At 66.6% G+C, this 447,557-nt stretch carries 443 protein-coding genes, 6 tRNA genes, 1 other RNA gene, 2 pseudogenes, 2 riboswitches and 1 other annotated feature (2 of these 455 running past the window's edge); of the genes and pseudogenes, 229 read left to right on the top strand and 223 right to left on the bottom strand.

Features of this window, described 5'->3' with window-relative positions:
- Nucleotides 1-428, bottom strand: partial view of a cupin domain-containing protein gene (locus P73_RS07820; protein ID WP_052453108.1) — the 5' portion only. 145 nt of this gene lie to the left of the window's left edge; 428 of the gene's 573 nt are visible here — the first part of the coding sequence; it begins with the start codon at nt 426-428; its stop codon lies off the left edge, out of view.
- A 151-nt stretch (nt 429-579) separates the two neighbouring features.
- On the opposite strand from P73_RS07820, the gene P73_RS07815 reads away from it, so the two are divergent.
- The 5 genes from P73_RS07815 (at nt 580) to P73_RS07795 (ending at nt 6,632) form a co-directional block, all read left to right on the top strand.
- Entirely contained in the window at nt 580-1,869 is a 1,290-nt protein-coding gene (locus tag P73_RS07815) for a 4-aminobutyrate--2-oxoglutarate transaminase (protein ID WP_043869171.1), read from the top strand.
- A 1-nt stretch (nt 1,870) separates the two neighbouring features.
- On the top strand, nt 1,871-3,325 hold the full coding sequence (locus tag P73_RS07810) for an NAD-dependent succinate-semialdehyde dehydrogenase (protein ID WP_043869170.1): 1,455 nt from the start codon (nt 1,871-1,873) through the stop codon (nt 3,323-3,325).
- Nucleotides 3,326-3,463: 138 nt separating this feature from the next.
- Nucleotides 3,464-5,293 carry an SLC13 family permease gene (locus P73_RS07805; protein WP_043869169.1) on the top strand — a complete coding sequence of 610 codons (1,830 nt, stop codon included), beginning with the start codon at nt 3,464-3,466 and terminating at the stop codon, nt 5,291-5,293.
- 58 nt (nt 5,294-5,351) lie between these two features.
- Nucleotides 5,352-5,427 (top strand) — tRNA-Thr (locus tag P73_RS07800).
- A gap of 449 nt (nt 5,428-5,876) precedes the next feature.
- Nucleotides 5,877-6,632 (top strand): glycosyltransferase family 25 protein, encoded by a 756-nt coding sequence (locus P73_RS07795; protein ID WP_043869168.1) that lies wholly within the window; start codon nt 5,877-5,879, stop codon nt 6,630-6,632.
- Between the two features lie 116 nt (nt 6,633-6,748).
- Here the strand turns inward: P73_RS07795 and P73_RS07790 are convergent, their stop codons facing one another.
- From P73_RS07790 to P73_RS07780, 3 genes are all read right to left on the bottom strand, one after another.
- Entirely contained in the window at nt 6,749-6,991 is a 243-nt protein-coding gene (locus P73_RS07790) for an HP1242/YdcH family protein (protein WP_043869167.1), read from the bottom strand.
- 82 nt (nt 6,992-7,073) lie between these two features.
- Nucleotides 7,074-7,958, bottom strand: a complete 885-nt coding sequence (locus tag P73_RS07785) for a DMT family transporter (protein ID WP_043869166.1) — start codon at nt 7,956-7,958, stop codon at nt 7,074-7,076.
- Between the two features lie 36 nt (nt 7,959-7,994).
- Nucleotides 7,995-8,603 carry a LysE/ArgO family amino acid transporter gene (locus P73_RS07780; protein WP_043869165.1) on the bottom strand — a complete coding sequence of 203 codons (609 nt, stop codon included), beginning with the start codon at nt 8,601-8,603 and terminating at the stop codon, nt 7,995-7,997.
- Nucleotides 8,604-8,681: 78 nt separating this feature from the next.
- On the opposite strand from P73_RS07780, the gene P73_RS07775 reads away from it, so the two are divergent.
- A complete protein-coding gene (locus P73_RS07775; RefSeq protein ID WP_043869164.1) occupies nt 8,682-9,560 on the top strand; it encodes a LysR family transcriptional regulator ArgP in 879 nt (292 codons plus the stop codon).
- A gap of 47 nt (nt 9,561-9,607) precedes the next feature.
- On the opposite strand, the gene P73_RS07770 is transcribed toward P73_RS07775, so the two are convergent.
- The 5 genes from P73_RS07770 to mgtE all read right to left on the bottom strand — a co-directional run bounded on the left by P73_RS07770 (nt 9,608) and on the right by mgtE (nt 15,227).
- Nucleotides 9,608-10,348, bottom strand: a complete 741-nt coding sequence (locus P73_RS07770; protein ID WP_043869163.1) for a YebC/PmpR family DNA-binding transcriptional regulator — start codon at nt 10,346-10,348, stop codon at nt 9,608-9,610.
- Nucleotides 10,349-10,468: 120 nt separating this feature from the next.
- Nucleotides 10,469-12,250, bottom strand: coding sequence for an SLC13 family permease (locus tag P73_RS07765; RefSeq protein ID WP_043869162.1), 1,782 nt, complete (start codon nt 12,248-12,250; stop codon nt 10,469-10,471).
- A gap of 130 nt (nt 12,251-12,380) precedes the next feature.
- The gene (locus P73_RS07760; protein WP_043869161.1) at nt 12,381-13,193 is read right to left on the bottom strand and encodes a TIGR00282 family metallophosphoesterase; all 813 of its coding nucleotides are present in this window, start codon (nt 13,191-13,193) and stop codon (nt 12,381-12,383) included.
- Between the two features lie 73 nt (nt 13,194-13,266).
- Nucleotides 13,267-13,839 carry a 5-formyltetrahydrofolate cyclo-ligase gene (locus P73_RS07755; RefSeq protein WP_043869160.1) on the bottom strand — a complete coding sequence of 191 codons (573 nt, stop codon included), beginning with the start codon at nt 13,837-13,839 and terminating at the stop codon, nt 13,267-13,269.
- Nucleotides 13,836-15,227, bottom strand: a complete 1,392-nt coding sequence (mgtE, locus tag P73_RS07750) for a magnesium transporter (RefSeq protein WP_043869159.1) — start codon at nt 15,225-15,227, stop codon at nt 13,836-13,838. Before mgtE ends, P73_RS07755 begins: the two co-directional genes overlap by 4 nt.
- A gap of 152 nt (nt 15,228-15,379) precedes the next feature.
- Between mgtE and guaD the strand changes: the two genes are divergently transcribed.
- Nucleotides 15,380-16,675: a guanine deaminase gene (gene guaD, locus P73_RS07745; RefSeq protein WP_043869158.1), complete on the top strand. Its 1,296-nt coding sequence runs from the start codon at nt 15,380-15,382 to the stop codon at nt 16,673-16,675.
- Nucleotides 16,676-16,678: 3 nt separating this feature from the next.
- On the opposite strand, the gene P73_RS07740 is transcribed toward guaD, so the two are convergent.
- From P73_RS07740 to P73_RS07725, 4 genes are all read right to left on the bottom strand, one after another.
- The gene (locus P73_RS07740) at nt 16,679-17,185 is read right to left on the bottom strand and encodes a CAP domain-containing protein (RefSeq protein WP_052453107.1); all 507 of its coding nucleotides are present in this window, start codon (nt 17,183-17,185) and stop codon (nt 16,679-16,681) included.
- Between the two features lie 19 nt (nt 17,186-17,204).
- Nucleotides 17,205-18,548 (bottom strand): 8-oxoguanine deaminase, encoded by a 1,344-nt coding sequence (locus P73_RS07735; RefSeq protein ID WP_043869157.1) that lies wholly within the window; start codon nt 18,546-18,548, stop codon nt 17,205-17,207.
- A 20-nt stretch (nt 18,549-18,568) separates the two neighbouring features.
- Nucleotides 18,569-19,390 carry a histidinol-phosphatase gene (gene hisN, locus P73_RS07730; protein ID WP_043869156.1) on the bottom strand — a complete coding sequence of 274 codons (822 nt, stop codon included), beginning with the start codon at nt 19,388-19,390 and terminating at the stop codon, nt 18,569-18,571.
- A gap of 250 nt (nt 19,391-19,640) precedes the next feature.
- Nucleotides 19,641-20,024: a helix-turn-helix domain-containing protein gene (locus P73_RS07725; RefSeq protein WP_043869155.1), complete on the bottom strand. Its 384-nt coding sequence runs from the start codon at nt 20,022-20,024 to the stop codon at nt 19,641-19,643.
- A gap of 396 nt (nt 20,025-20,420) precedes the next feature.
- On the opposite strand from P73_RS07725, the gene P73_RS07720 reads away from it, so the two are divergent.
- Nucleotides 20,421-21,392 carry an NADPH:quinone oxidoreductase family protein gene (locus tag P73_RS07720; RefSeq protein ID WP_043869154.1) on the top strand — a complete coding sequence of 324 codons (972 nt, stop codon included), beginning with the start codon at nt 20,421-20,423 and terminating at the stop codon, nt 21,390-21,392.
- Nucleotides 21,393-21,418: 26 nt separating this feature from the next.
- Here P73_RS07720 and P73_RS07715 read toward each other — a convergent pair whose 3' ends face one another.
- Nucleotides 21,419-22,297, bottom strand: coding sequence for a LysR family transcriptional regulator (locus tag P73_RS07715; RefSeq protein ID WP_043869153.1), 879 nt, complete (start codon nt 22,295-22,297; stop codon nt 21,419-21,421).
- A 122-nt stretch (nt 22,298-22,419) separates the two neighbouring features.
- Between P73_RS07715 and P73_RS07710 the strand changes: the two genes are divergently transcribed.
- The 3 genes from P73_RS07710 to P73_RS07700 all read left to right on the top strand — a co-directional run bounded on the left by P73_RS07710 (nt 22,420) and on the right by P73_RS07700 (nt 24,169).
- Nucleotides 22,420-22,638 (top strand): YjiS-like domain-containing protein, encoded by a 219-nt coding sequence (locus P73_RS07710; RefSeq protein WP_139267100.1) that lies wholly within the window; start codon nt 22,420-22,422, stop codon nt 22,636-22,638.
- A gap of 248 nt (nt 22,639-22,886) precedes the next feature.
- On the top strand, nt 22,887-23,657 hold the full coding sequence (locus tag P73_RS07705; protein WP_043869151.1) for a Bax inhibitor-1/YccA family protein: 771 nt from the start codon (nt 22,887-22,889) through the stop codon (nt 23,655-23,657).
- 86 nt (nt 23,658-23,743) lie between these two features.
- A complete protein-coding gene (locus tag P73_RS07700) occupies nt 23,744-24,169 on the top strand; it encodes an EamA family transporter (protein WP_043869150.1) in 426 nt (141 codons plus the stop codon).
- On the opposite strand, the gene P73_RS07695 is transcribed toward P73_RS07700, so the two are convergent.
- The 9 genes from P73_RS07695 to P73_RS07660 all read right to left on the bottom strand — a co-directional run bounded on the left by P73_RS07695 (nt 24,166) and on the right by P73_RS07660 (nt 30,748).
- On the bottom strand, nt 24,166-24,750 hold the full coding sequence (locus P73_RS07695) for a GNAT family N-acetyltransferase (RefSeq protein ID WP_052453106.1): 585 nt from the start codon (nt 24,748-24,750) through the stop codon (nt 24,166-24,168). The two genes, P73_RS07700 and P73_RS07695, sit on opposite strands and share 4 nt — an antisense overlap.
- Before the next feature lie 156 nt (nt 24,751-24,906).
- Nucleotides 24,907-25,074 (bottom strand): 50S ribosomal protein L33, encoded by a 168-nt coding sequence (gene rpmG / locus P73_RS07690; protein ID WP_009572866.1) that lies wholly within the window; start codon nt 25,072-25,074, stop codon nt 24,907-24,909.
- A gap of 436 nt (nt 25,075-25,510) precedes the next feature.
- Nucleotides 25,511-26,221: a DUF533 domain-containing protein gene (locus tag P73_RS07685; RefSeq protein WP_043869149.1), complete on the bottom strand. Its 711-nt coding sequence runs from the start codon at nt 26,219-26,221 to the stop codon at nt 25,511-25,513.
- A gap of 157 nt (nt 26,222-26,378) precedes the next feature.
- Nucleotides 26,379-26,780, bottom strand: an RNA gene (gene rnpB / locus P73_RS24650) — RNase P RNA component class A.
- An 11-nt stretch (nt 26,781-26,791) separates the two neighbouring features.
- Nucleotides 26,792-27,487, bottom strand: coding sequence for an N-acetylmuramoyl-L-alanine amidase (locus tag P73_RS07680; RefSeq protein WP_245629249.1), 696 nt, complete (start codon nt 27,485-27,487; stop codon nt 26,792-26,794).
- A 4-nt stretch (nt 27,488-27,491) separates the two neighbouring features.
- Nucleotides 27,492-28,223 carry a hypothetical protein gene (locus P73_RS07675; RefSeq protein ID WP_043869148.1) on the bottom strand — a complete coding sequence of 244 codons (732 nt, stop codon included), beginning with the start codon at nt 28,221-28,223 and terminating at the stop codon, nt 27,492-27,494.
- 41 nt (nt 28,224-28,264) lie between these two features.
- Entirely contained in the window at nt 28,265-29,752 is a 1,488-nt protein-coding gene (gatA, locus tag P73_RS07670; RefSeq protein ID WP_043869147.1) for an Asp-tRNA(Asn)/Glu-tRNA(Gln) amidotransferase subunit GatA, read from the bottom strand.
- Between the two features lie 5 nt (nt 29,753-29,757).
- A complete protein-coding gene (gene gatC, locus P73_RS07665) occupies nt 29,758-30,045 on the bottom strand; it encodes an Asp-tRNA(Asn)/Glu-tRNA(Gln) amidotransferase subunit GatC (protein ID WP_043869146.1) in 288 nt (95 codons plus the stop codon).
- Nucleotides 30,046-30,097: 52 nt separating this feature from the next.
- Entirely contained in the window at nt 30,098-30,748 is a 651-nt protein-coding gene (locus tag P73_RS07660; RefSeq protein ID WP_043869145.1) for a ceramidase domain-containing protein, read from the bottom strand.
- A 57-nt stretch (nt 30,749-30,805) separates the two neighbouring features.
- Between P73_RS07660 and P73_RS07655 the strand changes: the two genes are divergently transcribed.
- A complete protein-coding gene (locus tag P73_RS07655; RefSeq protein ID WP_043869144.1) occupies nt 30,806-31,510 on the top strand; it encodes a metal-dependent hydrolase in 705 nt (234 codons plus the stop codon).
- A 364-nt stretch (nt 31,511-31,874) separates the two neighbouring features.
- On the top strand, nt 31,875-32,123 hold the full coding sequence (locus P73_RS07650; protein ID WP_052453105.1) for a hypothetical protein: 249 nt from the start codon (nt 31,875-31,877) through the stop codon (nt 32,121-32,123).
- 4 nt (nt 32,124-32,127) lie between these two features.
- Here the strand turns inward: P73_RS07650 and P73_RS07645 are convergent, their stop codons facing one another.
- Nucleotides 32,128-32,577, bottom strand: coding sequence for a nucleoside deaminase (locus P73_RS07645; protein WP_043869143.1), 450 nt, complete (start codon nt 32,575-32,577; stop codon nt 32,128-32,130).
- Nucleotides 32,578-32,753: 176 nt separating this feature from the next.
- Here P73_RS07645 and P73_RS07640 point away from each other — a divergent pair, with 176 nt between their 5' ends.
- From P73_RS07640 to dtd, 10 genes are all read left to right on the top strand, one after another.
- Nucleotides 32,754-33,374 carry an OmpW/AlkL family protein gene (locus P73_RS07640; protein ID WP_043869142.1) on the top strand — a complete coding sequence of 207 codons (621 nt, stop codon included), beginning with the start codon at nt 32,754-32,756 and terminating at the stop codon, nt 33,372-33,374.
- 121 nt (nt 33,375-33,495) lie between these two features.
- Nucleotides 33,496-34,746, top strand: coding sequence for a pseudouridine synthase (locus P73_RS07635; RefSeq protein WP_052453104.1), 1,251 nt, complete (start codon nt 33,496-33,498; stop codon nt 34,744-34,746).
- Nucleotides 34,747-34,939: 193 nt separating this feature from the next.
- Nucleotides 34,940-35,836, top strand: coding sequence for a 5-bromo-4-chloroindolyl phosphate hydrolysis family protein (locus P73_RS07630; protein ID WP_043869140.1), 897 nt, complete (start codon nt 34,940-34,942; stop codon nt 35,834-35,836).
- Between the two features lie 24 nt (nt 35,837-35,860).
- Nucleotides 35,861-37,039, top strand: a complete 1,179-nt coding sequence (locus P73_RS07625) for a toxic anion resistance protein (RefSeq protein ID WP_043869139.1) — start codon at nt 35,861-35,863, stop codon at nt 37,037-37,039.
- Nucleotides 37,039-37,998 carry a DUF2927 domain-containing protein gene (locus tag P73_RS07620; protein ID WP_052453103.1) on the top strand — a complete coding sequence of 320 codons (960 nt, stop codon included), beginning with the start codon at nt 37,039-37,041 and terminating at the stop codon, nt 37,996-37,998. Before P73_RS07625 ends, P73_RS07620 begins: the two co-directional genes overlap by 1 nt.
- Before the next feature lie 21 nt (nt 37,999-38,019).
- Nucleotides 38,020-39,132, top strand: a complete 1,113-nt coding sequence (locus tag P73_RS07615) for an SPFH domain-containing protein (protein ID WP_043869138.1) — start codon at nt 38,020-38,022, stop codon at nt 39,130-39,132.
- Between the two features lie 3 nt (nt 39,133-39,135).
- On the top strand, nt 39,136-39,519 hold the full coding sequence (locus tag P73_RS07610; protein ID WP_043869137.1) for a hypothetical protein: 384 nt from the start codon (nt 39,136-39,138) through the stop codon (nt 39,517-39,519).
- Between the two features lie 98 nt (nt 39,520-39,617).
- The gene (locus tag P73_RS07605; RefSeq protein ID WP_052453545.1) at nt 39,618-40,652 is read left to right on the top strand and encodes a TFIIB-type zinc ribbon-containing protein; all 1,035 of its coding nucleotides are present in this window, start codon (nt 39,618-39,620) and stop codon (nt 40,650-40,652) included.
- A gap of 77 nt (nt 40,653-40,729) precedes the next feature.
- On the top strand, nt 40,730-41,650 hold the full coding sequence (locus P73_RS07600; protein WP_043869136.1) for a carbohydrate kinase family protein: 921 nt from the start codon (nt 40,730-40,732) through the stop codon (nt 41,648-41,650).
- Nucleotides 41,647-42,087, top strand: a complete 441-nt coding sequence (gene dtd / locus P73_RS07595) for a D-aminoacyl-tRNA deacylase (RefSeq protein ID WP_043869135.1) — start codon at nt 41,647-41,649, stop codon at nt 42,085-42,087. Before P73_RS07600 ends, dtd begins: the two co-directional genes overlap by 4 nt.
- Nucleotides 42,088-42,097: 10 nt before the next feature.
- On the opposite strand, the gene P73_RS07590 is transcribed toward dtd, so the two are convergent.
- From P73_RS07590 to P73_RS25500, 3 genes are read right to left on the bottom strand one after another with little or no spacing between them, the layout of a single operon-like run.
- On the bottom strand, nt 42,098-43,843 hold the full coding sequence (locus P73_RS07590) for a sensor histidine kinase (protein WP_043869134.1): 1,746 nt from the start codon (nt 43,841-43,843) through the stop codon (nt 42,098-42,100).
- On the bottom strand, nt 43,840-44,424 hold the full coding sequence (locus tag P73_RS07585; protein ID WP_043869133.1) for an RNA polymerase sigma factor: 585 nt from the start codon (nt 44,422-44,424) through the stop codon (nt 43,840-43,842). Before P73_RS07585 ends, P73_RS07590 begins: the two co-directional genes overlap by 4 nt.
- Complete coding sequence (locus P73_RS25500) at nt 44,425-44,592, bottom strand: NepR family anti-sigma factor (protein ID WP_158401922.1); 168 nt, start codon at nt 44,590-44,592, stop codon at nt 44,425-44,427. It abuts the gene before it with no gap.
- Nucleotides 44,593-44,690: 98 nt separating this feature from the next.
- Here P73_RS25500 and P73_RS07580 point away from each other — a divergent pair, with 98 nt between their 5' ends.
- On the top strand, nt 44,691-45,503 hold the full coding sequence (locus P73_RS07580) for a response regulator (protein WP_052453102.1): 813 nt from the start codon (nt 44,691-44,693) through the stop codon (nt 45,501-45,503).
- A 127-nt stretch (nt 45,504-45,630) separates the two neighbouring features.
- Here P73_RS07580 and P73_RS24830 read toward each other — a convergent pair whose 3' ends face one another.
- A complete protein-coding gene (locus tag P73_RS24830; RefSeq protein WP_043869131.1) occupies nt 45,631-45,804 on the bottom strand; it encodes a DUF1328 domain-containing protein in 174 nt (57 codons plus the stop codon).
- Between the two features lie 174 nt (nt 45,805-45,978).
- Here P73_RS24830 and P73_RS07570 point away from each other — a divergent pair, with 174 nt between their 5' ends.
- From P73_RS07570 to tsaD, 6 genes are all read left to right on the top strand, one after another.
- On the top strand, nt 45,979-46,302 hold the full coding sequence (locus tag P73_RS07570) for an ElaB/YgaM/YqjD family protein (protein ID WP_043869130.1): 324 nt from the start codon (nt 45,979-45,981) through the stop codon (nt 46,300-46,302).
- A 7-nt stretch (nt 46,303-46,309) separates the two neighbouring features.
- Nucleotides 46,310-46,651: a phage holin family protein gene (locus P73_RS07565; RefSeq protein WP_043869129.1), complete on the top strand. Its 342-nt coding sequence runs from the start codon at nt 46,310-46,312 to the stop codon at nt 46,649-46,651.
- A 110-nt stretch (nt 46,652-46,761) separates the two neighbouring features.
- Nucleotides 46,762-47,232, top strand: a complete 471-nt coding sequence (gene tsaE, locus P73_RS07560; protein WP_052453101.1) for a tRNA (adenosine(37)-N6)-threonylcarbamoyltransferase complex ATPase subunit type 1 TsaE — start codon at nt 46,762-46,764, stop codon at nt 47,230-47,232.
- The gene (locus P73_RS07555) at nt 47,229-47,834 is read left to right on the top strand and encodes a hypothetical protein (RefSeq protein ID WP_043869128.1); all 606 of its coding nucleotides are present in this window, start codon (nt 47,229-47,231) and stop codon (nt 47,832-47,834) included. The genes tsaE and P73_RS07555 overlap by 4 nt, the downstream gene beginning before the upstream one ends.
- Nucleotides 47,831-48,433 (top strand): L-threonylcarbamoyladenylate synthase, encoded by a 603-nt coding sequence (locus tag P73_RS07550; protein WP_043869127.1) that lies wholly within the window; start codon nt 47,831-47,833, stop codon nt 48,431-48,433. Before P73_RS07555 ends, P73_RS07550 begins: the two co-directional genes overlap by 4 nt.
- Nucleotides 48,430-49,422 (top strand): tRNA (adenosine(37)-N6)-threonylcarbamoyltransferase complex transferase subunit TsaD, encoded by a 993-nt coding sequence (gene tsaD, locus P73_RS07545; protein WP_043869126.1) that lies wholly within the window; start codon nt 48,430-48,432, stop codon nt 49,420-49,422. Before P73_RS07550 ends, tsaD begins: the two co-directional genes overlap by 4 nt.
- Nucleotides 49,423-49,552: 130 nt before the next feature.
- On the opposite strand, the gene P73_RS07540 is transcribed toward tsaD, so the two are convergent.
- The 4 genes from P73_RS07540 to P73_RS07525 are packed head-to-tail and all read right to left on the bottom strand — an operon-like array spanning nt 49,553 to nt 53,493.
- On the bottom strand, nt 49,553-50,284 hold the full coding sequence (locus P73_RS07540; RefSeq protein WP_043869125.1) for a proteasome-type protease: 732 nt from the start codon (nt 50,282-50,284) through the stop codon (nt 49,553-49,555).
- Nucleotides 50,285-50,304: 20 nt separating this feature from the next.
- The gene (locus P73_RS07535; RefSeq protein WP_043869124.1) at nt 50,305-51,105 is read right to left on the bottom strand and encodes a transglutaminase family protein; all 801 of its coding nucleotides are present in this window, start codon (nt 51,103-51,105) and stop codon (nt 50,305-50,307) included.
- A 5-nt stretch (nt 51,106-51,110) separates the two neighbouring features.
- Nucleotides 51,111-52,052, bottom strand: a complete 942-nt coding sequence (locus P73_RS07530) for an alpha-E domain-containing protein (protein WP_043869123.1) — start codon at nt 52,050-52,052, stop codon at nt 51,111-51,113.
- Nucleotides 52,053-52,071: 19 nt separating this feature from the next.
- Nucleotides 52,072-53,493, bottom strand: a complete 1,422-nt coding sequence (locus P73_RS07525; protein WP_043869122.1) for a circularly permuted type 2 ATP-grasp protein — start codon at nt 53,491-53,493, stop codon at nt 52,072-52,074.
- Nucleotides 53,494-53,784: 291 nt separating this feature from the next.
- Here P73_RS07525 and P73_RS07520 point away from each other — a divergent pair, with 291 nt between their 5' ends.
- The 4 genes from P73_RS07520 (at nt 53,785) to P73_RS25495 (ending at nt 61,418) form a co-directional block, all read left to right on the top strand.
- Complete coding sequence (locus tag P73_RS07520; RefSeq protein ID WP_043869121.1) at nt 53,785-55,974, top strand: NADP-dependent isocitrate dehydrogenase; 2,190 nt, start codon at nt 53,785-53,787, stop codon at nt 55,972-55,974.
- Between the two features lie 149 nt (nt 55,975-56,123).
- Nucleotides 56,124-58,220: a methyl-accepting chemotaxis protein gene (locus P73_RS07515; RefSeq protein WP_043869120.1), complete on the top strand. Its 2,097-nt coding sequence runs from the start codon at nt 56,124-56,126 to the stop codon at nt 58,218-58,220.
- A gap of 1,218 nt (nt 58,221-59,438) precedes the next feature.
- Entirely contained in the window at nt 59,439-60,056 is a 618-nt protein-coding gene (locus P73_RS07505; RefSeq protein WP_043871487.1) for a sugar transferase, read from the top strand.
- Nucleotides 60,057-61,118: 1,062 nt separating this feature from the next.
- Nucleotides 61,119-61,418, top strand: a complete 300-nt coding sequence (locus P73_RS25495; protein WP_139267096.1) for a hypothetical protein — start codon at nt 61,119-61,121, stop codon at nt 61,416-61,418.
- 156 nt (nt 61,419-61,574) lie between these two features.
- On the opposite strand, the gene P73_RS07500 is transcribed toward P73_RS25495, so the two are convergent.
- The 5 genes from P73_RS07500 to P73_RS07480 form a co-directional block, all read right to left on the bottom strand.
- A complete protein-coding gene (locus tag P73_RS07500; RefSeq protein WP_082033147.1) occupies nt 61,575-63,002 on the bottom strand; it encodes an ArnT family glycosyltransferase in 1,428 nt (475 codons plus the stop codon).
- On the bottom strand, nt 62,965-63,282 hold the full coding sequence (locus P73_RS07495) for a lipid-A-disaccharide synthase N-terminal domain-containing protein (protein ID WP_043869118.1): 318 nt from the start codon (nt 63,280-63,282) through the stop codon (nt 62,965-62,967). Before P73_RS07495 ends, P73_RS07500 begins: the two co-directional genes overlap by 38 nt.
- 3 nt (nt 63,283-63,285) lie before the next feature.
- On the bottom strand, nt 63,286-64,038 hold the full coding sequence (locus P73_RS07490; protein WP_052453099.1) for a glycosyltransferase family 2 protein: 753 nt from the start codon (nt 64,036-64,038) through the stop codon (nt 63,286-63,288).
- Between the two features lie 189 nt (nt 64,039-64,227).
- Entirely contained in the window at nt 64,228-64,590 is a 363-nt protein-coding gene (locus tag P73_RS07485) for a DUF5368 domain-containing protein (protein WP_043869117.1), read from the bottom strand.
- Between the two features lie 12 nt (nt 64,591-64,602).
- Nucleotides 64,603-65,952: an NAD(P)/FAD-dependent oxidoreductase gene (locus tag P73_RS07480; RefSeq protein WP_043869116.1), complete on the bottom strand. Its 1,350-nt coding sequence runs from the start codon at nt 65,950-65,952 to the stop codon at nt 64,603-64,605.
- A 224-nt stretch (nt 65,953-66,176) separates the two neighbouring features.
- Here P73_RS07480 and P73_RS07475 point away from each other — a divergent pair, with 224 nt between their 5' ends.
- The 3 genes from P73_RS07475 to P73_RS07465 are packed head-to-tail and all read left to right on the top strand — an operon-like array spanning nt 66,177 to nt 67,990.
- Complete coding sequence (locus P73_RS07475; RefSeq protein ID WP_043869115.1) at nt 66,177-66,725, top strand: biotin transporter BioY; 549 nt, start codon at nt 66,177-66,179, stop codon at nt 66,723-66,725.
- 9 nt (nt 66,726-66,734) lie between these two features.
- The gene (locus tag P73_RS07470) at nt 66,735-67,397 is read left to right on the top strand and encodes an energy-coupling factor ABC transporter ATP-binding protein (RefSeq protein ID WP_043869114.1); all 663 of its coding nucleotides are present in this window, start codon (nt 66,735-66,737) and stop codon (nt 67,395-67,397) included.
- Nucleotides 67,391-67,990, top strand: coding sequence for an energy-coupling factor transporter transmembrane component T family protein (locus tag P73_RS07465; RefSeq protein WP_043869113.1), 600 nt, complete (start codon nt 67,391-67,393; stop codon nt 67,988-67,990). Before P73_RS07470 ends, P73_RS07465 begins: the two co-directional genes overlap by 7 nt.
- 43 nt (nt 67,991-68,033) lie before the next feature.
- On the opposite strand, the gene P73_RS07460 is transcribed toward P73_RS07465, so the two are convergent.
- The 10 genes from P73_RS07460 to P73_RS07415 form a co-directional block, all read right to left on the bottom strand.
- Nucleotides 68,034-69,590, bottom strand: coding sequence for an acyl-CoA dehydrogenase family protein (locus P73_RS07460; RefSeq protein WP_043869112.1), 1,557 nt, complete (start codon nt 69,588-69,590; stop codon nt 68,034-68,036).
- Nucleotides 69,587-70,462, bottom strand: a complete 876-nt coding sequence (locus tag P73_RS07455) for an amidohydrolase family protein (RefSeq protein WP_043869111.1) — start codon at nt 70,460-70,462, stop codon at nt 69,587-69,589. Before P73_RS07455 ends, P73_RS07460 begins: the two co-directional genes overlap by 4 nt.
- Before the next feature lie 9 nt (nt 70,463-70,471).
- Nucleotides 70,472-72,289 carry a feruloyl-CoA synthase gene (locus tag P73_RS07450; RefSeq protein ID WP_043869110.1) on the bottom strand — a complete coding sequence of 606 codons (1,818 nt, stop codon included), beginning with the start codon at nt 72,287-72,289 and terminating at the stop codon, nt 70,472-70,474.
- A gap of 25 nt (nt 72,290-72,314) precedes the next feature.
- The gene (locus P73_RS07445) at nt 72,315-72,758 is read right to left on the bottom strand and encodes a MarR family winged helix-turn-helix transcriptional regulator (protein WP_043869109.1); all 444 of its coding nucleotides are present in this window, start codon (nt 72,756-72,758) and stop codon (nt 72,315-72,317) included.
- Nucleotides 72,759-72,770: 12 nt separating this feature from the next.
- Nucleotides 72,771-74,090 (bottom strand): TRAP transporter large permease, encoded by a 1,320-nt coding sequence (locus P73_RS07440; protein WP_043869108.1) that lies wholly within the window; start codon nt 74,088-74,090, stop codon nt 72,771-72,773.
- On the bottom strand, nt 74,090-74,632 hold the full coding sequence (locus P73_RS07435) for a TRAP transporter small permease (RefSeq protein ID WP_043869107.1): 543 nt from the start codon (nt 74,630-74,632) through the stop codon (nt 74,090-74,092). Before P73_RS07435 ends, P73_RS07440 begins: the two co-directional genes overlap by 1 nt.
- Nucleotides 74,633-74,635: 3 nt before the next feature.
- The gene (locus P73_RS07430) at nt 74,636-75,679 is read right to left on the bottom strand and encodes a TRAP transporter substrate-binding protein (RefSeq protein WP_245629248.1); all 1,044 of its coding nucleotides are present in this window, start codon (nt 75,677-75,679) and stop codon (nt 74,636-74,638) included.
- A gap of 97 nt (nt 75,680-75,776) precedes the next feature.
- The gene (locus tag P73_RS07425) at nt 75,777-76,544 is read right to left on the bottom strand and encodes a crotonase/enoyl-CoA hydratase family protein (protein ID WP_043869106.1); all 768 of its coding nucleotides are present in this window, start codon (nt 76,542-76,544) and stop codon (nt 75,777-75,779) included.
- 12 nt (nt 76,545-76,556) lie between these two features.
- Nucleotides 76,557-77,327 (bottom strand): SDR family NAD(P)-dependent oxidoreductase, encoded by a 771-nt coding sequence (locus P73_RS07420; protein ID WP_043869105.1) that lies wholly within the window; start codon nt 77,325-77,327, stop codon nt 76,557-76,559.
- Between the two features lie 176 nt (nt 77,328-77,503).
- Entirely contained in the window at nt 77,504-77,974 is a 471-nt protein-coding gene (locus tag P73_RS07415; RefSeq protein WP_043869104.1) for a MarR family winged helix-turn-helix transcriptional regulator, read from the bottom strand.
- A 167-nt stretch (nt 77,975-78,141) separates the two neighbouring features.
- Here P73_RS07415 and P73_RS07410 point away from each other — a divergent pair, with 167 nt between their 5' ends.
- The 8 genes from P73_RS07410 to P73_RS07375 all read left to right on the top strand — a co-directional run bounded on the left by P73_RS07410 (nt 78,142) and on the right by P73_RS07375 (nt 85,509).
- Nucleotides 78,142-79,182 (top strand): TRAP transporter substrate-binding protein, encoded by a 1,041-nt coding sequence (locus P73_RS07410; protein ID WP_043869103.1) that lies wholly within the window; start codon nt 78,142-78,144, stop codon nt 79,180-79,182.
- Nucleotides 79,183-79,267: 85 nt separating this feature from the next.
- A complete protein-coding gene (locus tag P73_RS07405) occupies nt 79,268-79,765 on the top strand; it encodes a TRAP transporter small permease (protein ID WP_043869102.1) in 498 nt (165 codons plus the stop codon).
- The gene (locus P73_RS07400) at nt 79,758-81,149 is read left to right on the top strand and encodes a TRAP transporter large permease (RefSeq protein WP_043869101.1); all 1,392 of its coding nucleotides are present in this window, start codon (nt 79,758-79,760) and stop codon (nt 81,147-81,149) included. Before P73_RS07405 ends, P73_RS07400 begins: the two co-directional genes overlap by 8 nt.
- A gap of 22 nt (nt 81,150-81,171) precedes the next feature.
- Nucleotides 81,172-82,380 (top strand): 3-hydroxybenzoate 6-monooxygenase, encoded by a 1,209-nt coding sequence (locus tag P73_RS07395; RefSeq protein ID WP_043869100.1) that lies wholly within the window; start codon nt 81,172-81,174, stop codon nt 82,378-82,380.
- Between the two features lie 32 nt (nt 82,381-82,412).
- The gene (locus tag P73_RS07390; protein WP_043869099.1) at nt 82,413-83,111 is read left to right on the top strand and encodes a fumarylacetoacetate hydrolase family protein; all 699 of its coding nucleotides are present in this window, start codon (nt 82,413-82,415) and stop codon (nt 83,109-83,111) included.
- A gap of 13 nt (nt 83,112-83,124) precedes the next feature.
- On the top strand, nt 83,125-83,772 hold the full coding sequence (gene maiA / locus P73_RS07385; protein ID WP_043869098.1) for a maleylacetoacetate isomerase: 648 nt from the start codon (nt 83,125-83,127) through the stop codon (nt 83,770-83,772).
- A 28-nt stretch (nt 83,773-83,800) separates the two neighbouring features.
- Entirely contained in the window at nt 83,801-84,907 is a 1,107-nt protein-coding gene (locus P73_RS07380; protein WP_043868059.1) for a cupin domain-containing protein, read from the top strand.
- A complete protein-coding gene (locus P73_RS07375; protein WP_202966942.1) occupies nt 84,907-85,509 on the top strand; it encodes a maleylpyruvate isomerase N-terminal domain-containing protein in 603 nt (200 codons plus the stop codon). Before P73_RS07380 ends, P73_RS07375 begins: the two co-directional genes overlap by 1 nt.
- Nucleotides 85,510-85,511: 2 nt before the next feature.
- Here the strand turns inward: P73_RS07375 and ggpS are convergent, their stop codons facing one another.
- From ggpS to P73_RS07340, 6 genes are all read right to left on the bottom strand, one after another.
- A complete protein-coding gene (gene ggpS / locus P73_RS07370) occupies nt 85,512-87,017 on the bottom strand; it encodes a glucosylglycerol-phosphate synthase (protein ID WP_043869097.1) in 1,506 nt (501 codons plus the stop codon).
- Nucleotides 87,018-87,021: 4 nt separating this feature from the next.
- Nucleotides 87,022-87,816 (bottom strand): HAD-IIB family hydrolase, encoded by a 795-nt coding sequence (locus P73_RS07365; RefSeq protein WP_043869096.1) that lies wholly within the window; start codon nt 87,814-87,816, stop codon nt 87,022-87,024.
- Nucleotides 87,813-88,937 carry an NAD(P)H-dependent glycerol-3-phosphate dehydrogenase gene (locus P73_RS07360; RefSeq protein ID WP_052453544.1) on the bottom strand — a complete coding sequence of 375 codons (1,125 nt, stop codon included), beginning with the start codon at nt 88,935-88,937 and terminating at the stop codon, nt 87,813-87,815. Before P73_RS07360 ends, P73_RS07365 begins: the two co-directional genes overlap by 4 nt.
- Nucleotides 88,938-89,954: 1,017 nt before the next feature.
- A complete protein-coding gene (gph, locus tag P73_RS07350) occupies nt 89,955-90,611 on the bottom strand; it encodes a phosphoglycolate phosphatase (RefSeq protein WP_043869094.1) in 657 nt (218 codons plus the stop codon).
- A gap of 3 nt (nt 90,612-90,614) precedes the next feature.
- On the bottom strand, nt 90,615-91,454 hold the full coding sequence (locus P73_RS07345) for a fumarylacetoacetate hydrolase family protein (protein WP_043869093.1): 840 nt from the start codon (nt 91,452-91,454) through the stop codon (nt 90,615-90,617).
- A gap of 29 nt (nt 91,455-91,483) precedes the next feature.
- Nucleotides 91,484-92,893: a phosphohexomutase domain-containing protein gene (locus tag P73_RS07340; RefSeq protein WP_043869092.1), complete on the bottom strand. Its 1,410-nt coding sequence runs from the start codon at nt 92,891-92,893 to the stop codon at nt 91,484-91,486.
- Nucleotides 92,894-93,118: 225 nt separating this feature from the next.
- On the opposite strand from P73_RS07340, the gene P73_RS07335 reads away from it, so the two are divergent.
- The 22 genes from P73_RS07335 to P73_RS07230 all read left to right on the top strand — a co-directional run bounded on the left by P73_RS07335 (nt 93,119) and on the right by P73_RS07230 (nt 118,991).
- Nucleotides 93,119-94,114, top strand: coding sequence for an MDR family oxidoreductase (locus tag P73_RS07335; RefSeq protein ID WP_043871481.1), 996 nt, complete (start codon nt 93,119-93,121; stop codon nt 94,112-94,114).
- 494 nt (nt 94,115-94,608) lie between these two features.
- A complete protein-coding gene (locus P73_RS07330; protein WP_043869091.1) occupies nt 94,609-95,166 on the top strand; it encodes an ImuA family protein in 558 nt (185 codons plus the stop codon).
- Nucleotides 95,108-96,571, top strand: a complete 1,464-nt coding sequence (locus P73_RS07325; protein ID WP_043869090.1) for a Y-family DNA polymerase — start codon at nt 95,108-95,110, stop codon at nt 96,569-96,571. The genes P73_RS07330 and P73_RS07325 overlap by 59 nt, the downstream gene beginning before the upstream one ends.
- Nucleotides 96,568-99,885, top strand: a complete 3,318-nt coding sequence (locus P73_RS07320) for an error-prone DNA polymerase (protein WP_043869089.1) — start codon at nt 96,568-96,570, stop codon at nt 99,883-99,885. The genes P73_RS07325 and P73_RS07320 overlap by 4 nt, the downstream gene beginning before the upstream one ends.
- 521 nt (nt 99,886-100,406) lie before the next feature.
- On the top strand, nt 100,407-101,384 hold the full coding sequence (locus P73_RS07315) for an aliphatic sulfonate ABC transporter substrate-binding protein (RefSeq protein WP_052453098.1): 978 nt from the start codon (nt 100,407-100,409) through the stop codon (nt 101,382-101,384).
- A complete protein-coding gene (locus tag P73_RS07310) occupies nt 101,381-102,217 on the top strand; it encodes an ABC transporter permease (RefSeq protein ID WP_052453097.1) in 837 nt (278 codons plus the stop codon). The genes P73_RS07315 and P73_RS07310 overlap by 4 nt, the downstream gene beginning before the upstream one ends.
- The gene (locus P73_RS07305) at nt 102,217-102,990 is read left to right on the top strand and encodes an ABC transporter ATP-binding protein (RefSeq protein ID WP_052453096.1); all 774 of its coding nucleotides are present in this window, start codon (nt 102,217-102,219) and stop codon (nt 102,988-102,990) included. Before P73_RS07310 ends, P73_RS07305 begins: the two co-directional genes overlap by 1 nt.
- A complete protein-coding gene (locus P73_RS07300; protein ID WP_052453095.1) occupies nt 102,980-104,035 on the top strand; it encodes an ABC transporter substrate-binding protein in 1,056 nt (351 codons plus the stop codon). Before P73_RS07305 ends, P73_RS07300 begins: the two co-directional genes overlap by 11 nt.
- A gap of 404 nt (nt 104,036-104,439) precedes the next feature.
- Nucleotides 104,440-106,197 carry an ABC transporter permease gene (locus P73_RS07295; RefSeq protein ID WP_043869087.1) on the top strand — a complete coding sequence of 586 codons (1,758 nt, stop codon included), beginning with the start codon at nt 104,440-104,442 and terminating at the stop codon, nt 106,195-106,197.
- Complete coding sequence (locus P73_RS07290; RefSeq protein WP_052453094.1) at nt 106,194-107,366, top strand: ABC transporter ATP-binding protein; 1,173 nt, start codon at nt 106,194-106,196, stop codon at nt 107,364-107,366. The genes P73_RS07295 and P73_RS07290 overlap by 4 nt, the downstream gene beginning before the upstream one ends.
- A 79-nt stretch (nt 107,367-107,445) precedes the next feature.
- Nucleotides 107,446-108,414 carry an ABC transporter substrate-binding protein gene (locus P73_RS07285; protein ID WP_158401921.1) on the top strand — a complete coding sequence of 323 codons (969 nt, stop codon included), beginning with the start codon at nt 107,446-107,448 and terminating at the stop codon, nt 108,412-108,414.
- Between the two features lie 16 nt (nt 108,415-108,430).
- On the top strand, nt 108,431-109,558 hold the full coding sequence (locus tag P73_RS07280; protein WP_052453093.1) for an LLM class flavin-dependent oxidoreductase: 1,128 nt from the start codon (nt 108,431-108,433) through the stop codon (nt 109,556-109,558).
- A complete protein-coding gene (locus P73_RS07275) occupies nt 109,558-110,688 on the top strand; it encodes an LLM class flavin-dependent oxidoreductase (RefSeq protein ID WP_052453092.1) in 1,131 nt (376 codons plus the stop codon). Before P73_RS07280 ends, P73_RS07275 begins: the two co-directional genes overlap by 1 nt.
- 622 nt (nt 110,689-111,310) lie before the next feature.
- Complete coding sequence (locus tag P73_RS07270) at nt 111,311-112,486, top strand: tyrosine-type recombinase/integrase (RefSeq protein WP_052453091.1); 1,176 nt, start codon at nt 111,311-111,313, stop codon at nt 112,484-112,486.
- Complete coding sequence (locus P73_RS07265) at nt 112,465-113,025, top strand: hypothetical protein (RefSeq protein WP_043869085.1); 561 nt, start codon at nt 112,465-112,467, stop codon at nt 113,023-113,025. The genes P73_RS07270 and P73_RS07265 overlap by 22 nt, the downstream gene beginning before the upstream one ends.
- 100 nt (nt 113,026-113,125) lie before the next feature.
- A complete protein-coding gene (locus P73_RS07260) occupies nt 113,126-113,317 on the top strand; it encodes a helix-turn-helix transcriptional regulator (RefSeq protein WP_043869084.1) in 192 nt (63 codons plus the stop codon).
- A 125-nt stretch (nt 113,318-113,442) separates the two neighbouring features.
- Nucleotides 113,443-115,812 carry a bifunctional DNA primase/polymerase gene (locus P73_RS07255; protein ID WP_043869083.1) on the top strand — a complete coding sequence of 790 codons (2,370 nt, stop codon included), beginning with the start codon at nt 113,443-113,445 and terminating at the stop codon, nt 115,810-115,812.
- A 511-nt stretch (nt 115,813-116,323) separates the two neighbouring features.
- Complete coding sequence (locus P73_RS07250; protein ID WP_043869082.1) at nt 116,324-116,941, top strand: recombinase family protein; 618 nt, start codon at nt 116,324-116,326, stop codon at nt 116,939-116,941.
- Nucleotides 116,934-117,467, top strand: a complete 534-nt coding sequence (locus P73_RS07245) for a hypothetical protein (RefSeq protein WP_043869081.1) — start codon at nt 116,934-116,936, stop codon at nt 117,465-117,467. The genes P73_RS07250 and P73_RS07245 overlap by 8 nt, the downstream gene beginning before the upstream one ends.
- On the top strand, nt 117,468-117,737 hold the full coding sequence (locus tag P73_RS07240; protein ID WP_043869080.1) for a hypothetical protein: 270 nt from the start codon (nt 117,468-117,470) through the stop codon (nt 117,735-117,737).
- 124 nt (nt 117,738-117,861) lie between these two features.
- Nucleotides 117,862-118,614 carry a hypothetical protein gene (locus P73_RS24305; protein ID WP_052453090.1) on the top strand — a complete coding sequence of 251 codons (753 nt, stop codon included), beginning with the start codon at nt 117,862-117,864 and terminating at the stop codon, nt 118,612-118,614.
- Nucleotides 118,614-118,991 (top strand): hypothetical protein, encoded by a 378-nt coding sequence (locus tag P73_RS07230; protein WP_043869079.1) that lies wholly within the window; start codon nt 118,614-118,616, stop codon nt 118,989-118,991. Before P73_RS24305 ends, P73_RS07230 begins: the two co-directional genes overlap by 1 nt.
- 5 nt (nt 118,992-118,996) lie before the next feature.
- Here the strand turns inward: P73_RS07230 and P73_RS24300 are convergent, their stop codons facing one another.
- Nucleotides 118,997-119,560: a hypothetical protein gene (locus P73_RS24300; RefSeq protein WP_052453089.1), complete on the bottom strand. Its 564-nt coding sequence runs from the start codon at nt 119,558-119,560 to the stop codon at nt 118,997-118,999.
- Between the two features lie 536 nt (nt 119,561-120,096).
- Here P73_RS24300 and P73_RS07220 point away from each other — a divergent pair.
- On the top strand, nt 120,097-121,725 hold the full coding sequence (locus P73_RS07220) for an RNA-directed DNA polymerase (protein ID WP_043869078.1): 1,629 nt from the start codon (nt 120,097-120,099) through the stop codon (nt 121,723-121,725).
- 88 nt (nt 121,726-121,813) lie between these two features.
- Entirely contained in the window at nt 121,814-122,467 is a 654-nt protein-coding gene (locus P73_RS07215) for a hypothetical protein (protein WP_245629246.1), read from the top strand.
- A 117-nt stretch (nt 122,468-122,584) separates the two neighbouring features.
- Here P73_RS07215 and P73_RS07210 read toward each other — a convergent pair.
- A tRNA-Thr gene (locus P73_RS07210) sits at nt 122,585-122,659 on the bottom strand.
- A 357-nt stretch (nt 122,660-123,016) separates the two neighbouring features.
- Between P73_RS07210 and P73_RS26170 the strand changes: the two genes are divergently transcribed.
- From P73_RS26170 to P73_RS07140, 15 genes are all read left to right on the top strand, one after another.
- The gene (locus P73_RS26170; RefSeq protein ID WP_169747679.1) at nt 123,017-123,175 is read left to right on the top strand and encodes a hypothetical protein; all 159 of its coding nucleotides are present in this window, start codon (nt 123,017-123,019) and stop codon (nt 123,173-123,175) included.
- 9 nt (nt 123,176-123,184) lie between these two features.
- Nucleotides 123,185-124,450, top strand: coding sequence for a UDP-N-acetylglucosamine 1-carboxyvinyltransferase (gene murA, locus P73_RS07205; protein WP_043869076.1), 1,266 nt, complete (start codon nt 123,185-123,187; stop codon nt 124,448-124,450).
- Nucleotides 124,450-124,932: a DUF2948 family protein gene (locus P73_RS07200; RefSeq protein ID WP_174446906.1), complete on the top strand. Its 483-nt coding sequence runs from the start codon at nt 124,450-124,452 to the stop codon at nt 124,930-124,932. Before murA ends, P73_RS07200 begins: the two co-directional genes overlap by 1 nt.
- Before the next feature lie 128 nt (nt 124,933-125,060).
- A complete protein-coding gene (gene hisD, locus P73_RS07195; protein ID WP_043871470.1) occupies nt 125,061-126,365 on the top strand; it encodes a histidinol dehydrogenase in 1,305 nt (434 codons plus the stop codon).
- 23 nt (nt 126,366-126,388) lie between these two features.
- Nucleotides 126,389-127,069, top strand: a complete 681-nt coding sequence (locus P73_RS07190; protein ID WP_043871469.1) for a DUF4272 domain-containing protein — start codon at nt 126,389-126,391, stop codon at nt 127,067-127,069.
- Between the two features lie 24 nt (nt 127,070-127,093).
- Nucleotides 127,094-127,573 (top strand): UPF0262 family protein, encoded by a 480-nt coding sequence (locus tag P73_RS07185; protein ID WP_043869075.1) that lies wholly within the window; start codon nt 127,094-127,096, stop codon nt 127,571-127,573.
- A 67-nt stretch (nt 127,574-127,640) separates the two neighbouring features.
- On the top strand, nt 127,641-128,048 hold the full coding sequence (locus tag P73_RS07180; protein WP_052453542.1) for an arsenate-mycothiol transferase ArsC: 408 nt from the start codon (nt 127,641-127,643) through the stop codon (nt 128,046-128,048).
- Nucleotides 128,045-128,458 carry a ketosteroid isomerase-related protein gene (locus P73_RS07175; RefSeq protein ID WP_043869073.1) on the top strand — a complete coding sequence of 138 codons (414 nt, stop codon included), beginning with the start codon at nt 128,045-128,047 and terminating at the stop codon, nt 128,456-128,458. The genes P73_RS07180 and P73_RS07175 overlap by 4 nt, the downstream gene beginning before the upstream one ends.
- Nucleotides 128,455-129,042 carry a GNAT family N-acetyltransferase gene (locus tag P73_RS07170; protein WP_043869072.1) on the top strand — a complete coding sequence of 196 codons (588 nt, stop codon included), beginning with the start codon at nt 128,455-128,457 and terminating at the stop codon, nt 129,040-129,042. Before P73_RS07175 ends, P73_RS07170 begins: the two co-directional genes overlap by 4 nt.
- Nucleotides 129,039-129,908, top strand: coding sequence for a nitrilase-related carbon-nitrogen hydrolase (locus P73_RS07165; protein ID WP_052453087.1), 870 nt, complete (start codon nt 129,039-129,041; stop codon nt 129,906-129,908). Before P73_RS07170 ends, P73_RS07165 begins: the two co-directional genes overlap by 4 nt.
- 80 nt (nt 129,909-129,988) lie before the next feature.
- Entirely contained in the window at nt 129,989-130,207 is a 219-nt protein-coding gene (gene infA, locus P73_RS07160) for a translation initiation factor IF-1 (RefSeq protein WP_043869071.1), read from the top strand.
- Between the two features lie 16 nt (nt 130,208-130,223).
- On the top strand, nt 130,224-130,802 hold the full coding sequence (locus P73_RS07155) for a Maf family protein (RefSeq protein ID WP_043869070.1): 579 nt from the start codon (nt 130,224-130,226) through the stop codon (nt 130,800-130,802).
- The gene (locus P73_RS07150; RefSeq protein WP_043869069.1) at nt 130,799-131,839 is read left to right on the top strand and encodes a ribonuclease E/G; all 1,041 of its coding nucleotides are present in this window, start codon (nt 130,799-130,801) and stop codon (nt 131,837-131,839) included. The genes P73_RS07155 and P73_RS07150 overlap by 4 nt, the downstream gene beginning before the upstream one ends.
- Nucleotides 131,836-132,042, top strand: a complete 207-nt coding sequence (locus P73_RS07145; RefSeq protein WP_043869068.1) for a DNA gyrase inhibitor YacG — start codon at nt 131,836-131,838, stop codon at nt 132,040-132,042. Before P73_RS07150 ends, P73_RS07145 begins: the two co-directional genes overlap by 4 nt.
- Before the next feature lie 79 nt (nt 132,043-132,121).
- Nucleotides 132,122-132,196, top strand: a tRNA-Phe gene (locus P73_RS07140).
- A 380-nt stretch (nt 132,197-132,576) separates the two neighbouring features.
- On the opposite strand, the gene P73_RS07135 is transcribed toward P73_RS07140, so the two are convergent.
- Genes P73_RS07135 through P73_RS07125 form a run of 3 tightly spaced genes read right to left on the bottom strand, consistent with a single transcriptional unit; the run spans nt 132,577 to nt 135,798 of the window.
- On the bottom strand, nt 132,577-133,617 hold the full coding sequence (locus P73_RS07135; RefSeq protein WP_074743376.1) for an HlyD family secretion protein: 1,041 nt from the start codon (nt 133,615-133,617) through the stop codon (nt 132,577-132,579).
- A gap of 13 nt (nt 133,618-133,630) precedes the next feature.
- A complete protein-coding gene (locus P73_RS07130) occupies nt 133,631-135,358 on the bottom strand; it encodes an MFS transporter (protein ID WP_074743378.1) in 1,728 nt (575 codons plus the stop codon).
- A complete protein-coding gene (locus tag P73_RS07125) occupies nt 135,355-135,798 on the bottom strand; it encodes a MarR family winged helix-turn-helix transcriptional regulator (RefSeq protein WP_052453086.1) in 444 nt (147 codons plus the stop codon). Before P73_RS07125 ends, P73_RS07130 begins: the two co-directional genes overlap by 4 nt.
- 523 nt (nt 135,799-136,321) lie before the next feature.
- Here P73_RS07125 and P73_RS07120 point away from each other — a divergent pair.
- From P73_RS07120 to P73_RS07090, 7 genes are all read left to right on the top strand, one after another.
- The gene (locus P73_RS07120) at nt 136,322-136,765 is read left to right on the top strand and encodes an SRPBCC family protein (protein WP_043869067.1); all 444 of its coding nucleotides are present in this window, start codon (nt 136,322-136,324) and stop codon (nt 136,763-136,765) included.
- A 48-nt stretch (nt 136,766-136,813) separates the two neighbouring features.
- Entirely contained in the window at nt 136,814-137,224 is a 411-nt protein-coding gene (locus tag P73_RS07115) for an SRPBCC domain-containing protein (RefSeq protein WP_043869066.1), read from the top strand.
- 56 nt (nt 137,225-137,280) lie between these two features.
- Nucleotides 137,281-137,658, top strand: a complete 378-nt coding sequence (locus P73_RS07110; RefSeq protein ID WP_043869065.1) for a YciI family protein — start codon at nt 137,281-137,283, stop codon at nt 137,656-137,658.
- Nucleotides 137,642-138,886, top strand: a complete 1,245-nt coding sequence (locus P73_RS07105) for an RNA polymerase sigma factor (protein WP_043869064.1) — start codon at nt 137,642-137,644, stop codon at nt 138,884-138,886. The genes P73_RS07110 and P73_RS07105 overlap by 17 nt, the downstream gene beginning before the upstream one ends.
- A 249-nt stretch (nt 138,887-139,135) precedes the next feature.
- Nucleotides 139,136-139,621, top strand: coding sequence for a VOC family protein (locus P73_RS07100; protein WP_043869063.1), 486 nt, complete (start codon nt 139,136-139,138; stop codon nt 139,619-139,621).
- Between the two features lie 77 nt (nt 139,622-139,698).
- Nucleotides 139,699-140,355 (top strand): glutathione S-transferase family protein, encoded by a 657-nt coding sequence (locus P73_RS07095; RefSeq protein ID WP_043869062.1) that lies wholly within the window; start codon nt 139,699-139,701, stop codon nt 140,353-140,355.
- A gap of 611 nt (nt 140,356-140,966) precedes the next feature.
- Nucleotides 140,967-141,167 (top strand): phospholipase D-like domain-containing protein, encoded by a 201-nt coding sequence (locus P73_RS07090; protein ID WP_043869061.1) that lies wholly within the window; start codon nt 140,967-140,969, stop codon nt 141,165-141,167.
- A 36-nt stretch (nt 141,168-141,203) separates the two neighbouring features.
- Here the strand turns inward: P73_RS07090 and P73_RS07085 are convergent.
- From P73_RS07085 to P73_RS07030, 11 genes are all read right to left on the bottom strand, one after another.
- Nucleotides 141,204-142,426 (bottom strand): IS3 family transposase gene (locus P73_RS07085; protein ID WP_420836116.1). Its coding sequence is split into 2 segments (ribosomal slippage): nt 141,204-142,138 and nt 142,138-142,426, totalling 1,224 coding nucleotides; the frame shifts between segments, so codons are not numbered across the junction.
- Nucleotides 142,029-142,145, bottom strand: a sequence feature (AL1L pseudoknot). Its footprint overlaps the gene before it by 117 nt.
- A gap of 307 nt (nt 142,427-142,733) precedes the next feature.
- Nucleotides 142,734-143,666, bottom strand: coding sequence for an acyl-CoA dehydrogenase family protein (locus P73_RS07075; RefSeq protein WP_043869060.1), 933 nt, complete (start codon nt 143,664-143,666; stop codon nt 142,734-142,736).
- 12 nt (nt 143,667-143,678) lie between these two features.
- Nucleotides 143,679-144,794: an acyl-CoA dehydrogenase family protein gene (locus P73_RS07070; RefSeq protein WP_043869059.1), complete on the bottom strand. Its 1,116-nt coding sequence runs from the start codon at nt 144,792-144,794 to the stop codon at nt 143,679-143,681.
- A gap of 21 nt (nt 144,795-144,815) precedes the next feature.
- A complete protein-coding gene (locus tag P73_RS07065) occupies nt 144,816-145,880 on the bottom strand; it encodes a CaiB/BaiF CoA transferase family protein (RefSeq protein ID WP_245629245.1) in 1,065 nt (354 codons plus the stop codon).
- A gap of 95 nt (nt 145,881-145,975) precedes the next feature.
- On the bottom strand, nt 145,976-147,268 hold the full coding sequence (locus tag P73_RS07060) for a TRAP transporter large permease (protein ID WP_043869057.1): 1,293 nt from the start codon (nt 147,266-147,268) through the stop codon (nt 145,976-145,978).
- Between the two features lie 3 nt (nt 147,269-147,271).
- Nucleotides 147,272-147,829, bottom strand: coding sequence for a TRAP transporter small permease (locus tag P73_RS07055; RefSeq protein WP_043869056.1), 558 nt, complete (start codon nt 147,827-147,829; stop codon nt 147,272-147,274).
- A gap of 18 nt (nt 147,830-147,847) precedes the next feature.
- Nucleotides 147,848-148,843 (bottom strand): TRAP transporter substrate-binding protein DctP, encoded by a 996-nt coding sequence (gene dctP, locus P73_RS07050; RefSeq protein ID WP_074743412.1) that lies wholly within the window; start codon nt 148,841-148,843, stop codon nt 147,848-147,850.
- Between the two features lie 82 nt (nt 148,844-148,925).
- Nucleotides 148,926-150,602 (bottom strand): urocanate hydratase, encoded by a 1,677-nt coding sequence (locus tag P73_RS07045; protein ID WP_245629244.1) that lies wholly within the window; start codon nt 150,600-150,602, stop codon nt 148,926-148,928.
- Nucleotides 150,577-151,677, bottom strand: coding sequence for a DUF917 domain-containing protein (locus tag P73_RS07040; protein ID WP_043869053.1), 1,101 nt, complete (start codon nt 151,675-151,677; stop codon nt 150,577-150,579). The genes P73_RS07045 and P73_RS07040 overlap by 26 nt, the downstream gene beginning before the upstream one ends.
- Before the next feature lie 14 nt (nt 151,678-151,691).
- Nucleotides 151,692-152,915: a Zn-dependent hydrolase gene (locus tag P73_RS07035; RefSeq protein WP_043869052.1), complete on the bottom strand. Its 1,224-nt coding sequence runs from the start codon at nt 152,913-152,915 to the stop codon at nt 151,692-151,694.
- Nucleotides 152,912-154,144: a dihydroorotase gene (locus P73_RS07030; protein WP_245629243.1), complete on the bottom strand. Its 1,233-nt coding sequence runs from the start codon at nt 154,142-154,144 to the stop codon at nt 152,912-152,914. Before P73_RS07030 ends, P73_RS07035 begins: the two co-directional genes overlap by 4 nt.
- On the opposite strand from P73_RS07030, the gene P73_RS07025 reads away from it, so the two are divergent.
- From P73_RS07025 to P73_RS07015, 3 genes are all read left to right on the top strand, one after another.
- Entirely contained in the window at nt 154,109-155,608 is a 1,500-nt protein-coding gene (locus P73_RS07025) for a LysR family transcriptional regulator (protein WP_245629242.1), read from the top strand. The two genes, P73_RS07030 and P73_RS07025, sit on opposite strands and share 36 nt — an antisense overlap.
- 325 nt (nt 155,609-155,933) lie before the next feature.
- Complete coding sequence (locus P73_RS07020; protein WP_043869049.1) at nt 155,934-156,674, top strand: hypothetical protein; 741 nt, start codon at nt 155,934-155,936, stop codon at nt 156,672-156,674.
- Nucleotides 156,671-158,614 (top strand): hypothetical protein, encoded by a 1,944-nt coding sequence (locus P73_RS07015; RefSeq protein WP_043869048.1) that lies wholly within the window; start codon nt 156,671-156,673, stop codon nt 158,612-158,614. The genes P73_RS07020 and P73_RS07015 overlap by 4 nt, the downstream gene beginning before the upstream one ends.
- Before the next feature lie 280 nt (nt 158,615-158,894).
- On the opposite strand, the gene P73_RS07010 is transcribed toward P73_RS07015, so the two are convergent.
- Both P73_RS07010 and P73_RS25920 read right to left on the bottom strand, forming a co-directional pair.
- Nucleotides 158,895-160,133 (bottom strand): ATP-binding protein, encoded by a 1,239-nt coding sequence (locus P73_RS07010; RefSeq protein WP_043869047.1) that lies wholly within the window; start codon nt 160,131-160,133, stop codon nt 158,895-158,897.
- Between the two features lie 4 nt (nt 160,134-160,137).
- Nucleotides 160,138-160,281, bottom strand: a complete 144-nt coding sequence (locus tag P73_RS25920) for a hypothetical protein (protein WP_158401919.1) — start codon at nt 160,279-160,281, stop codon at nt 160,138-160,140.
- 364 nt (nt 160,282-160,645) lie between these two features.
- On the opposite strand from P73_RS25920, the gene P73_RS07005 reads away from it, so the two are divergent.
- Complete coding sequence (locus P73_RS07005) at nt 160,646-160,999, top strand: hypothetical protein (protein ID WP_043869046.1); 354 nt, start codon at nt 160,646-160,648, stop codon at nt 160,997-160,999.
- A 130-nt stretch (nt 161,000-161,129) separates the two neighbouring features.
- On the top strand, nt 161,130-161,417 hold the full coding sequence (locus tag P73_RS07000) for a hypothetical protein (RefSeq protein ID WP_043869045.1): 288 nt from the start codon (nt 161,130-161,132) through the stop codon (nt 161,415-161,417).
- Nucleotides 161,418-161,491: 74 nt separating this feature from the next.
- Here the strand turns inward: P73_RS07000 and P73_RS26630 are convergent, their stop codons facing one another.
- Nucleotides 161,492-161,620 carry a hypothetical protein gene (locus tag P73_RS26630; protein WP_275451664.1) on the bottom strand — a complete coding sequence of 43 codons (129 nt, stop codon included), beginning with the start codon at nt 161,618-161,620 and terminating at the stop codon, nt 161,492-161,494.
- A 589-nt stretch (nt 161,621-162,209) separates the two neighbouring features.
- Here P73_RS26630 and P73_RS25490 point away from each other — a divergent pair.
- Complete coding sequence (locus tag P73_RS25490) at nt 162,210-162,452, top strand: hypothetical protein (RefSeq protein ID WP_139267208.1); 243 nt, start codon at nt 162,210-162,212, stop codon at nt 162,450-162,452.
- 152 nt (nt 162,453-162,604) lie between these two features.
- On the opposite strand, the gene dmpG is transcribed toward P73_RS25490, so the two are convergent.
- The 5 genes from dmpG to P73_RS06975 all read right to left on the bottom strand — a co-directional run bounded on the left by dmpG (nt 162,605) and on the right by P73_RS06975 (nt 167,426).
- Nucleotides 162,605-163,630, bottom strand: coding sequence for a 4-hydroxy-2-oxovalerate aldolase (gene dmpG / locus P73_RS06995; RefSeq protein WP_043869044.1), 1,026 nt, complete (start codon nt 163,628-163,630; stop codon nt 162,605-162,607).
- A gap of 11 nt (nt 163,631-163,641) precedes the next feature.
- On the bottom strand, nt 163,642-164,553 hold the full coding sequence (locus P73_RS06990) for an acetaldehyde dehydrogenase (acetylating) (protein ID WP_043869043.1): 912 nt from the start codon (nt 164,551-164,553) through the stop codon (nt 163,642-163,644).
- 18 nt (nt 164,554-164,571) lie between these two features.
- Nucleotides 164,572-165,855: a TRAP transporter large permease gene (locus P73_RS06985; RefSeq protein ID WP_043869042.1), complete on the bottom strand. Its 1,284-nt coding sequence runs from the start codon at nt 165,853-165,855 to the stop codon at nt 164,572-164,574.
- Nucleotides 165,852-166,340, bottom strand: coding sequence for a TRAP transporter small permease (locus P73_RS06980; protein ID WP_043869041.1), 489 nt, complete (start codon nt 166,338-166,340; stop codon nt 165,852-165,854). Before P73_RS06980 ends, P73_RS06985 begins: the two co-directional genes overlap by 4 nt.
- Before the next feature lie 72 nt (nt 166,341-166,412).
- Nucleotides 166,413-167,426 carry a TRAP transporter substrate-binding protein gene (locus P73_RS06975; RefSeq protein ID WP_043869040.1) on the bottom strand — a complete coding sequence of 338 codons (1,014 nt, stop codon included), beginning with the start codon at nt 167,424-167,426 and terminating at the stop codon, nt 166,413-166,415.
- A gap of 172 nt (nt 167,427-167,598) precedes the next feature.
- Here P73_RS06975 and P73_RS06970 point away from each other — a divergent pair, with 172 nt between their 5' ends.
- Nucleotides 167,599-169,008 (top strand): FAD-binding oxidoreductase, encoded by a 1,410-nt coding sequence (locus P73_RS06970; RefSeq protein ID WP_082033350.1) that lies wholly within the window; start codon nt 167,599-167,601, stop codon nt 169,006-169,008.
- On the opposite strand, the gene P73_RS06965 is transcribed toward P73_RS06970, so the two are convergent.
- Nucleotides 169,005-169,775, bottom strand: coding sequence for an IclR family transcriptional regulator (locus P73_RS06965; protein ID WP_245629241.1), 771 nt, complete (start codon nt 169,773-169,775; stop codon nt 169,005-169,007). The genes P73_RS06970 and P73_RS06965 overlap by 4 nt on opposite strands.
- A 325-nt stretch (nt 169,776-170,100) precedes the next feature.
- Here P73_RS06965 and P73_RS06960 point away from each other — a divergent pair, with 325 nt between their 5' ends.
- Complete coding sequence (locus P73_RS06960) at nt 170,101-171,057, top strand: sugar-binding transcriptional regulator (protein ID WP_043869038.1); 957 nt, start codon at nt 170,101-170,103, stop codon at nt 171,055-171,057.
- 9 nt (nt 171,058-171,066) lie between these two features.
- Here P73_RS06960 and P73_RS06955 read toward each other — a convergent pair whose 3' ends face one another.
- The 3 genes from P73_RS06955 to P73_RS06945 form a co-directional block, all read right to left on the bottom strand.
- The gene (locus P73_RS06955) at nt 171,067-172,257 is read right to left on the bottom strand and encodes a class II aldolase/adducin family protein (RefSeq protein WP_245629240.1); all 1,191 of its coding nucleotides are present in this window, start codon (nt 172,255-172,257) and stop codon (nt 171,067-171,069) included.
- Nucleotides 172,258-172,360: 103 nt separating this feature from the next.
- Nucleotides 172,361-173,929 (bottom strand): FGGY family carbohydrate kinase, encoded by a 1,569-nt coding sequence (locus tag P73_RS06950; protein WP_043871463.1) that lies wholly within the window; start codon nt 173,927-173,929, stop codon nt 172,361-172,363.
- 56 nt (nt 173,930-173,985) lie between these two features.
- Nucleotides 173,986-175,029: a 2-hydroxyacid dehydrogenase gene (locus P73_RS06945; protein WP_043871462.1), complete on the bottom strand. Its 1,044-nt coding sequence runs from the start codon at nt 175,027-175,029 to the stop codon at nt 173,986-173,988.
- Between the two features lie 126 nt (nt 175,030-175,155).
- Here P73_RS06945 and P73_RS06940 point away from each other — a divergent pair, with 126 nt between their 5' ends.
- From P73_RS06940 to P73_RS06925, 4 genes are all read left to right on the top strand, one after another.
- Entirely contained in the window at nt 175,156-176,505 is a 1,350-nt protein-coding gene (locus P73_RS06940; RefSeq protein ID WP_082033141.1) for an ABC transporter substrate-binding protein, read from the top strand.
- A gap of 169 nt (nt 176,506-176,674) precedes the next feature.
- Nucleotides 176,675-177,520 (top strand): carbohydrate ABC transporter permease, encoded by an 846-nt coding sequence (locus P73_RS06935; RefSeq protein WP_202966941.1) that lies wholly within the window; start codon nt 176,675-176,677, stop codon nt 177,518-177,520.
- Nucleotides 177,517-178,347: a carbohydrate ABC transporter permease gene (locus P73_RS06930; RefSeq protein ID WP_043869034.1), complete on the top strand. Its 831-nt coding sequence runs from the start codon at nt 177,517-177,519 to the stop codon at nt 178,345-178,347. Before P73_RS06935 ends, P73_RS06930 begins: the two co-directional genes overlap by 4 nt.
- Nucleotides 178,348-178,387: 40 nt before the next feature.
- Nucleotides 178,388-179,437 carry an ABC transporter ATP-binding protein gene (locus P73_RS06925; RefSeq protein WP_043869033.1) on the top strand — a complete coding sequence of 350 codons (1,050 nt, stop codon included), beginning with the start codon at nt 178,388-178,390 and terminating at the stop codon, nt 179,435-179,437.
- 67 nt (nt 179,438-179,504) lie between these two features.
- On the opposite strand, the gene P73_RS06920 is transcribed toward P73_RS06925, so the two are convergent.
- From P73_RS06920 to P73_RS06880, 9 genes are all read right to left on the bottom strand, one after another.
- Nucleotides 179,505-179,993, bottom strand: a complete 489-nt coding sequence (locus P73_RS06920) for a VOC family protein (protein WP_043869032.1) — start codon at nt 179,991-179,993, stop codon at nt 179,505-179,507.
- 39 nt (nt 179,994-180,032) lie between these two features.
- Nucleotides 180,033-181,013, bottom strand: a complete 981-nt coding sequence (locus tag P73_RS06915; RefSeq protein ID WP_158401918.1) for an ABC transporter permease — start codon at nt 181,011-181,013, stop codon at nt 180,033-180,035.
- Complete coding sequence (locus tag P73_RS06910) at nt 181,006-182,502, bottom strand: sugar ABC transporter ATP-binding protein (RefSeq protein ID WP_043869031.1); 1,497 nt, start codon at nt 182,500-182,502, stop codon at nt 181,006-181,008. Before P73_RS06910 ends, P73_RS06915 begins: the two co-directional genes overlap by 8 nt.
- A 79-nt stretch (nt 182,503-182,581) precedes the next feature.
- A complete protein-coding gene (locus P73_RS06905; protein WP_158401917.1) occupies nt 182,582-183,562 on the bottom strand; it encodes a substrate-binding domain-containing protein in 981 nt (326 codons plus the stop codon).
- Nucleotides 183,563-184,448: 886 nt separating this feature from the next.
- Nucleotides 184,449-185,783: a DUF6538 domain-containing protein gene (locus P73_RS25485; RefSeq protein ID WP_139267210.1), complete on the bottom strand. Its 1,335-nt coding sequence runs from the start codon at nt 185,781-185,783 to the stop codon at nt 184,449-184,451.
- A gap of 146 nt (nt 185,784-185,929) precedes the next feature.
- Nucleotides 185,930-186,019 (bottom strand) — tRNA-Ser (locus tag P73_RS06895).
- A gap of 67 nt (nt 186,020-186,086) precedes the next feature.
- Nucleotides 186,087-187,097, bottom strand: coding sequence for an NAD-dependent epimerase/dehydratase family protein (locus P73_RS06890; RefSeq protein ID WP_043869028.1), 1,011 nt, complete (start codon nt 187,095-187,097; stop codon nt 186,087-186,089).
- A gap of 11 nt (nt 187,098-187,108) precedes the next feature.
- Nucleotides 187,109-188,275: a nucleotide sugar dehydrogenase gene (locus P73_RS06885; protein WP_043869027.1), complete on the bottom strand. Its 1,167-nt coding sequence runs from the start codon at nt 188,273-188,275 to the stop codon at nt 187,109-187,111.
- 209 nt (nt 188,276-188,484) lie between these two features.
- A complete protein-coding gene (locus P73_RS06880) occupies nt 188,485-189,000 on the bottom strand; it encodes a hypothetical protein (RefSeq protein WP_052453083.1) in 516 nt (171 codons plus the stop codon).
- 386 nt (nt 189,001-189,386) lie between these two features.
- Between P73_RS06880 and P73_RS06875 the strand changes: the two genes are divergently transcribed.
- Nucleotides 189,387-190,781, top strand: a complete 1,395-nt coding sequence (locus P73_RS06875; protein WP_139267211.1) for an aldehyde dehydrogenase family protein — start codon at nt 189,387-189,389, stop codon at nt 190,779-190,781.
- 25 nt (nt 190,782-190,806) lie between these two features.
- Here P73_RS06875 and P73_RS06870 read toward each other — a convergent pair whose 3' ends face one another.
- From P73_RS06870 to P73_RS06860, 3 genes are all read right to left on the bottom strand, one after another.
- The gene (locus P73_RS06870) at nt 190,807-191,355 is read right to left on the bottom strand and encodes a contact-dependent growth inhibition system immunity protein (protein WP_043869025.1); all 549 of its coding nucleotides are present in this window, start codon (nt 191,353-191,355) and stop codon (nt 190,807-190,809) included.
- Between the two features lie 66 nt (nt 191,356-191,421).
- On the bottom strand, nt 191,422-191,970 hold the full coding sequence (locus tag P73_RS06865) for a contact-dependent growth inhibition system immunity protein (protein ID WP_043869024.1): 549 nt from the start codon (nt 191,968-191,970) through the stop codon (nt 191,422-191,424).
- 67 nt (nt 191,971-192,037) lie between these two features.
- On the bottom strand, nt 192,038-192,586 hold the full coding sequence (locus P73_RS06860; protein ID WP_043869023.1) for a contact-dependent growth inhibition system immunity protein: 549 nt from the start codon (nt 192,584-192,586) through the stop codon (nt 192,038-192,040).
- 181 nt (nt 192,587-192,767) lie between these two features.
- On the opposite strand from P73_RS06860, the gene P73_RS24820 reads away from it, so the two are divergent.
- A protein-coding gene (locus P73_RS24820) for an IS5 family transposase (RefSeq protein WP_139267087.1) occupies nt 192,768-193,528 on the top strand; the annotation gives its coding sequence in 2 pieces (ribosomal slippage) (nt 192,768-193,092 and nt 193,092-193,528; 762 coding nt in all).
- Between the two features lie 102 nt (nt 193,529-193,630).
- Nucleotides 193,631-194,659: an IS110 family RNA-guided transposase gene (locus P73_RS06845; protein WP_043867978.1), complete on the top strand. Its 1,029-nt coding sequence runs from the start codon at nt 193,631-193,633 to the stop codon at nt 194,657-194,659.
- 270 nt (nt 194,660-194,929) lie between these two features.
- On the opposite strand, the gene P73_RS06840 is transcribed toward P73_RS06845, so the two are convergent.
- Nucleotides 194,930-196,435 carry a minor capsid protein gene (locus P73_RS06840; RefSeq protein WP_043869022.1) on the bottom strand — a complete coding sequence of 502 codons (1,506 nt, stop codon included), beginning with the start codon at nt 196,433-196,435 and terminating at the stop codon, nt 194,930-194,932.
- 242 nt (nt 196,436-196,677) lie between these two features.
- Nucleotides 196,678-197,775, bottom strand: coding sequence for a redox-regulated ATPase YchF (gene ychF / locus P73_RS06835; RefSeq protein ID WP_043869021.1), 1,098 nt, complete (start codon nt 197,773-197,775; stop codon nt 196,678-196,680).
- 128 nt (nt 197,776-197,903) lie between these two features.
- Here ychF and P73_RS06830 point away from each other — a divergent pair, with 128 nt between their 5' ends.
- The 5 genes from P73_RS06830 to P73_RS06810 all read left to right on the top strand — a co-directional run bounded on the left by P73_RS06830 (nt 197,904) and on the right by P73_RS06810 (nt 202,713).
- A complete protein-coding gene (locus tag P73_RS06830) occupies nt 197,904-198,329 on the top strand; it encodes a VOC family protein (protein ID WP_043869020.1) in 426 nt (141 codons plus the stop codon).
- A gap of 70 nt (nt 198,330-198,399) precedes the next feature.
- Complete coding sequence (gene trpA / locus P73_RS06825; RefSeq protein ID WP_043869019.1) at nt 198,400-199,191, top strand: tryptophan synthase subunit alpha; 792 nt, start codon at nt 198,400-198,402, stop codon at nt 199,189-199,191.
- A gap of 127 nt (nt 199,192-199,318) precedes the next feature.
- Entirely contained in the window at nt 199,319-200,413 is a 1,095-nt protein-coding gene (locus P73_RS06820; protein WP_043869018.1) for a carboxynorspermidine decarboxylase, read from the top strand.
- 46 nt (nt 200,414-200,459) lie between these two features.
- The gene (locus P73_RS06815; RefSeq protein ID WP_043869017.1) at nt 200,460-201,704 is read left to right on the top strand and encodes a saccharopine dehydrogenase family protein; all 1,245 of its coding nucleotides are present in this window, start codon (nt 200,460-200,462) and stop codon (nt 201,702-201,704) included.
- Between the two features lie 130 nt (nt 201,705-201,834).
- Nucleotides 201,835-202,713 (top strand): hypothetical protein, encoded by an 879-nt coding sequence (locus P73_RS06810; RefSeq protein ID WP_139267194.1) that lies wholly within the window; start codon nt 201,835-201,837, stop codon nt 202,711-202,713.
- A gap of 12 nt (nt 202,714-202,725) precedes the next feature.
- On the opposite strand, the gene P73_RS06805 is transcribed toward P73_RS06810, so the two are convergent.
- Nucleotides 202,726-203,499, bottom strand: coding sequence for a ZIP family metal transporter (locus P73_RS06805; protein ID WP_043869015.1), 774 nt, complete (start codon nt 203,497-203,499; stop codon nt 202,726-202,728).
- A 184-nt stretch (nt 203,500-203,683) separates the two neighbouring features.
- Here P73_RS06805 and P73_RS06800 point away from each other — a divergent pair, with 184 nt between their 5' ends.
- Nucleotides 203,684-204,847, top strand: coding sequence for an alpha-hydroxy acid oxidase (locus P73_RS06800; protein ID WP_043869014.1), 1,164 nt, complete (start codon nt 203,684-203,686; stop codon nt 204,845-204,847).
- On the opposite strand, the gene P73_RS06795 is transcribed toward P73_RS06800, so the two are convergent.
- On the bottom strand, nt 204,828-205,994 hold the full coding sequence (locus tag P73_RS06795) for an MFS transporter (protein WP_052453082.1): 1,167 nt from the start codon (nt 205,992-205,994) through the stop codon (nt 204,828-204,830). The two genes, P73_RS06800 and P73_RS06795, sit on opposite strands and share 20 nt — an antisense overlap.
- A 235-nt stretch (nt 205,995-206,229) precedes the next feature.
- On the opposite strand from P73_RS06795, the gene P73_RS06790 reads away from it, so the two are divergent.
- The gene (locus P73_RS06790) at nt 206,230-206,850 is read left to right on the top strand and encodes a 50S ribosomal protein L25/general stress protein Ctc (RefSeq protein ID WP_043869013.1); all 621 of its coding nucleotides are present in this window, start codon (nt 206,230-206,232) and stop codon (nt 206,848-206,850) included.
- A 78-nt stretch (nt 206,851-206,928) separates the two neighbouring features.
- Here the strand turns inward: P73_RS06790 and hmuQ are convergent, their stop codons facing one another.
- The gene (gene hmuQ, locus P73_RS06785) at nt 206,929-207,246 is read right to left on the bottom strand and encodes a heme-degrading protein HmuQ (protein WP_043869012.1); all 318 of its coding nucleotides are present in this window, start codon (nt 207,244-207,246) and stop codon (nt 206,929-206,931) included.
- Nucleotides 207,247-207,390: 144 nt separating this feature from the next.
- Here hmuQ and pth point away from each other — a divergent pair, with 144 nt between their 5' ends.
- Genes pth through P73_RS06770 form a run of 3 tightly spaced genes read left to right on the top strand, consistent with a single transcriptional unit; the run spans nt 207,391 to nt 209,517 of the window.
- A complete protein-coding gene (pth, locus tag P73_RS06780) occupies nt 207,391-208,071 on the top strand; it encodes an aminoacyl-tRNA hydrolase (RefSeq protein ID WP_043869011.1) in 681 nt (226 codons plus the stop codon).
- Nucleotides 208,068-209,105, top strand: a complete 1,038-nt coding sequence (locus P73_RS06775) for a DUF2332 domain-containing protein (protein WP_043869010.1) — start codon at nt 208,068-208,070, stop codon at nt 209,103-209,105. The genes pth and P73_RS06775 overlap by 4 nt, the downstream gene beginning before the upstream one ends.
- Before the next feature lie 31 nt (nt 209,106-209,136).
- Nucleotides 209,137-209,517 carry a DUF2237 family protein gene (locus P73_RS06770; protein WP_043869009.1) on the top strand — a complete coding sequence of 127 codons (381 nt, stop codon included), beginning with the start codon at nt 209,137-209,139 and terminating at the stop codon, nt 209,515-209,517.
- Between the two features lie 32 nt (nt 209,518-209,549).
- On the opposite strand, the gene trpB is transcribed toward P73_RS06770, so the two are convergent.
- From trpB to miaB, 21 genes are all read right to left on the bottom strand, one after another.
- Complete coding sequence (gene trpB, locus P73_RS06765; RefSeq protein WP_043869008.1) at nt 209,550-210,800, bottom strand: tryptophan synthase subunit beta; 1,251 nt, start codon at nt 210,798-210,800, stop codon at nt 209,550-209,552.
- A 158-nt stretch (nt 210,801-210,958) separates the two neighbouring features.
- The gene (locus P73_RS06760) at nt 210,959-211,600 is read right to left on the bottom strand and encodes a phosphoribosylanthranilate isomerase (protein ID WP_043869007.1); all 642 of its coding nucleotides are present in this window, start codon (nt 211,598-211,600) and stop codon (nt 210,959-210,961) included.
- 4 nt (nt 211,601-211,604) lie between these two features.
- Nucleotides 211,605-211,952 (bottom strand): LapA family protein, encoded by a 348-nt coding sequence (locus P73_RS06755; protein ID WP_043869006.1) that lies wholly within the window; start codon nt 211,950-211,952, stop codon nt 211,605-211,607.
- A gap of 18 nt (nt 211,953-211,970) precedes the next feature.
- Nucleotides 211,971-212,252 carry an integration host factor subunit beta gene (gene ihfB, locus P73_RS06750; RefSeq protein WP_043869005.1) on the bottom strand — a complete coding sequence of 94 codons (282 nt, stop codon included), beginning with the start codon at nt 212,250-212,252 and terminating at the stop codon, nt 211,971-211,973.
- A gap of 312 nt (nt 212,253-212,564) precedes the next feature.
- A complete protein-coding gene (gene rpsA, locus P73_RS06745; protein ID WP_245629239.1) occupies nt 212,565-214,241 on the bottom strand; it encodes a 30S ribosomal protein S1 in 1,677 nt (558 codons plus the stop codon).
- A 231-nt stretch (nt 214,242-214,472) separates the two neighbouring features.
- Complete coding sequence (locus P73_RS24295; protein ID WP_052453081.1) at nt 214,473-214,967, bottom strand: BLUF domain-containing protein; 495 nt, start codon at nt 214,965-214,967, stop codon at nt 214,473-214,475.
- Nucleotides 214,968-215,141: 174 nt separating this feature from the next.
- Nucleotides 215,142-216,089, bottom strand: a complete 948-nt coding sequence (locus P73_RS06735) for a hypothetical protein (RefSeq protein WP_043869003.1) — start codon at nt 216,087-216,089, stop codon at nt 215,142-215,144.
- Nucleotides 216,086-216,697, bottom strand: a complete 612-nt coding sequence (locus tag P73_RS06730) for a (d)CMP kinase (protein WP_043869002.1) — start codon at nt 216,695-216,697, stop codon at nt 216,086-216,088. The genes P73_RS06735 and P73_RS06730 overlap by 4 nt, the downstream gene beginning before the upstream one ends.
- Nucleotides 216,698-216,754: 57 nt before the next feature.
- Nucleotides 216,755-218,104, bottom strand: a complete 1,350-nt coding sequence (gene aroA, locus P73_RS06725) for a 3-phosphoshikimate 1-carboxyvinyltransferase (protein WP_043869001.1) — start codon at nt 218,102-218,104, stop codon at nt 216,755-216,757.
- Between the two features lie 98 nt (nt 218,105-218,202).
- Entirely contained in the window at nt 218,203-218,922 is a 720-nt protein-coding gene (gene trmB / locus P73_RS06720; protein ID WP_052453080.1) for a tRNA (guanine(46)-N(7))-methyltransferase TrmB, read from the bottom strand.
- Nucleotides 218,923-218,981: 59 nt separating this feature from the next.
- Nucleotides 218,982-219,428: a DMT family transporter gene (locus tag P73_RS06715; RefSeq protein WP_043868999.1), complete on the bottom strand. Its 447-nt coding sequence runs from the start codon at nt 219,426-219,428 to the stop codon at nt 218,982-218,984.
- Between the two features lie 111 nt (nt 219,429-219,539).
- Nucleotides 219,540-220,004, bottom strand: a complete 465-nt coding sequence (gene queF, locus P73_RS06710; RefSeq protein ID WP_043868998.1) for a preQ(1) synthase — start codon at nt 220,002-220,004, stop codon at nt 219,540-219,542.
- Between the two features lies 1 nt (nt 220,005).
- The gene (locus tag P73_RS06705; protein WP_043868997.1) at nt 220,006-220,512 is read right to left on the bottom strand and encodes an O-acetyl-ADP-ribose deacetylase; all 507 of its coding nucleotides are present in this window, start codon (nt 220,510-220,512) and stop codon (nt 220,006-220,008) included.
- Complete coding sequence (gene metK / locus P73_RS06700) at nt 220,512-221,693, bottom strand: methionine adenosyltransferase (RefSeq protein ID WP_043868996.1); 1,182 nt, start codon at nt 221,691-221,693, stop codon at nt 220,512-220,514. Before metK ends, P73_RS06705 begins: the two co-directional genes overlap by 1 nt.
- Before the next feature lie 6 nt (nt 221,694-221,699).
- Nucleotides 221,700-221,750, bottom strand: a riboswitch (SAM-SAH riboswitch).
- Nucleotides 221,751-221,786: 36 nt separating this feature from the next.
- Nucleotides 221,787-223,289: an apolipoprotein N-acyltransferase gene (lnt, locus tag P73_RS06695; RefSeq protein WP_052453079.1), complete on the bottom strand. Its 1,503-nt coding sequence runs from the start codon at nt 223,287-223,289 to the stop codon at nt 221,787-221,789.
- Between the two features lie 3 nt (nt 223,290-223,292).
- Complete coding sequence (locus P73_RS06690) at nt 223,293-224,225, bottom strand: transporter associated domain-containing protein (protein WP_043868995.1); 933 nt, start codon at nt 224,223-224,225, stop codon at nt 223,293-223,295.
- A 42-nt stretch (nt 224,226-224,267) separates the two neighbouring features.
- Nucleotides 224,268-224,756, bottom strand: a complete 489-nt coding sequence (ybeY, locus tag P73_RS06685) for an rRNA maturation RNase YbeY (RefSeq protein ID WP_043868994.1) — start codon at nt 224,754-224,756, stop codon at nt 224,268-224,270.
- An 18-nt stretch (nt 224,757-224,774) separates the two neighbouring features.
- Nucleotides 224,775-225,818 carry a PhoH family protein gene (locus tag P73_RS06680; protein WP_139267192.1) on the bottom strand — a complete coding sequence of 348 codons (1,044 nt, stop codon included), beginning with the start codon at nt 225,816-225,818 and terminating at the stop codon, nt 224,775-224,777.
- A gap of 167 nt (nt 225,819-225,985) precedes the next feature.
- Nucleotides 225,986-226,303 (bottom strand): hypothetical protein, encoded by a 318-nt coding sequence (locus tag P73_RS06675; RefSeq protein WP_043868992.1) that lies wholly within the window; start codon nt 226,301-226,303, stop codon nt 225,986-225,988.
- 10 nt (nt 226,304-226,313) lie between these two features.
- Nucleotides 226,314-226,886 (bottom strand): OmpA family protein, encoded by a 573-nt coding sequence (locus P73_RS06670; protein ID WP_043871456.1) that lies wholly within the window; start codon nt 226,884-226,886, stop codon nt 226,314-226,316.
- Between the two features lie 230 nt (nt 226,887-227,116).
- On the bottom strand, nt 227,117-228,457 hold the full coding sequence (gene miaB, locus P73_RS06665; protein WP_043868991.1) for a tRNA (N6-isopentenyl adenosine(37)-C2)-methylthiotransferase MiaB: 1,341 nt from the start codon (nt 228,455-228,457) through the stop codon (nt 227,117-227,119).
- Between the two features lie 211 nt (nt 228,458-228,668).
- Between miaB and P73_RS06660 the strand changes: the two genes are divergently transcribed.
- The 3 genes from P73_RS06660 (at nt 228,669) to P73_RS06650 (ending at nt 230,731) form a co-directional block, all read left to right on the top strand.
- The gene (locus P73_RS06660; protein WP_043868990.1) at nt 228,669-229,532 is read left to right on the top strand and encodes a hypothetical protein; all 864 of its coding nucleotides are present in this window, start codon (nt 228,669-228,671) and stop codon (nt 229,530-229,532) included.
- A gap of 157 nt (nt 229,533-229,689) precedes the next feature.
- The gene (locus P73_RS06655) at nt 229,690-230,127 is read left to right on the top strand and encodes an FKBP-type peptidyl-prolyl cis-trans isomerase (RefSeq protein ID WP_043868989.1); all 438 of its coding nucleotides are present in this window, start codon (nt 229,690-229,692) and stop codon (nt 230,125-230,127) included.
- 94 nt (nt 230,128-230,221) lie between these two features.
- A complete protein-coding gene (locus P73_RS06650) occupies nt 230,222-230,731 on the top strand; it encodes a hypothetical protein (RefSeq protein WP_043868988.1) in 510 nt (169 codons plus the stop codon).
- Nucleotides 230,732-230,772: 41 nt separating this feature from the next.
- Here the strand turns inward: P73_RS06650 and P73_RS06645 are convergent, their stop codons facing one another.
- From P73_RS06645 to irrA, 3 genes are all read right to left on the bottom strand, one after another.
- Complete coding sequence (locus P73_RS06645) at nt 230,773-231,450, bottom strand: FAD-binding oxidoreductase (RefSeq protein WP_043868987.1); 678 nt, start codon at nt 231,448-231,450, stop codon at nt 230,773-230,775.
- A 55-nt stretch (nt 231,451-231,505) separates the two neighbouring features.
- Nucleotides 231,506-232,114: a DNA-3-methyladenine glycosylase I gene (locus P73_RS06640; RefSeq protein ID WP_043868986.1), complete on the bottom strand. Its 609-nt coding sequence runs from the start codon at nt 232,112-232,114 to the stop codon at nt 231,506-231,508.
- A 73-nt stretch (nt 232,115-232,187) separates the two neighbouring features.
- Entirely contained in the window at nt 232,188-232,619 is a 432-nt protein-coding gene (irrA, locus tag P73_RS06635) for an iron response transcriptional regulator IrrA (protein WP_082033137.1), read from the bottom strand.
- A gap of 195 nt (nt 232,620-232,814) precedes the next feature.
- Here irrA and fabA point away from each other — a divergent pair, with 195 nt between their 5' ends.
- From fabA to P73_RS06620, 3 genes are all read left to right on the top strand, one after another.
- Nucleotides 232,815-233,324, top strand: a complete 510-nt coding sequence (fabA, locus tag P73_RS06630) for a bifunctional 3-hydroxydecanoyl-ACP dehydratase/trans-2-decenoyl-ACP isomerase (RefSeq protein WP_043868985.1) — start codon at nt 232,815-232,817, stop codon at nt 233,322-233,324.
- Nucleotides 233,325-233,385: 61 nt separating this feature from the next.
- A complete protein-coding gene (fabB, locus tag P73_RS06625; protein ID WP_043868984.1) occupies nt 233,386-234,615 on the top strand; it encodes a beta-ketoacyl-ACP synthase I in 1,230 nt (409 codons plus the stop codon).
- Between the two features lie 9 nt (nt 234,616-234,624).
- A complete protein-coding gene (locus P73_RS06620; RefSeq protein WP_043868983.1) occupies nt 234,625-235,413 on the top strand; it encodes an enoyl-ACP reductase FabI in 789 nt (262 codons plus the stop codon).
- Nucleotides 235,414-235,491: 78 nt separating this feature from the next.
- Here P73_RS06620 and P73_RS06615 read toward each other — a convergent pair whose 3' ends face one another.
- Nucleotides 235,492-236,124 carry a hypothetical protein gene (locus tag P73_RS06615; protein ID WP_245629238.1) on the bottom strand — a complete coding sequence of 211 codons (633 nt, stop codon included), beginning with the start codon at nt 236,122-236,124 and terminating at the stop codon, nt 235,492-235,494.
- 186 nt (nt 236,125-236,310) lie between these two features.
- On the opposite strand from P73_RS06615, the gene P73_RS06610 reads away from it, so the two are divergent.
- From P73_RS06610 to P73_RS06585, 6 genes are all read left to right on the top strand, one after another.
- Nucleotides 236,311-237,090, top strand: coding sequence for a zinc metalloprotease (locus P73_RS06610; RefSeq protein WP_043868982.1), 780 nt, complete (start codon nt 236,311-236,313; stop codon nt 237,088-237,090).
- 54 nt (nt 237,091-237,144) lie between these two features.
- Nucleotides 237,145-237,987 carry an alpha/beta fold hydrolase gene (locus P73_RS06605; RefSeq protein WP_043868981.1) on the top strand — a complete coding sequence of 281 codons (843 nt, stop codon included), beginning with the start codon at nt 237,145-237,147 and terminating at the stop codon, nt 237,985-237,987.
- 58 nt (nt 237,988-238,045) lie between these two features.
- Nucleotides 238,046-238,831, top strand: coding sequence for a 3-oxoadipate enol-lactonase (gene pcaD / locus P73_RS06600; protein WP_043868980.1), 786 nt, complete (start codon nt 238,046-238,048; stop codon nt 238,829-238,831).
- A gap of 69 nt (nt 238,832-238,900) precedes the next feature.
- Nucleotides 238,901-240,124, top strand: a complete 1,224-nt coding sequence (locus P73_RS06595; RefSeq protein ID WP_043868979.1) for a TCR/Tet family MFS transporter — start codon at nt 238,901-238,903, stop codon at nt 240,122-240,124.
- Nucleotides 240,125-240,209: 85 nt separating this feature from the next.
- On the top strand, nt 240,210-240,398 hold the full coding sequence (locus P73_RS06590; protein WP_043868978.1) for a hypothetical protein: 189 nt from the start codon (nt 240,210-240,212) through the stop codon (nt 240,396-240,398).
- A 307-nt stretch (nt 240,399-240,705) separates the two neighbouring features.
- Nucleotides 240,706-242,220, top strand: a complete 1,515-nt coding sequence (locus P73_RS06585; RefSeq protein ID WP_043868977.1) for an acetyl-CoA hydrolase/transferase family protein — start codon at nt 240,706-240,708, stop codon at nt 242,218-242,220.
- Between the two features lie 281 nt (nt 242,221-242,501).
- On the opposite strand, the gene P73_RS06580 is transcribed toward P73_RS06585, so the two are convergent.
- A complete protein-coding gene (locus tag P73_RS06580; RefSeq protein ID WP_043868976.1) occupies nt 242,502-243,944 on the bottom strand; it encodes a mannose-1-phosphate guanylyltransferase/mannose-6-phosphate isomerase in 1,443 nt (480 codons plus the stop codon).
- A gap of 26 nt (nt 243,945-243,970) precedes the next feature.
- On the opposite strand from P73_RS06580, the gene P73_RS06575 reads away from it, so the two are divergent.
- Both P73_RS06575 and P73_RS24290 read left to right on the top strand, forming a co-directional pair.
- On the top strand, nt 243,971-244,402 hold the full coding sequence (locus P73_RS06575) for a cysteine hydrolase family protein (RefSeq protein ID WP_338032920.1): 432 nt from the start codon (nt 243,971-243,973) through the stop codon (nt 244,400-244,402).
- 1,048 nt (nt 244,403-245,450) lie between these two features.
- Entirely contained in the window at nt 245,451-246,887 is a 1,437-nt protein-coding gene (locus tag P73_RS24290) for a glycosyltransferase family 39 protein (protein ID WP_052453077.1), read from the top strand.
- Nucleotides 246,888-247,163: 276 nt separating this feature from the next.
- Here P73_RS24290 and P73_RS06565 read toward each other — a convergent pair whose 3' ends face one another.
- Complete coding sequence (locus P73_RS06565; protein WP_043868975.1) at nt 247,164-247,922, bottom strand: AraC family transcriptional regulator; 759 nt, start codon at nt 247,920-247,922, stop codon at nt 247,164-247,166.
- Nucleotides 247,923-248,020: 98 nt separating this feature from the next.
- Here P73_RS06565 and P73_RS06560 point away from each other — a divergent pair, with 98 nt between their 5' ends.
- A complete protein-coding gene (locus P73_RS06560) occupies nt 248,021-249,229 on the top strand; it encodes an MFS transporter (protein ID WP_043868974.1) in 1,209 nt (402 codons plus the stop codon).
- A gap of 188 nt (nt 249,230-249,417) precedes the next feature.
- Here the strand turns inward: P73_RS06560 and P73_RS25480 are convergent.
- From P73_RS25480 to P73_RS06510, 11 genes and pseudogenes are all read right to left on the bottom strand, one after another.
- Nucleotides 249,418-249,555: pseudogene (locus P73_RS25480) on the bottom strand (IS5/IS1182 family transposase); the annotation flags it as partial.
- Nucleotides 249,556-249,768: 213 nt separating this feature from the next.
- Nucleotides 249,769-250,248 (bottom strand): DUF805 domain-containing protein, encoded by a 480-nt coding sequence (locus tag P73_RS06550; RefSeq protein ID WP_043868973.1) that lies wholly within the window; start codon nt 250,246-250,248, stop codon nt 249,769-249,771.
- Nucleotides 250,245-250,514: a hypothetical protein gene (locus P73_RS06545; RefSeq protein ID WP_043868972.1), complete on the bottom strand. Its 270-nt coding sequence runs from the start codon at nt 250,512-250,514 to the stop codon at nt 250,245-250,247. The genes P73_RS06550 and P73_RS06545 overlap by 4 nt, the downstream gene beginning before the upstream one ends.
- An 81-nt stretch (nt 250,515-250,595) precedes the next feature.
- On the bottom strand, nt 250,596-250,808 hold the full coding sequence (locus P73_RS25475; protein WP_139267191.1) for a hypothetical protein: 213 nt from the start codon (nt 250,806-250,808) through the stop codon (nt 250,596-250,598).
- Nucleotides 250,809-251,005: 197 nt separating this feature from the next.
- Nucleotides 251,006-251,308, bottom strand: a complete 303-nt coding sequence (locus P73_RS06540) for a hypothetical protein (RefSeq protein WP_043868971.1) — start codon at nt 251,306-251,308, stop codon at nt 251,006-251,008.
- Nucleotides 251,305-252,006, bottom strand: coding sequence for a glycoside hydrolase family protein (locus P73_RS06535; RefSeq protein ID WP_043868970.1), 702 nt, complete (start codon nt 252,004-252,006; stop codon nt 251,305-251,307). Before P73_RS06535 ends, P73_RS06540 begins: the two co-directional genes overlap by 4 nt.
- A 76-nt stretch (nt 252,007-252,082) precedes the next feature.
- On the bottom strand, nt 252,083-252,499 hold the full coding sequence (locus P73_RS06530) for a hypothetical protein (protein ID WP_052453076.1): 417 nt from the start codon (nt 252,497-252,499) through the stop codon (nt 252,083-252,085).
- The gene (locus tag P73_RS06525) at nt 252,496-254,520 is read right to left on the bottom strand and encodes a phage head spike fiber domain-containing protein (RefSeq protein ID WP_043868969.1); all 2,025 of its coding nucleotides are present in this window, start codon (nt 254,518-254,520) and stop codon (nt 252,496-252,498) included. The genes P73_RS06530 and P73_RS06525 overlap by 4 nt, the downstream gene beginning before the upstream one ends.
- Before the next feature lie 75 nt (nt 254,521-254,595).
- Entirely contained in the window at nt 254,596-255,261 is a 666-nt protein-coding gene (locus P73_RS06520) for a phage tail protein (protein ID WP_052453075.1), read from the bottom strand.
- Nucleotides 255,261-256,151, bottom strand: a complete 891-nt coding sequence (locus P73_RS06515) for a hypothetical protein (protein ID WP_043868968.1) — start codon at nt 256,149-256,151, stop codon at nt 255,261-255,263. The genes P73_RS06520 and P73_RS06515 overlap by 1 nt, the downstream gene beginning before the upstream one ends.
- The gene (locus P73_RS06510; protein WP_043868967.1) at nt 256,151-257,185 is read right to left on the bottom strand and encodes a hypothetical protein; all 1,035 of its coding nucleotides are present in this window, start codon (nt 257,183-257,185) and stop codon (nt 256,151-256,153) included. The genes P73_RS06515 and P73_RS06510 overlap by 1 nt, the downstream gene beginning before the upstream one ends.
- Before the next feature lie 136 nt (nt 257,186-257,321).
- On the opposite strand from P73_RS06510, the gene P73_RS06505 reads away from it, so the two are divergent.
- Nucleotides 257,322-258,593 (top strand): IS256 family transposase, encoded by a 1,272-nt coding sequence (locus P73_RS06505; RefSeq protein ID WP_043868181.1) that lies wholly within the window; start codon nt 257,322-257,324, stop codon nt 258,591-258,593.
- On the opposite strand, the gene P73_RS06500 is transcribed toward P73_RS06505, so the two are convergent.
- Nucleotides 258,512-260,002, bottom strand: a complete 1,491-nt coding sequence (locus P73_RS06500; RefSeq protein WP_043868966.1) for a phage tail tape measure protein — start codon at nt 260,000-260,002, stop codon at nt 258,512-258,514. The two genes, P73_RS06505 and P73_RS06500, sit on opposite strands and share 82 nt — an antisense overlap.
- A 55-nt stretch (nt 260,003-260,057) precedes the next feature.
- Here P73_RS06500 and P73_RS06495 point away from each other — a divergent pair, with 55 nt between their 5' ends.
- Nucleotides 260,058-261,092 (top strand): tyrosine-type recombinase/integrase, encoded by a 1,035-nt coding sequence (locus P73_RS06495; RefSeq protein WP_139267113.1) that lies wholly within the window; start codon nt 260,058-260,060, stop codon nt 261,090-261,092.
- A gap of 83 nt (nt 261,093-261,175) precedes the next feature.
- On the opposite strand, the gene P73_RS06490 is transcribed toward P73_RS06495, so the two are convergent.
- Nucleotides 261,176-261,259, bottom strand: a tRNA-Leu gene (locus tag P73_RS06490).
- A gap of 102 nt (nt 261,260-261,361) precedes the next feature.
- Between P73_RS06490 and P73_RS06485 the strand changes: the two genes are divergently transcribed.
- Nucleotides 261,362-262,108 carry a rhomboid family intramembrane serine protease gene (locus tag P73_RS06485; RefSeq protein ID WP_043868964.1) on the top strand — a complete coding sequence of 249 codons (747 nt, stop codon included), beginning with the start codon at nt 261,362-261,364 and terminating at the stop codon, nt 262,106-262,108.
- Nucleotides 262,109-262,138: 30 nt separating this feature from the next.
- On the opposite strand, the gene P73_RS06480 is transcribed toward P73_RS06485, so the two are convergent.
- Nucleotides 262,139-262,336 (bottom strand): hypothetical protein, encoded by a 198-nt coding sequence (locus P73_RS06480; protein ID WP_052453539.1) that lies wholly within the window; start codon nt 262,334-262,336, stop codon nt 262,139-262,141.
- 92 nt (nt 262,337-262,428) lie between these two features.
- Nucleotides 262,429-263,217, bottom strand: a complete 789-nt coding sequence (locus tag P73_RS06475) for an inositol monophosphatase family protein (protein WP_043868962.1) — start codon at nt 263,215-263,217, stop codon at nt 262,429-262,431.
- 187 nt (nt 263,218-263,404) lie between these two features.
- Here P73_RS06475 and P73_RS06470 point away from each other — a divergent pair, with 187 nt between their 5' ends.
- Nucleotides 263,405-263,758: a DUF1428 domain-containing protein gene (locus P73_RS06470; protein WP_043868961.1), complete on the top strand. Its 354-nt coding sequence runs from the start codon at nt 263,405-263,407 to the stop codon at nt 263,756-263,758.
- 11 nt (nt 263,759-263,769) lie between these two features.
- On the opposite strand, the gene P73_RS06465 is transcribed toward P73_RS06470, so the two are convergent.
- Complete coding sequence (locus P73_RS06465) at nt 263,770-264,675, bottom strand: LysR family transcriptional regulator (RefSeq protein ID WP_043868960.1); 906 nt, start codon at nt 264,673-264,675, stop codon at nt 263,770-263,772.
- 92 nt (nt 264,676-264,767) lie between these two features.
- Here P73_RS06465 and metF point away from each other — a divergent pair, with 92 nt between their 5' ends.
- Nucleotides 264,768-265,613 carry a methylenetetrahydrofolate reductase [NAD(P)H] gene (metF, locus tag P73_RS06460; RefSeq protein WP_043868959.1) on the top strand — a complete coding sequence of 282 codons (846 nt, stop codon included), beginning with the start codon at nt 264,768-264,770 and terminating at the stop codon, nt 265,611-265,613.
- A gap of 13 nt (nt 265,614-265,626) precedes the next feature.
- Here the strand turns inward: metF and P73_RS06455 are convergent, their stop codons facing one another.
- Complete coding sequence (locus P73_RS06455; RefSeq protein WP_043868958.1) at nt 265,627-266,661, bottom strand: DUF2235 domain-containing protein; 1,035 nt, start codon at nt 266,659-266,661, stop codon at nt 265,627-265,629.
- A 103-nt stretch (nt 266,662-266,764) separates the two neighbouring features.
- Nucleotides 266,765-267,907 carry a type III PLP-dependent enzyme gene (locus tag P73_RS06450; RefSeq protein ID WP_043868957.1) on the bottom strand — a complete coding sequence of 381 codons (1,143 nt, stop codon included), beginning with the start codon at nt 267,905-267,907 and terminating at the stop codon, nt 266,765-266,767.
- A gap of 308 nt (nt 267,908-268,215) precedes the next feature.
- Between P73_RS06450 and P73_RS06445 the strand changes: the two genes are divergently transcribed.
- The 3 genes from P73_RS06445 to P73_RS06435 all read left to right on the top strand — a co-directional run bounded on the left by P73_RS06445 (nt 268,216) and on the right by P73_RS06435 (nt 273,090).
- Nucleotides 268,216-268,647, top strand: a complete 432-nt coding sequence (locus P73_RS06445) for an Lrp/AsnC family transcriptional regulator (protein ID WP_043871448.1) — start codon at nt 268,216-268,218, stop codon at nt 268,645-268,647.
- A 143-nt stretch (nt 268,648-268,790) separates the two neighbouring features.
- Nucleotides 268,791-271,907 carry a valine--tRNA ligase gene (locus P73_RS06440; protein ID WP_043868956.1) on the top strand — a complete coding sequence of 1,039 codons (3,117 nt, stop codon included), beginning with the start codon at nt 268,791-268,793 and terminating at the stop codon, nt 271,905-271,907.
- 73 nt (nt 271,908-271,980) lie between these two features.
- Nucleotides 271,981-273,090: a pyridoxal phosphate-dependent aminotransferase gene (locus tag P73_RS06435; protein ID WP_043868955.1), complete on the top strand. Its 1,110-nt coding sequence runs from the start codon at nt 271,981-271,983 to the stop codon at nt 273,088-273,090.
- Here the strand turns inward: P73_RS06435 and P73_RS06430 are convergent.
- Nucleotides 273,087-274,331 (bottom strand): pyridoxal-phosphate-dependent aminotransferase family protein, encoded by a 1,245-nt coding sequence (locus tag P73_RS06430; RefSeq protein ID WP_052453074.1) that lies wholly within the window; start codon nt 274,329-274,331, stop codon nt 273,087-273,089. The two genes, P73_RS06435 and P73_RS06430, sit on opposite strands and share 4 nt — an antisense overlap.
- Nucleotides 274,332-274,548: 217 nt before the next feature.
- Between P73_RS06430 and P73_RS06425 the strand changes: the two genes are divergently transcribed.
- Nucleotides 274,549-275,205, top strand: a complete 657-nt coding sequence (locus P73_RS06425) for a tyrosine-protein phosphatase (RefSeq protein WP_052453073.1) — start codon at nt 274,549-274,551, stop codon at nt 275,203-275,205.
- Nucleotides 275,202-277,130, top strand: coding sequence for an ABC transporter ATP-binding protein (locus P73_RS06420; protein WP_043868953.1), 1,929 nt, complete (start codon nt 275,202-275,204; stop codon nt 277,128-277,130). The genes P73_RS06425 and P73_RS06420 overlap by 4 nt, the downstream gene beginning before the upstream one ends.
- Here P73_RS06420 and P73_RS24815 read toward each other — a convergent pair.
- Nucleotides 277,072-277,674, bottom strand: a pseudogene (locus P73_RS24815) (glycosyltransferase); the annotation flags it as partial. The gene P73_RS06420 and the pseudogene P73_RS24815 overlap by 59 nt on opposite strands.
- Before the next feature lie 104 nt (nt 277,675-277,778).
- On the opposite strand from P73_RS24815, the gene ygfZ reads away from it, so the two are divergent.
- The 3 genes from ygfZ to P73_RS06405 are packed head-to-tail and all read left to right on the top strand — an operon-like array spanning nt 277,779 to nt 280,147.
- Nucleotides 277,779-278,513 (top strand): CAF17-like 4Fe-4S cluster assembly/insertion protein YgfZ, encoded by a 735-nt coding sequence (gene ygfZ, locus P73_RS06415; RefSeq protein ID WP_245629237.1) that lies wholly within the window; start codon nt 277,779-277,781, stop codon nt 278,511-278,513.
- 6 nt (nt 278,514-278,519) lie between these two features.
- Entirely contained in the window at nt 278,520-279,353 is an 834-nt protein-coding gene (locus tag P73_RS06410) for a 3-oxoadipate:acetyl-CoA acetyltransferase (protein ID WP_043868951.1), read from the top strand.
- Nucleotides 279,350-280,147: a fructosamine kinase family protein gene (locus P73_RS06405; protein WP_052453072.1), complete on the top strand. Its 798-nt coding sequence runs from the start codon at nt 279,350-279,352 to the stop codon at nt 280,145-280,147. Before P73_RS06410 ends, P73_RS06405 begins: the two co-directional genes overlap by 4 nt.
- Before the next feature lie 111 nt (nt 280,148-280,258).
- Here P73_RS06405 and efp read toward each other — a convergent pair whose 3' ends face one another.
- The gene (efp, locus tag P73_RS06400) at nt 280,259-280,822 is read right to left on the bottom strand and encodes an elongation factor P (RefSeq protein ID WP_043868950.1); all 564 of its coding nucleotides are present in this window, start codon (nt 280,820-280,822) and stop codon (nt 280,259-280,261) included.
- A 226-nt stretch (nt 280,823-281,048) separates the two neighbouring features.
- Between efp and P73_RS06395 the strand changes: the two genes are divergently transcribed.
- The 3 genes from P73_RS06395 to P73_RS06385 all read left to right on the top strand — a co-directional run bounded on the left by P73_RS06395 (nt 281,049) and on the right by P73_RS06385 (nt 283,503).
- Nucleotides 281,049-281,369 carry a DUF6280 family protein gene (locus P73_RS06395; protein ID WP_043868949.1) on the top strand — a complete coding sequence of 107 codons (321 nt, stop codon included), beginning with the start codon at nt 281,049-281,051 and terminating at the stop codon, nt 281,367-281,369.
- A 108-nt stretch (nt 281,370-281,477) separates the two neighbouring features.
- The gene (locus tag P73_RS06390; RefSeq protein ID WP_043868948.1) at nt 281,478-281,969 is read left to right on the top strand and encodes a cupin domain-containing protein; all 492 of its coding nucleotides are present in this window, start codon (nt 281,478-281,480) and stop codon (nt 281,967-281,969) included.
- An 82-nt stretch (nt 281,970-282,051) separates the two neighbouring features.
- Entirely contained in the window at nt 282,052-283,503 is a 1,452-nt protein-coding gene (locus P73_RS06385; protein ID WP_043868947.1) for a cobyric acid synthase, read from the top strand.
- Here P73_RS06385 and P73_RS24285 read toward each other — a convergent pair whose 3' ends face one another.
- The 3 genes from P73_RS24285 to P73_RS06370 form a co-directional block, all read right to left on the bottom strand.
- On the bottom strand, nt 283,504-284,499 hold the full coding sequence (locus tag P73_RS24285) for a hypothetical protein (protein WP_052453071.1): 996 nt from the start codon (nt 284,497-284,499) through the stop codon (nt 283,504-283,506).
- A gap of 121 nt (nt 284,500-284,620) precedes the next feature.
- Nucleotides 284,621-286,018: a TolC family outer membrane protein gene (locus P73_RS06375; RefSeq protein ID WP_043868946.1), complete on the bottom strand. Its 1,398-nt coding sequence runs from the start codon at nt 286,016-286,018 to the stop codon at nt 284,621-284,623.
- Between the two features lie 64 nt (nt 286,019-286,082).
- On the bottom strand, nt 286,083-286,736 hold the full coding sequence (locus P73_RS06370) for a protein-L-isoaspartate O-methyltransferase family protein (protein ID WP_043868945.1): 654 nt from the start codon (nt 286,734-286,736) through the stop codon (nt 286,083-286,085).
- A 145-nt stretch (nt 286,737-286,881) separates the two neighbouring features.
- Here P73_RS06370 and P73_RS06365 point away from each other — a divergent pair.
- Nucleotides 286,882-286,955: transfer RNA gene (locus P73_RS06365), tRNA-Cys, on the top strand.
- Between the two features lie 203 nt (nt 286,956-287,158).
- Here P73_RS06365 and P73_RS06360 read toward each other — a convergent pair.
- Nucleotides 287,159-287,593: an arsenate reductase family protein gene (locus tag P73_RS06360; protein ID WP_043868944.1), complete on the bottom strand. Its 435-nt coding sequence runs from the start codon at nt 287,591-287,593 to the stop codon at nt 287,159-287,161.
- Nucleotides 287,590-288,609, bottom strand: coding sequence for an ACR3 family arsenite efflux transporter (gene arsB / locus P73_RS06355; RefSeq protein ID WP_420836134.1), 1,020 nt, complete (start codon nt 288,607-288,609; stop codon nt 287,590-287,592). Before arsB ends, P73_RS06360 begins: the two co-directional genes overlap by 4 nt.
- Nucleotides 288,610-288,774: 165 nt before the next feature.
- Here arsB and P73_RS06350 point away from each other — a divergent pair, with 165 nt between their 5' ends.
- Both P73_RS06350 and P73_RS06345 read left to right on the top strand, forming a co-directional pair.
- Nucleotides 288,775-289,095, top strand: a complete 321-nt coding sequence (locus tag P73_RS06350) for an ArsR/SmtB family transcription factor (RefSeq protein ID WP_043868943.1) — start codon at nt 288,775-288,777, stop codon at nt 289,093-289,095.
- A 569-nt stretch (nt 289,096-289,664) separates the two neighbouring features.
- Nucleotides 289,665-290,009 carry a hypothetical protein gene (locus P73_RS06345; RefSeq protein ID WP_043868942.1) on the top strand — a complete coding sequence of 115 codons (345 nt, stop codon included), beginning with the start codon at nt 289,665-289,667 and terminating at the stop codon, nt 290,007-290,009.
- A 77-nt stretch (nt 290,010-290,086) separates the two neighbouring features.
- On the opposite strand, the gene P73_RS06340 is transcribed toward P73_RS06345, so the two are convergent.
- Nucleotides 290,087-291,139: a cytochrome-c peroxidase gene (locus P73_RS06340; RefSeq protein ID WP_043868941.1), complete on the bottom strand. Its 1,053-nt coding sequence runs from the start codon at nt 291,137-291,139 to the stop codon at nt 290,087-290,089.
- Nucleotides 291,140-291,335: 196 nt separating this feature from the next.
- Here P73_RS06340 and P73_RS06335 point away from each other — a divergent pair, with 196 nt between their 5' ends.
- The 5 genes from P73_RS06335 (at nt 291,336) to ptsP (ending at nt 297,850) form a co-directional block, all read left to right on the top strand.
- The gene (locus P73_RS06335; protein WP_052453070.1) at nt 291,336-292,643 is read left to right on the top strand and encodes a 3-deoxy-D-manno-octulosonic acid transferase; all 1,308 of its coding nucleotides are present in this window, start codon (nt 291,336-291,338) and stop codon (nt 292,641-292,643) included.
- A gap of 110 nt (nt 292,644-292,753) precedes the next feature.
- Nucleotides 292,754-293,200, top strand: a complete 447-nt coding sequence (locus P73_RS06330; RefSeq protein ID WP_043868940.1) for a DUF1178 family protein — start codon at nt 292,754-292,756, stop codon at nt 293,198-293,200.
- 1 nt (nt 293,201) lies between these two features.
- Complete coding sequence (locus P73_RS06325) at nt 293,202-293,849, top strand: SDR family NAD(P)-dependent oxidoreductase (protein ID WP_043868939.1); 648 nt, start codon at nt 293,202-293,204, stop codon at nt 293,847-293,849.
- A gap of 112 nt (nt 293,850-293,961) precedes the next feature.
- On the top strand, nt 293,962-295,197 hold the full coding sequence (locus P73_RS06320) for an aspartate kinase (protein WP_043868938.1): 1,236 nt from the start codon (nt 293,962-293,964) through the stop codon (nt 295,195-295,197).
- A gap of 400 nt (nt 295,198-295,597) precedes the next feature.
- Nucleotides 295,598-297,850 carry a phosphoenolpyruvate--protein phosphotransferase gene (ptsP, locus tag P73_RS06315; RefSeq protein WP_043868937.1) on the top strand — a complete coding sequence of 751 codons (2,253 nt, stop codon included), beginning with the start codon at nt 295,598-295,600 and terminating at the stop codon, nt 297,848-297,850.
- 28 nt (nt 297,851-297,878) lie between these two features.
- Here ptsP and P73_RS06310 read toward each other — a convergent pair whose 3' ends face one another.
- A complete protein-coding gene (locus P73_RS06310) occupies nt 297,879-298,652 on the bottom strand; it encodes an EcsC family protein (RefSeq protein ID WP_082033133.1) in 774 nt (257 codons plus the stop codon).
- A 16-nt stretch (nt 298,653-298,668) separates the two neighbouring features.
- Nucleotides 298,669-299,160: a GNAT family N-acetyltransferase gene (locus P73_RS06305; RefSeq protein WP_043868936.1), complete on the bottom strand. Its 492-nt coding sequence runs from the start codon at nt 299,158-299,160 to the stop codon at nt 298,669-298,671.
- A gap of 173 nt (nt 299,161-299,333) precedes the next feature.
- On the opposite strand from P73_RS06305, the gene P73_RS06300 reads away from it, so the two are divergent.
- Nucleotides 299,334-299,918, top strand: coding sequence for a flavin reductase family protein (locus tag P73_RS06300; protein WP_043868935.1), 585 nt, complete (start codon nt 299,334-299,336; stop codon nt 299,916-299,918).
- Nucleotides 299,919-300,018: 100 nt separating this feature from the next.
- On the opposite strand, the gene P73_RS06295 is transcribed toward P73_RS06300, so the two are convergent.
- The 3 genes from P73_RS06295 to P73_RS06285 all read right to left on the bottom strand — a co-directional run bounded on the left by P73_RS06295 (nt 300,019) and on the right by P73_RS06285 (nt 303,506).
- Complete coding sequence (locus P73_RS06295; RefSeq protein ID WP_420836133.1) at nt 300,019-301,587, bottom strand: SulP family inorganic anion transporter; 1,569 nt, start codon at nt 301,585-301,587, stop codon at nt 300,019-300,021.
- A 184-nt stretch (nt 301,588-301,771) separates the two neighbouring features.
- Entirely contained in the window at nt 301,772-302,389 is a 618-nt protein-coding gene (locus tag P73_RS06290) for an aminotransferase class IV family protein (protein ID WP_043868933.1), read from the bottom strand.
- Complete coding sequence (locus P73_RS06285) at nt 302,382-303,506, bottom strand: aminodeoxychorismate synthase component I (RefSeq protein WP_043868932.1); 1,125 nt, start codon at nt 303,504-303,506, stop codon at nt 302,382-302,384. The genes P73_RS06290 and P73_RS06285 overlap by 8 nt, the downstream gene beginning before the upstream one ends.
- A 156-nt stretch (nt 303,507-303,662) precedes the next feature.
- On the opposite strand from P73_RS06285, the gene P73_RS06280 reads away from it, so the two are divergent.
- Nucleotides 303,663-304,535 carry an S-methyl-5'-thioadenosine phosphorylase gene (locus P73_RS06280; protein WP_043868931.1) on the top strand — a complete coding sequence of 291 codons (873 nt, stop codon included), beginning with the start codon at nt 303,663-303,665 and terminating at the stop codon, nt 304,533-304,535.
- 4 nt (nt 304,536-304,539) lie between these two features.
- Nucleotides 304,540-305,076, top strand: coding sequence for an adenine phosphoribosyltransferase (locus P73_RS06275; RefSeq protein ID WP_043868930.1), 537 nt, complete (start codon nt 304,540-304,542; stop codon nt 305,074-305,076).
- Between the two features lie 183 nt (nt 305,077-305,259).
- Here P73_RS06275 and P73_RS06270 read toward each other — a convergent pair whose 3' ends face one another.
- From P73_RS06270 to coxB, 11 genes are all read right to left on the bottom strand, one after another.
- Nucleotides 305,260-306,672 carry an FAD-binding oxidoreductase gene (locus P73_RS06270; protein WP_043868929.1) on the bottom strand — a complete coding sequence of 471 codons (1,413 nt, stop codon included), beginning with the start codon at nt 306,670-306,672 and terminating at the stop codon, nt 305,260-305,262.
- A gap of 45 nt (nt 306,673-306,717) precedes the next feature.
- Entirely contained in the window at nt 306,718-307,539 is an 822-nt protein-coding gene (locus P73_RS06265) for an MBL fold metallo-hydrolase (RefSeq protein WP_043868928.1), read from the bottom strand.
- Nucleotides 307,540-307,615: 76 nt separating this feature from the next.
- A complete protein-coding gene (locus P73_RS06260) occupies nt 307,616-308,206 on the bottom strand; it encodes a GNAT family N-acetyltransferase (RefSeq protein WP_043868927.1) in 591 nt (196 codons plus the stop codon).
- Nucleotides 308,206-309,465 carry a M16 family metallopeptidase gene (locus P73_RS06255; protein ID WP_043868926.1) on the bottom strand — a complete coding sequence of 420 codons (1,260 nt, stop codon included), beginning with the start codon at nt 309,463-309,465 and terminating at the stop codon, nt 308,206-308,208. The genes P73_RS06260 and P73_RS06255 overlap by 1 nt, the downstream gene beginning before the upstream one ends.
- The gene (gene thrC / locus P73_RS06250) at nt 309,462-310,844 is read right to left on the bottom strand and encodes a threonine synthase (RefSeq protein ID WP_043868925.1); all 1,383 of its coding nucleotides are present in this window, start codon (nt 310,842-310,844) and stop codon (nt 309,462-309,464) included. Before thrC ends, P73_RS06255 begins: the two co-directional genes overlap by 4 nt.
- Nucleotides 310,845-310,856: 12 nt before the next feature.
- A complete protein-coding gene (locus P73_RS06245; RefSeq protein ID WP_043868924.1) occupies nt 310,857-311,525 on the bottom strand; it encodes an SURF1 family protein in 669 nt (222 codons plus the stop codon).
- Nucleotides 311,526-311,625: 100 nt separating this feature from the next.
- Nucleotides 311,626-312,429 carry a cytochrome c oxidase subunit 3 gene (locus tag P73_RS06240; RefSeq protein WP_043868923.1) on the bottom strand — a complete coding sequence of 268 codons (804 nt, stop codon included), beginning with the start codon at nt 312,427-312,429 and terminating at the stop codon, nt 311,626-311,628.
- A 42-nt stretch (nt 312,430-312,471) separates the two neighbouring features.
- Nucleotides 312,472-313,053 carry a cytochrome c oxidase assembly protein gene (locus P73_RS06235; RefSeq protein ID WP_043868922.1) on the bottom strand — a complete coding sequence of 194 codons (582 nt, stop codon included), beginning with the start codon at nt 313,051-313,053 and terminating at the stop codon, nt 312,472-312,474.
- Nucleotides 313,053-313,217: a cytochrome C oxidase assembly protein gene (locus P73_RS25470; protein WP_139267112.1), complete on the bottom strand. Its 165-nt coding sequence runs from the start codon at nt 313,215-313,217 to the stop codon at nt 313,053-313,055. The genes P73_RS06235 and P73_RS25470 overlap by 1 nt, the downstream gene beginning before the upstream one ends.
- Complete coding sequence (gene cyoE / locus P73_RS06230; protein ID WP_043868921.1) at nt 313,217-314,155, bottom strand: heme o synthase; 939 nt, start codon at nt 314,153-314,155, stop codon at nt 313,217-313,219. Before cyoE ends, P73_RS25470 begins: the two co-directional genes overlap by 1 nt.
- Nucleotides 314,156-314,291: 136 nt before the next feature.
- A complete protein-coding gene (gene coxB / locus P73_RS06225) occupies nt 314,292-315,197 on the bottom strand; it encodes a cytochrome c oxidase subunit II (RefSeq protein ID WP_043868920.1) in 906 nt (301 codons plus the stop codon).
- A 181-nt stretch (nt 315,198-315,378) separates the two neighbouring features.
- Between coxB and tldD the strand changes: the two genes are divergently transcribed.
- The 3 genes from tldD (at nt 315,379) to topA (ending at nt 320,887) form a co-directional block, all read left to right on the top strand.
- On the top strand, nt 315,379-316,800 hold the full coding sequence (tldD, locus tag P73_RS06220) for a metalloprotease TldD (protein WP_043868919.1): 1,422 nt from the start codon (nt 315,379-315,381) through the stop codon (nt 316,798-316,800).
- A gap of 184 nt (nt 316,801-316,984) precedes the next feature.
- Nucleotides 316,985-318,124 carry a DNA-processing protein DprA gene (gene dprA / locus P73_RS06215; protein ID WP_338032919.1) on the top strand — a complete coding sequence of 380 codons (1,140 nt, stop codon included), beginning with the start codon at nt 316,985-316,987 and terminating at the stop codon, nt 318,122-318,124.
- A 153-nt stretch (nt 318,125-318,277) separates the two neighbouring features.
- Nucleotides 318,278-320,887, top strand: coding sequence for a type I DNA topoisomerase (gene topA, locus P73_RS06210; RefSeq protein ID WP_043868917.1), 2,610 nt, complete (start codon nt 318,278-318,280; stop codon nt 320,885-320,887).
- Between the two features lie 50 nt (nt 320,888-320,937).
- Here topA and P73_RS06205 read toward each other — a convergent pair whose 3' ends face one another.
- Entirely contained in the window at nt 320,938-321,837 is a 900-nt protein-coding gene (locus P73_RS06205; protein ID WP_043868916.1) for an MBL fold metallo-hydrolase, read from the bottom strand.
- A gap of 155 nt (nt 321,838-321,992) precedes the next feature.
- Here P73_RS06205 and P73_RS06200 point away from each other — a divergent pair, with 155 nt between their 5' ends.
- The 6 genes from P73_RS06200 to P73_RS06175 all read left to right on the top strand — a co-directional run bounded on the left by P73_RS06200 (nt 321,993) and on the right by P73_RS06175 (nt 327,513).
- Complete coding sequence (locus tag P73_RS06200) at nt 321,993-322,697, top strand: CoA transferase subunit A (RefSeq protein ID WP_043868915.1); 705 nt, start codon at nt 321,993-321,995, stop codon at nt 322,695-322,697.
- Nucleotides 322,698-322,713: 16 nt separating this feature from the next.
- Nucleotides 322,714-323,634 carry a GSCFA domain-containing protein gene (locus P73_RS06195; protein WP_043868914.1) on the top strand — a complete coding sequence of 307 codons (921 nt, stop codon included), beginning with the start codon at nt 322,714-322,716 and terminating at the stop codon, nt 323,632-323,634.
- Nucleotides 323,635-323,677: 43 nt separating this feature from the next.
- Entirely contained in the window at nt 323,678-324,307 is a 630-nt protein-coding gene (locus P73_RS06190; protein WP_043868913.1) for a CoA transferase subunit B, read from the top strand.
- Nucleotides 324,308-324,465: 158 nt separating this feature from the next.
- The gene (locus P73_RS06185) at nt 324,466-325,464 is read left to right on the top strand and encodes a lysylphosphatidylglycerol synthase transmembrane domain-containing protein (RefSeq protein ID WP_052453069.1); all 999 of its coding nucleotides are present in this window, start codon (nt 324,466-324,468) and stop codon (nt 325,462-325,464) included.
- Nucleotides 325,451-326,776 carry an FAD-binding oxidoreductase gene (locus tag P73_RS06180; RefSeq protein WP_043868911.1) on the top strand — a complete coding sequence of 442 codons (1,326 nt, stop codon included), beginning with the start codon at nt 325,451-325,453 and terminating at the stop codon, nt 326,774-326,776. The genes P73_RS06185 and P73_RS06180 overlap by 14 nt, the downstream gene beginning before the upstream one ends.
- A complete protein-coding gene (locus P73_RS06175) occupies nt 326,773-327,513 on the top strand; it encodes an SDR family oxidoreductase (protein WP_043868910.1) in 741 nt (246 codons plus the stop codon). The genes P73_RS06180 and P73_RS06175 overlap by 4 nt, the downstream gene beginning before the upstream one ends.
- Here the strand turns inward: P73_RS06175 and P73_RS06170 are convergent.
- Nucleotides 327,510-328,430, bottom strand: coding sequence for a lytic transglycosylase domain-containing protein (locus P73_RS06170; RefSeq protein ID WP_082033132.1), 921 nt, complete (start codon nt 328,428-328,430; stop codon nt 327,510-327,512). The genes P73_RS06175 and P73_RS06170 overlap by 4 nt on opposite strands.
- A 401-nt stretch (nt 328,431-328,831) precedes the next feature.
- Here P73_RS06170 and P73_RS06165 point away from each other — a divergent pair, with 401 nt between their 5' ends.
- The 11 genes from P73_RS06165 (at nt 328,832) to P73_RS06115 (ending at nt 339,353) form a co-directional block, all read left to right on the top strand.
- A complete protein-coding gene (locus P73_RS06165; RefSeq protein ID WP_043871440.1) occupies nt 328,832-329,023 on the top strand; it encodes a Flp family type IVb pilin in 192 nt (63 codons plus the stop codon).
- Nucleotides 329,024-329,282: 259 nt separating this feature from the next.
- Nucleotides 329,283-330,131 (top strand): Flp pilus assembly protein CpaB, encoded by an 849-nt coding sequence (gene cpaB / locus P73_RS06160; protein ID WP_043868909.1) that lies wholly within the window; start codon nt 329,283-329,285, stop codon nt 330,129-330,131.
- Nucleotides 330,132-330,271: 140 nt separating this feature from the next.
- Nucleotides 330,272-331,675, top strand: a complete 1,404-nt coding sequence (locus P73_RS06155; RefSeq protein ID WP_043868908.1) for a type II and III secretion system protein family protein — start codon at nt 330,272-330,274, stop codon at nt 331,673-331,675.
- A gap of 5 nt (nt 331,676-331,680) precedes the next feature.
- The gene (locus P73_RS06150) at nt 331,681-332,319 is read left to right on the top strand and encodes an OmpA family protein (RefSeq protein WP_043868907.1); all 639 of its coding nucleotides are present in this window, start codon (nt 331,681-331,683) and stop codon (nt 332,317-332,319) included.
- Nucleotides 332,320-332,535: 216 nt separating this feature from the next.
- Nucleotides 332,536-333,807: a CpaE/TadZ family protein gene (locus P73_RS06145; protein WP_043868906.1), complete on the top strand. Its 1,272-nt coding sequence runs from the start codon at nt 332,536-332,538 to the stop codon at nt 333,805-333,807.
- A gap of 11 nt (nt 333,808-333,818) precedes the next feature.
- Nucleotides 333,819-335,276, top strand: coding sequence for a TadA family conjugal transfer-associated ATPase (locus P73_RS06140; RefSeq protein WP_043868905.1), 1,458 nt, complete (start codon nt 333,819-333,821; stop codon nt 335,274-335,276).
- 12 nt (nt 335,277-335,288) lie between these two features.
- Nucleotides 335,289-336,260, top strand: coding sequence for a type II secretion system F family protein (locus tag P73_RS06135; RefSeq protein WP_174446905.1), 972 nt, complete (start codon nt 335,289-335,291; stop codon nt 336,258-336,260).
- A gap of 18 nt (nt 336,261-336,278) precedes the next feature.
- Complete coding sequence (locus P73_RS06130; RefSeq protein ID WP_043868904.1) at nt 336,279-337,265, top strand: type II secretion system F family protein; 987 nt, start codon at nt 336,279-336,281, stop codon at nt 337,263-337,265.
- A 62-nt stretch (nt 337,266-337,327) separates the two neighbouring features.
- Nucleotides 337,328-337,900 (top strand): tetratricopeptide repeat protein, encoded by a 573-nt coding sequence (locus P73_RS06125; protein WP_043868903.1) that lies wholly within the window; start codon nt 337,328-337,330, stop codon nt 337,898-337,900.
- A gap of 92 nt (nt 337,901-337,992) precedes the next feature.
- A complete protein-coding gene (locus P73_RS06120; protein WP_043868902.1) occupies nt 337,993-338,853 on the top strand; it encodes a tetratricopeptide repeat protein in 861 nt (286 codons plus the stop codon).
- An 8-nt stretch (nt 338,854-338,861) separates the two neighbouring features.
- The gene (locus P73_RS06115) at nt 338,862-339,353 is read left to right on the top strand and encodes a prepilin peptidase (protein ID WP_043868901.1); all 492 of its coding nucleotides are present in this window, start codon (nt 338,862-338,864) and stop codon (nt 339,351-339,353) included.
- 10 nt (nt 339,354-339,363) lie between these two features.
- Here the strand turns inward: P73_RS06115 and P73_RS06110 are convergent, their stop codons facing one another.
- Entirely contained in the window at nt 339,364-340,995 is a 1,632-nt protein-coding gene (locus tag P73_RS06110) for a hypothetical protein (protein WP_043868900.1), read from the bottom strand.
- 145 nt (nt 340,996-341,140) lie between these two features.
- On the opposite strand from P73_RS06110, the gene P73_RS06105 reads away from it, so the two are divergent.
- The 3 genes from P73_RS06105 (at nt 341,141) to pdeM (ending at nt 345,629) form a co-directional block, all read left to right on the top strand.
- A complete protein-coding gene (locus P73_RS06105) occupies nt 341,141-342,454 on the top strand; it encodes a P-loop NTPase family protein (protein WP_043871438.1) in 1,314 nt (437 codons plus the stop codon).
- A gap of 107 nt (nt 342,455-342,561) precedes the next feature.
- A complete protein-coding gene (locus P73_RS06100) occupies nt 342,562-344,970 on the top strand; it encodes a ligase-associated DNA damage response DEXH box helicase (RefSeq protein WP_043868899.1) in 2,409 nt (802 codons plus the stop codon).
- Entirely contained in the window at nt 344,967-345,629 is a 663-nt protein-coding gene (pdeM, locus tag P73_RS06095) for a ligase-associated DNA damage response endonuclease PdeM (RefSeq protein WP_043868898.1), read from the top strand. Before P73_RS06100 ends, pdeM begins: the two co-directional genes overlap by 4 nt.
- A gap of 7 nt (nt 345,630-345,636) precedes the next feature.
- Here pdeM and folD read toward each other — a convergent pair whose 3' ends face one another.
- The 14 genes from folD to P73_RS06025 all read right to left on the bottom strand — a co-directional run bounded on the left by folD (nt 345,637) and on the right by P73_RS06025 (nt 357,985).
- Nucleotides 345,637-346,539: a bifunctional methylenetetrahydrofolate dehydrogenase/methenyltetrahydrofolate cyclohydrolase FolD gene (folD, locus tag P73_RS06090; RefSeq protein WP_043868897.1), complete on the bottom strand. Its 903-nt coding sequence runs from the start codon at nt 346,537-346,539 to the stop codon at nt 345,637-345,639.
- On the bottom strand, nt 346,536-346,859 hold the full coding sequence (locus P73_RS06085) for a chorismate mutase (RefSeq protein WP_338032897.1): 324 nt from the start codon (nt 346,857-346,859) through the stop codon (nt 346,536-346,538). Before P73_RS06085 ends, folD begins: the two co-directional genes overlap by 4 nt.
- 53 nt (nt 346,860-346,912) lie before the next feature.
- A complete protein-coding gene (locus P73_RS06080) occupies nt 346,913-347,686 on the bottom strand; it encodes a methyltransferase domain-containing protein (protein ID WP_043868896.1) in 774 nt (257 codons plus the stop codon).
- Between the two features lie 76 nt (nt 347,687-347,762).
- The gene (gene ftsH, locus P73_RS06075; RefSeq protein WP_043868895.1) at nt 347,763-349,679 is read right to left on the bottom strand and encodes an ATP-dependent zinc metalloprotease FtsH; all 1,917 of its coding nucleotides are present in this window, start codon (nt 349,677-349,679) and stop codon (nt 347,763-347,765) included.
- 78 nt (nt 349,680-349,757) lie between these two features.
- A complete protein-coding gene (gene tilS / locus P73_RS06070; protein WP_052453068.1) occupies nt 349,758-351,017 on the bottom strand; it encodes a tRNA lysidine(34) synthetase TilS in 1,260 nt (419 codons plus the stop codon).
- 15 nt (nt 351,018-351,032) lie between these two features.
- Entirely contained in the window at nt 351,033-351,875 is an 843-nt protein-coding gene (gene ybgF, locus P73_RS06065; protein WP_043868894.1) for a tol-pal system protein YbgF, read from the bottom strand.
- Nucleotides 351,876-351,906: 31 nt separating this feature from the next.
- On the bottom strand, nt 351,907-352,449 hold the full coding sequence (pal, locus tag P73_RS06060) for a peptidoglycan-associated lipoprotein Pal (RefSeq protein ID WP_043868893.1): 543 nt from the start codon (nt 352,447-352,449) through the stop codon (nt 351,907-351,909).
- Between the two features lie 88 nt (nt 352,450-352,537).
- Nucleotides 352,538-353,875: a Tol-Pal system beta propeller repeat protein TolB gene (gene tolB / locus P73_RS06055; protein WP_043868892.1), complete on the bottom strand. Its 1,338-nt coding sequence runs from the start codon at nt 353,873-353,875 to the stop codon at nt 352,538-352,540.
- Nucleotides 353,872-355,056, bottom strand: coding sequence for a hypothetical protein (locus tag P73_RS06050; RefSeq protein ID WP_043868891.1), 1,185 nt, complete (start codon nt 355,054-355,056; stop codon nt 353,872-353,874). Before P73_RS06050 ends, tolB begins: the two co-directional genes overlap by 4 nt.
- Before the next feature lie 14 nt (nt 355,057-355,070).
- A complete protein-coding gene (gene tolR, locus P73_RS06045) occupies nt 355,071-355,544 on the bottom strand; it encodes a protein TolR (protein ID WP_043868890.1) in 474 nt (157 codons plus the stop codon).
- Between the two features lies 1 nt (nt 355,545).
- A complete protein-coding gene (tolQ, locus tag P73_RS06040; protein WP_043868889.1) occupies nt 355,546-356,241 on the bottom strand; it encodes a protein TolQ in 696 nt (231 codons plus the stop codon).
- A 153-nt stretch (nt 356,242-356,394) separates the two neighbouring features.
- Nucleotides 356,395-356,784 (bottom strand): tol-pal system-associated acyl-CoA thioesterase, encoded by a 390-nt coding sequence (gene ybgC, locus P73_RS06035; RefSeq protein WP_043868888.1) that lies wholly within the window; start codon nt 356,782-356,784, stop codon nt 356,395-356,397.
- Between the two features lie 29 nt (nt 356,785-356,813).
- Nucleotides 356,814-357,356: an RNA 2',3'-cyclic phosphodiesterase gene (gene thpR / locus P73_RS06030; protein ID WP_052453067.1), complete on the bottom strand. Its 543-nt coding sequence runs from the start codon at nt 357,354-357,356 to the stop codon at nt 356,814-356,816.
- Entirely contained in the window at nt 357,356-357,985 is a 630-nt protein-coding gene (locus tag P73_RS06025) for a hypothetical protein (protein WP_043871435.1), read from the bottom strand. Before P73_RS06025 ends, thpR begins: the two co-directional genes overlap by 1 nt.
- Nucleotides 357,986-358,083: 98 nt before the next feature.
- Here P73_RS06025 and aroQ point away from each other — a divergent pair, with 98 nt between their 5' ends.
- Nucleotides 358,084-358,521 (top strand): type II 3-dehydroquinate dehydratase, encoded by a 438-nt coding sequence (gene aroQ, locus P73_RS06020; protein ID WP_043868886.1) that lies wholly within the window; start codon nt 358,084-358,086, stop codon nt 358,519-358,521.
- Between the two features lie 32 nt (nt 358,522-358,553).
- Here the strand turns inward: aroQ and ruvB are convergent, their stop codons facing one another.
- The 8 genes from ruvB to P73_RS05980 all read right to left on the bottom strand — a co-directional run bounded on the left by ruvB (nt 358,554) and on the right by P73_RS05980 (nt 366,710).
- Entirely contained in the window at nt 358,554-359,582 is a 1,029-nt protein-coding gene (ruvB, locus tag P73_RS06015) for a Holliday junction branch migration DNA helicase RuvB (RefSeq protein WP_043868885.1), read from the bottom strand.
- Between the two features lie 3 nt (nt 359,583-359,585).
- Entirely contained in the window at nt 359,586-360,266 is a 681-nt protein-coding gene (ruvA, locus tag P73_RS06010; RefSeq protein ID WP_043868884.1) for a Holliday junction branch migration protein RuvA, read from the bottom strand.
- The gene (gene ruvC / locus P73_RS06005; protein ID WP_043868883.1) at nt 360,263-360,772 is read right to left on the bottom strand and encodes a crossover junction endodeoxyribonuclease RuvC; all 510 of its coding nucleotides are present in this window, start codon (nt 360,770-360,772) and stop codon (nt 360,263-360,265) included. Before ruvC ends, ruvA begins: the two co-directional genes overlap by 4 nt.
- A gap of 104 nt (nt 360,773-360,876) precedes the next feature.
- Nucleotides 360,877-361,224 (bottom strand): hypothetical protein, encoded by a 348-nt coding sequence (locus P73_RS06000; RefSeq protein ID WP_043868882.1) that lies wholly within the window; start codon nt 361,222-361,224, stop codon nt 360,877-360,879.
- A 93-nt stretch (nt 361,225-361,317) separates the two neighbouring features.
- The gene (locus P73_RS05995) at nt 361,318-362,202 is read right to left on the bottom strand and encodes a 50S ribosomal protein L11 methyltransferase (RefSeq protein WP_043868881.1); all 885 of its coding nucleotides are present in this window, start codon (nt 362,200-362,202) and stop codon (nt 361,318-361,320) included.
- Nucleotides 362,203-362,296: 94 nt separating this feature from the next.
- Nucleotides 362,297-362,998: a peptide-methionine (S)-S-oxide reductase MsrA gene (gene msrA / locus P73_RS05990; protein WP_052453066.1), complete on the bottom strand. Its 702-nt coding sequence runs from the start codon at nt 362,996-362,998 to the stop codon at nt 362,297-362,299.
- Nucleotides 362,999-363,073: 75 nt separating this feature from the next.
- Entirely contained in the window at nt 363,074-364,318 is a 1,245-nt protein-coding gene (locus P73_RS05985) for an MFS transporter (protein WP_043871433.1), read from the bottom strand.
- A gap of 196 nt (nt 364,319-364,514) precedes the next feature.
- Nucleotides 364,515-366,710 (bottom strand): primosomal protein N', encoded by a 2,196-nt coding sequence (locus P73_RS05980; protein WP_043868880.1) that lies wholly within the window; start codon nt 366,708-366,710, stop codon nt 364,515-364,517.
- A gap of 102 nt (nt 366,711-366,812) precedes the next feature.
- On the opposite strand from P73_RS05980, the gene fsa reads away from it, so the two are divergent.
- The 4 genes from fsa (at nt 366,813) to P73_RS05960 (ending at nt 371,184) form a co-directional block, all read left to right on the top strand.
- Nucleotides 366,813-367,466 (top strand): fructose-6-phosphate aldolase, encoded by a 654-nt coding sequence (gene fsa, locus P73_RS05975; protein ID WP_043868879.1) that lies wholly within the window; start codon nt 366,813-366,815, stop codon nt 367,464-367,466.
- 169 nt (nt 367,467-367,635) lie between these two features.
- A complete protein-coding gene (locus tag P73_RS05970; RefSeq protein ID WP_043868878.1) occupies nt 367,636-369,417 on the top strand; it encodes an FkbM family methyltransferase in 1,782 nt (593 codons plus the stop codon).
- 115 nt (nt 369,418-369,532) lie between these two features.
- Complete coding sequence (locus tag P73_RS05965) at nt 369,533-370,255, top strand: DUF484 family protein (RefSeq protein ID WP_043868877.1); 723 nt, start codon at nt 369,533-369,535, stop codon at nt 370,253-370,255.
- Entirely contained in the window at nt 370,252-371,184 is a 933-nt protein-coding gene (locus P73_RS05960) for a tyrosine recombinase XerC (RefSeq protein ID WP_043868876.1), read from the top strand. The genes P73_RS05965 and P73_RS05960 overlap by 4 nt, the downstream gene beginning before the upstream one ends.
- 131 nt (nt 371,185-371,315) lie before the next feature.
- On the opposite strand, the gene ileS is transcribed toward P73_RS05960, so the two are convergent.
- Together ileS and P73_RS26095 are read right to left on the bottom strand one after the other, a co-directional pair.
- Nucleotides 371,316-374,240, bottom strand: a complete 2,925-nt coding sequence (ileS, locus tag P73_RS05955; RefSeq protein ID WP_043868875.1) for an isoleucine--tRNA ligase — start codon at nt 374,238-374,240, stop codon at nt 371,316-371,318.
- A 227-nt stretch (nt 374,241-374,467) separates the two neighbouring features.
- Complete coding sequence (locus P73_RS26095) at nt 374,468-374,683, bottom strand: hypothetical protein (RefSeq protein ID WP_162484065.1); 216 nt, start codon at nt 374,681-374,683, stop codon at nt 374,468-374,470.
- Nucleotides 374,684-374,955: 272 nt separating this feature from the next.
- Between P73_RS26095 and P73_RS05950 the strand changes: the two genes are divergently transcribed.
- The gene (locus P73_RS05950; RefSeq protein WP_043868874.1) at nt 374,956-375,375 is read left to right on the top strand and encodes a group III truncated hemoglobin; all 420 of its coding nucleotides are present in this window, start codon (nt 374,956-374,958) and stop codon (nt 375,373-375,375) included.
- Here P73_RS05950 and P73_RS05945 read toward each other — a convergent pair.
- A complete protein-coding gene (locus P73_RS05945) occupies nt 375,367-376,386 on the bottom strand; it encodes a YcjF family protein (protein WP_043868873.1) in 1,020 nt (339 codons plus the stop codon). The two genes, P73_RS05950 and P73_RS05945, sit on opposite strands and share 9 nt — an antisense overlap.
- Nucleotides 376,383-377,786: a YcjX family GTP-binding protein gene (locus P73_RS05940; RefSeq protein ID WP_169747678.1), complete on the bottom strand. Its 1,404-nt coding sequence runs from the start codon at nt 377,784-377,786 to the stop codon at nt 376,383-376,385. Before P73_RS05940 ends, P73_RS05945 begins: the two co-directional genes overlap by 4 nt.
- A 108-nt stretch (nt 377,787-377,894) precedes the next feature.
- On the opposite strand from P73_RS05940, the gene truA reads away from it, so the two are divergent.
- From truA to P73_RS05930, 3 genes are all read left to right on the top strand, one after another.
- The gene (truA, locus tag P73_RS05935; RefSeq protein ID WP_043868872.1) at nt 377,895-378,677 is read left to right on the top strand and encodes a tRNA pseudouridine(38-40) synthase TruA; all 783 of its coding nucleotides are present in this window, start codon (nt 377,895-377,897) and stop codon (nt 378,675-378,677) included.
- 93 nt (nt 378,678-378,770) lie between these two features.
- The gene (locus tag P73_RS25915) at nt 378,771-378,920 is read left to right on the top strand and encodes a hypothetical protein (protein ID WP_158401916.1); all 150 of its coding nucleotides are present in this window, start codon (nt 378,771-378,773) and stop codon (nt 378,918-378,920) included.
- 170 nt (nt 378,921-379,090) lie between these two features.
- Complete coding sequence (locus P73_RS05930; RefSeq protein WP_043868871.1) at nt 379,091-380,845, top strand: sugar phosphorylase; 1,755 nt, start codon at nt 379,091-379,093, stop codon at nt 380,843-380,845.
- 5 nt (nt 380,846-380,850) lie between these two features.
- Here the strand turns inward: P73_RS05930 and P73_RS05925 are convergent, their stop codons facing one another.
- Nucleotides 380,851-381,558 (bottom strand): sugar transferase, encoded by a 708-nt coding sequence (locus P73_RS05925; RefSeq protein ID WP_043868870.1) that lies wholly within the window; start codon nt 381,556-381,558, stop codon nt 380,851-380,853.
- Nucleotides 381,559-381,810: 252 nt separating this feature from the next.
- The gene (locus P73_RS05920; RefSeq protein WP_074743163.1) at nt 381,811-383,178 is read right to left on the bottom strand and encodes a polysaccharide biosynthesis/export family protein; all 1,368 of its coding nucleotides are present in this window, start codon (nt 383,176-383,178) and stop codon (nt 381,811-381,813) included.
- 313 nt (nt 383,179-383,491) lie between these two features.
- On the opposite strand from P73_RS05920, the gene P73_RS05915 reads away from it, so the two are divergent.
- Nucleotides 383,492-384,259, top strand: a complete 768-nt coding sequence (locus P73_RS05915; protein ID WP_245629235.1) for a metallophosphoesterase — start codon at nt 383,492-383,494, stop codon at nt 384,257-384,259.
- 17 nt (nt 384,260-384,276) lie between these two features.
- On the opposite strand, the gene P73_RS05910 is transcribed toward P73_RS05915, so the two are convergent.
- The gene (locus P73_RS05910; protein WP_043868869.1) at nt 384,277-384,747 is read right to left on the bottom strand and encodes an Lrp/AsnC family transcriptional regulator; all 471 of its coding nucleotides are present in this window, start codon (nt 384,745-384,747) and stop codon (nt 384,277-384,279) included.
- Nucleotides 384,748-384,863: 116 nt separating this feature from the next.
- Here P73_RS05910 and putA point away from each other — a divergent pair, with 116 nt between their 5' ends.
- Nucleotides 384,864-388,271 (top strand): bifunctional proline dehydrogenase/L-glutamate gamma-semialdehyde dehydrogenase PutA, encoded by a 3,408-nt coding sequence (gene putA, locus P73_RS05905; RefSeq protein WP_139267111.1) that lies wholly within the window; start codon nt 384,864-384,866, stop codon nt 388,269-388,271.
- A gap of 66 nt (nt 388,272-388,337) precedes the next feature.
- Here putA and P73_RS05900 read toward each other — a convergent pair whose 3' ends face one another.
- From P73_RS05900 to P73_RS05835, 14 genes are all read right to left on the bottom strand, one after another.
- Nucleotides 388,338-389,906: an L-aspartate oxidase gene (locus P73_RS05900; RefSeq protein ID WP_043868867.1), complete on the bottom strand. Its 1,569-nt coding sequence runs from the start codon at nt 389,904-389,906 to the stop codon at nt 388,338-388,340.
- A gap of 7 nt (nt 389,907-389,913) precedes the next feature.
- On the bottom strand, nt 389,914-390,966 hold the full coding sequence (gene nadA, locus P73_RS05895) for a quinolinate synthase NadA (protein ID WP_043868866.1): 1,053 nt from the start codon (nt 390,964-390,966) through the stop codon (nt 389,914-389,916).
- 140 nt (nt 390,967-391,106) lie between these two features.
- Complete coding sequence (gene nrdF, locus P73_RS05890) at nt 391,107-392,078, bottom strand: class 1b ribonucleoside-diphosphate reductase subunit beta (RefSeq protein ID WP_043868865.1); 972 nt, start codon at nt 392,076-392,078, stop codon at nt 391,107-391,109.
- 7 nt (nt 392,079-392,085) lie between these two features.
- Nucleotides 392,086-394,209 (bottom strand): class 1b ribonucleoside-diphosphate reductase subunit alpha, encoded by a 2,124-nt coding sequence (nrdE, locus tag P73_RS05885; RefSeq protein ID WP_043868864.1) that lies wholly within the window; start codon nt 394,207-394,209, stop codon nt 392,086-392,088.
- Nucleotides 394,191-394,646 (bottom strand): class Ib ribonucleoside-diphosphate reductase assembly flavoprotein NrdI, encoded by a 456-nt coding sequence (nrdI, locus tag P73_RS05880; RefSeq protein ID WP_052453065.1) that lies wholly within the window; start codon nt 394,644-394,646, stop codon nt 394,191-394,193. The genes nrdE and nrdI overlap by 19 nt, the downstream gene beginning before the upstream one ends.
- 4 nt (nt 394,647-394,650) lie before the next feature.
- Nucleotides 394,651-394,872 carry a glutaredoxin-like protein NrdH gene (nrdH, locus tag P73_RS05875; protein WP_043868863.1) on the bottom strand — a complete coding sequence of 74 codons (222 nt, stop codon included), beginning with the start codon at nt 394,870-394,872 and terminating at the stop codon, nt 394,651-394,653.
- A gap of 92 nt (nt 394,873-394,964) precedes the next feature.
- Nucleotides 394,965-395,153: riboswitch (cobalamin riboswitch) on the bottom strand.
- A gap of 371 nt (nt 395,154-395,524) precedes the next feature.
- Nucleotides 395,525-396,898: an aspartate aminotransferase family protein gene (locus P73_RS05870; protein WP_043868862.1), complete on the bottom strand. Its 1,374-nt coding sequence runs from the start codon at nt 396,896-396,898 to the stop codon at nt 395,525-395,527.
- A gap of 144 nt (nt 396,899-397,042) precedes the next feature.
- Nucleotides 397,043-397,525, bottom strand: a complete 483-nt coding sequence (locus tag P73_RS05865) for an Lrp/AsnC family transcriptional regulator (RefSeq protein WP_043868861.1) — start codon at nt 397,523-397,525, stop codon at nt 397,043-397,045.
- Nucleotides 397,526-397,534: 9 nt separating this feature from the next.
- On the bottom strand, nt 397,535-398,527 hold the full coding sequence (locus P73_RS05860; protein WP_043868860.1) for a cyclodeaminase: 993 nt from the start codon (nt 398,525-398,527) through the stop codon (nt 397,535-397,537).
- Nucleotides 398,520-399,509, bottom strand: coding sequence for a hydroxyectoine utilization dehydratase EutB (gene eutB / locus P73_RS05855; protein WP_043868859.1), 990 nt, complete (start codon nt 399,507-399,509; stop codon nt 398,520-398,522). The genes P73_RS05860 and eutB overlap by 8 nt, the downstream gene beginning before the upstream one ends.
- Complete coding sequence (ehuA, locus tag P73_RS05850) at nt 399,509-400,324, bottom strand: ectoine/hydroxyectoine ABC transporter ATP-binding protein EhuA (protein WP_043868858.1); 816 nt, start codon at nt 400,322-400,324, stop codon at nt 399,509-399,511. Before ehuA ends, eutB begins: the two co-directional genes overlap by 1 nt.
- Nucleotides 400,324-400,995: an ectoine/hydroxyectoine ABC transporter permease subunit EhuD gene (gene ehuD, locus P73_RS05845; RefSeq protein ID WP_043868857.1), complete on the bottom strand. Its 672-nt coding sequence runs from the start codon at nt 400,993-400,995 to the stop codon at nt 400,324-400,326. Before ehuD ends, ehuA begins: the two co-directional genes overlap by 1 nt.
- A gap of 3 nt (nt 400,996-400,998) precedes the next feature.
- Nucleotides 400,999-401,664 (bottom strand): ectoine/hydroxyectoine ABC transporter permease subunit EhuC, encoded by a 666-nt coding sequence (ehuC, locus tag P73_RS05840; protein WP_043868856.1) that lies wholly within the window; start codon nt 401,662-401,664, stop codon nt 400,999-401,001.
- 106 nt (nt 401,665-401,770) lie between these two features.
- Nucleotides 401,771-402,613, bottom strand: coding sequence for a transporter substrate-binding domain-containing protein (locus P73_RS05835; RefSeq protein WP_043868855.1), 843 nt, complete (start codon nt 402,611-402,613; stop codon nt 401,771-401,773).
- 190 nt (nt 402,614-402,803) lie between these two features.
- Here P73_RS05835 and P73_RS05830 point away from each other — a divergent pair, with 190 nt between their 5' ends.
- From P73_RS05830 to P73_RS05820, 3 genes are read left to right on the top strand one after another with little or no spacing between them, the layout of a single operon-like run.
- Nucleotides 402,804-403,988, top strand: a complete 1,185-nt coding sequence (locus P73_RS05830) for a M24 family metallopeptidase (RefSeq protein WP_043868854.1) — start codon at nt 402,804-402,806, stop codon at nt 403,986-403,988.
- 2 nt (nt 403,989-403,990) lie between these two features.
- Nucleotides 403,991-405,148: an acetylornithine deacetylase gene (gene argE / locus P73_RS05825; protein WP_043868853.1), complete on the top strand. Its 1,158-nt coding sequence runs from the start codon at nt 403,991-403,993 to the stop codon at nt 405,146-405,148.
- Complete coding sequence (locus P73_RS05820; protein ID WP_082033131.1) at nt 405,141-405,911, top strand: GntR family transcriptional regulator; 771 nt, start codon at nt 405,141-405,143, stop codon at nt 405,909-405,911. Before argE ends, P73_RS05820 begins: the two co-directional genes overlap by 8 nt.
- Nucleotides 405,912-405,940: 29 nt before the next feature.
- On the opposite strand, the gene P73_RS05815 is transcribed toward P73_RS05820, so the two are convergent.
- Complete coding sequence (locus tag P73_RS05815) at nt 405,941-406,561, bottom strand: glutathione S-transferase family protein (RefSeq protein ID WP_043868852.1); 621 nt, start codon at nt 406,559-406,561, stop codon at nt 405,941-405,943.
- A gap of 415 nt (nt 406,562-406,976) precedes the next feature.
- Between P73_RS05815 and P73_RS05810 the strand changes: the two genes are divergently transcribed.
- The 29 genes from P73_RS05810 (at nt 406,977) to P73_RS05675 (ending at nt 433,271) form a co-directional block, all read left to right on the top strand.
- Nucleotides 406,977-407,444 (top strand): RrF2 family transcriptional regulator, encoded by a 468-nt coding sequence (locus P73_RS05810; protein WP_043868851.1) that lies wholly within the window; start codon nt 406,977-406,979, stop codon nt 407,442-407,444.
- Nucleotides 407,445-407,628: 184 nt separating this feature from the next.
- On the top strand, nt 407,629-408,816 hold the full coding sequence (locus P73_RS05805) for a sulfate ABC transporter substrate-binding protein (protein ID WP_082033130.1): 1,188 nt from the start codon (nt 407,629-407,631) through the stop codon (nt 408,814-408,816).
- A 3-nt stretch (nt 408,817-408,819) separates the two neighbouring features.
- Complete coding sequence (gene cysT, locus P73_RS05800; RefSeq protein ID WP_043868850.1) at nt 408,820-409,659, top strand: sulfate ABC transporter permease subunit CysT; 840 nt, start codon at nt 408,820-408,822, stop codon at nt 409,657-409,659.
- The gene (locus tag P73_RS05795) at nt 409,652-409,951 is read left to right on the top strand and encodes a hypothetical protein (RefSeq protein ID WP_043868849.1); all 300 of its coding nucleotides are present in this window, start codon (nt 409,652-409,654) and stop codon (nt 409,949-409,951) included. The genes cysT (P73_RS05800) and P73_RS05795 overlap by 8 nt, the downstream gene beginning before the upstream one ends.
- Nucleotides 409,944-410,810, top strand: coding sequence for a sulfate ABC transporter permease subunit CysW (cysW, locus tag P73_RS05790; RefSeq protein ID WP_043868848.1), 867 nt, complete (start codon nt 409,944-409,946; stop codon nt 410,808-410,810). Before P73_RS05795 ends, cysW (P73_RS05790) begins: the two co-directional genes overlap by 8 nt.
- A 14-nt stretch (nt 410,811-410,824) precedes the next feature.
- Nucleotides 410,825-411,544, top strand: coding sequence for a sulfate/molybdate ABC transporter ATP-binding protein (locus P73_RS05785; protein ID WP_074743159.1), 720 nt, complete (start codon nt 410,825-410,827; stop codon nt 411,542-411,544).
- Nucleotides 411,545-411,560: 16 nt separating this feature from the next.
- A complete protein-coding gene (locus tag P73_RS05780) occupies nt 411,561-411,941 on the top strand; it encodes a hypothetical protein (protein WP_043868847.1) in 381 nt (126 codons plus the stop codon).
- The gene (locus P73_RS05775; protein WP_043868846.1) at nt 411,938-412,417 is read left to right on the top strand and encodes an Lrp/AsnC family transcriptional regulator; all 480 of its coding nucleotides are present in this window, start codon (nt 411,938-411,940) and stop codon (nt 412,415-412,417) included. Before P73_RS05780 ends, P73_RS05775 begins: the two co-directional genes overlap by 4 nt.
- Before the next feature lie 249 nt (nt 412,418-412,666).
- Nucleotides 412,667-413,740, top strand: coding sequence for a sulfate/molybdate ABC transporter ATP-binding protein (locus P73_RS05770; protein WP_043868845.1), 1,074 nt, complete (start codon nt 412,667-412,669; stop codon nt 413,738-413,740).
- A 14-nt stretch (nt 413,741-413,754) separates the two neighbouring features.
- A complete protein-coding gene (locus P73_RS05765) occupies nt 413,755-414,753 on the top strand; it encodes a sulfate ABC transporter substrate-binding protein (RefSeq protein WP_043868844.1) in 999 nt (332 codons plus the stop codon).
- Entirely contained in the window at nt 414,750-415,592 is an 843-nt protein-coding gene (cysT, locus tag P73_RS05760) for a sulfate ABC transporter permease subunit CysT (RefSeq protein ID WP_043868843.1), read from the top strand. The genes P73_RS05765 and cysT (P73_RS05760) overlap by 4 nt, the downstream gene beginning before the upstream one ends.
- Complete coding sequence (gene cysW / locus P73_RS05755; protein WP_052453064.1) at nt 415,592-416,446, top strand: sulfate ABC transporter permease subunit CysW; 855 nt, start codon at nt 415,592-415,594, stop codon at nt 416,444-416,446. Before cysT (P73_RS05760) ends, cysW (P73_RS05755) begins: the two co-directional genes overlap by 1 nt.
- On the top strand, nt 416,427-417,083 hold the full coding sequence (locus P73_RS05750; protein ID WP_043868842.1) for a peroxiredoxin: 657 nt from the start codon (nt 416,427-416,429) through the stop codon (nt 417,081-417,083). Before cysW (P73_RS05755) ends, P73_RS05750 begins: the two co-directional genes overlap by 20 nt.
- 135 nt (nt 417,084-417,218) lie before the next feature.
- Nucleotides 417,219-418,841 (top strand): Na/Pi cotransporter family protein, encoded by a 1,623-nt coding sequence (locus P73_RS05745; RefSeq protein WP_043868841.1) that lies wholly within the window; start codon nt 417,219-417,221, stop codon nt 418,839-418,841.
- A 221-nt stretch (nt 418,842-419,062) separates the two neighbouring features.
- A complete protein-coding gene (locus P73_RS05740) occupies nt 419,063-419,653 on the top strand; it encodes an RBBP9/YdeN family alpha/beta hydrolase (protein ID WP_043868840.1) in 591 nt (196 codons plus the stop codon).
- A 120-nt stretch (nt 419,654-419,773) separates the two neighbouring features.
- Nucleotides 419,774-419,926: a hypothetical protein gene (locus P73_RS25910; RefSeq protein WP_158401915.1), complete on the top strand. Its 153-nt coding sequence runs from the start codon at nt 419,774-419,776 to the stop codon at nt 419,924-419,926.
- On the top strand, nt 419,926-421,308 hold the full coding sequence (locus tag P73_RS05735) for an FAD/NAD(P)-binding protein (RefSeq protein ID WP_043868839.1): 1,383 nt from the start codon (nt 419,926-419,928) through the stop codon (nt 421,306-421,308). The genes P73_RS25910 and P73_RS05735 overlap by 1 nt, the downstream gene beginning before the upstream one ends.
- 125 nt (nt 421,309-421,433) lie before the next feature.
- Nucleotides 421,434-422,003: an FMN reductase gene (gene msuE / locus P73_RS05730; RefSeq protein ID WP_043868838.1), complete on the top strand. Its 570-nt coding sequence runs from the start codon at nt 421,434-421,436 to the stop codon at nt 422,001-422,003.
- 93 nt (nt 422,004-422,096) lie between these two features.
- Nucleotides 422,097-422,993, top strand: coding sequence for a TauD/TfdA dioxygenase family protein (locus P73_RS05725; protein ID WP_052453063.1), 897 nt, complete (start codon nt 422,097-422,099; stop codon nt 422,991-422,993).
- A 36-nt stretch (nt 422,994-423,029) separates the two neighbouring features.
- The gene (locus P73_RS05720) at nt 423,030-424,382 is read left to right on the top strand and encodes an LLM class flavin-dependent oxidoreductase (RefSeq protein ID WP_043868837.1); all 1,353 of its coding nucleotides are present in this window, start codon (nt 423,030-423,032) and stop codon (nt 424,380-424,382) included.
- Nucleotides 424,383-424,398: 16 nt separating this feature from the next.
- A complete protein-coding gene (locus P73_RS05715; RefSeq protein ID WP_043868836.1) occupies nt 424,399-425,235 on the top strand; it encodes an ABC transporter permease in 837 nt (278 codons plus the stop codon).
- A 28-nt stretch (nt 425,236-425,263) separates the two neighbouring features.
- A complete protein-coding gene (locus P73_RS05710) occupies nt 425,264-426,238 on the top strand; it encodes an ABC transporter substrate-binding protein (protein ID WP_043868835.1) in 975 nt (324 codons plus the stop codon).
- Nucleotides 426,239-426,249: 11 nt separating this feature from the next.
- A complete protein-coding gene (locus P73_RS05705) occupies nt 426,250-427,020 on the top strand; it encodes an ABC transporter ATP-binding protein (RefSeq protein ID WP_043868834.1) in 771 nt (256 codons plus the stop codon).
- Between the two features lie 342 nt (nt 427,021-427,362).
- Entirely contained in the window at nt 427,363-428,877 is a 1,515-nt protein-coding gene (locus P73_RS05700; RefSeq protein WP_174446903.1) for an SLC13 family permease, read from the top strand.
- Nucleotides 428,878-429,015: 138 nt separating this feature from the next.
- The gene (locus P73_RS05695) at nt 429,016-429,885 is read left to right on the top strand and encodes a dioxygenase family protein (RefSeq protein WP_043868833.1); all 870 of its coding nucleotides are present in this window, start codon (nt 429,016-429,018) and stop codon (nt 429,883-429,885) included.
- Between the two features lie 51 nt (nt 429,886-429,936).
- Complete coding sequence (locus P73_RS05690) at nt 429,937-431,121, top strand: muconate/chloromuconate family cycloisomerase (RefSeq protein ID WP_082033129.1); 1,185 nt, start codon at nt 429,937-429,939, stop codon at nt 431,119-431,121.
- 3 nt (nt 431,122-431,124) lie between these two features.
- Nucleotides 431,125-431,511 (top strand): hypothetical protein, encoded by a 387-nt coding sequence (locus tag P73_RS05685; RefSeq protein WP_043868832.1) that lies wholly within the window; start codon nt 431,125-431,127, stop codon nt 431,509-431,511.
- On the top strand, nt 431,508-432,347 hold the full coding sequence (locus P73_RS05680; protein ID WP_043868831.1) for an alpha/beta fold hydrolase: 840 nt from the start codon (nt 431,508-431,510) through the stop codon (nt 432,345-432,347). The genes P73_RS05685 and P73_RS05680 overlap by 4 nt, the downstream gene beginning before the upstream one ends.
- A 27-nt stretch (nt 432,348-432,374) precedes the next feature.
- Nucleotides 432,375-433,271 carry a LysR family transcriptional regulator gene (locus P73_RS05675; RefSeq protein WP_043868830.1) on the top strand — a complete coding sequence of 299 codons (897 nt, stop codon included), beginning with the start codon at nt 432,375-432,377 and terminating at the stop codon, nt 433,269-433,271.
- A 65-nt stretch (nt 433,272-433,336) separates the two neighbouring features.
- Here P73_RS05675 and P73_RS05670 read toward each other — a convergent pair whose 3' ends face one another.
- Complete coding sequence (locus P73_RS05670) at nt 433,337-434,167, bottom strand: SDR family NAD(P)-dependent oxidoreductase (protein ID WP_043868829.1); 831 nt, start codon at nt 434,165-434,167, stop codon at nt 433,337-433,339.
- A gap of 92 nt (nt 434,168-434,259) precedes the next feature.
- On the opposite strand from P73_RS05670, the gene P73_RS05665 reads away from it, so the two are divergent.
- Entirely contained in the window at nt 434,260-434,880 is a 621-nt protein-coding gene (locus P73_RS05665) for a TetR/AcrR family transcriptional regulator (RefSeq protein WP_043868828.1), read from the top strand.
- A gap of 67 nt (nt 434,881-434,947) precedes the next feature.
- Here P73_RS05665 and P73_RS05660 read toward each other — a convergent pair whose 3' ends face one another.
- Nucleotides 434,948-438,103 (bottom strand): efflux RND transporter permease subunit, encoded by a 3,156-nt coding sequence (locus P73_RS05660; protein WP_043868827.1) that lies wholly within the window; start codon nt 438,101-438,103, stop codon nt 434,948-434,950.
- A 9-nt stretch (nt 438,104-438,112) separates the two neighbouring features.
- A complete protein-coding gene (locus P73_RS05655; RefSeq protein WP_052453062.1) occupies nt 438,113-439,375 on the bottom strand; it encodes an efflux RND transporter periplasmic adaptor subunit in 1,263 nt (420 codons plus the stop codon).
- A gap of 587 nt (nt 439,376-439,962) precedes the next feature.
- Here P73_RS05655 and P73_RS05650 point away from each other — a divergent pair.
- The gene (locus P73_RS05650; RefSeq protein WP_052453061.1) at nt 439,963-440,727 is read left to right on the top strand and encodes an SDR family NAD(P)-dependent oxidoreductase; all 765 of its coding nucleotides are present in this window, start codon (nt 439,963-439,965) and stop codon (nt 440,725-440,727) included.
- 141 nt (nt 440,728-440,868) lie between these two features.
- Here the strand turns inward: P73_RS05650 and P73_RS05645 are convergent, their stop codons facing one another.
- The gene (locus P73_RS05645; RefSeq protein ID WP_043871420.1) at nt 440,869-441,777 is read right to left on the bottom strand and encodes an NADP-dependent oxidoreductase; all 909 of its coding nucleotides are present in this window, start codon (nt 441,775-441,777) and stop codon (nt 440,869-440,871) included.
- A gap of 111 nt (nt 441,778-441,888) precedes the next feature.
- Nucleotides 441,889-442,656: an SDR family NAD(P)-dependent oxidoreductase gene (locus P73_RS24280; RefSeq protein ID WP_052453060.1), complete on the bottom strand. Its 768-nt coding sequence runs from the start codon at nt 442,654-442,656 to the stop codon at nt 441,889-441,891.
- A gap of 161 nt (nt 442,657-442,817) precedes the next feature.
- Here P73_RS24280 and P73_RS05635 point away from each other — a divergent pair, with 161 nt between their 5' ends.
- Entirely contained in the window at nt 442,818-443,219 is a 402-nt protein-coding gene (locus P73_RS05635) for a winged helix-turn-helix transcriptional regulator (protein WP_043868824.1), read from the top strand.
- A gap of 21 nt (nt 443,220-443,240) precedes the next feature.
- Here P73_RS05635 and P73_RS05630 read toward each other — a convergent pair whose 3' ends face one another.
- Complete coding sequence (locus P73_RS05630; protein ID WP_052453059.1) at nt 443,241-444,161, bottom strand: LysR family transcriptional regulator; 921 nt, start codon at nt 444,159-444,161, stop codon at nt 443,241-443,243.
- A 128-nt stretch (nt 444,162-444,289) separates the two neighbouring features.
- Between P73_RS05630 and P73_RS05625 the strand changes: the two genes are divergently transcribed.
- Complete coding sequence (locus tag P73_RS05625; protein ID WP_043868823.1) at nt 444,290-445,036, top strand: SDR family oxidoreductase; 747 nt, start codon at nt 444,290-444,292, stop codon at nt 445,034-445,036.
- A 58-nt stretch (nt 445,037-445,094) separates the two neighbouring features.
- Here the strand turns inward: P73_RS05625 and P73_RS05620 are convergent, their stop codons facing one another.
- Both P73_RS05620 and P73_RS05615 read right to left on the bottom strand, forming a co-directional pair.
- A complete protein-coding gene (locus tag P73_RS05620) occupies nt 445,095-445,496 on the bottom strand; it encodes a DUF2000 domain-containing protein (RefSeq protein ID WP_043868822.1) in 402 nt (133 codons plus the stop codon).
- Between the two features lie 70 nt (nt 445,497-445,566).
- Nucleotides 445,567-446,364, bottom strand: coding sequence for an AraC family transcriptional regulator (locus tag P73_RS05615; protein ID WP_043871418.1), 798 nt, complete (start codon nt 446,362-446,364; stop codon nt 445,567-445,569).
- Nucleotides 446,365-446,670: 306 nt separating this feature from the next.
- Here P73_RS05615 and P73_RS05610 point away from each other — a divergent pair, with 306 nt between their 5' ends.
- Nucleotides 446,671-447,557, top strand: the 5' portion of a protein-coding gene (locus tag P73_RS05610) for an ABC transporter substrate-binding protein (RefSeq protein WP_043868821.1). It continues 607 nt past the right edge of the window; the window shows 887 of its 1,494 coding nt (coding positions 1-887); it begins with the start codon at nt 446,671-446,673; its stop codon lies off the right edge, out of view.

The raw sequence follows: 447,557 nt of genomic DNA, 5'->3' as shown, positions 1-447,557 counted from the left end.
CGGCCGGAGATCACGATCCCCCCTTCCTCACCCTCGTGGCGATACATCACCCGGCCGGTGTCGGCACCCGGCGCATAGGTTTCCCGCAGGAGCATCATCGCCCGGCCGAAGGGCGTCGTGCCGATCTGCCGCAGCGACAGCTTGCCCTGGCCGATTTCCACCAGCTCCTCGGCGGCGTAGAAGATCTGCCGCTCCGGCGCCGGCTCGAAGGCGAAGAATTCCGAAAGGCTCACCGGAATCCCGTCGAGGATCTTGCGCAGCGCGCCGACCGAGGGGTTCGTCTTGCCGGATTCGATCAGCGAGATCGTGGAATTCGGCACCCCGACCTTGCGCGCGAGCGTCCGCTGCGACAGCCCCGCCCTCTCGCGCAGCACCCGAAGGCGGTGGCCGAGCGCCGGATCGCCGGCCGTGGTGTTGCGACTGTTCATTATATCCAAAACCTTTTCTTCGCCCCTCGACTTTACAAGGACTTGCGGCACAGAAGAAACAGACTTTTTCACCACCGCCAAACCGGTACCCTGACGCCGGATTCGCAACCACAGCCGCAGCCACCACCTGCGCGGAGCCGGGAGACCGAACATGTTGGAAAAGACCGAGAATGCCGGGCTCGAGACCCGTCGCAAGGCGGCGCTGGCGCGCGGCGTGGGCGTGCTCACCGATCATTACGCGGTGAGCGCCCGGAACGCGGAGATCCGGGATGCCGACGGCAACCGCCTCATCGACTTCGCCGCGGGCATCGCCGTGCTGAACACCGGCCACCGGCACCCGAAGGTGATGGCCGCCGTGCGCGCGCAGCTCGACGCCTTCACCCACACCTGCCACCAAGTCGTGCCCTATGAAAGCTACGTGCGCCTTGCCGAGCGGCTGAACGCCCTCGCGCCGGGGGACTTCGCGAAAAAGGCGCTCTTCGTCACGACCGGCGCGGAGGCGCTCGAGAACGCGGTGAAGATCGCGCGCGCCGCGACCGGCCGCTCCGCCGTGATCACCTTTGACGGCGGGTTCCACGGGCGCACCTTCATGACCATGTCGATGACCGGCAAGGTCGCGCCCTACAAGCTCGGCTTCGGCCCCATGGCGGCGGACGTGTTCCATGCGCCCTTCCCCAACGCGCTGCACGGCATTTCCGTGGAGGACAGCCTTCGCGCGCTCGAGGCGCTGTTCAAGGCGGATGTGGACCCCGCCCGCGTCGCCGCCATCGTCTTCGAACCCGTGCAGGGCGAAGGCGGCTTCAACCCGGCGCCGAAGGACTTCGTCACCCGCCTGCGCGCGCTCTGCGACGCCCATGGGATCGTGATGGTGGCCGACGAGGTGCAGACGGGCTTTGCGCGCACCGGCACCCTCTTTGCGATGGAGGCCCACGGTGTCGCGCCCGACCTGACGACCATGGCCAAAAGCCTCGGCGGCGGGCTCCCGATCTCCGCCGTGGTGGGCCGTGCCGAGCTGATGGATGCCGCCGCGCCCGGCGGGCTGGGCGGCACCTATGGCGGCAATCCTCTCGGCATCGCGGCGGCCAACGCCGTGCTCGACGTGATCGAGGAGGAAGACCTCTGCGCCCGCGCCACCGCGCTCGGCAGCGTGCTCAAGGCCCGGCTCCGGGCGATGCAGGCGGCCTTTCTCCCCGAGCTTGCCGAGGTGCGCGGTCCCGGCTTCATGATCGCCGCCGAGTTCATGGACGAGGCCGGCACGCCGCTGCCCGAGCTTGCCGAGGCGATCCGCCGCGCCGCGCTCGACCGCGGGCTCCTGCTGCTGACCTGCGGGGTGCATGGCAACGTGATCCGCTTCCTCGCGCCGCTCACCATCGAGGACGATGTCTTCGCCGAGGCGCTGGACATTCTCGAAGCGGCCGCCAAAGCGGTGAAGGGAGCCTGAGATGCGGACACTGAAGGACGAAAGCCTGCTCGAGACCCGCGGCTTCGTGAACGGCGAATGGATCGGGGGCGCGGCGACGTTCCCGGTGGAGAATCCCGCGACCGGCGAGGTGATCGCCCGTGTCGCCGACCTCTCCGCCGCCGATGTGGCAACGGCGATCGGGGCCGCCCATGCGGCGAAACGCGGCTGGGCCGCGCGCGCGGGCAAGGAGCGCAGCGCGATCCTGCGCCGCCTGTTCGATCTTCTGGTGGAGAATGCGGACGATCTCGCCACGATCCTCACCGCCGAGATGGGCAAGCCCTGGGCCGAGGCGCGCGGCGAGATCCTCTATGGCGCGGCCTATATCGAATGGTTCGCGGAGGAGGCGAAGCGGGTTTACGGAGACATGATCCCCGGCGCGCAGTCCGACAAGCGCATGGTCATCGTGAAACAGCCGGTGGGCGTCGTCGGCGCGATCACCCCGTGGAACTTTCCCAACGCGATGCTCGCGCGCAAGATGGCGCCCGCGCTCGCCGTCGGCTGCACGGTGGTCGCGCGGCCCTCGGAATTCACGCCGCTCTCCGCGCTGGCGCTGGCGAAGCTCGCGGAGCGCGCGGGCGTGCCGGCGGGGGTGTTCAACGTGCTTCCCGGCCTCGATGCCGCGGGCATGGGCGCGGAAATGTGCGCGAACCCGAAGCTGGCGAAGCTCACCTTCACCGGCTCGACCCGCGTCGGCAAGCTGCTGATGCGCCAGGGGGCGGACACGATCAAGAAGATCTCGCTCGAACTCGGCGGCAATGCGCCCTTCATCGTCTTCGACGACGCGGATGTGGACGCCGCGGTGGAAGGCGCGATGGTCGCGAAATTCCGCAACAACGGCCAGACCTGCGTCTGCGCCAACCGGATCTACGTCCAGGCCGGGATCTACGACGCCTTCGCCGGCAAACTCGCGGAGGCGATGGAGCGCCTCACCCTCGGCGACGGCTTTGCCGACGGCGTGACCACCGGACCGCTGATCAACGCCGCCGCCGTGGCGAAGGTCGAGGATCACCTCGCGGACGCGACCGCAAGGGGCGCGACGGTCCTGCGCGGCGGCAGGCGCTCCGGTCTCGGGCAGGGCTTCTTCGAGCCGACGCTGCTGACCGGCGTCACCCAGGAGATGAAACTCGCGCGGGAGGAAACCTTCGGCCCGCTCGCCCCGCTCGTGAAATTCGACACGGAAGACGAGGTAATCGGCTGGGCGAATGACAGCGAATTCGGCCTCGCGGGCTATTTCTACACCTCCGACCTGAACCGCGCCTGGCGCGTGGGCGAGGCGCTCGAGGTCGGCATGGTCGGCATCAACACCGGTGCGATCTCGACCGAGATGGCGCCCTTCGGCGGGGTGAAGCAATCGGGCATCGGGCGCGAAGGCTCGAAATACGGCTGCGACGATTATCTGGAGATCAAGAACCTCTGCTTCGGCGGCCTGTCCTGATCCGGCCTCTCCTGATCCGGCCCCGGCGGCACGCGGGACATTGATCGTGCCGCCGGGGCTGCTATCGTCGGCCGCAACTTCCCCACCGGAGACGATCCGGGCCGCCGGCCCCGGACCCTCCGGCAGAAAGGCGCGGGCATGACATCAGAACTGGCCTCGGTCCTCGGGCTCCTGCTCGTCGCCCTCCTGCTCTTTGCCTGGGGGCGGCCGCGCATGGACGTGGTCGCGCTCCTGCTCATCGTCACCCTGCCCTTCACCGGCGCGATCTCCGTCTCCGAAACCCTCCAGGGCTTCGCCGATCCGAGCGTCGTGCTGATCGCCGCGCTCTTCGTCGTGGGCGAGGCGCTGGTGCGCACCGGCGTCGCGCAATGGATCGGGGACCAGCTCAGCCGCCGCTCGGGCGGGCGCGAAGGCCCGCTCATCGTCATGCTGATGCTCTCCGCCGCGGGGCTCTCGGCCTTCATGAGCTCCACGGGCGTCGTCGCGATCTTCGTGCCGATCGTCCTGCGCATCGCACGCACTGCGCATCTCTCGCCCGGACGGCTGATGATGCCGCTCTCCATGGCGGCGCTCATCTCGGGCATGCTCACCCTCGTGGCCACGCCGCCCAACATGGTGCTCAACGCCGAACTGATCCGCCAGGGCCACGACGGCTTCGGCTTCTTCGCCTTCTCCGTCTTCGGCCTGCCGGTGCTCGCCCTCGCGATCCTCTACATGCTCGCGATGCGCCGCCGGCTGGCCCCCGCCGCCGGTCCCGCCGAGGCGCGCGCGCACCGGCCGCATATCGCCGACCTGCTCGAAACCTATGCCCTGACGGAGCGCGTCGCCCGGCTCGCCATCCCCGCGGCGAGCGATTTCGTCGGCCAGCGGCTCGACACGCTCGGCCTGCACGCCCGCCTCGGCATCACCCTCTTCGCCATCGAACGCCGCGGCCGGCTCGGGACCGAGCTCCTCCTGCCGGAGGGCGACCGCGAATTCGCCGCCGGGGATTGCCTGATCCTCCTCGTGCCGGAGGAGGATTTCGACCTCGACGCCTTCGCCACCCGCCATCGCCTCATCCGGCGCAGCGCGGCGGAGGTCGCCGCCCGGATGCCGAGCCGCGAGATCGGCCTCGTCGAGGCGATGGTGCCGCCCGGTTCCGCCCATGCCGACCTCTCCCCGGTCGAGGCGCAGTTCCGCAGCACGATCGGCCTGTCGGTGCTCGGCCTGCGGCGCGCGCAGAACGCCGCCACCTCCTCCGTCGCGGAGACGCGGCTGAAACCCGGCGACACGCTCCTGCTCTCCGGCCCCTGGCGCACGATCCGGCGCCTCCAGGGCCAGCGCCGCGACCTCGTCTTCCTCGACCTCCCCGAGGAGGCGGAGGATTTCGTCCCCGAACGGCGCCGCGCCCCGGTCGCCATCGCCGTGCTCGGCGCCATCGTTCTCGCCATGACCTTCGGCCTGCTGCCCAACGCCCAGATCGCCCTCATCGGCTGCCTCGCGCTCGGCGCGTTCGGCTGCATCGACCTGCGCTCCGCCTATCGCGCGGTCAACTGGCAGATGCTCGTGCTCATCGCCGGCATGATCCCCTTCGCCCTCGCCCTCGAACGCACCGGCGGCGTCGACCTCGCCGCGCAGGCCGTCGTCTCGCTCTTCGGAGACGGGCCGCCGCGCCTCCTGCTCGCCGCGCTCTTCGCGGCCACGACGCTGCTGAGCCTGTTCATCTCCAACACCGCCACGGCGGTGCTGATGGGCCCCGTCGCCCTCGCCATCGCCGACAGCCTCGGCGCCTCGCCCTATCCCTTCGTCATGTGCGTGGCGCTCGCCGCCTCCACCGCCTTCATGACGCCGGTCTCCTCCCCGGTGAACCTCCTCGTGCTCACCCCCGGCGGCTATCGCTTCGGCGATTTCGTGCGGATCGGCACGCCCTTCACCCTCGTCACCCTCGCCTTCTGCGTGACGCTCCTGCCCGTGGTCCTGCCGCTCTGACGCCTGCCGGCGTTTCACTTGCACCTCCGCCCGCCTGCTGGTAATGGAGCGTCGGAGTGCCCCTATAGCTCAGCTGGTAGAGCAACTGATTTGTAATCAGTGGGTCCGCGGTTCGAGTCCGTGTGGGGGCACCATTTCCGAGCGATATTTCCCGTTCACGGGACTCTCCGACATGGCCGGCACCGGCGCCGGGCGGTGTCCGGCCCGCACGCCTCTCCGCGGGATGCGGAGAACGGTCCGCGCCCGAGGCCGTCGCGACATATCCCCACAGAAAACGCTTTGCAAAAACATTAACATATCATAATAGGTTTTCATTCATATTTGAGCAGAGTTGCCGCGTTTACCGATTTGAACCCGCGTCCCCCACCACCCGCAAGACCGACCGATCATGACAAACCCCGCAGGAAAGATTCGCGCCCTCTCGCCCGAGGGCGACGCGGCGCGCAGGCCGCCTCCGGCCGACGCGGAGATCGCTCTGTGTGTCGTCGGCACAAGGTCTCGGGGAGGCGCATGACAGGCCCAAACGGCAGCGCGTGATTTCTTTCAGTCATTTCAGACCGCATCTTCAATTTCAGGACGAACCATGATCCAGACCCCGTGGAAAATTCGCGTCATCTCCCTGGAGAGCGACGAACAGAGACGCAGGCCGCTCATCGAGGCGCTCGACCAACTGGGGCTTGAATATGAGATCGTGCCCGGCGTGGACGGCCGCAACGGTCTTCCCGCCGTCTGGGAAAGCCAGATCGACCGCGCCACGGCGGAGAGGCGCAAGCACCGGCCCCTGTCGGACGGGGAATTCGCCTGCGCGCTGTCGCATCGGAACGTCTGCCAGATGATCCTCGACAACGGGGAGGACGGCGGCATCATCCTCGAGGACGACGCGATCGTCGGTCCGGGATTTGCGGAATTCGTCCGCAGCGGCGCCTATCGGGACCATTCCATGCTCATGCTGGATTACGGTCCGGTGTTCCTCGGCCGCGCGACGGTTCCGCTTTACGGCGACATCGTCGCACGGCCGGTCATGTTTTCCCCCAATCTCGCCACCGGCTACACCGTGAGGAAAGACTGCGCCTCCGCCCTTGTCGAAGCGGCGACACCGGTGAGATTCGTGGCGGACTGGCCCTGCGAGCTGCGGGATCTGTCCACGCATGTCGTGGTGCCGCGGCTTGTCGATCATCCCGAGAAGGGAAAGGTCTCCACCCTCGAAGGCGAGCGCCGGAGACTGAAGGCCGTTCAGAAAGCCAGACCGAAGGCGCGTTACCTGACGCGGTCCTACTGGCGGAATTGGCTCCTCAAGCGGCGCTCCAGCAGGTTCAGGACCGTCCCCTTCAGGCCGTGACGGGCGCCGCCGCGCGCCTCGGTCTTTCCCGGCACCACCGCCCGATCCGGCCGGTGTGCCGGCGCTCGGGATCCGGGGAAAGAACGCTGCGCAGGCGGCGCGCCGGCGCGCCGGGTCTAGGCGGTCATGGTCAGCATCCTGTAGAGTTCGTCCTTCAGCATCGCCCGTTTCTTGCGCAGTTCCACGAGGGCCAGATCCTCCATCGGGCGGAGGTCGGTTTCCGCCAGATGCACCTCCTCGTTCACCGCGTTGTATTGCTTCACGAGACGGGCGAAATGGGGCTCCGTCGCGAGCAGGGCGGAAATCCGTCCGATATGGTCGGGGAAATCTGCGGCCAGTTGATGCGGGGTGTTGGACATGCGCGTCTCCTCTGTCTCTTGCCGTGTCACAGTCCCAGTCTGACGGCAGCACCCGCACCGCGCCTTGACGCGGATCAAGCGATCAGGGCACCGGCGCCTCTTCCGCCCGCCGGCCGCGCGCCTCGCGCCAGGTGATGAAGGAGATCGCGCCGATGATCATCGCCCCGCCCAGCATCACGAAGGGATCGAACGGTTCGCCGAACAGCAGGAAGCCGAGCGTCATCGACCAGATGAGCTGGACGAAGACGACGGGCTGCACGAGCGTCTGCGGCGCGCAGGCAAAGGCGCGGATCATGGAATAATGCCCCAGCGTGGCGAAGGCGGCGACGCAGAAGAGCAGCACGAGCTGGTGCAGCGTCGGCGTCTGCCAGTGCATCAGCGCAAAGGGCGACAGGACGATCGGCACCGTCACCGACATCAGGAAGACGACGACCGCCGGCGGCAGTTCGCGCGTGAGCGCCCCGGCGATGAGGTAGGAGCCCGCGAAGGCCACGGCCGAGAGGATCATGGCGAGATGGCCGGGGTCGATCTCGCGAAAGCCGGGGCGCAGGATCACGAGCCCGCCCGCGAAGGCGATCACGAGCGCGAGGATCCGCGGCAGCGCGATGCGCTCCCCGAACAGGACCACCGCGCCGATGGTGATATAGATCGGGTTCATGAAGTTGATCGCCGTCACCTCTCCCATCGGGATGCGGGTCATCGCGAAGAACCATGTGCTCATGGCGATGGCGTGAAAGATCGCGCGGCCGAAGGTGAGCTTCCAGATGCGCGGCGTGAAGGTGGCCGTCCGCACCGCGCCGAGCGCGGGGATGAGGAAGACCAGGCCGAGCAGGAACCGCAGGAAGGCGGATTCGAGCACCGGCAGCGTGTCGCCGATATATTTCACCACGGCATTGACGAGCACGAAGTTGATCGTGGTGAACAGCATCCAGAGGATGCCCTGAACGGGTTTCGAGGGCGCGGTCATGGCCGGGAAGGTACGCCTTTGCCGGCGGGGCGCAATTCAGGAGCCGCGCACAAGCCCGAGCGCAATTGTCCACATGACGAGCGCCACCCCGGCGTCGAGCAGCCGCCAGGCGGTGTCGCGGGCGAAGACCGGCGCGAGCAGCCGCGCGCCGTAGCCGAGCGCGAGGAAGAAGGCGAGGGAGGCGGTCATGGCCCCCGCGGCAAAGGCCGGGCGGGCCTGCGGAAACTTCGTGGAGACCGCGCCGAGGAGCACCACCGTGTCGAGATAGACATGCGGGTTGAGCCAGGTGAGCGCGAGACAGGTGAGGAGCGCGGCGTGCAGGCTCTGCCCCTCGCTCCGCGCCGCCTCCAGATGCCCGCCGCCGCGCCAGGCCGACCGCGCCGCCCGCGCGCCGTAGAGCAGCAGGAAGGCCGCCCCGCCCCAGCGCATGAGCGGCAGCGCGGGCGGCACCGCCTGCGCGATCCGGGCCGAGGCGAAGACGCCGACGCAGATCAGCAGCGCGTCCGACAGCGCGCAGGTCAGCACCACCGCCGGGACATGCGCCCGCCGCAGCCCCTGCCGCAGCACGAAGGCATTCTGCGCCCCGATCGCGACGATCAGGCCGAGGCCGGTGAAGAACCCGGTGAGAAGGGCGTGTGTCTGCATGGCGGCTCCCTCAGGTCGGTTTTGACTAGGCCGCGGATCGAGGTTAGACAAATTAAACAATCTTTCCCTGGATCAGAAATGCTGAACCCCGGCGACTACCCTGCCCTCTCCGCGCTCGCCGCCGTGCTGCGCACCGGCTCCTTCGAGGCGGCCGCGGCCGCGCTCGGGGTGACGCCGTCCGCCGTGTCGCAGCGGGTGAAGGGGCTGGAGGACCGGCTGGGCACGCCGCTCGTGCTCCGCGCCTCGCCCTGCCGACCGACGGAGACGGGGCTGCGGCTCGCGCGCCATGCCGAGGATGTCGGCCTGCTCGAGGCGCAGCTCGCCCGCGACCTCGGCGCCCCACCCGCGCCCGCGCCGCTCCGGCTTGCGGTGAATGCCGACAGCCTCGCCACCTGGTTCGTCGCGGCGATGGCCGGGCATGAGGGGCCGCTCTACCGGCTCGAGATCGACGATCAGGACCATTCCGCCGACTGGCTGCGGCGCGGCGAGGTGGTCGGCGCGGTCTCTGCGCGCGAGACGGCGGTCGCGGGCTGCGACATCTACCCGCTCGGCGCGCTGCGCTACCTCGCGGTAGCGACCCCCGCCTTCGTCGCGCGCCATTTCCCCGACGGGCTCACGGCGGAGGCCTTCGCCCGCGCGCCCTCCCTCGTCTATGACGAGAAGGACCGGCTTCAGGACAACTGGTCGCGGCGGATCGCCGGGCGCAGCGTCCCCCTGCCCGCGCATCGCATTCCCTCCACCCAGGGCTTCGTCGATGCCGCGCGGGCGGGCCTCGGCTGGGGGCTCAATCCCGCCGCCCTGCTGGCGGACGACCTGGCGCGGGGAAGGCTCGTCGCACTCTCCCCCAACCCGGTGGACATCCCGCTCTACTGGCATGTCTCCCGGCTCAACCGCGCGGTGCTCGCGCCGCTGACGACGGCGGTGCGCGTCGCGGCGGTCGCGGCGCTGGTACAGTGAAAATCCCCGCCGGTCCGGCGGGGTTCAGACCGAGGAAGGCCCGGCGCTCAGAGCTGCTCGGCCACGTCCTCGGGAACGTCGAAATTGGCGGTGACCGATTGCACGTCGTCGTCGTCCTCGAGCATTTCGACGAGGCGCATGAGCTTCTGCGCGGTGTCGAGATCGACCTCGGTGCGGTTCTGCGGCTTCCAGATCAGCTTGGCATCCTTCGACTCGCCCAGCGCCGCCTCGAGCGCGTCGGACACGGCGGCCAGATCGCCGTCGGCGGTGTAGATCCAGTGCCCCTCTTCGTCGCTTTCCACATCCTCCGCGCCCGCCTCGATGGCGGCGAGCATCACCGTATCGGCATCGCCGGCCTCGGGACCGTAGGTGATTTCCCCCACGCGGTCGAACATGAAGGCGACCGAGCCCGAGGTGCCGAGATTGCCGCCGGCCTTCGTGAAATAGCTGCGCACGTTCGAGGCGGTGCGGTTCACGTTGTCGGTCATCGTCTCGACGATGAAGGCGATCCCGTCCGGGCCGTAGCCCTCATAGCGGATCTCGTCGTAATTCTCCGCATCGCCGCCGAGCGCCTTCTTGATCGCGCGGTCGATCACGTCCTTCGGGCAGGACGCCGCTTTCGCCGTCTTCACCGCAAGACGCAGGCGCGGGTTCTTCTCCGGGTCCGGGTCGCCCATCTTCGCCGCGACGGTGACCTCCTTCGCGAGCTTGGAGAAGAGCTTCGAACGCGCGGCGTCCTGACGGCCCTTACGGTGCTGGATGTTTGCCCATTTTGAATGGCCTGCCATGTGGTGCCTCCACAAGTCCAATGTCTGCTGTCGCGCCTCTATAGGCGAAGCGCCATGGGGGCCGCAAGATCGCGCGCTCGCCTGCCGCGCAAAACCGGCCGAAATCGGGGCGGATCGCGCTCAGAGCGGCCAGATCATCGGGATGAAGAAGCTCACGACCACCGCCATCAGGATGTTGAGCGGGATGCCGACGCGCATGTAGTCGGTGAAGCGATAGCCGCCGGGGCCGTAGACCATCGTGTTCGTCTGGTAGCCGATCGGCGTGGCGAAGGCCGCCGAGGCGCCGAACATCACCGCCACGACGAGGCCGCGCGGATCGAAGCCCATCTGCTGCCCGAGCCCGACGGCGATCGGCGTGACGACGACGGCGACCGCGTTGTTCGTCACCAGTTCGGTCAGGACCGAGGTCAGCAGGAAGACCGCGAAGATGATGCCATAGGCCGGCAGGCCCTCGAGCAGGGGGGCGATCGCCCCCACCACGAGTTCCACGGCGCCCGAGGCATCGAGCCCCGCGCCCACCGCGAGCATGGCGAAGATGAGCGCGAGGAGCCGCCCCTCGACGAAGGAAAACGCCTCCTCGCTGTCGATGCAGCGGGTGACGAGCACCACCGCGACGGAAATCACCGACAGCACGAGGATCGGCGCCACCCCGAGGCCGGCAAGGATGGCGACCCCCGCCATCGCGGCCAGGGCGATCGGCGCATGGGAGCGGTGGTAGGCCCGTTCGGCGGGGCGCGAGATCACGCCCATGTCCATATCCGCGGAGAGCCGCTGGATGTCGGCGGGCGCGCCTTCGAGCAGGAGCGTGTCGCCCACCCGCACCACGAGATCCTGGAGGTTCTGTCCGAGGTTCTGGTTGCGGCGATGCGCGGCGACGACATAGACGCCGTAGCGCCGGCGCAGGCGCATCGAGGAGAGCGCGCGCCCCACCATCTTGCAGCCCGGCGTGATCAGCACCTCCATCGTCGTCGTCTCCACGGCGGAGACCTGGTCGACGCGCCGGAGCGACTTGTCGCGCTGGAGGCTCAGAAGCTCGGTGATCTGCGAGCGCAGGACGATCCGGTCCCCGACCTCGAGCACGAGTCCCTCGAGCTCGTGGCGAAAGGACTTGTCGCCGCGCACCACGTCGATGAGCCGCACCCCGTCACGCTTGAAGAGTTGCACGCCGGTGACCTCGCGTCCGACGAGGTTGCTGTCGGGGGGGATCACCGCCTCGGTGAAGAACTTCATCCGGGAGCGGCCGGAGGAGAGCATCGCGGCGAGGCTGTCGCGTTCGGGCAGGAGGTGGCGCCCGATGAAATAGAGGTAGACCGTGCCGGAGGCGGCGACGATCATGCCGAGGAGCGAGATCTCGAACACGCCGAAGGGCTCGAGCCCCTGGGCCCGCGCCACGCCGTCCACCAGCAGGTTGGTCGAGGTGCCCAGCAGCGTGATCGTGCCGCCCATGATCGCCGCATAGGACAGCGGGATCAGCAGTTTGGAGGGCGCGACGCCGAGCCGGCCGGAGAGCTGGATGAAGACGGGGATCATCACGACGACGACCGGCGTGTTCGCGACGAAGGCGGAGAGCACGACGACCACGAAGAGCAGCAGCGCGATCGCCACCGGCGGATGGGTTTCCGCATAGTTTCCCGCCTGCCGCGTGAACCATTCGAGCCCGCCGGTGCGCACCAGCGCGCCCATGACGATGAACAGCGCGCCGATCGTCCAGGGCGCGGAGTTGGAGAGCACCTCGCGCGCGGCGTCATAGGGCAGGATCCCGAGGACGAGCATCAGCGCCGCCCCCGCGATGGCGACGACCTCGGTCGGAAAGCTCTCGCGCACGAACAGCACGAACATGACCCCGACCACCAGGAGCGCGATGATCGCCTCGGTCATCGGGGGGAAATTGAAAAGGTCCATAAGCCCTCGCGCTTTACGTGCCGTTCCGCGCAATATGGCCCCGTTCCCCGGCGCTTCACAAGCGGCAAAACGTCCCCGGCGACGGCCCGGCCCCTTGGCCAAAGCGCGGGGAATCGTGGCAAAATCCGCCTCAGGGCGTGCTTTGCGACAGCCGCCCGCCGACCCGGACCGGACGGATCTCCCGCGCGCGCCCGGAGCGGTCGTCGGTCTCGACATAGAGGCCTGAAAGCGTGGCCTCGCCCTTCGCGGGCTCGTATCGTCCCTTCGCCATGCCCGTCACGAAGCGGCGCAGGGGCTCGGCCTTGTCCATGCCGATCACCGAATCGTAGTCGCCGCACATGCCGGCATCGGTCAGATAGGCCGTGCCGCCGGGCAGGATCTGCGCATCCGCGGTGCAGACATGGGTATGCGTGCCGACGACGACGGAGGCGCGCCCGTCGCAGAAATGGCCCATCGCCATCTTCTCCGAGGTCGCCTCGCAATGCATGTCGACGAGAACCGCCTGCACCGCACCGCCGAGCTTGTGGGTCATGAAGACCTGGTCCATCGCGGAGAAGGGATCGTCGAAGGGCCGCTTCATGAAGACCTGGCCCAGCACCTGCGCGACGAGGATGCGCCGCCCGCGCCGGTCCTCGAAGACGCGCAGGCCCCGTCCGGGCGCCGCCTTGGCGAAATTGATCGGACGGACGATGCGCGTCTCGCGCTCGCAGAACTGCATCATGTCCTTCTGGTCGAAGGCATGGTCCCCGAGCGTGAGGCAGTCGATCTCCGCCTCCAGAAGCGCCTTGGCATGGTCGCCCGACAGGCCCATCCCGTTGGTGGCGTTTTCCCCGTTGACCACGACGAAGTCGAGGCCCCATTCCGCGCGCAGCGCCGGCACGCGCTCCATGACGGCCTTGCGCCCCGCGCTGCCGACGATGTCACCGAGAAAGAGAATTTTCATAACTGAGAGGCTTAGGCGCGCCGCGCCCTCTTGGCAAGCGTGCGGGCGTCCGTCCCGGTCGAAAAGACGCGGCTCAGAAGGTGAGCACCTCGCGTTCGGTCACCACCGCGTCGAGCGGCGCGTCGGTGGGTTCGAGCCCGAGCCCCGACAGTTCCTGCCCGGCAAAGGCAAGGCCCACGGCGAAGACGTCGCGCCCCTCGCGCAGCCGCGCGAGCGTGCGGTCGTAGAACCCGCCGCCATAGCCGAGGCGATGCCCGGCGCGGTCGAAGGCCAGCAGCGGCACGATGAGCACATCGGGCTCGACCGGCTCGGAGCGCGCGGGCACGGCAGCGCCGAAGGCCCCGGCCACCATCTCCGTCTCCGGCGTCCAGAGGTCGAAGCGCAGGGGCGCGGCAGGCGCCTCCACCACCGGCACGGCGACCGGACCGAGGCGCGCGAGTTCGGCCATCGCGGGGCGCGGGTCGAGCTCGGTGCCGATCGGCATGTAGCCCGCGATCGCCTGGCCCGCGCGCCCGCTCAGGAAGCCGGTGAGGAGGCGGCAGGCCTGTCCGGCCGCGTCGCTCTCCCGCGCGGCGTCGTGGGCCGCCTGGCGAAGCTGCCGCGCCTCGGCGCGCAGCGCGGCCTTGCGTGCCGTGAGATCGCTCATAGCAGCACCATCCCCGCCAGCCCGAGGAAGGCGAAGAAGCCCACGACATCGGTCACGGTCGTCACGAAGGTGCCGGAGGCGAGCGCGGGGTCGACGCCGAGCCGTTCGAGCGCGACCGGCACGCCGATCCCCGCGAGGCCCGCGACGACGAGGTTGATCACCATCGCCGTCGCGATCACCAGCCCCAGTTCCGCCGACCCGAACCAGAAGAAGCTCACGAGCCCCATCACCACCGCAAAGAACAGCCCGTTCGCGAGGCCCACGAGGATCTCCCGCCGGATCACCCGCCAGACGTTCGCGCCGGTGAGGTCGCGCGTCGCGATCGCGCGCACGGCGACGGTGAGCGACTGTGTCCCGGCATTGCCGCCCATCGAGGCGACGATGGGCATCAGCACGGCGAGGGCGACGATGGTCGCGATCTCGTCCTCGAAGAGCGCGATCACGAGCGAGGCGATGATCGCGGTCACGAGATTGGCGGCGAGCCACGGCAGGCGCTGTTTCACCGTATCCCGGACCCGGTCCGACAGCGAGCCCTCGCCGACGCCCGCGAGGCGCATGATGTCCTCCTCGTGTTCCTCGTCGAGCACGTTCATCGCGTCGTCGATGGTGATCACGCCGACGACACGGTCGTCCTCGTCCACCACCGGGGCGGAGATCATGTGATACTGGTTGAACGCATAGGCGACGTCGGTCTCGCTCTCGTCCACGCGGAAGGTGCGGAAACCCGGCTCGAGCAACTCGCTCAGCGGCTGGCTGCGCGGCGCGCCGAGGATCTTGCCGAGGGTGACATGGCCGACCGGGTGCATCTTCGGGTCGATCAGAACCATGTGGTAAAAATCCTGCGGCAGCTCCTCGGCGCTGCGCATGAAGTCGATCGCCTGCCCGACGGTCCAGTGCTCCGGCCCCATGACGACCTCGCGCTGCATCAGGCGCCCGGCGGAATATTCGGGATAGGAGAGCGACTTCTCGACCGCGACGCGCTCGGAGGCCTCGAGCGTCGCGAGGATCGCCGCCTGCGCGTCCTCGTCGAGATCCTCGACCAGGTCGACGACGTCGTCGGAATCGAGTTCGCGCACCGCCTCGGCCAGCACCTCCGGCCGCAGGACGTGGATCACCTCGTCGCGGATGCCCTCGTCGAGTTCCGACAGGATCTCCCCGTCGAATTCCGCGCCGTAGAGCAAGATGAGGCGGCGCCGGTCATAGGCGTTCACCTGTTCGAGGAGGTCGGCGATGTCGGCCGCGTGCAGCGGCTCCATCAGCTCTATGAGCTTCTCGCGATCCCCGGTGTCGACGGCATAGAGGATCGAGCTCAGCGCCCTGGAGCTGATCGAATAGGTGTCCTCGTCTCGCTCTTCGTCCTCGGGAAGTTCGTGCTGCTCTTCGACCATGATCCGCCTGTCTTGCTCGTCCCCGCGACTTTAAGGCAGCTTTGGGGGGAGAAACAGGGGCAAGATTGATTTACCTTGGCCGCGGGGGCACATAGTGTCCCCCGGCAGGGCCGCGACGGGCGGCAGGACATTTCACGGCAGGACAGGCTCTCATGGACACACTCGTAGCAGGTCAGGTGATGACGTTTCACGGCGATCCGTTCGAGATCCCGCCGACCGAGGCCGTGCGGGTCGACAGCGACGCGGCGATGCTCCTGCGCGACGGGCGGATCGCGGCAATCGGCGGGCGGGCGCAGATGCAGGCGGACCATCCCGAGGCCGCGCTGACCGATTTCGGCCCCGGCCTCATCGTGCCGGGATTCGTCGATGCCCACGCCCATTACCCGCAGACCGCGATGATCGCGAGCTGGGGCAAGCGGCTCATCGACTGGCTCGACAGCTACACCTTTCCCGAGGAGGCGCGCTTTGCCGACCGCAGCTATGCGACGACGATCGCGGAGCGTTACCTCGACCTGCTGCTCGCCAACGGGACGACGACGGTCGCGAGCTTCTGCACCATCCATCCCGGTTCGGTCGATGCGCTGTTCGAGGCGGCCGAGGCGCGCGGCATGCGGATCGTGGCGGGCAAGACCTGCATGGACCGCGACACCGCGCCCGAAGCCCTGCGCGACACGGCGCAATCGGCCTATGACGACAGCAAGGCGCTGATCGGACGCTGGCACGGCAGGGGCCGCGCGACCTATGCGATCACGCCGCGTTTCTCGCCCACCTCGACGCCCGACCAGCTCGACGCGCTCGGGCGGCTCTGGGCCGAACATCCCTCCTGCCTCATGCAGACGCATCTCTCCGAACAGACCGACGAGATCGACTGGGTGCGCGGCCTCTATCCCGAGGCGCGCGACTATCTCGACACCTACGAGGCGCACGGGCTCGTGCGCGAGGGTGCGCTCTTCGGCCATGCGATCCACCTCACCCCGCGGGAGATCGACCACCTGCGCGCCAGCGACTGCGCGCTGATCCATTGCCCGACCTCGAACACCTTCATCGGCTCCGGCCTGTTCGACATGGGCGCGCGCCAGGCGGAGCGGCAGCGCGTCGGGCTGGCCACGGACACGGGGGGCGGTTCGTCCTTTTCCATGCTGCGCACCATGGCCGCGGCCTATGAGATCGGCCAGCTCACCCATACCGCGCTGCATCCGGCGCAGCTCATCTGGCTCGCGACGCGCGGCTCGGCCCGCGCCCTGCGGCTCGAGGACAGGATCGGATCGCTCGCGCCGGGGATGGAGGCGGATTTCACCGTGCTCGACCTCGCCTCCACCCCCGCCATCGCCCAGCGCGCGATCCGGGCTGAAACGATCTGGGAAGAGCTTTTCCCCACGATCATGATGGGCGACGACCGCGCGATCCTCGCCACCTGCGTCGCGGGCGTGCAGGCGCGGCCGGCCTGAGGCTCAGCGGCAGGGCGCGGCGAAGACCGCGACGAACAGGGCGTTCGGCCCGACACCGACCCCGGCTTCGCGCATCCCGTCGTTGAGCAGGTTGGCGCGGTGGCCGGGGGAGCGCATCCATTCCGCGACCGCCCGCTCCGCGCTGCCCCATCCGTAGGACAGGTTTTCGGCCACGAGGCAGCCGGTGTAACCCGCCTGCGTCACGCGCCGGAGCGGTGTCGCCCCCTCCGGGGAGCTGTGGCTGAAATAGCCCCGGCGGGCCAGATCGTCGGCATGGGCCTGCGCGGCGCGGGTCAGGCGCCGGTCCTCCGCGAGGGGCGCAAGCCCGCGTGTCCGGCGCTCCGCGTTCATCGCCGCGAGCAGCCGCGCCCGCACCTCCGCCGGTGCCGCCTGCCGCGGGGCCGCCCCGTTCATCCCCGCGGGGACCGGGCCGTTTCCCGGCGCCGCCCCGCACCCGCCGAGGACAGAGGCGAGGAGCAGAAGACCGCCCGCCTTGCGTGCCCATCCCATGCGTCGCCTCCGCTGCTGCCTATCCCGCGGCCAGTGCTGCGGCCAGGCGGGTCTGCCGGCTCAACGTCCCGGCGAGGTCGATGGTTGCCACACGGCCATCGGCCACGACCTGCCGGCCCTCGACGAAGAGATGGGTCACCGCCATGGGCCCGGCGAGCAGGAGCGCCGCCTTGTCCCAGCTTCCCGCGGCCTCCGCCCCCGACATGTCCCAGATCGCGATATCCGCGCGCGTGCCCGGCGCGAGCCGGCCGATGTCGTCCCGGCCGAGCACCTCGGCCCCGCCGCGCGTCGCGATCTCCAGCGCCTCGCGCGCGCTCATCCTGTCCGCGCCGAAGGCGACGCGCTGCAACAGCAGCGCCTGCCGCGCCTCCGCGATGAGGTTGCCGCTGTCGTTGGAGGCCGAGCCATCGACGCCGAGGCCGACCTTCACCCCGGCATCCCGCATCGCCCGCACCGGCGCGATCCCGGAACCCAGCCGGCAGTTCGAACAGGGGCAATGGGCGACGCCCGTCCGCGTGCGGGCGAAAAGGTCGATCTCCCGCCCGTCGAGCTTCACACAATGGGCGTGCCACACGTCCGGCCCGGTCCAGCCCAGTTCCTCGGCATATTGGCCGGGACGGCAGCCGAATTTTTCGAGCGAATAGGCGACGTCCTCGTCATTCTCCGCGAGATGGGTGTGCATCATCACGCCCTTGTCCCGCGCCAGGAGCGCCGCATCCCGCATCAGCTCGCGCGACACGGAGAAGGGCGAACACGGCGCCACCCCCACCCGCACCATCGCGCCGGGCTTCGGATCGTGGAAGGCGTCGATCACGCGGATGCAGTCGTCGAGGATATCCGCCTCCCGCTCCACGAGGCTGTCGGGGGGAAGACCGCCCAGGCTCTCCCCGATCGACATCGCCCCGCGCGTCGCGTGAAACCGCATCCCGACGGCCTGCGCCGCGGCGATCGTGTCGTCGAGCCGCGCGCCGTTCGGAAAGAGATAGAGATGATCGGAGGTGGTCGAGCAGCCCGAGAGCGCCAGCTCCGCAAGGCCGGTGAGCGCGGAGACATACATGTGCTCGGGGCCGAAGCGCGCCCAGATCGGATAGAGCGTCTTCAGCCAGCCGAAAAGCAGCGCGTCCTGCCCGGCGGGCACCGCGCGGGTGAGCGTCTGGTAGAGGTGGTGATGGGTGTTCACGAGCCCCGGCGTCACGAGACAGCCGCGCGCATCGACGATCTGCGCATCGTCGTCGTAAAGCCCCTGCCCCACGGCCTCGATCACCCCGTCGCGCACGAGGATGTCGCCGCCCGCGATCTCCCGGCGGTCGTCGTCCATGGTCAGCACGATCTCGGCGTTGCGGATGAGGAAACAGCGGTGCATGGGGGCCTCCGGGTCCGGGTTCAGGCGAGGGAGAGGATCTCGAGCGCCGCGGCATGCAGCTCCGGGCTGGCCGCGGCGATCACCCGGCCGCCGTCATGCGCCGGTCCGCCCCTCCAGTCGGTGACGATGCCGCCGGCCGCCTCGATCACCGCCAGCGGCGCGAGAATGTCGTAGGATTGCAGCCCCGCCTCGACCACGAGGTCGATCTGGCCCGCGGCGAGCAGGGCATAGGCGTAGCAGTCCATGCCGTAGCGCGTGAGCCGGCACCGCCGCGCGAGATCGTGGAAGGCCCGACCCTCCGCCGGGCTGCCCACCTCGGGAAAGGTCGTGAAGATCACCGCCTCGTCGAGACCGACGCCGGTGCGCACGCGCAGCGGCCGGGAGCCGTGCGGGCCGTCGAGTCGGGCAAGGCCGAAACCGCCAAGGAAGCGTTCGCCGATATAGGGCTGGTCGATCACGCCCAGCAGCGCCCCCTCGGGCCCCCGCAGCGCGACGAGCACCCCCCAGGTCGGCGTGCCGGAAATGAAGCCGCGGGTGCCGTCGATCGGGTCGAGCACCCAGGTCAGGCCCGTGCGGCCCTCCTTCGGGCCGAATTCCTCGCCGAGGATCCCGTCCTCCGGCCGCCGCGCCGCGATCACGGCGCGCATCGCCTGCTCCGCGCCGCGATCGGCCAGCGTGACGGGGTCGAAGCCCGCGGCCATCTTGGATTCGGTCCCAAGCTGCGCGCCGCGGAAATAGCCGAGCGTCACCTGCCGGGCGGCATCGGCCGCGGCCTGCGCCGTGGCGATCAGTTCCGCCCGCAGAGCGGGCGCGAAATCGGGAAAACTCGTCTGGGCTGTCATGACCTGATCCTTTGGTCCGGGCGCCCCATCGCGGTAGCCTGTCGCCCGCCGGCGGTCAAGTCGCCGCCCCTGCTCCTGCTGCCGGGACACCGGTCCGGGCGTCAGATATCCTTAAAATCCATCGGGGAAAAATCCCCCCGGAAAAGAGAGACGGCTCCGGTGCATGCAGCACAGGAGCCGGTCGCTCTCGGGTTTCCGATCGGAGCCCTGTCCCCCGCGCGTCACCCCCAGCGCGCGGAACAGATCCGCCTCAGGCGACGTCGGACAATACGCGCGCCAGTTCGAACAGGCGACGACGTTGGTTTTCGGGAATGGCATAATAGGAACGAACGAGTTCCAGCGCCTCCTTGTCTGCGAGAATGTCGGAGGGCACGGCCCTCTCTGCGGACGTGGCCTGCGGCATGTCCGCGGCGGGCACATCCATGCCTTCGAAGAAGAAGGCGACCGGCACGCTGAGCGCCTCGGCGATGTCCCAGAGACGGGAGGCCGAAACCCGGTTCATGCCCGTCTCGTACTTCTGGATCTGCTGGAACTTGATCCCAACCTTCTCCGCTAGTTGCTGTTGCGTCATGCCCACCATCCAGCGACGGTGGCGAATGCGCTTGCCCACGTGGACGTCCACGGGATGTTTCATACTGACCGCTCCTTGTATCAAGCACACATCTTAACCTATGCGTGTATTAGCACATTTCGTAAAGCTGAGCTTCCGGCTCAACCTGTCTTTTTGGATAGGATTTTACCGCTGAGATTTACCGCTTTGATTTTTCGCCTGTTTTTGTTTCTACCCCTGTAGTTTTAGCTTATTTTTAGAGAATTTGAAAGCAGGCGTGACACTAAACCTGCGCGTGTTTTCCGCACATCTTTGCATTATGCAAAGAACCCGGCGGATCCGGCACCGGGCGAGTCGCCTTTTCCGGCCCTTGGAACACGGCGCCCGCGGCCCCGGATTCTCCCTCCCGAGGCGCCGCGGATCGCGTCCGGCCTCCCCGTTTTTCATGGACAGGCGCGGCGCGAGAGGCGAAAAGCGGGCATGACAGAGACGACCCGAGCCTTCCGCGTGCACGGTTTCGACCGGCCGCCCGTCCTCGAGCAGATCGCCCTTCCCGCCCCCGGTGCGGGAGAGCTGCGCGTGCGCATCCGCGCCGCCGCGCTCAATTTCGCCGACACGCTCATGTGTCTCGGAACCTATCAGGACACGCCGGAGCCGCCCTTCACCCTCGGCCTCGAACTGGCCGGGGATGTCGAGGCCTGCGGCGCCGGCGTGACCGGCCTGCCGCCCGGCACGCGCGTCGCGGTGTTCTCCGGCCAGGGCGGGCTGGCCGAGGCGGGAAACTTCCCCGCGGAGCGCTGCGTCCCGATCCCCGACGCGCTCGGTTATGACGCGGCGGCGGCGCTCCAGATCGCCTATGGCACCTCCCACATGGCCCTCGGCTACAAGGCGAGGCTTCAGCCCGGCGAACGGCTCGTCGTCACCGGCGCGGCGGGCGGGGTCGGCCTTACGGCGGTGGAGATCGGGCGGATCATGGGGGCGGAGGTCATCGCCATCGCCCGCGGCGAGGACAGGCTCGCGATCGCGCGGGAGGCCGGCGCGGACCATGTGATCGACGCCACCGCGCCGGGCATCCGCGACCGGATCCGGGCGCTCGGCGGGGCGGACGTGGTCTATGACGCCGTCGGCGGGGCGCTTTACGAGGACTGCTTTCGCGCGACGAATCCCGACGGGCGGATCCTGCTGATCGGCTTCGCCGGAGGCAATCTGCCGGTGATGAAACCGAACCACATGCTGGTGAAGAACATCACCGCCATCGGCTTTTACTGGGGCGGCTACATGCGCTTCAACCCGGCGCCGCTGCGCGCCTCGCTCGCCACGCTGTTCGACTGGGCGGCGGCGGGGCGGATCCGCCCGCATGTCTCCCGCCGCCTTCCGCTCACACAGGCCGGGGAGGCGCTCGACGTGCTGCGCAGCCGCCGGGCCGCCGGCAAGATCGTCGTCACGCCCTGACAGCCCCCTGACCATCCGCCCGGCCGTTACTGCGCGGCCAGGCGCGTCCCCGCGCCGTTGCCATAGGCGCGCCGGATGAGCATGCGCAGGTTCTCCGCCGCCGCCCCGCTCAGAAGGTCGGAGCAATAGAGGTTGATCTTCTTGCTCTCGAGCTCCGGCAGGGCGCCGCCGTGCTGGATCGGTTCGGAATAGGGCGGCGCGCTGCCGTCCAGCATGACATGGATCGCCAGGTCGGCGGAGACCGAAGCCTCGATGGTGCGGGTCTGGTCGCTCTCGATGGAGATCTCCCAGGGGATGCCCGCCCGGTCAAGCGCCTCCTGCACCCCCTTGCGGAAGATGCAGCGGTGCTCGAAGGCGAGCCGCAGCGGGCGCTGCTTCCACGCGGTCCCGCCGGGCGCGCCGATCCAGACGAGCGGCAGCTCGACCACCGTCTCCCCGCCCGCCTCGACACCGTCCTCCGTCGTCAGGATCATGTCGCATTCGCCGCGCGCGAACTGCTCCTTGAGATGGGTCGTGAAGGAGGAGAGCAGCGTCACCCGCATCCGCGGATAATCGGCGTGAAACTGCTGGAGCACCTGCGGAATCGCCGGATAGACGACGTCATGGGGCACGCCGAGGGTGATCTCCCCCTCGAATTCCTGAGCGGTGAGCCGCGCATAGACCTCGTCGTTGAGCTCGAGCATCCGCCGGGCATAGGACAGGAGCTGTTCGCCGGCCGCGGTGAGCGCGATGGTGCGCGAACTCCGGTCGAGCAGCCGGCACCCGAGCCCCTCCTCGAGCCGCTTGAGCTGCATCGACACGGCCGATTGCGTCAGGTTCAGATAACCCGCCGCGCGCGTGACGCCGCCGCAATCGGCCACGGCGACGAAGGAGCGCAGGGCAGTCAGGTCCAGATTTCGCGCCATATCAAGCCTCGTGATGGATTGATAAACAATCATTCATTTTGCTTATCAATGGATCTCCAGCATACCTATCACCGTAGATGATTCAAGCCGCCGTTATGTTCATGAATTGGAAAGGAAACACGATGGTGACCCGAACGGCCTCCCTCACCTCCGCGCGCGGCGCGGCGCGCCGGCCTTCCCTTCTCGCCCGCCTGCGCATGGCCCGCGCCCTGCGCCGCCAGCGCCGCGCCCTCGCCTCCCTCAGCGACGAGCGACTCGCGGATATCGGCCTCACGCGGGACGAGGCGCTACGCGAGGCCGCGCGCCCGCTCTGGGACGTGCCGCGTCACTGGCTGCGCTGAGCCCGACGGAATTCCGGCGCTTTGCCGACGCTTTGCCGACGTCCCCCCTGGCCGAGATCCCCCTGGTATCGCGGCCTTTTTTCCCCTCCGCGCCCGCGGCCGAAGCAAAGCCGCCCCAATCCGCCGGGAAAGTCTCTCATATCCTCCGGAAGGTCTTGAATTTCCCCCCGACGCTGCCAATATCGAGGGCGATACCGCCGTTTTCCGGCGCCACGCACAGGAAATTCGACGCACAGGAGTGAAAGCCAATGGCGAACTACAGAACGGTCAACGCAGGTGCAGGCACCCGCACCGCGGAGATCGACCAGGGTCTCAGGGCCCATATGAACAAAGTCTACGGGACGATGTCCGTCGGTCTCGTGATCACCGGGCTCGCCGCCTGGGCGCTGGCGAACCTCTCCGTCACCGGGACACCGACCGAATACGCGCTCGGCAATGGCGAATACCTGACGGGCCTCGGCTACGCGCTCTACGCGAGCCCGCTGAAATGGCTCATCATGTTCGCGCCGCTGATCATGGTCTTCGCCTTCGGCGCCGTGATCAACCGCCTCTCCGCCGCCGCGGCACAGACCTATTTCTACCTCTACGCCGCGCTGATGGGCCTGTCGCTGAGCTCGATCTTCCTCGTGTTCACCGGCGTCTCCATCGCCCAGACCTTCTTCGTGACCGCCGGTGCCTTCGCCGGTCTGTCGCTCTGGGGCTACACCACGAAAAAGGACATCTCCGGCTGGGGCTCCTTCCTCATCATGGGCGTGATCGGCCTCATCATCGCCTCGATCGTGAACATCTTCCTGGCCTCCTCGGGCCTCGCCTTCGCGATTTCCGCGATCGGCGTGCTGATCTTCGCGGCCCTCACCGCCTATGACACGCAGCGCATCAAGACCGACTACATCTCGCACGCGCACGCGATGGACAGCGAATGGCTCGGCAAGGCGGCGATCATGGGCGCGCTGAACCTCTACCTCGATTTCATCAACCTCTTCATGTTCCTGCTTCAGTTCCTCGGCAACCGCGAATAATGCGGGCATGATCCGACATACGAAGGGCCGGTTTCGACCGGCCCTTTTCTATTTTGACCGGCCCTATTCTTTCGGGAGACAGCACCATGACCGACAACTGGCAGTTCTGGGCGCTGCTCTCCGCCCTCTTCGCCGCCCTGACCGCGATCACCGCCAAGATCGGCGTCACAGAGATCAACTCCAATTTCGCGACCTTCCTGCGCACCGGCGTCGTGCTCCTCGCCTCCGGGCTCTTCGCATGGTCGCTGGGCGACATCGAGCCGCTGTCCCGCATCAGCCCGAAAGGCGCGGGCTTCCTCGTCCTCTCGGGGCTGATGACCGGCGCCTCCTGGGTTTGTTATTTCCGCGCGCTGCAAATCGGCAAGGCCTCGCAGGTCGCCCCGGTCGACAAGCTCTCCGTCGTCTTCGTCGCGCTCCTCGCCGCCTTCCTGTTGGGCGAGGAGCTGAGCCTCATGGGCTGGATCGGCGTCGGCCTGATTTCGACCGGCGCCGTGCTCATGGCCCTGGCCTAGAGATCCCGCGCCATCTGCACCGCCGGCAGCCGGACGCCGGGCCGCAGCGTGAGCTCGACCTCGCCCGAGGCCGCGAATCCATGGCATTCGTAGAAGGCCCGCGCGGTCAGGGTGGAGAGCGCGCAAAGCCGCGTCACCCCCGTCAGCCGGGCATGGTCGAGGATATGCTCCAGCACCACGCTGCCGATGCCGCACCGGGCGTAGTCCGGCCGCACCGCCACCCGGCGCATATGGCCGATCTCCCGCGGCCCGACGCCGCCGAAGGGTGTGGCCTGCGTCCAGCCGCCTGCCGCCAGCAGCTCGCCTCCCCCCGCCTCGGCCACGAAGAAGGAACCGGAGGCCAGAAGCCGCGGCGAGGTCACCAGGAGCGAGGGAAGCGCCTGCGCCAGAATCGCCGCATCGTAATCCTGTTTGAGAAGCGTGCCATAGGAGGCACGAAAGAGCGCGTCGATCTCCGCCGTGTCGGCGGGCATCGCGGCGCGAATGACGAACGGCGGAACAGCATGCGCGACCGTCCCGGCCGCCACGGTGCCCGCCATCATACAGTCGGGGTCTCTTTCGTAGGGATCACATTCCAGCATCGTCTCTCTCCTGTTGTCGGCCGTCCTGGCCGGGTTCGGCTGCCTGCCCCGCAGGCGGCGCGTCGGGGGGGAGAGGGTTGCCTGGTCGTCAAACTGAAAAACCGCGCTTCCCTCTCGGGTCACGCGGCTTTCGCATCTTTCGGTCTTCGGAAGGTCTTACTTGATCTTGCCTTCCTTGTACTCGACGTGCTTGCGCGCGACCGGGTCGTATTTCTTTACGACCATCTTCTCGGTCATGGTGCGTGCGTTCTTCTTGGTCACGTAGAAGTGGCCCGTGTCCGCGGTCGAGTTCAGACGGATTTTGATCGTCGTCGGCTTCGCCATTTTCGTTACTCCAGTTGTCTCGTTCGGGCGGGTGGTCGGGCCAACCCGTGAAATCCTTGAAGCCCGCCTTTTAAGCCCTTGGCTGCCCGAGTCAATGGGGTATCATGAAAAATCGCCTCCGCCGACAGCGATATGATGCGCCTGGCTGCCGCGCGGGGCCTGATCGCGCCGGCAGATTGCGCCACCGTGCAACCTTTTCGGGATTGATCCCAGGCTCCCGGCTTAACTCCGTGATCGAAGCTTGCGATCGCTCTATTGCTGCTCGGACCGCGGACATGGTCCTGGCGCTCCCGTGACGACCTTGTCCCGTAACGCTTCCTTCCATTCATGCGAAAGGATCACACCGTTAAACCGTCGGATCAGACACCTCGCCGCGTGGCGGCGAAAGGGCGGCCCATGCCGGCCGCCCCTCCTCCCTCCGCGCCGCGACGCGCGGTCAGATCACGGGCTTGCCCATGGCCTGATGGATCTCCGCCTGTTTCACCGGATCGAGCATCAGCGCGGTCCCGAGCGTCTTGAGAAAGGCCTTCTCCGCATCGGTATCGACCGAGATCGACATGAGCGCCGCCGCATAGACCTGCGATGTCGCGGTCTGCCCCGCATCCTTCGCCAGCGCCGCGGGATCCACCGGCGCGTCGAGCTGCGCCTGGACAAAGGCGATCTCCTCCTCGGAGGCGTCGTCCAGCGCATCGAGAATCTTCGTGCGCTCCTCCGCGTCGATCTCCCCGTCGGATTTCGCCGCCATGATCATCGCCCGGATCATCAGCCGCGCGTTCTCCTCCGTCGCCGCGCCGACCGGCGTGCCCTTCGTCATCGCCGCGAACATGTCCGACATGGAGGCCGCCCCCGTCGCCGCCGCCCCCGTCATCGCGTTCATCAGCGAGGACATGCCCGCCTCGGTCGCCTCCGACATGTCGGCCGCCTGGTTGCCGAACCGGCCCATCATCTCGCGCATCGCGCCCGCGCCGCCGGGGACTCCCATCTTCTCGGCCATCTGGCCCCATTGATCGGCCATGCCGCCGGGATTGCCCACCTGGCGCATCGCCTCCCGCATGCCGTCCATGCCGCCCATCCTGCGATACCTGTCCACGCCCTTGGCTGCCGCGAACCCGATCGCCAGCGTTGCCAGTGTCCTCACGAAACTCATCGGAACCTCCCTGATGCCGGACCATTTCCCCGAGTGTCGCAGATTCTGCCTCCACGGCAAGACCTTCCGCCTCGCCTTCATCTGCTCAGAAATATTCCGGGGTGAATTGCGCCGCAGGCGCAAGAGGGGCAGCGCCCCTCCGGAAGGGGGCGGGAAAGCGCGCGGACGGCCTGTAAGCCGGATTCTGTCCGGGGGGCCGGAGCCCCCGTGGATAACCATTCCTCCAGGCCCCCTGTCGCCAGAGGGCTCAAGCTGCCAACCCGGATCCCGAAGGCTTGAGCGACCTTGCGGACGGAGGGCGCGCCCCCCGGACCGCTGCCGGATCCCTATTTGGCATTGCTCCCGGTGGGGCTTGCCGTGCCGGTCCCGTTGCCGGTCCCGCGGTGGGCTCTTACCCCACCGTTTCACCATCACCTCCGCATGGAAGGCAGTCTGTTCTCTGTGGCGCTGTCCCTGGGGTTGCCCCCGCCGGGCGTTACCCGGCACCGTTGCTCAATGGAGTCCGGACTTTCCTCCCCCGAAGGCTTACCCTTTCGGCGGCGGTTATCCGGCCATCCGCGCGCGCCGGATTTAGGCCCTGCCGCGCCCGCGGTCAACGGGAAAGCGAACCGCGAGGTCGCGGGCCAGCGCCATGTCGCGCCCGTCGAGCGGCCCCGCATGATGCGGGCGGAAGCGCGAACGGAAGGCCGGCACGAGCGCCTGAAGCGGCGCGGCGGGATAGCCGAAGCGGGAAAGATCCTGCACGAACCGCACCTCATCCACCGCCTCGTCGCCCGTCACCGCCGGAAACACGGACAGATCCGACCGCGCGAGGCGCCTCCAGTCGAACCGCGGGCCGGGATCGAATTTCCGCTCCGGTGCCATGTCGGAATGGGCGATCACCCGCTCCGGCGGGATCGCCCAACGGTCGAGAATATCCCGCAACAGCGCCTCGAGCGCCTCGATCTGGGCGGCGGCGAAGGGGACGGTGCCGGGATTGGCGAGCTCGATGCCGATGGAGCGGGAGTTGACGTCGCTCACCCCGCCCCATTGCCCCGCCCCGGCATGCCAGGCGCGCTTGTCCTCCTCCACGAGGCGCAACACCCCGCCCGCGGGGTCGATCAGGTAATGCGCGGACACTTCGAAGGCGGGATCGCAGAGCCGGTCGCGTGCAGCGCCGGCACTGGCCATGGCAGTGTAGTGGATCACCACGAGATCGGGACGCGCGCCCTCCCGCCGGTCCCCGAAATTCGGAGACGGGTGGTCGCGGATCACGGGGGCGGGCAAGGGTTCAGCGGCGGTTCTGCGCGGCCAGGCGGAAGGGCGCGGGATCCCAGCTGCACGCGAAACCGTCGCCATCGGGATCGAGGCCCTTCGCATTGCGCTGCGGTCCGCCGCTCCTGAGGAAATCCTCCTGCGCGAGATCCGGCGAGGGATATTTCGCACAGTTGCGCGCGGCGCGGGATGCGGCGCCGGGGATCAGGCGGGAATAGATCGGCTGACCGACGGTGTTCGTGGTGGAGAGCGCGAATTCGACGATCGTGCCCGCGTCGGACACCGGACGGTTCGGCACGACGGTGGGCTGGATCGTCACATAGGCTTGCCGGTTCGCGGCCACGCGCGCGGCGTCTTCCTCGATGGAGCGCTCGGCGGAAACCGCGTCGAAATTGTTCTCCGCGGAGATGCCCATCGCATTGGACACGGCCGGCCCCGGCGTGACATTCGACGCCTGCGGCCGGGATGCCACGGTCGGCGTCGGCGCGCCGACAGCGCCCTGGGAGGCGTCGATCGCCGACAGCGCCTCTTCGGAGATCTGCTGCGTGTTGAGCCGCGAGGCCGGGGCGGCGCCCATCGGTGCCCCCGGCACGCCCTGCCCCTCGCCATTGGCGATGAGCTGCGCCTCGCGCTCCGCCTGGTAATCGGCATAGGAGCCGAATCCGACCCCGGTGCCGCTGTCCGGCACCGGCGGTTCACAGGCGGCCAGGACGGCAAGGGACATCAGGGCGATAGAGGCACGACGCATCGCGACAGTCTCCGAAGGTGGTTGAACGGTAGATGCGTCCCTTACCACCATTTTTCCGGCTTGGAAACAAAACCGGCAGCGGCCTCAAGCGAATGTGCGATATTCAGCAGATCGCCCTCCTCCCAGGGCCGCCCGATGAGCTGGAGCCCGAGCGGCAGGCCGGTCTTGTCGAGACCCGCAGGCACGGAGATGCCGGGCAGCCCCGCGAGGTTCACGGTCACGGTAAAGACGTCGTTGAGATACATCCGGATCGGATCGCTGTCCGACATCTCCCCGAGGCCGAAGGCCGCCGAAGGCGTCGCCGGGGTGAGGATCGCGTCGATGCCATCGGCGAAGACGGTCTCGAAATCGCGCTTGATCAGCGTGCGGACCTTGCGCGCGCGGTTGTAATAGGCGTCATAGAAGCCCGCCGACAGCACATAGGTGCCGACCATCACCCGGCGCTGCACCTCATGGCCGAAGCCTTCGGCGCGGGTCTTTTCGTACATGTCGTCGATGCCCTCGCCCTGCGCGAGCGTCGCGCGGTGGCCGTAGCGCACCCCGTCATAGCGCGCGAGGTTCGACGACGCCTCGGCCGGCGCGATCACGTAATAGGCCGGCAGCGCGTATTTCGTGTGCGGCAGGGAGATATCGACGATCTCCGCCCCCGCGTCGCGCAGCATCGCCGCGCCCTCGTCCCAGAGCGTCGCGATTTCCGCCGGCATCCCGTCCATGCGGTATTCGCGCGGAATGCCGATCCTCTTGCCCTTGATGTCGCCGGTCAGCATGGCCTCGAAATCCGGCACGGGAATGTCGGCGGAGGTGCTGTCCTTCATGTCATGGCCGCACATCGCCCCGAGCATGATCGCGGCGTCGCGCACCGTCTTCGTCATCGGCCCGGCCTGGTCGAGCGAGCTGGCGAAGGCCACGATGCCCCAGCGCGAACAGCGCCCGTAGGTCGGCTTGATCCCGACGATGCCGGTGAAGGCGGCGGGCTGGCGGATCGAGCCGCCGGTATCGGTGCCGGTCGCGGCAAGGCAGAGATCGGCGGCCACGGCGGCGGCGGACCCGCCCGAGGAGCCGCCCGGCGTGAGCGGCGTGTCCTCGTTGCCGCGCCGCCACGGGTTCACCGCATTGCCATAGGTCGAGGTCTCGTTCGAGGAGCCCATGGCGAATTCGTCCATGTTGAGCTTGCCGAGCATGACGGCACCCGCGTCGAACAGTTTCGCGGTGACGGTCGACTCGTATTCCGGCGTGAAGCCTTCGAGGATCGCGGAGGCGGCCTGCGACGGCACGCCCTTCGTGCAGAACAGATCCTTGATCCCCACCGGCAGCCCGCACATCGCCGGCGCATCGCCGAGCGCGATCCGCGCATCGGCCGCCGTCGCCTGGAGGCGGGCGATCTCGGAGGTGTCGTGGACGAAGGCGTTGAGCGCGCCCGCGCCCTCGATCGCCGTGAGACAGGCCTCGGTCAGTTCGGCGGAGGTGAACTCCTTCGCGCGCAGCCCGTCGCGGGCCTCGGCCAGCGTGAGTTTGTTCAGATCGGTCATCGCGCTCACTCCACCACTTTCGGCACGGCAAAGAAACCCTCGCGCGCGTCCGGCGCGTTCGACAGGATCTTCTCCTGCATGCCGCCGTCCGTCACGCCGTCCTTGCGCCGCTTGAGCCGCATCGGCGTGACCGAGGTCATCGGCTCGACGCCGTCCACATCCACCTCGGAGAGCTGTTCGATGAAGCCCAGGACGGCATTGAACTCGGAGGCGAGCGCGGGCAGCGCGTCCTCCTCGACGCGGATGCGCGCGAGCTTGGCCACCCGGCGCGCGGTGTCGATGTCGATGGACATGGGGCAGGCTCCTTCGTCTTGTCGGTCGCGCGGGCCGCGCGTCCCCTGCGCTTTACCGCGCGGGGGCGCGGCCTTCAAGCATGTGCTGCGCATAAACCGCGATCATCCAGCCGAGCATCGTGGCGTTGAGGATGTGCCACAGGAAATGCGTGCCGAGCGGCAGCGCGGCACAGACCGGATCGTCGAGCCAGCGCATCGCGATCGACAGGCACAGGATCCCCGCGCCAAGGGCGAGCCCGCGCGCGGTCCGGGGCGCGCGCCGGGCAAGGATCAGCGCATAGCCGAGGATCAGCAGCGGCACCGGCGCGTATCCCGCCGAGGAACCGAGGCCGAGGGCGGAGAAGACCGGCACGGTCACGGCGGCATAGGGAAAGAAGAGCGCGGTGGCGAGCAGCGCCTTCCACGTCGCGAGCCCGAGGAAATCGCGGCTTGCCGCGAAGATATAGAGCAGGATGAACCCGAGGATCGGCGCGGTATCGGCAAGCGCGCCCCAGCGCGTCGCGGTGGTGTGGAAGGCAAAGGAGCCGAGGCCGATGACGAAGAGCACCACCGCCATCGCCCGCGCCAGCGGCAGTCCGCGGGTGCGCGGAAAGACCCAGAGCGCGGCGATCAGGAAGGCCGCGTTGGTGAGCGCGTTGACCGGCTCGGACCAGAAGGTGAAATCCGTGCGCTCGCAATAGGCGTCGAATTGTTCGCTCCACATATGATTTTCCCTCTCGCTGCCCTAAACTCCCGTCAGAAGCAACATAGGGAGCATCCCATGAAAATCACCTGGCTCGGCCATTCCGGCTTTCGCATCGAGATCTCGGATCAGGTTCTTCTGATCGACCCGTGGATCGCGGGCAACCCCTCCTTCCCCGAGGGCCGCGAGAAGGAAGCGACCGGGGGCGCGACGGCGATCTTCCTGACCCACGGGCATGGCGACCATGCCTCCACCGCCCTGACCGTCCAGAAGGACACGGGCGCGACGATCTACTGCATCCATGAACTGTCGAACCTCCTCGGCGGCGACGGCGCGGAGGTCACCGGCTTCGGCAAGGGCGGCACGATCACGCTCGGCGAGGACGAGAGCGCGGTCTCGGTCACGATGGTGAACGCGGTCCATTCCTCGTCCATCGACTTCGGGGAGGGCGCGCCGCAATATGCGGGCCAGCCGGCGGGCTTCATGATCTCGGGCGAGGGCCACACGATCTATGTCTCCGGCGACACCGACATCATGGCCGACATGGAATGGTTCGCGGATTTCCACGAACCCGATATCGGCATCCTCTGCGCCGGCGGCCATTACACGATGGACATGAAGCGCGCGGCCTATGTCTGCCAGAAATTCTTCGATTTCGACACGGTGATTCCCTGCCACTGGGGCACCTTCCCGCTTCTCGCGCAAAGCTGCGACGAACTCGTCTATGCGCTCGAGGACGGCGTGGTGAAAGTGCCCGAAGTGCTGGTGCCGATCGAGATCTGAGCCCGCCCGGCCCGCCGCCGCCCGTGCCCGTGTCATCGCACCGGCACGCGGCATGGCGGGCCGGACGTCCGGCGCGGTCGCCCCGACGGCGGGAGGGCCGGAGACCACGCGTCCCGCGCCCCGCCTGCGCGCCCATGCGCCCGCCCGTCCATCCGCGCTGCGCACGCCCCCTCTCCCCCCCTGTCCCGGCGCCCGCGCCAGCTCCGCGCAGAGGGCCCGCCCCTCCGCCACATCCGCTGTCCTTGCATTCCGGCGGGGTTTCGTCCTAGAACACCCCTGCCGCGCCTTCGCGCCGCAACAGCTTGCAACCCTTGAAAATTTCGACCGCGGCCTTTGGCGGCTGCGGTGTCGCCGGGATGTTCCGATGCTCGAACTCATGCTCCTGCGCCACGAACGCGCCCTGAAGAATCTCGCCCTTGCCCTCGGCATCGCCTCCACCGTGGCGATCGTGCAGAACTGGTATCCGCTCAACCTGTTCCTGTCGCTGCCCTTCTGCCTGATCTGGATCGCGATGGGATGGCTGCGCAGCGAACGCCAGCTCAAGTGGATCAACATCCTCTTTGCGGGATTCTACGTCTACGGCATCGCGCGCTACGCGATGTTCGACGCCTGACGGCTCAGCGTTTCGCGGCGAAGAAGGCCCTGAGCAGCCCCTCGGCCTCGCGCGCGCCGATCCCGCCGTAGACCTCCGGCACATGGTGGCATTGCGGGTGGGAGAACACCCGCGCGCCATGCGCCACGCCGCCCGATTTCGGATCCTCCGCCCCGTAGTAGAGCCGCGCGATGCGGGCGTTCGCGATGGCGGCGGCGCACATCGCGCAGGGTTCGAGCGTCACATACAGATCGTATCCCGGCAGCCGGTCGCGCCCGAGCGCGGCACAGGCCGCGCGCAGCGCGACGATCTCCGCATGGGCGGTCGGATCCCTGTCGGCGCGGGTGCGGTTGCCGCCGCGCCCCACCACCTCGCCCGAGGGAGAGACCACGACCGCGCCCACGGGCACCTCGCCGCGCGCCTCCGCGGCACGCGCCTCCTCGAAGGCGATATCCATGTGGGACCGGAACCTCATGCCCCTTCCTGACCTGCCCGCGCGCACTTGGCAAGCGCCCCGCGCGCCCGCTCCGCCGCCAACTGAGGCAGCTTGTCGCACCCCGGCCGCGGATTGACCCAAATCAAGGCCGCGCCGCCGTCCCTGTCCCAAGCCTTCCCCTGCGCGCGATCAAGGAACACGAAAAGGGATATCCAATGAAAACCAACCTCCTCCTCGCCTCCGCCCTGGCCATGAGCTGTGTCCTGCCGACGCTCGCGAGCGCGCAGGAGGCCGGAACGATGACGCTCGGCCTCGGCTTGCACGGCGTGATGCCGAAGTCCGACAACGGCACGATCCTCGGCTCGACCGATCTCGACGTGGGCGACAACGTGCGCCCCACGGTCACCTTCGAATATTTCGTCGCCAACAACATCGGCATCGAGGTGCTCGGCGCGCTTCCCTTCCTGCATGACATCGACGCCGACGGTCTGGGCAAGATCGGCTCGACCAAGCACCTGCCGCCGGTCGTCTCCGTGCAGTATCACTTCAACAGCGGTGAAACCTTCTCCCCCTTCGTCGGCGTCGGCGTGAACTACACCGCCTTCTTCGACGAGAAGGCCAAGGGCGCGGTCGCGGGCAGCGATCTGGACCTCGACGACAGCTGGGGCCTCGCGCTCCACGCCGGTTTCGACTACAAGATCAACGAAAAGAACGCCTTCCGCACCGATGTGCGCTGGATCGACATCGACAGCGACGTGAAGCTCGACGGGGCGAAGATCGGCGAGGCCGAGATCGACCCCTGGGTGTTCGGCGTGGCCTACGTCCACACGTTCTGAAACCGAGGTTTCGGCGGTTCGCCGCCAGAGGAGACCCTCGTGGGCCGGCCCGCGTCCTGATGGCGCGGGCCGGCTCCTGTTTGCTCTTCCCAACCCTCCCGCTCTCGGCTATGGGCAGCGCATGGACAAGAAACGCCCCTCCCGCCCCGCATCCCCCTCCTCCGAGGCGCCGAAGACGCCCGGCACGCCGCCCGGCGAGCGTATCGCGAAGGTGCTGTCGCGCGCGGGCATCGCCTCGCGCCGCGATGCGGAAGCGATGATCGCGGAAGGCCGCGTGACGGTGAACGGGCGCACGGTCGCCTCTCCCGCGCTCAACGTGATGCCGAAGGACCGGATCTTCGTCGACGGCAAGGAGGTGGGCGAGCCCGAGCCGCCGCGCCTGTGGCTCTATCACAAGCCCGCGGGGCTCGTGACCACGGCGAAGGACGAGAAGGGGCGCGAGACCGTCTTCGACAAGCTGCCCGCGGACCTGCCGCGGGTGATGACCGTCGGCCGGCTCGACCTCAGCTCCGAGGGGCTTCTGCTGCTGACCAACGACGGGGAGATCAAGCGGCGCCTCGAACTTCCCGACACCGGCTGGCTGCGGAAATACCGGGTCCGGGTGAAGGGCACGGCGAGCGAGGCGATGCTCGAGCCGCTGCGCCACGGGGTCGTGATCGACGGCGAGGAGTTTCAGCCGATGGAGGTGGTGTTCGACCGCCAGCAGGGCGCGAACGCCTGGCTCACCGTCGGCCTGCGCGAGGGCAAGAACCGCGAGATCCGCCGCGCGATGGAGCATATCGGCCTCACGGTGAACCGGCTCATCCGCATCTCCTACGGGCCCTTCCGGCTCGGCACGCTCGCGCCCGGCGCGGTGGAGGAGGTGCGCGGGCGCGTGCTGCGCGACCAGCTCGGCCTCGAGCGCGAGGAGGACGGCAAGCCGCGCCGCGACGTGATGCGCAAGGGCAAGGGCGGGCCGCGCACGGAGACGCCCGGCCGCGATCCGCGCCCCGGCAAACCCGGCCCGAAGCCCCGCTCCGCCGGGTTCAAGGCGCAGGGCGACCGCCCGGACCGGCCCGCGCGCGGCGACAGGCCCGCCGGAACCGGCCCCCGTGCCGAGGGCGGGAAACCCGGCCCGTTCAAGCGCCGCGAGGACTCCGGCAAGCCGGGCGGGTTCAGGCGCCGGGATGGCGCGGGCAAGCCCGAGGGCGCGAAGACGCGCGAGGGAGACAGCTCCGGCGCACCGCGGCGCCGCGAGGGCGGCGACAAACCCGGCGGGTTCAAGTCGCGCGGATTCAAGTCGCATGGCGGCCCGAAAGGCGGCAAGTCCCGCTCCGCCGGGTTCAAATCGCACAACGGGCCGAAAGGCGGCGGTAAACCGCCCAAAGGCTGAGCCGAGGGGGAAAGCACATGCGCCGGTCCCCTCAAGCCTTTCACGTTGCGCGATTCCTTCCTATATCTGGATATGACGCAAGCGGGCGATCGAAAGGGCCGGAATGAGCGACAGCGTGTTCTCCAAACTCGCCTATTACCTTCTGGTGGCGCTGACCTTCTATGTGACGATCAAGGCGCAGGGAATGTGATCCATGGCGCGACGCTACGGCTCGACCTATTCCCCCGACGGGTCGTCCCGCCCCAGGGACGGCACCACACCCCGCCCGCCAGCCGCGCGCCCCTTCGACGGCAAGCGGCCCACGCGGGTCGGGGCGCGCTCGAACCTCCTGTTCCTTGCCGCCCTGCCGCTCGCGTGGAAGGCGTTCACCGCCCCGCCCGTCGCCATGGCCGGATACCTTCTGGCCCTCGGCTGTCTCGTCGGCGCGGCCGTCCTCACCCGCGAGGGGCTGAAGGCGGAGGAGGCCTATGAAGCGCGCCGCGTCGCCCGCCGCCCCGCCATCCCGCGCAAGATCTTCGGCTCCGTTCTCACCGGGCTCGGCCTCGGCCTCGTCGGCTGGTTCGGCTGGGGGCCGGTGGAAACCGGGATCTTCGCCGTTCTGGGCACCGTGCTGCACAGCCTTGCCTTCGGGCTCGACCCGCTCCGCAACAAGGGCTTCGACGAGGTCGACATGTTCCAGCGGGACCGCGTCGCCCGCGCCGTGGACGAGGCCGAATCCCATCTGAACGCCATGCGCGAAGCGCTCGAACGGACAGGCGACCGCCAGGCCCAGGGCCGGTTCGACCGCTTCGCCGCCACCGCCCGCGCGATGTTCCGCACCGTCGAGGACGATCCGCGCGACCTCACCGCGGCGCGCAGGTATCTCGGCGTCTATCTTCTGGGCGCGCGCGACGCGACGGTGAAATATGCCGATCTCTGGACACGCTCGAAGAATGCGGAGGCGCGGGCGGACTGGTTCGCGCTGCTCGACGATCTCGAACAGAATTTCGCCGCGCGCACCGAGGCGCTGCTGATCGACAGCAAGACCGATCTGGATATCGAGATCGAGGTGCTGCGCGACCGCCTCGCCCGCGAGGGCATCACGTCTTAATCCGGGACAACAGGGGGACCACATATGTCCGACACCGTTCGCCAGAAGGCCGAGGCCGCGTTGAAAGATGTCGAGGAGGTGACGTCCGTCGTCCTTCCCGAACCGCAGGGCGAGCTGGTCGATCCCGAAAGGCTCGCGGCCACGCCCGCGGCGCCGGAAGTCGAGCGCGCGAAGGCCGAGATCGACATGACGGACACGAATTCCATCGTCCGTTTCGGCTCCGGTGCGCAGGTGAAGCTCCAGGAAATCTCCCAGGCGATGCTGACGGATGTGAAGAACAAGGATGTCGGCCCGGCGGGCGACAGCCTGAGCTCCATCGTGACCACGATCCGCGGCTTCTCCGTCTCCGAACTCGACGTGCGGCGCAAGCGGAGCTGGTGGGAGAAGCTCCTGGGCCGGGCGGCGCCGATGGCGAAATTCGTGGCGCGCTACGAGGATGTGCAGGGCCAGATCGACCGCATCACCGACAGCCTGCTGACCCATGAGCACAAGCTGCTGAAGGACATCAAGTCGCTCGACCTGCTCTATGAGAAGACGCTCACCTTCTACGACGAGCTTGCAATCTATATCGCGGCGGGCGAGCTCAAGCTCAGGGAGCTCGACGCGACGGAGATCCCCGCGCTCGCCGCCGCCGTGGACGCCGCCCCCGAGGAGGATCAGGTCATCCGCGCCCAGGAATTGCGCGACCTGCGCGCCGCGCGCGACGACCTCGAACGGCGGGTGCACGACCTGAAACTGACGCGCCAGGTGACGATGCAATCCCTGCCCTCGATCCGGCTCGTGCAGGAAAACGACAAGTCGCTGGTGACGAAGATCAACTCGACCCTCGTCAACACCGTGCCGCTCTGGGAGACGCAGCTTGCCCAGGCCGTGACGATCCAGCGCTCCTCCGAGGCCGCACGCGACATCCGCGCGGCGACGGACCTCACCAACGAGCTTCTGACCGCGAATGCGAAGAACCTGCGCGAGGCGAATGCGACGATCCGCACCGAGATGGAGCGCGGCGTGTTCGACATCGAGGCGGTGAAGACCGCGAATGCGGAGCTGATCGCCACGATCGAGGAAAGCCTCGCCATCGCCGACGAGGGCAAGCGCAAGCGCGCCGAGGCCGAACAGGAGCTCCAGACGCTCGAGGCCAACCTGCGCGACACGCTCGCCTCCGCGAAATCGGGCGGCAACGCTGCCGGACCGGCGGTGCGCTGATGCGCATGGCGGCGCGGGCCGGACAGACGCTTGCGGGCGTGGCGCTCTGCCTCGCCCTGTCGGCCTGCGCGCCGAAAGCCCCCGGCATCCCGCCGCAAACGCGCCCGCCGACGAAAGCCGCCCTGCCCGCCCCGCGCCCGGACCCGACGGTCCGCAGCGAGGAAAGCCGCCTGCTCGAGGTCTATTATGCGCGGGTGCAGCGCGACCTGCTGTCCAACAACCTGCTCAGGACCGATGGCGGCGGGCCCGACGCGCCCTTCTTCGCGCGCCAGCTCGCGGCGAATTTCGACGCGATCGCCCTGCACGACGAATACACGCTCGTGAACGGTCGCTACGTGGCACAGGCCGTGCCCTCGAACCTGCATCGCTGGGACGTGCCGGTGCGGATCGGCCTCGAATTCGGGCCCTCCGTGCCGGAAGACCGGCGCCAGACAGACCGGAGGACGCTGAGCAGCCTCATCGCGCAGCTGGCGCGGGCGAGCGGCCATCAGATCTCCCTCTCCGCGCGGCCGAATTTCCATGTGCTCGTCCTGAGCGAGGACGAACGCCGCGCCATCGGACCGCGCCTTGCGGAGCTCATACCGGGGCTCGGCGCCGACACGATCCGCTCGATCGAGGACATGCCGCGCTCTTCCTATTGCCTCGTCATCGCCTCCGATCCGAAGGACGACGGCGCCTATCGCAACGCGGTGGCGATCATCCGTGCCGAACATCCCGACCTGCTGCGCCAGTCCTGTTTCCACGAGGAGCTGGCACAGGGGCTGGGCCTGGCCAACGACAGCCCGCGCGCGCGTCCCTCGATCTTCAACGACGACGAGGAATTCGCGCTGCTCACGCGCCATGACGAACTTCTGCTGCGCATCCTCTACGATCCCCGGCTCGCGCCCGGCATGACCCCCGACATCGCCCGTCCGATCGCGACGGAGATCGCCTACGAGCTGATGGGCGAGGATATCTGACGAGACCAAGGAGGCCCCGACATGGGTATTTTCGACTTCCTCTCCGGCGAATTCATCGACGTCATCCACTGGACCAACGACAGGCGCGACACGATGGTCTGGCGGTTCGAGCGCGAGGGCCATGCGATCAAATACGGCGCGAAGCTCACCGTGCGGGAGGGACAGGCCGCCGTCTTCGTCCACGAGGGCCAGCTCGCGGATGTGTTCCCGCCGGGTCTCTACATGCTCGAGACCAACAACATGCCGATCCTCACCACGCTCCAGCACTGGGACCACGGCTTCCGCTCGCCGTTCAAGTCGGAGATCTACTTCGTCGACACGACCCGGTTCGGCAACCTGAAATGGGGCACAAAGAACCCGATCATCTGCCGCGATCCGGAATTCGGCCCGGTGCGCCTGCGCGCCTTCGGCACCTACACCGTGAAAGTCGCCGATCCCGCGCTGTTTCTCACCGAGATCGTCGGCACGGACGGCGAATTCACCATGGACGAGATCTCCTTCCAGATCCGCAACATCATCGTCCAGGCCTTCTCCCGCATCATCGCAGGCTCGGGCATTCCGGTGCTCGACATGGCGGCGAACACGGACGGGCTCGGCACGCTCGTGGCCACCGAGATCTCGAAAGTGGTCGCGGATTACGGGCTGACCATCCCGGAATTCTACATCGAGAACATCAGCCTCCCCGAAGCGGTGGAGAAGGCCCTCGACAAGCGCACCTCCATGGGCATCGTCGGCGATCTCGACAGCTACATGAAGTTCAACGCCGCCGAGGCCATGGGATCGGAGAATTCCGCCATGGGAGCCTCGATGGGCGCGGGCCTGGGGGCCGGAATGGGCGCCGGGATGGGCATGGGCATGGCGACGCAGAGCGGCCCCTGGGGCGCGCGTCCCGCCGCCGCCAGCACAGCGCCGCCCCCGCCGCCGGTGGAACATGTCTGGCACATTGCCGAGAACGGCGCGACCAAAGGCCCCTATTCCAGGGCGGAAATGGGACAGATGGCCGCCAGGGGCACGCTGAAACGGGAAAGCTATGTCTGGACGCCGGGCCAGGACGGCTGGCTCCGGGCCGAGGAGGTGCGCGAGCTTGCGCAGCTTTTCACCATCGCCCCGCCCCCGCCGCCGCCCGGCGCGTGAGCCATGGCCGGGAAGACGCGCGTCACCCTCCCCGCCGGCTGCGAAAACGCCCCCAGGAACGCCAGGGCGGTGGAGATCGCCCTCGCCTTCATGGGCGTCGCCCGGCTCGAACCGGACCTGCTGGCCGAGGGGGCAAGCTGGGACCGCACCGGCGCGCCCTGCCTCATCGGCCGCGGTGCGATTTCCGACGCGGTAGCACAGGTGACACCGCCGGTGAGCCTTTCGGTCAGCGAGGTCTCGACCCATGGCAGGGCCGGCTCCGTCTCCGGCCGGTTCACCCGCGACGGCGAAGGCACCTCGCTCTTCTGCCACGTCCTGCGCTTCACCTCGGCAAGCTGCCGCGAGCTTGCGCAGGTGGTGAGCTTCGAACGCCGGGAGCGGGCATGAGCACGCGCATTCCGCCCGTTCCCCCCGCGCCGCCCGCGCCCGATCCGGCCCCGACCGGCGGCGATCACCGCTTTCCCTGCACGAATTGCGGCGCGGACATGCGCTTCGACCCCGCGGCAGGACTTCTGATCTGCGACCATTGCGGCGCGCGCCAGACGCTCGACACGGAGGGCACCGATGCCCCGCGCGAGCTCGACTTCCGCGCCGCCCTCGCCGCGCAGCTTCCGGCGCAGGACATCGAGGAAACGCGCGTGTCCAAATGCCCCAATTGCGGGGCGGAGGTCGAATTCGACGCGGATCTGCACGCGACCGAATGCCCGTTCTGCGCCACCCCCGTCGTGACCAGCACCGGCGCACATCGACAGATCAAGCCGCGCGGTCTTCTGCCGTTCGCCCTGACGGAGGCCGAGGCGCATGAGGCGATGACCGCCTGGCTCGGCCGGCTCTGGTTCGCGCCGAACGGGCTGAAGGATTACGCGCGCAAGGGGCGGCGCCTGTCCGGGCTCTACCTGCCCTACTGGACCTTCGACGCGCAGACGGACACGGCCTATCGCGGCGAGCGCGGGGATGACTACTACACCACCCGCACCGTCACCCGGAACGGCAAGCGCCAGACGGTGCGACAGCGCCACACCCGCTGGCGCGCCGCCTCCGGGCGCGTCGCGCGGTTCTTCGACGACGTGCTGGTGCTCGCCTCCAACGCCCTGCCGCGCAAGTTCACCGACGGGCTCGCCCCCTGGGATCTTTCGGACCTCGAACCCTACATCCCCGACTATCTCGCGGGTTTCCGCGCCACCGCCTATTCCGTGGGCCTCGAGGAGGGCTATGAGGAGGCGCGCGCCTATATGGACCGGGTGATCCTCCGGGACGTGAAATTCGACATCGGCGGCGACCGGCAAAGGGTGCACGACCTGCACACCGGGGTCACGGGCGTGACCTTCAAGCATATCCTCCTGCCCGTCTGGATGGCCGCGTACAAATACCGCGGCAAGAGCTACCGCTTCGTCGTGAACGGCCGCACCGGCCGGGTGGAGGGCGAACGGCCCTGGTCCGCGTGGAAGATCGCGTTCGCGGTGCTCGCCGGGCTGATCGTGGCGGGCGTGATCGGATATGTCTACGCGATGAGCCAGTAGCGCTCCTGCGCGCCTTTTCTCTTGCTCCGTTAACGCTAACGGCCCTAGAAGGAGGGACAAACGGAGAGGAGGATGCGATGATCCTGTGTGCGGGCGAGGCCCTGATCGACATGCTGCCGCGCAAGAGCACGGAGGGCGAGGATGCCTATGCGCCCTATCCCGGCGGCGCGGTCTGCAACACCGCCATCGCGCTCGGACGGCTCGGCGCGCCGACCATGTTCCTGTCCGGCTTTTCCGACGATTTCTTCGGCGATCTGCTGAAGGAAAGACTGGCCGAAAGCCATGTCGACGCAAGCCTCGCGATCACCGCGCACCGCCCCTCCACGGTGGCGTTCGTGAAGCTCGTAAAGGGCAATGCCACCTATGCCTTCTACGACGAGAACACGGCCGGGCGCATGCTGACCTCCGCCGACCTGCCCGCCCTGCCGGAACGCGTGCAGGCCGTGTTCTGCGGCGGCATCTCCCTGCCGGTGGAGCCCTGTGGCGCGGCCTATGAATCGCTGTTCGTGGCCGCCTCTGCGACGCGGGTCACCATGCTGGATCCGAACATCCGGCCCGATTTCATCGCAGATGAGGCGCGGTATCGTGCACGAATCGAACATATGCTGCGCCATGCCGATATCGTGAAGGTCTCCGACGAGGATCTCCGCTGGCTGCTCGGACCGGGGGACGCGGAGGCGCAGGCAAAGCAGATCCTCGCCATGGGACCGAAGCTCGTATGCCTGACGATGGGCAAGGACGGCGTGACCGGTTACGGCGCGCAGGGGGTGGTGCATGTGCCGTCGGAGCGGGTGACGGTGGTCGACACGGTCGGCGCGGGCGACACGTTCAACGCCGGACTTCTGGCCGGCCTCTGGCGCGCGGGCAGGCTCGGCAAGGCCGCGGTCGCGGCCCTCGATACGGACAGCGTCGCCGGGGCGCTGCGCCTCGGGGCGCGTGCCGCGGCGGTGACGGTGAGCCGCGCGGGCGCCAACCCGCCCTGGGAGGACGAGCTGTGAGGGCCCTGGTCCAGCGCGTGAGCGAAGCGGCGGTGCGGGTGGACGGAAAGATCACCGGCGCCTGCGGACCGGGCCTTCTGGTGCTGGTCTGCGCGATGCGCGGCGACGGCGAGGCGGAGGCGGAAAGGCTGGCCGCGAAGATCGCGAAACTGCGGATCTTCCAGGACGAGGCGGGCAAGATGAACCTGTCGGTCCGCGACATCGGCGGCAGCGCACTGGTCGTGAGCCAGTTCACCCTGGCCGCCGAGACGAAGGGCAACCGCCCCGGCTTTTCCGCCGCCGCCCCGCCGGCAGAGGGCGAGGCGCTCTACGGCGCGTTCACCCGCGCGCTGGTCGCGGCGGGCGTGCCGGCGGAGACCGGGATCTTCGGCGCGGACATGAAGGTGTCGCTCGTCAATGACGGGCCGGTGACGATCTGGCTCGATACCGAGGCATGACCGGAGCCGCTCACTCGGCGGCTTCCTCGGCATCCTCGCGGAATTCCGCAAGCGGGAAGCGCAGCCGCATCGTGTAGTGATCGGGTTCGTCCTCCTGCTCCACCCGGCCCTCGAGCTGGGAGGTGAAGGCGAGGATCAGCTGATTGCCCAGACCGCTGCCTTCCATGTCCTCCGTCTCCGTCATCGGCACGGAGCCGCGGGAATTGACGACCGTGAGCACCGCATCGCCGCTGTCCGGCTCCGCGTCGAGGCGGATGGAGACGCGGGCCGTCCCGCCCGGATCGGAGCCGCCGTATTTCAGCGCGTTGCTCAGCGCCTCCGAGGCGATGAGCGACAGGGGCACGGCCTGGTCGGGATAGAGCACGAGCGGTGCATAGCTTTCCTCCACCTCGATCGCCTTGCTTTCCACCTGTCCGGCGTTGAGCACGTTCATGGCGATCGACCGCATCAGCTCGTCGGCCTGCACCCGGCCCTGAAGCGAGGTTTCATAGAGGCTGCGGTGCACGGTCGCGAGCCCCATCACGCGGGTCTGGAGATCGCGCAGGGCGACCTTGGCGTCCGGCGTGTGGGCCTTGCGGATCTTCATGTTGAGGATCGAGGCGATGAGTTGCAGGTTGTTCTTCACCCGGTGGTGCACTTCGCGCAGCAGCACGGTCTTGTCGTGCAGCGCGTCCTCGAGCTCGGCCTCGTCATGCAGGATGCTGTTGGCCATGCGCACGAAGGTTTCGTCCATCTCGCGGAACTCGGCGGCAGGCCGCGCCTGGGCGCGCACCGGCGCGATCCGGCGCGAGCGCATGAACAGGAGCATCCGCGCCCGCAGGTCGCGCGTCGGCTGGATCACCTGGCGCTGGATGGCGATATAGACGACGATGAGACAGGCGAGCCACATCAGCACGGGAAAGAGCAGCGGGACGATGGCGGTCACCCGGTTCCAGCTCAGCCCAAGGTTCTGGGCGTCCCAGCTTCCGAGCCCGTAGACGAGGCCGGGCACGATCGGGACATAGGCGAAGACGCGGCGCTCCCCGCTCGCGGTGCGGGCGGTGAAGGCGTGCTGGGGCTTGCCGACGAAGGAATCGAGCGTGCGGCCCTCGGGCAGGTTCTCCTCGAGCCCTTCCATCCCGTTCTTGATCGACAGCGGTTCCCCCGCCTCGTTGAAGGTCACGAGATCGACCGGGCGCTCGGCCGACAATTGCTCGAGACTGCGGAAGAACTGCACATGCGGCTGCGACACGGCGGTGTAGCCCATGAACCGGCCTTCCTCGTCGAGGATCGGATAGGAGACGACGAGCACGGACCGGCCGGAGACCGCGCCCCTTTCGCTGAGGGTCGCGCGGGGGTGCGGCGTCTCGCGCATCTTCTGATAAAGCGTCGTCCCCGACAGGTCCGCCACCTCCCCGCCGGAGGAGCAGAGCGCGAGCCCTTCCGCGCTCACGATGCCGGCGAAGGCGAAGGTAGCGCCGTCCGAGACGAAGCTGGTCATGGCCTCATGGCAGTCGTCGCCGAGCGAGAGGAGTTCCGGGGCGATCCCGGCAAGCGCCTGCGCCGCGCCGAAGGCGGTGCGCATCAGCGCCTCCTCGTTGGCCGCGGCCTCGGACGTGAGCGCCAGCAGGTTCACCTCGCTCTGGTCCCGGCTGTCCCGGATCAGGGCGCGCGACTGGGCGATCGCGATCACGCCGATCGGCAACAGGGCCGCCGCGAGCATGACGGCGACGCGCACCGTCAGGCTGTCCACGCCGGCCCGCAGACGTCTTATCACAAACTGCCTCCTTGCACCGTCTGTCCTGCGACGACGGCCATCGTGGCCTTGTCCGTGAGCTCGAAATTTTCGTTCTCATCGAGGTTCAGGAGCACGGCCAGCCGCTTGCGACCGCGATTGACCCGGCTCTTGATCGTCCCGACGGCCACGCCACAGGTCTCCGCCGCCTCTTCATAGGAAAACCCGGTCGCCCCGACAAGGATCAATGCCTCGCGCTGCTCATCGGGAAGCTCCGCGAAGGCGACCTCGAAATCGCGCATGGCGAGGCGCCCGTCGTGATGGGGTTTCTCGGACAGGCTCGCGGCCATCACCCCGTCCACATCCGCCACTTCGCGGCGCATCTTGCGGCGGCCGGAGTAGAAGGTGTTGCGCAGGATGGTGAACAGCCAGGCACGCATGTTGGTGCCAGCCTGGAACTTGTCGATATTCGACCACGCCTTGACGATCGTGTCCTGCACGAGGTCGTCGGCCTGCGCGACATTGCGCGTCAGCGACAGGGCGAAGGCCCGCATCGCCCCAAGATGTTCCACGATCTCGTCTCGGGGATCACGCGCGGCGTCCCCCTTCACAGAACCCGTCATCTAGTTGCTGCTCCCGGAATTTTCCGTCGTCTTTTCCTGCGCCTTCAACTGCGCCAGGAGGTCCTTGAACCGGTCCGGTACATCCTCGTTCAGCGTCCGCTCGTATACGCGACGAAGATTGTCTTCTATTTGCGACCCCAAGGCGGAGTCCTTCATTTCACGCGCCATATTTCGTCCTGCATGCGTCATTTTTTTCAAGTCTTCTGGAACCGAACGTAACCCGAAGACGTTTGGTTCCCGACAAAAGGAAATAATGGATCCACTAAATGTCCCAAATGAACGAGACGGCCGGGCTGGCCGACAAGATCGCGCAACATCTTCCCTACCTGCGCCGCTACGCGCGCGCGCTCACCGGCTCGCAGAGCTCGGGCGACGCCTATGCCATGGCGACGCTCGAGGCGCTGCTTGAGGACCGGTCGGTCTTCGACCAGGTGTCGGATGCGAAGATCGCGCTGTTCCGGGCCTTCCATGTGATCTGGAACAGCGCCGGCGCGCCCGTCGCGGAGGAGGACGGCACGCTCGCCCGCCGCGCCCAGGCGCATATGTCCAAACTGACGCCGAATTCCCGCGAGGTGCTGCTCCTCGCCACGATCGAGGGGTTCTCGACGAAGGACATCGCCGAAATCATCGGCACCGGGGTCGGGGAGGTCGAGGGCCTGCTCGGCACCGCGCGCACCGAGATGGAAGACAGCGTCGCCGGCCGCGTCCTCATCATCGAGGACGAGGCGATCATCGCGCTCGACCTCCAGGCGATCGTCGCGGAGATGGGACATGAGATCACCGGCGTCGCCCGCACCCACAAGGGCGCGGTGCAGCTTGCGGACCGGGAGCGCCCCGATCTCATCCTCTCCGACATCCAGCTCGCCGACAATTCCTCCGGCATCGAGGCGGTGAACGAGATCCTCGCGGAGGCGGGCGACATTCCCGTCATCTTCATCACCGCCTTCCCCGAACGGCTGCTGACCGGCGAGCGCCCGGAACCCGCCTTCGTCATCACGAAGCCCTATTCGGAGGAGCAGGTGCTCTCCGCCGTGTCGCAGGCGATGTTCTTCTCCTCGACGGAATCCCTCACCGCCTGACATGCCGACGGCCTCACGGGCCGCGGACCACAGCCCGGACAATCGAAAAACCCCCGCCAATCCGGCGGGGGTTCGTGCGTGCGGATGTCGTCGCAGCCCGCCGGAGCGCGGCTGCGTCATCCCGCGGTCACACCGGCGGGCGACCACGGACGGCACGCGCGATCATCGCGACGATGAAGAGCACGATGAAGATGAAGAAGAGGATCTGCGCGATGCCGGCGGAAGCCGAGGCAATACCGCCAAACCCGAGGAAGCCCGCGATCAGCGCGACGACGAGAAATGTAAGAGCCCAGCCAAGCATGGGGTTTCTCCTTTGTTGACAGGCGCAGAAATCTGCGCGTTCTGGCAGGACAACACCGCCGCGCCCCGGTCGGTTCCCGCAAATCTCCTTTCAGGATCATCGGCATGAGCCGTGGAACTTTCCGCGCAGCCGTGCGTTGTCCGGGGGAAACCATGGCACCAAAAGGATATCTCAATGGCCCGCGTTGGAAATTCCCCCACCGAAGTGACCACCGAAGAACTTCAGGCCCAGATCGCCACGCTCAAGGACGACATCGCCGCGCTGACCAAGACGATGGCCGATTATGGCTCCGCCCAGGGCAAGGCGGCGAAGGCGAGTGCGCAGGCCGCATTGACCGAGGCGCGGGCGCGCGGGGCGGAACATGTCGCCCACGCACAGCAATCGGCGCTCGACGCCTATGGGGAAATGGAAAACAGGGTGCGCGAGAATCCCTCCGCCGCGATGGGCCTCGCCGCCGGGCTCGGCTTCCTCGTCGGTCTGCTGGCGGCGCGCCGCTGAGCCGCCGATGATCACGGCCCTGTCCCTGACACTGAGACGCGCCGCCCGCCGTGCCGCCCTGAGCGCGACGGCGGCGGCGTTCCTTCTCGTCGGCCTCGTCTTTCTCACGGTCTCGGCGTTCAGCGCGCTCCTGCTCGTGACCACGCTGCCGATCGCGGCGCTGATCGTGGGCGGCGCCTATTTCGGCGTCGGGCTCGTCCTGCTGGCCATCGCCACCCCGCCGCCCCCCGCCATCCCGCCGGTGCCCGCCGCACCGCCCGCGGATCCGTACCGCGGCGACATGCTGACCGAGGCCTTCCTGCAAGGCATGGAGACCGGAGCCACCGTGCGCCGGACGCTGCGCCGCTGAGGCGTGCCGTCTGCGTCTCCCCATGGACCTTTGCCCGCCGATCGCCTAAATCGCTGTCAACCGGCCAGCGCCGGGAGGCTGCCAAAGACGGTACGGAAGACGGGGACGACGTGACACGGGACCTGACCCTGACAGCGCGGGACGAGGCGGCGACGGCCCGGATCGCCGCCGCGCTCGCGCCGCATCTGCGCGCGGGCGATGTCGTGCTGCTCGACGGCGCGCTCGCGGCCGGCAAGACGTTTTTCGTGCGCGCCCTCGTCGCCGCGCTCGGCTGCACCGAGCAAGTCACGAGCCCCACCTATACCATCGCCCATATCTACGAGACCGGCAGCCTGCCGGTGCTGCACGTCGACGCCTATCGGCTGCGCGGCGCCCAGGACTTCCACCACCTCGGCCTCGAGGAGCAGGTGGAGAGCGGGCTGTCACTCATCGAATGGGGCGAACGGCTCGGGGATTTCTTCGATGCGCCGCTCTCCATCCGGCTCGACTTCGGCGCCGGGGAGGGCACGCGCCGGATCACCCTGCGGGCGGAGGCGGCGCGCTGGTCCCCCGTGCTCGACGCGCTGGAGGGCGTCGCATGAGCCTTGTCCTTCTGCTCCAGGCATCGAATGGCGTGCCCTCGCTCGGTCTCGGCCGCGACGGGTCTGTCGTCTTCGACAGCGCGCGGATCCCCGCCCTCGACGGCTCGCGCGATTACCGGGCGCTGCTCGACACCGGGCTCTCGGCCTGCGGCGCCACCCTGCCGGAGCTGACGCTCATCGCCTGCGACACCGGCCCCGGCGGGCTCGGCGTCACCCGCACCGCCGCCGCCTTCGCCAACGGCCTCGGCTTCGCGCTCGGCCTGCCGGTCCTCTCCATTCCCGCCTTCGAGGCGCTGGGGGCGGAGCTCGACGACGGCACGACCCCCGTCGCGCTGCTGCGCCGGGCGGCCCGTCCGCATGTGCATTTCGGCCTCTATCGGGCCGGAAAACTTGAACATTACGAACATTGTCTCGAAGAAAAAGCGCGCGAGCAGCTTGGAAAACTGGACGATTACGTCCTCGCCGGGAATGTCGCCGTCGAGGGCGCCCCCCCGCCCGCGACCAACCGCGCGTCGATGGCGACGCTGCTCCGGCTCGCCCTCACGGCTCCGCAACCGGCCCCCGGTGCGCGCGCCCACCCCATCGTGGAGGTGCTCACATGACCCACGGCGTCGCAGAGATTGCCCGCTGCCTCACCGAGGGCGGCGTGGTGCTCCTCCCGACCGACACGGTGCTCGGCCTCGCCGTCTCGCCCGCCCGGTCCGACGCCGTGGACCGGCTCTACGCCCTGAAGATGCGCCCGCGCGACAAGAACCTGCCGGTGATGGTCGCGGATGCCGGCCAGATCGCGGCCCTCGGGGCGGAAATCCCGCCGGCGGCCGACGCCCTGCTCGCGAGCCGCTTCGTGCCCGGCGCGCTGACGCTCGTCTTCGGCCTCGACCAGACCCGCGCACCCGGCTGGCTTGCGGGCCGCGCGGAGATCGCGGTGCGCATTCCCGACGACGCCCGACTGCTCGCCGTGCTGCGCGAGACCGGACCGCTCCTCGTGACCTCCGCCAACCGCTCCGGCGCGGAGACGCCGGCGACGACCGTGGAGGCCGCAGCACAGCTCGCGGGTGCGCCCGACATGACCGTCCCCGGCTCCGGCAGCGCGGCGGCCCCCTCGACCATCGTCAATTGCCGCCTCTCGCCGGTGAAGATCGAACGCCACGGCGCGATCCCCGCCGCCGAGATCGCCGCACTCACGGGAGCGGTGCAATGAGCGGGCTCATCCTCGGGATCGAAACCTCCTGCGACGACACCTCCGCGGCGCTCGTCGACCGCAGCGGCCATGTCGCCGCGATCCGGACCGTCTCCCAGTTCGAGATTCACGACTCCTTCGGCGGGGTCTATCCCGAACTCGCCTCCCGCGCCCATCTCGAGGCGATCCTGCCGGTGATCGGGGAGGTGATGGACGAGGCCGGGGTCACGCCGCGCGACCTGACCGCCATCGGCGTCACCCGCGGGCCGGGGCTGATCGGCTCGCTGCTCGTCGGTCTCTCGACGGCGGAGGCGCTCTCGATGGGCTGGGGCGTGCCGGCCTACGGGGTGAACCACCTGCGCGGCCATATCCGCTCCGTCGCGCTCGAGGGCGGCGTGACGGATCATCCCGCGGTGGTGATGCTCGTGTCCGGCGGGCACACCCTGATCGCGGAAGTGACGGACGCCTGGACCTGCCGCCTGCTCGGTACGACGCGCGACGACAGCGTCGGCGAAAGCTACGACAAGGTGGCGCGGATGCTCGGGTTCGGGATGCCGGGCGGCCCCGCGATCGACCGTGCCGCAAAGGCGGGAACCGCCACGCTGCGCCTGCCCCGGCCGATGAAGAACGAGGGCTACGAATTCTCCTTCTCCGGCCTCAAGTCCTCCGTCGCGCGCCATGTCGAAACCCATCCCGAGATCTCGCCGGAGGACATGTCCGCCTCCTTCGTCGCCGCCTGCATCGAGGTGCTCGCGGCCAAGGCGGAGCGCGCGCTCGTCGAATGCCGGCCGAAATCGCTCGTCATCGTCGGCGGCGTCGCGGCGTCGCCGCAGCTCCGCGCCGCGATGGCGGAGGTGGCCGACCGACACGGCGTCGCGCTCTGCCTGCCGCCCGTGACCTGGGCGACGGACAATGCGGCGATGATCGCTATGGCGACATGGGACTACCTGGACCGCGGCGTGCAGCCGGATCTCGTGCCGAAACCCAACCTGCCGCTGGAAATGCCATAGCGGCAAGGGCCCGGCGGCTGTCGCCCCACCCGAACCGCGAGACGCAGCCGCTCCACGCTCGTTGCAAGACACCCAGGATCCGCGCCATTCATCCCCGACGCCTCATGCGCGAGGGGTCTCGCCTCGGGCGTCAGAAGGTGAAGTCGGGCAGGCTGTCCATCGCCGCCTTCAGCGCCTCGCCCCAGCCCGAGGAAATCGTCAGGAAATAAGGATCGTCCGCCTGGATGCGGTGCTGATGCGTGACCCCGAGCGCGTCGCGCCCGATCACCTGGAGATCGAAGGGCAGGCCCACCGAGAGATTCGCCTTCACCGTGCTGTCGAAGGAGACGAGCAGGAGCTTCACCGCCTCCTCGAAGGACATGCCGCGGTCATAGGCGCGCACGAGGATCGGCCGGCCGTATTTCGTTTCCCCGATCTGGAAAAAGGGCGTCTCCTCTCCCGCCTCGATGAAATTGCCCTCGGGATAGATGAGGAACAGGCGCGGCGGCGCCCCCCTGATCTGGCCGCCGAGGATCACCGTCGCGTTGAAGGCGCTGTCGGCGCGCTGGCCGGTCTCGGCATGGGTGGAGATCACGTCCTTCAGCGTGCCGGCGACGAGGCGGGCGACCTGGAACATCGAGGGCGCCGACAGGATCGAGGGCTCGCGCTCCTCCGGCGCCTTGGTGCGCTCGTCGAGGATCGACACGAGCGCCTGCGTGGTGGCGAGATTGCCGGCCGTCATCACCGTGAGCACCCGCTCCCCCGGCGCCTCCCAGGTGAACATCTTGCGAAAGGTGGAAATATTGTCCACGCCAGCATTCGTGCGCGTGTCCGACATCAGGACGAGTCCGCGATCGAGCATCATGCCCACGCAATAGGTCATGTCTTTCCCCTGCCCCGGCCTTATTGTTGTTGTGCGACTTCGATCTCGACGGAGAGCGTTTCCCCCGCCCCGCCGATCTGCGTGCCAGTTACAGGAGCCGCGCCCTTGTAGTCCAGCCCCGTCGCGACCCGGACATAGCGCGTGTCGGGCGAAATGCCGTTGGAGACGTCGAAGCCGACCCATCCGAGCCCGTCGACATGCGCCTCCGCCCAGGCGTGGGAGGCGTCCTGCGCCACGCGGTCGTCCATCATCAGATAGCCGGAGACGTAGCGCGCGGGCAGCCCCATCTCCCGCGCCGCCGCGATGAAGATATGGGCATGGTCCTGGCAGACGCCCTTGCCCTGCTCCACCGCCTGCTCGGCGCTGCCGCCGGCATGGGTGGCGCCGATCTCGTAGGCGACCGCCTCCGCGACGATGCGCGACAGCTCGTGCAGCCGGGCGAGCGCGGTCTCGCCCTCCGCCCTGCGGACCAGCGCCCGGACCCCCGCCCCGGCGCGGGTGAGCGGCGTCGGCCGCTCGAACATCCACAGCGGCGCGGGGCCGCGGTGGGCCCCGACGACGCCATGGGTCTCCGCCACCTCCACCTCGCCCTCGCATTGCACGACCAGATCGTGCACGTCGCGCTCGAAGGAGATGAGCTCGACCACATTGTGCATGTGGTCCTGGTATTCGAGTTCCTTGCGCCCGCCGGTCACGGAGGTGGACCAGCGGATCACCTCCTGGCCGTGGCCGGATTTCGGCGTCTTGCGCAATTGCTGGAGCCCGTAGATCACGGGATGGTCGAAACTGTAGCGGGTGGTGTGGCGGATCGACAGGCGCATCGGGATCACTCGTAGAAGCGGAAGTCCCGCTCGATCTGCATGCCGAGCTGGCCGAGCGAGCTGAGAACGTTCTGGATGTATTCGTGCAGTCCGAAATCGAAGACCGCGTCGATATCGTGCGACATGAACCGGCGCAAAAGCCCGTCCGCGAGATCGCAGGATCGGTACTTCGTGCCATAGTCGGAGGACAGGTAGCGCAGGTTGTCGCGGATCTTCGACGAGCAGAAATAGAGCGAGCGCGGCATACGCTTGTCGAGGATGAGGAAATGCGCGATGTCGCGGGCGTTGACCTGGGAGCCGTAGGCCATCCGGTAGCCGCCGCTGGCGGAGACGGAGCGCAGGATCGTCTCCCATTGCACGTTGTCGATGGAGGAGCCGACCGCGACCGAGGACGGCAGGAGCACGTAATATTTCACGTCGAGGATCCGCGCGGTGTTGTCGGCGCGTTCGAGGAACGTGCCGATCCGCGCGAAATCGTAGATGTCGTTGCGCAGCATCGTGCCATGGGTCGCGCCCCGCACCAGCGCCGTGCGCTGCCGGATCGTGCCGAGCACCGCCGGCAGGTCGCGCTCGGCGACCCGGCGCGACAGGATCTCCTGCGTCTTCATGTAGCAGCCGTTCACCGCCTCCCAGACCTCGTGGGTCAGGGCCGTGCGCACCATGCGCGCGTTCTGCCGCGCGGAGGCGATCACCGACTGGACGGAGGACGGATTCTCCCGCGCCCGCAGCATCCAGTCGATCGCCGCCTCCTTCGTCACCTCGTCATGGACCTCCCGGAAGCCGGGAAGCGTCCCGGCCGACTGCATGACCGAGTTCCATTCGCCGTCGTCCTGGCCGAGGCGGGTGAGCCCGATCCGCTGGCCGGTCTCGATCAGGCGCGAGGTGTTTTCGGCCCGCTCCAGGTAGCGATACATCCAGTAGAGGCCGTTTGCCGTTTTGCCGAGCATTCCCATCCCTCTCCCGCCCTCAGTCTTCCAGCACCCAGGTGTCCTTGGTGCCCCCGCCCTGCGAGGAGTTCACCACCAGCGACCCTTTCTTCAGCGCGACGCGGGTCAGCCCGCCCGGCGTGATGTTGATGCCTTCGGGAGAGCACAGGACGAAGGGGCGCAGGTCCACATGGCGCGGCGCGAGCCCCGCCTTCGTGAAGATCGGGACGGTCGAGAGCGACAGGGTCGGCTGGGCGATGTAGTTGCCCGGACGCGCCCTGAGCTTGCGGCGGAAATCCGCAAGGTCCTTCTTCGTCGCCGTGGGGCCGATCAGCATGCCGTAGCCGCCCGAGCCGTGCACCTCCTTGACCACCAGATCCTCGAGATGGTCGAGCACATAGGCAAGGCTGTCGGGATCGTTGCAGCGCCAGGTCGGCACGTTCTCGAGGATCGCCTTCTCGCCGGTGTAGAACTCGACGATCTCCGGCATGTAGCTGTAGATCGCCTTGTCGTCGGCAATGCCCGTGCCCGGCGCATTGGCGATGGTGATGCCGCCGGCGCGATAGACATCCATGATCCCCGGAATGCCGAGCGCGCTGTCGGGGTTGAAGTTCAGCGGATCGAGGAAATCGTCGTCCACCCGCCGATAGAGCACGTCGATCGCCTTGTAGCCCTGGGTCGTGCGCATCGCCACGCGCCCGTCCACGACCCGCAGATCGTGCCCCTCGACCAGTTCCACCCCCATCTTGTCGGCGAGGAAGGCATGTTCGAAATAGGCCGAGTTGTAGATCCCCGGCGTCAGCACCGCCACCGTCGGCGGCCCCGCGCAGGCCGCGGGCGCGGAGGCGGCGAGCGACCGGCGGAGGTTGGCGGGATAATCCTGCACCGCCTGCACCCGGTTGCGCGCGAAGAGCTCGGGGAACATCTGGAGCATGGTCTCGCGGTTCTCGAGCATGTAGGACACGCCCGAGGGCGTGCGCGCATTGTCCTCGAGCACATAGAACTGGTCGTCATCCGTGCGCACGAGGTCGATGCCGACGATATGGGTATAGATCCCGCCCGGCGGCGTCATCCCGATCATGTGCGGCAGGAAGGCGTCGTTGCGCGCGATCATCTCCTTCGGGACGCGCCCGGCCTTGATGATCTCCTGCCGGTTGTAGATGTCGTGCAGGAAGGCATTGATCGCGCGCACCCGCTGTTCGATGCCCCGCGACAGCTTGAGCCATTCGCGCCCTGAGATGATGCGCGGGATGATGTCGAAGGGAATGAGCCGTTCCTCGGCCTCCGCCCGGCCATAGACGTTGAAGGTGATGCCCGTGAGGCGGAACACCTCCTCCGCCTCGCGCTGTTTCGCCCTCAGCCGTTTCGGATCCTCGTCCTGAAACCAGCCTTGAAATCCGGCATAGGGCGCGCGCAGCGCGTCCTCCCTGCCCCACATCTCGTCAAAGATCTTCTCGCTCATGATCCGAAATTAGTGCTGCGGCCCCCGGCCACCAACACGTTTTCGGCCCCGATGCCCGCGCATTGGTCTTTAGCGGCAAAATCGCCTGTTTTTTGTGCAATCACACCCGGTGCCGCCGGGACTGCGCCCCCACCCCGCGCCGAAGCGCGCCCGAAGGGCTCTTGCCGCCCCCGGCGGCGCGTCATTGTATACCTCGGGATACATTGACTTGCGCAGGGCACTCGGTTACCCCGGCTTCCAAGCACGAAGGACGTCCGTCCCGACCGAAGGATTCGCCACTTGGAGGAGCCCATGGCCCAGGAAACCGCAGATATCATCTATACCATCGTGGACGAGGCGCCGGAGCTGGCGCGCGGCTCGCTGCTGCCGATCATCACGTCCTTCTCCAACGCGGCGGGGATTTCGGTCGAGACCCGCGACATCTCGCTCGCGGGCCGCATCCTTTCCCAGTTCCCCGACTATCTGACCGACGCGCAGAAGATCTCCGACGATCTCTCGGCCCTCGGCGACTATGTGAAGACGCCCGAGGCGAATGTCATCAAGCTGCCGAACATCTCCGCCTCGGTGCCGCAGCTCGAGGCCGCCGTGGCCGAGCTCCAGTCCCAGGGCTACGGGATCCCGGACTATCCCGCCGACCCGAAGACGGCGGAGGAAAAGGCCGTGCGCGCGAAATACGACGCGGTGAAGGGGTCCGCCGTGAACCCGGTGCTGCGCGAGGGCAATTCCGACCGCCGTTCTGCAAAGGCGGTGAAGGAATATGCAAAGGCCAACCCGCACCGCATGGGCGACTGGTCGAAGGACAGCAAGACGACCGTGGCCTCGATGCCCGGCGACGACTTCTTCGCCAACGAGAAGGCCGCGACCATCACCGCCGCGCAGGCCGGCGGCGCAAAGATCGTGTTCCGCGGCAAGGACGGCGGCGAGACCGTGCTGAAGGACGGGCTCACATACGAGGAGGGCACCGTGGTTGACGCGACCTACCTCTCCGCGAAATCCCTGCGCGCCTATATCCGCAAGGAAATCGAGAGCATGGAGCCGGGCGTCCTGTTCTCCGTCCACCTCAAGGCCACGATGATGAAGGTCTCCGACCCGATCCTCTTCGGCCATTTCGTCGCCGTCTATATCGAGGATTTCCTCGCCAAACACGGCGACAAGCTCGACTTCAACCCCAACGGCGGCCTCGGTGCGCTCGAAAGGCTCATCAAGGGCAATGCCGAGATGGAAGCCGACCTGAAGGCCGCGCTCGCCGCCCGTCCGCCGCTCTACATGGTCGACAGCGACCGCGGCATCACCAACCTGCACGTCCCCTCCGACGTGATCATCGACGCCTCCATGCCCGCCGTGATCAAGGCGGGTGGCAAGGGCTGGGGCCCGGACGGGAAGGAAGCGGACACGAAATGCTGCATCCCCGACAATTGCTATGCGCCCGTCTATGACGAGACGATCGAGTATTTCAAGGAAACCGGGAAGCTCGACGTGACCACCTGCGGCGCCGTGTCGAACGTCGGCCTGATGGCGCAGAAGGCCGAGGAATACGGCTCCCACCCGACCACCTTCGAGGCGGAGGCGGACGGCACCATCTCCATCGTGCTCGAGGGCGGCGAGGTGCTGCATTCCCACGAGGTCGAAAAGGGCGACATCTGGCGCTCCGCCACCGCGAAGAAGGCGCCGATCCTCGACTGGATCCAGCTCGGCATCGAACGGTTCGACGCGACCGGCCTCGCCGCCTTCTGGCTCGACGGGACGCGCGCGCATGACGCGGAGCTGATCAAATACGTCAAACCGGCCCTCGAGGCGGCGGGCAAGGACATTCCGATCATGGCGCCCCGCGCCGCGACCCGCTACACCTTCGAGAAGATGCGCGAAGGCCATGATGTCGTCACCATCACCGGCAACGTGCTGCGCGACTACCTCACCGACCTCTTCCCGATCCTCGAACTCGGCACCTCCGCAAAGATGCTTTCCATCGTGAAGCTGATGCAGGGCGGCGGCATGTTCGAGACCGGCGCCGGCGGCTCCGCGCCCAAGCATGTCCAGCAGTTGCAGGAAGAAAACCACCTGCGCTGGGACAGCCTCGGCGAGTTCTGCGCACTCGGCGAAAGCTACAAGTTCCTCGCCACCTCCCGCGACAAGCCGAAGGCCGCCGTCCTCGGCGCCGCGGTCGAGGTCGCGACGCAGAAGCTCCTGCTCGAGGGCAAGTCGCCCGAACGCAAGGTCGGCCAGAACGACAACCGCAGCTCGCATTACTGGTTCGCCCGCTACTGGGCGGAGGCGCTTGCGGCACAGGATGACGATGCCGGACTGAAAGCGCATTTCGCCCCGATCGCGGAAAAACTCGCCGCCGGGGAACAGGCGATCCTGTCCGAACTTCAGGCCGGGGAGGGCAAACCCGTCGACATGGGCGGCTATTACCATGCCGATCCGGCGAAGGTCGCCGCGGTCATGCGCCCCTCCGCAACGCTGAACGCGATCATCGGCTGAGCGATTGTCAGCTGACAAATGGGGCGCCTTCGGGCGCCCTTTTTTCATGCGCCCCCGAAACATTCGGGGAAAACCGGCGGGCATAAACCAATCGGTAAGGGCCTGTGCCCTAGGGTGGCGGGGAACGCCTATAGCCCAGGATGTCCCGAATGTTCGCCAGACTCATGAAATCGCGCGGGGAAAAGACGACCGCCCGCCCCGCCACCCCGCTCGAAACAGTGATCGAGGCGAACCACATCCTGATCGTGTGCTCGCCGGAGGGACGGATCGAACGCGTCAACGACGTGTTCTGCACCGTCACCGGCTACACGCGGGAAGATGTGCTCGGCAAGGACGGCACCATCCTTGTGCGCCGGAAGGACCATGAGGAGGCGCGGGCCCTGTGGCGCGACCTCCGGTCGGGCCAACCGCGGGAGATGATCGCGCCGCATCTCGACAAGCAGGGAAGGGAGATCTGGCTCTCCGCCACCTACAGCCCCTTCCGGGACGAGACCGGCGCGGTGCGCACCGTCTATATCGTCGGCCGGGAGATGTCCGAACTTCACCTGCGCCGCCGCGACAACCGCTCCAAGGAGGACGCGATCCGGCGGTCCATGGCGGTCGTCGAATTCGATCTCGAGGGCAATATCCTGAGTGCCAACGACCATTTCCTCGACACGACCGGCTACACGCTCGAGGAGATCCGCGGCCGGCACCACCGCCTCTTCGTCCCGCAGGAGGAGGCCGGGTCGGAGGCCTATCGCCTCTTCTGGGACCGCCTGGCGAAAGGCGCGTCGGAAAAGGGACAGGTCCGGCGGCTCGCCCGGAACGGCCGGGCCCTCTGGTTCGAGGCGACCTATGAAACGCTGATCGACCCTGAAAACCGGCCCTTCAAGGTGGTGAAACACGCCTTCGACATCACCCGCGCCCGCAACCTCGAGGCCGAGGCACAGGGCCAGATCGACGCCATCCAGAAGGTGCAGGCGGTGATCGAATTCAGCCCCGACGGCACCGTCCTGCGCGCCAACGAGCTGTTCTGCCGCGCGATGGGATATGCCGAGGAGGAGATCGTCGGCCAGCATCACCGCCTTTTCGTCGGACGGGACCATGCCGGGACCGAGGAACACGCGGCCTTCTGGGCGCGGCTGCGCGCCGGGGAGAGCATCAGCGACGATTTCGACCGGTTCGGCAAGGATGGCCGGCGCGTCGCGATCCGGGCGAGCTACAATCCGATCCGCAACGCCTCCGGCGAGGTGGTCAAGGTCGTCAAGTTCGCGGTGGACACGACGATCTTCCACACGACGACCGACACGCTCAGCGCCGGCCTCGGGGCCCTGTCGCAGGGCGATCTCGGCATCGAACTGACGACGGATCTCGGCGGGTTCGACGCGATCCGCCAGACCTTCAACTCCGCCGTGGCGAAGCTCGCCCGGACGATCCTCGGCGTTGCGGAAAGCGCCCGGATCATCCGCGCGGAGGCGGAGGCGATCGGCCAGGCGACGAGCGATCTCGCCCGCCGCACCGAAAGCCAGGCCGCCACGCTCGAACAGAGCGCCTCCGCCCTCGACCAGCTCGTCGCCTCGGTGAAGGGCGTGGCGGGCACCGCCGGCAGCGTCCGGTCGAAATCCGAGGAGGCAAAGGGCTATACGGTCCAGGCCGGACAGGTCATCGACCGCGCGATCGCCGCGATGGACGAGATCGAATCCTCTTCGAAGAAGGTGGCCTCGATCACCTCCGTCATCGACGACATCGCCTTCCAGACCAATCTCCTCGCCCTCAACGCGGGCGTCGAGGCGGCGCGCGCCGGGGACGCCGGGCGCGGCTTTGCCGTCGTCGCCTCCGAAGTGCGGGCGCTCGCGCAGCGCTCCTCCGACGCCGCGCGGGAGATTGCCGCGCTGATCTCGACTTCGAACCAGCAGGTGTCGACCGGGGTGGAACTCGTGCGCGAGGCGGGCACCGCCCTGTCGCAGATCCGCGACGTCGCCGGCACGATCCACGAGGGCATCGAACAGGTCGCCACCTCGACCACAGAACAGGCCAGCGGACTGAGTGAACTGAGCACCGCCATCAACCAGCTCGACCAGACCACGCAGCAGAACGCCGCCATGTCGGAGGAAACCAACGCCGCCACCGTCAACCTGCAAAGCAACATCGCCGCGATGGAGGCCGACATCTCCTTCTTCGGCAGGGGCCGGCCGGCGGGGACCCAGGCCGCCGCCCCGGCCCGCCCCGACCGGCAGGACCGGGCCTTCGCCCGCAGCGCCTGAACCGGCCGTGGAACGGACGCCGGACATGTTTTGCGTTGCGGTCGCCCCGCAGGCGCATTCCGCCCCCCGGCCGGGGCACCTTTCCCGCGCCGGAGGCAGCACGGGATCGCTCAGGCGCGCTCCCGCCGGAGGCGCGCCGCGCCTGCCCGGCGCGTTCGGAGAGGAGACGTCCCTCTCCCGCCCCACCCCTGATACGGACGGCAAGGCGGCGGCCGACGCCCCCGACCGTGCACCTGCTGGCCCGGTCCCCGGCAGGCGCAGGCCGGTCCAACGCGCCGGGAGGCTTTGGCTGAAACTCATCCCGCGCCCGGAGCGCGTTTCGCAGCCGGGCCGGGGTAAGATGCCCGACTGCCACTGTCATAGATCTCGCCGCCGTGCAGCCCGCACACCCGCGTCCTCGCGCGGGCGGCGCGGGCGGCGCGGGCGGGTCCATGGGTGGCGAGCCCCCTTCGAACAGCCGTGCGCCCTTCCGCGGCAGGCGCAGCATGATCCCCCCGGAGGCAGCCTGCGATTCGCCGTGCGCGGGATCGCCTTGCGCCTGGTCGCATGGCGGCGCCTGGGCCACGCACCGCGCATCCCTCCCCCGATCCGTCACGCGAGCGCGGCATCCCCGGCATGCGCGGGCCTCTGCCGCCCCGCGGCGCGCCCGCCCTCCGTCACGCCCGGCGAGGCGCCGGTGCCGGCGGTGCGCGCCCCGGACATGCGGTCGCGACCTTCGTCCAGGGCGCAGGCGGGCTTCCATCCGACGCTCGGCTGCCCGGCGCGAAAACCGGTCCCGGAGACGGCCGGTCGGGCAGGCATGGCGAAGGCGATCAAGGAGATACGGGGGCATGTCGGCTCTCGTCCGGACGCCGGTCTGCCTTCATATTCATTCCGAAGACCGGGTCGGCATTGCGGCAGCCTCTTCGGGAGACGCATCACAAGGGGCGGCCAGGGCGCCGCGAAGGGCGATTTCGGACAGGTCCGGATCGGGTCGGGGTGCCTCCCTGCCCTCTCTTCGCCGCCTCCGTCGCTTCGCACCCGATGGGCGATTTTCTGCGGATGCAAAAAACATCCACTTCAAAATACAATCACAGGTAGTATAGTTTTGCGGAAAGCATCGCTCTCGAGCCGAGAAAATTCTCTTTGCGCATCAGACCGGACACTCCACCGATGGCCAAACGTCCCGACATTTCCTTGCGCCCTGCCGATCTTCAGCGCTTTGGCCGCGAGGCCGGAATGCAAGTCTACAGGCAGGGAGGGAAGCGTGTCTTCGATCTCTTCGTGGCCTTCTGCGCGGCGCCCTTCGTGGTCCCGGCGATCCTGCTGCTCGCCGCCCTCGTCCGGTTCGACGGCGGTTCCGCCTTCTACACGCAGCACCGGGTCGGGCGGAACGGACGGCTGTTCCGATGCTACAAGCTGCGCAGCATGCGGCCCGACGCCGACGCCCATCTCGAACGGCTCTGCCGCGAGGATCCGAAGATCGCGGCCCAATGGCACAGGTACCAGAAGCTCGACCACGATCCGCGCATCACCCCGCTCGGGCATTTCCTGCGCGCCTCCAGCCTCGACGAGTTGCCGCAATTCTTCAATGTCGTCAAAGGCGACATGAGTTTCGTCGGCCCGCGCCCCTTCCTGCCGAGCCAGCAGTCGCTCTACGAAGCGGCGCGCGGCCGTGCCTATTTCGAGATGCGGCCGGGGATCACCGGTCTCTGGCAGGTGTCGGGACGGGGCGTGACGAGCTTCACCGATCGCGTGCGCTACGATCAGCTCTATCACAGGAAGCTGAGCCTGGGGACGGATCTGCGGCTGATGCTGCGGACGACGGTGGTGGTGCTGCGCTCCACCGGACAATAACCCGCGCGGCTCAGCGCCCGCGCAGGCAGGTCGCCGCGACGCGCTGTGCGACCACGTCGCGGCCAGCCCACACGCCGGTCAGCGTCAGCCCTTCGAGCCGCGCGCCGGGGCAGCCGGTGTCCAAGGTCATCCGCACCTCGCCGGTGAGGCGCTCCGGCGACGCATCTGCCGGAGCAGTTCGAGGCCCGGCCCTCCTCCGGCGCGGGGTGCAGCCTCACACCGCCGTCCCGCCCGAGATGGCAACCCCCGCGCGGCTCAGAGCCCGCGCAGGCCGCCGCGACGCGACCCGACGCGCGACCACGTCGCGGCCCCGCCCATACGCCGGTCAGCGTGAGCTCCCAGAGCCGCGCCGGGGGGCAGCCGGTGTTCGAGGTCATCCGCACCTCGCCGGTGAGGCGCTCCGGCATCGGACGCATCTGCGCGTCCTAAAGCATTTCGAGATTGAGTTGAGACATATCCGGCAGTTTTAAAGTAGTTTCAGCGTTCGAGCGGATCATAGCGATCGCAGATTGCCCCGATGGCGTTAAAGATCTTGGTGAAGGTTCTCGCTCCGGTGCGCCTGAGGTGGGCTTTGATCACGCAAGGTTTCCGCGGCTTCCTTGTTCCGGTGCCTTGCCAGATTGTCGAGGACCACCACGGTGCCGGGCGCAATCTCGGGAACCAGCACCTCGCGGACGTAGGCGGAAGGCCGGGCCGTCCATTACCGGCAGTGCATGCGCAAAGCGGATGTCACGGGAGGCATCGCGCCCTTGATGACCTAAGGCGCGATCAATGCGTCACTGGTCAGCCCGGCATCAGCTGCTTTCCCCAGTTGCCAAAAGGCACGTCCATGGTCAGGCGATGGCCTCGTCTGGCCCTGCCGCGCAAGCGTGCCAGCGTTGTCTCACCGCTGTTTCGTCAAGAAAGACAAAGCGGTCCGGCAGTGCGGCAATGGCTGGCAGGCGATGTTTGAACCAATCGGCACGCTGCTGCCTTACCTTGGCGCGACGGCGCTCGGAGGCCACCAGCGACTTTTTTGTACGTGAACCCGAGCCGGGACAGCAGATTGGCGATGGAAGAGTGATGAGCCATCGCGCCCTCGGCCTCAGCCAGTGCATCACGCAACTCAAAGAATGTGATGTCCGGGTCCTGCGCGGTCGACTCCTCGAAGAATGTCCGGCGCGGCGCCAGCTTGCCCTGCGCAGATGGACGTTCCTGCGGCGCAGGATCGGCGCCGCGCTTCGCTCCGACCTGTCGCGCCCACCGGCGCGCCCGTGGCGGGCGACAACCGCAAACGCAACGCCGCCGCACGCCCGCTTAACCCGTCTTCAACAGATTTCTGAAACCGCGCCCGTGGCGCAGATGGCAAAGGTGCTGACATGATCCATCCTCCCGGTCAGGAGCAATCACATCTGGGCTGCATCGGGAGGCCCCCGCGATTCAGGTTTTGCCCGAAACGCTCTTGATCGCGGTCGCCTCCTCCGGCGCAGGGTGCAGCCTCACACCGCCGTCCCGCCCGAGATATAACCCGCGCGCGGCTCAGCGCCCGCGCAGGCAGGTCGCCGCGACGCGCTGAGCGACCACGTCGCGGCCCGCCCATACGCCGGTCAGCGTCAGCCCTTCGAGCCGCGCGCCGGGGCAGCCGGTGTCCGAGGTGGAGATCATCAGCACCTCGCCGGTGAGGCGCTCCGGCATCGGGCGCATCTGCGCGTAATAGCTCGAGGCGCGGCCCTCCTCCGGCGCGGCGTAGAACCTCACGGTGTCGTCCCGCCCGATATAGAAGAGATCGGCGAGAATATCGCGATTGTCGCTCACCACCGGCAGGCCCTCGGCCCGTGCGAGGGCGAGGATGCTCCCGGAGAGGGCGTGCCTGCCGAGGTAGCGTTCGAGGAGCGGGCCGGAGTCGGTCCGGGGCCAGGGCGCGAGGGTGATCAGAACCGGCAGGGCGAGCGTGGGAATGAGGTTGACGCAGAGCGCGGCGATGCGGCCCGCCCGCGGCAGGACCAGAACGGCGAGCACCGTGCCTGCGAAATAGGTGGCGATTGCCCAGTTGGCATAGGCCCGGTCGAGCAGCGCCTGCACGGAGACGACCATCAGCGCGGGCACCGACAGGAGCGCGAGCGCGCGCCGCGTCCCGAGGCGCGGACGGGCATAGCCCCAGAGCAGCGCGGCGAAGGTCACGGGGCCGAAGACCGCGAACTGGCTGAAGAAGAACTCGGCCAGCGAGCCGGGATGGAACCGCGCGCCGGTGCGCACCCAGCCGGCATTGTCCATCGTATGCGAGACGGTGGTGAGGTCGTGGGAGAGGTTCCAGACCACGTTCGGCGCGACGACGACGGCGAAGGCGAGGAGCATCAGCGCGGCCTGGCGCCAGCCGATCCGCATTGCCGGACAGGCCAGCATCGCGAGCCCGGCGCCGATCAGGAAATAGACGCCCGCATATTTCGCCATCACCGCGAGACCGGCGAAAAGGCCGGTCAGCAATGCGTCGGACGTCCGTCGGCTTTCCGTCAGGCGGAAGAGGAACAGCAGCGCGGCGGCGAAGGCGGGCGCCATCACCGTGTCGGTCGAGATCATCACCGAGCCGAGCGCGGTGAAGGGCAGCGTGAGATAGATCGCGACGGTCCAGAGCGCGGCCCTGCCATCCGCCAGCCGCGCGGCCAGCGCCCCGAGCAGCAGCGCGGTGATCCCGTGCAGCACCGCCCCCGGCATCCGCACCCAGAAGGCGGCATCCGAGCCCGCCAGATCGGTCACGAGGCGGATGAGCCAGCCGATCAGCGGCGGCTTGGAGTAATAGCCGAAATCGAGGTTCTGCCCCCAGAACCAGTATTGCACCTCGTCGACGAACAGGTCCGTGCGGTCGAAGGCGAGCGCGAGAAGCCGCAGCGCGACCGCCACGGCGACGAGCGCCAGCGCGGGGGCGAGCCAGTCACTCGCTCGGGGTCTGGCCGACGCGTCGCTTGGCATAGATGAGCCAGAGGTTGCGGGCGTAGATGACGACGCCGAGGGACTGCCCGAGCACGAAGACCGGATCGCGCCGGTAGAGCGCATAGGTCAGCAGCATCACGCCGCCGGCCAGGGAGAAATACCAGAAGGCGACGGGCATCACGCTGTCCTTGGCCCGTTCGGAGGCGATCCATTGCAGCAGGAAGCGCGCGGTGAACATGAGCTGGGCGAGCAGGCCGAAGACGACCCACCAGAGTTCGGTGACGGTCTCGACATGCAGGATCGCCATGAGCCAGTCCATCGCTCAGACCTCCCCGCGCGCGGGCATGACCTCGGTCGGGCGCGATTTCTTGCGCCGGCGCAACAGCCAGGCGACGCCCGCCAGGTCGACGATCCCGACGAGGGCGCGCTGGACGTTGGAATAATGCGACCGCCCGCCGCCGCGCGCGGCATGGCTCACGTCGACATGGGCGATCGTCCAGCCGTCGCGGGCGAAGAGCGCGGGAAGGTAGCGGTGCATGTGGTCGAAATAGGGCAGCGTGAGGAAGTCGTCGCGCCGGAACGCCTTCAGCCCGCAGCCGGTGTCGCGGGTGCCGTCCTTCAGGATGCGCGCGCGCAGGGCATTGGCGAATTTCGAGGCGTAGCGCTTGGAGGCGGTGTCCTGGCGCCCGACCCGCTGGCCGGCGACGAGGCCGATCTCCGCCGCGCCCGGTCCGGCGAAGGGCGCGACCATGTTGGGGATTTCCGAAGGCGGGTTCTGGCCGTCGCCGTCGAGCGTGCAGACATAGGTGCCGCGCGCGGCGCGCACGCCGGAATGGACGCCGGCGGATTGCCCGCCCGCGCGGTCGTGCCGGATCACCCGCAGCTCGGGCATGACCTCCATGCGGCGGGAGAGCAGGTCGGCCATCCCGTCATCGGAGGCATCGTCCACCACGATCACCTCCCACGGCCCCAGGGGCGCGCAGGCCGCCGCGATCCCGTCGAGCAGGCTCGCGATGTTCTCCGCCTCGTTGCGCGCGGGGATGACAATGGAATAGATGCAGGTCGCGTCGGACATGGGCCTCGCCGCCTCGTCTTGGGTTTTCCCCGCGATTACCGGAGCGGCCCAGCGATGTAAAGCGAAAGCCCCCCGCGCGGCGGAGGAGCGGCGGCTGCGGGCGCCCCCGGCCGTCACGGCCGGAGGGGGCGCCCGCCCCCCGGATCGCAGGGCACGAGGCGGCCCGAGGGATCCGCCGCCGGCCGCGGGTCAGGACCCGCCGGCGCGGCGCAGGGGGCGGATCAGCGATTGCACGGTGTAGACGAGGATCGCCATCCCGACCGCGCCGAGCGTGGCGATGCCGAGGAAGACGATCAGGTCCACCGCACCGCCGATGTCGGAGACATGCGAATGGGTGATCGCGAGGACGAACCAGACGGCAAGCACCGCGCCCAGCGGCATGGAGAGCTGCGCCCAGAGGAACTTGTGCCAGCTCACCGCGCGGTCGCGGATCAGCACGTAGAGATAGGCGAGCGTCACCGCGGCGGCGAGCCCCGCCATGGTCCAGAACAGGCCGCGGCCGAAGATTTCCTCCAGCACGGCGATGATGGTTTCAAGGGTCAGGTCCTTCATGGCGTCTCCTCCTCAGGCCTTGCCGCGCAGCATGGCGTTGTAGGTCGCCTTCAGCGCGACCTCCTTCATCAGCCAGGAGATCCAGAGCTCCTCGAGCGGCGGGACGATGCCGGGGAAGGAGGGCACGAGATCGTTGTTGTAGTCGAATTCCACGAGCATCGCGCGGCCGACGCGGGTGATCATCGGGCAGGAGGTATAGCCGTTGTAGGTCTCGCGCGGCGTCTCTCCCGCGAGGGTGGAGACGATCTGGTCCTCCACCACCGGCACCTGCCACTTGACGGAGGCGGCGGTCTTGCCCTTCGGCACGCCGGCGACGTCGCCCAGCGCCCAGATCTCGGGATAGCGCAGGTGGCGCAGGGTGTGCATGTCGCATTCGACCCAGCCCTGGTCGGTCCATCTGTCGCTCCAGGAAAGGCCGGACTGGCGGATCACCTCCGGCGCACGCTGCGGCGGGATGACGTGGAGGTAGTCATAGGGCATGTCCACGGTGGAGGCGGTGTCCTCTCCGGTCAGCGGATCCCTGCCCCTGACCGCGAAGGTGGCGCGTTTCGCCCCGGCATCGACCGCGGTCAGCCTATGGCCGAAATGCGAGGCGATGTTGCGTCCGGCGAACAGCATCCGCACCTTTTCGGCGACGATCGGCACGGAAAAGAGCGCCGCCTGCGGACAGGCATAGGCGATCTCGTAGCGGCCCGCCGCCCCGCCCCGGCTCGCGATATCCTCGATGAGGAACGTGTGCTTGAGCGGCGCGCCGGCGCATTTCATCTCCGTCGCCGGGCGGGTGAAGAGGCCGATGCCGCCCTCCTCGGTGAATTTCGAGGCGGCTCGCCAGGTCTTCGCGGCATAGTCGGGGCCGGCATAGAGCGCGCCGATGCCGTTTTCGCCGACCATGTCGAGGGAGAAGCCCTCGATCGCGTCGTGGTCGAGCACGAGGCCCGGCTCGACCACGAGGAGATCGTAGGGATAGCGCGTCCCGGTCCCGGTGATGACGGATTTCGCCTCCGGGTCGATGGCCGCGGCGCGTTCGGCGATCAGCGTCACGCCGGAGGGCAGCCAGGCGGCGGTGTCGGAGACCACGTAGCCCGCGGGCTTCAGCCCGGCGGCGACGAGCGACAGGCCCGGCTGGTAGAGATGCGCGCGGCGCGGGTCGATGAGCGTGATCTGCGCCCCCTCGAGGCGGCGCACGAGGCGGTTGGCCAGCGACGTGCCCCCGGCCCCGGCGCCGATGATGACGATCTTCGCCTTCGTCGCGACGGGGGCGGCCTGCGCGGCGGACTGCCCCGCGGCGGCCAGGGCGCCCGCACCCGCGGCCAGTCCCAGAAATGCGCGCCGGCCGAGGCGCGGCGGTGTCCGTCCTGTCATGATCTTCCTCTATAATTATTCAAATCTGTGCATATCATAACATGAAAGACGCGCGGCGGTCGAGAGGGCGGATGCGGGACAAGACGGGGGGCGCGCGCGGCCGCAAATCCGCCTCCGCCGGCGCGAAAGGGGGTTTACCGCGGGTCGGGGCGGCGCGTATCACTCGCAGCCACAGGATCACCCGGCGGGCCCGGCGACGGCCCGCCCCATTGGGAGGACACCCGATGACCACGCGCGACATCGTTCTCATTGCCCTGTTCGCGGCGATCACCGCCGTGATGGCGGTCTTCCCGCCGATCACCCTGCCGCTCCTGCCGGTGCCGGTCACCGCGCAATCGCTGGGCGTGATGCTTGCGGGCGGCGTGCTGGGGGCGAGGCGCGGCGGGCTCGCGATCCTGCTGCTGCTCGTGCTCGTGGCGATCGGCCTGCCGCTCCTGTCGGGCGGGCGCGGCGGGCTGGCGGTCTTCGTCGGGCCGACGGCGGGCTTCCTTCTGGGCTGGGTCGCGGCGGCGCTTGCGATCGGCTGGATGACGGAGAGGTTCTGGGACGGGCTGTCCCTTGTCACCGCCACGCTGATCTGCGTCGCGGGGGGCATCGTGGTGATGTATGCCTTCGGCATTCCCGGCGTCGCCCTTGCCGCCGGCGTGCCGCTGTCCACCGCCTTCGCCGGCTCGGCCGCCTTCATCCCCGGCGACATCGTCAAGGCGGTGATCGCGGCGGCGGTCATGGTGGCGGTGAAGCGGTCCTACCCGATCATCGGGCAGGCGGCCTGAGGCCCGGCCATGATGATCTTCGACGGGGTGACCGTGACCAGGGGGGATCGCGAGATCCTGTCGGAGATCGACCTCACGCTCCCCGAACGCCGCATCGGCGTGATCGGCTCGAACGGCGCGGGCAAGAGCACCTTCCTGCGGCTGTTCAACGGGCTCGAGACGCCCACGGCGGGCACCGTCCGGTTCGGCGACACCGACGACGACCTGCGCCGGCATGTGGGATTCGTGTTCCAGAACCCCGACAACCAGATCGTCTTTCCCATCGTGGAGGAAGACCTCGCCTTCGGGCTCAGATCTCGCCGGCTCGGCAAGGCGGAGGTGGCCGACCGCATCGCGCGGGTGCTCGCGGCGCTGGAGATCGCGCATCTGAAGGACCGTTTCACCCATCAGCTTTCCGGCGGGGAGAAGCAGCTGGTCGCGCTCGCCGGCGTGCTGGTGACGGAGCCCGATCTGGTGGTGTTCGACGAGCCGACGACCCTGCTCGACCTCGCCAACCGGACCCGCTTTGCGCGGGTGCTCGACGCCCTGCCCCGGCCCGCGGTTGTGGTCACCCACGATCTCGACCTCATCGGGGCGTTCGACCGGGTGCTCTGGATCGACGGCGGGCGGATCGTCGGGGACGGCCCGCCCGGCGCGGTGATCCCCGCCTATGTCGCGCGGGCGACATGCTGAGCGATCTCTATATCGCGGGCGACAGTCCGCTGCACCGCGCTCCGCCGGGACGCAAGCTGCTGGCGCTCTTCGTCCTCTGCACGCTGGTCTTCCTGCTGTCCCATTGGGCCGTGCTCTCCCTCGCGGTGGCGCTCGTGGTCTTCGGCTATGCGCGGGCCGGGCTGGCGCCGCGCCACGCGGTCGCGGCGCTCCGGCCCGCCGTCCCGGTGCTCGCGCTCATCTTCGTGGTGCAACTCTGGCTCGCCGGCCCGTCGCAGGCGGCCTTCGTGGCGCTCCGGCTCGCCTGCCTGCTGGCGGCGGCGGCGCTCGTCACCTCGACGACGCGCGCGAGCGAGTTCATCGAGGGAATCCTCGCCGGGCTGAAACACGCGCCCGGCTGGGTGCCGAAGGACAAGATCGCGCTGGCCATGTCGCTCGTGTGGCGCTTCATCCCGCTGGTGCGCGGCATCTTCGACGAGGTGCGGGAGGCGCAGCACGCCCGCGGACAGGGGCGCAACCTGCGTGCGCTGCTCGTCCCGATGGTGGTGCGGACGCTGAAATCCGCCGACGAGATCGCCGAGGCCATAGAGGCGCGCAGCCTGCCGGAGCGATGAGCGCCATCCATGATCCGCGGGGGACAGGCGGCGCAGGGGCGGCTCAGGCGGCGCGCGGCAGGGCCACCGGCAGAGGCCGGCGCGCCACCGCGCGGGACAGGCGGAGAAGCTCCGGCCCGCCCGTCGCGGCGAGCCGGCACCAGACCGCGCGGAACAGAAGCTCCCCGGTCAGCGCCATGAACTCATGCGCCTGCGCGAGGGGGTCATCTCCCATCCCTGCCCGCATCCTCTGCCAGTCGTCCCGCAGCGCGAGGCAGCCGGCATCGCCCGCCGCAAGCTCCCCGACACGCGCCGCGAAAGCGTCGGCGCCGGCAGGGTCGCGCAGGCCGCGCGTCGCGAGCGCGCTCGCGTGGATCCCGTTCGCGCCCTCGTAGATCGACGTGATCCGCGCGTCGCGCCAGGTCTGGGAGATGCGGTATTCGGTGAGATAGCCGTAGCCGCCGAGCACCTGGATCCCGAGATCGGCAGCGCGGATGCCCGCCTCGGTGCAGAAAACCTTGCACACGGGGGTGAGGAAATCCACGAGCGCCGGGGCGTCCCCCATCGCGAGCTCGGTCATCGTCAGGCAGGCCATCGCCCGCGCCCCGAGCGCGAGGCTGCGCTGTTCGCCGAGCATCCGCCGCACGTCCGGGTGGTCGGAGAGCACGGCCCCGGTGCCGTCGGCCCTGCGCCCCTGCCGGCGCTCCGCGGCATAACCTGCCGCGATCTGGTGGGCGCGGGAGGCGTGGGCGACGCCCTGGAGCGCCACGTCGAGCCGGGCGTGGTTCATCATCGTGAACATCGCCGCGAGCCCGCCGCCCTCCTGCCCGATCAGTTCGGCCCCGGCGCCGTCGAAGGCGAGCTGGCAGGTGGGCGAGGCGTGCAGGCCGAGCTTTTCCTCGATCCGGGTCACGCTGACCGCGTTGCGCGCGCCGCCGGTCGCGGAGGGGCAGAGAAAGAGCGACAGGCCCTTCACCCCGTCGCCCGGCGCGCCGGTGCGCGCGAGCACGAGATGCAGGATGTCGCGCGACAGGTCCTGATCGCCGCCGGAGATGAAGATCTTCTCTCCCTCGATCCGCCACGCCTCTCCCTCGCGGAGGGCGCGCGTGCGGATGCGGGAGAGATCGGACCCCGCGCCCGGTTCGGTCAGGCACATGGTGGAGAGCGTTTCGCCCGCCGCCAGACGCGGGATCCAACGGGTTTGCTGCGCCTCGGAGCCGAATTTCATCAGCGTCGAGATGGCGCCGGGCACGAGGTTGCAGACCATCTGGAGACTGTGGTTCGCGCCGGAGAAGATTTCCGAGACGCCCGCCGCGATCGCCGCGTTCTGGGCCATGCCGCCGAACGCCTCGGGCGCGGTGAGCCCCTGCCAGCCGCCCGCGGCGAGCTGTGCGAAGGCGTCGCGGAACCCGTCGGGCAGGATCACCCGCCCGTTCTCGAGCCGGCATCCCTGCGCGTCGCCCGTCTCGTCGAGCGGGGCGAGGACGCCCTCCGCGAAGGCGGCGAAATGCCGGAGGATGCCCTCCGCCGTCTCGTCGTCCCAGTCGGGCAGGCGGTCGGCGCCGGCGACGTCGCGCAGGCAGAGGAGGATGTCCTCGACCGGGGCCGCGAACGGGATCATGCGGAGACCCCCAGAAGCCGCATCGCGTTCTCCTTGAGGATCAGCGGGCGCACCTCGTCCTTGAATTCGGCCCTGTCGAAGGCCGCGAGCCATTTCTCCGGCGCGATCATCGGCCAGTCGGAGCCGAAGAGCATCTTGTCCTTCAGCAGCGAGTTGGCGTAGCGCACGAGGATCGGCGGGAAGTATTTCGGCGACCAGCCGGACAGGTCGATATAGACGTTGGGCTTGTGGTTGGCGACCGAGAGCGCCTCCTCCTGCCAGGGGAAGGACGGGTGCGCGAGGATGATCGGCATGTCGGGGAAATCGACCGCGAGATCGTCCGTATACATCGGGTTGGAATATTTGAGCCGCATCCCGTTGCCGCCGCGCATGCCGGAGCCGACGCCGGTCTGTCCGGTATGGAACAGCGCGGGCCTGCCGCTTTCCGCGATCGCCTCGTAGAGCGGATAGGCGGCGCGGTCGTTGGGGTAGAAGCCCTGCATCGTCGGGTGGAACTTGAACCCGCGGATGCCGTGGTGTTCCACCAGATCGCGGGCCTCGCGGGCGCCGAGCCGGCCCTTTGCCGGGTCGATGGAGGCGAAGGGGATGAGGATGTCGGAATGTTTCGCGGCGGCATCGGCCACCTCGTAATTGTCGTAGCGGCGATAGCCCGTCTCGCGTTCCGCATCGACCGGGAAGATCACCGCGGCGATGTTCATGTCGCGGTAATGCGCGGCGGTCTGGTCGATGGTCGGAGGATGGCTCCAGGGGGCGCCGAAATATTCGGCCATGGTCGCCTGGAGTTCGTCATAGCCGTCATCGTCGTGACAGCCGCAGGCCTCTTCGGCATGGGTGTGGAAGTCGATCGCGCGGACCTTTGAAAAATCAACCATGTCGTCTCCTTACACGCGGATGAGCGCGGGATCGTTGTTGTCGTAGAGCCGTTCGAGCAGGTCGGCGCGGCGGGCGATGATCCTGCGGGTGTTGAGCGAGCCCTTGTCGGTGATCTCCCCGTCCTTCACCGAGGGCGGTTCGGCGAGGATGATCGCGCGGGCGATGCGCCGGGCCGAACCGGAAGCGGCGCGGGCCATCTTGCGCAGGATGTGATGGATCTCCGCCTGGAGATGCGCGTCGATCACCGCGCCCTCGGACCGGTTGTCGCCGGTGAGCCGGTCGGGGCGCGGGAAGATGAACAGGCCGATGTCGTCGCGGTCATGGCCGCAGATCACGACATCCTGCACGAGCCCGCGCAGCGCCTCGAGCGCGTCGAGCCGCAGTTTCCCGGCCTGCACCCATGTGCCGGTCAGGAGCTTGAAATCCTCCGACACGCGGCCGTCGAACCGGAGCCCGCGGTCGGGATCCTCCGCATCGACGAAGCGCACCGCATCGCCGGAGATGAAGAAGCCCTCGGCGTCGAAGGCCTGCGCCGTCTTTTCGGGATCGTTCAGGTAGCCGGGCATCACGTTCGGCCCCTTCACCCGGATCTCGCAGCGCATCTCGGCATCGGGGAGGAGCTTCACCTCGACGCCGGGAAGCGGCACGCCGATCACGCCGGAGCGCCCGATGGGTTCGTGCACCATCACATTGGCCGGTGCGGTCTCCGTGAGGCCCCAGGAGGAGATCATCAGCGGCAGCCGGCCCCGCACCTCCCGCGCCATGTCCTCGAGCCGGGTCCAGACGTCCTGCGGCAGGGAGGCGCCGGCGTAGAAGATCATGTCGAGGTCGCGGAAATAGGCCTCGCGCAGGGCGCGGTCGTGTTCCATCTCGTGCACGAGCATGGAAAAGCCCACGGGCACGTTGAAGGCGACGGTGCCCGCCTTGTCGGTGACATTCGCGACGGTGCGGCCGAACAGCGCCTTCGTCGGCTTGCCGTCGTCGATATAGAGCGCGCCGCCGTGCATCAGCATCATGTTGACGTTGTGCGAGCCGCCGAAGACATGGTTCCAGGGCAGCCAGTCGACGATCCGCTGTTTGCGCTCCTTCATGAAGGGCAGGACGGAGGCCATCTGCGCCTGGTTGGCGCACATCATCCGCTGCGTCGTCAGAACGCCCTTCGGGTCGGAGGAGGAACCGGAGGTGAAGAGGATCTTGGCCACCGTGTCGGGGCCGACCTTCGCGTGCAGGGCGTCGAGATCGACGGACGCATCGCCCCTGAGCAGCTCCGCGAAGGGGGTCACCGGGCGCGGCGCGCCGGCGGTGCGGGAGGCGACGATCTCGATCCCGTCGAGATCGGGCAGCGCGAGCGCCTTTGCGTAGCGCCCGGCATCGTCGACGAAGGCCATCGCGGGCTTCGTCTTCGCGATGGCGTATTGCAGGCGGAAATGCGCCTCCTCGATGAGGGAATACTGTTCGGCCAGCGGCACGGTCGGCACGCCGGCCCATTGCGCGGCGAAGGACAGGAGCGCGTGGTCGACGGAATTGCCGGACATGATCAGAACGGGCGTGGAGGCATCGAGCCCGCGCGCCGCGAGCGCGGCCGCGATGGCCTTCACCCGGTCGAGCACCTCGCCATAGCCGAGCGCGCGCCAGCCCTCGCCCGAGCGTTCGGCGAGATAGACCGCCTCCGGCGTCTCCCGCGCCCATGTCTCGAGCCAGACGCCGGTATGTTCCACCACCGGATCGAGCGGCACGCGCGAGGTCAGGAGGATGTCGCCGGTGTCGCGCACCGTCCTTTGCACCGCATGGGGCGCGAGCGTGAGGCCCGTCGTTTCGTCCGTCATGATACCGTCCTCCCTCAGTTCCGCCTCAGCCACGGCCCACCCTCCTGAGCAGATCCGCCAGCCTCTGCCGCTCCCCGGCGCCGAGGCCGGCGAAGATGCGTTCCTCATGGGCATGGACCGCCGCCTCGGCGCGGGTCCAGACCGCCTCTCCCTCGGGCGTGGCGCGCAGGGCGTATTGACGCCGGTCGCCCTCGACCCGGTTGCGCGCGATGAGATCGGCGCTTTCCAGTTCGTCGACCAGCACGACGACGCCCGAGCGTTCGATATGGAGCGCCTCGGCGAGGCGGCTCTGCGACACGTCGGGGTTCTCGATGATGATCGCGAGGGCGGAGAACGAGGTCATCCGCAGCCCGAATTCCTGAAGCGTGCGCCCGAGGTCGTCGCGCACCATGAGGAAGGCGCGTTTCATGTTGTAGCCCGCGAACTGGCGCAGGTTTTCGTCGGTGATCTCTTGCATGTCCTTGGCCATGAAAAATCCTTTCTATCCGATCAGGTCGACGAGCCGGAAGCTCAGCGCCGGGAAGCTCACGAGCACCGCGATGCGGACCACCTCGGCGAGGATGAAGGGGGTGGTGCCGCGGAAGATCTGTGCGGTCGGGATGTCCCTGGCCATCGAGGAGATGACGAAGAGGTTCATGCCGACGGGCGGGGTGATGAGCCCCATCTCCACCACGACGAGGGAAATGATGCCGAACCACATGGCCTGCTGTTCCGGCAGGAGGCCGAAGTCGAGCGCCATGATGGTGGGGAAGAAGACCGGCACCGTCAGGAGGATCATCGACAGGCTGTCCATGACGCAGCCCATCACGAGGTAGAAGGCGATGATGCCCAGCAGCACCACGATCGGCGCCACCTCGGCGGCGGAGAAGAAGGCGGCGACATCGGCGGGCATGCGGCTGAGCGCGAGCGCGACGTTGAACAGGTCCGCACCGAAGACGATGGCGAAGATCATCGCGGTGGATCCGGCGGTGTCGATCAGGCAGTCGAGGATCGCGCGCCCGGTCAGGCCGCGGGTGGCGAGCCCGGCGACGAGCATGAGGACCACGCCGACGGAGGCGCCTTCGGCCGGGGTGAAGAACCCGCCGTAGATGCCGCCCAGCACGACGACGAAGATCGCGACGATATGCCAGATGTCCCCGAGCGCCCTCAGCCGCACGGCGAGCGGTGCGCGGGCATGCGTCGGGCCCTCGGCGGGGAAGAGGCGGACATAGACGGCGATGGCGATGCAGAAGCCGATCACGGCGAGGATGCCGGGAAGGGTGGCGGCGAGGAAGAGCTTCACGATGTTCTGTTCGGTCAGAAGCGCGTAGATGATGAGCACGACCGAGGGCGGGATCAGGATGCCGAGCGTGCCGCCCGCCGCGAGCGAGCCGGAGGCCAGCGCGCCGGAATAGCCGTGCCTGCGCATTTCCGGCAGCGCCACGCGCGCCATGGTCGAGGCGGTGGCGAGCGAGGAGCCGGAGATCGAGCCGAACATCGCGCAGCCCGCCACCGCAGCCATGGCGAGCCCGCCGCGCAGGTGGCCGATCCAGGCGTTCGAGGCGGCGAAGATCGCGGAGGAAATGCCTGCGCGGGTGGCAAGATGGCCCATGAGGATGAACAGCGGCACGATGGCGAGCTCATAGGACATGAACTTGTCCACCCAGACGGTGTTGAGATAGGCGAAGAGCGCGTAGTGGCCCGCGAGCGCCACATAGCCCAGCCCGCCGACCAGCCCCATCGCGAGCGCGATCGGCATGCGGATGAAGATGAGGCCGAGAAGCGCCACGACCATCACGACGGCAATCGTCAGCGGGTCCATCACCGCACCTCCAGCGCGCGCAGGCCCTGCGACAGCATCGGCAGGGATTGCAGCGCCGCGATCAGCGCGGAAAGCGCGGTGCCGAGGATCGCGGGGAGATAGACCCACCAGATCGGCGCACGCAGCAGCATGGTCCGGTCGCCGTAGCCGCGCATCTCGCCGAGTCCGACGGTGAGGCGCCAGGCGACGAAGGCCCAGGCGAAGGCGAAGGCGAGGGTCCAGAGGCCGTCCAGCCGGCGCTGCGCCCTGGCCGGGAGCCAGAGGGTGAAGAGATCGACCATGACGTGTCCCTTGTTGAACTGGCACAGCGGCAGGAAGAGCGAGGCGCAGGCAGCACAGGCCAGCTCCACGAGCTCGAAATCGCCCCGGATGCCGCCGAGCCCGAGGTTGCGCATCGCCACGGAGAGGGTGACGAGCAGCGCGGAGGCGAAGATCACCGCCCCGCCCGCCCCGGCACAGAGCAGCGACAGGCCGCGCAGGGCGCGGAACAGGGGGGTGTGCTCCCCCTGCTCCGGCGTCTCATCGGAAAGCCGTTCGGCCATGGCTCACCCCTGCGCGTCGAGCAGCTCGTCGGCGCGGGCGACGATGGCGGTGCCGTCGAGCCCCGCATCCTCGAGCTTCTTCGCCCAGGTGTCGTAGATCGGCGCGGCCATCTCGCGCCAGCGCTCGATCTCGGCGGCGGGGATGGTGTGGATCTCGTTGCCCTGTTTCTCGACCATCGAGCGGCCGAAGGCCTCGAATTCGTCGAACTGGGCGCCGAGGCGGCGCGACAGGTCCGCGCCGGAATGGTCGTCGATCACCTTGCGCAGGTCGTCGGACAGGCCCTCGTACTTGCGCTCGTTCATCACCAGGGAGAAGGTGTTGCAATAGATGCCGCGCCCGCCCGCCTCGGGTTCGTTGCTCACCGTGGTCAGCTCCTGGAGCTTGTAGGCGGGCACCACCTCATAGGGCAGGCAACAGCCGTCGATCACGCCGTTCGACAGGCCGACGACCATCTCCGTCACCGGGAAGAACACGGTCTCGGCCCCCATGAGCGTCAGCATCTCTCCGGTCGCCTGGTTCGGGGCGCGCAGTTTCAGCCCCTTCAGGTCCTCGGCGGCATTGATCCTTTGCCCGCGCATGTGAAACTTGCCGCCGTCATGGGTGTGGAAGGCGAGCGGTTTCAGCCCGCGGTATTCGTCCTGGCCGAATTCCTCCATGAGCTGGTGCATGGCGATGGAGGTCTTCTCGGCGTTCCTGACCATGAAGGGCAGCGCGAAGGTCTCGGCCACGGGGAAGCGGTCGGGCGTGTAGACCGGCAGGGTCCAGGAGATGTCGGAGATCCCCTGGCGCGCCTGGTCGGCGAGTTGCGGCGCCTTGCCGCCGAGCTGCATCGCCGGGAACATCTGGAACTCGATCGCGCCCTCGGAAGCGTCGGAGATCTCCTTTGCCCAGACATCGAAGAAGCGGGTCTGCATCGGCGCGACGCCGGGCAGGAAATGCGCGACGCGCAGCGTCACTTCGGCGGCATGTGCCTTTTCGAGATAGGCCGGGGTCGCGAGGGCGGCGCCCATCGTCGCGAGCGCCATGCGGCGGGTCATCTGCGTCATGTGAAGTCCTCCCAAGATCATGACATGCGGCCCGCTGTCCGGGCTCTTCACCTCTTGGGACGGGGCCGCCCTCCCCGGCCGCCCCGCCCGAAGCATCCTACCGGAAGACCGGCGGGCGCTTTTCGAGGAAGGCCCGAAGCCCCTCCTCCGCATCCTTGCTCGTCTGGGACACGGCGGCGCACATGCTTTCCATGAACAGCCCGTCGGTTTTCGACATGTCCTCGATCCGGGCGATGGCCTGGATCATCATGTAATTGGACAGGGTGGCGTTCTTCGCGATCTTCGCCGCGAGTTTGCGCGCGAGGTCCATCGCCTCGCCCTCGTCCGCCGTATAATGGGCGAGGCCGAGCGCCAGCCCCTCCTCCGCATCGTACTTGCGCCCGGTCAGCATCATTTCGCACAGCCGGTCGGCGCCGAGGATGCGCCCGATCCGCACCGAGGCCCCGCCGCCGACGAAGATGCCGCGCATCCCCTCGGGCAACTGGAAGATGGTCGAGGGTTCCGCGATCCGCACATGGGTGGCCGCCGCCAGTTCGAGCCCGCCGCCGATCACCGCGCCGAACATGGCGGAGACCACCGGCAGGCCGCCGAACTGGATCTTTTCCATCACCGCATGCCAGTTGCGCGAATGGCGCATCGTCCCCTCCGCATCGCGGGCGACATGTTCGGACAGGTCGAGGCCGGAGCAGTAATGCCCTTCGGTGCCGGTCAGGATCACCACCCGCACGCCGTCCGGCGGCGCGGAGAAGAAGCTGTCGAGCGCGGCGAGCAGCGCGTCGCACATGGCGTTGCGCTTGCCGGGGCGGTTCATGGTCAGAGTGGCAATCGGCCCCTCGATCTCGGTCTTGAGGATCTCGCTGGTCATTGTCTGGTCTTCTTACTTGATCGGCATGCGGGTGGCGGCGTCGAGCCGGATCACCGTGCCGTTGAGCATCGGGTTCTCGACGATGGCCTGCACGAGGCGGGCGTATTCGTCGGGCTGCCCCATCCGCGAGGGATAGGGCACGGATTTCAGGATCTCCGCGCGGATGTCCTCAGGCAGGCCCGCGCTCATCGCGGTTTCGAAGAGGCCCGGCGCGATCGCCATCACCCGGATGCCGAAGCGCGCCAGTTCGCGGGCCGCGGGCAGGGTCATCGAGGCCACCCCGCCCTTGGAGGCGGCATAGGCCGCCTGGCCGATCTGGCCGTCCTCGAAGGCGACGGAGGCGGTGTTCACGATCACGCCGCGCGCGCCGTCTTCGTCGCCCTCCACCGGATCGGCGGCGGCCATGGCGCGGGCGGCGAGGTTCATCACCGCATAGGTGCCGGTCAGGTTGACCTGGAGCGTCCGGGCGAAGCTGTCGACCGTCAGGCTGCCGTCGCGCGGCAGGATGCGGGCGGCCGTGCCGATGCCCGCGCAGGACACGACGATGCGGGGCGGTCCGAGCCGGTCTTCGATGCGGGCAAAGGCCGCCTCGAGCGCGGTCACGTCGCTCACATCCGCCGCCAGGCCGAGCCCGCCGACCTCGCGCGCCGCCGCCTCCGCCGCCTGCGGCGACAGGTCGAGCACCGCCAGCTTCGCGCCCTGCGCGGCGAGCCGTTTCGCGGTGGCGAGCCCGAGCCCGCTTCCCGCGCCGGTCACGACCGCGGTCATTCCCTCGATCCGCATCGAAATCCTCCCTTTGGCGAAAACATGCGGCCGCTTAATTGTTATGTCAATGAACAATTACAAAACGGAACTGATTACGCAGGCGCAGAAACCGGCCTGGACCTTGTTTCCAATGAAAAACCCCGCGCGCGGAAGGCGGGCGGAGCAACGGGGTCTGCGGTGCAGGAACGGGCGGATCAGCCCTTTCGCTCGAGAACCTGCGGTGCGCGGCTCAGGTGGTTGCCCGAATCCGCCGCCTTTTGCGCGAGTTTCAGGAATTGCGCGCGTTCCGTCGCGTCGAGGCCAGACAGGATGTCGTCCTGAAAGTCGCGCACCACCGGGATCAGCCGGGCCAGCACCGCCTCGCCTTCGGCGGTGAGGGTGACCACCCGCGCCCGGCGGTCGCGTGCGCTGACCTCGCGGCAGACAAAGCCCTTGGCCTCCAGCCGGTCCACGACGCCGCCGATCGTCGCGCGGTCATAGGCGATGATTTCCGCCAGCCGCGCCTGGTCGAGGCCGGGATTCGCCCGGATCGCGTTCATCGCGGCGAATTGCACCGAGGTGATGGCCTGTCCCTCTGCCTTCATCCGCTCGGTGAAGACCGACATGGAAATCTGGTTGAGCCGCCGGATCAGGTGACCCGCCATGTTGTGAATCTCGAGTTTCATGTGGAATCTCCCCCGTTTAGGCGGCGGCGCGGCGTCCCCGGCCGTCTCCCCTGCCCTGACCTGCATCAATAATAAGTGTGCTTATCAACTTGACTCAGATCAAGCGTAATCATACTCACGAAGTGGCGCAACGGGAGTGCGCCCGCGAAAATCAGGAGGAGCTCTACATGTTTTCGAAGGCAAAACTGCGCGGTCTGCTTGCCGCCACGGCGCTCGCGACCGTCGCCGCCGGATCGGCCGTCGCCCAGGACGTCACCCTCATCGTGCATCATTTCCTGCCCCCTGTGGCCAATGCCCACAAGGTGATGCTCGAGCCCTGGGCCGAGAAGGTGATGGAGGAAAGCGACGGGCGGATCGACATCCAGATCTATCCGTCCATGTCCATGGGCGGCACGCCCGCCGAGCTCTACGGCCAGGTCCGCGACGGGACCGCCGACATCGTCTGGACGCTGCTCGGCTACACGCCCGGCGTCTTCCCGCGCAGCGAGGTGTTCGAACTGCCGACCGTGCACAAGGGATCGGCCCGCGACACCACGATCGCGCTCAATGCCTCGCTCGACCTTCTCGCCGAGGATTTCAAGGACGTGCATGTGCTCTTCCTTCAGGCCAATGACGGCAACCTGATCCATTCCGCGAACCGCGAGGTGACGACCTACGAGGATGTCGCGGGCATGAAGCTGCGCACGCCCTCGCGCACCGGTGCCTGGCTGATCGAGGAGATCGGCGCAGAGCCGGTGAGCCTGCCGGTCAACGCGATCCCGGAATCCATGTCCAAGGGCGTGATCGACGGCGCGATGACCACCTACGAGATCGCGCCCGCGCTGAAGCTCCAGGAGCTCGACAAATACACCGCCGAGCTGCCCGACGGAGACCGGTTCGGCACCGCCGTCTTCATGGTGGCGATGAACAAGGACGTCTACGAAGATCTGCCTGACGACCTGAAGGCGGTGATCGACAACAATTCCCGCATGAACGTCGCCGAGGAGATCGGCACGATGTGGGAAACCTTCGAGGAGCCGGGGATTTCCGCGCTCGACGAGGCCGGGGTGGTGCGCAACACCTTCTCCGAGGAGGAGGCCGCGAAATTCGACGCCGCCGGAGAGCGCGTCGTCGAGCGCTGGATCGAGGAAGTGTCCGCCAAGGGCATCGACGGCGCCGCGCTCGTCGAGGCCGCGCGCGCCGCGGTGGCCGAAGCCCACGGCGAATGAGCTTCGGGGGGAGGCGCGCGGGACGCGCGTGCCTCCCTCCGGCAGATCACCTGTTCCACCCACCCCCAGGAAGGGAGGTCACGCTATGCATGCACTGATCTCGCGTCTGGCCGACGCCTTCGCCATGCTCGGCGGAGTGATCCTCGCCGCCATCGTTCTGGTCACCACGACGAATACCGGCGCCTTCATCCTCGACCGCATCGTCGCCCCGCTCGGCCGCGACGTCGCCGGCCTTCCCGGCTACGAGGATTTCGTCAAGCTCGCCATTTCCGGCGCCGCGCTGATGTTCTTTCCCTATTGCCAGGCGAGCCGCGGCCATGTCGCCGTCGACCTCTTCGTCTCGAACGCGCCGCAGCGTGTCCGATGGGCGCTCGACCGGGCCTGGCTGCTGCTGACCGCCGCCGTCGCGCTGTTCCTCGCCTGGTGGATGGGCCAGGGCCTGCTGGAGGCGAAGGGCGACGCGGCCGAGGCGGGCGTGCTCGGCTGGCCGATCTGGCCCTTCTACATTCCCGGCATCGCCTCGCTCGTGCTCTGGGCGCTCACCTGCCTTTCCCAGATGATCGGAGACCACAACTATGCCTGATCCGATCACCATCGGCGTCCTCGGCCTCGTCGTCCTGTTCGGCCTTCTCATGCTGCGCATGCCCGTCGGCATCGCGATGATCCTCGTCGGGGTCGGCGGCACATGGGTGCTGTCGCATGCGGTTCCCTATGTGCGCTTCGTCCCCTACCTGCGGCAGTTCAAGTCGCTGCTGTGGGAGAATGTCGCCAATTACGACCTCTCGGTCGTCCCCCTCTTTGTCCTGATGGGCTATATCGCCGCCGAGGCGCGGCTGTCCTCGGACCTGTTCAAGGGGCTCGAGGCGCTGCTCTCGCGCCTGCGCGGCGGGGTCGCCATGGCCGCCGTCGCGGCCTGCGGCGGGTTCGGCGCGGTCTGCGGCTCCTCGCTCGCCACCGCCGCAACGATGGGCAAGGTCGCCCTGCCCGAGCTGAAGAAGCTCGGCTATCACGACCGCCTCTCCGCCGGCGCCCTCGCCGCGGGCGGCACGCTCGGCATCCTGATCCCGCCCTCCGTCGCGCTGGTGATCTATGCGATCATCGTCGAGGGCTCGATCCTGAGGATGTTCCAGGCCGCCGTGGTCCCCGGCCTTCTGGCGGTGTTCTCCTTCATCGCGGTGATCGCCATCCTCGTGCGCGTGCGCCCCGACCTCGCGCCCGAGCCGCGGCCGATGGCGCGCGCGGAACGCAATGCCGCGCTCAGGCGCCTGTTTCCGGTGATCGCCATCTTCGGCGCGATCATCCTCGGGCTCGGCTTCGGCCTCTTCACCCCCACGCCCGCCGCCTCCATCGGCGTGTTCCTCATCGCGCTCTACGGCTTCGTGCTGCGCGGGCTGACAGGCGAAGGGCTCAATTTCGCCGGGCTCGTCCGCGCGATCCGCGCCACCGCGATCACCTCGGGCATGATCTACCTCATCCTGTTCGGCGCGGAGGTGCTGAAGGGCTTCTTCACCCGCACCGGCCTGCCGCAGGCGCTGTCGGACTGGGCGCTCAATTCCGGGCTCGACCCGATGCTGGTGCTGATCGTGATGCTGATCGCCTTCGTCGTGCTCGGCTGCTTCATGGAGAGCCTCGCGATGATCCTCGTCGTCGTGCCCTTCTTCTGGCCGACGCTCGTGGCGCTCAACGGCGGCGAATTCGCCACCGCCGACACCGCCGCCTACGGCATGGACACCGAGAGCCTGAAGATCTGGTTCGGCATCCTCGCGCTGATCGTGGTGGAGCTCGGCCTCATCACCCCGCCCGTGGGCCTCAACGTCTTCATCATCTCCTCGCTCGCCAAGGGCACGAAGATGTCGACGGTCTTCCGCGGCGTCATGCCCTTCCTCGGCTCCGAAGTCATCCGCGTGGGTCTGATCCTGATGATCCCCGCGCTCACCCTCACCGTTCCGCGCCTCATCGGCGGCTGACCCCAGCACAGGAGACACGCTCATGTCCGACCTTCCCATCCTCATCGCCGGCGGCGGGATCGGCGGCCTCGCCGCCGCCTGCGGCCTTGCCCGCAAGGGGCGCCGCTCCATCGTCGTCGAACAGGCCGCGAAACTCGGAGAGATCGGCGCGGGCATCCAGATCGGGCCGAACGCCTTCCACTGTTTCGACTATCTCGGCGTCGGCGACGAGGCGCGCGAGAAGGCGGTCTATATCGACGCGCTGCGCCTGATGGACGCGCAGACCGCGGAGGACATCACCTCGATCCCCCTCGACCAGCCCTTCCGCGACGTCTTCGGCAATCCCTATGCGGTGGTGCACCGGGCCGACCTGCATGGCGTGCTGCTGAAATACTGCGAGGACAGCCCGCTCGTCGACATCCGCACCAGCCATGTCGTCGAAGGCTACGAGCAGGACGGCAGTTCGGTGACGCTCAAGGTGAAGGACCGCGATCCGATCCGGGGCGCCCTGCTCATCGGCGCGGAGGGGCTGCGCTCCCCGATCCGGCAACAGATGGTGGGCGACGGCGAGCCGCGGATCTCCGGCCACACGACCTATCGCTCGGTGATCCCGACCGAACAGATGCCCGAGGACCTGCGCTGGAACGCCGCGACGCTCTGGGCCGGGCCGAAATGCCACATCGTGCATTACCCGCTCAAGGGCTGGAAGGTGTTCAACCTTGTGGTGACCTATCACCGCGATGTGCAGGAGGCGATCTCCGGCCGCCCGGTGAGCAAGGAGGAGGTCGCGCAGGGCTTCGAGCACATCCATCCGAAGGCGCGCCAGATCATCGAACACGGCTCCGACTGGAAGCTCTGGGTGCTCTGCGACCGCGAGCCGATCTCCAACTGGGTCGACGGCCGCGTGGCGCTGCTGGGCGATGCCGCCCATCCGATGCTGCAATATTTCGCGCAAGGCGCCTGCATGGCGATGGAGGATGCGGTGGCGCTGTCGCATTGCCTCGAGCATCACGGCGAGGACATCGCAAACGCGCTCCAGATCTATCAGGAGATGCGCAAGGTCCGCACCGCCCGCGTGCAGATGAACTCGCGCCTGATCGGCGAATATATCTATCACCCGGACGACGCGAAGGCCGCCGTGCGCAACCATGTGATGCGCGGCATGAGCCCGCAGGACTGGTACCGGCAACTGTCGTGGATCTACGGCTCGACCGGGCTCGACGACAGCGGCGTCAGGGCCGCGGCAGAATGACATTTCCTCCCGAATACGAAAGGACCGATCTCATGAGCTATGTATTTCCGCCTGCGCTGCCTGCGAGCGTTGCGGTTGAGGGGGTGGACGAGCGTCTGCCTGTGCGGCGGATCTTCTGTGTTGGTCGCAATTATGCGGCGCATGCGCGGGAGATGGGGCGCGATCCGGACCGGGAGCCGCCGTTCTTCTTCACCAAGCCGGCGGATGCGGTGGTCGACAGCGGCGAGACCGTCGCCTATCCGCCGGAGACGGAGAACTTCCATTACGAGGCCGAGCTGGTCATCGCGATCGGCACCGGCGGGAAGGACATTGCGGAGGCCGACGCGCTGTCGCATGTCTGGGGCTATGCCATCGGCAACGACCTGACGCGGCGCGACCTTCAGCTCAAGGCGCGCGAACAGGGGCGGCCGTGGGACTGGGGCAAGGCCTTCGACCGCTCCGCCGTCATCGGCCCGGTGCATCCCGTGTCGCAGGTCGGCCATCCGGACACGGGGTCGATCCGGCTCACGGTGAACGGAGAGGTGAAACAGGACGCCGATCTCGCGGAGCTGATCTGGTCGGTGCCGGAGATCATCGCGATCCTGTCGCAGTCGATGACGCTCCAGCCGGGCGACCTGATCATGACCGGCACGCCCGCGGGCGTCGGGCCGCTGGTGCCGGGCGACACCTGCGTCGTGGAGATCGAAGGCCTGGGCAGGATCGAGACCCCGATCGGCCCGCGCGAAGACTGAGGAGCCTGAGGCGATGACGCTGAAGCTGCACAATTTCTTCCGCTCCTCCACCTCGACGCGGCTCAGGGCCGCGTTGAACCTCAAGGGGCTGGAATATGACTATATCCCCTATGTGCTGCGCGACGGGGAGACCCGCAGGCCGGACTACCTCGCGAAGAACCCGCAGGGTCTGGTGCCGACGCTCGAGACCGGGGAGGGCCGGTTCCTGACGCAGTCGCTCGCGATCATCGAATGGCTCGAGGAGACCCACCCCGAGCCGCCGCTCCTGCCCGCCGATCCCGACGGGCGGGCGCGGGTGCGGGCGCTGTCTTATATGATCGCCTGCGAGATCCACCCGCTCAACAACCTGCGCGTGCTGTTCCGGCTGCGCGACCAGTTCGGGGCCGACGAGGCGGCGCAGAAGGACTGGTTCACCCATTGGGTGACGCTGACCTTCGACGCGCTGGAAGCCGAGCTGTCGAGATCGCAGGACACCGGCACCTATTGCCATGGCGAGACGCCGGGCCTGGCCGATTGCTGCCTCTATGCGCAGGTCTGGAACAACCGCCGCTTCGGCATCCCGCTCGACACCTGGCCCACCCTCGCGCGCATCCAGGAGGCGCTCGAGCATTTGCCCGCCTTCACCAGGGCGGCCCCGCCCAATCAACCGGACGCCGCGTAAGGCGTTCCCTTCCCAAGGAGGCCCAGCCATGCTGACCGATACCCGCGACCACGACACCGTCGACCATGCGATGCAGCCCGAGGACACGCCCGAGCTGCGCGCGCTCTACAAGGGGTTCGAGGACGAAAGCCTGATCCCGCTCTGGACCCAGCTCGGCGACCTGATGCCGATCCATCCGAAATCGAAGGCGGTGCCGCATGTCTGGAAATGGTCCGCGCTGCTGCCGCTGGCGGAGAAGGCGGGCGAGCTGGTGCCGGTCGGCCGCGGCGGCGAGCGCCGGGCCATCGGGCTGGCCAATCCCGGCCTCGCGCCCCATGCCTATATCTCGCCGACGCTCTGGGCGGCGATCCAGTATCTCGGCCCGCGCGAGACCGCGCCCGAACACCGCCACAGCCAGAACGCCTTCCGCTTCGTCGTCGAGGGCGAGGGCGTCTGGACCGTGGTGAACGGCGATCCGGTGCGCATGAGCCGCGGCGATCTGTTGCTGACGCCGGGCTGGTGTTTCCACGGCCATCACAACGACACGGATCATCCGATGGCCTGGATCGACGGGCTCGACATTCCGTTCAGCCAGCAGATGGATGTGGGCTTCTTCGAATTCGGCTCGGACCGGGTGACGGATTACGCGACGCCGAACTTCTCGCGCGGCGAGCGGCTCTGGTGCCATCCCGGCCTGCGGCCGCTCTCGGGGCTGCAGGACACTGTCGCCTCGCCGATCGGCGCCTATCGCTGGGAGTTCACCGACCGGGCGCTGAGCGAACAGCTTTTGCTCGAGGACGAGGGCCAGCCCGCCACCGTCGCGCCCGGCCATGCCGCGATCCGTTACGTCAACCCGACCACCGGCGGCGACGTGATGCCGACGATCCGCTGCGAATTCCACCGGCTGCGCGCGGGGACCGAGACGGCGACGCGCAACGAGGTCGGCTCGACCGTGTTCCAGGTCTTCGAGGGCCGGGGCGCGGTGGTGCTGAACGGCGAGAGGACCCCGCTCGAGACGGGCGACATGTTCGTCGTGCCCTCCTGGGTGCCGTGGTCGTTGCAGGCGGAGACGCAGTTCGACCTGTTCCGCTTCTCGGACGCGCCGATCATGGAGGCGCTGTCCTTCATGCGCAGGAAGGTCGAGGGGCAGGTCTGATGGCCGCGGAAGACATGCCGGACGACACTGCGGGCGACCGCGACGGCGCGGCGCGGGCCGCGCTGAAGGCCCGCCAGGGCAAGGGCGCGCGCTACGACGCCGCCCGCGCCCCGGCGGAGGACCTGCTGCTGGCGCGCCGCGGCACGGCCTATTTCGCGCGCAAGCTGATGGAACTGCCGGATGCGGATCTCTCCGGGCCCTCGGCCCTGCCGGGGCTGACGCGCGCGCATGTCGTGGCCCGCGTGAGCTATGCCGCCCGCCACGAGGCGCTGGCGCTCGAGGCGCTGGCCGGGGGCGACGAGGGCAGCGGCGTGGGCGCGATCCCGCAGCTGCCCGAGGCCCTGCCCTCCCCCGATCTCGCCGCAACCCTGCCGGCGCGCGCGCTGCGGCACCTGTTCCACCATTCCGCGGTGCATCTCAACGTCTGCTGGCGCGACCTGACGGACGCGGACTGGGACCGCCAGATCACCCTGCCCGACGGCAGCATCACCACCCCCCGCACCCTGCCCCGCCGCCGCGCCCGACACATCTGGCAGGCCGCCATCGACCTCGCCAACGGCGCAAGACCACAAGACATCCCAAAACACCTCAGAAACGCCTGAAATCACGCGGCGGCGAAATCCACGCCGCCGGGGAGGTCGGAGGTGTCGAAGGCGCGCATCTGGTCCTCGGCCCAGAAGCGCACGTCCTGCTTGCGCACCATCTCCCGCGCGCGCTCCATGCGCCCGCGGCGTTCGGCCTCCGGCATCTCGAGCGCGAAGGCGATCGCCCCGTCCATCGACTTGTGCGAGAACGGGTTGGTGGGCACGGCGGAGGGAAGCTCCACCGCCGCCCCGGCGAATTCGGAGAGCACGAGCACCCCGTCGCCATCGGTGCGCGCGGCGCAATATTCCTTGCACACGAGGTTCATCCCGTCCGCGAGCGGCGTGATCCAGGCCACATCGGCGGCGCGGTAATAGGCCACGAGATCGACGAAGGGGATGGGCCGGGAAATCAGCGCCACGGGCTGCCATTCGAGCGAGCCGAAGCGGCCGTTCAGCATCCCCGCCTGGTGTTCGAGGGCGCGCTGGATCTCCTCATAGGCGGTCATGTTGCGGTTCGCGGCGACGGAGACGTGCATGAGCCGCACCTTGCCGCGCAGGTCGGGGCGGTTCTCCAGAAGGCGCTCGAAGCTCTGGAGCTGTTCGATCCCGCCCTTCGTGTAATCGGTGCGCCCGACGGAGAGGACGAGCTTGCAGCCGTTCAGCTCGCGCTCGATCTCCGCGACCTTCCTCGCGGTCGCCTCGCGCCCGGCCAGGCTTTCGATATAGTCGACATCGACGCCCACGGGGCTCGCCTGGAGCCGCACGGTGCGGCCCTCATAGGCCAGCTCGGTCACCACGGACTGCTCGGACAGGGCCGAGGTCTCCGCGTTCATCTCCGGTTTCACCTTCTCGCGCTTCTGCGTCTCGACCTCGAGCAGGGAGCGTGCGGCGGAGACGAAATTGTTCACGTAGCGCGGGATGTGGAAGCCGACGACGTCGCAGGCCAGCAGGCTTTGCAGGATCTCGCGGCGCCAGGGCAGCACGTTGAAGATATCGGCATTCGGGAAGGGCGTGTGGTGGAAGAAGGAGATCTTCACATCCGGGCGCAGCCGGCGCAGGTAGCCGGGCACGAGCCAGAGGTTGTAGTCGTGGATCCACACCACGGCCCCCTCGGCGGCCTCGGCGGCGGCGGCCTCGGCGAAGGCCCAGTTCACCTCGCGGAAGGTCGGCCAGTCGACCGGGTCATAGTTGTAGCGTTCCTTGAACCCGTGCAGCACCGGCCAGAACGCCTCCTTGGAGGAGACGTGGTAGAAGCTCGACACCTGCTCCCTGGTCAGCGGCAGGCGCGAGACGTTGTAGGTGCCATAGGCGTCGTCGATCTCCACCACCCGCTCGAAATCGGGATTGGCGGGATCCTCGGCCTCCTTCCAGGCGATCCAGGCGCCGCGCTCGAACTTGCCGAAGAAGCTCTTCAGCGTCGGCACGATGCCGTTCGGGCTCTTGTTTTCGCGGTATTCGATCTTTCCGTCGACCTCGACTTCCTCATAGGGCTGACGGTGATAGACGATGACGAGATTGGAGGACATGGGATCAGTCTCCTTTCGGTGTGTCGTGCAGGGAAAAGGCGTCGACGGCCTCGAGGATGCCGGCGGCGCCATGGGCGGAGGCGCGGTAGATGCGGTCCTGGTCGCCCTCATGCGCATCGAGCCGCTCGCAGAGCGGGCGCTCGGAATTGCCCACGGCCACGGCGGGCAGGCCGGAGATCAGCATCGACAGGTCGTTGAGCGTGTCGCCCGCGCAGAGCACCCGCGCCTCCGGGATGCCGAGATGGTCGACGAGCCGCCGGATCGACGGCCCCTTGGAAACGCCCTTCGGCAGCACGTCGAAGAAGCGGTTGTCGGAAATGAGCCAGTCGAGGCCCATGTCCGCCACCTTGTCCTTCGCGCCCGCATCGAAGCTTTCGGCGTCGAGGTCGTAGCTCACCCGGTAGCGGAAGGGCGTCGGCTGGAGCGTGAGGCCGGGATGGCCGTCGAGCGCCTCGCGCACCGCCGCGCCGGCGTCCTTCCAGCGCGAGGAGATATCGGCCTCGAGCTCCGGGATCGGCTCCACATGACCGTCCCCGCGCACATGGGCGATGGTGGTGCCGACGTCGCCCACCACGTATTCGGGCCAGGGCAGCCCGCGTTCCCGGCACATCTGCATGATGAATTCCGGGTCGCGCCCGGTGACGAAGATCAGCCCGATCGTGTCGCGGTTCGCCTCGATCCAGTCGTAGAGGCGGCGGCGGTCGGCCTCCGTGCCGCCGAGGAACGTGCCGTCGAGATCGGTGGCGAGGGTGAAGCGCCGGTCGGCGATGACCGGGCGCGGGGAGGCGTGGACGTTCATGGGGTTCTGTCTCCGAATTGCAGCGGAAGGTCGGGGAAGGGATGATCGAGCGAGAGATCGAGCGCGGCGGGCTCCGCCTCGATCGGACGGGCCCAGAGCGCGGTGAAGGCCGCGCGCAGGTCGGCGCCCTTGTGGAGCACGGAATGCACGGTCTCGCAGATCGGCATGGGCACGCCGATGCGATGCGCCAGATCGGTGACGGAGACCGCGTTCACCTCGCCCTCCACGACGACGGGGCGGCCCTCGAAACAGGAGGGGCGCGGGATGCCCTGGCCGAGCTGGAAGCCCAGCGACATGTTGCGCGAGGTGGTGGAGGAACAGGTGAGGGTGAGATCGCCCGCCCCGGAAAGGCCGGTGACCGTCTCCCGCCGCCCGCCGAGCGCCTGGGCGAGCAGCTTCATCTCGTCCGTGCCGCGGGTGATGAGGGCGGCGCGGGTGTTCTCGGCAAAGCCCGCGCCCGACATCATCCCGCAGGCGATGGCGATCACGTTCTTGACCGCGCCGCCGACCTCGACGCCGACGAGATCGTCGGAGACATAGGGCCGGAAGCCACCGCCGGAGAGCGACAGCGCAAGCCGCGCCGCCGGGCTGTTGCGCGGTTCGAGCCGGTCGGCATAGGTGAAGGGAAAGGCGACGGTCGCCGCCGTCGGGTGGTCGAGCGCGGTCTCCCGCGCGAAGGTCGGGCCGGAGACCGCGCCGACCGGATGGCCGGGCAGTTCCTCGGCCACCACCTCCGACAGCAGGTAGCCGGTGCGCTTCTCCACGCCCTTGCAGGCAAGGGCGATGGGAATGCCTGCGGGGATGTGCGGGGCGATGGCCTGGCTCATCTGCCGCAGGGTCGAGGAGGGTGTCACGATCAGCACCGCCTCCGCGCCCTCGAGCGCGGCGGCGAGATCGGAGGTGGCGCCCAGCGCGGGCGGCAGGTCGACACCGGGCAGATAGTCGTCATTCCGGTGATCGGCGTTGATCGCGTTCGCAAGGTCCGGGCGGCGCGCCCAGAGGCGCACATGGCGTCCGTTGCGCGCGAGGACGGTCGCGAGAGCGGTGCCCCAACTGCCGGCGCCGAGAACGGCGAGGCGGGCATAGGGCTCGGGCGGGGTCTGTGTGGCAGAATCCTTGATGGGGAGCTCCTTTTGGGTGCTCTGTGTCACTGTCTCACTTTGATCAATGCGCGCCCGGCGAATGGGTTCCATTCGCGCGGCACGGGTATGGTCTGAGCCTGTCCGGTCCACCCGAGAGGGGGCGTGGCGGAGGCAATGCGCTCGACGGGTTGGCTCGCGAGAACCAAGGGGTCTGCCGCGGTGACCCGAGGTCAATATAGGTGCCCGCCCCCCGAATTGGAAGACATATCGCCCGATTGGGCTCCCGACGCCTGGCCGCATGCGCAAAAAACAGGCGGCATCCGAGGGGGTCGACGCCGCGCACCCGGCGGATGATGCGGCAGGCCCCTCCCGTCGACGTGGACGCGGGAGGCGCTCCGGTCCGAGGGGGGCGCGGGGCGGAGGCCGGAACGGCAAGGCGCCGGCGCGGTCGGGCGGCGGAGCCGGGGCGGGATCGGGCGGGGACACCCCGCCGCGTCGGTCCGGGTCACGGTGCCGCAACCGCTCCCTCCGGCGCGACTTGCCGGAAGGCCCCACCCCAACGAATGGCGGGGAATGGCCGGCGTCCGGGCCGCGAGAGGCAGGGCGTCGGATGTTCGCTCCCTCCTGCCCGGCGGGCAAAGGGCAGAGGTCAGACCGACAAGGCGGGAGCGCGCGGCCGGCGGCAATGACGCCCACGCGCCGTCCGGTCGCGGCGCCCGGCGGCCGGAGGGTCAGCCTCCCCGCCGGAACCGGAAGGTACAGCGGTCGGGCGGCGCAGGCCTTCTGCCCGTCCGGACAGCCCCTCCAGGTGCCGAGGTTGATCGCCACGACAACCGCCGCCAACGGCAAGCCCGGATTGATGCCGGAGGTGACGGCCGCGTGCAGGCCGAGGGCCGGCGGGATCGGGTTCCCGCACCCCTGCTGATGCGGCCGTCGCAGGTGCGTTCGCCGAGATCCGATCCCTCCCCGACAGGTCGCCTCCGGGCCGGGAAGGCGCGTGTGTCCTCGCCCCGTCCCGCCCGTCTCCGCGGGGGTGCGGAGACGGCGGCCCGCCTGCTAGAGCGCGTGCGCCCGTGCGGTGGCCGCCACCAGCTCCGGCAGGTCCGCGAAATGGTCGAACACCGCCTCGGCGCGCAGCTCGGGGATCTCCGCCTTGCGATAGCCATGGGCGTAGAGCAGGAAGGGCACCCCCGCCGCATGGGCGGTCTCCGCGTCGATCTCGCTGTCGCCGACGAAGAGGCGCAGCCCGCCGCCCAGCGCGGCGAAGCCGTCGTGGAGCATCGTCGGGTCGGGCTTGCGCGTCGCCAGGCTGTCGCCCCCCAGCACGGTGTCGAAGACGTGCGACAGGCCGAGATGGTCGAGCACCGCGCAGGCCGGACGCCAGGGCTTGTTCGTCGCGACGCCGAGGCGATGACCGGCCCCCTTGAGCGCCTCCAGCGCCTCGGGCACACCGGGCCAGGGACGGGTCAGGTCAACCGCCGTCTCGTAGCCGTCGAGGAAGGCGCGGTAGAGCCGGTCCTGTTCGCTGTCCGGGATGCCGCAGGCCGCGCGCATCCGGCGCACGAAGACCGGCGCGCCGCTGCCGACGAAGTCGCGCGCCTGCTCGAGGGTGATCGGGGCGCAGCCCTCGCCCGCGAGGACCCGGTTCGCGAGGGCCCGGAGGTCGGGCACGCTGTCGATCAGCGTGCCGTCGAGGTCAAAGAGGATGCGCATGGCTCACGCGTCCTCGACGACGAGCTGTTTCTGGCGCCCCAGCCCCTCGATGCCGAGTTCCACCACATCGCCCGCGCGCAGGAAACGCGGCGGCGTCATCCCCATGCCGACGCCCGCGGGCGTGCCGGTGGAAATCACGTCGCCCGGTCGGAGCGTGAAGAACTGCGACAGGTAGGAGACGAGGAAGGGCACCTTGTAGATCATGTCCGCGGTGGAGCCGTCCTGCATGCGCTCGCCGTTGACGTCGAGCCACATGGGAAGGGCGTTCAGGTCCGCGATCTCGTCGAGGGTCACGAGCCAGGGCCCGAGCGGGCCGAAATTGTCCGACGACTTGCCCTTGGACCATTGTCCCTGGCGCTCGGTCTGGAAACTGCGTTCGGAGACGTCGTTGGCGAGGCAGACCCCCGCCACATGTTCCATCGCGCGCTCTTCGGACACGTATTTCGCGGGCTTTCCGATCACCACGGCGAGCTCCACCTCCCAGTCGGTCTTCTCCGAACCGCGGGGCAGGATGATCGGGTCGTCCGGGCCGCAAATCGCGGAGGTGAACTTCGCGAAGATCACCGGCTCGGGCGGCGGGGACATCCCGCTTTCGGCGGCATGGTCGGCATAGTTGAGCCCGATGCAGATGAACTTGCCGACATTGCCGACGCAGGGACCGAGCCGCGGCGTGTCGGGCACGAGCGGCAGGCTGTCGGGCGAGAGCCGCTTGAGATCGCCGAGCCGGGCCAGCGCGCCGCCGGCAATATCGGTGACGTGATCCGTCAGGTCGCGCAGGTTGCCGCGCGCGTCGATCAGGCCGGGCCGTTCGGCGCCGGGTTCTCCGTATCGCACCAGTTTCATGTCGCTCTCCTGTGCTTGCTGAGCATGGTCTACCTGACGCGCGCGGCGACGCGGTCCATCACCGCCTCGACCCGCGCGCGCGCCGCCTCCGCGCTGTCCGCCTGGGCGTAGACACGGAATTCCGGGGCGTTGCCGGAGGGGCGCAGATGGGTGACGGAGCCGTCCGCGAAATCGAGCCGCAGCCCGTCGGTGAGATCCACCCCCGCGATCGGCCCCTCGGCGGCGAAGAACGCCTCGCGCGCCCCCGCCTCCGCGACGAGATCCGCGAGAAAGCCCGCGGCCTTGTCGCGGTCGATCTCCTTCACCCGGTCGGCGGCGGTGAAACAGGGCGGCAGTTCGGCCACGAGATCCGCCACCGACCCGCCCGCCGCCTGCGCCGCCGCGAGCGGGGCGATGACCGGCAGCAGGCAGTCACGGGTCATCAGCGGGGCGAGCGGCCCGGCGAGGCCGGCCGCGAAGCCGAGAAGGAACCCGCCATTCGCCTCGAAGCCGACCACCCGCGCCTCCGGGTCCTCCGTGAGCACCTGCTCCATCTCCGCGATGACGAAGGGGGAGCCGATCCGGGTGAGGCGCACCGCGTCGAAGTCCGGGATGCGCCGCACCATGTCGTTGGAGGAGACCGGCGTGCAGACGATCCTTGCCCCGAGATGCCGCGCCGTGAGCACGCCGAGCACATCGCCGGGGATCACCGTGCCCGCCGCATCGGTCAGCATCGGCCGGTCGGCATCGCCGTCCGTCGACACCACCGCGTCAAGCCCGTGGCGCGCGCACCAGTCGCGCAGCATCGCGCGGGTGTCGGCGTCCACGGCCTCCGTGTCCACGGGCACGAACGCCTCCGAATGGGCGAGCGGGACGGTCCTGGCGCCCAGCGCCTCGAAGGTCTCCGTCATCACGTCACGCGCCACCGAGGAATGGCGGTAGACACCAAGGGTGAGACCCGCGAGCGCCTCCGGGCCGAAGGCCGCGACATAGCGGTCGCGGTAGCGCGCGTTCACCGTCCCGTCGCGCGCGAGCCGCCCCTGCCCCGCCCCTGCGGTCGCCGGAGCGAACCCCTCCTGCGTCGCGCGGGCGGCGAGGATGCGCGCCTCGTCCGCCTTCGACACCTCGCCGGTCGGCAGGTAGAACTTGAGCCCGTTGCGGTCGGCGGGAATATGGCTTCCGGTGACCATGATCGCCGCCGCCCCCGCCGCCATCGCCGCCATGGCGAGCGCCGGGGTCGGCACCGCCCCACAATCGACGCAGGCGAGCCCCGCGCCGCGCACCGCCGCGATCACGCTCCCGGCGATGTCCGGCGAGGAGGGCCGCAGGTCGCGTCCGACATAGACCGTTCCGCCATGCGGGCAGCTTGCCAGGAAGGCACGGGTATAGCCCGCAACCAGGTCGGGCGTCAGGTCGGTGACGAGGCCGCGCAGGCCGCTCGTGCCGAAGGATGGGGACATCTCTCTCTCCGCTGTTGTCGCGTGCGATCGGCCCCATAGTGCACGGCTGGCATCCGGGTTCAACGCCCAAGCCGGGACGGCGGCGGGTTCGTCGCATCCCCGCCGGGTCCGGAGGCCGGCCGCCGGGCGGGACAGGAAGCGTTAGACTTCACGCGCCCGGCGCCTATCATGAGGTCCGACGCGCCCGAGGCGGCGCAGGCGGAACCACCGGGAAAGGCGCAAGACATGTCCGAGAGCTTCACCGCAATGATGATCACCGATGCAGGCGAGCACCGGACCGAGGCCGCCTTCCGCCCCCTGACGCGCGAGGAGCTTCCCGACCTGCCGGTGCTGGTGGAGATCAGCCACTCGACCGTGAACTACAAGGACGGGCTCGCCCTCACCGGCAAGGGCCGGATCGCGCGGCGGCTGCCGATGGTGGCGGGGATCGACCTTGCCGGCACGGTGGTGGAGAGCGCGTCCGACGCATGGGCGCCGGGCGATGAGGTGATCCTGAACGGCTGGGGCCTGTCGGAGACGGAATGGGGCAGCTACACGAAATACCAGCGGGTGAAGCCGGACTGGCTGCTGCGCCGGCCGGAGGCGTTCAGCGCCGAACAGGCGATGGCGATCGGCACGGCGGGCTACACCGCGGCGCTTTGCGTCGACGCCCTGCTCGGCTGGGGCGCGATCGCGGCGGAGGGGCCCGATGTGCTCGTGACCGGCGCGGCGGGCGGCGTCGGCTCCGTCGCCGTGGCGCTCCTCGCCGCCCTGGGCTATCCGGTCGCCGCCTCCACCGGGCGCGAGGAGACGCAGGACTACCTGTCCCGGCTCGGCGCGCGGAGCTTCGTGGCGCGCGCCGATCTGTCGGAGCCGGGAAAGCCGCTTCAGGAGGAGCGCTGGTCCGGCGCGGTGGATGTGGTCGGCTCGCACACGCTGGCCAATGTGCTGGCGCAGACCTGCTACGGCGGCGCGGTCACGGCCTGCGGGCTGGCGGGCGGGGCAGACCTTCCGGCGACGGTGATGCCGCATATCCTGCGCGGCGTCGCGCTGCTGGGCGTCGATTCGGTGATGGCCCCGCAGGACAAGCGCGCGGCGGCCTGGGACCTGCTCGCCCGCCATCTAGACAAGGGCCTCCTGTCGGAGATGTATACGGTCCATCCGATGTCCGACCTGCCCGATCTCGCGCGCGACATCCTCGCCGGCCGGATCCGTGGGCGCGTGGTGGTGGAGATCGGCTGACGCCGCGGCGGGCGTGACGGCGTCCCGCGACGGGGAAGACCCCGGACCGGACCGCGCGGGCGTGACGATGCGGGACAGCCCGTCGATGACGCAGCCCGGCACGGGATGGAACGGCACCAGGGGCGCGGTCAGCGCGAAGGGGCTTCGACCGCCTGGACGCTGTCGGGGAAGGGACCGCCGAGCGTTGGCCTACGCCGGAAAGAGCCCGCCGGTGAGCTTGCGCAGCCGACCCCGCGTGAGCGGACAGCCACAGGGCGAGCGCCGAGCCCGCGGCGGCCGCCTCGGTCACGGCGGCGAAACCCGTCGGCATCGAGCCCTCTCGCGGAGGAGGAGCAGGCGCGGGCGTTCCGGCCAAAGGACCGGACCGACGGCCTTGCCGCGACGGAGGAGGCGCTCGGGGACGGAACGGAGGCGGCTGGCGCCCCAGGCAGGACAGGGCCGCAGCCCCCCGATCCGGCATTGGAAAGCGCCGGCATTCGCCTTATCCTTCTCCCATGCCGAGCGGTTTCCACGAGAGCTTTCCCCTGCGCCCCGGCCGCGTCCACGAGGTCTGCGGCCCCGGCGCGATGGCCTTTGCCCTGCTCGCCGCCCCGGCGCAGGGGACCGTGGTCTGGCTGCGCGAGGCCTGGATGGCGGAGGGGCTGATGCCCCTGGGGATCGCGCCCTTCCTCGATCCCTCGCGGCTCCTCGTCGCCCGGCCGAAGGACCAGACCGACAGCCTTGCCGCCGCGGAGGAGGCGCTCAGGGACGGGGCGGTTCCCTTCGTCGTGGCGGACCTCACCCGTCCCCTCGACCTGCGCGAGGGGCGGCGGCTGCAACTTGCCGCGAAGGCCGGCGGCACAACCGGGCTCTGCATCATCCCCGAGGGCATGGGATCGAATGCCGCCGAAACGCGATGGCGTGCCACGCCCGTTCACGATCCCGACAGGGAGGACTCGACTCTGATGCGCTGGGAAATTATCAAGAACAAATCAGGAACATTCGGAGCCTGGCATGTTCGGTGGGCCTCAGAAACGCGTCGTCTCCATGTGGTTTCCCCGGCTCCCCAGTGAGCGGGTTCTGCGCGCACGCCCTGTGGAGGGGCCCTTTGCCCTCACGCTCAGGACCGGCAATGCCGACCGCCTCTACTGCCTCAACGCCGAAGCCGAGCGGCAGGGACTCCACCGCGGCATGTCCTGGTCCGATGCCCGCGCCTTCTGCCCCGACCTGCTCAGCGCCCCGGCCCGGCCGGATCTCGACGCGCGCTTCCTCTCCGCCCTGCACCGCTGGGCCACGCGCTACTGTCCCTGGGTCGCCCGCGACGGGGAGGATGCGCTGGTGCTCGATGTCACCGGCTCGACCCATCTGTGGGGCGGAGAGGCCGCGATGCTCGGGGACATGCGTGACCGGGCGGCGCGGGCGGGGCTGACCCTGCGGCTCGGCTGCGGCCCGACGCGCACCGCGGCGGGCGCGGTCGCGCGCTACGGGGAAGGGCCGGACGACGACCCGCGGCAGCTTCCGGTGGCCGCCCTGCGCCCCGATCCGGACATCGTCGTCGCGCTCCAGCGATCCGGCCTGCGCACCATCGCGGACCTCGCCGGGACGCCCCGCGCGCCGCTCGCGCGCCGGTTCGGACCGGAGCTGCTGACCCGGCTCGACCAGGCGCTCGGCCACCATCCCGATCCGATCGCCCCGGAGGCCGACCCGCCCCGCTACGGGCTGCGCATGTCCCTGCCCGAGCCGATCGGGCTCGTCGAGGACGTCATGGGCGTGACCGCGCGGCTGCTCGACCCGCTCTGCGACCGGCTCAAGGCGCATGAGATGGGCGCGCGCAAGCTCACCCTCACGCTGCGGCGTGTCGACCGGGGCAGCCAGCAGGTCGAGCTGCGCCTTGCCGCCCCGATGCGCGATGCGCAGCGGATCCTGCCCCTGTTCGAACGCGGCGTGGGCGAGGTGGAGGCGGGGTTCGGCATCGACCAGGTCCGGCTCGAGGCGACCCTCGTCGAGCCGCTGCCCGTCCGGCAGACCGGCCTCTCCGCCGCCCGCTCCGCCCCCGACCGGCTCGACGATCTCATCACCCGGATCGGCACGCGGATCGGGCTGGAGAACGTCCAGCGCTTCCTGCCCGCCGACAGCCATATCCCCGAGCGTGCCTTCGTCATCGCCCCCGCCGCCTTCACCGCGCCCGGCGGCGGCTGGTCCTGTCCGCGCCCGCGCCCCCTCCGCCTCTTCCCGCCCGAACCCGTCGCAGGCTCGGGCAGCCATCCGCCCGCCCGCCTGCGCTGGCGGCGCATGTCGCTGACCACCGCGCGCGCCACCGGCCCCGAACGCATCGCCCCGGAATGGTGGCTCGAGGACGAGGGCTGGCGCTCGGGCCTGCGGGATTACTGGAAGGTCGACACGCGGGAGGGCCGCCGCCTCTGGCTGTTCCATACGCCGCAGGATCCCGGCTGGTTCGTGCAGGGGGAATTCGCATGAGCTATGCGGAACTCTGCGTGACCTCGAATTTCACCTTCCTGACCGGCGCCTCCCATCCCGAGGAACTGATGCTGCGCGCCACGGAGCTGGGCCTCGAGGCGATCGCGATCACCGACCGCAATTCGCTTGCCGGGGTGGTGCGGGCCTGGTCCGCGCTCAAGTCGCTGCGCAGGGAGATCGAGGAGGCGGCGCGCCTGCCCTCCCCCGCCCCGGCCGGCGCGCAGGCGCGGCCGGATGTCCCGGATGCCGGTGTGCCGGGGGAGGCGCCCCTTGCGGACATGCCGCGCCTGCCGAAGCTGATCGTCGGCTGCCGCCTGGTCCTGCGCGACTGCCCGGTGGAATGGATCGCGCTTCCGACCGATCGGCCCGCCTATCACCGGCTCGCGCGCCTCCTGACGCGGGGCAAGAGGCGGGCGGAGAAGGGCGGGTGCCATCTCGATCTGCACGATCTCGAGGAGGGCTGCCGGGGCATGATCCTCATCGCCCTGCCGCCGCGGGAACCCGACCGGGCACGCGGCCCCCTCGAACGGCTCCGGAGGCGCTATCCGGGCCATGTCTTTCTCGGCGCGGCGCCGCGCTACGACGGGTCCGACCAGGCCTGGTTCAACGCCTGCGCGGGGGTGGCGCTCGCGGCCTGCGCGCCGATGGTGGCGGTGGGCGACGTGCTCATGCACCGGGGCGCGCGCCGCCAGCTCGCGGATGTCCTGACCTGCCTGCGCGAGGGGATCACCATAGACCGGATCGGGCGGAAGGCCCTGCCCAATGCCGAGCGCCGGCTCAAGGGCGCTGCCGACATGGCGCGCCTCTACCGCCACCACCCCGCCGCCCTGCGCCGGACGCTGGAGATCACCGCGCGGTGCAGTTTCGACCTGTCGGAACTCAGCTATGAATATCCCGACGAGATCTCGCAGGGAGAAAGCCCGCAGGCCCGTCTCGAACGGCTCGCCCGCGAGGGGCTCGCGCGCCGCTATCCCGACGGCCCGCCGGACCGCGTGCCGGGGCTGGTGGACAAGGAGCTGGGGCTGGTCGCGGAACTCGGCTATGCCGCCTATTTCCTCACCGTCCACGACATCGTCCATGAGGCCCGGTCCCGCGGCATCCTGTGCCAGGGGCGCGGCTCGGCGGCCAATTCGATCCTCTGTTACCTGCTGGGCATCACGGATGTCTCCCCCGACATGATCGGCATGGTCTTCGAGCGGTTCATCTCCCGCCATCGCGGCGAGCCGCCCGATATCGACGTGGATTTCGAACACGAGCGGCGCGAGGAGATCATCCAGTGGATCTACGGGAAATACGGGCGCGAGCGGGCGGGTCTCTGCGCCACCGTGATCCATTTCCGCTCGCGCGCCGCCATCCGGGAAGTGGGCAAGGTGATGGGGCTTTCCCAGGACGTGACCGCCGCCCTTTCGGGACAGATCTGGGGCCAGACGAACGGGGGCACGAGTCTCGAGCGGGTGCGCGAGCTTGGCCTCGATCCGAAGGACCGGCGCCTGGCCCAGACGGTCCGGCTGATCCGCGAGATCATCGGCTTCCCGCGCCACCTGTCGCAACATGTCGGCGGGTTCGTCATCACGCGCGGACGGCTCGACGAGCTGTGCCCGATCGAGAACGCGGCGATGGAGGGCCGCACGGTGATCGAATGGGACAAGGACGACATCGACGCCCTGGGCATCCTCAAGGTCGATGTGCTCTCGCTCGGCATGCTCACCTGCCTGCGCAAGAGTTTCGAGCTCCTGGAGGCGCATGAACGGACGCCGCTCAGCCTCGACTCCGTGCCGCAGGAGGATGCGGAGACCTATGCCATGCTCCAAAGGGCCGATGCGGTGGGCGTGTTCCAGGTCGAAAGCCGGGCGCAGATGAACTTCCTGCCCCGGATGAAGCCGCGGACCTTCTACGATCTCGTCATCGAGGTCGCCATCGTCCGGCCCGGCCCGATCCAGGGCGGCATGGTGAAACCCTATATCCGCCGCCGCCAGGGGCTCGAGGAGCCCATTCCCTTCGGTCCGGCGCTTGCGAAGGTGACGGAAAAGACCCTTGGCGTGCCGCTGTTCCAGGAACAGGCGATGCAGATCGCCATCGTGGGCGCGGGATATTCGGCCGAGGAGGCCGACCAGCTGCGCCGCTCGCTCGCCTCCTTCCGGCGCATGGGCACGATCGGCCAGCATCGCGCGCGCTTCTTGCGCGGGATGAGGACCAACGGCTATTCCGAGGAGGTGGCCGCCGCCTGTTTCTCCCAGATCGAGGGCTTCGCCGATTACGGCTTTCCCGAAAGCCATGCGGCGGCCTTCGCCATGCTCACCTATGTCTCATCCTGGCTCAAATGCCATCACCCGGCGGTCTTCGCCTGCGCCCTGCTGAATTCCCAGCCGATGGGATTCTACGCCCCCGCCCAGATCGTGCGGGACGTGCGGGCGCACGGGGTGGAGGTGCGCCCGGTCTGCGTCAACACGAGCCTGTGGGACAATACGCTGGAGCGCCGTGCCGACGGCACCCTCGCGCTCCGGCTCGGCTTCCGCCAGATCAAGGGGTTTCGCGAGGAGGATGCCGGCTGGATCGTGGCGGCGCGCGGCAACGGCTATCCCGATCCCGAAAGCGTCTGGCTCAGGGCGGGCGTCACGCCCCCGGTGCTCGAGCGGGTCGCGGAGGCCGACGCCTTCAGCGGCATGGGCCTGACGCGGCGCGATGCGCTCTGGGCGGTGCGGGCGATCCGGGCGCCGGCGCCCCTGCCGCTGTTTTCCGATCCGCTCGACGGCGAGGGCCTGCGCGAACCGGCGGTGCGGCTCCCGCCCATGCACCTGGGCGAGGAGGTGGTCGAGGATTACATCGCCACCCGGCTCACGCTGCGCGCCCATCCCATGGAACTTCTGCGGCCCGCCCTGCCCGGCCTCACGCCGCATGACCGCCTGACGGTGGTGCCGCCCGGCCGTACCACCGTCTGCGGCCTCGTCATCACCCGGCAGCGCCCCGGCACCGCCTCCGGCGTGATCTTTCTCACGCTCGAGGACGAGACCGGCGTCTCCAACGTCGTCGTCTGGCCGAAGATCTACGAACGCTACCGCCGCACGGTCATGGGCGGGCGCCTGTTGCGGGTCACCGGACGGCTCGAACGGGAGGGCATCGTCGTCCACCTCATCGCGGATCATGTCGAGGATCTGTCGCACAGGCTCTCCGAACTGGGCCACCCGCTCGACGAGGCGATCGGGATCCCCCGCCCCCAGGCCGACGACGCTCCGCGCCCGCTCCGCCCCAAACCTTCGGCCCGCCACCCGCGCGAACAGGCCAAACGCCTCTTCCCGAGCCGGGATTTTCATTGACGGCGAGCGATGCAGCCCCGGCCGCGGCGATCCCGCCAGCGCGCCGCACGTCACCGGCACCGCCAGCCGGCCCGCGGCCGCGGCCGCGAGACCGCAAACGTCTACATGGGCCTTCCGAAGGGTCTCCGACGTGCTGCACATGCCGGACCGGATGCCGCGAAAGGCCGATTTCCTCGTCGTGCTCCTCAGCACCCCACAGCGCCACCGGCCGGATCGACGAGACCGCCCTGCCCGCCGCCCTGCCCGATGCCGCGGCGATCCCGCCAGCGCGACGTCCCCAAGCGTCACGACAGCCCGCGTTGAGAGGGCCTCGCGATTCGAGAAACTGCTCCGCGCCGCGACGCAGGAGGGCATTCCCGAGGAAGAAGATCCTTCGGGACCGGCTTCGGGGGGGAAGCGGACCACTTTCTCTCTGCCCTTCAGGAGATCAGAACAGGCGTTCTGAATAATACACGATGAAACCGATAGACTTTTGGGGAGGCTGGGAGTTCCTTTTGCCCGAAAGACCACGGAGTTGTCCCATGAAATTCACCGGCCTCAAGGCGCTCGCCACCGTCTCAGCCCTGCTCCTGACGGCTCATGCCGCTGCTGCGGAGGAATTGAAGCAGATCACCGTCGCCTGGAGCAAGATCGTTCCCGAAACTGTCCTTGCCAAGGAGCGGGGCTGGGTGGAAGAGGCCGTGGCCCCCTATGAAGTGGAGGTGAAATGGGTCGAGTCCCTCGGGTCGAACAAGACCGTGGAATTCCTGCGCGGCGAAAGTCTCGATGTCGGCACACTCAGTCTAGCCTCGGCCTTTCTGGCCCGCGCCAATGGCACGCCGATCCGGTATGTCTACTGGACGGCGCGCGATGCGACCGGCGCTCCCCTGCTCGTGGCAAAAGATTCCGAGATCACCAGCTATGAGGATCTGAAGGGCAAGAAGATCGCCGCCACTCCCGGCACCGGCCCGCATGTCGCGCTGCTGGCCGGACTGAAGAAGCACGGTTTGTCCGAGACGGATGTCGAGGTGGTCTCCCTGCCCCACAGCCAGGGCCGTCTCGCGCTCGCGACCGGTCGTGTCGATGCCTGGTCGGGACTTGAACCCGACTGGTCCATCGCCGAGATCGAAACCGGCGCCACGGTGCTTTATGCCGATCCGGAACTGGCTGGCGGGGGCGGCATCGCCATTCGCGACGACATCCTCGAGGACCATCCCGAGATCGTGGCGGCCGTGTTGTCGGGCTATGACCGGGCACGTCAATACACGCTGGACAACCTGGACGCCTCCATCGAGGATTTCGCAAAGACCTCGGGTGTCAGCCTCGAGGTCGCGGCCAGCGTGGTCCGCCGCAACGACATCACGCGCCCGGCCCTGATCCCGGAAGATCGCCAGGCGCTGATCAACTGGGGCAACATCTACAACGATCTGGGGTCGATCCCTGCCGATACCGATGTCGCTGCGGTGGTGGATGCCGTGCTCGATTACGACGTCTTCAGGCCCGAAGGATCCCAAAGATGAGCCTTCGGGAGGAAGCGGCCGCAATCCGGACCGGCTTCCTGCGGGACCGGAAGCTGCCCGATCCGGGCGTGCTGTGGAAAGGGCTTGCGCCCTTTCTCCTGCCGCTGGCGATCCTGGCGTTGTGGCAGTCGGCAAGCGTATGGCACTGGATCAACCCGCTGTTTCTGCCCTCGCCCTTGCAGGTGGCGGAGGTCCTGTGGCGCTTCTTCTCCGAAGGCACCATCTGGCGCCATCTCGGGATTTCGGTGCAACGGGTATTCCTCGGCTTCGGCTATGGTGTCGCCGTGGCGGTGCTGCTGGGGGCGGTTACCGGCTATTCCGCCTTCTGGAGGCGACTGATAGATCCGATGATCCACGGGCTGAGGACCATTCCGGGCCTCGCCTGGATCCCGATGTTCATCCTGTGGTTCGGGATCGACGAGACCTCCAAGGTCGCGCTGATCGCCAAGGCCGCCTTTTTCCCGACATATCTGAACTTCATGTCCGGCATCGTGAATGCCGACCGCCGCCTGATCGAGGTGGGCCAGGTCTATCGCATGACCAATGCCCAACTGGTGCGCCGCATCCTCCTTCCGACGGCAATGCCCTACCTGTTCGTGGGTCTGCGCCAGTCGATGGGCGTGGCATGGCTGGTCGTCGTGGCCGCCGAGATGATGGGGGCAAGTTCCGGCATCGGGTATCTGCTGCTCGACGGCGAGATGACCGGCCGCCCGCAGATCGTCGTCGCCTGCATGATCATCTTCGCGCTTTGCGGCAAGGCCACCGACATGGCGATCACCGGCATCTCGCGGCGCCTGCTGTCCTGGCAAGATACCCACGAAAGGGCCGCCTGATGATCACCACACGGCATCTCGTGAAGGAGTTCGGGCCCTTCCACGCGCTCGGTCCGCTGGATCTGACGATCGGGACCGAGCAGATCGTCGCTGTCCTCGGACCCTCCGGCTGCGGCAAGAGCACGCTGCTGCGACTGCTGGCGGGGCTGGAAACGCCCAGCCGGGGCACGATGTCGCTGGACGGCTCCGCGATCGAGGGCCCGCAGGAAAAGATCGGTGTGGCCTTCCAGGATCCGCGGCTGATGCCCTGGCTGACCGTGCGCGAAAACATCGCGCTCGGCATCTGGGACTGGCCGCGCGATCGCATCGGGCCGGCGGTCGAGGCCGTGATCGCCCGTGTCGGCCTGTCACGATTTTCCGATGCGCTGCCGAAATCGCTGTCGGGAGGCATGGCACAGCGCGTGGGCCTTGCCAGGGCGCTGGTCGGCAACCCGCGGCTGCTGTTGCTGGATGAACCCTTCGGCGCCCTGGATCCGTTGACCCGGATCCGGATGCAGGACCATCTGCTGGATCTGGTCGATGCCTCGATCCCCAATGTCCTCCTGATCACGCATGACGTCGACGAGGCGCTGGTGCTTTCGGATCGGGTGATCCTGCTCGACGGACCACCGGCGCGCATTCGCCGCGATCTGAGGGTGGACCTGCCCAAACCCCGCAACCGCACCTCTCCCGACTTTCAGGAACTGAAAAATCTTCTGCTGGGAGATCTTCTGCCCGGCCATGGCGACCCCCATCCGCTCCCGCGCACAGAGAGAGCTCATCATGCCCCTTGATACCGTCTGGTACACGCGCTGCCCCATTCCGACGGCCTTTTCGCTGATCATGCACAACGGCGCGCTCGCAAGCCTGCTCGACCGCCACGGCCTCCGGCTCGGGTCCATCCGCCACGCGCGGGATCTGGCGTTCCGGATCAGCCACTTCCGGCATGACCTGCCCGGCATGCTGCGTCATGGCGGCCATATCCCTCCGCTCTGGTCCCGCGCCGAAGGCCGTGACGTCCGCCTTCTCGGCCTCTCCTGGACAGAGGAGTCCCAGTTGATCCTCACCCTGCCCGGCAGTGGTATCGAAGACCTCTCCGATCTGCGCGAGCGGCGGATCGCCCTTCCGCACCGGCCGAATTATCCGATCGACTTCTGGCGCGCGACGGTGCTGAAAGGCATAGCCGACGCGCTGGCCGCCGCCGGACTCGGCCTGCGCGATGTGACGCTGGTCCCTCTGGAAAACCTCCAGTCCCCGTTTCCGGACAGCGCCCACAGCGGCGCCGAAGCACCGCCCGGCACGGCGGTCATGACCCTGTCCAGCCAGCGCCCCGAAGCCTTCGCCCTGGTCCGCGGCGAGGTGGACGCGATCTTCGCCCCCGGCCATTATGGCGTCGCGCTGAAACATTTCCTCGGCGCACGGGTCGTGGCGGATCTGACCGCCCTCCTCCCTCGAACCGCGCGGGTCAACAATCCGTCGCTCCTGGCCTTCACTGCCGAAGGCCGGCTGGTCGAGGACCATCCCGACCTGGTGGCGGCGCTTCTGGCCGAAGTGCTGGACGGCGCAGATTTCGCGCGCGACAACAAGGATTTCGTCCGCCGTACCGTTGCTGCCGAGAGTGGCAACGCCGAGGAACTGGTGGAAGAGATCTTTGGCCGGGACTTCAATCTGGACCTCACCCCGCGCCTGGATGCGGAAATCCTTTCCGCCTTCGAGGCCCAGACGGACTTCCTCTATGAGAACGGTTTCATTCCGCGTCGCGTGCCGCTGGAGGAATGGCTGACCCCTGAACCGCTTGCCATCGCTCAGGACCTGCGCACAGCCCGATCGGCGATCTGATCGCCGCGCAGGGCCGGACGCCGGAAGCGCCGCATGCTGAGCGTCGGCCCTGAGACAACCGCGACCGGGAGAGCGTCCTTCCTCACCCCTTCCCCGCCATCCCGAAAGGACGAGCAGGCGCTCCGGAATCGCATGAAATTCATGGACTGCCCATCGCAGATGACAGGAACAAAAAGCCATCGAGGCTTCGAAGAACAACCCGCTCTCCAAGCTGCCGGCCGATGGCATGGATATTCTGCCGGGGCCTGTAAATATGGAAGTTGATACTACAATGATTCCATCGACTTTATCGTTATTTAAAGGCAATTTTTAAGGAACCACCTGGACTGGGAAAGAGGGGTGATCGTGGAAAGTCGTCGCCGGCCTGAAGTCTCGAAGCGCCCCGAATTCCCGGAGGCGGAGACATGAGCCTCGCCCTGTCCGAACCCGCCGCTCCGCGCACAACTCCGTTGCATCGGCGACGCCAGCGCCGGCTGCTGCTGGCATTGGTCCCGACCTGGATCGTGCTGGGGGTGCTGTTCATACTGCCGATTGTCATGTTGTTCGTCGCCGGTTTCCGCACCAGTCCGCTGACGCCAGATGCCGAATGGACGACGGCCGCACTGGCGCGGCTGTGGGAGCCGGCGGTACATTCCGCCTTCGCCGTCTCGCTGCTGCTGGGGCTGTCCACCACCGTTGCGGGTATCGCGCTCGCGACGATCTTTGCCTTTTTGTCCGAACGTTCGGACGCCCCGTTCCGGCGGATCATCACGCCCGCGATGCTCGTGATGTATGCCACCCCGACACTCTTCTATGCGCTCAGTTTCAGCCTGCTGGCCAACCCCTATACCGGCGTCCTGAACGATCTGGCGCGGCTGGTCATGGGGCCCGGTGCGACACCGTTCAATGTGGAGAGTCTTGCGGGCCTGATTTTCGTCACCACCTTCCGCGTCGTGGCCTTTGCCTACATCTTCATCGTCGCCGGTTTTCGCGCCATCGACCGGACGCTGGAAGATGCTTCCATGATCAGCGGTGTCGGGCGGTTCGGCACCTTGTGGCGGATCGACCTGCCGTTGCTTGCCCCCGCAATCACGGGGGCTGCGATCATCACCGTGATTGCCGGGCTGCACACTTTCGACATTGCGATGGTGCTGGCCGAACCGGCAGGCATCCGAACCGTTGCCACCCAGATCTACGACATCACAAACCGGTCCATGCCGCCGGATTTCGGTTCTGCCAGCCTGCTGGGGTCGGTTGTCGTTCTGCTGGCCATGGGGCTGGGATACCTGCAATACCGGCTCTTGGGCGGGCGGAGTTTCGTGACGGTCGGCGGCAAGGGCGGGAACCGCGAGCCCTATCGCCTCGGCCGCGGACGCTGGCTTGCCGGCCTCTTCATCCTGACCTACCTCTCCGTGGTCGAACTCCTGCCGATCCTGACGCTGGTTTTCACAACGTTTCAGCCATTTCCCGGTGTTTACGGCGAACTGACCCTCGTTCATTTCCAGCGCGTGCTCGCCGCCCCCGAAACGCGGGTCGCCCTGAGCAACACAGTGACGCTGTCCGTGGTCGTCGGTGCGGCTGCCACCGCCCTCGCCTTCTGGGTGGCAAGCCTCGCGCAGGGGCTGTCCCGTCGCGGAGCGACGGCGCTGAAGCTGGCGGCAACGATCCCCTTCGCGCTGCCGGGAGTCGTTGCGGCGATCGCCATCACGTCCGCCTTCATCTCCATTCCCGGACTGCGCCAGCTCTACGGAACGCTGACCCTGATGGCGCTCGCGTTGGTCATCGTCGTAATTCCCTATGCCGTTCAACTGGCCACGGCCTCGCTTGCGCAGATCTCACCGGACCTGCGGCAGGCGGCCGAGATCCACGGGGCAAGCCCGACGCGATCCTTCCGCGACGTGACCGTTCCTCTGGTCGCGCCCCACTTTCTGTTCGCCTGGTACATCACCGGCGTGTCGGTCGCAGGCAATCTGGACGTGCCGCTGCTGCTGGGCGGCCCCGGCCTGACCACGGTTGCCGCCCGCGTCTTCGACCTGAACCTGCAAGGCAAGGTCGCGCAGGCGGCGGCGATGCTGCTGATCCTTCTGGGGCTGGTCGTCATCGCCGGCATTGCCGGCCGCGTGCTCCTGCATCTCTTGCGCGGGCGCCCCGCAGTCACGCTCAACGACGGAGCTACAGCATGAGCCAGGTGGATATTTCCGGCCTTTCCAAGTCGTTCGGCAATGCCTCGGCGCTGAATGCCCTGGACCTCGGCATCGCGGATGGCGAATTCGTGGTCCTGCTCGGTCCCTCAGGTTGTGGCAAGACGACGGCCCTGCGCTGCATCGCGGGGCTGGAATATCCCGACGCGGGGACGATCCACATCGGCGGGCGCGAGGTTGTCGCCCCCCAGAGCAGTCTCTTCGTTCCTCCCCACCGGAGAGGGATCGGCATGGTGTTCCAGTCTTACGCGCTATGGCCCCACATGACGATCGAAGCCAATGTCGGATATCCGCTGCGGGCTCGCGGCGCCGATCGGGCGACGATCCGCCGCAAGACCTCCGAACTGCTCGAGCTGGTCGGGCTGGACGGCTTTGCCCGACGCCATCCGGCCGAACTCTCCGGCGGACAACAGCAGCGGGTGGCATTGGCGCGTGCGCTGGTGGCCGATCCGGCACTGGTGCTTTTCGACGAGCCACTGTCAAACCTCGACGCCCAGTTGCGCATTCGCCTGCGCGACGAGATCCGTCGCATCCACTCGACCCGGCGTCGGACCTCGATCTATGTCACGCACGACCATGCCGAGGCGCTGACCCTGGCCGACCGCATTGTTCTGCTCAATCGGGGGCGGATCGAGCAGCAAGGGACGCCGGACGAGATATTCCTGGCCCCGCGAAGCCGCTTCGTCGCCGAATTCGTGGGTATTCACAATTTCCTTCCCGGAAGGATCACCGGCCATACCGCTCACGGCGTGACCTTTCGTCCCGACACCTGGCAGAGCGATCTGAACGTCGCTTCGACCTCCCGCCCCGCGATCGGCGCCCGTGCGACAGCGGGGTTCCGGACCTCCTCCGCGACCGCGGTCGCCACCCCCGACGATGACCGCGGCTTTTCCGCCCGCCTGATCGCAACCAGCTACACCGGCGAACGCTTCGATGCCCAGGTCGACGCGGGCGGCCATACCCTCACGGTCTCGCTCCCGCTGAGCGGGCACGGCGGCGTCCGGGCCGGCGAAGGATACGTCCATATCCGCATCCAGCCATCGGAAATCCTGCTGTTGCCCGACCCCGAAACCTCCCCCGAAACCACGCCTGCGGAACACCCGCGCGAAGGCGTGCGAGTTGCCCCGCCGGGAACGCAGGCGGCTGAATAACCTTTTCGAAAGGATCAAAATGAACTTGTTCAAATCCATATCCGGAGCTGTGCTGAGCGTCGTCCTGAGCACATCCGCCTTGTCCGCAGAAACCGAGCTTTCGACCCTCTATGACGCCGCCAAGGCTGCCGGCGAGACGGAGGTGGTGATCTACACCCCCTATGGCAATCATCAACCGCTCTGGGACGCTTTCGCAGCCGCCTATCCGGCGATCACGCCCACGGTCGTGGTGACCACGGGCGCGCCGCTTTTTGCGCGCCTCGAAGCCGAACGGACGACGGGAGCCTATGCGGGCGACCTGCTTTTCAGCAATCTGAGCACGGTGACGGTGCTCCAGCGCGACGGCTATCTGCAACCCGACGAACCTTCGACCGTGGCCGGCCTTCCCGACCGCTACAGGGAGCCGGGCGGCCATTTCCAGATACCGTTCCTCAATCTCTTCACGGTCGTCTACAACACCCGCCTCGTGACCGAGGAGGACCTGCCGTCCACCCTCGACGAGGTGCTTGCCGACCGATGGAAGGGCAAGATCACCTACGGACAGGTGACCGGCACAGGGGCGACCGATTTCAACCTGGCGATCCTCGATCACAATCAGGCGCTCACCCAGGAGCAGCTGGAAAGGATCCACGCGAATGCGGTGCCGGCAGAATCGAATGCCGCCGCGCTCCAGTATGTCGCTCAGGGCCGGGCTCTCTTCGACCTGTGGACGCCGACCCAAAGCGCCGTACCGCTGATCGAAGACGGCGCTCCCCTGGGGATCCGGCTGCTCGAGGATTCCTCGGGCGTCTGGGGGCCGGGTCTCGGCCTGCTCGAAGGGGCGCCCCATCCGAACGCCGCGCGACTTCTCAAGGCCTGGCTCTATACCCCGGAGGCGCAAGCCCTTTTCGCGAGCGAAACCAACAGCTACGGCACGCTGCCAGGAACGCCCGGGCCCGAGACCCTGCCCGACATCGGCTACTACAGCTTCGAGGACATCCCGGCCGACAGGGCCGCGGAGATCCTTGCGGCTTTCCGCAGCAAGGCTGGCGCGATCTGGGGCTTCTGAGACGGGAGGATTCCTTATGCCGATCGAACTTCGCGGCAGGCTTCTGCCAGAGAACCGCCGTGCCACACATGACACGTCCACCCAGGCAAACCAGGCCTTCTACTACGGGGCCTCGCCGATCTCCCTTTCGGTCGACCCGGAGTATCTTGTCCGGACCGCCCGCGACTACGAGGCCGCGGGACTGGACAGCGCGTTGATCGCGCAACGCAGTTCCTGGCCGGATGTCTGGGCGCGGGCGAGCTGGGCCCTGGCATCCACCGAACGGCTTCGTATCGTCTCGGCGCATCGCATCGGGTTGCAAACTCCGACGTCGGCAGCGCGCGCGCTGGCGACCATCGACCGGTTGTCCGGGGGGCGGGCGAACCTGCACGTCATCCTCGGGAGCACGGATGCCGATCAGCGGCGTGACGGCGACTTCGTGGCCAAGGCGGACCGCTACCGCCGCGCCGCCGAATATGTGGAGATCCTGATCCGTCAACTCGGCGCGACGGAGCCCTTCGACTATGCGGGCGAGTTCTATCAGGTGGAGAACGCATTGCCTTCGGTCAGGCCGGTGCAGCACCCGCGGCCCGTCCTGTCCTTTGCGTCCTCGGCGGAGATCGGACAGGACCTGGCCGCGCGCTTCTTCGACACCTATGCGCTGAGCGCCGAGCCACTGGCCGAAACACGGAAGATCGTCGCCCATGTGCGCGACCGGGCGCATCATTACGGCCGGACCATCAGGTTCTGGCGCGATGCCAACTTCGTACTGGCAGACACTGAGGCGGCCGCGCATGACAAGGCCCGCCTCTATCAGCAGGAACTGCTTCGCGCCGTCGATCCGGCACGCGCGTCCAGCCTGTTTTCTCCCGAAAGCATCGGCGGGCAGCGTGCCCGGCAGATCTCCGATCGCACAGACTGGCACGACCGGGCGCTCTATACCGGTCTGACCAAGGTGTCGGGCTCGGGCCCGGCTTTCGTCGGGACACCGGCGACGGCAGCGGCGGCTGTGCTCGATTACTACGAGCTCGGGATCGAGACATTTTCGATCGGAATAACCACGGAAACGGAAGAAGACCGCGAGTTGCGGGCCGAACTCCTGCGCCTGTTGCGCGAGGGAGCAGCAGAGCGCGATCGCGTCCATAACCAGAAAGAGGATGCCTGATGCCCATCGAACTCCGGGCCCGCCTGAGCGGGATTTCGAACCAATTGAGCGACCAGGACAGCGATTTCGACCGCCAGGCCGCCTATTATGGACTGGCGTTGCCGAGAACGGCCTTTGACGCGCCGCATTTTCAGAAGACTGCCCGCAGTTTTGAAGACGCCGGTTTCGACAGTGCCCTCATCGCGCAGACCTCGGCCTCGCCCGATGTCTGGGTGCTGAGTGCCCTGGCCCTGGCAGCCACCGACAACCTGCGCATCGCCTCCGCCCATCGGGTCGGGCTACAGGCCCCGACGCTTGCGGCACGGTCTCTTGCGACGCTCGACCGCTACTCGGGCGGGCGGACTTCGGTCCATATCATCCAGGGCTCGACGAATGCCGACCAAAGCCGCGACGGGGACCATCTTCCCAAGGAGGAACGCTATCGCCGTTCGGCCGAGTTCCTGGACATCTTCGTCCGTGAACTGACCGCGACCGAGCCGTTCGACTATGAGGGCGAGTTCTATCGGGTGACGAACGCACGCTCCGACGTGCTGCCGATCCAGCTCCCGCATCCGCCGATCTCCAGTGCCGGATCGTCGCAACAGGGCATCGAGCTCGCCGCACGATACTCTTCCACTTTCGCGATCACCGGCGAACCGATCGCCGGAACCGTCGAAATCCTGGACAAGGTTCGCGCCGCCTCGGCCAAGACCGGGCGTCGGCTGAAGTTCTGGCGGGACACCAATGTCATCGTCGCGGAGACCGACGACGCGGCCTGGCAAAAGGCCGAACGGATCCGGGACCGCATCCTGGCGTCAGGGAAGTTCGGCGGCATTCCCGCCGAAGCGGTGGGACGACAGCGCATCGTCGAGGCCGCCCAGCGGTCGGATCGACACGATCGCGCGCTGTTCACCGGCATCTCGGTCCTGTTCCAGGGCGGCGTGGGACCGGCCTTCGTGGGCTCGGTCGAGACCGTCACAGCGGCAGTCATGGACTATTACGACCTTGGGATCGAAACATTTTCAATCGGTCTGCCCGCCATCACGGAAGAGGACCGCGCACTCCGCCACGCCCTGCTGCGCAGCCTGCGCCAAGCCGCTGCCGAGCGGGACGCCAGCACATCCACGGACACGGTCAGAGAAGAGGTCTGACCCGCGCCAGAGCGTCGGATGGCGCCAGAGCGTCGGATGGACCGGCGGATCGAAAAGGCAGGGTGCGACGCGCCCTGCCCGACGCAAAGGCACCCGCCGCGCACGAGTGGTGAAGGTCGCGCTGACCCTGCGTGCCCGACCGCCATCGCGCTCGCAGCGCGGCTCCCGCTCTCCGTGACCACACAGGCAAATCCTGCCTCGCGCCTTTCTCCCGACCCCGAGACGAGCGCCGGCCGCACCGCCCATGACGCCGCGGTCCAGGACCGTAACAGGCGGATCCGCTTTTCGAAGACATCCAAGAGCTTAAGATCGCCTGGCACTTCCGGTCGTGTCCGCATGAACGCCAGGTCCGTTCACCAAAGACAACCTCAAGCAAGGCTCCTTACTTAAGGTTTTCATATCTGAATGGAAATGATGGTGCTGCTGGACAGGATTGAACTGTCGACCTCTCCCTTACCAAGAGGCGGGCCGCCAGTCTGGGCCCGTCTCCGGGCGTCTCCCGCCATAGCCGAAACCCCTTTAATTGCAAGCATTTGGAGGCTATATTCGTCTCCGGTGGTAAAGGCCCGTAACGCCGAATAGCCCACCAGTCCGTTACCCCGCCGTTACCCCGGAGCCTGCGATGAAGAAGAAGCTGACTGAGATGGCCGTGTCCAAGATCGCGCCCGAGGCCGGGCGGCGGCTGGAGGTGTTCGACGCCCTGACCCCGGGGCTCGCCCTGCGCGTGACCGAGGGCGGCAAGAAGAGCTGGTCGGTGATGTACCGGGTCGCGGGCCGGGGGACCGGCGGGAACCGGGGGCCGCTGCGCCGGATGACCCTCGGGGCCTACCCCCTGATTGACCTGAAGGCGGCGCGAGAGCGGGCGCGGGAGGCGCTGGAGCTTGCCGACCGGGGCGACGACCCGGCGGACCTCCGCAAGGACGAGCTGCGCCAGAAGGGGGAGCGGGTCTTCGAGGTGATCTGCAAGCGCTTCGTTGAGCTGCACGCCAAGGCCCACACCCAGAAGTGGCGCGACACCGAGCGGCTGCTGAACACCTACGCGGTCCCCGCGTGGCGCGGGAGACCCATCGACGGGATCGACCGGGCGGCGGCGCACGAGCTTCTGGACGAGGTAACGATGGAGCATGGGACCGGGGCCGCGCGCGAGGTCCGCAAGCACATCACGAAGCTGTTCAACTGGGCGGTTGACCGGGGGCTCCTCGCCGCCAGCCCCGTCGCCGGGATGCGCCGCCCCGAGCTGACCTACGCGCCGCGCGAGCGGGTCCTGTCGATGGACGAGCTGAGGGCGGTCTGGGGCGCGGCGGGCGAGATGGGCTACCCGTTCGGGCCGATGGTCCGGCTGCTGATCCTGACGGCGCAGCGCCGCGCGGAGGTGGCGAACCTTGAGCGCGGCTGGCTGCTGCCCGACCAGCGGGCGTTCGAGGTCCCGGGAAGCCACTACAAGACCGACCGCCCGCAGGTGGTGCCGCTTTCCGCCCCGGCGCTGGCGCTGGTGGAGGCCCTGCCGAAGTGGAACGGGGGCGACTTCCTCCTCTCCACCACCGGCGGCAAGCGGCCCGTCTCGGGCTTCTCCAAGGCCAAGGCCCGGCTGGACCGGCTGTCGAAGGTGGAGGACTGGACGCTGCACGACCTCCGGCGATCCGCCGCGACCCACATGGCGCGGCTCGGCATCCCGCAGGAACACATCGAGCGGGTCCTCGGCCACGCCATCGAGGGGGTGGCGGGGACCTACAACCGCTACAGCTACCTGACCGAGAAGCGCGCGGCGCTGGAACTGTGGGGTGCGCAGTGGGCCTGACCGACGAAGAAGCCGGGCGCATCCGGCGGGCATACGAAAGCGCCAGCAACGCCGCGTTCGAGCGGATGGCCCTCGACAAGACAAGGGGCGAGCGGGACGCGCTGCGCGCGCTGATGCGGGTGTGGGACAAGATGGACGTGGAGGAGCGCGCGGCGGTTTCGTTCGAGCTGGCGCGGCTCGCCTCCGGGGGCGATGACGCGGAGCTTGCGGTTGACCCGCACGACCTTGACGTGGGGCTAGCCGCTCACCGGGCCGTGGAGGCGGGCAAGAGCACGGGCGGCAACCGTCACCGGGACCTCGGGTTCAACCTCGCCGTGGCGGAGGCGGTGGCGGTCTGGCGTGACCGGGGGAACGAGGCCCCCAAGGTGAACGTGTGGCGCGACCAAGCGGACAACCGCGAGCCCGGACCCTTCCTCGCCTTCGTCGCGGAGGCGGTGGTCGCCGTCATGTCGCCCGAGGCGGTAGCCCGCGCGTCCGGGATGCGCCGCCCCGACCGGGAGAAGCTCCTCCAGACAATCGAAGCCCGGCTGAGGGCGTAGCGCCAATGGTCGCCAGAAGCCGCCCCCATTAGCGAGACTGCCGAGGCACTTAGGCCCCGCTAGTCTCTCCCCAGATAGCGACATATCCGGGGATAAACCGATGGCCGACACACTGCTGACGATAGAGGAGGTTGCCGTGCGCACCCGCCTCTCCAAGCCCACCATCTACAAGCTGATCCGGCAGGGGCACTTCCCCCGCCAGCTCCGCCTCTGCGCCAACAAGGTCGCGTGGCTTGAGCGCGAGGTCGGGGAGTGGGTCGCGGCCCGCGCGGAGGCGAGGGCGGCGGAATGAGTGACTTCAAAGAGGACGCCCCCGGCGCTGGACAGCGAGCCGGGGGCGCGGAAGACAGGCATCATCACACCACTTCCGGGGATAGTATAGCCGAAACCCCCACCGGGACCGACAGAAATTCGTTGTTGTCAGCCGCGCAGAGCTACCTTGCGCGTGGCCTGTCTCCGATCCGGCTTGGCCCCAAGAGCAAGAAGCCCCTCGGCAAGCACGACGCCAACGCCATCACCGCCGACAACGCGGCGCGGCTGATCGACCACGGCGGCTACAACCTCGGGCTCCGCCTCGGGCCGGACCACGGCGGGCTGGTGGACTTCGACCTTGACTGGCCGGAGGCGCGGCGGCTCGGGGGCCTGCTGCTGGACCGCTTCGCCCGGTTCGGGCGCGAGGGCGCGCGCGGGTCGCACTACCTGTTGCGCGGCTCGGATGCGGTGGCGTCCAAGAAGTTCGACATGCCGGAGCTCAAGGGCGTGGAGGGCCTGCCGGACGAACACGCCGTGTGCGTCTTGGAGGTCAGGGCGAGCGGCCACACGATGGCCCCGCCTTCGATCCACCCAAGCGGCGAGGCCGTGACATGGGAGCGCGACAGTGCCCTGCTTGAGGACACGGCCAAGGGCATCTACCAGCGGGCCGGGCTGCTGGCCTTCCTGTCGGTGGTGGCGCGGTTCTACCCCGCGCAGGGCTCGCGCGATGACTTCTGCATGGCGCTCGCGGGCGCGCTGCTGGCGGCTGGCCTCTCCCCCGATGAGGCGGACAGGTGCGTTGTCCGGGTGGCTGAGGTCGCTGGCGACGAGGAGGCGGGCAAGCGCCGGAAGGCCGGGCAGACAGCCGCCAAGGTTGAGGCAGACGAGGCCGCGACGGGCATCCCGCGCGTGGTCGAGATGCTGGGCCTGCCTGAGGCGGTAGGAAAGCGGTTCCGGCTCTGGCTGGGCATCGCCCCGCGCGAGGACGGGCGGACCCGGGTGGTGTTGTCGGAGAACCGGCTGCACGAGACGCAGGACGCGGCGGAGGCCGCGATGCTCAGCGCTGGACTGCCGATCTACCAGCAGATGGGGCGGCTGGTCCGGGCCGTCAGGCTCGATGAGCCCGAGGGCGAGGACGGTGGTGCCATTGTGCGGCAGGAGGGCGCGCTTGTCGTGCGCGACGTGCAGCCCCACAGCCTCCGCGACCTGATGACCCGCGTGGCAAACTTCGTGAAGGTGGTCGAGACCAAGGAGGGCACAGAGGACAAGCCTGTCGGCCCGCCCGTGTCGATGGCGCTGGCCTACATCCAGAGGGTGCGGGAGGGCGGCGGGCGGCTGCCGGTCCTGCGTGGCATCGTGGAGTGCCCGACGCTGCGACCTGACGGCACCATCCTGTCTGAGGACGGGTATGACCGGGCCACGGGCCTGATCCTTGACACCGGCGGCGCGACCTTCGACCCCGTGCCGGGGGAGCCGACGCGCGCGGATGCCATGTCGGCGCTCGACAAGCTCAAGTGGGTCCTTGCGGGCTTCCCGTTCGTGGACGACGCCTCGCGCTCGGTGGCCCTGTCCGCGATGCTGACGGCGGTGTGTCGCCGGTCCCTGCGCACGGCCCCCATGCACGGCTTCACCGCGCCGACGCGCGGCACCGGCAAGAGCCTGCTGACCGACTCAGTGGCGATGATGGCGATGGGACGGCCCGCCACCGTCCTGAACCAGACCAGCGACGGCGACGGGGAGGAGGAGCGCAAGCGCCTCATGTCGATCCTGATGCAGGGCGACCCCGTGGTGGTGATCGACAACATCGACCGCCCCATGTCGGGCGCGCGGATGTGTTCGATCCTGACGCAGGAGACGTGGCAGGACCGGCTGCTGGGCGGCAACGACCAGGGCCACGTCTCGACGCGGACGCTGTGGCTGGCGAACGGCAACAACCTTGAGTTCCGCGAGGACATGAGCCGACGCGCGATCCTCTGCACGATGGACGCGGGCATGGAGAACCCCGAGGAGCGCCCCTTTGACGTGGACCTCAAGGTGGAGGTGCCGAGGCGGCGCGGTGCGCTGGTCCCGGCGGCGCTGACGGTGCTGCGCGCATTCGTGGTGGCCGGACGCCCCGGGCTCGACAGGCTGACGCCCTTCGGCAGCTTCGAGGACTGGTCCGACCTCGTGCGCGGCGCGCTGGTCTGGTGTGGTGAAGCCGACCCCTGCGACACCCGCGCCGAGGTGGCGGCGGTGGACTCAGTGCGCGAGGAGCTTTCGAGCCTGATCGAGGCTTGGGAGGACCTGATTGGCGTCGGCGTCGTGGTGACGGCGGGCGAGCTGGTCCGGCGGGCGGGCGAGGAGGCCGCCACGCGGCCCGGTGGGGATGGCCTCATGCTGGCACTAGACGCCGCGTGCCCGAGGGGGGCGAGCCCCAAGACGGTCGGCTGGTATCTCAAGAAGGTGAAGGGGCGCGTGATCCGGGGGCGGCGGATCGTGGCGGTGGGGCGCGAGGACAACATGCTCGCCTACCGGCTGGAGGTGGTCGGTGGCTGACGGCGGGGTTTCAGGGGTTCCGGGGGTTTCCTACCCCCCGCCGCGCACGGCGCTTCCTTTGAAGCGTATCCGGGGGGCTCTGCCGGGCTCCGCGACTTACGGATACCGGGATTTACTGTTCACCTCTGTGAATCCTCCGCGCCGGGGGGAAGAAAGCCCTGAAACCCCTGAAACCCCTGAGATGGCCGGATGGCCCATTGGTGAAACACCGAAACCCGCGTTGTGCGCCGCTCCAAAAAGGCCACGCCCGATTCCGCGCCCCGCCGGGCTGGCCTTGGTGTCGCGGTTCGCGATCCGCCGCGCCGATCCCCTTTGCCCGATCTTGCTGGGCAATGGCCACCCCGTAAGGGTCGCGCGATCTGACAGCCTGAAAGCCCATAGTCGCGGGTGTCTATCCCCGCCCCGAAGGCCACCCCCAGACCGACCGGCGCAGGGTGATTTCAGATAGACGGCCCAACTGTGTTCGCGGTATGTTCTGCCTATGGTTGAGCAAAGAAATGGAGCAACAACAATGGACTGCCCGAAAACACCCCCGCGCCGCGCCGCGATCTACGCCCGGGTATCGACCGGCGAACAGACGCCCGAAAACCAGCTTATCCGCCTGCGAGAGGTGGCGGAGCGCGCGGGCTGGGCGGTTGTGTGCGAATATGTCGAGACGGCATCCGGCGCCAGCCGCGCGCGGCCCGGGCTGGACGCGATGATGAAGGACGCCGCACGCCGCCGGTTCGACGTGGTGATGGCGTGGGATGTATCGCGCCTCGGGCGATCCCTGCGCGATCTGGTGGACCTGTTCGAGACGCTGCGCAGCGTCGGCTGCGACCTCTTTCTGGAACAGCAGGCGCTCGACACCTCGACACCGGCGGGCCGCGCCCTGTTGCAGATGTCGGGCGTGTTTGCCGAGTTCGAGCGGGCGATGATCGTGGAGCGCACGAAAGCCGGGATGGCCCGCGCCCGGGCGCGCGGCAAGCAGATCGGTCGCGCCCCGGCCTCTGACGCGCTGATCGACGCAATTCGCGCCCTTCGCGCGGACGGGATGGGGATGGACCGGATCGCGCGGAACCTGAAATGCGGCAAGGGGCTGAGCCAGCGCGTTTGCCAAGAGTTCGACAAGGAGATGGAACATGGATGAGGAAAGGTTTGACGCAATCGCGCGCCGCGTCTCGGATGGCAGCCCCGGCGGCCCTGCCTACCGCATCGGGCGGCGCGGCTTGAAGATCGTGGAGGAGCTGGCCGCCCGGGGCGTTGCCGAGGCGACGATGGCCAAGGCCCTGCGGATGGGCAAAGATGCCTTCCGTGCTGCCAAGAACCGCGACCCTGCCGTGCAGGAGGCAATCGACCGTGGCCGCGCCGTCGAACACGACAAGCTGGTGGGCATCCTGCATGAGCAGGCTATGGCGGGCCAATACGTGCCGGCGATGTTCCTGTTGAAGACCCGGCACGGATACCGCGAGGGCGAGCAGGTCGGGGTGAACGTGAAGATCGACACCGGCGGCGTCTTGCTGGTGCCGAACAAGATGACGATGGAGGAGTTCCTTGAGGCCGAGCGGCAGGCGGGTCGGTATGCCAGCCCGATCCGGCCCGACGCGGTAGAGCGCGTCCCCGGCCAGTGCGCAATTGAGGCGGTTCTGGACCCCGAGACCAAGCGGGGCGACTAGGTGTCCGAAGATCGCGCCACCGTCTATGCGAACGCCGCCGGGCTGCTGCTCCGGCTGGGCTACGCGGCCCGCTTCGACCCTGCTTGGGTAGGGGCCAATGGCCCGCGTCCGGTGGCCGCGCTCGTGACCGACGCGCCGCCGGTGGTGGTCGGGTATGCCGTGGCGATGGTGGCTGAGGACCCCGAACCGCACTTGCCGGACCATTCGGCCAAGACCCGCCGCGCGAACCCTGGCAAGGCCGGTGATCCGCAGTTCGCCTTCTGGGCTTAGGCAACAACGAATAGCGCTCTGACGCCCCAGAGACACACGTTATAGTTGTTCGCAGGAAATGGGGCGATGGCGACCCTGACTGCGCAGTGGCGGCGCGTCGGCCCAAACTTGAGAGGACTGACAAATGACCGCAACGATTTCCCGAGACGACAATCCTCCGACCCTGCCGCCGGCAGGCACCCTCTTTGGCCTGCCCGAGCTGGCCGAGGCCGTCGCAACCGCGACCCGCCTTGAGGAGAAGCACCGCGCCCTGATCGACCGGCTGGAAGCCGCGATCCAGAAGCAGGTACAGGACGCCGCCGACAGCGCCCGCCGCGCAGGGTTCGACAAGCTCGATGCCGAGAACGCCGGACGCAAGATGGGCGTGAAGGCACGCAATGACGTGCGCAAGCTGTCCGACGATGACCGCTGGGCGATCCTGCGTCAGCTCGACGCGCTGGCCTCGGGCCTCTCTGCTTCGGAGGCGCTGTGGACCTCGCCCGTGGTCGCCCTTGCCCGCGCCGGGATCGGCAGCGACAAGCGCACGAACCACATGGCGCAGCTCTCTGGCGCTGGCCCGGCGGAGCTGAAGACGGCGGCAGTGCTGGCCGTGGCGACCGAAGACCGGGTGCTTGGCGCTGCCGTGGCCGCGCTCCTTGACCGGATGCCGCACAAGGGCCGCGCCGTCTCGCCCGGGGAGCTGGCCGAGCGTCTGATCGGTGACGATGTGCGGCAGGCCCGTGCGGCCATTGCCTCGGTGAAGCAGGCGCAGCAGCGCGCCCTGAATGCCGACCGCGAGTTCGCATCGGGCCGCCGCAACGCCACGGCGCGCATTTCGCAGGCTCTGGCCGAGCGTGACATTGCGAAGAACGCGCGCGAGCCGGTGGAGGGGGTGTGATGGATCTGGTCTGGTCGCAGCGGATCGCAGACGCCTACCCGGCGCTGTTCCCGCGCCGCCTCCGGCAGGCCCACGCGGCGCTTGTCTCCCGGGCGGAGGAGGCCAACCCTGACGGCTGGCCCACACCCTCGGATGTGGAGCGCTTCGCGCGCCTCTACGGTGTGCCGCGCGGCACCCTCGGGGGCTTGGTCGGGATGCTGTCCCGGCAGGTCGGATGCGACCGCCGCGCCGTCTGGGTCGATGCCGTGCGCGATCCCGACGCGGCCACGCCGCACCTGATCCGCCAGCACGACCACAAGGTGGTCCGGGCCTTCGGCTGGTTCTGCGCCACGACCGACCTAGGCTGGCTGCGCCTGCGCGAGCCGGTCTTGCACTAGGAGCACTACATGTCGAGTTCGACGACGCTCCAAGAACCGTTGTCAGGATCGCGCTGCATAACCGCCCGGTAGCTGGTCCTGATTTGAGCGCCGAAGCCGTTCTGGGCGTCGACATAGCCGTTGACGACGTAGCGGCAGCCCTCTGCCCGCGTGACCGTAACCGTGTTGATGCTTGGAAAATCTGCCGTCGCGGGAGCCCGCAGGGCCGCCTTGACGGGGCGTTGTGACATCACGAAGGCTTCCGCCGAATGACGGTCGCTACATTCTTCCGCCAAGCGCGCCTGTTCAGCACGACTATGTTCCTCCGCGTCCCGCTCGGACCGCACTGTCTGCCATTCCTCGGGCGATTCCACATCGGCATCTTCGGCTGCTAAGAAATCTTTGTGGTCCATGAAGCCTGCCGCCTGTGCTTCTTTGTCCAATCTGGCGGTCTCGATACCCTGAGCGACTGCGCCAGCCACGAACGAAACCGCGAGCACAAGCGCAGCTCGCTTCCGAATGCGTTTGAAGAACAGCCCGACGAACGCGGCAATCGTAAGAGCCGCAAGAATATTAGTGATGATGACCATTTGATTACTCCCCAGAGATATTGACCCGAAATGGTCACCAAAGCATTGCTCTGGTGACCGGGGAGTTCGTAAGCCGCCGCAAGACGACCGCCACGACCTTTAGGCCGGAGCCCTGGACATACGTCGCAGCCTCCCCGGCCATAGGCTGAGGAGGTGCTTGTTGCGGCCAGCACCAGCCGCTTGCGGCGGGGTTACGACGCCCCAGGACCAACGCTTTCGTCAGCCCTAGGCGAACCCTACTCTACGCCAGTGTCTTGAGCAAATGGGATAGGAGGCTACCCCGAAATCGACCGGAAACGGGGGGCATTCCTGATCTGATCGTGAGCCCAGTTTCCTTGGGCCCCCCTTTGGGACACTCGAAAAGCCCTTTCGGGGTATGAAATATTGTGGGGAGGTCACAGGCAGCCCGGCGGTCAAGATCGCGGCTTCGCGCAGGCCGTCACTCTAGACTTTCTCCCTATACTCTTGCAATGATTGCGGAAAGAACACGCTGCTGCGTAGGCTGCAAGTTCTGATGCAGCAATGAGGGCAATGCTTTGCACGTTTCCCAAGATCACTTTAGACGAGCCGCACTGGAAATAGGGCAGAGCGGCGAGAACGATACCTTACCTTACGATATTGACGCCGCCTTCATTCGAGATCGGGCCGAAGATTTCTCAGTTATTTGCTTTAGTCTGTTTGAAGCAATAAATGCGAAAAATCAGAAAAATGCGGCTGCTTATGTGAATGAGCTGACGATTGGATCTGAGCGCTTGCTGACTCCCTCGGGTTCCCATGGATTTAGGATAACCACAAGAATTCACCCTTTTTGGAATCTTTATTTGAATGGACTCGGCATTGCTATTGCTGAGGCAAACGAGCCGAACCGCAGTCCGAGGGCACACTCCTACAGGCTGGGTGGAGAAGCTCTCTCCTACTTCGACAGAACAAGGTCTTGGCGAACCTACAAAGAGGCCACGCTTGCGGAGGAAGCACTGAAAGCGGCTGGCACTGTTGTAGTGCAGACAGACATTTCGAGCTTCTATGAACACATCTACCATCACCGGCTTGAGAATGTCATCCGCGATCTAGGCGCTGCAAACTCGACGGTTGCGGTGCAGGTTGACCGCATCCTAAGCAAACTTGCGGCTGGCCGGTCCTTCGGACTTCCTGTCGGCGGCCAATGCGCGCGTATCTTGGCAGAAGTGATGATGACGCCAATTGACAGGTCGCTTTCAGACGCTGGCATCGTATGGCATCGTTACGTTGACGACTTCACTTTGATATGCAGTTCCCAGCACGATGCATACAAGGCGCTTTCGGTCCTGTCCCACGCGCTTGCTGACTATGGACTTTCGCTGAATAGAACCAAGACGACCATTTTGAGTGCCAAGCACTACTCGGACTATGTGGCTGCACAGTTGGGGGATGGTGAGGACGCGAGCGTTGCCCTGCGCGAACTTGATTTGCACTTCGATCCTTACTCGGATGCGGCTAACACGGAGTATGAACAGTTAAAGAAGTCATTTGATGACATAGATGTCCAGTTCCTGCTCGACCTTGAAAAGGAGAAGTCGCAGCCTGACAGTTTCGTTCTTGCGCAGATCGGTCGCGCCTTGAAGTTCCAAGAGCCAAAGGTCGCTGCTCAATTGTGTGCCACACTGCTGGATCCAAAGAACTTGGATTCATTCCGGGCCTCGTGGTCCAAGATAATGCGTGGTGTCTACTCGGTTCGAGCGAACGCTGATTTTGCAGCCGTGTTCAAGCAGATTGACGATCTTCTTGACCAAGTGCCGCAGTCAGCACCGCACCTCCTGATGCCAGAGGCGAACAACTTGCACTATCTGCGCGCGATACGCTTTGCACGAACAGATGCGAGGGGGGCATATGTCCGGCGCGTATTCGACAACAGTTCTTCTCCTGCTGTAAAGCGCGCTTGCATTGATTGCTGGCGCCAATGGCCCGACAGGGCGAGCTTTAACCGCCTGAGAAACCAGTGGCAGAACCTGAGCCCAGATGAACAGCGCATGTTTTGGTTGGCGGCGGGAGATTTCGGTGAGGAAGGTGAGAAGACAAGGTATCAGCTTCGCCGTTCGCTCGGACAAGCATGGCGTCTTGGCTTTGAACCTAACAACGGGCCTACGTTCGCAGGCTGTTTTGTGAAGTGGTCAGAAAATGGCGCTTAGGCGGCTCCCTTTTCGGGACCCACGAACCGTTGCGCGGGACATCCCTGGGGTTCTGGATGTGCTGTTCCCACGCCTGAGCGGCGGGCTCGTGGCATCCCTCAACCGGAGAGCTTTCACATTTGAAGGCTTAGCTGCTGTTCCTGACGAGCTGGTCGCGCAGAGCGCCCTTCAGAAGGCGATGCTGTTTGAATTGGCCATCGTCCGTGCGGAGCGCCTCCTTTCCGGGAAGCCGGAACCTGATTGGGACGACTGTTTGCGGGTCGCAGCGAAGCGGCAGGGCAGGCACTATGATGCCAAGGTGCCGGCGGCTATAGCTGAATGTGACAAGCAGGTTGCAGAGCACTCGGCTCAAAACCTTGTCGTGATGCTGCGGGGTGTGCAGGAGCAGCACCCCAAATTCAAGCTGGAGGCCAGCCCGGCGATCCCGGGGATGGGGTGGATCGCAACCGGGGCGGCGGATTTCTCCCTAGGAAGCATTCTGATCGAGGTGAAACATACGGACCGGAACTTTGTTTCGGGCGACTTCCGGCAGGTCCTGATGTACTGGGTCCTGAAGTATGCCTCGTCCATCGAAGGCGAGCTGGACGTGTGGTCTGATTGTCTGCTGCTGAATCCCCGCAGGAACTCCGCCTTGCTGGTAAATTTTGACAAGCTGCTTCGCTCTGCATCTGCGAGTTCCAGTCGTGTCGAAGTGTATGAACTCTTGCGATCCATCGTCGGCCATGACTTGGAGAGGAGATAGGGTGCCTCCACCGGGAATGGCTGGTTGGGATGGGGATGATTCCAGCAGGGGTAACGAAGGGTAACGGCCTACACCACACATCCGATCCGCCTAACCGCTTGATTTTCTGGGGAAGGATGGTGCTGCTGGACAGGATTGAACTGTCGACCTCTCCCTTACCAAGGGAGTGCTCTACCACTGAGCTACAGCAGCACACTTTTCTCCAGATAGCTACCCCGGGCGTTACCCCAATGCAAGCGGGCTCTGGAGGAACCCTTTAGTTTCAGCGCCTTCGCCGCTCAGAGCTCCCCCTTACCAAGGGAGTGCTCTACCACTGAGCTACAGCAGCGCCCTGCGGGTGATCTCGATCACCGTCGCCGTGGGCGGCTAATTAGACGTGATCGCCGCATGGTGCAAGCGCCTTTTTGAGAAAAATCTCGTCCCGTCCGGAACTTTCCGGCAGGGCCGGGAGCGAGGCCGCCGGAGCGGGGCGGGCGGGGGCCTGCGCGGGCCGCGGCGAAAGCCCTGCGGAGGCTGGACGGAACCGGGCGCTTTGGCTACATGGGAGCCATGGACAAGAAACCCGATCCCTCCCGCAAGGCGGCGAAGGCGGCGGCAGGCGGACGCGAGGCGCGGCTCAAGGCGGCGCTGAAGGCGAACCTGCAACGCCGCAAGGCGCAGGCGCGTGCCCGCCAGGCGGCCGGGGAGAGCGGGAAAGAGGACGAGTGAGGCAAGCGGATGGATTCGATCCTTGTGCGCGGCAACGGGCCGCTTCGTGGCGATATCGAGATCGCGGGGGCGAAGAACGCCTGTCTGACGCTGATGCCCGCCACGCTCCTGTCGGATGAGCCGCTGACGCTGACCAATGCGCCGCGCCTGTCGGACATCAAGACGATGACGGCCCTTCTCGCCTCGCTCGGGGCCGAGGTCACCGCGCTTCAGGACGGCAAGGTGCAGGCGATGTCCTGCCACGGGGAGATCACCCCCGTCGCGGATTACGACATCGTGCGCAAGATGCGCGCCTCCAACCTCGTGCTCGGACCGCTTCTCGCACGGCTCGGCCATGCCGTGGTGTCGCTTCCGGGCGGCTGCGCCATCGGCGCGCGGCCGATGGACCTGCACACCACGGCGCTGGAGGCGCTCGGGGCGCAGATCGACCTCCGGGACGGCTATCTTCACGCGAAGGCGCCGGGCGGGCTGAGGGGCGCGGTGCATCGGATGCGCTTTCCCTCGGTGGGGGCGACGGAGAATTTCGTCATGGCGGCGAGCCTCGCCAAGGGCACATCGGTGCTCGAGAACGCCGCGCGCGAGCCGGAAATCGTCGATCTCGTCGCCTGCCTGAGGAAGATGGGCGCACAGATCGAGGGCGAGGGCACGCCGCGGATCGAGATCCAGGGCGTCGACCGGCTGCACGGCGCGACCCACCCCGTCGTGACTGATCGCATCGAGCTCGGCACCTTCATGCTTGCCCCGGCGATCTGCGGCGGCGAGGTGACCTGCCTCGGCGGCAAGATCGGCCTGGTCGAGAGCTTCGTCGGAAAGCTCGCGGAGGCCGGGATCGAGGTCACGGAAAGCGACCGGGGCCTGACGGTGCGGCGCACGGGCGACCGGGTGCGCGCAGTCGACGTGACGACCGAACCCTTCCCCGGATTTCCGACCGATCTCCAGGCACAGATGATGGCGCTTCTCTGCCTTGCGGAGGGAACTTCGGTGCTCGAGGAGACGATTTTCGAGAACCGCTTCATGCATGCCCCCGAACTGATGCGGATGGGCGCGCGGATCGAGGTTCATGGCGGGCACGCCACGGTGCACGGCGTCGAGCGGCTGAAGGGGGCGCCGGTGATGGCGACCGACCTGCGCGCCTCGGTGTCGCTCATCCTCGCGGGGCTCGCGGCAGAGGGCGAAACCGTGGTCAGCCGGGTCTATCACCTCGACCGGGGCTATGAATTCGTCGAAAAGAAACTATCTGGCATCGGCGCACATATCGAAAGGATCAAGGCCTGATGGTGGAAGATGCTCGGTTCGAGGATGGCGGGGATCGCCCGCTGCGACTGAAGGCGCTGGACGCGGAGGATCTGACCGTGCTCTCGGCGCTCTGCCAGGACGCGGTGGTGCCGATGGGAGAGATCTCCTTCAAGGCGAGCGAGCGGCGCTTCGCGATGCTGATCAACCGCTTCCGCTGGGAAGACCTCGAAGCCGCGGAACGGCGCGGCCGTCCGGTCGAGCGGGTCCAGGCGGTGCTCTGTTTCGACGACGTGACCGCGGCCCGCTCGCTCGATGTGCCGAGCGGGGACAAGGACATCGTGCTGTCGATCCTCTCCGTGGCCTTCCTGCCCACCGACGACGGCATGGGCCGGATCGAGATCACCCTCGCCGGAGACGGCGTCATCGCGCTGGAGGTCGAGGCGCTCGACGTGACGCTGCGGGACGTCACCCGGCCCTATCTCGCCCCGTCGCGGCACAGGCCGGCCCACGATCTCGACTGACAGGCTGGCCGGCGCGGCGCATCCCCTCGCCCGCGGGACGCTCCTGCCGCATCCCACGGGCGAAAGACATGTTCCGGCGCTTGAGCGCGGGCAAAAGCCAAGGTATGCCCGTGCTGAAGGAGACCGCCATGCCCCATGTCCTGTCCACCACCGACCCCGATTTCGAACGCCGTTTCGCGCAGCTCCTGACGATGAAGCGCGAGGACAGCCCGGATGTGGACGAGGCGGTGGCGGCGATCATCGCGGATGTGCGCGCGCGCGGCGATGCGGCGGTGCTCGAGCTCACGGAAAAATTCGACCGGCTCGCGCTCACCCCGGAGGGGCTGCGCTTTTCCGGGGAGGAGGTCGACGCGCTCTGCGCGCAGGTTTCCGCGGAGGAACGCGAGGCGCTCGAACTCGCGGCCCAGCGCATCCGCGCCTATCACGTCCGCCAGATGCCGGAAGATGCGCTCTGGACCGATCCGGACGGGGCGACGCTCGGCTGGCGCTGGACGCCGGTTTCGGCGGCGGGGCTCTATGTGCCGGGCGGCCTTGCCTCCTATCCGTCCTCGGTGCTGATGAACGCGATCCCGGCGAAGGTCGCGGGCGTGCCGCGCCTCGCGATCACCGTGCCGACGCCCGACGGGGTGGCGAACCCGCTCGTGCTGATGGCCGCGCGCATCGCCGGAGTGGACGAAATCTACCGTATCGGCGGCGCCCAGGCCATCGCCGCGCTCGCCTACGGGACGGAAACCGTCGCGCCCGTGGACAAGATCACCGGGCCCGGCAACGCCTTCGTCGCCGCCGCCAAACGGCGCGTCTTCGGCAAGGTGGGGATCGACATGATCGCCGGCCCGTCGGAAATCCTCGTGATCGCAGACCGGCACAACGATCCCGACTGGATCGCGGTCGACCTGATGAGCCAAGCCGAACATGACGAGAGCGCGCAGGCGATCCTGATCACCGACGACGCGGCCTTCGGCGAGGCGGTCGCGCGGGCGGTGGAAACCCGCCTCGAGACGCTGGAACGCCGCGCCATCGCAAAGCGGAGCTGGGAGGCGTTCGGCGTGATCCTCACCGTGCGCGATCTCCACGAGGCGGCCACGCTGTCGGACCGGTTCGCGCCCGAACATCTCGAACTCTGCGTCGAGGCCCCGGAGGCGCTTTCGGCAAAGATCACCCATGCCGGCGCGATCTTCCTCGGCAACTGGACGCCGGAGGCGATCGGCGACTATGTCGGGGGGCCGAACCACGTCCTGCCCACGGCACGGTCGGCGCGCTTTTCCTCGGGCCTGTCCGTGCTCGATTTCCTCAAGCGCACCACGCTTGCGAAGATGTCGCCTGCCGCGCTCGCCGCCATCGGCCCGGCGGCGGAACGCCTTGCGCGGTCCGAGAGCCTCGAGGCGCATGGCCTGTCCGTGCGCGCCCGGCTCGACCGGCTGAACGCCCGGTGATCGCGGCGCGGGGCGGTCAGGCGATGGGGCTCGGCTCTTTCCTCTTCGGTCGCAGGACCGCCACGGCCCCCGCCGCCGCGCGCAAGGCACGGTCGGAGGCGCGGTTGCGCGAGGAGGGCGTGCCGGTCAATCCGCATCTGCCGCCGGTCGGGGACGGGGTGACCGCGCTCGCACGCCCGGAGGCGGAAGTGGTCGAACGCGCGCTCGGCGCGATGATCGCCGCGGTGAAGGCCGAGACCCGCGACGACGGGTTCATCGCGAAGGTGATCGCGCAATATCGCGCGGAGGACGTCTTCACCCCGCTGGAGCGCGCCTTCATCGACGATCCCGCCCCGTCGCAGGAGGACTGCACGACCTTCGTCTGGCGCTCGGAAGAGGTCCAGGTCCTGCTCTGGGCGGTGCGGCTCCTCGACGCGCTGCCCTACCCCGCCGGGCTCGCCCCTGTGCCCGCGATGGGACAGATCATGAGCCGGCTCGGCCGCGACGGGCTGGTGGCGGAGGCGCGGCTGCGGCCGCTCGCGGAGATCCTCGACGCCGCGGACCTGACCGCGCGCTATCGCTGGGCCTGTGCCAACGCACGGACCAACCGCCGCACCGCCCCCTCGAATCTCGATCCGGGGGTTGTCTGCGAACGCCATTATGCGTTCAATTGGCTGATCGGCTCGTCCGGTCGGGACTGGGACCACATCACCACGGATACGTGACCTTTCGGAGCGTTCGAGCGCGACATGAGCAAACTTCTGGCCATCGAGATTGACGACACGGGCCTTCCCCCCACGACGCCCGAGATCGAACAGGAGCGCCGCGTGGCGATCTTCGACCTGCTCGAGGACAATTCCTTTTCCCTTCCCGCCCGCGAGGGGCGGGATGTCGCGAAAGGACCGTTCAACCTGCTCCTCGCGATCCGCGACCGGCGGCTGGTGTTCGATCTCTCCAACGAGGACAAGTCCAAGGCCGCCGAATTCCACCTCTCGCTCGGGCCGTTCCGGCAGGTGGTGAAGGACTATTTCCAGATCTGCGAAAGCTATTTCGAGGCGGTGAAGACGATGCCCCCCTCGCAGATCGAGGCGATCGACATGGCCCGGCGCGGCATCCACAACGAGGGCGCGCGCGTGTTGCAGGAGCGGCTCGAGGGCAAGGCCGAGATCGACATCGACACCGCCCGCCGCCTCTTCACCCTGATCTGCGTGCTGCACTGGGGAGGCTGACAGGGTGGCGGCGGATCTTCCCCATTCGGTTCTGTTCTGCTGTGACCACAATTCGGTGCGCTCGCCCATGGCCGAAGGGCTGATGAAGAAATTCTACGGCACCGAGGTCTATGTGCAATCGGCGGGCGTGCATTCGGAAATGGACGTGGACGGGTTCGCGGTCGCGGTCTGCGGCGAGATGGGCGTCGAACTCGACCGGCACCAGACGCGCTCCTTCGACGACCTGAAGGAATGGGGCGACGACATTTCCTCCTATGACCTGATCGTGGCGCTCTCTCCCGCCTCCCAGAGGCAGGCCCTCGAGCTGACCCGGTTCTATCACCTGGACGTCGAATACTGGCCGATCATGGATCCCTCCGGCATCGGCGAGACGCGCGACGCGAAGCTTGACGCCTACCGCAAGGCGCGCGATCAGATCATCGACCGCATGACACACCGCTTCGGCGCCGCAAAGACCAACGAAGGATCCAGATGAACGACCCGCGACAGGACAGCCTTTCCCTTCTGAAGCGCTATTACGACGCCTTCGCCGCCCATGACCATGCCGGCATGCTCGCCTGCCTCGACGAGGAGGTGGAACACCGCATCAACCAGGGCGCGGTCGAACGGGGCAAGCAGGCCTTCGCCGCCTTCATGGCCGCGATGGACCGCGCCTATGAGGAGACGCTCACCGAGATGGTGCTGTTTGCCTCCGACGACGGCACGCGTGCGGCCGCCGAATTCCGGGTGCTTGGCCGATATCTCGAAACCGCCGAGGGCTGTCCCGAGGCGCGGGGACAGCGCTACGACCTGCCCGCCGGCGCCTTCTTCGAGATCCGCGACGGGCGGATCGCGCGCGTCTCCGTCTTCTACAACGCGGCCGACTGGGTCGCGCAGGTCTCATGAGCCTCGGGTTCCGGATCCTGCGGGGCGCCGAGGTGGACAGCGCGCTCGACGATCTCGCGCGGCTGCGCATCACCGTCTTCCGCGAATGGCCCTATATCTACGACGGCGATCTCGCCTATGAACGCCGCTACATGTCGAGCTATGCCGGCAACGATGCGGCGGTGCTCGTCGCGGCCTTCGACGGCGACAGGCTCGTCGGCGCGGCCACCGGATCGCCCCTCGCCGGACATGCCGCGGATTTCGCGGAAGCGTTCGAGGGACATCCCTGGCCGATGGAAGAGGTCTTCTACTGCGCCGAATCCGTCCTTCTGCCGGAGTATCGCGGCCGGGGCGCCGGCCATGCCTTCTTCGACGCGCGCGAATCCCATGCCCGCGCGCTGGGTCTGGGCTACAGCGCCTTCTGTTCCGTGATCCGCCCCGACGACCACCCGCTGCGCCCCGAGGGCGCGCGCAGCCATGACGCCTTCTGGCGCGGGCGCGGCTATGCGCCGCTTGCCGGCGTCGTGGCGCGGTTCCGCTGGAAGGACGTGGACGAGACCGAGGCCACGCGCAAATCGCTCCAGTTCTGGGGACGCCGCCTGTGAGGCTCGCCGCGGCCACATGGGCCCCCGTCTGGCACGACCGTCCCGGCGCATGGCTCGACCGCTACCGCAGCGCGCTGGCGCAGATCCGGGCGGATCGCGACACGCTCGTGGTCTTTCCCGAATATGCCGCGCTGGAAGCCGCCTTTCACGGCGCCGGAGGCGGGTCCGCCGCGGAGTGGATGGCGCGCGGCGCGGCGTCGTTCGACAGCTATTGCGATGGCATCCGCACCCTCGTGTCGGAGACCGGCGCCACGATTCTGGGTGGATCCGGCTTTGCGCGGGACGGCGAGGGGATCGTCAATCGCGCGCTCTTCTGCGCGCCCGAGGGCGAGGTCGCCGTCGAGAAGCGGATGCCCACGCCCTACGAGCGCACCCTCGGCCTGCGCCCCGGCCGCCCTGCCCCGCTGATCGAGACGCGCTTCGGCGCGCTCGCGGCGATCATCTGCTACGACAGCGAATTCCCCCTGATCGCCCGCAGCTATGCCGAAGCCGGAGCGGAGATCCTGCTCGTCCCCTCCTGCACCGACACCGAGCAGGGCGCCTCCCGCGTCGAGATCGGCTGCCGCGCCCGCGCACTCGAGGGGCAGATGCTCGTCGCCATGGCCCCGCTCGTCGGAGAGGTGCCGGAGTGCGAGGTGGTGGACGTGAATCTCGGCCGCGCCGCCGTCTTCTGTCCGCCCGACACGGGCCTGCCGCCCGACGGCACGCTCGCCGCAGGACCGCGCAACGCACCCGGCTTTGCGATTCTGAACGGCCTGGAGGCCGAGCGTGAGCGGGCGCGCAAAGGCGGACAGGTCGGCGTCCGGGGGCACTGGACCGAAACCGAGACCGGCCCCCGCGCGTTTCCCCGAACGATTTTGCGCTAAAACATCTTGAAAAAGCGGCGGCAAAGGCGCATTTACTAGCCGCCCACAGAGTGATGGGCGAAGGTAACCAAGGAGTAAACATGGCCAAGGAAGAAATGCTCGAATTTCCCGGTGTCGTGAAGGAACTCCTGCCTAACGCGACATTTCGGGTCGAGCTGGAAAACGGCCATGAGATCATCGCGCATACGGCGGGAAAGATGCGCAAGAACCGCATCCGCGTCCTCGCAGGCGACAAGGTGCAGGTCGAAATGACCCCCTACGATCTGACGAAGGGTCGGATCAACTATCGCTTCCGCTGAGGCGGCAAGCATCTTCATGAAACTGATCCTCGGTTCAGGCAGCCCGCGCCGGAAGGAGCTTCTGGCGCAGCTCGGGCTCGTGCCCGACGACATCCGCTCCCCCGACATCGACGAAGATCCGCGGAAGGGCGAGCTGCCCCGCCCCTATTGCGCCCGCATGGCGCGGGAAAAGGCGATGGCCGTGCCGCGCGCGGAGGACGAGATCGTGCTCTGCGCCGACACGACCGTGGCGCTCGGGCGGCGCATCATGGGCAAGCCCGCCGACGAAAAGGAGGCGGCGGCGTTCCTGCTCGCCATGTCCGGCCGCCGGCACAAGGTCATCACCGCCATCGCGGTCGCCCGCGGCACGCGCCTCTGGGAGGCCGACGTGGTCACGGATGTGAAGATGAAACGACTGTCCGACGTGGAGCTCAACGCCTATCTGATGAGCGGCGACTGGCGCGGGAAGGCAGGCGGCTACGGCATCCAGGGGATTGCCGGCGCCTTCATCCCGTGGATCCAGGGCAGCTATTCAGCGGTCATGGGCCTGCCGGTCGCGGAGACCGCGAAACTGCTCGCCAGCGCGGGCTACCCGGTCTACGGAGAGAGAGAATGAAGGGCACAGTCATCGCATTGGGCGAAATCCGCGGCCGCCGCGCCGCCGCCATGGTCCGCGACGGGCAGCTCGACGACCTGCTGGTGGATGCGGGCGAGGACGCCCCCGCCGCGCCGGGCGCGATCTACCGCGCGAAGGGCGGCCGCAGCCTCAAGGGCATGGGCGGCGCCCTGCTCGACCTGCCGGACGGGGAACAGGCCTATCTGCGCGGCAACAAGGGGCTGAAACCCGGCGCGCCGATGCTCGTGCAGGTGACCCATCTGGCCGAGGACGGAAAGGCCGTACCGGTGACCACGCGCCTCCTGTTCAAGTCGAAATACGCCATTATCACCCCCGGCGCGCCCGGCCTCAACATCTCCCGCCGGATCACCGGCGAGGAGGAGCTCATCCGCCTGCACGATCTGGCCGAGGAGGGCATGGAGGGCGCCGGCGAGGCGCTCGGCCTGATCCTGCGCTCCGCCTGCGAGGGGATCGCCGCGGAGGTGATCGCCGAGGACATCGCCGCCACCCGCGCCCTGGCCGAAGCGGTGCTCGCCGATGAGAAGGGCGAGCCGGAGCTGCTCGTGGCCGGTCCCGACGCCTGGGAAGCCGCCTGGCGCGACTGGCCGGAGCCCGACATCTTCGACGATGGCGCCGATGCGTTCGACAACCACGGCATCCACGAGATGATCGAGGCCGCCCTTTCCCCGCGCGTGCCGCTCAAGGGGACGGGCACCGCCTTCATCGAACCGACCCGCGCCTGTGTCGCGGTCGACGTGAACACCGGCGGCGAGTTTTCCCCCGCGGCCGGGCTCAAGGCGAACATTGCCCTCGCCCGCGACCTGCCGCGCCAGCTGCGCCTGCGCGGCCTCGCCGGCCAGATCTTTCTCGACCTCGCGCCGATGGCCAAGAAGGACCGCCGCCAGTTCGAGCAGAGCCTCAAGGCCGCGTTCCGCCCCGAAGGCGGCGACGTGGTGCTCGCCGGCTGGACCCCGCTCGGCAATTACGAGATCCAGAAGAAGCGCACCCGCCTGCCGCTCGCGGAGGCCTTGTCATGAGCTGTCCGATCTGCGGCAATCCAACGGTGAAGAAATACCGTCCCTTCTGCTCGAAACGCTGCGCCGATCTCGACCTTGCGCGGTGGATGAACGGCTCCTACGCGGTGCCGAGCCTGCGCGAGGAAGACCCCGAAGAGATCGCCGAGGCGCTCGAGGAAGCGCTGCGCGAGGATCCCGACGCGACGCCGAAAAAACCTCACTGAAAACTGCAATTTCCCTCTGGACAGTCCCGCGCCCCCCGACTAGAAACCCGCTACCCGAACGCAACGCGCGTTCACCCGTGCCCGGGTAGCTCAGGGGTAGAGCAGTGGATTGAAAATCCTCGTGTCGGTGGTTCGATTCCGCCCCCGGGCACCACTTAAATCACCTGATATTGCGCCTGTCGCACCCGAGCCTTTCAGGATGGGACCATCTCCGCTGTCCGGCGTTTCCATCGGTCGCGGGGGGCCGGGCGCCTCCGGGCTCCTGCCGCGAGATCGGCCTTTGCCGCCGCTTTCCCGAACCTCTTTTCGTCAAGCGTCCAAAACCCGCCGCCGACGGCCCTTTGACGTGCATCGCGCCGGGTTCCATGTGCCGCGACCGGCAGGGCCCGGAGGCTTCCGGACAAACCATCCACCGCCGTCAGGTCGACGCGTTCGTCCGGGGCCGCTGTCCTGCTCCGTCCGGCGGGTGACGCGCGGCCAAGGCTGCCGGGGCCGCATGCCGCGCGGGGCTCGGGCGGGACACCGGCGTGGCCGTCAGCTTCCCGTATCGACCTCCACCACCACGGACATGCCCGGCGTGAGCTTGTCGGCCTCGGGCTGGCCGGGGTCGACGCCGATCCGGACCGGGAGGCGCTGGACGACCTTGATGAAGTTGCCGGTCGCATTGGCAGCGCCGAGCACGCTGAATTCGGAGCCGGTGGCCGGCGCGAAGCGTTCGATATGGCCGTTCAGCCGTTTGCCGCCGAAGGCGTCCACGGCGAAACTGACCTTCTGCCCCACGTCCATCCCGGCGAGCTGGGTTTCCTTGAAATTCGCGATCACCCAGACCTGGTCGGGCACGAGGGAGACGAGCCGCGTGCCCGCGCCGACATATTGCCCCACCCGCGCGGAGACGTCGCCGAGGCGGCCGTCGACCGGCGCCGTGATCACCGTGTTGCGCAGATTGATCCGGGCCAGTTCGACCGCGGCCTTCGCCTCCTCGACCGCAGCGACGCGGCCCTGGCGCTCGGCGGCGACGGAGGCGAGCGTCTGGCGGGCGGTCTCGGCCTCCGCCTCGGCCTTGCGCAGCGTGGTGCGGGCCTGGTCGTAGACGAGCTGCTGCCTCTGGCCCTCGCGTTCGGTGGTGACCCCGCGGGCGAGCAATTCGCGGCTGCGGTCGAGATCGGCCTCGGCCACCTTCAGCGCCGCGCGCGCGGAGTCCACGCTGGCCTCGGCAGAGGCGACACCGGCCTCGGCAGAGCGGCGGTCCTGCCTCGCCGTGTCGAGCGCCGCCTCGGCGGCGTCGAGCTGCGCCTCGACCTGGGCGAGCTGCTGGGCATAGGTGGCATCGTCGAGCCGGATCAGCACGTCGCCCCTCGACACGCGCTCGAAATCCTGCACCGCGACCTCTGCGACCACGCCGGAGATCTGCGGGGCGAGGGTGGTCACCTGGCCGCGCACATAGGCGTCCTCGGTCATCCGCGTGTCGGAGCGGAACGGCGGCAGGCCCCAGGCGAACAGGACGCCCAGGACGCCCAGGACGCCGACGAGGATCGCGAGGGTGGTGGCAATGTGGCGGGTGTATTTCGAAATCATCTTGCGTCTCGTTTCAGGCAGGCTGCGCCGGCGCCGCGGCGGCAGGCCCTGTCCCGGGGTTGGGTTGCGGGTCTTCGGGACCGTCTGCGGCGGCAGTCTGCCCGGTCAGGGCCTGCCATTGGCGGAAGGCGGTATGGCCGATCAGCAGGACCAGCGCCACGCCCGAGACGGCGGCGACCGAGAGGAAGGCGTCATCATAGGCCATGACGGCGGCCCGCCTGCCGAGATCGGTGGCGAGCTGCGCCGCGGCCTCGGCATTCAGGATCCCGGCATCCGTGATCGTGCCGGACAGCGCGCCGGCATAGGTGGAAATGCGTTCGGTGACGAGCGGATCGGTGACCGACAGCGCCTCGTGAAGGTGCTGGGTGTGAACGGACTGGCGGACGGTGACGAAGGTGGAAAATACCGCGCTGCCGATCAGGCCGCCGATCTTCTGCGTGGTCAGGAACACGATGATGAAGGTCAGGATGTAGTTCGGTCCCTTCGCGAGCGCCGACATCAGCCCCGTGAGCAGCGCCGGTGGCAGGAAAAGCGCCGAGGCGAGTGCGATCATCGCCTGCGACAGGTACATATCGCCCGGCCCGGTCAGCACCGTGGAGCGGGCGTCCAGAAGCGATCCGCCGATCAGCAGCAGCAGGGCGACGACATGGAATTCCGCCACCCGGCCGGGCTTGAGGAAGATCGCGCAGATGACGCCGCCGAGGATGGTCACCGCCAGCACGACGAACCAAAGGCCCTGCGTCTGCTCGTTGAGCAGGCCGAGCGCGCGGAACAGCCCGCCCGCCCCCGCCGTCTGTTCGCTCAGCACCAGCCGGAACAGCAGCAGCGTCCCGGCGAAGTGCAGGATGGCCGGGCTCATCAGCCAGCGGATATCCAGCAGCGGATGCTCCCGGTTGAGCTCGATGACGGCGGCGATCGCGAGCGTTGCGACACCGGTGGCCAGCACGACCCCCATCCAGCCGCGCTCCATCCACCAGTAGACCGGCCCCGTGAGCGCCGCGACGGAAAGGCAGCCGAAGCCCACCGCGATGAAGAGGAAGGAGATCACGTCGCCCGCCTCGATCTTCATCGGCTGGGCCGGGCTGAGGAGCGGAAAGAGGTAGATCAGCCCACAGCTCGTGGCCGCAAGCGCCGCGTCCAGCGCCGTGAGCCCGTGCCATCCCCCCATCTCGAGCAGATGCGGGGAGATCAGCCGGGTCAGCGACGAGCCCATGAAAATCAGGGTGAGCGCGGCGGAGAGACCCACGTTCATCTTCCGCTGCGGCGCAAGCGGCTCGAGGATGTAGAGGAAGGCGAGCGACGCCGTCGGCGCGGCGGCACAGCCGGCAAAGAACCGGACGGCGATGTTGGACCAGAAATCATCCGCGACATAGCTGAGCAGGCCGGAGGCAAGGAATACGAGGATCGCCACCTCCGCGAAGCGGCGCAGCCCGAACTGGCCGCGCAGCTTGATCAGCGCCAGCGTGAGGGAGGCATTGGGCGCCATATAGGCGGCGGTGAGCCAGACGGTTTCCGCCTCTGTCGTCCCGAAGCTGCCCTGAAGCTGCTGGCTGTTGGCAGAGACCATGCTCTGCCCGAAGCCCTGCGCGACGGCCAGGATGGCGGCGGTCGCGAAATAGAAACAGGCGCGCGTGGCCGGCATCGTGAGCCAGCTCCCGGCGGCGGCATCGGGTGCCTGCGGTGCCGTGCCGGCGCGCTGCCCCGCGGCCGTGTCCCGGTTCGGTTCGCCCTCTTCGCTCATTTCGGTCCCGCGCCTTCGATATTTTCAAGCATCCGGCTGAGGACGCGGTCGAGAACCGCGAGATCCGCCTCGGAAATCCCCGCGAGCACATCGTCGCTGAGCCGGCTTGTCAGGGTGAGCACCGCCTGGGCCTCGCCCTCGGCCGCCTCGGTGAGGGAGATGTTGCGTTGCCGGCGATCCTCGAAACAGGTCTCCCGCCGCAAGAGCCCGCTTCCTTCCATGGCGTCGATCAGACGCGCCATCGTCGGCCGCTCGACATCCAGCGCGTCGGCCAGTTCGGCCTGCGTCATGGGCGCGTTGCGCGCGAGCAGCAGAAGCACGCGGGCCCGCGCCTGCGTCAGCCCGTATTCTCCCGTGCGCGCATCGAAGAGCACGCGCAGCTTGCGATTCGCCGTCGTGAATTTCCGCACGAATTCCGTGTTGGGGTTGGCGTAGAGCATGATCCGGAGTCCGATGATATAGATAGCTTGCTACCTGTTAGCCTGCTATCTATATCCGCCTCGCCGGGGTTTCAACCCTGATTCCGACACCTCGACATCGGGTCCAACAGGGAATGCTGCGCTGACCATGCGGACGGCCGCGCTCGAAAAGTGTCACTTCGGCGACGCCATTGCCCCGATGCCGGGACCGAACCCCTGGCAGCCATGGAAATGGAGCACAGCCAGAAAGCCCCCGCAGCGAACGGCCTCTGCCCGGCGGAATAAATGCGCGGCGTTCCAGGGGCGTGACGCGCATGGTGGAGTGCGGCCCCTTCCCGGCACCTGGAGGCCAACCCGTAAGCGCGGAGCAACTTGTCTGAACGGCACTCCCGCCGCGACGGGCCCGCACGCCAAAAAAATTTCTCGTGCTGTCGGACCACCCTTCGGCGGGACGTCTTAAAGATGGAACGGCGCCGAACTCTGGCCGCAGACGCCGTTCAGCACAACCGGAACACGGCCAGATCGGCCCGAAAGGAAAACGATCATGCCCAATACCGTCCGCCTGCACCGCGTCATCGCCGCCAGGTCCGAGAAGGTCTATCGCGCGTTCATCGAACCCGATGCCGTGGCGAGCTGGCTGCCGCCCTACGGCTTTCTCTGCACCGTGCACGAACTGGACCCCGAAGTCGGCGGCAGGCACAGGATGTCGTTCCGCAACTTCACGACCGGCGACAGCCAGTCCTTCGGCGGCGAATACAGGGACCTCGTTCCGGGCGAGCGGCTTGTCTACACGGATCGGTTCGACGATCCGAACCTGCCCGGCGAAATGAAGGTGACCGTGGTGCTGAAGGCGGTTTCGGTCGGCACCGACATGTCCATCGTGCAGGAGGGCGTTCCCGACGTGATCCCGCTGGAAGCCTGCTATCTCGGCTGGCAGGAGAGCCTGCGAAAGCTGGCGACGCTCGTGGAACCGGAGATCAGCCAGTAACCGGCATCTCGCCGGAACGCCCCTGATCCCACCGGAGGAGGTCATCCGATGACACGCCAGGAGATTACCGTCGAAGTTGCGGTTGCGGCGCCCGTCGCAAGGGTCTGGGACGCCTACACCCGCCCCGAAGACATCATGCAGTGGAACGCGGCTTCCGACGACTGGCATACACCCGCCGCGTCGGTCGATCTGCGCGAGGGCGGCGCCTTTTGCGCGCCGATGGAGGCGAAAGACGGCAGCACGGGATTCGACTTTGCCGGAACCTACACGCGGATCGAGCCGCACCGGCGGATCGAATACGAATTCGGCGGCCGCCATGCCGCGGTGGACTTCCTGCCCGAAGACGGCCGCCTGCGCCTGCGCGTCACCTTCGATGCGGAAACCGGGACCCCGGTGGAGCAGCAGCGCGCCGGCTGGCAGGCGATCCTCGACCGTTTCAGGCGCCATGTGGACCGGTGACAGGCCTTGGCGGGATCGTGCAGACTGACACTGTCACGAGAACGGAGATGCGAGCCATGCGCTACACGATCCTTTGCTATCACAACGAGGACATCACCTCGGCCTGGACCGAGGAGGAGGACGCCGAGGTGATCGACAAGCTCAAGGCGGTGAACCGCAAATGGGCAAAGAGTTTCGGCCCCATCGCCCGGCTGATGCCGACAAGCGCGGCGACGACGCTGCGCAAGTCCGAGAATATCGTGACGGACGGCCCCTTTGCCGAGACCAAGGAGCAGTTGCTCGGCTTCTATGTGCTCGATGTCGAAAGCCTCGACGTGGCCATCCGGATCGCGCGCGAGATGGCCGAGGCCAATCCGGGCGGAGCATACGAACTTCGCCCAATTGCGCTCTACTACCCCGATGGAGAGGCCATCGAAGATGCCCCAGCCCCCTGAACCCGACTGGATCGAGAGGCGGCTGGTCGGCGCGCGGCCGCAGGCGGTCGCCGCGCTCCTGCGCTATTTCCGCGATCTCGATCTCGCCGAGGAGGCGTTTCAGGAGGCCTGTCTCCGCGCGCTCAGATCCTGGCCGGAGAACGGCCCGCCGCGGAATGCCGCAGGCTGGCTGATCATGGTCGGGCGCAATGCCGCGATTGATCACAAGCGCCGGCAGGCCCGGCTGACGGCCCTGCCCGAGGAAGCGGCGATATCGGACCGCGAGGATACCGAGGCGGACCTGGTCGAGCGGCTGGACGCCACCGAGTATCGTGACGACATCCTGCGTCTCCTCTTCGTCTGCTGCCATCCCGACCTGCCCGCCACGCAGCAGATCGCGCTGGCCCTCAGGATCGTCGCCGGCCTGCCCGTTCCCCGGATCGCCGCGGCCTTCCTGGTCGGAGACCGGGCGATGGAACAGCGCATCACGCGCGCCAAGGCCCGCATAGCGAAAGCCGATATTCCGTTCGAGACGCCGGGACCGAAAGAGCGGGCGGAACGTTTCGCCGCGGTCTCCGCGATGATCTATCTCGTCTTCAACGAGGGATATACCGACGCCACCCCAAAGAGCGAGCGGACCAGGCTCTGCGACGAGGCGATCCGACTGGCGCGCCTGATGCTGCGCCTCTTTCCCGCCGAGCCCGAGATGATGGGATTGCTGGCGCTGATGCTGCTTCAGCAGTCCCGCCGGAACGCACGTTTCGACGAGGCGGGTGCGCCGATCCTGCTGGAGGATCAGGACCGGACGCTCTGGAACCGGCGCCAGATCGCCGAGGCATTCGCGATGATCGACAAGGCCATGCTGCACCGCCGGCCCGGCCCCTATCAGATCCAGGCAGCGATCGCCGCGCTGCACGCACGGGCAGAACGGCCGGAGGACACGGACTGGGCCGGCATAGACGCGCTGTATCAGGCGCTGGAACGTCATGCCCCCTCCCCCGTCGTCACGCTCAACCGGTCCGTGGCCATCTGGAAACTTCACGGCGCCAAGGCGGCGCTGGAGATGATCGCACCGCTTGCCGGGCCGCTGGACGGCTATTTCTACTTCCACGGCGTGCGCGGCAACCTGCTGGAACAGCTGGGCCGCGGCAGCGAGGCGCGCGATGCCTTCGTCCGCGCCATCGCGCTCGCCACCACGCCGGCAGAAGCCGCGCATATCCGCCAGCATCTCGACCGGCTCGAGGGCTAGAGCGGCGGAGCGGGCAAGGCCGCGACGGGCCGGCATGTCCCCGCCTTCGGCGGGTGTGCCCGAGGATACGGCCCCGCCACCGGACATGCGGGGTGGGCCCGGTGCAAAAAAATCTGCTGGCCTGTCGGAAAAGGGCACCGCGGTTCGTCCTCCGGATATGAAGCACCGACGACGCGGCGGCGTGACGGGGCGCCCGCCGAGCCGACGAAGAGCCCGCACGCGCACGTCCAGAACCGAAGGAGACCTGAAATGACCGATCTCGTAACCTGCCTGTGGTATGACCACGGCGAAGCCAGGAAGGCGGCCGAATTCTATGCCGCCACGTTTCCCGACAGCCATGTCGACCGGGTGAACGCCGCCGCATCGGACTATCCGGGCGGAAAGGAAGGCGACGAGCTGACCGTGGAATTCACCGTGCTCGGCAGACGGTTCCTCGGCCTCAACGGCGGGCCGATCTTCACACCCAACGAGGCCGTTTCGTTCATGGTCATCACGGAAGACCAGGAGGAAACCGACCGCTACTGGACCGCCGTCGTCGGCAGCGGCGGCACCGAAAGCGCCTGCGGCTGGTGCAAGGACCGCTGGGGTCACTCCTGGCAGATCACGCCGAAGCGCCTGATGGAACTGACCACCGATCCCGACCCTGCTCGGGCCAAACGCGCCTTCGAGGCGATGATGACCATGCGCAAGATCGACATCGCCACACTCGAGGCGGCCGCCTCGGACACCCCATGACCGGAGGAGACACAGGCCGAAGACGGACCAGCTTGAGGACCCCGAACGCCTTGGACACGACGCAATCGAGGATTGACATGCTCCCGATCATCACCGCATTCGAAAACTCACCCGACCGCGGCGCGGGGCTGGCGCGCGACATGCGCGTGCGCTGGGCCCTCGAGGAGGTTGGCCGGCCCTATGACGTGCGCCTTGTCTCGTTCAAGGAGATGCAGGAGCCGGCGCATCTGGCGCTGCACCCGTTCGGGCAAATTCCGACCTATGAAGAAGGCGATCTCGCCCTGTTCGAGACCGGGTCGATCGTCCTCCACCTCGCCCGGCACCACGCGGGCCTGCTGCCCGAGGACGCCAATGCACGGGCACGGGCGATCACCTGGATGTTCGCCGCGCTCGACACGGTCGAACCGCCGATCCTCGACCGGGAAACCACCAGGCTCTTCGAGGGCGACAGGAGCTGGGGCCCAGAGCGCCTGCGCCTCACCGAAGCGCGCATCCGCCCCCGCCTCAGCCAGCTTTCCGCCCATCTCGGCGATGCCGTGTGGCTCGACGGGGCGTTCAGCGCCGGCGATCTGATGATGGTCTCCGTGCTGCTCAGGTTACGCCATTCCTCACCGATGCTGAACGACGTCCCGAACCTCGCCGCCTATGTCGCACGCGGTGAAGCCCGCCCCGCCTACAAGCGCGCCTTCGCCGCGCAACTGGCAGTGTTTACGGGCAAGGCGTCGAGAGGATAGCCTCGAAGCCGGTCAGGACAGGCTTCCGGAGCCACCGGACCGTCACCTGGGAAACACCGGACGAACCGGGCCGCAAGGAGGCCTCCTGATCAAAAGACCGTTGAGCAGGCGCGTCAGCGTCCACGCCAGGGAAAGCCAGTTCGGTGCCTGAGACTACACCCGGAAACCGCATTGCCTGTGATTTGATGTATTGACCGGCCATCACGTCTCGCGTGCAGCGGAGAATGCGCAACTCTGATGGTGGAAAACAGGTGCGTTGGTGGCGGAGACGAAGTCTGCCACACTGCCCATAAATCCAGAATATTATTAAATTAAAACAAAATATTATATGATCCCCAACTCAGGATGAGTGTAGCAGAATGTGTAGCAAATTAGGCGAGAAAGATGATTTCGCACATGGCGAACATCCTCAGAAACTCCTGCTGCCTCCAGTTGCCTGCCCCCATCGAGTAGTCCGGCGTAAATGTTAGTGCATGGTCGACCTCAGGTCTATCGGGACCATGCTTTTGGGCGCTGGTGGACAATCCGCCTACACAGATAGAATTTGATCTGTGAACACGGACCGTTAAGCGTTACGTTCAGGAAAAACCATTCGAATTCAGGGCAATCTTTTGAAAATCATCGACAACATTTCTGTCCTCTTGGGGGATGAGCTGAAGGCCGGATTCGAAGCTGGCGCGAAAATCCGGGTGGCGGCCAGTTGCTTCTCAATCTTTGCATATGAAGCGCTGCGTGATGAATTGGAAAGTGTCAAAGAGCTTGAGTTCATCCTGACAGATCCAACTTTCATTCCGAACGAAGCGCTCGGGTGAACCGCTCCGGGTTTGCCGGAGGCTGTTTGGTTTAAGTTATGCGGCTATGGTCTTAGTTACCAGAGCTGCGTAGAAGTTTGCCTCTGCTTCCGCTGGTGGGATGTTCCCGATGGGCTCGAGGAGGCGGCGATTGTTGAACCAGTCGACCCATTCCAGAGTGGCGTATTCCACGGCGTCCAGACTGCGCCACGGGCCACGGCGGTGGATGACCTCCGCCTTGAAGAGACCATTGATTGTCTCGGCCAAAGCGTTGTCATAGCTGTCACCGACGCTGCCGACCGAGGGTTCGATTCCTGCCTCGGCCAAGCGTTCGGTGTATTTTATCGCCAGGTATTGCGATCCGCGGTCTGAGTGATGGATCAGTCCCACACCAGGCTGCCGCTGATGAACAGCCTGTTCCAAAGCGTCGAGAACGAAGCCTGTGTGAGCCGTGCGGCTGACGCGCCACCCAACGATCCGGCGCGCGAACGTGTCGATCACGAATGCCACATAAACGAACCCTTGCCAGGTGGCGACATAGGTGAAATCGCTGACCCAGAGCATGTTCGGTGCCGGCACCCGGAATTGCCGGTTTACCTTGTCCATCGGGCACGGCTGCTTCTTGTCAGGGATCGTCGTTTTATGCGGCTTGCCCCGGATGACGCCCTGCAGGCCCAAATCCTTCATCAACCGGGCTATCGTGCATCGGGCCACATCAAATCCTTCCCGCCGCATCTGGCGCCAGACTTTGCGCACGCCATAGACCTTGTAATTCTCATCGAACACGCGCTCGATCTCGGGGCGAAGCTCGTCGTCGCGCTTGAACCGATCCGAGCGCAGATCAGGGTCGGCCCGTTTGGCCAGATGATCGTAGTATGTGGACGGGGCAATCGGCAGGTGCTTGCAGATCGGCTCGACCCCGAGCTCTCCACGATAATCGTCGATAAAGGCGATCATGACTTCGGTCGGCGGTCGAGCTCCGCCATCGCAAAATACGCCGACGCCTTCCGCAGGATCTCATTCGCCTGCTTGAGTTCGCGGTTCTCGCGCTCCAGCGCCTTCATCTTCTCGGCCATCTCGGTACTGACCCCAGCACGGTCGCCACGATCAATCTCTGCCTTTTTGACCCAGTCATTCAGCGTGTTCGTCGAACAGCCTATCTTCGCCGAGATCGATACGATCGCTTGCCAGCGGCTCTCATGCTGACCGGCGTTGTCCAAAACCATACGAACCGCTCGCTCGCGCACTTCAGGGGAATATTTGTTCGTTGTCTTGCTCATGATGCTCCATCCTACTCAAGAGTTGGAGCCTCCGGCAAACCCGGAGCGGTTCACTGTTACTGTTCCTGCAATCGTAGAGCAGGCAATGAAATGACAGGCGCGTGATGCCGCCCCAATATAGGGCGAGTTCACTTATGTCTGAAACGACGTGAAGCAAAGGAAAGCCTCTTGTCCGCCCCCAAGCCAAGCCTTTCCGAGCATCGTGACGCAGACGCCGCGTGTTCCGAGAGCAATACGCCGCAGGCCATTTTCCCTGCCCTCTTTTATTCATCCCGCAGGCAAAGTGTCGCTTGAGCCAATGCCCACTTTATGGGGTACTCACAATGGGCTGTCGTGCCATCATGCGTTTCACATAGCATCCAACCTCGCATTCCTCGGTCATGCCGATGCCACCGTGGAGCTGGATCGCCTCCTCGCCCAAGCGCTGTCCCAAATCGCTTGCGCGGGCCCAGGCCGCCGTCGCCAATCGCATCGCGTCAGGCCGATCGCCGGTCGCCGCCATGGCAGCGGCCAGGACAAGCGCCTCCGTCTCGTCGCAAGCGATGGACATATCGACGAGACGATGTTGCAGCGCCTGAAACCCGCTCAAAGGCCGCCCGAACTGATGCCGCGTCCGGCAATAGTCCAGCGTCATGGCAAAAGCTTTCTCCATCGCCCCCAAACGATCCGCCGCGGCGACCACATGGGCGGCAGTCCGCAGACGATCAGTGAGGTCTTTGGACAAGGCCAGCCCCGGCGCGTCAGGCAAGGGGATCGACACCGTCTCTTCGCCGGCGACCGAAATCGTCTCCGCACCTGTCAGCTCTGGCTGTTCCATCCAGATCAGCCGGGTCCCCCCATCTGTCAGAGCCAGCGCCAGATTCACGGTCTTGGGCAGGGAAACTCGGTTTTCCGCATCGGCGGCTGCGACCACGGGTTTCAACGTCCCTGCCAGAAAATCATCGAGCGCCTGCGCGGCACGCGGATCATCCGGCGACAAGCCAGCAAGAAGTATAGCCGGCAGAAGCGCATCCCGCGCCCAGTCCAGCGGTGACAAAAGCCCACCAAGGCTACGCGCCACGAGAACCGGCCCGTTTAGCCCGAGACCGAAGCCCCCCAGCTCTTCGGATACGGAGGCAATATGCCAGCCCATGTCGAGACAATGTTGCCAATGCGCGCCGGTCTCTGTGGCTGCGCTCAGGGCAAAACGATCCAGCGTGTCGGACAGCATGCGCTCGGTGTCATTCAGTTCAAAATCCATCATCCTATCCCTTCAAATCCCCAAAACGACCTTGGCCATCACATTGCGCTGAATCTCGTTCGAACCACCCCAGATGGTGAGCTTGCGCAGGTTGAGCCAACTGCTCTCGGCGTTTTGCAAAACCTCCGGTTTCTCGCCGCTCCAATCGCGCGCCATATCGAGGCGAAGTTTGGAAATCGCTTGGGTGATCTCGGTGCCGCGAATTTTCAGCGCCGATGTGCGTGGCCCCGGATTGCCCCCGGCATTCATCGCCGACAGCAAACGCAATTCCAGATATTCGAGCGCCAGAAGTTCCGTATCGAGCGCCTCAATCCGTGCCGCAAACCTGCCCTGATCCAGCGCCTGAAGCGCCGTCAGGTCCCGCCGCGACCGTGCCGCGCCCGACATGATGAAACGTTCGTGTTCAAGAAGCACCTTGGCATAGGTCCACCCCTGTCCTTCACCGCCGATACGGTTCTCGACAGGCACCCGCACATTGTCCAGAAACACCTCGTTGATTTCCGTATCACCGTCGATGGTGCGGATCGGGCGCACCGTGATGCCGGGGGTTTTCATGTCGATCAACAGAAAGCTGATGCCCGCCTGCGGCTTGACCGTCAGGTCGGTTTTCACCAGACAAAACATCCAGTCCGCCCATTGCGCCCAGGTCGTCCATGTTTTCTGACCGTTGACGACATAGCTGTCGCCGTCCAGCACCGCCGTGGTGCGCAGGCTGGCCAGATCGGAGCCCGCGCCCGGCTCGGAATAGCCCTGACACCACCAGGTCCGGTTTTCGCGGATCCGAGGCAGGAACCGCTGTTTCTGCTCATCCGAGCCATAGGTGTAGAGGATCGGGCCGACCATCGTGATGCCGAATTGCACAGGCGGCGGCGCATAGAGCGCCCCGTAGGCCTGTTCGAACAGATAGCGCTGGGTCGGGGTCAGCCCGGGGCCGCCATGTTCGGCAGGCCATCCGGCCGCCAGCCAGTTCTCTGCCGCCAGCACGTCCTGCCAGCGCAGCATCTCCTCTTTCGAGGGCGGCTGGTTGGTGCGGATAGTGGCCGCGATATCTTCGGGCAGAGCGCTCGACAGCCTGTCCTTTACGCGCGCGAAAAAAGCCCGGTCCTCGGGGGAAAAGTCAAGATTCATGGAAGTCTCCTGATGGGTAATTCAAATATCCAGAGCGGCCCGGAGCGCCTCATCCGCTCCAAGACGCGGTGCCGCTTTTTGCCCCCCACGGAGGCAGCCGACGAATTGCACCGGTTGCTCCGGCAAATCGAGCGGCCCGGCCGCCGTCTCAACCTGACGTGAGAGCAAATCGCGCACCGCAACCTGCGGGCTGGCGGCGGCCTCCGCCATGTTCCAGATCGGCGCGGCAGGAATGCCCTTGGCCTCAAACAGATCGATCACCTCTGCGACCGGCTTGTCAGCGCTCCAGCCTTCGATGATGGCGCGCAGATCGTCCTCATGTGCGCGGCGTTTCTGGTCGTCGACAAATCGCGGATCGGAGGGCAGATCGGCCAGCCCCATCGCCTCGGACAACCGCGCGAAGAGCGGCGCATTGGCGACGGCCAGCACGAAATGCCCGTCCTGCGCCTGAAACGCACCGAAGGGGGCCGACAAAGGATGCGTCGATCCGGTGCGCTCTGGCGCTGTGCCGGTGGTCTGGAACTGCGCCAGAGCGGTCGGCAAAAGCGAAAACAGACAGTCGAACATCGCGACGTCGATCTCCCCCCCCTGCCCCGTGCGCTCGCGCCGGAACAGCGCCGCGCAGATTGCCCAGGCGGCATAGATGCCGGGCACCGTGTCGCCAATCGAGTCGCCGGCCAGAACCGGCGGGCGCCCCGGCTCGCCGGTGAGGCTCATGAACCCGCTCATTGCCTGCGCCACCACATCATAGGCCGGGCGTTTGGTCAGGGGACCCTCCTGCCCGAAGCCGGAAATCGCGCAATGGATCAAATCCGGGCGCACCCTGCGCAATGTGTCGTAATCCACACCCAGACGTGCCGCGACGCCGGGACGGAAATTTTCGACCACCACATCGCAGGATGCCACGAGGTCAAGAATAACCTCTTTGGCCTCCGGGGATTTCAGATCGAGGCAGAGGCTTTTCTTGTTGCGGTTGATCAGTTCGAAACTGACGGATTGCCCATGCCGCATCGCCCCCATATGGCGTTGATCGTCGCCGGTCGGGCTTTCGATCTTAATCACCTCGGCGCCGATGTCGGCCAGCATGGCGGTGCAGAACGGCCCGGAAAGCACACGGGTGAAATCGAGGATGCGGACCCCCTCCAGCGGGCGGTTGATCGTCTGTGTCATCACACTCTCCTTTACACCAGAACCAGCATCAGCCCGGGGAACAGCAAAAAGATCAGGATGCGGATCAGATCGACCGCCACGAAGGGCGTGATGCCGCGATAGATATCCTTGATCGCGAGGTCCGGCCGCATGCCGTTCAGTACGAAAATATTGATCCCGACAGGCGGTGTGATCATGCCGATCTCGATGATCATCACGTTCATGATGCCCCACCACACCGGATCGAACCCGAGCTGGCTGACCACGAGCGGGAAAACGAAAGGCATCGTCAGGATCATCGCCGCCATGGCATCGAACACGCAGCCCAAAGCGAGATAGAGCAGGATCACCACCGAAATGATCACCATCGGCGGAAGATCGAGCCCGCCGACCCAAGCCACGGTGGCCGCTGGCAGACCGGACAGCGTCAGGAAGCTCTTGTAGATTTCGGCGCCGATCAGGATCAGGTAGATCATGCCGATATTCGACGCCGCCCGAATAAGGGTCGCAGCAAAGTTTTCCCGCGTCAGTTTTTTGCGCAACAGGCTCGCCGCCAGCACCAGAAGGACGCCGATGGCCGCCCCTTCCGTGACGGTAAAGATGCCGCTGTAAATCCCGCCCAGCATGACACCGGCGACAAGCAGGGTCAGCCGCGCCTGCGTCGTGGCGCGCACCCGTTCGCCCCAATTGGCGCGCGGCGCTGGTTGGCCATCGCCCGGGTGACGCATCAGAAACAGCCGGATGGCGAGAAAATAGAGCGCAATCGCGACCAGACCGGGAATGACCGCCGCACGAAACAGATCTAGCACGCTTTGCTGGGTCAGGATCGCGTAGACGACCATGATCACAGAAGGCGGGATGAGCGAGCCCAATGTGCCGCCCCCGGCGATGGAGCCGGCGATGAGCGCATCGGAATAGCCGCGGCGGCGCATCTCCGGCAGTGCCACCTGCACCATGGTTGCGGTGGTCGCCACGGAGGAGCCGCAGATTGCACCAAAGATCGCGCTGGTCCCCACGGTCGTGATCGCCAGACCACCGCGCAGATGACCGCCCCAGGCATGGGCCAGCCGGTAGATTTCAGTCGAAAGGCCGGAGACGATGGCGAAACCGCCCATAAGAATGAACAGCGGAATGACGATCAGATCCTGAGAAGACAGGGCTTGCACGGTCGAGGTGCCGAAAAGCGAAAACACCGAGGCCAGCGGGTCGAGCACCAGCGTGCCGATGACACCGACAAGCGCCATGGCGGCCGCGATCGGTACATTGAGAAGGATCACGCCGAGAAGGCACAGAAGTCCGAGACCTCCAATGAGAATGGGGGACATGACTTACTCCAGATCAGAAATGGGTTGCGGGAGGGGCTCGGGTTCATGGCGGGCGCAGGCGCGCAGAAGCTGTTTGAGACTGACGACTGCCTGAATGCCCACGGCCACCCAAAGACAGAGGCAGGCCACGGCCCACGCATGCCAGCGCGGCAGCTCCATAAGCCAGGTGGTTTCACCGCTGCGCCAGAGATCGAGCGTGTAGCTCGTTACCCACCAGGCCATGAGCGCGAACATGGCGGACAGACAGAGAGACCCCATAGCTTCGAAGCCTTCACGCAAACGCCAGGGCAGGGTTTTCGTGACAAAACGCACGGTGATAGCCGAGCGGGTCGCGACCATCGCCGGAAAACAGGCGGCGACGGCCACGATGCCAAGAGGAGCGTAGAGATCGCTGATCCCATCCACGCCGAGACCGAATAAGACGTCGTCCAGCCAAGGCCAGACACCCCTGAGCGCCAGCATGGCTTCGGAGCGCAGCGCCACTTCGAACAACACCAGCCCCGTCACCGCCAGCAAGGCGGTGAGGCCGATGATGGCAATTGAATTTGCCAGTTTCAACATGACCTCACCTCTTGTGATCTACTGGCCAAGCGCCGTACGCGCAGCTTCGAGAATGGCGGCGTTTTCCGGGGCTTTCGCGACCCATTTCTCGGTGACCTGCGACAAGACCCTATCGGCACGCGCCAGATCGTCGTCGCTCAGTGTGACGAAATGATGTACCTCGGAGGCCTCCAGCCGGGCCACGACATCTTGGGTCTGCTTGTCCATGTTGCCGCCCAGAACGGTGGTGTACCAATCGCCCTTCACGCTATCGATAGCGTCTTGAGATTCAGGCGGGAGCGTGTCGTATTTCGCTTTGGACAGACCGAAGAGCACGGCGAAGGAGCCAAGCGGCAGGTTGGTGACGTGATAGGTCAAAAGATCGCCGACCCCGAAGTTATAGAGGTTCCCGGTGTCGACCAAAGCGCCGTCGATCAGGCCTCGGCTGACGTTTTCAGCCATCGCAGTGGCCGGAATGTTGGACACAGGCACGGCGCCGAGACGGCTGACGATCTGGGCCTGTGTCTGACCCGAAACGCGCAGTTTCTTGCCGCGTAGATCGTCCAGGCTGCCGATCTCATCTTTGGTGTGGATGTAGTATGGCCCGGATTGCAACATGCCCAGGGCGATCAGATCGCCCATGCCGCCGATCAATCCTTGGTCGATCAACGCGATGCTCGCCAGCGCGCCGTCGGAATTGCTCTGCGCCATGTTCGGCAGTTCGAAAACATCGAGCCCGGAGACACGGCCCGGCGTATAGGGCAGCGGGATCTCCGCGATATCGGCTACACCGTCAAGCACCAGTTTCATCTGGACCTCACCGCCGGACACCAAAGAACCGCCGGGGTAAAGTTCGATTTTCAATGCACCCTCCGTTAACTCGTCCAGACGTGCCGCCAAAGCGGGTGCCGACAAGGCGTTGTTGACCGTCGTCGCAGGAAGGAAGGACGAGTACTTCAGCGTCACGCTCTCCTGAGCAAAGGCCGGAGCAGCCAGCAAGACGGTCGCAGCCAGAAATGATTTAAGTTGTCTCATGATGGTTTCCCTGTTGTTGAGAGGTCTTTAAAGTTTTTTATAGGACCGGGAGCCACGCAGCAGTCGCTCCCGGCAGGATCGGTCAGAGAGCGATGTGACCGACCTTTCCGACCCGCGCCTCATCGAGCGCATCCGGGTAGCCGGCATCGGCATATCGGATCACACCCAGCGCGGTATCATTGGTCAAAGACAGGTCGATCCGGGTGTCGGCCTCTTTGGTGCCATCAGCCACCACGGTGACCCCCGCAGAGGTCATGAACCCGGAATAGCCGCCACCTCCCGAGTGGATCGCAACGAGATCGGCCCCCGAAGAACAGAGGGTCATCGCATCAAGCAACGGCCAGTCGGCGATGGCATCAGAGCCGTCGCGCATCCCTTCGGTCATGATGTTCGGATGGGCCATGCCCCCGGCATCGAGGTGATCTCGGGAAAAGGCGACGGGTCCGGCCAGCTCGCCTGCGGCCACCATGTCGTTCACCCGACGCGCGAGAGCCGTGCGTTCGCCATGCCCTAGCCAGGCGATACGGGCGGGAAGACCTTCAAAGGGCACATGCGCACGCGCCAGTTTGATCCAGTTGGTGACAATCTTATTGTCCGGGAACATCTCCAGCAACACGTCGTCGATTTTCGCGATATCGCTTTCTTCGCCCGACAGCGCCATCCAACGGAACGGCCCGATCGCGCGCGCAAATAGCGGGCGCAGGTAAGCTTCGGTGAAAATCGGAATATCGAAGGCGTCTTCGATCCCGGCAGCCTTGGCCTGGGTGCGGATCAGGTTGCCGTTGTCAAAGACTTCAGCGCCTGCCTTTTGAAAGCCGAGCATCGCCGTCACCTGATGCGCGATGCTGTCGCGCCCGGCTTCGATCAATTCCTCCGGGTTTTGATCGCGCAGCCGCTGCACGCGGGCGAGGTCATAGCCCTCCGGCACATAGCCATAGACCAGATCATGCGCAGAGGTCTGATCGCTGACGATATCCGGGACGATCCCGCGTGCCAGAATTTCGGGATAGACCTCTGCCGCATTCGCGACCAGTGCCACGGAGACAGCGCGGCCTTCGTCCGTCGCCGCCTTGATCATAGCCAGAGCGGTGTCGAGATCCGGGGCGATCTCGTCGAGATAGCCGATCTCTTGACGTTTCTTCGCCCGCTCCGCATCGACATCGAGACAGAGAATGGCCGCCCCGGCCATGCGCCCGGCCAGAGGCTGTGCGCCGCCCATACCGCCGAGACCGGCGGTCAGGATGAATCGCCCGGCCAAAGAACCGTTGAACCGACGCTCCGCGATCCGCATGAAGATTTCATAGGTGCCCTGAATGACGCCCTGACTGCCGATATATTGCCAGGCGCCCGCCGTCAGACCGCCCCAACAAATCAGCCCCTTGCGCTCGAACTCATAGAACACGTCGGGCTTGGCCCATTGCCCCACGATGTTGCAATTCGCCATGACCACCATCGGCGCGCCCTTGTGGGTGCGCAAAAGCCCCACCGGCTTGCCGGACTGGATCACCAGGGTCTGGTCTTCCTCCATCTCACAGAGCGTTCTGACGATGGCATCATGCGCTGGCCAGTTGCGCGCCGCCCGGCCAAGGGCCGCATAGACGATGAGTTTCTCCGGCGCTTCGCCAACCGCCAGCACATTCTCCATGAGCCGCAATAGTCCTTCGGCACGCCAGGATTTCGCGCGTCGTTCAGGCCCGCCGGGGATCGGAAAATCAGGGTGGCGTGGGTTATCTTTAGGCATTGTGGCCCTCCAGAACATAGCGCGCCAATTCGATCCCCATGGCCCGTTCGACCGGCGGATAAACGGCCGGGTCCAACACCCCGGCGCCCAACGGGATCACCTGGCGCGAGACATGCAGCACATGCACCGTCATGCCCACCTCCAATTGACCGACGGAGAGCGGCTCGGCCTCGCTCGACAGCGTGGTGATCACATCCGGGAAACTGGCCTGACGCGCCCCTCCTGCATCGTCGACGGCCATATATTCGTTCATCACATGCAGCGTCATCGCATGATCGCCCTGCCCCACCGTGACGGTGCCGATGTCGAAGGCCTCATTCGTGTAGCGCACATCCTTGGCGGTGATCTTGCCCTCGATCAGGATCGTGCCCTTCGTCTTTTCGACGATGGCGTCGATGACGGCGGTCGCGCCTTTAGGTTCGGCGGCCAGGATCGCGTGCCCGAGATCGAGCGCCATCGAGATCCCGCCCAGCGCCGCGTTGCGCGCCACATAGCTCGCCCGCAGAGGGTTGCGCGCCGAGGCGATAAAGCCGCCCGACATATCGGAAGCCGTACGCAGGATCGGCGAGACCTTGGCCGTCGCGCCCCGGGTGACCAGCTCGATGTAACGGTTCTGATCACGGTTGCCGCCGACGGCGGTCTGGATCATCTGCTCGTCCGATCCGGCCATGCCGATGGAGCCCATGTCGCCCGTCGGATGCGCCCGGATGTCGCCCACGGCGTCGATCACCTTGCACCCGAGAATGGAGGCCGGAAGCCAGCCATTCAAGGTGGAGCTTTTGCCGTTCTGCCCAACCATCAGCCCGGCCACGGGCGTGCCCAAAGCCTCGTTCAACAATTCAACCGCCTTGATGTAATCCACACCGCGCATTTCCCAGGGCGTGGTCGAGGCCGGCGCACCGATGGCGGCGGCGGTCGCGACCCAATCCTCTTCGTTCAACTCATCGATGCTGACGAGTTCCGGTTGCCCTGCCCCGACGGCGGCATAGCCCAGCTGGCGCCCGTGATCGGCCCAGCCACCGCCCCCGGCGGCATAGACCGAACCACCGCGCACGGCGGGTTCGACGTCTTTTTCTGTCAAAATACGACGCATTTCTGCTCCTTCCTTTAAGTCTGATCCACGGCAATGACGGTTTCCACCAGGACCTCTGCCCCAAGGGCGATATCCGTCGCCTCCGCCCATTCTTCGGGGCAATGCGAGCGCCCGCCGAGACAGGGCACGAACACCATGGCCGCAGGCGCAATCCGCGCCATGAAAGCCGCATCGTGCCCGGCACCCGACACCATGCGCGTGGCAGAGGCACCGACCCGCGCCGAAGCGCTTTCGAGATGATCGACAAGCCCCCCATCCATCTGTGTCGGAAAATTGTCGGAGAGGCGGGTCAATTCGGCTGAGATGCCCATCGGCAGGCTCTGGGTTCGTGCCTCCAGCCAATCGAGGAACGCGAGCATCTGCGCCCGCTCTTCAGAGCGCGCATCAATCAACATCCGCACCCGCCCGGGCACCACATTCGCCGCGCCCGGTTCAATCGAGAATTCGCCCACGGTCGCTGTGAAATGCGATCCCTGTTCGCTGCGTGCAGTGGCTTCAGCATCAATCGCGCTGATCAGATCGGAGGCCGCCACGAGCGCATCCGCGCGATGCCCCATCGGGGTCGTCCCAGCGTGATCCGGGCGACCCGTGAGGATCACCTCCACACGGGTGATGCCGGCAATCGTGGTGACTAGTCCTATTTCCGTGCCGGAGCTTTCCAGCACCGGCCCTTGCTCGATGTGCAGTTCGAGAAAGGCACGGATGTCGCTACGTGCCGTCATCGAAGCCGGGTCGCCACCGACATCGCGCATCGCCTGGTCGAGCGACCGGCCCTCATGCTGCAACGGCATCCAGCTGTCGGGCAAGACCCCTGCCATGGCGCGCGATCCGATACATGAGACGCCAAAGACCGAAACCTCCTCCGCCAGAAAATCCGTCACCGCCAGATCGTGCCGCAGCTCGATCCCGCGTTCCGCCAGGCTCCGGGCCACTTCCAGCGCCACAATGACACCGGCCACGCCATCAAACCGGCCGCCGTCCGGCACTGTGTCGGAATGCGATCCCAGCATGATGGTGCCAAGGCTTTCTGTGCCCTTCCGCGTCCCGATCAGGTTGCCCCCGGCATCCGTCGTGACCGCAAGCCCGGCCTCCGCGAAACGCGCGGCCAACCAATTGCGGCCTTCGTCGAAACATGGCGAAAAGGCGCGACGTGTCCAGGGGCGATCCGGGTCGGTGATCTTTGACAGCGCCGTCAGATCGGCGGCGATCCGGTCGGTGCGAACGCGTAGATTGCTCATGCGCGCACCGCCTTGCGCAGGCCCAGCGGACGCTCGGGACGCAGGAAGGCTCCATTTCCGGGCGCTGCCAGAACCGTCGTGCCGTCGAACACCTGCGCTCCGCGCAGCCATGTGCCCGCCGTCGTCCACGGCAGCTCCATTCCGTCATAGGGCGACCAGCCCGCAACCGAGACCGTGCTGGCACCTGCGTCATAGGTTTTCGCAACCGGCTCCAAGACGGTCAGGTCAGCATCTCGTCCCACAGCGAGACCACCCTTGGCATGGTCGATGCGAAAATGTCGTGCCGGGTTCTCGGCCAAAAGCCGCGCGGCCCAGGTCAGGGGAATTCCCCGCGCCAGCGCGCCTTTGACAAAGAGCGGGATCATCACTTCCAGCCCCGGCACCCCGGAGGCGTTTTTCAACATCTCCGGATCGGTTTTCCGGTCCTCGGACCAGCTCACATGATCGGTCGAGACCATGGAGACATTGCCCGCCGCAACGTGTCGCCAGAGCCGCTCCACCTCTTCACGCGGCCGGATCGGGGGGTTGATCTTGGCCTTGCCACCCAGCCGGGCGACATCGTTTTCCTCATCAAGCGTCAGGTAATGGATACAGCATTCAACCGTGGCGTGATGCCCTTCGTCGCGATAGTGTTTGGCTATTTCATAGCCGCGCCCGAGCGAGCAATGCACCACATGCGCCGGGCATCCGGTGGCTGCGCCGGTTTCATAGATTTGAAGTGCCGCCAGAATTTCCGTCATGGGCGGGCGCGACAGGCCATGGGCGCGCCAATCGGTGATACCTGCGGCCTCGACGGCGGCGATCGCCTCGCGCACGAAGGCGTCGTCCTCGTTGTGGACCCCGGCGGCCAGCCCAGTTTTCGCGACCTCTTTGAAACAGGCCATCAGCAGCGCCGGGGAAATGCGGGGGAAACGTTTGGGATCGGTGCCGAAGGTCGAGAATTTGAAAGCGCAGACACCGGCTTCGGCCTGTTCCGCGATCCGCGCCGCGCCCTCTGTCGGGTCAATCGTGCCGTAGAGCGCCACATCCACGCGGGCCTCTGCCTCGGCCTCTTGGGCTTTGATGCGAACGGCCTCGGCGGAGCAGACGAGATTGCCCTCGTCATAGGGCATATCCACGATGGTCGTGACCCCGCCCGCCGCGGCTGCGGCCGTCGATGCGGCAAAGCCTTCAGCGCCTTTTTGCGACAGGGAATGCACCTGGGCATCGACGGCGCCGGGCAGGATCATAGCCGCCCCGAGATCGTGACGTTCCCGCGCAGAAGGCGCCGCGCCTTCGCCCAAAAGCGCGATTTTGCCCGCGCGGACGGCGACGAAGCCGTTTTCCACTTCGCGGTCGCACAAAACGACATGCCCGGTCAGAACCAAATCGAAATCCGACATAATGTCTCCTTTCACCGAGGGGCCGCCGCCTATGACACGCCGATTCCGGCCCCGTCCCTGTCTTTTCTTTCGATCAGCATAGCATCGGATATTTTTTTATGGCATATGCCAAAATATGGACACGGGATACGCAAAGGCATGAGAAGTTCCACGATCATTATGGCGGATCTCGCGTTGCGGCACGGCGGCATACGCGCCGCGTCCCGCGCCTGTGGCCAGCCGGTGTCCAGCATCGGAGCCGCCCTGACGCGGCTTGAGGACGATCTGGGGTTTCCTCTGGTGCGTCGCGGCGAAGACGGTATTTCGCTAACGATCGACGCGCAGCGCAGGACCCCCGCCATCGCGCGCCTCGCCGCTCTCTGCCGTCAGATTCTCAGCTGCGAAGCCGAGCGCGTGCCAGATAAATCCATCAGTTTCGCGGCTCTGTTTCGCCTGTCCGAAGCGCTGCGTGTCGGCTCCATCCGCCGTGCGGCCGAACAGATGAATCTGGCACAACCGCAACTGACGCGGCAAATCAGCCTCCTGGAGCGCACCCTCGACACAAAGCTTATCCTGCGTGGCCCCAAGGGCATCGACCCGACGCCCGAAGGCCTCAGGCTGGTCAACCTGACCGGTCAGCTCGAAGCCGAATGGCGGGCCTTGTCCCAAGTGTCGGAGCCACAGCATAGTCAGGTGTCCCGGCGCTACAGTTTGGGCTCGATCATTCCCGCCACACCCTTCGGGGAGCTGTCCACGCTTTTGGCCGGACTCAATACGGAGATGCACAATCGGCAGGGGTTTCGGGTCTCTATCGCCTCGACGCTTGCAGAGGATCTTTTGATCGGCCTCGATACCGGGCGCTTCGATTGCATTCTTCTGGATGCCGCGCTGAATGATCCGACCTATGCGCAATCGCCGGTGTTGCGTGGCAGCGTTGCCATGGCCGGTCTTCATTTGCCCGAAGATTACCGCAATCAGGCAGAGCTACGGCGGGCTTTGAAACGTCAGCCTCTGGTCTTGCAATCCAGGCGCAGTGGCCTGCGCCAACGGGCAGAACAGTTTCTCGACACCTATGCCGGGCCGGATTGGCGCAGCCTGACATCCCTCGTCGAAATCGACTCTCTGCCGATTATTGTGAACATGGCGCATTCCGGGACGGCAAACAGCATTTTGCCGCTCCACGCGACAGCTGTCGAAAATCATCGCATCATGCCCCTCCCCAGCACGTTTGACCAAATCATATTCCTGACATGGCGCCGAACTCCGAAAGGGCGCAGGCTGGCGAAACTGATCGGGTCGAATGGCATTGCCGAGATGTTTTCGAAAACTTGAGAAGGTCGATTGAGGATCTAATGCAGTGAAACCCGCCCCATTTCCACACCATTCGTCCCATGCTTACTCTCTCTCCCCTCAGAACAGTAAATCACTGCATTACTACACCTACATTTTAGGAAATGATTTTGCCTAGAATTCGGCTTCGTCGCGCCCTGTGTCGGAGAAGCAAAAAACTTCGGACGACCCATCTGAAAAACTGTAGTGAGTTCAAAAAGCTGATATTTTTTGTCCTAAACTTCCGATTTTTCGGGTGATAAAAGTGCTTGCGGGATGCAGCCTGACCTCCTTCCTTTGTTGTTGAGAACAAATTGAGGAAGAGCATATGGCGATTATGGTAACGGTTATTTCGAGTGATGAGCCGCGCCGTTTGACGAAACGCATCACACTGCAGGGCGAGGACCTCATGACCGAGTCTGGCGGTCATTTGTTGCGCGGCACCTATGCTGTGCGCGCGTTTGACACGCTTGCTGAGTTCGCGGAGATGTTGGGGGCGCTGCGCACCAATGAAGCTCTGGTCTACGGCGTGCCCAAAGGCCCTGCCGCTGGGGTTGTTGTGACAAAATCCAAACTCGCGGCAATGCCCGAAAACAAGCGCGAGGGACATATCGCACGGACCAACGATCATTTCGAATGGTCCGATGGCCCCGGTATTTTTATGATTGATATCGACCCGCCGAAAGATGGGCCCGCACTTTCCAAAGAAGAAGCCATAGCGATTGTGCGCAGGGTCGCACCAGAACTGAGTGATGTGCTGATGATTTGGTATCCCTCTTCGAGCAGCTACATTTACGCAGATGATGGCCGCGAACTTCGCGGTCTGCGGGGGCAGCGCCTTTACATTCCTGTTTCCAATGCACGGAGAATTCCCGACCTTGCAAACGCGCTCTGGGACAGGGCATGGGCAGCAGGACATGGGTCGATCATGGTGAGCAAAGCTGGCCAGATCCTCAAGCGGGCCTTCTTTGACAAGAGCGTTTATCAGCCCTCTCGCCTCGATTTCGCGGCAGGTGCCAGTACTGGCCAAGGCATCATTCAGAAACGCGGCCTTCCGGAGTTGGTATGATGGATATGTCAGAGAAATTCCTCGATGCTGAAACAGTCACTGTGGACGAGGAAACCTTGGCCCTCGCCCAGCAAAAAAGGGAGGAAGCGATCAAGGCCGTTCAGGCTGCCGCAGATGAAAAGCGGGAGGTATGGATCGTGGAGCGTGCCGAGGACATGACTGAGTTACCCGAGGCGGTAGCGCGGGAGGCGCTGAAGCGTGCCATCGATGATAAGGTGCTCTCTGGTGCGTTCTTGCTGTCCTTGAGGTGCCCGCGGACCGGATCTCTGCGGAGACATTCCGTGTCCGAAATTTTGATGAACAAGGCAGTGTTCGATGGTTGGGATGCATTCGATCCGATGGGGACGGATCCCACGGAGGCGGGGGTCGTCGGCAAGCTTCGCCTGAAAGGTGATGAGCCACATCTGGACAGCTACTCCAGCAGCAGCAAAAGGTATCAGCTGTTCAAGCACATCGACGATATCGAAATACCACGTCGTGAGGTTCTTGTTTCTCGTGTGGATCCCGCATCCACAGTGGATAGTTGCGTCGTCGCGTTGGCCGAAACCGGTGCATATTTCATGTCTGGTGATACACCTTTCGTGATGCGTAATGGTACGGCGCGGTGCCTGACTATTAATCGCCTTGACTACGAACTGTCAAAAATCGTGGCGCCAGTCGAGACTGTTGCAAAGAAGGGCCAGGAGGCGCGGAAACCGGTCCAACTGCCGCCGAGGACGCTCAACCAGATTCACGAGCTTCTGGTAGATCACCTGCCCAAGCTCTCAGCGGTCGTGGATCACCCCGTGCTACGTCCCGACGGGACGTTGATCGCGCAGGCGGGATATGATGCAGCAACGGGGATTTATGTTCGGAACGGAGTCGCGCGTTTTCCGGAAATCGCAACAGAGTTCGATCCTGAGGGCATCAAAGACCTCGTAGAGACCTGCGTTAGGCCGTTTCGCCGGTACAACTACGCGGACCACATCAAAGGCCGTACGGCCACGCTTGCCGCGGTTCTGACGGCGGTTCTGCGCCCTGCGATGGAAACGGCGCCGATGATCGCCGTGACGAGCCCTGAAATCGGCGTGGGAAAGTCGTTCATCGCGCAGGCGCTTGGTGTCATTGCCACAGGCGACCTGCCGAAAATGAAATCTGTCGAACGGTCCAGTTCGTCAGAAATGCGCAAAATGCTTTTTGCGGATCTGCTCGAACAGAACCCTGTGATGGTCTATGATAATATGGACGGCACGTTCCGCAATGAAGTTCTCACGTCATTTATCACGACACCGGTCTGGTCGGACCGTGTGCTCGGTGAGAGCCGCACGGGCGGCAGTATCCGCAACACGGCGCTCCTCGTCACAAACGGGGTCAACATGTCTTTTCCGCGGGGCATGAGCCGCCGTTACCTGCTCATCGACCTGCGGCCTCCTTGTGAGAACCACATCACAGCGGATTTCGGGTTCACGCCACAGGGTGAGGCGAGGCTTCACCGTCCGGAGATCGTCGCCGCGGCGTTGAGCATCGCCATTGCAGCACAGCCCGACAAGCCATTCAACGGCACTCTGGGATCGTTTGAAACCTGGACGCGACTTGTCCGTGATCCGATTATCCGGCTCATGAAGGAGGTGCCGGAACTCAATCTCTGTGATCCGCTCGATTTGTTCAATGATGCAATGAAAAACGCGTTTGATGATGAGACATATCGGACCTTCCTTGAGGCGCTCTATAACGTTATTGGGGGCGGGGACTTCGAAGCCAACGATGCCCGCTCGGCGATCATCGGGAGCACTGAACTCGGCGAGTTAATCCGCGAAATCTCGGACTCTGATCCGACCCTGACCAACCGCAGCGTCGCGGCCATTCTCGGCAAGCTGCGTGGCCTTGACCTTGGTGGCGTCAGGCTCACGTCAAAGAAACGCGCAGGACGCAACCTGTGGAAAATCGAGGGTATCGAGTGAGAGTGCCTGAGGACGCCAAAATTAAAGATCGGCAAGGCCATAATTGTTCGCAACGTATCGCGACCTTGCCCCAAAAGCAGGAAGTAAATCCGATCATCCGCCCCAGTTTTTCAGAACCTCTCCCCCGAAACCGACAGTTGCGATGATGACGGAAACCGCGAGGAAATTCTGATGACGTGGATAGGGCGTGAACAGTCCTCGTTGCTGATCGTTAAACATGGGGCTGCTGATCGTTTAATAACCAACTGGCATCCACCACGGTTGTTTAACGATCATGGAATTAGTGAAGCAGAGGGCGCGCGTTTTCGGATTTCAACTCCGAGATGATGCGCTCGATATGCCTCAGTGTAACAGCGCGCGACCATCCACGGATGATGGCCATCTGCAGGTCGAACAAGGTCCGTTGGTCGAGATCCCCATGGTGCGTCTCGATGTACGACATCACATCATCAATCGTCAGGCGCGGGATATGAATGACACGCATGCGCGACAGGAGAACTGGGTCAATTGCTTCGATGTTGTTCGCAGTCAAAACGAAACTGACGTCGCCAAGGTCAACCGTCACCCCCGTGGCGGGGCAGCGAAAATGCTGGGCGGTGGAACGTTCGAGGAGCGGCAACAGCGCATCAGACATAGAGGTGCGATAGCCGCCGCTCGATTGTTGACCGGAGCCGATTTTGTCGATCTCATTGATGATGATCATGGGGTTCGGTGACCGGCTGTCGATCACCGAACGGAAAACCTCGCCGATCTGGCGCGATGCCCAGCCCGCCTCGACGCCCGCGATACGCATCGCGGAGGTGCCTGCACCGGCGTCAATCTCGACGTGGTGGATGCCGGCATTTTTTGCGATATGCCTCGCCAGTGTTGATTTCCCTGTGCCATGCGCGCCGACGAGAAGGGTAGGCGTCAGCCCGAAAAATTGATCCTCCGCCATCCGCACTTTCAGAGAAGTCCAGATCACGCTCAACGGGGTCTGCAACCACGGCGCGTCAGCGAAGAGCTTGGCGACAAGTTCATCGACCTCATGTACCGTACGCGGCCCCGCATATGCCAGCGGCCCCGATGCGGATTTGAGCAGTTGGAGCGTCTCCCCATCGGTTCTTGCGGAGATCTGACGGGACACGGGGAAGCGCCGCGCGTATCGCGTGGCCCGAGCCTCAATGCGTTTCTTCTGCGCGGTCGATTGATTGATAGCATCTTCAATGATCGCACAGGTGCGGTGATACGATAAGTCGTACTGGGCGCGGATTGTCTCCGGAGACGCCAGAGACGCAAGCTGCGTGATCGGGATGCGGAAGTGCTCAAACTCAACATCGTGGTTTTGAAACACGCGGACTTCATAGCTTTCTTCGTCAATATCGACATCAAATACCTCCTCGAACGGAATGCCGAGATCGCCGGCATCCGATTTGAGGCGCATGTAGGCGCGTTTGCGCGTGGCGCGGAGAATCTTCTTCCAAACGCGGGTCTTTGCCTCCTCGCGCGTCTCGCGGATCATGTAAGCCGACTTCTTCATCGCTCTATCCGATCGCCGAGATGATCAATGACATGGCGTCGAACATGATCCCGATAAAATCATCCGCGAGAACGATCAGGTTCGCCATGGTAATCGCGAGGAGATGAAAGTTGCGCGCGCTGCGCATCGCATTGTTTGAAGTCGTCATGGTGACATTCCCGTCCGAATATCAGCGCAACGCTCCTAGACAGCGTTGGCGCTCATCTGGTCAAAAGTTGTGCGGGAGAAGAGCCCGATCACACGTGATCTGCCGCCCGATATCTCAGCGGGGGCAGAACTGAACAAAATGCTCAGCGTATCGTGTGGATCGTGACTTTGGTCATCATGACAAGGAACGTGGGCATCTACGTCGTTCTGGTCAAGAGGAGGATGCGATTTCTCTCTGGAATTGTTCGAACCAGTCTCAAATGGGAACCCATTAAGATATTGAATATAAATAATAATATAGAAAAAATTTGCGCTTTTATAATTTACGCGTATTTCCCAAATGCAAAGTAAAGAAAGGAACTGTTATGCAAAAATTTGGACTGAACAAGGCCTCCGAATGGCGCCAGATCGACCCGAACACGGCAGCCAATGATACCGCCAATGCTCATGCATATGTGGGTGACGCACGCCCTCACGTCAAATACGCAAAGGAATGGGTCTACGATGCTCTGGCGACCGATCTCGAGATCGTACAGATGTCCGGTTTTGAAGATGAGCAGGTGCTTGATGAGCAGCAGTGGATGCGCATGGCGCAGAGTATGGCCGCCCGCAGTGAGCATGCGGCCCAGGCCTGCGGCATCGAAATCAATGGAGGTTTGGAGGAGGTATTTCTCTTGGTCTTCGAGCGCGCGAAAGAAGAACTACAGGAAGACCTGTAACAAGGATTTCATCAGCACGGATAGCTTATTCCGACGCCACTCATCGAGACGCACTTAATCCTATGATTACCCTCCGCCCGACATCACCGCACCTTTGCTGTGCTTGCCTCCTGAGACAGGAGATGTTGTGATGCGTGCGCGGCCTTCGATCACTGTGGAGCGTCTCGATGCGGCGATCGCCGATGCCGCGCAGTTGGTTGTCGGGGACGGCCGTTACATGCCGCTCTTCGAGCGCCTGCTTGCAGAGCGTGAAGCACTGGTAAAAAAACAGGACACGCTCTCTCGCGCCCATGCAATCGTGCGCCAGCGTGCGGGGCAGGACGATTGGTCTGGCAGTGACTGCGCGACGCCTTGCACCCCTCCAGCCCCCCCACGCGATCTCGTATCCGTCACCATAGCCCCCTTGGCCATGGATTAAAAAACTCAGGTTGTTATTCGCTTTGTGGGAAATCAACACTTCGTCCCGTAAAAAGCACCAAAATCCATGATCCCCTAACCTGGCTTCTTCATGGACAACACAAGTTCATTTGCAGCCTCATCAACTGCTTCAGCAGCCACGTATTCGCGGAGCTTGCCATAGGCCATGACTTTCCAATCTGGCGTATGATGGTTCTTAGACATGGTCAGGGTTCCTCCAAGCAAAGGGGCACCGCTCACGCAAAAGCATGCTTTCGATCGGCCCATTAAGTGATGTTTCAGCAGAAAGTCGTCGTTACCGCGGCCCCACAAGGAACATACCAAGAACGTGATGAAAGTGGAAGGCGATTGCATCCAGAGCAGCCCAATAGGCTTTTGATAATGCTTGCGAATTTACTACTTCGCATTTTTTTCGCATCGTTTGACGGCCTTTTTTTCGCAAGACCTTTCCATTCGGGGAAATGCCTGTCGCAATTGACAAAATCATGGCAACGACAGTTGCGAAGTATGGGTTTTCGCAAACGCACGATCTCCCGTATTTTGATCATTTTGGAGCCGCTCATGAAACGCCGCAAGGACCTTCGGCTTCCATCAGAAGGCCGTGGGAGAGACCTCTTTCGCGACGCAGGCAAGCAAAGTCCGCCCCATGCTTCTGTCGCCGATCGGCTCCGTTTCGAACGCTTGTCCAATTGTACGCCGTCCACCGGATCGCCGCTTCACGTTGCCCTTGCTTTGAGGCGGTCTCAATGTTGTCATAGCTTCAGATGATAAGCAGCAGGGTCAGGACCCCCATATGGCATACTCACCAGAAGAACGTGCCAAGCAAAAGGCGGCTGCCCGGGCCCACGACGAAGAACATCTGGCAAATGGCGAGATCTCCGCTGCAGACCTCCAGCTCGAAAACGCTCATATCGCCCGACGCCTACGCAGCAAGTCCGATACATTTGTCATAAGACTTTCGAAACAGAAGGATCCTGAACAGAAATGGGCAATGACGATTAAGAGAGGGAACCGGCGCGGGTCGCTCAATGAGTAAAAGTCGACCCGAACCTCTACGGTTCGGCTAATCACTCACCTTCATTTCCCCAACATGAGGTTGGTAACACACAAAATTTTGCAACAGCCACATGGCCCGCAATCCCCAACCTATGGATCCCCGGACTGCATCAGGCCGGGGATTTCATTTATTTACGTACGACGCTCGCGCCGCCAGGTCAGTGCGAGATCTTCGATCATATCCTCCTGACCACCGACCATACCTCGCTTGCCCAATTCCATAAGCAATTCGCGCGCCGGGATGCCGTAGCGTTCCTCCGCCCGCTTCGCGAAGAGCAGGAAGGAGCTGTAGACACCTGCGTAACCAATGGTCAGAGAGTTGCGGTCCACCCGGACAAAATGGTCCATCATCGGCACGACAAGATCTTCGGCGACATCCATAATACCGAACAGGTCGACCCCGGTCTGCACGCTCATACGGTTGAAAACCGCAACGAGCAGCTCCATCGGCGCATTGCCCGCACCGGCACCGAGACCGGCGGCAGCCCCATCGATGCGGTTGGCCCCGCATTCAACGGCAGCGACGGAATTGGCAATCCCCATACCCAAGTTATGGTGACCATGGAATCCGAGTTCCGTCTCCGGCGACAGCGCCTCGCGCAGCGCAGTGATCCGCGCTCTTACGTCGTCGGGTAGCATATAACCTGCGGAGTCGGTGCAATAGATGCAGTTGGCGCCATAGCTTTCCATCTTCAGCGCTTCTTCCACCAACCCTTCGGGGCTGTTGCGATGCGACATCATCAGGAAACCGACCGTATCGAGATCGGTCTGGGCGGCAAATTTGATATGCTGTTCGGCGACATCCGCCTCGGTGCAATGCGTGGCGATCCGAACACCGGAAATCCCGAGATCCATTGCACGTTTGAGATCGTCCAGAATGCCGATGCCGGGAAGCAGCAGCGCAGAGACTTTCGCGTTCTTAATATGCGGGATCACGGCGGCGAGATATTCATCGTCCGTGGCCGGGGCGAAACCGTAGTTGACGGAGTTGCCGCCCAGACCATCCCCATGGGTCACTTCGATCCAGGGCATCCCTGCGGCGTCGAGCGCCTTGGCGATGGTGATCATCTCCTCGATGGAGATTTGCTGGCGCTTGGCATGCATGCCATCGCGCAGGCTCATTTCGTGCAATGTGACGTTGCGGCCTTCGATGCTCATTCTGGCCTCCTTCAAGCGCGTTTGGGCAGGGCGATGTCACCGCCTGCGATTTCTTGTGCGAACATTTCAGCCGTGCGCAGCGCGGCCGAGGTCATGATGTCGAGATTGCCCGCATATTTCGGCAGGAAATCCCCAAGCCCCTCGACCTCGACAAAGATCGAGACGCGATTTCCATCAAACACCGGGCCGTTCACAAGCTTGTAGCCCGGCACATATTTCTGAACCTCTTCGACCATCGACTTGACAGATTCGGTGATGGCGGCTTCGTCGGGCGTGTCCTCGGTCAGAACATGAATGGTGTCGCGCATGAGAAGCGGCGGCTCAGCCGGATTCACAACGATGATCGCCTTGCCTTTCTTTGCGCCGCCAACATTCTCGATGGCGCGGGCGGTTGTCTGGGTGAACTCGTCGATGTTTTTGCGCGTGCCCGGTCCGATAGATCGCGAGGCGACAGAGGCCACGATCTCGCCATAAGCGACCGACTGAACGCGCGAGACGGCGGCGACCATGGGAATCGTCGCCTGACCGCCACAGGTCACCATGTTGACGTTCATTTCGAGCTTCGCGGCATGTTCCGCAAGATTGACCGGCGGCACACAATAAGGCCCGATGGCGGCGGGTGTCAGATCGACCATGAGAACGCCTTTCTCATTGAGCTTGCGGCTGTTCTCGGCATGGACATAGGCTGAGGTCGCATCAAAAGCGATGCGGATGTCATCAGCCTCTACAGCGTCCAGCATCCCGTCCACGCCTTCGGCCGTGGTCTTGATCCCCATGGCCGCCGCGCGTTTGAGACCTTCGGAGGTCGGGTCAATGCCAACCATCCAAACCGGCTCAACCCAGTCGGACCGCTGCATTTTCATCAACAGATCCGTACCGATATTGCCGGGACCGATAATCACGGCACGCAGTTTCTTTGTCATCGTGCAATTCCTTTAAATTTACATTCCGAAGAGGGCCGGCAGGCCGAGAGACAGAGCGGGCACATAGGTGATCAACGCGAGGATCAGGAGCATCACCACTAGGAAAGGCGCAGCGGAGCGCATCAATCTTTCCAACGGGATATTGCCCACACGCGACGCGACGAAGAGGTTTACACCCACAGGCGGCGTCACCATGCCGATCGCGAGGTTGGCGATCATAACGATGCCGAAGTGAACAGGATCCACCCCAGACGCGGCGGCGACCGGCAACAGGATTGGGGTGAGGATGATGATCGCGGCGAGCGTCTCCATGAATGTGCCCACCACCAGCAACAGCAGGTTAATCAGGATAAGGATCATCAGCGGGTTGCTCACCAGTTGCGTGATATAGTCCGCCATCATCACCGGGATGCGCTCGATCGCCAAAACGCGCCCGAAAATCGTGGCGGCCCCGACGATCAGCATGATCGTGGCCGAGGTGAGCGCCGAGGACGCAAAAATGTGATGCAGGTCCGAGAATTTCAATTCGCGATAGACGAAAAGCCCAACGATGAGGCCATAGATCACGCCGATCGCGGAGGCCTCTGTGGGCGTGAAGACACCGCCATAGATGCCGCCTAAGATCAGGACGGGGACCATGAGGGCCCATTTCGCCTCCCAGATGGTGACGACGATGTCATTGAAGCTATGGCGTTCCGTGCTGCGTTCGATGCCTTCGCGGCGCGCTTGGAACCAGGCATATACGATAAGAGCAATGCCGATCAGAGCCCCCGGCACGACACCGGCCATGAACATTTTGGTCACGGAGACATTGGCCGACGTGGCATAGATCACCATCGGGATCGACGGCGGGATGATGACCCCGAGGCTCCCCGCAGAGGCGATAAGCCCGCCAGTGAAGGGCGGGCGATAGCCCCCTTTGGCCATCGCGGGCATCAGGATCGCGCCAACAGCGGCCACGGTGGCCGGACCGGAACCGGAGATCGCGGCAAAGAACATACAGGTGACAACCGCGATGATCGCCAAGCCACCGGAATAGCGCCCGAAGAGGACAAGCCCGACCTTCAAGAGCCGTTTGGACAGGCCACCGTGCCCCATGAGATCGCCCGCGAGCACAAAGAAGGGCACCGCCATCAGAGGAAAGCTGTCAATCGAGGTGACAAGCCCCTGTGCAATATAACTCGAACTCACCTTGCCACTGACCAACAGCGCCAGCGTCGAAGCCAGCCCCAAGGCGATGCCGATCGGCACCGACACCAGAAGCATAACGAGGAACGGAATAAAGAGCAGAGCGGAAATCATTCTTCAGCCTCCGGGGCGCGACCACTCAACCGGGCGATATCGAGCACGATGTGTTGAATAAGACGGATCACCACGAGACCAAAACCCACCACCGGCGCGGCATAGACATAGGCCATCGGGACCCCCAGAGAAGACGAGGTCTGACCGAAGCCATAGATTTTTGCGGTGAGTTTCGTCCCTTCCCAAATCACCAGAGCTGCAAAAAGGCCGAACACGAGATGGATCAAAATCCGCACAACGATCTGGCCACGATCCGGCAGCAGATCGCTGAAAGCTGTGACGCGGATATGCGCCTGTTTTCGAACACCGTAGCTCACCCCTATGTAGGTTGCCCAGATGAACAGATAACGCGCCAATTCTTCTGACCAGGTCAGGGAGGCTTCCATCACATAGCGCATGAAAACCTGAAGTCCGATGAGAAGAGTCATTGAGGCAAGAAGAGCGACCAGAAGCGTCTCTTCGAGTTTCTCGTTGATGAATTTCAAGGGGATACTCCAGTCAATAGGAGGTCGGTCTGACGGAGCGCGCGCTACAGTGTTGCGCTCCGTCCGTTTGACTTATTCGCCGTTGGCAATGGCCATGATGCGGTCCACCGCCTCCGCACCGACTTTCTTTTTCACCATCTCGATGACCGGGCCCATACGACCGGCGAACTCGGCCTGCTGTTCTGCCGTGAGCTCGACAAAGGTAATCTCAGGCATCGCGGCTTCGGCCTTGTCGTCGGCTTCCTGCGCGAGTTTGCGCTGATAGGCTTTGGACTCCGCGAAGACCTCTTCGAAAATCGCACGATCCTCATCCGACATCCGTGCCGTCACTTCCGGGTTCATCAGCACCACAAACGGGGAATAGATGTGGTTCGTCTTGGTGATGTACTTCTGCACTTCGAAGAACTTCATGTCATAGAAGAGGTTGATCGGCCCTTCTTGTGCATCGAAAGTGCCCTGTTGCAGTGCCGTGAACAGCTCGGAAAACGCCAACGGCGCCGGGTTTGCCCCTTCTTCACGCCACGCCGCGATATGCACCTCGTTTTCCATGGTGCGCATTTTCATGCCCTCGAGATCGGCGGGCGTGTAGATCGGCTTCACGTTGTTGGTCAACTGACGGAAGCCGTTTTCCCAATAGCCGACGCCATGCAGGCCGACGCGCTCAAGGCTGTCGAGAAGGCCTTGACCAACCTCACCGTCCAGCACGCGGTAGACGCTTTCGCGGTCCTTGAACAGGAACGGAATATCGAGCGCGAAATACTCTTTGTTGAAACTGCCAAGCGGCGCCGAGGACACAAAGGCCATATCCAGATTGCCGAGTTGCAGGCTCTCGATCAATTCGCGTTCACCACCAAGCTGCCCGTTCGGAAAAATCTCAAGCCCGATCCGTCCTTCGGTTCTTTCACGCATTTGCTCGTCGATAAACTCAAGTGCGAGGTGGCCGGTGTTGGTGGCCGATGCAGCATGTGCCGCTTTGATCGTCAGCTCAGGTTCGGCCACCGCCTGGGTCGCCCCCAAAGACGTCGCCACAAGGCAAATCGCAATAGCGGTTTTGCGCAGGCTTACGCCCGCGTTGAAATGAATCATGGAATCCTCCCAGGTTCAGTCATGTGAGCCCCTCATGCGGGCCCGTTTCCTCCGGCAACAACAGGACACCCCTGCCATTTCCCTTGAACGTTCTAACGATTCAAATCATCTTATGTCAAATAGTGAAATGACATCTCAATATATGAGAGATTTATACTTCGAGGAGGAAGACATGCAGACACAAATTCTGGAAAAACAGGATATTGAGGCCTTCTGGGAAGCCTTGGCTCAGTGCCTCTCTCCAAACGACCTCATATGCGGCGCAGATGTCTCGGAAACGGATATCAAGGACTGGAGCACAGAGATTCCCGGGAAACCGATCGGCCTCGCCCTGCCGCGCAGCACTCAAGAGGTCTCCGAGGTTTTGTCACGGTGCAATCGCCACAGCATCCCGGTTGTGCCTCAGGGCGGGCGTACGGGGCTCGCCGGCGGTGCGGTGGCCAGCGATGGAGCTTTGCTTTTGTCACTCGCACGCATGAGTGACATTGAAGAGATCGACACCGCCTCCGCCACGGCGACGGTTCTTGCCGGAACGCCCTTGCAAACCATTCAGGAGGCTGCCGAGGCGGAGGGAATGATGTTCGGCCTCGACCTCGGTCCGCGTGGGTCCTGCCAGATCGGGGGCAATATCTCGACAAATGCGGGAGGCAATCGTGTCATCCGCTACGGTATGACCCGCGATTTGGTGCTGGGGCTCGAGGTGGTGCTCGCGGACGGGCGTATCCTATCGATGCTCAACCGGATGCCAAAGAACAACGCCGCACTGGACATGAAACCCCTGTTCATTGGCAGCGAAGGCACACTTGGGGTCATCACGCGAGCGGTGCTGAAATTGCATCCGGGGATTGCCGGTGCGAATACAGCTCTGGTCGCCCTTCCCGATTTTGACTCTGCTCTTGCTCTTTTGGGACACGCTCGACGCGTGCTCTCCGACCGCGTAAGCGCCTTCGAAGTGATGTGGGCAGATTATTTCGATGCAGTGCTCGATGTGACAAGCCTACGTGCCCCGCTTGAATCCAAGGCACCGCTTTACGTCCTCATCGACATGCAAGGGCCTGATCCGGAAAAGGAAAACGACCTGTTTCACGACATGCTCGCTGAGGCGATGGAGCAAGGCTGGGTGCTCGATGCAGCTCTGGCACAATCGCAAAAAGACGCGCTTGATCTCTGGGCCTTGCGCGATGGCGTGACCGAACTTTTGATGACCACTCGCCCGACGATCAATTTCGACGTTTCCGTGCCCATTGCAAAAATCGGTGAGTGTGTCGCACACATGCGCGCAGCACTTGAGGCCGACTTCCCGGAGATGAACCGCTTTTTCTTCGGACACATCGGCGACAGCAACATTCACCTCGTCACGGGGCCCTTGCCTGCGGATCCAAATGTCGAACACCGGATCGAGTCCCTCGTGTACGAAATCGTTCGAAACTTTTCCGGCAGTGTCTCCGCCGAGCATGGCATCGGGTTGCACAAGAAACCTTGGCTTAAATACAGCCGCAGCGATGAGGAACTGACCCTGCTGCGCGAGTTGAAGCAAACCCTTGATCCGAAGGGCATCCTCAACCCCGGCAAGGTGCTTTAAACGTCCCTGCTGTCCACAAAACCAAGTCCACGGCTGATTTCGGCGGCCGTGGACTTGACCACCGGGATCAAGGCCTCCATGCGATCTTGCTGCATGTATTCCAGTGTCGAAGAAACACTGATCGCAGCGACAATACGCCCAGTCGCGTCCCTCAGGGGCGCGGCAACGCAACGGATTTGGTGTTCGTCCTCGCCAAGGTCATAAGCATATCCACCATCTTGATAGACCCGCATCCGCTCGAACCATTCGACCTCAGATGTCTTAACCTTCATAAGGTGGCGGTCTCTCTTGAACAGCTGCCGCAACTCTTCTTCAGGAGTGTCCAGCAACAAGGCCTTGCCAACCCCCGTTGAAACGGCAGGTTTTCTGCCTCCGATCCGCGATGTGATCTCGATCGGGCGGCGGCTTTGCAACTTGTCCAGATAGATCACCTCACCATCCTCTAATCTGGCGAGATGCACTGTGTCGGAGGTCGCCTGCGCCAATTTTGTAAGACAAGGCTTTGCGATCTTGGTGACATCGGCTTGTTGATAGCCCGCGAAACCCAACTCCACAACTTTCGGCCCTAACCCGTACAGTCTACTATCGACTTGTCGCAGGTATCGAACTTCAGTGAGAACAGAGACAATCCGATGCGCCGTCTGATAGGAAATACCTGCTTCTTCGGCAATCTCTGGAATGCTGCGCGGCATATGTGCCACACATTCAAGAACATAAAGGCCGCGAAGCAAGGTCTGACTATTGGCAGGCTTGGTAGGTTTTCTCATTCGCATCTCTCTGAGAACCAAAGGCTATTTTAGCAGTCAACCGCGATATTATCCGAGGATCTTCTATTCTTCTATCGCTTGTATCGCTTGTTGATCACGTCGGTCGACGAATAGGCCTTATTTTGACGTGAAGCAAAAGTGTAAAGGGCGATTTCTGGCAAAACCGGAAGGTCTTTTCAACCGAGTGCAAGCGGATGAAACGACAGGTCCCAGCCTTGATGGCCTCTCCAGAATTGCACATCATAGACAACTATTGCGACGTACAATCACATGACTATCATATGCGGCACCTGACAGTATATTTCGGAATCAAGACATAAAGCGCATGGGATCGAACTCTGACACGCAAGACCAGATACGCGAAATCGCATGGATGCATTACGTTGGCGGCCTGACTCAGGCGCAAATCGCCACGCGTCGCGGTCTGAGCAAGATGAAAGTCCATCGCTTCGTGCAAGCCGCCCATGAACAGGGGCTGGTCAAGATTTTCGTGAACAATGTCCCGACGAATTGCATGGAGCTCGAAAGCCGCCTGATCGAGGATTACGGTCTGTCGAGTTGCACCATCGTGCCGGATGTGAACGAACTCCAGACCATGGATATTTCGATGCCCGCCGTCGCCAGTGCCGGGGCGCGGTTCCTGCATGGCCGGTTGGAAAGCACGGATCAGATGATCCTCGGCATCGGGTCAGGGCGCACCATGTCCGCGATTGTCAAAGCCATGCCTGCGATCAAACGCAAGAAAGCGGAGTTCATTTCCGTCACTGGCGATTTCGCGGCCCTGAGTGACGCCAACCCCTTCGAAGTCATTCACGCCCTGATCGACAAGACCGAAGGCAAAGGGTACGCCTTTACCGCCCCCTTGATCGTCGACAGCGAAGCGGACCGCACCCTGTTCCTGCGTCAACGCAGTATCCGGGAATCCTTTGATCGGTTGCGCGACGCCTCCATGATCATGATAGGTGTCGGGCATGTCGGCCCCGGCTCGTTTTTTCGCTCTTTCGGTCTGATCACCGAAGCCGAACAGGGCGACATGATCCGCCAGGGCGTGGCCGCCGACCTTGCGGGCAATCTGATCGACGATACAGGCGCCTTTATCGACAGCGGCATCGCAAAACGCATGTTGGGGATGGAGCGCGACCTGATGCATGACCGCGAAATCGTCGCCGTCTGCGCCGGGATCGAGAAATGGCAAGCGGCCCGTGCGGCGCTGCGCTCGGGCCTGCTCAATGGCTTTATTTCATCCTATAGCGTGGCCCAGCGTATTCTGGACGCCGAGTAGCGGCCTCTTTTAGGCTTTCGGCTTGAGCTTGGCCTGTTCCAGCGACCAATATTCCATGTCGAACAGATCACGCTCGTTGAGCGGCGTGAAACGCCCGATCCCTTCTGCGGCCAAAACGATCCGCGCGGTTTGTTCGGCCAGATCGGCGGCCACACCGGCCTCTTTGGGCGTCCGCCCGATGCCGACAATCCCAAGCCCCCGGATCAGCGCCACACGCGGCAACGGATCGAGCATGGTTTTCGGCTCGTCGGCATGGGGCGCATTGCGGTTGAAATAGGCCTCATACCATGCCGCAAAATCTTTGATCGCCGCGCGCCAGTCTTCGACACCGAATGTCGCCTCACCGATGACCGGACGGGGCTTGATGCGGATGACGTGATCCGGCGTCGCGGTGCCGCGCCCGGTGATCTCCGCCAGTCCCTCCAGCGCCAGAAAACGGTCATTCGCATCGCTGAGACGCAAATCGAGCGCCAGACTGTCCGCAAAAAATCCCCATTCTTTCAAAGCATCCCGCAGCGCCGCAACCGAGGTATGCGCCTCCGGGTCCTGCGCCTTCGTGCCGACCTCTTCGGGCAACAAAGCCGCGCCTTTCGCGGCAAGATACTCTTCGCACATCGTCGTATAGCGCAGAATGCGCTCGTAAGAGGTGCGGGCATCGTCGCCAAAGGAGAACAGGCCGTGGTTCACCAGAAACTGCCCCGACGTTCCCGCGCCCTCTTGGACATGGATTTGATCCGCCGCATGCGAGAGTTTAAAACCGGGCATGACATAGGGCACGATGCTCAGCTCATCGCCGAAAATCTCTCGGGCGCGCTCGGCGGCGTCCGGTTGATTGGCAATGGCCAGCGCCGCACAGGAATGGGTGTGGTCGACGAATTTCGCCGGTAAAAATGCGTGCAGCAACGCCTCCACCGACGGGTTCGGCCCGCTTTGGTCCAACATCTCGCGGCGCAGGAAAGCGACCATCTCTTCGTCCGACATCGTCGCCGTCTTGCGGGCCTCCAGAAGCGGATCGAGCCACATCGCGGGCAGACCCGGCCCCTCGATGGTCGCCAAATCCCAGCCGGAGCCCTTCACATGGATGACATCGTGTTCGGCGCCGTTCTCGTCGCGCCGCCGGGTTTTGACCGAGGTGTTGCCCCCACCATGCAGCACCAGATCCGGCTCCTGCCCGATCAGCTGCGACGTATAGACCCGCATCGCAAGATCCTGTTCCGCCGGGTCATCCCCCGCCGCGCGACGCAAACGCTCCGCTTCCGCTTCGTCCCAAAGAGACTTCATAATCACATGTCCTTTTCCATAATTACTGTTTCACCCGCGCCCCCGCCGGACGCCAGATCGGCTCCAAACCGGAGGCCTCACCAAGGTCGCGCACACCGTCAGTCACCTCAGACCAACGCGCTTTCAACGGCGCATAGAGCGCCATGTTGTCCGGATCGGGCACCACGCGGCGTTCGATCGGGCTGGCCATTGCCGCGACCGCCTCGTCCAGCGTCGCAAACAGTCCCGCCCCCACAGCCGCCAACATGGCGCACCCCAGCGCGGTGGTTTCCTTGACCACCGGGATCTCAATGTCCCGACCCGTCACGTCCGCAATGATCTGCGGCCAAAGCGTGCCCTGACTCGATCCACCCGTGAATTGCAGCGTGTCGTAGCGCTGCCCCGACAGGGCTGCGAGCGTCTCAAGGTGGTGATTGGCCAGGAAGGCCCCCGCCTCCATCACAGAGCGCGCCACCTGTCCAAGCGCCAGTCCCGGCGCATTCAGATCAAGGCCCAGAAAACTCAGCGGCGGCTGTTTCCACGCATCCGACTGCATCGGACAGGCCGTGGCGGCAATCGCGCCAGCGGAGCCCGCAGGCGTGTCTTGCGCCAGCTTTTCGATCAGATCGAAGGCGTCACCCTCGCCACCAGAAAGCTTTAACAAAGGCTCAAAAAACGCGTCCCGAACCCAACGCAGCGCAAAGCCGCTCAGAAAGCCGATCCCTTCGACCATCCATTCTTCCGGGCGCGCGTGGCACAGCGTGCGCGGCCCGAACGCCGGATCGACCAGCGGCTGATCCGACAGGATCGTCATCTGCCAAAAGCTTCCGCCCACCAATGTCGCCTGACCGGCCCGACGGCCCAGCCCCAGAAGCGCAAGCTGCGTGTCGCCGCCGCCCGCGACCACCGGCGTACCGGGGGTCAAACCACAGCGCGCGGCGGCCTCTGCGGTGACGTCACCAATCTTGGTTCCGGCCTCGACCACCGGCGGCACGATCTCTGACGACAGCCCGATCAATTCGAGCAACTCTTCGGACCAGCCGCGCTGAGAGAGATCGAAAAGCGCACTCGACGAGCCCGCAGTGGGTTCGGTCACATAGGCGCCGGTCAGCCGGGTCGCCATCCAGTCGGAAATCATCCCGAGGCGATGCACGCGCGCGAACACATCAGGTCGATTGTCACGCAGCCAATGCAACCGCGCAGGCGCCGTGATCGACACCCAATCGCCACCGCGCCGGTAAATCTCATCCGAAATGCCCGCCTCGGTCAGCGCCTCGGCCTGAACCTGCGCGCGCCCATCGACATTCGGACAGGCCCAAAGCACCTCGCCCGCATCGTCGTAAAGCACGATCCCTTCACGCATCGAGGTCGTCGACACAGCGGCGATCTCCCCGGCGGAGATCTCAGCGGTGGCAATCGCCCGGGCAATCACCCGGTCAATCAGCGCACCATTTGGCCCGGTCGTGAAATCCAGACCGCCGGGGACACCTTCCACCGCCGGATGCCCCCATTCCTCCTGGGCGCTTCCGACAATCTCACCTCGCGTGTTGTAAATAATCGCGCGCCCGCTGCCAGTGCCGGCATCGACCGCCATCACATAGGCTGTCTTCATCATGTCCTCCCTGACGATGCCTCCCCGCACCGTCTCGAAATGTCTCGCATTCTGCCTCAGTTACATGGGTTTCTGAGTTTTTCCCCTTTCAGAAAGCGCGCCAGATCTTCTGCGATCTGTTCGGCGGCGAATGTCGCCACGCGACGCGATGCACCGGCAATATGAGGGGTCAGCGTGACATTGGGCAATCGCAACAATTCATCATCTTTTTTAGGCGGCTCCACCTCGAAAGTATCAAGCGCCGCGCCGCCGAGATGTCCGCTGAGCAAAGCCTCGCAAAGCGCTGGTTGGTCAACCAGTTCACCCCGCGCCGAGTTCACCAGAACCGCGCCTCTTTTCATTTTCGCGATCCGCTCCTCCGAGATGATACCCATCGTCTCTGGCGTCACCCGCGCATGGAGGCTCAGAATATCGGATTGCGCAATCAGATCGTCGATTTCGACCTGCTCGATGCCGTCAATGGCATCCTGCACGGTCAGTTTCGCATAGGGATCGCAGATCAAGATCCGGCAGCCGAAGGGTTTGAGCAGACGCACCACCCGCTGACCGATATGGCTGTACCCCAAAAGCCCGACCGTCAGATCGGACAGCTCGTCGCCGGTGCGGTCGTAACGGTAGAGATCGCCGCGCCAGATGCCTTGGGACAGCCCGGCATGGCCCAGGGTGATGCGGCGCACATTGGCGAGGATCGCCCCGACAGTAAACTCCGCCACGGCGGAGGCGTTGCGACCGGGGACATTGCACACGGTCACATTGCGGGTGCGGGCCGCCTCCATATTGATATTGGTCGGGCCACCTCGCGACACACCGATGAACTTGAGGCGCGGTGCTTTTTCCAAAAGCTCTGCAGTCACAGGCGCCAAATGCGTCACCAGAACCTCTGCCTCCGCCAGCATGGCTTCGAGATCCTTGGGGTTGCCACTGTATTCCTTGATTTCCGTTCCCGCCGGTCCGTCATGCGCAAAGAACGGCACCTCGGGCCATTGCAAATCACGCGTGACCACCTCGCATTCCGCGCCAATCGCATCGCGCACCGCAGTCTCAAAAACCGCCGAGGTGATGAATTGATCGCCGATGGCGGCAATCTTGAGTTTTTCCATGTCGTCCTCCCATTCCATGTCTTCCAGATGTTATAAATAACTTGACTGATATTAATTTCATGTCAAGGTCATTTATGCGGCTGCCGGTCCGGGAGGAAACAGGGCCCAGCCCAAAGGGAGGAAAATATGAACAGCAAAACTCAGACGAATAATCGGACCAAACCGCAAAGCACGGGGACCGCGCTATCGCGGCGCCAGGTTTTGGGCGGTGGTATGGGACTGGCGGTCGGCGCCGCTTTGGGCAGTGGCGTGCTATCGGCGCGGGCCTATGCGCAGGCGGGCGAGACCATCACCGTGCTGATGTCCCAGCCTCAGGTGGGCGGTGCTCGCATTGTCGCCGCCGCTTTCGAGGCGGAAACCGGCGTCAAGGTGGAGATCGTCCCCGTCCCACTCGACCAGATTCAGCAGCAACTCACACTCGATCTGCAATCCGGCGCGAAACGATTCGACGCCTTTGACTATTGGTATATCTCCAAAGGATCGCTGGTCGAAACCGGCGTCCTCGAAGACATCACCGACCGGATCGAAGCCGACGCGGACGAAATCATGCCGGAGGATTTCATCGCGACCGTCTACGATCCCTACAGCCTCTATAATGACCGTCGTTACGCCCTGCCCTTCGATGGCGACACTCATGCGCTGTTCTACAACACCGAGATTTTCGAGCGAAACGGTCTGACGGCCCCGAAAACATGGGATGAGGTCATCACCACATCCGAGGCCATCACCAAGGCCGAAAGCGCCAATGGCATCTATGGCATGGCCTTGATGGGCATTCGCGCCCCGCTTCAGAACATTTCCGTCTTTGCCAACCGCCTTGCCAACTATGGCGGCGAGTTTCTCGATGCGGATGGGCGTCCGGCGCTCGACAGCGACGCCGCGCTCATGGCGGCACAGAACCTTGTCGCTACGGTGCCCTCGGCTTTGCCGACACCCGCGGAAACCGGCTTTGATCAGGCGCTCACCGCCTTTGTCGGCGGACGCGCCGCAATGACAGAAGGCTGGATCGACCTCGGCGCCTATTCCGAGGATAATGAGACCTCGAAGATCACCGGAAAATGGGACGTGGTGCAATTGCCGGTCGGCGGCAGCCAGACCGAAAGCCGCGCGCCGCTCAACGCGGGATGGGCGCTTGGCATCGCGGCCTATGGCAGCAAGAAAGATCTTGCCTGGGAGTTCATCAAACTGGCGTCGTCGGCGAAGATGCATCTCGATTTGCTGACCACCACCGGCTCCGGCATCGATCCGACCCGCATCTCCGCTCTGACCAGCCCGGAGTACGAGGCCTTCAACGCCCGAAGCCAACGGGCCGCGAGCGCCTCGCTCAATGGGGCGATGGCCTGGCCCACCGGACCGCAAGCGCCGCGCATGCTCGAAAGCCTGTCCGAACAGCTCGCCATCATGATCTCCGGCGAAAGCACGCCCGAAGAGGCGATGGAGCTGGCGCAGAAAAGCTGGGAACGCCTGCTGCGTTAAGTCCCCTGCGGACAGGACCTGCCTCTTGGACGCGCATCGCGGATGCCGCGCCCAAGGGGTATAATTTCATAAATGACAACACAGAGGAGGCCCCATGATGGCGACGCCACCGGCAGCTTCTTTCGGATCAGATCGCGGCGCAAACCAGCGCAAGCGTGCGGAATGGAGCATGACCCTGCCCTTGATGGCCGGGCTTGCGATTTTCGCGGGCTACCCTTTGGTGTACCTCGTGCTTCTGGCCTTTTCCCGCTCCGATCTCGGTCAACAGTTTCAAGGCTTTGTGGGCCTCGAGAATTTCGACTGGGCGCTCAGCGGCACGAATTTTTCGGGCTCCGTGGGCCATGCCATCCTGTTCGCTCTGATCGTATCCTTGGTGCAACTGGCGCTTGGGCTCTACCTTGCGGTGATCCTGAGCAAGATCGTGCGTGGCGGGCGGTGGCTTCGGACCATCGTGCTTTTGCCACTGATGACACCGCCGGTGATGGTCGGGATCGCGTGGAAGCTGATCCTCAACCCGTCAGGCGGCTGGCTGAACGGCATCTTGCTGCGCACCGGGCTGATCGACGCTCCGATTTCGTTTTTCGGCAACCATGACCTCGCCTTTCCGGCGATCATGCTGGCGGACACATGGCAATGGACACCGCTGATCGTGATCCTGTGCTTTGCGATCCTGCAAGGCGTGCCGCATGACGTCGAAGAGGCCGCCGCCCTCGATGGCGCCTATCCGAAACGGATTTTCTGGACCGTCACCCTGCCGATGATCGCGCCTGCGCTGCTCTCCGTCTACCTGCTGCGGGTGATCATGGCGCTCAAGACCTTCGATCTGGTCTATACGCTCACTTTCGGCGGCCCCGGCAATGCCACCAACATCGCCACTTTCGAGATCTGGAAAACCGCGCTGCGGGAATTCGATGTCGGCCTCGCCGCGGCCCAGACGCTGATGTTCGCGATCACCGTTTCTGTCGTCACCCTGCCCATCGTTTTGCTGCATAATCATCTGGAGAAACGTCGATGACCGCCTCTGTTCAGGACACCCGCACGGATCGCCTGATCCGGTTCGGCTTTCTGGCCGCGATGCTGATCTTTTTCGCGCTGCCCATCGTCTACCTGTTCTCGACCTCGTTCAAAACGCCCGACGATGTGTTGCAAGGTCGGCTCCTGCCAGAGGCCGCGACGCTCAAGAATTACCCCAATGCCTTCGCACATGTCCCGGTTCTGCGCATGATTTGGAACTCGGTCGCCGTGGCGCTTTTGAGCGGGGTGATCACCCTGGTGATCGCGGTGCCTGCGACCTATGCCACGATCAAACTCGGCGCTTTTCGCAGGACCGTCCCCAACATCACGCTGGCCTCTTATGCCGCGCCCCCGATCATCGCGCTGATCCCGCTGTTCTATCTGTTGCAAACCGCACAGCTGATGGACAGCATTCCGGGCCTTGCGCTGGTTCACGGGCTGATGAACCTGCCCGTCGCTTTTTGGTTGCTCAAGAGTTTTGTCAGCGACATCCCGGCAGAGATCGACGAAGCCGCCTGGATCGACGGCGCGGGCTATTGGCACACGCTCTTCGCGGTGATCCTGCCGCTGATTTTTCCCGGCATTCTGGCCACCGCGCTGATCTGTATCATCTTGTCTTACAACGAGTTTCTTTTTGCCTCCGCCCTGACATTCAGCGAAGCGAGCCGCACGATCACGGTCGGCATGTCGCTCTTTCAGGGCGAGCGACTGGTGAATTTCGGACAGATGGCGGCGGCCTCCTTCACCGGCATGGTGCCGATCTACCTCATCGCATTCTTGTTTCAGAAACATCTCGTCGGCGGCCTGACACAGGGCAGCATCAAATAGCGTGCGCCCTGCGACGCCACCATTCTTGGGAGGAGAACCCATGGTCTCAATCAACATCCAGAACCTCGAAAAACACTACGGCAAGGTGAAGGCACTTCACGGGCTGAACCTTGAGATCGACGATGGCGAATTCATCGTGCTCGTCGGCCCCTCGGGCTGTGGCAAGTCGACCCTGCTGCGCTGTGTGGCCGGGCTGAACCCGATCTCGGGCGGCGACATTCTATTCGACGGCACGCCAGTCGGGCATCTGCCGCCGCAGGAGCGCGATCTGTCGATGGTGTTTCAAAACTATGCGCTCTACCCGCATCTGACGGTGGCGCAAAATCTCGCCTTCGGCCTCAAGGTGCGCAAGACCGCCGCCGAGGAGATCGAAAAGCGGGTGAAATGGGCTGCCGACATTCTGGCGATCACCCCCTATCTCGACCGCCGCCCGCGCGCCTTGTCAGGCGGGCAACGTCAACGGGTGGCCATGGGCCGCGCCATGGTCAAACATTCCAATGCCTTCCTGTTCGACGAACCGCTGTCGAACCTCGACGCCCAGCTCCGCGTCCAGATGCGCAAGGAAATCCGCGCCCTGCAACAGCGGATCGGCGTGACCTCGATCTACGTGACCCACGATCAGGTCGAGGCAATGACCATGGGGGACCGTATCGTGGTGATGAAGGACGGGCGGATCGAACAGGTCGGCAGCCCGGCCGAGCTTTACACCGCGCCGAGAACCCGCTTTGTCGCGGGGTTCATCGGCTCGCCGCAGATGAGCTTTGTCACCGCGCAGGCCGACGGGCATCAGATGACACTGAGCGACGGCACGGTTCTGACCAGCGCCACCGCCGCGACAGGCCCGGTCACCCTCGGCATCCGACCCGAACATTTCCTCGACGGCACCTCCGAGGCCAACCGGCTGACACTCGATGTCACCACTCAACAGGTCGTTGGCACCTCGACGAGCTATTTCGCCACTCTTGGCGACGGTGAGATCGAGGTGATCCGGCAAGGCAGCGACACGGAGCGCCCTGCGACCCTCGCGCTTGGCATTCGGCCCGAACATATCATGGTCTTTGACAAGGATGATCAGCGCATCGCGGCCTAAAGCGCCACAAAGCGAGACCTAAAAAAGCCCCCGCAATGCGGGGGCTTTGTCTTGGGACCGGGATCGTTCACTCAGGGTATGTGCGGATCGGCTTCAGGTCGATGGCATGGCCGGTGCCGGATTCGAGGATCACCTTTAGTTGCGGCTCGCTGTCGAGGTAATAGAACTCGATGGTCTCACCGATGCGCCCCCCCATAAGCATCTTCGCACCCGCCGCATCCATGTCCTGCTTGAACTGATCGGCCGCGTTCTGGCCGTGTTTCATCACGGCAACGTGGTGCAGGCCCTCGCCATGTTCTTCGAGCCATTCCTTGTAGATCGAGTCGCCCTCAAGCGGCTGGATCAGCTCGTAACACATGTCACCCACCATCACCTCGGCGCAGAGCATCGAATAGGTGGCAGGCTTGCCGTGCAGATGGGTGTCATGCAGCACGGGAGCAGTGTGTTCGTAAACATTCCACGGCCCCCAGCCCAGAAGCTGGTGATACATTTTCATCGTCGCATCGAGATCGCGCACGACGACACCGATCTGAGTGATTTTGGTTTCCTCGGACATTCCTATCTCCTCCTTTGGAATGAATTTGCGGGCGGGGGATTACCCCCGGCCCATTTTGCGTGTGATGGCGTCGAGAGCGACGGCGATCACCACGATCGCACCCGTAACCACCTGTTGCAGGTAAACGTCGACACCGCCCAGCACGATCACATTGCCGATCACCGCGATGATGGCCGCGCCCAGAAGAGCGCCCCAGATCGTGCCGATGCCGCCCGTGGTGGCGATCCCGCCGATGACAGGCGCGGCAATCGACGGCAAAAGCCAGGATTGCCCCATCGAGGCCTGCGCCGACACAAGGCGGAAGCACAAAAGCATCCCCGCCAGCCCGGCCAATGCGCCCGCCACGGCATAGGCGGTAATGCGGACACGTTGTTCGTGGATGCCGATGATCTTGGCGGCCTCGCGACTATTGCCCACGGCATAAAGGCGGCGCCCGTAGACCGTTTTCGTGGTTAGGAACAGGATCACGAGAAACACCCCCGCCATGATATAGACCGGCGGCGGCACCCCCATGAGCGTGCCGCCGCCCAGAACCGTCACCTCTTTCGGCAGGCCCACGATGGTGCGGCCCTTGGTGATCCAGAGATTGAGACCCGAATAGACACTGAGCATGCCGATGGTCACCACCAGTGAGTTCAGGTTGAACATGGTGATGATCGTGCCATTCACTGCGCCGGCAATGGCCCCGACCGCCAACCCCGCCGAAATGGCGAGCGCCGGATCGAGCTGCGCATCGACCAGAAGCTTGGTACAAACGATGCCGCACAGCCCTGCGATTGCGCCGATGGAGACGTCAATGTCCCCGAGCAAAAGCAACATACCCTGCGCGATGGCCACGATGCCGATAAAAGCGAGATCGCGGGAAATGATCGTCATGTTGTAGCTTGTCAGGAATTGCGGCGCGACCAGGGACGCGACCACGCATATCACCACAAAAGCGATCAGAACCCCGACGATTTGACCGCCGCCTTTCAGATTGAAACCTCGTCTCTGCGTCATGTTCACCAGCCCGTCAGACATGGGCACCCTCCCTGTTTGCGGCCGTCGCATCAGAAGCGCCGCCCGTGTTGATAATCGAGGACAGCAAGCGTTCTTCGCTCAGTTCCTCCCCTGCGATCTCCGCATTGATCCGTCCGTCATAGAGGCTCAAAACCCGGTTGCTGCACTTCAAAAGCTCTTCGATTTCCGAGGAGATCAGCACCACGGCGATTTGTTGATCCTCAGCGACCTGTTGCATCAGGCGGTAAATTTCGTCCTTGGCATTGACGTCGATGCCGCGCGTCGGTTCGTCGAAAATCATCACCCGCGGATTGGCCATAAGACCGCGCCCGATCAGCACCTTTTGCTGATTACCACCGCTGAGGTTCATGATTTTTGTCTCGGATGAGGCAGTCTTGACCCGATAGTCGCCGATGATCTTGGCAGAGGCCTCTGCCTCACGCGCGTTTGACACCACGCCCAGATGCGCCACGTCACGTAACAGACCTGCTCCGACGTTTTGACGCACAGACATATGCGGGAAAATCCCATGCGCCTTACGTTCCTCCGAAAGATACATCACCCCTTTGGAAATCGCGCGGGCCGGCTTGTTGAACACCCATGGCTCATCGTCGAACCAAGCCTGCCCCGCCGTCGGCTTGCGCATCCCAAAGAGTGTTTGCAGAACCTCGGAGCGCCCAGCGCCCACCAGACCCGCAAAACCGAGGACCTCACCGGCGTAAAGATCGAAAGAAATCTCTTCGAAGCCAGGGCCAGACAGTCCCTCGACCCGGAACACACGATCACCACGCGGCGTGCGCGGACGATAAAGCGTGCTCAAATCCATCTCCTTGCCGGTCATCTTGGAAACAATCCAGGCCTCGGAGACATCCTCGCCATCGGAATTTCCGACCACACAGCCGTTGCGAAGCACGGAGACCACGGAATGCAGCCTCATCACTTCGTCGAGCCGGTGGGTGATAAACACAATCGCCGTACCGCGTGCCTGCAACTCTTCGACAATCGCAAAGAGCCGTTCGATTTCCGTCGCCGTCAAGGAAGCGGTCGGTTCATCAAGGATGAGAATATCGGATCGGCGGCTCGCCAGCGCGCGGGCGATTTGCAAAAGCTGCTTTTCGGCCACCGAAATGTCGCGCACCAGATCTTCCGGCGCACAGGTCATCTTCAGATCATCGAGGAAAGGTCGCGCCGCCGCCTCAAGCGCCTTGCGCTGAAACAGCGCACCGTTGTCCAGCGGCAGGAACATGTTTTCCGCAACCGTCATATTGTCGAAGAGGTTCAACTCCTGCGGCACATAGCCGATCGCCGGAGGTGTCTCGCCATCGTAGTGCAAATCGCCCTCGTCGGGGCGGTAGATACCAGTTAACACCTTGACCAGCGTACTTTTCCCCGCACCGTTTTCACCCACAATGCAATGCACTTCGCCACGTTCGAACCGCAAATCCACCGCATCCAGCGCGATCACGCCGGGAAAGCGTTTGGTGATACCACGGGCTTCCAAAAGACTCATATCGGTCTCCCTTAGATTGGCCTGAGAGTGAAGCCGGGGCATCATAGGATGCGCCCGGCCGATGTTCTGAAACCGGCTCTTAGAAGCCGTCGATATTGCCCTCGGCCACCATGTCAGGTGTCATGTAGCCGATGCCCGTGTCGATCCAGGACGGCGTTTCCACCCCCATATTCTGAAGCATCAGGGCCACTGTGGACCATTCGCCGATCATGCGCGGGCGCGTGGCAATCGAAAGATCGAGCACCCCGTCGCGCATCAGTTCCTGGAGCTGCGGCACATCGTCGATGCCGACGAACTGCACCTCACCGACACGCCCCGCTTCGCGCAGTGCGAGCCCCACACCAACGGGACCGGCGGCATCCACAACGGCAATAGCATCGAGATCGGCATTGGCCGCCAACATGCGCGAGGCTTCTGTCTGCGCCTTTTGCACATCGTCATAATCGAAGCCTTCATCGACAATCTCGACATCCGGGTATTGCGCGAACAGGTCCGTCAACGCCTTGTAACGGTCCGCATGGGCGGAGTTGGTCGGCACACCGTGCAGGATCGCGATCTTGCCCTTGTTGTCGATGCGCTTCAAAAGTTCTTCGCCCAAAATCCGCCCCTGATCGTAGAAATCATTGGAGATATAGGTGAATTGCGAGCCCTGCGGAGCGGTCGAGACAAAAAGCACGACCGGTATGCCGCGATCGCGAGCTTCGTTAAGGATCGGCATGCTGGCATTTACGTCAATGGCGTCGATGGCGATGCCGTCGGGTTTCGTCGCAATGGCGCGCTCCAAAAGCGTGTTTTGTTCGACCAGATCGGCCTGCGCCGGGGCTTGGTAATCGATGGTGATCGTGGTCCCGAGCTGGGCGCTCAGCTGCTCCGCCGAATCCGCCGCCGCGTCATGAACGATGTCGAACCAGGCCTGCGCAAGGATTGGGATCATCACGAAACGATATTCGTCCTTGATCTCAGGCACGGCGCTCTGGGCCGATACGCTTGTTGCGCCCAACGTTGTGCTAAACACGATACCACAGGCTGCGGCCGAAAGACCGCGCATAAGTTTTCTCATAGTTTCCTCCCATTGCGAGCATGCCTCCATGCATGCTCAATTTCCGGCCCCTCTCCTCCAGAGAAACCAACTCCAAACACGCGCCGGATATGCGCGCCTCTCGCCAGGGCTCCTCTCCCCAGCGCGAGTCTTTGAGTGTTATTTATTTCATAAATGTTATTTATATAATATCGACTGTCAAGAAACATTCTTGGGCATATCTTCAACCACCCCGCCCTATTGGCTTCTAAGGTGTTAGCTTCCGCCGAGAAGGAGCCAGTAGGCCCCATAGCTTTTCGGTGCGAATTGCCCCATGTAAACATGTTGCCCAGACGCTTTAGGTCTGGGAGATATGGGTGCCATTCAACGCAGGGCATTGCTCGATAAAATGCCAATTCGAGAGATATCCTGACGCACGGGGCTATCTCGCAACACCATCAGCAGTTATATGCGCGAGTGCGCGGTCGAGACGCAGTTCAGGACGCCAGCAACGCTCAGCTATACTGTCTTCACCCTTCATCCACCCAGAATGATCCCGATCTTTTCTTTCGCTGAATTCTGTTTACGCGTTGCGCGGCGGATGAAGCCATTCTCATTTCGTTGTCACGCGTGACCGGCACGACGAAATTAATGCTCCGACTGATTGGTCTGGACTCCTTTGGAGCAAATGAAATGGCTGAATGTACGATGACAGCGGTCTTGCTAGAGAGAGGAGACACCCGCGAAATAGCGGTGGATTGCAACCAGAAAACAATAGGCCAACACTCCAAGCGCCCCTCCGAGGTCAGGCTGCCAGTGGAAGAAAGAAATACCGCTCTCTGAAGGCCGCTTGTCAGGTTGTCCCTCCAGGATCAGTGCATTCAGCACCACGCCGCAATAGCTGTCACCGCTCCCCTTCTGGATGGCCTTACTTCAGGTGCGCAGGGACGGGCAGCATGATTTCTTGCGCGATCTGAAGGCGGTCGGACAACGTCATTCCATCCCCATAGACCTCGCGCCCACGGCGCGACCTGAGTGAATGCCCCATCAGTTCGCCGCGATCATCCATTTCATAACCTGCGCGCTTCATACGGCCCTCCCAACTATGACGCGTTCCACCGATGGTGACCCCTTCAGGCAACAGCCCGTTGTTTCGCAGGTATTTATTAACCGACGCGCTATAGCTGCTCTTGTTTCGGTACCTCGGGAAGCCCTCCGGGTGTCTTTTAGCTGCAGCCAAGGCAACTCCTACAAGTGGAACTTCCCGATGCGATGGCAAGTTTTTGACCTCGCGGCGCTCTTCCGGGTTCTCAGATTCTTCATGTGCGATGTGCAAATGCGGGATAGGACCTTCAAGGCGGATGGCAGATGCAGGCAGATTATAGATCTCGTTCTGGCGGCACCCTGTCTCGATGGAAATCAACAAAATATCTCGGGCTTCATCGTTCAATCCGCTGAGCGCATCGGGGGCAAACCAGTGTTCAACGATCCAATCCACGGGCACTTCGCGTTTTTGCTCAGGTTCTTGATGGCGATCACGAATGGAAATTCTCGCATAGGGGCGCGGCGGATCCTCATATTCGAGTTCTTCGTAGAAGCGAGCCAGCATGCCGGCCATGTTGGCGAAATCCTTATTGGCTGTTTCTGCAGACTGTCCTTCTTGGGCCCGTCGTGCTTGCCACCACCTCTTGTGTTTGCGAGCCTCGGACCCCGTAACATCAACTACAGCCAAGTCTTTGCCGACAGCTTTGATCAGATTTTTGACTGCCCGCAAGCGAGGGGATCGCCACAGGCGCATCTGCTCACTACTTTTGAAACGGTTATCATAGGCAGGGAGCTGTTCAACATGGTCAACGAGGTCCGACAACCGCAGCTTTGGTTCCTCAACCACCCCAAGCAGCGCGGCGGCCGCCACTTCATCAGGTGCGCCATCTGCTCCGCGCGTCGCTTCAACACGCCGCAAGATATCCTCCAGAGGTAATTGCTCCACCTGATCGACGGATAGAAACTGAAATCCCCGAATGGCCGCCAACTGTTGCGCCGCTCGAAATTTTTCGTTCGCATTTCCGTCCCGGCCGGCCAGCAATGCCTCCCATCCTTCAATGTAGGAGGCCCATACGCCCGCTGATTTCTGCAGAGCGATACTGTAGGAGTCGGTTTTCAGGCTCGCCCATACCACAGATCGCGGTTCGACTGTCTCATAGCGTTTAGGCACCCGACGCTTGAGATACCAAGTCATTCCACGCAAGACAGGTTTTGACATGTCTGCACCCTCACAATATCGCATTGTGAAGCAAAATGTGGAGCAGAATGGGTAGCAAATCAAGAAGACCGAGCTCGCATCCGGAGCAAGTATAGGCTCAACACTTTGTTTTAAAACAATATAAAAAAACACACCTAAAATTAAGGTGGCGGAGACGAAGGGATTCGAACCCTCGAGACGGTTTCCCGCCTACTCCCTTAGCAGGGGAGCGCCTTCGACCACTCGGCCACGTCTCCGCCGACCCGTGTAATGGAGCGATCCGGCGGAGACAAGGGCTAAAAGGCGGTGGCGGGGCGTGGGCGGTCAGGCGTTGTAATACTGCCGATACCAGCGGACGAATTTCGCCACGCCCTCGGGGACGGAGGTCTTCGGCGCGTAGCCGGTCAGGCGCTTCAGGAGCGTCGCGTCGGCCCAGGTGGCGGGGACGTCGCCCGGCTGCATCGGCATGAGGTTGCGCGCGGCCGTCCGGCCCGTCGCCGTCTCGATCGCGGCGATGAAATCGGTGAGCTGGACCGCGTCCGAATTGCCGATATTGACCACGCGGAAGGGCGCGACCGGCGAGAGGCTGTCGCCCTCCTCCACCACGCCGTCTTCCGGCCGCCGGGGCACGGCGTCGATCAGCAGGCGGATCGCGTGGACCAGATCCTCGACATAGGTGAAGTCGCGCTTCATGTCGCCGTGGTTGTAGACGTCGATGGGCCTGCCCTCGAGGATCGCCTTCGTGAACTTGAACAGCGCCATGTCGGGCCGGCCCCAGGGACCGTAGACGGTGAAGAAGCGGAACATCGTGATCGGCAGATCGAAGAGATGGGCATAGCTGTGCGCCATGCTCTCCGTCGATTTCTTCGTTGCCGCGTAAAACGACATCTGGTGATCCGCCTTGTCGGTCTCCCGGTAGGGCATAGCCTCGTTGGCGCCATAGGCCGAGGAGGTGGAGGCCAGGAGCATGTGGCGCGGCGGATGGGCGCGCGCGGCTTCGAGAAGTTCGAAGGTGCCGACGATATTGCTCTCGAGATAGGAGCGCGGGTTCTCGATCGAGTAGCGCACCCCCGCCTGGGCGGCGAGGTGGATCACCACATCGGGCTTTTCCTCCTCGAAGAGCCGCATCAGAAGACCCGGCGTCTCCACCTTGTCATGCACGGAGCGGTAGGCGTCATAGGCCGCGAGCGTCTCCTCCCGCCGCGCCTTCAGCGCCACGTCGTAGTAATCGGACAGGCAGTCGAGACCGATCACCCGCCAGCCCTCCTCCAGAAGGGTGCGGCAGACGAAGGATCCGATGAAGCCGGCGGCGCCGGTCACGAGGGCTGTGGGCATGGGGGGTCTCCTCAATCGGCGCCGAACAGGTCACGGGTAAAGACCTTGTCGGTCACGTCGCGGATATCCTCGGTGATCCGGTTGGCGACGATGAGATCGGCCTCCGCCTTGAACGAGTCGAGATCCCGGATCACACGGGAATTGAAGAAGGTCTCCTCCTCCAGCACCGGCTCGTAGACGATCACCTCGACGCCCTTCGCCTTCAGCCGCTTCATGATCCCCTGGACCGAGGACTGCCGGAAATTGTCCGAACCGGCCTTCATCACCAGGCGATAGATGCCGACGACCTTCGGCCCCTTCATCAGGATGCGGTCGGACAGGAAATCCTTGCGCGTGCGGTTGGCGTCGACGATGGCGCGGATCAGGTTCTGCGGCACCTGGCTGTAATTGGCGAGGAGCTGCTTCGTGTCCTTCGGCAGGCAATAGCCGCCATAGCCGAAGGAGGGGTTGTTGTAATGGCCGCCGATGCGCGGGTCGAGGGAGACGCCCTCGATGATCTGGCGGCTGTCCATCCCGCCGGCCATCGCATAGCTGTCGAGCTCGTTGAAAAAGGCAACGCGCATCGCGAGATAGGTGTTGGCGAAGAGCTTGATCGCCTCGGCCTCGCGCGCATCGGTGAAGAGCACGGGCACCTCCGTCTCCTCCGCACCCTCGAGCAGCAGGTCGGCGAAGACCTTTGCCCGCTCTGAGCGTTCGCCCACGATGATCCGCGACGGGTGCAGGTTGTCGTAGAGCGCGCGCCCCTCGCGCAGGAATTCCGGCGAGAAGATCACCTGGTCGATCCCGAGTTCGGCATTCACCTCGTCGGTATAGCCCACGGGGATGGTCGACTTGATGACGATGGTCGCGGTCGGGTTCACCGCAGTCACCGCACGGATCACCGTCTCGACGGACGATGTATCGAAATAGTTCGACTTCGGATCGTAGTTGGTCGGCGTCGCGACGATGACGAAATCCGCGTCCCGGTAGGCCGCCGGCCCGTCGCAGGTCGCGGAAAGCTTCAGGTCGCGGCTGGCGAGGAAATCTTCGAGCTCGCGGTCGACGATCGGCGAGCGGCGCGCGTTCACCATCGCCACCCTGTCCTCGGAGATATCCACGGCGGTGACCTCGTGATGCTGCGACAACAGCACCGCATTGGAGAGGCCGACGTAACCGATCCCTGCGACGGCAATTTTCATGGAATTTCCTTTCCTGGCGATCTCGTCACATGCGACACGGGATCGCGACAACGCCCCGGCCTGCCGCCGTCTTCGCCGCCAGGGCGCGCGGAAGCCGCAGGGAGCGCTCCGTCCGCCCGCGTGTCTGCTGCACGACATGGCACAAATCCGGGTCGGAATGTCAAGTCACCGGGGCGAAAGGCAAATGCGCCCGCCGCCGCACCGCCGGGTCAGCGGCAGAGCGCGATACCGTAGCGGGCAAGCTCGGCACCGCTCATCTCGTAGCCGTTCCAGATCCGCGTCCGCCCCGTGCTCAGGTACCAGCTGCGAAGCGGTTCTGGGTAATGCGCGGCGATCACCCGCGACCAGCTTTCGAACTCGGCGGGGCTGAGCGTCCGGCCGTAATAGGAGGGGCCGTGAAAGGTGAAGACGGTGCGCGGCGAGACGCAGAGGTCCCTGAGCCCGAGGAACATCGTGCAGCTCGACATGCAGCGCCGGCCGCGGATCTCCACCCTCTGACCGAGGCGCATGATCTGCTGGATCTCCCCGACGCGGGCCCGCACGCTGCCGCCCCGGTCGTTGCCGATGACGATGGTCGCCCCCGGCGTCACCGATCCCGGCTGCGCCGCCCAGCTCCGCCCCGACGGCCCCGGCGCCAGCGCAAGGACCGCACAGGCCACCGCCCAGAGCAGCACACGGACATGCCCGGCCCGCGCGCCCCGCGCGTGCCTCGTCTTCGTCGTCATGAAAAGTCACCCCACGTGAACCTGTCGCGCGATTCCCGCGCACGTCCGGTCCCCGCCGGCGGCCGGCGTATACATCGAAACACCGCGGCCCTGACAAAATATTTTCACGCTGCGGCAATGCGTCGCGATAGCCTTGCAAGATTGTCACGCAATCGAGACAAACCCGTCCTATCAGGACGGCATCGACACCGGGAGCACGGGACCCCTGACATGACCGAGATCCGCCCTCTCGCCTTCGTGCTGGGCTGCCTGATCGAGCCCTCCGAACGCGGCCTGCGCGCGACGCTGCGCCGGCTCCTCGGGCGCTGAAACGCCGTCCGCGAAGACGGGCTTTGCGTCGTCGCGATCTTTCTGTCTGAATGACCGGGACAGAAGGAGGTGCCGGGATGGCGGAGCTGAGCGAAAGATTTGCGGCGATGCGGCGCGCCCACGCGCTTGCGCCGGTGGTGGACCTGGAGACCCGGCTCAACCGGATCGCCCGGCTGAAGGCGGCGCTGCTCGGGGCGGAAGAGGCGCTCACCGCCGCCATCTCCGCCGATTTCTCGCATCGCAGTGCCGTCGAAAGCCGCGTCTTCGACATCGACGTCACCCTGGCGGAACTCGAAGGCGCGCGCCGGAACCTCGCGCGCTGGATGCGGGTGCGGCGGGTGAGGATGCCCCTGCCCTTCCGTCCCGCCCGTGCGGAGATCCGGCCGCAGCCGCTCGGCGTCGTCGGCGTGATCTCGCCGTGGAACTATCCGGTGCAGCTCGCCCTCGCGCCGCTCCTGGCCGCGCTCGCCGCCGGCAACCGGGTGATGCTCAAGCCCTCCGAACTGACGCCACGCAGCGCGCGCGCGCTCGCGGAAATGCTCGCCGGCGCCTTCGCTCCCGAGGAGGTGACGACGGTCGAGGGCGATGCCGAGGTTGCCGCGGCCTTCGCCGCCCTGCCCTTCGACCATCTGTTCTTCACCGGATCGACCGCCGTCGGGCGCAAGGTCTACGAGGCCGCCGCCCGCAATCTCACGCCGGTGACGCTCGAACTCGGCGGCAAATCCCCCGCCGTGCTCATGCCCTCCGCCGATCTCGGCCGGGCCGCCCGCCGGATCGCCTGGGGCAAGGCGGCGAATGCGGGCCAGACCTGCGTCGCGCCCGACTACGTCCTGGCGCCGCGCAACAGCATGCTGCCGCTCGCCGAGGCGCTCATGGGCGCCTTCGCGGCCTTCTATCCCGAGGGGCCGGAAAGCGACGATTACGCCGCCATCGTCTCCGACCGCCATCGCGACCGCCTCACTGCCCTTCTGGAGGAAGCCAGGGCACGCGGCTGCAAAATCTTCACGCTCGGGGAGGCCACGGCGACCGCACGCAAACTCGCCCCCGCCGTGGTGGTGGATCCGCCCCAGGATCTCGCCCTGATGCGCGAGGAGATCTTCGGCCCGATCCTGCCGCTCGTGCCCTATGATACGCCGGAAGAGGCGCTGGCCCTCGTCGCCTCCGGCGATCATCCGCTTGCGCTCTATGTCTTTGCCGAGGACCGCGCGGAGGCCGATCTCTGGCTCGAGCGGACGCTGTCGGGCGGGGCGATGGTCAATGACGTGATGCTCCATGTCGGGGTCGAGACCCTTCCCTTCGGCGGGGTCGGCGCCTCCGGGATCGGCGCCTATCACGGCCGCGCGGGCTTCGAACGGTTCTCGCACATGAAATCGGTGATGCGGCAGGCGAAATGGAACGCGATGGGCCTTACCGAACCGCCCTACACCGGGACGAAGCGCAGACTCCTCACGCTGACGCGACGCCTGCGCTGACCGGAGCGTCGGGGACAGACCCCCCTCACGACACCGATCCGCCCCTGGCCAGGGCGCGCAGATAGGCCTCGCCGACCTCGCGGGCGCTGGCGCCGAAGGGCAGGGTTTCCTCGCCCGAGACATCCGTGGTCTGGCTCCAGAAATACCGCCCCTTGCGCCGCGCGCAGGCGAAGATCGTGATCTCGCCCCAGTCGGCGTGATGGGTGACGTTCACGCCCTTCGCGCCGCGATAGAGGCTGGCCTTCGTCTTCACCCCGGCCAGCCGCATCAGCTCGGCGTCATAAGCATCGACGAGCTCGGCCGCCTTGCGCTGCGTGAACAGCGCGTCGAACTCGGGATGCGAGGGCGGGATGAAGCGGCTGTGGGCCAGCGCGTCGAGGATCGCGGCGCCGATCTCCTCGGCGCTCGCCTCGGGCGGCAGGACGTGGCGGACCCCCTCGGGGTCGGGCAGCGCGGCGCGATAGCAAACTTTTGACTCAATCAGGTAGAACTTGGTGAAGGCATTTGCGGTCGCACGATAGTTTTCCCTCCGGTCCCCATTCGGCAGATCGTAATAGCTGCGATCTTCCTTCATTGTGTCACCTCCACGATCATCTCTATCCCCAAACTCTCGGCCAGATCGACGGCGCGCCGGACCCCCTCACGACACCGACCCGCCTTTGGCCAGGGCGCGCAGATAGGCCTCGCCGACCTCGCGGGCGCTGGCGCCGAAGGGCACGGTTTCCTCGCCCGAGATATCCGTGGTCTGGCTCCAGAAATACCGCCCCTTGCGCCGTGCCCAGGCGAAGATCGTGATCTCGCCCCAGTCGGCATGGTGGGTGACGCTCACACCCTTCGCGCCGCGATAGAGGCTGGCCTTCGTCTTCACCCCGGCCAGACGCATCAGCTCGGCGTCATAGGCATCGACGAGCTCGGCCGCCTTGCGCTGCGTGAACAGCGCGTCGAACTCGGGATGCGAGGGCGGGATGAAGCGGCTGTGGGCCAGCGCGTCGAGAATGGCGGCGCCGATCTCCTCCGCGCTCGCGTCGGGCGGCAGGACGTGGCGGACGCCCTCGGGGTCGGGGAGCGCGGCGCGATAGCAAACTTTTGATTCGATCAGGTAGAACTTGGTGAAGGCATTTGCGGTCGCACGATAGTTTTCCCTCCGGTCCCCATTCGGCAGATCGTAATAGCTGCGATCTTCCTTCATTGTGTCACCTCCACGATCATCTCTATCCCCAAACTTTCGGCCAGATCGACGGCGCGCCGGACTGCTCTCACGACACCGACCCGCCCTTGGCCAGGGCACGCAGATAGGCTTCGCCGACCTCGCGGGCGCTGGCGCCGAAGGGCACGGTTTCCTCACCCGAGACATCCGTGGTCTGGCTCCAGAAATACCGCCCCTTGCGCCGCGCGCAGGCGAAGATCGTGATCTCGCCCCAGTCGGCGTGATGGGTGACGTTCACGCCCTTCGCGCCGCGATAGAGGCTGGCCTTCGTCTTCACCCCGGCCAGCCGCATCAGCTCGGCGTCATAGGTATCGACGAGCTCGGCCGCCTTGCGCTGCGTGAACAGCGCGTCGAACTCGGGATGCGAGGGCGGGATGAAGCGGCTGTGGGCCAGCGCGTCGAGAATGGCGGCGCCGATCTCCTCCGCGCTCGCCTCGGGCGGCAGGACGTGGCGGACCCCCTCGGGGTCGGGCAGCGCGGCGCGATAGCAAACTTTTGACTCAATCAGGTAGAACTTGGTGAAGGCATTTGCCGTCACGCTGTAGTTTTCGCGTCGATCTCCATTCGGCAGATCGTAATAGCTGCGATCTTCCTTCATTGTGTCACCTCCACGATCATCTCTATCCCCAAACTCTCGGCCAGATCGACGGCGCGCCGGATCTGCGACATCTGTTCCGGCGTGCCCTCGGGAACCGCCAAATTCATTACCCTTGCCTTAGGCTCAGGACCCATTGATTTGTCGGGCTTGTCGTGATTCACGGCTCCGCAAGGAGGCCGATATGACGAGCAACTTGTTCTGGTTGACGGAGGCGCAGATGGAGCGCCTTCGGCCCTTCTTCCCAAAGAGCCATGGGCGCCCTCGCGTTGATGATCGTCGTGTCCTGAGCGGCATTATCTTCATCAATCGCAACGGCTTGAGGTGGTGTGACGCGCCTTCGGAGTATGGGCCTCCAAAGACGCTCTACAACCGCTGGAAGCGATGGAGCGAGCTCGGTGTCTTTGCCAGGATCTTCGAGGGGCTGGCCGCGGAGGCCCCTGAGCCCGAGACCATCATGATCGATGCAACCTACCTGAAGGCGCATCGCACGGCATCCAGCCTGCGAGCAAAAAAGGGGGGCGCGGACGCCTCATCGGCCGAACGAAAGGCGGAATGAACACAAAGCTCCACGCGGTCACTGACGGCGAGGGCCGCCCCCTGCGCTTCTTCATGTCCGCGGGCCAAGTGAGCGACTATACCGGCGCACGGGCGATGCTGCGCGATCTCCCACCTGCGAAGTGGTTTCTCGGCGATCGCGGCTATGATGCCGATTGGCTCAGAGAAAGTCTGCAAGACAAGGGCTTGCGGGTCTGCATCCCGGGCCGAAAGGGACGGAAGACACCAGTCCGATACGATCGGCGACGCTACAAGCGCCGCAACCGGATCGAGATCATGTTCGGCAGACTGAAGGACTGGAGGCGCGTTGCAACCCGCTACGACAGGTGCCCGAAGGTTTTTCTCTCAGCCATCGCCCTCGCCGCAACCGTCCTTTTCTGGCTATGAGATGCTGTAACGGGGCCTGCGTCACGCACGACCGTTGCCACTTGTCAGATCAGCACCGCGCTGTCGCCATTCCCGTATTGAACCCAGATGGAGGATGACGGGATGAAGCTATTTATTGGATTGGATGTGTCGTTGGCGAAGACCGCAGTTTGTGTGGTCAGCGAGCATGGCCAGATCGTCAAAGAGGCGGAGACTGAAAGTGAACCGGAAGCTTTGGCGCATTGGTTGGACGAACTTGACGGCAGTATCGCAGCGATTGGCCTGGAGGCCGGGCCACTGTCGCAATGGCTGCACAGAGGGCTGACCGAAGCTGGACTGGAAGCGGTGCTCATGGAAACGCGCCAGGTGAAAGGAGCGTTGAAGGCGATGCCGATCAAGACGGATCGCCGCGATGCAGAAGGGATTGCACGCCTTCTTCATCTCGGCTGGTTCCGCCCGGTTCACTGTAAATCCGTCTCTGCTCAGGAAACCCGGGCAGTTCTCGGCGCTCGAAAGGCTATCCAGCAGAACATGATCGCTCTGGAAATGTCGGTGCGCGGATTGCTGCGGAACTTTGGCCTCAAGGTCGGTGCGATCTCCCGCGGCAAGTTCGAGACACGCATTCGGGAATTGGCAGATGGCAATCCGATGCTGGAAGCCGCGACTGAACCGATGCTGCGGGCCCGAGCGTCCCTACGACAGGAACTGGCCGATCTCGAAAAGTGCGTGCGGCGGTTGGCCTGGGATGATCCGGTTTGCCAACGCCTTATGTCGATGCCAGGAATCGGTGTCGTCGTAGCACTGACATTTCGTGCTGCGGTCGATGATCCGGCCCGCTTTCGGTCTTCGAAAAGGGTCGGACCCTGGGTTGGTTTGACGCCTTCACGCAACCAGTCCGGTGAACGGGACGTGTCGGGTGGTATAACCAAAGCTGGCGATGTCAATCTGAGAAGGGCGTTGTGCCAGGCTGCAACTGTCATGATGAACCGTGGCCGATCGACTTGGCTGAGAACGTGGGGAGCCCAACTCGTGCAGCGGCGCGGACGCAAAGTTGCGATGGTCGCCCTCGCACGCCGCATCGCTGTCATACTGCATCGGATTTGGGTCGATGGCACAACCTTCCAATCAGATGCGGCGCCAAACCCTGCCTAACAGGATGACACCCCACCCGTTGCCTGCCTGATCGCAGGCCTTTGAGGTCCCGCAGGGACGTGGTTCCGATGATGCCGTGGTCAGGACTGTCGCTGGTTTTTGCCAAGCACGCCTATGAGATGGGCACATCGGAATTACATCGAACCAGCATCATGTTGGCAGCCATCGCGCTGACCACGAACCGAAGCATGTTCCCCAAGGATCTCAGCTATAGGCCGCGAAGGAAGCCAGGACCGGCACCAAGTATATCAAAGTAACCTCTACGGCGGGTCAATTGTTGTGCGCAAAACCGCTTGACTGGGACGCCCCCGTTACCGAAGTCCTGAGCCTAACTTCTTCGCGCCTGATCAGCCCTTCGCCGCCCTCAAACTCCGCCAAGTCTCGCACATAGCGGCTTAAGGTTCCGTAAATCTGCGACGGCGACGTGCGGTAGGTATAGGCGTTCAGATCGAGCGTCTTCACGCTGGTCGCCTGTCCGGTCGCAAAATCGAAGAAATCCACTCCGGGATGATCCCGGAACTCCTTCTCCAGCCACGTTCCGCGGCCCTCGCCGTCCGCCCGTTCCGCCAGGCTGCGCTCGTAGGACAGCCCGCGGTCCTTGTGCGAGCCGGCGCCCCAATCGACGTCGCCGCGCCCGGTCTGCCGAAAGCCGCGCGGCAGGCCCGGCACCAGGATCCGGTCGGTCAGCCTGCGCAGCGCCGCGGCATCGCCCAGCCCCCCGGCGTCGTCGCCCAGAACCGTCAGGAGCCGGCGCGCGCGGCCGGCGACGGCCCCGACCGTGCCGATCGCGGGAACGGCGGCGATCGCGATGCTGGCCCGGAGATAGGCGTCTTCCCGGACGGCCTCGCGCAGCTCGGTTTCGCTGACCTCGCAGCGCAGATAGGCCTCGCGCATGTCGGTCGCGTGCCGGCTCACGGCATCGACATAGCCGAGGAAGGCCTGCGCAAGGTCGGGCAGGCCGGCGAGGGCGTCCGCCAGCTGTTGCAGGCGTGCGTCGTAATGTTCGACCTCGTGGGCGATCCGCGCGTGAACGCGCGCCACTTCGGCCTGCCGCGCGTCCCCCGCGATCCCGAGCAGGACCGCCAGTTCGGAAATGCCGAAATCGACCGTGCCGACGGCCAGTTGCGCCAGATCGACCAGACCGCCGAGCAGATCGAGCCCGAAGTCCACCGCCGCTTCGGCATACCCCGCGAGAGCGGCAGTCTCGACCGCGGCCCCGAGGGCGAGGCCGGTCTTGGGCGCGCAGACATCGCCGGCGATGACGGGTTCCGCGTAGCAGCGGCAGCCGAACGCCTCGCCGGGAAAGCCGTCGGGCGGGGGGTCGTCCCAGGAAAACACCTGGTCGTCCCAGGCGGCGTGGGTTGCGCGCACCCGGTCGTCGTCCTGCGAGCGCCAGACATAGTGCGAAATGCCCAGCGCCTGTTGCCGCTGCGCGTTCAGCCGCGCCTCGAACCGGTGCAGGAGACCGGCCAGCACCGGGTCGTCGCCGGGACCTGCGCCTCCGGTCGCGGCGAGCCGGCGGCGCAGGTCATCCTGCGCCCGGAGCTCCAGATCGTGCACGGGGACGCGCGCGATCGCGGTGCGGGCCTCCTGACCCAGAAATTGCGTGAGCCAGGCGATATTGTCGGCGTTCACCTGCCCGGTGAGGGACCGGACAGGGAGTTCCGGCTCAGGTCCGGCCTTGACCTCGGGTGCCGCGTCTCCTCCCAGGGGGATGACGATCGCCGCATGCCCGCCGCTTCGAATGAAGCGTTCGAATGTCGAGCTGCATTTCATCTTCGAGCCTCGTTCGTGAGAGGCCCGATGATGGATCGGGAGCAGTTAGGATCGCGCTAACCAGGCGTGCGGCCGGGTGCCTGCGGCGCAACACCGGGAGGCATGGCGCATCATGCGCGGGCGGGATCGCCGGGCGCGGGGCGGCACGGCCTCCGCGCCCGCGGAGGGGGTGGGGCCTCCGGGGGCCGGCGCCGCGACCGGGTCGGCAGGGGCGGTCCGGACAGACCGGACCGCGGCCGGGCTCAGGTGTTGAACAGGAAGTGCATCACGTCGCCGTCCTGCACGATGTAGGACTTGCCTTCCGCACGCATCTTGCCCGCGTCCTTCGCGCCGGTCTCGCCGTTGAATTGCACATAATCGTCATAGGCGATGGTTTCGGCCCGGATGAAGCCGCGCTCGAAATCGCCGTGGATGACGCCGGCGGCCTGCGGTGCGGCGGTGCCCTTGCGGATGGTCCAGGCGCGCGCCTCCTTCGGACCGACGGTGAAATAGGTCTCGAGATGCAGGAGCTCGTAGCCCGCGCGGATCAGCCGGTCGAGGCCGGCCTCCTCGAGCCCCATCTCGGCAAGGAACATCTCCGCCTCCTCCGCATCGAGCTGGGAGATCTCTTCCTCGATCTTCGCGGAGATCACGACGATCCCCGCGCCCTGCTCCGCCGCCATCCTCGCCACCGCCTCGGAATGCGCGTTGCCCGTGGCCGCGTTCTCCTCCTCGACGTTGCAGACATAGAGGATGGGCTTCTGCGTCAGGAGCTGGAGCATCCGCCACTGCCGCGCATCCTCGTCGGAGACCTCGACCGTGCGCGCCGGGCGGTCGTTCTCCAGCGCCTCCTGCGCGGCGGCCAGCAGGCGGTCCTGCTGCTGGGCTTCCTTGTCGTTGCCCTTGAGCTTGCGCACGAGGTTGGCGCGGCGCTTGGCGATGCTCTCGAGATCGGCGAGCATGAGCTCCATCTCGATCACCTGCGCATCGTCCACCGGATCCACGCGGCCCTCCACATGGGTCACGTCGCCATCCTCGAAACAGCGCACCACATGGGCGATGGCGTCACATTCGCGGATATTGGCGAGGAACTGGTTGCCGAGCCCCTCGCCCTTGGAGGCGCCCTTCACCAGCCCGGCGATGTCGACGAAGGTCATGCGCGTGGGGATGATCTGCTTCGATCCGGCGATCGCGGCGAGCCGTTCGAGGCGCGGGTCGGGCACGGCCACGTCACCCACGTTGGGCTCGATCGTGCAGAACGGAAAATTCGCGGCCTGCGCGGCGGCGGTCTTCGTCAGCGCGTTGAAGAGCGTCGATTTGCCGACATTCGGCAGACCGACGATACCCATTTTGAACCCCATGATCCGGCCTTTCGTCAAACTGTCGCGACGCTTCTAGGCGGGCGACCGCCCTGGCGCAAGGCCGCGCTTGGTCCTGCGCCCGCACGGGCGTAGGATTATGGCCTGATCAAAGCGAAGAGGAGGATGCCATGATCACCCCCTATCTGCACTTTCCCGGCACCTGCCGCGCCGCCATGACGGCCTATCGCGACATCCTGGGCGGCGATCTGGAGATCATGGGCTACAACCAGATGCCCGAGGTCCCGCCCGAGCTCGCCGCGTCGGAAGCGGTGATGCACGCCGCGCTCACCTCGCCGCATGGCGCGCTGATGGCCTCGGATTTCCCGCCGGGCGTGCCGGGCGTCAGCCAGGCGGCGGTGTCGGTTACCCTCTCCACCGGCGAGGCGGAGGAAAGCCGGCGCATCTTCGAGGCACTGGGCGAGGACGGGATCAAGGTACAGCCCTTCCAGGAGACCTTCTTCTCCCCCGGCTTCGGCATGGTGAAGGACCGCTTCGGCACCCACTGGATCGTGCTGACCACTCCGGCGAGTGCGCCCGCCGTCGAACCCGCCTGATCCGGCGCCCCTTGCGATCCTGCGGCATTTGGGGCACTTCCTTCGTGCCATCTTCGAAGGAGTGCCGCCCATGACCCGCATCGACGCCAAATTCGCCGCGCTGAAAGCCGAGGGGCGCAAGGCCTTCGTCGCCTATGTGATGGCGGGCGACCCGGATGCGGCGCGTTCGCTCGAGATCGTCAGGGCGCTGCCCGGCGCGGGGGTGGACATCATCGAGCTCGGCCTGCCCTTCACCGATCCGATGGCCGACGGGCCGACGATCCAGCTCGCCGGTCAGCGCGCGCTCGACCAGGGCATGACGCTCGCGAAGACGCTCGATCTCGCCCGCGCCTTCCGCGAGGGCGACGACACGACGCCGATCGTGCTCATGGGCTATTACAACCCGATCTATGCGCGCGGCGTCGAGCGGTTCCTCGCGGAGGCGGTGGAGGCGGGCATCGACGGGCTGATCGTCGTGGACCTGCCGCCCGAGGAGGACGAGGAGCTCTGTATCCCGGCGCAGAAACAGGGGCTCAACTTCATCCGCCTCGCCACGCCCACGACCGACGACGCGCGCCTGCCGAAGGTGCTCACCAACACCTCGGGCTTCGTCTATTACGTCTCGATCACCGGCATCACCGGCGCGGCAGAGGCCTCCGGCGCCGATGTCGCCCCGGAGGTCGCGCGGATCAAGGCGCATACGGATCTCCCGGTGGTCGTCGGCTTCGGCGTGAAGACGCCCGAGAAGGCGCGCGAGATCGCCGGGATCGCGGACGGCACGGTCGTCGGCTCCGCCATCGTGAACGAGATCGCGCAGGGCCGCTCCGTGGCAGAGATCTCGGCCTATGTCGCCGCCCTGGCCCAAGGCGCGCACGAGGCCTGACCCGGCGGCCCCGGAACGTATATACATTTTCCTGCGGAAGCGCAGATTATACCTTGTTCTTTCGGCTGAATCGCCCTAAGTGCAGCCCCCTATGCAATCCGTTCCTTTGTCTGCTGGGGGGACCGCGATGATCCAGACGCCTTACTACCTGATCGACAAGGCGCGCCTTCTTCCGAACATGGAAAAGATCGCCCGCCTGCGCGACGCCTCGGGGGCGAAGGCGCTGCTTGCGCTCAAGTGCTTCTCGACCTGGCCCGTGTTCGACTTCATGCGCGATTACATGGACGGGACGACCTCCTCCTCGCTCTATGAATTGCGCCTCGGCGCCGAAAAATTCGGCAAGGAGACCCATGCCTATTCCGTCGGCTGGGCCGATCACGAGATCGACGAGGCCGTGTCCCATGCCGACAAGATCATCTTCAACTCGCTCGGCCAGCTCGACCGCTTCGGCGCGAAGGCCGCGGGAATCGCGACCGGCCTGCGCCTCAATCCGCGTTTCTCGACCTCGGGCTTCGACCTTGCGGACCCGGCCCGCCCCTTCTCCCGGCTCGGAGAATGGGACATGGCCCGGCTCGAGGCGGCCAGAGACCGCATCACCGGGGTAATGATCCACTACAATTGCGAAAATGACGACTTTGACCTGTTTTCAGAGCAATTGACGCGGATCGAACGCGATTTTGGTTCGTTTTTGAAAACCCTCGACTGGGTCTCCCTCGGCGGCGGCATCCATTTCACGGGCGAGGGCTATCCGCTCGACAAACTCGCAGACCGGCTCATGGCCTTCTCCGACGCGATGGGGGTGCAGGTCTATCTCGAACCCGGCGAGGCGGCGGTCACCCGCTCGACCACGCTCGAGGTCTCCGTGCTCGACATCATCGACAACGGCAAGAAGATCGCCATCGTCGACAGTTCGATCGAGGCGCATATGCTCGACCTGCTGATCTACCGCGAAACCGCGAAACTGCCGCGGAACGGCGCGCATGCCTACCAGATCGCCGGCAAGACCTGCCTCGCCGGCGACATTTTCGGCGATGCCTCCTTCGAGGCCCCGCTCGAGATCGGCGACCGCATCTCCATCGACGATGCGGCCGGTTACACAATGGTCAAGAAGAACTGGTTTAACGGGGTGAAGATGCCGGGGATCGCCCTGCGCGAGCTCGACGGCTCCGTCAGACTGGTGCGTGACTTCGGTTACGAGGATTTCGCCGCGGCGCTCGGCTGAGCCCGCTCACAACCCACCCACCCGAACCAAAGGGGGTCTTGGACAGTTGAAACGCAACGTTCTCATCATCGGCGCAGGCGGCGTCGCTCAGGTCGTGGCGCATAAATGCGCGCAGAACAACGATGTGCTCGGGGATATCCATATCGCGAGCCGGACGCTTTCGAAATGCGAGGCGATCCTTGAGTCCGTCCGGGAAAAGGGCGCGATGAAGCAGGAGGGCGTTCTGGCGGCCCATCAGGTCGATGCGATGGACAGCGCGGCGGTGGCCGCCCTCATCCGCGAGACCGGCGCGGAGATCGTGATCAATGTCGGCTCGGCCTTCGTCAACATGACGGTGCTGGACGCCTGCCTGGAGACCGGCGCGGCCTATATCGACACGGCGATCCACGAGGATCCGGCGAAGATCTGCGAAACTCCGCCCTGGTACGGCAATTACGAGTGGAAGAAACGCGACCTCTGCACCGGGAAGGGCGTGACCGCCATCCTCGGCGCGGGTTTCGACCCCGGCGTGGTGAATGCCTATGCGCGCTTCGCGATCGACATGATGGACGAGGTGAAGAGCATCGACATCGTGGACATCAATGCCGGCTCCCACGGCAGGTATTTCGCCACGAATTTCGATCCGGAAATCAACTTCCGCGAATTCACCGGCACCGTCTATTACTGGGAAGACGGCCAGTGGAAGGAAACCTCCATGTTCGCCTCGGGCCGCGACTGGGATCTGCCGGTCGTCGGCACCCAGCGCGCCTATCAGTCGGGCCATGACGAGGTGCATTCGCTCGCGACCAACTATCCGCAGGCCGATGTGCGTTTCTGGATGGGCTTCGGCGAACATTACATCAACGTCTTCACGGTGCTGAAGAACCTCGGCCTGCTCTCCGAACAGCCGGTGACCACCGCCGAGGGGCTCGAGGTCGTGCCGCTCAAGGTCGTGAAGGCCGTGCTGCCCGACCCGTCGAGCCTCGCCCCCGATTACACCGGCAAGACCTGTATCGGTGACCTGGTGAAAGGTGTGAAGGACGGCGAGGAGTTCGAGGTCTTCGTCTACAATGTCGCGGATCACGAGGCGGCGTATGAGGAGGTCGGATCGCAGGGGATTTCCTACACCGCGGGCGTGCCGCCGGTCGCCGCCGCGATGCTGGTCGCCACGGGCGAATGGGATGCGAAGACGATGAGGAATGTCGAGGAGCTCGACCCGAAGCCGTTCTTCACCCTGCTCGACCGCCTCGGCCTTCCGACGCGGATGCGCATCGGCGGGCTCGACGGCGAGGACAGGGCCTGGAACGCCTGAGCGCCCCGGCACCGACGATATCGCGAGACGCCCGCCCCGCAAGGCGGGCGTCTTGTGCTGTGGGGGCGTTAAATCCGCGGTAAGGCGAATCGCCTAGACAGGGCACATAGGTGTGTTTCTGGAGGGCGACATGAACCGGATCCTGCACGGGCTGCTTTTGACGATGGCCATCGCGCTTGCGCTCCCGGCCGCGGCCGGGGAGGCCATGGGAACGGACCAGCAGACCCGCCTGATCGCGCGTCAGGGGGCGCTCGCGCACCGGCTGGTGCGGGGAATGTGCTTCATCCGCAGCGGCATAGCCCTGGCGCAGAACGAGCGCGTGGTGCAGGAGACGCTCGCGGAAATGGACCGCGGCTTCGCGGCGCTCTACGACGGCGATGCGGCGCTCGGCGTCCCGCCGCCCGACGCGACCATGCGCGGCCGGCTCGACCGGGCCAACGCCCTGCGAACCCGCCTGACCGACCCGGCGCAGGCCCTGCTTGCCGGGGACGAGGTCACGACGGAGACGCTGGTCACCCTGTCGGCGCGCGCCGCCGCGCTCGAAACCCTCTGGCATGACCTGCACGAGGCGATCGAACAGGCCCACCGGACCGCCGGCGCCGGGGAGGAGGTCCTGCGCGGGCAGGTGATCGCCACCGCCGGCGCACAGAGCCGCCTGTTGCAGGCGGCCGGCAGCTCCGCCTGCCTCGTCGATCTCGCCGGCGGACGGGAGGCGGCCCCGCGGGAGGCGGACCGGCTCGCCAAGGCCATCGACACCTTCGACCGCAACGTCTTCGCCCTGACCTTCCTGCGCCCGGCCGCGGCGCCCGAGATGCCCAATTCGCCCGAGCTCGAAACCGCCGCGACCGCCGTCTGGATCGACTGGAACGGCCAGCGCCCGCTCTTTACCGCGCTCGCCAGCCCCGATGCCACCGCCGAGACCCGCCGCGTCCTCGAGGACATGTCCTACGGCATCGAATTTCTCGACCGGGAGCTCGAGGACACGCTTGCAATCTTCATGAGGCTCTGAGCGATGCCCGGTTCATCCCAGCGTCACGTCGAGCACCATCATCAGGATGAGCCCGCTCAGCAAGCCGAGCGTCGCCTGGTTCTGATACCCGTTGCGATGCGTTTCGGGAATGATCTCATGGCTGATGATATAGAGCATCGCCCCCGCCGCAAAGCTCAGCCCCCAGGGCAGGACATGCACCGAGGCATGGACCAGCGCCACGCCGAGCAGCCCGCCCACCGGCTCGACCAGCCCCGTCACCGTCGCGAGGAGAAAGCTGCGCCAGCGTCCGTAGCCCTGCCCCCGCAGTGCCACGGCGACGGCGAGGCCTTCGGGCGCGTTCTGCAACCCGATGCCGGTGGCAAGCGACATCCCGTTGGTGACATTGCCCCCGCCGAAACCGATCCCGACCGCCATGCCCTCCGGAAAGTTGTGGATCGTGATCGCGATGATGAAGAGCCAGATCTTCGAAAGCGCGCCGGGATCCGCGCCCTCGGGACCGGTCACGAAATGTTCGTGCGGCAGTTTCTCGTTGAGCAGCGCGACGATCCCCGCCCCGAGCGCGATCCCGCCCGCCGCGATCAGCGCAGAGGCGAGGACGGAACCATAGAGCGCCTCCGCGGCCTCGAGCCCCGGCTGGATGAGCGAGAAATAGGAGGCCGAGATCATCACCCCCGCGGCAAAGCCCAGAAGCGCGTCATTGGTCCGTTTCGACATGCTGCGGCCGAACAGGACCGGCACGGCCCCGACCCCGGTCATCATTCCCGCCCCGAGGGATGCGAGCATCCCGATGAGAATGATGTTCATGAATGGTCCCGCCTTTCCTCTATCCTGCCCCTGGCACCCGCCGTGGCGAGAGCGCACCCTGCCCCGTCTCCGCAGCAGATGCCACAGAAACCTGTCCCGATGCGGCGACAACGCCCTTTCACCGGGGAAAAATATGTGCGAACTGGGGCGCGTTCCAAACCCGTTCGCTCCGAAAGTGCCTGCCATGCCCGTGATCACCTGTATCGACGACCTCAAGAGGCTCCACAGGAAACGGACGCCGAAGATGTTCTACGACTATTGCGAAAGCGGTTCCTGGACGGAACAGACATTCCGCGAGAACACCACGGATTTCGACAGGATCCGCCTGCGTCAGCGCGTGGCCGTCGACATGGAGGGCCGCAGCACCGCCGCGAAGATGATCGGCCAGGATGTCGCCATGCCGGTCGCACTCGCGCCCGTGGGGCTCACCGGCATGCAGCGCGCCGACGGGGAGATCAGGGCGGCACGCGCGGCGGAACAGTTCGGCGTGCCCTTCACCCTCTCGACCATGTCGATCTGTTCGATCGAGGACGTGGCCGCACATACGACAAAGCCCTTCTGGTTCCAGCTCTACGTGATGCGCGACCAGGACTTCCTGAAGAACGTGATCCGCCGCGCGCAGGATGCGGGCTGTTCCGCCCTCGTGCTCACGCTCGATCTTCAGATCCTCGGCCAGCGCCACAAGGACCTGAAGAACGGCCTCTCCGCGCCGCCGAAACTGACCCCCGCGGTAATCGCCGACCTCGCGACGAAATGGCAATGGGGGCTCGAGATGCTGCGCACGAAACGCCGCGGCTTCGGCAACATCATCGGCCATGCGAAGGGCGTGGACGATCCCTCGAGCCTGTTCACCTGGACGGCGCAGCAATTCGATCCCAGGCTCGACTGGTCGAAGGTCGAGGCGATCCGGGACATGTGGGGCGGCCCCCTCATCCTCAAGGGCGTGATGGAGCCGGAGGATGCGGTGATGGCGGCCAAGACCGGCTGCGACGCGATCGTGGTGTCCAATCACGGCGGGCGTCAGCTCGACGGCGCGCTCTCCTCGATCCGCATGCTGCCGGCGATCCTGGATGCGGTGGGCGACCGCGTCGAGGTGCATCTCGACAGCGGCATCCGCTCTGGCCAGGACGTGCTGAAGGCGCTCGCGATGGGGGCGAAAGGCACCTATATCGGCCGCGCCTTCGTGCATGGGCTGGGCGCGATGGGAGAGAAGGGCGTGACTGCCGCGCTCGAGGTGATCCGGCGCGAGCTCGACATCTCCATGGCGCTCTGCGGACGCAAATCGGTGCAGGAGTTCGACCGCGACATGTTGCGCGTGCCGGAGGATTTCACCGGCCGCTGGATGTGACGCGACCGAAAAGGCGCACGGCGGGCAGGATCAGGAAGATCAGCCCGGCGACGGCGAGGAAGGCCACGCGCAGCCCGTGGAGCTCCGAAATCAGCCCGATCGCGGTCGGTCCGACGAAGAACCCGGTGAAGCCGATGAGCCAGGCGCGCGAGATCGCCAGATCGCGCTGGCGGCGGTGCACCCGCTTGCCGAGGAGCGAGGTGGCCGTGGGCACGACCACGGCCATGCCCACGGCGGTGAGGCAAATCCCCGCGAGCGCGACAGGTTCCGTCGGCGACAGCGCCAGGACCAGCGCGCCGCACATGCCGGAGACGCCGGACCAGAAAAGCGTGCGCGCCTCTCCGAAGCGCCGGGTCGAGAGATGGCCGGCGAGGCGGAAGGCGGCCATGGTGAACCCGAGCGTGGAGGGGCCGAAGCCGCCGGCGCCGGCCATGGCGCCCAGCTCGCGCTCGAGAAACAGCGCCGACCAGCTTTCAATCGCATTCTCTGACAGGAAGGCGACGAAGAGCATGAGCGCGACCGGCAGGATCGCCGCCCAGGGGAGTGACGCGGGCGGCGTCCCGGCGTCGCTCCCGGCCTCCTCGGCAAAGGCGGCGCGCGGCTCGATCGTCAGAAGGACGACGGGAAGCAGGACGGCGCCAAGCACCGGAAGCAGATCCGCCACGCCCCAGCCGGCACGGCGCAGCGCCGCGACCGCCAGCGCCGCAAGGCCGAGACAGAGGGAATAGGCCGCATGGTTCATGTTCATCAGGTGCCGGCCGTGGCGCGCCTCCAGATGGGCGAGGCGCAGGTTGGTGCAGACGTCGAGACTCGCAAGCGCGAGCCCCATGCAGGCAAGGACCGGGAAGAGCGCCGCGGGACGCGTGGCGAGAAGCGGCAGTTGCGAGGCCAGCAGCGCGGCCAGGCCCAGGACCGGAAGCGTCGCCCGTCCGAGCCGGGCGAGAAGCCGGGGCGCAAGGAGCATCGCGACCATCCCGCCCGCCGCGGATCCGAGAAGCGCGGTGCCGAATTGCGCGTCGCTCGCCCCCGCCTGGGCCTTGAGTTCGGGCACCATGGCGGCAAAGGCGCCCCAGATCGCGCCCATCGTGCCGAGGGCGGCGAAAGAGGCGCGCGACAGGGCGAGGGTCTCGGGAAGGGCGCGTTTCATCTTGTCTCTCACCTGCTCTCGCGGAACGCATCGCGGCGCGGCCGTGCTCCGCCGCGCGACCATAGCCGCGGCTCCGGGAGACGAACAGGCCCGATCCGCGCGTCACCGAGCGCGCCGCCGTGCCGCGCCGGGCGAAGTTAATCCTTTCCCTTTCCCCGATTCCGGTGTATGGGCACGGCTTCACGCGGGGCTACAGCCTTGGAGGAGCCCCGCCCTTACCAATGGAGATTACAAAATGGCTGGTGAGATTCCTGATCTTATTGCCACGGAACGCGCGGGGACGGGCAAGGGCGCCGCTCGCCAGGCCCGTCGCGCGGGCCTCGTTCCGGGCATCGTCTACGGCGACAACAAAGAGCCGCTGCCGATCAACATCCCCTTCAACGAGCTGCTGAAGCGCCTGAAGGCGGGCCGGTTCCTCGCGACGCTCTTCAACCTGAAGGTCGAAGGCCATGACGACGTGCGGGTGATCTGCCGCGGCGTTCAGCGCGATGTCGTGAAGGACCTGCCGACGCATGTCGATTTCATGCGCCTGCACCGCAATTCGCGCATCAACCTCTTCATCCCCGTGGAAATCGTGGGCGAAGAGGCCGCGCCGGGCGTGAAACGCGGCGGCGTCGTGACCCATGTGCGCACCGAGGTGGAACTGGTCGTGACCGCGTCCGACATTCCGGACCACATCACCCTCGACATCACCGGCGGCAAGATCGGTGACGTTTACCACATCTCCGACGTCACTCTGCCCGAAGGCGTGAAGCCGGTGATCGAGCGCGATTTCGTGATCGCGAACATCGCGGCTCCGGCCGGCCTCGGCGCGGGCGCGGACGAGGAAGAAGACGCGGAAGCCGCCGAGGAGTAACCCTCCCCGCGCTTTGCGCTCCGTCTCACGCGGGTCCCCTCGGGGCCCGCGTTTTTCGTTGCCGCGGCCGGACCGGGGTCAGCTCTCGTGGATCACCGTCTCGAACCCCTCGAACTGCGGTGGTCCGGCAAAGATCGACCGATCGCGCGCGCCGGCGGATTTGTGGCTGTCGCGGAACTGTTCGGACCGCGTCCAGGCTTCGAAATCGTCCTTGCTGCGCCAGAGGGTGAAGCTCGCGTAGAGCGCGTGCTCCTCGGTGACCGCGCCCTTGAGCATGCGGAATTCGACGAAGCCCGGCAATTCCTTCAGCCGGCTGTCGCGGTTGCGCCAGATGGCCTCGAACTCCTCTTCGCGGCCGGGCGTGATCCTGAAACGGTTCATGGCGATGAAGCCCATGTCTCTCTCCTTGATGATCTGTCAGGCTGGCGCGGGCTGGCTCCCGTCGCACCAGAGCCGAGCGGCGCGCCGAGGTCAAGCGCCTGGAGGGACTCGCCATCGGTGCCGGGACGGGTTACCTCTTTCAGGCAAAGGAGACCGCCCATGCGTTTGTTTGTCGGCCTCGGGAATCCGGGCGCGAAATACGAAAAGAACCGCCACAACATCGGCTTCATGGCGCTCGACCGGATCGCCTCCGACCACGGCTTCCCGCCCTGGCGCGCGAAATTCCAGGGCCAGGTGAGCGAGGGGCGGCTCGGGCGCGACAAGGTGATCCTCCTGAAGCCCGGAACCTTCATGAACCTGTCGGGCCAGTCCGTCGGGGAGGCAATGCGCTTCTACAAGCTCACGCCCGCCGACGTGGTGGTGTTCCACGACGAGCTCGACCTTGCGCCGGGAAAGGTGCGGGTGAAGTCGGGCGGCGGCCATGCGGGCCACAACGGGCTGCGCTCGATCCACCAGCATATCGGCGCGGAGTATGACCGCGTGCGGCTCGGCATCGGCCATCCGGGGCACAAGGACCGCGTCTCGGGATATGTCCTGTCGGATTTCGCGAAGGCGGAGCAGGACTGGCTCGACGACGTGCTGCGCGGCTGTTCGGACGGGGCGGCGGCGCTCGCGGACGGGGATGCGGCACGGTTTTCGAATGCGGTCGCCCTGCGCACTGCGCCGCCGCGCCCCTCCACCGGCACGAAACCGGCGAAGACCGCCGCGCCGGAGACGCCCGAGGCACCGAAGGACGATCCCCGCACGCCGCTGCAAAAGCTCGCGGACCGGTTCAGATGAGCTGGCGCGCCGCCTTTCGCGACCAGGCAGACGCCTGCCGCGAGCTCGGCTCGGCCTTCACCGCCCGCCTGCTCGACGGTTTCGCCGCGCGCGGCCTGCCGCCCGGCCCCGTCGCGTCGCGGATCGAACGCTGGGAGGGGGCGCTCGGCTCCCATGGCATCTCCGTGCCGCTGCGGCTTGCGGGCGCGCTGCACGGGTTGGTGCTGGAGGGGCGCGACCCGTCCCTCGCCGCCGTCTACCCGCCCGCCGACCTGCCGGAGGAGGAGGCGCTCTGGCGCGCGGCCTCGGCGGCGATCCTGCGCCACCCGGACTGGATCGACGCCCGGCTCGATCTCGCGCCCCAGACCAACGAGGTCGCCCGCGCCGCGGCCCTCATCCTCGTGAGCCATTGGCTGACCGCGCGCTTCGGACTGCCGATCCGGGTGTCGGAACTCGGCGCAAGCGCGGGGCTCAACCTGAATTTCGACCGTTTCCGCCTCGACCTGCCCGGCGGGCGCTTCGGCCCCGAGGACAGCCCCGTGCGCCTCGCCCCGGAATGGCGCGGCAGCATGGTGCCCGATCCCTGCCCGCCCGAGATCACCGCGCGCCGCGGCGTCGACCTGTCGCCGCGCGATCCGGTCGCGGACCGGCTGCGGCTTTTGTCCTTCATCTGGCCGGACCAGGGCGCGCGCGCTGCCCGGATCTCCGCGGCGCTGGATCTCGCGGGCCGGCATCCCGCCAAGGTCGACAGGGGCGATGCGATCGACTGGCTGGACCGCCGGCTCTCGCCTCCCTGCCCCGATGGCCTACATCTGGTCTATCATACCCTGGCCTGGCAATATTTCCCGCAGGCGGTCCGGGAGCGCGGCGCGACCCTGTTTGCGCAGGCGGGCGCGCTTGCGTCCCGCGAGGCGCCGCTCGCGCGCTTCGCGGTGGAGGCGGACGGAAAGACACCGGGCGCGGGCATGGTGCTCACGCTCTGGCCGGGGGGCGAGGTGATCGACTGCGGCCGGATGGATTTTCACGGCCGCTGGATCGACTGGCGCGCCCCCTGACCGCACCCCCTGTCCAGGAGGAGGAGACCCGATGCAGCAAGACCCTTCGATCAACGTTCTGGGCGGCCCGCTCCTGCCCTGTTCGACCGCGCCGATGACCGGCTTCTTCCGCGACGGCGCCTGCAACACCTGCGTCCAGGACACCGGTTCCCACACCGTCTGCGCGGTGATGACGGCGGAATTCCTCGCCTATTCCAAATATGTCGGCAATGATCTCTCGACGCCGCGTCCCGCATTCGGCTTTGCGGGGCTGAAGCCGGGCGACAGCTGGTGCCTCTGCGCCGCACGCTTCCTCCAAGCCCATGACGAAGGCTGCGCACCGCAGGTCTCGCTCGTCTCGACCCATATCCGGGCGCTCGAAATCGTGCCGCGCGCAGTGCTCGAGGCGCATGCGCACGACACCTCCGCCTAGGCGGCCTCCCCGTCCGGGCGGGCGTCGGGCCCTCAGCCGGCGTCGCGCCCCTCCGCCCCGGCAATGTTTTCGCCGAGATGGCGCGCGACGGTGAAGATGTCCTTGTCGCCCCGCCCCGAGAGGTTGACGACGATGATATGGTCCTTCGGCAGATCACCCGCGATCTTCATCACATGGGCGACCGCGTGGCTCGATTCCAGCGCGGGAATGATCCCCTCGGTACGGCAGCAGAACTGGAACGCCTCGAGCGCCTCCTGGTCGGTGACGGAGACATATTCCGCCCGTCCGACGTCATGCAGCCAGCTGTGCTCCGGACCGATGCCGGGATAGTCGAGGCCGGCCGAGATCGAATGCCCCTCGAGGATCTGCCCGTCCTCGTCCTGCAAGAGATAGGTGCGGTTGCCGTGCAGCACGCCCGGACGCCCCCCGGTGAGCGAGGCACAATGCTCCATCTTCTCGTCGACGCCCTTGCCGCCCGCCTCCACCCCGATGATGCGCACACCCGAATCGTCGAGGAAGGGATGGAACAGCCCCATCGCGTTCGAGCCGCCGCCGATACAGGCCACGACACTGTCGGGCAGGCGCCCCTCGCCTTCCTGCTCGGCAAGCTGCCAGCGGGTCTCCTGGCCGATGATGGCCTGGAAGTCGCGCACCATCGCCGGATAGGGATGCGGGCCCGCCACCGTGCCGATGCAATAGAACGTGTCGCGCACATTGGTCACCCAGTCGCGCAGCGCGTCGTTCATCGCATCCTTGAGCGTGCCGCGCCCGGACCTGACCGGCACGACCTTCGCGCCGAGAAGCTGCATGCGGAAGACGTTGGGCTTCTGCCGCTCGACATCGGTCTCGCCCATGTAGACGATACAGTCGAGGCCGAATTTCGCGCAGACCGTCGCCGTCGCCACGCCATGCTGGCCGGCGCCCGTCTCCGCGATGATCCGCGTCTTGCCCATGCGCCGTGCCAGAAGGATCTGGCCGAGCACGTTGTTCACCTTGTGCGCGCCGGTGTGGTTGAGCTCCTCGCGCTTGAGATAGATCTTCGCGCCGCCGAGCTCCGCGGTCATCTTCTCCGCGAAATAGAGCGGCGAGGGCCGGCCCACGTAATGCTTCCAGAGATCGCGCAGCTCCGCCCAGAACTCCGGATCGTCCTTGGCGCGCCTGTATTCCTCCTCGAGCGCGAGGATGAGCGGCATCAGCGTCTCCGACACGAACCGCCCGCCGAAGATGCCGAACCGCCCCTTCTCGTCGGGGCCGTTCATGAAGCTGTTGAAAAGATCGTTCATCGCGCGCACTCCTCTGGATGCCGGGGGAGATGTAGCCCATGCGCCGCGGGCGGTAAAGCCGCCGCCCCTTCATCTGCTCTCAAATATCCCCCGCGGAGCGTCCGGCGGCGGGTGCGGGAGCCTCCGGCGGGGATATTTGAGAGCAGATGAAAGCCCGGTCAGGCCGCCCGGAGCGCCGCGACGAAGGCGCGGATCTTCGCGACGTCCTTCTCGCCCGGCGCGCGTTCGACGCCGGAGGAGACATCGACCTGCTTCGCTCCAGTCATCTGCACGGCCTGCACGACATTCTCGGGCGTCAGCCCGCCGGCAAGCATCCAGGGCCGCGTCCAGCCGCGTCTCGCGATCAGCCGCCAGTCGAAGGGCAGGCCGTTGCCGCCCGGAAGATCCGCGCCCTTCGGCGCCTTCGCATCCACGAGGAGCTGGTCGGCCACCATCCCATAGGCGTCGAGCGCCGCGACATCCTCCGGCCCGGCCACGCCCACCGCCTTCATCACCGGCAGGCCATGGCGCACACGGATCTCGCGCACGCGCCCGAGGCTTTCCGACCCGTGGAGTTGCAGCATGTCGACCGGCACCTCGCCGGTGATCCGGTCGAGCTCTGCATCCGTGGGATTCACCACGAGCGCGACCTTCGCGATGCCCACGGGCACCTCCATCGCCAGCGCGCGGGCCGCGGCGATGTCCAGATGGCGGGGCGATTTCGGGAAGAAGACGAAACCGAGGTAATGCGCCCCGGCCTTCACCGCGGCGCCGACCGCCTCGGGCGTCGTCAGCCCGCAGATTTTCACGCGCGTGTCCATGGGATCAGCGCTCGAGAAGCGCGAGCACCTCGTCGCCGTCCTTCTTCGCCTTGTCGGTCTTGAGCCGGTCCACCTCGCGCGCGAGCTTTTCCTTCTCACGCCTGTGGGTGGAGGCGGCGGAGCGATGCTTGTATTCGCGCATCCATTCCCAGACGAAGCCGATCAGCAGCCCGGCGACGATGGCGCCGACGATCACCACGAAAAGCGGCAGGGAGACGGCAAAGGACAGCCCGGTGAGCTCCGCGAGATCGGCGGGCAGGAGATGAAGGGTGACGACCTCGCGATTTGCGAGCGCCACGGTCACGAGCACCACGGCGAGCGCGGCGAGAAACGCATATCGGATGTAGCGCATCGGCGCCCTCCCGGCTTGTCAGTCTTCGTTCAGGCGATCGCGCAGCAGCTTTCCGGTCTTGAAGAAGGGCACATGCTTCTCCTCGACGGGCACGCTTTCGCCGGTGCGCGGGTTGCGTCCGACGCGGGCATCGCGCCGCTTGACGGAGAAGGCGCCGAAACCGCGCAACTCCACCCGATCGCCGCGGGCCATCGCCTCGATGATCTCCTCGAAGATCGTGTTCACGATCCGCTCGACGTCCCGCTGGTAGAGATGCGGATTTTCGTCTGCGATCTTTTGGATCAGTTCAGACCGGATCATGAATCCTCCCCTGATGTTCAGATGCGTTTCTGTGACGATCTCCTATAGGGATCGAATATAGGGCGACCGTTGCAAACGGGAAATAGCCTGCGGCGGCCGAAAGCGGATTTTTTCAAAGTAATGCGCTGAGATTTCGCGCAAAATTCGGCAAAGCCCCTGCCGTGACAACCGCAGGTGACAGCTCTCCGCAATGCCGCGCCGCGGCATCGGCCGACGATTCGTCCCGCGGCGCGCACAGCCGGCCCCCGGACGCGGAAAGGCCCCGCCGAAACGGGGCCTTCGCAAATGTCGTCTCGTCGCGGGATCGCGGCGTTACTCGTTGCCCTTCAGGGCGGCGCCGAGAATGTCGCCGAGCGATGCACCGGAGTCGGAGGAACCGTATTGTTCGACGGCTTCCTTCTCTTCGGCGATCTCGCGGGCCTTGATCGACAGGCCGAGGCGGCGGGTCTTCTGGTCGACATTGGTCACGCGCACGTCGATGTGGTCACCGACCTGGAAGCGCTCGGGGCGCTGTTCGGCACGGTCGCGCGACAGGTCGGAGCGGCGGATGAAGGATTTCGCGCCTTCATATTCCACCTCGATGCCGCCATCCTCGATCGCGGTCACGGTCACGGTGATGACCGAGCCCCGCTTCACGCCTTCGACGGCGCCGGAGAAGCTGTCGTCAAGCGCCTTGATCGAGAGCGAGATCCGCTCCTTGTCCACGTCGACCTCGGTCACGACGGCTTTCACCATGTCGCCCTTGCGATAGGTCTGGATCGCATCCTCGCCACGCTCGTCCCAGGACAGGTCGGAAAGGTGGACCATGCCGTCGATCTCGCCCGGCAGGCCGACGAACAGACCGAATTCGGTGATGTTCTTGACCTCGCCCTCGACGACGGTGCCTTCCGGATGGGTCTCGGCAAAGAGCTCCCACGGGTTGCGCATGGTCTGCTTGAGGCCGAGGGACACGCGACGTTTCGCGGTGTCGATCTCGAGCACCATGACTTCCACTTCCTGCGAGGTGGAGACGATCTTGCCCGGATGGACGTTCTTCTTGGTCCAGGACATCTCGGAGACGTGCACGAGACCCTCGACACCCGGCTCCAGCTCGACGAAGGCGCCGTAGTCGGTGATGTTGGTCACGCGGCCGGTATGCACGGATTCGAGCGGGTATTTCGCTTCGACCGTATCCCACGGATCGTCCTGAAGCTGCTTCATCCCGAGGGAGATGCGATGCGTCTCCTTGTTGATCTTGATGACCTGCACCTTGATCGTCTCGCCGATCGACAGGATCTCCGACGGGTGGTTCACGCGGCGCCAGGCCATGTCGGTGACGTGAAGGAGGCCGTCGACACCACCGAGGTCCACGAAGGCCCCGTATTCGGTGATGTTCTTGACCACGCCCTCGACCGCCTGACCTTCATGCAGGTTGCCGATGACCTCGGCGCGCTGCTCAGCGCGGGATTCCTCGAGGATCGCGCGGCGGGACACGACGATGTTGCCGCGGCGGCGATCCATCTTGAGGATCTGGAACGGCTGCTTGAGACCCATGAGCGGGCCGGCGTCGCGCACCGGGCGCACATCGACCTGCGAGCCGGGCAGGAACGCGACCGCGCCGCCGAGATCGACGGTGAAGCCGCCCTTGACGCGGCCGAAGATGGCGCCTTCGACGCGCTCCTCGTTGGCATAGGCTTTCTCGAGACGGTCCCAGGCTTCCTCGCGGCGGGCCTTGTCGCGGGAGATGACGGCCTCGCCACGGGCGTTCTCGACACGGTCGAGGAAGACCTCGACCTCATCGCCCACGGCGACGGTCGGCGCTTCGCCGGGATTGGAGAATTCTTTCAGATCGACACGGCCTTCCATCTTGTAGCCGACGTCGATGATGGCTTGGCCCGCCTCGATGGCGATCACCTTGCCCCGGACGACAGAGCCCTCTGCGGGGGTGTCGATTTCGAAGCTTTCGTTCAGGAGGGCTTCGAATTCCTCCATGGTTGCTTTAGCGCACATAAGTGGTCAGTTTCCTTTTCAAGTCGCTATTCGGGCCACGCGGTTGTCTCCGCGGGTCTTGGGGTTTGTCATGCCTCTGCTCACCACACATGAGAGGATCGGGGCCCACGGTTTCCCGCGCCCCTCATTCGGTCTTCCCATGTTCCTGCGGCCTCGCCGGACAGGGGCGACTTAAGGTCATTCGGGCAGGAAAGCAAGGGAAATCGCCGCTTTTGCCCGCTGCGGGCGGGATCATGCCAGCCGTTCGAGCCGGGCGATATAGGCGCGGTCGTCCTCGCCGGACTTGCGCGCATAGGGAAAGCCCGAGCCGAAATCGGAAACGCCGCGGGCGGCGTTCTCCATGAAGTCCCGGATCTTCTGCACGCGGCTCTCCGGGAGCGGGGGATAGCTGCCGTCGGCGGCCAGGTCGAGGCCGAACTGGAAACCCAGGAGGGAATCGTATCCCATCGACCAGTCGCCATAGGGGGAGACGGCATCGGCCGGCTCCTCGAGCAGGATGTCCATCTCGCGGTGGCGGGGGTCGAGCGCGATCCTTTGCAGCAACTCCGCGATGACCGGCGCGGCGCCGTGCAACGCCTGCACGAACTGGCCATCGACGCGCAGCAGGAGCCCCGTCACCCCGTGCCGGGAATTGAACGCGAGAGACCTGCGCAGGATCTCCAGATCGGAGGGATGAAAGTCGTCGTAGGTGGCAATGGACCGGTAGAGAACGAGCGTGTGAGACATCTGAGGCCGCCTCCCGTCGGCGTGGCCATCCGAAATGAGAATTTCGGACGAAATTGGACAACTATAAGGAGACGCTGCGTTATTTCGGCTGATCTGGCAAGACAAATCCACGTCGCATGTCCTCCCCGCGCCCCGACGTGACCGGGGCGGCACAGTAGCCCCGCCGCGCGCGGATCACCCCGCTGCGGCAAGGCCGAGGCGATCGGCGTCGAACCCCGCCGCGCCGAAGATCGCGAAGAGCCTCGCCTCGAAATCCGGCGCGCCGGGCCAGAGACATTGCGACAGGTACCAGGACAGGAAGGGGGCGTAGTCGCGCGGCGTCGCAAGCGCACGCGCCAGTGCGGCGGGAAAGGCCGCGGCCTGGGTCACCACCTCCGCCATCGCCGCGAAGTCGGCGCGGGCGAAGAGGATGGCGGGCGTGCCGTGCAGGAAGCCCTCGAACGAGGCCGCGGAATTCGCGGAGACCGTGACGGCGGCCTGGGACAGCAGGTCATGGACATTCGCGTTGGTCCGGTTCAGCGGCAGCCCCTCGGCACGCAACCTGCGGATGATCGCCACGCCCTCCTCCTTGCGCAGGGGATGCGGCTTCACATAGACCGGCCGCCCTCCGGCGCCGGCGACCACGGTGCGGATCATCTCCTCGCGCCCGAGATGGGCATGGCCGCGCACATAGGGCGGCGGCCCCTGAAGGAAGATCACGACGCCCGAGGGGTCGATTTCCTCCCGCGCCCGCTTCTGATGATAGCGGCTGTGGCGCGGCGCGACGTAGCGGTGGCGCAGCCGCGCAAGGCAGGCCGCGGCCGCCTCGGGATCCACTGAGGCCGGGTCGAAGGCGCGCCCGGCGATGGAACTGTCCGCCAGCACGCCCTCGGGGTCGAGATGCCAGCAGCCGTCGAGATAGGCCTGGGCGGAGATCAGCGTATCGGGATGAGGCCTGCGCGCGTTGTCCACGATATGCAAGTCGCCGTCAGGCTCGATCTGCGGGAACCTGTTGCGAAGCACCACCGTGCCGCCGCGCGTGGCGACCGCCTGCCGGATCCGGGCATAGAGCGTGCCGGTCTCTCCCGCCTCGAGCCGGGCGCGGTGGTCGTCTGGCAGATGCAGGACGACCCGCGCGCTCACTGCCTGCGCGCCTCCGCGATCAGGGCGATGACGCGGGCGACCGCCTCCTCGATGTTCATCTCCGTGGTGTCGATCACGATGGCGTCCGGCGCCGGCTTCAGCGGCGCGGTCGCGCGGGCGCTGTCGCGCTCGTCCCGGTCGCGCAGTTCCGCGAGCACCTCCTCCACCGTCACCGCCTCGCCGCTGTCGACGAGTTCCCGGTGCCGGCGCGCCGCGCGCACCTCGTCGGTCGCGGTGACATAGAGCTTCACCTCCGCGTCCGGGCAGATCACCGTGCCGATGTCGCGCCCGTCGAGCACCGCGCCGCCCTCGCGCCGGGCGAAGGCGCGCTGGAAATCGACGAGCGCCGCGCGCACTTCGGGGATCGCGGCGACGCGGGAGGCCGCCTGCCCGGCATCGCCCGAGCGCAGATCGGGACGGTCGAGATCCCGCGCGGTGAGCGAGCGCGCCGCCTCGATGGGCGTGAGCCCTTCGAAGGTCTTCGCCCCCGTCGCGCGGTACAGCAGCCCGGTATCGAGATGGGCAAAGCCGAAATGCTTGGCCACGGCACGCGAGATCGTGCCCTTGCCCGCCGCCGCGGGACCGTCGATCGCGATGCAGAAACTCATGGCGTCCTCCTGTTCGGGAGGCTCACGCTGCCTCCTCGCGCAGCCGAGGTCAAGCGCTCAGTTGTCGCGGGAGACATCGGCGCCGAGGCCGGTCATGAGCTTCTCGAAGGTGGGAAAGGAGGTCGCGATCGGCCCGCCGTCATCGACGGAGACCTGCTCCCGCGCCGCCATGCCGAGCACGAGGAAGGACATGGCGATGCGGTGGTCGAGACGGGTGGCGCAGACCGCCCCGCCCTTCACCCCGTCCGGGCCGCAGCCATGGACGACGAGCGTGTCCTCCTCCTCCTCGACGGCAACGCCGCACGCCTCGAGCCCGCGCGCCATCGCGTCGATCCGGTCGCTCTCCTTGACCCGCAATTCCTTCACGCCGCGCATGACCGTCGTGCCCTCGGCACAGGCCGCGATGACCGACAGGATCGGGTATTCGTCGATCATCGAGGCGGCGCGGTCCGGCGGCACCTCGATCCCCCTGAGCGCCGAGGCCCGCACCCGCAGGTCCGCGACCGGTTCGCCCCCCTCCTCGCGCGGGTTCTCGAAGGCGATGTCGGCCCCCATCTCCACGAGCGTGGTGTAAAGCCCGTTGCGCGTCGGGTTCTGGCTGACGCCCGGCACGAGGATGTCGGAGCCCCCGACGATCAGCGCCGCGGCGACCGGGAAGGCCGCGGAGGAAGGGTCGCGCGGCACGGCGACCTCCTGCGGCACGAGTTCGGGCCGGCCGATGAGCGTGATCCTGTGGAACCCTTCGGGCGTCGTCTCCGTCACCACCTCGGCGCCGAAGCCCGTGAGCATCCGTTCGGTGTGATCGCGGGTCGGCTCCCGTTCGGTCACCACGGTCCTGCCCGGCGCGTTCAGCCCGGCGAGCAGCACCGCCGACTTGACCTGCGCCGAAGGCACAGGCGTCATGTAGTCCACCGGCACCGGATCGGCCGCCCCCACGAGCGTGAGCGGCAGCCGCCCGCCCGAACGCCCCACCGCGCGCGCGCCGAAGAGCGCCAGCGGATCGGTCACCCGCGCCATCGGGCGCTTTCGCAGCGAGCCGTCCCCGGTGAAGGTCGTACAGAAGTCATGCGTCGCCACCGCGCCCATGATGAGGCGCACGCCGGTGCCGGAATTGCCGCAGTCGATGACGGTCTCCGGTTCGGAAAAGCCGCCGACGCCGACACCGTGGACCGTCCACTCGCCCGCCCCCTCGCGCGTGACCGAGGCGCCGAGCGCCTGCATCGCCCGCGCCGTGTCGAGGACGTCCTCCCCCTCCAGAAGGCCGGTGATCTTCGTCTCCCCCACGGCCATCGCGCCGAAGATCAGCGCGCGGTGGGAAATCGACTTGTCGCCGGGCACCGCCGCTGTGCCTTTGAGCGGCCCGCGCCTGCGGGCGGACATCGGGATCGGGGTGGCTTGGCTGGACATGCTCTCTCCTCGGGTTTCTTGCGGTCCTGATAGCGCAAGCCGGCCGGACGGTCTATCCGCATGTTTTCCCTGACGCGCAGGCCGAGACGGCGGCGCGCTCAGGACTTGCGGAAGGTCATGTAATGGGGGGTGCGGCCCTCGCGGATCGCCTTCTGCTCATAGCGGGTGGAGATCCAGTCGGACCACGGGCGGCGCCAGTCCTCCGGCCCCTCCGCCAGCCAGTCGAACCCGGCCTTCGGCACCTCCTCCATCGTCTGACGCACGTAATCGGGAATGTCCGTGGCGACGCGAAACTCCGCACCCGCGCGCAGGACCCGGTGAAGCGGCGCGAGATGCTCCGCCGTCACGAAGCGGCGGCGGTGATGCCGCTTCTTCGGCCAGGGATCGGGATAGTTGAGAAAGGCCTTCTCCACCGATCCGTCGGGCAGCACGTCGAACAGGTCGCGCGCGTCGCCGGCGTGGATCGCGATCGTGTCGAACGGGCCTTCGCGCCGCATCCGCCCGAGGCACATGGCGACGCCGTTCACGAAGGGTTCGCAGCCGATGATCGCCACGTCAGGATAGGTCTGCGCCATGTGGACGAGATGCTCGCCGCCGCCGAAGCCGATCTCGACCCAGACGGGCCGGCCGCCGAACCGGGCGGCGAGGTCGATCTTCTCCCGCTCCGGGTTTTCCTCCCAGGAGACCCGCCCCGGCGCCAGCCGCGGCAGATCCTCCTCGAGATAGTCGACCTGCGCCTTGTTCAGCGTCTTGCCGTGGATGCGCCCGTAGAAATTCCTCCACGGCGCGCCGGATTTGTGTTTGGTCTCGTCAGACATCGGAAAGCCCAGCTTCGTTCGGCGGGGCTTTTGCCAAGGATTCGCCCGCGGGGCAAGGTTCAGCCGCGCTGGATCAGGTAGAGCCCGCCCGCCATCATCGCCATCCCGAGGCCCCGGAGCGCGGAAATCGGCACACGCACCGCGCCGAACAGGCCGAACTGGTCGATCAGGCCCGCAGAGAGGATCTGGCCGAGCAGGACGAAGAAGACCGCGTTGCCGACCCCGAACCGCGGCGCGATGGTCGTGATCGACAGGATGTAGAAGGCAAAGAGCACACCGGCGAAATAAAGGTGGGCAGGATGGCCCCCGAGTGCCGCGAGACCGGTCCCCGGCGCGACGGCGAGGCGGTAGAGACAGATCGTCGCGAAGGCCACGAGGGTAAAGACCATGCCCGCGAGCGCCGGCGACCCGATCCGCGCCCCGAGCTGGGCGTTGAGCGCGGCAAAGACGGGAATGCCGATCCCCGCCAGCAGCATGACGACCGGATCTCTCAACGTGTCTGACATGGGCGGCCCTTCCTCTCGCTCAGGGGCGAGATTACGATGGATTTTTGCAGGATCAACGGGCAAGATCGCCTGTCCGCCCTGCAATTCCGCAAGGGCGGCGCCGCGCGCCCCTCAGCCCCGGCCGCGATAGGGCGGCACGCCCTGGTCCGGGATCCAGAGATCCGTCGGCTCCGGTCCCGTCGCCCAGAAGACGTCGATCGGGATGCCGCCGCGCGGATACCAGTAGGCGCCGATGCGCAGCCATTCGGGCTCCAGAAGCTCGGCGAGGCGCTTGCCGATATAGACCGAGCAATCCTCGTGGAACGCCCCGTGGTTGCGGAAGGAGCCGAGGAAGAGCTTGAGCGACTTGCTCTCCACCAGCCATTTGCGCGGGATGTAGTCGATCATCAGATGGCCGAAATCCGGCTGGCCGGTCATCGGGCAGAGGGAGGTGAACTCGGGCGCGGTGAAGCGCGCGACATAGCGTTCGCCCTCGTGGCTGTGCGGCACGCGCTCGAGCACCGCCTCCTCGGGAGAGGCCGGGAGCGCGGCGGCGCCGCCCAGTTGCGTCAGCCCGGAGGTATCGGTTTTCGGCATGTCAGATCTCCTCCGCCAGAACAGTCTCGAACAGCGCGGCATCCTCGCCGGAAAAGGCGCAGAGCAGGATGTCGACATCCTGCCAGCCCGCGCTCTCCCTCCGGATCGTGCCGATGGCGATGCGCGCGGCGCGCTCCCGCGGAAACCCGTAGATCCCTGTGGAGATCGCCGGGAAGGCGACGGAGCGGATCGCATGGGCGCGGACGAGCCCGAGGCTTTCGCGATAGCAGGAGGCGAGCAGGTCGTCCTCCCCCTGTCCGCCGCCGCGCCAGACCGGCCCGACTGTGTGGATCACGTATTCCGCAGGGAGCGCATGCCCGCCGGTGAGCCGCGCCTCGCCCGTCGGACAGCCGCCGAGCCGGCGGCATTCCTCGAGCAGCCCCGGCCCCGCCGCCCGGTGGATCGCGCCGTCGACCCCGCCCCCGCCGAGCAGCGAGGCATTCGCGGCATTCACGATCGCCTCCACCTCGAGCGCGGTGATCGTGCCGGTGACGACGCGCGGGTCCATCAGAGCGCCTTCGCCAGCGCTCCGGCCAGATCCGTGCGCTCCCAGGAGAAGCCGCCGTCCTCATCCGGGGCGCGCCCGAAATGGCCATAGGCCGCGGTGCGCTGGTAGATCGGCTTGTTGAGCTCGAGATGGGTGCGGATGCCGCGCGGGGTGAGGTCCATGACCTTCGGGATCGCCGCCTCGATCTCCGCCTCCGCCACCTTTCCCGTGCCGTGCAGGTCGGCATAGATCGACAGCGGAGCGGCCACACCGATGGCATAGGAAAGCTGGATCGTCGCCTTGTCGGCCAGCCCGGCCGCGACCACGTTCTTCGCCAGGTAGCGCGCGGCATAGGCCGCCGAGCGGTCCACCTTCGTCGGATCCTTGCCGGAGAAGGCCCCGCCCCCGTGCGGCGCCGCACCGCCGTAGGTGTCGACGATGATCTTGCGCCCGGTGAGCCCCGCATCCCCGTCCGGTCCGCCGATCACGAACTTGCCGGTCGGATTGACGTGCCAGACGGTGTTCGCGGTCAGCCAGCCCTCGGGCAGCACCTCCTCGATATAGGGCGTGACGATGGCGCGCACGTCCTCCGAGGTGAGGCTTTCGTCGAGGTGCTGGGTCGACAGGACGAGGGAGGCGATCTCCACCGGCTTGCCACCGGCGTAGCGCACGGAAAGCTGCGCCTTCGCATCGGGGCCGAGCACCGGCTCCTCCCCCGTCTTGCGCGCCTTCGCCAGCCGCCGCAGGATCGCGTGGGAAAACTGGATCGGCGCCGGCATCAGCGCGTCGGTCTCGTTGGTCGCGAAACCGAACATGATGCCCTGATCGCCCGCGCCCTCGTCCTTGTTCCCCGCGGCGTCGACGCCCTGGGCGATATGGGCGGATTGCTCGTGGAGGTAGTTCTGCACCTCGAGCGTGCTCCAGTGGAACTTGTCCTGCTCATAGCCGATGTCGCGCACGCAGTCGCGCACGATCCGGTCGATATGCTCCATGTAGCCGTGCAGCTTGTCCCGGTCGCGCAGCCCGATCTCGCCGCCGATCACGACGCGGTTGGTGGTGGCGAAGGTCTCGCAGGCGACGCGCGCCTCCGGCTCCTCCGCGATCAGCGCGTCGAGAACGGCATCCGAGATGCGGTCACAGACCTTGTCGGGATGCCCTTCGGAAACGGATTCCGAAGTGAATACGTAGTCTTTGCGGGACATGGGGACTGCTCCATTGGATTGTTTCTCCCGCACGCCAGGAAGCCGTTGTGCGGGCCTTTGATGGAACTGCGATATAACTGCGGCATCTGTGGGTCAATCGGATTTTCCGCCGCGGCCTATGCGCAGGGATGCAAAGCCCGTCAGTGCCAGAAGGATCAGCAGCGCGATCGCCGGCCCCTCGCCCAGAGCGGCATAGACGGTCTTCGGCAGGGCCGCCGGCAGAGCGGCATTGACCGCGCCCGGCTGACCGAGCGGGATCGCTACCCGCATGTGGCCATGCGGATCTATCACGCCGGAAATTCCCGTGTTCGCCGCACGCACCATCGGCAATCCCGTCTCGATCGTGCGAAAGCGCGACTGCGCGAGCGACTGCTGCGGCCCGGAGAAGGTGCCGAACCAGGCGTCGTTCGTCATCTGGAGCAGCCAGTCCGGCCGCGTTTGCGTGCGCAGATCGCGCGGAAAGATCGCCTCGTAGCAGATGAGCGGCAGCGCAAGGCCCGCCGCCCCCGTCTCCATCAGATGCGGCCCCGGCCCCGGCGAATAGCCATAGCCCTCCTTGGCGGTGAAGGCCCTGAGCCCGAGCAGATCCATCAGCCCCGGCAGGGGCATGTATTCCCCGAAGGGCACGAGATGGTGCTTGTCGTAGCTGTCGACCGGGCGCCCCGAAGTGTCGAGGAAGACGGCCGTATTGTAGCCGCGCATGCCGTCGATGCGGTTGAGGCCGACGATGGCGCGGGCGGGGGCGGTCCGCGCGGCGATCTCGGCGAGTTCGGGGCCCGCGGCATGGAGCGGCATCGCCACCGAGGTCTCCGGCCAGATCACGAGATCCGCGCCCTGCGGATCGCTCAGATCCAGCGCACGTTCGTAGAAGGTCCAGACATGCTCGGGATCCCATTTGAGGCGCTGCGGTGCATAGGGCTGCACGACGCGCACGACCACATCGCGGTCGGGCGGCAGCGGCGCGGCGGTGCGCATCCAGCCGAACGCCCCCGCCCCGGCGAAGAGCACGAGGGCCAGCGCCGCGAGGCGCAGGGAGCGCGCCTGCCAGGCCGCCGCGATCAGCGCCGCAAGGCCGAAGGTGAGCGCAGTCAGCCCGTAGGGGCCGACAAGGGCAGAGAGTTGAGCAATGGGCGTGTCGAGCCAGACATAGCCGGGCATCGCCCAGGGAAATCCGGTGAAGACATGCCCGCGCAGAAGTTCCGCCGCGCCCCAGAAGGCCGTGAGGCCCGGCAGCCCGGTTCCGAGCCTCTTCGCGAGAAAGAAGCCCAGCGCCCAGAACAGCGCGAGGCCGCCGGCCATGAAGAAGAGCGCGAAAGGGATCAGCGCCCCGTGCCGCCACGGCTCCACGAGGAAGGGGTTCACCAGCCAGGTCATCGAGCCGAGGAAGGTGCCGAACCCCGCCGCCCAGCCGCAGATGGCGGCCTCGCGCGCGCCCGCCGTCCGCCGCCAGAACAGCGCGACGAGCACGAGCCCGGCGAGCGCCACCGGCCAGAGGCCGAGCGGCTCCTGCCCCGCCGCCACGAGCAGACCCGCCCCAAAGGCCGACAGCCGCGCCCGCGTGAACGCCGCCTTCAGACGCGGTGCGCGGATCGGCACGCCTCAGGCCTCGTTCTTTTTCTTGACGGCGGAGGGCAGGCGCACGCGCACCCGCTTGATCCTGCGCGGATCGGCATCGACGATCTCGAATTCGGAACCGGAGGGATGCGGGATCACCTCCCCCCGTGCCGGAACCCGTCCGCAGAGGACGACGACCAGCCCGCCGAGCGTGTCGATCTCCTCCTCGTCCTCCTCGTCGGTGAATTTCATGCCCACCGCCGCCTCGAATTCCTCGAGCGGCGCCTTGGCCTGCGCGATATAGACGCCGGGGGCGGTCTGGGTCCAGAATGCGCCCTCGTCGATGTCGTGTTCGTCCTCGATCTCCCCGATCACCTGTTCGACCAGGTCCTCGAGCGTCACGAGGCCGTCCACGCCGCCATATTCGTCGATCACCAGCGCCATGTGCATCCGGTCCGACTGCATCTTCTGAAGGAGCACCCCGATCGGCATCGACGGCGGCGCGTAGATCAGCGGGCGCAGCATCTTCTTGAGGTTGAAACGCTCGCCCGTGCCGTTGAACCCGTAGTTGAGGGCGAAATCCTTCAGGTGGACGAGGCCCACGGGCGTGTCGAGCGTGCCCTTGTAGACCGGAAGCCGCGTCATGCCGCTCTCGCGGAACACGCGCACCAGATCGTCCTTGCGGATGTCCGAGGGAACCGCGACGATCTCCGCCTTCGGAATGGCGACGTCGTCGACGCGCATCCTGCGCAGGTTCATCATGCCGGGGCGCGCCGACGGCGCGGGAACGGTCGCGGGCGCTTCCGTCACCGCGCCCTGCTGTCCGGGTTTCGTGGAAAACGCCTGCGCCACGCGGTCGAACCAGTTGCGCCCCTTGCGGGAGGCCGGTCTCGTGCCGGTGGCGGTCTGCGTCATACTCATCGGGTCGATCGGCGCGCTCTGCGCTGCCGTAGAAGACCCAGGCTCTGTGTCGCCCATACGTCCTTTCCAGAATTGTGCCGGCCCGGTTCGGCCGTTCGCCTAATATGGGTCGGCAACCCCCATGCTTGCAAGTATCTCCGTCTCCGTACCCTCCATAATCTCGGCATCGGCGTCGGTGACGTGATCGTACCCCAGCAAATGTAACAGACCATGAACGAGGAGATGGGTGACGTGGTCGGAAACCGGCTTTTCCTGCTCCCCGGCCTCGCGCAGGCAGGTTTCATAGGCGATGGCGATGTCGCCGAGTTCGATCGTCCCGTCGAACTCCGGCTCCGGCAGCGGCGGGCGGCGTCCCGGCGCGGCCCGCTCCGCGGCAGGCCAGGACAGCACGTTGGTCGCCCTGTCCCGTGAGCGGAAATCCGCGTTCAGCGCCCGGATGCGGGCGTCGTCACAGGCCAGGACGGAGCCTTCGCACATCTCGGGATCGAGCCCGAGCCGGCTCAGCACGGCCTGCGCGGCCGCCTCCGCCAGCGCGCCGAGCCCGGTCTCCTCCCAGCGCGGATCCTCGATGATCACGTCGATGCTCAAGCGGTCCTCCGATGGCGCTCACTGCGCCTCGTCGGCCTCATACGCCTCGATGATCGCGGCGACAAGCGGGTGGCGCACCACGTCCTTCGCCGTGAAGTAGTTGAAGGAGATGTCCGGAAGCCCGGCAAGGATGCGTTCGGCATCGCGCAGCCCCGACTGCACCCCGCGCGGCAGGTCCACCTGGCTGCGGTCGCCGGTGACGACCATGCGCGAGCCCTCGCCCAGGCGCGTCAGGAACATCTTCATCTGCATCGTGGTCGCGTTCTGGGCCTCGTCGAGCACCACGAAGGCCCGGCTCAGCGTGCGCCCGCGCATGAAGGCGAGCGGCGCGATCTCGATGGTCTTTTCCTCGCGCATCTTCTGCACCTGCTTGGACGGCAGGAAATCGTTGAGCGCGTCGTAGAGCGGCTGCATGTAGGGATCGACCTTCTCCCCCATGTCGCCCGGCAGGAAGCCGAGCCGCTCGCCCGCCTCCACCGCCGGGCGCGACAGGATGATGCGATCGACATGGCCGTTGATCAGCATGTTCACGCCCACCGCCACGGCGAGATAGGTCTTGCCCGTCCCCGCCGGCCCGATGCCGAAGGCGAGTTCATGCCGGAACAGGTTGGCGACATAGTCCTTCTGCGCGGCGGTGCGCGGCTCGACGAGCTTCTTGCGGGTCTTGATCTCCACATCGCCGCCGCGGAACATTTCCATCTGGTCGCCCGGAAGCCCCTTTTCCGTCTCCCCCTCGCCCATGCGGATCATCCCGTCGATGTCGCCGGGGTCGATCTCCCGCCCGGCCTCGAGCTTTGCATAGAGGTCCTGGAGCACCGCAGAGGCGCGTCCGCGCGCGCTTCCCGTGCCCATGACGGAGAGCATGTTGCCGCGCCGGACGATCTGGACGTCGAGCTTGTGTTCGATCTGAGCGAGGTTCCGGTCGAATTCGCCGCACAGGTCTATCAGCAACCTGTTGTCGTGGAATTCCAGAAGCGTTTCGTGGACTGCGTCCTGTGATTTCGGGGGGGTCAACGCGCTCAGGCCCAAACAGTTGTCTCCGACTCTAGATGTCTCCTTCATATGATGGTGCCAACGGATTGCGCTTCAAGCAAGCGGGGACACAAAATCTTCACGCACGCGGAGACAGGCCGGCGGCTGGCCTCCGCCGGGCGCCCAAAAAACAGGCGGGAAACGAAAACGGCCGCCCGCACGGACGGCCGTGGAGAGGCGCGCGGCGCCGGTGTGGATCAGATCGGATCGGACACGCGCGAGCCGGCCTTGTAGGGGCCGATGGCGGTGTTCGCCGGGCCGGCGCCGGAGCAGACCGGCTTGCCGTACTTGTCGACGCGGGCGGAGAGATAGCCCTCGACACCGTCGTCGATGATCCAGTGATCGCAGCCGTTGGGGTCGATCCAGATCCCGGCCTGTAGCTGCGACAGGTGCTTGCTGTCGAAGCCGCGGTCCACGGTCTTGTCGGTCTTGTGCGCCTCGTAGATCTCGCTGTCCGCACAGGCGGACACGGAGGCGGCCAGCGCGAGAAGAGCAATGCCCCTGAAAATCTTCATCTCTCTCTCCTCACTTGATGCAGATGATTTCGACGCGGCGGTTCTGGGCCATGCCGGCGGCGGTCGCATTCGACGCCTTCGGCATCCGTTCGCCATAGCCGCGCACATCCGCGATGCGCGCCCCGGCCGATTGCGCGATCTTCGCCACCGCATTCGCCCGGTTGTAGCTCAGGCGCATGTTGTATTCGTCGGAGGCGCGGCTGTCGGTATGGCCGACGATGATATAGGCCATCGCGCCCGCCTGGCGGAAGAAATCGCCCAGGCGCTGACGCCCCGCGGCGGAGATCCGGGAACTGTCGGTCGCGAAGAGCTGGTCGGAATTCATCACCGCGCAGGTCTTCACCGGATGGCAGGTCGGATTGCCCTGGCGGTCGCGCTTGAGATCCATGTAGCCCTCGGCGCCGTCATCCATCACCCAGTGCTCGCAGCCGTCCGGGTCGATCCAGATCGTCGGCGTGTAGACCTCGCCGTTCACCGTGCCCGGCACCATCTGCGCCGTCGCCGCCCCCGTACCGGCGGCCAGTGCCGCCACCGAAAATGCGGTCAGTACCGCCCGCCCCTTTGCCAGGAATCCTGTGGTCACCTTTCGTCCCCCATGCTCGCGCTTTCGGGTCGCACCCCACATGCGCCGCAGCGACGGCACAGCACCGTCGTGTCCTGCTCACCAGAAATCTGGCACAAGATAGCAAACTCCGGGGCGGAGAAAAGAAAAATTCCAAGATATTGGGGTTGTTCAGGAAACGATGCGCGCCGCGCCGCCCGATTGTCCCGCGATCCGGCACATGCAGGGGCGCCGGAAGGGCACCGGCGGCGTCAGCCGACGATTTCACCGCCGAGGGAATTCGGCCCGCTCCCGATGATTCTGACCCGGCGGATATCGCCCACGGCGACCTCCGCACCGGTGACATGGACGGCATGGAGGTAGTCCGACTTGCCGACCATCTGGCCGGGCATCCGCCCCGGCTTCTCGAACAGGACGGAGACCTCACGGCCGACCATCGCGTCCTGGAAGGCACGCTGCTGCTCCGTGATGAGCGCCTGAAGGCGGTGGAGCCGCTCGGAGGCGACCTCCGGATCGACCATCCTGTCGCCCTTCTCCGCCGCTGGCGTGCCGGGACGCGGGGAATATTTGAAGGAGAAGGCGGAGGCGTAACCGACCTCCCGCACAAGTGCCATCGTGTCCTCGAAATCCTGATCGCTCTCCCCCGGAAAGCCGACGATGAAATCGCCGGAAAGCGCGATGTCGGGACGGGCCGCGCGAATGCGGCCGATGAGGCGGAGATAGTCCTCCGCCCTGTGCTTGCGGTTCATCGCCTTGAGGATCCGGTCGGAGCCTGACTGCACCGGCAGATGAAGATAGGGCATGAGCTTCCCGCAATCGCCATGCGCGGCGATCAGGTCGTCCTCCATGTCGTTCGGATGCGACGTGGTGAAGCGGATGCGCTCGAGCCCCTCCACCTCGGCCAGGGCACGGATGAGCCGCGCAAGCCCCCAGGTGCCCCCCTCCGCCGCGCCGTGATAGGCGTTGACGTTCTGGCCCAGAAGCGTGATCTCCCGCACCCCGCGCTCCACGAGGTCGCGCGCCTCCGACAGCACCCGCGTGACGGGGCGCGACACCTCGGCACCGCGCGTATAGGGCACGACGCAGAAGGCGCAGAACTTGTCGCAGCCCTCCTGGACGGTGAGAAACGCCGCCGGCGCACGCCGCGCCTTCGGGCGGGATTTCAGATGCTCGAACTTGTCTTCCTCCGGGAAATCCGTGTCGAGCGCCTTCACCCCCAGCCCTGCCTTGGCCTCGAGCTGCGGCAGCTTGTGATAGGACTGCGGCCCCACGACAAGGTCCACCATCGGCTGACGGCGCATGATCTCCTCGCCCTCGGCCTGCGCGACGCAGCCCGCGACCCCGATCTTGAGGCCGGGCTTCGCATCCTTCAGATCCTTGTAGCGCCCGAGTTCGGAATAGACCTTTTCCGCCGCCTTCTCGCGAATGTGGCAGGTGTTCAGAAGGATCATGTCCGCCTCTTCCGGCGAGGAGACCTCGGTATAGCCCGATCCGCCCAGAGCCTCGGCCATGCGCTCGCTGTCATAGACGTTCATCTGACAGCCATAGGTCTTGATATAGAGCTTCTTGGTGTCGGTCTTGGTCTCGGACATGGTTCCGGCCTGCACTCTGGGGGAAATCAAGGCGTCTCTCTAGCGCAAGCCGCCCTGCGGATCAAACGGGTTTTGCGCCGCCCCCTTCCCGCGCCCGGCCGCCGCCCGGAGCCGCGGGACGCCCTGCGCGCCCGCCTGCCGCCTTGCAATCCTCTCTGCTTCATGGCTTTTTGACCCGCGGAGGCGACGCTCGCCCCGCTCAGGAACGATCATGCGCCACGACAGCCTCGACAGTTTTCTCAAGGACGGCCGGGACGCCCTCGCCAAGGGTCCCGTCGCGATGGTCTTTGCCGAGGATCTGACCGAGGTCGACACGACGTTGCGCCACCACCTCTCGCTCGGGTTCAGGAGCCTGCTGCTCTTCGCCCCCGAAGAGCTGGTCCTGCCCGAACCGCTCGAGCGGCAGATCCACCGCATCCGCTACGCCACCCGCGCGCCCGGCATGCTGAGCCGCGCCGTAAACCAGGTGATCGCGGCCGCGCCGGGCATCTGGCTGTATTACTGCTACAACGCGGAATACCTGTTCTTTCCGTTCTGCGAGACGCGCACGATCACCGACATGCTGACCTTCCACACCGAAGAACGGCGGGACGCGATGCTGGCCTATGTGGTCGATCTCTACGCCGCGGATCTCGACGCGCATCCCGACGCGGTCTCGCTCGAGGATGCGTGCCTCGACAAGTCGGGCTATTACGCGCTCGGGCGCAAGGACGCGCAGGGCGGCGCGAAGGAGCGGCAGCTCGATTTCTTCGGCGGGCTCAGGTGGCGGTTCGAGGAACACATGCCGCCGCACCGGCGCCGGATCGACCGGATCGCCCTGTTCCGCGCGAAGAAGGGCCTGCACCTCTCCGAGGAGCACCTCTTCGACGATGAGGAATACAATACCTATGCCTGCCCGTGGCACCACAACCTCACCGCGGCGATCGTGTCCTTCCGCACCGCGAAGGCGCTCAAGGCCAATGCGGGCTCGACCTATGACATCCACAGCTTCCGCTGGCACAATTCCACCGAATTCGAATGGCACAGCCAGCAGCTCCTCGATCTCGGGCTGATGGAACCGGGCCAGTGGTTCTGACCCGGCGAGCGCGCGAAATACGGCCTTTTTCCCTTGTTTCGGCCTCTGCCCTTTACATCTGGGACAGGCCCCTTATCCTTTCGGGCAATTCGACGAGAACCTGCGCCCCGGAAACCGGCGCAGCCTCGAAATTCACCAGCGACATGAAGGATTGCTTATGACCGAAGTCAAATCGGGCGACAAAGTCCGTATCCACTACATCGGCACGTTGCAGGACGGGACCGTCTTCGACAGTTCGGAGGGCCGCGAGCCGCTCGAGTTCACCGTCGGTGCGGGTCAGATCATTCCGGGCCTCGACAAGCACTTGCCGGGCATGAGCCTCGGCGAGAAGAAGACCGTGGTCGCGGTCGCGGACGAAGCCTACGGCCAGCGCCAGCCCGACGCCCAGCAGGCGGTGCCGCGCGAACAGATCCCGCCGGAGATCCCGCTCGAGGTCGGCCTCCAGCTCCAGATGCAGAGCCCGCAGGGCCAGGTGATTCCCGTCACGGTCGTGAACGTCACCGACGAGGCCGTCACGCTCGACGCCAATCACCGCCTCGCGGGGGAGGACCTCACCTTCGCGATCGAAGTGGTGGAGATCCTTCCGGCCGCCTGAGCCGGTCCGCCCCTGCGGAGGACGGAAAGCGGCGCGCGGAACGGCGGGCCGCTTTTTTCGTTGAATCCGCCGCGCATCGGCGTCAAATGCCCGCATGTCCGCCGATGACTTCTCCGCCGATTGTTCCCGCTGCGCGGCACTCTGCTGCATGGCACTCGCCTTCGACGCGGGCGAGGATTTCGGCCATGACAAGCCCGCGGGCTACCCCTGCCGCCATCTCGAGGGGTTTTCCTGCTCGATCCACGCGGGGCTCGCGGAGGCCGGCTATCATGGCTGCGTGCGCTTCGACTGTCTCGGCGCCGGGCAGCGGGTGACGGCGCTCTTCGCCGGCACATGGCGCGACGATCCTGCGCTCACCCGTCCGATGATGCGGGCCTTTCGCCGGATGCGGGACATCCAGGAGTTGCGCCAGATGCTCGTCGCCGCCGCCACCCTGCCGCTTCCCGCGGCGCAGGAGGGGGAGCGGCGCGCCTGGCTGTCGCGGCTCGAACGCGCGCAGAACGATGCCGGGGCGCTGGAGCGGGCGGAGATCGCGGAGGCGCGGCACTGGCTGAGGGGCCTCGCCGCCCATGTGCCCCGCCGGGAGCGGCGCGCTTCGCGCTGAGCCACGGGGCGAGCGCGCAGCACGCGAGACCGAGGCCCGCCTCAGTCCAGATCCTCGATCACGATCCGCGCCTCGGGCACGCCCAGCGACTTCAGGTCATCGACCACGTCCGAGATCATCGGCTTCGGACCGCAGACGTAGAAATGCTTGCCCGTCGGGTCGATGTGATCGGCGAGGAAATCGCGGTCGACGGGCCGATGCGCCACATGCTCACCATCCGGCTCCTCGGTGACGGTGAAGACCGTGCGCAGGCCGGGCGCATTCTCGAATTCCTCGCGGCAGATGATGTCCCTCTCCGTCTTGTTGGAGAAGATCAGCGTGCAATCGGACAGCGATCCGTTCTGTCGCAGCCGCTCGCGCAGAATGCCCAGAAAGGGCGTGATCCCGGCGCCGCCGGCGATGAAGACGCCCGGCCCCTTGTCGTGGATCGCCCCGTGAGGATCGGAGACCTCCACCATCTCGCCCTTGCGCAGGGTGGGGATCTCCTTCGTCACGCCATTATGGTCCGGATAGGACTTGATGATGAACTCGATCGTGTCGCCCTCCGGATCGCTCACCGGCGAGAACGGCCGTTCCTCGTCGCGCAGGCCCTCGCGCAGGATCTTCATCTTGACCGCCTCGCCGGGCGTGAAGTTGAAATCCTCCGGTTTCGTGAACACCAGGTGTCGCGTGTCATGGGTGACGGGTTCGTTCTTCTCAAGCGTCAGAAGCGTGGACATTTCGCTCTCCTTTTCGGGTTGAAGAAGGAACGCGAAACCCGCGGCAGCGTTCCCGTCAGCGCCGCGGCACGGTGAAACTCCGCCGGGCCTCCTCGGCCTTCGCCCGATGGGCGCAGCCGGCGAAATGGTCGTTCACCAGCCCCATCGCCTGCATGAAGGCATAACAGGTCGTCGGCCCGACAAAGGCCCAGCCGCGCCGCTTGAGATCCTTCGACAGGCGGATGGCGGTCGGCGTGGTGGCGACGATCTCCGCCCCGCCCTTCTCGTCCGCCTCGGGTTCGAAGGACCAGAAATAGGCCGCGAGCGACCCGAATTCACGCTCCGTCTCGATGGCGCGGGCGGCGTTGTTGATCGTCGCGGCGATCTTGCCGCGATGGCGCACGATGCCCGCATCGGCAAGGAGCCGCGCGACATCCCCCTCCCCGAACCGCGCGACCTCGTGAAAGTCGAACCCGGCGAAGGCGACGCGGAAATTCTCCCGCTTGCGCAGGATGGTCCACCAGGACAGGCCCGACTGGAACCCTTCGAGACAGATCTTCTCGAACAGGCGCCGGTCGTCGGCGACCGGATAGCCCCATTCCTCGTCGTGATAGCGGATATATTCGGGATCGGAGGCGCACCAGCCACAGCGGTGCAGACCGGCCTCATCGGCGAAAAGCGACATTCGGCCCCCTGCCAAGTTCCGGAAGAAAAAAGCCCCGCCATCCGGCAGGGCCGCGGTCACGGGCGCGATGCGGTCACTGCGCTTTCGGGCGAAGCCGGATCACCACATCGACGGAGGCGATTTCCATCCCGTCGGGCGCGGAGGGAAGCCGCTCGATCTTCAGCTCGCGCGCCGGCGCATCGGTCAACTCGCCATTGTCTTCCCAGAAGAAATGCGGGTGCTCGTCCATGTTCGTGTCGAAATAGGAGCGCGAGCCGTCGACCGTCACCTCCTGCATCAGCCCCGCCTCGCAAAAGGCGCGCAGCGTGTTGTAGACGGTCGCGAGCGACACTTTCTCCCCGGCATCGCGGGCGGCGGCGAAAAGGCTTTCGGCCGTGACGTGCCGGTCGTGGCCGTCGCCGATCAGCAGGCTCGCGAGCGCGACGCGTTGCCGCGTCGGACGCACATTCGCGCCGGAAAGCCACGTTTCACCGCGGCGGGTCATGGTCTCGTCGATCTGGGTCATGGCGCCTGTTCGCGTTCGTCTCCCTGGAGTCTGGAACATACTATAAGCGCAGCCCAACCCGAATTTCAATCGCAAAACCCTTGTTTTCCTGCGGCGCCGCCGCGCCGGGCCGGGCGTCTTGCGCCTTGCACGCGGGTCGGCGCGGATGATAGAGGGGGACGACTTACAAGAATTTCTGGGAGGCACGAGCCTTATATGGCCGATTACCCGACGAGTTTCACCAAGGAAGACCTGCTGAAATGCGCCGCAGGAGAGCTGTTCGGTCCGGGCAACGCCCAGCTTCCGGCCCCGCCGATGCTGATGATGGATCGCATCACCGACATCTCCGCCGACGGCGGGGCGCATGGCAAGGGGCATGTCGTTGCGGAATTCGACATCACGCCGGACCTGTGGTTCTTCGAATGCCATTTCCCCGGCAATCCGATCATGCCCGGCTGTCTCGGCCTCGACGGGCTGTGGCAGCTCACCGGCTTCAACCTCGGCTGGCGCGGCTGGCAGGGGCGCGGCTATGCGCTCGGCGTGGGCGAGGTCAAGCTCACCGGCATGGTGCGCCCGGACCGCAAGATGCTGACCTACAAGGTGGATTTCAAGAAGGCCGTGCAAAGCCGCCGCCTCACCATGGGCGTCGCCGACGGGATCGTGGAGGCCGATGGCGACCTGATCTACCAGGTCACCGACATGAAGGTCGCGCTCTCCGAAAGCTGAGCCAGGGACAGTCACCGGCCGGGCCGCCCCGGCCCTCAGACATATCGAAAAGGAATACGCCATGCGTCGCGTCGTCGTCACCGGACTGGGGGTCGTCTCCTCCATCGGCAACAACGCCGGGGAAGTGCTCGCCTCGCTCAGGGCAGGCAAATCCGGTATCACCGCCAACGAGCAGATGAAGGAACACGGCTTCCGCTCGCAGATCGCGGGCGACGTGAAGATCGACATCAGGGAGCATGTCGACAAGCGGGCCCTGCGCTTCATGGGACCGGGCGCCGCCTATGCCTATATCGCCATGTCCCAGGCCATCGCGGATGCCGGTCTGGAGGAGGGCGACGTGGTCAACCCCCGCACCGGCCTCATCGCAGGCTCGGGCGGACCCTCCACCTCCTCGATGTTTGCCGCGCACCAGACCGTGCTGAACTCCGGCAGCCCGAAGAAGATCGGCCCCTTCGCCGTGCCGAAATGCATGGGCTCGACGATCTCCGCGAACCTCGCCACCTCCTACAAGATCAAGGGGATCAACTATTCGATCACCTCGGCCTGCTCGACCTCCCTGCATTGCATCGGCTCGGCGTCGGAACAGATCATGATGGGCAAGCAGGACATCATGTTCGCCGGCGGCGGCGAAGAACTCGACTGGACCCTGTCCTGCCTGTTCGACGCGATGGGCGCGATGTCCTCGAAATTCAACGACACGCCGGAGAAGGCCTCCCGTGCCTTCGACGTGAGCCGCGACGGCTTCGTGATCAGCGGCGGCGGCGCGATCCTCGTGCTCGAGGAGCTCGAACATGCCAGGGCGCGCGGCGCGAAGATCTATGCCGAGGTGACCGGCTTCGGCGCGACCTCCGACGGGGCCGACATGGTCGCACCCTCGGGCGAGGGCGGCGAACGGGCGATGCGGCTCGCGCTCCAGACGCTCGGGGAAGGCCGCAAGGTCGGCTATATCAACGCCCACGGCACCTCGACCCCGGTCGGCGACGTGGGCGAGGTCGAGGCGGTGCGCCGCGTCTTCGGCGAGGGCACGACGCCGCTCATCTCCTCCACGAAATCCATGACCGGCCACAGCCAGGGCGCCACCGGCGCGCAGGAGGCGGTCTATTGCCTCCTCATGCTCCAGAACGACTTCATCGCCCCCTCGATCAATGTCGAGACCCTCGATCCGGCGATCCACGAGGGCGAGATCGCGACACGGCTCGTCGAGAACGCCGGGCTCGACACGGTGATGACCAACAGCTTCGGCTTCGGCGGCACCAACGGGTCCATGCTCTTGTCGAAATATCACGGGTAAAGGACGAAAATGGCACACCTTCTCAAAGGCAAACGCGGGCTCGTGATGGGCGTCGCCAACGACCGTTCCATCGCCTGGGGTATCGCGAAAGCCTGCGCCGACGAGGGCGCGGACCTTGCCTTCTCGTATCAGGGCGAGGCGTTCGGAAAGCGCCTCGCCCCCCTCGCCGAAAGCGTCGGCTCGGATCTGATGATCGACGTCGACGTGACCAGCCCGGAGCGGATGGACGCCGCCTTCGCGATGATCGCGGACCGCTGGGGCAAGCTCGACTTCGTCGTGCACGCCATCGCCTATTCGGACAAGTCCGAACTGACGGGACGGTTCCGCGACACCACCGTCGAGAATTTCAAGAACTCGATGCACATCTCCTGCTACAGCTTCATCGACGTCGGCCGCCGCGCCGCCGAACTGATGCCGGACGGCGGCTCGCTCATCACCCTGACCTTCCAGGGGTCGCAGACGGTGATCCCGAATTACAACGTCATGGGCGTGGCCAAGGCGGCGCTCGAGACCTCGGTGAAATATCTCGCCAACGATCTCGGCCCGCAGAAGATCCGCGTCAACGCGATCTCCCCCGGTCCGATGAAGACGCTCGCAGGGTCCGCCATCGGCGGGGCCCGGCGCACCTTCAAGCACGCCGAACAGAACACCCCCCTGCGCGAGAACGCCACGCTCGAGGCGATCGGTGGCACGGCGGTCTACCTGAACTCCGACGGCGGCGCCTGCACGACCGGCGAGATCATCCATGTCGACGGCGGCTATCACATCATCGGCATGCCCCAGTTCGACAACCTCTGACCCCGCCGCAGGCACAGAGAGATCACGCAGCCCCGCCCCCGGCGGGGCTTTCGCATCCGTGCCGGGCGCGGGCGCACCTCAGTGCGAACAGCCGTCACAGCCCTCACAGGCCCGCGCATGCTTCTTCATCTCGATGAAGCGTTCGTCGAACCGCACCCCGTCGCCGAAGGGCAGGAAGTCGTTGTAATGCGCGTGCCGGTCGGGCAGCGGCCGGGCGTGCCGGATCGGGCACCAGTAATATTCCGTCCGTCCCGCGATCTCCCGCACATAGGCCAGAAGCCCGTTGCAATAGCCGCAATAGACGCAGTTGAGCTTCTGCATGGCGTTGAGATAGGTCAGCTTGTGGCGGTCCACGGCGATATAGGCGCGCCGCTCCACCTTCGGGATGCCGTAGATCGGGAAACAGATCGCCTGATAGAGGGTCACGCAGAGATCGAGCAGCACGAAGGGCACGATCAGCGCATAGATCACCGGCGCGCTGATGATCTCCCAGGGGCGCGCGCGGGCGAGGAAGACCGACCAGCGCACCCGCCATTCGCGCCCGCGCCGCCGCGCCTCCTCCTCGAAGACGACACGCCCGTTCCTGAAGCGATACTGGAATCTCTCCCGCGCCTCGAGCGCCTCGAGCTCGATCTGGGCCTGAAGCTCGCGCAGGTTCTCGCGCCATTTCTCCACCGTGTTGACCATGTCCACTCCGATCCGTTCCGGCATGTCCCGCGACCTGTCCGGCCGCGCGGTTCATCTTTGCCGAAGCCGCGCACGTCGACAATTCGGAAACATTTCGTTTTTCCCGAAAGACACGTCCGCGCCACAGGGCGGCGCCACACTGTCGCCACATTTCACTCCCACCAACGCCCCGGTATCCCCGAACGCACAGGCCGATTCCCCCCCCCGCCCATGACCGTCCTCCTCCTCGCCCTGGCCCTCGCCCTCCTCGCGCTGCCGCTCCTCTGGGGGCCGCTGCCCCGGACCGGACGCATCGCCATGAGCGGGTTCGACGGCAAGGGCGTTCTCGCGGGCTTCGTCGTCACCTTCGCCGTGGCGGCGCTGACCTCTCCCCTGCTGGGCTTCGGCTTCCTCGTCGCCGTCCTGATCCACGAGACCGGCTCCGCCCTCGCCTGCCGCATCGCCGGCCAGGAGATCGCGCGGATCCGGCTCGTCCCGCTGCCCCGCCTCGCGCGGCCGCGCTCCGACCGCGGCTTCGACCACGCGCTCGAGGAAAGTTTCGTCGCCCTCTACGCCCCCGCGCTCGCGCTCGTGCCGATGACCCTCGCCTTCGGCCTCTTCGCGGTGCTTGCACCGGTCCTTCCGATGACGGCGAACCTCCTGCGCGCCACGGCGATCATGATCGGCGCCTTCAATTTCGTCATGCTCCTGCCGTTCAGGCCGCTTTGCGGCGGTCGGGTGACGGAGGCGGTCTCCGACGCCTTCTGGCCCCGCCTCGGCCTCGCGGCGAAGCTGTTCATGACCGCCGCCTTCGCCATCGCCGCGCTGCGGGACCATTCGCTTGCGATGGGGATGCTCGCCGCGGCGGGGCTCCAGAGCCTGTTCCACCGCCGCCGCCCGGCGCAGGACCGGCTCAGCGCGAACGAGGCGCTTCTGGTGATGGCGAGCTATGCCTTCGTGCTGACCACGCATTTCCTCGGCGGCTACTGGCTGATCAAGGGCCTGATCTGACCCCTTCCCTCCCGGCGCCGGCCGTGCCACGCTGGCGCGCGAAAGGACGACAGCATGCCGGATTTCTTCACCACGCCCGACGGGCTCCGCCTCGCCTATGACATCGCCGGGGAGGGGCCGCCGCTCCTCTGCCTTGCCGGGCTCACGCGCAACATGGACGATTTCGAGCCGGTCGTGGCGGAATTTTCCCGCCGCGCACAGGTGATCCGCCTCGACAGCCGCGGACGCGGCGGCTCCGATCCCGCACCCGACCCCCTCACCTACACCGTCCCGCAGGAGGGCGCGGATGCGCTCGCCCTGCTCGACCATCTCGGCATCGGCCGCGCCGCCATCCTCGGCACCTCGCGCGGCGGGCTGATCGCGATGAGCCTCGCCGCGACGGCGAAACAGCGCCTTGCGGGGGTGGTCCTCAACGACATCGGGCCGGTGATCGAGCCGGCGGGCCTCTCCGCGATCATGGACTATCTCGGCCGCCCCTCCGCCTACCGTTCCTTCGAACAGGCCGCCGACCGCCTGCCCCGCGCGCTCGGCCGCGACTTCCCCGGCGTCTCCCGCGAGGGCTGGCTGCGCTATGCCCGCCGGATCTGGAACGAGGGGCCGGACCGGCTCGAGAACCGATATGACCCGCGGCTGCGCGAGGCGATCGAGGTGCAGAGCGTGACCGGCGCCGTGCCCGATCTCTGGCCGCTCTTCGACGCCTTCGCGGGCCTGCCGCTCGCCCTTCTGCGCGGAGAGAACTCCAATCTCCTGAGCCGCGAGACCATGCGGGAAATGCGGCGCCGCCGCCCCGACATGATCGCCGCGGAGGTACCGGACCGCGGCCATGTGCCCTTTCTCGACGAGGCGGAGAGCGTCACCGTCCTCTCCGCCTTCCTCGACCGCGTCGGCGCCCGCTGAGGCCCATTGAGCCCCCCGTCCCGAGGCTCTATGGTCGCGCCCGCAAGGGAGACGGGCGATGCGGATCGAGGTCGGCGAGATCGGAGTGAATGTCGAGGTGAGCGGGCCGGAGACCGGCGCGCCCGTCGTCTTCGCCCATGCGCTCGGCACCGACCTGCACCTGTGGGACGAGGTCCTGCCGCACCTGCCGCCGGGGCTGCGCCTCGTGCGCTACGACCTGCGCGGGCATGGCGGCTCCGACGTGCCGCCCGGCCCCTATTCGATGGGCACGCTCGTGCGCGATGCCGAAGGGCTGTGCGACGCGCTCGAAGTGAGGGACGCCGTCTTCGTCGGGATCTCCCTCGGCGGACTGATCGCGCAGGGCCTCGCCGTGAAACGCCTCGACCAGGTGCGCGCGCTGGTGCTGTCGAACACGGCGGCGAAGATCGGCACGCGGGAAACCTGGGAGCGCCGGATGGAGGGCATCGCACGCGACGGGATGGAAAGCCTCGTCGCCCCGACGCTCGAGCGCTGGTTCTCCCCCGCCTTCCGCCGCAGCGCGGGCGCGCGCAGATGGGCAGAGGCGCTGCGCGACACGCCGCCCGAGGGCTATCTCGGCTGCTGCGCGGCGATCGCGGGCACGGATTTCTACACGCCCACCTCCGGGCTCAGGCTCTCCTGCCTCGGCATCGCCGGCGGACATGACGGCGCCACCCCGCCCGATCTCGTGCGCGAAACGCTGGGCGTCATTCCCGGCGCCCGAGTCGAACTCATGCGCCGCTCCGGCCACCTGCCGCCGGTCGATGCGCCGGAAGACTTCGCGCGTCTTCTGGGCGACTTCCTGCGCGAGATCGGACACGCCTGACACCGCCACGATGGACAGGAACGCGGGAGCGGGTCACAAAGGCAGGCCCCGACTGCGAGCCGAAATGCCATGTCCCGCCGCCTGCCCGTCCTCTTCATCACCTTCACCATGCTGATCGACAGCATCGGGATCGGCCTGATCTTTCCGGTGATGCCCGATCTCATCCGGGAGCTGACGGGGCGCACGCTGGCCGATGCGGCGATCTGGGGCGGCGTGCTCGCCACCGGCTATGCGGTGATGCAGTTCCTCTTCGGTCCCGTCGTCGGCAATCTCTCCGACCGTTTCGGGCGCCGGCCGGTGCTGATCTCCGCGCTGCTCGTCCTGACCGTCGACTATATCGTCATGGCGCTGGCGCCAACGATCTGGCTCCTGCTCGTCGCGCGGTTGCTCGCGGGGCTGACGGCGGCCACCCATTCCACCGCCGCGGCCTTCATGGCCGACATCTCGCGGCCCGAGGACCGCGAGCGCAATTTCGGCTATGTCCATGCCGCGCTCGGAGTGGGTTTCGCGCTCGGGCCGATGGCCGGCGGGCTGCTCGCCGGGATCGACACCCGCGCGCCCTTCGTCGCCGCCGCACTCGTGGCGGGCGCGAACCTCGTCTTCGGCCTCGTCGTCATGCCCGAAAGCCTGCCCGCCGGCCGGCGCCGTCCCTTCCGCCTCGCCCGTGCCAATCCCTTCGCCGCCTTCCGCGCCATCGGCGCGCTTCAGGGCGTGCGCAGCCTGCTCGTCGTCTTCGGCCTCTACGAACTCGCCTATTTCGTCTATCCCGCGATCTGGTCCTTCTATGGACAGGAGAAATTCGGCTTCGACGCGCGCACGATCGGCCTCACGCTCTTCGTCTTCGGGGTCTCGATGGGGCTCGCGCAGGCGGTGCTCGTCGGCCCGCTGGTGCGCCGTTTCGGCGCGTTCCGCGTGGCAATCGGCGGGATCGCGCTCGACATGGTCGTGTTCCTCAGCTTCGGGCTGACCGGCAGCACCACGATGATCTGGATCATGAGCGCCCTTTCGGGGATCTCCGCAATCTCCATTCCCGCGCTCCAGGGCATGATGAGCCGCGCCGCGCCCGACGACCAGCAGGGCGAGTTGCAGGGGGTGACGGCCTCCATCGCCGCGCTCGCGATGATCGTGAGCCCGCTCGTGATGACGGAGACCTTCGCGATCTTCTCCCGCCCCGGCACGGCGCATTACCTGCCCGGCGCGCCCTTCCTCCTGTCGCTTCTGATCGTGGCGCTCGGCGGGGCGATCCTCCTGCGTTGGCGCACCCGCCAGCAGGTCGTCCCGGCCAGGCCATGAGCGAAGTTTGAACGCCGTTTGATCTTGCCCCCGGACAGGAGCGCACCAATCTGTTAGGATGAAACCGCAGAGAAGGAGGATTGTCATGTCACGTCACATCATCGACCAGACCCACAAACCTGCCGGCAGCGCCCGGTTGCGCCACTATCTCGCCATCGAACGTGCCTCCGGCCGCAGCAGCGTCTGGGACCGGCTCGATCGCTCGCGCAAGGGGCCGAAGGACGCCTCCCGCGTGAAACAGTTCCTGCGCGTCGAACGCGGCCAGAACGCCTGAGCCGGTCTGCGGCAGGGGGACCGGGCGGTGCCGGCGGATATCCGCCGCGCTCCGGCCCCTTTGCCCGCCCAGACTTTGCAAAACAGGGGCAGATGGCCTCTGCAAATCCGCCTCCCAGAAGCGGGTTTGCAAATATATTGCAATTCATTTGTGCGAATTTGCCGATGCGGGCTTGCCTTTGAAAATCCTGGTGGAAGGCCGCCGGTGATCCTGCCTAGAAGCGGATCGTGGACGCGCGGAAGGACGGGCCCATGCCCTTCCCTCCGGCCAGACGGTTCCGCGCCATGCCGTTCGAGGAGACCCCATTTTGACTGCACAGAGCCGGATTGCCCCCAAATCCCTCCATTCCCGGATCATGAGCGCCGAAGACGCGGCCGCCCTCGTCACGAACGGCGCGACCGTCGGCATGAGCGGCTTCACCGGCTCCGGCTATCCCAAGGCCGTGCCCCTCGCCCTCGCCGCCCGGATCGAGGAGGAGCATGCGGCGGGCAACCCGTTCCGCATCCGCATCTGGTCGGGCGCCTCCACCGGCCCGGAGCTCGACGGCGCGCTCGCCAAGGCGGACGGGATCGACTTCCGCCTGCCCTACAATTCCGATCCCATCGCGCGGGAGAAGATCAACGCGGGCGAGATGAACTATTTCGACATGCACCTGAGCATGGTCGCGCCGATGGCGTGGCAGGGCTTCCTCGGCCCGCTCGACACGGCGGTGATCGAGGTCTCCGGCATCACGCCGGAGGGCGATCTCATCCCCTCCTCGTCGGTCGGCAACAACAAGACCTGGCTCGACTGCGCCGAAAAGATCATCCTCGAGGTGAATGCCTGGCAAAGCGAGGCCCTCGACGGGATGCACGACATCTATTACGGCACGGCGCTGCCGCCGAACCGCGTGCCGATCCCGCTCGTGAGGCCCGACGACCGCATCGGCCAGTCGCATTTCCGGGTCGATCCCGACAAGATCGTCGCCATCGTCGAGACCGACACCCCCGACCGCAACGCGCCCTTCGCCAAACCCGATGCGGTGGCGCTCGCCATCGCCGGCCACCTGCTCGAATTCCTGACACACGAGCTGAAGATGGGGCGGATGCCGCGCGAACTCCTGCCGCTCCAGTCGGGCGTGGGCAACGTGACCAATGCCGTGCTCGCAGGACTCCTCGACAGCCCGTTCGAGAACATGACCGCCTTCACCGAGGTGATCCAGGACGGCATGCTCGACATGCTCGACGCCGGAAAGCTGCGCATGGCCTCCGCCACGGCCTTCTCGCTCTCGCCCGAGGCCGCCGAACGCTTCAACGCCGACGCGCACCGCTACCGCGACAAGCTCATCCTGCGCCCGCAGGAGATTTCCAACCACCCGGAACTCGTCCGCCGCCTCGGCTGTGTCGCGATGAACGGGCTGATCGAGGCCGACATCTACGGCAATGTCAACTCGACGCATGTCATGGGCTCGAAGATCCAGAACGGGATCGGCGGCTCGGGCGATTTCGCGCGCAACGCCGCCGTGTCGATCTTCATGACCCCCTCCACGGCGAAGGGCGGCGCGATTTCCGCCATCGTGCCGATGGCAAGCCATGTCGACCACATCAACCAGGACGTCCAGGTGATCGTCACCGAACAGGGGCTTGCCGACCTGCGCGGCCTCGATCCGAAGCAGAAGGCGGAGATCATCATCGAAAGATGCGCCCATCCGGCCTATCGCGACGCCCTGCGCGACTATTACGAGCGGGCGAAGAAAAGCTCCTTCGGCGGCCACGCCCCGCACGACCTGCGCGAGGCGCTGAGCTGGCACCAGAGGTTCATCGACACCGGCTCGATGAAATGAGGGCCCTCCACCGGGGGGCCACGCCGCAATGCATCGCGTGCCCCTTCCCGCGTCAGGCGGAAGGATCCGACGGATCGACGCGCTGCAAACGCAGCCGCCGCGGTCATCCGTCGCCTTGAGACGCCTGTTTCGCCCATTCCGCCCGAGCCGCCCTGCGCTGCGCCAGGCGGAAGGATCCGCCTTCGGATCCGGCGCGGACCGCAGGCGCTCCCTCCACGACAGGATCGAGCCCCCGCTGGCGTGGAGGAAAGATCACTGTCGCAAGCTCGGCTTCCCGGCGATCAGCCCTTTGCCCCCTGTCCGCGGGCATAGACATCCTGATAGCGGATGATGTCGTCCTCCCCCACATAGGACCCCGTCTGCACCTCGATCAGCACCATCGGCACCTTGCCCGGATTTTCCATCCGGTGCACCGCGCCCAGGGGCACGTAGACCGACTGGTTCTCCGTCACGAGCCGCACCTCGTCATCGACCGTCACCCGCGCCGTGCCGGACACCACGATCCAGTGTTCGGATCGGTGGAAATGGCTCTGGAGGCTGAGCGAGGCGCCGGGATGGACATGGATGCGCTTCACCTGGAAGCGCGATCCCACGACGAGGCTCTCGAACCAGCCCCAGGGGCGGTGGTCCTTCGGGAAATGGGTCGCCTGGAGGCTGCCCTTCGCCTTGAGCGCGCTCACCGCCTGTTTCACGTCCTGCGCCCGGCTCATGTCGGCGACGAGCACCGCGTCGTTCATCGCGATCGCCATCACGTTGCGGAGCCCGATCCCGACGATCTCCAGCCTTTCGCTGTCGGACCGCAACAAGGTATCGGCGCAGTCGATCGCCACCGCCTCCCCCGCGGTCACGACCCCCGCCGCGTCCGGCCCCGCCGCACGCCACACCGCGTCCCAGCCCCCGAGATCGGACCAGCCCCCGTCGAAGGGCACGACGGCGAGATTGTCGGCCCGCTCCATCACCGCGTAATCGAGGGAGATGTCCCGCGCCTCGCTCCACGGCCCCGGCGCGAGCCGCAGGAAGCCGAGATCGGCCTCCGCCTCCCCGACCGCGGCCTCGACCGGCGCGAGCAGGTCGGGCGCATGGCTGCGGAAGGCCGCGAGGATATCGGCGGCCCGGAACAGGAAGATCCCGGCATTCCACAGGAAATTCCCCGCCGCGAGCATCTGTTCGGCGGCGGCGAGATCCGGTTTCTCGACGAATTGCGCAAGGTCGATGGCCCCGCCCGACCCGTCGGGCCGCGCCGCCAGTTCGAGATAGCCATAGCCGGTTTCGGCATGGCCGGGCGTGATCCCGAAGGTCACGAGCTTGCCTTCCGCGACCGCCTCGAGCCCGCGGGAAATCGCGGCATGGAAGGCCTCCCGGTCCGGCACGACATGGTCCGACGGCGCGACGAGCAGGATCGCCTCGGGATCCTGCGCATGGAGATGGAGCGTGGCGGCAAGCACGGCGGGCGCGGTGTTTCGCCCCTCCGGCTCGATGAGGATCGCGCCGGGGTCGATGCCGATCGCCTGGAGCTGTTCGGTGACGATGAAGCGGAAATCGGACGCGGTCAGCACGACGGGCGCGGCGAAACCGGGCGTTTCCGACCCCGAAAGCCGCTTCGCCGAGGCCTGGAACAGGGTCTCCTCGCCGACGAGGGGAACGAATTGTTTCGGATAACTCCTGCGCGACAACGGCCAGAGCCGCGTCCCGGACCCGCCGCAGAGAATGACCGGATAAAGCATGTACGAACCTCCAAACCGACCCCTCTCTGCCGACCCTGCGCGAAAACACCCGACGAGACAACCGTCGAGACACGCAACGAAAATCCGGCGCCTTTTGCGGCGGTTTCGTCCGTGGCGAACCGGGCTGGGAAATCATCGGCGAACTGACTCCCCTGCCGGGGGAGGTGGTCATCGACAAACCCGGCAAGGGCAGCTTCTACGCCACCGATCTCGAACTTATCCTGCGGACCCGCGGTGTCGAGAACCTGATGCTGGCCGGGATCACCACGGATGTCTGTGTCCATACCACGATGCGCGAAGCCAACGACCGTGGCTTCGAATGTGTCCTGCTGGAAGATTGCTGCGGCGCGACCGATCGCGCCAACCACGAGGCCGCGCTGCGCATGATCCAGATGCAGGGCGGCGTCTTCGGCTGCGTCAGCACCTCGGAGGACGTCCTGAAACTGGTCTCGGCGTGAGGCCCTGACCCGTGTTCTCCGGCCTTCCGGGGGCAGGAAGGGCGTCGGGATCCGCAGGCCGTGGCGCGGCACGCGAACGCAAGGCCAACGGGCGCTGCTGCCCGACCGGGCGCGTCCACGCCGCACCCCGCCATCCGGGAGGAGACGCTCCTGGTGCTGGACCGCGCGCAGAGCGAAGGCCACGAAATCCATGTGGCGACATGGCGTGCAATGCACCGGACAGCGCACATCGCGTCCGGTCGCGGACGGGATGCCTCGTCCTGATCCACCGGGCCCTGCCGGCGGAGCGTCTCGCCTCCCCGGCCTGATCCGGGTGCCCCGCGGGAACGGATCGGGGCACTCCCCGAGCACAAGTTGCATCGCAAGGATCCGGCATCGGCGCAGATCGCCGGAACCGCGGCCCGCGCCGCGAGCCGGAAAAGAACTGGTGCCCGCGGCCGGACTCGAACCGGCACGGCATAAGCCTAGGGATTTTAAGTTTTAAATTTATTTATTAAAATCAATACTATAAATATGATCACGCCCATGGACAAAACGGGAACAAATGAGGATTTGGGAGCACCTTGCCCCTAAAGGGTTGGGATCGGCATCGACCTCTTGCCTATGCTTGGTTCAATCGCGGCGAGCGACGTCGGGCGCACCCGCCCGCCAGCACGGCGTGTGCTCTCCGTGACGGAAGCGGTGGAACGGGTGACAGTGATCAATGCCCACAACAGGCTGCTCTCCGAGCCGCCCAGCGGAGAGAGATGAGGCGGCAGGACGGCAGATGTCCGAACCGCGCTGGCTGGCCATTGCGTTTTTGTTTCGATTTATCTAACACTCGAAAAATTCAATGACGGCGGCGGCAGCGAACTTGCGCGGAAGATTTCAGGAGAATTGAGAACGGCCTGCGTAGCACGTATGTGTGTGCGGGACCCCAGCACAAGGGAAACAATTTTCATTTATGGCGAGGCTGCTTGCAAGGCAGCACCAAAATTTGCCAACCAGCGATTTTCATTTTGCCAGCATCGGACGATTTGTCTGAGCCCGCATTATTCTGGGAAGCCCAATGACAGATTATGTCGTCAAGCACTTTAACAGTCTGGTTATTCTTTATTTCGTCGCGCACACGGCAATACGGAGTATCGTCGGCGGCAATCTGGAGCGCGACGAGGCAGAAATGATCCTCATGGCGGGGGAATTCCATCTCGGCTATGGCCCGCAACTCCCTCTCTACAACTGGGCGCAGACCATAAGTTTCGCGCTTTTCGGAACGAATACCTTTGCGCTGGTAATTGTCAAAAGCCTTTTCCTTGGCACATTCTACATCGCGCTGTTCGACGGTATGAAACGTCTCGTCCCGAACCGGATCGCCCTGTTCGGAACACTGGGCGCGTTCCTCTTGCCCAACATCTTCTGGGAAAGCCAGCGCGCGGGGACACACAGCATCGCCTTACTGGCGACAATGTCGGTCTATTTGAACCTACTCGCGAGACTCATCGACGATCCTCGGAAGTGGCACTGGGCGGCCCTCGGCGTCGCCATTGCCGCAGGTGGGCTCAGCAAGTATAATTTCTGGATATTTTCGATCACGCTCGGGTTGAGCGCGCTCTGCATCAGGGACTACCGATCCGCGATATGGTGCCGCAACCTGTTCATTTCTGCTGCTGTTGCAGCGGTTCTTTTGGCCGCCCCCTATTCCTGGTCCATCACCCATCCCGACCTTTCACTTGCGGCCAGTCATAAGCTCTATTCGGAAGCGACCAGCAGCTTCGCAGGGCTTTATCCGTTTTTGGAACAGAGTTTCCTGGCCCTGGTTTTTCCCGTCGCCATCCTGTCGTTCAAATTCATGACCGACCGCCCCGCTCAAAAGCGGTCATATGACGTGGAAAAGGCAACGAGATGGTTGTTCGGCGCCGGCCTTCTGGGGATATTGCTCTGCGGTTTCCTCGCCTTCCTATTCAAGACGCAGTCCTTCCAGGCACGCTGGCTTCTGCCATCGTATGTCCCCGTCAGCGTCGCCATGTTTATCTGGAGCATGGAAAAGGCCAGGCCGCGCTCGGAAACGGCCATCCTTCTGGTGTCGGCTGCGATCGCCGCGCTGACACTCACCGGCATGGCAGCCAACAGGCTGAGCGGGACAACGGGTAATGCACTGGACATGGAACATCTCGCGAGGATCATCGAACAGGCATCCCCGGCGGCTCACGACATCACGCTTCTGGGGAGCAACTATTTTTATACGGGAAACCTCGCGCGGATCCGCCCCCACTGGCGCGTGAAGCCTCCGCTTGAATCGGCAGAACCCAATGTTTCAGGCACGCTTGTCATGATGAATGTCGGAAATGATCCAGAGGCGAGATCGCTTCTCTCCTCGCTGGGCATTTCTGAACTGATAGAGCGGCATGCCATACAGTTTCATGCGGCGGGAATACCCTATCGCGCCCCTGCGCAGCCACCGCGCGAGGTCACTTTCGCGACGATGGAAACAACATGGGAAAGATGAAGGAAGCGGAAGAATTTTCGCCGGGGCTTACGGGCCGAGGCCGCGGCGGATTGCAAATCCTAATTCACAGGATAGCTATTCATAGCAGAAGCGCATTTAGCACCTCGCTCATGCCCCGCTTGCTGCGCAAAGGAAGCGACCGGCCCAAAGCCGCTGTTCACCGTTTCTCCGGATGCCGCAGCGCTGCGCGCCGAACCGGCCGTTCGCTGCGGTCGCGAGATCGAGGCAGCTTCGAACTCACACTTTGCGGGACAGAACGGTCATCCACCCTTCTCGTTACTCGGGATCATCTGGGCCATGTCGATACCGGGAGGGTGGGCTGCCAGTGGAGCGCCGGAACATGGCCGTGAAAGACGCTGAGCTGTCGTAGCCGAGGTCGAAGGCGATGCGGGTGACCGTCTGACCTTCGGCAAGGTGGCTGATCGCCGCCAGGACGCAGGCGCGGGTTCGCCATTCGACGAAGCTGAGGCCGATCGCGGTCCGGAAGGCACGGGTGAATGTCCGCCGGCTCACGTTCAGGGCGACGCACCACTCGTCCAGCTTGGCATGAGCATCCGGGGCGGCACTGAATGCCTGGCAGAGGTCGCGCATAGGCCCCGCCTCGGGAAGGGGTAACGAAAGAGGCAGGATCGGACGGCTCGCGATCTCGACGAGGACCAATTTCTCCAACATTTTGCGCTTTTGCGTCGCCTCCGCCGCGCCGCCGGCGATCTCGTCGAGAAGCGCTCTCGGAAGCGGGCTGACCGAGAGGACGGCGCAATTCCGCGGCATCTGAAGAGGCAAGTCGGGCCTGAGATAGAGGCTTCGCATGTGAACCTCTCCGACCATGTCGACCTCGTGCAGCACCTGGGCGGGAATCCACAACGCGCTGTCCGGCGGCATCATCCAACGTCCCGCAGTGCCAGTGACGACGACGGTCCCCGTCAGCCCGTACAGCAGTTGAGAGCGGTCGTGCCGATGCGGCTCCAAATGGCTGCCGGCCGGATATCGGCGCCCGAGGCCAATGATGTCTTCTGTACCGACGGAATTCAACATAATGGCCCAGTCTCGATAGAATCTGTCCCGGTATCGATATCAGAGTGAGGCCGGAAGGAGAAACATGAGCGGACACAAAATAGAGTTGAAAGCAAAGAATGTCCGATCAGGCCGCGAGATATCTATCGCCACGGGCACGGCAGCTGCCCTTGCTTGCCGTGTCCACGTCCCATTTTCTAAACGATCTGCTCCAGGCGCTTCTGATCGCAAGCTACCCATTGATCCACACGGACCTTGCCTTGGACTTTTCCCAGCTCGGCCTTCTGACCCTTGTCTACCAGTTCACGGCGTCGGTTTTTCAGCCGCTGGTCGGTGCCTTCACCGACCGCCATGCGCCGCGCTGGAGCCTCATGCTGGGCATGAGCCTGAGCGGGTCGGGCATCTTCACACTCGGAATGGCGGACAGCTATGCATGGCTGCTGATCGCCAGCGTGCTCCTTGGCTTCGGCTCGGCCATCTTCCACCCCGAAGCCGCCCGGCTGGCCCGTCGCTGGGCGCGGGAGAAGCTCGGCTGGGGGCAGTCGCTCTTCCAGCTTGGCGGAAGCCTGGGGTCGATGGCAGGTCCCTTGGTGACGGCCTTGGTCGTGCTGCCCAATGGACAGGGCTCGATCGCCTGGTTTTCGGCGCTTGCGGCCGTGGGCGTGCTTTTGGCGGTGTTTCTGTGGAGCGCCGACGCCTCGCCTTCCGAGACGGGTAACATGGCGCCCGTGACGACCATCGCGCAAACGGCTCCGATGTCGGAGGCCGCGCCGACGGGGCAGTTGGGCGTCTTGTTCGCGCTTGTCTGCGCGAAATACGTCTACCTCGCCTGTTTCGGAAGCTACCTCGTCTTCTACCTCGAGACGGAATTCGACGTTCCGGTCGCATCCGGCCTCGTCGTGCTCTTCTGCTTCCACGCGGCCACGGCGGGCGGAGGCCTGATCGGGGGGACCGTCAGCGACCGGATCGGCACGCGCCGGGTGATCGCGTTCTCGTTCTGGGGCGCGGTGCCCTTTGCTTTGGCCTTCCCGCACCTGGGTCTTTTCCCCGCCGTGGCAGCGGCCATCTTGGCGTCTGCGATCATCGCCTCGGCCTTCCCGGCCATCGTGGTGCATGCCCAGGGATTGGCGCCGTCGCGCATCGGCGTGGTTTCGGGATTGTTCTACGGCACGGCCTTCGGGGTCGGCGGGTTGGCATCGGCCGCCTTCGGCTGGCTAGCGGATGTCACGAGCATCGCCACGACCTTCGACATGACTGCGTGGTGTCCACTGGTCGGGCTGATCGCGCTCCGGCTTCGCGAAAACCGCCCGGAACGGAGCGAAGCTTGACGTCCGCTGGCCCGCGATCGGTTCGAATGGACTCGGAGCGGACATGCGGCAGCGCGGCGGCAGGAGATAGCCGCCTAGAAGGTCCCGCAGTCGCTCCCGGCCCTGAGCCGACCTTGGTGCCAGGCGCGTCGGGTGACCGGTGTCAGCCCATAGCGGACGGTGACCGGGGGAGCGCGACTTACAAAGGTTCATGACCAGTAAATGACGAGAGCTGCGAGGGCGATGGCCGAAAGGAAGACCTTTGGACATCGTTCATATCGGGCCGGAACGCGCTTCCAGTCCTTGAGGCGGACGAACATGATCTCGATGCGGTTGCGCCACTTGTAGTTTGCCTCACGCGTCTCCATGGCGTGAACCTGATGCGCCTTCCAAAACGATCTCTGGTCGCCACATTGTCGATGTCCATTTCCTGCGCACCGCTGCCGTTCGTCCAGGACGCAGCGAATGTCGGCTTCCCGCCCTTCCCGGCAGCACGAGCGTAAGCCGCCCCCCGTCCCTCACCTCCCCACCAGCGCCGCACGCCGCACGAGACCGCCTGATTACGTGGATGGAGGACCAAAACGATTGACCGCCGGATCGCTCCGCCGTGTCATCCACCAGATCATGATGGCCGTCACGACAAGGCAAAAGGCGAAAGTGGCGACACCAATTGTGCGCAAGGTCTGGACAGCCTCTGGATTGCTCGTATCTGGCACCATTATCGCCGCAGTGACTGCAATCACCAGCAGGCCCAGAAACGTGCCAAGCGCCCAGACCATCACCAGATAGCCCGGACGCCCGCTGTCATGCATCCGCCGCCAGCTCACAGCCAGCGTGGGCAGAAAGGTTGCGAGCGAAAACACCTGCGTAAGCAGCTGCGCCAGGCGTGCCTGGCGGAAAAGAAGCATGACGATCACATTCAGCGCCACCATGACGAGCAAGATGAACAGGGTATACCACCAATATTCGGAGCGGGACGCCCGGCCTCCGAAAGCTGCGTATTTGCGAAAACACTGCGTGATCGCATCCGGAAAAGTCATTTGGAGGTATCCCTCGATCTGTCATCGTCGGACCCATCGCTGATGTCCGGATCGCTGTAATCGTTCGGGTCGTAGCTCTCGGGATCATACCCCTCCTCGCCCTCGGCAATTCCGGTGACGTGGGTGGTCCCGGTCTCCTCGTTGTAAACGAGGCCATAGGTCGCGCGGCCTTCGGATTTGTAGCGTCGGATCTCGTGAACGGCCGCATAGACAAAGGCCAGTGCGAAGGGACACAGGATGAGGAAAGCGATTACCTGAGCTTCCATGAAGATGCTCCTTTTTAGTCTGCAAGCGCGCTGCCGGGACAGTCCGTCGGGACATGGCGCGCGGCGTAGACAGCAGGTGGTTCATTGCGCTCCTATGTCAATTTTGCTGCGTTCACCCCCTTCCAGCACCTCGACTGGCAGCAACCGCTGAAGCTCGCTGCGAATTCGCCTCGTCTCAATTCGCACTCGGTAGTCCAGATCAAAGCCCGGACAATGCGGCGCAAGAGCTTCGCGGTATGCGCCGCTTGCCGTCTGAAACTCGCCCGTTGCCATGGGATGAGCGGGATCGCCCACCTCAAACTCCTGTGCCGTTTGCGCTACGTCGACCAGATCATCGACGCGCGGCCTCGCCCACCCCCTCGAGCTTCGCATTGGCACAGAGCCGCCCTGCCCGCTCGGCTGCAGCGGCGCGGGCGAACTGCGCCTCGGTCAGCGGCGGAGCTCCCTGCCATCCCGGACACGGTGAGAGATCCAGGAGCGAGAGGGCCGGCTCATGGCCACAGCCGGCGAGCAGCGTCAGACAGAAAATCAGATAAAGGCGCATCGCCGCCCTCCATGGTGTCGAGATAGGTGTCGAGCTGCGCAGCCTCACCGCGGAGCTGCTCGAGGACGCGGTCGGTCTTGCGCCGGATCCGCGCCGCCTCCTCATAGCCTGCGATCGCGGCCTCGGCCGCCTCCAGCCTGGCCTCGAGCGCCTTGGCCCGCGTGGCCTGCGCCCACCCCCACAGACCGAGCAGCGCGGCCGCCAGCGCCGCGGCGAGCGCCAGGCGCACCGCCCACCGCCCGCCGATCATTCCACCCCCGCCAGACAGATCTGCTGCGCTTCCTTGCGGCGGTTGAACAACCCCTGCACGAAGCGCCCGCCGCTCTTGTTCCATTGCGGGAGGATGTTGCAGAAGTCGCGCCAGCGGCCGTCGCGCAACGCGGCGTTGGTGTTGCGCGCCGCCCGGATCGTGCCCAGGCCTGCGTTGTATTCCAGATCCACCGCCATCGCCTGCACCTCGACGGGTGCGGTCTGGAGCTTCGGATAGGCCCTGATCATCCGGGCATATCCCTCCGCAATGCGCGTCTCGTGCATCTCCATGCACTCCGGCAGGGTGTAGGTGCGCATCTCGACCCCGGTCTGTCCGGTGCAGACCGTCCAGATCTTCGCGAAGCGGTCCCAGTAGGGCGTGAGCACCGTGCCCTCCCATTTCATGCCAAAGGGCACGGCGATCGCGAAGACGGCGGCGGCCGTGACGCCGGCGACGCCGCGCTTGCCGATGGCGCCGCTCTCGTCGCGGTGGAAGGCGGCGGTGCGGCCGCGCAGCCATTCGCGGCCCTTGATCAGCAGCGTGACCAGGGCAATCGCCGCGCCGATCGTGGGGATCACGATCAGGTTCAGGAAATTGGCGTACTGGTCGGGCGACGGCGCCACCAGCGGCCAGGCGATCGACCCTCCGGAGATCGCCAGGGAGGCCTTGGTCGATGCGATTTGTTCAAGCTTGCTCATTGTGTCCTCGAGTCATGGAAAAAGCCGCCCCGGAGGGCGGCTCTCAGTTGCAGGTGAATGATTTGGAGAGGGCCGGTTACCCCATCTGCCCGAAGCGGGCGGGCGGGGTGACGGTGACGGTGCCGCCCTCCCCGTCCTCGACCTCGTAGGGCGCGCGGGAATAGACGCTGTCATAGAGCGCGGAGGCCTCGGGATCGGCGGCGAGGTCGGCGTAGACCTGATCCTGCACGCCCGGCGCGTAGGGCCTCCGGGCGAGCACGGTGATCTGCGGGCAGGCGACCAGCTCGGCGAGCTGACCCGCGGTCACGCGCACATAGGACAGGCCGAGATCGCCGGAGATATGCGTCGGCGTCCGGGCGATCCCGGCGACGACCTCCGGCACGGCGATCTCGCCCGCCTCGTCGCGCGCGAGCAGGTCCGGCCGGTGATCGCGATACCAGGCGCCGGCATCGTCGAGCGAGGCGATGTAGAGGATTGCGTCGATCATGTTCATGCGGTGATCTCCCCAAGCATGGTGTCGCCGATATCGCGCGGCCAGAGCGCGAATTGCGCGATGCGCAGCACGCCGGACGTGGAGAAGCGGAGCGCGCCGCCAATCAGATTTGGCAGGTCGCTTTCGTTTGCCTCGGTCAGGACCGTGCCATTGACGGCGCCGTTGATGAGGCTCCGACCATGCCGGGACGCCATCGCAAAACGCCGGCCACGACCGGGTCCATACAGATCTGGTACCGACGCCACGACCGGGGCAGCCCCACCATTCGAAATCTGCCGCACACCGAGCTGTCCGGTGGCGCTCCCGAGCGTGGACAGGCGGTGCAGCAGTGAATTTGTGGCCGATGTCTCCCATCGGAACATGGTCATCTCATAGAGGCTGTCAGTGTCCGCGTAGGACATGTCTCCTCGCAAATACAGCGAGACCGCCTCGGGCATGATCCCGAACGGGAAGGCCGAGGCCCGGATGATCAGATCATCCGCGGCACGCGTGACCGGCGCGCCGGTGGTCGGGATGTAGGAGGTCGCAAGCCGACCGGCCTCGATCTGCGCCCCCCATACTGCGATGGATTTCACGCCTGCGCCCTCGGCCACCCGCTCCCACAGGCCGACGACTGTGGGCGAAGCCGCAGAGGACACATTTCGAACCGTGATCCACACTCGATAGACGCCACGGCCAACCCGCTCGACGCCAGTCGAGAGTTGTTCGTAAATATCGGTCGGAGCAGAGGAGACAGACACAACGTCCCCCTCGATTTTGATATGTGCCTGTGCCCGATACGATGAGGACAGTCCCACATAAAACGTGAACTCTCCGTCCATGTCGTCAGATTGCCCGGCGTCGATGAATATGGATCCCGTCGCTGTCGCCCCAGGGGCGACGCTCATGGCATTCCCGAATGTCCGCTGGGCAAAGGTGCCGTCCGTGGTCACCACGGTCCATTTCTCGCCTGCCATGGGCGCGTCCGCACCATAGGCGAGCTGGATTCCCGAGGAGACGGTCCATCTCTCGGCGATCCGCCCGCTGTTTACCTCGAAATTCGTCGCGCTCGGCTCGATGAGCACGCCCCGCGCCGCGCCCGTCACCGGGTCATGGTCGAACCGCGGCACACCCACCGCCGCCGTCCTCAGCACGCCCTCCGCGTCGTAATACGTCGCCGTGCTCGCGCGCGAGAACTGGAACAGATCCCCGAACCGCACCGCGCGCTTCAGCCCCGCCCGATCCCCGACCGCATAGGCCCCGCGCCCGAAGTCCGCGAGGATCTCCGCGCCCTCGAGGGCGGGCCGCACCGCGAGCGTGCGGGCGAGCGCGAAGGCGCCATCCGCCTGCACCTGCGCGGCCGACACCGCCGGCGCGGTGGGATAGCGCGCCAGCTCGCTCGCCACCGACCCTGCGTCATGGCGGTAGAGGCCGATGTAATCCACATCCGCCCCGGCGGCATGGAATGCCTGCCCCTGCGCGGTCGCCGCGAGGCCTGCGGAAATCGCCGCCGCGAGCGTGGCCTCGGCAAAGGCGCCGGTGCTCGCCGCGGCGATCTGCGCCGTGGCGGCCGCGCCCTCCGACACGGCCGCGGCATCCTCCGCCCGGTCGGCGTCCTGTCCGGCGTCGACGGTAAGAGCCGCCGCAGCCTCGGCCGCTGCGCGTGCCGCAAGCACCTGGGCGAGCACGTCCGGCGCCGTCGGCGGCGCGGCGGGCTGCTGGAGCAGCGCCTCGAGCCGCACCGGGCCGGGACCCGAGAGCGCGATCTGGCCGAGGTCCGTGCGCACCTTGCGCCCGGTGAACGGCTCATGCTCCACCGCCACGGAATAGACGACGCCGCGCGTGCCCGCCGTGGTGGAGAACAGCCCGACCGAGAAATCCCCATTGCTCAGAAGCGGCACGACGATGGAGCCGGGAATAACGACCGCCTGACCGTCCTCGATGTCCCAGGCGGACAGCGTGAAGATGATGTTGCCGTTTTTGGGACGGGTGTCGTTGGGCAGCACAGCCGGGCCCACGACAGTGGTTTTGGTGATCGCCATTGATATCTCCCGAGGCGCATAAAAGGAAACGCCGCCCGGAGGCGGCAGCATTGGATGTAAAGACGGTGTGGCGCGCTACCTCGCGCGAATGATGAGCATGCGCGCGACGTTGCGCGGACGGGTTTCCTCGCCGCCTGTTTCGGATGTGGTGACGGTCGACCCTCCGCCGGAGTTGAGATCAAAGCGGTCGGTCGTGCCGCCATCCGTGTTTCGCTGCCAGCTGCGCACCGTCAGATCATGCGTGTGCGCTCCGAGCGCCTCCGCCTGAGATGAGCCGAGCGCGCGCCCCGCATCCACCCCCCGGCCGTGATCCCAGACCCGCAGGAACTCGGCGCGGGCATCCGGAAGGGTGAATGTGGTGCTGCCGTCGCCGGGGCCGAACATCGCCGGATCGTCCCCCGTGGGATCGAACATCCCGCTCGCCTGCGCATGCGCCCAGAGCCGCGGATAGAGCGCGCGCTCATGGGCGCCGCCGTTTTCCTCGAGGAACCCGTCCGGCAGGGTCGTGCCGGTCCAGAAGATCTCGCCGCCGATCGGAAGCATCGCGCCGCCCGCGATGGCCTCGAGCACGCTCGAGGCGCCATCGAGCGCGGTGGCGAGCTCGACCGAGAGCGCCGCCACCTCGGGCGCGAAGTTCGCCACCAGCCAGGACATCAGTTCGCGTGCGCGCAGATCGAAGGAGGCGGGATCATCGCTCGATGGAAACTGCCCGCCATAAGGCGTGATCTCGGTGAAGCTCATCAGGACAGACCTTTCGTCGTAAAGCTGAACAGGTAATCGTCGGGGCTGTCCTCGACCCAGTCGATGGTGCCGAGGATGCCGAAGTGAATGGTGGACGGAATCGCGAACGCACCGACCGTGACCACGAGCGAGCCCGCCAGCTCGCTCATGCGCGGCTCGATCGACTCGAACTCCGCGCGATCGGCGGCAACCACATAGCTCATCTCCGATCGCGTCGGACGCTGCACCCAGATGGTGCGCCCGAAGTCGTTGACCTCGTAGCGCGAGGCGGTCACCGCGCGCCCGGAGGATTGCGGCTGCGCCTCTCCGACATAGAAGGACCTGCCAAGGAACACCTCGCCCAGCCGGATGCCGCCGCCCTCGAGGGTGAGATCGGCGCGGCGCGCCGAGACCGGCAGCCCGTCGAAGGCGATCTTGTTGCGCCGCGGTGCCGGCGTGACCGTGAACCAGTCCCACCAGCTCGAGACGACACGCCCGCCGAGAACGGCGGTGCGCACGCCCACGAGCCGGTCCGCCGCATCGTACAGCCGCAGCGACAGCCGCGCGGCACGGACCCCGAAGAGCGCGAACATGTCGAACTCCTCGGTGACACGCACCGACAGCGCAAGCGCGCCGTCCGCCACGGTCGGACGCGCGATCACCCCGTCAAAGCAGCGATAGGCGTTGGAATATTCCACCTCGAGCCAGTCCGCCGAGAGTTTCGTCGGATCCACCGTCAGCGGATCGATCCCGAGATTGTCCTCGACCATGCTCTGAAACACCCGGTGCCCGCGCAGGACCTGCGCCCCGAGCCCGTAGGAGGTCTCCGCCTCCCACGGCGGCGCATCGTCCTCGGGCAGGGAGACGGAGACCCTGTCGAGATCAATCCCGAGCGGTTCACAGACAAGCATCAGAAGTCCCTTTCTCTGGGATAGCCGCTCTCGTCCCAGTCCTTGAAGATCCCCACCATGGTTTGCAGGAGCTGCACCGCCGCCCCGTCCTCGCCGCCAAGAGAAGTCCGGCCGGGCTGGGTCGTGCCCGCAGTCTGTGCGGCTTCGGTGACGCGACCGTATCCGCGCATGTCCGCGACCTGGGCGAGCCGGGCCTCGAATTCATCGACGAACCAGCCGCCCGAGGTGTCGAAGCTCTGGTCGAGCCCGGCCTTGACGGAGGCGAAGGCATCCGACACGCCCAGAAGGGCGGCATAGGCCTCCCGCCCGCTTTCCGTCATCAGATCCAGCGACATCACGAGCTCGCGGAAGCCCTTGAGCGTCCCCGGCACCGCCAGCCCGAGATCGTCGAACACCGACTGCACCTGATCGGTGACCATCTCGAAGCGCTCAGCTGCGCTGAAATACGTCGCAACGAAGCTGTCGACCGAGGAGGCCAGCCCGGACGGCCCCCCAACGAGATCGGCCACCGCCCCGGCGGCCACGGCCATCTCCTCGAACGTGCCGCGGAACCCCTGCCCCGCCAGCTCGAGCACCCCCTTGACCTGGGCAAAGGTCGCCGCGACCTCGAGGCCGACCCCGCCGATGGCCTCCGAGATCGCATCGCCATAGCCCGCGAACGCCTCCGCGACCTTCTGCTCGATCTCGTCTTCGGAGAGACCTTTCGTCGAGATCTTGCCGAAGCTGTAGCGGAAGCCTTCGATGAAGCCGTCCTCGACGGCGACGCCGGCGGCCTTGTAGGCCGCAGCGACCGCCTTTTGCACCGCTTCCGCCTGCTCCGTCAGCGCGGCATTGGTCTCCTCATCGAAGGCCTTGAGCTTGGTGCTGGTGGAGGATTTCAGGCCCCACCAGCTTTTCTTCTTCCAGGTCTCATAGGTGCCGCCGGCGAGCGCGTCGCCGGTCCAGCTGAACTCGAGCCCGGCCCCGGTGAGCTTCTTGGAGCTGAAGCCCTTGACGAGACCGACGAGAGCCGTGGCCGCGCCGACCAGCGGCATGGCCGCCGAGAGCGCGCCGCCGATGCCCGTGGCGAGTGCGAGCTATGCGGGAATTTGGGTGATGGTGTGATTTGAAGTGCGGCGTATTGTGGCGGGTGTTGAAGCCGGCCAGAACCTCACGAGGAGCAATACGCCTATGAAGAACGATACAACGATCCTGCCCTTTCGCCAATCGGAATCGATAGCGGATCCATTGACAGAAATTGCACGGGAAGGTGCGCGCCGGATGCTGGCGGAGGCGCTGAAAGCCGAAGCTGATGCGTTTGTCGCCAGTTTTGCCGCTGAGCACTTGGAGGATGGCCGCCAGCGGATTGTGCGGCATGGATTTGGCCCTGAACGGAAGATTCAGACGGGGATCGGTGCTCTGGATGTCCAGCGGCCCAAGGTGCGCGACCGGATGGCGTCCTGTGATGGGGCAGAAAAAATCCGCTTTACCTCGAACATTCTGCCGAAATGGGCGCGCCGCTCGATCAGCTTGGACGCGCTGCTGCCTGTTCTTTATCTGAAGGGCATATCGACGGGCGATTTCCAGGACGCGCTGTCGGCCATCATGGGGCCGGATGCACCCAACCTCTCGCCAAGCGTCATCTCGCGTCTGACTGCCGGATGGCAGGTTCAATATGATGCCTGGGCACGGCGGGATCTGTCTGCCCGCCACTATGTCTACATCTGGGCGGACGGCGTCTATCTTCAGGCGCGGATGGAGGAAAATGCCGAATGCATGCTGGTGATCATCGGCGCGACACCGGAGGGCAAGAAAGAGCTGATCGGCTTTCAGGTCGGCCTGCGGGAGAGCGCGCAGAGCTGGCATGAGTTGCTGACCGACATCAAAGGCCGCGGGCTGTCCGTCGCACCGGAAATTGCGGTTGGGGATGGAGCCATGGGGTTCTGGAACGCACTGGACAAAACGTTTCCAGGCACAAAGCACCAACGGTGTTGGGTGCATAAGGTAAAGAACGTCCAGAACTGTTTTCCCAAGCAGATGGCCCTGGCGGTCAAGTCAGATCTGGACGACATCCAGCACGCCGGAACGCGCGCAGAAGCCGATGCTGCGTTGGCAGTTTTCTCCGAAAAGTATGGCGTCAAATACCCAAAAGGTGTTGCCTGCCTGACAAAGGACGAAGAGGCGATGCTTGCATTCTTCGACTTCCCAGCTGAGCATTGGGGCCATCTGCGCACCTCGAACCCGATTGAAAGCGTGTTCGCCACTGTTCGGCACCGAACGGTGAGGACCAAAGGGGCGCTGTCACAAAAGACCGCAAAACTGATGGTCTTCACCCTCATTCAGGCAGCATCGAAAAAATGGCTGCGCCTCAAGGGCAGAAATCAGTTGCCAAAGGTTATCGAAGGAATCAAGTTCACAGACGGTATCGAACACACAAACGATACCGAAAACCGCGCCGCCTGATGATGCGCGTCACCCAAATTCAAGCATAGCTCGGCGAGTGCGCCGAGCGAGCTGACCGAGGAGAGCCCCGAGAGCGCCGTGGTCATCCCGCCCCAGGCGCCCGAGAGGCTCGCGCCGATCGAGGCAAAGCCGCCGCCGGTGAAGGCATCCCTGAGCGTCGAGGCAAAGATATCGCTCGCCCCGCCGACATAGTCGTTCCACACACCGCGCACGCCGCTTGCGACATTGCCTCCGGCCAGCGCGTGCGCAAGATTGTCGCCCATCCTGTCGAAGGTCTGCCGGCCGATCTCCGCGATCGTGTCCGCAAGCCGTTCTGCCACCGGGATCGCCTCGGCGAGACCGGAGGCGATTTTCCCGCCCGCAGACCCGCCGGCCGATCCGGCATCATTCAATACGTCCTCGAGGTCCTTTGTGACCTCGGTGGTCTCCTTCACGGCCAGCGCACCGGCTTCGCCCAGATCCTCCTCGACGGTTTCGGCCACCTCGCCCACAGTGGTGTTGAGCCGCTCGAGCGTGGCGAGGGGGGATTTGGCCACCGCAATCAGCGCATCCGCCGCGAGGTCGGCATTGGCGGCCAGCGTGCCCGCATTCGCGGCCGCATTCTCGAGCCCCGAGGCCCAGCTCGCAGCCCCCAGCGCGTCCAGCCGCAGATCGGATCCGACCTTTTCGGCCACGGCGTTGAACGCGGGCGCGATCGTTCCGACGAACTCCGCCCATTTCTGCGCGAGATAGGCGACGCCCTGGGCCCAGATCGCCTTGACCTTTCCGACGATCGCCTCGAACCGCGCGCCAAAGCCCGCAGCCAGCATGCCGATCCGCTCCCATACCTCGCCCGAGAGATCGGAGAGAAACACCATCGTCTTGCCGAAGCCGCCGAGCTGGCGGATCACGGCCGTGGTCTTGCGGCCGAGCTCGACGAGCTTGATCACCGGCAGCGCCACCAGAAAGTTGAGCCGCCCGAAGATCCCTTCTGCGCCGGACCAGCTCTCGACGAGCCGGTCCCAGTTCAGCGCCACATAGGCCACCCCGCCGGCGAGCGCGGTGAAGCCCGCCACCGCCAGCCCGATCGGCGAGGCGATCACGCCCACGGCCGCGACCAGCGCGCCGAAGCCCAGGGCGAGCGGTCCGACAGCTGCGGCGAGCGCGCCGCCGGTGACGATCGCCTTCTGCATTTCCGGATCAAGAGCCTGAAAGCGAACCGCCAGATCCTCGACATGCGTCGCGATCTGCGCGACCACCGGCAGAACCACGTCGCCGACCTTCTCCGTCGCATCGCCGATGGCCATGCCCGCCGCCTTGATCTGACCGGCAGGCAGGTTGCGCAGCGCTTCGGCCTGTCCGGCATATTGGCGGTTGAGCTCGTCGAGGATGAGCGCCTGTGCTCCGGCGACATCCCCGGCCTCCGCCATCGCCTTGATCTGCGCTTTCTGCTGTTCGGTGACCCCAAGATGACGGGTTCACGTTGTGAGGCCTTCGAAACCGCGGATCGCGAAGCCGAGACTGCACTGGAAGTGGAGCGGCAAGGCATGGGATCCATACCACCGGGTCACTTGGGCAGACGGCGGCAAGCGCCGGGAGAGAACCGTCAAGCTCAATTGGCAAGGGGATGCGCAAGAACTCGACCGCCTTTATTGGGCCTGCGAAGCAGGGCGCCATGAGAAGCAACAGGTGGAGCCAAGATACTCCTGGAATGCGCTCGTGAAGGCTTGGCGCACGGATCCGCGCGTTCAGGGGAAACTGTCGAGGGGAACAAAGCTGTTCTATCGCAAAACGATGGACCATATTCTGGAAAAGAACGGCGACAAGGACGTGCGCCGCACCACGCGCGCCGCGGTCCGGGCGGCGCACGATAAGCTGTCTGGAACGCCTCGCCAGGCTGATAAATATCTCCAGACAATCCGTCGCCTCTGGAACTACGCAAAAAATGACCTTGATTGGCCACTGGACGACAATCCCGCCGCAAAGATCGGGCTTTTCGGCCGGCAACGGGAATACGAGCCTTGGCCTGAATGGATGGTCAGCAAGCTCTCGACCGCTCCGCGGAATGTCCAAACGACCGCCGAGCTGATCCTCGGCACAGGTCAGAGACCGGGCGCGGCAATCGCGATGAAATGGGCGCAGGTCGACGGCGACTGGATGGACGTATACGACGAGAAGGGCGACGAGATGTTCACCGTCTACTGTCCAGTGCCGCTGCGAGCGTACCTTGAGACCGTGACGAAATCGGGCGCCCATATCCTCGCAAGGAATTTGACCGAACCCCTGACTTATGACGGCATCGCGTCGGCGTTCCAGAAATGGCGCAAGAGCCTGGGCGAAGACGCAAAAAAATACAGCCTCCACGGGCTCCGAAAACTGGCGATCGTGCGGCTTGCCGAGGCAGGCTGTACCGACGCGCAAATTCAGGCGGTAACGAACCAGAGTCCCGAAATGGTAGCCTACTATCGGAGGCGCGCGAGCCGGAAGATTTTGTCGAAAGCTGCGCATAGGAATGAGTAGAGTGGGAGTAACAAGTGGGCGCAGTAGCAAATTATGGCAGCGTCGGCACCAAACAGATTTCAGAAAATGTTTACTTGTCAATGTGGTGCCCGCGGCCGGACTCGAACCGGCACGGCATAAGCCTAGGGATTTTAAGTCCCCTGTGTCTACCATTCCACCACGCGGGCATGCGCCGGTGGGCGGGACCATACTCAGCGCACCCGCCGAGTTAAAGGGGGATTCCTGCCGCGCGGGCTTGACCTTAGCGGGGCTTTCGTCAGAAATGCCTCATGTTCCCGATCCGCGACCACAACCCCTCGAGACGGCCGGCCCTGATCACCTATGCGCTGATCGCGGTGAATGTCGCGGTCTTCCTCGCGGTGCTGCCGAGCTATGGCGACGAGCGGGCGCTGCTTCCGATCTATGCGGAATTCTCGCTGATCCCGGCGCGGATTTCCGCAGGGGACGGGTTCTATACCTTCTTCACCTCCATGTTCATGCATGGCGGTCTCCTGCACCTCCTCGGCAACATGCTGTTCCTGTGGATCTTCGGCGACAATCTCGAGGACGAGTTCGGGCATCTGCGCTACCTCGGCTTCTACCTGCTCTGCGGGCTCGCCGCAGGGCTCGCGCAATATCTCGCCGCGCCCTTCGCGCGTGTCCCGATGGTCGGCGCCTCGGGCGCGATCGCGGGGGTGATGGGCGGCTATCTCCTGCTGTTCCCGCGGGCGCGGGTCGACGTGCTCTTCATCTTCATCATCTTCTTCAAGGTGATCCCCCTGCCCGCCTGGGTGATGCTCGGCGTCTGGTTCGCCTTTCAGCTCCTCGGCGGCGTCGAGGCCGACCTCGAGGCCGGCGGGGTCGCCTATCTCGCGCATCTCGGCGGGTTCGTGGCGGGCGTGGCGCTGAGCCTGCCGGTCTGGCGGCGCCTCGGCGGACGCGGCTTCTGGCGCCGGTCCCGCGGGCGGCCGCCGCATCCGCAGGCGCGCTATCGCTTCACCGAAACCTCGGTCCCGGCGGTGCGCCGCAGGCGCTAGGACGATCGGCGCGCGGCGGAGGGGACGCGCTCAGTCGCTCGTCGCGACCTCGATCTTCTCGATTTCCGAATTCACCCGAAAGGCGAAGGCTGCCGACCCCTGCCAGACGAGCGCGAGCACCATGATCGCAACCCCGACCATGGCGGAGACGAGCACAACCCAGTCCACCGTCACCGCCCCGTCCTCGCGGGCCGCGAAGCGGCGGCCAGACCTTGCAGCACTGTTCATCTCAATCCCCATCGTTCCTCCGAGAGTCGCCGTCCATTCTCCGCAGGGAAAATGTTGGAAATACGGCGAGATCAAGGGATTGTGATGAGATCTCAGGCGGAGCGGATGATCCCGGCGAAGCGTTCGAACAGCGCCTCGTTGCCGCAGACGATCTCCCCCGCCTCGAGCGGGTTTTCCTCGGGGCGGATGCCTTCGACGAAACCGCCGGCCTCGCGCACGATCAGAAGGCCCGCCGCCATATCCCAGGCGTTCAGCCGGCGTTCCCAGTAGCCGTCGTAACGTCCGGCGGCGACATAGGCGAGGTCGAGCGCGGCGGAGCCCCAGCGGCGCACGCCGGCGGTGGCGGGCAGGAGCCGGGCGAGGTCGCGCAGCGTCTCCGGCAGGTCGCCGCGCCCGCCGAAGGGCAGGCCGGTGGCAAAGACCGCCTCGATCATCTTCGTGCGGCCGGAGACACGGATCCGGCCGTCGTTCATCCACGCGCCCGCGCCCTTCTCCGCCCAGAACAGTTCCCCCTTGGCCGGATCGAAGACGACGCCGGAGACGACCTCGCCCCTGTGCTCGAGCGCGATGGAGACCGACCAGTGCGGCAGGCCGTGCAGGAAGTTGGTGGTGCCGTCGAGCGGGTCGACGATCCAGCGCCGGGTCGGGTCCTTGCCCTCGACGGGCTTGCTTTCCTCGCCCACCCAGCCGTAGTTCGGCCGCGCCTCCATGAGGATCTCGCGGATGATCTCCTCGGCACGGATATCGGCGCGCGACACGAAATCGCCGGCCCCTTTCGAGGAGACCTGAAGGTTCTCGACCTCGCGGAAGTCCTTGACGAGCGAGCGGCCGGCGGCGCGCGCGGCCTTGATCATCACGTTGAGGTTGGCACTGCCTTGCATGGTCCGGTCTCCGGGGTGGCGATGGGATGGGATGTTCAGGGGGCGCGTATACGACGCGAGGGCGGGCTTGTGAAGCGCCTTGATGGCGGGAAATCGCCCGATGCCGCGGCGGACGACGGTTTTCTTTGCCAGGATCGCGGAAAAGGCGCAGGCTCGTCGGCACGGACAGCCACGAGGAGGACGCGCGATGAGTTACGTTCAGGGGTTTCTGGTGCCGGTGCGCAATGCCGACAAGGAGGCCTATATCGCCTCCGCCCGAAAGGCATGGCCCATCTTCAGGGAGTACGGCGCGAGCGCCTGTTACGAATGCTGGGGCGACGAGGTGCCCGAGGGGGAGGTGACCTCCTTTCCGATGGCGGTGAAGCTCGAGGAGGACGAGACGGTGGTGTTCTCCTGGATCCTGTGGCCCGACAAGACGAGCTGCGACTCCTGTGTGGCGAGCATGGAGAGCGACGAGCGCTGGACGGAGATGGGCGAGATGCCCTTCGACGGCAAGCGCATGATCTACGGCGGCTTTTCCCCGGTCTTCGAAGGGAGCTGACGCTGCCCGGCTCAGCCGCGCTGGAACTTCACCGCCTCGCTCTTCGCGATACGGATCACATGCGCCATGTACGGTTTCGTCGCGTCCGCCTCGCGCACGGCCGCATACATGCGGCGTGTCCGCCCCGTGGCGGTGAGCGGGCGGACGGCGTAATCGGGATGGGTGCGGATGTCGCGCATGACCCAGTCGGGCAGCACGGCGATCCCGCGCCCGGCGGCGACGAGCATCAGGATCACGTCGGTCAGCTCCACCTGACGCTGGGCGGCGGGTTCGATGCCCGCGGGCGTGAGGAGTTCCTTGAACACGTCCAGCCGGGCGCGGTCCACCGGATAGGTGATGAGGGTCTGCTCCGCGAAATCCGCGGCCTCGACAAAGGGTTTCGCGGCGAGCGGCGATTTCGCCGACATGATGCACATCGGCGCATAATCGAAAAGCGGCACGAAGATGACGCCGGGGATGTCTTCGGGATCCGAGGAGATCACCAGGTCGACCGCCTCGCGCTCGAGCGCGGGCAGCGCGCCGAAGGCGAGGCGCAGGCGGATGTCCACATCCACCTCGGGCCAGGCCTTGCGGAACTGGTGGAGCACCGGGAAGAGCCAGTCGAAACAGGCATGGCATTCCATCGCGATATGCAGGCGCCCCTGCGTGCCCTCCTCGATCCCGCGGAATTCGGCCTCGAGCGCCTCTATCTTCGGCAGCACGTCCTCGGCGAGCGCGAGCAGCTTCATCCCCGCCGCCGACAGTTTCAGCGGCTTGGAGCGGCGCACGAAAAGCTCTACCCCGGCCTGGTCCTCCAGCCCCTTCACCTGATGGGAGAGCGCCGATTGCGTGATGTTGAGCCGGTCGGCGGCACGCGCGAGACCGCCCTCCTCATGGATGGCCTTGATCGTGCGCAGATGGCGAAATTCCAGGTGCATTTGAGCAGCACTCATGTTGATCTTGAGAATTATGAATTTGTCTCACAGGCCGAGGTCTGACACAAGGGCCGCCAGACCAGAGGAAAGACCATATGACCCGCGCCCCCGCCATCTCCTTCGAATTCTTCCCGCCGAAGAACATCCAGGCCTGTTTCAGCCTGTTCGAAACGGTCGAGGCGCTTCAGGGGCTCGACCCGTCCTTCGTCTCCGTGACCTATGGCGCGGGCGGCACGACGCGGGAGCTGACCCATGACGCGGTGGCGCTGCTCAACAAGGAATATGGCTGGAACGTCGCCGCGCATCTGACCTGCGTGAATGCGACGAAGGAAGAGACGCTTGCCATCGCCAGGAGCTACAAGGCCGTCGGCGTCAACGAGATCGTCGCCCTGCGGGGCGATCCGCCGAAGGGACAGGGCCGGTTCACGCCCGCGCCGGGCGGCTTCGCCAATTCCGCGGAGCTGGTCGAGGCGCTGGCCGGAACCGGCGATTTCCGCATCCGCGTCGGCGCCTATCCCGATCCGCACCCGGACGCCACCGGCCCCGACAGCGACATCACCTGGCTCAGGCGCAAGTTCGAGGCAGGGGCGGATTCGGCGATCACCCAGTTCTTCTTCGATCCCGACACCTACTTCCGCTTCCGCGACCGCTGCGCCAAGGCGGGGATCACCGGCACGATCATTCCCGGCATCCTGCCGATCACGAGCTGGACGGGGGTGCAGAAATTCGCCGCCTCCTGCGGCACCCCCCTGCCCGACCGCTATGCCACGGCCTTCGAGGCCGCGCAGAGCGCCGTGGACCGCGAGGCGCTGTCGGTCGATCTGTGCACCGAACTCTGCGAGACGCTGATCGCCGGCGGGGTGGGCGATCTGCATTTCTACACGCTGAACCGGCCGACTCTGACGAAGGCGGTCTGCGCCCGCCTCGGCGTCACCGGCTGAGGCCCCGAGGGGGTCAGGCTTTCAAAGCAGGGTGAAGGATCTCGGAAGGATCCGTTCCCACCAGCCGCCGGTGGCGCAGGAGGAAGAACTTTCCCCAGCCCCGGTTCTGGCCGATCGAGGGCGCGTGCGGATCGACGAGGTAACGCATCCGCCAGTCCGGCGGCAGCGGCAGGCCCGCCGCCTCCGCCTTGTCGAGCATCCACACGAGCGTCGTGTTCGACAGCCGCCGCTCCGGGCTGTAGCCCGACAGCATCCCGCCCACGTCGCCATGGGTGCCGGGAAACCACATTTGCACGAGCTTTTGCTGCGGCAGGTCCGGGTTGCTTTCGAACAGGACCGGGAGATAGGCGTCACGGCTCTCGTGATAGGCCAGCGCGTGATAGACGGCCTTGACGTTCCGGGCGGGCATGAAGTTGTGGAACTCATGGAACACGCTCGAATAGCGCCAGACGACGGGCATGTGCAGGCCGACGGCGGCGACCGTGTCCCAGACGCCGAGGAATTCGATCGGCACCTTATCATGGCAATGCGCCGCGGCAAAGGCGCGGGCAGCGCGGGAGGAGGGGTTCACCTGATAATGGCGAAACGCGGTGCGGATGTTGCGCTCCGTCGCGGCCTCCGGCCGCAGCAGGCCGACGAGGTCGATGAAGCCCGACAGCGACCGCACCGCATAGGCGCCGCGCGAATAGCCGAAGAGATAGATCCTGTCGCCGGGCCGGTAGCGCGAGGCGAGCGCACCATAGATCCGCTGGATCAGGTTGTTGAGGCCGCGCCCCTCGATCACCGCCATCGTGTCCTGCCAGCCGCGCCACTGGATCCCGGCCTCGTAGCGCACAAGCATGTTCGCCCCCTGCGCCGCCTCCGCGCAGAGCTTGTAGGCCAGCCCGGCATTGGTCTCGTAACCGGGAAGGAGCGAGGAGAGCGTGCCGTCGAGGATGATCACATGGGTGAGCGGACCGCGCGTGTGATGCCCGCCGGAGGTGCGGACCTTCTGCCGGAATTTGAACAAGAGGCCCAGTTGCCCGAAAATCCCGTTTCGCTCCGCCATGATGCGCGCCTGACCGTTTCGTTAAAACTCTGAGCCCAAATAAAAAGACCCCTCGCCGCGACAGTAACGGCGAGGGGTTCCGAGTCAAACGGGTGACGTCAGATCAGCGGTGCGATTGGACAGTCTCGACCGTGATCTGGCCGAAGCCGTTGAACTTGGTGGCGGTCGCGACGGAATAGGCGCCGAGGCCGTAGAAGATGACGTGGTCCTCCTCCTCCATCTCCGCCGGGAAGGCCAGTTCGGAGGGGAGCTTGTCGAGGCTGTCGCAGGTCGGGCCGAAGACGGTGCGGAACACCGGCTCGCCGCCGCGCGCCACGCCATGCGGGCCGAAGACGCCGATACGGTCGATCACGCCGACGAGGTGCAGCTCCGACAGGCCGCCATAGACGCCGTCGTTGAGGAAGACATGGGCGTCGTCGCGGATCGCCTTGACGCGGGTCGCGAGCGAGTAGCTTTCGGCCACGAGGCCGCGGCCCGGCTCGCAGACGAGCGCGGGCACGTCCTCGCCGAAGGCTTCGCGCGCGACGCGGCCGATCAGGTCGAAGGTCGTCTCGAGCTGCGGCGCGATGTCGCTCAGCCGGTGCGAGGGGAAGCCGCCGCCGACATTGAGGCGGGCGAGTTTCACACCGGCATCGCGGGCGATCCCGGCAGCGGCGCGGATGTATTTGTCCCAGGCATGCGGGTCGGTGCATTGCGTGCCCGGATGGAAGGTGAGCGAGGGCGTGAAGCCGAGCTGGGAGGCGAGCGTCAGGAGTTCGACGGCCTTCTCCACGGTCGCGCCGAATTTCGCGCCGAAGTTATAGGCGGCGCCTTCCACCGGCAGCTTGAAGCGCACGGAGATCTCCACACCGTCGGCGGGCACGAGTTCGCCGAGCTTCACGAGTTCGGAATGGCTGTCGACCGAATAGGATCTCACGCCGAGCTTCACCGCATGGAGGATCTCCGTGCGGGAGCGCACAGGGTTGTTGTAATGCATGGCCGCGCCGGGCGCGATGCGGGCGATCGTGTCCATCTCGACGGGCGAGGCGACGTCGAAGCCGCGGATGCCGGCGGCGACGAGGTTGGCGAGCACTTCCTCATCCGGGTTGGATTTCACCGCATAGGTGACAAGTCCCGGAAACCCCTTGATGAACCGGCGCGCGGTCGCTTGCAGGATGGCGGGGGAGAAGAACAGCACCGGGTGGTCGGGTGCATGATTGCGCAGGTATTCGCCGGGCGTCGCCCAGATCGTCTTCGAGAGCCCCATTGGTCTGTCCTTTACCAACAAGGCGCAGCCACATCTTGCCCGGGAATTGTCCGGTTGGGATTGCGCTTACGCGGTTATCCGAACCAGGCCAGGTGCGTTCGCGCCGGTGATCTCGTGCGTCGGCGGGCGCCCTGTGTTCCTGTTGTTTGTATGCGCTATATGCGTGTTGAAATGACCGAATGAAACGGTAAATTCATACAGAATGCTGGTCATTTCGACAACAGCACCATACAAATTGACGATGAAATTTGATCAAACCGCCGGACATGGCGGCATGGGCGGAAAATCCGCGTTTCGGAGGGTCCACGATGGACGATCTCGACCAGAAAATCCTGACGGCGCTGGCAGCCGATTCATCGACCTCGGTCTCCCGTCTGGCGCGGCGGTTCAAGGTCGCGCGCTCCACCGTGCAGGCACGGCTCGAGAGGATGGAGACGAACGGCACCATCGCCGGATACACGATCAAGCTCGGCGACGTGGCGCTCGCGCGGCGCATCCGCGCGACGGTGCTGCTCCAGGTCGAACCGCGCAGCTCGGCCTCCGTGGTGACGAAGCTGAAGGCAATCCCGGAGGTCGAGATGGTCGCCACCTCGACGGGGCGCGTGGACCTGATCGCGCAGATCGCCTGCGAGACGACGGAGGAGATCGACACGACGCTCGACCGGATCGGGGCGATCACGGGGGTGCAGGATCTGGAGAGCCTCATCCATCTCGCGACGAAATTCGACCGCGCGATCTGACGGGGCGGCAAGGCCGCGCGCGGGCTCCGCGCCGGGATCGCCAAAGAGGCCGCCCGCGCCGCGCGGCGGCTTTCACCCTTCCCCTCACAGGTCTGGCGCGATAAGTAGGCCGGGACCGAAATATCCGAGCGGGTGAGACGATCATGGCCATGGAAAAGACTTTCGACGCGCAGGCCGCCGAGGCACGCATCTATGAGGCCTGGGAAGAGGCCGGTGCCTTCAGGGCGGGCGCGGGCAGGACGCGCGACGAGACCTTCACCATCATGATCCCGCCGCCCAACGTGACCGGCGCGCTGCATGTCGGCCATGCCTTCAACAACACCATCCAGGATATCCTCGTGCGCTGGCACCGGATGCGCGGGTTCGACACGCTCTGGCAACCGGGTCAGGACCACGCGGGGATCGCCACGCAGCTCATGGTCGAGAAGGAGCTCGCGAAGACGCAGCAACCCTCCCGCACCGAGCTCGGCCGCGAGGCCTTTCTCGAGAAGGTCTGGGAGTGGAAGGGCAGATACGGCTCCACGATCGTCAACCAGCTCAAGCGCCTCGGCTCCTCCTGCGACTGGTCGCGCAACGCCTTCACCATGTCCGGCGCGCCGGGCGCCCCCGCCGGCGAGGAGGGCAATTTCCACGACGCGGTGATCAAGGTCTTCGTCGACATGTACGACAAGGGGCTGATCTATCGCGGCAAGCGGCTCGTGAACTGGGACCCGCATTTCGAGACGGCGATTTCGGACCTCGAAGTCGAGAACCTCGAAGTCGCGGGCCATATGTGGCATTTCAAATACCCGCTCGCCGGCGGCGAGACCTATACCTATGTCGAGAAGGACGAGGAGGGGAACGTCCTGTTCTCCGAGGAGCGCGACTATATCTCCATCGCCACGACCCGGCCGGAGACCATGCTCGGCGACGGCGCGGTGGCGGTCCACCCGGACGACGCGCGCTATGCCCCCATCGTCGGCAAGCTCTGCGAGATTCCGGTGGGCCCGAAGCAACACCGCCGGTTGATCCCGATCATCACCGACGACTATCCCGATCCGGACTTCGGCTCCGGCGCGGTGAAGATCACCGGCGCGCATGATTTCAACGACTATCAGGTGGCGAAACGCGCGGGCCTGCCGCTCTACCGGCTGATGGACACGCAGGCGCGGATGCGCGAGGACGGGCTGTCCTACGAGGACAGCGCGATCCTTGCCGCCGAGATCCTCGCGGGCAAGCCCTTCACCGAGGCGGAAGTCGACACGATCAACCTCGTGCCCGACCAGTTGCGCGGTCTCGACCGCTACGAGGCGCGCGACCGCATCGTCGAGCAGATCAACGCCGAGGGCCTCGCCGTCACGCAGCCGCAGACGGTGAAGGACGAGGACGGCACCGAGGAAACGCTCGCGATCCCCTATGTGGAAAACAAACCGATCATGCAGCCCTTCGGCGACCGTTCGAAGGTGGTGATCGAGCCGATGCTCACCGATCAGTGGTACGTGGACGCCGAAAGGATCGTCGGCAAGGCGCTCGACGCCGTGCGCGACGGGCGCACGAAGATCATGCCCGAGAGCGGCGAGAAGACCTATTTCCACTGGCTCGAGAATATCGAACCCTGGTGCATCTCCCGCCAGCTCTGGTGGGGGCATCAGATCCCGGTCTGGTACGGGCTCGATCTCGGCGCGCCGAATTTCCGCGACGACGAGGGCGACGGGGCGCTGGACGAGGTGGAGATCATGCGCCTCCTGACCGAGGGCGGGATGCTGCATCTCGGCGACGTCTATCACTGCGCACCGGATTTCGAGGCGGTGAAGGAGAAGTTCTTCGTCGAGATCGACGACGTCCCGACCCCGCTCAACCACGCCCGCGTGATCGAGGTCGCGGACCGGGACGAGGCCTATGACCGCTTCGCCGCGAGCCTTGCTGAATACAATCTCACGCAGGACCCGACAAAGCTCGTCTACCCGGTCTGGCGCGATCCCGACGTGCTCGATACCTGGTTCTCCTCCGGCCTCTGGCCCATCGGCACGCTCGGCTGGCCGAACTGGGACGAAAGCACGAAGAAGTATTTCCCGACCGACGTGCTCGTGACCGGATTCGACATCCTGTTCTTCTGGGTCGCCCGGATGATGATGATGCAGCTCGCCGTGGTCGACGAGGTGCCGTTCAGGACCGTCTACCTGCACCAGCTCGTCCGCGACGAGAAGGGCAAGAAGATGTCGAAGACGACCGGCAACGTCATCGACCCGCTCGAGATCATCGACGAATACGGCGCCGATGCGCTGCGCTTCACCAATGCCGCGATGGCCTCCATCGGCGGGGTGCTGAAACTGTCGGTGGACCGGATCAAGGGCTATCGCAACTTCGGCACGAAGATCTGGAACGCCGCGCGCTTTGCGGAGATGAACGAGGTCTTCGAAAGCTACACGCCGGGCGTCGTGCCGACCCCGACGGCGACGGTCAACAAGTGGATCGTCGGAGAGACCGTGAAGGTGCTGCGCGAGGTCGACACCGCCTTTGCCGACTACCGCTTCAACGACGCGGCCAATGCCCTTTATGCCTTTGTCTGGGGCAAGCTCTGCGACTGGTATGTGGAACTGTCGAAACCGCTCCTCTACGACGGGGATGCGGCGACGAAGGCGGAGACGCGGCAGACGATGGGCTGGGTGCTCGACCAGGCGCTCGCCATGCTGCATCCGATCATGCCCTTCATCACCGAGGAGCTGTGGGGCACCGTCCATGGCGCGCGCCCGATGCTCGCCGTGTCGCCCTGGCCCGAGCTGTCGGACGAGCTGATCGACGCGGAGGCCGACCGGGAAATGAACTGGGTCATCGACCTCGTCGAGGCGATCCGCTCCTCCCGCGCCGAAGTGCATGTGCCGGCGGGGCTGAAGATCCCGATGGTGCAGGTCGACCTCGACGCCGCGGGGCGCAGGGCCTTTGCCAACAGCGAGGCGCTGATCCTGAAGCTCGCGCGGCTCGACGGCGTGACCGAGGGACCGATGCCCAAGGGCGCGATTACGATCTCCGTGCCGGGGGGCACCTTCGCCCTGCCGCTCGAAGGGGTGATCGACATCGCGGAGGAGAAGGCCCGGCTCGAAAAGACGCTCGGCAAGCTCGAAAAGGAGCTCGGCGGGCTGCGCGGCCGGCTGAACAACCCGAATTTCGTGGCCTCCGCACCCGAGGAGGTCGTCGAGGAGGCGCGCGAGACCCTCGCCGCCCGCGAAGAGGAGGAGGCGAAGATCCGCTCCGCCCTCGCCCGCCTCGCCGATCTCGGCTGAGCCGATCCGAAGACATGAAGACCCGCCGCCGCGCGGGTCTTTTCCGATCCACAGACCCGGAAAACCGTTGCGCATGAGCGATCCCCGTCAGACCCCGCTGGTCCGGTCCCTGCCCTCGACCGTGCCCTTCGTCGCCCCCGAACGCCTCGAGGCCGAGCGCGGCGTGACCTTCGACGCCCGGCTCGGCGCGAACGAACTGCCCTTTGGCCCCTCGCCGAAGGCGCGCGCGGCGATGGCGGAGGCGGTGGAGGATATCTGGAAATACGGCGTCGCGGACATGCCCGCGCTGCGCGGGGCGATCGCCGCACGGCACGGGATCGCGCCGGAGGCGGTGACCGTGGGCGAGGGCATCGACGGGCTGCTCGGCACGCTGGTGCGGCTCTATGTGGCCGAGGGCGATGCGGTGGTGACCTCCGACGGATCCTATCCGACCTTCAACTACCATGTCGCGGGCGTGGGCGGGGTGCTGCACAAGGTGCCCTATCGCGGCGATTTCGAGGATCCCGAGGCGCTGGTCGCGAGGGCAGCGGAGGTCGGGGCGAAGCTCGTCTACCTGTCCAATCCGAACAATCCCATGGGCAGCGTCCATGATGCCGCGGCGGTGCAGGCGATGATCGACAGCGTGCCCGAGGGCTGTCTCATGGTGCTCGACGAGGCCTATACCGAATTCGCGCCCGCATCCAGCCGCCCGGAGATCGACACGACCGACCGGCGCGTGATCCGGTTCCGCACCTTCTCAAAGGCTTACGGGATGGCAGGCGCGCGCATCGCCTATGGGATTGCGCACCCGGAGATCGCCGGGAGCTTCGACAAGATCCGCAACCATTTCGGCGTGAACCGCATCGCCCAGGCCGGGGCGCTGGCCGCGCTCGGGGACGAGCCCTGGCTTGCCGACGTCGTGGAGCAGGTCGCGCGGGGGCGGGACCGGATTGCACGGATCGCACAACAGAACGGGCTGACGCCCCTGCCCTCCGCAACCAATTTCGTCACCGTGGATTGCGGCCGGGACGGAGACCATGCCCGTGCGCTTCTGGCGGCGCTGACCGCGCGCGGGGTCTTCGTGCGGATGCCGGGCGTCGCCCCGCTCGACCGCTGCATCCGCATCTCGGTCGGGACGGAGGCGGAGCTCGACGTTCTGGCCGAGCGCCTGCCCCTCGCGCTCCGCGACCTCGGGGCGGGTTAGGCGCAGCAGCTCGCGGGGGCGGCCACAGGCACCGTCTCCCCGGCCGCGGCCGTCGCGAGGAACTGCGCCGCCGCCACCGACCCGCCCGTCCGATGCGGAATGTCGAGCGCGGCAAAGGCGGTTTCCATCGCCCCGACGATGCCCAGCACCATATGCGCGTTCACATGGCCCATATGGCCGATGCGGAAATAACCGTCCGCCTCCGCCGATCCCATCTCGCCGAAGCCGAGCGAGATACCGAGCGTGATGCCGAGGTGCCCGGTCAGCCAGTCGCGCAGCCGCGTGCCGTCATTGCCGCCGAGCGACAGCGTCGTGACCGCATTGGAGCGATGCGCGGGATCGGCGATGTTGAAGGAAAGCCGCCCCTCCTGCCCCCAGGTGTCGATGGCGGCCCAATAGGCGCCCGCAAGCGTGGCGTGGCGCGACCAGACGTTTTCGAGCCCCTCCTCGAGGATCATCGTCACAGCCTGGCGCAGCCCGTAGAGGTGATGGGTCGGGGGTGTGCCGTCGAAGAACTGATAGAGCTGCTCCGCCCTGGCGCGCATGGTCCAGTCCCAATAGGGCGTGCGCATGTTTGCGGTTTCGCCCGCCGCCCGCGCCTTTTCCGAGAACCATACGAAGCCCATGCCCGGCGGCGTCATCAGCCCCTTCTGCGAAGCGGTGAGCATCACGTCGACGCCCCAGGCATCCATCTCGAACCGGTCGCAGCCGAGGGAGGCGATGCAATCCACCGCGAAGACCGCCGGGTGGCCCGCCGCGTCGATGGCGCGGCGCATCGCGGCGATGTCGTTGCGCACCGAGGTCGCGGTGTCGACATGGACGCCCAGCACCGCGCGGATTTCGTGGCCGGTGTCGGCGCGCAGCGCCTCCTCGAGCCGCGCGGCGTCGACCGGCGCGCGGGTGCCGAAGTCGATCACCTCGACCTGCGCGCCCAGCGCCTGTGCCACGCCGGCCCAGCCATGGCCGAAATTGCCGGTGACGCAGACGAGCACCCTGTCGCCGCGCGAGATCATGTTGGTGAGCGACGCTTCCCAGAGCCCGTGGCCGTTGGTGATATACATCGCGAGGTTGCCCGTCGTGCCGGCGATGCGGTTCAGGTCGGGGACGAGGCTGTGCGTCAGATCGAGCAATTCGCCGGTATAGATGTTCGGCGCCGGGCGGTGCATTGCCTGAAGGACCGGATCGGGGATCACGGAGGGGCCGGGAATGGCGAGATAATGGCGGCCGTTGGCGAGCGTCATGGGAAGTCCTCGATCTGTCGCGATCTTCAACCGGTACTCCCGCGCCCCGCGCCGGTCAATGCCGCCCCGGCGTCATATTGCGATGCGCGGCCCCGGCAAGCCGCTCGGGCACGGGGGCTCCGGCGGGGTCCGCCCGGCTTGCTGGGCACGCCAAAGCGCGATAAAGAGGCCCGATGACAGCGAGAAGATGTCCATGTTCGGAGCGTTGAAAAGAAAGTTGAGTACCCTCAAGCGCATCAGTTTCGGGGACGACCTTTCGACGCCACGCGACCGGCGCCGGGCGATCTGGCATGCGCATCTGTTCGATCACGCCTTTCTGCGCACGATCTGGAGCAATCTCTACGAGATCGCACCGGGTGTCTGGCGGTCGAACCAACCGTCGCCCGGACGTATCGCGCGCTATGAAAAGATGGGGATCAAGACCATCCTGTCGCTCCGGGGCGACAGCAATGTCTCGTTCAACCTGCTGGAACGCCAGGCCTGCGAAGCGCATGGGATCAAGCTGGTCACGTCCCGCAAGACCGGGGCCCGCACGGCGAGGCGGGGCGAAGACTACGTTCATCTCATCGACCTGATGGACACGCTGGAAAAACCGTTTCTCATTCATTGCAAATCCGGCGCGGATCGGACGGGAATGGCCTCTGCCCTCTATCTCCTGCATTCCGAAGCGGCGAGCATCCAGGATGCGAAAAAGATGCTTTCCCCCAGATTCATGCATTTCAGATCCCTGGACAGCGGCGTTCTGGACTACATCCTCGACAGCTATGAACAGGATCTGAAAACCTATGGGCCGATCCCGATCCGGGACTGGTTCCTGACCCGCTACGACCGGGAAAAGGCGCAACAGTTCAAACAGGCCCGCACCACGTCATGACCAGACCTCCCCACGGCTTCGAGCAGGACATCCCGGAGAAATCCTCGGCAACGCTGATCCTCTGGCTGTGGCGGGACTACCTGCGCCGCCATCTCGGCCTCGTCCTCATCGCCGTCCTGTTCATGTCCATCGAAGGGTCGATGCTCGGCCTGCTGTCCTATCTGATCAAGCCGATGTTCGACAGGGTGCTGGTCGCGGGGCAATCGGATGCCGTCCTCTGGGTGGCGCTGTCGGTTTTCGGCGTGTTCACCCTGCGTGCGCTCGCCTCGTTCGGGCAGCGTGTGATCATGGCGCATATCAGCCAGAAAGTCGCCGCCTCGCTTCAGGGCAGTCTCGTCGCGCATATGCTGACACTCGATGGCAAATTCTTTCAGGACAATTCCCCCGGCACGCTGATCGAGCGCACCCGCGGCGACAGCAGCGCCGCCGCAACCGTCTGGGGCACGGTGCTCTCGGTGGTGGCGCGCGATGCGATCTCGCTCGTGTCGCTTCTGGCGGTGGCGGTTTCCGTCGACTGGCGCTGGACCCTCGTCGCGGTGGCCGGTGCACCGCTTCTGGCCGTACCGCTCGTCCTGTTGCAGAACCTCGTGCGGCGCACCACGCGCGTCGCCCGGAGCGCCTCCGCGCGGGTCTCCACCCGGCTCGACGAGATTTTCCACGGCGCAACCACGATCAAGCTCGCAGGCACGGAAAAACGTGAAGCCGGGCGGTTCAGGTCCGAGATGGCGGACATGCTCCACGCCCAGATCAAGGCGGCGGCGGGACAGGCGGCCATTCCCGCGCTGATCGACATCGTGGCCGGTCTCGGCTTTTTCGGCGTGCTGCTTTACGGGGGACATCAGATCATCGAGGGCACGAAGACCGTCGGTGAATTCATGTCCTTCTTCACCGCGATGGCGCTGGTGTTCGAACCGCTGCGGCGTCTGGGCAACGTGTCCGGCATCTGGCAGGCGGCGCGCGCCTCGCTCGATCGCATCTATGCGATTTTCGCGGAACGGCCGCAGATCACCACCCCGGCCAAACCTGTCCCTCTGCCTGTCCCGCCCAGCCAGGCCGATATCCGGTTTGAGGCGGTTGACTTCGCCTATGCCGACAGCCCGGTGTTGCGTGGCACCAATTTCACCGCAGAGGCCGGCAAGACGACAGCGCTTGTCGGCGCCTCCGGGGCGGGCAAATCCACGGTGTTCAACCTGATGACCCGATTGGCCGATCCGGTGAAGGGCAAGATCACCATCGGTGGCGTGGCCACGACTGCGCTCGATCTGGCCGGTCTGCGCGGGCTCTATTCCGTGGTGTCACAGGACGCGCTGCTGTTCGACGAAAGCCTGCGTGACAACATCCTGATGGGTGCGGAAGCGGATGAGGCCACGCTTCAGGCCGCCCTGAAGGCCGCCCATGTCGCAGATTTCGCAGGCCAGCTCGACCACGGCCTCGACACCCCCGTCGGCCCGCGCGGATCGGGCCTGTCGGGCGGCCAGCGGCAACGCGTCGCCATCGCCCGCGCCGTGCTGCGCAATCGCCCGATCCTGTTGCTGGACGAGGCGACCTCCGCACTCGATGCGCAATCGGAAAAGATCGTGCAGGAGGCGCTTGAAACGCTCTCTGAGGGTCGCACCACCCTGGTGATCGCGCACCGGCTTTCGACCATCAAGAATGCCGACAAGATCGTTGTGATGGACAAGGGCCGCGTGGTCGACGAGGGCACGCATGAGGAGCTTCTGGCCCGTGGCGGCCTCTATGCCGATCTCTACCGGCTCCAGTATTCCGACGGGCGGACGGTCACGGACGGCGGCAGGCGCGGGAAGGCGACTGCGGGTCCGCGCCGGGACGGAACCGCAGAAGACGCAGAAGGTTCCGCGCTCCTTGCCGCAACCAGCCGCGCTGTCGGTAGCGTGCTGGGTCTGTTCGGACGCACAAGGCGCTGAGTACGATCCGCCCTGCAAGCCGCCGGGCGAGATCCACGTCCTCCATCAGCGGCAGGTCGCGATAGCCGCCGGCCTCCTCGTAGAGCTCGCGCGAGATCAGGAGCGCCTGGTCGCCATAGGGCAGGTCGAAGAGCCTGGTGCGCAGGTTGGCCCAGCCGGCGGTGAGGCGCGGCCAGACCCCCTCCGCCTCGCGGAAGCCGAGCGAGAAGACGAGCGCGCGGTCGTGGCGATGCGCGAGGTGGCGGATCGCCTCCTCCGCCCATCCCTCCGGCAGCCAGCTGTCCCCGTGCAGGAACAGGAGCCAGTCGCCCTGCGCCGCCTCCGCCCCGCGCCGCAGCTGGCCGCCCCGCCCCGCCGGGCCGGTCACGAGCTCGGCACCGACGAAATCCGCCATCTCCGCCACCCCGTCGCCGGATCCCCCGTCGCTCAGGATCAGTTCGCGCACGAGACCGGCGTCGAGCCCCTCCATGAGCGTGAGCAGCGTCGCCCGGAGCTTCGGGGTGACATCGAGGGTCGGAATGACGACGGAGATGGGCGCACGCATGGGGTTTCGGAGGTTTTGACCGGGTTGTGTTTTGAAGCGTCTGGCGCCTTCATATATGAAGCCGGTGAGGGCGCGAAGCCGGGCGCATGAAAATGGAGGGATCTGTGGCGGAAAGAACAATCATCGAGATCACCGGCGAGGACCGGATCAAGTTCCTCCAGGGCGTCATCACCAACGATGCCGCCCGGCTCGCCGACGGCCCCGTCTATGCCGCGATGCTCACGCCGCAGGGCAAGTTCGTCGTGGATTTCTTCCTCGTGCCGGAGGGAGACAAGATCCTGCTCGACGTCGCAGCGGAGGAGGCCGACGGGCTCCTGAAGCGGCTGACGCTCTACAAGCTGCGCTCCAGGGTCGGGCTGACGAAGACCGACCGCAAGGTCTCCCGCGGGATCTGGGAGCCCGGCGAAGGCGCCGTGGCCGATCCCCGCGCTCCGGAGATGGGCTGGCGGGCCTATGACGGGCGTCCCTCCCAGGACGTCGACTGGGACGCGATCCGGGTCGCCAACTGTATCCCGGAGACGGGGATCGAACTGACGCCCGACACCTACATCCTCGAGGCCGGATTCGAGCGGCTGCACGGCGTGGATTTCAGGAAGGGCTGCTATGTCGGACAGGAAGTCACGGCCCGGATGAAACACAAGACCGACCTGAGAAAGGGTCTCCGGACGGTCGGGATCGCCGGCGAGGCGCCCGTCGGCACGGAAATCGTGACGGAGGATGGCAAGCCGGCCGGGACGCTCTTTACCCGGTCGGGGGAAAAAGCCATCGCGTTTCTGCGGTTTGACCGCGCGCGCGGCGTGCTCCATGCTGGAGATGCCCGTATCACCGCCGGAGACTGACGGACCATGACTTCACCCTGCATCATCTGCGTCGCCATCACCGGCTCCCTGCCGACGAAGGCGGACAATCCCGCCGTGCCGATCACCGTCGCGGAACAGATCGAAAGCACGCAGGAGGCTTTCGAGGCCGGTGCGACGATCGCCCATTGCCATGTCCGCGACGACGAGGGCAGACCGAGCTCCGATCCGGAGCGGTTCGCGCGGCTGATGGAGGGGATCGAGAGCCATTGCCCCGGCATGATCGTGCAACTGTCGACCGGCGGCCGGTCGGGTGCCGGACGGACCCGCGGCGGCATGCTGCCGCTTCGCCCCGACATGGCCTCGCTCTCGGTCGGCTCGAACAATTTCCCCACGCGGGTCTACGAGAATCCACCCGACCTCGTGACATGGCTCGCCTCGGAAATGCGCAGCTACGGCATCAGGCCGGAGATCGAGGCCTTCGACCTGTCGCATATCTATCAGGCGAAGGCGATGGCAGACCGGGGCGAACTGAGCTCGCCGCCCTATGTCCAGTTCGTCATGGGCGTGCAGAACGCGATGCCCGCCGACAAGCGGGTTTTCGACATCTATGTGGACACGGTGAAACACCTGTTCGGCCCCGACGCGCCCTGGTGCGCCGCCGGGATCGGCCGGCATCAGGCCGAGCTCAACCATTGGGCCGCCGAAGCGGGTGGACACCTGCGCACCGGGCTCGAGGACAATATCCGCCTCGACCGCACCACCCTCGCGCCGTCGAACGCCGCGCTGGTGAGACGCGCCGCCGAAATCGTCGCGCAATACGACCGTCCCATCGCCACCCCCGCCGAGGCCCGCGCGCTCCTCGGCCTTCGTCCCGCATGACGGAGGATCGGCTGAGGCAGGATCTGCGCGCCCTCGGGATCGAGGCCCAGAGCCTGCGCCCCCTCGAGGGCGGCGACCTGTCTGCGGTGGTCCTGTTCGAGACGTCCGATGCGCCTCCCTGCGTCGCCAAGTCCGGTCCCCATGCCGGCACCGAGGCGCGGATGCTGCGGGCCCTCGCGGCGGCGGGCGCCCCCGTGCCGCGGGTGCGCGCGATCAGCGAAACGCTCTTCGTGATGGATTACCTGCCGAAGGCCCCGTCCTCCGACACGGGCTGGCGCGATCTCGGCCACGCCCTGCGGCGGCTCCATGCCCTGCCGGCCACCAACAACGGCTGGCCGGAGGACTATGCCTTCGGCACGGTCTGGCTGTCCAATGCCCCCGCGCCGGACTGGCCCGGTTTCTGGGCCGAACGGCGGCTCCTGCCCTTCGCCCCCGAGTTTCCCGATCTCGCCGACAGGCTGGAGGCGCTGGCGCAGAGGCTGCCGGAACTCCTGCCGAAAGCGGCGACGGGCCTGCTGCATGGCGATCTCTGGACGGGAAATGTCCATTTCTCGACCGGCGGCGCCTATTTCATCGACCCGGCCTGCTATCGCGGCCATGGCGAGGTCGACCTCGCGATGCTGCACCTCTTCGGCACACCCCCCGCCGCCTTCTGGGACGGCTATGGCGAACCGGCGCCCGAGTGGCGCGCGCGCCTGCCCCTCTATCAGCTTTTCCCCGCGCTCGTGCACCTGCGGCTCTTCGGAGAGGGCTATCGCGGCCTGGTGGAACGCTGCCTCGACGCCTGCGCCTGAGCCCCGCGCAACGTCCCGCCCGCCCGGCAACGAAAAAGCCGCCCCGAAGGGCGGCCTGTCGCGCGGGGCGCCCGATGACGCGCCCCTCCTCGCCTCGCCGGCCCGTCCGGCTCAGGCGCGTTCGGCGTATTCCATCGTCTCGGTATTGACGATGATCTCCTCGTCCGTGCCGACAAAAGGCGGCACCATCACGCGCACGCCATTGTCGAGGATCGCCGGCTTGAAGGAATTCGCCGCGGTCTGGCCCTTCACGACCGGTTCGGTCTCCACGATCTTGCAGGTCACCTTCTGCGGCAGGGTCGCGTTCAGCGCCTCCGCGTCGTAGAATTCCACCAGGATGGTCATGCCGTCCTGGAGGAACGGGCGGCGTTCACCGAGGATATCGGCCTCGAGCTGCACCTGATCATAGGTGTCCGTGTCCATGAAGATGAGCTGCCCGGCATCCTCATAGAGGAACTGCATGTCCTTCTGCTCGAGACGCACGCGCTCGACCTTGTCGGCGGAGCGGAAGCGCTCGTTGAGCTTGCGCCCGTCGCGCAGGTTCTTGAGCTCGACCTGGGCAAAGGCCCCGCCCTTGCCGGGCTTCACATGGTCGACCTTCACGGCGGCCCAGAGGCCCCCGTCATGCTCCAGCACGTTGCCGGGGCGGATTTCGTTACCGTTGATCTTGGGCATCTGACTAAACCGTGACAATTGGTTGAAGTGGGATCGCGCCATCCTATATCTGCCCGGTCGCTGGCTGACAAGGCGCAGCGGGGCAGGCAAAGACAGGCGCAACGGGCAGAGAAGCCATTCAAAGGACGCATACGTGGTATGCGTCCATGGCGTATCCGAATCGCCATGGATTTGTCATAAGGGCCCGCACGCCAGGAAGACAAGAGCAAGAAAACAAGGATAAATCATGGCTGAATTCGTGGACGGTACCGCATTCAACTACGAGCAAGGCCAACGCGCCCGCAAACTTTTTGCGGCTGTCGTTCTCGCCGCGCTCGACGATGCGATCGCCGATGACAAGAAATACGGCAACGGACCCGAACAAATCGCACGCTGGGCCCGCTCCCGTGACGGGCGCGAGGTTCTGTCCTGCGCCGGGATCGATCCGTGCGAACGGGTCGTCTCCGGACTGATGGAATTCGTTTCCAAGGGCATCCGCACTTCCGTCGCGCTGTCGCGCGAGGAAAGCGAACGCCGCCATGCGCAGGAGGCGGCCGAGGCCGCCTAGGTCCCGCCCGCACCGGTTGTCGAGAAAGACGCGCCCCGCTGACCGCTGGCGCGTCTTTTCTTTTGCGGCGCCGGTTTTGTGGCATACTCGGGGGAAAGGAGCCTTGCCATGACCGGAAAGATCGACATCGCCGCCATCGTGCCGAAAGTCGGCACGCTCTATCCCCCGCCGCTCCACGAAGACACCCGCGCCCGCGTCAAGCGCGCGCTCGGGAACCAGGCCGGACTGACCCAGTTCGGCGTGAACCTGACCACCCTGCCGCCCGGAACCAGCTCCGCCCTGCCGCACTGGCACATGCGCGAGGACGAGTTCGTCTATGTCGTCTCCGGCCATCCGACACTGGTCGTCGGCGACAGCACGGAAAGCCTCTCCCCCGGCGACTGCGCCGGCTTTCCGGCGGGCGAGGAGACCGGCCATTGCCTGCGCAACGAGACCGAGGAGGACGTGGTCCTGCTCGAGATCGGCACGCGCGATCCCGGCGAGCGGGTGTTCTATCCCGGCCGCGACCTGATGGCGGAGACCTCGAGCGAGGCATTCTACCACCATCTCGACGGCACGCCCTACACCGACATCCGGCGCCGCGGCCCCGGCGAAGACTGAGTATTTCCGCAGCAAAGGAAACCGCTTCCTTCTCCTTTGCTGCTCAAATACTCATGTCCCGGACAGCAGGGAGGCGATTGGCGTGGCAAGGGCGATCATGATCCAGGGGACGGGCTCCAATGTGGGCAAGTCCATGCTCGTCGCCGGCCTCCTGCGCGCCTTCGCCCGGCGCGGGCTGAGGGTCGCGCCGTTCAAGCCGCAGAACATGTCCAACAACGCCGCCGTGACGGAGGACGGGGGAGAGATCGGACGCGCGCAGGCGCTTCAGGCGCGCGCGAGCGGGCTGCGCCCCCACAGCGACATGAACCCGGTGCTGCTGAAGCCCGAAAGCGACGCCGGCGCGCAGGTGATCGTCCAGGGCCGGCGGGCCGGGACGCTGAGGGCGCGCGATTACGGACAGGCGAAGGCGCGCCTGCTGCCGAAGGTTCTCGAGAGTTTCCACCGGCTTTCTGCGGCGGCCGATCTGGTGGTGGTCGAAGGCGCAGGAAGCCCGGCAGAGATCAACCTGCGCGCGGGCGACATCGCCAACATGGGCTTTGCCGAGGCGGCGGGCCTGCCGGTCGTGCTGGTGGGCGACATCGACCGCGGCGGCGTGATCGCGCAGATCGTGGGCACGCATGCCGTGCTGCCGCCACCGGACCGCGACCGGATCCGGGCCTTCGCGGTCAACAAGTTCCGCGGCGACATCGGCCTGTTCGCGGCGGGGGCGCAGGCCATCGCGGAGCGCACCGGCTGGACCGATCTCGGCACCCTGCCCTGGTTCGACCAGGCGCACAGGCTGCCGGCGGAAGACGTGCTCGACATCTCCTCGCGCGGCACGGGGGCGATCCGGATCGCGGTGCCGAAGCTCTCGCGCATCGCCAATTTCGACGATCTCGATCCGCTCGCCGCGGAGCCGGAGGTGCGGGTGGAGATCGTGGAGCCGGGCCGCGCCCTGCCCGGCGACGCCGATCTCGTGCTCCTGCCCGGCAGCAAGTCCACGATCGGAGATCTCGCCTTCCTGCGCGCGCAGGGCTGGGACATCGACCTGATGGCCCATGTCCGGCGCGGCGGGCATGTCCTGGGCATCTGCGGCGGCTACCAGATGCTCGGGCGCTGGATCGACGACCCCGACGGCATCGAGGGCCATGCCGGCCGGCACGCGGGGCTCGGCCTGCTCGACGTCACCACGGTGATGCAGGGCGACAAGCGGCTGGCCGAGGTGGAGGCGACCGATCGCGCCTCCGGGACAGCGGTGACGGCCTATGAGATCCATATCGGGCGCACCGAGGGGCCGGATTGCGCCCGCGCCTGGCTGACGGTCGAGGGACGGCCGGAGGGCGCCGGGAGTGCCGACGGGCGCGTGAGGGGCTGTTACCTGCACGGGCTCTTCGCCTCGGACACCTTCCGCGCCGCCTGGCTGGGGCAATTCGGATTAGCCCATGGCGTCACCGCCTTCGAGGACGGGGTCGATGCCGCGCTCGAGGCGCTTGCGGATCATGTCGAGGCGCATCTCGATCTCGAGACGCTCCTCGGCCTCGCCGCGGAGGTCTGACTATTCGAATTCCCGCAGGGTGAGCGCGCGCTGCACCTCCCGGCGCACGAGGCGCCGGAGGTTGCGGGTGATGCGGCGGCCGAGGTCGCCCTGGAGCTCCTCCCGGATCACCTGCGCCACGAGTTCGCGCAGCGCCTCTTCGTCCATCATGTCGTCCTCGGCATAGCCGGCGAGCGCCAGTTCCTCCTCGAGGCTCGGATCGGGATCGGGGGCGACCGCCTCCGCCGCGGCGGGGTCCTGCGGCCCCTCCTCCCGAAACGGCGGCAGATCGGCGGCGGCGGGACCGGCGGAGGCCACCCCCTCCTCGATCACCTCGGCATCGGCGATGTCGTCGAAAGGCTCTTTGGGAAAGGGCATGGAGAGCGGATCCTCCTGCAGGGCGCGGAAGCGGAGCACGCGGGCGCCGGCCTCGGTGAAGGCGCGCGGCATCTCGCGCGGGATTTCGGCCTCGAGATCCTCGGACCCGTCCGGCTCCCAGTCGTGGGGCTGTGCGCCGACGGCCGCCTCGAGCTCGGCGATACGCTGTTCGAGCGTGAGGCGGGCGGCATGCAGCGCGGCATCGGGCGCGGGCGTGTCGTCGAGCTTCGCCGCCCAGTCCTCCTCCGTGGCGGGCTGCGGCGCGGCGGGGGCCACCGGTTCCGGCCCGGCGGCGGCGGAAGGCTGCGGCGCCTCCTCCCTGTCGGGCAGGCGCACGGCCTGGTCGAGCGAAAGGACGAGCGGTCCGGATGTGTCCGGGACGTCGGATTCGGGATCGGCGGGGGAAAGATCCTGCCCCTCCGCCGGTCGGTGACCGGCTTCGGACGGGTCGGTTTCCGCCGCGCGCGCCGGTTCGGGATCTGCGACGCGGAAGGCGGGGGTGAGCACGAGCGCCGACGGCCTGTCCCGCGCGGCGGAGCGTTCGGGCGGACGGGCGGGCGCGGCATGCGTCTCCGCCACCAGCCGGCGGATCGAGGCCAGCACGTCCTCGGCGTCCATATTCGTCATCGGATCAGACATCCCGACTCCCTCACACACTCCCCTGATGGTAGCCAGCTTCGGGCTCACACACAACAGGTTGTCGATTCGGACGGAGAGATGCCCCTGTCCCGGACCGGTGGGCCGGGACAGGGGCGCTGTCTCATTCGCCGCGCAAGAGGCCCTCGAGCACGCGGTCGAGTTTCTCGCCCTGCGGGCTGACCCGGCGCAGGGGCGCATTCTTCACCGCATTGTAATAGGCGGAGGGGTCGTAGACCGGCACGTTCAGGTTGAGCTGTTCAACGGTCAGCAGACCGAGCGACTGGAGCACCGCATAGATCTGGGTCTCGCGCGCGATCCGCGCCTGGATCGCGGAGACCTGCGCATCGAGCAGGTCCTGTTCCGCGTCGAGCACGTCGAGCGTGGTCGAGGCGCCGAGATCCGCCTCCTCGCGCACACCCTCATAGGCGATCCGCTGCGCGCGGACATAGGCGTCGGACGCCTCCTCCGACGCGGCATAGACCGTCAGGAGCGCCCAGTTCGTGCGCACCGCCTGCTCCACCTCGCGCGAGGTCTGGAGCAGTTCCGCGCGCGAGGCGTCGCGATTGGCGATGGTTTCGCGCACGACCGAGGCAATCGTCCCGCCCTGGTAGATCGGGCCGGAGAGGCCGACGGAGAGCGAGGTCGTGCTGTCGTCGAAGTCGAAATCCTCCGGATCGTAACCGTGGCGCAGGGAACCTTCGAGCGTCGGGAGCATGTTGCGTTCTGCGATTTCCACCGCGAGATCCTGGGCCGCCGCCTGATGCTGGAGCGCGATGATCGCCGGGTGACGCTGATGCGCGGTCTGCACCGCGTCCTCGAGCGAGCGCGCAGGCAGGGCGATGGCCGGAGGGCTCGACAGGTCGGTGGGATAATGCCCGATCGCGACCCGGTAGCGTTCCCGCGCAGCGGAGAGATCGCCGCGCGCCGCCGCGAGGTTGGCCCGCACGGAGGCGAGCTGCGCCTCGTAGGCGGAAACCTCGGTGCGGGTGATTTCGCCCACGTCGAAGCGGTCGCGCGCGGCGCCGAGGTTCTCCTCGTTGAGCCGCACCGCGCTGTCGCGCAGGTTGACGAGCGCCTGCGCCTCGCGGACATCCATATAGGCGGAGACCGCCGTGGCGAGCACCTGCTGCTCGACATTGACGAGGCTCGCGCGGGTGGCGAGCACCACTTCCTTCTGGAGATCGATGTTCAGCCTGTTGCGCCCGAAGGTGAACAGCTCCATCGAGGCGACGAAGGAGAGCGTGCTCGACCAGTCCTCGTAGACGCTGTTGCCGACGAAGGATTTCCCGCCTTCCAGGTTGTAGCTGAAGGAGGGGCGCATCGCCGCGAGCGCCTGTGCCACGCCCTCGTCAGTGGCGCGCAGCGTCGCGCGGTTCTGTTCGAGAAGCCCCGAGGTCCTGTAGGCGGAGGCCATCGCGTCCGCGAGCGTCTCCGCCATTGCCGCGAGCGGTGCCGCGGCGAGCGCCGCCGCGGCGGCACCGGCGAGAAGCGCTTTCCTGAATCTTGTCTTGATGCTCATTGGCTTTCCTGCCCCTTTTGTCTTTCGAACGCCGGGGCCGGCCCGGCCACTCACACGTTCTGCCTCACAGCGCGAAGGCCGCGCGTTTTTCAAATCCCGGAAGAACCGGCGCGGTGGCATTGAACACCATGCGCCAGCTGATTACACCGTCGATTTTATATCCGATACGCACAACTCCAAGGGCGCCATTGAGGAAAATCGCACAGATGCGTCCTTTTTCCTTGATCTGTGCCTCAATCGCCTCGGGAAGCTCCTCGATCCCGCCCTCGATGAGGACGACGTCATAGGGTCCGTGCTGCGGCGCGCCCTCCGCGATCGGGCCGGTCTCCACGATCACCGTGTCCGATCCGTTCTCGGCCAGCGCGGTGACGGCCTCCGCGGCCATCGCCTCGTCCTCCTCGACCGCGACGACGGCCTGCGCCATGCGCGCAATCACGGCGGCGGAATAGCCGAGCCCGCAGCCCAAGTCGAGCACGAGCTCGTCGCTGCGGATGTCGAGCGTGTCGAGCATCTTGGAGAAGACCCGCGGATCGAGCACCACCCGGCGCGCTCCCAGATCGATATGCTCGCCCACATAGGCCCCGTCCCGCTTCGCCGGCGGCACGAAATTCTCGCGCGGGACGGTCAGCATCGCCTCGATGATCGGGAATTTGGTGACATCGGAGGGACGCACCTGCGTGTCGACCATGGTGGTGCGGAGCTGGGCGAAATCGGGCATGGGCTGAACTCTTCCGTTCATTGTCATTCACGGGCCGTTTTGCCACAACCCCGTTTGAGGAGCAACATGTCATGCGCCGCCGCAAGGCCGGAAAACGCGTCTTGCACAGAGTTCCGCCATGGTATAGACACCGGCTCACCATTTCGGCGAGTTGGCGGAGTGGTGACGCAGCGGATTGCAAATCCGTGTACACCGGTTCGATTCCGGTACTCGCCTCCAAATTTTTCAAGCATTTGCGTCACCGCGCCCGATAGGCGGCGCTGCCGGGTCTTGCCCCTGACCGTCCTCTCCGCGATCCAGTCCCCTCCGAATGCCGTTTCCCCTTCCGAACGCCGTTTTTCTTAAAGGGGAGACCTCGGGACAGCCGCGATCCGGCCTGCGCCGGTCGCATCACCCCGTCGCGGTGGGGCCCCGCGCGGCGGTCAGTCGGAACCGTCTCCTCCGGGGCGCTCGCCCTTCGCGTTCAGGATCATCTCGCCGTCCTCCTTGAAGAGCGGGCCGGTGGGCAGCCGCTCGAGCAGGTCCAGGACACGCTCGGACGGGCGACAGAGCCGCACGCCTCTGGGACTCGCCACGATCGGACGGTTCACGAGGATCGGATGGGTCAGCATCGCCGCGAGGATCGCCTCGTCGGAGACATCTTCCCCGAGCAGTCCCAGCTCCGCGGCGGGGGAGCCCGTCCGGCGCAGGGCGCCCTGCGGGGTGAGATCGGCGGCGGCGAAGAGCGCCAGCAGTTGCGGACGGGTCCAGCCCTCCTTCAGATAGTCGATCACCACCGGCTCCGTCCCGGATCTTCGAATGATGTCGAGCACGTTGCGCGACGTGCCGCAGTCGGGATTGTGATGGAGGACGATCATGCCCTCTCCTCCGCAAAGCGGGATCGGGTCCGGTTGGCAAGGGCCACCAGCGACAGCATGACCGGCACTTCCACCAGCACGCCGACCACGGTGGCGAGCGCCGCGCCCGAATTCAGGCCGAACAGGCTGATGGCGACCGCCACCGCCAGCTCAAAGAAGTTCGACGTCCCGATCAGGGCGCAGGGGGCGGCGATCCGGTGCGGCACCTTCAGCAGCCAGGCCGCGCCATAGGCCAGCGCGAAGATGCCGTAGCTCTGGATCAGGATCGGCACGGCGATGAGCGCGATGACGGTCGGGCGGGCGAGGATCACCTCCCCCTGCAACCCGAACAGGATGGCCACGGTCGCGACCAGCGCGATCATCGAGAGCGGCTTGACGCGGGCGGTGAAGGCGTCGATCGCCCCGGCCGAGCCAAGCAGCCGCCGGGTCAGCAGGCCCGCCAGAAGCGGCAGGACGACATAGAGCACGGTCGCCAGAACGAGCGTGTCCCAGGGGACCGCGATCTCCGTCACGCCGAGCAGCAGCGCCACGATCGGCGCGAAGGCTATGATCATGATCAGGTCGTTCACCGACACCTGCACCAGCGTATAGGCGGCATCGCCGCGCGTGAGCTGCGACCAGACGAAGACCATCGCCGTGCAGGGCGCCGCCCCCAGGAGGATGAGACCCGCGACATATTGCGCAGCGTCCTCGGGCGCGATCCAGGCCGCGAAGACATGGTCGAAGAACAGCACCGCCAGCAGGGCCATGGTGAAGGGCTTCACCAGCCAGTTCACCGCCAGCGTCACGAGCAGCCCCTTCGGCTGCCGCGCCACGCCGATCACGGCACCGAAATCGACGCTGACCATCATCGGATAGACCATCGCCCAGATCAGCACCGCCACCACGAGGTTGATCGACGCGATCTCGGCACCGGCGATTCCCTGCACGAGGCCCGGCAGCCAGGCCCCGCCGAGAAGCCCCGCGAGCATGGCGAGGGCCACCCAGAGCGTGAGCAGACGCTCGAAGCGCCCCATCGGCGCCGGATCGGAGATGGTGTCGGGGACGGGGGTCATCTGGCCTCGCTCCGGGAACATGTGCCCCGCATGAATTCGTCATTACGTGGATTCACGAATTGAATTCGGAATAGCGTCCGGCTGGCGGCCTTGTCAAGATTCGTGACCTTCGGATATTCTCGAAACATGAAACAGGACCTCGCCATCGACGCCTTCGGCGCCCTCGCCCACGGCACACGGCTCGCCATTTTCCGCCTGCTGGTGCGGCGCGGCCCCGGCGGGACGCCGGCGATGGAGGTGGGGCGCCTGCTGGATCTGAAGCCTTCGACGGTCTCGGGCCATCTGTCCATCCTGAAACGCGCGGGGCTCGTGACGGCGCAACGCCAGCAGAGAGAAGTGCTCTACGCGCCCGATCTGGAGACCGTGAACGATCTGGTGACATTCCTGCTCGAGGATTGCTGCGGCGGCGACGAGACGGCCTGTCGGAACATCCTGTCCCGCGGGTGAAGGCGTCGGGCGGCCCTCTCGCCTCCGGCCCGCGCCCCGCCCGCTCCGATGGGCGTCCGCGGGATCCGCTCACGCGCCTGACGGGGGAGCCGTCGCCATGGCGCGCTCCCTGTGGAGATGCGGGCCGCGACCGGCCTTCCCCGCGACGGGTGCGGCCCGCGTGCCGTCGCGTCGGGGTCGGACCCGCGCGGTCCTCGGTGCGCGGTCCATGCGCGGTCTCCGGTCCCGACATCCTCCGCTCAACCCGGTCCGAGGTCTTCGTTCCCGATGGCCGGTTTCCGCGACGGGTGCGGCGCGCGCGGCCTGCGGCACGGACACCCGCCACGGCGCCGCCGATCTTGCCGGTCTCCGCCCTCCAGCTCGAGGCGCGCAACGTCGCCCCGACGCGCGTGCCGGGCGTCCACCGCCCAAGAAACCGGCATTGCCCGGCACCACCGCCGCAAAGCCGCTCCTGCCCGAAACGCCAGCGGGTGAGGGCTTGGTTTCTGTCCTTGCACACTCTATCTGCTAGGCTGATACCCGAAGCGCTGCCCGGACCGCCGTGGAGCCAGCCCTGCAAAGCCCGATCCATGCCACCGACCCCGCCAGACCGAGAGAAGAAACCCGCGCGCCTGCGTCGCCTGACGATCGAGGGATCGCCACGGAGGCTCGGCCTGTCGCTCATACAGGCGTCCACGCTTCCCGCGCCCGCAAACCGTCTGTGCCTGCCCGGCGGAGGTACGGTCGAGACCTTTCCCGCGCTGAGCGAGAAGGAAAGCGCGCTGATCGACAGGCTGATCGACGAATGTATCCAGTATGAGGACGACGGGGAGGATCACCTCTCGGAGATCGTGGACCGCATCGGGTCGAAACTCCTTCAGGCCTTCCTCGAACGCGCCCGTGCGCGCATGTCGCAGCCCCACGACACGAGATAGCCCCTCCCTCCGGTGGGAGGAAGGGGCCGGAAGGTCGCCGCGCGCGGCGGCGATCCGTGATTACCCGAGCCGGCAGTTCATTCGATGATGATGTCCTGCGTCGGACGCGGCGTGGTTCCGCTTTCCGCCGGCAGCACCGGGGTGATGACCTGCGGCATCTCGCCCGTCAGCGCGCCGAGGAAGGCGACGATCTGATCGGCTTCTTCGTCGGTCACGGCTTCGCCGAGCTGGCTTTCGGCCATGATCTGCACCGCCGTCTTGAGATCCCAGACCTTGCCGGAGTGGAAATAGGGCGCCGTCACGGCGACGTTGCGCAGCGGCGCGGCGCGGAAGACGTATTCGTCATCGACCGTGTCGGTCACCGCGAAGCGGCCCTTGTCGCCTTCGGGCAGGACATCCGCGCCCGGTTTCTCGATCAGGCCGAAGGGATAGTAGTCATGGCCGCCGACGTTGACGCCGTTGTGGCAGGCGATGCAGCCCTTGTCCATGAAGAGCTGGAGCCCCGCGAGCTCGGTCTCGTCGAGCGCCGCATCGTTGCCGTTGAGCCATGCGTCGAAGGGCGCAGGCGTCAGCAGCGTCGCCTCGAAGGCCTCGATCGCCTTCGCCATGTTGTCGAAGCTGACCGGGTCCGCGTCCTCCGGGAAGGCATCGGTGAACCATTCGACATACTGCCCCATGGAGGACAGGGTCGCCACCACGTTGTCGGGCGTATTGGCCATCTCCACACCGGCCTGGACCGGGCCTTTCGCCTGATCCTTCAGGTCGGTGGCGCGGCCGTCCCAGAACTGCGCGGCGTTGAGCACGGCGTTCAGCACGGTCGGCGAGTTGCGCGGACCCTTCTGCCAGCCGTGGCCGACCGAGGTCTCCATGTTGTCGTCCCCGCCGGTGGTGAGGTTGTGGCACGAATAACACGAGAACACGCCGGACGCCGACAGGCGCGGATCGAAGAACAACGCCTTGCCCAGATCAATCTTCTCCGGAGTGATCGGGTTGTCCGCAACCGCAGGCACGGTCGACGGCAGTGGACGGAAAATGTCCAGGGCGTCCTCGCGAAGTTCCTGGGCCATCGCGCCGCCTGCGGCAAGCAAGACCGCCCCCGTCAGAACAAACTGGCTAGGACCAAATTTCATTGTTTTCTCCCTCATTCAGAGCAGATTCAGAGCAGACGTTTCGCGCGTCGGCTTCGACATTAGCTGCCCAAAGGTTAACAGAGTATGACTTAGATCAATTCTAACGTAAATTCCGGTCGCTTGCCCGGCCCTTGCCAAGCCCCCCGCGGCCCGCGTAAGTCCCGAAGACACCCGACAGCGCCGCTTGCGAGGTTCCGTGCTGCTCTACCGCCTTCTCCTGACCGCCCTTTCGCCGGTCTTCGCCCTCGTCTTCCTCCGCCAGATCCTGCGCGGACGCGAGCGGCTCCCGGATCTCGGCGAACGGCTGGGCGCCGGGCTCGTCACGCGACCCTCGGGCGCGGGGCCGCTTCTGTGGGTGCATGGCGCCTCCAACGGCGAACTCACCGCCGCGCGCGCCCTCATCGAGGAGGCGCTCGCCCGCGCGCCATCGCTCGAGATCCTCGTCACCGCGAACACCGTGTCGGCGCGCCGGATGGTGCGCGGCTGGGGCCTGCCGCGGGTCTCCGTGCGCCTCGCACCGCTCGACCTGCGTCCGGTGCTCGACCGCTTCCTCGACGCGACCACCCCCGCCGCGCTCGTCTCCATCGAGAACGAGATCTGGCCCAACCGCTTCGCGCTCCTCGCCCGGCGCGGCATTCCCGTCGTGGTCGCGGGCGCGCGGATGTCGGAGCGCACGGCGCGGCGCTGGCTGCGCATGATGCCGGTCCTCGGCGCGACGACGCGACAGACCGTCGCCGCGATCACCCGCCTCGCCGCGCAGGACACCGCCTCCGAACAGCGGCTGCTGCAACTCGGCCTGCCCGCCCGCGCGCTCCTGCCACGGATGAACCTCAAGAGCACGGTGGAAATCGGCAACGGGACCGGCGCCGGAGAGGCGGAGGCGCGCGGGCTCTCCGGCGTCTTCCTCCGCGACAGGACGATTCTCGCGGCCTCGACCCATGCCGGCGAGGAGCGGATCGTGCTCGAGGCCTTCGACAGGGTGCTGAAATCCGATCCGCAGGCGCGGCTGATCCTCGCCCCGCGCCATCCGGCCCGCGCCGAGGCCGTGGCGGAGGAGCTGCGCCGCTCCGGCCTCGCCTTCGCCCGCCGCGGGCGCGGCGAGGCGCCGGAGCGCGCGCCGGTCTACCTCGCGGACACGCTGGGCGAGATGCCGCTCTGGTATCGGCTGGCGGGGATCTGCTTCGTCGGCGGCTCGCTCGTCGCACGCGGCGGGCATACGCCGTTCGAACCCGTGCAGTTCGGCGCGGCGGTCCTTCACGGGCCGCATGTCGCCAACCACCAGGCCGCCTATCGCGCCCTCGATGCCGCGGGCGGCGCGCGCCCGGTCCATGGCCTCGACGATCTCGCCGCGGCCCTGGACGTGCTGGTCACCCGGCCGGAGGAGGCCCGGACCATGGCCGAGGCAGGGCGCGCCGCCCTCGCCGCGCTGCGCGACAGCGCGGTGCAGCAGGAGGCTTTCTGGAGCGTGCTCGCGGAGGTTCCCGGACTTGAGGCGCTGCGCTAGGCCGGCCCCGGCACGCGATTGCAAAACTTCCGTCCCGTCCCTATGTCTGTGGGATGCGCGGCATTCCGCGTGTCCCGCGCACCCCCTGACACAACCACCGACCGGCCGCCATGATCCGCTACACGCTCAAATGCGCCAATGACCACCGCTTCGAAAGCTGGTTCCGCTCCGCCGAGGATTACGAGGCGCAGACGGCGCGCGGGCTCGTCGGCTGCCCGGACTGCGGCGAGACGCGGGTGGGAAAGGCGATGATGGCGCCGCAGGTGTGCACCGCGCGGGAGGAAGCGCCCGCCGGACCGCCGCCGCCCGTGCCGGCGCAGACCGCCCCCACTCCCGAACAGATCGAACAGGCCATCGCGAAGCTCCGGGCGGAGGTGGAGGCCAATTCGGATTACGTCGGCCTCGAATTCGCCGCCGAGGCGCGCCGGATGCACGAGGGCGCGGCCCCGCCGCGCGCGATCTACGGCGAGACGAAACCCGACGAGGCGCGCAAGCTGATCGAGGACGGCGTTCCCGTCCTGCCCCTCCCCTTCACACCGCGGCGAAAGATGAACTGACATGCCCGACGCCCTGATCACCGGCGCCTCGCGCGGCATCGGCGCAGCGCTGAAACGCGAGCTGACGGAACGCGGATACGCGGTGGAAGGCACCTCCACCGCCGGGGCGGAGGGGCTCCACGCGCTCGACCTGACCGACCCCGCCGCGCCGCAACGGCTCGCCGACACCCGCGGCGCGCGCGCCCTCGACCTTCTCGTCTGCAATGCCGGGCTCTATCTCGACAAGGGGCAAAGCCTCGAGACCGGCTATCCGGCGGCGATGTGGGCGCAGGAGTTCGCGGTCAACGTCACCGGCGTCTTTCTCACGGTCCAGGCCCTGCTCCCCGCCCTGCGCGCCGCCGGGGGCAAGATCGCGATCATCTCCTCGCAGATGGCCTCGCACACCCGCGCGCCGGGCGGCTCCTATATCTACCGCGCCTCGAAGGCCGCCGCGCTCAATCTCGGGCGCAACCTCGCCACCGACCTGCGGCCGGAGGGCATCGCGGTCGGCATCTATCACCCCGGCTGGGTGAAGACGGACATGGGCGGCGCGAGCGCGGAGATCACCGCCGGGGAGGCCGCGCGGGGCCTCTCGGATCGCGTCCAGGCCCTGTCCCTCGCGACCACCGGCTGTTTCGAGACATGGGACGGGCGCGCGCACCCGTTCTGAGGCGGGTTTTGGCGGGCAAAATTCGACAGGTCGCCCGCCAGCACGCTCTTGCGCTTTCTGCACCGGACACTTAGGAAACCGTGACCAATCGCAGAGGGGAAGAGGGCGGCTCATGCCAATTCTCGTGATGAAATTCGGCGGCACCTCCGTCGCCACGCTCGACCGCATCCGCCGCGCCGCAAAGCGCGTGGGACGCGAGGTCGCCAACGGTTACGACGTGATCGTGATCGTCTCCGCCATGGCGGGCGAGACCAACCGGCTCGTGGGCTATGTCGGGGAGACCTCCCCCATGTACGACGCGCGCGAATATGATGCGGTCGTCTCCTCGGGCGAGAACGTGACCGCCGGGCTCATGGCGCTGACGCTTCAGGAAATGGACATCCCCGCACGGAGCTGGCAAGGCTGGCAGGTGCCGCTCAGGACCAACTCGGCCCATGGCGCCGCGCGGATCGAGGAGATCCCCGACGAGAACATCCTCGCCAAGTTCGCCGAGGGCATGAAGGTCGCCGTCGTCGCCGGTTTCCAGGGCGTCTCGCCCGAGGGCCGCATCACCACGCTCGGCCGTGGCGGCTCCGACACGACCGCCGTGGCCTTCGCCGCCGCCTTCGATGCCGAACGCTGCGACATCTATACCGACGTGGACGGGGTCTATACCACCGATCCGCGGGTCGAGAGCAAGGCGCGCAAGATGGAGAAGATCTCCTTCGAGGAGATGCTCGAACTCGCCTCGCTCGGCGCGAAGGTGCTCCAGACCCGCTCCGTCGAGCTCGCCATGCGCTACAAGGTGAAGCTGCGCGTGCTGTCGTCTTTCGAGGAATATGACCCCAATGCCGGCACGCTCATCTGTGCCGAGGAGGAAATCATGGAAAACAAACCCGTCTCCGGTATCGCCGCCTCCCGCGAAGAAGCCAAGATGACCCTCGTCTCCGTCGAGGACCGTCCCGGCATCGCCGCCGCCATCTTCGGTCCGCTCGCGGATTCGGGCGTGAATGTCGACATGATCGTGCAGAACATCTCCGATGCCGGGGCGACCGACATGACCTTCTCCTGTCCGGTCGACCAGGTGAAACGCGCCGAGGCCGCGCTCAATTCCGCCAGGGAACGCGGCGATCTCAGGTTCGAGGAGCTGATCTCGGACGAGACGGTGGCGAAGATCTCCCTCGTCGGCATCGGCATGCGGTCGCAATCCGGCGTCGCGGCCAAGATGTTCCGGGTGCTCTCCGACGAGGGCATCAACATCAAGGTCATCGCCACCTCCGAGATCAAGATCTCCGTGCTCATCGACCGCCGGTATGCCGAACTCGCGGTCCAGGCGCTGCACGACGCCTTCGAACTCGAGAAGGCCTGAGCCCTTCGTCCCCGCCGCCCCGGTCGCGCCACTCCGGCGCCGGGGCGCCTCCCTGCCCCGCGCCTGCCCAATCCGCAACGCCCTGCGCCGCCCCGGCGACACCGGATCGGGCCCGCGGGGTGATCGCCCGGTTTCCGCCACCGGCACGACGGACCGCCGCGCATGGCGCAGGCGCCTTTTTCCGGCCGTGGCGCCCCGTCCCGCAGCGCGGCTGCCGAGGCTGCGCCTGCGGCATGCTGTTTTTGCACATGCAGCATCAAACTACGGATATTTCTGCACTTTTTACACGCAAGACTTTGCCTGCGCCCTCCCCGCAAGTTGATTTTCTCTGGCGAAGCCCCACATCTATGGTCTAAAGAAGCGACGCCCGCGAACGGGCGCGAAAGGGACGGCAGGATCCATGCCTCATAATCTGGAGAGCGAGTCGCGCAAGCTGCTTGGACGGCTCAGGGATACACTGGCCGAAGACAGCGCCAGTCAGGCGCGGCTGGACCGCATCACCCATCTCATCGCCGACAGCATGCACACCCAGGTGTGCTCGATCTACCTCTTCCGCGATTCCGAGACGCTCGAGCTTTGCGCGACCGAGGGCCTCAAGGCGGAGGCCGTGCACAAGACCCGCATGCGCATCGGCGAGGGCCTCGTGGGCCGCGTCGCGCGCACCCGGCGGATGGTCAATACCGCCGACGCCCCCTCCGAACGCGGCTTTCGCTACATGCCGGAGACGGGGGAGGAGATCTATTCGAGCTTCCTCGGCCTGCCGATCCAGCGCCTCGGGGAAATCCTCGGCGTGCTGGTGGTCCAGTCGAAACAGGCCCGCGCCTATACCGACGACGAGGTCTATGCGCTCGAGGTCGTGGCGATGGTGCTCGCGGAGATGACCGAACTCGGCGCCTTCGTCTCCGAAGAGAGCGGAATGCGCGCCCTGCATCAGAATCAGGTGCTCTTCCGCGGCGCAACCGGGCAGGAGGGCGTGGCCGAAGGCCGGGTCTACCTGCACGAACCCCGCGTCGTCGTCACCAATCCCGTGGCTGACGATCCCGAGAGCGAGAAGGCCCGGCTGGGCGAGGCGATCGACCGGCTGCGCCTGTCGGTGGACGACATGCTTGCCAATGTCGGGCCCGCCGACAAGGACCAGAACGAGGTTCTGGAAGCCTACCGGATGTTCGCCAATTCCCGCGGCTGGCGCCGCCGGATGGAGGAGGACATCGACCGCGGGCTCTCCGCCGAGGCAGCGGTGGAAAAGGAACAGTCCACCGCGCGCACGCGCCTCGCCACCGTACCCGATCCCTACATGCGCGAACGGCTCCACGATCTCGACGACCTGTCGAACCGGCTCCTGCGCATCCTCACCGGACAGGGCAAGGAGACCGGCGCGGAAATGCCGGACAATCCCATCCTCGTGGCGCGCAACATCGGTCCGGGGGAGCTTCTGGACTACGGCAAGGATCTCAAGGGCATCGTCCTCGAACAGGGCTCGGTCGGCTCGCATGCCGCGGTGGTCGCGCGCGCCTGGGCGATCCCGCTCGTCATCCATGCCGAGGGGATCACGACCGAGGCGCTGAACGGCGACGCGATCCTCGTGGACGGCGACCAGGGCATCGTGCACCTGCGGCCGGAGGAGACCGTCGCCTCCGCCTTCCGCGACAAGATCGCGATGCAGGCCGAGGCGCTGAAACGCTATGCCGGGCTGAGGGACCTGCCCGCCGAAACGCTCTGCGGCCGGCGCATCGGACTGCACATGAATGCCGGGCTGATGGCCGACCTGCCCTCGCTCACGAGCTCGGGCGCCGAAGGCGTCGGCCTGTTTCGCACCGAGCTCCAGTTCCTCATCCGCAACAAGGTGCCGCGCCGGGGCGAGCTTGCCTCGCTCTATGCCCGCGTGATGGACGCGGCGCGCGGCAAGCGCGTCGTCTTCCGCACGCTCGACATCGGCTCGGACAAGGTTCTGCCCTACATGAAGCCGCAGGACGAACCGAACCCGGCGATGGGCTGGCGCGCGATCCGCGTCGGCCTCGACAAGCGCGGGGTGATGCGGATGCAGCTCCAGGCGCTGATCCGCGCCGCCGCCGGGCGGCCGCTGACGATCATGTTTCCCTTCGTCGCGCAGTTCGAGGAGTTCCGCGAGGCGCGCGCCATCTTCGACGACGTGCTCGAGAACGAGCGCAAGCTCCACCACACGGTGCCCTCCCGCGTCGAAATCGGCGCGATGCTCGAAACCCCGTCGCTCGCCTTCGCGCCCGACCGGTTCTTCGAGGAAACCGATTTCCTCTCCATCGGCGGCAACGATCTCAAGCAGTTCTTCTTTGCCGCGGATCGGGAGAACGAGCGGGTGCGGCGGCGCTACGACACGCTCAACTATTCGTTCCTGAGCTTCATCCGTCAGATCGTGGAACGCTGCGAAACCTTCGGCACACCGATCTCCTTCTGCGGCGAGGATGCCGGGCGGCCACTCGAGGCGGTGGCGCTGGCCGCCATGGGCGTGCGCACCCTGTCGATGCGCCCGGCCTCCATCGGCCCGGTGAAATCCGTGCTGCGGCGGCTCGACCTCGACGAGGTGCGCAAGGTGATCGAGGACGCGGCCGCCCAGGGCGCGCAATCCGTGCGCGCCGATCTCGCGGCCCATCTCGGCCGGTCGGGGATCATCGTGTGAGCGGGATCCGGCCCCCGGAACGCCGGGACTAACGCGCCAGCTCCGCGCGCAGCATTTCCTTGAGCTCGTCGAAGCTGCGGTCGCTGTCCTCCGCGAGACGCATCATCGCGAAGCTCACATGCGCCATGTCCTGATAATAGGCGGTGAAGGCGTAATTCGTCGCCGCCCCCGCCACCGCACCCAAAACCGGCACGGTCTGGGTCGCGAGCTTCTGCCCCAGCACGACCGAAAGGCGCGGCGCGACCCGCGCGATGATGCCCTGGAGGGTCGCGCCGGTCAGCGTCGTGCGCGCCGCGAGAAAGCCGAGATCGGCCCCGTCGTCGCTCTCGAGCGGGCCGGCGGCGGCAAAGACCTGGATGCAGGCCTTGCGCACGTCGTCGCGGGAGGGATCGAAGCCGTAGTCCTCCGCAACGCCCTGGATCGCGTGCAGGAGCACCGTCGTCGTCACCGGCAGTTCCGCGAGCGCCGTCGGCAGCCCGCCCGCCCCGCCCGCGGCCCCGAGACCGGAAGTCACCGCCCGCGACAGCCATGTCCCGCCCTTCACAGCCCGCCGCCCGCGCGCCGCGCCGTCGAAGGCCATCTCGAGCGCGGACATCGTCGCCCCCTCGAGCCGGCCGCGCACCGGCGCGGGCAACCGGCCGAAAAGCCCGTCCGCCGTTCCGCCGACGAGGTTCAGAAGCTGCATGCCGGGATTGTTCGCCCGCTTCAGCCGCCGCGCGATCGCACGCACCGCCTCCGGCGTGGGCGCCTGGAGCACGGCATGGGTTCCATCGGTGAGCGCGGGCGGTCGTCTGGGTGTCATGCCCGGTAATGTGGTGTCAGACGTCCTTGTGGACAAGCCCTTCGACACCGTCCCAGGCGCCGGGGCGCAGGGCGACGCCGAGCACCCGGTCGGGGTTGGTGGGGGGCGGCATTTCGACGTGATCGAGCTTTTCGAACCCGAAGCGCGAATAATAGGGCTCGTCGCCCACCAGCATCACACGCTCCCAGCCGAGCTTCACCGCCTCCGCCATGCTCTCGTTGATCAGCATTCCGCCGAGCCCCTCGCCCTGGCGCGTCGGGTGGACCGCCACGGGACCGAGCAGGAGCGCGCGGTGTTCCCCCGCCCCGACGCGGATCGGCCAGTAGCGGATCGCGGCGGCGAGCACGCCGTCCTGGTCGCGGGCGACGAGGCAGAGATCGGCGACCTTCGGCACACCGTCGCGCAGGCGGTAGGAGGAGAGAAGCTCGCGTCCGGGCGCGAAACAGGTGTCATAGAGGGCCTCGACCTCCCACCAGTCCGCCTCGCTTTCCACTTCCAGCCGATACACGCCCGTCCCTTGTCCCTGTCCGCCCGCCGGTCGCTCACCTGCTATCACTTGTCCGGGGCGGCGTCCATGCCGCGCGCCGGGTCCGGCATCCGCCGGTCCTGCGCCCGCAAAAGCGGTTTCCCCCGACGCCGGGACGGTCTAATCCTGAGACAGGTCAAGGAAAGGAGCGCGCAATGTATTACCGCCCGGAGGACGGCCACGGTCTGCCGCACAACCCCTTCAACGCAATCGTGTCGCCGCGGCCGATCGGCTGGATTTCGACGCGCTCGGCCCGCGGGGTCGAAAATCTCGCGCCCTATTCCTTCTTCAACGCCGTCGCCTATGTCCCGCCGCAGGTGATGTTCGCCTCGACGGGCCGGAAGGACAGCCTTGCCAATATCGAACAGACCGGCGTCTTCTGCGTCAACCTCGTGGGAGCGAACCAGATCGCGGTGATGAACGCCTCCTCCGCCACACTCGGCCGGGCGGAGGACGAATTCACCCATTCCGGCGCCCTGCGCGCGCCCTGCCGGGAAATCGCCTGTTCGCGGGTGGAGGACGCGCCCGCCTCGCTCGAATGCCGCATGACGCAGATCCTGCGGCTCGCGGGGAAGGACAACCACGTCGTCTTCGGCGAGGTGGTGGGCATCCATATCCGCCCGGATTGCGTGATCGACGGCCGGTTCGACGTGGTGCACGCGCGGATGCTCGCCCGCCTCGGCTATCGCGACTACACCGAGGTGACGGAGATCTTCGAACTGGCGCGACCGGACGACTGACCACGCCGGGGCCCGGCCGTGGCATGAGTATTTTTGCAGCAAAGGAAACGGCAGGGGGGCGCCGGGGCGCCAACTTCCTGTCATTTTCGAACCTGTCGCCTCAGTGACCGGCGCCGAGCACGCCGGTGCGGACCTGGTAGTCCGTGGCGATCTCGTAATCGGGGTCGTCATCGCTGTCGATCATCAGATGGCCCGCCGCCTTCAGCAGGCGGTGGCAGTCGCGCGACAGGTGCCGGAGCTGGATGCGCTTGCCCGCCGCCTCGTATTTCGCGGCAAGGCTCTCGATCGCGTTCAGCGCCGACTGGTCGGCCACGCGGCTGTCGGAGAAATCGACGATCACCAGCGCGGGATCCTGCGCCGGGTCGAAGAGTTCGAGGAAGCCCTCGGCCGAGCCGAAGAAGAGCGGCCCCTGCACCTGATAGACCTTTGCGCCCTCCGGGGTTTCGTAGGACTTCGCATGGATGCGCCGCGCGTTCTGCCAGGCATAGGCGAGCGCCGAGACGATGACGCCCACGACCACCGCGACGGCGAGATCCTCGAGCACGGTCACCACGGTGACGAGCACGATCACGAAGGCATCGACCCGCGGCACCTTGCGCATGACGGTGAAGGAATTCCACGCGAAGGTGCCGATCACCACCATGAACATCACGCCGACGAGCGCGGCGAGCGGGATCTGTTCGATGAGCGGGCTCGCCGCGACGATGAAGAGCAGGAGGAACAGCGCGGCGGCAATGCCCGCAAGGCGGGTCCGCCCGCCGGATTTCACGTTGATCATCGACTGCCCGATCATCGCGCAGCCGCCCATGCCGCCGAAGAATCCGGTGACGACATTCGCGGCGCCCTGCGCGAGGCATTCCTGCGAGACCCCGCCGCGCTCGCCCTTGATCTCGCCGACGAGGTTGAGCGTGAGGAGGCTCTCGATCAGCCCCACGGCGGCGGCGATGAGCGCATAGGGAAAGATGATGCCGAGCACGGTCAGGAATTGCTCGGGGCTTTCGAACATCGGCACGGCGGGAATGTGGAACTCCGGCAGCCCCCCCTTGATCGTCGCCATGTCGCCGACGCGCGGCACGTCGATGCCGAAGGCGATCACCACGGCGGCGGTCACGAGAATCCCGGCGAGCGGCGCGGGCAGCACCGTCGTCAGCTTCGGCAGGAAATGGATCACCGCCATCGTCAGCCCGACGAGCCCCAGCATGATGGCCAGAGACAGGCCGGTCATGTAGCTGTCGGTGCCCGGCACCTTGAACTGGGTGAGCTGGGCGAGGAAGATGACGATGGCCAGCCCGTTGACGAAGCCGAGCATCACCGGATGCGGCACGAGGCGGATGAACTTGCCGAGGCGGAAGACACCTGCGAGCAGTTGCAGCACGCCCATCAGCACCACCGTGGCAAAGAGGTATTCGACGCCGTGATCGGCCACGAGGCTCACGAGCACCACGGCGATCGCCCCGGTCGCCCCCGAGATCATCCCCGGCCGTCCGCCGAACACGGCGGTGACGAGGCCCATGAGGAAGGCCGCGTAAAGCCCGACCAGCGGGTTGACCCCGGCGACGAAGGCGAAGGCGACCGCCTCCGGCACGAGCGCCAGCGCGACGGTCAGGCCGGAGAGCAGATCGGTCTTCGCCTGCGCGGGGGTCAGCGGGTAGGAGGGCGAGGAGCTGATGGAGAGGGTTTTCGCAAAACTTGCGAGCGCGGATTGGATCACGGGAGTCCCCAGATGTCGGGCGGATGTCAGGAAGGGTGCGTTTGCCGCCCCTCTTAACGCGGATGGGCGCCGACCGAAAGGCAAAATGCCATGGCGGGGCCAGGCCGCGTGGCAGGAGCGCCACAGGCCCGCGGCCGCGCCCTCAGGCGACCAGCTCCGCTCCGATCAGCCCGCGCAGGGCATTGCCGACCCGGATGCGCCGCGCCGCATGCAGGTCCGCGGCGGTGAGCACGCCCTCGGTGACGTCGCCCGTCCCGATCAGGGTCTCGCGCAGGATGCCGGGCAGCAGGCCGCTCGAGAGCGCGGGCGTGAGCCACTGCCCCTCGATCTCGAGAAAGACATTGGTGATCGTGCCCTCGCAGAGCTCGCCGCGCTCGTTGAGAAAGAGCCATTCGTCGATCCCCTCCGGCAGGTTGGCGCGCGCCTCGTCATAGAGGCTGCGTTCGGTCGTCTTCACCCGCAGCCAGGGATCGGCGCTCGACAGCCGCGCCTCATGCAGCGCGACACGCCAGAGCGGCTTTGCCGGCGCGAGCGGCCCGTCCTCCAGCTCCAGCGCCCCGTCGCGGGCAAGCGTGAGGCGCAGGCGGCGCGGCGCCTCGTGGGAGAACCCGTCCAGAAGCGCCGCCGCGCGCCCCGCGTCGAAGGCGATGCCGAGCGCCGCCGCCGTCCGGCCCATCCGCGCGACATGCCGCGCGGCACGCTCTGCGCCCCCGGCGGGGGCGTATCCCAGCGTCTCGATGATGCGGAACCCGTCAGCCATGGCCGCCCTCCTCCAGTTCGGCAAACCGCGCCTTCAGAAGCGCCTCGTCATATTCGCCCCGCGCGTCGCTGTCGTAAACCACCCCGCCGCCGACATGCAGGCGAAGGATCTCCCCCGCCTTTTCCAGCGTGCGGATCGCCACGTTGAATTCGGAACGCCCGTCGGGCGCGGCCCAGCCGATCGAGCCGCAATAGACGCCGCGTGGTCCCGCCTCGAGGTCGCGGAGGATCTGCATCGCGCGGATCTTCGGCGCGCCGGTGATGGAGCCGCAGGGAAAGAGTGCGCGGAAGATATCCCCGAGGCGGAGGCCGGGCAACAGCCGCGCGGTCACGGTCGAAGTCATCTGATGCACCGTCGCATAGGTTTCGATGGTGAAGAGATCGGGCACCTTCACCGATCCGACCTCCGAAATCCGCGACAGGTCGTTGCGCAGCAGATCGACGATCATCAGGTTCTCGGCCTGGTTCTTTTCCGAGGCGGCGAGCCAGTCCCGCGCGGCCCTGTCGTCGGCCTCCGTGCGCCCGCGCGGCACGGTGCCCTTCATCGGCCGCACGGAAATGCCGCCCTGCCCGTCGGTCTCGTAGAAGAGTTCGGGCGAGCGCGACAGGATCGCGTCGCCGTTGCCGCACTCGATCAGCACGCCATGCCCGACCGGCTGCCGGGCGGCAAGGCGGTCATAGAGCGCGCGGGGCGAAAGTGCGGTGGCGAGGGAGAGCGGAAAGGTCAGGTTGGCCTGATAGATGTCGCCGGCACGGATATACCGCGCGACCCTGTCGAAGGCGCGGGCATAGTCGTCGGCGCTCCACGCCGGGCGGAGGGACGTGCCGCCGTGCGCCGCCGCGCGCCGCCGCACGGGCCCGCCCGGCGCGTCATAGAGCCCGACCTCCAGAAGCGGCCAGTGCCGCTCCCGCGGAAGGCACGGCAGGAGCCGCGGCTCGAAGCAATAGCCGAGCTCATAGGTGAAATAGCCGGCGAGCCAGGCGCCGCCCGACTGCGCCGCCGCGAGCCGCGCAAAGGCCGCCTCGACCTGCTCCGGCCGCTCCGCGCGCACGATTTCCCGCGCGCCGTCGAAGACCGCACCGCGCCCGCCGGGCCCCCTGTCGAACTCGATCCGCATCGCTCCTCCGCCCCATGCAAGGTGGGCGGCATGTAAAGAGGTCCCCGGAGCTTTGGCAAGAGCCGGGAAAGCCCCGCCGCGTCGCTTTTGCCGCTTGCGTGCCGCGGCGCGGCACCGCAAACTCGCCCCGCGCAACGGAGACGGCGGAGGCAAGGCATGGAACGCGTGATCGGCGTGATGGGCGGATCAGGAGTCTACGAGATCGAGGGTCTCGAGGAGGCACGATGGCAGAGCGTGGAGACCCCCTGGGGCGCGCCCTCCGACGCGGTTCTCACCGGCGTGCTGTCGGGGGTGAGGATGGCCTTTCTGCCCCGCCACGGGCGCGGCCATGTCCATGGCCCCTCGAGCGTCAACTACCGCGCCAATATCGACGCGCTGAAACAGCTCGACGTCACCGATCTCGTGTCCGTCTCCGCCGTCGGCTCGTTCCGCGAGGAGATGGCGCCGGGCGATTTCGTCATCGTCGACCAGTTCATCGACCGCACCTTCGCGCGGGAGAAATCCTTTTTCACGAGCGGCTGCGTGGCGCATGTCTCTGTCGCGCATCCGGTCTGCGACCGCCTGTCGGACATCGCCTTCGAGGCGGCGCGCGGGACCGGCGTCTCCGTCCACCGGGGCGGCACCTATCTGGCGATGGAAGGTCCGCAATTCTCCTCGGTGGCCGAAAGCAGGATGTATCGCGACTGGGGCTGCGACGTGATCGGCATGACCAACATGCCCGAGGCAAAACTCGCGCGGGAGGCGGAGATCTGTTATGCCTCCGTGGCGATGGTGACGGATTACGACAGCTGGCATCCCGGTCACGGCGCGGTGGAGATCACCGATATCCTCGCGACGCTCAGGGCGAACACCGCCAATGCGAAGGCGCTCGTCGCCGCCCTGCCCGGCCTTCTCGGCGCGACCCATGCCCCCTGCCCCCACGGCTGCGACCGCGCGCTCGAACATGCGATCATGACCGCCCCGGAAAAGCGCGACCCCGCACTGGTCTCGAAACTCTCGACCGTGGCGGGTCGTGTGCTGAAAGGGTGATCCGATGCAGACGAAGACCGTCCGCGACTATATCCGCACCATCGTCGACTTCCCGCACGAGGGCATCCTGTTTCGCGACGTCACCACGCTTTTCGCCGATCCGCGCGGGATGCGCCTCGCCGTCGACCAGCTTCTCGATCCCTATGTCGGCCAGCGCATCGACAAGGTCGTGGGGCTCGAGGCGCGCGGCTTCATCCTCGGCGGGGCGATCGCGCACCAGTTGTCCATCGGCTTCGTCCCGATCCGCAAGAAGGGCAAGCTTCCCGGCGCGGTGATCTCGGAGGACTATCAGCTCGAATACGGCGAGGCCGTGGTCGAGATCCATCACGATGCGATCGAGGCCGGGGAGAAAGTGCTCATGGTCGATGACCTGCTCGCGACGGGCGGCACGGCGGCGGCGGGGATCCGGCTCGTCGAACGGCTCGGCGGAGAGATCGTCGGTTGCGCCTTCATCGTCGATCTGCCGGATCTCGGCGGCCGCAGGAAGCTCGAGGAACTGGGCTACGACATTCACGCCCTTTGCCGGTTCGACGGGGCGTGAAAAGAATTGCATCTATTTTCGCGACGTAAACGGTTTGGTAACGAAGTCGGGCGAAAGTGAACCCGTCCCGAAGGAGCCGGGACGCTGTTTGCACCACATGTGAAACCTTTCACATCGGCCGCCCGACCACCCCCCCAACGTCGGGCGGCCTTCCCTTTCCGCAGCAATGCCTCTCCCGCCGCCTCAGCCGCGCAGGACCGCACCGGGATTCATGATGCCCTTGGGATCGAGCGCCTTCTTGATCGCGCGCATCGCCGCGAGCGCCGTGGGGTCGCCATAGCGTTCGAGGTCCCCGACCTTGAGCCGCCCGACCCCGTGCTCGGCGGAGAAGGAACCGTCATATTCGGCGACGAGGTCATGGACCACGCGCGCGACCTCGCCGCGAATCGCGTCGTAGTCCGACCTGTCGCGGCCCTGTGCCGGAAAGGCGTTGTAATGCAGGTTGCCGTCGCCCAGATGCCCGAAACAGTTCACCCGGATCTCGCCGAGCGCCTGCAACCGCCGCTGCCCCTCGGGAATGAACTCCGGGATCCGCGAAATCGGCACCGAGATGTCATGCGAGGAAATCGCGCCCACCGCCTTGTTGGCGAGCGGAATGCTCTCGCGCACGGCCCAGAAGGCCTGGCGCTGTGCCTCGCTCTGGGCGATCACGCCGTCGCTGACGAGACCCGCCTCCAGCGCCGCCTCGAACACCGCCGCGAGCATCGCGTCGGGATCGGAGGCCCCGGAGACGCCGAGATCGACCAGCACCGACCAGTCCGGCGGCACGGCAAAGGGCTGGCGCACGGCCGGGAACGTCTCCGCGAGGAAGCGCAGCCCGACGCCGGAGATCAGTTCGAAGGCGGAGATCTCCTCCCCCACGAGCCGCTGTGCGAGCCGCAGCAGCCCGATGGCCGCCGCCGGCGAGGCCACGGTGAAGATCGCCGCGCCGGCGCGCTCCGGCAGCGGAAAGAGACGCAGCGAGGCCGCGGTGATCACGCCGAGCGTGCCCTCCGCCCCGATCAGCAGGTCCTTGAGATCGTAGCCCGTGTTGTCCTTTCTCAGCCGCTTCAGCCCGTGCAGGATCTGCCCGTCGGGCAGAACCGCCTCGATCCCGAGGCACAGCTCGCGCGCGTTGCCGTAGCGCAGCACGTTGAGCCCGCCCGCATTGGTCGAGAGATTGCCCCCGATCCGGGCGGAGCCCTCCGCCCCGAGCGAAAGCGGGAAGAGCCGGTCCGCCGCCCGCGCCGCGGCCTGCACATCGGCGAGGATCGCACCGGCTTCGGCGACGATCACGTTCTCCTCCGGATAGACCGCGCGGATCCGCGCCATGCGCTCGAGCGAGATCACGACCGGCGCGGGCCCCTCGTGGAGCACCTGCCCGAGCACCAGCCCCGTGCCGCCGCCGAGCGGCACGACCCCCACCTCCGCCGCGTTGCAGACGCGCAGGACCGTTGCGACCTCCTCCACCGTGGCCGGCCGCGCCACGACCGCGGCCTGCCCCTGATAACGCCCGCGCGGATCGGCCAGCTCGCCCTCGCGCAGCGCACGCAGGCTGCCGGGCGGCAGGCTCTCTTCGAGGGTCTGGAGGAAGGCGGGAGAAGCGGTCTTGGGCATCGGGACGTCCTTTGCCCGAAGGTGTACCCCGCCGCGCCGCGGGTCTCAATCGGAAAGCATTTGCGGCTCGAGCACCATGATGGTGGGCCGCTGCGGCAGGCGGTCGAGGGAGACGAGCAGTTCCGGCCCCTGTGTCTCGATCACCTGGAACTGCTCGCCCATCTCGTCGAGGAACCGTTCGAGCCCGTAGCGCGAGAACCAGTGCATCGGGATCACGATGGAGGAGCGCATCCGCTCCACGATCCGCGCCATCAGGTCGACCGGGATCGTATAGCCGCCATCGACCGGCGCCATCAGCACATCGACCCGCCCGATCGCGGCATATTGTTCCTCCGACGGTTCCTGATGCAGGTGGCCGAGATGGCCGATGCAGAGCCCCGCCGCCTCGAAAAGGAAGATCGAATTGCCGCTCTCCTCCCGCCCGCCGCCCATGCGGATATCCGTCGTGACATTGCGGATGCGCATCGCGCCGAGATCGAGATCGTGCTCCGCCCCCTTGCCGAATTCGCCCCAGCCCTCGAGCACATGCGGAATGCCCTCGGGCACGTTCGTGGTGTAATGGCTCGAATGCGCGTGGTTCATCGTGACCACGTCGGGCAGCCAGCCCGTCGCGCCGATATAGCCGTTGAAATCGGTGACGGCGGAAATGTCTCCGGCCTCGATGGCGAGCATGGCATGGGCGATATAATGGATGCGGACCGTGTCCTCCGGCAGCGGCTCTCCGACCGCGGCCTTCCACAGATAGTCGACACCCGGCGTCTCCTGTGCCAGCGCCTGACAGTGACTTGGGATCCGCTCCGCCCCCTCCTGCGCCGCCGCGGCAGAGGCCAGAACTCCGAAAGACAGACCGTAAAATGCCGACCGCATCGCGCTCTCCCGCCGCTCGAACGGGCAGAGGATAGCGGCGAATCCCCCGTCACGCCTCTTCACAAGGCCGTGCGCGTCAGGCCAGCCCGATCTGCGTCGGACCGCGCCGGTCGTGGCGCAGCGCGGCATAGAGCACATGGTTGCGCCAGCGCCCGTTGATCTGGAGATAGGCCTGGGCCACGCCCTCGTACTTGTAGCCGCATTTCTCGAGCAGACCGCGCGAGGCGGTGTTCTCCGGCAGGCAGGCGCTCTCGATCCGGCTGAGATCGAGCCGGGTGAAGGCATGGTGCAGGAGAGCCGTCACGGCCTCGCGCATGTAGCCGTGGCGGGCGTACCGCGCGCCGATCCAGTAGCCCACCGTGCCCATCTGCGCCGGTCCCCGGCGGATGTTGTCGAGCGTCACCGCCCCCAGAAGCGCCGCATCCTCCCGCCGGATCAGGAACAGCGGCAGGGCGCTGTCGCTGCGCGCGCTGCGCTCCGCCCAGAAGACCCGGTTCGTGAAACTCTTGCGCGAGAGGTGATCCTCCGACCAGGTCGGCTCCGAGGGTTGCAGGAAGGCCGCGCTTTCCGCGCGCAGCCGGGACCAGTCGCGATAGTCCGAATGTTGCGGCAGGCGAAGCACGAGGCGCTCCGTGTCGATCCTGACCTTCGGACGGCGCTTGAGCATCAGGCGGCGAACCTCTCGCGCAGATCCTCGAGCTCCGGGGCGGATTTCACCGGTCCGTACAGCGCCATGGAGGCCCGGCCCGTGCCGGAGGCCGCCAGGAAGGCCCGCACCTGATCGAGCGTCACCGCGTCGATCCGCGCCACCGTTTCCTCGAGCGGCGGCACCCTGCCCCAGATGCCTATCATCCGCGCATTGCGCTCGGCGCGCGAGGACGGGCTCTCCAGCCCCATCAGGAGCCCGGCCTTGATCTGCGCCCGCGCGCGGTCGACCTCCTCGGCCGTCATCTCCCCGGCGGCGCGCTTCATCTCGTCGATCGTGACCTCCGCCAGTTCGCGCACCTGTTCGCCCGAGGTGCCGGCGTAGATCGTCGTGAGCCCGGTGTCGAAATAGGCGCCGGACTGGGCGTAGATCGTGTAGCAGAGGCCGCGGCGTTCGCGCAGTTCCTGGAACAGCCGGGAGGACATCCCCCCGCCCAGGGCGGTGGTCGCCGCCTGCGCCACGTAGATGTCGGCATCGCGATAGCCCGGCCCCTCGAAGGCGAGCGTGAAATGCGCCTGTTCGAGCTTCTTCACCTTGCGGAATTCGCCGCCCTCGAACCGGGCCGGATCGGCGTGGTCCTGCCCATGCGGCCTGAGCCCGCCGAAAATCTCCCCCGCCTCCGCGACGATGCGGTCGTGATCGACATTGCCCGAGGCCGAAAGGATCATCCGCTCCGGCGAATAATGCTCCTCGACGAAGCCCGCGAGATCGTCGCGGGAAAACGCGCTCACCCGCTCCGCCGGGCCGAGGATCGTGCGCCCGAGCGGCTGGCGCGGATAGGCCGCTTCCTGCAACCAGTCAAAGATCACGTCATCCGGCGTGTCGAGCGACTGGCCGATCTCCGACAGGATCACGCCGCGCTCGACCTCGAGCTCATGAGGATCGAACACCGGATTGAGCACGATATCCCCGATCACATCGAGCGCGAGCGACACGTCGTCCTTCAGCACCCGCGCGTAATAGGCCGTCGTCTCCCGCGTCGTATAGGCGTTGAGATAGCCGCCGACATTCTCGAGCACCTCCGCGATTTCCAGCGGGCTGCGCCGCGTCGTGCCCTTGAACGCCATGTGTTCGAGGAAATGCGCGATCCCGTTCTGCTCGATCCGCTCGTGCCGCCCGCCCGCAAGCACCCAGACGCCGACAGCGGCGCTCTGCATCGAGGGTTGCAGTTCGGTGACGACGCGGAAACCGTTGGGGAAGGTATGGAGGCGGGGACTCAAGCAAGACGCTCCTTGATCAGGGATTTCAGCCGGTCGAGGTCGTTCGGCACGACGGTGAAACGTTCCTCGCGCGCGAAAAGGTCCGCCATGCGCTCGGGCAGCGCGGGATGGATCCCGCAGGCGGCCTCCACGGCGGCCGGGAACTTCGCCGGATGCGCGGTCGACAGCGTGATCATCGGCTCGGACCCCAGATGTTCCTCCGCGACCTTGACCGCGACGGCGGTATGCGGGCAAAGCACCTCGCCCGTGCGCGCGTGCATCGCCGCGATGGTGGCCGTGGTCTCCTCCTCGGAGGCACGGCCGGAGGCGAAGATGTCGCGCAGCCGCTCCATCGCGCCCTGGCTGATCGCGAACTGCCCCGACTTCAGCTCGTCCATGAGCTGCGCGATGGCCGCGCCCTCCCGGTCGTAGACGTCGAACAGCGCGCGCTCGAAATTGGAGCTGACCTGGATGTCCATCGAGGGGCTCATCGAGGGGGCGACGCCCTCCTTCGTATAGGCGCCGGTTTCCATCGTGCGGTGCAGGATGTCGTTCTGGTTCGTCGCGATCACCAGCGTCTCGACCGGAAGGCCCATGCGTTTCGCGACATAGCCCGCGAAGATGTCGCCGAAATTGCCCGTCGGCACGGTGAAGGACACCTTGCGATGCGGCGCGCCGAGCGACAGCGCGGAGGAGAAGTAATAGACCACCTGAGCCAGCACCCGCGCCCAGTTGATCGAATTCACCGCGGCGAGCTTCACATGGTCGCGGAAGCCGATGTCCGCGAACATCTCCTTGAGCGCAGCCTGGCAATCGTCGAAATCGCCCTCGACCGCCAGGGCGTGCACATTGGTCTCGGGCGGCGTCGTCATCTGGCGCCGCTGCACGTCGGAAACGCGCCCGTTCGGGAACAGGATGAATACATCCACGTTGTCGAGGCCCTTGAACGCCTCGATCGCAGCGGAGCCGGTGTCGCCCGAGGTGGCGCCGACGATGGTCACATGCTCGCCCCGCCGCGACAGCGCCGCCTGGAAGAGCTGGCCGATGAGCTGCATCGCGAAATCCTTGAAGGCGAGCGTCGGCCCGTGGAACAGCTCCAGCAGGAAGTGGTTCGGACCGAGCTGCACCAGCGGCGCGCGCGCGTCATGGCCGAAGCCCGCATAGGCCCGCGCGATGATCCCGCGGAATTCCTCGTCGCCGAACGTGTCGCCGACGAAGGGACGCATCACGCGGAAGGCGATCTCCTCATAGGGCAGGCCGGCCATGGCGGCGATCTCCGCCGCGCTCATCGTCGGGATCGTCTCGGGCACGTAGAGCCCGCCGTCGGAGGCGAGCCCGGTGAGCATGGCCTCTTCGAAATTCAGCACCGGCGCATCGCCGCGGGTCGAGATGTAACGCATGGTCTCCGCTCGTCAGACAGTTCTGGCCCTGATACGCCACAACAGAAACAGTGTCATCCCCAACCAGACGGCGGCGAGCGAAAACCACGTGATCGCATATTGCAGATGGTCGTTCGGGATGCCCTCCGTGCCCACGGGCATCGGCTCGATCCCCGGCCCGGTCGCCTCGCGCGCGACGATCAGCACGGGCTCGGTGCCGAGCGCCGCGGCCATCGCCGGAATGTCCCGTCCGAACCAGATGTTCCGCCCGAGGTCGGGCGACGGCGTCGAACTGTTCATGTCGTCGGGCCAGTGCAGGTTGCCCGTCACCGTCGCCGCGCCCGTCTCCCGCTCCGCGTCCTTTTCCATGTCCCCGACGAAGCCGCGGTCGAGCAGAACGCGCCGCCCGTCCTCCGTGGTGAAGGGGGCGACGATCAGGTATCCCGCGCCGATCTGCTTGCGCGACACCAGCACATGAAGCTCCTCCTCCCCGATCACGCCCGCCACCCGGACGGGCAGGTATTTCATCGACGGGTCGATGTCCTCGGGCAGCGCGACCGGTTCCGCGCCGATCTCCGCCTCGATCTCCGCGAGCACGCCCTGTTTCCACTCGAGGCGGCGCAATTGCCAGGTGCCGAGCGCGATGAGGATCGCGCAGCCGATCAGCCCGATCGCGAGCGGGAAGATCATCCGTCGAACCATGTCCCCTCCATGACAACTGCCCGGACCGCCCCACGGAAAAAGGGCGCGGATCCCGCGCCCTTCATATCCGTCGGAAATCGTGTCTCGGACAACCGGGCGCTTACTGGCCCCAGATATAGACCACGACGAAGAGGAAAAGCCACACCACATCGACGAAGTGCCAGTACCATGCGGCGGCCTCGAAACCGATGTGGTCCTCCGGCGTGAAATGCCCCTTCATCGCCCGCACGAGGCAGACGAGCAGGAAGATCGTCCCGATGATGACGTGGAAACCGTGGAAGCCGGTGGCCATGAAGAAGGAGCCGAAGAAGAAATCACCGCCGAAGGTCCAGCCCTCGTGCACGAGAAGCTCGTAATATTCATAGGCCTGGAAGACGGTGAAGATGCCGCCGAGCCCGGCGCCGATGGCAAGCCCCGCGACCAGGTCCTTGCGGACGTTGCCATGCACGAGCGCGTGGTGCGCCCAGGTCACGGCGGCGCCCGAACACAGCAGGATCAGCGTGTTGATCAGCGGCAGGTGGAAGGCGTCGACGGGGACGATCTCCGGCCGCGCGTATTCCGTGCCGGCATAGGTCCACATCGGGTAGAGCGCGTTCTTGAAGAAGGCCCAGAACCACGCCGCGAAGAACATCACCTCCGACATGATGAAGAGGATGAAGCCATAGCGCAGGCCGATGCGGACCACCGGCGTATGGTCGCCCGCCTCGTTTTCGCGGATCGTGTCGCCCCACCAGCTCCACATCACGTAAAGCGTGCCGAGGAAGCCCACGAGGAAGATGTAAGGATTGTCGTTGGCCATCCACATCACCGCCCCGAAAAGCATGATGAAGGCGGCAACGGCGGCCATCAGCGGCCAGGGCGACGGCGGCAGGATGTGGTAGTCGTGGTTCTTTTCATGCGCCATTATATGCGTCCCTCTCCCTTGAGGTAGTGGCCCCGTGCGGGGTTAGTTGAGATCGCTGGCCTTCGGCGCGCCGTCGTCATAGGCGGCGTAATCCTCGGGCAGATCCGCTTCGTGAAACGTGTAGGACAGGGTGATGCGATGGACATATTTCGCGTCCCTGTCGGTGGTGATGTCGGGATCGACGTAGAAGGTCACCGGCATGAGCACCCGCTCGCCCGGTTCCAGGGCCTGTTCGGTGAAACAGAAACAGTCGATCTTCGTGAAAAACCCGCCCGCCTCGTAGGGCGCGACATTGTAGGAGGCCGTCCCGCCGATCACCCGGTCTGTCGGGTTGTAGGCCTCGTAGAAGGCCAGGCCGGTCTCGCCGATGCGCAGGTCCATCGTGTTCTGCACCGGCTTGAATTCCCAGGGCATGTCGGGATCGGTATTGGCGACGAAGCGGATCTTCATCGTCTCGTCGAGGATCACGTCGGAGCCTTCGGCGGCCTGCGCGGTGGTGCCGCCAAAGCCCGTCACCCGGCAGAACCAGCTGTAGAACGGGACCGCCGCCCAGGCGAGCGCGCCCATGACGACGACCACGCCGACAAGCTGCACCACCGTCTTCTGCGGGCCCCGGAGCGCCATTACCGCGCGACCTCCTCTTGCGCCATGCGCGACGGATCGAGCACGGTCACCTTCACCACCGTCAGCCCCAGCATCAGCAGCACGAAGATGCCGAGCGCGAGGCCGAGGCCCACATTGCGCGAGCGGCGGCGGTCGTGGATTTCGTGGAGTTTCGTGATCGCCATCAGAACGGGCCTCCGATCCCGAAGGCAAAAAGCGCCTTGTCGGCCATCAGGGCCATGAAATGCAGGAACGTGTAGACGAGCGACAGCTTGAAGAAGGCGCGCTCCGCCCGGTAGCCGTCGGCCTCCGCCTCCGCCTCGTCGCGGCGGTAGAGCTTCACCGCGCCCGCGAGGAACAGCCCGTTCATGACGAGGAACACCGCGAGATAGGCCCAGCCGGCGATCGGCGTGACGAAGAGCGCGGCGGCGGTGAGCGCGAGGATCACCGTGTAGACGAGGATATGGGTCCGGGTCGCGCGCTTGCCGTGGGTCACGGTCAGCATCGGCACCTTCGCCTTGTCGTAATCCGAATTCATGAACAGCGCGAGCGACCAGAAATGCGGCGGCGTCCACATGAAGATGAGCAGGAACATCAGCACCGAGGAGAGCGAGACGTCGCCCGTCACCGCCGCCCAGCCGATCATCGGGGGAAAGGCCCCCGCCGCGCCGCCGATCACGATGTTCTGCGGCGTCGCGCGCTTGAGCCAGATCGTGTAGACCACGGCATAGAAGAAGATGGTGAAGGCCAGCAGCGCCGCCGCCGCCCAGGTGGTCGCGAGGCCGAGCATGACCACGGCGAATCCCGAAAGCACGAGGCCGAGGCCCAGCGCCTCCTCCGGTGCGATCCGGCCGGCGGGGATCGGCCGGTCCTTCGTGCGTTTCATCACCCGGTCGATATCGGCATCATACCACATGTTGAGCGCGCCCGAGGCGCCGCCGCCGATGGCGATGCAGAGCACCGCGAAGAAGCCGAGGAAGGGATGGATGCCGCCGGGGGCGACGACGAGCCCCGCGAAGGCCGTGAAGACGACGAGCGACATCACCCGCGGCTTCAGGAGGGCGAGGTAATCGCCGAAACCCGCCTCCCGGTCGTCGTCCAGAATGATCGTCGCGTCAGTCATCGCCTGTGCCTATTCATCTGCCCCGCCGCGATCCGGGCTTTGCCTCTTGATCGGACGGGGGCTTTCGTGCGTGGGTCTTGCATATGCGGGCGGGGCGGTGGTTCCGCCCCTGCCCTTCGTCTCGTTGCGTCGCCGCTCAGTCGGCGGAGGCGAGCCGGACCGTGCGCGGCGCGGTTTCCGCGCTGGCATATTCCTCGCGCGCGCCCTCGAGCCAGGTCTCGTATTCCTCCTCGGTCACGACGCGCACCGTGATCGGCATATAGGCGTGGTCCTTGCCGCAAAGCTCGGAACACTGGCCGAAGAAGGTGCCGGTGCGCTCCGCCTTGAACCACAGCTCCGCGACGCGGCCGGGCACGGCGTCCTGCTTGACGCCGAAGGCCGGGATGGTCCAGCTGTGGATCACGTCCGCGCCGGTCACGCCCATCACGATCGTCTTGCCGACCGGGACCACGACCTGCGTGTCCGTCGCCAGGAGGAACTGGTCCGGCGTATAGCCCGCGTCGACGAGCATCTGCTCGACCTCGGGCGTGCGCCGGTACTCGCCGCCCGTCGCCGGCTGGCCGATCATGTAGCTGTCGAAGGCGATGCCCTCGTCGGGATATTCGTAGCCCCAGTACCACTGATAGCCCGTCACCTTGATATAGATGTCGCCGTCCGGGATTTCCTGCTGCTTGAACAGGACGGGAAGCGAATAGGCGCCGATCACCACGAGGATGAGAATCGGCAGAAGCGTCCAGGCCACCTCGATCGGGGTGTTGTGGGTGAATTTCGCCGGGGTCTTGTTGGCGCGGGCGTTGTAGCGCACCACGACCCACAGGATCAGCAGCGTGACGAAGGCGACGATCACCGCGGTGATGATCGTGAGCATGTGGTCGAGGCCGTGCAGGTCGCGGGCGAGCTCGGTCGCCGCGGGCTGGAATCCCATCTTGCCGTTGATAGGCTCCCCGACGAGATCGCCGGTGTCCTGGGCGATGGCCTGAGCCGCACCGATGGTAGTGAGAAATGCGGCCGAAAGAGCGGCCCGAAGGGGATATGTGCGCATAGTCTCTTCCCTAGTGTTGCGACCAAGGATCTCACCCCTCGCGCCGCAGCCCCGTTCAACCGGGAGCATTTTCGTTTGAGTCTGCTCCATCAGAAACCATATTAGGCCAGATGGGACAAGAATTCTGCTCCGCTTTGAGCGGTTTTTTTGATCCGGATCAAGCCCCGAGGGAGAAAAATCCGTGCCTGTGCGACGTTTTGAACCATTTACAGATACACTCGATCGCGACAGCGCCCTGTCGACTCTGCGCGATGCCGTCGAAGGCGCCGATGACGGCGAACTGTTCCTCGAACGGCGCACATCCGAGGGGCTCGTTTTCGATGACGGACGGATTCGCACGGCCTCCTACGACGCCTCAGAGGGATTCGGCCTGCGCGCCGTGCGGGGCGAGACCGCGGGCTATGCCCATTCGACCGAGATTTCCGAGGCGGCGATCCGGCGCGCGGCGGAAACCGCCCGGCTCGCCGTGGGCGACGGCGGCGGCACGCTGGCCGAGGGGCCGCGCGCGACCAACCTGCGCCTCTACACCGACGAGAACCCGCTCGAGGGCACATCCTTCGAGGCCAAGATCGAGACCCTCTCCGAGATCGACGCCTACCTGCGCGATCTCGACAAGCGCGTGGTCCAGGTCAGCGCCTCGCTCGCGGCCTCCCACCAGGAGGTGTTCATCCTGCGGCCGGAGGGCACGCTCGTCTCCGACATCCGCCCGCTCGCGCGGCTGTCGATCTCCGTCATCGTCGAACAGGCGGGGCGGCGCGAAAGCGGCAACGCCGGCGGCGGCGGGCGCTTCGGCCTGACCGGCCTCGTCGATCCCGCCCACTGGAAGCCCGTCGCGCGCGAGGCGCTGCGGATCGCCACCGTCAATCTCGAGGCCGTACCCGCCCCCGCCGGGGTGATGGACGTGGCGCTCGGGCCGGGCTGGCCGGGGGTGCTGCTGCACGAGGCGGTGGGCCACGGGCTCGAGGGCGATTTCAACCGCAAGAAGACCTCGGCCTTCGCCGGCCTGATGGGCCAGCAGGTCGCGGCGCGGGGCGTCACCGTGCTCGACGACGGCACGCTCCCCGACCGGCGCGGCTCGCTCACCGTCGACGACGAGGGCACGCCGAGCTCGAAAACCACGCTGATCGAGGACGGCATCCTCGTCGGCTACATGCAGGACCGCCAGAACGCGCGCCTCATGGGGGTCGAGCCGACCGGCAACGGCCGGCGCGAGAGCTTTGCCCATGCCCCGATGCCGCGGATGACCAACACCTACATGCTCGGCGGCGACGCAGCCCCCGAGGAGATCGTCGCGGACATGAAGGACGGGATCTATGCCGTGGGCTTTTCCGGCGGGCAGGTCGACATCACCAACGGCAAGTTCGTCTTCAACTGCACCGAGGCCTACCGCGTGCAGGACGGCCGGATCGGCGCACCGGTGAAGGGCGCGACGCTGATCGGCGACGGCGCGACCGCGATGAAGCATGTGCGCGCGATCGGCAACGACATGGCACTCGATCCGGGGGTCGGCATGTGCGGCAAGCAGGGCCAGTCCGTGCCCGTGGGCGTCGGCCAGCCGACGCTCCTGATCGGCGGACTCACGGTCGGCGGCTCCGCGACCTGAGGCGGGATTTCGCTCCGCGGGATGAAAGGAGGCGCCGCCGCGCGCCCCTTTATCCCCGTGAAACTCGAAAAATCGGCGCGCGGCGATTTTTTTCGATCTTCCCGGACTCCGCTAACCGCTCGTTAACCAATTTGGGGGATATCTGAAGGGGCAAGAGACGGAGAGAGCTGGTCCATTGGAGTTCATCCCTTCCCACCACCCCCTCACCCCACCCCACACCGAGGAAGATCGGGCCCGCTGGCTCCGCCTCTTGCGCTCCCGCCGTGTCGGCGTGACCACATTCTACCGGCTGATGCGGGAGCACGGCTCGGCCGAGGCGGCGCTCGCTGCCCTGCCGGAGATCGCCCGCGCCGCCGGCGTCTCCGATTACCAGCCCTGCCCCGACACCGTGATCGCCGCGGAACTGCGCGCCGGGCGCCGCGCCGGAGCACGGCTCGTGGCCCGCGGAGAGCCCGCCTATCCGCCCCTTCTCGCGCTGATCGAGGACGCGCCGCCGCTCCTCTGGGCAAAGGGCGACCTGTCGCTGCTCGGCCGTCCCGCCCTCGCCATCGTCGGCGCGCGCAACGCCTCCTCCCTCGGCCTGCGCTTCGCCCGCACCCTCGCCCGCGACCTCGGCGCCGAAGGCTTCGCCATCGTCTCCGGCCTCGCCCGCGGCATCGACGCCGCCGCCCATGAGGCCGCGCTCGGCACCGGCACGATCGCGGTGCTCGCGGGTGGGATCGACATGATATATCCGGCGGAAAACACGCAGCTTTACCGCCGGATCGGGGAAAGCGGGCTGCTCCTCTCGGAACAGCCCTTCGGCATGAAGCCCCTTGCGCGGCATTTCCCGATGCGCAACCGGATCGTCTCCGGCCTCGCCCGCGCCACCGTGGTGGTGGAGGCCGCCGCGCGCTCCGGCTCGCTGCTGACCGCGGGCAACGCGCTCGACCAGGGGCGTGAGGTGATGGCGGTGCCCGGCCATCCCTTCGACGCGCGCGCCTCGGGCTGCAACGGCCTGCTGCGCGACGGCGCCGTGCTCGTGCGCGGCGCGCAGGACGTGATCGACGCCCTCGCCGCCGCCGCGCCGCCCGCGCCCCCCGCCGGGGAGAGACCGGCCCCCGCCGGCCACGTCCCTGCCCCGCCGCCGGAACGCCGCTCGCTCACCGATCACGCGGCGCTGCATGGCGAGATCCTCTCCCGCCTGGCAAGCGCGCCGCTGCCGGAGGACGACCTGATCCGCGACATCGGCGCCCCCGCCGATCTCGTCTCCCCGGAGATCCTCGCGCTCGAACTCGAGGGCCGGATCGCGCGCAAACCGGGCGGTCTTCTGGCACTTGGCTGACACCGTGCCTATATTGCCCACAGATCCAGCCGCACGGCGCATCCCACGGCGATTTGCAACCGAACCGCATCCTGCCGCATTGACAATCCGTGATTGCCAAGCCCATTTTGCGCCGCCATAAGGCCCGCAATTCCAGACCATGAAGGACAGTCCATGCCAGTCGTCGTTGTTGAATCCCCGGCGAAAGCCAAAACGATCAACAAATACCTCGGCAAGGATTACACCGTTCTCGCCTCCTACGGCCATGTCCGCGACCTTCCGCCCAAGGACGGCTCGGTCGATCCCGACCACGATTTCGCGATGGAATGGGAGATCGGCGTGGACAGTCGCAAACATGTGAAGGCCATTGCCGACGCGCTCAAGGACGACGACGCGCTGATCCTCGCCACCGACCCCGATCGCGAGGGGGAGGCGATTTCCTGGCACCTCCAGGAGGCGCTGACCAAGCGCCGCGCGATCAAGAAGACGACCGCCGTTTCCCGCGTGACCTTCAACGCCATCACCAAGCCCGCGATCCTCGAGGCGATGAAACATCCCCGCCAGGTCGACGAGGACCTCGTGGAGGCCTATCTGGCCCGCCGCGCGCTCGACTATCTCGTGGGCTTCAACCTCTCGCCCGTGCTCTGGCGCAAGCTGCCCGGCGCGCGCTCCGCCGGCCGCGTGCAATCCGTCTGCCTGCGGCTCATCGTCGAGCGCGAGATGGAGATCGAAGCGTTCAACCCGCAGGAATACTGGTCGGTCAGGGCGCTGCTCGAAACCCCGCGCGGCCAGAGCTTCGAGGCGCGGCTCACGCAGCTTTCGGGCAGGAAGCTCGACAAGTTCGACCTCAAGGACCGGATGAGCGCCGAAATGGCGGTGCAGGCGGTGTCCTCGCGCGCCCTCACGGTCTCCTCCGTCGAGGCGAAACCCGGCACGCGCAACCCCTCGGCGCCGTTCATGACCTCGACGCTCCAGCAGGAGGCGAGCCGCAAGTTCGGCATGGGCGCACGCCAGACGATGAACGCCGCGCAGCGTCTCTACGAGGCGGGCCTCATCACCTACATGCGGACCGATGGCATCGACATGGCGCCCGAGGCCGTGAGCCAGGCCCGCGAGGCGATCAAGGCGCGCTACGGCGAGAAGTACGTCCCCGGCTCGCCGCGCCTCTACAAGAACAAGGCGAAGAACGCGCAGGAGGCGCACGAATGTATCCGCCCCACGGACATGTTCGCCTCCCCCGACAGCGTGAGCCTCTCCGACGCCGACCAGCGCAAGCTCTACGACCTGATCTGGAAACGCACCATCGCCTGCCAGATGGAGACGGCCCGGCTCGAACGCACCACGGTGGACATCGCCTCCGACGACGGCGAGGTGGTGCTGCGCGCCACCGGCCAGGTCGTCGTCTTCGACGGGTTCATGGCGGTCTATACCGAGGGCCGCGACGATGTGGAGGAGGACGACGAGGGCCGCCTGCCGCAGATCACGCAGGGCGAGGCGGTGAAGAAGGTGGCGGGCGGGCTCGCCGCGCAGGCCGAGGGGAAGGAGGCCGTCCTGGGCGGACAGGATGCCGTGCTGGGGCTCCAGCACCACACCGCGCCGCCGCCGCGCTACACCGAGGCGACCCTCGTGAAGCGGATGGAGGAGCTCGGCATCGGCCGGCCCTCGACCTATGCCTCCGTGCTCTCCACGATCGTGGACCGCGAATATGTGCGCAAGGAACAAAACCGCCTCATCCCGGAGGACAAGGGCCGGATCGTCACCGTCTTCCTGATGAACTTCTTCCGCAAATACGTCGGCTACGAATTCACCGCCAATCTCGAGGAGGAGCTCGACGAGATCTCCGCGGGCGATCTCGACTACAAGGAAGTGCTCGCGAAATTCTGGCGCGACTTCCATGCCGCCATCGAGGAAACGAGCGAGCTGCGCATTTCCGAAGTGCTCGACAAGCTCGACGATGCGCTGGCGCCGACGCTCTACCCGCCGCGCGAGGACGGGACCGACCCGCGCATCTGTCCGCTCTGCGGCACCGGCCAGCTTCACCTCAAGACCTCCCGCTCGGGCGGGTTCGTCGGCTGTTCGAACTATCCCGAATGCCGCTACACCCGCCCCATCGGCGGCGGGGAGGAGCAAAACGGCGACCGCGTGCTGGGCATGGACGAGGCGGGCAACGAGATCTCCCTGCGCTCCGGCCGCTTCGGCCCCTATGTGCAGCGCGGCGAGGTGAGCGAGGAAAACAAGAAGCCCGACCGCGCGTCCCTGCCGAAGGGCTGGCGCGCCGAGGACATGGATCTCGAGAAGGCGCTCACCCTCCTGAGCCTGCCGCGCGAGATCGGCGCGCATCCCGAGGGCGGCACGATCTCCGCCAATTTCGGACGTTTCGGCCCCTACCTGATGCACCAGATGCCCGGAGAGGCGAAGCCCGTCTACGCCAATCTCAAGGATCCGAACGACGTGTTCGAGATCGGGATGAACCGCGCGGTCGAGCTCATCACCGAGAAGCGCAACAATCCGGGGCGCGGGCGGTCCGCGGCGGCCAAGCCGCTGAAGGAGCTGGGCGAGCATCCCGAGGAGGGCGGCCCCGTCCAGGTGCTCGACGGGCGCTACGGCCCCTATGTCAAATGGGGAAAGGTGAACGCGACCCTGCCGAAGGACGTGAAGCCCGAGGATCTGAGCATGGACCAGGCGGTCGCGCTCATCGCGGAAAAGGCCGCGAAGGGCGGAAAGAAGAAGACCGCGAAAAAACCGGCGGCAAAGAAGGCGGCCGCGAAGAAATCCGCCACCTGAGCGAAGGGCGCCCCCGCGGGCGCCCTTTCCATGTCACTCTTCAATCCCCCTCACGCCTGCGGCGCGAAACGGTTCACCGGAATGCGGAACACCGCCCGCCCCTGCCCGTCGGGCTCCGGCAGCCGGCCGCCCCGGATATTGACCTGAAGCGCATGGAGCATCTGTTTCGGCAGCGGCAACGTCGCGTCCCGCGCCGCGCGCAGGGCGACGAACTCCTCCCGGTCGGTGCCGTCCTTCACGTGGATATTGGCGCGCCTGTGCTCCGCCACCACCGCCATGCAGTCGGGATCGCGCCCGTCCTTGCCGTAATCATGCCCGACGAAGACCCGCGTGTCGCCCGGCAGCGCGAGGAGGGTCTGAAGCGTGTCCCACAGCTCTCCGGTCGAGCCGCCGGGGAAATCCGCCCGCGCGGTGCCGCTGTCGGGCATCATGAACGTGTCATGGGCAAAGATCGCGTCGCCGATCCGGTAGGACACGGAGGCAAGCGTGTGCCCGGTCGACAGGATCACCTCCGCCGCGAGATCGCCGATATCGAACCTGTCGCCGTCCCGGAACAGCCGCTCCCAGTATTCGGGATGCCCGGCGAGATCGTCCTCGGCATAGAGGTCGGCCCAGAGATCCTGCACCTCGAGCACCTTTTCCCCGATCGCCTGCGGCACCGAGAGTTCCGTCGCGAGGTAATGCGCCGCCGAGAAATGGTCGGCATGCGGATGGGTATCGAGCACCCAGAGGACATTAAGCCTTTCCTCCCTGACATAGGCGAGAATCTCGTCGGCGCTCGCGGTCCATGTAGCCCCGGCCTCGGGCGAGAAATCGAGCACCGGATCGACGATCACCGCCGCTTTCGTCGCCGGATCGGAGGCCACATATTGCCATGACCCGGTCGTCTTCTCGTAAAAGGCGGCGACATCCGGACTGCCCGGTTTTCCGGAAGCTGGGAAGATCTTCATCTTTCTCTCCTGCGCGGGGACGTTCAATTCTCCCGCTTGAATAGGACCTGCCGCAGGGCGCTTTCAACCCGTCTTCCGTGCAGGTGCAGCATGTCATTGACTTCCGGATGGCTTTTGCGTCCAATCCGGGCAAGCAAAGACTGAGGGAGAGAGACATGAAGAAGATCTACGGCAGCGCCGGAGAGGCGCTCGACGGGCTCCTGTTCGACGGGATGCTGATCGCGGCGGGCGGGTTCGGCCTCTGCGGCATCCCCGAGCTGCTGATCGACGCGGTGGTGGAAAGCGGGGTAAAGGATCTGACCGTCGCCTCCAACAATGCCGGCGTGGACGGCTTCGGCCTCGGCAAGCTGCTCGAGACGCGGCAGATCCGCAAGATGATGTCCTCCTACGTGGGCGAGAACGCGGAATTCATGCGCCAGTACCTGTCGGGCGAACTGGAGCTCGAATTCAACCCGCAAGGCACGCTTGCGGAGCGCATGCGCGCCGCCGGCCACGGCATTCCCGGCTTCTACACCAAGACCGGCGTCGGCACGCAGATCGCCGAGGGCAAGGAGCACAAGGATTTCGGCGGCGAGACCTATATCCTCGAGGAAGGCATCTTTGCCGACATTTCCATCGTGAAGGCCTGGAAGGCGGACGAGACCGGCAACGCGATCTTCCGCAAGACCGCGCGCAACTTCAACCCGCCGGCGGCGATGTGCGGGCGGGTCTGCATCATGGAGGTCGAGGAGATCGTGCCGACCGGCACGCTCGATCCCGATTGCATCCACCTGCCCGGCATCTACGTGCACCGCCTCATACAGGGCGAGCACGAGAAGCGGATCGAACAGCGCACCACCCGGCCCCGCCCGGCGGCCTGAGCCGGATCGCAGGCGCATGGGGTCTCCCTACGATCACCTTCCGTCCCGCGCCTTCTGGCGATCGGGCGTCGCGCTTCAGCCTCCCGAGGCGATTGAGGCGCTGTTCGTGCCGAAATTCGCGGTCGGCCCGGACACGCGGATCGTGACGGCGGGAGGCGGTCTCTCGCAGCATCTCCATCGCGCGCTGGCAAACCGCGGCTGGACGGTGACCGAGGCTGAGCCCGCGCCGGAGGAGAGACGCGACGCGGAGGCGCGGGACCGCGAGCTTTCCCCCGCCTGCGACGACAGCGCCGACAGCCTGCGCCACATGCTGAGACGGCTGCGCGAGGCGACGGGGGAGATCGCACCCGCCGGACCGGTGCGGCACCGGGACGGGCGGGCCGGCGCGCCGCAGCCCCCAAACAGATCCCCGGCCGGCGGAGACAGTCCGGAGACGATGCGGCCGGCGCAGGCGGATCACCTCGCGGCGCTGCGCGGGGCGCTCGCCGATGCCGATCTGTTTGTCCTGACGCTCGGCCCGGCGGCGATGCCGGAGCATGGCACGGCCGGGGACGGCCCCGCCGCCCCTGCGGAGCGCGCCCCGACCCTGCCGGAACTGCGCGCGGATCTGGCCGCTCTGCGCGCTCTTCTGACAACGCTGCGCCCCGGCATCCGCCTGCTGCTCATGCTCTCCCCCGTGCCACCCGCCGCGGCGGCAGACATGGAGCGGCTCAGCGCGGCGACTCACGCGACATCCGTCCTGCGCGCCGCCGCCGGAGAATTTGCCGCTGCGCATGAGGATGTCGACTATGCCCCCGCCTTCGAACTGCTCACCGGCCCGGCGGCGGGAAACAGGCTTTACGACCCGGACCTGCGCAGGCTCACGCCCGCCGGCATCTCCGCCGCGACGCGCATGGTCCTCACCGCATACGAGACCATCGGCGCCGGTCCGGCCTGACCGCGCAAGAGATACCCCTCGGAGGGGAAAAGGAGGAAAGACAATGCCCTGGGACCGCAATCAGATGGCGGCACGCGCCGCGCAGGAGCTCGAGGACGGCACCTATGTGAACCTCGGGATCGGCATTCCGACGCTGGTGCCGAACTTCATCCCGGAGGGGGTGAGCGTGACGCTCCAGTCGGAGAACGGCATGCTCGGCATGGGGCCCTTCCCCTATGAGGGGGAGGAGGATCCCGACCTCATCAACGCCGGCAAGCAGACGATCACGGAACTGCCGAACACCGCCTATTTCGACTCCTCCATGTCCTTCGGCATGATCCGCGGCGGCAAGATCGCGGCGGCCATCCTCGGCGCGATGGAGGTGGACGAGAAGGGCGACCTTGCCAACTGGATGATCCCCGGCAAGCTCGTGAAGGGCATGGGCGGCGCGATGGATCTGGTCGCGGGCGTCGGCCGCGTGGTGGTGGTGATGGACCACACCAACAAGCATGGCGAAAGCAAGCTGCTGCATGAATGCACCCTGCCGCTGACCGGCGCGGGCGTGGTCGACCGGGTGATCACCAATCTCGGCGTGCTCGACGTGGTCGAGGGCGGGCTGAGGATCGTCGAACTCGCCGACGGCGTCACCGAGGAGGAGCTGCGCGCCGCCACCGAGGCGACCATCGTCGATTGAGTATTTCAGGCAGCAAAAAGCGGCAGGCGGCGCCCGGCACCGGGCCCGCCGCACGCTGTCCGCGCCGATTGTCCGGTTTTCCCGAACAGCATCACAATATCGCCCAAATTGTTTTCTAGTCATCGGGCCATTCCCGCCCCGTCACGCCCGGCCGCAGAATGACACCGAGTCTCGAACAGCCCCGTCCCCCGTCCCGCCGCAGCCCGCTGCGCGAGGGCGCGGTGATGGCCGGGCTTCTGGCTCTCGTCGTGCTGGGGCTGGCCGGGGCGGTCTCCGCGACCGGATGGGCGGAGGCGCGCGCGCAGGTCGCCAAACTCGCGCCGTGGCAGGTCGGGCTGCTGCTTCTCCTGTCGCTGGCGAATTACGCAGCGCGCGGGCTGCGCTGGCACCTGTTCGCCCGCCATATCGGGCTTGGCCTCGGGCTTCGGGCGAACCTGCGCCATTTCCTCGGCGGCTTCGCCATGGCGGTCACGCCCGGACGGCTGGGCGAGCTGGTGCGGATGCGCTGGATCGCACGGGAGACGGGCGTCGCCTTCGAACGCGCCGCGCCGCTCCTGCTGGTCGACCGCGCCTCCGACCTTGCGGCGATGGCGGTGCTGACGGGGGCGGCGGTCCTGGCCTCGGGCCTTCGGATCGCGGGCGGGGGGCCGGTGCTGGCCCTCGCCCTGCTCGCCGCCGTGCTCGCCACCCGCCCGCGGCTTCTGGCGGCGCTCGCGCGCCTCGGCCACCGCGCCACCGGCCGGTTCGGCCGCCTCTTCGCCCGGCTGCGCCGCGCCGCACGGGCGCTCGCGCCCTTCGCCTCGGGCGGGGTGCTGCTCCGGGGCTCGGTCCTCGCGCTGTTCGGATGGCTGGCCGAGGGGCTCGCCTTCTTCCTGCTGCTGCACTGGATGGGCGCCGGGGTCTCCGCGGCCACGGCCATCGCGATCTTTCTCTTCGCGACGCTCGCGGGCGGCCTCACCGGCGCGCCCGGCGGCCTCGGCGGGGCGGAGGCGGCCATGGTCGCGCTCCTGTCGCTCGAGGGCGTGCCGCTCGCGGTCTCCGTCCCCGCGACCGTCCTCATCCGCCTCACGACGCTCTGGTTCGCCATCGCGATCGGGGCCGCCGTCTTCCCCGTCGCGGAACGCCACTCAAGAAGGATCTCCGATGCCCTGGACTGACCGCCGCCAGACCGGCTGGGGCCGCGCCCTCTCCGCCACCGGGCAGATCGCGCGCCCCGAACGCCAAACCGCCCTCGCCCGCCTCATGGCCGACACCCCCGCCCCGGCCGTCGGCATGCGCCGCTCCTACGGCGATGCAGCGCTCAACCACGGCGGGCGCGCCTGCGACATGACCCGGCTCGACCGCATCCTGGACTTCGATCCCGAAACCGGGATCGTCGAGGTCGAGGCGGGCCTGCCGATCGGCGACCTGTGCCGCGCCTTCGCCGGACGCGGCTGGATCCCGCCGGTCATGCCGGGCACCGGCTTCGCCACGGTCGGCGGCTGCATCGCCAATGACGTGCATGGCAAGAACCATCACGTCATGGGCTCCTTCGGCCAGCATGTGACGGAGATCGTCCTCCTCCAGGGACCGCGCCGCCGCAGGATCACACCGCGCTCCGGCGCGCTCTGGCGCGCCACCCTCGGCGGGCTCGGCCAGACCGGGGCGATCGCCACCGCGAAGATCCGGCTCATGCCCTGCACGGGCGACGCGATGGTGCTGAGCGAGCGGCGGATGCCCGACCTCGACGCCTTCCTCCATGCCCTCGACGACAGCCGCAGCGACTATACCGTCGGCTGGATCGACGCCGCCGCCACCGGCGCGCGGCTCGGGCGCGGCATCCTCGAGGAGGGGGAGATCGCCGCCGGCCTCCTCCCCCGCAAGCCGCGGCGCGGCACCGCCTCCGTCCCCTGCGACGCGCCGGGCTGGGCGCTCTCCGCCCCCGTGGTGCGCGGCTTCAACACGCTCTACTACCACCGCATCCCCACCCAGGGCCGCACCGGCGTGAAGCCCCTCGACGGCCCGTTCTTCCCGCTCGACCGGATCCGCGACTGGAACCGGCTCTATGGGAAGGCGGGCTTTTACCAGTTCCAATGCGTCCTGCCGCCCGCCCGCGCCGAAGTGCTGCGCCAGATGCTCGAGCGGATCGGCGGCTCCGGCCGGGCCTCCCCGCTCGCCGTGCTGAAGAAGATGGGCGCGGGCAGCGGCGGCTATCTCTCCTTCCCGATGGAGGGCTACACGCTCGCCGTCGATGTCCCGAACCGCCCCGGCGCCGCCGATCTCCTCTCCGAACTCACCGACATGACCGCGGACGCGGGCGGGCGGATCTATTTCGCGAAGGACGGTATCGCCACCGCCGGGCAGGTCGCGGGCATGTATCCCGAACGCGACAAATGGCGCGAGGCCGTCGAAAAGGCCGACCCGGAGCGGCTCTATGAAACCGATCTCGTGCGCCGCCTCGGCCTGCGCGACCCGGAGCGCACGGCATGACGGCACAGGTCTGGATCCTCCTCGGCGCCTCCTCCGCCATGGCGCGCGCCCTGGCGCGGCGGCTCTCGGCGCAGGGCGCGACGCTCCTCCTCTGCGGGCGCGACATGGAAGACCTCGCGGCCACCGCCGCCGATTGCCGGGCGCGCGGCGCGGCAGGCGCGCACGCGATGCGCTTCGACGCGCGCGACGCGGAGACCTTCGCCCCGATCGTCGCGACGGCCGCCGATCTTCCCGGCACGCTCAACTGCGCCGTCTTCGTCGGCTCCATGCCGGACCAGTCCGCGCTCGACGCCGACCCGGCGCTCATCGCAGGCGTGATCGCGGACAGCCACACCGGCCCCGCCACCTTCCTCACCCTGCTCGCCCCGCAGCTCGAGGCGCGCGGCGCGGGCACGGTCGTCGGCGTCGCTTCCGTCGCGGGCGACCGGGGGCGGATCGGCAATTACGTCTACGGCTCGGCCAAGGCGGGCTTTGCCACCTACCTCTCCGGCCTCAGGAACCGCCTCACGCGGGCGGGCGGCCATGTGGTGACGGTGAAGCCCGGTTTCGTCGACACCGCGATGACATGGGGCACAGACGGCATGTTCCTCGTCGCCTCCCCCGACGCGGTGGCGCGCGACATCCTCCGCGCCGTCGCGACACGGCGCAACGTGATCTACACGCCCTTCTTCTGGCGCTACATCATGCTCGTGATCCGCCTCATCCCCGAGGCCGTCTTCAAGAAGATGTCGATCTAGTTCGACGCCCTCACCGCGTTCGTCGCAAAGACGCAGCCGTCCGAATACAGCTCGGGCGGGGTCAGGCAGAGCCCGCGCACCACCTGCCAGGCGGCGAGGACCTTCGGCACATAGGCGCGGGTCTCGGCATAGGGCGGCGGGCCGTTGTTCGCCTTCACCGCGTTCTCGCCCGCATTATAGCCTGCAAGCGCCAGCGCCACGTCGCCGTTGAATTCGCGGATCAGCCAGTCGAGATAGGCGATCCCGCCGCGGATGTTCTGGTCCGGGTCGCGCGCGTCCACGCCGAAACGCTCCGCCGTCGCCGGGATGAGCTGCATCAGCCCCTGCGCCCCGGCGCCGCTCACCGCATCGGGATCGCCGGCGGATTCGACCGCCATCACCGCGAGCGCGAGCGCCGGGCTCACATTCGTCCCTATGGAATGCGCCAGCAGCGAGGCGCCGTAGCGGTTCGCGAGCGTCGTGATGTGCTGAAAGTTCGGCCGCGGGATGCTCTGGCCGGGATCGAGGTCGAGCGCCGCCAGCGCCGCGACGAACCGTTCCGGCCCCGCCCCGCCGAGGTCGTGCGGCACCGCGCTCCAGTACCAGTCGAGAAGCTCCGCCGGCACGGGCGCCGGGTCCGGCGCCGCGGCGGGCTGCGGCTTCGGCGGCGCCGTCACCGTCTTCGGCCCCGGCCGGATCTGCACGGTGATGAGATTGCCCGCCCGCGCCGCAGTCGGCACGCCGATCCGCTTCGGACGCACCACGGGCCAGTCCGGCGCGGCCTCGGCCACGGCGGGCGGGCTTTTCACCGCCGGCGCCTCCTGCGCGCGGAGCGGCGCGGCGGAGGCCCCCCACAGCGCAAGGCCCAGCGCGACGCCCGGCGCCACGCACCGCGCCGCGAAACGGCCCTTTCGGCCGGCTTGTCCCGGTGATGTCATCCCGACTGCCCCATGCGCCGCGGTATGCCGGTTCCCGGTCTCCGGCGGCGATTGCTCTTGCCTTGCGCGCAGTCTGGCAAAAATTTTCCCCCACGGCCAGAGATTTGGGAGACCCGAGTCGGGTCCGGCCCGGCTCCCGGCGCCGCAACAGCCCGGAAAAGCGAAATCCCGCAGCAAGGTTAAAAAAAATTAATCTTTCATAATCAATATGTTATATGAATTTCCTTTGAAAAACACCGCGTTTCTAAAATCGTACCAATGCTGCCCAACTCTCGCCCCAGTTCGACGGCCATATAGCCTCATCGAAAGCGCGACGGAGCCGGCAGGCCAGAAGGAAAGCCACCGCTCCCGACGCGCCGAGACAGGAAATGAAGCTGAACTGTATCCTTGGAGGGAACACCATGAAATTCTTCAAACTCTCGAACAAATTCTCCCGTGACGAAGACGGCGCCGTGACCGTCGACTGGGTCGTGCTGACCTCCGCCGTCGTGGGCCTCGGCATCGTCGTCCTGAGCACCGTCGCGAACGGCACCAAGTCGCTGGGCTCGAACATCTCCGGCGATCTCGCTACCCGCCAGGTCGTGAACTACTAAGACGAATAACTGGTCCCCGGACCGACCTCTTGCAGAAAGCCGCATCTCCCCGGAGGTGCGGCTTTCCCTTTGACGCGGCGCCCCGGCCGGCGTGGACCCGTCAACATCCGCCCTGCGCGCGCGGCTTTGTCGCCGGGCACGCAAAAATTCACCGGGGCGCCGCCCCAGCACCACCAAATCGCCGCATTTGGCGGCGAGGATGCCGGGGAAGGCGCCGGGTCGCGCAAGCGTCCGGCCCGACAGCAGAGGGACATATTTCATGCGCGCAATTTTCGGATTGATCCTGGTCGTCGGGGTCGCCCTTGCCGGCTTCGCCGTGCACATGACCCGCGGCTACCTGTCCACCTACCAGGCCGAGCTCGACCACGAGAAGGCGATGCGGGCCACCGCCGTACAGACCGAGGAGATCTTCGTCACGACGGCGCAGGTCACCTACGGCCAGCCGATCCTCCCCGGCATGGTCAAAAAGGTCCGCTGGCCCGTCGAGGCGCTGCCGGCAGAACCCTTCCGCACCGAGGAGGAGCTTTTCCCCGAGGGGCCGGATGTCCCCCGCCTCGCCCTGCGCACGATCGAGCCGATGGAACCGCTGATCCCGGCAAAGGTGACCCTGCCGGGCGAGACCGCCGGCGTCGCCGCCCGCCTGTCGCGGGGGATGCGCGCCTTCGCGATCCGTGTCGACGTCTCCACCGGCGTCTCGGGCCTGCTGCGCCCCGGCGACCGCGTCGACGTCTACTGGACCGGCCGCCCGCCGGGCAGCAATTCGGAGGCGACGAAGCTGATCCAGAGCGCCATCCCCCTCGTCGCGGTCGACCAGACCTCCGACAGCGAACACGCGGCTGCGACCATTGCGCGCACCGTCACGGTGGAGGCCACGCCCACCCAGGTCGCCGCCCTCGCGACGGCGCAAAGCTCGGGCCGCCTCTCCCTCGCCCTCGTCGGACGCAACGACGACACCGTCGTCAGCGGCGTGGAAGTGGACCAGCTCACGCTCCTCGGCATCGAACGGGCCCCCGAAACCGTCCAGGCGCCCGCCGAACGCATCTGCACCGTGCGCACGCGCAAGGGCGGCGACATCATCGAGACGCAGATCCCCTGCGCCACGAACTGAGGCAGGCGCGCCCTTATCCACATTATCAGCGGCACATAACGGATTGATTCTTGCAAAAAAATGGAATTTGACGCACTCTCCGCCCAAATGGACCGCAAGAGTCCAGAGTGTTGTGGCGTGGTCGACAGAGGCAGGATCACATGAAAGTGCTGAATTTGATGAAGGCCGCCCTCCTCGGGTGTGCCGTGATCGGCGCAGCGCCAGAGGGCGCGATGGCCGAAAAGCTGCGGGTCATGACCGGCTCGCCCTCAGGCGTGCTCAACGTGCCGATGAGCCGCGCCGTGGTCGTGGAAAGCGACGAACCCTTTGCGGAAATCTCGGTGGCGAACGCGGAAATCGCGGATATCTCCACCCTCTCGGACCGCTCGATCTACGTGCTCGGCCGCAGCCCCGGCCTCACGACGATGACGCTTCTGGCGCCCGACGGCTCGCTCATCACCAATGTGCAGATCCAGGTGACGCCCGACATCACCGAGTTCAAGGAACGCCTGCGCCAGATCATGCCGAACGAAAGCATCGAGGTGCGCACCGCCAATGACGGCATCGTGCTCTCGGGCGTCATCTCCTCGGTCACGATGATGGACCGCGCGGTGGAGCTTGCCGAACGCTACGCGCCGGGGCGGGTGTCGAACCTGCTCAACATCGGCGGCACGCAGCAGGTCATGCTGAAGGTGCGCTTTGCCGAAATGTCGCGCTCCGTGTCCAAGAACCTCGCCGCCTCGCTCGCGGGCAGCAACGATTCGACCAATTTCACCGGCTATCGCACCGGCACCTACATGGGCTCGTCCAACCCGATCACCGGCCCGGTGCCGGCCCGCTCGGACACGCTCGGCCAGTTCAAGATCGGCACGTCGATGGGCAGCACCGAGCTTGCCATCATGCTCGAGGCGATGGAGGAAAAGGGCGTCGTGCGCACCCTCGCGGAGCCGAACCTCACCGCGCTCTCGGGCCAGCAGGCGAAATTCCTCGCCGGCGGCGAATACCCGATCCCGGTCCGCGACAACGACGGCGTCACGATCGACTACAAGCCCTTCGGCGTGGAGCTGGAATTCATTCCGCGCGTGATCAACGGCAACCAGGTCAACCTCGAGATGCGCGCCGCCGTCTCCGGCATCGACTCGACGGTCAACTATTCCGTCGAGGGCTTCACGCTCAATTCCTTCAAGCGTCGCGAGACCTCCACCACGGTGGAGCTGCGGGACGGCGAAAGCTTCGCCATCGCCGGCCTTCTCCAGGACGATTTCGAGGATCTCGTGGGCCAGGTGCCCTGGCTCGGGGACATTCCCGTGCTGGGCGCGCTGTTCCGCTCCACCGACTATTCGCGCCGCCAGTCCGAACTCGTGATCATCGTCACCCCGCATCTGGTCACGCCCACCAACGGGCTTGCGCTGCAACTCCCGACCGACCGGGTAAAGATCCCCTCCGAAAGCGATCTCTTCCTCTTCGGCAAGACCTTCGGCGGGGTGTCCGGCCCGAAATCCGGCGGCGCCGCGGAAGTGGCAAAGCAGGATTTCTCCGGCTCCTACGGCTATGTGATGGAGTAAGCGCGATGCGGATCACACTCCCCCTCACCCTCGCGGGCGCGGCCCTTCTCGGCCTGTCCGCCTGCTCCGATCAGGCGGGCGGCTATCTCGACGGCGGCCAGTTCGGCAATGCCACGATGAACAACACGCTCGTCCAGACCGGACAACGCAATTACGTGATCGACCTGAACGAGAGATTCGCCGCCGCCGTGCCGACCACCGTGACCTTCGGGTTCAATTCCGACGTGCTCGACGGCGCGGCCCGCGACGCGATCCGCAAGCAGGCGCAGTTCATGGCGCAATTCCCCGAAGTCCGCTTCCGCGTCTACGGCCATACCGATCTCGTCGGCTCGAACGCCTATAACAAGGCCCTCGGCCTCCGGCGCGCCAAGGCGGTCGTGGCCGAGCTCGCGCGCAACGGCATTTCCCGCTCGCGGCTCGAGGCGCTCGTCTCCTATGGCGAAACGCGGCCGCTCGTCGTGACCCAGGACCCGGAACGGCGCAACCGCCGCACCGTGACGGAGGTGTCGGGCTTCGTCTCCTCCGCGCCGCTGGTGATGGATGCGCGCTATGCGGAGATCATCCACCGCGAATATGTCCAGAGCGCCACCGCCCCCTCCGACCTCGTCGATTTCGGGTCGCGGGAAATCAGCCAGGGCCAATAGGCGCTCCGGGCCGGGATCGTCGCGCATCAGCGAATTATTACGCGATTTCGGCCCCATTGTTGCCCCAGTTGCCCGGCATCCTGTCCCCATCAGGAGCAGTATGTCCGACCAACGAGTCGGATCTACGCGCCGGGGACGACGGGACCGGGCCTTTCCCTTCGGGGGCGCCGCGCCGCCTGCCCTCTCCGGCGTTCGGAAAAAGGACACGTGGGAGCAATGACGAGTGAAGCTCAGGTGCAGGACGATCCGGCCCCGCTGGTGGCCTGCACCGTCAGCCGGGATGTGCAGAATTTCGATCTGCTGATCGAGGATATGGAAACCGAACTGGGCGAAGCCTGGGGCGATCTCTCCTTTGCCGATGCCCGCCAGTTCTTCCGCCAGCCGGAAAGCGGCGCGCTGAAATTCGTGGCCATCGCGCTCGACCACGACGACGGGGACCATCTGGCGATGGTCGCCGACCTGATCGAGGCGGCGAAGGCCCAGGGCGTGAAGGTGATCCTCGTCGCCGACGAGGTCTCGCCCATGGCGCTCCACCAGCTCCTCCAGCTCGGCGCCGAGGATTTCATCCCCTACCCGCTCCCCGAGGGCGCGCTCCGGGACGCGATCGCCCGGCTCGACACCCCGCGAAAGGCCGCCGCCGCCGATTTCGTCGACATGTCCGCCGCCCCCGCCCCGCGCGCGCCCCTGCCCGCCGCCCAGCCCGGCGCCCATGGCATCGTCCTGCCGGTTCAGTCGGTCTCCGGCGGCGCGGGCGCGACCACCATCGCCGTCAACCTCGCCTGGGAACTCGCCGGCATCGAGCGCAAGGACCCGCAGCCGCGCGTCCTGCTGATGGATCTCGACCTGCAATTCGGCTCCGTCTCCACCTATCTCGACCTGCCGCGCCGCGAAGCGGTCTACGAACTCCTCTCCTCCACCGACACGATGGACGACGACGCCTTCCGCGGCGCGCTGATGAATTTCAACGACCGGCTCTCCGTGCTGACCGCGCCGCCCGACATCCTGCCGCTCGACTTCATCGAACCCGAGGAGGTCGCGCGCCTGCTCGACCGCGCCCGTGCGCATTTCGACTATGTCGTGATCGACATGCCGACGACCCTCGTCAACTGGACCGAGACCGTGCTCAACGCCGCGGATTTCTACTTCGCCCCGTTCGAGCTCGACCTGCGCTCGGCCCAGAACATCCTGCGCCTGCGTAACGCCCTGCGCGCCGAGGAACTGCCCTTCGAGAAGCTGCGCTTCCTGCTGAACCGCGCGCCGAAGGGCATGGACCTCGCCGCGAAGGGCCGCACGAAACGGATGGCCGAGACGCTCGAGATCGCGATCGACGTGCAGTTTCCCGATGGCGGCCGCCCGGTTCGCGACGCCTGCGACCAGGGTCTGCCCCTTGCCATCGAGGCCGCGAAGAACCCGCTGCGCAAGGAAATCCAGAAGCTCGCGGCCTCGATCCACGCCCGCCAGAGCGACCGGCTCGAAGCGGCCGAGTAAGGGAGGCGCCGATGTTCTCACGCTACAGGAAATCCGACGCGAAACAGCCCGTCGAGGCGCCCACCGCCGCCCGGCCCGGCCCCGCCGCACCCGAACCGCGCCACGAGGCGCCCGAGCCGGCGCCGAAACCCAGGATCGCGCGCCGCGAGTCCGCCCGGCCGGGCCAGGCCGCGCCGGTCGACAAGGAACGCCGGCGCAAGGAACGGCTGGGCGAGATCAAGGTCGAGATGCACAAGCGCCTGCTCGAGGATCTGAACCTCGCCGCGCTCGAGACCGCACCCGAAAAGGAGCTGCGTGCCGAAATCTCCGACATCACCGCCGAATTCCTCGCCGACCAGGGCATCGTCCTCAACCGCGACGAGCGCATCACGCTCAACCAGGATCTCTACGACGAGGTGAAGGGCCTCGGCCCGCTCGAACCGCTGCTCAAGGACGACAGCATCAACGACATCCTCGTCAACGGCCCGCAGCAGATCTTCGTCGAACGCAGCGGCAAGCTCGAACTGTCCGACGTCACCTTCAAGGACGAGCGCCACCTCCTGCGGATCATCGACAAGATCGTCTCCGCCGTCGGCCGCCGCGTCGACGAATCCAACCCCTATGTCGACGCCCGCCTCGCCGACGGCTCGCGCTTCAACGCCATGGTGCCGCCCATCGCGGTCGACGGCTCGCTCGTCTCCATCCGCAAGTTCAAGAAGGAAAAGCTCGGCATCGACGACCTCGTGCGCTTCGGCGCCTTCACCGAGGAAATGGCGGCCTACCTCCAGGCCGCCGTCGCCTGCCGCCTCAACGTGATCGTCTCCGGCGGGACCGGCTCGGGCAAGACCACGACGCTCAACGCGCTCTCCTCCTTCATCGACAATGACGAACGCATCCTCACCATCGAGGACACGGCCGAACTCCAGCTTCAGCAGACCCATGTCGGCCGGATGGAAAGCCGCCCGCCGAACGTCGAGGGCCGCGGCGCCGTGACCCAGCGCGACTGCCTGCGCAACGCGCTCAGGATGCGCCCCGACCGCATCATCGTGGGGGAGACCCGCGGCGAGGAGGTGATCGACATGCTCCAGGCAATGAACACCGGCCACGACGGCTCGATGACCACGATCCACGCCAACTCCGCCCGCGACGGCGTCTCCCGTCTGGAAAACATGATCGCCATGGCCGGGATCGAGATGCCGCTCAAGGCCGTGCGCTCGCAGATCGCCTCCGCCGTCAACCTCATCGTGCAGGCCAGCCGCCTCCAGGACGGCTCGCGCCGCATGGTCTCGATCACCGAGATCACCGGCATGGAAGGCGACGTGATCTCCATGCAGGAGGTCTTTCGCTTCCAGCGCACCGGCCTCACGCCGGACAACAGGATCATCGGCCATTTCACCGCGACCGGCGTGCGCAGCCATTTCTCCGAACGCTTCCGCATGTGGGGCTACGACCTGCCGCCGTCCCTCTTCGAACCGACCAACCCGCGCTGAGGACCCACGCTCATGATCATCTCCATGGAACCGGTCATCTACGGCGTCGTCTTCATCGCCGTGCTGCTGCTCGTCGAAGGCATCTACCTCACCGTCTTCGGCAAGTCGATCTCGCTCAACTCGCGGGTCAACCGCCGCTACGAACTCCTCGAGAAGGGCAAGGGCAGCCGCGAGGAAGTGCTCAACCAGCTCCGCAAGGAAATGGGCCAGCACCTCGGCTCGCGCCAGATCCCGCTCTATTCCCTCCTTGCCGAGAAGGCGCAGAAGGCGAATATCGCCTTCTCTCCGCTCCAGCTCGTGCTCGTCATGATCGTGCTCGGCATGGTCGCCTTCGTCGGCCTGTCGATCGGCACCGCCACCTCCGCCCCGCTGCGCATCGTGATCTCGATCGCGATGGGGATCGGCGCGGTCTATGTCTGGGTGCAGACGAAGGCCAAGAAACGGCTCGCGCTGATCGAGGAACAGCTCCCCGACGCGGTCGAGCTCATGGTCCGCTCGCTGCGGGTGGGCCACCCCTTCTCCAACGCGCTCACCATCGTCTCGCGGGAGATCCCCGATCCGCTGGGTACGGAAATGGGCATCATCGCGGATGAAAGCGCCTATGGCCGCGACGTGGGCGAGGCGCTCAAGGACATGGCCGAGCGGCTCGACATGCAGGACCTGCGCTTCCTCGCCGTCGCCGTCTCGATCCAGCAGCAATCGGGCGGCAACCTCGCCGAGGTGCTCGAGGGCCTGTCGAAGGTCATCCGCGCCCGCTTCAAGCTGTTCCGCCGGGTCAAGGCGATCACCGCCGAGGCAAAATGGTCCGGCAACTTCCTCTCCGGCTTCCCGCTTGCCGCGCTCGTCCTGATCTCCGTGATGAAGCCCGACTATTACGACCGCGTGAAGGACACCCCCGCCTTCATCCCCGCCTGCCTCGTCGTCGCCGGCTTCCTCGTCGCCAATATCTTCGTCATGCGCGCCCTCGTGAACATCAAGGTCTGACAGGGCAGGAAACCGACCATGCAAGACATCTTCACCTCCCTTCTCGGCGACCAGCTCGGCCCCTTCGGCCCGCTGATCCTCATCGGCACGCTCGGCGCCGTGCTCATCCTCATCGCCCTGCCGGCCGTGCTGAAGAAAAAGCGCGACCCGCTCGACCGGCTGCGCGACCAGACCCGGACCGCCCAGGCGAAGAGGGCGGTGGACACATCCGCGAAACTGCGCACGCAGGACAGCAAGGGCGCCCGGCTCGAGAAATATTCCGCCTTCCTCGAACCCCAGGACGAGGAGGAATATTCCGCCGCGCAACTGCGGATGATCCAGGCCGGCTACCGCGGCAAGAACGCGGTGCGGATGTTCCATTTCGCGCAGTTCACCATGGGGCTCGGCGCGCTCGCCATCGGCCTCCTGCTCGCCCTGCTCAAGTCGTCCCAGGCCGAGATGACGCCGAAATCCCTCGTCCTGACGGTGCTCCTGCCGGCCTGCATCGGCTATATGGCTCCGAAATACTGGATCACCCGCCGCCTCGAAAGCCGCCGGGAGGAGATCGTCAACGGTTTTCCCGACGCGCTCGACCTGATGCTCGTCTGCGTCGAGGCCGGCCAGTCGCTCGATCAGGCGATCATCCGCGTGTCGAAGGAAATCCGCTCCGGCTTCCCGGCCCTTGCCGACGAATTCGAGATCGTCTCCTCCGAGATCAAGGCGGGCAAGGACAAGTCCGTGGTGCTCAAGGACATGGCCGAACGCTGCGGCGTGCCGGATGTCGCCTCCTTCGTCACCGTGCTGATCCAGTCGCAGCAGTTCGGCACCTCGATCGCGGATGCGCTGCGGATCTACGCGGGCGAGATGCGCGACAAGCGCGTGATGCGCGCGGAGGAAACCGCAAACAAGTTGCCTACGAAGATGACACTTGCCACAATGATGCTGACCGTGCCGCCGCTGCTCATCATCCTGATCGGCCCGTCGGTCTACGATATTTACGTGATGTTGAACGAGAACAATTTTTAGCCCGCCTTTTCCGCCGTTCACCCTATCGGCGGTCGGAAAAAGACAGGAAGACGACAGGCCCCATGCCGCGCCCCCTTTGCCGCCTCATTGTTGCGGCCCTTCTGACGAGCCTCCTGGCCGCCTGTGGCGACACCGGCGCGCTGCGCCCGCTGCGGGAGGCGGGCAATGCACCGCCGGGCGTGGACCGGCGCGGGACGTCCGTCGACGGGCTCACCGTCGGACACCGCCTCATGGCCGCCGGGGAATACGAGCTCGCGCTCGATGCCTATTACCGCGCCGCCGCCCGTCAGGGGATCAATGTCGATACCCTTTCCGCCATCGGCTCCGCGAAACTGCGGCTCGGGCGCCTCGGCCAGGCCGAAACCGACCTGCGCCGCGCGATCGAGATGGACGACAGCTTCGTCCCCGCCTGGAACAACCTCGGCGTGGTGCTGATGGAAACCGGCAAATACGGCGAGGCCGAACGGGTCTTCCGCACCGCCTATGCGCTCGATAGTGGCCGATCTGCCGAGATCCGGGACAATCTGCGCATGGCGCTCGCAAAACTCGAAAATCCCGGATATATTGAGGAAAACGAGAGCGATTTCGCCTTGGTGCGTCGCGGGTCGGGGGAGTATCTCCTTCTCGCGCGCTGAAGACAGAGCGGTGGACCAGAGATCCGGGAAACGGGCCGGTCCGACGAAACCGCCGGGGGCGACAAGGGGCAGACGAAGAGGTGGCAGGCGCCATGCGCAATATTTCCATGATCACGCTCGCGCTCGCGGGCACACTGGCCCTTTCGGCCTGTCAGAAACCCTTTGGCGGGGATGTGCGCCGCGCCGATACCTCGGTGAACGCGATCGACGGCACGGGGCTTTCCGACATCATGCTCAACGCCGCCGATCCGAACGAATCCGTCTCCTATTTCCTGCGCGCCACGAACGAGAACCCCGACCGCCTCGACCTCCAGCGCGGCCTCGCGAAATCCCTGCTCCGCGCCAACCAGCCCGACGCCGCGGCCGCCGCCTGGGAAAAGGTGGTCGCCCACAAGGACGCCGGGATGGACGACCGCGTGGACTATGCCGACGCGCTGATCCGCACCGGCGACTGGAAAGCCGCCGAGGCCCAGCTCGACAGCGTCCCGCCCACCCACGAGACCTACAAGCGCTACCGGCTTGAGGCGATGGTTGCCGACAGCCACCAGGACTGGCGGAAGGCGGACAGCTTCTACCAGACCGCCGCCGGGCTGACGACCCGGCCCGCGGGCGTCCTGAACAACTGGGGCTATTCGAAACTCACCCGCGGCGAATATGCCGGCGCCGAAAAGCTCTTCGCCCAGGCGGTCACCTACGATCCCGGCCTGTTCACCGCCAAGAACAACCTCGTGCTCGCCCGCGGCGCGCAGGGCAAATACGACCTCCCGGTCATGGACATGACCCAGACCGAACGTGCCCAGCTCCTCTACACGCTCGGCCTCGCCGCGGTGAAGGCGGGCGACGTCTCCATCGGCAAGGGCCTCATCCGGGAAGCCATCGACACCCATCCGCAGCATTTCGAGGCGGCGGTGCGCAGCCTGCGCGCCCTCGAGACCAACGTGTCCAACGGCTGAAGCGCGCCATGCTCTCCCTCCCTCCGGTCGCCGCGACCTGGTTCCTGCTGCCCGTGGCGCTCGTCTCCTTCCTCGCCGCCTTCAACGACCTGAAACGGATGAAGCTGCCGAACCCGCTCGTGATCGCGCTCGCGCTCGTCTATGTCGCGATGGGTCCGTTCCTCCTGCCGTTCGACCAGTATCTCTGGGGCTTTTCCCACGGCGTCGTGATGTATCTCCTCGGCATGCTCGCCTTCGCCTTTCTCGGCGTCGGCGCGGGCGACGGCAAGTTCGCCGCCGCCATGTCCCTCTTCATCCCGCTGGCCGATGCCACCGCCGTGCTCACGCTCTTCGCGGTCTTCCTGCTCGGCGCCTTCGCCGCCCATCGCGCCCTGCGCGCCCTCCCCGCCATACGCCGCGCGGCGCCCGACTGGGTCTCCTGGGACCACCACAAATTCCCCATGGGCCTCGCACTCGCCGGCACGATGGTGAGCTACCTCGCCCTCGCCATCGTGCTCTGACCCGCGCGGCTCACTTCACCACCGGATAGACCAGCATCATCTCGTCGCGCAGCGGCGGGCGCAGGGTCAGCCCCGCCGCCTCGATCGCCGCGAGCGCATTGCGCTGCACCTCCGGGGCGATCGGACAGGTCGGCACGATGATCGCATCCGCATGGCCGACCCCCGGCGCCCCCGAATAATACCACGGCGCCCCGCCCTCGAGCGGGGCGAAATCCCCGAGAATCCAGATCGCGGAGGCGATATCGGCGACGAAGAACTGCGCCTCCGGCGGATAGTTGAACGGCACCTCCTTCAGCCGGTCGGCCATGTAGCGGTGCATCGCCCCGTCCCCGGAATCGAGCGTACAGCGCGGCAGCCGCTCGCCAAGGAAGGTGACCGGCTCGAACAGCGCGTCCTCGGTCACATAGGGCGCAAGCTGTGCGTAACGGTCGACGAGCGCCTCGCGCGCGAGCACCATCTGCGTGCGCTGCACCCGCACGAAGATGTCATAGGTCTCCGCCCGCTCGGGGAATTGCAGGCCATAGCCTTCCGTATCCTCCGCGAGGTGCCGGAAGGGGCTCGTCACGATGTTCTGGAAGGACGGCGCGACGAGTGCGAAGGCCACCAGCGCCAGCGCGGCGGAGGCATTTCGCGCATCCGCGTTGAACAGCACCCGCATCCCCCGCGGCGGACGATGCGCCAGCAGCAGGACGGCGAGGAGCATCAGCCATTTCGGATCATTGCCGAAATTCTGGTAGGTGACATACAGAAAGCCCGGCGCGAACAGCAGCAGGAGCAGACCCGACCGCCCCTGCCCCGACTGGCGCAGCACGATCACCGACAGCAGCAGCGCCACCGTCCCGATCAGGAAACGCGGCCCGTTCAGGATCTCCATGAAGGGCACACCGGGCGCCGCCCGCGTCTCCGACCGCGTCACCGACAGGAGATCGGCGATATAGGCCGGGAAGAAATCGACGCCGTAAAGCGCCACCATCGCCGCCGCGATCACCAGCCCCGTCACGATCCCGGCCGCAAGGCTGCGCCACGCCCCGCGCAGGATGAAGCCGAGCGCGACCGGCAGCACGAAGGCGACGAAGAAGGTCGGCTTGACCAGCGCCAGCACCGCAAGCAGCGCACCCGTGAACACCCCGTCGAGCCCCGGCGCCTCGCGCCGCGGATCGGCCGGCAGCAGCGAGAGCAGGATCGCCGCAAAGGCCGCCGCCCAGGCCCAGCGGTTGTAATACATCGACACCGACAGCGCGGCCACGTCCTCGCCATGCACCAGCGCGAGGATCATCGCCACCGACACGAGCCCGTAGCCCCAGGCCGCGATCCCCGTGAGTCGCGAGATCCCGACCCGCCAGATCGCGGGCGCGAGCAGCACCGCGACGACGATCTGCCCGGCGACAAAGGCCTGGCCGAGGCCCAGCCCGGCTTTCGCGACCGCCACCACCGGCAGGAAGGCAAAGATCCCGATGGGCGTGGAGAAATCGAGATGCGGCACCTGCCCGTCGAGCATCCGCAGCACGATCTCGATCATATGCGCCGTGTCGCCCTCGTGCCGCCCGATATAGAGCCCGCCCTTGGCGAGCCCCGCCGCGCCGAAGACCAGGATGGAAACCGCCAGAAAGACCGCGTAGCGGCCGGGAGAAATTCTGCTCATGCCCGTGCGCCCGTTCGATTTTTCGCAAATCTATGGCGATATCCCGAACAATGCAAAGCTTCGCCACATTCTGACCATGAAAATCGTGCCTCCTGGCGCGGGATACGTCCCATTTCGCCGCAGAAGCGCAAGGATCGGAACCGCCATGAACATGCCAGTGATCCCGAACGTCACCGCCCCGCCCGTCCCCCGCCGGATCGAAGAGACGGGGCTGTCACCGGTGATGATGCGCGACATCCTCCTCAAGACGATGTTCCGCACCCATCACGAACAGGTCTCCCGCCTGTCTGAGGTGCTCTGCCTCCCGGTCGCCTGCACGCAGGATCTCGTGGACCGCGCCCGCGAACAGGGGCTGATCGAGGCGACCGGCACCCTGCATGCCGGGGCCGGCTCGGAAATGGGCTTCCGCCTCTCGGACACCGGCAAGGCGCGCGCCCTCGATGCGCTTTCGCAATCGGAATATTACGGCGCCATGCCCGTTCCGCTCGAACGCTATGCCGAACAGGTCCGGCGCCAGTCCGTGCGCAACATGAAGATCACGCGCGAGGCGCTCCTGCGCGCCATGGGCCATCTCATCCTGCCGCCCGCGCTGCTCGACCAGATCGGCCCCGCCGTCGGCGCCGGCCGCTCCATCCTGATGTACGGCCCGCCGGGCAACGGCAAATCCTCCATCTCCAACGGCATCCGCGACGCGCTCGGGGATCTCATCTACGTGCCCCGCGCGATCGAATACAACGGCTCGGTCATCACCGTCTACGATCCGCTCATGCATGTGCGGCGCGAGGAGGCGGAGGACGATGCAACCGCGCTGCGGAAGACCGCGAACCGCTTCGACCGCCGCTATGTCCGCTGCGAACGGCCCTCCGTGGTCACCGGCGGGGAGCTGTCGCTCGACATGCTCGACCTCGTCTACAACCCGACCGCCCGCACCTATCAGGCGCCGCTGCAACTCAAGTCCACCGGCGGGATCTTCATCGTCGACGACCTCGGCCGCCAGGCGGAGCCGCCGCAAAAGCTCGTCAACCGCTGGATCGTGCCGCTCGAGGAGAGCAAGGACATCCTCGCCCTGCAATCCGGCGAGAAGTTCGAGGTGCCCTTCGACACGCTGGTGATCTTCTCGACCAACTTCCACCCCAACCAGATCTTCGACCAGGCCGCGCTGCGCCGGATCTTCTACAAGATCAGGATCGACGGGCCGGACCAGGAGGGCTTTCTCAAGATCTTCGCCAGGGTCGCGCGCAAGAAGGGGATGCCGCTCGACGAGGCCACGCTCGTGCACCTGCTGAAAAGGAAGTATCCGACCATCGGCAATGCGTTCGCGAATTATCAGCCGGTCTTCCTGATCGACCAGATGATGTCGATCTGCGATTTCGAGGGCATTCCCTACCGCATGACCCCCGACCTCATCGACCGCGCCTGGGCCAACATGTTCGTCGAGCAGAGCGATTTCGCCCACTGATCCGGGCCGGTCGCCTGCCCGACGGAAGTCCGACGCAAATCCAACCCCGGATATCGGCCGGATTTTCGCCCTTTGTTCTCCTGCGGCCGCGCTCTATACTGTGCCGCATGAGTCCCCTCCCTCCCCTTTTCGACGACTGGTTCGCCACCCGCGGCTGGGAGGTCCATCCGCATCAGGCAGAGATGTTTTCGGCACGCGACGAGAAGGCCCTGCTCCTCGTCGCGCCCACCGGCGGCGGCAAGACACTTGCAGGATTCCTGCCATCTCTGGCCGAACTCGCCGGGGGAACGCATCAGGGTTTGCACACTCTCTACATCTCCCCGCTGAAGGCGCTTGCGAATGACATCCGCCGCAACCTCATGACCCCGATCGGGGAGATGGGCCTGCCGATCCGGGTGGAGGACCGCACCGGCGACACGAAAGCCGGGGTGAAACGCCGCCAGCGCGCCGATCCGCCGCATATTCTGCTGACCACGCCCGAAAGCCTCGCCCTGCTCGTCAGCTACCCGGATTCAAACCGTATTTTCAGAGGCTTGTCCCGCGTCATCGTGGACGAGATCCACGCGCTCGCCGAAAACAAGCGCGGCGATCAACTCATGCTCGCACTCTCCCGGCTCGAAGCCCTCTGCCCCGGCCTGCGCCGCGTCGGCCTCTCGGCGACCGTGGAGGACGTGCCCGCCATGGGCCGCTACCTCGCCCCCCATCCTGCGCCCGCCCGGATCGTCCGCGCCGACCCCGGCCCGCCCCCCGACATCGCGATGCTCGAGACCGAGGAGCTGCCGCCATGGTCCGGCGGCGGTGCGAAATACGCGATCCCCGCCATCCTCGAGGAGGTGAAGCGCCACAGAACCACGCTCATCTTCCACAACACCCGCGCACAGGCTGAGATTTTCTTTCATAATCTCTGGCTTGCCAATGAGGACGGCCTGCCGGTCGGCATCCACCACGGCGCGCTCGCCCGCGAACAGCGCGAGAAGGTCGAGGCCGCGATGACGGAGGGAAGGCTGCGCGCGGTGGTCGCGACGGGCTCGCTCGATCTCGGCATCGACTGGGGCGATGTGGACCTGGTGATCCAGGTCGGCGCCCCGAAGAACGTCAAGCGCCTGGTGCAGCGGATCGGCCGCGCGAACCACCGCTACAACGCCCCCTCCAAGGCCCGGCTCGTCCCCGCCAACCGCTTCGAGGTGATCGAATGCGTCGCCGCGCTCGACGCCATGCGCGCGGGCGAACTCGACGGCGAAGCGCAGCCGAGGGGACCGCGCGACGTGCTGTGCCAGCATATCCTGATCCGCGCCTGCGCCGGACCGTTCACCGCGGGCGAACTCTACAGCGAGATCCGCACCGCTGGCCCCTATGCCGGTCTCACCCGCGCCGAATTCGACCGCTGCCTCGATTTCGTGGCCACGGGCGGCTATGCGCTGCGCGCCTACGACCAGTGGAAGCGGCTGAAGGAGACCGCACCGGAAAACTACCAGCTCCGCGATCCGCGCGCGAGCCAGCGCATCCGCATGAACCTCGGCACGATCATGGAGACGGACAAGCTCAAGGTCAGGCTCAGGAGCCGTGGCCGCGCGGTCGGGGCGCCGCTCGGCGAGATCGAGGAAGGCTTCGCCTCCACCCTCACGCCCGGCGATACCTTCCTGATGGGCGGCGAGGTCGTGCGCTACGAGGGCCTGCGCGAGATGGTGGTCGAGGTGACCCGCAACCCCGCGGACAAGCCGAAGATCGCCACCTTCATGGGCACGAAATTCGCCACCTCGACGCAGCTCTCGCACCGCATCCTCGACATGTTCGAGGTGCGCGATTTCTCCCGCCTGCCTACTCACACCGCCGACTGGCTCAGGCTCCAGGCGGAGGTCTCGCGCCTGCCCGCGCGCCATCGCCTGCTGATCGAGAGCTTTCCCCATGACCGGCGCGAGCATCTCTGCGTCTACGGCTTTGCCGGACGCAACGCGATGCAGACGCTCGGCCTCATGCTCACGAAGCGGATGGAGGAGGAAGGGCTTGCGCCGATGGGCTTCGTCTCCACCGATTACGCCCTCCTCATCTGGGGGCTCGACCGGGTCGAGGATCCCGCGCCGCTCCTCGATGCGCGGGCGCTCGCGGAGGGGTTCGACCGCTGGCTCTCGGGCAACGCGGTGATGAAACGCACCTTCAAGGCCTCCGCGACCATCGCGGGGCTGATCGAGCGGAACCTGCCGGGGCTGCGCAAATCCGGGCGCCAGACGACGATCTCCTCGGACATCCTCTATGACGTGCTGACGAAACACGATCCCGACCACCTGATGCTCGACATCACCCGCGAGGAGGCACTCAAGGGGCTTGTCGACTTCGGCCGGATCGAGGAGATGCTGGCGCGCACCGAGGAGGTCGATTTCCTCCGGCTCGACCGCGTGAGCCCGCTTGCCGCGCCGCTCTTTCTCGAGGTCGGGCGCGTGCCCATCGAGGGCGCCGCGACGGAACGCCTGCTGGCCGCGGAGGCCGCGCGGGCGCTCGAGGTGGCGGGGCTCACATGAGGCAGGTCGCGATCTCCTTCGCGGGCGAAGTCCTGCACCTGTGCGGCTCGGGCGCCCTGTGGTGGCCGGCGCGACGGCTCCTCTGCGTGTCGGACCTGCACCTGGGGAAATCAGAGCGCATCGCACGGCGCGGCGGCACGATGCTGCCGCCCTATGACACGGCGGAGACGCTGGGCCGCCTCGGGGACGTGATCGGCCATTACGCGCCGAAAACGGTGATCTGCCTCGGCGACAGTTTCGACGATCTCGCCGCCGCCGATGCGCTGGCGGAGCCGGCACGGCTCAGCCTCGCCGCGATGCAGGCCGGGCGGGACTGGATCTGGATCGAGGGAAATCACGACGCCGGACCGGTGGAACTCGGCGGCAGCCATCGCGACGAGGTCGGGGTCGGCCCCCTCACCTTCCGCCATATCGCGGAGGCCGGGGCCGCGGGCGAGATCACCGGGCATTACCACCCGAAGGCACGGATCGCGCTGTCGGGCCGCGCGGTCGCGCGCGCCTGTTTCGCACTCGATGCCCGGCGGCTGATCCTGCCGGCCTTCGGCGCCTATACGGGCGGGCTCTGGACCTCGGACCCGGCCATATCGGCCCTGTTCGGGGAGGGTGCCAAGGTCGTGCTGACCGGTCCGCACCCGCTCCTGTTCCCGATGCCGCGCTGAGCCCGGCTCAGGCTGTCAGCCCTTCGGGTTCGGCAAAGCCATGCGCGCGGCAACAGGCGGTGAGCGTGTTCGCGAGCAGGCAGGCGATGGTCATCGGCCCGACGCCGCCCGGAACCGGCGTGATCGCCCCGGCCACCTCGCGCGCCGCGACGAAATCGACATCGCCCACCAGCCGCGTCTTCCCCTCGCCCTTCTCGGGGGCGGGAATGCGGTTGATGCCCACGTCGATCACCGTCGCCCCCGGCTTGATCCAGTCGCCCTGAACGAAATTCGGCCGCCCCACCGCGGCGACGAGGATATCGGCGCGCCGCGCCACATCCGGCAGATCCTTCGTCCGCGAATGCGCGATGGTCACCGTGCAGCTGTCGCCCAGGAGGAGCTGCGCCATCGGCTTGCCGACGATGTTCGAACGCCCGATCACCACGGCGTTCAGACCCGACAGGTTGCCGAGCTGATCGCGCAGCATCATGAGACAACCGAGCGGCGTGCAGGGCACCATGGCCTTCTGCCCCGTCCCCAGACGCCCGACGTTCGAAATGTGAAAGCCGTCCACGTCCTTCGCCGGGTCGATCGCGTTGATGACGAGCGATTCGTCCAGGTGCGACGGAAGCGGAAGCTGCACGAGGATGCCGTGCACGTCCTTGTCCGCGTTGAGCCGCGCGATGAGATCGAGCAATTCCGTCTCCGAGGTCTCGGCAGGCAGCCGGTGTTCGTAGGAATTCATGCCGACCCCGACGGTCTGCTTGCCCTTGGAGCGGACATAGACCTCCGAGGCCGGATCGTCGCCGACGAGAACCACGGCGAGGCCGGGGGTGACGCCCTGCACCTCCTTCAGACGCGCGACATGCGCCGCGACCTTTTCCCGCACCGTGGCGGCAAAGGCCGTCCCGTCGATCAGGGTTGCCGTCATTCCTCTTCTCCCGTTCCGATCACCGCTTCCTCGCGCGCGATCATGGCTTCGATCATCTCGGCCCACATCCCACGGGCGAGCGCGGGATCGAATCCCGCCTCCCGCGCCTTCGCCTCGACATTGTCGAGCACCGCATGCACCCGCGCCTCGATCCGGGCGGGCATGCCCTCGCCGGGCTTGAGCTCCGCCGCCCGGTCGATATGCGCCTGCCGGAACGCAAGAAGGCGGACGATCTCCGTGTCGAGCCGGTCGATCTGCGCGCGCAGATCGGTCATGGTGGCGATCTCGGAGGGGGGCGTGTAACGGGACGTATTGGTCAAGAGGGCGATCCTTTCGCGAGGCGTTTACCATGCGCGGGGGCGCGGGGAAAGCGTCAGGACCGGCGCAGGGTGAGCAAAAGCCGCCGGAAGGGAAACCAGGCCCGTCCCGCCCCGTCGAGCGGATAGGCCGCGCCGAGCGCGCTGTCATAGGCGGCGAGAAAGGCCACGGCCTGACCGGTCGCCTCGAAATGATCGAGATAGGGCCGCAGGTAGGTCGCCTGGGTGAAGCGGCGGACCGGATGCCCCTTCGCGGGGGCGAGCGGCTGCATGTATTCCGTCATCCAGACGCGCGCCTCTCCGAAGGGGGTCAGCAGTCCGAAACAGACGCGCGGCGGCAGGACATTGGGATCGGCCTCGGTATCCGGGAAGCGTTCGGGCGCGAGCCGGTGCGCGGCCTCACGGGCAAGCACATGGGAGGGCGCATCGTGCTGATAGGGCATCTGCACCGCGAGCCAGCCGCCGGGGGCGAGCGCCTGCGCGAGCCGGGGCAGCAGCGCGTGATGATCCGGCACCCACTGGAGCGCCGCATTGGCGTAGATCAGCGCGAGCCCCGAGCCGAGATCATGGGTCGCGATGTCGTCCAGCACGACCTCGGCATAGGTGCCGGTTTCGAGCGCCTGCTCGCGCATCGCCGGAGAACTGTCGAGGCCGACGATCTCCCGCCCCGGAAAGCGGGCGGCAAGGAAGGGTCCGACCACGCCCGCGCCGCATCCGAGATCCACGATGCCGCCCGCGGGCACCTCGCCCACCGCGCCGAGAAGATCGAGCGCGGGGCGCAGCCGCAGATCCGTGAATTCCGCATATCTCGCCGGGTTCCAGTCGCTCATGATCGCCTCCTGTCCAAAGAAAAACCGCGCCCCGATGGAGCGCGGTTTCGACCCGATTGTAAAGGGCCCCGAATGATCACACCGTCGGCTCGGGCTCCATCCCGCCCTCGCTCTTCGGCTTCTTGCGCGTCTTCGGAATTGCCGTCACCGAAGGCGTGCCGGTATCCGAGGAGGAGTTGTCGTCATCGTCGCCCCGGCGCAGCGGTTCGCCGTTGATGACCTTCTGGATCTCGAGCCCGGTGAGAGTTTCGTATTCCAGAAGCCCCTGTGCAAGGTTCTCGAGATCCTGATGTTTCTCGGTCAGGATCCGCCGCGCGGTCTCGTAGCCCTCGTCGATGATCGCCTTGACCTTCTCGTCGATCAGCTTCTGCGTGTCCTGGCTGTGGTTCGTCCCGCCGCCGTAGGAGCCAAGGTAGCTGTCCTGTTCATTGGCGTAATCGACATAGCCGAGTTCGTCGGCGAAACCGAATTGCGTCACCATGGCGCGCGCGATCTTGGAGGCCTGCTGGATGTCGGAGGAGGCGCCGGAGGTGATGTTTTCCTTGCCGAAAGTCAGCTCCTCGGCCACACGTCCCCCCATCGCCATCGCGATCTTCGAGGTGTATTTCGTGTAGCTCACGGAAAGCTGGTCACGCTCCGGCAGCGACAGCACGAGGCCGAGCGCACGGCCGCGCGGGATGATCGTCGCCTTGTGGATCGGATCGTGCTGCGGGACGTTGAGGCCGACGATCGCATGGCCCGCCTCGTGATAGGCGGTAAGCTTCTTCTCGTCCTCGGTCATGACCATGGAGCGGCGTTCCGCGCCCATCATCACCTTGTCCTTGGCGTTCTCGAAATCCTCCATCGTCACCTGCCGGCGTCCGACACGGGCCGCCATCAGTGCCGCCTCGTTCACCAGGTTGGCGAGATCGGCGCCCGAGAAGCCGGGCGTCCCGCGCGCGATGATGCGCAGGTCCACGTTCGGCCCGAGCGGCACCTTGCGGGCATGGACGCCGAGGATCTTCTCGCGCCCCTTGATGTCCGGATTGGGCACCTGCACCTGACGGTCGAACCGGCCCGGACGCAGAAGCGCCGGGTCCAGAACGTCAGGACGGTTGGTCGCGGCGACGATGATGATGCCTTCATTGGCCTCGAAGCCGTCCATCTCGACAAGGAGCTGGTTCAGCGTCTGTTCGCGCTCGTCATTGCCGCCGCCATAGCCGACACCGCGGGAGCGGCCGACCGCGTCGATCTCGTCGATGAAGACGATGCAGGGCGCGTTCTTCTTCGCCTGTTCGAACATGTCGCGCACGCGGCTCGCGCCGACGCCGACGAACATCTCGACGAAGTCCGAACCGGAAATGGTGAAGAAGGGCACGCCCGCCTCCCCCGCGATCGCCCGCGCGAGCAGCGTCTTACCGGTCCCCGGAGGACCGACGAGCAGCGCACCCTTGGGGATCTTGCCGCCGAGCGCGGAGAATTTCTGCGGGTTGCGCAGGAATTCGACGATTTCCTCGAGCTCCTCCTTGGCCTCGTCGATCCCGGCGACATCGTCGAAGGTCACGCGGCCGTGCTTTTCGGTCAGCAGCTTGGCGCGGGACTTGCCGAAGCCCATGGCCCCGCCCTTCCCGCCGCCCTGCATCCGGTTCATGAAATAGATCCAGACCGCGATGATCAGGAGAAACGGAAGGAAGGAAATGATGATCGGCATCAACCCGCTTTCCTCCTGCGGCTCGCCGCGCACCGTCACGCCATTGTCGAGAAGGTCGGAGACCAGCCTCTCGTCGCCGGGATTGATGGTATATTTGCGGCGGTTGTCCTCGCCCGTATAGTAGACCCGCTCCCCGTCGATATCGACCGAGGTGATCGTTCCCTCGTCGACCTTCGACATGAATTCGGAGTAGGGAACGACTTCCGACGACATGGACGCCTGATTGCCGCCGAGCACCTGGAACAGTGCGAGCACGAGCATCAGGAGCACAAGCCAGAAGGCGAGATTGCGTGCATTACCCAAGGGTTGTCTCCTCGAAAAAAGTCTCCTCCCACGCAGGCGTGGGCGTTTCCCCTTAAAATAGGCATCGGGGCCTCAAGTTCAATGCGATAAAAGGGTCGTGAAAAAGTCGCCGCGGCCGTTCTGGAGCCGTGCGGTGGCGGGACCGAACCCGACGAGAGGGGCCGCGACGAGCGTGTTTCCGGCAAACACGGCCGGCGAGGCCGACAGCGTCTCGCGCGGGGGCGCGTCCGCGGGCAGTTCGCCGATCTGCAAAAGCCCGTCCTGACCCAGCGCACGCACGATTAATCCTTCGCCCTCAACGCCTTCAATCCGCCAGCGCCCGTCCCAGAGCGCGCCGGGCACGCCCCGTGTCCCGGCCACCGCGGCATGTTCGCGCGTCAGCCGAAAGCTCTCCTTGCCGCCCAGAAGCCGCACACCGTGGAGCGTCGCGTCGCGTCCGCGCAGCATCGCGGAGAGGAATTCCTGGAGCTTCATGCCGCGTGGGCCGTAATCCGCCGAGGCGATCCACCGCAGCGCATGGGCGATGAGACGGCGGTTGACCTCCGGCGCCGCCTCGGAAAAGGCGCGCCGGCCGATGATGAGGTCGCCGCGATCCTCGCGCACGCAGGACAGCGCATGATCGTGAGTCGCGAAATCGAGGGCGGAGCGCACCTGCGAGAGGTGATCCATCACCCGGCCGACGACATGGGCGTCGATCCCGAGCGGTGCGAGCGCGGCCATGGCCCGGCGCGCCTTCACCCGGTCGAACGCCTCGTCCTCGTTGGAAGGATCGTCGATCCAGGGCTGACGCATCTCCCGCAGATAGGCGCGCAGTTCCGCGCGCTCCTGCATCAGCAACGGGCGGACCCAGGCGATCCCGTCCGCCATGCGCCGCCGCTGCATGCCGGTGAGCCCGTCGATGCCCGAGGCCCGCGACAGGCGCATGAAGAAGGTCTCCGCCTGGTCGTCCGCCGTGTGGGCGAGCGCGATGGTGCCGATCCCCTGCCCCTTCGCCCAGTCGGCCATGAGCCGGTAGCGGGCGCGGCGGGCGGCATCCTGGAGGTTGCCCTCTCCGCGCCAGCCGCCCCAGGCGAGCGTCGTGTGCTTCACCTTCAGCCCCTGCGCGACCTCCGCGGCGAAACGCGCCTCCTCCGCCGCCTCCGGGCGCAGCCCGTGATCCACCGTCACCGCCTGGAGCCGCACGCGCTCCTCTGCGGCCCATTCCGCCAGAAGGTGCAGCAGCGCAATGGAATCGCCGCCGCCGGAAACGGCGACGGCAAGATGGTCGGGCTTGTCATAGGAAAAGGCCTGCGCCACGAAATGCCGGAGCATCGCCCGTTGTGCCGTGACCTCGCCCATCGGCCGGCCCGCCCGTCACTGACAGCCGAGGCTCCGCGCCTCGGTGACCGCGGATTGCGCGGTCGCGCTGCCGGGGAAGCGCGCCTGCACCTCGTTATACATCACGCAGGCCTTTTCGACCTGCCCGAGCGTACCGAGCGACCCCGCGAGCTTGCGCAGCGCCTCGGGCGCGCGATCGCCTTCGGGACTGCCCGAGAAACTGTCGAGATAGGCACGCGCCGCATCCGCGGTCCGCCCGAGCTGCGACAACGCCTCGCCACGCATGTAATGCGCCTCCCCCGTCAGGTAGCCGCCCGTGTAGGTGGTGGCGAAGGTGCCGAAGGCATCGGCCGCCTCCTGATAGTTGCCGGCGTCGTAAAGCGCCTTCGCCGCGTCGAAATCGCTCTGCTCGGTCATCGCGAGCGAGCCCTCGGGCGCCGCCGGCGCGGGTGTGGGCGCGCCGGGCGCGGGCAGGACGACATCCGTCGCCCCGCTCTCTCCGCCGAGCGGCGTGAGCGGCGGGAGGTTCCCGACGTCGCATCCCGATTCAAGTTCGCAGAGCCGGAAGTTCAGATCGTCGAGCTGGTTGGTTCCGTCCTTCACCACCGCCTCGACCCGGAATTCGAGCGCCTCGACCTTGGAGGTCAGCGCGGCGAGCGCGGCCTCCATCGCGTCCACGCGCTCGAGCGTGGAGCCGCCCGAGAATTGCGCATTGGGCGCCGCGGTGGTCGACAGCTCGCGCCGGAGCTTCGCGATCTCGACCGAGAGCACGGAGGCCTCCTGCCGGATGTCGGCGAGCGTCTGCGCATCCTGTGCCGCAACCGCCCCGCCGCCCGCGACGGCGAAGGCCAGCGCCGCTCCGAAGATCAACCGTTTCATCGCATGACTCCTCTCTCCCGGCGGGGCTCCGTCACGACGTCACGCCGGCGCCCGCGGCCAGCACGGTCACCGCGCGGCGGTTCTGGCTGTAGCAGCTTTCGTCGGAACAGATCGCGAGCGGGCGTTCCTTGCCATAGGGGATGGTCTTGAGCCGGCCGGGGTTGATGCCCTGGCTGATCAGATATTGCTGCACCGCCGCCGCGCGCCGCGCCGACAGCGCGAAGTTATAGTCGCGGGTGCCCTGTTCGTCCGCATGGCCCTCGATGATCGCCGTGTAGCCCGGATTGTCGGAAAGCCAGCGGGCCTGGCCGGCGAGGATCGTGCGCGCCTGATCGGAAAGCGTCGACTGGTCGACCGCGAAGAGCACGCGATCCCCCACCGTCTGATTGAAATAGGCCACCGAGCGCGGATCGTTCGCGGAGCCCGGAACGATGCCGCCGTTGGCCCCGTTCATCCCGTTGGCGCCATTCGCGCCATTGGCGCCGAAACGGCCGGGATTGGTGCAGGCGGTGAGCCCCAGCGCGGCGACGAGAAGCAGCGCACGGGCAGCGGAGGAAGTCAGGATGTTCGGCATGTGGTCGTCCTTTGAGAAAACTCGGGAACTGCTCGGTTCGAAGAAACTATAGCACCCTCCCAATGGCTTGGGGAGGGTGCCGGAATGATCACTTGAGAAGCGGCGACCAGGCGGGGTCGGAGGCGCCGGTATTGGTCGGCACGCGCTTGAGGTTGCGGCCGGAGATATCGACCGTGTAGAGCGCGCTTTCCCCGCCTGTCCCCTGGCTTTCGCGGGTGAACATGATGACGCGCCCGTTGGGCGACCAGGTCGGGCCCTCGTCGAGGAAGGAGGCGGTCAGCAGCCGTTCCTCGGACCCGTCGGTGCGCATCACGCCGATGTGGAACCGGCCCTCGTTCTGCTTGGTGAAGGCGATGAGATCGCCCCGCGGCGACCAGACCGGCGTGCCGTAGCGGCCCTTGCCCGAGGAGATCCGCCGCGCCTCGCCGCCGCCTGCGGGCATGATGTAGAGCTGCTGCGTTCCGGAGCGGTCGGATTCGAAGACGATCTGCGAGCCGTCGGGCGAGAAGCTCGGCGCGGTCTCGATCGCCGGCGTGTTGGTGAGCTGGCTGATCTGGCCGCTGTTGATGTCCATCCGGTAGAGATCGGTATTCGTGCCCGTCGAGAGCGAATAGACGATCGACTGCCCGTCGGGTGCGAACCGCGGCGCGAAGGTGATCGCCTCGGCCGCGACCGGAAGCCGGGTGCGCGTCACCGTGCCCACGTCGAGCACCATGATCTGCGGCGTCCCGGCCTCGTAGGAGGTGTAGAGCACCTTGTTGCCGGTGGGCGAGAAGCGCGGGGCGAAGACGATATAGCTGTCGTCGGTGAGATACTGGAGATTCGCGCCGTCGTAATCCATGATGGCAAGCCGCTTCTTGCGGTCGTTCTTCGGCCCCGACTGGGAGACGAAGACCGCGCGGCTGTCGAAATACCCGCCCTCGCCGGTGATGCGCGAATAGACGACATCGGCGACCTTGTGCGCGATCCGCCGCCAGCTCCCGGTGGAGCCGCCGAGTTGCAGCCCCTCGCCCAGCGGCGCCTCGGCATAGATGTCGAAGACCCGGAACTTGACGACGAGATTGCCGTCGCCGCCCATCGCCACGGCCCCCGTCACGAGCCCCTGCGCGTTGATCGCCTTCCAGTCGGAATACTGCACCGGCGCCGCGAAATTCGTCACCTGGCTGATATGGGCCGAAGGCGGGATTTCGCGGAACAGCCCCGTGCCCACGAGATCGGCGGCAATCACGTCCGAGATCTGCCGGGCGTATTGCGCGGCCTCCGGCGTCTCCGCGACGAAATCGGGAATCGCGATCGGCAGCGGCTCGATCACGCCGCGGGTGATGTCGATGCGCAGCGGCCCCGGATCCTGCGCCACGGCGGGCGCGGTCGCGGTGACGGACATCGCGGCGGCGAAGGCACAGGCAAGTGCGGTCAGACGTTTCATTTATACCTCATCTGTTCGGGATCGAACGTCATTTCGATATTGCGCCAATGGTCGAACTTGTCGACCGGCAGGGGAAAACCGCGCGCGCCACAGCGGATAATCGCGCGACGGGCAACCTCGAAGGCGCTCTGCGCGCCCGCCTCGGTGCCGCCCTGGTGGTTCAGAAGCCGGATCGAGCCCTGTTGCGGCGTCCCGTCCTCGTTCATCGACACGGCCACGGTGATCGTCGTGCGCAGCGCGTCCGAGGACATCGCCCCGACGTTCCAGCATTGCGACACCGCGACACGCAGCCCTTCCCGCTCGCCCGCCGTGAGCGGCGGGCCGACGGGGCGGGACGGCGCGGCGGGCGTCTCGGCACTCTCCGCGGCAAGCGCCGCGGCGGCGGCCGCCGCGGCATCGGCCACGGCGTCGGATGTGTCCTCCCGCGGCGTCTCGCGCGGGGTTTCGCTCGCTGCGGGCTGCTGCGGTTGCGCCGGCGCCTCCGCGCGCTCGGCCTCCGCCATCCGCTGCGCGAGATTGGCGGGGCGCGATTTCGGGCGCGGCGAGGTGGACATGCCCGAAGGCGTCTCCGCCTCGGTCACGATCTCCGTCGTGGTCTCCTGCGGCCCGGCCTCTTCCTGCACCTCCTCCACGATCTCCTCGGTCTCGGCCTCCTCGGAAGGGGCCTCGCTGGGCGCATCCGCCACCTGGGGCTGCGGCTCGGGCGCGGTCACCACCTGGTCGGAAATGCGCGGCACGGGTTTCGGCGTCGGACGGCTGTCGGGACGGTCCGGCACGCCTGCGCCCGGATCCTCGAGCGACAGTTCCGGCTCGGTCTGCGGCGCGGGCGGGGTCGGATCGACCTCCACGGGCGGCGTCAGTTCCTCGCTCACCTCCGGCTGCGGCTCGGGCGGCGTCTCGGCCGGCGGCTGCGGCGCGGCAGGCGCCGGGGTCTCCTCCTGGACGGGCCGGATCTGCGGTGCGGTGTCGGACGGCGGCGCCCGAAGCACCGGCGCCTCCTCATAGGTCTCGGGCGCGGTGGACCGCTCCGCGAGCGCTGCGAATTCGGCTTCCGAGATCAGATCCACCTCCTGCACGGCCACGTCCTGCGTCTCTTCGGGCGTGAGAAACATGCCCCCGAAAAGCACATAGGCGATCAGGACCAGATGGCCAGCGCCGGAGATATATTGGCCAGCGTTCACGCGTGAGCCCTCACTCAGTTGCCGGAGCCGTCAAGGCGCGGTCCGCCCTGCTCCGTCACGAGACCGATCTTGCGGAAACCGCCCGCGTTGAGCGCCCCCATGACCTGCGCGACGCGCTCATAGGGCACGGTTCCGTCGGCGCGCAGGAAGATCTTGTCGTCCTGCCGTTCGGCGGCGATCGCCTGAAGCTTGGTGACGAGATCGCCCTCCTCCGTCTCGTTCGACATCAGCAGCACGCGCCCGTCCGCCGTGAGCGTGATGGAGAGGGGTTCCTCCTCCTCCTGCGGCAGCGCCGTCGCCGCCGTCTCGGGAAGCTCCACGGGCACGCCGACGGTCATCATCGGCGCCGCGACCATGAAGATGATCAGAAGCACGAGCATGACGTCCACGAAGGGCGTCACGTTGATCTCGCTCATCGCGGCGGAATGGCCCCGGCGCCGTCCGCGCCGTCCGCCTCCGCCCTGTTTCCTGATGACCCCGGCCCCCATGTCAGCTATCGAGCTCGCGCGACAGGATGGTGGAGAATTCGTCGGCGAAGGCCTCGTACCCGCCGAGGATCCGGTCGCTGTCCGCCGACAGCTTGTTGTAGAAGATCACCGCCGGGATCGCCGCGAGCAGGCCGAGGGCGGTGGCGAGGAGCGCCTCCGCGATGCCGGGCGCCACGACCGCGAGGTTCGTCGACTGCGCCATGGCGATGTCCTCGAAGGCCGTCTTGATCCCCCAGACGGTGCCGAACAGGCCGACGAAGGGCGCGGTCGAGCCCACGGTGGCGAGGAAGGACAGACCGCCGTTCATGTCCTCCGCCTCCTTGGCGATGGCGACATCCATCGAGCGGTCGATCCGCGACTGCGCCCCCGCGATCAGCACGCCGTCGGCACGGTGCGAGCGCCGCCATTCGGTCATCCCGGCGGCAAAGACCCGTTCGGGCGCGCTCATCTGGCCGCCCTGCATCTGGTCGTAGAGCTCGTCGAGCGGCTCGCCCGACCAGAAGGCCTGGTCGAAGGCCGCGGCATTCTCCCGCGCCTTCCGGTAGCTGATGAATTTCTGGATGATGATCGACCACGACCAGAAGGAGGCCACGATCAGAAGGATCATCACGATCTTCACGGTGAAGGTCGCGCGCATGAACAGCGCCAGCAGGGAGAAGTCGATCTCCTGCGCCATCGCAAGGGTGTTTTGGTCCATGAACCTGCTCTTTTATTCCGCCAGTCGGCATCTTTCGCCAGTGGGCCGCATCCACACGGCTCTCATCATTATCGCGAGATTTACCCTATGAGCAGGGCCCTCGCCAACACGAACCTGTGAGAGGGCGCGCAAAACGATAAACTTTTTGCGTGGTCAGTGAAGATTTCGGCGGATAATCGCCGGAAGCCGCGCCGGCTGCCCGGACCCGGAGAGCGCCACCAGCGTCACCTTCGCCTCGAACAGCCGCTCCTCGCCGCGCGACACCACCTGCGCGAGCACGATCCGCGCGCCGCCAAGGGTGTCGAGCGTGGTCTCGACGGTCAGATCGTCGTCGAATTTCGCCGGCGCGAGATACTCCGCCTCGAGCCGCCGCACGGCGAAGACAAGGCCCTCCTCCTCCTTCAGACGCATCTGGTCGACGCCCAGATCGCGCACCCATTCGGTCCGCGCACGTTCGATGAACTTGAGGTAATTGGCGTAATAGACGATGCCCGCGAGGTCGGTATCCTCGTAATAGACGTGCACGGCAAAGCGATGGGTCATCCGGAAATCCTCTCGTCCTGCGCGCCAGCCTAGGGAGCGAGCGGATAGCGTGCAAGCGCCTCGTAAACCGCGCCCTCATGGGTCAGGACCGACTGCATGAGCGCCATCTCGGCCGCCCGGAAGGCCGGCCAGACAAAGCCCGCATGGCGCGCCATCAGACGGTCGAGCGCATCGCGTTCTCCGGGCGCGAACCGGCTGAAGCGGACAAGCGTCACATGCGGGCGAAACCGCTCGTGCGGCAGCTCGATCCCCGCCGCCCGCGCCGCCCCGCGCACCGTCCTGCGCAGCTCGCTCAGCGCCGCATCCTGCGCGACGGCGGCGAACAGGACCCGCGGCTTGTCCCCGCCGAACAGGTCGAGCCCCTCGAGCCGGATCCGCGGCGCAGTCGCACGCATGCCCTCAAGCTCTTCATGAAGCGCGTCGAGCGCCGCCTCCGGCTGGTCGTCGAGAAAGGCGAGCGTCAGGTGCATGTTCTCCGCCGGCACCGCGCGCCCGACGCGCAGCCCTCCCGCGATCTCCTCGAGCCGGTCGGTCAGATCCTCCGGCAGCGGCAGGCCGACGAAACACCGCATCAGCCCGCCCCCGCCCGCGCATAGAGCCGCAGCGCATGCGCGGCATCGCGCGCCGCCGCCGGCAGCATCGGATCATAGGCCGCGCGCAGCACATTGGCGACATCGGGCCGCACCACCGTGCCCTCGGGCGCGACGGCCAGCGGGCTGTCCTGGGTGAACACCCGGTCCGACCAGAGGAGCATGGCCTGCACCGCCTGCGACAGCGCGATCACCTCGGCCGGCACCTCGTCCATCGCGCCGCCCATGCGCACGAAGCTGAAACAGGCCCTGATCGCGCCCGCCTCGTCGAAACGGAAGGCACGATACTGATGCGCCCCCCGCTCCGTGAGCGTCGCGACCTTCGCCGCCAGATCCGGGATCAGATCCCCCATATGCGGCACCTCCATGAGCTCCGCCCAGTCCGACAGGAAGAACATCATGAGGTTCGAGCCGAGCTCGGGATCGGTCTCCGCCATCCGGTGACCCGCGATCGCAACGCAGGCCTCGATCGCGCTCTTCACCGTGACCAGCGTCTCCTCCTCGATACCGAACACCACGGGCGCGACCGGACGGCCCCAGCGGGCGAACACGTATTCCCCCGTTGCACGGGTGAAAAAGGCCTCGACGCTCTCCGGTGTGATCTCGTTCATCGCCATCCCCTTCGCTTCGCCCGCCTTTTGCGCGAGCCGCGCTTGCAGAGCAACCCCCGCCCCGACTAACCTCGGCGCAAATTCGCGAAAGGCGCCCCATGAGCAAGACGATCCATATCCTGAACGGCCCGAACCTGAACCTGCTGGGCAAACGCCAGCCGGAGATCTACGGCGCCGACACGCTGGCCGATGTCGAGGCGCTCTGCGCCGCCGAGGCCGCCGCCCACGATCTCGACATCGTCTTCGCACAGTCCAACCACGAGGGCGAGATCGTCGAACTGATCCACGAGGCGCGGGAGGCCGCCGATGCCATCATCATCAACCCCGCCGCCTATACCCATACATCCGTCGCCATCCTCGATGCGCTCAACGCCTTCGACGGCCCGGTGATCGAGCTGCATATCTCGCAGGTGCACAAGCGCGAGGCCTTCCGGCACCATTCCTATGTCTCGCTGCGCGCGGACGCGGTCATGGCGGGCTTCGGCGTGAACGGCTACCGGCTTGCCGTCGCGCATCTCGCCAGTCTTCTGGCCTGAGGTCCTGCTGCGCTTTTTGCTGCCCCAAATACTCACTTTCCGAACAGATCGGTCTGGTCCGGCCCCTTCGGCGCCTCGAGCCCCAGATGCCGCCAGCTCTTCTGCGTCAGCATCCGCCCGCGCGGGGTGCGCTGGATCAGGCCCTGCTGCAACAGGTAGGGCTCGATCACATCCTCGATCGCATCGCGGCTCTCCGACAGCGCCGCGGCGAGCGTCTCCACGCCCACCGGACCGCCGCCGTAATTCTCCGCGATCATCGACAGGTAACGCCGGTCCGCGCCATCGAGCCCGAGAAGATCCACCCCGAGCCGCGTCAGCGCGCCGTCCGCAAGCGGCTTCGTGATCCGTCCGTCGCCCTCGACCACCGCGAAGTCCACCACCCGGCGCAACAGCCGCCCGGCAATGCGCGGCGTGCCCCGCGCGCGCTTGGCGATCTCATGCGCCCCCTCGGGATCGGCGGGCACGCCCAGAAGCCGGGCGCCGCGGGTGACGATCTCGTGCAGCTCCCCGGTGGTGTAGAACTGCAACCGCGTCGGGATCCCGAACCGGTCACGCAGCGGCGTCGTCAAAAGCCCGAGCCGCGTGGTCGCGCCGACGAGCGTGAAGGGCTGCAACTCGATGCGCACGGTGCGCGCCGCCGGCCCCTCCCCGATCACCAGATCGAGCTCGAAATCCTCCATCGCCGGATAGAGCACCTCCTCCACCACCGGGTTCATCCGGTGGATCTCGTCGATGAACAGCACGTCGCGCGCCTCGAGATTGGTCAGGATCGCGGCGAGGTCGCCCGCCTTCGCAAGCACCGGACCCGAGGTCATCTTGAAATTCACCCCGAGCTCGCGCGCCATGATCTGCGCGAGCGTCGTCTTCCCGAGGCCGGGCGGGCCGTGGAACAGCACATGGTCCATCGCCTCTTCGCGCATCCGCGCACTCTCGATGAACACCCGCAGATTGGCCCGCGCCTCCTGCTGCCCGATGAACTCCCCGAGCGCCTGCGGACGCAAGGCGCGATCGGCATCCTCGGGACGGCGGTCGGGGCGCAGGGTGGGGTCGGGGGTTTCCATCTTTTATCCCTTCGGCGCGAGCAGGCGGAGGGCGGTGCGGATGAGGCCGGAGGTGTCGGCTTCCGGCGCCTCCTGCGCGGCCTGCGCCACGGCGCCCGCGGCGTCGGAGGGCGAATAGCCGAGGTTCTGGAGCGCGGAGAGCGCCTCCGCCTCCGCGCTCGCGTTGGCTTTCTGCGGCGCGGGTTTCGCTTTCGGCGCAGGCGCGGGCGCGGCGGGTTCGACGACCTCGCCCGTCTCCGGCGCCTCGAGCGCGGCGGAGAGTTTCCCGCCCATCGCCATCACCGCGGGCGCCTTGTCCTTCAGTTCGTTCACCACGCGCTGCGCGATCTTCGGCCCGACGCCCGGCGCCGCCTTGATCGCGGACCAGTCGCCGAGCGCGATGGCGCGCCCCGTCGCCTCCGGTCCGAGCGTGCCGAGAATGGCCATGGCCGCCTTCGACCCGATCCCCTGCACGGAGATCAGCAGGCGATACCATTCCTTCTCGAGCAGCGATGTGAAGCCGAAGAGCTGCATCAGGTCCTCGCGCACCAGCATATCGGTATGGAGCGCGACCGGCGCCCCCTGCCCCGGCAGGGCGAGGCGCGTGCGCTCGGAGACATGCACGATATAGCCGACGCCGCGCACGTCGATCATCACGTGATCCGGGCCGATATAGTCGATGACGCCGGTGAGTTTCCCGATCATGCCGTGGCCCTCCGCACCGCATCGGCAAGGCGCGAGGCGCTTTGCGCATGGTAGGAATGGGTGATCGCGATGGCGAGCGCATCGACGGCATCCGGCCCCGCGAGCGTCGCGCCGGGCAGTTGCAGCCGGATCATGTGCTCGACCTGCTGCTTGGCGGCATGTCCCACGCCGACCACCGTCTTCTTCACGGCGTTCGGCGCGTATTCCCCGACCGGCAGCCCCGCCCGCGCCGGAACGAGCAGCGCGACCGAGCGCGCCTGTCCGAGCTTGAGCGTCGCGACCGCGTCCTTGTTGACGAAGGTCTGTTCGACCGCCGCGCAATCGGGCTTGTAGCTGTCGACGATGGCGGTGAGCTGGTCGAAGAGCGACAGGAGCCGCGCCGCGAGATCGTCGGAGGCGGCCGAGCGGCAGATGCCGTTCGCCACGTGGCTGATGCGCGGCCCGGCGACGTCGATGATGCCCCAGCCCATGTTGCGCAAACCGGGGTCGATGCCCATCACCCGCATGCTCTCACCCTGCCCTTTCTTGTCGTTACGAAAGGGTTAGCACGAAACGAGAACATTTGCCAAGCACGGGATGTCGCCCGCCTGGGGGCGACGCAGCAAAGGCGTCAGGGCAGCAGCATCCTGCCCTGCATGGCCAGCCAGACGGTGACACCGTCGGCCTGCATCACCCAGGCCGCCACGCGTTCGGGCGCGCTTCCCTCTGCCAGCTCCGCGATGCGGCCGGCATAGGTCGCCGCGCCCAGCGTGGCGTACAGCGCCGCCTTGAACAGCAGGACGGCGGCAAGGGCCACGATGAGAAGATGCAGCGGCCGGCGCAGGCCGCGGCGGCGCGGGCGGGCGATGATGAGGCCATCGTGATTGACGGAATAGACCGCCCCGCGCCTGAGCGCGCGACGCCGCGCCTCGATCCGCGTCAGGCGTTTTTCCAACTGCTGCGAACCGGCATTTGCCATGGCAGCGCTCCTCGCATGTCGGCCCCCACCGACCGTGACAATATTGCGGCGAAATGTGGCAAAATCTGGGCAACCGCGGCGAAACCACGGTTTTTATTCCTGATTTTCGTCAATCCTGGTGAAGGTGAGCGTGGTCCAGTCGACAATCTCCTGCCGGTCGAGAAGATTGAAGCCCGCGCGTGTATAAACCTCCACCACCTCATCGGCCTGCGGCGTGAGGATGCCCGACAGAATCGCATGCCCGCCCGGTGCGACATGGCGCGCCATGTCGGGCGCGAGCGCCACGAGCGGGCCTTTCAGGATATTGGCGAAGACCAGGTCGAAGGGCGCCTTCTCGTGCAGCACCGGATGGTCGAATCCCGCCGCCTCGAGGCAGATCACCCGGCCCGCGAGCCCGTTCGCCGCGACATTCGACTGCGCCACCTCGACCGCCACCTCGTCGATGTCGGAGGCATGGACCGGCTCCTCCGACAGTTTCGCCGCCGCCATCGCAAGCACCGCCGTGCCACAGCCGATGTCAGCGACGTTCCCGAACCGGCGGCCGTCGGAAAGCAGTCGGTCGAACGCCGTCAGGCAGCCGAGCGTGGTGCCATGATGCCCGGTGCCGAAGGCCATCGCCGCCTCGATCAGCAACCCGACCCTGCCCTCCGGCAAACGGTCGGCGTCATGCGAGCCGTAGACGAAGAACCGCCCCGCCTCCACGGGGGCGAGATCCCGGCGCACCTTCGCGACCCAGTCGGTTTCGGGAAGTTCGGAGATCACGAAATCCGGGGCATCATGGGCCCTGGCGAGCAGCGCGAGCGCGATTTCGTCCGGGGCCTCGGTGAAATAGGCCCCGACCTCCCAAAGCCCCGAACCGTCCTCGATCTCGAAGACGCCGACCCCCGTCGGCTCCGGCCAGAGATCCTCGAGCGCCACGCCGAGCGCCTCCGCGGGCGCTTTTCCGGCGGTCTTGGTGAAGGCGGTGAAGGTGGGCATGGCGGCACTCCGTGTGAATTCCCTCCCGCCATAAAGCGAACCCGCGCCTTACTCAAGCGCGGGTCAGGCACGGTGCAGCGTGCGGGAGGCGGGGTCAGCCCGGCGTCTCGGGCCGCTCGACCTCCTCGTTCCAGCCATACGGCCTGTCCATCGACAGGCCCACGGGACAGCTCACGCCGGTGCCGCCGATGCCGCAATAGCCGTTCGGGTTCTTCGCGAGATATTGCTGGTGATAATCCTCGGCATAATAGAACTCGCCCGCCGGCCGCACCTCCGTCGTGATCGCGCCGAAGCCCTTGTCCTGCAACAGCACGTTATATCCGGCGAGGCTCGTCTCCGCCGCCGCGCGCTGCGCATCGGTGGTGTAGTAGATGCCGGAGCGGTATTGCGTGCCGCGGTCGTTGCCCTGGCGCATGCCCTGCGTCGGATCGTGACCCTCCCAGAACGCCTTAAGAAGCTCGGCATAGGAGATCCGCGAGGGATCATAGATCACCCGCACCACCTCGTTATGCCCGGTCCGCCCGGTGCAGACCTCCTCGTAGGTCGGGTTGGGCGTATAGCCGCCGAGATAGCCGACGGCGGTGTTCACCACACCGTCGAGGCTCCAGAAGATCCGCTCGACGCCCCAGAAACAGCCCATGCCGAAGATCGCCTCCTCCATGCCCTCGGGCACGTCGGTGACGAGCGGAGTATGAAAGACGAAATGCTCCGTGGCGGTCGGGATCGGCTCCGTCCGCCCCGGCAGCGCCTCGTCCGGCGTGGGCATGGTGAGTTTCTTCGTGAACGCACTGAACATGGCGAACCTCCCGTGAAAGCGTCGGACCATATATAGGGCATCGCCCCGCGCCTGCCAGACACGACCGCGCGGGGATCACTCCGCCGGCGTTCCCGCCGGACGCACGAGCGGCAGGATGCGCCACTCGTTGCCCTTCTCCGGGTGGCGCGGGATGAGCAGCGCGAGGCAGAGCGAGGTCATCGCCATCCCCGCGGCGAGGCCGAACACCGCGCCGGGGCTCGCAAGCCAGAGATAACCCAGCAGGGCGGGCAGGAAGACCGCGGCGATATGGTTGATCGTGAAGGCGACGGCAGCGGTGGGCGCAATGTCCTCAGGGTCTGCGATCTTCTGGAAATAGGTCTTGAGCGCGAAGGCGAGGCCGAACAGCATGTGGTCGATCACGTAGAGACCCGCCGCGACCACCACGCCCCAGCCCAGCCAGTAGATCCCGCCATAGGCGAGGAAGACCAGCGTCAGTCCCGCGTATTCGAAGACGAGGACGAAGCGTTCGCCCTTCAGGAACACGATCTTGCCCATGAAGGGCGCGACGATCATGTTGGCCAGGTAGTTGATGAGGAAGAGCGCGGTCACCTCATGCACCTGGAACCCGAAGCGTTCGACCATCATGAAGGCCGCGAAGACGACGAAGATCTGGCGCCGCGCCCCCGCCATGAACTGAAGCGCATAGTAGAGCCCGTAGCGCCGCTTGAGCACGAGCTTCTTGGACTGCGGGTTCGGCGCCTCGAACTGCGGATAGGCGAACAGCGCGAACAGCGCGACCACCGCGGTGAAGCCGCCGGAGACGAGATAGACGAAATTATAGGAGAGATCGAAGGTCTTCCAGGTGACGACCAGAAGCCCGTAGGCGATGAGCGAGGCCGCCGACCCCGCCGCCAGCAGCCGCCCAAGCACGATGGGCGCGCGCTCCTTCGGCAGCCATTGGAGCTGGAGCGACTGGTTGACCGTTTCGTAATAATGGAAGCCGATCGAGGAGAGCATCGTCACCGCCAGGATCCCCCCGAAGGAGGGGAACCACGCCGTCACCGCCGTCGCCGCACCGAGCATCAGCAGGGACACGAGGCCCAGCACCTGCTCGCGCACGAACAGGATGAGCGCGATGACCCCGATGGCGAGGAAGCCGGGGATCTCGCGAACGGTGTGCAGCCAGCCGATCTCGACCCCGGTGAACCCCGCCGCCTCGATGACGAAATTGTTCAGGAGCGCGTTCCAGGTGGCGAAGGCCACCGGCATCGCGAAGGCCATCAGGAACAAAAGCGCCTCCGGCCTGCGCCAGAGCGGCAGGTGACGGGCATCGTCGAGGGAGATCAAGGAGCGCTTCATGAGCCGCAGATACGGCCCCGTGCGGGATTTGAACAGCATCTTTTCGCGCACACCCGTATCTCGCCGTTTCGCCACAGCCGGATCTCGCCGCGCCGCCGCCCGCACCCGGCGAACGCCCCTTCATCTGCTCGGAAATATCCCAGGGTGAATTGCGCCGCGAGGCGCAAGAGGGGCAGCGCCCCTCGCCGGAGCCCCCTCACCAGAAGGATTGCGGGTCGATGTCGATCTGGAGCCGCACAGCGTTCGGAAGCTTCACCTGCCGCAGCCAGTCCGCCACGCCGACCTGGAGCGCCGCGCCCTTCTCCGCCTTCACCAGCAGGCGCACGCGATGCCGCCCCCGCACGCGGGCGATCGGCGCGGGCGCGGGGCCGAAAAGCTGCGCCCCGATCCGCTGGAGCGGCCCGGCCACCCGCGTCAGGTGCAGGGCCACATCGTTGACCACGGCAAGGTCCGGTCCCGATAGGATGATTCCCGCCATCCGCCCGTAGGGCGGCACGCCCGCCGCCCGGCGTTCCGCCGCCTCCGCGCGCCAGAACCCCTCCTCGTCTCCGGCGATGATCGCGCGGATCACCGGATGGTCCGGCTGATAGGTCTGCAACAGCGCCACGCCGCGCTTTTCCGACCGCCCCGCGCGCCCGGCGACCTGCCGCATGAGCTGGAAGGTGCGCTCCGCCGCGCGCAGGTCGGAGCCCTGGAGCCCGAGGTCGGCGTCGATCACCCCCACCAGCGTCAGGTTGGGAAAGTTGTGCCCCTTCGCCACGAGCTGCGTACCGATGACGATGTCCGTATCGCCCTCCGCGATGAGCTGGATCTGCTCCTTCAGCGCGCGCGCCGTGGAGAAGAGATCGGAGGAGAGGACCGCGCATTTCGCCTCGGGGAAGCGTTCCGCCACCTCCTCGGCCAGCCGTTCGACCCCCGGCCCGACGGCGGCGAGCCGCCCCTCGACCCCGCAGGAGGGACAGGCCTCGGGCATCGGCTTCGTTGCGCCGCACTGGTGGCACATCAGCCGCTTGAGGAACCGGTGCTCGACCATGCGCGCGTCGCAATGGTCGCAGGCGATCTGATAGCCGCAGGCCCGGCAGATCGTCACCGGGGCATAGCCGCGCCGGTTGAGGAACAGCAGCGACTGCTCCCCGAGCGCCATCCGCTTGCGCACCGCATTGGCCAGCGCCTCGGAGATGAAGCGGTTGCCCGGCAGCTTCTCCGCGCGCATGTCGAGCGCGTGCATGTCGGGCATCACCGCCGGACCGAAGCGGCTTTCGAGATCGAGGCGGCGATATTTGCCCGCCTCCACATTGGCCCAGGTCTCGAGCGAGGGCGTCGCGGAGGCCAGGACCACCGCCGCCGAACAGAGCGAGGCGCGCAGCACCGCCATGTCGCGGGCGTTGTAGAGCACCCCGTCCTCCTGCTTGTAGGAGGTGTCGTGCTCCTCGTCGACGACGATCAGGCCGAGATTGCGGAACGGCAGGAACAGCGCCGAGCGCGCGCCGATCACCACCTCGGCCCCACCCTCGCCGACCATCTTCCACAGGCGCCGCCGTTCGGTCATGGTCACGCCGGAATGCCATTCCGCCGGCCGCGCGCCGAACCGCTCCTGGAACCGCGCGAGGAATTCCGCCGTCAGCGCGATCTCGGGCAGGAGCACCAGCGCCTGACGCCCCCGGCGCAGGGCTTGCGCGACGGCTTCGAGATAGACCTCGGTCTTGCCCGACCCCGTCACCCCCTTGAGCAGCGTGGTCGAATAGGCCTCCGCCGCCACCGCCTCGCGCAGCGCCGCCGCCGCCGCCTCCTGCGCGCCGGTCAGCGCCTTTCCGGGCGCCTCCGCATCGAGCCGCCGATACGGCAGGTCGCGCGGCGTGTCCTCCTCGATCACCGCGCCGGAGGGCAGCATGCCCCGGATCACCGAGCTCGTGACCCCCGCGAGATCGGACAGTTCCCTCAGCGTGAACGAAAGCCCGCCGTATTCCTCCAGCGTTCCGATCACCCGGCGCCGCGCATCGGTCTCGCGCGGCACGCGCCCCTCGCCGCGGCGATAGACCTTGCGCATCGACGGCGGGTTCATCAGCCCCGGCGCACGGGTCGCGAGCCGCAGCATCGCCGGCATCGGCGTGAGCGTATAGGCGGCGGTCTTCTCGAGGAACTGCCGCATCTCCTCGCGCATCGGCGCGACGTCGAGCACCGCGGACACCGGTCGCGCCTTCGACAGGTCGAAGCCCCCCTCGCCCGGCCCCCAGACGCAGCCCAATACCCTGCGCGGGCCGAGCGGCACCTCCACGAAGGCTCCGCGCGTGATCCCGCCCGCGGGCGCCTTGTAGTCGAGCGTCCGGTCGAGCGGTTCGCAGGTCAGAACCGCGACCAACGCGCCTTCGGGATAAAACTCTGCCTCGTCCATGATCCCGGAATACGGCTTTTGCCGGAGCCCCGCCAGACCCCCTTTCTTATGGCGCTAACATGCACTAAGTTCCGCCCCGAACCTGGCCAAGGAGGACTTGCCATGAAATTCTTTGTCGATACCGCCGATATCGACGCCATCCGCGAGCTCCACGAGCTCAATCTCGTCGATGGCGTGACCACCAATCCCTCGCTGATCAAGAAATCGGGCCGCGACATCTTCGAGGTGACGAAGGAAATCTGCGAGCTCGTCGACGGGCCCGTCTCCGCCGAGGTGATCGCGCTCGACTACGACGCGATGATCGCCGAAGGCCGCAAGCTCGCCGAGATCGCCGACAACGTCGTGATCAAGCTGCCGCTCACCCTCGACGGGCTCCGCGCCTGCAAGACGCTTTCGGGCGAAGGCCACAGGATCAACGTGACGCTCTGCTTCTCCGCCAACCAGGCGCTTCTGGCGGCAAAGGCCGGTGCGAGCTATATCTCCCCCTTCATCGGGCGCCTCGACGACATCAACCTCGACGGCATCGACCTGATCGAGGACATCCGCACGATCTACGACAATTACGGCTATGAGACCGAAGTGCTCGCCGCCTCGATCCGCACCGTGAACCACATCACCGAATGCGCGAAGATCGGCGCGGACGTCATCACCGCGCCCCCCGCCGTGATCCGCGCGATGGCGAGCCATGTGCTCACCGACAAGGGCCTCGACGCCTTCGTGAAGGATGCGAAGGACGCGGGCATCAGGATCGTCTGACCCTGCGACGGCACCGCTCCGCCGCAATGGATTGTCGCCCCCGTGCCGCACGGGGGCGTTTTCTTTCGCGCGGCGCGGGTTTTGCCGCCTGCCCCGTTGAAATGGCCCCCGGAATAGGTGAGGCTGCCGCGGCGAGCACGGAACAGGACGAAGCCGGGCGGGGGACCGAATGTACGATTATGAAGACACGCTGACGGTGCATGGCGTCACCGTCGCCTTCGTGCCCGACATCATCACGCCGAAGATCGAGCGCCCGATGCGCAAGGGCGCCTACGAGAAGGGCGAGGTCGAGCTGATGCGCGACATCCTGCGCCCCGGCGACCGGCTGCTGGAGCTCGGCGCCGGCGTTGGGGTCGTCTCGGCGGCGGCGGCCGCGGTGCCGGGGGTCGAGGCGGTGCTGTCGATCGAGGCCGATCCCACCCTCATCCCGATGATCCGCGAGACCTGGCGGCTGAACGGCGTGACCAATGCCGAGCTGCGCAACGGCGTCGCCATGGCACGCAGCGGCGATCCGGTCAGTTTCTATGTGCGCGCGAATTTCTGGGCCAGCTCGATGGAGCCCGACTCGCGCCCCTACGAGCGGGTGGAAACGGTGCCCGCGGCCGGCATGGACCGGATCATCGCCGAATTCCGCCCCACCGTGCTGTCCTGCGACATCGAGGGGGGCGAGCTCGGCCTGCTCGACGAGGCCGACCTCTCGGGCCTGCGCCATATCGTGATGGAGCTCCACCCCAAGGTCTATGGCCAGGACGGGCTGCGCCGGATCGTCGACCGGCTCGGGGAGAAGGGCTTCCTGCCCGCCGACGGCCCACACGGCTCCTCGGTCAGGCGCTTCGACCACATCTCCGTCGCCGCCCCGAGCGAGGCCGCCCTGCCGCGCCGCGCCTATCGCCGCTGGCCGATCGCGGACCCGCGCGTGCTCGTCCCCACCTGCATGAAGAACGAGGGGCCCTTCATCCTCGAATGGCTCGCCTGGCACCGCGTGGTCGGCGTTACCGATTTCCTCGTCTTCACCAATGACTGCACCGACGGGTCGGACAGGCTGCTCGACCGGCTCGACGACATGGGTCTCGTGCGCCACATGCCCAACCCCGCCCTTGCCACCGAAGCGGCGAATTTCCAGCCGATGATGCTGCGCTACCTGCCCCACACGCGGCAGTTCCGGGAGGCCGACATCGTCATTTCCATGGATGTCGACGAATTCATCAACGTGCGCGTGGACGGCGGACGCCTCGCCGATCTCTTCGACGCGGCGGGGGAGTTCGACGTGCTCTCGATCTCCGAGCTCAACCACGGCTCGAACGACCGCATCGCCTATGAACGCGGCTGGGTGACCGAACTCTTTCCCGGCCACCAGAGCCCCCACCCCGGACAGAAGAAGGCCCATCGCGGCGTCAAGAGCATCACCCGGCTGAGCCCGCGCGTCACCGCGGTCCGCAACCACCGCCCCGACCTGAGAGAGGATCTCGGCGCGGTGCGCTGGCTCGACGGCTCCGGGCGGGACCGTCGCGACTTTCTCGAGGACGAGACCGCGAACGGCTGGGACTGCCGCGGCGCCTACGATCTCGTGTCGCTCGACCACTTCCCGCTGCGCTCGCTCGAATGCTTCCTCGTGAAGATGCACCGCGGCGATGTCGTGGTCGCCAACAAGAGCGTGTCGAACCGCTACTGGCGCACCCGCAACCACCATGATTACACCGACAGCGACCTGTCCCGGATCGCCGGCGAGGTGCGCGCGGAATACGACCGGCTGCTCTCCGACCCCGAGCTCGCCCGGCTGCACGCGGCCTGCTGCGCCGCACATGAGGCGCGGATCGCCGCGCTCGGGGGCGTGCCGGAGTTCGAGACGCGCAAGCGCTGGATCTTCAGCAACGCCTGGCGCGGCGAGACGGTGCCCGAGGCCTATCGCGCCCCCGCCGATGCCGATGCCGACGCCGAAACCGCGGATTAGGCCCGGCCGGGCGGCAGGCTTTCGCCCGTGCTCCCGCCGCCCCTTGAAACGCCGGCCCCTGACGGGCATTATCGGGCCAACGACCGGCAGAACCCGGCGCAGGCAAAGAGGCATCATGAGCACCCAGTTTCCGCGGGCCATCCCGTCCATGGCAGACGAGCTGCGCGAGAAGATCATCTCCGCGCCGGAGATGATACTCGACGATCAGGACGTGATGCGCGCCCTCATCGCCGCCGACGAACGCGCCTCCGGCACCAATGTCGTCGACCTGCGCGGCATCGCGATGGAGCGGCTGGAGGAACGGCTCGACCGGCTCGAGGACACCCATCGCGGCGTCATCGCCGCGGCCTACGAAAACCTCGCGGGCACCAACCAGGTCCATCGCGCCGTGCTCAAGCTGCTCGAACCGGCGAATTTCACCGCCTTCCTGGCAACGCTTTCCGGGGAGGTGGCGGAAATCCTCCGCGTCGACGCCGTCCGCCTGCTCCTCGAGACGAAGGTGGAGGCGGAGGATCCGGCGGTCAAGCGGCTGGGCGAAGTGCTCGTCACCGCCGAACCGGGCTTCGCCGACGGCTATGTCACCCTTGGCCGCAACCTTCCGGTGCGCCCGGTGACGCTGCGCCAGATCTCGCCCGACGGCGGCATGATCTACGGTGCGCAGGCGGACTTCATGCGCTCCGAGGCGGTGATGAAGCTCGACCTCGGTCCCGGCCGCCTCCCCGGCCTTCTCATCCTCGGCGCGGAGGACCCGCATCTCTTCCGCCCGAGCCAGGGCACGGACCTCCTGGTCTTCTTCGCCGGCGTCTTCGAACGGCTGATGCGCCGCTGGCTCGGATGAGCCTCGCGCTCTCCGCCGCGATGCGCGACGCGCTCGAGACCTGGCTGTCGCACGAGCGCGCGCTGAAATCCGCCTCCGCCCATACGATCGCCGCCTATGGGCGCGACGTGACCGGATGGCTCGCCTTCCTCGCACATCACCATGGCGAAAGCCTCGGCCCCGCCCGGATCGGCAGACTCGGCATCACCGACATGCGCGCCTGGATGGCCCATGAGCGCGGCCGCGGCGTCGCGCCCCGCTCGCTCGCCCGCGCCCTTTCCGCGGTGAAGACCTTCACCCGCTGGCTCGCAGAGCGCGAGGGCTTCGATCCCACCGCGATCCTCTCCACCCGCTCTCCGAAATTCACCGCGAAACTGCCCCGCCCGCTCTCCGCCGAGGCCGCGCAGGAAATGCTCTCGACGGTGGAGATGCAATCGGAAGAGCCCTGGATCGCCGCCCGCGACACGGCGGTGGTCACCCTGCTCTACGGCTGCGGCCTGCGGATCTCGGAGGCGCTGTCGCTCACCGGCGCGGATCTGCCCCTGGGCGAGGTCCTGCGCATCACCGGCAAGGGCGACAAGGAGCGGATCGTTCCCGTCCTGCCCGTCGCCCGCCGCGCCGTGGCCGAATACGCGCGGCTCTGCCCGCACGATCTCTCTCCCTCCGCGCCCCTCTTCCGCGGCAAGCGCGGCGGCGCGCTCAACCCGCGCCTCATCGCGAAGGTGACGGAGACGGCCCGGATGCAGCTCGGCCTGCCCTCGAGCGTCACGCCCCACGCGATGCGCCATTCCTTCGCGACGCATCTCCTGAACGCCGGCGGCGACCTGCGCGCGATCCAGGAACTTCTCGGCCACGCTTCGCTCTCGACCACACAGGCCTATACCGCGGTCGATACCGCCCGCCTGATGCAGGTCTACGAGGCCGCCCATCCGCGCGCCAAGGGCGACTGAGCGACAGCCCCGGCAATCGGCACGAAAAGAGCGCCCGCGGGCGCCCCTTCATCTGCTCCGAAATATCCTGGGGTGAATTGCGCGCCGCGAGGCGCGCAAGAGGGGCAAGGCCCCTCCCCCGGCCGGCCGCCTCAGCCCAGCGCGGCGTCGCAGCGCGCACAGACGCCCGGATGGGCATGGCTGCCCACATCCGGCAGGATCTTCCAGCAGCGCCCGCATTTCTCGCCCTCGGCCTTCTCGAAGACGACGCCGACCCCCTCGATCTCGCCGGCGAGGCGGAAGGCCTCCATCGGCACCGGATCGCCCGTCAGGGTGATCTGCGAGGTGATGCAGAGATCGTCGAAGGCCACGGTCTTCAGCGCCTCGAGCACGGCCTCGTCCTCGACATGCACCACCGGCGCGGCCTCGAGCGAGGCGCCGATCACCTTGTCCCGGCGCTGCACCTCGAGCGCGGCGGTGACGACGCGACGCACCTTGCGGATGCCCGCCCATTTCGCCGCGAGCCCGCCGTCGAGCCAGCTTTCCGGCGTCTTCGGGAAATCGACGAGATGGACGGAGCTGCCCTCCTCGGGAAAGCGTTCGAGCCAGACTTCCTCCATCGTGAAGACGAGGATCGGCGCGAGCCAGGTGGTGAGCCGGTGGAACAGGATGTCGAGCACGGTGCGCGCGGCGCGGCGGCGCGCGGTGTCCCCGTCACAGTAAAGCGCATCCTTGCGGATGTCGAAATAGAAGGCCGACAGGTCCACCGTCGCGAAGTTGAAGACGACCTGCCACACGCCGGAGAAATCGAACCGCTCGTAGCCCGAGCGCACCTCCTGGTCGATCTCGGAGAGGCGGTGCAGCACCCAGCGCTCGAGCTCCGGCATCTCGGCATATTCGACGCGGTCGGCCTCGGTGAAATCCGACAGGGACCCGAGCATGAAGCGCATCGTGTTGCGCAACCGGCGATAGCTGTCGGCCACGCCCTTCAGGATCTCCGGCCCGATCCGCTGGTCGGCGGTGTAATCGGTCTGCGCCACCCAGAGGCGCAGGATGTCGGCGCCGTATTGCTTGACGATCTGCTCGGGCAGGATGGTGTTGCCCAGCGACTTGGACATCTTCATGCCCTTCTCGTCGAGCGTGAAACCATGGGTCACCACATTCCTGTAGGGCGCGCGGCCCCTGGTGCCGCAGGCCTGCAACAGCGAGGAATGGAACCAGCCGCGATGCTGGTCGGTGCCTTCGAGATAGACATCCGCGATCCCGTCCGGCGTCCCGTCCTCCCGGTCGCGCAGCACGAAGGCATGGGTGGAGCCCGAATCGAACCACACGTCGAGCACGTCGAAGACCTGCTCGTAGTCGTCGGGGTTCACGACATTGCCGAGAACGCGGTCCTTGAACCCGTCCTCGTACCAGACATCCGCGCCCTTCTCCTCGAAGGCGGCGGAGATCCGGGCATTGACTTCTGCGTTCTTCAGGAGGAAATCGGGATCGGTCGGCAGCGCGCCCTTCTTCGTGAAGCAGGTGAGCGGCACGCCCCAGGCGCGCTGGCGCGAGAGCACCCAGTCGGGACGGTGCTCGATCATCGAATAGAGCCGGTTGCGCCCCGAGGGCGGCGTCCATTTCACCAGCTTGTCGATGGAGGTCAGCGCCCGCTCCCGGATCGTGTCGCCATAGGTGCCCATGCCGTCGTCGAGCTTGCGATCCACGGCGGCGAACCATTGCGGCGTGTTGCGGAAGATCACCGGCGCCTTCGACCGCCAGGAATGCGGATAGGAGTGCGTGATCCGCCCGCGCGCAATGATGCCGCCCGCCTCCACGAGCTTGTCGATCACGGCGGTGTTGGCCTTGCCTTCCTTGCCCTTCTGGTCGAACACCTGGAGCCCGGCGAAGAACGGCACATGCGGGAGGAATTCGCTCTCCTCACCGACGTTGTGCGTCATCCGGTCAATCCAGTTGCGCCTGACGAAACATTCATAGTCGTCCGCCCCGTGCGAGGGCGCGGTATGCACGAAGCCCGTGCCGGCATCGTCGGTGACATGGTCGCCGTCGATCATCGGCACGTCGTAGTCCCAGAAGCCGTTCGCGCCCTCGAGCCCGGCGAAGGGATGGGCGAGCGTCAGCTCCGCCAGTTCCCCGGCGGAGACATCGCGCAGCCGCGTCCACTGTCCCGCCTCGAGCCGCGCCTTCGTCAGCGTGTCCCCGGCCAGCGCATCGGCCAGAAGGTATCTGTCGCCCACGGAGACCCAGCTTTCCTCCGGCGTTCCGGTGATCTCGTAGAGGCCGTAGGCGATCTTCGGATTATAGGCGACGGCCTTGTTCGAGGGGATGGTCCAGGGGGTCGTGGTCCAGATGACGACACGGGCGGCGGCGAGATCGCCCCCGGCCCCGGACACCACCCGGAACGGCACCCAGATCGTATGCGACTTGTGGTCGTGATACTCGATCTCCGCCTCGGCCAGCGCGGTTTTCTCCACCGGCGACCACATCACGGGCTTGGAGCCCTGGTAGAGCGTGCCGTTCATGAGGAATTTCATGAATTCCTCCGCGATCACCGCCTCGGCGTGGAAATTCATCGTGAGATAGGGATCGTCCCAGTTGCCGTAGACGCCCAGCCGCTTGAACTCCTCGCGCTGGATGCCGACCCATTCCTCCGCGAAGGCACGGCATTCCTGGCGGAAATCCACCACCGGCACGTCGTCCTTGTTGCGGCCCCTGGCGCGATATTGCTCCTCGATCTTCCACTCGATCGGCAACCCGTGGCAGTCCCAGCCGGGCACATAGCGCGCATCGAATCCCATCATCTGATGGCTGCGCGTGATGATGTCCTTGATCGTCTTGTTGAGCGCGTGGCCGATATGCAGATGCCCGTTGGCATAGGGAGGCCCGTCATGCAGCACGAAGGGAGGCCGCGCCTCCGCCTTGCCCTTCTCCCGCAGGCGGTCGTAGATCCCGATCCGCGCCCAGCGGTCGAGCCAGCCCGGCTCGCGGTTGGGAAGGCCCGCGCGCATCGGGAAATCGGTTTTCGGCAGGTTGAGCGTGTCTTTGTAGTCGGGCGTGGTCGTTTCGGAACACATGTCGGATCGGTCCTTGGGAGGATTTGGCTGTCTGTCGAAGGTCGGCGCGGGGATCCAGGCGCCTTGTCCCGGCGGCTCGTTCGTCAGAGCGCCGGGCCGGTAATTCGACGAATGATCGCGGCCGGAAAGAACATGCCTGCGCTTATAGGGCCGCCTCGCGGGACGGTAAACCCGTCAAAACAGGGGCGGAACGGAAAAAGGGACGCCGCGGGGCGTCCCTTTTCTCATCACCTTCGACAGGCGGCACGGGGCCGCCCCTTTCGATCAGGCGGCGTCTTCCTCGAAATGACCGACCAGTCTTCGGATTCCACCACCGGCCATTTGCCGCGGTGTTCCTGTTCGTTCAGAAAGACAGGCGGGTTGAACCGGCATTCGCCGTCCTTGTCGGAGGCGGTCGCCTTGACCTCGTAGAAGGCGCAGACCTTGCAGGCTGTCTCGGACATGGCTCATCTCCCTTGTCACGGTTGCACTTGGATGTGTCTGGCTGGGATGAATGGCTACCGCGCTGGGAACCCCGTGGGCCTGGCAGGTGGCTCTTCGTCCTTGGCTGATCCCGATATAGGACTCGCGACCGGGGGTGTCAAGCATTTATCAAATAAAATCAAATAGTTGACTGTTTTTCTCGACAACCAAAACAGTCAGGTATCCCGCCGCCGCGCTGGAAGCCTCCCGCGAAATGCGCTAGAACGCATCCTGCCCCGAAAGGACAGATCCCATGACCGAAAGCCGCAGCGCCCTGCCCCCGAAATTCGAGATCACCGCCGCAGAGATCGACCGTGTCGTCGCACGCTTCTATGCAAAGGTGCGCCGGCACCCGGAGCTCGGCCCGGTCTTCGGCGCCCATGTCGGAGACTGGCCCGCGCATGAGGACAAGATCGGGCGGTTCTGGCGCAATGCGATCCTGCACGAACGCAATTACGACGGCTTTCCGCAGCGCGTGCATCTTCAGGCGCGCGACGTGAAGGAGGGGCATTTCCCGATCTGGCTCGGCCTGTTCGACGAAACGCTCGCCGAAGAGCTGGCGCCCGAAACGGCAAGGAAATGGTCGGCGCTCGCGCATCGTATCGGCGCGGCCTTCCGCATGGGGATCCTCCAGCGCGACCAGCCGCAGAACGCACCGCCGCGGCTATTCTGACGGCTCGGCCCTGTCGAACAGCCCGGTCAGCGCCCGTTTGACCGTGCCCGACACGGAGGGCTTCACCCCCCGCACGAAGGGCAGCGGGCGGCAGACCTCGATGGCGGCCACGCCGACACGCGCGGTCAGCGCACCGTTGACGACGCCTTCCCCGAAGCGGCGCGAAACCTTCGCCATCACGCCGCCGCCGGCCATCGTCCCGATCAGATCGTCCCCGACCGCCACCGCCCCCGTGGCGACGAGGTGCGTCAGGACGGATTTCGTCACCCGCCACGACCCGAGCGTCCCCGACCGTCCGCCATAGATCTCCGCGATGCGGCGGATCATCCGCAGGTTGGCGGTGAGGGCGGCAAAGACATCGGCCAGGGCGAGCGGCACGAGCGCGGTCACCGCGGCGACCTGACGCGCCGCCCCCTCGACCTCCCGGCGCGCGGCGGCGTCGAGCGGCGCGAGGATCTCGACCTCGGCAAGCCCCAGAAGCCCGTCCGCGTCGAACACCTCCGCCTCGCGCTCGGCAAAGCGTTCCTTGCCCCAGTTCAGCTCGTTGCGCCCGGCATAGACCGTCAGGAGCTGTGCGGTGACATTCCGCGCCGCGGTCAGATCCTGCGCGGCGGAGGCCTCGACGGCGGCCTTGTGCAGCGTGTCGACGCGCCTGAGGCGCGCAAAGGCCGACAGCTCCTTGAGCGCGATGGCGATGAGCACCACGACGAAGGCCGTGGTCAGGCCGAGCGCGACATAGCCGAGGATCGGGTTGGCGGCGATGAGCGCCGCGATCGCCTGATAGCTGACGACGGAGACCGTGAAGGCGAAGAGCGCGCCGAACAGCCGCCAGAACCAGCGCGCGAGCGACGAGGGCTTGCGCGCCGCCAGCACCGCCGCGCGCTGCATCGCCGCGGAGCCGCGCGGCGGCGCCACATCCGGCACCGGGTCGGCGGTCGCGGGCGTCACATGCGGCAGCGCGTCCTCCTCGATCTCGATCAGGACCGGCCCGCGTTTCGGTGTCTCGCTCATAGCTTGTCTCCGATCAGGAATTCCGCGGCGCGGTCGAGGCGGATATGCGGCGGCCCCTCGCCGGGCCTGAGCGTGAGCGGCGCGGGGGCGAAGCGCATCACCTCGTAATCGCCGTCGAGCCAGCTCTCGGCGCCCTTGCGCGCCGGGCTCAGGATATGGGCGGGATCTTCGGGCAGTTCGCCGGGATAGAAGGCCGCGCGCTTGCCCTCGAGCGTGGTGCCGCGCACCAGATCGAGCGTCGCCCCGCCATGGTCGCGCGTCTCCTCGACCGTCGCACGCAAGGCGGCAAGCGACATGGCGGAGGTCTTCGCCCCGGCGAAATCGGCGCGGTCGCGCGCGTCGCGCACGAGCGCCTCCATGATCGCGGTGAGCCGCCCGTGCTGGCTGTGGTGGATATGGTCGGCCTTGGTCGCGGCAAAGAGGATGCGCTCGACCTTGTGCTGCCCCAGCAGCGACAGCAGCCGTCCGACGCGACCGGGGCGGAAGGCGCCGAGGATATCGGACATGGTGCGGCGGAGATCCTCGACCGCCTTCGGCCCGGCATGGATCGCGCCCAGCGCATCGACCAGCACCACCTGACGGTCGATCCGGGCGAAATGGTCGCGGAAAAAGGGCCGGACCACCTCGCGCTTGTAGGCATCGAACCGGCGCTCGAACTCGCGCGCGAGCGACCCGCGCGGCGCCCTGCCCTCCGGCAGCGGGGCAAAGGTGAGCACCGGCGACCCCTCCATCTCTCCGGGCAGCAGGAACCGCCCCGGCGTGCAGTCGGAATAGCCCGAGGCGCGCGCGGCCTGGAGATAGGCGGTGAAGCCCTGCGCCAGCGTCTTCGCCGCCGGCTCCTCGTGCTTCGCCGCCGGATCGGCGCCCGCGAGCGTCGCAAGGAAGGCCGCGCCCTCGGCCCGCCTGCGCGCGGCGTCGAGGGCCTCGGCGGACCACTCGGCAAAGCTCTTGTCCATCATCCCGAGATCGAGCAGCCATTCGCCGGGATAATCCACGATGTCGAGATGCACGGTCCGCGTCGACCGCAGCGCGCCCAGAAGTCCCGTCGGCCGCACCCGGAACGACAGGCGCAGTTCCGACACCGCCCGCGTGCTGTCCGGCCAGTGCGGTTCCCGCGCGGTGATCGCGGCGAGATGCGCCTCGTAGTCGAAACGCGGCACGGTGTCGTCGGGCTGCGGTTGCAGATAGGCGGCGGTGATCGCGGTGGCGGGGGAGAATTGCGGCATCCGCCCGCGGTCGAGCAGGTTGGCCACGAGCGAGGTGATGAACACCGTCTTCCCCGCCCGCGACAGGCCGGTGACCCCGAGCCGGATCACCGGCTCGAACAGCGCCTCGTTCACGCCCTCCTGAACGCTTTCCACGCCCCGGAAGATGCGGTCTGCCATGTCCCCGATGATCACGCCCGTCGCCTCGCACAAGTGTTTATGCCCATAACATAAGCGCCTCGGCCATCCGATCAAAGGGAGAAGCTCTGGACGCCGCGCCCCGGCTTCGGCTAAAGCGCCCCCATGCCCAGATATGCCCTGCTCATCGAATATCACGGCGCGCCCTTCGCGGGATGGCAGCGCCAGAAGGACCACCCCTCCGTGCAGGCGGCGGTGGAGGCCGCGCTGCGGCGGCTCGAACCGGACTGTCCGGGCATCGGGGCGGCGGGGCGCACCGATGCGGGCGTGCATGCGACCGGACAGGTGGCGCATTGCGACATGGCGAAGGACTGGGATCCCTTTCGGCTGTCGGAGGCGCTGAACCATCACCTGAAACCCGCCCCCGTCGCGATCCTGAAGGCCGCGCGGGTCGCGGAGGACTGGCACGCGCGCTTCTCGGCCCTCGAACGGCGCTACACCTTCCGGCTCGTCTCCCGCCGCGCGCCGCTGGTGCATGACGCGGGGCTCGCCTGGCGGGTCGGCCATGCGCTCGACCCCGACGCGATGCAGGCGGGGGCCGACCGGCTTCTGGGCCGGCACGACTTCACCACCTTCCGCTCGACCATGTGCCAGGCCGACAGCCCGGTGAAGACTCTGGACGAGGCGCGCGTGGAGAGCTTCGAGCTCTCCCATGGCAGGGAATTCCGCTTTCACTTCCGCGCGCGCTCCTTCCTGCACAACCAGGTGCGCAGCTTCGTCGGCACGCTCGAACGCGTCGGCGCGGGCGCCTGGACGCCCGAGGACGTCACGACGGCGCTCGCGGCCCGCGACCGCGCGGCCTGCGGCCCGGTCTGCCCGCCCGAGGGGCTCTATCTCACCGGCGTCGGCTATCCCGAGGATCCCTTCGCCACGCCGGCCGCGACCTGAGCCGGAGCGGATCTCCGAAATCCCGCCCGCTGCGCGCCCTTTTTCGGCCCGATTCCTCAGGCATTCCCTGTGCGTGGAAACGAGGAACCTGCCATGGATCTCACCGCGATCACCTTCGACGAGCTGGCCCTGGCCATCATGACGACCATCGCCATCCGCGAGCTGCTGATCGTCGTGCTTCCCGACCGCATCGCCGGCCCCGGCGGCTGGCTCATCGACACCGCGCTCGGGGATCGCGCCTGATCCGGCCGCGCCGTCCGAAACGGTTTCGGGCGCCTCCAAATTAGGCGCTCCCTTCACATCCCGGCGATCAGACCCGGTTTTTCCCGGCTTTTCGCCACCTTTCGCCCCGCTCATCCATTGATCACGCGCGCACGGTTTGATCTATCCGGGGCACGACACAGGAGAAGGGGATGCCCGTGGCCAGACAGTCCGCCCAGTTCGACAGCCGACTGAAAGCGCTCCTCCAGCAGATCTACCCCGGCGAGAATCTCGCGACGCTCCGGCGCGAGGTCGTCGCCGCCTTCTGGCCCGAGGGAACCGGCTACCGCTCCCGCGCGCGCCAGCCCGGCCACAGCCTCTGGGACGAGACCGACACCCTGGTCATCACCTATGGCAACACGCTCGTCGACGGACAGCACAAGCCGCTCGACCTGCTGCGCGACTTCCTGAACCGCTACCTGCGCGGCGTGGTGAAGGGCGTGCACATCCTGCCGTTCTTCCCCTTCACCTCCGACGACGGCTTCGCGGTCACGGATTACCGCGTGGTCAACAGCCAGCTCGGCGACTGGAGCGACGTCCAGCGCATCGGCGAGGAATTCCGGCTCATGTCGGATCTCGTGCTCAACCACGTCTCCTCCATGTCCTACTGGTTCACCGAATACCGGCAGGGACACGCGCCCTACGACAGGTTCTTCGTGGAGGCCAGCCCCGACGCCGACCTGTCCGACGTCGTGCGCCCGCGCACCTCGCCGCTGCTGCGCGAAGTCGACACGGCCCAGGGCAGAAAGCATGTCTGGTGCACCTTCAGCCATGACCAGATCGACCTGGATTTCCGCAATCCCGAGGTGCTTCTCGAATTCCTGCGGATCATGCGCCTGCATATCGAGAACGGGGTGCGGATCATCCGGCTCGATGCGGTCGCCTTCATCTGGAAGGAGATCGGCACCTCCTGCATCCACCTGCCCCAGACCCATGCGATCGTGCGGCTGATGCGGCTGCTGTGCGACTATGCCGAGGAACGCGTGGTGCTCCTGACCGAGACGAACGTGCCGAATGCCGAGAATCTCAGCTATTTCGGCAACCGCAACGAAGCGCATATGATCTACAACTTCTCGCTGCCGCCCCTGCTGCTGCACGCGCTTCTCTCCGGCACCTCGGTCCATCTCAACCACTGGCTGATGCGGATGCCGCCCGCGCAGCTCGGCTGTGCCTATCTCAACTTCTCCGCCTCCCATGACGGGATCGGCGTGCGCGGCGCCGAGGGGCTCCTGTCCGGCGAGGAGATGGGGCAGATGATCAAGACGGTGCAGAATTTCGGCGGCCTCGTGTCGATGCGCGCGCTCTCGGACGGGTCGGAAAAACCCTACGAACTCAACATCACCTATTTCGACGCGCTCAAGGGCACGATCGGAAAGGGCGAGGACGGGCTCCAGATCGACCGCTTCCTCTGTTCGCAGACCATCATCATGTCGCTCGAGGGCGTGCCGGCCTTCTACATCCATTCGCTTCTGGCAACGCATAACGACCATGCCGGGGTGGAGAAGACCGGCGTGAAGCGGGCGATCAACCGCCACCGCTGGGACTACCCGAGCCTGCGTACCCTCCTCGACGATCCGGAAAGCGTCAATGCGCAGGTGCTGGCGGAGATGAAACGCCGGATCGCGATCCGCATGGCGCAGAAGGCCTTCCACCCCAACGCCACCCAGTTCACCATGCAGCTCGGGCCGGAGATCTTCGGCCTGTGGCGCCAGTCCCCGGCGCGGGACCAGTCGATCTTCGCGCTCCACAACGTGACCGACGCGGTGGTCGAGGTGCCGCATATCTCGATCAACCTCATCGACGGGGAGGACTGGTACGACCTGCTGTCGGGGGAAAAGATCGACCTGTCGCGGCCCAACCTGCGCTTTGCCCCCTACCAGTGCCGCTGGATCTCCAACCGGCCGTAGCCCGGTCAGCGTCCGGTGCGCCGGAGCACCGCGAGACAGCTCTGCACCGTCAGCTTCACGTCATGGCCGAGGCTCAGGTTGCGATCATAGGCCTCGTCGAATTTCACGCGGTCGGCAAAGGCCGTCGCGCCGCGTCCGACGACCTGCCAGGGCCCGGACAGGCCGGGACGCAGCCGGAAATAGGCCTGCCCCTTCGCGGCGGCATAGATCGACATCTGCGAGGGCAGGAAGGGGCGAGGACCGATCAGGCTCATGTCGCCGCGCAGCACGTTGAGAAGCTGCGGCAACTCGTCGAGGCTGGTCGCGCGCAAAAGCTTTCCGAGGCGGGTGATGCGCGGATCCGTCGCGAGCTTCTGATAGGTCCGCCATTCCGCCGCGATCTCCGGATCGGTCCGGCAGAGATGTTCGAGCACCGCCTCGGCATCGGCGCGCATCGTGCGCAGCTTATAGCAGGCAAAGGCCCGCCCGTTCCGGCCGATGCGCTCCTGCACGAAAAAGGCCGGCCCGCCGTCGCGCCTGACCATGAGGGCGAAGACCAGCACGAGCGGCACGACCAGCGGCGCGCAGAGCAGAAGAAACGTGAGATCGAAAAGCCTCTTGCCGAAATTGCGGTAAGCCTGCCGCGACACCGCCTCCGCTGCGACCGGGACCGCGGCCGAGACCGCGAGGGCCTGCGCAGGGGTTGCATTCCGTCTCTTGAGCGAATTCACCATGGGACACACGAGCCTTCCTTCCGGCTCCTCGCAAACGCCGGATCAAGCAGGTTTTTTTGATGTAACCTGTCTCCACTTTCTTCCTTAATAAGAGTTTAATGGCCGCGATTTCGTGAAATCTCCGCGGCGTCGCGCGAGATGGCGGTTCCGGCCGTCCCCGGCCCGTTTCCGCAGGATCACGGCCGGCCGCGCACGGAAACCGTGCCTCCGCCGCATGGGAAAAGGCTGCGGGAAAAGGCTGCGGCGAAAGGCTCAGTCGCCGGAGGCCGCGTTCGCGCTCAGGGAAATGATCGAGGGGGTGATCATGGTGATGGCGCGATTCCATTTCGACACCGGCTGCTCCGAGACGAAGATGACATCGTTCGGCCGCAACTCGAATCGCGTCGCCAGCATCAGCGCGGCGGCGTTCTTGCCGTCGAGGCGCCAGGCGGTCACCGCGTCGAAATCCATCGGGTCGTCGGAGCCGCGCAACACGTAGATCTGCCGCGGATTGCCCCGCGTGAGGTCGAGCCCCCCGCCCTCGTCATAGAGCGCGTCGGCCAGCGTCCCCTGGCGCCCGAGGGGCAGGGTATAGCGGCTCTGATCGTTCACCTGCCCCACGATATAGGCATAGTCGCGGTCCACCGCATCGAGTTCGACCTGGGCGAGGTAATTGCTGCGCGCCTCCGTAAGCTCCTGGCGGCGCAGATTGATTTCGTTCGTCAGCGAGGCGAGCGCGGTGGCCCGGCTGTCGAGGCGGAACTCGGACAGGCGGATCTGCTGCTCGAAATAGGCCTGCGCCTGGTCGAGCTCGAACCCGTTGTCGACAAAGACGCTGTCCCCCGCCACGAGCCGGATCCGCTGCATGCCCGACCGGGAATAGAGATCGTCGAGCGGGATCTGGTAGAGGTTGCCGTCGCGATAGAGCCGCACCACGGCATAGTCCATGTCCGGGACCGTCACCCCGCCCGCCCCGGCAAGCGCCTGGTCGAGGTAGAGCGGGCTCAGCGTGATCGGCGCGACGCCCGGCTGGTTCACCGCGCCACCGATCGAAACCTTCTTGGAGTTGAACTCCGCGATCTCGAGGCTGAAGGTCGGCTCGACCTGCGCCTCCACGAGGCGCTGGAACAGGACGGCCTCGGCATCCTCCACGTTCATCCCGGCGATGGCCACGCGGCCGACATTGGGAATGGCGATCGCCCCGTCGTCCTGCACCGTATAGCCCTGCCGGCTGTTCTGCGCGGCGAGCAGGCCCGAAAGCTCCGCGATCGAATCACCGCTCGGGGTCGCGAGGATCACGACATCTCCGATCCCGATCTCGTAGGGCTGCGGCGTGACCTGCGGCGGCAGGTCCGCGACCGGCATGCCGGGCCGCTGCTCCTCGGTATAGGGCGCGTCGGGCAGGCTTCCCGCCCCGATCATCCCGCTGCCCGCGCCCGCGGTCGCCGCGAACACCGCCGGAAGCTGCTGCGGCGTATAGGCGGAGCGGTTCGCGAGGAGCACGTTCTGAGGGGTGATCGGCAGAACCCTCACCTTCGCCCCCTGGGACACGCCCGGCATCACGTCGGAAGTCTGGTAGATTGCATCGCAGGACGCCAGAAACGCGGCGGAAACGAGCGGGAAAAGAAAACGCAATGTCATGTATGAGCCGGTCCCTGTTCTCTGCCGCTGTGGTCCCATCGGGGTCGCCGCGTTGGCGCATCGTTACTCGAAAACCCGAGGCACAACCATAGCGCGATCCTCGGTCCCCGCTTTTTTCCGGCAAGCGTTTCACGAACGCCTCAGTTGCGTGCGGTGCGGCCGGGCTTGAGCAGGAAATCGCGCAAGGCAGGCGTGTCTTTGCGCGGTTTCGCTCCACTTTAGGGGGAGGTGCCGCCGCGCCGCGACTACCAACCGGCGGCGGCATATGGCATCAGGACTAACACATCGGGCTGGAGAAAGCAGAGGAGACGCGGTGATCAGAAGCCTCAAGCACAGTTTCGGCGACATGTCCTCCGCGGATTCTCCCCGCTTCGAGGGAGGACCGCCCGCCCCGGACAGGGCCTTCGCCCTTGTCGGCGACATCCACGGCGCGGCCCGATGCCTCGATCTCCTGCTTGAACGGCTGGCGCAGGAGGCGCCCGAGCTGCCGCTCGTCTTCGCCGGCGATTACGTGGACCGCGGCGAGGAGAGCGCGACGGTGCTGGAACGGCTGCATTTCCTGTCGCTCACCCGGCCGGATACGGTGCTCCTGCGCGGCAATCACGAGGAGCTGATGCTCGATTTCCTCGACGATCCGGGCCGCCACGGCAATCGCTGGATGCGCCACGGCGGATTGCAGACCATGGCGAGCTTCGGCTTCGGCGGCCTGACGGAGCGCAACGGGCCGGACCGGCTGACCGAGGCGCGCGACCACCTGCGCGACCGCCTGGGCGCGCAGAAGGAAGCCTGGCTGCGCGACCTGCCCCGCCTCTACCGCAACGGCAATGTCGCGGTCGTCCATGCCGGCGCGGATCCGGCGCGGGAGCTCGACGACCAGGACCCGGACACGCTGACCTGGGGCCATCCCCGCTTCGGGCGCGACGCGCGCCGCGACGGCGTCTGGATCGCCCACGGCCATACGATCGTGGACATGCCGCGCGAGCGCAACGGCGTGATCTCCGTCGATACCGGGGCCTATGCGACCGGGCGGCTCACCGCCGCGCTGATCCGGGCCGGCGCGGTGGAATTCGTGCAAAGCTGAGCGCGGAGCACCGCGCCTCACCCCTCCGGCGCGATCCAGTTCTGTTCGACCACCGCCTCCATCGCGACATAGCTGCGCGTGGAACCGAGATACGGCAGGGCGGAGATCTCCTCCGCCATCGTCTTTCGGAAATGGGTCATGTCGCGGGAACGGATCTTCAGCAGATAGTCGAAGCCGCCCGCGATCATGTAGCACTCCTCCACCTCGGGAATGCGGCGCACCGCGGCGTTGAACGCCTCGAGCGCCTTCTGGCGCGTGTCCGAGATCGACACCTCGACATAGGTGACATGGGTCAGGCCGAGCTTCAGCGGCGAGAGGATCGCGCGATAGCCGGTGATGAGGCCCATCTCCTCCAACTGCCGGATCCGCAGCGCCACCGGCGTCTTCGACAGGCCGACGGCCTTCGCAAGCTCGGTGATCGGGATGCGCGCGTTGGCGACGAGATGGGCGAGGATTCTCCGGTTGGTGGCATCGAGCTTCACATCCATCCACGGAGTCTCCACATATTGATCTTTTTCACTAACATTGTCGGAAATTTTGGATCCTTTGTCTAGCCTGTGGCGATTATCCTTAGGCAGATACGCACCCTTCCCATGAGGACATGATGACCCGGATCGCATTCCCCACGCTCGGGCCCGCGGCGAAATACGCGCCGGAGGCCGCCCTTCTCGACCGCCTCATCGCCGGGGCCGCCCTGTCGGAGACGACGCGCCGGGCCATGTCCGCCCGCGCCGAGACGCTCGTGCGCCGGATCCGGGAGGAGGCGAAACCGACCCTCATGGAGCATTTCCTCGCCGAATACGGCCTCTCCACGCGGGAAGGCGTGGCGCTGATGTGCCTCGCGGAGGCGATGCTGCGCGTGCCCGACAGCTTCACCATCGACGCGCTGATCGAGGACAAGATCGCGCCCTCGGAATGGAACAGGCATATCGGCAGCGCCGCCTCCTCCCTCGTCAACGCCTCGACCTGGGCGCTGATGCTGACGGGCAAGGTGCTCGACGACGACCAGCCGGGGGTGGCGGGCGTGCTGCGCGGCGCGGTCAAGCGCCTGGGCGAGCCGGTGATCCGCGCCGCCGTGGGTCGCGCGATGAAGGAGATGGGGCGCCAGTTCGTGCTGGGCGAGACCATCGAAGGCGCACTCCGGCGCGGCGAGGCGCAGGAGGAGAAGGGCTATACCTATTCCTTCGACATGCTGGGCGAAGCCGCGCGGACGAAGGCCGACGCGGAGCGCTACGCGCGCGATTACGCGCACGCGATCGCGGCGATCGGCGCCCACGCGACACACCACCGGATCGTGGACAACCCCGGCATCTCGATCAAGCTTTCGGCCCTGCACCCGCGCTACGAGGTGGCGAAAGAGGCCCGCGTCATGGCCGAACTCGTCCCCGTCGTCTCCCGCCTCGCGCGGCAGGCGAAGGAGGCGGGCATCGCGCTCCATATCGACGCGGAGGAACAGGACCGGCTCGCGCTGTCCTTCAAGGTGATCGAGGCCGTGCTGTCCGATGACGACCTTGCGGGCTGGGACGGGCTCGGTGTCGTGGTGCAGGCCTATGGCAAGCGCGCGGAGGCGGCCATCGACGCGCTGCACGACATGGCGGCCTGCTACGACCGCAAGATGAACGTGCGCCTCGTCAAGGGCGCCTACTGGGACACGGAGATGAAGCTCGCGCAGGTCGCGGGCATGCCCGATTTCCCGCTCTTCACGTCGAAGGCCGCAACGGATGTCGCCTATATCTGTCTGGCGAAGAAGCTCTTCGATCTGAGCGACCGGCTCTTTCCGCAATTCGCCACCCATAACGCCCATACCGCCGCTGCGGTGATGGAACTGGCCGGGGGCCGTGAATTCGAATTCCAGCGGCTGCACGGCATGGGCGAACGGCTGCACGACATCCTCCTGAAGGAAACGAAAGGCCATTGCCGCATCTATGCGCCCGTCGGCGCCCATCGCGACCTTCTGGCCTATCTCGTGCGGCGGCTGCTCGAGAACGGCGCGAATTCGTCCTTCGTGCACCAGATCGTCGACGAGGAGGTGAGCCCGGCGGAGATCGCCGCCGATCCCTTCGCCGCGCTGGCGGAGGCAAGGGCGCCCGCCGGTCTCGTGCATCCCGCGCGCCTCTTCGGGACGGCGCGGGAGAATGCCCGCGGCTGGGACCTGAGCGACGAAAGCGTCCTGGCGGAGATCGACCGCGCCCGCGCCGTCGCGATCCCCGACGCCCGCCCGCTCACCCTTTCCGAACCGGGCGGGAAGACCCGGCCCGTCACCAACCCGGCGACCGGAGAGACCGTCGCCACCGTGACCGAAGCGGACCCGGAAACCGTCGCCCGCGCACTGGACGATGCCCGCCCCTGGTCCGCCCCCGCCGCCGAACGCGCCGCCGTGCTCCGCCGCGCCGCCGATCTCTATGAGGCGCAGTATGGCGCGTTTTTCGCCATCCTCGGACGCGAGGCCGGCAAGACCCTGCCCGACGCCGTCGGAGAACTGCGCGAGGCGGTCGATTTCCTGCGCTACTACGCGCAGCAGGGCGAGGACGATCCACGTCCGCCCCGCGGCCTGTTCACCGCGATCAGCCCGTGGAACTTCCCGCTCGCGATCTTCACCGGACAGATCGCCGCCGCGCTCATGGCCGGCAACGGCGTGCTTGCGAAACCCGCCGAACAGACGCCGCTCGTCGCCTTCCGCGCCGTCGAACTGCTGCACGAGGCGGGCGTGCCGCGCGAGGCGCTTCAGCTCCTGCCCGGACGCGGCTCCACCGTCGGCGCGGCGCTCACCGCCGATCCGCGCGTGGCGGGCGTCGTCTTCACCGGCTCCACCGACACCGCAAAGCGCATCGCGCGCAGCATGGCCGACCATCTCGAACCGGGCACGCCGCTGATCGCGGAAACCGGCGGTCTCAACGCGATGATCGTCGATTCCACCGCGCTGCCGGAACAGGCGGTGCGCGACATCGTCGCCTCCTCCTTCCAGTCGGCGGGACAACGATGCTCCGCGCTCAGATGCCTCTACCTTCAGGAAGACAGCGCACCGCATGTCCTCGACATGCTGAAAGGCGCGATGGACGAACTCGCCCTGGGCGATCCGTGGCACATCGCCACCGATGTCGGCCCGGTGATCGACGCGGAGGCGTGCAACGAGATCTCGGATTACATCGCGAAGAAATCGAACGCCGTCCTGCACCGCCTGGCCACGCCGGAGACCGGGACATTCGTCGCGCCGACGCTCCTCAAGGTGTCGGGGATCAACGACCTCGAACGCGAGATCTTCGGCCCGGTGCTGCACGTCGCGACCTTCCGGGCGCGCGATCTCCAAAAGATCGTGGCGCAGATCAACGCCCGCGGCTTCGGCCTCACCTTCGGGCTGCACAGCCGGATCGACGACCGGGTGCAGACGGTGAGCGAGGCGGTCCATGTCGGCAATATCTACGTCAACCGCAACCAGATCGGCGCCGTCGTCGGCTCCCAGCCCTTCGGCGGCGAGGGCCTGTCGGGCACCGGGCCGAAGGCGGGCGGGCCGCTCTACCTCGACCGTTTCTTCGCCCCCGAACCGGGATTTGCAGAGGCCGAACGCTTCGCCGGGGATGCCGATCCGAAGTCCCTCGCGGCGGAGCTCTCGGCACCGGGCGAGATCCGTCTCGAGGAGCGGCTGATGCCGGGACCGACGGGGGAGCTCAACCGGCTCGCGCTCTACACGCGCGCCCCGCTGCTCTGCCTCGGTCCGGGCGCGGAGACGGCGCGGGCGCAGGCGGCGGCGGTCCGGGCGCTCGGCGGGCATGCGGTCGCGGTCGCGGGCAGGCTCTCCGCGCGCGAGCTTGCGCGTCTCGACGGGATCTCCGCGGCGCTCTGGTGGGGCGACGCGACGACCGCGCGCGCCTATGCAAAGGCGCTGGCCAGCCGCGGCGGCGCACTCGTCCCGCTGATCACCGCGCGGCCCGACAAGGCGCATGTGGCGCATGAGCGCCATCTCTGCGTCGATACGACCGCCGCCGGCGGCAATGCGGCGCTGCTTGCGGGCTGACGGAAAAGGGCCGCGCGGTTTCCCCAGCGCGGCCCCGATCTCGTCCCGACCCTCATGCGGCGACGCTCATGTCGGCTCCTTGCAGACCTGCGCACGCAGGGCGAGCGCCTCGGACAGGGTCATGCGCGACCGCCGCCCCGCGCCGGGCAGGGGGTCGGGGAAATCGGACCGCGCATGCGCCCCCCGGCTTTCCTTGCGCAGCAGCGCCGCGGCGGCGATCAGCGTGGCGGTGGCGCACATGTTGAGGAAGGAGGGGCTGTCGCCATGGGCGGCCTCCAGCGTCGCGATCACATGCAGCGCCTCGCGCAGACCCTCGGCGTCGCGCACCACACCGACACTGCGCGTCATGGTCCGGCGCAGCTCGGCCACGGCCTCCGCATCCGGCGCCCTGCCGCCCGTCTCGAAGGCGATGTCGACCGGCGCCGCGCCGGCCCCCTCCGGCACGGCGGCGGCAATGCTTTCGGCGCAGATGCGGGCATAGACCAGCGCCTCCAGCAGCCCGTTGGAGGCCAGCCGGTTCGCACCATGCAGCCCGGTCGACGACGCCTCGCCGCAGACCCACAGATTGCCGAGCGACGCGCGCCCCTCCGCATCGGTCGCCACGCCGCCCATGTGGTAATGCGCGGCGGCGGCCACCGGGATGGGCTCCACCGCCGGGTCGATGCCGTTGCGCGCGCAGGCGGAGGCGACGGCGGGAAACTGGCTCTTGATCCGCTCGCCCAGCACGGCGCGGGTGTCGAGCATCGGACGCTTCCCGGCCTGCCCCTGCGCAAAGATCGCGCGCGCGACGATGTCGCGCGGGGCAAGCTCGGCATCGGGATGAATGTCGCACATGAACCGCGCGCCCGCCGCGTTCACGAGGATGGCCCCCTCCCCGCGCAGCGCCTCGGTGGCGAGCGGCGCGGGATCCTCGCCCACGTCGATCGCGGTCGGATGGAACTGGACGAATTCGGCATCGGCGATCTCCGCGCCCGCCCGCGCGGCCATGCCGATCACCTGACCGCGGATGCGCGGCGGGTTGGTCGTGATCGCATAGAGCCCCCCGGATCCGCCCCCGGCCAGAAGAAAGGCCGCGCCGCGCACCATCACCGGGGCGGAGCGCGCCTCGTCCGACCGCTGGATCGCCACGCCGGTAACACGCCCGTCCACGACGTCGAGCCCGATGGCCATCGTGCCCTCGAGCACCTGCACCGAAGGCGTCGCGCGCACCTGTTCGACGAGCGCGGCCATGATCTGCGCCCCGGCCTGGTCGCCGCGCACGCGCACCACGCGGGCAAAGGAATGCGCCGCCTCCCGCGACAGCACATAGCCGCCCTCCGGCGTGCGGTCGAACGGCGTGCCGAGGGTGGTGAGATCGAGGATATGCTCGCGCGCCTCCCGCGTCACCCGCGCCGCGACCCCGGCATCGACGATGCCCGCCCCCGCGCGCAGCGTGTCCTCCGCATGGCGTTCGGGACTGTCGGCGACATCCATCGCCGCGGCCACCCCGCCCTGCGCCCAGGCGGAGCTCGCCCCCTGTCCCAGCCGCTCGGGCGAGATCATCACCACCGGGCGCGGTGCGAGCTTGAGCGCGGCATAGAGCGCGCCGAGGCCCGCCCCGACGATGACGACCCGGTCCGTGGCGAGCTCCTTCATCTCCGGATCACAGGCCGAGTTCGCGCGACAGGTCGATCATGCGCTGGACCGACAGCCGCGCCTTTTCGGCGATCGCGGGATCGACCTCCACCTGGTTGTCCATGGTGACAAGCACGTAGAGGATCTTCTCGAGCGAGATCTTCTTCATGTAGGGGCACATGTTGCACGGCCCGAGGAACTCCACCTCGGGAAACTCGTCGGAAATGTTCGAGGCCATCGAGCATTCGGTGACGAGCATCGCCTGTTTCGGCCGGTTCTCCGACACGAAGCGGATGATGCCGCTCGTCGAGCCGGAGAAATCCGACGCCGCGATCACCGGGGGCGGGCATTCCGGGTGGGCGATGATCTTCGTCTCCGGATTCCACTTGCGGAACTCGTTGATGTCCTCGGCGGTATATTGTTCGTGCACGATGCAGGAGCCGGGCCAGAAGACCACGTTCTTCTGCGGCACGTCGCGGGCGACGTTCTGCGCGAGGTACTGGTCGGGCGTCATGATGACCGTGTCGCTCTCCATCGCCGCGACGATCTGCGCCGCGTTCGAGGAGGTGCAGCAGATGTCGGACGCGGCCTTCACCTCCGCCGTGGTGTTCACGTAGGAGACGACCGGCGCGCCGGGATATTTCGCGCGCATCTCCTCGATCCCGTCCGCGGTGATGCTTTCGGCCAGCGAACAGCCCGCCTCCATGTCGGGCATGAGCACGGTCTTCTGCGGGCTCAGGATCTTCGAGGTCTCGGCCATGAAATGCACGCCCGCCTGCACGATCACATCCGCCTCGACCTCGGCCGCCTTGATCGCGAGCTGGAGGCTGTCGCCGACGAAATCGGAGACGCCGTGATAGATCTCCGGCGTCATGTAGTTATGGCCGAGGATGACGGCGTTGCGCGCCGCCTTGAGCTCGTTGATGGCCTTCACATAGGGGGCATAGACCGCCCAGTCGACCGGGGAGACGACACGGTCCATGCGCGCGTAGACGTCCTGCATGGACGCGGCCAGATCCGGCGACGGTGCGAGGTCGAAGCGCTCGGAGAGAGTCGAGCGCACGTGGCTGAGATCGAGCAAGGTCGGGTCCCCCTGTGGAAAACATGGACCGTCATATATTGGCTTGCCCCCGAAAGCCAAGCCCCGCAAGCGCCCGGACACGGAAAAACAGCGGCCGCGCGGCGCGGGGCCCGGCCCCGGATCGGGGCCGGTTGCGGCGCTCAGAAATCCCAGTCCTCGTCCTCGGTCGCGACTGCCTTGCCGATGACATAGGAAGAGCCGGAGCCCGAGAAGAAGTCGTGGTTCTCGCTGTCGGGGGAAAGCGCGGCGAGGATCGCGGGGTTCACCTCCGAGACCTCCGGCGGGAAGAGCGCCTCGAAGCCGAGGTTCTGCAACGCCTTGTTGGCGTTGTAATGCAGGAAGACCTTCACCTCTTCGGTCAGACCGATCCCGTCATAGAGCGCCTCGGTATAGGCGCTTTCGATGTCGTAGAGATCGAAGAGCAGCGCGAAGGCATAGTCCTTCAGCTCCGCCCGCCTCTCTCCGGACAGCCGTTCGAGCCCGCGCTGGAACTTGTAGCCGATGTAATAGCCGTGCACCGCCTCGTCGCGGATGATCAGCCGGATCAGGTCGGCGGTGTTGGTGAGCTTCGCCCGGCTCGACCAGAACATCGGCAGGTAGAAGCCCGAATAGAACAGGAAACTCTCGAGGAACACGCTGGCGATCTTGCGCTTGAGCGGATCGCTTCCCGGCGCGTAGGTCTCGAGGATCGCGCGCGCCTTGGCCTGGAGATGCGGGTTCTCCTCCGACCAGCGGAAGGCCTCGTCCACCTCCCGCGTCGAGCAGAGCGTCGAGAAGATCGAGGAATAGGAGCGCGCGTGCACCGCCTCCATGAAGGCGATGTTGGTCAGCACCGCCTCCTCATGCGGCGTCACCGCATCCGGCATGAGCGAGGGCGCCCCCACCGTGTTCTGGATCGTGTCGAGCAGCGTCAGCCCGGTGAAGACCCGGATGGTCAGCCGCTGCTCCTCCTCGCTCAGCGTCGCCCAGCTCGGGATGTCGTTCGACAGCGGCACCTTCTCGGGCAGCCAGAAATTCACCGTCAGCCGGTTCCAGACCTCGAGATCCTTCTCGTCCTGGAGCCGGTTCCAGTTGATCGCGCGCGGCACGCGAATGTCGGTCATGTCTTTCATCGGAACCTCACAATGTGCAGGAGACGCAGCCCTGCACCTCGGTCCCCTCCAGGGCCGTCTGGCGCAGGCGCACGTAATAGATGGTCTTGATGCCCTTCTTCCAGGCATAGATCTGGGCACGGTTGATGTCGCGCGTCGTCGCCTCCGCCGGGAAGAACAGCGTGAGCGACAGGCCCTGATCGACATGTTCCGTCGCCGCCGCATAGGTGTCGATCAGCGCCTCGGGCCCGATCTCGTAGGCGTCGCGATAATAGTCGAGATTGTCGTTGTTCATGAAGGCGGCCGGGTAATAGACCCGCCCGATCTTGCCCTCTTTGCGGATCTCGATCTTCGAGACGATGGGATGGATCGAGGAGGTCGAATTGTTGATGTAGCTGATCGAGCCGGTCGGCGGCACCGCCTGGAGGTTGCGGTTGTAGAGCCCGTCCTGCATCACCGCCTCCCGGAGCGCGGCCCAGTGCCCCCGCGTCGGCAGGTCGATGCCCTCGAACAGCGCCTTCACCGCGGCGCTCTCGGGAAGCCAGTCGCGTTCCACATATTTGTCGAAGAAGCTGCCGTCGGCATAGGCGCTGTCCCCGAACCCCCGGAAGGTCGTTTCCTTCTCCCGCGCCAGCGCGTTCGAGGCGCGGAGCGCGTGATAGGCGACGGCGGCGAAATAGACGGAGGTGAACTCGATCCCCTCCGGACTGCCGTAATGGATGTGCTCGCGCGCCAGGAACCCGTGCAGGTTCATCTGGCCGAGGCCTATGGCATGGCTTTCGTCATTGCCGCGGCGGACCGAGGGCACGGCGTCGATCGCCGACATCTCCGACACGGCGGTGAGCGCCCGCACGGCGGTCTCGACCGTCTGCCCGAGCTGCTTGCCATCCATCGCCTTCGCGATGTTGAGCGAGCCGAGGTTGCAGGAAATATCCGTCCCGAGGCGGGCATAGGACAGGTCCTCGTTGAAGTCCGAGGCCTCGTTGACCTGGAGGATCTCCGAACAGAGGTTCGACATGTTGATCCGTCCCGCGATCGGGTTCGCGCGGTTCACCGTGTCCTCGAACAGGATATAGGGATAGCCGCTCTCGAACTGGATCTCCGCGAGCGTCTGGAAGAAGGCGCGGGCGTTGATCTTCTTCTTGCGGATGCGCTTGTCGTCCACCATCTCCTCGTATTTTTCCGTGACGGAGAGTTCCGAGAAGGGCACGCCATAGACCTTTTCGACATCGTGCGGCGAAAAGAGATACATATCGGCGTTTTTCTTGGCCAATTCGAACGTCACATCGGGAATGACCACGCCAAGGCTCAGCGTCTTGATACGGATCTTCTCGTCCGCGTTCTCGCGTTTCGTGTCGAGGAAGCGCAGGATGTCGGGGTGATGCGCGTTGAGGTAGACCGCCCCCGCCCCCTGCCGCGCGCCAAGCTGGTTGGCATAGGAAAAGCTGTCCTCGAGGAGCTTCATCACCGGGATCACGCCGGAGGACTGGTTCTCGATCCCCTTGATCGGCGCGCCGTGCTCGCGGATGTTGGTCAGCAGGAGCGCCACCCCGCCGCCGCGCTTGCTGAGTTGCAGCGCGGAGTTGATGCCCCGCCCGATGCTCTCCATGTTGTCCTCGAGCCGCAGAAGGAAGCACGAGATCAGCTCCCCGCGGCTCTTCTTCCCGGCGTTCAGGAAGGTCGGCGTCGCCGGCTGGAACCGGCCCGACAGGATCTCCTCCATGAAGGCCATCGCGAGCGCCTCGTCGCCGCGCGCAAGCGCAAGGGCCACCATCACCACGCGGTCCTCATAGCGTTCGAGATAGCGCTGCCCGTCGCGGGTCTTCAGCGTGTAGGAGGTGTAATACTTGAACGCGCCGAGGAAGGTCGGGAAGCGGAACTTCTTCGCATAGGCCGCCTCCCAGATCCTGCGCATGAAATTCCTGGAATACTGGTCCAGGACCTCCGCCTCGTAATAGCCTTCCTCCACGAGATAGCCGAGCTTCTCGTCGAGCGAGTGAAAGAACACCGTGTTCTGGTTCACATGCTGCAAGAAATACTGACGCGCGGCCATGCGATCCGCCTCGAAGCGGATCCGGCCCTCCCCGTCGTAGAGATTGAGCATCGCGTTCAGCGCGTGGTAATCGAGGCCGTTCAGGTCGGTGTCGAGCATGGCGCGGATCCCATTTTTTCGAGCCCGGCGCGGACGCGGGCGATATCGCTGTCAAATCCCGCCAGCTCGAACTTGTAGAGCAGCGGAACATCGCATTTGCGGGCGATCACATCGCCCGCCATGGCATAAAGCCTGCCGAAATTCCGGTTTCCGGCCCCGATCACGCCCCGCATCAGGGCGCGGGTGTCGGGGTCGTTGAGCAGCCGGATCACCTGTTTCGGGACCGCCCCGCGCCCGGTCCCGTCGGCATAGGTCGGACAGATCAGGACGAAGGGGCGGGCGATGCCGGGCATCGCCTCCTTCGGGGAGATCGGCACGCGCCGGACCGTCAGCCCGAGCCGCGCGACGAAACGCAAGGTGTTCCCCGATGCGGAGGAATAATAGACGATCTCCGGCAGGCCCTGCGGCGGCACCGGGACGGCAGCATCCGGGGGCATGGGATCACAGGAGCCGCGCGATCATGTCCGGGCGGAAGCCCGACCAGTGGTCCTCTCCCGCGACGACGACCGGCGCCTGGCGATAGCCGAGCCCGGTCACGCGGCTCATCGCGTCGCTGTCCTGGGTCAGGTCGATGACATCGTAGGACAGCCCCTTCGCATCGAGCGCGCGGGTCGTGGCGGTGCATTGCACACAGGCGGGTTTGGAATAGACGGTGATGCTCATGTCGGTCCTCTCGCTTCTCTCAGACGTCGAGGCCGCGAGCGACGGACCGCAGGCGCCCCGCCGAACACACGCCCCCGAACCCTCCGTTCGTGGTCATTGTCATATGCCCGGCAGGTCTCCTGACTCGCGGTTCACCGCTTGGCCGGCCTTCCCGGACGTGCGTCCAGTGGCGTGATCGGCCTCGCTCACCGCTTACAGTTGCGGGGGCAGCGCCGGACTCTCACCGGCTTCCCTCTTAGCCGGCGACTCGTGCCGACGGAACCGAAGCAACATCATATTGATGGTTTCGACGAGGGCTTGTCAATATCTGGTTTTCCCACGCGCCCTCGCCCCGCGCCGGAAGACGGGGCGAACGGTGTGGTAACGGGATCTTTACCCGCGCCGGATAGGGTGGAGAGACCGGTGCCGCAACCTCCGCAACTCGCGGCGCCGGTCCTCCCTCCGGCTGAAAGGCAGATCCATGATGATGACGTTCCGACCCCTCGCCCGCACCCTCGCCGTGACGATCACCGGGATCTTTCGGGGCGCCGCCGGATGCACGATCCGGGCGGAGCCCCGGATGGCCCGGCCGCTCCCGCGGCTGGGCAGTCCCGCAACCGGACGCAGCCGGCGGCATGGCCCGGCCGTCCCCCTGGCCTCCTCTCCGCCGGTCTCAGCCGGGCAGCACGGTGTCCACCGCCACCTTCATCGCATCCACGATCCGGTCCGCTTCGCCGCGGGTGAGGCAGAAGGGCGGCGCGAAGCCGATGATGTCGCCCTGCGGCAGGGCCCGCCCGATGACCCCCTCCGCCAGAAGCGCCGCGGCGAGCGAGGCCCCGACCTGATCCCCCGCGTCGAAGAAGCTGCGGCTGTCCCGGTCCCGCACGAAATCCAGCGCACAGAGCATGCCCTCGCCCCGGATCTCCCCGACATTCGGATGATCGCCCAGCGCGTCCTTCATCGCCGCCGTCAGATAGGCGCCGGTGCTTGCGGCATTCTCGACGAGGGCCAACTCGTCCAGAAGCCGGAGGTTGGCCACGCCGGCCGCGGCCCCCACCGGATGCGCGGAATAGGTCCAGCCATGGCCGATGGGCCCGTTCTCGTCCGTTCCCCGTTCGAGCACCTTCCACATCCTCTCCGACACGATCGTGCCGGAAAGCGGCGCATAGGCGGAGGTCAGCCCCTTGGCGATGGTGATGAGATCCGGTTTCAGCCCGTACCGCCCGGAACCGAACATCGTCCCGAGCCGGCCGAAACCGGTCACGACCTCGTCGGCGACCAGAAGGATGTCGTGCCGGTCGAGCACCTCCTGAATCGCCTCCCAGTAACCGGCCGGCGGCGGCACGATGCCGCCCGTGCCCAGGACCGGCTCGCCGATGAAGGCCGCGATCGTGTCCGCCCCTTCCCGCGCGATCAACTCCTCGAGCTTCGCGACGCAATCGGCGACGAAGGCCGCTTCGGACATGGCGAGGTCGTCGCGGCGGAAATAACAGGGCGCTTCCGTGTGCAGCACGCGGTCCAGGGGCAGGTCGAACTTCCGGTGGAACAGCTCGAGCCCGGTCAGCGATCCGGTCATCAGGCCGGAGCCGTGATAGCCGCGGCGGCGGGAGATGATCTTCTTCTTCTCCGGCCGGCCGAGGATGTTGTTGTAATACCAGATCAGCTTGATGTTGGTTTCGTTCGCATCGGAGCCGGACAGGCCGAAATACACCTTCGACATATGCTCGGGGGCGCGGTCCAGGACCATTTTCGCGAGCGTGATCGACGCTTCCGTGCCATGGCCGACATAGGCGTGGTAATAGGCCAGCTCGCGCGCCTGTTCCGCGATGGCCTCCGCGATCTCCTGCCGGCCGTAGCCCACGTTCACACAGTAGAGCCCCGCGAACCCGTCGAGGAATTCGCGCCCGTCGCGATCCACGATCGTGGCGCCCCGCGCCGTCCTGACGATCCGGCCCGGCGCCTCGCCGCGGGCATGCCGGGCGAGATGGGTGGAGGGATGGAAGAAATTCTCGCGATCCCATGTGTCGAGCTGGTCGTTGGTCAGCATGCCTTTCCCCTTTCCTTGCGCCGGACCACGGCGCCGCGCGGCGGCGCGGTCCGGCCGTCGCCTGCCAGTCTGACGCCGCCGCGCGGAAAGGGAGACCAAAAGGACCGCGGGAACAGTCCGTCCGGCCTGCGTGGACGGTCAGGACTAGTCCATTCGGTCCAGAAACAGCTCGAGCGGCGGCGTCCCGCCGCCCTTGACCTGTTTCGTGACGACATAGGTGAAATAGCGCGCGATGCCGATCCGGGCGTCCAGGAGCGTGTCGATCAGGTGCTGATAGGCCTCGATGTCGCGGGTGACGATCTGCAAGAGGTAGTCGTAGCGGCCGCCCAGCGCCCAGCAGGTCACGATCTCCTCATGGGCCTGGAGGCTCGCCTCGAAGGTGCGGAACGAGGCCTGGGTGTGGTCGGCCAGCTCCGCGGCGACGAACACGGTCACGGAGGGGCCGAGCTTCCTGAGGTTGATCTGCGCGCGGTAGCCTTCGATCAGCCCGGCGCGCTCCAGTTTCCTGAGCCGTTCCCAGGCCGGCGTGGGAGAGAGCCCGATCCTGTCGGCAAGCGCGGTTTTCGAGAGCCGTCCCTCGCGGGCCAGCACGCGCAGAATGGCGAGATCGCGGGCGTCGAGCTTCATGGCGACCTCCTATGCGACATGTCCCGGCCCCCCTTCCGCCGGCCCGGCCGCCAGACGGCGCGCGACATGGGCGGCGATGACCGTGTCCTGCACGCCCGTCCCGGTCAGGTCGCAGATCGTGATCTGGCGCGGATCGGTCCGCCCGGTCACGGCGCCGGCAACGATCTGGCCGAGCTCCGGCGGAAGCGCCAGCATCAGCCCCGCGGCCCGCGCGGCGCGCAGCTCTCCGAGCGTTTCGCACTGGCTCACCCGGTCGCAGACATAGAGCTGCGCCGCCGCGAGCGCCTCTGGCGCGATCTCGGTCTTTTCGGCCTGATCGGCCCCCATCGCGGTGATGTGCAGCCCGTCATGAAGCATCTCCGCGGTGATCAGCGGGGCGGTCGAGGGGGTGGCGGTCACGACAAGCTGGCTTCGCGCGACGAGCTGCACCACATCCGTCGCGACATCCACTCCGATGCCCAGCGACCCGCTGAGATCGGCGGCGCATTTCACCGCCTTTTCCCTGTCCCGCCCCCAGACCAGGCCGTGGCGGAACGGCCGTTCGAGAAAGGCGGCCCGCATCTGGAGCCGCGCCTGCACGCCGGTGCCGATGACACCCGCCGTCTCCACCGTCGCCGGCGCGAGGTGCCGTGCGGCGACGGCCCCGGCGGCCGCGGTGCGCAGGTCGGTGAGATACCCGTTGTCGAGGAAGACCGCCTGCGTCATCCCCGTCCGAGCCGAGAGCAGGACCATCAGCCCCGTGAGGCTCGGCAGGCCCTGCGCCGGATTGTCGAAGAATCCCGGCGACACCTTGATCGCGAATCCGTCCAGGCCGGGCACATAGGCCGTCTTCACGTCCACCTCGCCCCGATGCGCCGCGATGGCCATCGACACCACCGGCGGCATCACCACCCCGCCCGCGGCCAGCGCGCGAAAGCCGTCCTCGATCGCGTCCACCAGCGCGGCATCGAGGGTCACGGCCTCGCGCAACTGCGCCTCGGTCAGCACGGGAACCTCAGCCATGGCGCACACCTTTCACCGTCACCGCGCCCAGAACCACATCCCCGCCGGAGATCACACGGGTGAACTGCGCCATGTCGGGGTTGCGCCCGGTGAGGACGGTTGCCATCGCCGGCGAGGGGGCGAGTTTTCCGGCCATGAGCGCGGCGAGGCCGACGACGGCGGCGCCTTCGGCCACCAGGCGGTCCTCGTGGTAGAGCGCCTGCATCGCGCGGTAGATCTCGTCTTCGCTGACGCAGACCACCGCATCCAGAAGGTCGCGGCACAGCGCGAACGTATGCCGGTTCTCCCGCCCGATCCCGCCGCCGAGGCTGTCGGCGAGGCTCGCCACCTCCTCGACCGCGACCGGATGGCCCGCCGCGAGGGAGGCGGCCATCGCCGCCCCGCGCTCCATCGTGATGCCGAGGAGGCGGATCTCCGGCCTGATCGCGCGCGCCGCCACGGCCATCCCGGCGGCGAGCCCGCCCCCCGAAAGCGGGATGAGGAGCGTGTCGATCTCGGGGCGCTGCGCCAGCATCTCGAGCGCGATGGTCCCCTGCCCCGCGATCACATGCGGGTCGTCGAAGGGCGGGATCGCGACGAGCCCTTCGGCGCGGGCACGCCGGTCGGCCTCGCGCTGCGCATCGTCCTGCGAGCGGCCCGCGACATGCACCTCGGCACCGAGGGCGCGGATGCCCGCGACCTTCGCCTCCGGCACGAGGGCGGAGATGCAGACGACGGCGCGCAGCCCGCGCTCCCGCGCCGCCCAGGCGACGCCACGCCCGTGATTGCCGGTGGAACAGCACACCACGCCCGCCGCCCCCTCCGGCAGATGCGCGAGCGCGTTCACCGCCCCGCGCAGCTTGAAGGCGCCGATCGGCTGGCAGGTCTCGAGCTTGAGCCAGAGCGTGCCGCCCACATCCGTCGCGGAGGGCACCATGGGGGTGGCATCGGCGACACCCCGGATCGTCTTCGCGGCAGAAAGGATATCCGCCAGCACGACCATCAGTCGGCTTCCTTGACCGCGCTCAGGAATTGCTGCGTGCGCTCCCGCTGCGGATTGCCGAACAGATCCTCGGGCGCGCCCTGTTCCTCGATGGCGCCATCGTAGAAGAAACAGACCCGGTCGGAGATGTCCTTGGCAAATCCCATCTGGTGCGTGACCATGAGCATCGTCAGGTTGTGCGCGTCCACCAGATCGCGGATCACGTTCGTCACCTCCCCGATCACCTCGGGATCGAGCGCGGAGGTCACCTCGTCGAAGAGCATGACCTTCGGACGCATCGCGAGCGCGCGGGCGATGGCGACGCGCTGCTGCTGCCCGCCGGACAGGCGCGAGGGGTGCTGGTCCATCTTGTCGGCCATCCCCACGAGTTCGAGCAGCTCCTCGGAGCGCGCCCGCGCCTCCGCCTTCGGCATGCCGAGGACCTGCACCGGCCCCTCCATGCAGTTCCCGAGCGCGGTCATGTGCGGAAACAGGTTGAAATGCTGGAAACACATGCCGATCTGGCTGCGCATCCGGCGCAGGTATTTCGGCGAGGCGGGCACGAGCGCGCCGTTCTTTTCCATATGGGTCAGCGGCTTTCCGTCCACATAGATCACGCCCTCGTTGATCGTCTCGAGCGTCATCAGCATCCGCAGCACCGTGGTCTTGCCGGAGCCCGAGGGGCCGATGATCGTCACCATCTCGCCCTCGGCCACGTCGAGGTCGAGATGGTCGAGCACGGTCAGCTCGCCATAGCGCTTGGTCACGTTCATGAAGCGGACCATGGGGGTATCGTCGCCGGTCAGTTCCAGCGGGTAGCGCGACATGTCTTCCATCATTTCAGTCCGAGTTTGCGGCGCACGCGCGTCTCGAAGACGCGGATCAGTGCGGCGGTGGGAAGGGAGATGGCGAGGAAGATCACCCCGACCAGCGTGTAGGGTTCGAGGAAGCGATAGCTTTCCGACCCGATGGCATTGGCGGTGTGCATCAGTTCCGCGACGCCGATCACCGAAAGCATCGGCGTGTCCTTGAAGATCCCGACGAGGTAATTGCCCATCCCGGCGAGCGCGGGCGGGATCGCCTGCGGGAAGATGATCCGGCGATAGGCTTTCGCCGTCGACATGTTGAGCGCGGTGCAGGCCTCCCACTGGCCCTTCGGCACGCTTTCGAGGCCCCCGCGATAGACCTCCGACAGGTAGGCCGAATAGTGCAGGCCGATGGCGATCATCCCCGCGACCCAGGGACCGAGCCGGATGCCGAATTGCGGCCCGACGTAATAGACGAAGAAGATCTGGAGGATCAGCGGCGTGGAGCGCACGAATTCGACGAATTCCCGCACCACGAAGGTCAGGACGCGGGAGGGCGTGCGCTGCGCGAGCGCGAAGACGAGGCCGAGCAGGATGGCGATGCCATAGCCGATCCCCGCCGCCATCAGCGTGTTGAGCGTGGCCGCCAGGAGGCGCGGCAGGATCTCGAAGGTGAAATCCCATTTCCATTCGAAGCCCATGGCTCAGCCCCTCCCCAGCTTGCGGCGCATGACCCGTTCGAGCCCCCGCATGAAGGGGGTCACGACAAAGCGCGCGAGGATGTAGTAGATGATGAGCGCGAGGCCGAAGGACTGCGCCGAGAGGAAGGTGGAGCCGTTGATCTGCTTGGAGACGAACATCAGGTCGGTGACGGAGATCAGGGCGACGAGCGCGGTGTTCTTCAGCAGTTCGATCAGGAGGTTGCCCCAGGGCGGCAGCATGTTGACGAGCGCCTGCGGCAGGATGATCCGGCGCATCCGCGTCGCCGGGCTCATCGAGAGCGCATAGGCCGCCTCCCATTGCCCCTTGGGCACGGACTGGATGCCGCCGCGCACGAGTTCGGCCCCGTAGGCGCCGAGGTTCATGCCCACCGCGACGAAACCGGCGGTGAATTTCTCGAGCGTGATGCCGAAGAACGGGAGCACGAAGAAGATCCAGTAGAGCTGGACCAGGAGCGAGGTGCCGCGAAAGATCTCGATATAGACCACCGCGGCGCCATGGGCGAGGCGGTTGGACGACAGTTTCATCAGCCCCGCGACGAGCGCGATGAGGATGGCGAGCAGGGTGGCGAGAAGGAACTGGGCGGCGGTGACGGCCGTCCCGTTCAGGAAGTCCGGCCAGTAGGCCGCGATGAAGTCCCAAAGGCTCAACGGCGTCTCCGAGGCTGGCGGGGAATGGAAAACGCAGACCGGAAACGGTGCTTCCGATCCGCGCTTTGTCGGTCCGCGCGGGGCCTCCCGCACGGACCGTTGCGGATCACTTCGTCTCGCAGGCTTCCGCGGTGGTCATCTCGCCCGGCAGGTTGCCCTCGGCATAGCCGTAGGGCGCGACGGCCTCCATCATCGCCTCCGTGCCGAGGTAGTCGGCCTGCGCGGCGTTGAACTGCTCCACGAAATCGGCATCGTCGTCGCGGAAGCCGACCCCGACCCAGCTCTGGGTCCAGTCGGGAAGCTGGCTGACGTCCGACACCTCCACGTCGCCGCCGGACTGTTCGGCAAGGTTGAGCGCGGTGAAATAGGTCACCCCGCCCGCATCGGCGCGGCCCGCGCGCACGGCAGCGAGGATCTCGGTCGGGCCGGGCACGGTCATCACGTTGGAGTCGGGAAGCCCGCCGCGCTCGGCGGCCTCGATCTGGTTGTACCCCGCCCCGGTGACGAACGTCGCGTCGGCCTCGGCGAGCTGTTCGTAATTGTTGAGGCTCTTCGGATTGCCGGCGGGCACGATGAAGGCGTCGCCCACCTTCGCCATCGGTTCGGAGAAGGTCACGTTCTCGCAGCGCGAGCCGAGGATATACATCCCGCCGGTGATGATGTCGAAGCGGCCGGCGTTGAGGCCGGGCACGAGGCCGCCCCATTCGGTCACCACGGGTTCGATATTGTCATAGCCCATCTCGCCGAGCACGCCGATCACATAGGCGTTGACGAAGCCTTCGGCCGCGCCGTCCTCCCCCGGATAGGCCCAGGGCACCTCGTTGGCGAACCCGATGCGGATCGGCTCGCCCGCTTCAATCCGGTCCGTCAGCGGTCCGGCCATCAGCGCGGTCGCGCTCACGCCAAGGGCGAGGCCGGTGGCCACAGCGGTTCTGATCGTCTTCTTCATGACTTTCTCCCGGTTGTTTTTTGTTGACGGGCATTCCCGTGCACACTCAATGTTGTGCACAACATCACCCGAAACCTCCCAGAGTCAAGGTTGCCGGTCCGGCTTTATTGCGGAAATTCCGGAGTTTTTCGGCATAGTGCCCGGCCATGCCCTCCCTCGTTGTGCACAACATTCAGAAAGCAAAGCCCATATGCCCGCCCAGACCCCGCCTTTCAGCCAATCCGAATACGACCGGCGCCTCCGCCTGACCCGACAGGCCATGGCGGAGGCGGGCATCGACGTGCTCTTCGTCACCAACCCGTCGAACCAGAACTGGCTGACCGGATATGACGGCTGGTCATTTTATGTGCATCAGGGCGTCATTCTGCCCATGGACGGCGAGCCCTGGTGGTGGGGCCGGATGCAGGATGCCAACGGCGCGCGGCGCACCGTCTGGATGGCGGAGGACCGGATCCTCCATTACGCCGACCGCTACGTGCAGGCCGCCGACATTCACCCGATGGAGGATCTCGCCTCCCACCTGCGCATCATGGGCTATGGCGACAAGCGCATCGGCCTGGAAATGGAGACCTATTATTTCACCGCCCGCGCCTTTGCCGTGCTGGTCGACGGCCTGCCGGAGGCGGAGTTCGTCGATGCCTCGACGCTGGTGAACTGGAACCGGCTGATCAAGTCCGCCGAGGAGCTCGACTTCATGCGCCGGGCCGCGCGGATTTCCGAACTGGTGATCGGCCGGGCGATGGAGATCGCGGAACCCGGCCTGCGCAAGCACGACCTCGTCGGCGAATTGTTCCGCACCTCGGTGCAGGGCGAACACGACAGCTGGGGCGATTATCCCGCCATCGTGCCGCTGGTGCCCTCCGGCGCGGACGCCTCCGCCCCGCATCTCACCTGGAACGGCGAAGCGCTGAAGACGGGCGAGGCGACCTTCATCGAGCAGTCGGGCTGCTACCGGCGCTACCATGCCCCGCTCTGCCGGACGATCTTCTTCGGCAAGCCGCCGCATTACATGGTCGACGCGGCCCAGGCCCTGACCGAGGGGCTGAATGCCGGCATCGAGGTTGCCCGCCCCGGCAACCGCGCCTGCGACATCGCCCGCGCGCTCGACGCGGAGCTCCTGAAGGTCGGGATCGAACGGCCGAACCGCTGCGGCTATGCCGTCGGCCTGTCCTATCCGCCGGACTGGGGCGAACACACGGTGAGCCTGCGGGCCTTCGACGAAACCGTGCTGGAACCGGGAATGACCTTTCATTTCATGCCGGGATTGTGGATGGACGGCTGGGGCATGGAGACCACGGAGACGATCCTCATCCGCGAGGACGGCCCCGCCGAATGCCTCTGCGACGTCCCGCGCGAACTGTTCGTGAAGGCGTGACGATGACGGATCTGACGCGCTGCCGCGGGATCCTGCGCGATCTCGTCGCCTTCGACACGGTCTCCTCCCGCAGCAACCTCGCCGCGACCGGCTATATCGCCGACCGGCTCGAGGCGGCGGGCGCGCGGGTCGAGCTGCTGCCCGACGAGAGCGGGAGCAAGGCCAATCTCTTCGCGACCCTCGGCCCCGACCGGGACGGCGGGCTGATGCTGTCGGGTCATACCGACGTGGTGCCGGTCGCGGACCAGGACTGGAGCAGCGATCCGTTCACGCTGACGGAGCGGGACGGGCGGCTCTACGGGCGCGGCACCTGCGACATGAAGGGCTTCATCGCCGCCTGCCTCGCCTCGCTCGACACGCTCGCCGCCGCGGCGCGCGACCGGCCGATCCACTTTGCCTTCACCCATGACGAGGAGGTGGGCTGTCTCGGGGCGCGCCGCCTCGTGGAAGTCCTGCGCCACCGCGGGACGCGCCCGGCCATGGCCCTGATCGGCGAACCGACCGGGATGCGGGTGATCGACGGGCACAAGGGCTGTTGCGAATATTCGGTCACCTTCACGGGCCGCGCCGGGCACGGCTCCGCACCCGGCCACGGCGTGAATGCCATCGAATACGCCACGCGCTACGTCGCGCGGCTGCTCGAGCTCCGCGAGGCGCTGATCGCGCGCCGGCCGGACGGCTCCCGCTTCGATCCGCCCCATACCACGATCAACATCGGCGCGCTGCACGGCGGGCACGCCCATAACGTGATCGCGGGCGAGGCGCGGCTCGACTGGGAGATGCGGCCGGTCGTGCCGGAGGACACGGATTTCGTGAACGGCGCGCTTGCCGAATTCGTCGGGAGCGAGCTGCTGCCGCAGATGCGCCGCGCCGCCGCCGAGGCCGGGATCCGCACCGAGGTGATCGGGGAGGTGGCGGGGCTGGTGCCGAGGGCGGAGAACGCCGCCCGCGACCTCCTGTTCCGCCTCACCGGCGCAGACTGCGCCGGGCGCGTTCCCTTCGGCACCGAGGCCGGCCTGTTCCAGCAGATCGGCATGTCCGCGGCAATCTGCGGGCCGGGCTCCATTGACCAGGCGCACAAGCCCGACGAATATGTGTCGCTCGACCAGCTTGCACAGGCGATCGGGATGTTGAAACGACTGGGAGCGCGCCATGGCTGAGCTCGACACGACCCTGGGGAGGAACCCCGCCCTTTTCGAACCGGTCACACAGGCCGAACGCGGGCGCGACCGCTTCGAACGGATCCATGACGAGATCCGGGCGCGGATCTGCATGCTGGACTATCCGCCGGGCATGAAACTGTCGGAGACGGCGCTGGCTGCGGAATTCGGCATCTCCCGCACGCCGCTGCGGCGGGTCCTGGCGCGGCTCGAGGACGAGGGGCTGCTCACCTCCGTCCATGGCGTCGGCACGATGGTCACCGATCTGGACTTCGACGACATGGCGCAGGTCTACCGGCTCCGCAAGGAACTTGCGGTGCTCCAGACCACGCTCGACCCCCTGCCGCCGTCGCCGGAACTGCTGGCGCGGGCCCGCGCGGTCGCGCGGCGGGCAGAGGCGCTGAAGGCGGCGCCCTCCGCCCGCGCCTTCACCGAGCTCGACCGCGACCTGTTTCTGATCCTGCTCGAGCTGACCGCCAACGAGCCGCTGAAATTCATTGCCGCACGGCTTTATTTCCGCACCGCGCGCATCTGGCTGCACCAGGTCGGCGCCTCGCAGATCGACCTGGTGCAGGAAATCGAGATCTTCGCGGGCGAGGCCGGCGAGATCCTGAAGGCGCTCGAACTGGGCGACCTGGACGCGGTCGGCCATATGCGCCGCGGGCATATCTCCATGAGCTTCGCCCGCATGCCGTCCGGCCCGGACCTCCGGGAGGAGGCGGGCACGGGCGGACACCCGCCCGAGGCCGCCGCGCGCCGCTGAGGTAGGGGGCCGCCCGGCCCCTCACCCGGTCACGCCGCGGCGCGGTCGGAGGCCTCCCTTGCCCGTCCGAAGGCCGCCCTTGCGCGAAGCCGCTCCTCATAGGCGGCGAGGGCGGGGGGCACCGGCACGCCGATCCCCTCCTTCCACGAGAGCAGATAGAAGGCGGCCGCATCCGCAATCGAGAAGCTCCCGAAAAGACAGGGTTTCTCCCCGAGCTGCTCCGTGAGCCGCTCGTAGCCGGCGGCGACCACGGCGCGGCCCTGCGCGCGCAACTCCTCCCTCGCCGCCGGATCCGCGGTGAATTTCTGCGGCTTCATGGCAAAGACCGATCCGCGCATGTGAAGCGTCGAGACGATGTATTCGGTCAGCTCCATGACCCGGATTTCCGCCTCCAGCCCCTCGGGCAGAAGCCCGGCCTCGGGATGGCGCCTGGCGAGCCAGAAGGCGATGACCGGAAATTCGGTGAGGACGGAGCCGTCCCCGAGCGACAGCGCCGGCACCTTGCCCTTCGGGTTCACGCGCAGATACTCCGGCTCGCGATGCGCCGCCTGTTTCAGATCCGTGATCACCAGGTCGTAATCGGCCCCGATCTCTTCGAGAAGGACGAGGATGCCTTCCGAACAGGTTCCCGGAGAATGATAGAGTTTCATGGCTGCCTCCCTGATTTGCCCCGATCCTGCCCGAGGCGCGTTATGACACAAGACGTGAAAGACGCCCGTCCGCAGGACGGACGCACGCACGCTTTCCTTGTATGCCCCAGACCGGCGCCGTTTTCTTCCCCAAAAAGGAACGCCCATGCCCCCCACGATCGGCCCGATCCGCGGCGAAGACTGGCCAGATGAGATCGCCGGTCTCCGAAACGGCTTTGCCGGGGCTCCGGTCCATTGCGCCCGCCGGACTGGACGTCGGGGCAAGGACTGATTACATGGCTGATCATCGCAAACCGGACCTGCCGCCGCGGTCCGGCCCCTGAAACGCCTGCAAAACGCAAACTATGGTCGCATTTTGTTTCGTTGCTGATAAAATCGACCATCTTAGTCGCCCTTTTTCTGTTGTCCGGACCACATGATCACCCAAAAAACAAAATACGCCCTCAAGTCGCTCATGGTACTGGCCGACGAGAAGACGGGGGACGGCGCAGCCCTGAGGATCGAGGAAATCGCCGAGCGCTCGGGAGCGCCGAAGCGGTTCCTCGAACATATCCTCCTCGATCTCAAGCGGGCCGGGCTGATCGGCAGCCGGCGCGGCCGAAAGGGCGGCTATGAGCTGATCAAGGATCCGCGGCGCGTCTCCCTGGCGGAGATCCTTCGGCTGATCGACGGGCCGATGGCCCCCCTGCCCTGCCTGTCGCGCCGGGCCTACCAGAGATGCGACGATTGCACCGACGAGGTGTCCTGCCGGGTGCGGGCGGTCTTCGGCGGGTTTTATTCCGCCTATATCCTGATGATCGAATCGCTGACGCTGGCGGATCTGATGGAGGATTCGCGCCCGCTGGAACGGTTTGCCCTTCCCGGATTCGCGGCCGGAGAATAATTTTCTCCTATCGCGCGGAAATAAGGCGCGCTTTTTCCTTTGCAATACACGACTATCTCTGTCGTAATTTTGATGTCAGGCGGTGACGGCCGGTCCGAGTCTTCCGGGGAGCGATCCGCGGGAAAGGGGGCCGCCCGCCAGCCTGGCACGACGACAAAGATCAGGTTCAGCAGAGGAAGTCATGATGACCCGCAAATTCAGCACCGGCGCCCATGGGCCCGCCCAAGGCCGGCTCATCCGAAGGTTCGACGACGGTCACATCGCGGATGACGTGAATGCCAAGACCCCCGCCGGGCAGGACGCGGCCCGCGCGGACAGCCGGCATTCGGCGCTGCGGGCGGTTCTTTCCGCCGGGCACTGGCGGGCCGGGCTGTTTTCGGCGGTCTCCGCCATCGGCCTTCTCGCCAGTTCCGTCTCCGGCGCGCATGCGCAGTCGCAGGTCGAGCTCCTGAACGTCTCCTACGACCCGACGCGGGAATTCTACCGCGAATACAACGAGCTCTTCAACGAGTGGTGGACGAGCGAAGGCCATGAGCCGGTGACGCTGCGCCAGTCGCACGGCGGCTCCGGCGGTCAGGCCCGGTCGGTGATCGACGGGCTCGAGGCGCAGGTGGTGACGCTCGCGCTTTCGGCCGATATCGCGGCCATCGCGGAGAATACCGACAAGATCCCCGCGGACTGGCAATCGCGCCTGCCGCACAACTCCTCGCCCTACACCTCGACGATCGTGTTCCTCGTGCGCGAGGGCAATCCGAAGGAGATCGCGGACTGGGACGACCTGGTGCGCGAGGACGTGCAGGTCATCACCCCCAACCCGAAGACGTCCGGCGGCGCGCGCTGGAACTTCCTTGCGGCCTGGGCCTGGGCGCTGGCGGAATATGACGGTGACGAGGAGCAGGTGCGCGCCTACATGACCTCGCTCTTCCAGAACGTGCCGGTGCTCGACACGGGGGCGCGCGGCTCGACCAACACCTTCGCCCAGCGGGGCATCGGCGATGTCCTCCTGGCCTGGGAGAACGAGGCCTTCCTCGCGCTCGCCGAACAGGGCGAGGATGCCTTCGACATCGTGGTGCCCTCGGTTTCCATGCTGGCGGAGCCGCCGGTGGCGCTGGTCGACGGCAACATCACCTCGGACGCGCAACGCGAGGTGGCGCAGGCCTATCTCGAACATCTCTACAGCCCCGAGGCACAGGCGCTCGCCCTGAAGAACTTCTATCGTGCCTGGGACACCTCGGCCGCGTCGGAAGAGGACATCGCCCGGTTCCCGGATGTCGAGCTGGTCTCCATCGACGATTTCGGCGGCTGGGGAGAGGCACAGCCGGCCTTCTTCGGCGACGGCGGCGTGTTCGACCAGATCTTCGAGGAGCAATGAGCCATGAGGGCGAGTCTTCTCCGCTCGCCCTCTCCCCTGCCGGGGTTTGGGCTGAGCTTCGGGATCATGATGACGGTCCTGTCGATCGTCGTCCTCCTGCCGATCGTCGCCCTGCTCGGCCGGGGACTGGCCATCGGCCCCGCCGATCTCTGGTCCATGGTCAGCTCGCGCCGGATCCTTTCGGCGCTGGCGCTGTCGTTCCGCGCGGCCCTGATCGCCTCGCTGTTCAACCTGGTCTTCGGGCTGGCGCTCGCCTGGGTGCTGGTGCGCTACCGCTTCTGGGGGCGCCGGCTGATCGACGCCGCCATCGACCTGCCCTTCGCCCTGCCCACGGCGGTGGCGGGCATCTCGCTCTCGGCGCTCTACGCGCCCAACGGGGTGTTCGGCAAGCTGCTGGCGCCGCTCGGCATCCAGGTCGCCTATACCGAGCTCGGCATCTGGCTCGCGCTGATCTTCATCGGCCTGCCCTTCGTCGTGCGCACCGTCCAGCCGGTGATCGAGGAATGCGACCGGGAAGTGGAGGAGGTCAGCGCCACCCTTGGCGCGCGGCGCTTCTACACGCTGCGCCGGGTGGTCCTGCCGATGCTGACGCCCGCGCTGCTCACGGGCTTCGCCCTCGCGCTCGCGCGCTCGGTCGGGGAATACGGATCGGTGATCTTCATCGCGGGCAACCTGCCCTACCAGACCGAGATCGCGCCGCTGCTGATCGTGATCCGGCTCGAGGAATACAATTACGACGCCGCCACCGCGATCGGGCTGGCCATGCTGCTGATCTCCTTCGCGATGCTGCTGATCATCAACATCATCCAAATCTGGAGCAGACGGAGGATCGGAGATGTCTAGAACGACCGACTATTGCAACGCCTGCAACCATGGCGGCGGGATCCGGCCGGGTGCCGGAACGCCCCTCTTCGTCATCCTCATCGGCGCGGGAAGCTTCCTGCTGTCCGTGACGGCCTGGATCGCCGGGCTGGGGGCGGGCTGGGCCCTCACGGGCTGGCTGGCGCTCAACATCCTCGCCACCGCCGCGGTCCTGCTCCGCGTCCTCACCCGCCAGACGGACGCCGCCTGCGCGTCGGGGAGGTGCCGGTTTCGAGACGGCGAAGAGCCTTTCGGGAGATCCGTGAATGTCTGATGCCGCCCCCTTCTCGCGCACGGCCTCCGTCACGACGGAGCCGCGCCTCGCCCGTGCCCTTCTCATCGGCATCGTGACGGTGCTGATCGCGATCCTGCTGTTCGCCCCGCTTCTGGCGGTCTTCGCCGAGGCGTTGCGGGACGGCTGGCTGGCCTCGGTGGCGGCGCTGTCCTCGCCCGACGCGGGCGCCGCGATCCGGCTCACGCTGATCGTCGCGGCCATCGCCGTGCCGCTCAACGCGATCTTCGGCGTCGCCGCCGCCTGGGCGATCACCAAGTTCGACTTCCGCGGCAAGGCCTTTCTGATCACGCTCATCGACCTGCCCTTCTCGGTCTCCCCCGTGGTCGCGGGCCTCGCGCTCGTCCTGCTCTTCGGGGCCAATTCGACCCTCGGCGCCTGGCTGATCGCCAACGACCTGAAGATCGTCTTCGCCTTCCCCGGCATCGTGCTCGCCACGATGTTCGTGACCTTCCCCTTCGTCGCGCGCGAGCTGATCCCGGTGATGATGGAACAGGGCCGGGCGGAGGAAGAGGCCGCGCTCACCCTCGGGGCCTCGGGCTGGCGGGCGTTCTTCACCGTGACGCTGCCGAACATCCGCTGGGCGCTGCTTTACGGCGTGCTGCTCTGCAACGCGCGCGCGATGGGTGAATTCGGCGCGGTCGCCGTGATCTCCGGCAAGATCCGGGGCGAGACCACCACCATGCCGATCGCGATCGAGATGCTCTACAACGAATATCTCTCGGTCGCCGCCTTCTCGCTCGCCGCGACCCTCGCTCTGCTCGCGCTCGTCACCCTTGCCCTGAAATCCCTGCTCGAATGGCGTTACGCGGACCTGCTCGCGGCCACCCGGCGCCATTGAAAGGAGTGCCCCACATGCATGTGGAAATCGAAGAAATCGCCAAGGAATACGGCGCCGAGCGGGCGCTTCATCCGGTCTCGCTCTCCATTCCCTCGGGCGCGCTGATCGCGCTCCTCGGGCCCTCCGGGTCGGGCAAGACGACACTCCTGCGCATTCTCGCGGGGCTCGAATACCCGACCTCCGGCCGGGTCCTGTTCGACGGGCACGACGCCACCGGCATGACGGTGCAGCAGCGCCGGGCCGGGTTCGTGTTCCAGCATTACGCGCTGTTCCGGCACATGACCGTCTTCGAGAATGTCGCCTACGGGTTGCGGGCGCGGCCGCGCAAGACGCGCCCGACCGAGGCCGAGATCGGCCGCCGCGTCAACCGGCTGCTCGACCTGATCCAGCTTCCCGATATCGGCGCGCGCTATCCCAGCCAGCTTTCGGGCGGCCAGCGTCAGCGCGTGGCGCTCGCCCGCGCCCTGGCCATCGAGCCGCGGATGCTGTTGCTCGACGAGCCCTTCGGCGCGCTCGATGCGAAGGTGCGCAAGGAGCTGCGCCATGGCCTGCGCGAGCTGCACGACACGACGGGGCTGACCACCGTCTTCGTGACCCACGACCAGGAAGAGGCGATGGAACTGGCCGATCTCGTGGTCGTCATGTCGATGGGCCGCATCGAACAGGTCGGCAAGCCGACGGACATCCGCGCCCACCCGGCCAGCGAATTCGTCCGCACCTTCACGGCGGCCTAGGGAATGGACCGGTGCAATGCGACCGCCGCCCCCGTCCGGTCCGCCGATCTGGCTGCGCGCGGCCCTCTGGTTCACGACGGCCCGGCTGCACGGCGGGCGCCCTGCCCTGCCTGCCGGGACCGGCGAGGGCTGGACGTTGCGCGCCGCCGCGCCGAAATGGGCCTGCATCTGGCGCAACCATCCGCAGGCCCAACGCCGCCTGCGCGTGATCGTGATGCCCCGGCCCTGGGACGGCGTGGCCGACACGGCCTGGCAGGCCCTGCTCCAGCACCGACTGCATGAGCTGGGACTTGCCGAACACGGGCCGGATTCCCGGCTCCTGGCCCAGGCCGAGCATGATCTCATGGCTCGGCTTGCGCCTCCCTGGACAAGAATGATGGCGAGGCCACACCGATGAGCACTCTGACACTCGACAGGATCGACAGGAAGATCCTCCATGAACTGATGCACGACGCCACGCTGCCCGTGGCGCAACTCGCCGAACGGGTCGGCCTGTCCCAGACCCCGTGCTGGAAACGGGTCCAGAAACTCGAGGCCGCCGGGATCATCACCCGGCGCGTCGCGCTCGTCGATCCCGAGAAGATCGGCATCGGCCTGATGGTCTTCGTGGAGATCGAGGCCACGGATCACAGCCCGGAATGGCGGGCGGAATTCCGGCGCGTGGTGCCGCGCTTCACCGAGATCGTGGAGGTCTACCGGATGGCCGGAGACATCGACTACCTGCTGAAGGTCGCCGTCTCCGACATGTCCGCCTTCGACGAATTCTACCTCGAGCTCACCCGCGCGCTGCCCTGCCGGAACATCACGTCGAAATTCGTGATGGAAACCGTCCAGACCACCACCGCGCTGCCGATCGACGTGGCGACGGCCTGACGCGATTTCCGCGGACCGGCCCTGCGCCCCGCGCGAAATCCCGGCGGGACACGAAAAAGAAGGATGTTCTTTCAAATGCCCGAAACCGCGAACGATGCACATGCGCCCCGGCGCCTCCGTCCCGCGCCTTTTTCAGGAATCCCGCGCGCGGGATGACCGCTGCCTTTTCGCGATGTGGCGGCGGACCGGCCGCGGACTTGCCGCCGGTATCCGCCGCCACTAGTGAACGGACAGCAGGGGAGATGCTGGATGTCGATCACGGTCAGGAACATCACCAAGAGTTTCAACGGGACACCGGTGCTCAAGGGCGTCGATCTCGCCGTTGAGAAGGGCGAACTCGTCGCCCTGCTCGGGCCCTCGGGCTCCGGCAAGACGACCCTGCTCAAGATCATCGCCGGGCTCGAATGGCCGGAAACCGGCGCGCTCGACGTCGATGGCGAGGACTGGTTCGCCCTGCCGGCGCGGGATCGCCGGATCGGCTTCGTGTTCCAGCATTACGCGCTTTTCCCGCACATGAGCGTGCGCGAGAACATCGCCTTCGGGCTGCGCGTGCGGCCGAAGGCGACGCGCCCTTCCCGTGCCGACATCCTGACCCGCGCCGACGAGTTGCTGCGCTTCCTGCAAATCCCGCATCTGGCCGACCGCTATCCCGGTCAGCTTTCGGGCGGCCAGAAGCAGCGCGTGGCGCTTGGCCGCGCGCTGGCGATCGAGCCCAAGGTGCTGCTGCTCGACGAGCCCTTCGGCGCGCTCGACGCCGCGATCCGGCGCGACCTGCGCCGCTGGCTGCGCGAGGTGCACGACGCCACCGGCTCGACCACGATCTTCGTCACCCACGACCAGGAGGAAGCCTTCGAACTGGCCGACCGCGTGGTGGTGATGGGGGAGGGACGGATCGAACAGATCGGCCATGCCGATCTCATCTCCGACCGTCCGGCGAGCCCGTTCGTCGCGCGGTTCATGGGCGCCACCGTCACGCTGCCGGTCCGCATCCAGGGCGGGCGGGCGCAGGCCGCGGGGCTCGACCTCTCGGCCCTGCCCGACGCCGACCTGCCGGACGGGCCGGCCGAGCTGTTCCTGCGGCCCGAGGATATCCGCCCCGAAGCCGCGACGGGCGCCGGCTGGCGGATCACCTCGCGCAGCAGCAACGGCACCCGGCTGCATCTCGCGCTGGCCGACGACAGCGCGACCGCGGCGGAGGCGGAGATCCCGCGCCGCGGCGCCGATCCCACCCTGTCCGAAGGCTGTGAAGTCCGGCTGCATATCGCGGCGGGCGCCCTCTTCGCCTCCCCGGCCCCCGCGGGCCGGACCCCGGAACTTGCATGAAAGGAAACCGTTCAATGACCTTCACACCGATCAAGGGCGCGGCCCTCGCGCTGATCCTCGGCGCCGGCCCCGCGCTGGCGCAGGACCACCTGCTCAACACCAGCTACGACGTCGCCCGCGAACTGTTCGAGGCGCTGAACCCGGAATTCGCCGCGCAATGGCAGGAGGACACCGGCCGCGAGATCACCATCGACATGTCGCACGGCGGCTCGTCGCGCCAGGCGCGCGCGATCCTCGAGGGGCTGCCGGCCGATGTGGTGACCTTCAACCAGGAAACCGACGTGGACGTGCTGGTCGAGGGCGGCCTGATCGACGAGGGCTGGCGCGACGAGCTGCCCAACGGCGCCTCGCCCTGGTATTCGCTGCCCGCCTTCCTGGTGCGCGACGGCAACCCGAAGGGGATTGAGGACTGGGACGACCTGATCCGCGAGGACGTGCAGCCGGTCTTCCCCAACCCGAAGACCAGCGGCAATGCGCGTTACACCTACCTTGCCGCCTATGCCTACGGGCTGCGGAAGTTCGACGGCGATCATGAGGCCACGCAGGAGTTCGTGCGCAGCATCTTCTCCAACGTGCCGGTCTTCGACACCGGCGGGCGCGGCGCGACGCAGACCTTCGCCGAGCGCGGCATCGGTGACGTCCTCGTCACCTTCGAGGCCGAGACCGGCGGCATCGCCGCCGCCTATGCCGACCAGAACCTCGTGCGCGTGACGCCCTCGCTCAGCCTCTTCGCCGCCTTCCCGGTGGCCGTGGTGGACGAGAACGCCGAGCGCAACGGCACGGCGGAGACCGCGACCGCCTATCTCGAATGGCTCTATTCGCCCGAAGCCCAGCGCATCGTCGCAGACAACTATTACCGTGTCGCCGACGAGACGGTCGCCGCCGACTATGCCGACCGGCTGCCCGAGGTGGAGCTGGTGACGGTGGACGAGGTCTTCGGCGGCTGGGAGGCCGTGAGCGCGGAGCATTTCGCCGAAGGCGGCATCCTCGACGAGGTCTTCGTCAACCAATGACGGTGGCCGCACCCATCCGTGCGAAACGCGTCCTGCCGGGGTTCACACTGAGCCTCGGCACGACGCTGCTTTACCTGACGCTGATCATCCTGATCCCGGTCATCGCGCTGGTCCTCAAGGGGGCGGAGATCGGGCCGGACAATTTCATGCGGATCGTGACCTCGCCGCGCGCGCTGGCGGCCTTCCGCGTCACGCTGACCGCGGCGGCGATCGCGACGGCGATCAATGCCGTCTATGGGCTGCTGATGGCCTGGGTGCTGGTGCGTTACGACTTTCCGGGCAAGCGCCTGCTCGACGCGCTGATGGACATTCCCTTCGCCCTGCCGACCGCGGTGGCGGGGATTTCGCTGACCGCGCTGTTTTCGTCGTCGGGCTGGTTCGGGCCGCTTCTCGACGCGCTCGGCCTTCAGGTCGTCTATACGCTTGCGGGGATCGCCATCGCCATGGCCTTCACCTCCATTCCCTTCGTCGTGCGCACCGTGCAGCCGGTGCTCGAGGATCTCGACCCCGCGCTCGAGCAGGCGGCCGAGACGCTGGGCGCGCGGCCCTGGACCATCTTTGTCCGTGTCGTCTTTCCCGCAATCCTGCCCGCCTGGCTGGCCGGCTGCACCACCGCCTTCGCGCGCTCGCTGGGCGAATTCGGCGCGGTGGTCTTCATCGCCGGCAACCTGCCGATGAAGACCGAGATCGCATCGCTCCTGGCCTATATCCGCCTCGAGGAATACGACTATAACGGCGCGGCCGTGATCGCGCTGGCGCTGCTGGGCTTCGCGCTCGTGCTGCTGCTCGCCTCGAACCTGCTGCAATTCTGGGCGGCCCGCTACAGGGAGGCCATGTGATGCGTCCCCCGCGCCCCCTCGTCCCGCGCCTGCTGATCGCCCTCGCCACCGTGCTGACGCTGCTCTTCGTGGTCGCGCCGCTGGCCTTCATCTTCGCGCGTGCCCTTGCCGACGGCTGGCAGGTCTATGCCGCCAATATCCTCGACCCGCTGACACTGCACGCGATGTGGCTCACCTCCGTGGTCGCGCTCATCGCGGTGCCGGTCAACATCCTCTTCGGCCTCGCCGCCGCCTGGGCGGTGGCCAAGCACCGCTTTCCCGGCCGCGGGCTTCTGGTGACGCTGATCGAGATCCCCTTCTCGATCTCGCCGATCATCGCCGGCATCTGCTATCTGCTGCTCTACGGGCGGCAGGGCCTGCTGGGGCCGTTCCTGCGCGAACACGACATCCAGATCATGTTCGCCCTGCCCGGCATCGTGCTGGTGACGCTGTTCGTCACCGCACCCTTCGTCGCGCGCGAGGTGCTGCCGCTGATGCAGGGACAGGGCACCGAGCAGGAGGAAGCCGCCGTCACCCTCGGCGCGAGCGGCTGGCAGGTGTTCTCGCGGGTCACCCTGCCGAATATCCGCTGGGCGCTGCTCTACGGCGCGGTGCTGTGCACGGCACGGGCGGTGGGCGAATTCGGCGGCGTCTCGGTCGTGTCGGGCAATATCCGCGGCCAGACCAACACCCTGCCGCTGCATGTCGAGCTTCTGTTCAACGACCTCAACACCACCGGCGCCTTCGCGGCCGCCTCGACACTGACGCTGATCGCGCTGGTCGCCCTTGCAGTCAAGACACTGCTTGAGACGCAGCGCGGAACCGATCATTCTGCAACCCGGAAAGGAGAATCCAATGTCCCTGCGCATCAATGATATCGCCCCTGACTTCGAAGCCGACACCACCGAGGGTCCGATCCGCTTCCATGACTGGATCGGCGACGGCTATGCCGTGCTGTTCAGCCATCCGAAGGATTTCACGCCCGTCTGCACCACCGAACTCGGGCTGATGGCGGGCCTCGCGCCCGAATTCGCGAAACGCAACGCGAAGATCATCGGCATTTCCGTCGACCCGGTGGAAAGCCATGACAAATGGAAGGCGGATATCCAGACCGCCACCGGCCATGCCGTCGGCTATCCGATGATCGGAGACCCCGAGCTCAAGGTCGCCAAGCTCTACGACATGCTGCCGGCCTCGATCGAAGGCTCCTCCGAAGGCCGGACGCCCGCCGACAACGCCACCGTGCGCACCGTCTTCGTCGTCGGCCCGGACAAGCGGATCAAGCTGTCGCTCACCTACCCGATGACGACCGGCCGCAACTTCGACGAGATCCTGCGCGCGCTCGATTCGATCCAGCTCACCGCCAAGCACCAGGTCGCGACGCCCGCGAACTGGAAGCAGGGCGAGGACGTGATCGTGACCGCTTCGGTGTCGGACGAGGACGCGAACACCCGCTTCGGCGGATTCGAGCGGGTTCTTCCCTATCTGCGGAAGACCCGGCAGCCGGACTGACCGGCGCCGGAAGCGAAACGGCGCCCGGCGGGCCGCGACAGGAGCGGCCCGCCATTGATCTTCGGCGAAAACGGGAGATCATTGGCAAAAGCCCTGCCCACGACGGGCACAGGGTGAAACGCGACGGGGCGGACCATGGCATCACTCGTTGTCTTCTTCCAGATCGGCGGCGCTGTCGCCCTGCTCCTGTTCGGGCTGGGCCTCGTGCGCGACGGGGTCACGACCGCCTTCGGCCTCCGGCTGAAGACCGCGCTCGGCCTCGGCACCCGGACCGGCCCGCGCGCCTTCTTCTCCGGCCTCGTGGCCACGCTGGGGCTGCAATCCTCCACATCCACCGCGCTTCTCACCGCCTCGTTTCTCGACCGGCAGCTCATGGGCGGCCGCATGTCCCAGGTCGTGCTCCTCGGCGCGAACGTGGGCACCGCCCTGACCGCGCTGATCATCTCGGTGGGGCTCGGAGCCATCGCACCGGCGCTGATCCTGATCGGGTTCACGGCGAGCCGCCGGGAAAGACCGGTCGTGAGCGGCAGCGGCCGCGCCCTGATCGGGCTCGGGCTGATGCTCATCTCCCTGACCCTGCTCGAGGCCGCGACCACGCCGCTGCGCGAGGCCAGCGAACTGGCGGCGTTTCTCGCGATGCTCGATGCGGCGCGGCCGGTGGCGCTTCTGTTCGCGGCCTGTATCGCGGCGGTCTGCTCCTCCTCGCTCGCGGCGGTGATGCTCGTCATGACGCTGGACGTCCCCGCCGGGCTTTGCGTCGCCCTCGTGCTGGGGGCCAACCTCGGAGGCGCGATTCCGCCGGTCCTCGTCACCGCGAAATCCGGTGTCGCCGCCCGCCGCCTGACGCTGGGCAACCTCTTCGTGCGCGCCGCCGGATGCCTTCTGGTGCTGCCGCTGGCGGGATATTTCGGCGCCACGCTGGAACGGTTGCCGGTTCCCATCACCAGCCTCGCCGTCGAGGCCCATCTCGCCTTCAACATTCTCCTGTCGCTCTGCGTCGCGCCCTTTGCGGGGCTGCTCTCGCGCGGTCTGGAACTGCTGCTGCCCGAGCCAGAGCCGGACGGCGAGGCGCCGCCGCAATGGCTCGACGAACAGGCGCTCGAAGTCCCGCTTCTCGCCCTCGGCGGGGCGAGCCGGCAGGCCCTGTCGATCGGGGACGACATCGCGCGGATGCTGGACCTGACCCGGCTGGCCTTCCGCAGGAACGACAGCAGCCCCCTGGCCGAGGTCAGCGCCCTGGAAAATCGCGTGGACCTGCGCCAGCAACAGGTGAAGACCTATCTCTCGCGCCTCGGCCGCGACGCCGACGAGCACGACCGGCGCCGCGCGATCACGATCCTCGACTATGTGATCAACCTCGAACATGTCGGCGACATCATCGAAAAGGGCCTCGCCGCCAATGTGCGCAAGAAGGTCGGCTTGCAGCTCCGCTTCTCGGATGCGGGCTATGACGAACTGGACGCCATGTTCCTGATGACGGCGGAGACGCTGCGGATGGCGCAGACGATCTTCATGACCCGCGACATGGAACTCGCCCGGCAACTGATCCAGCAGAAGGTCGAGATCCGCAACCGCGAGCGCCAGTCGGCGCAGCGCCATCTCGTGCGGCTGCGCGAAGGCCATCAGCAGACGCGGGAGACCTCCTCCCTGCATCTCGACATCCTGCGCGACCTGAAACGGATCAGCGCGCATCTCGTGGCGGTCGCCCATCCGATCCTCGACGAGGAAGGACTCCTGATCGAAAGCCGCCTGCGGTAGCGATCTCCCGCTGCGGCCGGGAATCGCCTGTCACGGCGCAGCCGCGCCCTCCGCGGGGGCCGGCGCGTCGCGCCACCGCCCTCCGCGCCTCTTTCAGGCGGAGTTTCGCCGTTTTTTCGGGCAACCACCCCCTCCGGAGATTATCCTTCTCGATTTCATTGACACTTTGGAATCCAAATACACGATTAACTTGGTAGTCTTTAAGGGAAAGGAGAACCGACATGATCAGAACCTTGCTCATTCCCGGCCTCGACGGTTCGCCGGCTCCGCATTGGCAACACTGGTGGGCCGCCACCGATCCCTCGGCCAAGATCGTCGAGCAACATTCCTGGTCGGAGCCTTCTCCGGAGGCCTGGCTCACGGAAATCGCGGCGGCGACGCTGGTCCACCCGGACTCGGTGCTTGTCGGCCACTCCCTCGGCGCCATCGCCATCGTCCGCCTGCTCGCCTCCTGGCCCCAGGTCAGGATCGCCGGCGCGCTTCTGGTCGCTCCGGCCGAACCGGAGCGCAGCGACCGCACGGCGCCCTTCGGCCGCATCCCGCAGCGCCCGCTCGGAACCAAGACCATCGTGGCGGCCAGCCGGAACGATCCCTGGATGGAGCAGGAGCGCGCCCGCGGCCTGGCCCGGAACTGGGAGGCCGACTTCATCGACATGGGCAATGCCGGACATATCAATGTCGAGTCCGGTCACGGCCCCTGGCCCGAAGGCAAGGCGCTGCGCGACCTGCTCTGGCCGCCAAGCGCCGCCGAGCGGCCCCTGCGCGCGTCGGTGTCCGTGTCGGTCGCCGGCGGCATGGAGGCACGGCCATGATGTTTCACTTCGCCCTGACGCGGCTCCGCAAGGCGATGCCCGCGCTCATCTTCGGCGCCAGCTACGTGACCCTTTTCGCCTTCGTCCTTTTGTCGTAACCTGTCTGAAAGGAGACGCGACATGTTTCCCTGTTGCGCATATGATCCCGGCTTCCTCCTCTTCGCCCTCGGCGACGGGGATTACGAACCCGAGCCCGACCACGACATCCTCGCCATTTCGCTGGCCGTCTTCGCTGCGGCGGGCGTGATGGCCCTCCTGATGCTGGTCTCCTGATGGACGGGGCCGCACACAGGGGGCACAACTCGCCGGAACACGTCCTGATCGTCGGCGGCGGGGCGAGCGGGGTTCTCATGGCGGCACATCTGCTGCGCCTGCCGGGGCAGCAGGTCGAGATCACGATCATCGAACGCGCCGAACTGCTGGGCTGCGGCATCGCCTATGGCACGGACGATCCCGATCACCTGCTCAACACCCGCGTCTCGCAGATGAGCGCCCTGCCCGACGAGCCGGATCATTTCGAGCGCTGGCTGGATGCCGAGGGCCTGCCTGTGTCCGGCATGAGCTTCGTCGATCGCGGCACCTACGGGCGCTACCTGTCCGGCCTGCTCGATCCGTGGCGGTCCTGCTCCGGCGACGCGCGGCTCCACTGTATCCGCGGCGAATGCCTGCGCCTGCACGAGACCGGGGAGGGCGTGGTCGCCGAACTCGACGACGGCAGGACCGTCCGGGCCGACCGGGCGGTGCTCGCGACCGGCCACGCGGTCCCTGCCACCCCTCCCCCGCCCTTGCGCGGCGGGTGGGATTTCACGCCCCCCGACCACCCGGATGCGACGGTCGCGATCATCGGCACCGGCCTGAGCATGGTCGATCATGTCGCGACACTCCTCGCCGCCGGACACCGGGGGCCGATCTACTGCCTGTCCCGGCGCGGGCTCCTGCCGCAGGCGCATACCACCACACAGCCCCTCCGGCTGGAGGCACAGGACATTCCCCTTGGCGCCTCGGTCAGCGACACGGTTCACTGGCTTCGCAGCCTCGCCCGCCGCGCCGAAGCGCAGGGCGGCACCTGGCGGGACGCCGTCGACGGCGTGAGACCGCATGTCGCAAGCATCTGGCGGAACTGGTCGCTCGAGGACCGGTCCCGCTTCCTGCGCCATGCCGCCTCCTGGTGGGAGGTGCATCGCCACCGGATGCCCCCGGTCTCGGCCGACCGCATTTCGCGCGCCACGGCGAGCGGCCAGCTCTGCATCCTGCGCGGCCGCTTCGAGGGGGCGCAGGAGCGTCCCAACGGCCGGATCACCCTGAACATCGACCCGTGGAAGGACGGCGGCCCGCGACAGCTGGTCGTCGATGAGGTGATCGACTGCCGCGGCATCCGCCGCAACCCGGAGGAACACGCCGCCCCGGTGATCCGCGAGCTTCTGACCCGCGGCGCCGCACGGCTCGACCCGCTCGGCCTCGGTCTCGACACGACGCCGGCCGCGGAGGTGATCGACGGCGCCGGGCGCGCCTCCCGCCGCCTTCAGGCCATCGGCCCCGCGGCACGCGGCGCCCTTTGGGAAATCACCGCGATTCCCGACATCCGCGAGCAGACCGCCGCCCTGGCCCGCACGCTCCTCGACCGCTCTGGCCGCTCCGCCCGCCAGGGGGGCTGAGGTTCTCCGAAGCGCGCCGCCGACACGCGATTTCACCTCTCTCCCCGCCGATCTTTGGAATGGAGTGAAGCCCGTCGATCCATTACACGTTAAATACGATAGATTTAATCGTGATAGGAGACGACATGACGGACATCATCGGATTCGCGGGCAGTCTGAGCGCCCCGTCCCGCACGAGAGCGCTGGTCGACAGGGCCGTGCGGCAAAGCGCGGCCCTGTCGGGACGCACTAGCCATGTCTTCGACCTCGGGGATCTGGACGCCTCCTTCGGAACCGCGCAAAGATATGCCGATCTCGGCCCGAAAGCCCGTGACGCGGTGGACCGTCTCATTGCCGCAGACGCGCTCGTGGTCGGCAGCCCGGTCTACAAGGGAAGCTACTCCGGCCTCTTCAAGCATCTCTTCGACCTGCTCGATCCCGACGCGCTGAAGGGCAAGCCCGTCCTGCTCACCGCAACCGGCGGCGGCCACCGCCATGCGCTGGTCATCGAGCACCAGCTTCGCCCGCTCTTCGGTTTCTTCGAGGCCGCGACACTCGCCACCGGGGTCTATGCCGCGTCGGAGGATTTCGACGAGGGGCAGCCGACATCGCCGGCGCTTTTGGCCCGGTTGCAGGATGCAGCGAGCCAGCTTGCCCTCGCCATAGGCACGCGCGGACCCGCACGGTCGCGTGACCTCGCCTACAGCCTGGCCTGACCTCCCCCCTTGCCCCGATCCGCCATGTCGCTGAACCGGTCCCGCGACGGACCGGCACCGGCGGAGCCTTGTCCATCGAAAGGAACCATATCCATGACCCAGCACGAAACCCTCACCCCGGACACACCCGTACTCGACGCCCGTCCGATCACGCCCGTCATCGGCGCCGAGATCCGCGGCATCCGCCTTTCGGGCGACCTGCCCGAGCCGGTCGTCAGCGCGCTGAAGGCGCTCGTCGCCCGCCACAAGGTCCTGTTCTTCCGCGACCAGGACCACCTCGACGATGCCGGACAGGAAGCCTTTGCCAAGCGGCTCGGCGATCTGGTCCCGCATCCGACCCAGCATATCCGCGAAGGGACCTCGAGCCTCCTCGAACTCGATTCCGACCACGGCGGCCGGGCCGACAACTGGCATACGGACGTGACCTTCGTTCCCGCCTATCCGAAATATTCGGTGCTGCGCGGCGTCGTCATCCCGGAGACGGGCGGCGACACGATCTGGGCGAATACGGCGACGGCCTATGACGCCCTGCCCGCGGCGCTGAAACAGCTCGCCGACGGGCTGCGCGCGGTGCACAGCAATGCCTACGACTATGCCGCGCTGCGGCCGAAGGCGACGGAGACCGAGACGAAGCATTACAAAGAGGTCTTCTCCTCGACGGCCTTCCAGACCGAACACCCGGTGGTGCGCGTGCATCCCGAGACGGGGGAGCGGACCCTGCTCCTCGGCAGTTTCGTGCAGCGGATTTCCGGCCTGTCGCGTGCGGATGGCCAGAAGATCTACGAAATCTTCCAGGAGCATATCACCGCGCCCGAGCACACCGTGCGCTGGCAGTGGCAGCCCAACGACGTCGCGATCTGGGACAACCGCGCGACCCAGCATGTCGCCGTCAACGATTACGGCGATGCGCATCGCGTCGTGCGGCGCGTCACGATCGACGGCGACATTCCCGTCGGCGTCGACGGACGCGAAAGCGCGGCGCTCGCCTGACCCCCGAATTTTTTTCAGCAAGACAGGAATTGACTCATGACCAGACAGATCAAACTCGGCGCCTTTCTTCCCGGCGGCGGCCAGCATATCGCCGCCTGGCGACACCCGGACCAGCCGGCCGACGGCGCCACGAATTTCGAATTTCACAAGCAACTCGCCCTTACGGCGGAACGCGGGCTGTTCGACGCCTATTTCCTCGCCGACGGGCTTGCCGCGGCCTTCAGCGGCGGCGTGGAAGGCGGCAACGCGAAGGTCGCGGGCTTTGAGCCGGTGACGCTGTTTTCCGCGCTTACCCCCCTCACCACCCATCTCGGTTTCATCGCCACCGCCTCCACGACCTATGAGGAGCCCTATAACACAGCGCGCAAATTCGCTTCGCTCGACCTGATTTCCGACGGCCGGGCTGGCTGGAACGTCGTGACCACGGCGACGGAGGCGGCCGCGCGCAACTTCAACCTCGACCAGCAGTTGCCCCATGCCGCCCGTTACAGGCGCGCGCAGGAGCATGTCGAGGTGGTGAAGAAGCTCTGGGACAGTTTCGAGGACGATGCCTTCCTCCGCGACAAGGACAGCGGCGTGTTCTTCGACACGGCCAAGGTGCATGGCGCGGATCATGCCGGAGAGCATTTCAAGGTGGCGGGACCGCTCAACGTGTCGCGCTCGCCGCAGGGGCATCCGGTCATCGTGCAGGCGGGACAGTCCGAGGACGGGCGCGGGCTCGCCGCCGCGACGGCAGAGGTCATCTTTACCGCGCATCAGCATCTCGACACGGCCCAGGAATTCTATCGCGACATCAAGGCCCGCGCCGCGGCCAACGGGCGCAACCCGGACCATGTGCTGATCATGCCGGGCGTCTCGCCCTTCGTCGGACGGACCGAGGAGGAAGCGCGGGAGAAATACGACCGCCTCACCTCCTATATCCTCGAGGAGGACGGCATCGCGCTGCTGAACGGGCTGACCGGCGGCACGCTCGACCTGACCGGCCACGACCTCGACGGTCCCCTGCCGCCCGCACCGCCGACGGAGGGCAACAAGTCGCGCCAGGCGCTGATCCGGCAGATCGCGGACGAGAACGGCTTCACCATCCGCCAGCTCTATCAGTGGATCGCCTCGGCCCGCGGTCATTTCACGATCGTCGGCACGGCCGGGCAGGTCGCCGACATGTTGCAGGAGTGGTTCGAGAACGAGGGGGCAGACGGCTTCAACATCCTGCCGCCCTGGCTGCCGACCGCGCTCGACGATTTCGTCGACCTGGTGATCCCCGAACTTCAGCGCCGCGGCCTGTTCCGCACCGCCTACGAGGGCCGGACCCTGCGCGAGAATCTCGGCCTGCCCTTCCCCGCCAATCGCCATGCGGCGCGCCATCGCGTCGTCGAGGCCGCCGAGTGATCGAGGAGGACATGACATGACCTATGAACTGACCGACACCCTGCGGCGCGCGCGCCCGAAACGATCCGCCCGCGCCACGGCCGCCCCCGCCCTGCGGCGCGTGCTCTCGCGGGGGGTGGCCGATTACGGGCTGCTCGTCGCCTTCTTCGCCGGATGGCAGATCGCCAGCAGCGCGGGCTGGCTCAATCCGGCGGTCTTCCCGCCGCTCGACCGGGTGGCATCGGCACTGTGGAAGGGGATCGCCTCCGGCGCGCTCGTCGACGATATCGCGATCTCCCTGCAACGCGCCGGCATCGCCTTTCTGGGCGCGGTGGCGCTCGGCATCCCGCTCGGCCTCTTCATGGGGCAGATCCGGGCGGTCGAGCGGGCGCTCGACCCGATCCTGCAACTCTTCCGGCAGACTTCGGCGCTGGCGCTCTATCCCGTCTTCATCCTGCTTCTGGGGCTGGGCGAGGCGTCCAAGGTCTTCGTCATCTTCTGGGCGACGCTGTTTCCGATCCTGCTCGCCACCATCGGCGGCGTGAAGGAGGTGGACGGCAAGCTGATCGAGATGGCGCACAGCTTCGGCGCCTCGCGCGCGACGATCTTCCGCCGCGTGGTCCTGCCGGCCTCCGTGCCGTCGATCTTCGTCGGGCTGCGCCTGTCGGCCACCACCGCGCTGCTGCTGCTGATCGCGGCCGAGATGATCGGCGCGAACAAGGGCATCGGGTTCCAGGTGATGAATGCGCAATACAATTTCCAGATCCCGCTGATGTTCGCCGCGATCTTCCTTCTGGCCGTCCTCGGCCTCGCCGCGAACCAGGTTCTGGTCCTTCTTCAGCGGCGCCTCTGCCGCTGGAGCCTCAATTCCTGACCCACGCACCTCACGACAGGACAGACCCATGACCCATAGATTCAAAACCCTTCTCTCCGCCGCGGCGATCGCCATCGCCGGAACCGCCCATGCCGAAGAGGTGACGATGCGCTTTCTCGCCGGCCACGGCGGCGTCTCGGCTCACGAACTCGCCCAGGAGCTCGGCTATTTCGAAGGCACCGGCGTCCGTTTCGAAAATGTCGGCTATAGCGGCGGCGGCCCCGAGTCGCTCTTCGCGCTGGCCTCCGGCAGCGTCGAGATCGGCTCGGCCGCGACCTCGGCGGTGATCAACTCCATCGCCGGCGGCAACGATTTCGTGGCCGCCTACCCCTCCAACGGCATCAACGACAAGGTGCAATCCATCTTTCACGTCCTCGAGGACAGCCCGATCCGGTCGATCGAGGACATCGCGGGCAAGACCATCGCCGTGAACACGCTCGGCGCGCACCTCGACTATACCGTGCGTGAGGCGCTGCATTCGGTGGGCCTGCCGCAGGACGCCGCCAACCTCGTCGTCGTGCCGGGGCCGCAACTCGAGCAGGTCCTCCGGTCGGGACAGGTCGATATTTCGGCCTTCGGCTACTGGCAGACCACGTTCGAAGGCGCGGCCCGCAGCCGCGGCGGGTTGCGCGCGGTCTTCGACGACACCGATGTGCTGGGCGAGATCGCCGGCGGCTTCACCGTGCTGCGGCGCGACTGGGCGGAGGCGCACCCGGAGGCGGCCCGCGCCTTCATCGAGCAATCCGCCCGCGCCCTCGACTATGCGCAGGACCATCCCGAGGAAACCCGCGAGATCTTCGCCCGCCTGCTCGAGGAGCGCGGCGAAAACCCCGAGGTCGCCCAGTATTTCCAGGGCTACGGCACGCGCAAGGGCGGTCTGCCGGTGGAACGCGACGTGCAGTTCTGGATCGACGTGCTTGTCCGCGAAGGCGCGCTCGCCGAGGGCCAGATCACCGCATCCGACATCCTTCTGGTCAGTGGCGACCAGAACGTGACGAACTGAGGAGCACGCCCATGCTTCATACACAGCCCCTGACCAGGGGAGAGGTAAAAATCCGCGACCTCTCCAAATCCTTTCAGCTCGAAGGCGAAACCCTGACGGTCCTGAAGAACCTCGACCTGCGCATCCGCGGCGGCGAAAGCCTTGCCGTCGTGGGGGCGAGCGGCTCCGGCAAGACCACCCTGCTCAGGATCCTCGCCGGTCTCGAGCAACCCGACACGGGAACCGTCCTGATCGACGGCCAGCCCGTTCACGGCCTCGGACATGAACGGGCGGTGATCTTCCAGGAGCCCCGCCTCCTGCCCTGGCTCACGGTGCTCGGCAACGTCGCTTTCGGGCTCGAGGTCCAGGGCGTTTCCCGGAGCGAGGCGGAAGAGCGCGCGCGGCGCTACATCCGCCTCGTCGGCCTCGCCGAATTCGAGACGGCCTGGCCGCGCCAGCTCTCCGGCGGCATGGCCCAGCGCGTGGGGATCGCCCGTGCGCTGACCGTACAGCCGGAGATCCTGCTCCTCGACGAACCGCTGGGCGCGCTGGATGCGATGACCAAGCTGACGATGCAGGAGGAACTCACCCGGATCTGGGCGGAACAGCAGGTGACGATGGTTCTCGTGACGCACGACCTCGAGGAGGCGATCTTCCTTGCGGATCGCGTGCTCGTCCTGCCGAAGGAAAAGGGCGGCCATCCGCGCCTGATCGACATCGACCTGCCCCGGCCCCGCGACCGAAGCGAAGCGCGCTTCGTCGGCTTCCGCCGGCAGCTCATGGCCGAATTCGGACTGCACTGAACGGACCGGCCCGCGCAGGGCCAGGCCGACCATTCTCGCGTTGCGGTCCTGCCCCGGCCAGCCAACCTCTGGCCGGGGAGCGGACGGGGCACCTCCCGCACAGGTTGTGCGCCCGGCCGCGCGATACCCTCAAATCCCCTCCAATCTGGCCTCTCATGCCGCGTTGGGTATCGACGGATACCCTGCGGTGCATTGCGTTTTGCAGTCCGACACCGGAGGTCTTGCGGATCACGCAGGGCCGGCGCTCCGGCCCGAAGACACCGACCGCACCGTTTCGCCCGCCTCGGGCCCCCGTGCGACCGGCCGCGGCGCCTGCCGCGAGGAAGGGATGGAGGACATCGGATGGCAGACAGGCAGAACGCCTCGCGCGGCGGGGCTCGCGAAACGATCAATTTCACCACCATGGCACTGGGGCCGGTCGCCGGCCTCATCCTCGGGCTGATCCTGCCGGAGAGCCTGGCGCTGCCCGGCCGCATGGCGGCGGGCGGAGCGCTCTGGATGGCGATCTGGTGGATGACCGAGGCGGTGCCGATCCCGGTGACCTCGATGCTGCCGCTCGTGCTTTTCCCGCTGCTCGGCGTCGGCAGCTTCGGCCAGATGGCCGCGCCCTATGCGAGCCCGGTCGTCTTCCTCGTGCTCGGCGGCGTCATCCTCGGCCTCGCCACGGAACAAAGCAACCTGCACCGCCGCATCGCCCTGCGCACGATCCGGGCCGTCGGCACGCGACCGGACCAGATCGTGCTGGGACTGATGATCGCCTCGGCCTTCATCTCGGCCTGGATCTCCAACACCGCGACGGCGGTGATCATGGTGCCGATCGGCGTGTCGATCCTGCATCTCGTCCGCGACATCGCCCGCGAGCAGGGACGCGAGGGCGGCGATGCGAAATTCTCCGCCTCCATCATGCTCGGGATCGCCTATGGCGTCACCATGGGCTCCGCCGCAACGCTGATCGGACAACCGCCCACCGCGCTGATGAAGGCCTACCTGCTCGAACAGCATGGCTACGACATGGGCTTTGCGCAGTGGATGGCCATCGGCGTGCCCTTCGCGGCGATCATGCTGGTCGTCGGCTGGCTCCTCCTGACCAAGCTCATCTTCCGCCCGGAAATGCGCGAGCTTCCCGGCGGCGCGGCGCTGATCCGCAGTGAGATCGACGCCCTCGGCCCGATGACCAAGGCCGAATCCCGCGTCGCGCTGATCTTTCTCGGCGCCATCTTCTTCTGGGTGGCCGTGCCCCTGCTGACCCGGATCGCCGCGGTGGACGCGGCGCTGCCCTTCCTGTCGGGGATCTCCTCCGACCAGGTGGCGATGACCGCCGCCGTGGCCTGTTTCCTCGTCTCCTCGGGCGAGAGGGACGACAGCGGCCGCCCCGTGGCGCTGCTGAGCTGGAGCGCCTCGCGCGAGATCCCGTGGGGCCTGCTCCTGCTCTTCGGCGGCGGGCTGAGCCTCTCGGCCGCCTTCACCGCGACCGGCCTGTCGGTCTGGATCGGCAACCAGGTCGCCGCCTTCGGCGAGATGCCCGCGCTGGTGGTGCTGATGACCGCCGCGATCGTCGGCCTCGGCCTGACCGAACTGACCAGCAACACCGCCACGGCCGCCGCCTTCTTTCCGATCATGGGCTCCGTGGCCATCGGCGTCGGGATCGACCCGCTGGTGATGACGGCGGTGATGACCCTCGCCGTCTGCTCGGCCTACATGCTTCCGGTCGCGACGCCCTCCAACGCCGTGGCCTTCGGCTCCGGCGAGGTGTCGATCCGGCAGATGGTCCGCGCCGGGGTCTGGCTGAACCTCGTCTCGATGGTGGTCATCTTCCTGATGATCGAGACGCTGTTCCCGCTGGTCCTGACCCGCTGATCTCTCCGGCAGACGTGTCCCCGCCCGACACCGGCAGGGGCACGAAATACCGAAAAGGTATCACAACAGACCTTGGCGGGCATTGATCGGTATGACCCGAGGGCGCATCCTGTCCTGGCATTCACGAGGGAGGAACTCATGCGAAGCATTACCCTGGACACCATCACCGAGGCGGTCATTTCCGCCCTCTCGGACGACATTCCGCCCCGCAACCGCGAAATCCTGCAAAGCGCCATCCGGCATATCCACGCCTTCATGAAGGAGGTCGACCTGACCTATGACGAATGGCTGGGGGCGATGGAATGGCTGCGGCGGGCGGGCGATATCTCCGACGAGTCCCGCAACGAATTCATCCTGATCTCCGACATCCTCGGGGTCGAGGTGCTGGCGGACATGATCGACAAGAAGCCGACGCATAACGAGACGATCTCCACCGTGCTCGGGCCGTTCTACCGCGAAAACCCGCCGGTCCTGCCGAAGGGCGCCTCGATCATCCAGAAGGATTTCGAGGGGCAGGAGACGGTGCGGATCACCGGCACCGTGCGCGACACCGACGGCGCGCCGCTTCCGGGCGTGACCATCGACGTGTGGGAAGACGCGCCGAACGGGCTCTACGAACAGCAGGACCCGGACCAGCCGGAGATGAACCTCCGCGGCCGCTTCGAGACCGACGAGAAGGGGGAATACGAACTGGTCGCGATCCGTCCGGTTCCCTATCCGATCCCCTATGACGGCGCGGCGGGGGAACTGCTGAACTACATGGGCCACCACCCGATGCGGCCCGGCCATATCCACTTCATGGTGATGAAGGACGGTTACAAGACGCTGATCTCGCAGATCTACGACAGCACGACGGACTATCTCGACAACGACAGCGTCTTTGCCGTGAAGGAAGAGCTGATCGCAGAGCTGACGCCGGCGCCCGAAGGCGCGGACACCGATCTCGTGATGACCTTCGACTTCGTCATCCGCGACAACGCCCTTCTGGGGACGGACGCCGCGGAATGATCCCTGCCGGACGGGGGCACGCCCCTGTCCGGCACAACAATGAGGCCCTACATGACATCTTCGCCCGGCACACCCGTCCCGGCTTCCACCGTCTTTCCCGAGACCGACCTGCGCCGCGCCACCGCCATTCGCCGCATCACCGCGCGCATCGTCGAGGCGCCGACCACGCGCAAGCACAAGCTCTCCAACACCTCGGTCAGCCATCAGGGCTATATCTTCGTGGCCGTGGAGCTCGAGAACGGCGTGACCGGATACGGGGAGGGATCGACCCTCGGCGGGCCCCGCTGGGCGGAGGAAAGCGTCGAGGCGATGAAGGCCAATATCGACGCCTATCTCGCGCCCGCGCTGATCGGCCATCCCGCCTGTCTCGCCGAGGAGGCGAGCCTGCGCATGGACCGCGCGGCGAAGCGCAACTTCACCGCCAAATCCGCCGTCGACATGGCCCTGCTCGACGCCATGGGCAAGACGCTCGACGTTCCGGCGCATATCCTGCTCGGCGGTGCCGTCCGGACCTCCTTTGACGCGATCTGGGCACTGGCCTCCGGCGATGCCGCGCAGGAGGTCGACGAAGCGCAGGCGATGATCGCGCGCGGCTGGTTCCGGCGCTTCAAGATCAAGCTGGGCTTTGCCGACCCCGCCACCGACCTCGCGCGGCTCGCCGCGCTCCAGAAGGCGCTGCCGGAGGGCACGCCGATGGTGGCCGACGTCAACCAGGCCTGGTCGGAGGCGGAGTGCATCCGCTACCTTCCCGCGCTCCGGGATCTCGGCGTGAGCCTGATCGAGCAGCCGCTCGCCGCCGGCCAGACCGCGGCGTCGCGCCGCGTGGCCGCCCGCGCGGATGTTCCGGTGATGATGGACGAAGGCGTCTCCACCCTCGCGGAGGCGGCCACGGAGACCGCCGCGGCTACGGGATCGGTGCTTTCGCTGAAGCTCTGCAAGCATGGCAGCGCGCGAAATCTCAAGCGCGTCGCGGGGATCGCGGCGGCGGGCGGCGTGCAGCTCTACGGCGGCTGCCTGCTGGAAAGCTCGATCGGCGCGGCGGGGCATCTGCATGTCTTCGCGACGCTGCCGCGGCTCGAATGGGGCACCGAACAGTTCGGCCCCAAGATCCTGGTCGAGGATCTGGTGACCGAGGGCCTGCGCTACGAGGCCTTCCAGGTGCACCTGCCCGAGGGACCGGGGCTTGGCATCACCCCCGACCACGACATCATCGAGAAATTTTCAAGGAAGGACTGACCCATGGGCGAGACCGATCTGCTGCCCCGCCTGTCCGCCATGGCCGAGATGCTGGCGGGCCGGGCGCATCTGGCGCGCCTCGGCGCACTCTTTTCCGAAACCGTGCTGATCGAGGTGGGTCCGGCGGAATATTACCTGACCTTTCACCGCGGGCGCATCGAGGACATCCGCACCGGCCCCTCCCGCAAGATCCCCTGGCGTTTCGCCCTGCGCGTCGACCATGCGGCTCTGATGAAATTCTGGGAGCCGGTGCCCGAACCGGGCTTCCACGACATCTTCGGCTTCGTGAAGACGGGCCGCGGCCGGATCGAGGGAGACATCCTCGTCCTGGTCAAGAACCTTCGCTTCTTCAAGGAATTCATGGCCCTCGGCCGGGAGGTCTCCGCATGAGCCAGTTCGAACCCATCACCGGCCGCTACGTGACCATCGAGGCCGGCGGCCGCCCGTACCGCATCTTCTTCGAGGAAGCGGGACAGGGCCAGCCGGTGATCTGCTTTCACACGGCAGGCGCCGATACCCGGCAATGGCGCCACATCATGAACGATCCCGCGGTGACCGACAGCCATCGCATCATCGCGGTGGACATGCCCTGGCATGGCAAGTCCCTGCCCCCGGAGGGCTGGCAGACCGAGGAATATCTCCTGACCACCGAATTCTACATGGAGGTGGTGCTCGCCATGGTCGCCGCGCTCGGGCTTGAGAAACCGGTCTACGCGGGCTGTTCCATGGGCGGGCGGATCGCGCTGCAACTGGCGCTGCGCCATCCCGAACCCTTCAGGGGCTTCATCGCCATCGAGGCCTCGGACTTCCAGCCCGCCTGGTACGACATCGACTGGTTCCATCGTCCCGACGCCCATGGCGGGGAGATGGGGGCCGCCCTCGTCTCGGCCAATATCGCGCCGCAGGGCCCGGAGGTCGAGCGCTGGAACACCCAGTGGATGTTCATGCAGTCGGGACCGGGCGTGTTCCGCGGCGACCTGAGCTTCTACACCCGCGACGACAGCCTCGTGGGACGGCTCGGGCAGATCGACACCTCGACCCGGCCCCTGCACATCATGGTCGGCGAATACGACATGACCTGCACGCCCGAGGATGCCGAACGCACCGCGCGGGCGATTCCGGGAGCCACGCTTGCGCTGATGCCCGGCATCGGCCATTTTCCCATGAGCGAGAACCCCGAGGCCTTCCGGCCGCACTTTCTCGACGCGCTCGCCCGCATGGGCTAGATCGGGGAGGCGAAAGGCGGGCTCCGCGTGGAACTGAAACGGCTGAAATATTTCATCGCGGTCGCAGAGGATCTGCATTTCGGTCGTGCGGCCGCGCGCCTCGAGATGGCCCAGCCCCCGCTCAGCCGGCAGATCGCCGCACTCGAACGCGACCTCGACGCAAAGCTCTTCGACCGCTCCCGCAGCCAGATCCGGCTGACGCCCGCGGGAGAGGTCTTTCTCGAGCGGGCCCGCGATCTGGTCGACCGCCTCGACAGCGCCTATCGGGAGGCCCGGCTGATCGGCCACGGCGGGGCCGGCCGGCTGCGCATCGCCTTCGTCGGCTCGGCCACCCACGGCCCCCTTCCGACGCTGATCAAATCCTACCGGTCGCATTATCCCGGCGTCGACCTTTCGCTCGCCGCGATGAACAACGCCGAACTGGAACGGGCGCTCGTCCAGCAGGACATCGACATCGCCGTCGCCCGCCCCGCGCTGAAGGGGCAGGATCTGCGCTCGGTCCTGCTGACGGACGAACCGCTGGTGCTCGCCCTGCCGGACAACTCGTCCCTCGCGACCCGCAGCGCGGCCGTCGCCCTGTCCGAACTCGAATCCCAGACCTTCGTCCTCTACCCGCGCCGACCGCGCCCGAGCTTCGCCGACGATGTGCTGCGCTGCTGCGAAATGAACGGGTTCACGCCGCGCGATCAGGCCTTCGCGCAGGACTACCAGACCGCGATTTCCCTCGTTTCCGTGGGGGTGGGCCTCTCGGTCGTGCCCCGCAGCGTCAGCCAGGTCAGCCGCCCCGGCGTCACCTTCCGCCCCTTCACGGGCGAGAATCCCGGCACCCGCCTGACGATCCACGCACGGCTCGACAACCGGCGTCCGCACCTGTTGAATTTCTTCGAGATCCTGCGCCGCTTCGTCCACCAGCGGGATCGGTAGCGCCGCCGTTCCTCGCCGGTCGGCGGACCGGGGAACGCCTGTCCCCTCCCCCCGGCCCGCAGTGGTCACACGCGCGGGGCGCCCTGCGCGGCGTTCGAGACGTCCGCCCAGGCCTCCCAGGTCTCGAGCCGGCTGCGGTAGTGGTCCTTGACCATCGGCAGCAGCCAGTTGCCGAGGATCAGGCGCAGCGGCGGATCCTCGGAATCCACCAGCTTGAGGATGGCAGGCACCGTCGCGTCCGGATCCCCGATGATCGCGCCGTTGAACTTGCCGTGCTGGTCGGCACGCAGTTGCGCATAGGCGGGCATCGCGGTCTCGAGCTGCGTCGCCGCGCGAAAGCCGGTGGAGAAACTGCCCGGCTCGACGATCGTCACCTTGATGCCGAAGCCCGCGACCTCGCCCGCCAGCCCCTCGGACAGCGCCTCCACCGCCCATTTCGAGGCGATATAGCTGCCCCCCGTGGGCAGGCTGACCATGCCCGCGATGCTCGACAGCGTCAGGATATGGCCGCTGCCCTGCGCGCGCAGACAGGGCAGCACCGCCTGGAGCACGTTCAGCGTGCCCCAGACATTCGTCTCGAAATTCGCCCTGGCCTTGTCGATGTCGATCTCCTCGACCGCGCTCATGTAGCCGTAGCCCGCATTGCTGAGGATCACGTCGAGCCGGCCGAAATGGTGGTGCGCCTGTGCCACCGTGTCGAACACCGCCGCGCGGTCTGTGACGTCGAGCGGCAAGACGAGCACCGCGTCGCCGTATTTTTGCACGAGCGCGTCGAGCGCCTGCGGCTTGCGGGCGGTGGCGACGACCTTGTCGCCCCGCTCGAGCGCCGCTTCCGACCAGAGGCGACCAAAACCGCCGGAGGCGCCGGTGACGAACCAGACCTTTTCGTGGGACATGAGCCAATTCCTATAAAATTGCACTTGGTGCGATTTTAATATTGCACTCGGTGCAACTTTTCAAGTCTGTCGCGGCATGGCAAAAGGAGGGCATGGACAGCACATCGGAAAACACCGGAGGATTGCGCGCCCGAAAGCGCCGCGAGACGCGCGAGCGGATCGTCGAGGCCGGTCTGAGACTCTTCGTGGAGAACGGTTACGAGGCCACGACGCTCGACATGATCGCGGCGGCGGCGGGGATCTCGCGCCGGACGTTCTTCTATTATTTCCGCTCGAAGGAGGAGGTGCTGCTGGCACGGGATGGCAGCGGCTTTCCCCAGGCGCTGCGCGGTGCGATGCGGGAACAGCCGCCGGACCAGACCCCGCTCGCCGCCGCGCTGGACTGTTTCCTGCACCTCGCCTCGCGCTACGAAACCCGCGAATCGGTCACGATCGACCGGCTGCTGCGCTCGACCGAGGCGCTGCGGGCGCGCAAGACCGCGCTGTTCATCGAGATCGAGCAGGTCCTCTTCGAGACCATGTGCGAAATATGGCCGGCGCCGGACCGGCGGGACGGCCTGCGCGTCATGGCGATGATGGCGGCGGGCGCCCTGCGCCTCGCCCTCGATGAGAGGCGGACACAGGAGGACGGGCGTCCGCTCGCCGACTGCCTGAGGCGGAATTTCGCGCTTCTGGAAAGCCCCGCCGGTCCGGGCGCCGCGACACCGTCCTGAGGGCGCGAAACCGGCGGACCGGGGAGGAGCGGCCGAAATCCGGCCGCCCTCCCCGCCGCACCACCGCTCAGGTCGGTTGCGAGACGGAGGACGTCTCCTCACCGGCGGCAGGACGCCGCAGCCGCTTGTGGGTCGATGTCAGCTTCATCACGAAGACGAAGAACACCGGCGCGAACAGCACGCCCAGCACCGTGGCGGAGATCATGCCGCCGACCACGTTGGTGCCGATGGCGTTCTGGCTCGCGGCCGAGGGACCGGTGGCGATGGCCATCGGCACCACGCCCATGGTGAAGGCGAGCGAGGTCATCAGGATCGGCCGGAAGCGCAGCCGGCAGGCCTCGATCGTGGCGTCGAGCAATCCGCGTCCCTCCATGATGAGATCCTTCGCGACTTCGACGATCAGGATCGCGTTCTTGGCCGACAGCCCGACGATGGTGATGAGGCCCACGGTGAAGAACACGTCATTCGCCAGGCCGGTCAGCGTCACCGCCGCCACCGTCCCGATGGCGCCCATCGGCACGATCAGCATCACCGCGAAGGGGATCGACCAGCTTCCGTAGAGCCCCGCAAGGCAGAGGAAGACGAACAGCACCGACAGGCCGATCAGGATCGGCGCCTGACTGCCGCTCTCGATCTCCTGCAAGGACTGGCCGGTCCACTGGTGGGTGAAGCCCGGCGGCAGGTCGGCGACGAGCCGCTCCATCTCCGCGAGCGCCTCGCCGGAGGAATAGCCGGGCGCGGCCTCGCCGTTGATGCGGATCGAGGGATAGCCATTGTAACCGACGATCTGCGTCGGGCCGAAGCCCCAGTCCGCCGAGGCGAAGGAGGACAGCGGCACCATCCCGCCCTGCACGTTGCGCACGTTCAGCTTCATCACCTCCTCGATATTGGCGCGGGCATAGGGCTCGGCCTGCACGATGACGCTCTGCATCTTGCCGTTGCTGGGGAAGTCGTTGACATAGCCGGAACCGAGCGCGACCGAGATCGTGCGGTTGATCTCTCCGAAGGTGACGCCGAAGGCATTGGCCTTTTCCCGGTCGACCCGCAGGTTGAGTTGCGGTCCCGGTTCCAGCCCTTCGACATAGACCTGTCCGAGGACGGGGCTTGCGGCCGCGCCGGCCATGATCTGCCCCGCCACCTCCTGAAGCGCGGCATTGCCGTGGTTGCCGCGGTCCTGAAGCCGGAAGGAAAAGCCCGAGCCGGTGCCCAGCCCCTGGATCGGCGGCGGCGAGATGGCGAAGGCAAAGCTGTCGCGGATCGAGAACAGCATTCCCGACATCTTTCCGGCGAGCGCGCCGGCGCTGAGGTCGGGCGTGCTGCGCTCCTCCCAATCCTCGAGCGTGAGGAAGCTGACGGCAGAGTTCGGCCCCTGCCCGGAGAAGGAAAAGCCCTGGATCGTGATGATGTCCTTGACCCCTTCCGTGGAGAGGGCGAAGTCCTCGGCCGTCTTCGTCACCTCCCGCATCCGGTAGGACGTCGCCTCCGGCGGGGACTGCATGCTCGCGATCAGGTAGCCCTGGTCCTCCTGCGGCAGGAAGGCGGCGGGGATCTGCACGTAGAACCAGGCGAGGCCGGCGACCAGCGCGGCATAGATCACCATCATCCTGCCCGACCGCCGGACCAGCCTGCCCACCAGCCCGGCATAGCCCCTGGAAGCGCGGTCGAAATTGCGGTTGAACCAGCCCGCCGGGCCGCGCTTTGCATGGCCGTGCCCCTTGGGGATCGGCTTGAGGAAGGTCGCGCAGAGCGCCGGCGTCAGCGACAGGGCGAGGAAGGCCGAGAAGAAGATCGAGACCACCATGGTCAGCGAGAACTGCTGATAGATGATGCCGACCGAGCCGGGGAAGAAGGCGAGCGGCACGAAGACCGCCATCAGCGCCAGCGTGATGCCGACGATGGCGCCGGAGATCTGGTCCATGGCCTTCTTCGCGGCCTCCTTCGGAGAAAGCCCTTCCTCCGACATGATCCGTTCGACATTCTCGACCACCACGATGGCGTCGTCGACGAGGATGCCGATGGCGAGGATCATCGCGAACATGGTCAGCACGTTGATCGAGAAGCCCGCCCCGAGCATGACGGCCATCGTCCCGGCGAGCGCGATCGGCACGACCAGCATCGGGATGACGGTGTAGCGGAAGCTTTGCAGGAAGATCAGCATCACCACGAAAACCAGCGCGACCGCCTCCATCAGCGTGTGCACCACCTTTTCGATCGAGGCGGCGACGAAGGGCGTGGTGTCATAGGGGATGGCGTATTCTACGCCCGCGGGGAAGGTCGGCGCGAGCTCCTCGAGAAGGTCCTTCACCCCCTGCGCGGTGTCGAGCGCGTTGCCGGTCGGGGAAAGCTGGATGCCGATCTGCGCCGCCTCCTGGCCGTTCAGATAGGACTGGAAGGAATAGAGCTCCGCGTCGACCTCGATCCGGGCGACATCCGACAGGCGCACGAGGGCCCCGTCGTCACGCGCCCGCAGCACGATCTGGCCGAATTCCTCGGGGCTGCGCAACTGGCCGGTGACGAGCAAGGTCGCCTGCGTCTGCTGCCCCGCGGGCGCGGGATCGACACCGACCGAGCCGGCGGCGACCTGAGCGTTCTGCTCGGTGATGGCGGCGGTGATGTCGGTCACCGACAGGTCGAGCCCCACCAGCTTGGCCGGGTCGATCCAGACACGCATGGCACGCTCGGCCGCGAAGAGCTGCGCCTTGCCGACGCCGGGGACGCGGCGGATCTCGTTGAGCACGTTGCGCGTCGCGAAATCGGCCAGGGCGACGAGGTCGAGATCCGATCCCTCCGTGGCGGAAAGCGAGACATACAAGAGGTAGGCGGAGCTGGCCTCCTCGACCAGAAGCCCCTCCTGCTGCACCTGCGGCGGCAGGGAGGATTCCACCCGGCGCAACCGGTTCTGCGTATCCACCACCGCCTGTGCGATATTGGTGCCCGAGGCGAAGGTCACGGTGATGGTGACCGCGCCGGTCGCCTCCGACGTGGATTCGTAATAGAGCATGCCGGGAATGCCGTTCAGCTCCTCCTCGATCGGCTGGGTGACCTGCTGATAGAGATCTTCGGGCGAGGAGCCGGCGAAGCGTGTCGAGATCGTCACCTGCGGCGGCGCCACATCGGGATATTGCGCCACCGGCAGCATCGGCAGGGACAACAGCCCGGCGATGGAGATGAAGATGGCGATCACCCAGGCCAGAACCGGGTTGTCGATGAAAAATCTAGCCATGATCGGGCCTCAGTTCGTCTGTTCGGAGGTGAGCGTGTCCACACGCCGCGCACAGGCATCGGCCTGAGCGTCGTCTTGCGCCGCCGGATCGCTCCAGCAGACCGGCTGCACCGGCGCGCCGGGGCCGATCTTCTGGAACCCGTCCACGATCACCATCTCGCCTTCGTCCAGCCCTTCGTCGATATTGACGCTGTTGCCCGCGTTGCGGCCCGGCGTGACGGGGCGCATCACGACCGTGCCTTCCGGCCCCACGACCATCACCTGCGCCTCTCCCGAGGCGTCGCGGCGCAGCGCCTGCCGGGGGATCAGGATCGCATCCTCCTGCACCGCCTGCTCGACCGAAACCCGCACATACATGCCGGGCAGCAGCGTGCCCTCGGGATTGGGCACTTCCGCACGCAGCGTGACCTGCCCGCTCGAGCGTTCGACCGAGGCCTCGGCAAAGAGCAGCCGGCCGGGATGCGGATAGAGCGTGCCGTCGTCGAGATAGAGAGCGACCTTGGCCTCGCCGGGCACGACCTCCGTCAGCTCCCCGGCGGCCAATGCGCGGCGCAGGCGCAGGAGTTCGGACACCGGCTGCTGCATGTCGGCATAGACCACGTCGAGCTGCTGGATCGTCGTCAGCACCTCGCCCTGCGCCGACACGAGTGCGCCTTCGGTGGTGAGCGCACGGCCGGTCCGTCCCGAAATCGGCGCCCGGATCTCGGTATAGCCGAGGTTGATTTCGGCCGCGTGCAACTGTGCCTGCGCCTCGGCAAGCCCCGCCTCGGCCTGCAACCGCGCGGTGACGACCGAGTCGAAATCCGCCCGGCTGGTGACGTTGCGTTCGTTCAGCGAGGTGTAGCGGCGTTCCGTCTGCCGCGCGTCGGCCAGCACGGCTTCGGCGCGGGCGACGTTTGCCCGCGCGGCCTCCACGGCGATCTCATAGGTGGCGCGGTCGAGGCGGAAGAGCACGTCGCCCTCCGAGACGAGGCTGCCCTGCTCGAACACCCGGCTCTCGATGATGCCGCTGACCCGCGGCCGGACCTCGGCAACGCGGGTGGCGCTGATCCGGCCCGGAAGCTCGGAAGCGACCGCCAGTCTCTGCGGCTCGGCGATCATGACGCCGACGGCGCTCGGCGGAAAATCCTGGGCGTGAGCCGGGAGGGCCATGGCGGAGGACAGTCCCGCGAGGACGGTGAGGACCAGGGCCTTCGCGCCCGTCTCCGGGCGGTCCGCAAATCGTGAAACGCCGCGCGCCCCGCCGCTGCACCAGGTGAAAACGGACAACATGTTAGCCTCCTTGCCGAGTCCGCACCGGATTTTCCGGGTGGCGACTCTATTTTTCCAAGATGTTTCTTTGAAAAAGAGTTCGGCAAATATGTCAAGCACTCACTTTGAAAAATATACCGCCGGGATCTCCTGCCGGAGGGCTCTGCGGGGGAAAAGGGCATGCTCGCCCGATCCCGCGCCGCCGACGGGCCGGCCCGCATCGCCGGTCGGTGAAAGCGGACTTGCACCATGCGGCCCGAGCGGATAATAAAACAAGTGTCAGCTTTGAAAAGCATCCGCGAGACCATGTCAAACGACCACCTAGACCATGTGGGCTGGACGTCGCGGGCACCCTCGGAACGCATCCTGACGGTGCTCGGCGGACATGGCGCGCTCTTCTCCGCGCAACAGAAATCCGTAGAGCCCTCGCAGGAGGACCAGTCCCGCATGCGACGGCGCAGCGCGGGGTGCGATCGCCCGCCGGTCCACCGGCGTTCGGCGGAAAAGGGCGACATTCGCGCGCGGGAAACAGGCCGTCGGGGGCGGACGGCTCTGTGCCTACCAGATAACGCCCCGACATCATTATTCTTTTAAAGCAGGAGAACATTATGGGAAGACTGGACAACAAGGTCGTGTTCATCACCGGAACGGCCGGCGGACAGGGGCGCGCCGCCGCGCTTCTCTTCGCCAGGGAGGGCGCGCATGTCATCGGCTGCGACCTCAAGGAGAAGGAAGCGGCGGAAACCGCCGCGATGGTCCGCGAGGCCGGCGGCAGGATGGACTCCTCCATCGTCGACCTGACCGACCCCGACGCGGTGACGCGCTGGATCGAGGACGGCATCGCCGCCGCCGGGAAGATCGACGTGCTCTATAACAATGCCGGCAACCCGAAGATGCGCCCGATCGGCGAGATGACGCGGGAGGAATGGTCCTACACCATCCGCGCCGAACTCGACATCGTCTTCTACGCGGTCAGCGCGGTGTGGAACCACTTCCTCGCCCAGGGCGGCGGCGTCATCATCAACACCTCCTCGGTGACGGCCCATCGCGGCTATGGCGCGGCCGGACAGACGGCGCATGCCGCGGCCAAGGGCGGGGTGCTGTCGATGACACGGCAACTGGCGGCCGAGGGGGCGCCGCACAATATCCGCGTCAACTCGATCTCTCCCGGCACGATCCTGACGCCGGCGCTCGGCGTGCTGAGCGAGGAGCAGCTTGCACAGATGAACAGCATGCAGCCGATGGGACGGTCAGGGCAACCCGAGGATATCGCCGGCTGCGCGCTTTACCTGGCCTCCGACGAGTCGGCCTGGGTCACCGGCTCGGATTTCATCATCGATGGCGGCATCACGCCGATCATCAAGACGATCTGATCCAGAGGCTCGATGCACCCCGGCCACGCCATGCGGCCGGGGTGCAGGAGGTCGTGACCGGGGCGATCCCGCGCGGCCATGCCCGCAGCCCCTCCCCGCAAGGGGGGCCGCAGCCGTCCCGTGGCCGCGCAACCGGACCGCTCACGCGTCGACGGTCACGACGATCTTGCCGGTGACATGGCCGGTTTCGCTGAGCGCCTGGGCCTCCCCGACCTGCGCAAGCGGGAAGGCCCGCTCCACCTTCAGGCGCAGCGCCCCCTCGGAATAGAGCCGGGCCGCCTCCTCGAGCGCCCGCTCGGGATGCTCCTGCGGTGTGGTGGAAAATTTGGCGCCCTGTTCCGGCGCGGTGAAATCCGCGATGGACAGGACTCGCGAGGCATCCCCGACGATCCCGATCAGCTCGGGAATGATGTCCGATCCGGCGATGTCGATCGCCACATCCACCCCCTCGGGCGCAAGGTCGCGCACGCGGTCGGCAAGTCCGGGGCCATAGGTCGTCGGGATGGCGCCGAGGCTGCGCAGGTAGTCGTGTTTCGGTTCGCTCGCGGTTCCGATGACGGTCATGGCGCGCGCGCGGGCGATCTGGATCGCGGCAGTGCCCACCCCGCCGGCGGCGCCGCTCAGCAGGACGGTATCGCCGGCCTTGGCACCGGCCTCGTCAAGGCTGCGCGCCGCGGTTTCCGCGATCACCGCGAGCCCGCCGGCCACCTCGAAGGGCATATCCTCGGGCTTTCCGGCCCAGCTCTTCAGCACGGCATATTCCGCCGTCGCGCCCGAGCCGAGGCCGAACACCGCGTCCCCCACCGAGACGCCGGACACGCCCTCGCCGATCTCGTCCACGATCCCGGCGGCCTCGAACCCGACGGTATAGGGAAACTCCAGCGGCATGAAATCGCGGAAATACCCCGCGCGCCGCTTCCAGTCGGCGGGATTGACCCCGGCCGCGCGAACCGCGATCCGCACCTGGCCGGGGCCGGCATGCGGTTCGTCGATCTCGACCAGTTTCAGGACCTCCGGTCCTCCGTATTCACTGAACTGCACAGCTTTCATGGCATTCTCCATCTTGTGTTCCGCCTTGCCGGCGGCAGGGCGGGAGGGCGGACCGTCCCTCGCCTCGCCCGAGTCGAAGGAGCGGCCATCCGTGTCATACCACACGTCCGGTCATTGCGGATAAAGCCCCAGACCCCGGAGCGTTCCCAGCATCTGTGTCTTGTCATGGCTGATGTAATCCTCGCCCGTCGCCTCCGGGCGCGCCGCAATCCCCGCGGACACCAGCCCCACCTCCTCGTTGGTCACCCAGTCCGGGTCGATGCGGCGGCGGGCGCGGGTGACGACCGGGCCGAGGATCTGCGCCGCGACGCGATGCCGCTCGCCCGCCTCCTCCGACAGCACGCGGCGCATCATCAGGAGCCCGGCCTGCTGCATGCTGATGATCGAGGCGCCGGGCACCGGCGCGACCGCGCTGCCGCCGAGGATCAGCTGGTAGGTGCCGGTGCGCGGCAGGCGCGGGCTCCATGCACGGGCGGTGGCGACATGGGCGGTGGTCATGCCGACGAAATACCGCTGCCAGTCCTGTTCCGAAATCTCCCACAGCGGTTTGCCCTGCCACCACCCGCCGATCGAGGCGACGACATCCGTCACCGGACCGTGCTCGGCCGTGATGCGCTCCGCCATCCGCTGCGCCGCGTCGAAGCCGGTGTAGTCGCCGACCGCGAAGCTCAGCGTCTCCGGCGTACCGATATCGGACAGCGCCTGCCGGAACTCCCCGACCTTGCCTTCGCTGCGGGAGGGCACCACCACATGCGCCCCGGTCTTCAGCCAGGCGCGGACGAGGCCCTCGCCCACGTCTCCGGTGCCCCCGGCGATGACGACACGACGCTCGGAGAGGTCGGGATAAAGGGCCTTGTCGAGGTCGATGGTCTCGGTCATGTCACACTCCGATTTCTGGCGGGGCGTCCGGTACCTCGGACGCCCGGTCCTCCCGGCGGATCAGGAGGAGGGTCGATAAACTTCTGGTTCCTTTTCGTAACCCGGTATATGAGGCGCAGAACAGGCGCCGCAAGACGGCACAGGAATGAGACCGAGGTCACATGAAGGAAACCGAACCCGTCATCCGCCATACGGCCGACTGCCTGAGAGCCTCGCGCGTGCTCTCGAGCATCGCCGGGAAATGGAGCGTGCTCGTCATCATGCTCCTGCGCGAGCAGCCGCTGCGGTTCAGCGAACTCAAGCGCGGGGTCGATGGCATTTCGCAGCGCATGCTGACGCTGACGCTGCGTAATCTCGAACGGAACGGCCTCGTCACGCGCACGGTCACGCCCTCGATCCCGCCGCGGGTGGATTACGAGCTCACCGGGCTGGGGCACTCGCTGGCGGATCCCATACAGTCGGTCGGCCTGTGGGCCTTTCGCCACCTCGAAAAGATCGAGGCGGCTCAGGCGCACTATGACGCAAGGGCGACGGCGCCCTCCGGCCCGGACGGGGAGAACTGACCCCGCGCCGCTGCGGCCCCGCTACATCCCTTCCCCGCCCGGTGACTGCGACGGAGGCTGTCGCGCCGCGGCGCGGAAGAATTGCAGGAAGGCACGGAGCGCGGGCGGCACCTGCCGCCGGCCGGGATAGTAGAGATGCCAGGCCGGACGCGCGGTGGACCAGTCCGGCAGCAGGCGCAGGAGCCGTCCCGCCGCGAGCTCCCCCGCGGCATAGGGCGCCGCGACGCTGACCACCCCGACCCCGTGGACGGCGGCATGAACCGCGTGGCGCGAGTCGTTCACCGTCAGGGTGCCCTCCGGCGCGAGCGTGATCTCCTCCTCGCCCTTCGACAGGGACCATCCGAAGATCGTTCCGCCCGGAAAGCGGTGGCGGATGCAGTTGTGCCGGCTCAGGTCCTCCGGCCGCTCCGGGCGCCCGGCCCTTTCGATATAGTCCGGCGCGGCCATCACCGGGTAATCCTGTTCCGGCCCGAGGGGGACCGCGATCATGTCGCGCGCCATCTCGAGCCCCATGCGCACCCCGGCATCGTAGCCTTCCGCCACGATATCGACATGGCCCGCATCCGCGATCACCTCGAGCGAAATTCCGGGATAGGCATCCAGGAAGGCGGGGACATGCGGGGCGATCAGCCACTCCACCGCCGGGGCGGGCGCATTGATGCGGACCCGGCCCTGCGGCCGCCGCCCCAGCGACCGCACCTCGTCCACCGCCGTCCAGATGTCGTCGAAGGCCGGCGCAAGCCTTTCGTAGAGCAGTTCGCCCGCTTCGGTCAGGGCCACGCTGCGGGTCGTCCGGTTGAACAGCCGCACCTCCAGCGCCTCCTCGAGCGCCCGCACCGACTGGCTCAGCGCGGAGCCGGTGACGCCCCTGTCCTGCGCCGCCCCGCGAAAGCTTCCCGCCTTCGCGACCGCGAGAAAGGTTTCGAGATCCGAAGGCCGCATCACATCCCCATTGATTAGAAATTCTACTCAAAGCAAGTAGCACGCAGGGGGTTTTACTTGTCATCCCGGAGCCCATTCTCTGCCGTGCAGGGCCGCAGCAGCGGCCGGGGTTTCCGAAAGGACAGGACATGGCAGACCATACGACAGAAACGCGGCAACTCGCCCTCGTCACCGGCGGCTCGGGCGGCATCGGGGCCAGCGTCGCGACGCGGCTGGCCGCCGACGGCTTCACCGTCGCGCTCCAGTACCGGAGCGGCCGGGACGCGGCCGAGGCCGTCGCCGCCGGGATCGCGCAGGCGGGCGGCCGGGCTTTCGCGGTCCAGGGCGACGTGGCCGAGGAGGCCGATATCGTCCGCCTGTTCGATGCCGCCGAGGCGGTCGCGCCGATCTCGGTGGTGGTCAATTGCGCCGGCATCATGGATCTGGCCCCGATCGGGCGGGACGCGCTCGACAGTTTCGACCGCACCATCGCGGCCAATCTGCGCGGCACCTACCTGGCGATGTGCGGCGCCGCGCGGCACATGGCCGAAGGCGGGCGGTTCATCGCCGTCTCGAGCAGCGTCGTGGCAAAGAACTTTCCCGGATACGGCGCCTATATCGCCTCTAAGCTCGGCGTCGAGGGCCTCGTGCGGGTCTTCGCCAACGAGCTTCGCGGGCGCAATATCACGGTGAACGCGGTGGCGCCGGGGCCGGTCGCGACGGAACTTTTCCTCAACGGCAAGACCGACGAGGACATCGCGCGCCTCGCCGCGGTGCCGCCGCTGGAACGGCTCGGGACGCCGGAGGACATCGCCGGTGCCGTCTCCTTCCTCGCCGGGCCGGACGGGGCGTGGATCAACGGACAGATCCTGCGGGCGAACGGCGGCTTCGCCTGACCGTGGCGCAGGTCGCGCAGGCGACGTCCCCGCAATGCCTCCCGGAGGCCGGCACGGCTCAGCGCAGCAGCGGCAGGCGGCCGCAGATCCGGTCCACGGCCTTTCTGGGACCGCCGAGCAGGATCGCCTGGGGCGCGTGACCATCCAGCGGCGCGGCGGCGATCCGGGCGGCGTAATCGTCATAGTCCTTCGCCTCGAAGGCCGCGCGCATGTAAGCCAGCCGGACCGGCAGGTCCCCGGCCGCCGCGAAAAACGCGGGCAGGTCGGCGGCGGGCGCGCCGAGCACCGGGAGGGCGACGCGGGTGATCCCGGCGAGCGCGACCCCGTCTCCGGTCCGGGTCTCCGCGCCGATCAGGTCGGAGCGCAACTGTCCGAGGCTCATGCCGAGAACGGCGGCGAAATTGGTCTTGAGGCCCAGCGGCAGGTCCGCGGACAGAATGAGGACAGGTTTGAACGACATGAGAAACGATCCCTTTTTCGGAGCGTTCTGCCATGGATCCGGCCGGCGGGGATTGGACGAAATTGACCTGTCAGTGCCGGATCAGCGCACCGGGCGTCACGCCGTAATGGCGGCGAAACTGCCGGATCAGATGCGCCTGGTCGCAAAACCCTGCGGCGAGGGCTGCCTCGGCGGCCGGAAGGCCCTCCAGCAGCGACCGGCGCGCATGGTCCAGCCGCGCCCGCACGACATGGGCATGCGGGGTGAGCCCCGTCGCGCGCCGGATGCTGCGGATCAGGTAGGACGGGCTCAGACCGGCCTCCTCCGCCAGATCGGACAGGCTCAGCGCCTCACCGGCGGCGATCCCCGCCGCGATCCGCGCCCGGAGCAACCTGACGGCGGCGGGCTCCCGTCCGGCCGGGCGCAGCTCCGCCCCGCCGTACTGGCTGAAGGCCAGTAACAGCACCTCGTGAAGCGCCTCGTCGACCGCGAGCGGCCGGTCGGACGGTTCCGGCGTATTCAGGACATGGGCCAGCCGGGCGAGCGCCCGCGTCAGCCGCAGGCCCCTGTCCCGCGGCGCCAGGGCGGAAAAGCCGCGCAGCTCGCGCAGACCGAGCATCGCACGCACCGCCGCCTCGGAGGCATAGAGCATGGTGTAGCGCACATGCCCGGCGGCGGCATGGCCGGTGTGGGGTTCCTCGGGATTCATCAGCGACAGCGATCCGGCCGGCAGCATCAGGCTTTCGCCCCGGCAGACATAGCCTCCGGCACCTTCGGCGATCGCGCCGATGGCAAAGCCTTCATGGGCATGGCGGGCGAAGGTCTGGCGGCTGAAGGATGCCTCGTAGAGTTCGACGCCGTGATGCCGGGCAAGGTGATGGTAGCGCATGGAGAGGACATAGCACCGGCACAGGGGGGAGGAGAAGCCGCCGAAGCGCAGGCGCCGCACTCCCGCGACACGGAAAAGGCGGCGCCTTTCGTCCGTCGCCCATGCCGGGCCCGCGGCCACGCCCACGATACGGGCGCGTGCCTTTCCCTTGAACACCGCTGCGGGACATGACACACCGTTGTGGGTCCGGCGGTCCGTCCCGCAGGCCGTTTTCAAGAGGAGCCCGAACGGTTTATACTGAAAGCTGTCCGCCTCCGGCCGCCCCGACCCCGCCCGTCCGCACAGAAACTTCCGAGGATTGCCCCGATGAAATTCCTTCCAAACGCCATCGCCGCGCTGACCGCGACCTCCGTCCTCTCGCTGGGCGCGGCGGCGGGTTTCGCCCAGGACCACGACCCGCAGGCCACGATCGGCATCGGGTCGCTCTACGAGCCGCAGAACCTCGACAACACCGCCGGTGCCGGACAGGGGATCAACGAGGCGTTCAACGGCAACGTCTACGAGGCGCTTTTCGTCCTGACCGACGCGGGGGATGTCGAGCCGAAGCTGGTCGAGGAGTACACGATCTCCGAAGACCGGCTGACCTATACCTTCACCCTGAGGGAGGGCGTGAGCTTCCATTCCGGCGATCCGCTGACCGCCGCCGACGTGAAGAGCTCGATCGAGCGGGTGACGGCGGAAAGCTCGGCCAGTTCGCGCAAGCGCACGCTCGACGTGATCGAGACGATCGAAACGCCGGACGAGCGCACCGTGGTGGTCACGCTGAAAACCCCCTCGATCTCGCTTCCCTACAACCTGTCCTATGTCTGGATCGTCAACGACGCGGCCACCGACATTTCCGCCAGCGAGGACGGCACCGGTCCCTATACGCTCGAGGAATGGCGGCGCGGCTCGGCGCTGGCGCTGGTGCCCTTCGAGGGCTACTGGGGCGAGGCCCCGTCGAATGGCGGCGTGATGTTCCAGTATTTCACCGATGCGACCGCGCAGAACAACGCGCTGCTGACCGGCGCCGTGGACATCATCACCTCGGTGCAGAGCCCGGACGCCCTGTCGCTTTTCACCGACAACCCGGACTTCACCGTCTCCGAGGGCGCCTCCACGACCAAGGAACTGATGGCCTATAACGACCGGATCGAACCGTTCAGCGATCCCGCGGTGCGCGCCGCGCTGGCCCGCGCCGTGGACAGGCAGAA

This window comes from Celeribacter indicus (assembly GCF_000819565.1).
GTDB classification, from domain to species: domain Bacteria; phylum Pseudomonadota; class Alphaproteobacteria; order Rhodobacterales; family Rhodobacteraceae; genus Celeribacter; species Celeribacter indicus.
Note: the sequence above shows the minus strand (reverse complement) of the source record. Positions and strands in the feature narration are given on the sequence as shown.

Coding starts and splice junctions, on each gene's coding strand:
- P73_RS07815 (WP_043869171.1), top strand. CDS start 580: ATGTTGGAAAAGACCGAGAATGCCGGGCTCGAGACCCGTCGCAAGGCG.
- P73_RS07810 (WP_043869170.1), top strand. CDS start 1,871: ATGCGGACACTGAAGGACGAAAGCCTGCTCGAGACCCGCGGCTTCGTG.
- P73_RS07805 (WP_043869169.1), top strand. CDS start 3,464: ATGACATCAGAACTGGCCTCGGTCCTCGGGCTCCTGCTCGTCGCCCTC.
- P73_RS07795 (WP_043869168.1), top strand. CDS start 5,877: ATGATCCAGACCCCGTGGAAAATTCGCGTCATCTCCCTGGAGAGCGAC.
- P73_RS07790 (WP_043869167.1), bottom strand. CDS start 6,991: ATGTCCAACACCCCGCATCAACTGGCCGCAGATTTCCCCGACCATATC.
- P73_RS07785 (WP_043869166.1), bottom strand. CDS start 7,958: ATGACCGCGCCCTCGAAACCCGTTCAGGGCATCCTCTGGATGCTGTTC.
- P73_RS07780 (WP_043869165.1), bottom strand. CDS start 8,603: ATGCAGACACACGCCCTTCTCACCGGGTTCTTCACCGGCCTCGGCCTG.
- P73_RS07775 (WP_043869164.1), top strand. CDS start 8,682: ATGCTGAACCCCGGCGACTACCCTGCCCTCTCCGCGCTCGCCGCCGTG.
- P73_RS07770 (WP_043869163.1), bottom strand. CDS start 10,348: ATGGCAGGCCATTCAAAATGGGCAAACATCCAGCACCGTAAGGGCCGT.
- P73_RS07765 (WP_043869162.1), bottom strand. CDS start 12,250: ATGGACCTTTTCAATTTCCCCCCGATGACCGAGGCGATCATCGCGCTC.
- P73_RS07760 (WP_043869161.1), bottom strand. CDS start 13,193: ATGAAAATTCTCTTTCTCGGTGACATCGTCGGCAGCGCGGGGCGCAAG.
- P73_RS07755 (WP_043869160.1), bottom strand. CDS start 13,839: ATGAGCGATCTCACGGCACGCAAGGCCGCGCTGCGCGCCGAGGCGCGG.
- mgtE (WP_043869159.1), bottom strand. CDS start 15,227: ATGGTCGAAGAGCAGCACGAACTTCCCGAGGACGAAGAGCGAGACGAG.
- guaD (WP_043869158.1), top strand. CDS start 15,380: ATGGACACACTCGTAGCAGGTCAGGTGATGACGTTTCACGGCGATCCG.
- P73_RS07740 (WP_052453107.1), bottom strand. CDS start 17,185: ATGGGATGGGCACGCAAGGCGGGCGGTCTTCTGCTCCTCGCCTCTGTC.
- P73_RS07735 (WP_043869157.1), bottom strand. CDS start 18,548: ATGCACCGCTGTTTCCTCATCCGCAACGCCGAGATCGTGCTGACCATG.
- hisN (WP_043869156.1), bottom strand. CDS start 19,390: ATGACAGCCCAGACGAGTTTTCCCGATTTCGCGCCCGCTCTGCGGGCG.
- P73_RS07725 (WP_043869155.1), bottom strand. CDS start 20,024: ATGAAACATCCCGTGGACGTCCACGTGGGCAAGCGCATTCGCCACCGT.
- P73_RS07720 (WP_043869154.1), top strand. CDS start 20,421: ATGACAGAGACGACCCGAGCCTTCCGCGTGCACGGTTTCGACCGGCCG.
- P73_RS07715 (WP_043869153.1), bottom strand. CDS start 22,297: ATGGCGCGAAATCTGGACCTGACTGCCCTGCGCTCCTTCGTCGCCGTG.
- P73_RS07710 (WP_139267100.1), top strand. CDS start 22,420: ATGGTGACCCGAACGGCCTCCCTCACCTCCGCGCGCGGCGCGGCGCGC.
- P73_RS07705 (WP_043869151.1), top strand. CDS start 22,887: ATGGCGAACTACAGAACGGTCAACGCAGGTGCAGGCACCCGCACCGCG.
- P73_RS07700 (WP_043869150.1), top strand. CDS start 23,744: ATGACCGACAACTGGCAGTTCTGGGCGCTGCTCTCCGCCCTCTTCGCC.
- P73_RS07695 (WP_052453106.1), bottom strand. CDS start 24,750: ATGCTGGAATGTGATCCCTACGAAAGAGACCCCGACTGTATGATGGCG.
- rpmG (WP_009572866.1), bottom strand. CDS start 25,074: ATGGCGAAGCCGACGACGATCAAAATCCGTCTGAACTCGACCGCGGAC.
- P73_RS07685 (WP_043869149.1), bottom strand. CDS start 26,221: ATGAGTTTCGTGAGGACACTGGCAACGCTGGCGATCGGGTTCGCGGCA.
- P73_RS07675 (WP_043869148.1), bottom strand. CDS start 28,223: ATGCGTCGTGCCTCTATCGCCCTGATGTCCCTTGCCGTCCTGGCCGCC.
- gatA (WP_043869147.1), bottom strand. CDS start 29,752: ATGACCGATCTGAACAAACTCACGCTGGCCGAGGCCCGCGACGGGCTG.
- gatC (WP_043869146.1), bottom strand. CDS start 30,045: ATGTCCATCGACATCGACACCGCGCGCCGGGTGGCCAAGCTCGCGCGC.
- P73_RS07660 (WP_043869145.1), bottom strand. CDS start 30,748: ATGTGGAGCGAACAATTCGACGCCTATTGCGAGCGCACGGATTTCACC.
- P73_RS07655 (WP_043869144.1), top strand. CDS start 30,806: ATGAAAATCACCTGGCTCGGCCATTCCGGCTTTCGCATCGAGATCTCG.
- P73_RS07650 (WP_052453105.1), top strand. CDS start 31,875: ATGCTCGAACTCATGCTCCTGCGCCACGAACGCGCCCTGAAGAATCTC.
- P73_RS07645 (WP_043869143.1), bottom strand. CDS start 32,577: ATGAGGTTCCGGTCCCACATGGATATCGCCTTCGAGGAGGCGCGTGCC.
- P73_RS07640 (WP_043869142.1), top strand. CDS start 32,754: ATGAAAACCAACCTCCTCCTCGCCTCCGCCCTGGCCATGAGCTGTGTC.
- P73_RS07635 (WP_052453104.1), top strand. CDS start 33,496: ATGGACAAGAAACGCCCCTCCCGCCCCGCATCCCCCTCCTCCGAGGCG.
- P73_RS07630 (WP_043869140.1), top strand. CDS start 34,940: ATGGCGCGACGCTACGGCTCGACCTATTCCCCCGACGGGTCGTCCCGC.
- P73_RS07625 (WP_043869139.1), top strand. CDS start 35,861: ATGTCCGACACCGTTCGCCAGAAGGCCGAGGCCGCGTTGAAAGATGTC.
- P73_RS07620 (WP_052453103.1), top strand. CDS start 37,039: ATGCGCATGGCGGCGCGGGCCGGACAGACGCTTGCGGGCGTGGCGCTC.
- P73_RS07615 (WP_043869138.1), top strand. CDS start 38,020: ATGGGTATTTTCGACTTCCTCTCCGGCGAATTCATCGACGTCATCCAC.
- P73_RS07610 (WP_043869137.1), top strand. CDS start 39,136: ATGGCCGGGAAGACGCGCGTCACCCTCCCCGCCGGCTGCGAAAACGCC.
- P73_RS07605 (WP_052453545.1), top strand. CDS start 39,618: ATGCGCTTCGACCCCGCGGCAGGACTTCTGATCTGCGACCATTGCGGC.
- P73_RS07600 (WP_043869136.1), top strand. CDS start 40,730: ATGATCCTGTGTGCGGGCGAGGCCCTGATCGACATGCTGCCGCGCAAG.
- P73_RS07585 (WP_043869133.1), bottom strand. CDS start 44,424: ATGACGGGTTCTGTGAAGGGGGACGCCGCGCGTGATCCCCGAGACGAG.
- P73_RS25500 (WP_158401922.1), bottom strand. CDS start 44,592: ATGGCGCGTGAAATGAAGGACTCCGCCTTGGGGTCGCAAATAGAAGAC.
- P73_RS07580 (WP_052453102.1), top strand. CDS start 44,691: ATGTCCCAAATGAACGAGACGGCCGGGCTGGCCGACAAGATCGCGCAA.
- P73_RS24830 (WP_043869131.1), bottom strand. CDS start 45,804: ATGCTTGGCTGGGCTCTTACATTTCTCGTCGTCGCGCTGATCGCGGGC.
- P73_RS07570 (WP_043869130.1), top strand. CDS start 45,979: ATGGCCCGCGTTGGAAATTCCCCCACCGAAGTGACCACCGAAGAACTT.
- P73_RS07565 (WP_043869129.1), top strand. CDS start 46,310: ATGATCACGGCCCTGTCCCTGACACTGAGACGCGCCGCCCGCCGTGCC.
- P73_RS07555 (WP_043869128.1), top strand. CDS start 47,229: ATGAGCCTTGTCCTTCTGCTCCAGGCATCGAATGGCGTGCCCTCGCTC.
- P73_RS07550 (WP_043869127.1), top strand. CDS start 47,831: ATGACCCACGGCGTCGCAGAGATTGCCCGCTGCCTCACCGAGGGCGGC.
- tsaD (WP_043869126.1), top strand. CDS start 48,430: ATGAGCGGGCTCATCCTCGGGATCGAAACCTCCTGCGACGACACCTCC.
- P73_RS07540 (WP_043869125.1), bottom strand. CDS start 50,284: ATGACCTATTGCGTGGGCATGATGCTCGATCGCGGACTCGTCCTGATG.
- P73_RS07535 (WP_043869124.1), bottom strand. CDS start 51,105: ATGCGCCTGTCGATCCGCCACACCACCCGCTACAGTTTCGACCATCCC.
- P73_RS07530 (WP_043869123.1), bottom strand. CDS start 52,052: ATGCTCGGCAAAACGGCAAACGGCCTCTACTGGATGTATCGCTACCTG.
- P73_RS07525 (WP_043869122.1), bottom strand. CDS start 53,493: ATGAGCGAGAAGATCTTTGACGAGATGTGGGGCAGGGAGGACGCGCTG.
- P73_RS07520 (WP_043869121.1), top strand. CDS start 53,785: ATGGCCCAGGAAACCGCAGATATCATCTATACCATCGTGGACGAGGCG.
- P73_RS07515 (WP_043869120.1), top strand. CDS start 56,124: ATGTTCGCCAGACTCATGAAATCGCGCGGGGAAAAGACGACCGCCCGC.
- P73_RS07505 (WP_043871487.1), top strand. CDS start 59,439: ATGCAAGTCTACAGGCAGGGAGGGAAGCGTGTCTTCGATCTCTTCGTG.
- P73_RS25495 (WP_139267096.1), top strand. CDS start 61,119: ATGAGCCATCGCGCCCTCGGCCTCAGCCAGTGCATCACGCAACTCAAA.
- P73_RS07500 (WP_082033147.1), bottom strand. CDS start 63,002: ATGCCAAGCGACGCGTCGGCCAGACCCCGAGCGAGTGACTGGCTCGCC.
- P73_RS07495 (WP_043869118.1), bottom strand. CDS start 63,282: ATGGACTGGCTCATGGCGATCCTGCATGTCGAGACCGTCACCGAACTC.
- P73_RS07490 (WP_052453099.1), bottom strand. CDS start 64,038: ATGTCCGACGCGACCTGCATCTATTCCATTGTCATCCCCGCGCGCAAC.
- P73_RS07485 (WP_043869117.1), bottom strand. CDS start 64,590: ATGAAGGACCTGACCCTTGAAACCATCATCGCCGTGCTGGAGGAAATC.
- P73_RS07480 (WP_043869116.1), bottom strand. CDS start 65,952: ATGACAGGACGGACACCGCCGCGCCTCGGCCGGCGCGCATTTCTGGGA.
- P73_RS07475 (WP_043869115.1), top strand. CDS start 66,177: ATGACCACGCGCGACATCGTTCTCATTGCCCTGTTCGCGGCGATCACC.
- P73_RS07470 (WP_043869114.1), top strand. CDS start 66,735: ATGATGATCTTCGACGGGGTGACCGTGACCAGGGGGGATCGCGAGATC.
- P73_RS07465 (WP_043869113.1), top strand. CDS start 67,391: ATGCTGAGCGATCTCTATATCGCGGGCGACAGTCCGCTGCACCGCGCT.
- P73_RS07460 (WP_043869112.1), bottom strand. CDS start 69,590: ATGATCCCGTTCGCGGCCCCGGTCGAGGACATCCTCCTCTGCCTGCGC.
- P73_RS07455 (WP_043869111.1), bottom strand. CDS start 70,462: ATGGTTGATTTTTCAAAGGTCCGCGCGATCGACTTCCACACCCATGCC.
- P73_RS07450 (WP_043869110.1), bottom strand. CDS start 72,289: ATGACGGACGAAACGACGGGCCTCACGCTCGCGCCCCATGCGGTGCAA.
- P73_RS07445 (WP_043869109.1), bottom strand. CDS start 72,758: ATGGCCAAGGACATGCAAGAGATCACCGACGAAAACCTGCGCCAGTTC.
- P73_RS07440 (WP_043869108.1), bottom strand. CDS start 74,090: ATGGACCCGCTGACGATTGCCGTCGTGATGGTCGTGGCGCTTCTCGGC.
- P73_RS07435 (WP_043869107.1), bottom strand. CDS start 74,632: ATGGCCGAACGGCTTTCCGATGAGACGCCGGAGCAGGGGGAGCACACC.
- P73_RS07430 (WP_245629248.1), bottom strand. CDS start 75,679: ATGACGCAGATGACCCGCCGCATGGCGCTCGCGACGATGGGCGCCGCC.
- P73_RS07425 (WP_043869106.1), bottom strand. CDS start 76,544: ATGACCAGCGAGATCCTCAAGACCGAGATCGAGGGGCCGATTGCCACT.
- P73_RS07420 (WP_043869105.1), bottom strand. CDS start 77,327: ATGCGGATCGAGGGAATGACCGCGGTCGTGACCGGCGCGGGAAGCGGG.
- P73_RS07415 (WP_043869104.1), bottom strand. CDS start 77,974: ATGAAACTCGAGATTCACAACATGGCGGGTCACCTGATCCGGCGGCTC.
- P73_RS07410 (WP_043869103.1), top strand. CDS start 78,142: ATGTTTTCGAAGGCAAAACTGCGCGGTCTGCTTGCCGCCACGGCGCTC.
- P73_RS07405 (WP_043869102.1), top strand. CDS start 79,268: ATGCATGCACTGATCTCGCGTCTGGCCGACGCCTTCGCCATGCTCGGC.
- P73_RS07400 (WP_043869101.1), top strand. CDS start 79,758: ATGCCTGATCCGATCACCATCGGCGTCCTCGGCCTCGTCGTCCTGTTC.
- P73_RS07395 (WP_043869100.1), top strand. CDS start 81,172: ATGTCCGACCTTCCCATCCTCATCGCCGGCGGCGGGATCGGCGGCCTC.
- P73_RS07390 (WP_043869099.1), top strand. CDS start 82,413: ATGAGCTATGTATTTCCGCCTGCGCTGCCTGCGAGCGTTGCGGTTGAG.
- maiA (WP_043869098.1), top strand. CDS start 83,125: ATGACGCTGAAGCTGCACAATTTCTTCCGCTCCTCCACCTCGACGCGG.
- P73_RS07380 (WP_043868059.1), top strand. CDS start 83,801: ATGCTGACCGATACCCGCGACCACGACACCGTCGACCATGCGATGCAG.
- P73_RS07375 (WP_202966942.1), top strand. CDS start 84,907: ATGGCCGCGGAAGACATGCCGGACGACACTGCGGGCGACCGCGACGGC.
- ggpS (WP_043869097.1), bottom strand. CDS start 87,017: ATGTCCTCCAATCTCGTCATCGTCTATCACCGTCAGCCCTATGAGGAA.
- P73_RS07365 (WP_043869096.1), bottom strand. CDS start 87,816: ATGAACGTCCACGCCTCCCCGCGCCCGGTCATCGCCGACCGGCGCTTC.
- gph (WP_043869094.1), bottom strand. CDS start 90,611: ATGCGCATCCTCTTTGACCTCGACGGCACGCTGATCGACAGCGTGCCC.
- P73_RS07345 (WP_043869093.1), bottom strand. CDS start 91,454: ATGAAACTGGTGCGATACGGAGAACCCGGCGCCGAACGGCCCGGCCTG.
- P73_RS07340 (WP_043869092.1), bottom strand. CDS start 92,893: ATGTCCCCATCCTTCGGCACGAGCGGCCTGCGCGGCCTCGTCACCGAC.
- P73_RS07335 (WP_043871481.1), top strand. CDS start 93,119: ATGTCCGAGAGCTTCACCGCAATGATGATCACCGATGCAGGCGAGCAC.
- P73_RS07330 (WP_043869091.1), top strand. CDS start 94,609: ATGCCGAGCGGTTTCCACGAGAGCTTTCCCCTGCGCCCCGGCCGCGTC.
- P73_RS07325 (WP_043869090.1), top strand. CDS start 95,108: ATGTTCGGTGGGCCTCAGAAACGCGTCGTCTCCATGTGGTTTCCCCGG.
- P73_RS07320 (WP_043869089.1), top strand. CDS start 96,568: ATGAGCTATGCGGAACTCTGCGTGACCTCGAATTTCACCTTCCTGACC.
- P73_RS07315 (WP_052453098.1), top strand. CDS start 100,407: ATGAAATTCACCGGCCTCAAGGCGCTCGCCACCGTCTCAGCCCTGCTC.
- P73_RS07310 (WP_052453097.1), top strand. CDS start 101,381: ATGAGCCTTCGGGAGGAAGCGGCCGCAATCCGGACCGGCTTCCTGCGG.
- P73_RS07305 (WP_052453096.1), top strand. CDS start 102,217: ATGATCACCACACGGCATCTCGTGAAGGAGTTCGGGCCCTTCCACGCG.
- P73_RS07300 (WP_052453095.1), top strand. CDS start 102,980: ATGCCCCTTGATACCGTCTGGTACACGCGCTGCCCCATTCCGACGGCC.
- P73_RS07295 (WP_043869087.1), top strand. CDS start 104,440: ATGAGCCTCGCCCTGTCCGAACCCGCCGCTCCGCGCACAACTCCGTTG.
- P73_RS07290 (WP_052453094.1), top strand. CDS start 106,194: ATGAGCCAGGTGGATATTTCCGGCCTTTCCAAGTCGTTCGGCAATGCC.
- P73_RS07280 (WP_052453093.1), top strand. CDS start 108,431: ATGCCGATCGAACTTCGCGGCAGGCTTCTGCCAGAGAACCGCCGTGCC.
- P73_RS07275 (WP_052453092.1), top strand. CDS start 109,558: ATGCCCATCGAACTCCGGGCCCGCCTGAGCGGGATTTCGAACCAATTG.
- P73_RS07270 (WP_052453091.1), top strand. CDS start 111,311: ATGAAGAAGAAGCTGACTGAGATGGCCGTGTCCAAGATCGCGCCCGAG.
- P73_RS07260 (WP_043869084.1), top strand. CDS start 113,126: ATGGCCGACACACTGCTGACGATAGAGGAGGTTGCCGTGCGCACCCGC.
- P73_RS07250 (WP_043869082.1), top strand. CDS start 116,324: ATGGACTGCCCGAAAACACCCCCGCGCCGCGCCGCGATCTACGCCCGG.
- P73_RS07245 (WP_043869081.1), top strand. CDS start 116,934: ATGGATGAGGAAAGGTTTGACGCAATCGCGCGCCGCGTCTCGGATGGC.
- P73_RS24305 (WP_052453090.1), top strand. CDS start 117,862: ATGACCGCAACGATTTCCCGAGACGACAATCCTCCGACCCTGCCGCCG.
- P73_RS07230 (WP_043869079.1), top strand. CDS start 118,614: ATGGATCTGGTCTGGTCGCAGCGGATCGCAGACGCCTACCCGGCGCTG.
- P73_RS24300 (WP_052453089.1), bottom strand. CDS start 119,560: ATGGTCATCATCACTAATATTCTTGCGGCTCTTACGATTGCCGCGTTC.
- P73_RS26170 (WP_169747679.1), top strand. CDS start 123,017: ATGGACAAGAAACCCGATCCCTCCCGCAAGGCGGCGAAGGCGGCGGCA.
- murA (WP_043869076.1), top strand. CDS start 123,185: ATGGATTCGATCCTTGTGCGCGGCAACGGGCCGCTTCGTGGCGATATC.
- P73_RS07200 (WP_174446906.1), top strand. CDS start 124,450: ATGGTGGAAGATGCTCGGTTCGAGGATGGCGGGGATCGCCCGCTGCGA.
- hisD (WP_043871470.1), top strand. CDS start 125,061: ATGCCCCATGTCCTGTCCACCACCGACCCCGATTTCGAACGCCGTTTC.
- P73_RS07190 (WP_043871469.1), top strand. CDS start 126,389: ATGGGGCTCGGCTCTTTCCTCTTCGGTCGCAGGACCGCCACGGCCCCC.
- P73_RS07185 (WP_043869075.1), top strand. CDS start 127,094: ATGAGCAAACTTCTGGCCATCGAGATTGACGACACGGGCCTTCCCCCC.
- P73_RS07180 (WP_052453542.1), top strand. CDS start 127,641: ATGGCCGAAGGGCTGATGAAGAAATTCTACGGCACCGAGGTCTATGTG.
- P73_RS07175 (WP_043869073.1), top strand. CDS start 128,045: ATGAACGACCCGCGACAGGACAGCCTTTCCCTTCTGAAGCGCTATTAC.
- P73_RS07170 (WP_043869072.1), top strand. CDS start 128,455: ATGAGCCTCGGGTTCCGGATCCTGCGGGGCGCCGAGGTGGACAGCGCG.
- infA (WP_043869071.1), top strand. CDS start 129,989: ATGGCCAAGGAAGAAATGCTCGAATTTCCCGGTGTCGTGAAGGAACTC.
- P73_RS07155 (WP_043869070.1), top strand. CDS start 130,224: ATGAAACTGATCCTCGGTTCAGGCAGCCCGCGCCGGAAGGAGCTTCTG.
- P73_RS07150 (WP_043869069.1), top strand. CDS start 130,799: ATGAAGGGCACAGTCATCGCATTGGGCGAAATCCGCGGCCGCCGCGCC.
- P73_RS07145 (WP_043869068.1), top strand. CDS start 131,836: ATGAGCTGTCCGATCTGCGGCAATCCAACGGTGAAGAAATACCGTCCC.
- P73_RS07135 (WP_074743376.1), bottom strand. CDS start 133,617: ATGATTTCGAAATACACCCGCCACATTGCCACCACCCTCGCGATCCTC.
- P73_RS07130 (WP_074743378.1), bottom strand. CDS start 135,358: ATGAGCGAAGAGGGCGAACCGAACCGGGACACGGCCGCGGGGCAGCGC.
- P73_RS07125 (WP_052453086.1), bottom strand. CDS start 135,798: ATGCTCTACGCCAACCCCAACACGGAATTCGTGCGGAAATTCACGACG.
- P73_RS07120 (WP_043869067.1), top strand. CDS start 136,322: ATGCCCAATACCGTCCGCCTGCACCGCGTCATCGCCGCCAGGTCCGAG.
- P73_RS07115 (WP_043869066.1), top strand. CDS start 136,814: ATGACACGCCAGGAGATTACCGTCGAAGTTGCGGTTGCGGCGCCCGTC.
- P73_RS07110 (WP_043869065.1), top strand. CDS start 137,281: ATGCGCTACACGATCCTTTGCTATCACAACGAGGACATCACCTCGGCC.
- P73_RS07105 (WP_043869064.1), top strand. CDS start 137,642: ATGCCCCAGCCCCCTGAACCCGACTGGATCGAGAGGCGGCTGGTCGGC.
- P73_RS07100 (WP_043869063.1), top strand. CDS start 139,136: ATGACCGATCTCGTAACCTGCCTGTGGTATGACCACGGCGAAGCCAGG.
- P73_RS07095 (WP_043869062.1), top strand. CDS start 139,699: ATGCTCCCGATCATCACCGCATTCGAAAACTCACCCGACCGCGGCGCG.
- P73_RS07075 (WP_043869060.1), bottom strand. CDS start 143,666: ATGGATTTTGAACTGAATGACACCGAGCGCATGCTGTCCGACACGCTG.
- P73_RS07070 (WP_043869059.1), bottom strand. CDS start 144,794: ATGAATCTTGACTTTTCCCCCGAGGACCGGGCTTTTTTCGCGCGCGTA.
- P73_RS07065 (WP_245629245.1), bottom strand. CDS start 145,880: ATGCTGGCCGACATCGGCGCCGAGGTGATTAAGATCGAAAGCCCGACC.
- P73_RS07060 (WP_043869057.1), bottom strand. CDS start 147,268: ATGTCCCCCATTCTCATTGGAGGTCTCGGACTTCTGTGCCTTCTCGGC.
- P73_RS07055 (WP_043869056.1), bottom strand. CDS start 147,829: ATGTTGAAACTGGCAAATTCAATTGCCATCATCGGCCTCACCGCCTTG.
- dctP (WP_074743412.1), bottom strand. CDS start 148,843: ATGAGACAACTTAAATCATTTCTGGCTGCGACCGTCTTGCTGGCTGCT.
- P73_RS07045 (WP_245629244.1), bottom strand. CDS start 150,602: ATGTTCTGGAGGGCCACAATGCCTAAAGATAACCCACGCCACCCTGAT.
- P73_RS07040 (WP_043869053.1), bottom strand. CDS start 151,677: ATGCGTCGTATTTTGACAGAAAAAGACGTCGAACCCGCCGTGCGCGGT.
- P73_RS07035 (WP_043869052.1), bottom strand. CDS start 152,915: ATGAGCAATCTACGCGTTCGCACCGACCGGATCGCCGCCGATCTGACG.
- P73_RS07025 (WP_245629242.1), top strand. CDS start 154,109: ATGCACCTGGGCATCGACGGCGCCGGGCAGGATCATAGCCGCCCCGAG.
- P73_RS07030 (WP_245629243.1), bottom strand. CDS start 154,144: ATGATCCTGCCCGGCGCCGTCGATGCCCAGGTGCATTCCCTGTCGCAA.
- P73_RS07020 (WP_043869049.1), top strand. CDS start 155,934: ATGGCGATTATGGTAACGGTTATTTCGAGTGATGAGCCGCGCCGTTTG.
- P73_RS07015 (WP_043869048.1), top strand. CDS start 156,671: ATGATGGATATGTCAGAGAAATTCCTCGATGCTGAAACAGTCACTGTG.
- P73_RS07010 (WP_043869047.1), bottom strand. CDS start 160,133: ATGAAGAAGTCGGCTTACATGATCCGCGAGACGCGCGAGGAGGCAAAG.
- P73_RS25920 (WP_158401919.1), bottom strand. CDS start 160,281: ATGACGACTTCAAACAATGCGATGCGCAGCGCGCGCAACTTTCATCTC.
- P73_RS07005 (WP_043869046.1), top strand. CDS start 160,646: ATGCAAAAATTTGGACTGAACAAGGCCTCCGAATGGCGCCAGATCGAC.
- P73_RS07000 (WP_043869045.1), top strand. CDS start 161,130: ATGCGTGCGCGGCCTTCGATCACTGTGGAGCGTCTCGATGCGGCGATC.
- P73_RS26630 (WP_275451664.1), bottom strand. CDS start 161,620: ATGTCTAAGAACCATCATACGCCAGATTGGAAAGTCATGGCCTATGGC.
- P73_RS25490 (WP_139267208.1), top strand. CDS start 162,210: ATGGCATACTCACCAGAAGAACGTGCCAAGCAAAAGGCGGCTGCCCGG.
- dmpG (WP_043869044.1), bottom strand. CDS start 163,630: ATGAGCATCGAAGGCCGCAACGTCACATTGCACGAAATGAGCCTGCGC.
- P73_RS06990 (WP_043869043.1), bottom strand. CDS start 164,553: ATGACAAAGAAACTGCGTGCCGTGATTATCGGTCCCGGCAATATCGGT.
- P73_RS06985 (WP_043869042.1), bottom strand. CDS start 165,855: ATGATTTCCGCTCTGCTCTTTATTCCGTTCCTCGTTATGCTTCTGGTG.
- P73_RS06975 (WP_043869040.1), bottom strand. CDS start 167,426: ATGATTCATTTCAACGCGGGCGTAAGCCTGCGCAAAACCGCTATTGCG.
- P73_RS06970 (WP_082033350.1), top strand. CDS start 167,599: ATGCAGACACAAATTCTGGAAAAACAGGATATTGAGGCCTTCTGGGAA.
- P73_RS06965 (WP_245629241.1), bottom strand. CDS start 169,775: ATGAGAAAACCTACCAAGCCTGCCAATAGTCAGACCTTGCTTCGCGGC.
- P73_RS06960 (WP_043869038.1), top strand. CDS start 170,101: ATGGGATCGAACTCTGACACGCAAGACCAGATACGCGAAATCGCATGG.
- P73_RS06955 (WP_245629240.1), bottom strand. CDS start 172,257: ATGCGGGTCTATACGTCGCAGCTGATCGGGCAGGAGCCGGATCTGGTG.
- P73_RS06950 (WP_043871463.1), bottom strand. CDS start 173,929: ATGAAGACAGCCTATGTGATGGCGGTCGATGCCGGCACTGGCAGCGGG.
- P73_RS06945 (WP_043871462.1), bottom strand. CDS start 175,029: ATGGAAAAACTCAAGATTGCCGCCATCGGCGATCAATTCATCACCTCG.
- P73_RS06940 (WP_082033141.1), top strand. CDS start 175,156: ATGAACAGCAAAACTCAGACGAATAATCGGACCAAACCGCAAAGCACG.
- P73_RS06935 (WP_202966941.1), top strand. CDS start 176,675: ATGACCCTGCCCTTGATGGCCGGGCTTGCGATTTTCGCGGGCTACCCT.
- P73_RS06930 (WP_043869034.1), top strand. CDS start 177,517: ATGACCGCCTCTGTTCAGGACACCCGCACGGATCGCCTGATCCGGTTC.
- P73_RS06925 (WP_043869033.1), top strand. CDS start 178,388: ATGGTCTCAATCAACATCCAGAACCTCGAAAAACACTACGGCAAGGTG.
- P73_RS06920 (WP_043869032.1), bottom strand. CDS start 179,993: ATGTCCGAGGAAACCAAAATCACTCAGATCGGTGTCGTCGTGCGCGAT.
- P73_RS06915 (WP_158401918.1), bottom strand. CDS start 181,013: ATGTCTGACGGGCTGGTGAACATGACGCAGAGACGAGGTTTCAATCTG.
- P73_RS06910 (WP_043869031.1), bottom strand. CDS start 182,502: ATGAGTCTTTTGGAAGCCCGTGGTATCACCAAACGCTTTCCCGGCGTG.
- P73_RS06905 (WP_158401917.1), bottom strand. CDS start 183,562: ATGAGAAAACTTATGCGCGGTCTTTCGGCCGCAGCCTGTGGTATCGTG.
- P73_RS25485 (WP_139267210.1), bottom strand. CDS start 185,783: ATGTCAAAACCTGTCTTGCGTGGAATGACTTGGTATCTCAAGCGTCGG.
- P73_RS06890 (WP_043869028.1), bottom strand. CDS start 187,097: ATGCCCACAGCCCTCGTGACCGGCGCCGCCGGCTTCATCGGATCCTTC.
- P73_RS06885 (WP_043869027.1), bottom strand. CDS start 188,275: ATGAAAATTGCCGTCGCAGGGATCGGTTACGTCGGCCTCTCCAATGCG.
- P73_RS06880 (WP_052453083.1), bottom strand. CDS start 189,000: ATGACGACGAAGACGAGGCACGCGCGGGGCGCGCGGGCCGGGCATGTC.
- P73_RS06875 (WP_139267211.1), top strand. CDS start 189,387: ATGGCGGAGCTGAGCGAAAGATTTGCGGCGATGCGGCGCGCCCACGCG.
- P73_RS06870 (WP_043869025.1), bottom strand. CDS start 191,355: ATGAAGGAAGATCGCAGCTATTACGATCTGCCGAATGGGGACCGGAGG.
- P73_RS06865 (WP_043869024.1), bottom strand. CDS start 191,970: ATGAAGGAAGATCGCAGCTATTACGATCTGCCGAATGGGGACCGGAGG.
- P73_RS06860 (WP_043869023.1), bottom strand. CDS start 192,586: ATGAAGGAAGATCGCAGCTATTACGATCTGCCGAATGGAGATCGACGC.
- P73_RS06845 (WP_043867978.1), top strand. CDS start 193,631: ATGAAGCTATTTATTGGATTGGATGTGTCGTTGGCGAAGACCGCAGTT.
- P73_RS06840 (WP_043869022.1), bottom strand. CDS start 196,435: ATGAAATGCAGCTCGACATTCGAACGCTTCATTCGAAGCGGCGGGCAT.
- ychF (WP_043869021.1), bottom strand. CDS start 197,775: ATGGGGTTCAAAATGGGTATCGTCGGTCTGCCGAATGTCGGCAAATCG.
- P73_RS06830 (WP_043869020.1), top strand. CDS start 197,904: ATGATCACCCCCTATCTGCACTTTCCCGGCACCTGCCGCGCCGCCATG.
- trpA (WP_043869019.1), top strand. CDS start 198,400: ATGACCCGCATCGACGCCAAATTCGCCGCGCTGAAAGCCGAGGGGCGC.
- P73_RS06820 (WP_043869018.1), top strand. CDS start 199,319: ATGATCCAGACGCCTTACTACCTGATCGACAAGGCGCGCCTTCTTCCG.
- P73_RS06810 (WP_139267194.1), top strand. CDS start 201,835: ATGAACCGGATCCTGCACGGGCTGCTTTTGACGATGGCCATCGCGCTT.
- P73_RS06805 (WP_043869015.1), bottom strand. CDS start 203,499: ATGAACATCATTCTCATCGGGATGCTCGCATCCCTCGGGGCGGGAATG.
- P73_RS06800 (WP_043869014.1), top strand. CDS start 203,684: ATGCCCGTGATCACCTGTATCGACGACCTCAAGAGGCTCCACAGGAAA.
- P73_RS06795 (WP_052453082.1), bottom strand. CDS start 205,994: ATGAAACGCGCCCTTCCCGAGACCCTCGCCCTGTCGCGCGCCTCTTTC.
- P73_RS06790 (WP_043869013.1), top strand. CDS start 206,230: ATGGCTGGTGAGATTCCTGATCTTATTGCCACGGAACGCGCGGGGACG.
- hmuQ (WP_043869012.1), bottom strand. CDS start 207,246: ATGGGCTTCATCGCCATGAACCGTTTCAGGATCACGCCCGGCCGCGAA.
- pth (WP_043869011.1), top strand. CDS start 207,391: ATGCGTTTGTTTGTCGGCCTCGGGAATCCGGGCGCGAAATACGAAAAG.
- P73_RS06775 (WP_043869010.1), top strand. CDS start 208,068: ATGAGCTGGCGCGCCGCCTTTCGCGACCAGGCAGACGCCTGCCGCGAG.
- P73_RS06770 (WP_043869009.1), top strand. CDS start 209,137: ATGCAGCAAGACCCTTCGATCAACGTTCTGGGCGGCCCGCTCCTGCCC.
- trpB (WP_043869008.1), bottom strand. CDS start 210,800: ATGAACGATCTTTTCAACAGCTTCATGAACGGCCCCGACGAGAAGGGG.
- P73_RS06760 (WP_043869007.1), bottom strand. CDS start 211,600: ATGGACACGCGCGTGAAAATCTGCGGGCTGACGACGCCCGAGGCGGTC.
- P73_RS06755 (WP_043869006.1), bottom strand. CDS start 211,952: ATGCGCTACATCCGATATGCGTTTCTCGCCGCGCTCGCCGTGGTGCTC.
- ihfB (WP_043869005.1), bottom strand. CDS start 212,252: ATGATCCGGTCTGAACTGATCCAAAAGATCGCAGACGAAAATCCGCAT.
- rpsA (WP_245629239.1), bottom strand. CDS start 214,241: ATGTGCGCTAAAGCAACCATGGAGGAATTCGAAGCCCTCCTGAACGAA.
- P73_RS24295 (WP_052453081.1), bottom strand. CDS start 214,967: ATGTCTCACACGCTCGTTCTCTACCGGTCCATTGCCACCTACGACGAC.
- P73_RS06730 (WP_043869002.1), bottom strand. CDS start 216,697: ATGAGTTTCTGCATCGCGATCGACGGTCCCGCGGCGGCGGGCAAGGGC.
- aroA (WP_043869001.1), bottom strand. CDS start 218,104: ATGTCCAGCCAAGCCACCCCGATCCCGATGTCCGCCCGCAGGCGCGGG.
- trmB (WP_052453080.1), bottom strand. CDS start 218,922: ATGTCTGACGAGACCAAACACAAATCCGGCGCGCCGTGGAGGAATTTC.
- P73_RS06715 (WP_043868999.1), bottom strand. CDS start 219,428: ATGTCAGACACGTTGAGAGATCCGGTCGTCATGCTGCTGGCGGGGATC.
- queF (WP_043868998.1), bottom strand. CDS start 220,004: ATGCCGAAAACCGATACCTCCGGGCTGACGCAACTGGGCGGCGCCGCC.
- P73_RS06705 (WP_043868997.1), bottom strand. CDS start 220,512: ATGGACCCGCGCGTCGTCACCGGCACGATCACCGCGCTCGAGGTGGAG.
- metK (WP_043868996.1), bottom strand. CDS start 221,693: ATGTCCCGCAAAGACTACGTATTCACTTCGGAATCCGTTTCCGAAGGG.
- P73_RS06690 (WP_043868995.1), bottom strand. CDS start 224,225: ATGGGCGACACAGAGCCTGGGTCTTCTACGGCAGCGCAGAGCGCGCCG.
- P73_RS06680 (WP_139267192.1), bottom strand. CDS start 225,818: ATGAAGGAGACATCTAGAGTCGGAGACAACTGTTTGGGCCTGAGCGCG.
- P73_RS06675 (WP_043868992.1), bottom strand. CDS start 226,303: ATGAAGATTTTCAGGGGCATTGCTCTTCTCGCGCTGGCCGCCTCCGTG.
- miaB (WP_043868991.1), bottom strand. CDS start 228,457: ATGTCCGAGACCAAGACCGACACCAAGAAGCTCTATATCAAGACCTAT.
- P73_RS06660 (WP_043868990.1), top strand. CDS start 228,669: ATGCGCCACGACAGCCTCGACAGTTTTCTCAAGGACGGCCGGGACGCC.
- P73_RS06655 (WP_043868989.1), top strand. CDS start 229,690: ATGACCGAAGTCAAATCGGGCGACAAAGTCCGTATCCACTACATCGGC.
- P73_RS06650 (WP_043868988.1), top strand. CDS start 230,222: ATGTCCGCCGATGACTTCTCCGCCGATTGTTCCCGCTGCGCGGCACTC.
- P73_RS06645 (WP_043868987.1), bottom strand. CDS start 231,450: ATGTCCACGCTTCTGACGCTTGAGAAGAACGAACCCGTCACCCATGAC.
- P73_RS06640 (WP_043868986.1), bottom strand. CDS start 232,114: ATGTCGCTTTTCGCCGATGAGGCCGGTCTGCACCGCTGTGGCTGGTGC.
- irrA (WP_082033137.1), bottom strand. CDS start 232,619: ATGACCCAGATCGACGAGACCATGACCCGCCGCGGTGAAACGTGGCTT.
- fabA (WP_043868985.1), top strand. CDS start 232,815: ATGGCCGATTACCCGACGAGTTTCACCAAGGAAGACCTGCTGAAATGC.
- fabB (WP_043868984.1), top strand. CDS start 233,386: ATGCGTCGCGTCGTCGTCACCGGACTGGGGGTCGTCTCCTCCATCGGC.
- P73_RS06620 (WP_043868983.1), top strand. CDS start 234,625: ATGGCACACCTTCTCAAAGGCAAACGCGGGCTCGTGATGGGCGTCGCC.
- P73_RS06615 (WP_245629238.1), bottom strand. CDS start 236,124: ATGCCGGAACGGATCGGAGTGGACATGGTCAACACGGTGGAGAAATGG.
- P73_RS06610 (WP_043868982.1), top strand. CDS start 236,311: ATGACCGTCCTCCTCCTCGCCCTGGCCCTCGCCCTCCTCGCGCTGCCG.
- P73_RS06605 (WP_043868981.1), top strand. CDS start 237,145: ATGCCGGATTTCTTCACCACGCCCGACGGGCTCCGCCTCGCCTATGAC.
- pcaD (WP_043868980.1), top strand. CDS start 238,046: ATGCGGATCGAGGTCGGCGAGATCGGAGTGAATGTCGAGGTGAGCGGG.
- P73_RS06595 (WP_043868979.1), top strand. CDS start 238,901: ATGTCCCGCCGCCTGCCCGTCCTCTTCATCACCTTCACCATGCTGATC.
- P73_RS06590 (WP_043868978.1), top strand. CDS start 240,210: ATGTCACGTCACATCATCGACCAGACCCACAAACCTGCCGGCAGCGCC.
- P73_RS06580 (WP_043868976.1), bottom strand. CDS start 243,944: ATGCTTTATCCGGTCATTCTCTGCGGCGGGTCCGGGACGCGGCTCTGG.
- P73_RS24290 (WP_052453077.1), top strand. CDS start 245,451: ATGACAGATTATGTCGTCAAGCACTTTAACAGTCTGGTTATTCTTTAT.
- P73_RS06565 (WP_043868975.1), bottom strand. CDS start 247,922: ATGTTGAATTCCGTCGGTACAGAAGACATCATTGGCCTCGGGCGCCGA.
- P73_RS06560 (WP_043868974.1), top strand. CDS start 248,021: ATGTCCGATCAGGCCGCGAGATATCTATCGCCACGGGCACGGCAGCTG.
- P73_RS06550 (WP_043868973.1), bottom strand. CDS start 250,248: ATGACTTTTCCGGATGCGATCACGCAGTGTTTTCGCAAATACGCAGCT.
- P73_RS06545 (WP_043868972.1), bottom strand. CDS start 250,514: ATGGAAGCTCAGGTAATCGCTTTCCTCATCCTGTGTCCCTTCGCACTG.
- P73_RS06540 (WP_043868971.1), bottom strand. CDS start 251,308: ATGATCGGCGGGCGGTGGGCGGTGCGCCTGGCGCTCGCCGCGGCGCTG.
- P73_RS06535 (WP_043868970.1), bottom strand. CDS start 252,006: ATGAGCAAGCTTGAACAAATCGCATCGACCAAGGCCTCCCTGGCGATC.
- P73_RS06530 (WP_052453076.1), bottom strand. CDS start 252,499: ATGAACATGATCGACGCAATCCTCTACATCGCCTCGCTCGACGATGCC.
- P73_RS06525 (WP_043868969.1), bottom strand. CDS start 254,520: ATGGCGATCACCAAAACCACTGTCGTGGGCCCGGCTGTGCTGCCCAAC.
- P73_RS06520 (WP_052453075.1), bottom strand. CDS start 255,261: ATGAGCTTCACCGAGATCACGCCTTATGGCGGGCAGTTTCCATCGAGC.
- P73_RS06515 (WP_043868968.1), bottom strand. CDS start 256,151: ATGCTTGTCTGTGAACCGCTCGGGATTGATCTCGACAGGGTCTCCGTC.
- P73_RS06510 (WP_043868967.1), bottom strand. CDS start 257,185: ATGCCGCTGGTCGGCGCGGCCACGGCTCTCGTCGGTCTCGTCAAGGGC.
- P73_RS06505 (WP_043868181.1), top strand. CDS start 257,322: ATGAAGAACGATACAACGATCCTGCCCTTTCGCCAATCGGAATCGATA.
- P73_RS06500 (WP_043868966.1), bottom strand. CDS start 260,002: ATGGCGGAGGCCGGGGATGTCGCCGGAGCACAGGCGCTCATCCTCGAC.
- P73_RS06485 (WP_043868964.1), top strand. CDS start 261,362: ATGTTCCCGATCCGCGACCACAACCCCTCGAGACGGCCGGCCCTGATC.
- P73_RS06480 (WP_052453539.1), bottom strand. CDS start 262,336: ATGAACAGTGCTGCAAGGTCTGGCCGCCGCTTCGCGGCCCGCGAGGAC.
- P73_RS06475 (WP_043868962.1), bottom strand. CDS start 263,217: ATGCAAGGCAGTGCCAACCTCAACGTGATGATCAAGGCCGCGCGCGCC.
- P73_RS06470 (WP_043868961.1), top strand. CDS start 263,405: ATGAGTTACGTTCAGGGGTTTCTGGTGCCGGTGCGCAATGCCGACAAG.
- P73_RS06465 (WP_043868960.1), bottom strand. CDS start 264,675: ATGCACCTGGAATTTCGCCATCTGCGCACGATCAAGGCCATCCATGAG.
- metF (WP_043868959.1), top strand. CDS start 264,768: ATGACCCGCGCCCCCGCCATCTCCTTCGAATTCTTCCCGCCGAAGAAC.
- P73_RS06455 (WP_043868958.1), bottom strand. CDS start 266,661: ATGGCGGAGCGAAACGGGATTTTCGGGCAACTGGGCCTCTTGTTCAAA.
- P73_RS06450 (WP_043868957.1), bottom strand. CDS start 267,907: ATGGGGCTCTCGAAGACGATCTGGGCGACGCCCGGCGAATACCTGCGC.
- P73_RS06445 (WP_043871448.1), top strand. CDS start 268,216: ATGGACGATCTCGACCAGAAAATCCTGACGGCGCTGGCAGCCGATTCA.
- P73_RS06440 (WP_043868956.1), top strand. CDS start 268,791: ATGGCCATGGAAAAGACTTTCGACGCGCAGGCCGCCGAGGCACGCATC.
- P73_RS06435 (WP_043868955.1), top strand. CDS start 271,981: ATGAGCGATCCCCGTCAGACCCCGCTGGTCCGGTCCCTGCCCTCGACC.
- P73_RS06430 (WP_052453074.1), bottom strand. CDS start 274,331: ATGACGCTCGCCAACGGCCGCCATTATCTCGCCATTCCCGGCCCCTCC.
- P73_RS06420 (WP_043868953.1), top strand. CDS start 275,202: ATGACCAGACCTCCCCACGGCTTCGAGCAGGACATCCCGGAGAAATCC.
- P73_RS06410 (WP_043868951.1), top strand. CDS start 278,520: ATGACTTCACCCTGCATCATCTGCGTCGCCATCACCGGCTCCCTGCCG.
- P73_RS06405 (WP_052453072.1), top strand. CDS start 279,350: ATGACGGAGGATCGGCTGAGGCAGGATCTGCGCGCCCTCGGGATCGAG.
- efp (WP_043868950.1), bottom strand. CDS start 280,822: ATGCCCAAGATCAACGGTAACGAAATCCGCCCCGGCAACGTGCTGGAG.
- P73_RS06395 (WP_043868949.1), top strand. CDS start 281,049: ATGGCTGAATTCGTGGACGGTACCGCATTCAACTACGAGCAAGGCCAA.
- P73_RS06390 (WP_043868948.1), top strand. CDS start 281,478: ATGACCGGAAAGATCGACATCGCCGCCATCGTGCCGAAAGTCGGCACG.
- P73_RS24285 (WP_052453071.1), bottom strand. CDS start 284,499: ATGTCTGATCCGATGACGAATATGGACGCCGAGGACGTGCTGGCCTCG.
- P73_RS06375 (WP_043868946.1), bottom strand. CDS start 286,018: ATGAGCATCAAGACAAGATTCAGGAAAGCGCTTCTCGCCGGTGCCGCC.
- P73_RS06370 (WP_043868945.1), bottom strand. CDS start 286,736: ATGCCCGATTTCGCCCAGCTCCGCACCACCATGGTCGACACGCAGGTG.
- P73_RS06360 (WP_043868944.1), bottom strand. CDS start 287,593: ATGATCGTCCTCCATCACAATCCCGACTGCGGCACGTCGCGCAACGTG.
- arsB (WP_420836134.1), bottom strand. CDS start 288,609: ATGGGGCGCTTCGAGCGTCTGCTCACGCTCTGGGTGGCCCTCGCCATG.
- P73_RS06350 (WP_043868943.1), top strand. CDS start 288,775: ATGAAACAGGACCTCGCCATCGACGCCTTCGGCGCCCTCGCCCACGGC.
- P73_RS06345 (WP_043868942.1), top strand. CDS start 289,665: ATGCCACCGACCCCGCCAGACCGAGAGAAGAAACCCGCGCGCCTGCGT.
- P73_RS06340 (WP_043868941.1), bottom strand. CDS start 291,139: ATGAAATTTGGTCCTAGCCAGTTTGTTCTGACGGGGGCGGTCTTGCTT.
- P73_RS06330 (WP_043868940.1), top strand. CDS start 292,754: ATGATCCGCTACACGCTCAAATGCGCCAATGACCACCGCTTCGAAAGC.
- P73_RS06325 (WP_043868939.1), top strand. CDS start 293,202: ATGCCCGACGCCCTGATCACCGGCGCCTCGCGCGGCATCGGCGCAGCG.
- P73_RS06320 (WP_043868938.1), top strand. CDS start 293,962: ATGCCAATTCTCGTGATGAAATTCGGCGGCACCTCCGTCGCCACGCTC.
- ptsP (WP_043868937.1), top strand. CDS start 295,598: ATGCCTCATAATCTGGAGAGCGAGTCGCGCAAGCTGCTTGGACGGCTC.
- P73_RS06310 (WP_082033133.1), bottom strand. CDS start 298,652: ATGACACCCAGACGACCGCCCGCGCTCACCGATGGAACCCATGCCGTG.
- P73_RS06300 (WP_043868935.1), top strand. CDS start 299,334: ATGTATTACCGCCCGGAGGACGGCCACGGTCTGCCGCACAACCCCTTC.
- P73_RS06290 (WP_043868933.1), bottom strand. CDS start 302,389: ATGGCTGACGGGTTCCGCATCATCGAGACGCTGGGATACGCCCCCGCC.
- P73_RS06285 (WP_043868932.1), bottom strand. CDS start 303,506: ATGCGGATCGAGTTCGACAGGGGGCCCGGCGGGCGCGGTGCGGTCTTC.
- P73_RS06280 (WP_043868931.1), top strand. CDS start 303,663: ATGGAACGCGTGATCGGCGTGATGGGCGGATCAGGAGTCTACGAGATC.
- P73_RS06275 (WP_043868930.1), top strand. CDS start 304,540: ATGCAGACGAAGACCGTCCGCGACTATATCCGCACCATCGTCGACTTC.
- P73_RS06270 (WP_043868929.1), bottom strand. CDS start 306,672: ATGCCCAAGACCGCTTCTCCCGCCTTCCTCCAGACCCTCGAAGAGAGC.
- P73_RS06265 (WP_043868928.1), bottom strand. CDS start 307,539: ATGCGGTCGGCATTTTACGGTCTGTCTTTCGGAGTTCTGGCCTCTGCC.
- P73_RS06260 (WP_043868927.1), bottom strand. CDS start 308,206: ATGCTCAAGCGCCGTCCGAAGGTCAGGATCGACACGGAGCGCCTCGTG.
- thrC (WP_043868925.1), bottom strand. CDS start 310,844: ATGCGTTACATCTCGACCCGCGGCGATGCGCCGGTGCTGAATTTCGAA.
- P73_RS06245 (WP_043868924.1), bottom strand. CDS start 311,525: ATGGTTCGACGGATGATCTTCCCGCTCGCGATCGGGCTGATCGGCTGC.
- P73_RS06240 (WP_043868923.1), bottom strand. CDS start 312,429: ATGGCGCATGAAAAGAACCACGACTACCACATCCTGCCGCCGTCGCCC.
- P73_RS06235 (WP_043868922.1), bottom strand. CDS start 313,053: ATGGCGCTCCGGGGCCCGCAGAAGACGGTGGTGCAGCTTGTCGGCGTG.
- P73_RS25470 (WP_139267112.1), bottom strand. CDS start 313,217: ATGGCGATCACGAAACTCCACGAAATCCACGACCGCCGCCGCTCGCGC.
- cyoE (WP_043868921.1), bottom strand. CDS start 314,155: ATGACTGACGCGACGATCATTCTGGACGACGACCGGGAGGCGGGTTTC.
- coxB (WP_043868920.1), bottom strand. CDS start 315,197: ATGCGCACATATCCCCTTCGGGCCGCTCTTTCGGCCGCATTTCTCACT.
- topA (WP_043868917.1), top strand. CDS start 318,278: ATGCCAGTCGTCGTTGTTGAATCCCCGGCGAAAGCCAAAACGATCAAC.
- P73_RS06205 (WP_043868916.1), bottom strand. CDS start 321,837: ATGAAGATCTTCCCAGCTTCCGGAAAACCGGGCAGTCCGGATGTCGCC.
- P73_RS06200 (WP_043868915.1), top strand. CDS start 321,993: ATGAAGAAGATCTACGGCAGCGCCGGAGAGGCGCTCGACGGGCTCCTG.
- P73_RS06195 (WP_043868914.1), top strand. CDS start 322,714: ATGGGGTCTCCCTACGATCACCTTCCGTCCCGCGCCTTCTGGCGATCG.
- P73_RS06190 (WP_043868913.1), top strand. CDS start 323,678: ATGCCCTGGGACCGCAATCAGATGGCGGCACGCGCCGCGCAGGAGCTC.
- P73_RS06185 (WP_052453069.1), top strand. CDS start 324,466: ATGACACCGAGTCTCGAACAGCCCCGTCCCCCGTCCCGCCGCAGCCCG.
- P73_RS06180 (WP_043868911.1), top strand. CDS start 325,451: ATGCCCTGGACTGACCGCCGCCAGACCGGCTGGGGCCGCGCCCTCTCC.
- P73_RS06175 (WP_043868910.1), top strand. CDS start 326,773: ATGACGGCACAGGTCTGGATCCTCCTCGGCGCCTCCTCCGCCATGGCG.
- P73_RS06170 (WP_082033132.1), bottom strand. CDS start 328,430: ATGACATCACCGGGACAAGCCGGCCGAAAGGGCCGTTTCGCGGCGCGG.
- P73_RS06165 (WP_043871440.1), top strand. CDS start 328,832: ATGAAATTCTTCAAACTCTCGAACAAATTCTCCCGTGACGAAGACGGC.
- cpaB (WP_043868909.1), top strand. CDS start 329,283: ATGCGCGCAATTTTCGGATTGATCCTGGTCGTCGGGGTCGCCCTTGCC.
- P73_RS06155 (WP_043868908.1), top strand. CDS start 330,272: ATGAAAGTGCTGAATTTGATGAAGGCCGCCCTCCTCGGGTGTGCCGTG.
- P73_RS06150 (WP_043868907.1), top strand. CDS start 331,681: ATGCGGATCACACTCCCCCTCACCCTCGCGGGCGCGGCCCTTCTCGGC.
- P73_RS06145 (WP_043868906.1), top strand. CDS start 332,536: ATGACGAGTGAAGCTCAGGTGCAGGACGATCCGGCCCCGCTGGTGGCC.
- P73_RS06140 (WP_043868905.1), top strand. CDS start 333,819: ATGTTCTCACGCTACAGGAAATCCGACGCGAAACAGCCCGTCGAGGCG.
- P73_RS06135 (WP_174446905.1), top strand. CDS start 335,289: ATGATCATCTCCATGGAACCGGTCATCTACGGCGTCGTCTTCATCGCC.
- P73_RS06130 (WP_043868904.1), top strand. CDS start 336,279: ATGCAAGACATCTTCACCTCCCTTCTCGGCGACCAGCTCGGCCCCTTC.
- P73_RS06125 (WP_043868903.1), top strand. CDS start 337,328: ATGCCGCGCCCCCTTTGCCGCCTCATTGTTGCGGCCCTTCTGACGAGC.
- P73_RS06120 (WP_043868902.1), top strand. CDS start 337,993: ATGCGCAATATTTCCATGATCACGCTCGCGCTCGCGGGCACACTGGCC.
- P73_RS06115 (WP_043868901.1), top strand. CDS start 338,862: ATGCTCTCCCTCCCTCCGGTCGCCGCGACCTGGTTCCTGCTGCCCGTG.
- P73_RS06110 (WP_043868900.1), bottom strand. CDS start 340,995: ATGAGCAGAATTTCTCCCGGCCGCTACGCGGTCTTTCTGGCGGTTTCC.
- P73_RS06105 (WP_043871438.1), top strand. CDS start 341,141: ATGAACATGCCAGTGATCCCGAACGTCACCGCCCCGCCCGTCCCCCGC.
- P73_RS06100 (WP_043868899.1), top strand. CDS start 342,562: ATGAGTCCCCTCCCTCCCCTTTTCGACGACTGGTTCGCCACCCGCGGC.
- pdeM (WP_043868898.1), top strand. CDS start 344,967: ATGAGGCAGGTCGCGATCTCCTTCGCGGGCGAAGTCCTGCACCTGTGC.
- folD (WP_043868897.1), bottom strand. CDS start 346,539: ATGACGGCAACCCTGATCGACGGGACGGCCTTTGCCGCCACGGTGCGG.
- P73_RS06080 (WP_043868896.1), bottom strand. CDS start 347,686: ATGAGCGACTGGAACCCGGCGAGATATGCGGAATTCACGGATCTGCGG.
- tilS (WP_052453068.1), bottom strand. CDS start 351,017: ATGGGCGAGGTCACGGCACAACGGGCGATGCTCCGGCATTTCGTGGCG.
- ybgF (WP_043868894.1), bottom strand. CDS start 351,875: ATGAAACGGTTGATCTTCGGAGCGGCGCTGGCCTTCGCCGTCGCGGGC.
- pal (WP_043868893.1), bottom strand. CDS start 352,449: ATGCCGAACATCCTGACTTCCTCCGCTGCCCGTGCGCTGCTTCTCGTC.
- tolB (WP_043868892.1), bottom strand. CDS start 353,875: ATGAAACGTCTGACCGCACTTGCCTGTGCCTTCGCCGCCGCGATGTCC.
- tolR (WP_043868890.1), bottom strand. CDS start 355,544: ATGGGGGCCGGGGTCATCAGGAAACAGGGCGGAGGCGGACGGCGCGGA.
- tolQ (WP_043868889.1), bottom strand. CDS start 356,241: ATGGACCAAAACACCCTTGCGATGGCGCAGGAGATCGACTTCTCCCTG.
- ybgC (WP_043868888.1), bottom strand. CDS start 356,784: ATGACCCATCGCTTTGCCGTGCACGTCTATTACGAGGATACCGACCTC.
- thpR (WP_052453067.1), bottom strand. CDS start 357,356: ATGCGGTGTTTCGTCGGCCTGCCGCTGCCGGAGGATCTGACCGACCGG.
- P73_RS06025 (WP_043871435.1), bottom strand. CDS start 357,985: ATGAACGAGATCACACCGGAGAGCGTCGAGGCCTTTTTCACCCGTGCA.
- aroQ (WP_043868886.1), top strand. CDS start 358,084: ATGAGCAAGACGATCCATATCCTGAACGGCCCGAACCTGAACCTGCTG.
- ruvB (WP_043868885.1), bottom strand. CDS start 359,582: ATGGAAACCCCCGACCCCACCCTGCGCCCCGACCGCCGTCCCGAGGAT.
- ruvA (WP_043868884.1), bottom strand. CDS start 360,266: ATGATCGGGAAACTCACCGGCGTCATCGACTATATCGGCCCGGATCAC.
- ruvC (WP_043868883.1), bottom strand. CDS start 360,772: ATGCGGGTGATGGGCATCGACCCCGGTTTGCGCAACATGGGCTGGGGC.
- P73_RS06000 (WP_043868882.1), bottom strand. CDS start 361,224: ATGGCAAATGCCGGTTCGCAGCAGTTGGAAAAACGCCTGACGCGGATC.
- P73_RS05995 (WP_043868881.1), bottom strand. CDS start 362,202: ATGCCCACCTTCACCGCCTTCACCAAGACCGCCGGAAAAGCGCCCGCG.
- msrA (WP_052453066.1), bottom strand. CDS start 362,998: ATGTTCAGTGCGTTCACGAAGAAACTCACCATGCCCACGCCGGACGAG.
- P73_RS05985 (WP_043871433.1), bottom strand. CDS start 364,318: ATGAAGCGCTCCTTGATCTCCCTCGACGATGCCCGTCACCTGCCGCTC.
- P73_RS05980 (WP_043868880.1), bottom strand. CDS start 366,710: ATGGACGAGGCAGAGTTTTATCCCGAAGGCGCGTTGGTCGCGGTTCTG.
- fsa (WP_043868879.1), top strand. CDS start 366,813: ATGAAATTCTTTGTCGATACCGCCGATATCGACGCCATCCGCGAGCTC.
- P73_RS05970 (WP_043868878.1), top strand. CDS start 367,636: ATGTACGATTATGAAGACACGCTGACGGTGCATGGCGTCACCGTCGCC.
- P73_RS05965 (WP_043868877.1), top strand. CDS start 369,533: ATGAGCACCCAGTTTCCGCGGGCCATCCCGTCCATGGCAGACGAGCTG.
- P73_RS05960 (WP_043868876.1), top strand. CDS start 370,252: ATGAGCCTCGCGCTCTCCGCCGCGATGCGCGACGCGCTCGAGACCTGG.
- ileS (WP_043868875.1), bottom strand. CDS start 374,240: ATGTGTTCCGAAACGACCACGCCCGACTACAAAGACACGCTCAACCTG.
- P73_RS26095 (WP_162484065.1), bottom strand. CDS start 374,683: ATGTCCGAGACAGCCTGCAAGGTCTGCGCCTTCTACGAGGTCAAGGCG.
- P73_RS05950 (WP_043868874.1), top strand. CDS start 374,956: ATGACCGAAAGCCGCAGCGCCCTGCCCCCGAAATTCGAGATCACCGCC.
- P73_RS05945 (WP_043868873.1), bottom strand. CDS start 376,386: ATGAGCGAGACACCGAAACGCGGGCCGGTCCTGATCGAGATCGAGGAG.
- truA (WP_043868872.1), top strand. CDS start 377,895: ATGCCCAGATATGCCCTGCTCATCGAATATCACGGCGCGCCCTTCGCG.
- P73_RS25915 (WP_158401916.1), top strand. CDS start 378,771: ATGGATCTCACCGCGATCACCTTCGACGAGCTGGCCCTGGCCATCATG.
- P73_RS05930 (WP_043868871.1), top strand. CDS start 379,091: ATGCCCGTGGCCAGACAGTCCGCCCAGTTCGACAGCCGACTGAAAGCG.
- P73_RS05925 (WP_043868870.1), bottom strand. CDS start 381,558: ATGGTGAATTCGCTCAAGAGACGGAATGCAACCCCTGCGCAGGCCCTC.
- P73_RS05920 (WP_074743163.1), bottom strand. CDS start 383,178: ATGACATTGCGTTTTCTTTTCCCGCTCGTTTCCGCCGCGTTTCTGGCG.
- P73_RS05910 (WP_043868869.1), bottom strand. CDS start 384,747: ATGGATGTGAAGCTCGATGCCACCAACCGGAGAATCCTCGCCCATCTC.
- putA (WP_139267111.1), top strand. CDS start 384,864: ATGACCCGGATCGCATTCCCCACGCTCGGGCCCGCGGCGAAATACGCG.
- P73_RS05900 (WP_043868867.1), bottom strand. CDS start 389,906: ATGAAGGAGCTCGCCACGGACCGGGTCGTCATCGTCGGGGCGGGCCTC.
- nrdF (WP_043868865.1), bottom strand. CDS start 392,078: ATGAAAGACATGACCGACATTCGCGTGCCGCGCGCGATCAACTGGAAC.
- nrdE (WP_043868864.1), bottom strand. CDS start 394,209: ATGCTCGACACCGACCTGAACGGCCTCGATTACCACGCGCTGAACGCG.
- nrdI (WP_052453065.1), bottom strand. CDS start 394,646: ATGCCCCCGGATGCTGCCGTCCCGGTGCCGCCGCAGGGCCTGCCGGAG.
- nrdH (WP_043868863.1), bottom strand. CDS start 394,872: ATGAGCATCACCGTCTATTCCAAACCCGCCTGTGTGCAATGCACCGCC.
- P73_RS05870 (WP_043868862.1), bottom strand. CDS start 396,898: ATGCTGACCAACGACCAGCTCGACACATGGGATCGCGAGAATTTCTTC.
- P73_RS05865 (WP_043868861.1), bottom strand. CDS start 397,525: ATGAAGCTCGACGCCCGCGATCTCGCCATTCTGCGCGTGCTGGCCCGC.
- P73_RS05860 (WP_043868860.1), bottom strand. CDS start 398,527: ATGGCTGAGGTTCCCGTGCTGACCGAGGCGCAGTTGCGCGAGGCCGTG.
- eutB (WP_043868859.1), bottom strand. CDS start 399,509: ATGGTCGTGCTGGCGGATATCCTTTCTGCCGCGAAGACGATCCGGGGT.
- ehuA (WP_043868858.1), bottom strand. CDS start 400,324: ATGGAAGACATGTCGCGCTACCCGCTGGAACTGACCGGCGACGATACC.
- ehuD (WP_043868857.1), bottom strand. CDS start 400,995: ATGGGCTTCGAATGGAAATGGGATTTCACCTTCGAGATCCTGCCGCGC.
- P73_RS05835 (WP_043868855.1), bottom strand. CDS start 402,613: ATGAAGAAGACGATCAGAACCGCTGTGGCCACCGGCCTCGCCCTTGGC.
- P73_RS05830 (WP_043868854.1), top strand. CDS start 402,804: ATGCCCGCCCAGACCCCGCCTTTCAGCCAATCCGAATACGACCGGCGC.
- argE (WP_043868853.1), top strand. CDS start 403,991: ATGACGGATCTGACGCGCTGCCGCGGGATCCTGCGCGATCTCGTCGCC.
- P73_RS05820 (WP_082033131.1), top strand. CDS start 405,141: ATGGCTGAGCTCGACACGACCCTGGGGAGGAACCCCGCCCTTTTCGAA.
- P73_RS05815 (WP_043868852.1), bottom strand. CDS start 406,561: ATGAAACTCTATCATTCTCCGGGAACCTGTTCGGAAGGCATCCTCGTC.
- P73_RS05810 (WP_043868851.1), top strand. CDS start 406,977: ATGATCACCCAAAAAACAAAATACGCCCTCAAGTCGCTCATGGTACTG.
- P73_RS05805 (WP_082033130.1), top strand. CDS start 407,629: ATGACCCGCAAATTCAGCACCGGCGCCCATGGGCCCGCCCAAGGCCGG.
- cysT (WP_043868850.1), top strand. CDS start 408,820: ATGAGGGCGAGTCTTCTCCGCTCGCCCTCTCCCCTGCCGGGGTTTGGG.
- P73_RS05795 (WP_043868849.1), top strand. CDS start 409,652: ATGTCTAGAACGACCGACTATTGCAACGCCTGCAACCATGGCGGCGGG.
- cysW (WP_043868848.1), top strand. CDS start 409,944: ATGTCTGATGCCGCCCCCTTCTCGCGCACGGCCTCCGTCACGACGGAG.
- P73_RS05785 (WP_074743159.1), top strand. CDS start 410,825: ATGCATGTGGAAATCGAAGAAATCGCCAAGGAATACGGCGCCGAGCGG.
- P73_RS05780 (WP_043868847.1), top strand. CDS start 411,561: ATGCGACCGCCGCCCCCGTCCGGTCCGCCGATCTGGCTGCGCGCGGCC.
- P73_RS05775 (WP_043868846.1), top strand. CDS start 411,938: ATGAGCACTCTGACACTCGACAGGATCGACAGGAAGATCCTCCATGAA.
- P73_RS05770 (WP_043868845.1), top strand. CDS start 412,667: ATGTCGATCACGGTCAGGAACATCACCAAGAGTTTCAACGGGACACCG.
- P73_RS05765 (WP_043868844.1), top strand. CDS start 413,755: ATGACCTTCACACCGATCAAGGGCGCGGCCCTCGCGCTGATCCTCGGC.
- cysT (WP_043868843.1), top strand. CDS start 414,750: ATGACGGTGGCCGCACCCATCCGTGCGAAACGCGTCCTGCCGGGGTTC.
- cysW (WP_052453064.1), top strand. CDS start 415,592: ATGCGTCCCCCGCGCCCCCTCGTCCCGCGCCTGCTGATCGCCCTCGCC.
- P73_RS05750 (WP_043868842.1), top strand. CDS start 416,427: ATGTCCCTGCGCATCAATGATATCGCCCCTGACTTCGAAGCCGACACC.
- P73_RS05745 (WP_043868841.1), top strand. CDS start 417,219: ATGGCATCACTCGTTGTCTTCTTCCAGATCGGCGGCGCTGTCGCCCTG.
- P73_RS05740 (WP_043868840.1), top strand. CDS start 419,063: ATGATCAGAACCTTGCTCATTCCCGGCCTCGACGGTTCGCCGGCTCCG.
- P73_RS25910 (WP_158401915.1), top strand. CDS start 419,774: ATGTTTCCCTGTTGCGCATATGATCCCGGCTTCCTCCTCTTCGCCCTC.
- P73_RS05735 (WP_043868839.1), top strand. CDS start 419,926: ATGGACGGGGCCGCACACAGGGGGCACAACTCGCCGGAACACGTCCTG.
- msuE (WP_043868838.1), top strand. CDS start 421,434: ATGACGGACATCATCGGATTCGCGGGCAGTCTGAGCGCCCCGTCCCGC.
- P73_RS05725 (WP_052453063.1), top strand. CDS start 422,097: ATGACCCAGCACGAAACCCTCACCCCGGACACACCCGTACTCGACGCC.
- P73_RS05720 (WP_043868837.1), top strand. CDS start 423,030: ATGACCAGACAGATCAAACTCGGCGCCTTTCTTCCCGGCGGCGGCCAG.
- P73_RS05715 (WP_043868836.1), top strand. CDS start 424,399: ATGACCTATGAACTGACCGACACCCTGCGGCGCGCGCGCCCGAAACGA.
- P73_RS05710 (WP_043868835.1), top strand. CDS start 425,264: ATGACCCATAGATTCAAAACCCTTCTCTCCGCCGCGGCGATCGCCATC.
- P73_RS05705 (WP_043868834.1), top strand. CDS start 426,250: ATGCTTCATACACAGCCCCTGACCAGGGGAGAGGTAAAAATCCGCGAC.
- P73_RS05700 (WP_174446903.1), top strand. CDS start 427,363: ATGGCAGACAGGCAGAACGCCTCGCGCGGCGGGGCTCGCGAAACGATC.
- P73_RS05695 (WP_043868833.1), top strand. CDS start 429,016: ATGCGAAGCATTACCCTGGACACCATCACCGAGGCGGTCATTTCCGCC.
- P73_RS05690 (WP_082033129.1), top strand. CDS start 429,937: ATGACATCTTCGCCCGGCACACCCGTCCCGGCTTCCACCGTCTTTCCC.
- P73_RS05685 (WP_043868832.1), top strand. CDS start 431,125: ATGGGCGAGACCGATCTGCTGCCCCGCCTGTCCGCCATGGCCGAGATG.
- P73_RS05680 (WP_043868831.1), top strand. CDS start 431,508: ATGAGCCAGTTCGAACCCATCACCGGCCGCTACGTGACCATCGAGGCC.
- P73_RS05670 (WP_043868829.1), bottom strand. CDS start 434,167: ATGTCCCACGAAAAGGTCTGGTTCGTCACCGGCGCCTCCGGCGGTTTT.
- P73_RS05665 (WP_043868828.1), top strand. CDS start 434,260: ATGGACAGCACATCGGAAAACACCGGAGGATTGCGCGCCCGAAAGCGC.
- P73_RS05660 (WP_043868827.1), bottom strand. CDS start 438,103: ATGGCTAGATTTTTCATCGACAACCCGGTTCTGGCCTGGGTGATCGCC.
- P73_RS05655 (WP_052453062.1), bottom strand. CDS start 439,375: ATGTTGTCCGTTTTCACCTGGTGCAGCGGCGGGGCGCGCGGCGTTTCA.
- P73_RS05650 (WP_052453061.1), top strand. CDS start 439,963: ATGGGAAGACTGGACAACAAGGTCGTGTTCATCACCGGAACGGCCGGC.
- P73_RS05645 (WP_043871420.1), bottom strand. CDS start 441,777: ATGAAAGCTGTGCAGTTCAGTGAATACGGAGGACCGGAGGTCCTGAAA.
- P73_RS24280 (WP_052453060.1), bottom strand. CDS start 442,656: ATGACCGAGACCATCGACCTCGACAAGGCCCTTTATCCCGACCTCTCC.
- P73_RS05635 (WP_043868824.1), top strand. CDS start 442,818: ATGAAGGAAACCGAACCCGTCATCCGCCATACGGCCGACTGCCTGAGA.
- P73_RS05630 (WP_052453059.1), bottom strand. CDS start 444,161: ATGCGGCCTTCGGATCTCGAAACCTTTCTCGCGGTCGCGAAGGCGGGA.
- P73_RS05625 (WP_043868823.1), top strand. CDS start 444,290: ATGGCAGACCATACGACAGAAACGCGGCAACTCGCCCTCGTCACCGGC.
- P73_RS05620 (WP_043868822.1), bottom strand. CDS start 445,496: ATGTCGTTCAAACCTGTCCTCATTCTGTCCGCGGACCTGCCGCTGGGC.
- P73_RS05615 (WP_043871418.1), bottom strand. CDS start 446,364: ATGCGCTACCATCACCTTGCCCGGCATCACGGCGTCGAACTCTACGAG.